Annotated in this window: 306 protein-coding genes, 5 pseudogenes and 2 riboswitches; of the genes and pseudogenes, 140 read left to right on the top strand and 171 right to left on the bottom strand. The window is 72.7% G+C overall.

Features of this window, described 5'->3' with window-relative positions; translation table 11 throughout:
• The first annotated feature begins 164 nt into the window (after positions 1–164).
• The gene (locus ACZ303_RS21775; RefSeq protein ID WP_467341396.1) at positions 165–548 is read left to right on the top strand and encodes a hypothetical protein; all 384 of its coding nucleotides are present in this window, start codon (positions 165–167) and stop codon (positions 546–548) included.
• Positions 549–573: 25 nt separating this feature from the next.
• Here the strand turns inward: ACZ303_RS21775 and ACZ303_RS21770 are convergent, their stop codons facing one another.
• The 8 genes from ACZ303_RS21770 to ACZ303_RS21735 all read right to left on the bottom strand — a co-directional run bounded on the left by ACZ303_RS21770 (position 574) and on the right by ACZ303_RS21735 (position 9,150).
• Positions 574–1,305 (bottom strand): GntR family transcriptional regulator, encoded by a 732-nt coding sequence (locus tag ACZ303_RS21770; RefSeq protein WP_467341394.1) that lies wholly within the window; start codon positions 1,303–1,305, stop codon positions 574–576.
• A gap of 57 nt (positions 1,306–1,362) precedes the next feature.
• The gene (locus tag ACZ303_RS21765) at positions 1,363–2,730 is read right to left on the bottom strand and encodes an aldehyde dehydrogenase family protein (protein ID WP_467341392.1); all 1,368 of its coding nucleotides are present in this window, start codon (positions 2,728–2,730) and stop codon (positions 1,363–1,365) included.
• On the bottom strand, positions 2,727–3,731 hold the full coding sequence (locus tag ACZ303_RS21760; protein ID WP_467341390.1) for a proline racemase family protein: 1,005 nt from the start codon (positions 3,729–3,731) through the stop codon (positions 2,727–2,729). The genes ACZ303_RS21765 and ACZ303_RS21760 overlap by 4 nt, the downstream gene beginning before the upstream one ends.
• A gap of 34 nt (positions 3,732–3,765) precedes the next feature.
• On the bottom strand, positions 3,766–4,674 hold the full coding sequence (locus tag ACZ303_RS21755; protein WP_467341387.1) for a dihydrodipicolinate synthase family protein: 909 nt from the start codon (positions 4,672–4,674) through the stop codon (positions 3,766–3,768).
• A gap of 70 nt (positions 4,675–4,744) precedes the next feature.
• Complete coding sequence (locus ACZ303_RS21750; RefSeq protein WP_467341385.1) at positions 4,745–6,244, bottom strand: FAD-dependent oxidoreductase; 1,500 nt, start codon at positions 6,242–6,244, stop codon at positions 4,745–4,747.
• Entirely contained in the window at positions 6,225–6,539 is a 315-nt protein-coding gene (locus ACZ303_RS21745; RefSeq protein ID WP_467341383.1) for a (2Fe-2S)-binding protein, read from the bottom strand. Before ACZ303_RS21745 ends, ACZ303_RS21750 begins: the two co-directional genes overlap by 20 nt.
• A 37-nt stretch (positions 6,540–6,576) precedes the next feature.
• On the bottom strand, positions 6,577–7,722 hold the full coding sequence (locus tag ACZ303_RS21740; protein WP_467341381.1) for an NAD(P)/FAD-dependent oxidoreductase: 1,146 nt from the start codon (positions 7,720–7,722) through the stop codon (positions 6,577–6,579).
• A gap of 57 nt (positions 7,723–7,779) precedes the next feature.
• Positions 7,780–9,150, bottom strand: a complete 1,371-nt coding sequence (locus ACZ303_RS21735) for an aminopeptidase P family protein (RefSeq protein ID WP_467341379.1) — start codon at positions 9,148–9,150, stop codon at positions 7,780–7,782.
• Between the two features lie 126 nt (positions 9,151–9,276).
• Here ACZ303_RS21735 and ACZ303_RS21730 point away from each other — a divergent pair, with 126 nt between their 5' ends.
• Genes ACZ303_RS21730 through ACZ303_RS21710 form a run of 5 tightly spaced genes read left to right on the top strand, consistent with a single transcriptional unit; the run spans position 9,277 to position 14,941 of the window.
• On the top strand, positions 9,277–11,016 hold the full coding sequence (locus tag ACZ303_RS21730; RefSeq protein WP_467341377.1) for an ABC transporter substrate-binding protein: 1,740 nt from the start codon (positions 9,277–9,279) through the stop codon (positions 11,014–11,016).
• A gap of 13 nt (positions 11,017–11,029) precedes the next feature.
• Positions 11,030–11,959: an ABC transporter permease gene (locus tag ACZ303_RS21725; RefSeq protein ID WP_467341375.1), complete on the top strand. Its 930-nt coding sequence runs from the start codon at positions 11,030–11,032 to the stop codon at positions 11,957–11,959.
• Positions 11,956–12,942 carry an ABC transporter permease gene (locus ACZ303_RS21720; protein WP_467341373.1) on the top strand — a complete coding sequence of 329 codons (987 nt, stop codon included), beginning with the start codon at positions 11,956–11,958 and terminating at the stop codon, positions 12,940–12,942. Before ACZ303_RS21725 ends, ACZ303_RS21720 begins: the two co-directional genes overlap by 4 nt.
• A complete protein-coding gene (locus ACZ303_RS21715; RefSeq protein WP_467341371.1) occupies positions 12,942–13,964 on the top strand; it encodes an ABC transporter ATP-binding protein in 1,023 nt (340 codons plus the stop codon). Before ACZ303_RS21720 ends, ACZ303_RS21715 begins: the two co-directional genes overlap by 1 nt.
• A complete protein-coding gene (locus ACZ303_RS21710) occupies positions 13,961–14,941 on the top strand; it encodes an ABC transporter ATP-binding protein (RefSeq protein ID WP_467341369.1) in 981 nt (326 codons plus the stop codon). Before ACZ303_RS21715 ends, ACZ303_RS21710 begins: the two co-directional genes overlap by 4 nt.
• Before the next feature lie 64 nt (positions 14,942–15,005).
• On the opposite strand, the gene ACZ303_RS21705 is transcribed toward ACZ303_RS21710, so the two are convergent.
• Entirely contained in the window at positions 15,006–16,208 is a 1,203-nt protein-coding gene (locus ACZ303_RS21705; protein ID WP_467341367.1) for a M6 family metalloprotease domain-containing protein, read from the bottom strand.
• A gap of 101 nt (positions 16,209–16,309) precedes the next feature.
• Between ACZ303_RS21705 and ACZ303_RS21700 the strand changes: the two genes are divergently transcribed.
• The 5 genes and pseudogenes from ACZ303_RS21700 (at position 16,310) to ACZ303_RS21680 (ending at position 21,732) form a co-directional block, all read left to right on the top strand.
• The gene (locus tag ACZ303_RS21700; protein ID WP_467341365.1) at positions 16,310–17,275 is read left to right on the top strand and encodes a LysR family transcriptional regulator; all 966 of its coding nucleotides are present in this window, start codon (positions 16,310–16,312) and stop codon (positions 17,273–17,275) included.
• 238 nt (positions 17,276–17,513) lie between these two features.
• The gene (locus ACZ303_RS21695; protein ID WP_467341363.1) at positions 17,514–19,880 is read left to right on the top strand and encodes a collagenase; all 2,367 of its coding nucleotides are present in this window, start codon (positions 17,514–17,516) and stop codon (positions 19,878–19,880) included.
• Positions 19,881–19,921: 41 nt separating this feature from the next.
• Positions 19,922–20,119: pseudogene (locus ACZ303_RS21690) on the top strand (ACT domain-containing protein); the annotation flags it as partial.
• Positions 20,120–20,242: 123 nt separating this feature from the next.
• On the top strand, positions 20,243–20,890 hold the full coding sequence (locus ACZ303_RS21685) for a DUF4360 domain-containing protein (RefSeq protein ID WP_467341361.1): 648 nt from the start codon (positions 20,243–20,245) through the stop codon (positions 20,888–20,890).
• 188 nt (positions 20,891–21,078) lie between these two features.
• A complete protein-coding gene (locus tag ACZ303_RS21680) occupies positions 21,079–21,732 on the top strand; it encodes a DUF4360 domain-containing protein (protein WP_467341359.1) in 654 nt (217 codons plus the stop codon).
• A gap of 79 nt (positions 21,733–21,811) precedes the next feature.
• Here the strand turns inward: ACZ303_RS21680 and ACZ303_RS21675 are convergent, their stop codons facing one another.
• Complete coding sequence (locus ACZ303_RS21675) at positions 21,812–22,234, bottom strand: hypothetical protein (protein WP_467341357.1); 423 nt, start codon at positions 22,232–22,234, stop codon at positions 21,812–21,814.
• Between the two features lie 212 nt (positions 22,235–22,446).
• Between ACZ303_RS21675 and ACZ303_RS21670 the strand changes: the two genes are divergently transcribed.
• Both ACZ303_RS21670 and ACZ303_RS21665 read left to right on the top strand, forming a co-directional pair.
• Positions 22,447–22,656 (top strand): hypothetical protein, encoded by a 210-nt coding sequence (locus ACZ303_RS21670; protein ID WP_467341355.1) that lies wholly within the window; start codon positions 22,447–22,449, stop codon positions 22,654–22,656.
• Between the two features lie 464 nt (positions 22,657–23,120).
• Positions 23,121–24,470: an FAD-dependent oxidoreductase gene (locus ACZ303_RS21665; RefSeq protein ID WP_467341353.1), complete on the top strand. Its 1,350-nt coding sequence runs from the start codon at positions 23,121–23,123 to the stop codon at positions 24,468–24,470.
• Between the two features lie 11 nt (positions 24,471–24,481).
• Here the strand turns inward: ACZ303_RS21665 and ACZ303_RS21660 are convergent, their stop codons facing one another.
• Complete coding sequence (locus ACZ303_RS21660) at positions 24,482–24,883, bottom strand: ArsR/SmtB family transcription factor (RefSeq protein ID WP_467341351.1); 402 nt, start codon at positions 24,881–24,883, stop codon at positions 24,482–24,484.
• A gap of 207 nt (positions 24,884–25,090) precedes the next feature.
• Here ACZ303_RS21660 and ACZ303_RS21655 point away from each other — a divergent pair, with 207 nt between their 5' ends.
• From ACZ303_RS21655 to ACZ303_RS21640, 4 genes are all read left to right on the top strand, one after another.
• A complete protein-coding gene (locus ACZ303_RS21655) occupies positions 25,091–26,185 on the top strand; it encodes an NADH:flavin oxidoreductase/NADH oxidase (protein WP_467341411.1) in 1,095 nt (364 codons plus the stop codon).
• 221 nt (positions 26,186–26,406) lie between these two features.
• A complete protein-coding gene (locus tag ACZ303_RS21650) occupies positions 26,407–27,084 on the top strand; it encodes a uracil-DNA glycosylase (RefSeq protein ID WP_467341349.1) in 678 nt (225 codons plus the stop codon).
• A 118-nt stretch (positions 27,085–27,202) separates the two neighbouring features.
• On the top strand, positions 27,203–28,264 hold the full coding sequence (locus tag ACZ303_RS21645) for an N-acetylglucosamine kinase (protein ID WP_467341347.1): 1,062 nt from the start codon (positions 27,203–27,205) through the stop codon (positions 28,262–28,264).
• 106 nt (positions 28,265–28,370) lie between these two features.
• On the top strand, positions 28,371–29,315 hold the full coding sequence (locus tag ACZ303_RS21640; protein ID WP_467341345.1) for a sirohydrochlorin chelatase: 945 nt from the start codon (positions 28,371–28,373) through the stop codon (positions 29,313–29,315).
• Between the two features lie 154 nt (positions 29,316–29,469).
• On the opposite strand, the gene ACZ303_RS21635 is transcribed toward ACZ303_RS21640, so the two are convergent.
• From ACZ303_RS21635 to ACZ303_RS21620, 4 genes are all read right to left on the bottom strand, one after another.
• Positions 29,470–30,552: a lactonase family protein gene (locus ACZ303_RS21635; protein ID WP_467341343.1), complete on the bottom strand. Its 1,083-nt coding sequence runs from the start codon at positions 30,550–30,552 to the stop codon at positions 29,470–29,472.
• A 124-nt stretch (positions 30,553–30,676) separates the two neighbouring features.
• Positions 30,677–32,185, bottom strand: coding sequence for an FUSC family protein (locus tag ACZ303_RS21630; RefSeq protein ID WP_467341341.1), 1,509 nt, complete (start codon positions 32,183–32,185; stop codon positions 30,677–30,679).
• Between the two features lie 206 nt (positions 32,186–32,391).
• Positions 32,392–32,931, bottom strand: coding sequence for a hypothetical protein (locus ACZ303_RS21625; protein WP_467341339.1), 540 nt, complete (start codon positions 32,929–32,931; stop codon positions 32,392–32,394).
• 10 nt (positions 32,932–32,941) lie between these two features.
• Positions 32,942–33,718 carry a DUF998 domain-containing protein gene (locus tag ACZ303_RS21620; RefSeq protein ID WP_467341336.1) on the bottom strand — a complete coding sequence of 259 codons (777 nt, stop codon included), beginning with the start codon at positions 33,716–33,718 and terminating at the stop codon, positions 32,942–32,944.
• A 207-nt stretch (positions 33,719–33,925) separates the two neighbouring features.
• Between ACZ303_RS21620 and ACZ303_RS21615 the strand changes: the two genes are divergently transcribed.
• The 3 genes from ACZ303_RS21615 (at position 33,926) to ACZ303_RS21605 (ending at position 36,202) form a co-directional block, all read left to right on the top strand.
• Positions 33,926–35,167: a sensor histidine kinase gene (locus ACZ303_RS21615; protein WP_467341334.1), complete on the top strand. Its 1,242-nt coding sequence runs from the start codon at positions 33,926–33,928 to the stop codon at positions 35,165–35,167.
• Positions 35,164–35,865, top strand: a complete 702-nt coding sequence (locus tag ACZ303_RS21610; protein ID WP_467341333.1) for a response regulator transcription factor — start codon at positions 35,164–35,166, stop codon at positions 35,863–35,865. The genes ACZ303_RS21615 and ACZ303_RS21610 overlap by 4 nt, the downstream gene beginning before the upstream one ends.
• A 121-nt stretch (positions 35,866–35,986) precedes the next feature.
• On the top strand, positions 35,987–36,202 hold the full coding sequence (locus ACZ303_RS21605; protein ID WP_467341331.1) for a hypothetical protein: 216 nt from the start codon (positions 35,987–35,989) through the stop codon (positions 36,200–36,202).
• 21 nt (positions 36,203–36,223) lie between these two features.
• Here ACZ303_RS21605 and ACZ303_RS21600 read toward each other — a convergent pair whose 3' ends face one another.
• Complete coding sequence (locus tag ACZ303_RS21600; protein WP_467341329.1) at positions 36,224–36,892, bottom strand: dienelactone hydrolase family protein; 669 nt, start codon at positions 36,890–36,892, stop codon at positions 36,224–36,226.
• 408 nt (positions 36,893–37,300) lie between these two features.
• Between ACZ303_RS21600 and ACZ303_RS21595 the strand changes: the two genes are divergently transcribed.
• The 6 genes from ACZ303_RS21595 (at position 37,301) to ACZ303_RS21570 (ending at position 42,507) form a co-directional block, all read left to right on the top strand.
• Complete coding sequence (locus ACZ303_RS21595) at positions 37,301–38,686, top strand: cytochrome P450 (RefSeq protein ID WP_467341327.1); 1,386 nt, start codon at positions 37,301–37,303, stop codon at positions 38,684–38,686.
• A 169-nt stretch (positions 38,687–38,855) separates the two neighbouring features.
• Entirely contained in the window at positions 38,856–39,248 is a 393-nt protein-coding gene (locus tag ACZ303_RS21590; RefSeq protein ID WP_467341325.1) for a peptidase inhibitor family I36 protein, read from the top strand.
• Between the two features lie 175 nt (positions 39,249–39,423).
• Complete coding sequence (locus ACZ303_RS21585; protein WP_467341323.1) at positions 39,424–39,936, top strand: VOC family protein; 513 nt, start codon at positions 39,424–39,426, stop codon at positions 39,934–39,936.
• A 320-nt stretch (positions 39,937–40,256) separates the two neighbouring features.
• The gene (locus ACZ303_RS21580) at positions 40,257–40,862 is read left to right on the top strand and encodes a polysaccharide deacetylase family protein (RefSeq protein WP_467341321.1); all 606 of its coding nucleotides are present in this window, start codon (positions 40,257–40,259) and stop codon (positions 40,860–40,862) included.
• A 105-nt stretch (positions 40,863–40,967) separates the two neighbouring features.
• Entirely contained in the window at positions 40,968–41,450 is a 483-nt protein-coding gene (locus ACZ303_RS21575) for an Lrp/AsnC family transcriptional regulator (protein ID WP_467341319.1), read from the top strand.
• A gap of 130 nt (positions 41,451–41,580) precedes the next feature.
• The gene (locus ACZ303_RS21570) at positions 41,581–42,507 is read left to right on the top strand and encodes a D-alanyl-D-alanine carboxypeptidase family protein (RefSeq protein WP_467341317.1); all 927 of its coding nucleotides are present in this window, start codon (positions 41,581–41,583) and stop codon (positions 42,505–42,507) included.
• Positions 42,508–42,619: 112 nt separating this feature from the next.
• Here the strand turns inward: ACZ303_RS21570 and ACZ303_RS21565 are convergent, their stop codons facing one another.
• A complete protein-coding gene (locus ACZ303_RS21565; RefSeq protein ID WP_467341315.1) occupies positions 42,620–43,042 on the bottom strand; it encodes a YjbQ family protein in 423 nt (140 codons plus the stop codon).
• Between the two features lie 199 nt (positions 43,043–43,241).
• On the opposite strand from ACZ303_RS21565, the pseudogene ACZ303_RS21560 reads away from it, so the two are divergent.
• From ACZ303_RS21560 to ACZ303_RS21545, 4 genes and pseudogenes are all read left to right on the top strand, one after another.
• A pseudogene (locus ACZ303_RS21560) lies at positions 43,242–43,995 on the top strand ((Fe-S)-binding protein).
• Positions 43,992–44,634, top strand: a pseudogene (locus tag ACZ303_RS21555) (LUD domain-containing protein); the annotation flags it as partial. The pseudogenes ACZ303_RS21560 and ACZ303_RS21555, both read left to right, overlap by 4 nt.
• Positions 44,635–44,666: 32 nt before the next feature.
• Complete coding sequence (locus ACZ303_RS21550; protein ID WP_467341313.1) at positions 44,667–45,065, top strand: recombinase family protein; 399 nt, start codon at positions 44,667–44,669, stop codon at positions 45,063–45,065.
• On the top strand, positions 44,962–45,198 hold the full coding sequence (locus ACZ303_RS21545; RefSeq protein WP_467341413.1) for a hypothetical protein: 237 nt from the start codon (positions 44,962–44,964) through the stop codon (positions 45,196–45,198). The genes ACZ303_RS21550 and ACZ303_RS21545 overlap by 104 nt, the downstream gene beginning before the upstream one ends.
• 210 nt (positions 45,199–45,408) lie before the next feature.
• On the opposite strand, the gene ACZ303_RS21540 is transcribed toward ACZ303_RS21545, so the two are convergent.
• The 3 genes from ACZ303_RS21540 to ACZ303_RS21530 all read right to left on the bottom strand — a co-directional run bounded on the left by ACZ303_RS21540 (position 45,409) and on the right by ACZ303_RS21530 (position 48,314).
• Complete coding sequence (locus ACZ303_RS21540) at positions 45,409–46,158, bottom strand: transposase (protein WP_467341311.1); 750 nt, start codon at positions 46,156–46,158, stop codon at positions 45,409–45,411.
• 144 nt (positions 46,159–46,302) lie between these two features.
• Positions 46,303–47,517, bottom strand: coding sequence for a glycosyltransferase (locus ACZ303_RS21535; RefSeq protein WP_467341309.1), 1,215 nt, complete (start codon positions 47,515–47,517; stop codon positions 46,303–46,305).
• Positions 47,514–48,314: a MerR family transcriptional regulator gene (locus ACZ303_RS21530; protein ID WP_467341306.1), complete on the bottom strand. Its 801-nt coding sequence runs from the start codon at positions 48,312–48,314 to the stop codon at positions 47,514–47,516. Before ACZ303_RS21530 ends, ACZ303_RS21535 begins: the two co-directional genes overlap by 4 nt.
• Positions 48,315–48,566: 252 nt before the next feature.
• On the opposite strand from ACZ303_RS21530, the gene ACZ303_RS21525 reads away from it, so the two are divergent.
• Complete coding sequence (locus tag ACZ303_RS21525) at positions 48,567–48,770, top strand: hypothetical protein (protein WP_467341304.1); 204 nt, start codon at positions 48,567–48,569, stop codon at positions 48,768–48,770.
• 245 nt (positions 48,771–49,015) lie between these two features.
• On the opposite strand, the gene ACZ303_RS21520 is transcribed toward ACZ303_RS21525, so the two are convergent.
• On the bottom strand, positions 49,016–49,657 hold the full coding sequence (locus tag ACZ303_RS21520) for a transposase domain-containing protein (protein WP_467341302.1): 642 nt from the start codon (positions 49,655–49,657) through the stop codon (positions 49,016–49,018).
• Between the two features lie 89 nt (positions 49,658–49,746).
• Here ACZ303_RS21520 and ACZ303_RS21515 point away from each other — a divergent pair, with 89 nt between their 5' ends.
• The 3 genes from ACZ303_RS21515 to ACZ303_RS21505 all read left to right on the top strand — a co-directional run bounded on the left by ACZ303_RS21515 (position 49,747) and on the right by ACZ303_RS21505 (position 54,976).
• The gene (locus tag ACZ303_RS21515; protein ID WP_467341300.1) at positions 49,747–50,403 is read left to right on the top strand and encodes a LutC/YkgG family protein; all 657 of its coding nucleotides are present in this window, start codon (positions 49,747–49,749) and stop codon (positions 50,401–50,403) included.
• 93 nt (positions 50,404–50,496) lie between these two features.
• Complete coding sequence (gene lacZ / locus ACZ303_RS21510) at positions 50,497–53,622, top strand: beta-galactosidase, LacZ type (protein ID WP_467341298.1); 3,126 nt, start codon at positions 50,497–50,499, stop codon at positions 53,620–53,622.
• Positions 53,623–53,758: 136 nt separating this feature from the next.
• Entirely contained in the window at positions 53,759–54,976 is a 1,218-nt protein-coding gene (locus ACZ303_RS21505; RefSeq protein WP_467341296.1) for a CaiB/BaiF CoA transferase family protein, read from the top strand.
• On the opposite strand, the gene ACZ303_RS21500 is transcribed toward ACZ303_RS21505, so the two are convergent.
• Both ACZ303_RS21500 and ACZ303_RS21495 read right to left on the bottom strand, forming a co-directional pair.
• Entirely contained in the window at positions 54,909–56,051 is a 1,143-nt protein-coding gene (locus tag ACZ303_RS21500) for a N(5)-(carboxyethyl)ornithine synthase (protein WP_467341294.1), read from the bottom strand. The two genes, ACZ303_RS21505 and ACZ303_RS21500, sit on opposite strands and share 68 nt — an antisense overlap.
• A 123-nt stretch (positions 56,052–56,174) precedes the next feature.
• Positions 56,175–57,500 carry an MFS transporter gene (locus ACZ303_RS21495; RefSeq protein WP_467341292.1) on the bottom strand — a complete coding sequence of 442 codons (1,326 nt, stop codon included), beginning with the start codon at positions 57,498–57,500 and terminating at the stop codon, positions 56,175–56,177.
• A gap of 352 nt (positions 57,501–57,852) precedes the next feature.
• Between ACZ303_RS21495 and ACZ303_RS21490 the strand changes: the two genes are divergently transcribed.
• Positions 57,853–58,908, top strand: a complete 1,056-nt coding sequence (locus ACZ303_RS21490) for an SGNH/GDSL hydrolase family protein (RefSeq protein ID WP_467341289.1) — start codon at positions 57,853–57,855, stop codon at positions 58,906–58,908.
• Between the two features lie 10 nt (positions 58,909–58,918).
• On the opposite strand, the gene ACZ303_RS21485 is transcribed toward ACZ303_RS21490, so the two are convergent.
• A complete protein-coding gene (locus tag ACZ303_RS21485) occupies positions 58,919–60,736 on the bottom strand; it encodes an ABC transporter ATP-binding protein (protein ID WP_467341287.1) in 1,818 nt (605 codons plus the stop codon).
• A gap of 124 nt (positions 60,737–60,860) precedes the next feature.
• On the opposite strand from ACZ303_RS21485, the gene ACZ303_RS21480 reads away from it, so the two are divergent.
• The gene (locus tag ACZ303_RS21480; RefSeq protein ID WP_467341286.1) at positions 60,861–61,301 is read left to right on the top strand and encodes a MarR family winged helix-turn-helix transcriptional regulator; all 441 of its coding nucleotides are present in this window, start codon (positions 60,861–60,863) and stop codon (positions 61,299–61,301) included.
• A gap of 48 nt (positions 61,302–61,349) precedes the next feature.
• On the opposite strand, the gene ACZ303_RS21475 is transcribed toward ACZ303_RS21480, so the two are convergent.
• On the bottom strand, positions 61,350–62,966 hold the full coding sequence (locus tag ACZ303_RS21475; RefSeq protein ID WP_467341284.1) for a peptide-N4-asparagine amidase: 1,617 nt from the start codon (positions 62,964–62,966) through the stop codon (positions 61,350–61,352).
• A gap of 147 nt (positions 62,967–63,113) precedes the next feature.
• Between ACZ303_RS21475 and ACZ303_RS21470 the strand changes: the two genes are divergently transcribed.
• Together ACZ303_RS21470 and ACZ303_RS21465 are read left to right on the top strand one after the other, a co-directional pair.
• Positions 63,114–64,967, top strand: a complete 1,854-nt coding sequence (locus ACZ303_RS21470) for an ABC transporter transmembrane domain-containing protein (protein ID WP_467341282.1) — start codon at positions 63,114–63,116, stop codon at positions 64,965–64,967.
• On the top strand, positions 64,964–66,745 hold the full coding sequence (locus tag ACZ303_RS21465; RefSeq protein ID WP_467341280.1) for an ABC transporter ATP-binding protein: 1,782 nt from the start codon (positions 64,964–64,966) through the stop codon (positions 66,743–66,745). Before ACZ303_RS21470 ends, ACZ303_RS21465 begins: the two co-directional genes overlap by 4 nt.
• A gap of 18 nt (positions 66,746–66,763) precedes the next feature.
• Here the strand turns inward: ACZ303_RS21465 and ACZ303_RS21460 are convergent, their stop codons facing one another.
• Entirely contained in the window at positions 66,764–67,555 is a 792-nt protein-coding gene (locus ACZ303_RS21460) for a metal-dependent hydrolase (RefSeq protein WP_467341278.1), read from the bottom strand.
• Between the two features lie 144 nt (positions 67,556–67,699).
• Between ACZ303_RS21460 and ACZ303_RS21455 the strand changes: the two genes are divergently transcribed.
• Positions 67,700–70,213 carry a DEAD/DEAH box helicase gene (locus ACZ303_RS21455; RefSeq protein ID WP_467341276.1) on the top strand — a complete coding sequence of 838 codons (2,514 nt, stop codon included), beginning with the start codon at positions 67,700–67,702 and terminating at the stop codon, positions 70,211–70,213.
• 49 nt (positions 70,214–70,262) lie between these two features.
• A complete protein-coding gene (locus ACZ303_RS21450; RefSeq protein ID WP_467341274.1) occupies positions 70,263–71,126 on the top strand; it encodes an acyl-CoA thioesterase in 864 nt (287 codons plus the stop codon).
• 30 nt (positions 71,127–71,156) lie between these two features.
• Here the strand turns inward: ACZ303_RS21450 and ACZ303_RS21445 are convergent, their stop codons facing one another.
• The 3 genes from ACZ303_RS21445 to ACZ303_RS21435 form a co-directional block, all read right to left on the bottom strand.
• Positions 71,157–72,032 (bottom strand): DUF6397 family protein, encoded by an 876-nt coding sequence (locus ACZ303_RS21445; RefSeq protein WP_467341272.1) that lies wholly within the window; start codon positions 72,030–72,032, stop codon positions 71,157–71,159.
• An 89-nt stretch (positions 72,033–72,121) separates the two neighbouring features.
• Positions 72,122–72,544: a roadblock/LC7 domain-containing protein gene (locus ACZ303_RS21440; protein ID WP_467341270.1), complete on the bottom strand. Its 423-nt coding sequence runs from the start codon at positions 72,542–72,544 to the stop codon at positions 72,122–72,124.
• 51 nt (positions 72,545–72,595) lie between these two features.
• Positions 72,596–73,396, bottom strand: coding sequence for an alpha/beta fold hydrolase (locus ACZ303_RS21435; protein ID WP_467341268.1), 801 nt, complete (start codon positions 73,394–73,396; stop codon positions 72,596–72,598).
• A gap of 133 nt (positions 73,397–73,529) precedes the next feature.
• On the opposite strand from ACZ303_RS21435, the gene ACZ303_RS21430 reads away from it, so the two are divergent.
• Positions 73,530–74,057: a PadR family transcriptional regulator gene (locus tag ACZ303_RS21430; protein ID WP_467341266.1), complete on the top strand. Its 528-nt coding sequence runs from the start codon at positions 73,530–73,532 to the stop codon at positions 74,055–74,057.
• Here the strand turns inward: ACZ303_RS21430 and ACZ303_RS21425 are convergent.
• Entirely contained in the window at positions 74,040–74,954 is a 915-nt protein-coding gene (locus ACZ303_RS21425) for an oxygenase MpaB family protein (RefSeq protein ID WP_467341264.1), read from the bottom strand. The two genes, ACZ303_RS21430 and ACZ303_RS21425, sit on opposite strands and share 18 nt — an antisense overlap.
• 98 nt (positions 74,955–75,052) lie before the next feature.
• On the opposite strand from ACZ303_RS21425, the gene ACZ303_RS21420 reads away from it, so the two are divergent.
• The 4 genes from ACZ303_RS21420 to ACZ303_RS21405 all read left to right on the top strand — a co-directional run bounded on the left by ACZ303_RS21420 (position 75,053) and on the right by ACZ303_RS21405 (position 78,893).
• Positions 75,053–75,337 (top strand): hypothetical protein, encoded by a 285-nt coding sequence (locus ACZ303_RS21420; protein WP_467341262.1) that lies wholly within the window; start codon positions 75,053–75,055, stop codon positions 75,335–75,337.
• Between the two features lie 396 nt (positions 75,338–75,733).
• Positions 75,734–76,567 carry an alkaline phosphatase family protein gene (locus tag ACZ303_RS21415; RefSeq protein ID WP_467341409.1) on the top strand — a complete coding sequence of 278 codons (834 nt, stop codon included), beginning with the start codon at positions 75,734–75,736 and terminating at the stop codon, positions 76,565–76,567.
• Positions 76,568–76,569: 2 nt separating this feature from the next.
• Entirely contained in the window at positions 76,570–77,850 is a 1,281-nt protein-coding gene (locus ACZ303_RS21410; RefSeq protein WP_467341260.1) for an MFS transporter, read from the top strand.
• Between the two features lie 14 nt (positions 77,851–77,864).
• Positions 77,865–78,893: a TolB-like translocation protein gene (locus ACZ303_RS21405; protein ID WP_467341258.1), complete on the top strand. Its 1,029-nt coding sequence runs from the start codon at positions 77,865–77,867 to the stop codon at positions 78,891–78,893.
• Here ACZ303_RS21405 and ACZ303_RS21400 read toward each other — a convergent pair.
• Complete coding sequence (locus ACZ303_RS21400; RefSeq protein ID WP_467341256.1) at positions 78,890–79,072, bottom strand: hypothetical protein; 183 nt, start codon at positions 79,070–79,072, stop codon at positions 78,890–78,892. The two genes, ACZ303_RS21405 and ACZ303_RS21400, sit on opposite strands and share 4 nt — an antisense overlap.
• Positions 79,073–79,138: 66 nt before the next feature.
• Positions 79,139–80,170: a fatty acid desaturase family protein gene (locus ACZ303_RS21395; RefSeq protein WP_467341254.1), complete on the bottom strand. Its 1,032-nt coding sequence runs from the start codon at positions 80,168–80,170 to the stop codon at positions 79,139–79,141.
• A gap of 233 nt (positions 80,171–80,403) precedes the next feature.
• On the opposite strand from ACZ303_RS21395, the gene ACZ303_RS21390 reads away from it, so the two are divergent.
• The 3 genes from ACZ303_RS21390 (at position 80,404) to ACZ303_RS21380 (ending at position 85,593) form a co-directional block, all read left to right on the top strand.
• The gene (locus tag ACZ303_RS21390; protein WP_467341252.1) at positions 80,404–83,301 is read left to right on the top strand and encodes a DEAD/DEAH box helicase; all 2,898 of its coding nucleotides are present in this window, start codon (positions 80,404–80,406) and stop codon (positions 83,299–83,301) included.
• Positions 83,298–84,578 (top strand): SWF or SNF family helicase, encoded by a 1,281-nt coding sequence (locus tag ACZ303_RS21385; RefSeq protein WP_467341250.1) that lies wholly within the window; start codon positions 83,298–83,300, stop codon positions 84,576–84,578. Before ACZ303_RS21390 ends, ACZ303_RS21385 begins: the two co-directional genes overlap by 4 nt.
• Before the next feature lie 145 nt (positions 84,579–84,723).
• Positions 84,724–85,593 (top strand): YceI family protein, encoded by an 870-nt coding sequence (locus tag ACZ303_RS21380; protein WP_467341248.1) that lies wholly within the window; start codon positions 84,724–84,726, stop codon positions 85,591–85,593.
• Between the two features lie 7 nt (positions 85,594–85,600).
• On the opposite strand, the gene ACZ303_RS21375 is transcribed toward ACZ303_RS21380, so the two are convergent.
• Positions 85,601–85,900 carry a hypothetical protein gene (locus ACZ303_RS21375; RefSeq protein WP_467341246.1) on the bottom strand — a complete coding sequence of 100 codons (300 nt, stop codon included), beginning with the start codon at positions 85,898–85,900 and terminating at the stop codon, positions 85,601–85,603.
• Between the two features lie 394 nt (positions 85,901–86,294).
• Positions 86,295–87,188, bottom strand: a complete 894-nt coding sequence (locus tag ACZ303_RS21370) for a phosphatidylinositol-specific phospholipase C/glycerophosphodiester phosphodiesterase family protein (RefSeq protein WP_467341244.1) — start codon at positions 87,186–87,188, stop codon at positions 86,295–86,297.
• A 213-nt stretch (positions 87,189–87,401) separates the two neighbouring features.
• On the opposite strand from ACZ303_RS21370, the gene ACZ303_RS21365 reads away from it, so the two are divergent.
• The 3 genes from ACZ303_RS21365 (at position 87,402) to ACZ303_RS21355 (ending at position 91,680) form a co-directional block, all read left to right on the top strand.
• Positions 87,402–88,634 (top strand): phosphodiester glycosidase family protein, encoded by a 1,233-nt coding sequence (locus ACZ303_RS21365; RefSeq protein WP_467341242.1) that lies wholly within the window; start codon positions 87,402–87,404, stop codon positions 88,632–88,634.
• Between the two features lie 146 nt (positions 88,635–88,780).
• Positions 88,781–90,202, top strand: a complete 1,422-nt coding sequence (locus ACZ303_RS21360; RefSeq protein ID WP_467341240.1) for a family 2B encapsulin nanocompartment shell protein — start codon at positions 88,781–88,783, stop codon at positions 90,200–90,202.
• A gap of 68 nt (positions 90,203–90,270) precedes the next feature.
• A complete protein-coding gene (locus tag ACZ303_RS21355) occupies positions 90,271–91,680 on the top strand; it encodes a family 2B encapsulin nanocompartment shell protein (RefSeq protein ID WP_467341238.1) in 1,410 nt (469 codons plus the stop codon).
• Between the two features lie 78 nt (positions 91,681–91,758).
• Here ACZ303_RS21355 and ACZ303_RS21350 read toward each other — a convergent pair whose 3' ends face one another.
• Entirely contained in the window at positions 91,759–91,953 is a 195-nt protein-coding gene (locus tag ACZ303_RS21350) for a hypothetical protein (RefSeq protein WP_467341236.1), read from the bottom strand.
• A gap of 193 nt (positions 91,954–92,146) precedes the next feature.
• Between ACZ303_RS21350 and ACZ303_RS21345 the strand changes: the two genes are divergently transcribed.
• From ACZ303_RS21345 to ACZ303_RS21330, 4 genes are all read left to right on the top strand, one after another.
• Positions 92,147–92,605 (top strand): SRPBCC family protein, encoded by a 459-nt coding sequence (locus tag ACZ303_RS21345; protein ID WP_467341234.1) that lies wholly within the window; start codon positions 92,147–92,149, stop codon positions 92,603–92,605.
• A gap of 117 nt (positions 92,606–92,722) precedes the next feature.
• Positions 92,723–94,783 (top strand): APC family permease, encoded by a 2,061-nt coding sequence (locus ACZ303_RS21340; RefSeq protein WP_467341407.1) that lies wholly within the window; start codon positions 92,723–92,725, stop codon positions 94,781–94,783.
• Between the two features lie 56 nt (positions 94,784–94,839).
• Positions 94,840–98,214, top strand: coding sequence for a bifunctional lysylphosphatidylglycerol synthetase/lysine--tRNA ligase LysX (gene lysX, locus ACZ303_RS21335; protein WP_467341232.1), 3,375 nt, complete (start codon positions 94,840–94,842; stop codon positions 98,212–98,214).
• Between the two features lie 180 nt (positions 98,215–98,394).
• Complete coding sequence (locus ACZ303_RS21330; protein WP_467341230.1) at positions 98,395–99,294, top strand: DMT family transporter; 900 nt, start codon at positions 98,395–98,397, stop codon at positions 99,292–99,294.
• A 31-nt stretch (positions 99,295–99,325) separates the two neighbouring features.
• Here the strand turns inward: ACZ303_RS21330 and ACZ303_RS21325 are convergent, their stop codons facing one another.
• Genes ACZ303_RS21325 through ACZ303_RS21305 form a run of 5 tightly spaced genes read right to left on the bottom strand, consistent with a single transcriptional unit; the run spans position 99,326 to position 104,407 of the window.
• A complete protein-coding gene (locus ACZ303_RS21325; RefSeq protein ID WP_467341228.1) occupies positions 99,326–99,982 on the bottom strand; it encodes an ABC transporter ATP-binding protein in 657 nt (218 codons plus the stop codon).
• Positions 99,975–100,985 (bottom strand): ABC transporter ATP-binding protein, encoded by a 1,011-nt coding sequence (locus tag ACZ303_RS21320; RefSeq protein WP_467341226.1) that lies wholly within the window; start codon positions 100,983–100,985, stop codon positions 99,975–99,977. The genes ACZ303_RS21325 and ACZ303_RS21320 overlap by 8 nt, the downstream gene beginning before the upstream one ends.
• Positions 100,982–101,818, bottom strand: a complete 837-nt coding sequence (locus tag ACZ303_RS21315; protein WP_467341223.1) for an ABC transporter permease — start codon at positions 101,816–101,818, stop codon at positions 100,982–100,984. The genes ACZ303_RS21320 and ACZ303_RS21315 overlap by 4 nt, the downstream gene beginning before the upstream one ends.
• Positions 101,811–102,776: an ABC transporter permease gene (locus ACZ303_RS21310; RefSeq protein ID WP_467341221.1), complete on the bottom strand. Its 966-nt coding sequence runs from the start codon at positions 102,774–102,776 to the stop codon at positions 101,811–101,813. Before ACZ303_RS21310 ends, ACZ303_RS21315 begins: the two co-directional genes overlap by 8 nt.
• A gap of 23 nt (positions 102,777–102,799) precedes the next feature.
• Entirely contained in the window at positions 102,800–104,407 is a 1,608-nt protein-coding gene (locus ACZ303_RS21305; RefSeq protein WP_467341405.1) for an ABC transporter substrate-binding protein, read from the bottom strand.
• Between the two features lie 465 nt (positions 104,408–104,872).
• On the opposite strand from ACZ303_RS21305, the gene ACZ303_RS21300 reads away from it, so the two are divergent.
• Positions 104,873–105,832: an HNH endonuclease gene (locus tag ACZ303_RS21300; protein ID WP_467341219.1), complete on the top strand. Its 960-nt coding sequence runs from the start codon at positions 104,873–104,875 to the stop codon at positions 105,830–105,832.
• A gap of 125 nt (positions 105,833–105,957) precedes the next feature.
• On the opposite strand, the gene ACZ303_RS21295 is transcribed toward ACZ303_RS21300, so the two are convergent.
• The 4 genes from ACZ303_RS21295 to ACZ303_RS21280 all read right to left on the bottom strand — a co-directional run bounded on the left by ACZ303_RS21295 (position 105,958) and on the right by ACZ303_RS21280 (position 110,681).
• Complete coding sequence (locus tag ACZ303_RS21295; protein WP_467341217.1) at positions 105,958–107,088, bottom strand: acyl-CoA dehydrogenase family protein; 1,131 nt, start codon at positions 107,086–107,088, stop codon at positions 105,958–105,960.
• Positions 107,085–108,299: an acyl-CoA dehydrogenase family protein gene (locus tag ACZ303_RS21290; protein ID WP_467341215.1), complete on the bottom strand. Its 1,215-nt coding sequence runs from the start codon at positions 108,297–108,299 to the stop codon at positions 107,085–107,087. The genes ACZ303_RS21295 and ACZ303_RS21290 overlap by 4 nt, the downstream gene beginning before the upstream one ends.
• A complete protein-coding gene (locus ACZ303_RS21285) occupies positions 108,296–109,294 on the bottom strand; it encodes an NADPH:quinone oxidoreductase family protein (RefSeq protein ID WP_467341213.1) in 999 nt (332 codons plus the stop codon). The genes ACZ303_RS21290 and ACZ303_RS21285 overlap by 4 nt, the downstream gene beginning before the upstream one ends.
• Before the next feature lie 325 nt (positions 109,295–109,619).
• Positions 109,620–110,681, bottom strand: coding sequence for a LacI family DNA-binding transcriptional regulator (locus tag ACZ303_RS21280; protein WP_467341211.1), 1,062 nt, complete (start codon positions 110,679–110,681; stop codon positions 109,620–109,622).
• Between the two features lie 169 nt (positions 110,682–110,850).
• On the opposite strand from ACZ303_RS21280, the gene ACZ303_RS21275 reads away from it, so the two are divergent.
• The 11 genes from ACZ303_RS21275 (at position 110,851) to ACZ303_RS21225 (ending at position 126,686) form a co-directional block, all read left to right on the top strand.
• Entirely contained in the window at positions 110,851–112,146 is a 1,296-nt protein-coding gene (locus ACZ303_RS21275) for an ABC transporter substrate-binding protein (protein WP_467341209.1), read from the top strand.
• Between the two features lie 5 nt (positions 112,147–112,151).
• The gene (locus ACZ303_RS21270; protein ID WP_467341207.1) at positions 112,152–113,072 is read left to right on the top strand and encodes a carbohydrate ABC transporter permease; all 921 of its coding nucleotides are present in this window, start codon (positions 112,152–112,154) and stop codon (positions 113,070–113,072) included.
• 41 nt (positions 113,073–113,113) lie between these two features.
• Positions 113,114–113,899 (top strand): carbohydrate ABC transporter permease, encoded by a 786-nt coding sequence (locus ACZ303_RS21265; RefSeq protein ID WP_467341403.1) that lies wholly within the window; start codon positions 113,114–113,116, stop codon positions 113,897–113,899.
• Positions 113,900–113,940: 41 nt separating this feature from the next.
• Positions 113,941–115,176 carry a glycoside hydrolase 5 family protein gene (locus tag ACZ303_RS21260; protein WP_467341205.1) on the top strand — a complete coding sequence of 412 codons (1,236 nt, stop codon included), beginning with the start codon at positions 113,941–113,943 and terminating at the stop codon, positions 115,174–115,176.
• 151 nt (positions 115,177–115,327) lie between these two features.
• Complete coding sequence (locus tag ACZ303_RS21255; RefSeq protein ID WP_467341203.1) at positions 115,328–117,367, top strand: endo-beta-N-acetylglucosaminidase; 2,040 nt, start codon at positions 115,328–115,330, stop codon at positions 117,365–117,367.
• Between the two features lie 47 nt (positions 117,368–117,414).
• Positions 117,415–120,429, top strand: a complete 3,015-nt coding sequence (locus ACZ303_RS21250) for an alpha-mannosidase (RefSeq protein ID WP_467341201.1) — start codon at positions 117,415–117,417, stop codon at positions 120,427–120,429.
• A 76-nt stretch (positions 120,430–120,505) separates the two neighbouring features.
• Positions 120,506–121,045 carry a DUF1697 domain-containing protein gene (locus tag ACZ303_RS21245; RefSeq protein WP_467341199.1) on the top strand — a complete coding sequence of 180 codons (540 nt, stop codon included), beginning with the start codon at positions 120,506–120,508 and terminating at the stop codon, positions 121,043–121,045.
• A gap of 42 nt (positions 121,046–121,087) precedes the next feature.
• A complete protein-coding gene (locus tag ACZ303_RS21240) occupies positions 121,088–123,802 on the top strand; it encodes an alpha/beta fold hydrolase (RefSeq protein WP_467341197.1) in 2,715 nt (904 codons plus the stop codon).
• The gene (locus ACZ303_RS21235) at positions 123,799–124,665 is read left to right on the top strand and encodes an ABC transporter permease (protein WP_467341195.1); all 867 of its coding nucleotides are present in this window, start codon (positions 123,799–123,801) and stop codon (positions 124,663–124,665) included. Before ACZ303_RS21240 ends, ACZ303_RS21235 begins: the two co-directional genes overlap by 4 nt.
• A gap of 132 nt (positions 124,666–124,797) precedes the next feature.
• On the top strand, positions 124,798–125,415 hold the full coding sequence (locus tag ACZ303_RS21230; protein ID WP_467341193.1) for a TetR family transcriptional regulator: 618 nt from the start codon (positions 124,798–124,800) through the stop codon (positions 125,413–125,415).
• A complete protein-coding gene (locus ACZ303_RS21225; RefSeq protein WP_467341191.1) occupies positions 125,412–126,686 on the top strand; it encodes an MFS transporter in 1,275 nt (424 codons plus the stop codon). The genes ACZ303_RS21230 and ACZ303_RS21225 overlap by 4 nt, the downstream gene beginning before the upstream one ends.
• Here ACZ303_RS21225 and ACZ303_RS21220 read toward each other — a convergent pair.
• The 21 genes from ACZ303_RS21220 to ACZ303_RS21120 all read right to left on the bottom strand — a co-directional run bounded on the left by ACZ303_RS21220 (position 126,620) and on the right by ACZ303_RS21120 (position 148,347).
• Complete coding sequence (locus ACZ303_RS21220; RefSeq protein WP_467341189.1) at positions 126,620–127,462, bottom strand: MOSC domain-containing protein; 843 nt, start codon at positions 127,460–127,462, stop codon at positions 126,620–126,622. The genes ACZ303_RS21225 and ACZ303_RS21220 overlap by 67 nt on opposite strands.
• Positions 127,459–128,592, bottom strand: coding sequence for an insulinase family protein (locus ACZ303_RS21215; protein ID WP_467341187.1), 1,134 nt, complete (start codon positions 128,590–128,592; stop codon positions 127,459–127,461). The genes ACZ303_RS21220 and ACZ303_RS21215 overlap by 4 nt, the downstream gene beginning before the upstream one ends.
• A complete protein-coding gene (locus ACZ303_RS21210) occupies positions 128,589–129,737 on the bottom strand; it encodes an insulinase family protein (RefSeq protein ID WP_467341185.1) in 1,149 nt (382 codons plus the stop codon). Before ACZ303_RS21210 ends, ACZ303_RS21215 begins: the two co-directional genes overlap by 4 nt.
• Positions 129,725–130,510: a DUF5944 family protein gene (locus ACZ303_RS21205; protein WP_467341183.1), complete on the bottom strand. Its 786-nt coding sequence runs from the start codon at positions 130,508–130,510 to the stop codon at positions 129,725–129,727. The genes ACZ303_RS21210 and ACZ303_RS21205 overlap by 13 nt, the downstream gene beginning before the upstream one ends.
• 22 nt (positions 130,511–130,532) lie before the next feature.
• Positions 130,533–132,650: a YcaO-like family protein gene (locus ACZ303_RS21200; RefSeq protein ID WP_467341181.1), complete on the bottom strand. Its 2,118-nt coding sequence runs from the start codon at positions 132,648–132,650 to the stop codon at positions 130,533–130,535.
• The gene (locus ACZ303_RS21195) at positions 132,647–134,332 is read right to left on the bottom strand and encodes a SagB/ThcOx family dehydrogenase (RefSeq protein WP_467341179.1); all 1,686 of its coding nucleotides are present in this window, start codon (positions 134,330–134,332) and stop codon (positions 132,647–132,649) included. Before ACZ303_RS21195 ends, ACZ303_RS21200 begins: the two co-directional genes overlap by 4 nt.
• 2 nt (positions 134,333–134,334) lie before the next feature.
• Entirely contained in the window at positions 134,335–135,243 is a 909-nt protein-coding gene (locus ACZ303_RS21190) for a hypothetical protein (protein ID WP_467341177.1), read from the bottom strand.
• Positions 135,244–135,337: 94 nt separating this feature from the next.
• Positions 135,338–136,477 carry an acyl-CoA dehydrogenase gene (locus ACZ303_RS21185; protein WP_467341175.1) on the bottom strand — a complete coding sequence of 380 codons (1,140 nt, stop codon included), beginning with the start codon at positions 136,475–136,477 and terminating at the stop codon, positions 135,338–135,340.
• Positions 136,474–136,974, bottom strand: a complete 501-nt coding sequence (locus ACZ303_RS21180; RefSeq protein WP_467341173.1) for a type II toxin-antitoxin system RatA family toxin — start codon at positions 136,972–136,974, stop codon at positions 136,474–136,476. Before ACZ303_RS21180 ends, ACZ303_RS21185 begins: the two co-directional genes overlap by 4 nt.
• 92 nt (positions 136,975–137,066) lie before the next feature.
• Positions 137,067–138,314, bottom strand: coding sequence for an aspartate aminotransferase family protein (locus ACZ303_RS21175; RefSeq protein ID WP_467341171.1), 1,248 nt, complete (start codon positions 138,312–138,314; stop codon positions 137,067–137,069).
• Positions 138,311–139,321 carry an SDR family oxidoreductase gene (locus ACZ303_RS21170; RefSeq protein WP_467341169.1) on the bottom strand — a complete coding sequence of 337 codons (1,011 nt, stop codon included), beginning with the start codon at positions 139,319–139,321 and terminating at the stop codon, positions 138,311–138,313. Before ACZ303_RS21170 ends, ACZ303_RS21175 begins: the two co-directional genes overlap by 4 nt.
• A gap of 45 nt (positions 139,322–139,366) precedes the next feature.
• Entirely contained in the window at positions 139,367–140,134 is a 768-nt protein-coding gene (locus ACZ303_RS21165; protein WP_467341167.1) for an SDR family oxidoreductase, read from the bottom strand.
• Positions 140,131–141,375 (bottom strand): beta-ketoacyl-[acyl-carrier-protein] synthase family protein, encoded by a 1,245-nt coding sequence (locus tag ACZ303_RS21160; RefSeq protein ID WP_467341165.1) that lies wholly within the window; start codon positions 141,373–141,375, stop codon positions 140,131–140,133. Before ACZ303_RS21160 ends, ACZ303_RS21165 begins: the two co-directional genes overlap by 4 nt.
• A complete protein-coding gene (locus ACZ303_RS21155) occupies positions 141,372–141,626 on the bottom strand; it encodes an acyl carrier protein (protein WP_467341164.1) in 255 nt (84 codons plus the stop codon). The genes ACZ303_RS21160 and ACZ303_RS21155 overlap by 4 nt, the downstream gene beginning before the upstream one ends.
• A gap of 43 nt (positions 141,627–141,669) precedes the next feature.
• A complete protein-coding gene (locus ACZ303_RS21150) occupies positions 141,670–142,389 on the bottom strand; it encodes an SDR family oxidoreductase (protein ID WP_467341163.1) in 720 nt (239 codons plus the stop codon).
• Entirely contained in the window at positions 142,379–143,350 is a 972-nt protein-coding gene (locus ACZ303_RS21145) for an ACP S-malonyltransferase (protein WP_467341161.1), read from the bottom strand. The genes ACZ303_RS21150 and ACZ303_RS21145 overlap by 11 nt, the downstream gene beginning before the upstream one ends.
• A complete protein-coding gene (locus tag ACZ303_RS21140) occupies positions 143,347–144,162 on the bottom strand; it encodes a MaoC family dehydratase (RefSeq protein ID WP_467341159.1) in 816 nt (271 codons plus the stop codon). Before ACZ303_RS21140 ends, ACZ303_RS21145 begins: the two co-directional genes overlap by 4 nt.
• A 102-nt stretch (positions 144,163–144,264) precedes the next feature.
• Entirely contained in the window at positions 144,265–145,146 is an 882-nt protein-coding gene (locus ACZ303_RS21135) for a class I SAM-dependent methyltransferase (RefSeq protein ID WP_467341157.1), read from the bottom strand.
• Between the two features lie 108 nt (positions 145,147–145,254).
• Positions 145,255–145,383 carry a hypothetical protein gene (locus tag ACZ303_RS21130; RefSeq protein WP_467341155.1) on the bottom strand — a complete coding sequence of 43 codons (129 nt, stop codon included), beginning with the start codon at positions 145,381–145,383 and terminating at the stop codon, positions 145,255–145,257.
• 101 nt (positions 145,384–145,484) lie between these two features.
• Positions 145,485–146,135, bottom strand: a complete 651-nt coding sequence (locus tag ACZ303_RS21125) for a helix-turn-helix transcriptional regulator (RefSeq protein WP_467341153.1) — start codon at positions 146,133–146,135, stop codon at positions 145,485–145,487.
• 73 nt (positions 146,136–146,208) lie between these two features.
• A complete protein-coding gene (locus ACZ303_RS21120; RefSeq protein ID WP_467341151.1) occupies positions 146,209–148,347 on the bottom strand; it encodes an MMPL family transporter in 2,139 nt (712 codons plus the stop codon).
• Between the two features lie 488 nt (positions 148,348–148,835).
• Here ACZ303_RS21120 and ACZ303_RS21115 point away from each other — a divergent pair, with 488 nt between their 5' ends.
• A complete protein-coding gene (locus tag ACZ303_RS21115) occupies positions 148,836–150,221 on the top strand; it encodes a flavin monoamine oxidase family protein (RefSeq protein ID WP_467341149.1) in 1,386 nt (461 codons plus the stop codon).
• A 33-nt stretch (positions 150,222–150,254) separates the two neighbouring features.
• Here the strand turns inward: ACZ303_RS21115 and ACZ303_RS21110 are convergent, their stop codons facing one another.
• Together ACZ303_RS21110 and ACZ303_RS21105 are read right to left on the bottom strand one after the other, a co-directional pair.
• Positions 150,255–151,172: an SDR family oxidoreductase gene (locus tag ACZ303_RS21110; RefSeq protein ID WP_467341147.1), complete on the bottom strand. Its 918-nt coding sequence runs from the start codon at positions 151,170–151,172 to the stop codon at positions 150,255–150,257.
• Between the two features lie 4 nt (positions 151,173–151,176).
• Complete coding sequence (locus ACZ303_RS21105) at positions 151,177–151,959, bottom strand: SDR family oxidoreductase (protein ID WP_467341146.1); 783 nt, start codon at positions 151,957–151,959, stop codon at positions 151,177–151,179.
• 79 nt (positions 151,960–152,038) lie between these two features.
• Here ACZ303_RS21105 and ACZ303_RS21100 point away from each other — a divergent pair, with 79 nt between their 5' ends.
• From ACZ303_RS21100 to ACZ303_RS21085, 4 genes are read left to right on the top strand one after another with little or no spacing between them, the layout of a single operon-like run.
• Positions 152,039–152,800, top strand: coding sequence for an enoyl-CoA hydratase family protein (locus ACZ303_RS21100; RefSeq protein WP_467341145.1), 762 nt, complete (start codon positions 152,039–152,041; stop codon positions 152,798–152,800).
• Entirely contained in the window at positions 152,797–153,738 is a 942-nt protein-coding gene (locus ACZ303_RS21095) for a CoA transferase subunit A (RefSeq protein ID WP_467341143.1), read from the top strand. Before ACZ303_RS21100 ends, ACZ303_RS21095 begins: the two co-directional genes overlap by 4 nt.
• Entirely contained in the window at positions 153,735–154,490 is a 756-nt protein-coding gene (locus ACZ303_RS21090) for a CoA-transferase subunit beta (protein WP_467341142.1), read from the top strand. The genes ACZ303_RS21095 and ACZ303_RS21090 overlap by 4 nt, the downstream gene beginning before the upstream one ends.
• Entirely contained in the window at positions 154,487–155,533 is a 1,047-nt protein-coding gene (locus ACZ303_RS21085; RefSeq protein WP_467341140.1) for an NAD(P)H-dependent flavin oxidoreductase, read from the top strand. Before ACZ303_RS21090 ends, ACZ303_RS21085 begins: the two co-directional genes overlap by 4 nt.
• Positions 155,534–155,572: 39 nt before the next feature.
• Here the strand turns inward: ACZ303_RS21085 and ACZ303_RS21080 are convergent, their stop codons facing one another.
• From ACZ303_RS21080 to ACZ303_RS21070, 3 genes are read right to left on the bottom strand one after another with little or no spacing between them, the layout of a single operon-like run.
• Entirely contained in the window at positions 155,573–156,730 is a 1,158-nt protein-coding gene (locus tag ACZ303_RS21080) for an acetyl-CoA C-acetyltransferase (protein WP_467341138.1), read from the bottom strand.
• 18 nt (positions 156,731–156,748) lie between these two features.
• Positions 156,749–157,387: a TetR/AcrR family transcriptional regulator gene (locus ACZ303_RS21075; RefSeq protein WP_467341136.1), complete on the bottom strand. Its 639-nt coding sequence runs from the start codon at positions 157,385–157,387 to the stop codon at positions 156,749–156,751.
• 14 nt (positions 157,388–157,401) lie between these two features.
• A complete protein-coding gene (locus ACZ303_RS21070; protein WP_467341134.1) occupies positions 157,402–158,220 on the bottom strand; it encodes an SDR family oxidoreductase in 819 nt (272 codons plus the stop codon).
• Between the two features lie 43 nt (positions 158,221–158,263).
• On the opposite strand from ACZ303_RS21070, the gene ACZ303_RS21065 reads away from it, so the two are divergent.
• From ACZ303_RS21065 to ACZ303_RS21040, 6 genes are all read left to right on the top strand, one after another.
• A complete protein-coding gene (locus ACZ303_RS21065; RefSeq protein WP_467341132.1) occupies positions 158,264–159,133 on the top strand; it encodes an enoyl-CoA hydratase in 870 nt (289 codons plus the stop codon).
• Complete coding sequence (locus ACZ303_RS21060; RefSeq protein WP_467341130.1) at positions 159,133–160,308, top strand: acyl-CoA dehydrogenase family protein; 1,176 nt, start codon at positions 159,133–159,135, stop codon at positions 160,306–160,308. The genes ACZ303_RS21065 and ACZ303_RS21060 overlap by 1 nt, the downstream gene beginning before the upstream one ends.
• Positions 160,305–161,372, top strand: coding sequence for an acyl-CoA dehydrogenase family protein (locus ACZ303_RS21055; RefSeq protein WP_467341128.1), 1,068 nt, complete (start codon positions 160,305–160,307; stop codon positions 161,370–161,372). Before ACZ303_RS21060 ends, ACZ303_RS21055 begins: the two co-directional genes overlap by 4 nt.
• A gap of 22 nt (positions 161,373–161,394) precedes the next feature.
• Complete coding sequence (locus tag ACZ303_RS21050) at positions 161,395–163,023, top strand: FUSC family protein (protein ID WP_467341126.1); 1,629 nt, start codon at positions 161,395–161,397, stop codon at positions 163,021–163,023.
• A gap of 50 nt (positions 163,024–163,073) precedes the next feature.
• Positions 163,074–163,580, top strand: a complete 507-nt coding sequence (locus ACZ303_RS21045) for a MarR family winged helix-turn-helix transcriptional regulator (RefSeq protein WP_467341124.1) — start codon at positions 163,074–163,076, stop codon at positions 163,578–163,580.
• A 129-nt stretch (positions 163,581–163,709) separates the two neighbouring features.
• Positions 163,710–164,462: a polysaccharide deacetylase family protein gene (locus ACZ303_RS21040; protein ID WP_467341122.1), complete on the top strand. Its 753-nt coding sequence runs from the start codon at positions 163,710–163,712 to the stop codon at positions 164,460–164,462.
• A 22-nt stretch (positions 164,463–164,484) separates the two neighbouring features.
• Here the strand turns inward: ACZ303_RS21040 and ACZ303_RS21035 are convergent, their stop codons facing one another.
• The 4 genes from ACZ303_RS21035 to ACZ303_RS21020 form a co-directional block, all read right to left on the bottom strand.
• On the bottom strand, positions 164,485–165,030 hold the full coding sequence (locus tag ACZ303_RS21035; protein ID WP_467341120.1) for a hypothetical protein: 546 nt from the start codon (positions 165,028–165,030) through the stop codon (positions 164,485–164,487).
• Complete coding sequence (locus ACZ303_RS21030; RefSeq protein WP_467341118.1) at positions 165,027–166,511, bottom strand: ATP-binding protein; 1,485 nt, start codon at positions 166,509–166,511, stop codon at positions 165,027–165,029. Before ACZ303_RS21030 ends, ACZ303_RS21035 begins: the two co-directional genes overlap by 4 nt.
• Positions 166,508–167,206 (bottom strand): response regulator, encoded by a 699-nt coding sequence (locus tag ACZ303_RS21025; protein ID WP_467341116.1) that lies wholly within the window; start codon positions 167,204–167,206, stop codon positions 166,508–166,510. The genes ACZ303_RS21030 and ACZ303_RS21025 overlap by 4 nt, the downstream gene beginning before the upstream one ends.
• A gap of 91 nt (positions 167,207–167,297) precedes the next feature.
• A complete protein-coding gene (locus ACZ303_RS21020) occupies positions 167,298–168,347 on the bottom strand; it encodes a glycosyl hydrolase family 18 protein (RefSeq protein WP_467341114.1) in 1,050 nt (349 codons plus the stop codon).
• 116 nt (positions 168,348–168,463) lie between these two features.
• Here ACZ303_RS21020 and ACZ303_RS21015 point away from each other — a divergent pair, with 116 nt between their 5' ends.
• The 4 genes from ACZ303_RS21015 (at position 168,464) to ACZ303_RS21000 (ending at position 172,546) form a co-directional block, all read left to right on the top strand.
• Positions 168,464–170,107, top strand: coding sequence for an acyl-CoA dehydrogenase family protein (locus tag ACZ303_RS21015; protein WP_467341112.1), 1,644 nt, complete (start codon positions 168,464–168,466; stop codon positions 170,105–170,107).
• Entirely contained in the window at positions 170,104–170,874 is a 771-nt protein-coding gene (locus ACZ303_RS21010) for a crotonase/enoyl-CoA hydratase family protein (RefSeq protein WP_467341110.1), read from the top strand. The genes ACZ303_RS21015 and ACZ303_RS21010 overlap by 4 nt, the downstream gene beginning before the upstream one ends.
• Before the next feature lie 152 nt (positions 170,875–171,026).
• Positions 171,027–171,752 carry a hypothetical protein gene (locus ACZ303_RS21005; RefSeq protein WP_467341108.1) on the top strand — a complete coding sequence of 242 codons (726 nt, stop codon included), beginning with the start codon at positions 171,027–171,029 and terminating at the stop codon, positions 171,750–171,752.
• 38 nt (positions 171,753–171,790) lie between these two features.
• Positions 171,791–172,546, top strand: a complete 756-nt coding sequence (locus tag ACZ303_RS21000; RefSeq protein ID WP_467341106.1) for a bestrophin-like domain — start codon at positions 171,791–171,793, stop codon at positions 172,544–172,546.
• On the opposite strand, the gene ACZ303_RS20995 is transcribed toward ACZ303_RS21000, so the two are convergent.
• Complete coding sequence (locus ACZ303_RS20995) at positions 172,524–173,825, bottom strand: cytochrome P450 (RefSeq protein ID WP_467341105.1); 1,302 nt, start codon at positions 173,823–173,825, stop codon at positions 172,524–172,526. The two genes, ACZ303_RS21000 and ACZ303_RS20995, sit on opposite strands and share 23 nt — an antisense overlap.
• A 58-nt stretch (positions 173,826–173,883) precedes the next feature.
• Between ACZ303_RS20995 and ACZ303_RS20990 the strand changes: the two genes are divergently transcribed.
• The 7 genes and pseudogenes from ACZ303_RS20990 to ACZ303_RS20960 all read left to right on the top strand — a co-directional run bounded on the left by ACZ303_RS20990 (position 173,884) and on the right by ACZ303_RS20960 (position 179,849).
• Positions 173,884–174,297, top strand: a complete 414-nt coding sequence (locus ACZ303_RS20990) for a PaaI family thioesterase (RefSeq protein ID WP_467341103.1) — start codon at positions 173,884–173,886, stop codon at positions 174,295–174,297.
• 153 nt (positions 174,298–174,450) lie between these two features.
• The gene (egtA, locus tag ACZ303_RS20985) at positions 174,451–175,731 is read left to right on the top strand and encodes an ergothioneine biosynthesis glutamate--cysteine ligase EgtA (RefSeq protein WP_467341101.1); all 1,281 of its coding nucleotides are present in this window, start codon (positions 174,451–174,453) and stop codon (positions 175,729–175,731) included.
• The gene (egtB, locus tag ACZ303_RS20980) at positions 175,728–177,053 is read left to right on the top strand and encodes an ergothioneine biosynthesis protein EgtB (RefSeq protein ID WP_467341100.1); all 1,326 of its coding nucleotides are present in this window, start codon (positions 175,728–175,730) and stop codon (positions 177,051–177,053) included. The genes egtA and egtB overlap by 4 nt, the downstream gene beginning before the upstream one ends.
• The gene (gene egtC / locus ACZ303_RS20975) at positions 177,053–177,835 is read left to right on the top strand and encodes an ergothioneine biosynthesis protein EgtC (RefSeq protein WP_467341098.1); all 783 of its coding nucleotides are present in this window, start codon (positions 177,053–177,055) and stop codon (positions 177,833–177,835) included. Before egtB ends, egtC begins: the two co-directional genes overlap by 1 nt.
• Entirely contained in the window at positions 177,832–178,806 is a 975-nt protein-coding gene (gene egtD / locus ACZ303_RS20970; protein WP_467341096.1) for an L-histidine N(alpha)-methyltransferase, read from the top strand. Before egtC ends, egtD begins: the two co-directional genes overlap by 4 nt.
• A gap of 22 nt (positions 178,807–178,828) precedes the next feature.
• Positions 178,829–178,987 (top strand): annotated as a pseudogene (locus ACZ303_RS20965) (universal stress protein); the annotation flags it as partial.
• 250 nt (positions 178,988–179,237) lie between these two features.
• Positions 179,238–179,849, top strand: coding sequence for a hypothetical protein (locus ACZ303_RS20960; RefSeq protein ID WP_467341095.1), 612 nt, complete (start codon positions 179,238–179,240; stop codon positions 179,847–179,849).
• A 577-nt stretch (positions 179,850–180,426) separates the two neighbouring features.
• Here the strand turns inward: ACZ303_RS20960 and ACZ303_RS20955 are convergent.
• The 3 genes from ACZ303_RS20955 to ACZ303_RS20945 all read right to left on the bottom strand — a co-directional run bounded on the left by ACZ303_RS20955 (position 180,427) and on the right by ACZ303_RS20945 (position 183,225).
• Positions 180,427–180,645 carry a dodecin gene (locus tag ACZ303_RS20955; protein WP_467341093.1) on the bottom strand — a complete coding sequence of 73 codons (219 nt, stop codon included), beginning with the start codon at positions 180,643–180,645 and terminating at the stop codon, positions 180,427–180,429.
• 93 nt (positions 180,646–180,738) lie between these two features.
• A complete protein-coding gene (locus ACZ303_RS20950; RefSeq protein WP_467341091.1) occupies positions 180,739–181,821 on the bottom strand; it encodes a phosphatidylinositol-specific phospholipase C domain-containing protein in 1,083 nt (360 codons plus the stop codon).
• Between the two features lie 81 nt (positions 181,822–181,902).
• Positions 181,903–183,225, bottom strand: coding sequence for an NAD(P)/FAD-dependent oxidoreductase (locus tag ACZ303_RS20945; protein WP_467341089.1), 1,323 nt, complete (start codon positions 183,223–183,225; stop codon positions 181,903–181,905).
• Between the two features lie 254 nt (positions 183,226–183,479).
• Here ACZ303_RS20945 and ACZ303_RS20940 point away from each other — a divergent pair, with 254 nt between their 5' ends.
• Entirely contained in the window at positions 183,480–184,169 is a 690-nt protein-coding gene (locus ACZ303_RS20940; protein ID WP_467341087.1) for a PAS domain-containing protein, read from the top strand.
• Here the strand turns inward: ACZ303_RS20940 and ACZ303_RS20935 are convergent.
• The gene (locus tag ACZ303_RS20935; RefSeq protein WP_467341085.1) at positions 184,106–184,807 is read right to left on the bottom strand and encodes a (2Fe-2S)-binding protein; all 702 of its coding nucleotides are present in this window, start codon (positions 184,805–184,807) and stop codon (positions 184,106–184,108) included. The genes ACZ303_RS20940 and ACZ303_RS20935 overlap by 64 nt on opposite strands.
• Positions 184,808–184,972: 165 nt before the next feature.
• On the opposite strand from ACZ303_RS20935, the gene ACZ303_RS20930 reads away from it, so the two are divergent.
• Positions 184,973–185,776: a maleylpyruvate isomerase family mycothiol-dependent enzyme gene (locus ACZ303_RS20930; RefSeq protein WP_467341083.1), complete on the top strand. Its 804-nt coding sequence runs from the start codon at positions 184,973–184,975 to the stop codon at positions 185,774–185,776.
• Positions 185,777–185,788: 12 nt separating this feature from the next.
• Here the strand turns inward: ACZ303_RS20930 and ACZ303_RS20925 are convergent, their stop codons facing one another.
• Entirely contained in the window at positions 185,789–187,033 is a 1,245-nt protein-coding gene (locus ACZ303_RS20925) for a serine hydrolase domain-containing protein (protein WP_467341081.1), read from the bottom strand.
• A 199-nt stretch (positions 187,034–187,232) separates the two neighbouring features.
• Between ACZ303_RS20925 and ACZ303_RS20920 the strand changes: the two genes are divergently transcribed.
• Complete coding sequence (locus tag ACZ303_RS20920) at positions 187,233–189,569, top strand: GH92 family glycosyl hydrolase (protein WP_467341079.1); 2,337 nt, start codon at positions 187,233–187,235, stop codon at positions 189,567–189,569.
• A gap of 91 nt (positions 189,570–189,660) precedes the next feature.
• Positions 189,661–191,082, top strand: coding sequence for an amino acid permease (locus ACZ303_RS20915; protein WP_467341077.1), 1,422 nt, complete (start codon positions 189,661–189,663; stop codon positions 191,080–191,082).
• 19 nt (positions 191,083–191,101) lie between these two features.
• Here ACZ303_RS20915 and ACZ303_RS20910 read toward each other — a convergent pair whose 3' ends face one another.
• The 4 genes from ACZ303_RS20910 to ACZ303_RS20895 form a co-directional block, all read right to left on the bottom strand.
• On the bottom strand, positions 191,102–191,965 hold the full coding sequence (locus tag ACZ303_RS20910; RefSeq protein ID WP_467341075.1) for an Fpg/Nei family DNA glycosylase: 864 nt from the start codon (positions 191,963–191,965) through the stop codon (positions 191,102–191,104).
• Positions 191,966–192,000: 35 nt separating this feature from the next.
• Positions 192,001–193,140, bottom strand: coding sequence for an FAD-dependent monooxygenase (locus ACZ303_RS20905; RefSeq protein WP_467341073.1), 1,140 nt, complete (start codon positions 193,138–193,140; stop codon positions 192,001–192,003).
• Positions 193,141–193,205: 65 nt separating this feature from the next.
• Positions 193,206–195,635: an excinuclease ABC subunit UvrA gene (locus tag ACZ303_RS20900; RefSeq protein WP_467341071.1), complete on the bottom strand. Its 2,430-nt coding sequence runs from the start codon at positions 195,633–195,635 to the stop codon at positions 193,206–193,208.
• Positions 195,636–195,801: 166 nt separating this feature from the next.
• The gene (locus ACZ303_RS20895; RefSeq protein WP_467341069.1) at positions 195,802–196,002 is read right to left on the bottom strand and encodes a hypothetical protein; all 201 of its coding nucleotides are present in this window, start codon (positions 196,000–196,002) and stop codon (positions 195,802–195,804) included.
• Between the two features lie 209 nt (positions 196,003–196,211).
• Between ACZ303_RS20895 and ACZ303_RS20890 the strand changes: the two genes are divergently transcribed.
• From ACZ303_RS20890 to ACZ303_RS20880, 3 genes and pseudogenes are all read left to right on the top strand, one after another.
• Positions 196,212–198,566: an Orn/Lys/Arg family decarboxylase gene (locus tag ACZ303_RS20890; protein ID WP_467341067.1), complete on the top strand. Its 2,355-nt coding sequence runs from the start codon at positions 196,212–196,214 to the stop codon at positions 198,564–198,566.
• Between the two features lie 810 nt (positions 198,567–199,376).
• Positions 199,377–199,604 (top strand): hypothetical protein, encoded by a 228-nt coding sequence (locus ACZ303_RS20885; protein ID WP_467341066.1) that lies wholly within the window; start codon positions 199,377–199,379, stop codon positions 199,602–199,604.
• A gap of 33 nt (positions 199,605–199,637) precedes the next feature.
• Positions 199,638–199,768 (top strand): annotated as a pseudogene (locus ACZ303_RS20880) (two-component sensor histidine kinase); the annotation flags it as partial.
• Between the two features lie 27 nt (positions 199,769–199,795).
• Here the strand turns inward: ACZ303_RS20880 and nicT are convergent.
• Positions 199,796–200,911 (bottom strand): Nickel transporter NicT, encoded by a 1,116-nt coding sequence (gene nicT / locus ACZ303_RS20875; protein WP_467341064.1) that lies wholly within the window; start codon positions 200,909–200,911, stop codon positions 199,796–199,798.
• Positions 200,912–200,944: 33 nt separating this feature from the next.
• Positions 200,945–201,161, bottom strand: a riboswitch (cobalamin riboswitch).
• 254 nt (positions 201,162–201,415) lie between these two features.
• Between nicT and ACZ303_RS20870 the strand changes: the two genes are divergently transcribed.
• A complete protein-coding gene (locus ACZ303_RS20870; RefSeq protein ID WP_467341062.1) occupies positions 201,416–202,903 on the top strand; it encodes an APC family permease in 1,488 nt (495 codons plus the stop codon).
• A 114-nt stretch (positions 202,904–203,017) separates the two neighbouring features.
• Positions 203,018–203,599, top strand: coding sequence for a YIP1 family protein (locus tag ACZ303_RS20865; RefSeq protein WP_467341060.1), 582 nt, complete (start codon positions 203,018–203,020; stop codon positions 203,597–203,599).
• Positions 203,600–203,719: 120 nt separating this feature from the next.
• On the opposite strand, the gene ACZ303_RS20860 is transcribed toward ACZ303_RS20865, so the two are convergent.
• From ACZ303_RS20860 to ACZ303_RS20840, 5 genes are all read right to left on the bottom strand, one after another.
• Positions 203,720–204,967 (bottom strand): cytochrome P450 family protein, encoded by a 1,248-nt coding sequence (locus tag ACZ303_RS20860; protein ID WP_467341058.1) that lies wholly within the window; start codon positions 204,965–204,967, stop codon positions 203,720–203,722.
• Positions 204,968–205,136: 169 nt separating this feature from the next.
• Positions 205,137–206,348: an MAB_1171c family putative transporter gene (locus tag ACZ303_RS20855; protein WP_467341056.1), complete on the bottom strand. Its 1,212-nt coding sequence runs from the start codon at positions 206,346–206,348 to the stop codon at positions 205,137–205,139.
• A complete protein-coding gene (locus tag ACZ303_RS20850; protein WP_467341054.1) occupies positions 206,341–206,976 on the bottom strand; it encodes a hypothetical protein in 636 nt (211 codons plus the stop codon). The genes ACZ303_RS20855 and ACZ303_RS20850 overlap by 8 nt, the downstream gene beginning before the upstream one ends.
• Complete coding sequence (locus ACZ303_RS20845; RefSeq protein WP_467341052.1) at positions 206,973–207,458, bottom strand: helix-turn-helix domain-containing protein; 486 nt, start codon at positions 207,456–207,458, stop codon at positions 206,973–206,975. The genes ACZ303_RS20850 and ACZ303_RS20845 overlap by 4 nt, the downstream gene beginning before the upstream one ends.
• Positions 207,459–207,601: 143 nt before the next feature.
• On the bottom strand, positions 207,602–207,841 hold the full coding sequence (locus tag ACZ303_RS20840) for a hypothetical protein (RefSeq protein WP_467341050.1): 240 nt from the start codon (positions 207,839–207,841) through the stop codon (positions 207,602–207,604).
• A 20-nt stretch (positions 207,842–207,861) separates the two neighbouring features.
• On the opposite strand from ACZ303_RS20840, the gene ACZ303_RS20835 reads away from it, so the two are divergent.
• Positions 207,862–208,788: a trypsin-like serine peptidase gene (locus ACZ303_RS20835; protein ID WP_467341048.1), complete on the top strand. Its 927-nt coding sequence runs from the start codon at positions 207,862–207,864 to the stop codon at positions 208,786–208,788.
• A gap of 52 nt (positions 208,789–208,840) precedes the next feature.
• Here ACZ303_RS20835 and ACZ303_RS20830 read toward each other — a convergent pair whose 3' ends face one another.
• From ACZ303_RS20830 to cobN, 9 genes are all read right to left on the bottom strand, one after another.
• Positions 208,841–209,587: a hypothetical protein gene (locus ACZ303_RS20830; RefSeq protein ID WP_467341046.1), complete on the bottom strand. Its 747-nt coding sequence runs from the start codon at positions 209,585–209,587 to the stop codon at positions 208,841–208,843.
• Complete coding sequence (locus tag ACZ303_RS20825; protein ID WP_467341044.1) at positions 209,587–210,840, bottom strand: VWA domain-containing protein; 1,254 nt, start codon at positions 210,838–210,840, stop codon at positions 209,587–209,589. The genes ACZ303_RS20830 and ACZ303_RS20825 overlap by 1 nt, the downstream gene beginning before the upstream one ends.
• A 46-nt stretch (positions 210,841–210,886) precedes the next feature.
• On the bottom strand, positions 210,887–211,471 hold the full coding sequence (locus ACZ303_RS20820) for a restriction endonuclease (protein WP_467341042.1): 585 nt from the start codon (positions 211,469–211,471) through the stop codon (positions 210,887–210,889).
• Positions 211,472–211,542: 71 nt separating this feature from the next.
• A complete protein-coding gene (locus tag ACZ303_RS20815; protein WP_467341040.1) occupies positions 211,543–211,740 on the bottom strand; it encodes a hypothetical protein in 198 nt (65 codons plus the stop codon).
• A 15-nt stretch (positions 211,741–211,755) separates the two neighbouring features.
• Positions 211,756–212,595, bottom strand: coding sequence for a hypothetical protein (locus ACZ303_RS20810; RefSeq protein ID WP_467341038.1), 840 nt, complete (start codon positions 212,593–212,595; stop codon positions 211,756–211,758).
• Positions 212,592–214,736 (bottom strand): hypothetical protein, encoded by a 2,145-nt coding sequence (locus ACZ303_RS20805; RefSeq protein ID WP_467341036.1) that lies wholly within the window; start codon positions 214,734–214,736, stop codon positions 212,592–212,594. The genes ACZ303_RS20810 and ACZ303_RS20805 overlap by 4 nt, the downstream gene beginning before the upstream one ends.
• A complete protein-coding gene (locus tag ACZ303_RS20800; RefSeq protein WP_467341034.1) occupies positions 214,733–215,629 on the bottom strand; it encodes a hypothetical protein in 897 nt (298 codons plus the stop codon). The genes ACZ303_RS20805 and ACZ303_RS20800 overlap by 4 nt, the downstream gene beginning before the upstream one ends.
• Positions 215,630–215,782: 153 nt before the next feature.
• A complete protein-coding gene (locus ACZ303_RS20795; RefSeq protein WP_467341032.1) occupies positions 215,783–216,463 on the bottom strand; it encodes a Crp/Fnr family transcriptional regulator in 681 nt (226 codons plus the stop codon).
• 57 nt (positions 216,464–216,520) lie between these two features.
• Positions 216,521–220,156 carry a cobaltochelatase subunit CobN gene (gene cobN, locus ACZ303_RS20790; protein WP_467341030.1) on the bottom strand — a complete coding sequence of 1,212 codons (3,636 nt, stop codon included), beginning with the start codon at positions 220,154–220,156 and terminating at the stop codon, positions 216,521–216,523.
• A gap of 112 nt (positions 220,157–220,268) precedes the next feature.
• Positions 220,269–220,342: riboswitch (cobalamin riboswitch) on the bottom strand.
• A gap of 114 nt (positions 220,343–220,456) precedes the next feature.
• On the opposite strand from cobN, the gene ACZ303_RS20785 reads away from it, so the two are divergent.
• The 3 genes from ACZ303_RS20785 (at position 220,457) to ACZ303_RS20775 (ending at position 224,103) form a co-directional block, all read left to right on the top strand.
• Positions 220,457–221,896 carry a cobalamin biosynthesis protein CobG gene (locus tag ACZ303_RS20785; RefSeq protein ID WP_467341401.1) on the top strand — a complete coding sequence of 480 codons (1,440 nt, stop codon included), beginning with the start codon at positions 220,457–220,459 and terminating at the stop codon, positions 221,894–221,896.
• An 81-nt stretch (positions 221,897–221,977) separates the two neighbouring features.
• Positions 221,978–222,604 (top strand): precorrin-8X methylmutase, encoded by a 627-nt coding sequence (locus ACZ303_RS20780; protein WP_467341028.1) that lies wholly within the window; start codon positions 221,978–221,980, stop codon positions 222,602–222,604.
• Positions 222,601–224,103, top strand: a complete 1,503-nt coding sequence (locus ACZ303_RS20775) for a precorrin-2 C(20)-methyltransferase (RefSeq protein ID WP_467341026.1) — start codon at positions 222,601–222,603, stop codon at positions 224,101–224,103. The genes ACZ303_RS20780 and ACZ303_RS20775 overlap by 4 nt, the downstream gene beginning before the upstream one ends.
• A gap of 168 nt (positions 224,104–224,271) precedes the next feature.
• On the opposite strand, the gene ACZ303_RS20770 is transcribed toward ACZ303_RS20775, so the two are convergent.
• The gene (locus ACZ303_RS20770; protein WP_467341024.1) at positions 224,272–225,078 is read right to left on the bottom strand and encodes a cobalt-precorrin-6A reductase; all 807 of its coding nucleotides are present in this window, start codon (positions 225,076–225,078) and stop codon (positions 224,272–224,274) included.
• 45 nt (positions 225,079–225,123) lie between these two features.
• On the opposite strand from ACZ303_RS20770, the gene ACZ303_RS20765 reads away from it, so the two are divergent.
• Positions 225,124–226,278 carry a cobalt-precorrin-5B (C(1))-methyltransferase gene (locus ACZ303_RS20765; protein ID WP_467341023.1) on the top strand — a complete coding sequence of 385 codons (1,155 nt, stop codon included), beginning with the start codon at positions 225,124–225,126 and terminating at the stop codon, positions 226,276–226,278.
• Between the two features lie 12 nt (positions 226,279–226,290).
• Here ACZ303_RS20765 and cobM read toward each other — a convergent pair whose 3' ends face one another.
• Positions 226,291–227,040, bottom strand: a complete 750-nt coding sequence (gene cobM, locus ACZ303_RS20760) for a precorrin-4 C(11)-methyltransferase (protein ID WP_467341020.1) — start codon at positions 227,038–227,040, stop codon at positions 226,291–226,293.
• Complete coding sequence (gene cbiE, locus ACZ303_RS20755) at positions 227,037–228,296, bottom strand: precorrin-6y C5,15-methyltransferase (decarboxylating) subunit CbiE (RefSeq protein ID WP_467341018.1); 1,260 nt, start codon at positions 228,294–228,296, stop codon at positions 227,037–227,039. Before cbiE ends, cobM begins: the two co-directional genes overlap by 4 nt.
• Positions 228,297–228,437: 141 nt before the next feature.
• Here cbiE and tsaD point away from each other — a divergent pair, with 141 nt between their 5' ends.
• Positions 228,438–229,505 (top strand): tRNA (adenosine(37)-N6)-threonylcarbamoyltransferase complex transferase subunit TsaD, encoded by a 1,068-nt coding sequence (gene tsaD / locus ACZ303_RS20750; protein ID WP_467341400.1) that lies wholly within the window; start codon positions 228,438–228,440, stop codon positions 229,503–229,505.
• 127 nt (positions 229,506–229,632) lie between these two features.
• On the opposite strand, the gene ACZ303_RS20745 is transcribed toward tsaD, so the two are convergent.
• The 9 genes from ACZ303_RS20745 to ACZ303_RS20705 form a co-directional block, all read right to left on the bottom strand.
• On the bottom strand, positions 229,633–231,156 hold the full coding sequence (locus ACZ303_RS20745; RefSeq protein ID WP_467341016.1) for an SDR family oxidoreductase: 1,524 nt from the start codon (positions 231,154–231,156) through the stop codon (positions 229,633–229,635).
• A gap of 158 nt (positions 231,157–231,314) precedes the next feature.
• Positions 231,315–232,787, bottom strand: coding sequence for an SDR family NAD(P)-dependent oxidoreductase (locus ACZ303_RS20740; RefSeq protein ID WP_467341014.1), 1,473 nt, complete (start codon positions 232,785–232,787; stop codon positions 231,315–231,317).
• A 103-nt stretch (positions 232,788–232,890) separates the two neighbouring features.
• Complete coding sequence (locus tag ACZ303_RS20735; protein ID WP_467341012.1) at positions 232,891–234,756, bottom strand: complex I subunit 5 family protein; 1,866 nt, start codon at positions 234,754–234,756, stop codon at positions 232,891–232,893.
• Positions 234,757–234,765: 9 nt separating this feature from the next.
• Positions 234,766–235,110, bottom strand: coding sequence for a sodium:proton antiporter (locus ACZ303_RS20730; protein WP_467341010.1), 345 nt, complete (start codon positions 235,108–235,110; stop codon positions 234,766–234,768).
• Positions 235,107–235,871, bottom strand: coding sequence for an MnhB domain-containing protein (locus ACZ303_RS20725; protein WP_467341008.1), 765 nt, complete (start codon positions 235,869–235,871; stop codon positions 235,107–235,109). Before ACZ303_RS20725 ends, ACZ303_RS20730 begins: the two co-directional genes overlap by 4 nt.
• Positions 235,868–236,200: a Na(+)/H(+) antiporter subunit B gene (locus ACZ303_RS20720; protein WP_467341006.1), complete on the bottom strand. Its 333-nt coding sequence runs from the start codon at positions 236,198–236,200 to the stop codon at positions 235,868–235,870. The genes ACZ303_RS20725 and ACZ303_RS20720 overlap by 4 nt, the downstream gene beginning before the upstream one ends.
• Positions 236,197–236,505, bottom strand: a complete 309-nt coding sequence (locus ACZ303_RS20715; protein ID WP_467341004.1) for a monovalent cation/H(+) antiporter subunit G — start codon at positions 236,503–236,505, stop codon at positions 236,197–236,199. The genes ACZ303_RS20720 and ACZ303_RS20715 overlap by 4 nt, the downstream gene beginning before the upstream one ends.
• A gap of 2 nt (positions 236,506–236,507) precedes the next feature.
• Complete coding sequence (locus ACZ303_RS20710) at positions 236,508–236,765, bottom strand: MrpF/PhaF family protein (RefSeq protein ID WP_467341002.1); 258 nt, start codon at positions 236,763–236,765, stop codon at positions 236,508–236,510.
• Positions 236,762–237,307, bottom strand: a complete 546-nt coding sequence (locus ACZ303_RS20705) for a hypothetical protein (protein ID WP_467341000.1) — start codon at positions 237,305–237,307, stop codon at positions 236,762–236,764. The genes ACZ303_RS20710 and ACZ303_RS20705 overlap by 4 nt, the downstream gene beginning before the upstream one ends.
• A 284-nt stretch (positions 237,308–237,591) precedes the next feature.
• Between ACZ303_RS20705 and ACZ303_RS20700 the strand changes: the two genes are divergently transcribed.
• The gene (locus tag ACZ303_RS20700; RefSeq protein ID WP_467340998.1) at positions 237,592–237,981 is read left to right on the top strand and encodes a chaplin; all 390 of its coding nucleotides are present in this window, start codon (positions 237,592–237,594) and stop codon (positions 237,979–237,981) included.
• A gap of 57 nt (positions 237,982–238,038) precedes the next feature.
• Here the strand turns inward: ACZ303_RS20700 and ACZ303_RS20695 are convergent, their stop codons facing one another.
• Both ACZ303_RS20695 and ACZ303_RS20690 read right to left on the bottom strand, forming a co-directional pair.
• Complete coding sequence (locus ACZ303_RS20695) at positions 238,039–238,239, bottom strand: hypothetical protein (protein ID WP_467340996.1); 201 nt, start codon at positions 238,237–238,239, stop codon at positions 238,039–238,041.
• Between the two features lie 70 nt (positions 238,240–238,309).
• On the bottom strand, positions 238,310–239,122 hold the full coding sequence (locus ACZ303_RS20690) for a sigma-70 family RNA polymerase sigma factor (RefSeq protein ID WP_467340994.1): 813 nt from the start codon (positions 239,120–239,122) through the stop codon (positions 238,310–238,312).
• Between the two features lie 435 nt (positions 239,123–239,557).
• Between ACZ303_RS20690 and ACZ303_RS20685 the strand changes: the two genes are divergently transcribed.
• Together ACZ303_RS20685 and rbsK are read left to right on the top strand one after the other, a co-directional pair.
• Positions 239,558–241,957, top strand: coding sequence for a phosphoketolase family protein (locus ACZ303_RS20685; protein ID WP_467340992.1), 2,400 nt, complete (start codon positions 239,558–239,560; stop codon positions 241,955–241,957).
• Positions 241,958–242,041: 84 nt separating this feature from the next.
• On the top strand, positions 242,042–242,971 hold the full coding sequence (gene rbsK / locus ACZ303_RS20680; protein WP_467340990.1) for a ribokinase: 930 nt from the start codon (positions 242,042–242,044) through the stop codon (positions 242,969–242,971).
• A 15-nt stretch (positions 242,972–242,986) separates the two neighbouring features.
• Here rbsK and ACZ303_RS20675 read toward each other — a convergent pair whose 3' ends face one another.
• Entirely contained in the window at positions 242,987–243,892 is a 906-nt protein-coding gene (locus ACZ303_RS20675; protein WP_467340988.1) for a MerR family transcriptional regulator, read from the bottom strand.
• A gap of 71 nt (positions 243,893–243,963) precedes the next feature.
• Here ACZ303_RS20675 and ACZ303_RS20670 point away from each other — a divergent pair, with 71 nt between their 5' ends.
• Positions 243,964–244,794 (top strand): alpha/beta fold hydrolase, encoded by an 831-nt coding sequence (locus ACZ303_RS20670; protein ID WP_467340986.1) that lies wholly within the window; start codon positions 243,964–243,966, stop codon positions 244,792–244,794.
• Positions 244,795–244,827: 33 nt separating this feature from the next.
• On the opposite strand, the gene ACZ303_RS20665 is transcribed toward ACZ303_RS20670, so the two are convergent.
• The 7 genes from ACZ303_RS20665 to ACZ303_RS20635 form a co-directional block, all read right to left on the bottom strand.
• The gene (locus ACZ303_RS20665) at positions 244,828–245,877 is read right to left on the bottom strand and encodes a methyltransferase (protein WP_467340984.1); all 1,050 of its coding nucleotides are present in this window, start codon (positions 245,875–245,877) and stop codon (positions 244,828–244,830) included.
• Positions 245,878–245,941: 64 nt separating this feature from the next.
• Positions 245,942–246,781, bottom strand: coding sequence for an NAD(P)H-binding protein (locus tag ACZ303_RS20660; RefSeq protein WP_467340982.1), 840 nt, complete (start codon positions 246,779–246,781; stop codon positions 245,942–245,944).
• Positions 246,782–246,837: 56 nt separating this feature from the next.
• Positions 246,838–247,869: a histidinol-phosphate transaminase gene (locus ACZ303_RS20655; RefSeq protein ID WP_467340980.1), complete on the bottom strand. Its 1,032-nt coding sequence runs from the start codon at positions 247,867–247,869 to the stop codon at positions 246,838–246,840.
• A gap of 13 nt (positions 247,870–247,882) precedes the next feature.
• Positions 247,883–249,400 carry an FAD-binding oxidoreductase gene (locus ACZ303_RS20650; RefSeq protein WP_467340978.1) on the bottom strand — a complete coding sequence of 506 codons (1,518 nt, stop codon included), beginning with the start codon at positions 249,398–249,400 and terminating at the stop codon, positions 247,883–247,885.
• A gap of 26 nt (positions 249,401–249,426) precedes the next feature.
• On the bottom strand, positions 249,427–251,193 hold the full coding sequence (locus tag ACZ303_RS20645; protein WP_467340976.1) for a thiamine pyrophosphate-binding protein: 1,767 nt from the start codon (positions 251,191–251,193) through the stop codon (positions 249,427–249,429).
• Positions 251,180–251,893, bottom strand: a complete 714-nt coding sequence (locus ACZ303_RS20640) for a hypothetical protein (RefSeq protein WP_467340974.1) — start codon at positions 251,891–251,893, stop codon at positions 251,180–251,182. Before ACZ303_RS20640 ends, ACZ303_RS20645 begins: the two co-directional genes overlap by 14 nt.
• 176 nt (positions 251,894–252,069) lie before the next feature.
• Positions 252,070–253,086 carry a 3-oxoacyl-ACP synthase III family protein gene (locus ACZ303_RS20635; protein ID WP_467340972.1) on the bottom strand — a complete coding sequence of 339 codons (1,017 nt, stop codon included), beginning with the start codon at positions 253,084–253,086 and terminating at the stop codon, positions 252,070–252,072.
• Positions 253,087–253,381: 295 nt separating this feature from the next.
• Here ACZ303_RS20635 and ACZ303_RS20630 point away from each other — a divergent pair, with 295 nt between their 5' ends.
• Together ACZ303_RS20630 and ACZ303_RS20625 are read left to right on the top strand one after the other, a co-directional pair.
• Positions 253,382–254,344 (top strand): helix-turn-helix transcriptional regulator, encoded by a 963-nt coding sequence (locus ACZ303_RS20630; protein ID WP_467340970.1) that lies wholly within the window; start codon positions 253,382–253,384, stop codon positions 254,342–254,344.
• 166 nt (positions 254,345–254,510) lie between these two features.
• The gene (locus ACZ303_RS20625; RefSeq protein ID WP_467340968.1) at positions 254,511–255,017 is read left to right on the top strand and encodes a hypothetical protein; all 507 of its coding nucleotides are present in this window, start codon (positions 254,511–254,513) and stop codon (positions 255,015–255,017) included.
• A gap of 63 nt (positions 255,018–255,080) precedes the next feature.
• Here the strand turns inward: ACZ303_RS20625 and ACZ303_RS20620 are convergent, their stop codons facing one another.
• Positions 255,081–255,932, bottom strand: a complete 852-nt coding sequence (locus ACZ303_RS20620; RefSeq protein ID WP_467340966.1) for an SAM-dependent methyltransferase — start codon at positions 255,930–255,932, stop codon at positions 255,081–255,083.
• Positions 255,933–256,129: 197 nt separating this feature from the next.
• On the opposite strand from ACZ303_RS20620, the gene ACZ303_RS20615 reads away from it, so the two are divergent.
• Positions 256,130–257,347: a cytochrome P450 family protein gene (locus ACZ303_RS20615; RefSeq protein WP_467340964.1), complete on the top strand. Its 1,218-nt coding sequence runs from the start codon at positions 256,130–256,132 to the stop codon at positions 257,345–257,347.
• On the opposite strand, the gene ACZ303_RS20610 is transcribed toward ACZ303_RS20615, so the two are convergent.
• The 4 genes from ACZ303_RS20610 to ACZ303_RS20595 all read right to left on the bottom strand — a co-directional run bounded on the left by ACZ303_RS20610 (position 257,331) and on the right by ACZ303_RS20595 (position 262,919).
• Positions 257,331–259,412: a SpoIIE family protein phosphatase gene (locus ACZ303_RS20610; protein ID WP_467340962.1), complete on the bottom strand. Its 2,082-nt coding sequence runs from the start codon at positions 259,410–259,412 to the stop codon at positions 257,331–257,333. The genes ACZ303_RS20615 and ACZ303_RS20610 overlap by 17 nt on opposite strands.
• 156 nt (positions 259,413–259,568) lie before the next feature.
• On the bottom strand, positions 259,569–260,144 hold the full coding sequence (locus ACZ303_RS20605) for an ATP-binding protein (RefSeq protein WP_467340960.1): 576 nt from the start codon (positions 260,142–260,144) through the stop codon (positions 259,569–259,571).
• Between the two features lie 336 nt (positions 260,145–260,480).
• On the bottom strand, positions 260,481–261,131 hold the full coding sequence (locus ACZ303_RS20600; RefSeq protein WP_467340958.1) for a DUF4360 domain-containing protein: 651 nt from the start codon (positions 261,129–261,131) through the stop codon (positions 260,481–260,483).
• An 858-nt stretch (positions 261,132–261,989) separates the two neighbouring features.
• A complete protein-coding gene (locus tag ACZ303_RS20595) occupies positions 261,990–262,919 on the bottom strand; it encodes an NADP-dependent oxidoreductase (RefSeq protein ID WP_467340956.1) in 930 nt (309 codons plus the stop codon).
• Between the two features lie 80 nt (positions 262,920–262,999).
• Between ACZ303_RS20595 and ACZ303_RS20590 the strand changes: the two genes are divergently transcribed.
• Entirely contained in the window at positions 263,000–263,422 is a 423-nt protein-coding gene (locus ACZ303_RS20590; RefSeq protein WP_467340954.1) for a winged helix-turn-helix transcriptional regulator, read from the top strand.
• Between the two features lie 34 nt (positions 263,423–263,456).
• On the opposite strand, the gene ACZ303_RS20585 is transcribed toward ACZ303_RS20590, so the two are convergent.
• The 5 genes from ACZ303_RS20585 to ACZ303_RS20565 form a co-directional block, all read right to left on the bottom strand.
• Complete coding sequence (locus ACZ303_RS20585) at positions 263,457–263,645, bottom strand: hypothetical protein (RefSeq protein ID WP_467340952.1); 189 nt, start codon at positions 263,643–263,645, stop codon at positions 263,457–263,459.
• Positions 263,623–265,620: an ABC transporter ATP-binding protein gene (locus ACZ303_RS20580; protein WP_467340950.1), complete on the bottom strand. Its 1,998-nt coding sequence runs from the start codon at positions 265,618–265,620 to the stop codon at positions 263,623–263,625. Before ACZ303_RS20580 ends, ACZ303_RS20585 begins: the two co-directional genes overlap by 23 nt.
• A 477-nt stretch (positions 265,621–266,097) precedes the next feature.
• Positions 266,098–267,045 carry a D-alanyl-D-alanine carboxypeptidase family protein gene (locus ACZ303_RS20575; protein WP_467340948.1) on the bottom strand — a complete coding sequence of 316 codons (948 nt, stop codon included), beginning with the start codon at positions 267,043–267,045 and terminating at the stop codon, positions 266,098–266,100.
• Between the two features lie 229 nt (positions 267,046–267,274).
• The gene (locus ACZ303_RS20570; RefSeq protein WP_467340946.1) at positions 267,275–268,039 is read right to left on the bottom strand and encodes a CbtA family protein; all 765 of its coding nucleotides are present in this window, start codon (positions 268,037–268,039) and stop codon (positions 267,275–267,277) included.
• A 20-nt stretch (positions 268,040–268,059) separates the two neighbouring features.
• On the bottom strand, positions 268,060–268,278 hold the full coding sequence (locus ACZ303_RS20565; protein ID WP_467340944.1) for a CbtB domain-containing protein: 219 nt from the start codon (positions 268,276–268,278) through the stop codon (positions 268,060–268,062).
• A gap of 344 nt (positions 268,279–268,622) precedes the next feature.
• Here ACZ303_RS20565 and ACZ303_RS20560 point away from each other — a divergent pair, with 344 nt between their 5' ends.
• From ACZ303_RS20560 to fes, 3 genes are all read left to right on the top strand, one after another.
• Entirely contained in the window at positions 268,623–269,201 is a 579-nt protein-coding gene (locus ACZ303_RS20560; RefSeq protein ID WP_467340942.1) for a histidine phosphatase family protein, read from the top strand.
• A gap of 70 nt (positions 269,202–269,271) precedes the next feature.
• Entirely contained in the window at positions 269,272–271,458 is a 2,187-nt protein-coding gene (gene fhuB, locus ACZ303_RS20555; RefSeq protein ID WP_467340940.1) for a Fe(3+)-hydroxamate ABC transporter permease FhuB, read from the top strand.
• 178 nt (positions 271,459–271,636) lie between these two features.
• Positions 271,637–272,869 (top strand): enterochelin esterase, encoded by a 1,233-nt coding sequence (gene fes / locus ACZ303_RS20550; RefSeq protein ID WP_467340938.1) that lies wholly within the window; start codon positions 271,637–271,639, stop codon positions 272,867–272,869.
• Here fes and ACZ303_RS20545 read toward each other — a convergent pair.
• From ACZ303_RS20545 to ACZ303_RS20535, 3 genes are read right to left on the bottom strand one after another with little or no spacing between them, the layout of a single operon-like run.
• Positions 272,852–274,291 carry a DHA2 family efflux MFS transporter permease subunit gene (locus tag ACZ303_RS20545; RefSeq protein ID WP_467340936.1) on the bottom strand — a complete coding sequence of 480 codons (1,440 nt, stop codon included), beginning with the start codon at positions 274,289–274,291 and terminating at the stop codon, positions 272,852–272,854. The genes fes and ACZ303_RS20545 overlap by 18 nt on opposite strands.
• On the bottom strand, positions 274,288–274,488 hold the full coding sequence (locus ACZ303_RS20540) for an MbtH family protein (protein ID WP_467340934.1): 201 nt from the start codon (positions 274,486–274,488) through the stop codon (positions 274,288–274,290). Before ACZ303_RS20540 ends, ACZ303_RS20545 begins: the two co-directional genes overlap by 4 nt.
• Positions 274,489–274,492: 4 nt before the next feature.
• Positions 274,493–281,710 carry an amino acid adenylation domain-containing protein gene (locus ACZ303_RS20535; protein ID WP_467340932.1) on the bottom strand — a complete coding sequence of 2,406 codons (7,218 nt, stop codon included), beginning with the start codon at positions 281,708–281,710 and terminating at the stop codon, positions 274,493–274,495.
• A gap of 164 nt (positions 281,711–281,874) precedes the next feature.
• Here ACZ303_RS20535 and ACZ303_RS20530 point away from each other — a divergent pair, with 164 nt between their 5' ends.
• Complete coding sequence (locus tag ACZ303_RS20530) at positions 281,875–283,005, top strand: M20 family metallopeptidase (RefSeq protein WP_467340930.1); 1,131 nt, start codon at positions 281,875–281,877, stop codon at positions 283,003–283,005.
• 89 nt (positions 283,006–283,094) lie between these two features.
• Here the strand turns inward: ACZ303_RS20530 and ACZ303_RS20525 are convergent, their stop codons facing one another.
• Entirely contained in the window at positions 283,095–284,084 is a 990-nt protein-coding gene (locus ACZ303_RS20525; RefSeq protein ID WP_467340929.1) for an ABC transporter substrate-binding protein, read from the bottom strand.
• A 168-nt stretch (positions 284,085–284,252) separates the two neighbouring features.
• Between ACZ303_RS20525 and ACZ303_RS20520 the strand changes: the two genes are divergently transcribed.
• Positions 284,253–285,056: an ABC transporter ATP-binding protein gene (locus ACZ303_RS20520; protein ID WP_467340928.1), complete on the top strand. Its 804-nt coding sequence runs from the start codon at positions 284,253–284,255 to the stop codon at positions 285,054–285,056.
• On the opposite strand, the gene ACZ303_RS20515 is transcribed toward ACZ303_RS20520, so the two are convergent.
• Both ACZ303_RS20515 and ACZ303_RS20510 read right to left on the bottom strand, forming a co-directional pair.
• Positions 285,043–285,603 carry a cupin domain-containing protein gene (locus ACZ303_RS20515; RefSeq protein ID WP_467340926.1) on the bottom strand — a complete coding sequence of 187 codons (561 nt, stop codon included), beginning with the start codon at positions 285,601–285,603 and terminating at the stop codon, positions 285,043–285,045. The two genes, ACZ303_RS20520 and ACZ303_RS20515, sit on opposite strands and share 14 nt — an antisense overlap.
• Positions 285,604–285,622: 19 nt before the next feature.
• Positions 285,623–286,840, bottom strand: a complete 1,218-nt coding sequence (locus ACZ303_RS20510) for a cytochrome P450 (RefSeq protein WP_467340924.1) — start codon at positions 286,838–286,840, stop codon at positions 285,623–285,625.
• Between the two features lie 129 nt (positions 286,841–286,969).
• Between ACZ303_RS20510 and ACZ303_RS20505 the strand changes: the two genes are divergently transcribed.
• Positions 286,970–287,536: a TetR/AcrR family transcriptional regulator gene (locus ACZ303_RS20505; RefSeq protein WP_467340922.1), complete on the top strand. Its 567-nt coding sequence runs from the start codon at positions 286,970–286,972 to the stop codon at positions 287,534–287,536.
• A gap of 24 nt (positions 287,537–287,560) precedes the next feature.
• On the top strand, positions 287,561–288,145 hold the full coding sequence (locus tag ACZ303_RS20500) for a DUF4865 family protein (RefSeq protein WP_467340920.1): 585 nt from the start codon (positions 287,561–287,563) through the stop codon (positions 288,143–288,145).
• Here the strand turns inward: ACZ303_RS20500 and ACZ303_RS20495 are convergent.
• Both ACZ303_RS20495 and ACZ303_RS20490 read right to left on the bottom strand, forming a co-directional pair.
• A complete protein-coding gene (locus tag ACZ303_RS20495) occupies positions 288,142–288,837 on the bottom strand; it encodes a hypothetical protein (RefSeq protein ID WP_467340918.1) in 696 nt (231 codons plus the stop codon). The genes ACZ303_RS20500 and ACZ303_RS20495 overlap by 4 nt on opposite strands.
• Complete coding sequence (locus tag ACZ303_RS20490; protein ID WP_467340916.1) at positions 288,789–289,334, bottom strand: RNA polymerase sigma factor; 546 nt, start codon at positions 289,332–289,334, stop codon at positions 288,789–288,791. Before ACZ303_RS20490 ends, ACZ303_RS20495 begins: the two co-directional genes overlap by 49 nt.
• A 263-nt stretch (positions 289,335–289,597) precedes the next feature.
• Between ACZ303_RS20490 and ACZ303_RS20485 the strand changes: the two genes are divergently transcribed.
• Complete coding sequence (locus ACZ303_RS20485; RefSeq protein ID WP_467340914.1) at positions 289,598–290,422, top strand: SAM-dependent methyltransferase; 825 nt, start codon at positions 289,598–289,600, stop codon at positions 290,420–290,422.
• An 18-nt stretch (positions 290,423–290,440) separates the two neighbouring features.
• Here the strand turns inward: ACZ303_RS20485 and ACZ303_RS20480 are convergent, their stop codons facing one another.
• The 15 genes from ACZ303_RS20480 to ACZ303_RS20410 form a co-directional block, all read right to left on the bottom strand.
• Positions 290,441–291,661, bottom strand: a complete 1,221-nt coding sequence (locus tag ACZ303_RS20480) for a hypothetical protein (RefSeq protein WP_467340912.1) — start codon at positions 291,659–291,661, stop codon at positions 290,441–290,443.
• Positions 291,662–291,745: 84 nt separating this feature from the next.
• Positions 291,746–292,132 (bottom strand): GntR family transcriptional regulator, encoded by a 387-nt coding sequence (locus tag ACZ303_RS20475; protein ID WP_467340910.1) that lies wholly within the window; start codon positions 292,130–292,132, stop codon positions 291,746–291,748.
• 52 nt (positions 292,133–292,184) lie between these two features.
• Positions 292,185–293,171, bottom strand: a complete 987-nt coding sequence (locus tag ACZ303_RS20470) for an ABC transporter permease subunit (protein ID WP_467340908.1) — start codon at positions 293,169–293,171, stop codon at positions 292,185–292,187.
• Positions 293,168–294,163 carry an ABC transporter ATP-binding protein gene (locus ACZ303_RS20465; RefSeq protein ID WP_467340906.1) on the bottom strand — a complete coding sequence of 332 codons (996 nt, stop codon included), beginning with the start codon at positions 294,161–294,163 and terminating at the stop codon, positions 293,168–293,170. Before ACZ303_RS20465 ends, ACZ303_RS20470 begins: the two co-directional genes overlap by 4 nt.
• A 385-nt stretch (positions 294,164–294,548) precedes the next feature.
• Positions 294,549–295,379, bottom strand: a complete 831-nt coding sequence (locus ACZ303_RS20460; protein WP_467340903.1) for a hypothetical protein — start codon at positions 295,377–295,379, stop codon at positions 294,549–294,551.
• A gap of 196 nt (positions 295,380–295,575) precedes the next feature.
• The gene (locus ACZ303_RS20455; RefSeq protein WP_467340901.1) at positions 295,576–296,949 is read right to left on the bottom strand and encodes an MFS transporter; all 1,374 of its coding nucleotides are present in this window, start codon (positions 296,947–296,949) and stop codon (positions 295,576–295,578) included.
• Positions 296,950–297,115: 166 nt separating this feature from the next.
• Complete coding sequence (locus ACZ303_RS20450; protein WP_467340899.1) at positions 297,116–298,342, bottom strand: cytochrome P450; 1,227 nt, start codon at positions 298,340–298,342, stop codon at positions 297,116–297,118.
• A gap of 54 nt (positions 298,343–298,396) precedes the next feature.
• Positions 298,397–298,579, bottom strand: coding sequence for a rubredoxin (locus ACZ303_RS20445; protein ID WP_467340897.1), 183 nt, complete (start codon positions 298,577–298,579; stop codon positions 298,397–298,399).
• Positions 298,576–299,436: an alpha/beta fold hydrolase gene (locus ACZ303_RS20440; RefSeq protein ID WP_467340895.1), complete on the bottom strand. Its 861-nt coding sequence runs from the start codon at positions 299,434–299,436 to the stop codon at positions 298,576–298,578. The genes ACZ303_RS20445 and ACZ303_RS20440 overlap by 4 nt, the downstream gene beginning before the upstream one ends.
• The gene (locus tag ACZ303_RS20435) at positions 299,433–300,548 is read right to left on the bottom strand and encodes a fatty acid desaturase (protein ID WP_467340892.1); all 1,116 of its coding nucleotides are present in this window, start codon (positions 300,546–300,548) and stop codon (positions 299,433–299,435) included. The genes ACZ303_RS20440 and ACZ303_RS20435 overlap by 4 nt, the downstream gene beginning before the upstream one ends.
• A 14-nt stretch (positions 300,549–300,562) precedes the next feature.
• Positions 300,563–300,859: an acyl carrier protein gene (locus ACZ303_RS20430; RefSeq protein WP_467340890.1), complete on the bottom strand. Its 297-nt coding sequence runs from the start codon at positions 300,857–300,859 to the stop codon at positions 300,563–300,565.
• Between the two features lie 57 nt (positions 300,860–300,916).
• A complete protein-coding gene (locus ACZ303_RS20425) occupies positions 300,917–301,876 on the bottom strand; it encodes an acyl-CoA desaturase (RefSeq protein ID WP_467340888.1) in 960 nt (319 codons plus the stop codon).
• A gap of 17 nt (positions 301,877–301,893) precedes the next feature.
• Positions 301,894–302,874 (bottom strand): acyl-CoA desaturase, encoded by a 981-nt coding sequence (locus tag ACZ303_RS20420; RefSeq protein WP_467340886.1) that lies wholly within the window; start codon positions 302,872–302,874, stop codon positions 301,894–301,896.
• A gap of 12 nt (positions 302,875–302,886) precedes the next feature.
• Positions 302,887–304,644 (bottom strand): fatty acyl-AMP ligase, encoded by a 1,758-nt coding sequence (locus tag ACZ303_RS20415; RefSeq protein ID WP_467340884.1) that lies wholly within the window; start codon positions 304,642–304,644, stop codon positions 302,887–302,889.
• Between the two features lie 127 nt (positions 304,645–304,771).
• Positions 304,772–305,569, bottom strand: coding sequence for a thioesterase family protein (locus ACZ303_RS20410; RefSeq protein WP_467340882.1), 798 nt, complete (start codon positions 305,567–305,569; stop codon positions 304,772–304,774).
• A 704-nt stretch (positions 305,570–306,273) separates the two neighbouring features.
• Between ACZ303_RS20410 and ACZ303_RS20405 the strand changes: the two genes are divergently transcribed.
• The 6 genes from ACZ303_RS20405 to ACZ303_RS20380 all read left to right on the top strand — a co-directional run bounded on the left by ACZ303_RS20405 (position 306,274) and on the right by ACZ303_RS20380 (position 312,229).
• Positions 306,274–307,272, top strand: coding sequence for a beta-ketoacyl-ACP synthase III (locus ACZ303_RS20405; protein WP_467341398.1), 999 nt, complete (start codon positions 306,274–306,276; stop codon positions 307,270–307,272).
• 193 nt (positions 307,273–307,465) lie between these two features.
• Positions 307,466–308,245: a 2OG-Fe dioxygenase family protein gene (locus ACZ303_RS20400; RefSeq protein WP_467340880.1), complete on the top strand. Its 780-nt coding sequence runs from the start codon at positions 307,466–307,468 to the stop codon at positions 308,243–308,245.
• A gap of 213 nt (positions 308,246–308,458) precedes the next feature.
• Complete coding sequence (locus tag ACZ303_RS20395) at positions 308,459–309,730, top strand: beta-ketoacyl-[acyl-carrier-protein] synthase family protein (protein ID WP_467340878.1); 1,272 nt, start codon at positions 308,459–308,461, stop codon at positions 309,728–309,730.
• Positions 309,727–310,947 carry a ketosynthase chain-length factor gene (locus ACZ303_RS20390; RefSeq protein WP_467340876.1) on the top strand — a complete coding sequence of 407 codons (1,221 nt, stop codon included), beginning with the start codon at positions 309,727–309,729 and terminating at the stop codon, positions 310,945–310,947. The genes ACZ303_RS20395 and ACZ303_RS20390 overlap by 4 nt, the downstream gene beginning before the upstream one ends.
• A gap of 41 nt (positions 310,948–310,988) precedes the next feature.
• A complete protein-coding gene (locus ACZ303_RS20385) occupies positions 310,989–311,273 on the top strand; it encodes an acyl carrier protein (protein ID WP_467340874.1) in 285 nt (94 codons plus the stop codon).
• On the top strand, positions 311,270–312,229 hold the full coding sequence (locus ACZ303_RS20380) for an aromatase/cyclase (RefSeq protein WP_467340872.1): 960 nt from the start codon (positions 311,270–311,272) through the stop codon (positions 312,227–312,229). Before ACZ303_RS20385 ends, ACZ303_RS20380 begins: the two co-directional genes overlap by 4 nt.
• Positions 312,230–312,292: 63 nt before the next feature.
• Here ACZ303_RS20380 and ACZ303_RS20375 read toward each other — a convergent pair whose 3' ends face one another.
• The 3 genes from ACZ303_RS20375 to ACZ303_RS20365 are packed head-to-tail and all read right to left on the bottom strand — an operon-like array spanning position 312,293 to position 314,805.
• The gene (locus ACZ303_RS20375) at positions 312,293–313,423 is read right to left on the bottom strand and encodes an acyl-CoA dehydrogenase family protein (RefSeq protein WP_467340870.1); all 1,131 of its coding nucleotides are present in this window, start codon (positions 313,421–313,423) and stop codon (positions 312,293–312,295) included.
• Positions 313,424–313,428: 5 nt separating this feature from the next.
• Positions 313,429–313,821 carry a DoxX family protein gene (locus ACZ303_RS20370; RefSeq protein WP_467340868.1) on the bottom strand — a complete coding sequence of 131 codons (393 nt, stop codon included), beginning with the start codon at positions 313,819–313,821 and terminating at the stop codon, positions 313,429–313,431.
• A 27-nt stretch (positions 313,822–313,848) separates the two neighbouring features.
• Complete coding sequence (locus tag ACZ303_RS20365) at positions 313,849–314,805, bottom strand: DUF6081 family protein (RefSeq protein WP_467340866.1); 957 nt, start codon at positions 314,803–314,805, stop codon at positions 313,849–313,851.
• Positions 314,806–314,983: 178 nt separating this feature from the next.
• Between ACZ303_RS20365 and ACZ303_RS20360 the strand changes: the two genes are divergently transcribed.
• From ACZ303_RS20360 to ACZ303_RS20350, 3 genes are read left to right on the top strand one after another with little or no spacing between them, the layout of a single operon-like run.
• Entirely contained in the window at positions 314,984–315,874 is an 891-nt protein-coding gene (locus ACZ303_RS20360) for an NmrA/HSCARG family protein (protein WP_467340864.1), read from the top strand.
• Positions 315,871–317,025: an acyltransferase family protein gene (locus ACZ303_RS20355; RefSeq protein WP_467340862.1), complete on the top strand. Its 1,155-nt coding sequence runs from the start codon at positions 315,871–315,873 to the stop codon at positions 317,023–317,025. Before ACZ303_RS20360 ends, ACZ303_RS20355 begins: the two co-directional genes overlap by 4 nt.
• On the top strand, positions 317,022–318,050 hold the full coding sequence (locus ACZ303_RS20350; protein WP_467340860.1) for a methyltransferase: 1,029 nt from the start codon (positions 317,022–317,024) through the stop codon (positions 318,048–318,050). Before ACZ303_RS20355 ends, ACZ303_RS20350 begins: the two co-directional genes overlap by 4 nt.
• 247 nt (positions 318,051–318,297) lie before the next feature.
• On the opposite strand, the gene ACZ303_RS20345 is transcribed toward ACZ303_RS20350, so the two are convergent.
• Positions 318,298–319,797, bottom strand: coding sequence for a DHA2 family efflux MFS transporter permease subunit (locus ACZ303_RS20345; protein WP_467340858.1), 1,500 nt, complete (start codon positions 319,795–319,797; stop codon positions 318,298–318,300).
• A 64-nt stretch (positions 319,798–319,861) separates the two neighbouring features.
• Here ACZ303_RS20345 and ACZ303_RS20340 point away from each other — a divergent pair, with 64 nt between their 5' ends.
• Positions 319,862–320,566, top strand: coding sequence for a TetR family transcriptional regulator (locus ACZ303_RS20340; RefSeq protein WP_467340856.1), 705 nt, complete (start codon positions 319,862–319,864; stop codon positions 320,564–320,566).
• A gap of 143 nt (positions 320,567–320,709) precedes the next feature.
• Here the strand turns inward: ACZ303_RS20340 and ACZ303_RS20335 are convergent, their stop codons facing one another.
• Positions 320,710–321,621 (bottom strand): TIGR03619 family F420-dependent LLM class oxidoreductase, encoded by a 912-nt coding sequence (locus ACZ303_RS20335; RefSeq protein ID WP_467340854.1) that lies wholly within the window; start codon positions 321,619–321,621, stop codon positions 320,710–320,712.
• Between the two features lie 191 nt (positions 321,622–321,812).
• Between ACZ303_RS20335 and ACZ303_RS20330 the strand changes: the two genes are divergently transcribed.
• Both ACZ303_RS20330 and ACZ303_RS20325 read left to right on the top strand, forming a co-directional pair.
• Entirely contained in the window at positions 321,813–322,664 is an 852-nt protein-coding gene (locus ACZ303_RS20330) for an SAM-dependent methyltransferase (RefSeq protein WP_467340853.1), read from the top strand.
• A 3-nt stretch (positions 322,665–322,667) separates the two neighbouring features.
• A complete protein-coding gene (locus tag ACZ303_RS20325; RefSeq protein ID WP_467340851.1) occupies positions 322,668–323,216 on the top strand; it encodes a hypothetical protein in 549 nt (182 codons plus the stop codon).
• A gap of 58 nt (positions 323,217–323,274) precedes the next feature.
• Here ACZ303_RS20325 and ACZ303_RS20320 read toward each other — a convergent pair whose 3' ends face one another.
• From ACZ303_RS20320 to fabG, 3 genes are read right to left on the bottom strand one after another with little or no spacing between them, the layout of a single operon-like run.
• Positions 323,275–324,312, bottom strand: a complete 1,038-nt coding sequence (locus ACZ303_RS20320) for an LLM class flavin-dependent oxidoreductase (protein ID WP_467340849.1) — start codon at positions 324,310–324,312, stop codon at positions 323,275–323,277.
• 41 nt (positions 324,313–324,353) lie between these two features.
• On the bottom strand, positions 324,354–325,094 hold the full coding sequence (locus ACZ303_RS20315; RefSeq protein ID WP_467340847.1) for an SDR family NAD(P)-dependent oxidoreductase: 741 nt from the start codon (positions 325,092–325,094) through the stop codon (positions 324,354–324,356).
• Positions 325,094–325,879, bottom strand: a complete 786-nt coding sequence (gene fabG / locus ACZ303_RS20310) for a 3-oxoacyl-ACP reductase FabG (protein WP_467340845.1) — start codon at positions 325,877–325,879, stop codon at positions 325,094–325,096. Before fabG ends, ACZ303_RS20315 begins: the two co-directional genes overlap by 1 nt.
• Positions 325,880–326,099: 220 nt before the next feature.
• Here fabG and ACZ303_RS20305 point away from each other — a divergent pair, with 220 nt between their 5' ends.
• On the top strand, positions 326,100–326,531 hold the full coding sequence (locus tag ACZ303_RS20305) for a nuclear transport factor 2 family protein (RefSeq protein WP_467340843.1): 432 nt from the start codon (positions 326,100–326,102) through the stop codon (positions 326,529–326,531).
• 25 nt (positions 326,532–326,556) lie between these two features.
• Here ACZ303_RS20305 and ACZ303_RS20300 read toward each other — a convergent pair whose 3' ends face one another.
• Entirely contained in the window at positions 326,557–327,372 is an 816-nt protein-coding gene (locus tag ACZ303_RS20300; protein ID WP_467340841.1) for an AfsR/SARP family transcriptional regulator, read from the bottom strand.
• A 323-nt stretch (positions 327,373–327,695) separates the two neighbouring features.
• Here ACZ303_RS20300 and ACZ303_RS20295 point away from each other — a divergent pair, with 323 nt between their 5' ends.
• On the top strand, positions 327,696–328,841 hold the full coding sequence (locus tag ACZ303_RS20295) for a sensor histidine kinase (protein ID WP_467340839.1): 1,146 nt from the start codon (positions 327,696–327,698) through the stop codon (positions 328,839–328,841).
• On the opposite strand, the gene ACZ303_RS20290 is transcribed toward ACZ303_RS20295, so the two are convergent.
• Complete coding sequence (locus ACZ303_RS20290; RefSeq protein WP_467340837.1) at positions 328,780–329,415, bottom strand: response regulator transcription factor; 636 nt, start codon at positions 329,413–329,415, stop codon at positions 328,780–328,782. The two genes, ACZ303_RS20295 and ACZ303_RS20290, sit on opposite strands and share 62 nt — an antisense overlap.
• Positions 329,416–329,637: 222 nt before the next feature.
• Between ACZ303_RS20290 and ACZ303_RS20285 the strand changes: the two genes are divergently transcribed.
• Positions 329,638–330,558: an MBL fold metallo-hydrolase gene (locus ACZ303_RS20285; protein ID WP_467340835.1), complete on the top strand. Its 921-nt coding sequence runs from the start codon at positions 329,638–329,640 to the stop codon at positions 330,556–330,558.
• Here ACZ303_RS20285 and ACZ303_RS20280 read toward each other — a convergent pair.
• From ACZ303_RS20280 to ACZ303_RS20270, 3 genes are all read right to left on the bottom strand, one after another.
• On the bottom strand, positions 330,528–331,040 hold the full coding sequence (locus tag ACZ303_RS20280; protein ID WP_467340833.1) for a flavin reductase family protein: 513 nt from the start codon (positions 331,038–331,040) through the stop codon (positions 330,528–330,530). The two genes, ACZ303_RS20285 and ACZ303_RS20280, sit on opposite strands and share 31 nt — an antisense overlap.
• 135 nt (positions 331,041–331,175) lie before the next feature.
• Positions 331,176–332,744 (bottom strand): FAD-dependent oxidoreductase, encoded by a 1,569-nt coding sequence (locus ACZ303_RS20275; RefSeq protein ID WP_467340831.1) that lies wholly within the window; start codon positions 332,742–332,744, stop codon positions 331,176–331,178.
• 130 nt (positions 332,745–332,874) lie between these two features.
• Entirely contained in the window at positions 332,875–333,039 is a 165-nt protein-coding gene (locus ACZ303_RS20270; RefSeq protein WP_467340829.1) for a hypothetical protein, read from the bottom strand.
• 234 nt (positions 333,040–333,273) lie between these two features.
• Here ACZ303_RS20270 and ACZ303_RS20265 point away from each other — a divergent pair, with 234 nt between their 5' ends.
• Positions 333,274–334,359 carry a carboxylate-amine ligase gene (locus tag ACZ303_RS20265; protein WP_467340827.1) on the top strand — a complete coding sequence of 362 codons (1,086 nt, stop codon included), beginning with the start codon at positions 333,274–333,276 and terminating at the stop codon, positions 334,357–334,359.
• Positions 334,360–334,502: 143 nt separating this feature from the next.
• The gene (locus tag ACZ303_RS20260; RefSeq protein WP_467340825.1) at positions 334,503–335,594 is read left to right on the top strand and encodes an isoaspartyl peptidase/L-asparaginase family protein; all 1,092 of its coding nucleotides are present in this window, start codon (positions 334,503–334,505) and stop codon (positions 335,592–335,594) included.
• Positions 335,595–335,618: 24 nt separating this feature from the next.
• On the opposite strand, the gene ACZ303_RS20255 is transcribed toward ACZ303_RS20260, so the two are convergent.
• From ACZ303_RS20255 to ACZ303_RS20240, 4 genes are all read right to left on the bottom strand, one after another.
• Complete coding sequence (locus tag ACZ303_RS20255) at positions 335,619–336,170, bottom strand: PadR family transcriptional regulator (RefSeq protein WP_467340823.1); 552 nt, start codon at positions 336,168–336,170, stop codon at positions 335,619–335,621.
• Between the two features lie 50 nt (positions 336,171–336,220).
• On the bottom strand, positions 336,221–338,251 hold the full coding sequence (locus tag ACZ303_RS20250) for an oxidoreductase (RefSeq protein ID WP_467340821.1): 2,031 nt from the start codon (positions 338,249–338,251) through the stop codon (positions 336,221–336,223).
• Positions 338,252–338,357: 106 nt separating this feature from the next.
• Entirely contained in the window at positions 338,358–338,921 is a 564-nt protein-coding gene (locus ACZ303_RS20245; protein WP_467340819.1) for an NUDIX domain-containing protein, read from the bottom strand.
• Positions 338,906–340,270 carry an aldehyde dehydrogenase family protein gene (locus ACZ303_RS20240; RefSeq protein ID WP_467340817.1) on the bottom strand — a complete coding sequence of 455 codons (1,365 nt, stop codon included), beginning with the start codon at positions 340,268–340,270 and terminating at the stop codon, positions 338,906–338,908. Before ACZ303_RS20240 ends, ACZ303_RS20245 begins: the two co-directional genes overlap by 16 nt.
• A 264-nt stretch (positions 340,271–340,534) precedes the next feature.
• Between ACZ303_RS20240 and ACZ303_RS20235 the strand changes: the two genes are divergently transcribed.
• The 3 genes from ACZ303_RS20235 (at position 340,535) to ACZ303_RS20225 (ending at position 343,947) form a co-directional block, all read left to right on the top strand.
• A complete protein-coding gene (locus tag ACZ303_RS20235) occupies positions 340,535–343,294 on the top strand; it encodes a SpoIIE family protein phosphatase (protein WP_467340815.1) in 2,760 nt (919 codons plus the stop codon).
• Positions 343,295–343,359: 65 nt separating this feature from the next.
• A complete protein-coding gene (locus ACZ303_RS20230; RefSeq protein WP_467340813.1) occupies positions 343,360–343,755 on the top strand; it encodes a carboxymuconolactone decarboxylase family protein in 396 nt (131 codons plus the stop codon).
• Positions 343,756–343,758: 3 nt separating this feature from the next.
• Positions 343,759–343,947 carry a hypothetical protein gene (locus ACZ303_RS20225; RefSeq protein ID WP_467340811.1) on the top strand — a complete coding sequence of 63 codons (189 nt, stop codon included), beginning with the start codon at positions 343,759–343,761 and terminating at the stop codon, positions 343,945–343,947.
• Positions 343,948–344,044 lie beyond the last annotated feature (97 nt).

Here is a 344,044-nt window from a genome sequence, read left to right as displayed (position 1 = left end):
GGCGGGGCCGGCGTGGGGCCAGGGGGCGGGGTGCCCCACGGGGGCGCCCGCCCGGGCGGGGCGTTCGGGGGCCCGCCCGGGGGCCCGTTCCCCCTCGTCGAGGGGGAACGGACCGCCGGGCGGCGTGCCGACGGGGCGTCCACCTGAGCGGGTGGCTCCCTGCCATGGACCAGGCCACTCAGGACGCCAAGGACCTCCTGGCCGCCGGTCCGTGCGCGACCGCTCCCCACAAGGGCTGGAAGTTCACGAGCCGTGGCCGGGCCTGCAATCCCGAGTCGCGGCTGATCAACGTGCGAAACGTGCGCACCGGTCAGCTCGTCGGGCAGCTCTCCTACCTGTCGGTCGGCATGGTCGCCGCCAAGAACGACTCCCTGGCCTGGGACCAGACGGTCTCGATGAGGAAGACCGGCGGCTGGGGCCGCATCGGCGGCACCAGCGTCTACGGCGTGGGCCGCTGTGCGTCGGCCGACAAGTGCACGACGCTGTTCACGAACTTCCCCATGGAGCGCATGGGTGAGGGGCGTACGAACGAGGGTCACGACGGCTGACGCCTGCCCCGGGCGATGCGGAGGTTCACCGCCGCACGGCGGCAGCGCGCCCCTTCGTCCGCTCGGCCTTCGCCTCGGCCGGCCGCGCGTCTCGCTCGCCCTGTGCCCACAGCGAGCGCACATGGCCGAGGTGGCGGGCCATGCACTTCTCGGAACCCTTGGCGTCGCCGGCCAGCATCAGGTCGAGGAGTTCCAGGTGTTCCTCGGCCGAGTGGATCAGCTCGCCGCGCTCGTCCAGGGCCGTCAGCCCGTACAGGCGCGAGCGCTTGCGCAGGTCGCTGACGGTCTCCACGAGGCGTTCGTTGCCGGTGAGGGAGAGCAGGGAGAGGTGGAATCGGCGGTCGGCCTCCAGATAGCCGATGAGGTCGTGGTCGCGTGCGGCGCGCACGATCTCCTCGGCGACCGGGCGGAGGGCCTCGAGGTCCTCGCGGGCCGCGGTGCGCGTGATCCGGCCCGTCATCGGCACCTCGATCAGCATGCGGATCTCGGTGAACTGGTCCAGATCGCGCTCGTTGACCTCGGTCACCCGGAAACCCTTGTTGCGGACCGGCTCGACCAGGCCCTCTCGGGCCAGGTCGAGCATGGCCTCGCGCACGGGGGTCGCGGAGATGCCGAAGTCCTCCGCGAGCCCCGGCGCCGAATAGACCTCGCCGGGCCGGAGTTCGCCGGAGATCAGCGCGGCCCGCAGGGCGTGGGCGACCTGGTCGCGCAGCCGCTCCGTGGCGGTGATGAGGTTGCGCTGTGTGAGGTGCCCCATGGTGTCCCTTTCGCGCCCCGATGGACTGGACCACCAGCGTACAATGTCACATTGCGTTTAGGGGGTCAGGGTATAAGTACGGCTCGACGTATAGAACTGCATTGCCGCGTGGCCCTGTTCGCGTGGGCCGTGACCGGATGCCTTGGCGCCGCCGAACGGCAGGTGGAAGTCGACGCCGGTGGACGGGGCGTTGACGCGGATCATGCCGGTGTCGAGCCGGTCGAGGCCCCGCAGCACCACCTCCAGGTCGGCGGTATGGATGGAGGTGACCAGGCCGTACGGGACGGAGTTGCTGATCCGTACGGCGTCGGCCAGGTCGTCCGCCGGCAGCAGGGCCGCGATCGGGCCGAAGACCTCCTCCCTCAGCAGCCGGTGGCCATGCGGCACCTTCTCGACCAGCGTCGGGGTGGCGTACCAGCCGGGCCCCTCGGGGGCGCTGCCGGCGGCGAGGACCGAGACGTCGCCCCGGACCGCGCCGACCCGGTCGCGCGCCCACGCGGAGATGAGCGGCCCGCACACCGTGGCCGGATCGGCCGGATCGCCGACGGGGAGCGTGCGCACCGCCTCGGCCAGGGCCTCGCGCAAGGGTTCCAGGGCCGCGCCGACGGCGATCACCCGGCTGGTGGCGGTGCACTTCTGCCCCGCGTATCCGGCGATGGCCGAGGCGATGTGGGCGGCCGCCCGTTCGATGTCGGCGTCGGGCAGGACGATCGCCGCGTTGAGCCCGCCCATCTCGGCCTGGACCGGGATGCCCCGGGCAGTGGCCGCACGGACCACCTCGGTGCCGACGACCGTCGATCCGGTGAAGGAGACGACGTCGGCGGCGGAGAGGAGGGCGCCGCCCTCGGCGGGGCCACCGGGCAGGTCCGTGAACACCCGGCTCGGCAGCGCCTCCTGAACGATCTCGGAGAGGCGCCGGGCACAGGCCGTGGCCTCGGGGGCGGGCTTGAGGACGACCGTGTTGCCGGCCGCCAGGGCGGGCGCGGCCTTCCAGCTCGGGATGGCGAAGGGGAAGTTCCACGGGGTGATCAGGCCCGCGACGCCGTGCGGACGACGACGGGTCAGCAGCAGCCCGGGGCCGGCGGCCGTCTCGTGGACGGCGCCGGTGGGTTCGTAGGGGGCCTGGGCGTAGTACCGCCAGATCGCGGCGGTGCGCGCGACCTCGGCCCGCGCCTCGGCGACCGGCTTGCCCACCTCCCGTACGGCGAGTGCGGCCAGTTCGTCGGCGGCGGCCTCGACCGCCCCGGCGACCGCCGAGAGGGCCGAGGAGCGGGCGGCCGCCCCGCCGAGCAGCCAGCCCGGCTGGGCGGCGCGGGCCCGTTCGACGGCGTCGGCGGCGGCGCGGGCGCCGGGCGCGGTGAACTCGGCCAGGACGTCGGAGGGGTCGGCCGGGTTGCGGGATACGAAGGAGGGGGCGGTGGTCACAGGAGGAAGCCTCCGGGGAAGGGGTCGTCCGGGTCGAGGAAGTACTGGGCGGTGCCGGTGATCCAGGCGCGCCCGGTGATGGTCGGCACGACCGCCGGCACCCCACCGACCACGGTCTCGCCCACCAGGCGGCCGGTGAACTCCGTGCCGATGAAGGATTCGTTGACGAAGTCGCGGTCGAGCGGAAGGGCGCCGCGGGCGTGCAGCTGCGCCATCCGGGCGGAGGTTCCGGTGCCGCAGGGGGAACGGTCGAACCATCCGGGGTGGATGGCCATGGCGTGCCGCGAGCGGTGCGCGTCCGAGCCGGGCGCGGCCAGGTAGACGTGCTTGAGGCCGTTGATCCCGGGTTGTTCGGGGTGGACGGGCCGGTCCGGTGAGGCGTTGACGGCGTTCATGACGGCGAGTCCGGCGGCGAGGAGGTCGTCCTTGCGGGCCCGGTCGAAGGGCAGGCCCAGCGCGTCCAGTTCGACGAAGGCGTAGAAGTTGCCGCCGAAGGCGATGTCGTACGTCACCGTCCCGTATCCGGGCACGTCCACCTTCCGGTCCAGACCGACGCAGAAGGCGGGCACGTTGGTGAGGGTGGCGGACCTCGCCGCGCCGTCCTCGACCCGCACGTCGACGCTGACCAGACCGGCGGGGGTGTCCAGCCGCACGGTGGTGACGGGCTCGGCGACCGGCACCATCCCGGTCTCGACGAGCACGGTGGCGACGCCGATGGTGCCGTGCCCGCACATCGGCAGCAGCCCGGACACCTCGATGTAGAGGACCCCGTAGTCGGCGTCGGGGCGGGTGGCGGGCTGGAGGATGGCGCCGCTCATCGCGGCGTGGCCGCGGGGCTCGTACATCAGGAGCGTGCGGAGGTGGTCCAGGTGCTCGATGAAGTGGGTCCGGCGCTCGGCCATGGTGGCGCCGGGTATGACCCCGACGCCGCCGGTGATGACGCGGGTGGGCATGCCCTCGGTGTGCGAGTCGACGGCATGGAAGACATGACGGGTGCGCACGGGCGTCCTTTCGGCAGGTGGCCCTCTCGGGCGGTCAGCGGTGGCCGTCGGCGACGGCCTTCTCGGTGGCGGCGCGCACCTGGGCCCCGACCTCCCCGGTGAGCGGGAAGCGCGGCGGGCGGGTGGGGCCGCCGTGGCGGCCGACGATGTCCATCGAGAGCTTGATCGACTGCACGAACTCGGTCTTGGAGTCCCAGCGCAGCAGCGGGTGCAGCGACTTGTAGAGCGGCAGGGCCGTCTCCAGGTCTCCGGCGACGGCGGCGTGGTAGAGCTCGGCGCAGGTGGCGGGGAAGGCGTTGGGGTAGCCGGCGATCCAGCCGACGGCGCCGGCCGTGGCGAGCTCCAGCAGGACGTCGTCCGCGCCGATGAGCAGGTCGAGGTCCGGGGCGAGTTCGGCGATCTCGTAGGCGCGCCGGACGTCGCCGCTGAACTCCTTGACCGCCACGATGCTGCCGTCGCCGTGCAGCCGGGCCAGGAGGGCCGGGGTCAGGTCGACCTTGGTGTCGATGGGGTTGTTGTACGCCACGACCGGCACCCCTGCCGCGGCGACGTCGGCGTAGTGGGCGCGTACGGCGTGTTCGTCGGCGCGGTAGGCGTTCGGCGGCAGCAGCAGGACGGAGCCGCAGCCGGCCTCGGCGGCCTGGTCGGCCCAGCGGCGGGCCTCGGCGCCGCCGTACGCGGAGACGCCGGGCATCACCCGCGCGCCGTCGCCCGCCGCCTCGACGGCGGTGCGGACCACGCGGGCGCGCTCCTCGTCGGTGAGGGTCTGGTACTCACCGAGGGAGCCGTTGGGGACGACGCCGTCGCATCCGTCCGCGAGGAGTCCGCGGACGTGCTCGGCGTAGGCGTCGTAGTCGATGGAGAGGTCCTCGCGCAGCGGGAGCGCGGTGGCGACCATGATGCCGCGCCAGGGGTGTTCGGTGTTCCAGGAGGTGGCGGTCATGCCGTAACCCTTCTATGCAGTGTGACATTTTATTGAAGACCAGCGATACCCACAAGCGGTGCCGCGGCGGTCAGTTGACACTCTCTTCGGTGGCTTCGAGCCCTCCGGCGCCTTCCGGCCCCTCGGTGGACTCCGCCTCGTCGAGCGTGCCCAGCGCCCCGAGGGGGACGGGCACGGCGAGCGGCCTGCGCTCGGCGGACGGCGGTACGGTCCCCTCCACCGCGCCCGGGGCGGCGAGGCAGGCCACGGCCGTCCCGCACATCCGGCCCTGGCACCAGCCCATGCCCGCCCGGGTGAGGAGCTTGACGGTGCGCGCGTCACGGGCGCCGAAGTCGGTGACCGCTTCGCGGATCCGGCCCGCCGTGACCTCTTCGCAGCGGCAGACGTCCGTGTCGTCGGCGAGCCAGTCCCTCCAGCCGGCGCCGGGGGCGTGTGCCACGGCCATGGCGGCGGCGAAGGCGCGCATCCGGTCGCGGCGGCGGCGCAGTTCCCGCACCCGTCCGCCACCGAGGAGCGCCGGCGTGGAGCGCAGCCGGGCGGCCGCGGCGATGCCCGCCAGCTCGCCCTCGACGCGGGCGAGCTGCCAGCCGCCGGTGCCGCCGGTCTCCCCCGCGGCCCACAGGCCCGGGACCGAGCTCTCCTGGAGGTCGTCCAGGGCGAGGGCGTACGTTCCGTCCGGTGTCCGCCGGGTCGCGCAGCCCAGCCCGGTGGCCAGCTCGATCTGCGGGATCAGTCCGTGCCCCACGGCCAGGGCGTCGCAGGCGATGCGGCGGCCCGTGCCCGGAACCGGTCGCCAGTGGCGGTCGATCCGGGAGACCGTGACGGCCTCCACGCGGTCGGTGCCGTGCGCCTCGGTGACCGCGCTGCGGGCTCGCAGCGCGACCCGGTGGCGCAGCAACGCCGAGCCGTGAACGGCGGCTTCGAGGAGTTTGCGCGGGTTGGTGGCGAGGGCGCGCGGATGCCGGGCGTATCCGAGATAGCCGGACGCCTCGACCACCGCGGGGACGTGCGCCCCGGCGGCGGCGAGCGAGGAGGCGACGGCGAGCAGCAGCGGTCCGCTGCCCGCGACGACGATCCGTTTGCCGGGCAGGACGAGCCCCGACTTGAGCATCGCCTGGGCGCCCCCGGCCCCCACGACACCGGGCAGGGTCCAGCCGGGGAAGGGCAGTTGCCGTTCGTAGGCGCCGGTCGCGAGGAGGATCGCGCGGGCCCGTACGCGGACCGGGCGGTCACCGTCGCCGTCGGTCCCGGTGAGGGCGTGGGCGCTCCACAGGCCGCCGTCCTCCCGGGTCACGGTCCAGACGTGGTGGCCCGTGAGGTGGTCGATGCCGCCGGCCTCCAGGCGTCGGCGCAGCTCCGCGAAGGCGGGCCAGTCGTGGTGCAGGGCCTGCGGCCGCCGGGCGCGCAGGGCCGGGGCGGGGTGCCGGAAGTACTGGCCGCCGGGCTGCCCGGAGGCGTCCAGGAGCGCGACGGACAGGCCGCGTCCGGCGGCGGCGACGGCACCCGCGAGGCCGGCGGCGCCCGCGCCGATCACCGCGAGGTCGTACGGTTCAGATGCCGAGCTCGGCATGGCCGTGTCCTTCCTGGGTGGTGATCGCGTCGCCGGGCCGGGCGGCCACCAGGCAGGCTCTGCGGTTGGGCTGCCCGTTGACGGTGGCGAGGCAGTCGTAGCACTGGCCGATGCCGCAGAACGCCCCGCGCGGGCGGCCGCCGTCGCGTGTGGTGCGCCAGGCGAGGATGCCGGCTCCCCACAGCGCGGCGGCAATGGTCTGGCCGGGCAGGGCGGTGACCGTACGGCCGTCGAAGGTGATCTCGAACGGCGGGCCGGGTTCCGCCCCGACCAGGTCGGCGGGGGTACGGGCCACTGCGGGCCTCCTCTCGGGGCAGGGGAACGGACGGAGGTCAGGCGGCGGCGAAGCGGCCGGGGCTGAACGGCCGTATGTCCAGCGGTGGTTCGCCGCCGGTCAGCAGCCGGGCGACGATCAGCCCCGTGGCCGGGGCGAGTCCGATGCCCGCGCCTTCGTGGCCGCAGGCGTGCAGCAGTCCGGGCACGTGGGGGTCGGAGCCGATCGCGGGCAGGTGGTCGGGCAGGTACGGACGGAACCCCGCGTACGTGCGGATCACCCGCACCCCGGCCAGCACCGGGAACAGCGCGGTGGCCCCGGCGGCGAGGCGGCGGAGCACCTCCACGGACAGGGTGCGGTCGAAGCCGACCCGTTCGCGGCTGGCGCCGATGAGGACCGGACCCGAGGGGGTGCCCTCGACCACGGCCGAGGTCTGCAGGGCCGCCGAGCCGCTGGCCACGTCGGCGACGTAGTCGGCCGCGTACACCTTGTGCCGCACCAGGCGGGGCAGCGGTTCGGTGACGAGCACGAAGCCCCTGCGCGGCAGGACGGGCAGGGACGCGCCCGCGAGCCGGGTCAGTTCACCGCCCCAGGTGCCGGCCGCGTTCACCACGTACGGCGCGTGCACCGTGCCGTTCGGCGTCCGTACGCCCCGCACCTCGCCGCCCGCTCGGGTGAGGACGGCGGTGACCTCCTCGCCGGTGCGCACCCGGGCGCCCGAGGCGCGCAGCAGGTGGGCGGCGGCGAGGGCGGGCTGGACCTGGGCGTCCTGCGGGTAGTGGAAGCCGCCTACGAGGGCGGGGGAAAGGTGCGGTTCGAGGTCGCGCAGCAGGGGAGCCGTGACCTCGTCGGCCCTGACGCCCGCCCGGGCCTGCGCCGCGGCGAAGTCGCGCAGCGCGTTCACCCCCGGGCCGTCGGAGGCGACGACGAGGCCGCCCTTCGCCTCGTACTCGATCCCCGCGGGGAGTCGCTCGGCCAGCTCCGACCACAAGCGCGTGGAGAGCAGGGCCAGATCGAGCTCGGGGCCGGGCTCCTTGTCGGAGACCAGCAGATTGCCCTCACCGGCCCCCGTGGTCCCGCCCGCGACGGGACCGCGGTCGAGCACGGTGACGGAGAGGCCGGAGCGGGCGGCATAGTAGGCGCATGCGGCGCCGACCACGCCCGCTCCGACGACGATGACGTCCGAGGAGTTTCTCGTGGGCACGACAGTAATATTTCACATTGCACCACTGCTGCCAAGAGTCCTCCCGGACAACTCTTCTCACTCTTCCATCAGTTCGCCCATCCACGCCTCGATCGCGTCCGGGGTACGCGGCAGCGCCCCCGACATCAGCCGCGCCCCGTCGGCGGTGATGACGAGGTCGTCCTCGATCCGCACCCCGATCCCCCGCAGCGCGGCCGGCAGCGTCTCGTCGTCGGGCTGGAGATAGAGCCCGGGTTCGACGGTGAGCACCTGCCCCTCCTCCAGAACGCCGTCGAGGTAGGCGTCCGCCCGCGCCTGAGCGCAGTCGTGGACGTCGAGGCCGAGCATGTGCCCGCTGCTGCAGAGGGTGTAGCGCCGGTGGAGGTCGCCTTCGGCGCTCGGCAGCACGCCCCACTCCGCGAGGCCCTCCGCGATCACCCGCATGCCGGCGCGGTGGAAGTCGCGGAAGCTCGCGCCCGGCTTGAGCGCGGCGATGCCCGCCTGCTGGGCGGCGAGGACGAGTTCGTAGACCTGCCGCTGTACGGGCGAGAAGCGCCCGGAGAGCGGCAGGGTGCGGGTGATGTCGGAGGTGTAGAGGGTGTCGGTCTCCACGCCGGCGTCCAGGAGAAGCAGTTCACGGGGGTCCAGCCGCCCGTCGTTGCGTATCCAGTGCAGGACGCAGGCGTGTGCGCCCGAGGCGGCGATGGTCTCGTAACCGGGGCCGTTGCCCTCCGCGCGGGCGCGCAGGCCGAAGACGCCCTCGATCCACCGCTCGCCGCGCGGGTGTGCCAGCGCGCGCGGCAGCGCCCGTACGACGTCCTCGAAGCCGGCGGCGGTGTGGTCCACGGCCAGTTGCAGCTGTGCGACCTCCCAGGCGTCCTTGACCAGGCGCAGTTCGCTCAGGGCGGTGGCGAGCTCGGGGTCGCGGGACGGTTCGCGGCCGGGCGGGAGCTGACCGTAGGCGTCCACGTGCGCGCAGCGGATGCCGGTCATGCGCTCGGCCTCGGCGAGGTCGGGGCGCCGGCCGACCCAGAACTCGCCGTAGCGCCGGTCGCGGTAGAACTCCGCGCCGTCGCGCGGGGAGCGCGGCCGCACGTACAGCACGGCCTCGTGCCGGTGCGGGCCGTCCGGCTCCAGGACCAGCACATGGCCCGCCTGCTCCTCGCCGGTGAGGCCGGTCAGCCAGGCGTAGGCGCTGTGCGGGCGGAAGCGGTGGTCGCAGTCGTTGGACCGGACCTTCAACTCCCCGGCGGGCACGACCAGCCGCTCGCCCGGAAAGAGCGCGGAGAGCCTTCCCCGGCGTGCGGCGGCGATGTCGGCGACCGGTAGCCGGATGTCGTCGGGCAGCGGGGACGCCGCCCAGCCGCCGGCCATGAAGGTCGCGAACTCCGGCGAAACAGGCAGGTCATGACTTACCGTTCGGGGCGCGGTGACCGTCGGTTCGTTCATGGGGCTCCTCCTCGGACACAGGTGGGTAACGGAGCGACTGATGCCTTGTCAGTGCAATTTCACATTACTATGTTACGGGTCACATTTCAGCTGTCCGCTGTTCGACTGTTCACGGAGTGACCACTGATGAACAAGCGCACCTGTACCGCCCTGGCCGCCCTGCTGGCGGCCCCCCTCGCACTCGGCACGGCCGGGTGTTCCGGCGGGAAGCAGGCAGGAGGCGGTGGCAAGAATCCCGCCGTCGCCGGCGAGGGCTCCGTGATCGGCGGCACTCCGCAGAAGGGCGGCACGCTCACGGTGCTGTCCAACCAGGACTTCACGCACCTCGACCCGGCCCGCAACTGGGTCATGAACGACATGGACTTCGGCACCCGGCTGCTCTACCGCACCCTGGTGACGTACAAGGCGGCCCCCGGAACGGGCGGCAACCAGTTGGTGCCCGACCTCGCCACCGACCTCGGCACCCCCTCCGACGGCGCCCGGACCTGGACGTTCCACCTCAAGGAGGGGGTGAAGTACGAGGACGGCTCACCCGTCACCGCGCAGGACGTCAAATACAACGTGGAGCGGTCCTTCTCCCCCGACCTCCCCGGCGGCGCCGACTACGCGGCCCGCTACCTCGCCGGCGCCGAGGGCTACCAGGGCCCCGCCCAGGGCAAGCACCTGGACTCCGTCAAGACCCCGGACGACCGCACCATCGTCTTCGAACTGCGCAAGCCCTTCGCGGAGTTCCCCAACGCCACGGTGATGCCGACCTTCGCCCCCGTGCCGCAGGCGCAGGACAAGGGCCCGCGGTACGACAACCGGCCCTTCTCCTCAGGGCCCTACAAGATCGACTCCTACGACCGGGGGAAGAAGCTCGTCCTCGTACGCAACGACAAGTGGGACCCGAAGACGGACGAGATCCGCAAGGCGTACCCCGACAAGCTGGTCGTCGTCATGGGGCTCAAGGCCAATCAGATCGACGACCGGCTGATATCGAGCCAGGGCGCCGACGCCTCCGCCGTCTCCTGGGGCGCCCTGCGGCCGGAGAGCGCGGCGAAGGTGCTGCCCGACGCCGGGGTGCGGAAACGACTCCTCGCCGAGTCCACCAACTGCACCGACATGGTCCAGATGCACACCGGCCGCGCCCCCTTCGACGATGTGCGGGTGCGCCGGGCCGTGCAGTACGCCCTCGACCGGGACGCCGTCCTGACCTCCTCCGGCGGCCCCGCCTTCAACGACCTGTCGACCGCCTACATGCCGGCCGCGCTCTTCGGCGGCAAGCAGCCCGACACCCTGAAGATCCCCGCCACGGGTGACACGGAGAAGGCGAAACAACTGCTGAAGGAGGCCGGAAAGCCGGACGGTCTCACCACCAAGATCACTGTCTCGTCGGGCGACAAGGGCCGGGCCGAGGCGATCCAGCAGTCCCTGGGCAGGGCCGGCATCAAGGTCACCATCGAGACGGTCGACCCCTCCGCCTTCTACGCCACCATCGGCGACACCAAGAACCGCACCGACATGGTGTACACCGGCTGGTGCCCCGACTACCCCTCCGGCTCCACCTTCCTGCCCTTCGTCTTCGACGCCCGCTTCATCAAGGAGAAGGGCAACTCCGGCAACCACTCGCTCTTCCGCGACGACGCGACCATGAAGCGGATGGACGAGATCGCGGCCATGACGGACGCCAAGGAGGCCGGTCCGGCCTGGCAGCGGCTGGACGGCGAGATCCTCGCCAAGGCCCCGACCGTGCCGGTGCTGATCCGGCGGTGGCCGCTGGTCCTCGGCACCAACATCGCCGGCGCGTACGGGCACACGTCCTTCGGCGGCCAGATCGACTACGCCACGGTCGGCCTCAAGGACCCCGCGAAGAGCCAGGGCTGAGGGCCGGCCCGCCATGACCACCACCACCGCAGCAGAGCTACCCGTGAGCAGCGGCCCCTGGCGGCTCGCCCGCGCCGAACTGCGCCGCCGCACCGCCGTGCGGGTCTCCCTCCTCGTCGTCGCGCTCTTCCTGCTCATGGCCGCGGGCGCCCCGCTGCTGAGCTCGCTCGCCGGCTGGACGCCCGAGGAGTTCGACAAGAGCGCCGTCGACCCCTACCTCGGCGGCCAGCCCCTCGGCCCGCTCGGCGGCATCTCCGCCGACCACTGGCTCGGCGTGGAACCCGTCACCGGCCGCGACCTCTTCGCCCGGGTCGTCCACGGCGCCCAGGTGTCGCTCCTGATCGCCCTGACCGCCACCGCGATCGTCGTCGTCGCCGGAACGGCGGCCGGCATCGCCGCGGGCTACTTCGGCGGCCGCACCGACACCGTCCTCTCCCGCCTGATGGACCTCACCATGTCCTTCCCCTCCCTCATCTTCATGATCGCGATGATGTCGGTGGCCAAGGACGTCAACCGGATCCTGCTGATGACCGCCGTCATCGGGCTGTTCGGCTGGCCCGGCATCGCCCGCGTCGTCCGTGGCCAGACCCTCTCGCTCAAGCACCGCGAGTACGTCGACGCCGCCCGCGTCGGCGGCTCGGGCCCCTGGCGCATCCTCACCCGCGACATCCTCCCCGGCGTGTCCGGGCCCGTCATCGCGTACACCACTCTGATCATCCCCGGCATGATCGCCACCGAGGCGGCCCTGAGCTACCTGGGCGTCGGCGTCCGGCCGCCCACCCCGTCCTGGGGGCAGATGATCGCCGAGAGCGTCGCCTTCTACGACACGGACCCCATGTACTTCGTCATCCCGAGCACCTGCCTGTTCCTGACGGTGCTCGCCTTCACCCTGCTCGGCGACGCGCTGCGCGACGTCCTCGACCCGAGGAGCGGCCGTACATGATCCTCTACATCGGCCGCCGGCTCCTCGCCGTCATCGGGGTGCTCATCGCCATCGCCGCCGTCACCTTCACCATCTTCTACGTGCTGCCCTCCGACCCCGCGGCCGCCGCCTGCGGCAAGTCGTGCAGCGCGGAACGGCTGACCGCGATCCGCGCCCACATGGGCCTCGACCAGCCGCTGTGGCGGCAGTTCGCGGACTTCGTCACCGGCATCTTCACCGGCCGCACCATGGGCAGCGGCCAGTACGCCCTGCACTGCGCGTTCCCCTGCCTCGGCTACTCGTACGAGAACTCCGAGGCCGTCTGGGACCTGCTCATGGACCGCCTGCCGGTCTCGGCGTCCCTCGCGCTGGGCGCGGCCGTGCTCTGGCTGCTGCTCGGGCTGACGGCCGGGGTCGTCGCGGCGCTGCGCAAGGACACCCTCACCGACCGCGTCCTGATGGTCGGCGCCGTCGCCGCGGCCTCCCTGCCGGTCTACTTCACCTCGATGATGCTGATCTACGGCGTCATCCGCGGGGCCGGACTGCTGCCCTACCCGCAATACGTCGCCTTCGGCCACGACCCGCTGCACTGGGCGTCGAACCTGCTCCTGCCCTGGCTGGCGCTGGCGGTGCTGTACGCCGCGATGTACGCGCGCCAGAGCCGCAGTTCGATGATCGAGACCATGGCGGAGCCGTACATCCGCACCGCCCGCGCCAAGGGCCTGCCGCGCCGCACCGTCGTCGTCAAGCACGGGCTGCGGGCCGGCATGACCCCGATCCTCACCCTCTTCGGCATGGACCTGGGCGGGCTGCTCGCGGGCGCGGTCATCACCGAGTCCATCTTCGGGCTCCCCGGGATCGGGCGGCTGTTCTACGGCGCGCTGTCCACCGGCGACCAGCCGGTCATCCTCGGCGTCACGCTGCTGGCCGCCGCCTTCATCGTCGTCGCCAACCTGGCCGTCGACCTGCTCTACGCCGTCGTCGACCCGCGAGTGAGGTACTGATGGCCGCCGAACAGCCTCCCCTGCTCCGCGTCGAGGGCCTCGGTGTCACCTTTCCCACGAAGCACGGCCCCGTACGGGCCGTGGACTCCCTGGATCTGACGGTGCGCCGCGGCCGGACCCTCGGCATCGTCGGCGAGTCCGGCTCCGGCAAGTCCGTCACCTCCCTGGCGATCATGGGCCTGCACACCGGCGCCGAGGTCACCGGCTCCATCACCCTCGACGGCCGGGAGCTGGTGGGCCTGGCCGAACGCGAGCTGGCCCGGCTGCGCGGCCGCCGGATGGCGATGATCTTCCAGGACCCGTTGTCCAGCCTCCACCCCTACTACACCGTCGGCGAGCAGATCGCCGAACACCACCGCGTCCACTTCGGCTCCCGCCGCGCGGCGGCCCGCCGGCGGGCCGTCGAGATGCTCGGCGAGGTCGGCATCCCCGAGCCCGCGCGCCGGGCGGGCGACTATCCGCACCAGTTCTCCGGCGGCATGCGCCAGCGCGTGATGATCGCCATGGCGCTGGCCTGCGAACCCGAGCTGCTCATCGCCGACGAGCCGACCACCGCGCTCGACGTCACCGTCCAGGCGCAGATCCTGGAGCTGATCGCGCGCCTGCAGGCGGACCGCGGACTCGCCGTCGTCATGATCACGCACGACCTGGGCGTCGTCGCCCGCGTCGCCCAGGACGTGCTGGTGATGTACGGCGGCCGGGTGGCCGAACAAGCTCCGGTGGACACCCTGTTCGCGGCCCCGGCCCACCCGTACACCCGGGGCCTGCTCGACTCCCTGCCCCGCCTCGACGACAGCGACGACCAGCCTCTGCGGGCCATTCCGGGCAGCCCGCCCTCGCTGCTGACCCCGGCCGCGGGCTGCGCCTTCGCGCCGCGCTGCCCGCGCGCGGCGGCCGCCACGCCGGCCGAGCGCGAGCGCTGCGCGGACAGCAGACCCGGCCTCCACCCCTCCCAAGGGCATCTGGTCGCCTGCCACCTGCCCCTGCACACCGCTGCCCACGCCCCGGGAGGCACCCGATGACCAAGACCGCCGCGCCCCTGCTGTCCGTCCGGGACCTGACCATGACCTTCCCGGGCAAGCGGGGCCGTTCGGCTCCCGTGCGGGCCGTCGACGGCGTCTCCTTCGAGGTGGCGGCGGGCGAGACCCTGGGGCTGGTCGGTGAGTCCGGGTGCGGCAAGTCCACCACCGGCCGCATGATCGTACGGCTCCTGGAGCCGACCGCCGGATCGGTCACCTACGACGGCCGCGACATCAGCCGCCTTGGGCAGCGCGCGCTCAAACCGCTGCGCCGACAGCTCCAGATGGTCTTCCAGGACCCGCACTCCTCCCTCAACCCGCGCCAGACCGTGGCGCGCGTCATCGCCGATCCGCTGCTGGTGCAGGGCAGTTCGGCGGCGGACGCGCGCAAGCGGGCGGCGGAGCTGATGGAACTGGTGGGCCTCATCCCCGAGCACCTCGACCGCTACCCGCACGAGTTCTCCGGCGGGCAGGCCCAGCGCATCGGCATCGCCCGTGCCCTCGCCACCGGCCCCCGCCTGATCGTCGCCGACGAGCCGGTCTCGGCCCTGGACGTCTCCGTGCAGGCCCAGATCGTCAACCTGATGGAACGGCTGCAACGGGAACTCGGCCTCGCCTACCTCTTCATCGCCCATGACCTGTCGGTGGTGAAGCGGGTGTGCGACCGGGTGGCCGTGATGTACCTGGGGCGCATCGTCGAAGTCGGCGACAAGGAGCGGGTCTACGCGGCCCCGGCCCATCCGTACACCCGAGCCCTGCTCTCCGCCGTCCCGCTGCCGGACCCGGCCGCCGAGCGGGCGCGGGAGCGGATCACCCTGCTCGGCGACCCACCGAGCCCGGCGGCGCCCCCGCCGGGCTGCACATTCCACCCGCGGTGCGCCAAGGCACGGGAGATCTGCCGCGGCGAGGCGCCGCTGCTGCGGATCGCGGTACCGGGCGAGGCGCGCGAGGTGGCCTGTCACTTCCCCGAGACGGCCTGAGCGCGGGTGTGCCGGTGCCCTGGGTCCAATGGGGGGATCCAGGGCACCACCGCGTTCCGTGGGGTCACCGCTTGGTGACGCGGACGGTCTCGCCGTGGCCGTCGGCGGCCAGTACGTCGACGCTGACACCGGCGGCGGGATCGGTGAACGACTGCCCCGGCCGGTAGGGGGCGTCGTCCAGCGGCCGGCAGCCGCTCGCGGGAACGGTGTCGGGGTTGGCGTCCATCACCCGGATCGGGCCCTTGCCGGTGGGCACGGAGGAGTCCACCTTGTAGACCAGGGCACCGGTCGAGCAGGCCCGCGCGTCCGCGCGCGCCGCCCGCCGCGACTCGACGACGTAGGCGGTCGTCGGGCCGGTGCGTATCACGGCCATCTTCGTGCCGCCGCCGTACTCGACGGCGGTCAGGCGGACGGTGTCACCGCCCCTGGAGGCCCGGCAGACGACCTGGCTGTCGTCCGTCCAGCCGAGCTTCCACGACTGCCAGGCGAAGTACTGCGAGCCCGCTCCGTCGATCAGTCCCATCACGTCCCAGCCGCCGGTGAAGCGGTGGCCGTCGCTTCCCGTGTCGAAGGCGTACAGGTCGGGGAGTCCGAAGGTGTGGGCGGACTCGTGGCCCACCAGCCGGTGGTCCCAGCGCCACATGTCCTGGCCGAAGGTGACCGCCCACTTGACGCGGCGGCCGTCGGCGACCACCCCCGCCGTGCCCGGTTCGTAGATGTAGGTGGGGGTGAAGGAGATGGCCGGCGCGTTGCGGGTGGCGACGACGTAGACCATGTCGTACGGGGAGAAGTCGACGTACGGGTCGGCCGCGGCCACGGCGTCCTTGAGGTATGCCTCGTGCGCCTCGTGGCTGAGTCCGCGGGCGAAGCCGTAGTCCGTGGAGCGGTGCGGCATGCGCGCCCAGCGCCGGTGCTCGGTGAGGGACAGCCGCGCCCTGCCGTAGGAGGCGTTCCGCACCCAGTCGGCGCCAGGGGTGATCCGGGCGCTGTCGGCGGCCGGGGACTCGGTTGCGGGGGCGTCGGGGAAGTCCACGAAGATCATGGCGACCCTGATGGTCCCGGTGGGGCGCTGGAAGACGGAGTGGTCGGTGTCGTGGCCCTCGTCGGTCCAGCCGGTGGTGCCGGGCAGGGCACACGCCGACGTGCTGTCCCGTGCCGCCGTACCGGTCTCCGCCCGGGCGGGAGGCGTGCACAGGATCAGTACGGCGGTGAGCACCGTCGACAGCAGGGCCGGCGCCACCGGCCCGGAGGAAAGGATTCGTCTCATGGTCGCGGGAACCCCCGTCGCTTGCGCTGTGATCTTTCGCATAAGGGTGCGCCGTTCCGCGGCCTGTCCGTAAGCTCACGCCGGTCCATAACATCCGCGCCATGGACCTCGAGTTACGGCATCTGCGGGCAGTGTGCGCGATCGAGGACGCCGGCAGCCTGACCCGTGCCGCGGCGGCGCTGCGCATGTCCCAGCCGGCCCTCAGCGCCCAACTGCGGCGCATCGAGGCCATGCTCGGCGGGGCGCTCTTCGACCGCCGCCAGGTCGGCGTGGTGGCCACGGGCCTCGGCGAACTGGTGCTCGCGCGGGCCCGCGCCATCCTGCCGGGTGTCGACGGCCTGCTGGCCGACACCGCCCGCGCGACCCGCCGCCAGGACGCGCCGGAGCGGGTCCGCGTCGGCTCGGTGGGCGCTCCGCTGCTCGGCCATCTGCTCCTGGCCATCCGCGAGACGCTGCCCGGGGCCGAGTTGACCGCGCGGTGCCGGAACTCCCCGGTGCCGCTCCTCGACGACCTCGCCGCCGGGCGCCTGGAGGCCGCGGTCCTCGGCGACAACCCCGGCCGGGAGCTGTCGTCCGGCGGCGGCGTCGAGCTGCGCCCCCTGGTGACCGAACCGGTCTTCGCCCTGCTGCCGTCCGCCCATCCACTGGCCGCGCGGGAGGAAGTGAGCCTGAACCGGCTCATCGAGGAGGACTGGGCCGTCCCCCGCCCCGACAACGACCGCACCCGGGAGTACTGGTCGGCCGTCTTCGCGCTGACGGGCGGCCAGCCGCGCACGCCGTACGAGGCGGAGGGGCGGCAGCTGGTCGAGCTCGTACGGGCGGGGCTGGCCGTGAGCCTGTGCCAGGCCACCTTCACCGAGGTCCCGGGCACCACCGTCCGCCCCCTGTCCGGCAACCCCCTGTGGTACCGCCATGTCCTGGCCTGGCACCGCGAGGGGCCGCTCGCCACGTGCGGCGACGAGATCGTCCGCAGGGTCGGGGAGGGCTATCTGTCCACCTGCGCGACCAGTGGGGCGTATGCGCGGTGGCGCGAACGGCACCCGGACTCGGCACGGTTGACCGACTGACGGAAGCACCCGAAAGTCCCCGGAAGAAGACCGTCCGCTTGAATGTTCGATGAATTCAGGGCTACTGAGGGGTTGTCAGTAACATTTCACATTACTACGTTACGCATCACATGGCGCCGCATCGGTCCCCCACGTACCGCCCCTCCCAGGGCGGTTGACGCTCCGTCGCGCCGCCGTCGGCACGCGAGCCATCGCGCCTCCGCGTGCGACTCACTCCACCTCCCACACAGGAGTCACCGTGTTCCACTCCAGAACCTTGCGCGGGTCCCTGCTCACCGCGGCGATAGCGGCGACACTCTGCGCCACCGCCGTCCAGCCCGGTTACGCGGACTCCCCCGCGCCCTCCCCAGCGCCCTCCGCCGCGGTGCCGAGCGCGGCCGCGCGTGCGGACACCCCCACGCCCAACCCCTTCGACGAGATCACCCGGCTCGCCAACGCCCCGCGGCCGGCGATCCAGCCCCCCTCCGCACCGGGTGGCCTGACCGACGGACGCGTGCCCGGCGCGCGTACGGACAAGCCGAAGGCCGACAAGGGCAAGGCGAAGGCCCTGCCTCCCCGCGCCACCCTCGGCGGCACCACCGTGCCCTGCACGCTCGACGGCATCACACGGCTCTCCCCCGAGCAGTTCGCCGACTTCCTCGCCGACCCGGCCGTCACCGCCGACGGCTGTCTGCGCACCATCCTGTGGACCTGGGACCAGCGGCTGGTCCCGGTCATGTCGAAGGCGCACGTCCAGGCCGTCTCCCGCCGGATCGAGCGCCTCGCCGCCGCGCACGACGGGAAGAACGGCAGCCACCTGCTGGAGATGTTCACCTACCTCCACGCCGTCGGCTACCACGACTTCTCGCGCGACGAGATCGACCTCACCGACGCGCCGACCGTGGAGGCCATACGCCGCGCGGTGTACTACTTCGGCACGGCCGCCCGCACCTTCGACGTCACCCGTACCAACGCGGAGTCCCTGCGCGAGGCCCTCTACGCGGCCAGCTCCCCCGGGCTGCGCCAGCACCAGCTCCCGCTGATCAAGCGCGTCCTGGCCACCATGGACGCCTCGCACCCGGACACCGCCAAGGACACCTCCTGGGCCGGTGCCGCGCTCGCCGCGCTCTCCCTCAACTACCTCGGCGTCTACAGCGGCAACCACGACACCGCCTTCCACGCCGCCGTCGCCGCCGACTCCTCCTACCGCGCCACCTTCAAGGCCTTCGCCGGCTACACCCACCTCAAGGGCACGGCCAACGCCTGGGTGGTGCGCGACGCCGTCGGCGAGTACGGCCGGATGGGCCAGATCGACGCGCTCCGGAGCGAGATCACCGCCGCCCTCGGCGGCCTGCTGTCCACCACCGCCGGCAACTTCGGCGAGGGCAGCGAGCCCTGGGCCAAGGTCGTCACCTGGCTGAACGAGTTCGACGCCTGTAAGCAGTACGGGGTGTGCAAGGCGGACATCGAGCGCCGCATCTTCCCGTACACCTACTCGTACGACAACGGCGCCATCAAGGTCCGCACCGCCCTGCCGCGCGCCACCGTCGACCGCCTCTACTACGCGAGCAAGCAGGTCAAGGCGCAGTTCCACCGGGTCCTGGGCACCGAGCAGCCGCTGGCGGGCGACACCAACACCACGCTGAACATCGTGCTGTACGCCTCGCGCTCCGACTACGAGATCTACCACCCGCTGCTGACGGGCATGGGCACCAACAACGGCGGCATCTACATCGAGAACGGCGCCACGTTCTACACGTACGAGCGGCGCGTCCCGCAGGACTCCACGCTCACGCTGGAGGAGCTGTTCCGCCACGAGTACACGCACTACCTCAACGGCCGCTGGGCGGTGCCCGGTCTCTTCGGCGAGGGTTCCTGGTACCAGGGCGACCGCACCACCGCGATGGACGAGGGCACGGCGGAGTTCTTCGACGGAGCCACCCGCGACGACGGCATCAGGGTCCGCAAGTCGCTGGTGCAGAGCGTCATCAACGACACGGCCGGCGGCAAGCCCCGGATGACCGTCGACCAGCTGCTGCACGCGGAGTACGACAGGGACGGCTTCCGCTTCTACTCCTACGCCGGAACGTTCTTCGAGTTCCTGTGGACCGAGCGCCCCTCGCTGCTGAAGGAGATGTACGGCTACACCCGGGCCGACGACCCGGCCGGCTTCGACGCCTGGCGCAACCGCCTCGGCCGGGATTCGAACCTGCAGCGCGCGTACGACACGTTCCTGGACCAGCAGATCGCCAAGGTCAAGGACCTGTACGTGCCGAACACCACGTTCACACCCATCGGGCGGCTGGACGCCGGCCACCCCGCCACGATCCGCGCGTCCATCAGCGCCATGACCGGCAACACGCCCGACTGCCGCACCAACGGCGACCGGGAGCGCCCCCGCTTCACGTGCACGGGCCGCGTCACCGCCAACCTGAGCAGCCCGGGCAACACCGACCTGGTCTTCAAGGACATGTCCGAGACGGTCGACTACTTCATTCTCGACCGGACGAAGAAGGGCACCAACAACCTCGCCGACATGAACTGCTCCTTCGGCAAGGTCGACCTCTGGCCCGACCGCCCCGCGGGCTCGGCGGACTACACCTGCGAAGGCCCCCTCCGCGGCTGAGGGGTCGGTCCTCCGCCGGTCCGCCGCACAATCTGGTGCCCGTGAGCGGCGAGAGGGACCTGCGGAAATTGTTGAGCGGCGTGCGCCCGGAGCTGAACCCCGGGCGCTACGTCTTCACCACGATCGACGGCGGCATCCCGTCCGGTGTCACGCCCGTGGTCACCGTCGCCGAACGGGAGGGGCTGACGCTGGTGGCCCGGCTGGAGGACGCCGACGCGGCGGGTCTCGCGCGACGGTACGCCTGACGCCGGGTTCGGCCGGTTGTCGTCCATGGACGGCTCAACTTGGCCTGTACATGACTCGTGTTCAGTGGTGGCATGTACCCCGCGGAGCTGGTCCGCAGAGCAGCGGGAGGGATCTCCATGTTCAGACCGGTGATGATCGGAAGCGCGGCCGTGGCGCTGATGGCCGCTTCGTTCACCCCATCGGCGGCTGCTGATGCGGACAGGGTGCCCCCGCCGGACAGGGTCGTGATCGACGTCGTGGCCGTCAACGGCTCGGGCTGTCCCGCCGGTACGGCCGCCGTGGCGGTCGCCTCGGACAACACGGCCTTCACGGTGACCTACAGCGACTACCTGGCCCAGGTGGGCGTCGGTTCCAAGCCGACCGACTTCCGCAAGAACTGCCAGCTCGGACTGAACGTCCACGTCCCCCAGGGCTACACCTACGCGATCGCCCGCGCGGACTACCGCGGCTTCGCGCACCTGGAAAGCGGGGCCACGGGCCTGGAACGGGCCAGCTACTACTTCCAGGGCTCGTCGCACACCTCCGCCGCGAACCACCGCTTCGCCGGCCCGGTCAGCGACAACTGGCAGGCATCCGACAGCACGGACGCCAGTGCCCTCGTCTACGCACCGTGCGGCGTACAGCGGATCCTCAACGTCAACACCGAGCTGCGCGTGAACGCCGGCAGCTCGGACCCGTCGAGGACCACCAGCTTCATGGCGATGGACTCGACCGACGGAAGCGTCAACACCCTCTACCACTTCGCCTGGAAAGAGTGCCCCTGAGCGTGTGGGCCACAGGGCCGGCCGACGTCCGGCGGCCCACCCCGAGGCATGACCCGGGGCGGGGAGGAGCGGACTCCGGCCAACGCCGCGCTGACGGCTCAACCTGACCTGTACACGCCCCGTCGCTGATGGTGACATAACCATCAGGTTGTCCGGGTCAGGCCCAAGGGCAGTGGAAGGGATCCCTCATGTTCGGACCGGTGTTGATCGGTAGTGCGGCCTCGGCGCTCCTCGCCCTGTCATTCTCACCGACGTCGAACGCCGTCGCCGACGGGGTGCCGCCGCCGGACAAGATCGTGATCGATGTGGTGGCTGTCAATGGCTCGGGCTGTCCCGCCGGTACGGCCAACGTGGCCGTCTCGCCGGACAACATGGCCTTCACGGTGACCTACAGCCACTACATCGCCCAGGTGGGCGTCGGTTCCAAGCCGACCGACTCCCGGAAGAACTGCCAGCTCGGGCTGAACGTCCATGTCCCGCAGGGCTTCACCTACGCGGTCGCCCAGGCCGACTACCGGGGTTTCGCCCGCCTGGAGGGTGGTGCCACGGGCCTGCAGAGAGCCAACTACTACTTCCAGGGCATGTCGCAGACGGCTTACAAGAACCACCCCTTCGCCGGCCCGGTCAACGACGACTGGCAGACGTCCGACACCACGGACATCGACGCGCTGATCTACGCGCCCTGCGGGGCCATACGACACTTCAACATCAACACCGAACTGCGCGTGGACGCCGGCACGTCCGACCCCACGAAGACGACGAGCTTCATGGCGATGGACTCGACGGACGGGAACATCAACACGCTCTACCACTTCGCGTGGAAGAAGTGCCCCACGAAGTGAGCGCCGAGCACGGCTCGGCACCCGTGAGCCCCCGCCTCCGTCGGGGCAGGGGCTCCGTATGCCGCGACGGCAGGCACGACTACAGCACCACGGTGGTCTCCTCGTTGGCGTAGTCGAGGCCGTCGTTGTCGAAGTAGAAGACGCTGACCTTCACCTTCTCGCCCTTGTCGAAGCCCCCCGGTTCGTCGTGCAGGTCCATCTTCACGGTGCGGCTGTTGTAGTCGCAGGTGAGCTTGTCGTTCTTGATCGTGGCCCCGGCTCGGTGCGTCTCGTGCTCGCCGCGCTGGACGAAGGCCCTGGCCACGAGCTGGTAGTCCATCCCGGGGTCGCAGGAGTACGTGACGTCCACCCGGACCTTCCCGCCGACGAGCGAGACCTTGTCGATGGTCAGGATGTTGGCCTTCGCCGCGGCGGACGGCGCGGCGGCCAGCGCGCCGGCGCCGGCCAGAAGGGTCGCGGCCGCGACGGCGGCGAGGCGGCGGCTGACGCGAGAGGTCTTCATGGCGGTTCCCCCCTGAGTGCGGCCGCGGGAGCGACTGCGACAGTTGTTCGCTTTTGATCATGGATCCTATACGGACTCCCCCTCTGCACCGGAAGGATTTTCGAGACACGTTTTGCCCGCAATCACACTGATGCGCCGACGCTCCGGAGCGGTGGGCCACCAGCCGGCCCACTCCGGATGCGTCCGGACGTGTCCGGGCGGACAGTGGTCGCATGACCGGCTTCCCCCGCCTCGTGGTGCACCCGCCGTCGCCGTCGGGCGGCCGACGGGTGACCGTGGGTGCGGAGACCTTGGGTGTGGCGTACGGGATCGCCGACGTCATCGAGTTCGCACGGCGGGCCGGCGCCGACCCGGACGACATCCGACTGGGTGATCCGCATCAGATCGACTGGGTCGGCGGAGGTCCCGGCGTCTGGTCATGATGCCCAGGGATCGATCAGGCACCGCATTTCGCTGATTGGGCAGTCCCCCGCGCCGCCCAATCAGCGAACACCCCGGAGTCGCGCCTGCCCGGCGGCGGGAACGACGACCGGAGGCCCCTTGAGTGTATGGGCTGGGAGCCGGTCGACGCAGGAGTTGGGGCATGTCCCCGTGCGGTGCGCCGGTCGGCGGAGAGCCGTGGGGACGTTCCCGCGGGCGCCCCTCGGTCGACGTCGAACTCGTGGCCGAGCGCGGCCGATCGAAGCAGTACTCGGACGTGACGCGAACTCGGCTCCCCCCGGCCCGGACCCCGTCCGCTCACGTCCGAGTGCCGTTTCGAGCAGGCGGACCGAACCGGCCAAGACGGCCAGAGCCCCTCCTGCGCCTCTCCCGCATCGCGCCTCCCGGTGCGATCCTGGACGCGTCTGCGGGTCGTCTCGGTGACGCCCGCGGGAAGGGGCCCACCGTGCTTCGCGTCGCAGTCGTCGGATCGGGACCGAGCGGGGTCTACACCGCCCAGGCCCTCGTGCAGCAGCGGGGCGTGCCGGGCGTGACGGTGGACGTCCTGGACCGGCTCCCGTGTCCGTACGGCCTGGTCCGCTACGGCGTCGCCCCCGACCACGAGAAGATCAAGTCCTTGCAGCACAATCTGCGGGCCACCCTGGAGCAGCCGGGCATCGCGTTCCTCGGCAACGTCCCGGTGGGCGACGGGCCGGGCGAACTGCCGCCCGGGCGGCTGCTGGAGCTCTATCACGCGGTGGTCTACTGCGTGGGGGCCGCGACCGACCGCCGGCTCGGCGTACCCGGCGAGGACCTGCCCGGGAGCTTCTCGGCCACGGAGTTCGTCTCGTGGTACAGCGCCCACCCCGACGCGGCGCCGCGCGGCTTCGTGCTCGCCGCGCGCTCCGCCGTCGTCATCGGCGTCGGCAATGTGGCGGTCGACGTGGCCCGGGTGCTGGCACGCGGCGCCGACGAGCTGCGGTCCACCGACGTGCCCGACGCCGCGTTGGCCGCGCTCGCCGACAGCCGGGTGACGGACATCCACATGGCGGGCCGACGCGGCCCGTCCCAGGCGAAGTTCACCACGAAGGAGCTGCGGGAACTGGGTTCGCTGCCGGGCGCGGAGACGCTCGTACGGGCGGACGAGGCGGCGCTGGACGGGGCCTGGGCGGATTCCTCCGGGCTGCCCTCGGTCGCCCGGCGCAACGTCGAGGTGCTGCGGGGCTGGTCCGGGCGGCCGGGGTCGGCTCGCGGGCGCCGGATCCACCTGCGGTTCTTCCTGCGACCTGTGGCGCTCCTCGGTGACGACGCGGTGCGCGCGGTGCGCTTCGAGAGGACCGTGCCGGACGGGCTCGGCGGGGTGGCCGGGACGGGCCGGTTCGAGGAGATCGAGGCGCAGTTGGTGCTGCGGTCGGTGGGCTACCGCGGCGTGCCGATCCCCGGGCTGCCGTTCGACACGGACCGGGGGACGGTGCCGCACGAGCGGGGCAGGGTGCTGCGCGACGGGGTGTCGTCGCCGGGTGAGTACGTGGCCGGGTGGATCAAGCGCGGGCCGACGGGGGTGATCGGCACCAACCGCTCGTGCGCGAAGGAGACCGTGGCGTCACTGCTCGCCGACGCCGACGCGCTCATGGCACGGCGGCCGCTGGAGGATCCCCGCGCCGCCCTGCGAGCCACGGGCCGGGAGCCGGTGGAGTGGCCGGGGTGGCTGGGGATCGTCGCGGCGGAGGCCGAACTCGGCCGGCGCCTGGGCCGGGGGCCGGTCAAGATCCCCGACTGGGACGGGCTGCTCGCCGCCGCGCGCACCGACCTCTGAGCGGACCGCCGTCAGCGGTCCCGCTCGCCGTCGAACCGCGCGGCCTGGCGGGCGGCCGCGGCGAGGACGCTGTCGAGCAGCCCGGGAAAGAGCTCGTCGAGATCGTCCCGCCGCAGGGCGTTCATCTTCGCGGTCCCCCGGTAGGTCTGCCGGACCAGACCGCTCTCCCGGAGCACCCGGAAGTGGTGCGTGGTGGTCGACTTGGTCACCGGCAGGTCGAAGACCGAGCACGCCTGCTCGCCCGCGGCGTCGGCGAGTGTGCGGACGATCCGCAGGCGCACGGGATCGGAGAGCGCGTGCAGCACCCCTTCGAGACGGATCCCGTCGCGGTCGGGGTGCTCCAGGGAGCGGCCGGTCGCCGGGGGCCGGGGCTGGCGCTGCGTCGGCACGGCGCTCCTCAGGGGTTCGGTCATCGCCATCACATCGGGGCCATTGTACGAGAGTCATCATAGTTCGGGGCCGCTGTCCGACCGGAGTGCCGTCGCCGCCGCCGGAAATCCCGACATCCGTCGCGCATCCAGGCTCGTACGACATCCATCGTAGTTTGACATTCCCCGTACTACGAAGAGTATCGTACGAGCCGTACCTCGCCATGAAGCGAAACGGAGCCTGTCGTGAGCGTGAGCGCCCTCTTCCAGCCCTACTCCCTGCGGTCACTGACCCTGCCCAACCGCGTGTGGATGGCGCCGATGTGCCAGTACTCCGCGGAGGTCTTCGGGCCGAACGCCGGTGTCGCGAACGACTGGCACTTCTCGCACTACGCGGCCCGCGCGACCGGCGGCGCGGGGCTGATCCTGGTCGAGGCGACCGCGGTGCGCCCCGAGGGCCGGATCAGCCCCGCCGATCTGGGACTCTGGAACGACACCCAGGCGGAGGCGCTGCGCCGGATCACCACGTTCCTCAAGGCGCGCGGCACTGTTCCCGGCATCCAGATCGCGCATGCCGGGCGCAAGGCGTCGACCGATCGCCCCTGGCGCGGCGGCCACCCCGTCGGCGCGGACGAGGGCTGGCAGCCGGTCGGCCCGAGCCCGGTCCCGTTCGCCGACGGCCACCCGACACCGGACGAACTGACGGTGGAACAGATCAAGGAGATCACCGGGCAGTTCGCGGCGGCGGCGCGGCGCGCCCTGGCCGCGGGCTTCGAGGTCGTCGAGATCCACGGCGCGCACGGCTACCTCATCCACGAGTTCCTCTCCCCTCACAGCAACCACCGCACCGACGAGTACGGGGGTTCCTTCGAGAACCGCTCCCGCTTCGCGCTGGAGGTCGTCGACGCGGTGCGCGCGGTGTGGCCCGAGGAGCTGCCGGTGTTCTTCCGGATCTCCGCGACCGACTGGCTGACCGAGAACGCCGACGACGAGCGTGAGGGATGGACGGCGGACGACACCGTGCGCCTCGCGCGGGAGCTGATCGCCCACGGCGTGGACCTGCTCGACGTCTCCACCGGCGGCCTGGCCCCCGGCGCGCGCATCCCGACCGGGCCGGGTTATCAGGTGCCGTTCGCCCGGCGGGTGAAGGAGGAGACCGGACTGCCCGTCGCCGCGGTGGGGATGATCACCGAAGCCCAGCAGGCCGAGAAGATCATCGCCAATGGCGAGGCGGACGCGGTCCTGCTCGGCCGGGAACTCCTGCGCGACCCGCACTGGCCCCACCGCGCCGCGGCCGCCCTGGGCGCCGAGAAGCGCCTGCCCGACCAATACGGCTGGGCCGTCTGACCTGCCCGTACGCACCTTCCGCCCCGTCACGCCGCCGTAAGCGCCGGCCGTGCGGCCCGCCGCATACGACCGGTGACGGGCCTGGCGCGGGCGGACGGCGCGCGGCGGCCGGCGGTCACTCTTCCGGGCGACCGGGCGGGCGATGACCGGGCGGCCGCCGGGCCGCGGCGGGGAAGAGGGCGTTCGTACGGACACGGACTGAGCCAGTAGAGTGACGCCCCGTGGCTGCACGACCTTTGAATGAGATCGTCGAATCGGGCTGGGCCAAGGCGTTGGAGCCGGTGGCCGGGCGGATCACCGCGATGGGCGACTTCCTGCGCGCCGAAATCGCCGCGGGCCGTACCTATCTGCCCTCGGGTGCGAATGTGCTGCGTGCGTTCCAGCAGCCGTTCGACGAAGTGAGAGTGCTGATCGTCGGTCAGGATCCGTATCCGACGCCGGGACACGCCGTGGGGCTGAGCTTCTCGGTCGCGCCCGAGGTGCGGCCACTGCCCGGCAGCCTGGAGAACATATACCGCGAGATGCACACGGACCTGGGCCTGCCCCGGCCGTCGAACGGCGACCTCACGCCGTGGACGCGGCAGGGCGTGCTGCTCCTCAACCGGGCGCTGACCACCGCTCCGCGCAAGCCCGCCGCGCATCGCGGCAAGGGCTGGGAGGAGGTCACCGAACAGGCGATCCGGGCGCTGGTCGCCCGCGGTGGGCCGATGGTGGCGATCCTGTGGGGCCGCGACGCCCGTAATCTGCGCCCGTTGCTGGGCGCGGTGCCGTCCGTGGAGTCCGCCCACCCCTCCCCCATGTCCGCCGATCGCGGATTCTTCGGCTCGCGGCCGTTCAGCCGCGCCAATGAGCTGCTGGCCCGTCAGGGGGCGGCCCCCGTGAACTGGCAGCTTCCGTGAAGCGGCGACCGCTGTGAATCGGCGGCTCCGGTGAACCGGAGGCTTCCGTGAGTCGCTTCCGCCGCTGCCCGGTCGACCCGCCCCGGGCGCGCCGACGGACGCGCACGCGGCCGGTCCGGTGAGGCACCGGCCGGCCCATGTCCTGGGCATCGACTCCGGCGGCTCGGGGGTTCGGCTCGCCTTGGCCCCCGTTGGCGGCGACGGCCCCGCTTTGACGTGGGCCTCCCTCACGCCCGCCGTCATAGGGGATACGGGCATCGATGCCCGGAGCCTCCTCGACCGCGTGCTGCCCGCCGCCCGGGAGCTGCTCGGGAAGGTGGGCGCGCGGCACTGCGAGGCGGTCTGTGTCGGCGCCTCCGGAATGGCCACGCTCGGTGCCGACCTCCACGCCGTACTGCCCGGCGCCCTGCGCGAGGCGCTCGGTACGCGCCTGCTCGCCCTCACCACCGACGCGGTGACCGCCTATGTGGGGGCCCTCGGGCAACACCCGGGGGCCGTGGTGGCCGCCGGCACGGGAATCATCGCGCTGGGCACCGACCTCACACCGGAGGGCGGCTGGCGGCGCGCGGACGGCTGGGGTCATCTGCTCGGCGACTGCGGCGGCGGCGCGTGGATCGGCCGCGCCGGACTCGAAGCGGCGATGCGCGCGTACGACGGCCGTCCGGGTGGTTCGCGTCCGCTGCTCGACCGGCTGCACGCCGTGTTCGGTCCGGCGCTCGATCTGCCCGGCCTGCTCTATCCGCGCCCGGACCGGCCCGCCGTCCTCGCCTCGTTCGCACCCGAGGTCGGCGGGTGCGCGCCGGACGACCCGGTCGCCGCCGGTATCCTGCGCGAGGCCGCCCGGCACATCGTCGACGCCGCCGCCGCGGTCTGCCCGCGCCCTCCGGCCCGGCCCGGTCCCCCTGCGGATTTCGGCCGAACAGAGCGGATCGGGCGGCGAACCGGGGGGACTCAGGAGGGTGGTGCGACGTGTGAAGTCGCGCTCACCGGCGGGTTGTTCCGCATGGGTGATCCCTTGCTCGTACCGGTACGCGAAGAATTGCAAAAGCAACTACCTCAGGCGCGTTGGGTGGAAGCGGCGGGCGAACCTCTGGACGGGGCGTTACGCGTGGCAGGAGCGCTGGTGACGGACAGTCTGGTGATTCCCACCGACCCCGCGATGTTGCGTATCATTTGCTGAACGCCCATGCCCGCATCGCATGCGCGGGCGAATAAATCCGGACAGACGACACCAGGACGCACCCGCCCGAACAGTCCGATGCGATGAACGACTAACATGCGGCGCCATGAGCTCCCCCACAGGGCCCGCGCCTGGCCTGCCTGTACGAATGCCGCGTCCCCGTCAGCCCGGACGGCACCGGCGGCCGGAGCCAGCGGCCGCGCCGGTGGGTGCGCCCCCGCTGGTTCTCGCCGTGCCCGGAACACCCGACCCCGCCACCCGCCTCCTCGCCGAGGAGATCCTCAGCATCGCCCGCTCCGAGCTCCCCGGGCTCGACGCGCGCATCGGCTACGTGGACGCCGACGGCGACAGCGTCGGCTACCCGCCGCTGGAGTCCGTCCTCGCGCACGCGTCCGCCCAGCGCGCCGCTCGCGCGGGCGAAGCCCCCGCCGGAACGGCCGAGGGCGAGGCCGCCGAGTCCTGGGACCGCTGGCCCACGGCCATCGCGGTGCCGCTGCTCGCGGGGCCCGACAACGCCCTCCTGCGCCGCATACGCCAGGCGGTGATGAACAGCGGCTCCGTGACCGAGCTCACCGACACGCTCGGCCCGCACCCGCTCCTCGCCGAGGCTCTGCACGTGCGCCTCTCGGAGGCCGGGCTCGCCCGCGCCGACCGTGCCCGACTGTTCACAGTTGCAACCGCTGCGGACGGAATCATCCTGGCGACGGTCGGTGGCGAGGAGGCCGTGCAGGCGGCCGGCATCACCGGAATGCTGCTCTCCGCCCGGCTCGCCGTGCCGGTGCTGGCGGCGGCGCTGGACGAGGAGGGCGGCATCGCCCGGGCCGCGGACCAGCTCCGCTCGTCGGGCTCGCAGAACCTGGCGCTCGCGCCGTACCTGGTCGGCCCCGAGGTCGCCGAGGGCCTGGCGGCCGAGGCCGCCCGTGAGGTGTCCTGCGCGGCTGCCGAGCCGCTGGGCGCCTATCCGGCGATCGGGAAGCTGGCCCTGGCCAAGTACGCGGGCGTGCTCGGCATAACGACTCAGCCGTCGCTCCAGGGCACACCGGCCCGCTGAACCACTCGCATCACCCGCACGACCCGCACATGTCTGTACGCGCCCGGCCGCGCGGCTGGTCGTCCGGAGAGGGGCTCCCGCAGCGCGGGGGCCCCTCCGGCCGTTTCGGACCGTCGCAGGCGGCCTCTCGGCGCCTCCGGCCGCCCAGGGCCGACTAGAGGGCCCGGACCGTCCCGGAGAGGATCACGCAGGACGCGGCGGGCAGCCGGAGCGAGCCCGTGGGCCGCGGTATGCCCGTGACCTGGTCGACCGTGAACCAGGTGACATCACCGGAACGCTCATTGGCCGCGTACAGGTGACTCCCCGAGGGGTGGGCCGTCAGATCGCGGGGCCAGTGACCGCCGCAGCCGACGGCGGCGCGGAGCTCCAGGCTGTCGCCGGATGGGTCGACGGCGAGGGTGGTGACGCTGTCGTGGCCCCGGTTGGCGACCCACAGGAACCGCCCGTCGGCGGAGACCACGACCTCCGACGGGTAGTTGGGGCTCGCCGTCCCCGCCGGCACGACCCGCGTCTCGCGGAGCGGCTCCAGAGACCCTTCCGCGGCGTTCCAGCGGCAAACGGTGACCGTGGAATCCAGCTCGTTGAGGACGTAGGCGCGCTCGCCACCGGGGTGGAAGGCGAGATGCCGGGGGCCCGTACCGGGCCGTAGCGGTGTCTCGTGGTGCGGGCGGGGCAGGCCGGTCACCGGATCGAGGGCGTATGTCCACACCGAGTCGGTGCCGAGGTCCACGGCGAGCAGCCAGCGCCCGGAGGGGTCGGGCACGACGGCATGGGCGTGCGGTCCGTCCTGCCGGTCGGTCACCGGTCCCGCTCCTCGGTGCGGGAGGACCACCGAGGGCGCGCCGAGGCCGCCGCCCGTACGGACCGGCAGGGCGCTGACGCTGCCCGAACCGTAGTTGGCGGTGAACAGGTGCGTACCGACGAAGACGAGGTGGGTGGGTCCGTCGCCGCGCACCGGCACGGGCGGGCCGAGCGGTTCGGGCCGCGCGGGATCGGCGAGCGAGAAGGCCGCCGCCGCGCCCTCGTCGGTCTCGCTCACCGCGTAGAGGACGTCGCCGCCGGGCGAGAGCGCGAGGAAGGAGGGGTTCACCACGGCGGCGGTGGAACGCACCGGCGTGAGCCCGCCGGTGTCCGGGTCGACCTCGGCGACGGTCAGCCCTTGGCCGCCCGCCTCCGTGAAGGATCCGATGTACGCGTAACGCCCGCGTCGCCCTTGCTGTGCGCTGCTGACCACCATGCCGCCCTCCCCGCCGAACGCTGTGACTCAGACGCTACACGCCGACACCGACAGTGCGGATGCCGGCGCTTTCGGCGAGGTCCCGCGTCGGGCGTACGACTTCTCCGTGCGCCCGTGCCGCAGGTCAGGCCCCGACCAGGGGCGAGGGCCGGGTGCTGTGCAGGGGAACGGCCAGCTCGGCCAGCGCCCTCTCCAGGCCGTGCAGGTGGGCGAGCGCGGCTTCGGACACCGGCGCGTGCGGGACGGCCGCGACGGCGGCCGCCGCGTCGCGCGCCTTCCCCGGCGTGGTGAGCGCCTCCACAGCGGTCTCCACGCGCCAGCAGGCGGCGGCGAGGCGGTCGTCGTGCGAGGCCACCGGGTCCGCGGCGATGGACGCCAGCCCCCGCACCTCCCGGGCGCAGTCGTCCAGGAGGGCGAGCACGCGGCGAGCCTTCTCCTTGCGGGTGCGCAGGGGGCTCAGCGGGTGGACGAGCGGGGCGAGCGAGAGCCGCACCCTGCCGAGCAGCAGTTCCAGTTCGGCGACCCGGGGGGCGGGGTCGGCGGTCTCCGAGCCGGCGAGCCGTGCGGCGGCCTCGGCGGCACAGGTGTGGACGCAGCGCAGGGCCCGCTGGATCCATCCGTCGGTGGCGGCGTGGGTGGTCACGGGCAGCACGACGAGTACGGCCAGGGCCGCACCGACCGCACCGACGCCGGTCTGCGCCAGGCGGAGGACGAGCAGGTCCGCGTCCAGGACCCCCAGCAGCCCGTAGAGGAGCCCGGCCATCACCGTCACCGCGAACATCATCCACGTGTACGAGACGGCGGCCGAGTAGAAGATCCCGAAGACGCACGCCGCGACGAGGGCCGCGGTGGGCACGGCGGCCCCGTGCAGCGGGATGGCCACGACCACGCCGGTTGCGATGCCGATCATCGTGCCGATGACCCGCCGGAACCCCCGGACCAGGGTCTCGCCGCGCGAGGCGGTGTTGACGAAGATCCACCAGGCGGTACCGACCGCCCAGTACCAGCGCTCGTCGGAGACCAGTTGGCCGACGGCGAGCGCCAGGCCGCAGGCGAAGGCCGCCTGGAACGCCTGCCGGGTGGTGACGCGCGCGAGGCCGCGGGCGGCCGTGGGTGCCGGGCCGGCGGGCGGTGGGGTGCGCCGCTCGATGCACCAGATCCCGAAGCGGACGAGGCCGGCGGCCGCGAGGGCCATGATCACGGCCGCGTACAGATGCGGCAGCTGAGCGGGCACGGCGTGCAGGAACTGCGTCGCGAAGAACATCATGAAGCCGAAGATGCCGAGCGCGTTGCCGCGCGGGCCCCAGCGGCGGGCGTACACCCCGCAGAAGACGACGGCGAGGAAGGCTCCGTCGCGTACCAGTGGCAGCCCGTGCAGCGCCGCCGCCAGCGCGAGCACGGGGAAGCCGACGGCCGGCAGCAGCGCGGTGGTGATCACCTGGCGTCGCACGGTCCCGTCGGCGACCGTGAACAGCGCGAGCAGCGCCGCGAGCCCGCCGGTGATGGAGGCGGTCAGTGGCAGGCCGGACAGCTCCACGACCGTGACCGCGAAGGCCACGCCCATGACGGCGCGGGCCGCGGTCCGCAGTCTGACCCGGCCCGGATCGGGCGCCACGAACGTCCTCTTCAGCACTGCCTACCGTCCTCCTGAATCCCGGCATGAAAAAGGCGCCGCGGGATCCGCAGCGCCATCGACGCCACCATCACACCATCTCTTCGACTGTTGGCTCAAGAGTGGCGAAAACTACTGAGCCATTGGCCCAGCGGCACGAGCGCCGACTGTGCCACAAGAGGGCCAATGGCACCTAATGATCAAGAACGGTCCATCAAGGAAGCAGGTCAGAGCCAACTCACCCGGGCGTCGGCGACCGGCTCGCTGCCGGGCGGCCTGCCGAGCTCGCCCGCGCGGATGCCGTCCAGCAGCCGCTCGATGGCGTCCACGATCTGCGGGACGGCATCACGCAGGCTTGCCGCGTCGGTCGGTCCGACCTCCTCCTGGGCCACTCCCGCCTCTTTGAGCATCCCCTCGAGATCGGAGAGCCGATCCGCCACCCAACGCACGGGGTTCGCCGACAGCTCCTCGACGAAGACGCGCCTGCCCGGCTCCCACTCCCGGAAGCGCGGGTGGTGGTGCGTCCGGTCGAAGCTCCCGTACGGACCGGCCACGGACTCCAGCAGGTCGGCACGCCAGAGCGGCCGGTCGACGGCGATGGGCCGCGCGGAGTAGATGGACCCTTTGAGGTCACCCGGTTCGAGGAGCCGCAGCTCCAGGCGGACTCCCCGTTCCGGGCCCTCCTGGCCCGGTTCGGGCCGGGGATCGACGAAATAGAGGTCGCTCACCACGACGCCGATGCGTTCGAAGCCGAATGCGTACAGCACGAGACGGTCCTCACCTTCGGTCGGCAAAGGTCGAGCTCCCGGACGACTCCCGCGCCCCGGGCACACGGCCGGTAGGAGCGGGTACGACGTTCCCTGCCCCGGATCCGGGCGCGGAACACCTGCCGTGGCGGCGGATCACGGCGCAGGCCATGACCAACGTCCACGCGTCCAGCGCGAAGGCCGCGATCCTTTCCAGGCCGCCCAGGCCGAAACCGAGGTCGTACTGACCGAAGAACATCGCCGTCGCCACCACCGCGGCGGCCGCTATGGAGAGGGTCATCGGGCGCAGTGTGCCGAACAGGGAAGCCCTTGGGACGAATCCGGCGCAGACGATTCCGAGGTTCCCCAGGCCCATGATGAGGAGCGCCCCCAGGACATGAACGTTCTCGTCGACGTCCGCGGGGACGAAGCCGACCAGGACCCACCCACCGGAGGACACGACACCCAGGATCCGGGCGCTTCCCGCGAGCCACCCACGACCCCAGCAGGCGCCGGTCAGCAGTACGCCGACGAGCAGCAGAGCACCGTGGACGACGAACGAGGTGTTCATGACGTCGTGCAGCGGTGAGCACACATACCGAGGGCGGGAGTCGTCCCACATACCGCAGCGGACGTTGCCCAGATCGCTGATGTTGTTGCGCGCCCAGCTGTAGGGCGTGCGCCAGGCGGACTCCACGATCAGCTGGACGACGAGGAATTGCACGACGGCCGCGATCCATACGACGGCACCGATCCTCGCGGCCTCGGAGGGACGGGTGTCGGGGTTCGACACGGATTTCGATCTCACGATTGCCTTCCAGAATTGCCGGGCCCCCGGGTCTTCCAGGGATTCCGGGGGCCGCGAACGAGCCGTTTTCCCTTCGAGTGACGTTCGCAGCCGGAGGGTTGCCCGCGCATCGCTGCGCCGGGGGAAATCCGTGCCCCCCTTCGCGGGAGCCCGTACTGGCTCTTTCGGGGGAGGTGCACCGTACGGCCCGCGGGTACCGTGCGGGCCGTGAGCACAAAGATTCGGCCGCCCTTCGGCAGGGCGGCCTACCGGAGTTGGGCCTACGCGTCCCTCGGCGCGGCCATCAGCCTTCCGACGCTTGCGGTGGCACTCCTCGCGTCACCTCCGAACTGGCCTGCGGCGCCACGCGTCGTGGGTTTCGGCCTCGCGCTGTGCGCGGTGCCGGCGGCCATGGGCTTCCCTCGTGCGGCGCGCCGGGGATGTGTACGGCTGGCCGATCGGCTGCTGGACGCGGACCTTCCCGCCCCGCTGGAACCGCCCGCGTCCCCTTGGGTGAACCGGCTCCGGACGTCGGCGTACCTGGCCGTCCACATGGCGGTCGGCGGGGTGACGGTCGCGGCGACCTGCCTGTCGGTCTTCGCGGCCGTCATCTTCGTGTCCGTCTGGCTGAGCGGTGGCGGCTCGGTGACGATTCCGGGCTCGGCCGTCGGAGTGGAGCCGGGCCGGCGGGGCCTGTGGGTCGTGCTCGTCGCCGCCGGAGCTCCGGCGCTGGCCGGCTACGTCGCGCTCGGTGGCGCGGCGCTCCTGCGCCCGCTCGCCCTGTTCCTCCTCGGCCATCGACCCGCCGAACGGCTGGCCGCCGCGGAGAAGCGGCTGGACCTGCTGGCCCAGCGCAACCGGCTGGCCCAGGAGTTGCACGACTCGATAGGGCACACCCTGACGGCGTCGACCATTCAGGCCGCTGTCGCCGGGGAACTGATGGTCAGCGACCCTGAGGCGGCCCGGCGCGCCCTCAGCAGCATCGAGGAGACGTCCCGCGCCGCGATGGACGACCTCGACCACGTGCTGGGCGTTCTGCGGGAAGGACGGTCGCCCACCGCACCGCGGCGCACCCTCGCCGATCTCGCCCCCTTGACGGAGCGGGTACGGCAGGCCGGCGCCGCATTGCGCGTCGAGACCTCCGGCGACCTCACCCGCGTACCGGCGACCGTGTCGTGCGAGGCGTACCGGATCGTCCAGGAGGGCTTCACCAACGCGCTGCGGCACGGCGGGACGGCGGGGATCAGTCTGCGGGTGGCCGTGCGGGACGGCCTGCTGGAGGTCGTGCTCATCAACCCGCTCGTCGCCACGGTGCCCTTCCGTCCCGGCCGGGAACGCGGCCACGGGCTGACCGGAATCACCGAGCGGGTGCGGCTGCTGCGCGGCGAGGTGTCCGCGGGGCGTACGGACGGGGACGGTGGCCCGCACTGGCGGTTGGTGGCACGGTTTCCGCTACGGTCGGCGCCATGAACGCCCGCAGCGGTCCGCCCTTGGCTCCCGACCCGCCGATATCCGTCCTCGTCGTCGACGACGAGGAGCTCACGCGTACCGGACTGCGGGCCCTGCTGTCGGCCAAGCCCGACCTCGATGTCGTCGGCGAGGCCGCCGACGGCGCGGAGGTGCTCCCCCTGGTCGAGCGGCTGCGCCCGCAGGTCGTGTTGATGGACGTGCGGATGCCGGATGTGGACGGCATCGAGGCGACGCGGCGGCTGCGATCCGCCCTGCATGACCCGCCGAAGGTCATTGTGATCACCACATTCGAGAACGACGAACACGTCTATGACGCCCTGCGCGTCGGCGCCAGTGGGTTCATCCGCAAGCGGGCGCCGTCCCAGCAGATCGCGCACGCCATCCGGCTGGTGGCCACCGGTGACTCCGTGCTGTTCCCGGACGCCGTCCGCCGACTGGCCGCCGGCCGGCCGCCCGTACGGCGGGAAGCCGCCGCGGGAAGGGCCGCCGCGCTCACGGGCCGCGAGACCGAGATCCTGCGGCTCATGGCGAAGGGGCGGTCCAACCAGGAGGTGGCCACGGAGCTGTGGGTGAGCCTGGAGACCGTCAAGACGCATGTGGGCAATGTGCTGACCAAGTTGGACGCGAACAACCGCACTCAGGCGGTCGTCCTGGCCTACGAAGCGGGGCTGCTCGGCCAGGCGGCGAGCGGCTGGTAGCGCCTCGGGGGCGTGGTCGGGGACGCTCACAGGGGCAAGTCGGGGCCAGGAATCGGCGTCAGGAATCCGCCGTCTTCCGCCGTCGGGTGACTTCCGCGTTCCGACAGGCGTTAAGTCCGGTATGAAGAGGTTGACGACGATCGTGGTGCCGTCACCCGTCCGTCCCGGTGGCGCGGCCGGGCGGCCGACGGGGGACGCTCCGATCTTCGCCGCGCTGGCCGCCGACTGGAAGGCCGCGGGGCGGCTCGTGCCCGGTCACTACGACCCCGAATGGGCCCAGCTCACGGGCCGGACGGCCCGGTCCGCCCCGCGGGGGCAGACGGGTCGGGGCAGCTGATTTCCCTGTCGGCCGCCGAGGTCACCGCCCGCCCTCCTGGCGCCCGTGACCTTCCGGCCGGAGGAACCACTCACCCGCCGCCCGGGTGACTTCCTCCAGCGCGCCGGGCTCCTCGAACAGGTGCGTGGCACCGGGCACCACATGCAGCCGGTGGGGCGCGTGCAGCAGTTCGGCCGCGTCCCGGTTCATCCGCAGCACCTCCGTGTCGTCGCCGCCCACGATCAGCAGCACCGGGGCCCGCACCCCGCTCAGCGCGTCCGCCGCCAGATCGGGCCGGCCACCGCGGGACACGACGGACCGCACGCGAGCGGGCCGCTCGGCGGCCGCCACCAGCGCGGCCGCCGCTCCCGTACTCGCACCGAACAGACCGAGCGGCACCTCCCCCGTGGCCGGGTGCTCGCCCAGCCAGTCGATGGCCGCCACCAGGCGCCGTCCCAGCAGGCCGATGTCGAAGCGGTGCTGGGCGGTCACCACATCGACCTGTTCCTCCTGGGCCGTCAGGAGATCCAGCAGCAACGTGGCCAAGCCCGCTTCCTGGAGGGCCGCCGCCACCGTCCTGTTGCGGGGACTGTGCCGCGAACTGCCACTGCCGTGGGCGAACAGCACCACCCCTCGGGGGTGCGGAGGGACCACCAGGTCACCCTCGATGGAGGAGTCACCGGCAGGAATCGCGACCACCTCTCGGATCACCGCCACCGTCTCCCTCCGGGTGTCCGTCACGCTCCGAGGCAGACCGGCGGGCCGTCGGAGATCCCTGTCCGGTCTACCGCACCGGACCACGCGCCGCCATCCGGCGGCGGCGCGGAGAGGCGGCAGGGGCTTGGCTCCCGGACGCCGGGACGGGCGTGAGGTACGTACGGCGAGCACCCGCGCATCGCCCTCGGCGAGCACGGAGGGCGCGGCCCGGGCCCGCCGAAGGTAACGAGTGGGAGAAATCGGGAGAATCCCGAGTTTGGTCGCTCGGAATGGCGGAAAACCTAGCGGCGCGTTCCCTGCGTCCTCACGCGTCCGCCGCCGTTCCGTACTTCTGTACCGCGCCACCCCCCGCGCACCACTCGCGCCGCCGCCGGCCGACCCGCCCCGTCCGAGGGATCCCCCATGCCCGTCATGTACGCCGCCGGAATCGCCCCAGGAGCCCTTCCACTCGTCGGTCACGCCTGGCCGCTGCTGCGCCGGCCCATCCCCTTCCTCGGCTCGCTCCCCGCGTACGGCGATCTCGTGGAGATCCGCCTGGGGCGCGTGCCGGCCCATGTGCCCTGTCATCCCGAGCTGTTGCGCCGGATCCTCGCCGACGACCGCACCTACGACAAGGGCGGTCCGCTCTTCACCCGACTGCGGGACCTCGTCGGGAACGGCCTGGGCAGCTGTCCGCACCGGGACCACCGACGGCAGCGCCGGCTCGTACAGCCGGCGTTCCAGCGGGCCCGCGTCGAGCGATACGCCGAGGTGATGACCGACGAGTCGGCCCGGCTCACCGCGTCCTGGCAGGAGGGCCAGGTGGTGGACGCGTTCCCCGCCATGTTCGGGCTCGCGCTGCGGACCGTCACCCGTACTCTGTTCGCTTCGTGGGTGGAGGAGGGCGACGTGGAGCGGCTCCAGCGCTCGTTCCAGACCGCACTCGGCGGCCTGTTCCGGCGGATCTTCGTCCCCGACGCCGTACAGCGCCTCCCGCTGCCCGCGAACCGCCGCTACGAGCGGGCCCTGGCCGACCTGCACGGCTCGGTCGACCACCTCGTCGCCGGTTACCTGCGCGCGTGCGGAGACCGGGAAACCGGGGCGCGGGGGAGCCAGGCCCTGGAGAGCCGGGAGGACCTGCTGTCGACGCTGATCGCCGCCCGGGACGACGAAACCGCGTTGAGCGACGCGGAACTCCACGACCAGGTCATCACCATGCTCCTCGGCGGCTCGGAGAGCGTCGCCGCGACCCTCGCCTGGGCGCTGTACGTCCTGACCCGCAACCCGCGGGTGGCACGGGAACTCCACGACGAGATCGACATCGTCCTCGCCGGCCGGCCGCCGACCTACCGTGACCTGGCCGGGCTGCCTCAGGCAGGCCGGGTGATCAGTGAGACGCTGCGCCTGTACCCTCCCGCGTGGCTGGTCACCCGGGTCACCACCCGGCCGGTGAACCTGGCCGGCCGCTATCTGCCGCCCGGCACCACCTTCGTCATCAGCCCCCCGGTCATCCATCACAACCCGGTCGTCTACCCCCGCCCCACGGATTTCCGCCCCGCCCGCTGGCCGGCGGGCCACCTGGGTGGGCCGCCCCGGGGCGACTTCACCGGCTTCGGCGGTGGTGCCCGCCGGTGCGTCGGCGACTCCTACGCGATCGCCGAGACCACGCTGGCCCTCGTGACCATCGCGCAACGATGGCGGCTGGAATGCGCACCAGGCACGGACATCCGCCCGGCACCCCTGTCGGCCGTCCACCGCCCACGCCGACTGCTCCTGCGGCTCTCGGAGCGAACACCGACGGCGGGCTGAGATTTGTCCCGACCTGCCGCAGGTGCCGTCAGCGGCTCATCTCACCCTCGTGTCCTACAGACAGTCCATCCGTTAAGCGTATTCGCAACGGGTCGTCCGACCCGGACGACCGGCCTCGCCCAGGTGGTGAGGCCCGTGTAAACACGTGGGAGAACTGATGCTTCAGCGTATGACTTCGTCTGCCATCGGCCTGGTCCTGGCGGCCGCCGGGGTGTTCGGCCTCGGCAGCCCGGCGATCGCCGGCGGGGTGGGCAACAGCGAATGCACCGCAGGCAACATCTGTTTCTGGTCGGAACCTGGCTTCCAGGGTGAGAAGACGGTGTACAAGTCGGCGCTCATCGAGTGCACGCGGATCGTCAAGCCGTCCCAGGACGCGCCGGAACGCCGGATGACGGCCAGGTCGATGAAGAACCGCACCGAGCGTACGGTCGTGCTGGGCTACAACGACCCGCTGTGCCTCGTTCCGCACAGCACCACCCTCTCCCAGACCCCGCTTCACCTCACCCCCCTGTCGGACAACGCCGACATGGGCGAAGGCGTCCAGTACATCCGGACGACCTGACCCAGGGCGGGCGGCATTTCGCCGGAGAGCTCCTGCCTGCCTTGAGGGCTTCCTTGAGGCCTTGATCGAGGCAGGGGCTGTCCGGCAATGACGGACGGGCATCTAGGACGGGCCTTGACCTAGAGGGCGGTTAGCGTGCGGTCAGGTCAACGCACTCGTCCCAGGAGGCGCTCGGATGACCGTCAAGCCTGTCCCCCAGGGCTACACCACGGTGACGCCGTGGATCATCTCTCGCGACACGGTCCGGCTCATCGACTACGTGAAGCGGGCCTTCGACGCCGAGGAGCTCGCGTGCCTCACGGCGGAGGACGGAAGCGTCGGGCACGCCGAAGTACGCATCGGCGACTCGGTGGTGATGATGTTCGACGCGAGGCCGGAGTGGCCGCCCACCCCCGGATTCCTGCGGCTGTACGTCGAGGATGCCGACGCCGTGCACCGTCAGGCCGTAGCGGCCGGCGGCACGTCCGTCAGCGAGATGACCCACCTGTTCTTCGGTGACCGTGTCGGACGGGTGCGCGATCCGCTGGGCAACCTGTGGTGGATCCAGACCCGCGTCGAGGACCTGAGCCCGCAGGAGATGGAACGACGTCTCGGTGAACCGGAGTTCATCAAGGCGATGGAGTACATCCAGGGCGCCGACTTCTTCACCGACGGAGCCCGCGACGCCGCTGCCCGCGGCGACCTGTAGCCGGTAGGCGCATCGGCCCGATCGTGTCACTTCGCGGCGGGGCGCGTTGGCCGGGTATGAACCCTTTCCAACGCCTGTCGGTCCGATGCCGGGGGACCCGATGCCGGGGGACCCGATGCCTGGGGATCCGACGCCTGGGGGCCGTCCTCACCGCCGCCGCCATCGCCCTGGGCACGGCCGCTCCCCCAGCGAGCTGCCGTGCCCCGTCGCGCGCTGCCGTCACGAGCCCCGTGGCCGATCGCCGGCCGGCTCCGCCAGCCGCGCCCCAGGCTACGGATCCGGGCCCGGTGAGGAGGCTCTTCGGTTCGGAGAACCGGCGGATGCCCACTTCGCGGCGGGTCGTCGCGCTGACGTTCAACGCCGCGTGGGACGAGGCCGGGGTGGCCACGGCCTTGCGGGTGCTGCGCCGGCACAAGGCACCGGCCACGTTCTTCCTGACCGGGCAGTTCGCCGAGAAGCACCCGGAAGTCGCTCGGGCGATGGCGGCCGAGCACGGGATCGGCAACCACTCCTACAGCCATCCGCGGTTCGGCGACCTCACCACGGGGGCGGCGGCGCGGGAGGTCCTGCGGGCGGACCGGGCCATCCGTCGGGCGACCGGGGTGGTGCCGCTGCCGTTCTTCCGTTTCCCCTACAGCGCCACCACCCCGCGGGGCATCGCGGAAGTCAACGCACTGGGCTTCGCGGACATCGAGTTCACCGCCGACACCAACGGCTATCTCGGCACCGACGGCGGCATGACGGTCCGAAAGGCCGTCGACCGGGCCATGGACGCCCTGGCTCCGGGAGAGATCGTGCAGATGCACATCGGCACCCCTGCGGGTCATGGGCCTGTCCTCGACGTCCAGTCTCTCCCCCGGATCATCGAGGCCGTCCACGCCCGCGGGTACCGGATCACCGACCTGAGTACCCTCCTCAACGGCTGAAGCGGAAGGATCGAAGTTCGCCCCATTGGCTCAATGACAACCCAGTTTTATGAGCCATTGGTACAGTTTCGCGGAGGGAACGTCGACCAAGGAGGCCGGTGGCTCATGGCCGTGGACGCGCTGGACGCGAAGATCCTCCGACTGCTGCTGGAGCAGCCGCGTACGAGCGTGCGCGAGTACGCGCGCGTGCTGGGCATCGCGCGCGGCACGCTCCAGGCGCGGCTCGACCGGCTGGAGCGCGAGGGCGTGATCACGGGGACGGGGCCGCGGCTGTCGCCCGCCGCGCTCGGCCATCCGGTGCTGTCGTTCGTTCATATCGAGGTCACCCAGGGCCACCTGGACACGGTGGCCACCGCGCTGGCCGAGGTGCCCGAGATCATCGAGGCGTTCTCCATCACCGGAGGCGGCGACATGATGGCGCGCGTCGTCGCCCGGGACGCGGGACACCTGGAGGACGTGATCCAGCTGTTGGTCCAGCTTCCGGGCGTGGTGCGCACCCGCACAGAAGTGGTCCTGCGCGAGCGGGTTCCGTACCGGATGGTGCCGTTGGTGGACTCGGTGGGGCGGGCGGCTCAGCGAAACCTGTGATCCGTGACGTTTTGTGTCCCGAGTGCAGTGGCTGACCGGCGGTAACCGATCAGCCCCCCGATTTTCCGGACGCCGGAGCGGGTGCGATTATCTGGACGCTCGACTCAACACGCAAGGAACAGAGGCATAGATGGACAGATGTGGGGGAAGGCCGGCCCGTCGGTGGAGCGCGGCCGTGATCGCGTCGACCGCGGCGGTCGCCGTCGCGCTCCCGGCGACGACCGCGGGGGCCGCAAGCAGCCTTCCGGCCGTCACCGCGAAGGGGGCGTTCCTGCTCGATGGCAAGACGAATCGCCAGCTGTGGGCCAAGGACGCCGACACCAAGCGGCAGATGGCCAGCACCACCAAGATCATGACCGCGGTCGTGGTCCTGGACAGCCGAGGCGTCGACCTGAACAAGCAGGTCACCATCAAGCAGTCCTACCGCGACTACGTGGCGCGGAACGGCGCGAGCACGGCTGACCTGCGGACGGGCGACAAGCTGACCGTACGGCAGCTGCTGTACGGCCTGATGCTGCCCTCCGGGTGCGACGCCGCGTACGCGCTCGCCGACACGTTCGGCAGCGGCAAGACCGAGGCGGCGCGCACGACGTCGTTCATCGCGAAGATGAACAAGAAGGCGTCGGAACTCGGCATGAAGAACACCAAGTACGACTCCTTCGACGGCATATCGCGGGCCGGGGCGAACTACACCACACCGCGCGACGCGGCGCAGCTCGCCCGGCACGCGATCGCGAACAGCACGTTCAGCACGGTCGTCAAGGCGACCAGCACCCGGCAGAAGGCGGCGAACGTCAACCGCACGTACTACTGGGACAACACGAACAAGCTGCTCGGCTCGTACAAGGGCGCGATCGGCATCAAGACGGGCACCGGCACCCAGGCCGGACCGTGCCTGGTGTTCGCCGCCCAGCGCGACGGCCGGACCGTGGTGGGCGTCATCCTCAACGACGCCACCAACCGCTATCCGGACGCCGCGAAGATGCTGGACTGGGCTTACCGGACGAAGACGAACGTGAAGCTGCGTCAGCTGCCGGAATCGGCGCAGCGGGACTGACGCGCCACCGCGGGGCCGGGCCGACCGGGCCGAGCATGGCAGGCGCGGCACAGCACGGCCAGTGCGAGGCCCTCAGGGAAGATCTCCGTGGGGGCCTCGTGCCTTTTCGGCTTCAGCCGAGGAACGACAGCCTGACGACTCGGTCGGGATTGTCCACATTGGTGTCCACGAGTACGACCGACTGCCAGGTCCCCAACTGCAGTTCGCCGCCCATCACGGGCAGTGTGGCGTGCGGCGGCACCAGTGCCGGGAGCACGTGGTCCCGGCCGTGGCCGGGGCTGCCGTGGCGGTGGCGCCACCGGTCGTCGGGCGGGAGCAGATCCTGGAGCGCGGCCAGGAGGTCGTCGTCGCTGCCCGAACCGGTTTCGATCACGGCCAGGCCGGCTGTCGCGTGGGGAGTGAAGACGTTGAGCAGGCCGTCCCGCCCATCGGCGTTCTCCCGGAGGAAGGCGGAGCACGCGTCCGTCAGGTCGTAAACCGTCTCGGCGGAGCCCGTCGGGATGTTGATCGTACGGGTGGTGAAGGTGTCAGCCATTGCTTCACCGTAACCGCCGGACCGGTGCTCATGGCAGCTACGCCACGACCGGGACCTCCGTCGAACCGGCCCCCGAGCGGATCGGTTCTTCACACGTGCCGGTCGCTGCGGCAGTATGAGCGGACCAGGTGATCACGGTCGTGTCGGCTCACGCGCGCCGGAGCCGTGGCACCGAGGCAGGCGGGCCGTGAGGAGAGGCATGCGCGTCGGGCTGTTCGTGACCTGCGTCAATGGCACGCTCTACCCGCGTACGGGGCAGGCCGTCGTCACCCTGCTGGAACGGCTCGGGGTGCGGGTCGGCTTCCCGATGGCGCAGAGCTGCTGCGGGCAGCCCATGTTCAACACCGGCTACCGCCACCAGACCGAGCCCCTGGTGCGCCGCTACGCCGCCGCCTTCCGCGACTACGACCACATCGTCACCCCCTCCGGCTCCTGCGCCGCCATGGTGCGCGACAACTACCCTCGCATCGCGGCCCGGGCGGCTGCGGAGGGGCGGGGACGAGGGCCTCTCCGATGCGGCCGCGAGCGCGGTGCCCAAGACGTATGAGCTCACCGAGTTTCTCGTCGACATCCTGGGCGTGACGGACGTCGGTGCCTACTTCCCGCACACGGTCACTTACCACCCCACCTGCCACGGGCTACGAGTGCTGCGCCTCGCCGACCGCCCCCGGCGGCTGTTGGAGCAGGTCGAAGGGCTCGTACTCCGGGAGCCGGCGGGCGCGGAGGAGTGCTGCGGCTTCGGCGGCACCTTCGCCCTCAAGAACCCCGCCGTCTCCGCCGCGATGGGCGCCGACAAGGCCCACGCCATCACCAGGACCGGCGCCGACACCGTCTGCGCCGTCGACAACTCCTGTCTCATGCATATCGGCGGCGTCATGGCCCACAGAGGCTCCACCGTGCGTCCCCTGCATATCGCGGAAATCCTCGCCAGCGAGAAGGGCAGCGTCCTATGAGCGCCACCTACATGGGCATGCCGGCCTTTCCTCGCTCCGCCGATGTCTCCACGAAAGACAGCCGACTGCGCGCCAACCTCCGCCACGCCACCCACACCATCCGTGCCAAGCGCGCACAAGCCGTCGCCGAACTGGACGACTGGGCACGACTGCGCGCCGCCGGAGCCGCGATCAAGGACCGTACGCTGCGCCATCTCGACCACTACCTCGTACGACTCGAGGAGGCCGTGACCCGCGCCGGAGGCACGGTCCACTGGGCGGCGGACGCGGCGGAGGCCCATCGCATCGTCACCGGATTGGTCCGGGCCACCGGCGAGAACGAAGTGGTCAAGGTCAAGTCGATGGCCACGCAGGAGATCGGGCTCAACGAGGCCCTCGCCGAGGCGGGGCTCCGCGCGTACGAGACCGACCTCGCCGATCGTGCAGCTCGGCGACGACCTCCCGTCGCACATCCTCGTATCCGCGATCCACCGCAACCGCGGCGAGATCCGCGATATCTTCCGCGAGCGCATGGCGGACTGGGGGCGCCCGGCCTCCGAGGGGCTGACCGACCGGCCCGCCGATCTGGCCGAGGCCGCGCGGCAGCACCTACGGGAGAAGTTCCTGCGCGCCAAGGTCGGTGTCTCCGGTGAGAACTTCCCTCAGGGGTAGTTCTGGCGCTAGCTTCAGCTGTGCCCATCGTGCCTGAGTTCTTGCATCTCGTGTATGCAGGCCCGTTTGACGCCTACCTCTACGGCCGCGCCAGTCGAGACCCAAAGAAGAAGGGACGAAGCGTCAAAGACCAGCTGGCTGAAGGCCGCGAGTTGTGTGAGAAGCACCAGTGGCCGATCGTGGGTGTCTTCGATAAGGACGTCGACCGGTCCGCGTCACGGCACGCCAAGAGAGTGCGAATGGACTTCGAAGCGCTGCTGGAGGGCGTCGAGGCTGGCAAGTGCCGCATCGTCGCGCCTGGGAAGCGTCGAGAGCGTGAGCCACGTCTCCGAGCCGGTGGATGCACGGGTCCCCGGACACCGCGAGGTGGAGGCCGCCGCCGGCGTCATCGTCGCCGGCCATCCCTTTCTGCTTGGTGAGTTCGCTGCCCAGAGCGATCGCAGTGTCGCGAGCACCCTTCATGACAACGTCGACCATCCCCATGGACGCCTTGATCATCCCCGAGGCGGTCAACCGCATCGTGTCGCTCACGCCATCCCTCCCGATTACTGACGTCGCGAGACCGCTCTATCGCACGTAGCACGACCGTGGACCAGAGGCCCGACACCTCCACCCCGCGGGGCTCCTCCAGTACGCCGAGGAGCGCCTGCCGTGACTACTTCATCGACCACCACCACGAGGGCTACGGCACACCCGCCACCTGACCGCCGTCGCCTTCGGCTCGCGGCCCCAATCGCCCCAGGGCCCCCTCACTGAGGTTCTTCAGCAGTGCCGCTCCAGGGTGAGTACGGCTTTGGCAATTGATGTCATGCGGTTCGGGCTGCAGCGGGCGTGGCGGAAGATCCGCCAGGGCTTGAGGCGGGCAACGCCGCGCTCGACCGGGGCGCGGGTCCGGGCCAACGCCCGGTTCGCGGTCTGCTGGGTGGGGGTGAGGTCGCAGTGCGGTCGGCGCTTGACGCCGGTGGTGACCCAGGGACCTCCTCCCTGGTAAGCGAGGTCGGCCAGGATGGGGATGCCCTGGCGTTCGCAGATACGGATGATCCGGTGGGTACGGGCGTCGGTCAGGTCATGGGCGCGACCCGGCAGCGCGGGGGAAAGCCACAGCAGCCGGCCGCCAGGATCGGTGACTACCTGCACGTTCACGCCGTGGCGGCGGTGTTTGGCCGAGTAGTCCGCCCGCCCGTCACCGACGCGGTCGCACTCGGCGAAGGCGCCGTCCAGCAGGACGAAGTCCGGGTCGGCTTCACGCAGTGTCTTGAGCAGGCCCGGAGCGCGCTCGGCGAGCAGGCCGGTGACCGCGGTGGTGTAGACGTGGGCGGTGGACTCGCTGATCCCGAAACCTGCGGCGATCTGCGCCAACGTGCTGTGCTCACGTAAGTACACGAGCACCACCATCGCGCGTTGAGACGGGCGCAGCTTGCAGCGCCGGTCCCCCTCGCGGGTGACGATGAGCATCGTGACCCACTCCACGAGCGCATGCGGCACGTCGAGTGCGGCAGGGTAGGTGACCAACGAGGTCTCCAGGACTGCTTGGTTGAGACGTCAGACATCTCCATCAACAATCCGGGTGCCTGGCCTGATACGCGCCCTCAGCCGTCATCCGATCGGTGCCCAGACTGAAGAAGCGCAGTAACGAGGACGAGGAACGGATTGGCGTCATCCGTCGGTCAGCTGCTGGATGGCCTTGAGCGCCTGACCCGCTCCGTTCTCGGTCATCAGATGTTGCGCCGCTTTTGCGGCGGCTCGACTGTGTGCCTGCTGCTTCACTACTTGGTGAAGTGAGTCGGCAAGTCGTTCGGCGGTGAGGGATCGGAAGGGGATCGGGTCGGTGGCGGCGCCGATGGCGGCAAGTCGCCCCGCCCAGAACGGCTGGTCCGCGGTCACCGGTACGGTGACCGCGGGCACTCCAGCACGCAACGCGGCGGCCAAGGTGCCGGCCCCGCCATGGTGGACCACCGCAGCCAGCCGTGGAAACAGCAAGGCGTGCGGTACGTCCCCGATCGTGAGCACGTCGTTCCCGTCGGCGGCAAGCCCGGCACTGCCGGCTTGGAGGATGCCGCGCAGCCCGGCGCGGCGCAGGGCTTGCACAGCGATCTCGCTCAGCCGCTCCCCGTCACCGGCCGCCATGCTTCCGAAGCCGATGAGGACGGGTCGGGGTCCGGCACGCAGGAAGTCCTCCAGATCAGTAGGCAGCCGTTCGGCCGCCTCATGGTGGGGCCACCAGTTGCCCACGACCTCCAGGCCAGAGCGCCAGTCGGAGGGACGAGGCACCAGGGCCGTGCTGAAGCCGTGCAAGATGGGCCAGTTCGCCTGTTCCTGTCGTCGACGCATCTCGGAAGGTGAGGCCGGGGGCAGCTGGAGGCGGCGGCGCAGCTTTGCGACGGCCTGTTCGTAGACGCGGTCGGCCATGCGCAGTGCGAAGCGTCCGGTGGCTCGGTTGGCGAGACGGCCCAGTGAGCGGGAGCCTGTGACGACGGGCGGGACGTCGCCGGTCGGTGCGGTGGGTTGGAGGTACACGCCGAGGCTCGGTGTGCCCGTGGCCTCGGTGAGGTGCCAGCCGAGCGGAGCCGTGGTGGTCGACAGCAGGAGCAGGTCCGTGCCATCGTCCATCACGTCGGCGAAGCCCTGACCCAGTTCGGTAATGAACGCGGCAGCAGTGCGCATAAGTTCACGTTTGCCTGTGACGCTGCCATGCACCCGTGTGTCGGCGGGGAGGCTGCGAAAATCCAGCCCTGCGTCGCGTACGAGGGGTGCGAAGGTGTCTGTGGTGGCGAGGGTAACGTCGTATCCGGCCCGGCACAGTTCGGCGCCCAGACCCGTGTAGGGCGCGACGTCGCCGCGCGATCCGGCTGCGGCGATCAGGATCCTCATTGTTCCTCCTCGGAATCGGTACGGCCACCTGCGTGGCGGGCCGCGTTGGCGTGAACCGACTTGCGCGTATAGGCGGCCAGGCCCGGGCGTTGCTGCGATGGCGGTATGACCAGAGCGAATGCGCGCGGGTCGGCGACGAAGTCGTCCGCGATGCGCCGGTGCATGTCGGGCGGGCAGGAGGTGAACCATCGTGAGATGTGCAAGCGGTGCTCCTCGGCGAGGTCCATGGCCCGCTCGCCGTTGCTCGGCTCCCCCTCGTCGAAGGCCGCGAGCAGCTCCGCGCGCCAGGCGGCGGCCTCGCCCATGAGCTGACGCCAATCCTCTTTGGTGTGAGCAGCCGCGCGCGCCATCGCCTCGCGCTGTCCATCCGAGTGCGCCCACTTCAGTTCTGCCTCGGTGGCATAGCTCAGGTCGAAGGTGATCTCACCGAAGACCTCGAAGCGTTCCTGAGGAGTCAGGGACAGCCCGGTCTTCTGGACCTCCATCGCCCGTTCCGCCACCTCGGCCAGCCGCTGCAGCCTGGCGATCTCCTCACTCAGCTGCCGCTGCCGGGCACGGAGCCGCTCCAAGGGGCTCACCTGCGGATCCTTGAAGATCGCAGCGATCTCGTTGAGAGGGAAGCCGAGCTCACGGTAAAAGAGGATCTGCTGGAGACGGACCAGGTCAGCCTCACTGTAGAGCCGGTATCCGGCGTGGCTGCGGTCACTGGGCGAGAGCAGCCCCGCCTTGTCGTAGTGATGCAGTGTCCGCACCGTCACCCCGGCGAAGGCCGAGACCTGCCCCACGGAGTAGCTCATCTACCTGCCCTTTCGTCGGTACACAGCCTCAAGCCTGACGTAAGGGGAGGGTCAACTCCCGCTCGCTGGGCCTCGGAGCGCGGCCTTGCCCACCTCAAGTCCTGGAGGATCTTCCGTCCCGCCCACTGCAACCACATGACGTCAATTGCCGAAGCCGGGTCCGCACAGGCAGTGCTGGGCGATGTAGAGGCCGTGGCGCTCGGGGAGGCTGCCGTGGTAGATGGCGGGCGCCCAACCGCGAGGAGCAACGCCATGCCCACGCTGATCAGTTGCAACACCGGCGAGATCCCCATCGGCGGGGCCGTCCTCGTCGACCACAACCTCCCCGTCACCGTGCTCGCCATCGACCCGCCGCACGAGGAGGACGACTTGGGGCGCGTGACCGTGCACTACTCCTGGGGCCACACCGAGGACATCGGCCCCGGGCGACTCGGCGCGTACATCGACGAGGACTGACCTCGGCGGATGCGGTCCGGACCCGAATCCGGACCGCATCCGGACACCCCGAACCCGCCCATTCTCAGCGGCCAGCCGCGTTCGGCGCACGGTGTCGGCCGCGCAGGCGGCGCCCAGCCGTCCGGGGCCCGGGCATCCGGCCTCAGCCACCGCTCACGCTCATGGCCAGGCTCCTCACCCGCCGCAAGGCCCAGACCGCTACCCGCCGCGACGTCAACCCGTACTACCTGGCACAGGCCGCCTGATCACTCCGTCTCCGGGCCGTCGCCCCCCCAGGAACCCGGCCTGCGCCCGCTGCGCGACCCCATACACACCGACGACAGCGGGGTGGACGGTAGCCCTTCTCGGTATGGCGGATGGTGAAAGAGCTGCTCAGGGTGTGTTTCCAGCACCGCATGCGTGCCGCACTCGGCCAGCGCGGCCATCCTCACCTGCGGAAACGCTGCCTTGTCCAGGCCACAGGTATTGCCGGGCCGGCCAAAGGCTGCCTCGTTCACGGCCGTGTCCGCCACGTCCCAGCAGGTGCTGTCCACCGCGACCAGCCGCAGGCCCCGCCAGAACGTTCCCGGCGTCCTCTCGTCACCCAAAGGCCCCGCACTGGTAGCGAACAGCACCCGCAACGGTTCCGGCCCCAGCCGGTCCCGGGCCCTGAACAGTGAAGACTTCGCCGGAATCCGCCACGGCCTCAGCATCCCAGCACCGCGCAAGCCCCCGGTCAGGTGCCGCAGCACCTCCAGATACGGCGCCGGCGAGAACAACGCCAGACCAAGAACGAAGTAGACCACCAGCCGCGCGGGCAGCAGCCGTCTGCGCTGCTCGGTCCGGCCACACGCAGCGACGACCCGGTCTACCAGACCTGGCGGATACACCCAGGTCAGCAGCCCCAAGCCCGATAACTCCGACACCCTCTCGGCCACCGGCACCACCCCCGAGCATCAGTCCGGCAGCATACGCCCGAACCAACGAACCGGTAAGGTTGCGCCCTGCGCCACGGCCAGCGGCTCTTCTCCCGGACGCGTGCGCTCCACCCCCGGCGGCTGCCGGGGCCCGGCCGCGCCTGGACGGATACCCGCGCCCTGCCGACGGAGACCGGTCGCCCGCCGAGTCCGTCGACCTCCTCGCCCATAACCTCGCGGACTATCGGGCGCTCGTCCACCGCGTGGACGCGGTCGGCCTGCCGGCGCTGCTCACCGGGCTGCTGGCCGAGCGGCGTGCCCGCCGGGTCGTCATGCCGGAAGGGCTGCCCCGCGCATGGCTCGCGAGCGCTCCGGTGGAGCTCCTCCGGGACGCCCCCGCACTGACGCCGCACGAGCTGGACGCTGTGGACAGCGTCGTGACCGGCTGTGCGCTGGCGATCGCCGAGACCGGCACGGTGATCCTCGACGCGGGTCCGGCCCAGGGTCGCCGGGCCCTCTCGCTCGTGCCGGACCATCACCTGTGCGTCGTGCGGATCGACGACCAGGTCGTGGACTCGGTGCCGCAGGCCCTTGAGCGCCTGACCGCCACGCGGCCCCTGACCTGGATCTCGGGTCCGTCGGCGACCAGCGACATCGAGCTGGACCGGGTCGAGGGCGTCCACGGGCCGCGCACCTTGGAGGTCGTCCTCGTGGCGGGAGATCCACGGGCCGTGTGAGCCGCGCCGGGCATGGGGCTTGTGGCGAGGATGAGTTCTGTTCGATCCTGATGGTTCCTGTCCTTCGGCGTATCGCTCGTTCGGAGCTGACGTATGCGCGCACGACGACCGGACCACCGCTCTTCCCTTGTCACCAGCGCGTCTCCGGAGCTCTTCCAGGAGAACCGGGAACCCGCCCGGTCCCTGCTCGTCCCCTACGCCGATGTCCGGGCCGCACTCACCGGCCGCCCCGCCGACTCGCCGTATCACCGTTCGCTGAACGGCGACTGGCGCTTCGCCTGGTCGAGGAACCCCGAAGAGCGGCCCATGGACTTCCACGCCGTCGGCTTCGACGACAGCGGCTGGGGCCTCATCACCGTGCCGGGCAACTGGGAGACCCAGGGCTACCGCGAACCGGTCTACCTCAATATCGCGTACCCCTGGACCGGCTACGAACAGCCCGCTCCCCCGCACGCCCCCACCGGCTTCAACCCCGTCGGCTCCTATCGCCGTACCTTCACCCTTCCCCGGGCCTGGGCCAGCCGCCGGACGCTGCTGTCCTTCCAGGGCGTCAAGTCGGCTTTCTTCGTGTGGGTGAACGGCGAGCGGGTGGGCTACAGCGAGGACAGCTACGCCCCTGCGGAGTTCGACATCAGCCCGTACGTGCACACCGGGCCGGGTGAGGAGGACAACAGTCTTGCCGTCGAGGTCTACCGCTGGTGCAAGGGAAGCTGGCTGGAGGACCAGGACCTGATCGACCTGTCCGGGATCTTCCGTGACGTGCACCTCCGCTCCGTCCCGCCGGTGCGTGTGCACGACCTGTTCGTACGCACCGTGCCGGACGACGTGCTCCGCGATGCCGAGCTCATGGTGACGGTGGACCTGCGGTCCGACCCGGTGCCGCGGTCCGTCGGTCATCAGGTCCGCGCGACCCTCCATGACACCTGGGGTGCCGTCGTCGTCCGCCTGAACGGCAGCGCCCGCTTCGAGGCCGGGGAGGCAACCGTCGAGCTCTCGGCCCATGTCACGGCACCCGCCCTGTGGTCGGCCGAGGACCCGCGGCTCTACACCCTGGTCGTCGAGCTGGTGGACTCCGACGGTGACACGGTCGATGTCCGGCGCAGCCGGGTCGGCTTCCGCTCGGTCTTCTGCGGGCCGGGGAAACTGACCCTCAATGGCCGGCCACTCGTCCTGCGCGGCGTCAACCGGCACGAGTTCGACCCCGACCACGGGCAGGCGGTCCCCGAGGAGCGGATGGTCGAGGACATCCGCATCATGAAACAGCACAACATCAACGCCGTCCGCACCTCGCACTACCCCAACCATCCGCGCTGGCTCGAACTGTGCGACGAATTCGGCCTGTACGTGATCGATGAGTCCAATCTCGAGACGCACGCCGTCCGCGACGCCCTGCCGGCGAGCCGCCCCGAGTGGACGACCGCCTGTCTGGACCGGGTCCGCAGCCTCGTCGAGCGGGACAAGAACCACCCCAGCGTGGTGATCTGGTCGCTGGGCAACGAGGCGGGCCGTGGATCGACGTTCGAGGTCCTGGCCGACTGGGTGCACGACCGCGACCCCTCCCGCCCCGTGCATTACGAGGGCATGAACGAGGTCGCCGACATCGAGTCGCGCATGTACGCCACGCCCGAGGCCGTCGAGGCGTACGCCCGGTCCGGCAGCCCCAAGCCGTACGTCCTGTGCGAGTACGCCCACTCCATGGGCAACAGCACCGGGAACCTTCAGGAGTACTGGGACATCATCGACGCCCATGATCATCTGTGCGGCGGGTTCATCTGGGACTTCGCCGACCAGGCACTTCGCCTCACGGTGCCGGGCGACGGCCGTCGCACGTTCCTCTCCTACGGGGGCGACTGGGTGCCCGGTGACCGCGCCGACGGCAACTTCTGCTGCAACGGTCTCGTCGACGCCGACCGCAACCCTCACCCCGCCCTGCACGAGGTCAAGAAGGTCTACCAGGCTGTGCGGGTCTCGGCCATGGACCTGGCGCGTGGCTCCGTGAAGGTCACCAACCGGCAGTCGTTCATCGGGCTTCAGGGATACGAGCTGCGCTGGGAGGTCACCCGCGACGGCGAACGTATCCAGCACGGTGTCCAACCCGCGCCGCGGGCCGAACCAGGTGGGACCGCGACGGTGAGCCTTCCGCTGGAGCGGCCGGAGAAGCCGGAGCCGGGCGCGGAGTACTGGCTGAACGTCTCCTTCGCTCTGCGCGAGACGACGCGTTGGGCGGAGGCCGGACATGTCGTCGCCGCCGAGCAGCTCGCCCTGCCCTGGCGTGCGGTCGCGCCGTCGGCGCCGGCAAAGGCCGCCTCGCCCTCCCTCGAGGTGAGCCGGACCCGGCACGGTGTCACCGTCACCGGGCCTGACCTCCACCTCGACCTGGACCGGTCCACGGGCACCCTCACCGCATACCGCCACCGTGGCAGGACGCTGCTGGCGGGCGGGCCGGTGCCCAACTTCTGGCGTGCCCCCACCGACAACGACATCGGCCGTGCGGCCCAGGTCACCCTGCGGACCTGGCGCGACGCGGGGGCTCGGCGCACCGTCACCGGGGTGGAGGTCACCCGGGTCACGCCCTCCGAGGTCGTCCTCACCGTCACCGCCACCCTGCCCACAGCGCCCACCGTTTCCCACTGGACGACCGTCTTCACCGTGCGCGGCGATGCCGAGGTCCATGTGCGGCACGTGCTCACACCCGGCGCCGGGCTGCCGGACCTTCCGTTGGTGGGCGCCTTGCTGACCGTACCGTCCGAGCTGGGGGCGCTCACCTGGTACGGGCGAGGGCCGCACGAGAACTACCGGGACCGCCGCACGGGAGCCTTTGTCGGGCGCTACCGCAGCTCCGTGGACACGGCGGGCATGCCGTACGAGCGCCCCCAGCAGACCGGCAACGTCACGGACGTCCGCTACGTCTCCCTCACCGGTCCGGACGGCACCGGGCTGACCGTACTGGCCGGACCTGACGAACCGGGTGAACCGGGCGGATCCGGCGAGGAACGAGCCCGGTTGGAGATCAGTGCGCTGCGCTGGAGCCCCTTCGATCTCGACGGCCTCAGGCATCCGTACGAGCTCACGCCGCGCGACGAGATCGTGCTGAGCGTGGATCACCGGCAGATGGGCGTGGGCGGCAACGACTCGTGGGGCGCGCCACCGTTGGAGCAGTATCTGCTGCACGCCGACCACGCCTACAGCTACTGCTACCGGCTGCGGCCCGCCCGTTAGCTTGAGGCCGCGCGGTTCTCGTACGAGGTTCCGCCCCCTGATGTCCATGTCCGCGAGACTAGGCGGGATGCGGTCCGGGCGTTCCGGACTGTCCACAGGGCCAGTCATATGATCCCACCACAGGGAAGGAGCCCCGTTGAACCCGCCACTGCACGGCGTCACGGTCGTCGCTCTCGAACAGGCCGTCGCCGCGCCCTTCGCCACTCGCCAGCTCGCGGATCTCGGCGCACGCGTCATCAAGATCGAACGACCGGGGCGGGGGGATTTCGCCCGCGACTACGACCGCCGGGTGAAGGGGCTTTCCGCTTACTTCGTCTGGGTCAACCGAGGCAAGGAGAGCGTGACTCTGGACCTCAAGGACGACAGCGACCGCTCCTTGCTCGACCGGCTCCTCACCCACGCCGATGTGTTCATCCAGAATCTCGGCCCCGGAGCCGCCGAGCGCCTCGGTCTCGGCAGCGACGTGCTGCGCGGCCGCCACCCCCGCCTGATCACCTGCGACGTCTCCGGCTATGGCGCGGCAGGCCCGTACCGCGACAAGAAGGCCTACGACCTGCTCGTGCAGTGCGAGGCAGGACTCCTCTCGATCACCGGAGCTCCGGATTCCCCCGCCCGGCCCGGCATTTCGGTGGCGGACATCGCCGGCGGCATGTACGCCTATACCGGCATATTGACCGCACTCTACGAACGTGAGCGCACCGGCGAGGGATCGGCTCTGTCCGTCTCCCTCCTCGACGCGCTCGCCGAGTGGATGGGACAGCCGTACTACGCGCAGGCCTATGGCGGCGAGCCCCTCACCCGCAGCGGCGCCCGACACCCGACCATCTCACCGTACGGGCACTACGGTTGCGGTGACGGTGCCAAGGTGTTCCTGAGCGTCCAGAACGACCGCGAGTGGGTGGCCCTGTGCGAACAGGTCCTGCGGGAGCCGTCGTTGGTCCGCGACCCCCGTTTCGCGGACAATCCCCTGCGCCGCGAGCATGACGACGAACTGACGGCCGTCATGGAGAAGCACTTCGCCCACCATACGGCGGACGGCGTGGTCGCCCTGCTGGACCGGGCGGGTATCGCCAACGCCCGGCTGCGGACGGTCACCGAGTTCGCCGCTCATCCTCAGTTCGCGGCACGTGACAGGTGGCGCGACTTCGGCTCACCGGCCGGCCGTCTGCAAGGGCTGCTTCCGCCGGTCGAGGTGGCCGGCCGCGAAGCGGCGATGGGAGCGGTGCCGGCGCTCGGCGAGCACACGGCCGCGATCCGCGCGGAGTTCCAGGAACCGACCGAGGACATTATCCGTGGATGTGCGGATATTCCGGTGAGCGATTCTGGAAGGAGAGAACGTTGGGATTCTGAATGATGCCGTCGCGGATTTCGACCGCGCGCCGAATGGTCTCGTTCTCCTCCCAGCCGCTCGGCCCGGTGAGCACGGTCCGCACGTAGGGAATGAGCGCCTCGCTGATCTCCCAGGTGGCGGAGTTCCAGAGGTAGGACGGACTGTGGTCCACGCCGTAGTAACGGACATTGTCGCCGACGACGAAGGTCGGATCCGTGAACGAGGTGGGCCGCGCCCAGCTGAAGCCCATTCCCTCGTCGCAGGAGACGTCGACGATGAGGGTTCCAGGGGCGAGCCTGTCGAGATCGTCTTCCACGAGGAAGGTCAGCGGCGCCTCGGTGTTCTGCAGTACGCAGTTGACGATGACATCGTGCCCGGCCAGAAATTCCGCCAGTGGTATCCGGCCGTCCTCGGTGAGGGCATGACTGCGGCGGGGATCGGCATCATCGTGGTCGAACTGCACAATCCGAGCCGAATGGATCGGCGAGCTGACCGCGGTGACGCCTCGCTGGGTGAGGACGTCGACGTCATGCACTCCGTGTGCGTTCAACGCCGTGACCGCTCCCCGGGCGGTCGCCCCGAAGCCCAGCACGGCCGCTCGCAGCCGTCGGCCGTAGTCCCCCGTCGAACCGCTGAGCTGCAGGGCATGCAGCACCGAGGAGTAGCCCGCGAGCTCGTTGTTCTTGTGGAAGACGTGCAGATTGAACCAGCCGTCGGCCGTCCAGTGGTTCATCGCTTCGAAAGCGATCAATGTCAGTCGCCGGTCGATGGCCGTCTGGGTGAGCTTCGCATCCTGGACGCAGTGCGGCCAACCCCAGAGGATTTGGCCGTCGCGCAGCTCTGCGAGATCTTCCGGCAGTGGCTTCGCCAGCAGGATGACATCACACTCCGCGATGAGCTCCTCGCGGGAACGGAATCCGGCGACGAAGGACGCCAACCGCTCGTCGGGAATGCCGAAGCGCTCTCCGTAGCCGTGTTCCAGATAGATGTTCCGCTGGAGATCGGCGTCGATCCGCTCGAAGTGTGCTGGGTGGATCGGCAGTCGACGTTCGTTCTCTTTGCGTGACTGCGACAGGACTCCGAGGTTGAGCTGATGCACAAACGCCCCTTTGATTGATACCTGTTTAGCACACAGGGGGAAATCAGGGGGCTTCCCCGGATCCGGTTCAGTCGGACGTGGTGACGCCGGCGAACCGCGTGGCCCGTCGTCGGCTCCTTGACCTCAACGGTCGAGTGGGCGTTTCGCGGTCTCCGGAAGGATCAGATAGACGCAGGCGGAGACCAGGCAGAGGCCGGCCACGTACCAGGGGAAGGCGCCCGGGTGACCGGACTGCTTGAACCATGTGCCCAGGTAGGGAGCCGTGCCGCCGAAGAGCGCGACCGTGAGGGAGTAGGGGAAGCCGATGCCGGCGGCGCGTACGCGGGCCGGGAAGAGCTCGGCGTTCACGGCTGCGGCGATCGAGGTGTAGCCGGTGAGCAGCACCATCCCGGCGCACTGCACGAGCAGCAGTGCGGCGAAGTCCTTGGTGATCGCGTGCAGCAGGGGCACCGCGAGGACCGCGAAGCCGGTGGCGAAGCCGATCAGCAAAGGCCTGCGTCCGACGCGGTCCGACAGCAGGCCGCCGAGGGGCTGGAGCGCTGCGAAGAAGGCCAGCGAGATGGTGCTGGCGACCAGCGCGTCATCCTTGTCGAAACCGGCGTTCACCTGGGCGTACGTCGGCAGATAAGTGGTCCAGGTGTAGTAGGCGAGGGTGCCGCCCGCGGTGATGCCGCAGATCAGCAGGGACTGCCGCGGGTGACGGCGCAGGGCTTCGAAGAGCGCGGGACGCTCCGCCACCCCGCGCGTCACCTCGCGGGTCTCCTGTGCGCCCTGGCGGATCCAGAACCCTACGAGGCTGATGAGTGCGCCGATCAGGAACGGCACACGCCAGCCCCAGTCGCCCATCTCTCCGTCGGACAGGAGGTGGGCGAGGAGAGCGGCGATTCCGGAGGCGAGAAGCTGGCCGATCGTGGTGGACACGTACTGGAAGCTGGAGAACAGACCTCGCCGCCCGGGGGCCGCCGACTCCACGAGGAACGTCGTCGAGGCCGCGAACTCTCCGCCGACCGAGAGGCCTTGGACCAGCCGGGCGATGACGAGGACCACAGGAGCGAGGACGCCCACGGAGGCGTAGGTGGGGGTGAGGGCGACCAGCAGGCTGCCGCCCCCCATGAGCAGGATGGTGACGGTCAGAGCGGCTCGGCGGCCACGCCGGTCGGCGATCGCGCCCATCAGCAGACCGCCGATCGGCCGCATGAAGAAGCCGACGGCGAAGACGGCGAAGGTGGACAGGAGCGGCACCAGGGAGTTGCCGGAGCCCTTGGGAAACACCTGGTCGGCGAAGTAGACCGCGAGGAATGAGTAGGCGTACCAGTCGTACCACTCGGCGGCATTGCCGATGGAGGCCGCCGCGAGTTGCCGCAGGGGGGCTCGGGACGGAGTGGGTGGGGTCTGCACGGCCTTGCCGGCTTCGGTGTCGTCGACGGACAGGGATTCGGATCGCGTCATGATCCATGAGATCCCCTCACCATCTCTATCGCACACCTGTCCTAGGTCGGTTCTCGCAGGGTGACCCTGCCAGTGGTACGCACGGGGTTCGTACGCAGCGCGGAGGGCTGGGTGACCTGTAAGCCGCGCGGCAGGCTCTCCTTCAACAGCTCGCGACATACGAAGGAAGGACTGCACGATGTCAGTTCAGGAACAGGGCCCGACGGCGACAGCACTCGCGGAGGTCTCCCATGGGACGGAGGCGGCGACTTCCTGGGCGGCGGGCTGGTCGGCTCCGGTGCAGCGTCCGAGCGCCGGATTCGAGGAGAACTGGTCCGAGACGGGCTTCAGCCGCCAATCGGTACGCCAGGTCGTGCGGGTCACCGGCGGGGGCAACGGCGCCCGCATCAGGCTCTCGAATCGTTTCGGCACTCAGCCGCTGACGGTGACGGATGCGACGCTGGCGCTGGCCGGGCAGTCGCCCGCCCTCCGGCCGGGCACGCTTCGGAAGTTGACCTTCGGTGGTCTCCCGTCGGTGACCATTCCGGCGGGTGGCGAGGCCGTCAGTGATGCGACGCGGCTCCGGATCGAGCGGTTCGATCCGGTGACGGTGACTCTCTACTTCGACGGACCGACCGGTCCTTCGACTTTCCACGCCCAGGCTTACACGGACAGCTACCGTGCGACAGGCAACCGTACGGCCGATATGGATGCCGAGGGCTTCGTCGAGCACACCCACTCCTGGTACTACCTCTCCGACGTCGAACTGTCGGAAGAAGATCAGTCGCAGGACGTGGGCACGGTGGTCGCCTTTGGCGACTCCATCACGGATGGCTACGGTTCGACGGTGGGCGCCGACCGCCGCTACCCGGACGCCCTCGCCGACCGTCTGGCCTCCGCCGGCAAGCGATGGGCCGTCCTCAATGCGGGCATCGGCGGGAACCTCATGCTGCATGATTCGGTCTGGTACGGCGAGCGGGCTGTGAGCCGCTTCGAGCGTGATGTGCTCGCCAAGCCCGGCGTCCGCTCGGTCATCGTCCTGGCCGGCCTCAATGACATCGGTTTCAGCGAGGTCGACTTGGAGACGTACAAGCCCAATCCCGAGGTGTCGGCGGCACAGTTGATCGACGGCTACCGGGGGCTGATCGAGGCGGCACACAAGCGGGGCATCAAGATCATCGGTGCCACCGTTCTTCCGTTCAAGGGCTCGGAGTACCACACCCCGCGTGCCGAGGCGAAGCGCGTCGCGCTCAACCAGTGGATCCGTACCTCCGGTGAGTTCGACGCTGTCGCCGACTTCGCCAAGGCCCTCGCCTCGGCCGGCGACCCCGAGACCCTCTCACCCGCCTACGACAGCGGTGATCTCAAGCACCCCAATGACACCGGCTATCGGATCATGGCCGAATCCATCGATCTCGGCTCCCTCTGACCGCTGGGGCTCATCGGACACTCACCGTGAGGCGGGCGTCGCGTCGCACCAGTGCGGCGTAGTGGCCGTCTTCGGTGAGGAGTTCCTGGTGGGTGCCGCGCTCCGCGATGCGCCCCCTGTCGAGGACGACGATCTGGTCGGCGTCGCGGACCGTGGAGAGTCGGTGCGCGATGGTGATCGTCGTCCGACCCGCCGAAAGCGCGTCCATGGCTTCCTGCACGGCGTGCTCCGTACGGGTGTCCAGGGCGCTGGTCGCCTCGTCGAGGATGAGCACGGGTGGGTCGCGCAGGATCGTACGAGCGATGGCGAGGCGCTGCTTCTCCCCGCCGGAGAAGCGATAGCCGCGCTCGCCGACGAGGGTGTCATAGCCGTCGGGCAGGGCGGCGATGTGGTCGTGGATCTGGGCGGCCCGCGCCGCCTCGACGATCTCCTCATCGGTCGCTTCAGGCTTGGCGAAGCGGAGGTTGTCCGCCACCGAGGCATGGAAGAGGTAGGTCTCCTGCGAGACCACGCCGACCGCGCGGGCGAGCGTGTCGAAGTCGAGGTCCCGGACGTCGACCCCGTCGAGGAGGACCCGCCCGCCGGTGACGTCGTAGAGGCGGGGTACGAGATAGCTGAGGGTGCTCTTGCCGGATCCGGTCGGCCCGACGACGGCCAGGCTGCCGCCGGCCGGGACGGTCAGGTCGATGCCGGTGAGTGTCGTCCTCGCGGGGCCGTTCGGGCTCGACGGGTCGTAGGAGAAGGTGACGTTCTCGAAGGACACGTCGCCGCGCACCTTGTCCAGTCGCACCGGCTTGTCCGGCTCGGCGATGTCCACCGGCAGATCGAGGTATTCGAAGATGCGCTGGAAGAGGGCGAGGGAGGTCTGCATCTGCACGCCGGTGGAGAGCAGGCTCACCGTCGGGCGGAACAGGCCCTGTTGCAGGGAGACGAAGGCGACGAGCGTACCGATGGAGATGGCCGGTCCCCCGGATCGCAAGGTGATTCCGGCTGCCCAGTAGATGACGGCAGGCATGGCGGCCATGACGACGCCTATGGTCGACATCCGCCACCGGCCAGCCATGCTGGAGCGCACTTCGAGCCCGACGAGCCGCTCGGACTCCTTCGCGAATGCCTGGGTCAGGGAGTCGGAGCGTCCCATGGTGCGGCCGAGCAGGATGCCGCTCACCGACAGCGACTCGGTGACCATCGCGGCCATGGCGGCCATCTGCTTCTGCCGCTGGGACGTGATCTTCTTGCGCTCACGGCCGACCCGGCGGCTGATCCCCACGAACACCGGCAGCAGGAGCAGCGAGATGACGGTCAGCCGCCAGTCCAGGGCGAGCATGGCGACGATCGAGGCGATGACGCCGGTGAGGTTGGAGACCAGCGAGGTCGCGGTGGAGGTCACGGTGGCCTGCATGCCGCCGATGTCATTGGCGATGCGGGACTGCACCTCGCCGGTGCGGGTCCGGGTGAAGAAGGCGAGCGGCATGCGCTGGAGCCGGTCGTAGACCGCGGCGCGCAGATCGTGCATCACTCGCTGGCCGACCGTGGTGGAGAGGAGGGTCTGCAGGACGCCGAAGACGCTGTTGACCACCGCGGCGACGATCATGCCCAGGGCCAGCAGGCTCAGCAGCCCGGTGCGGCCCTGCGGAATGGCGACGTCGAGGACCTCGCGCAGCATGAACGGTGAGGCCACCGAGACCAGCGAGGAGGCGGCGACGAGCAGCCCGACGAGGGCGAGCCTGCCGCGATAGGGGTGGAAGAGCCGGAGGATGCGGCGCACTTGGGCGGGCTGCTCCGGGTCTGCGGGCGGCGGTGTCCAGTCCGGTTCGTCGTGACGCATGGGCTCCTAGTTCTCTGATCGCGAAGCGTGGACAGAAGAGAGAGACGAGAGGAACGATGACGAACCGAGCATAGCTCACTGTTACCTATACTCACAATGCACTTCCTCCTGGTAATCTCTGATCATGACCGCCCCCGACACGTCCGGACACCTGGCCGAACAGCTGCTGCGCCTCACCCGCAGGCTCCACCGCGCCCAGAAGCTCTATCTGGACCCGGTCGGCATCACGCCCGCCCAGTCCCGGCTCCTGCGCACCGTCGCGCAGTACGAGGAACCGCCCCGGATGGCGGACCTCGCCCAGCGCCTCGAAGTGGTGCCCCGGGCGGTCACCACGCTCGTCGACGCCCTGGAGACGAACGGCTCGGTGCGCCGGGTGCCCGACCCCACCAACCGCCGGGTCATCCGCATTCAGCTCACCGACCAGGGCCGCTCGACCCTGAGAGCGCTGCGGGACGCCCGGCGGGCCGCCGTCGAGGACATCCTCGCTCCGCTCACCGCGGAGCAGCGCGACGTTCTCGGCGGCCTGCTGGAGGAGCTGATACGGGGCCCGGAGCAGCGCTGCTGACGGACCCGCGGACCGCGTGAGGGCCCGCGGGTCCGTCCCAGGCGGCGCTCAGCAGCGCCGCCGGTCCTCCGTCAGCTCTCCCTGAGCGGTGGCCAGGGTTCGGTCGTAGCAGGTGCCGGGTCCGTCGAGGCGGTAGCGCTCGCGGGAGACACCCGTCGCGTGCCGTTGCTCGCGCGGCACGTTCTGGTTGTAGGAGGCGTCCCCGGTGTAGGTGTCGTCCAGCCGCGACCAGTCGATCCGCTTGCCCGCGCGCAAGGTCACACTGTCCGCCCGGTCACCCATCGTCATCACGGTGCGCAGGCGGTCGCCCTTACCGACCGATGTCTCCCCGTCCATGGTGTACGTCCGGTGCGCACGGGTGATGGTGGCGGGTCCACGGCCGTCGACGCTGATCGTCTCGTCGTCGTTCCAGCGCGCCTGGAGCGCGTCCGTGGTCTCGCCCTCGGTCCAGCGGTGGGTGGAGGTGTTGGCCACGTTCCTGGTGACGGTCGTGGTCACCCGGCCGTGCGAGGTGTCGAGGTACCCCGCGACCGTCAGGGAGTGGCCGCCCTTCGCGCGCAGTCGGTGCTCGGTTCCGGGCTCGTACGCGGTGGTGCCGGTGGGGTCGCCCGCCTTGTGCGTGGTGAGTGCGCCGGCGACCTGGGACGCCTTGGCGTCCTGCCAGACCAGGATGTTGGTGGGCGTGCTCCAGCCGCTCTGCCCCTCGGGCACTCCGGCGACGGATACCGCGATCCGGTGCGGCTTGCCGTCGTTCAGCTGTCCGGCGAAGGGGGTCAGGTCGTATTCCAGGGGCCGCACGTCGAAGGCGCGCGGGCCGGGGATGACGTACCACAGGAAGGGGTTGGACCAGCCGCCGGTCCATACCGTCGGGAACGGCGCGGCGATTCCCGCGAGCTTGCCGTCCACGGTGACCCGCACCTCGCGGTAGGGGCCGTCCTTGGCCTTGCAGGAGTACGGTGCGGCGTCCGGCACGCTGAGGTACCAGAACTCCTCGCAGCCGCCGCCCGATCCGGTGGCGTAGACCTCGGCCACGATCCGCTCGCTGTTGCGCGGCGTGGTCAACTGCCCCTCGTACGCCGTGCCCACGTCGTGCGCCCCGTCCAGGGTCAGGACCTTATCGGGGGTCTGCGCCGCCTTCACCGGACCCTCGGCCGCATAGAAGGTCAGGGTTGCCTTGACCTTGATGACGCCGGTGTAGGTGCTGTTGACGACGTTGCCTATGAGCATCTCGACGGGCTGTTGCTGCCTCAGGGTGGCGGCGTAGCGAGTGACGTCCTTCTCCACGTTCCAGGTGATGCCCTCGGGTGAGGGCTCGGGGGTGGAGGTGCGCAGGACCTCGACACCGCCGATCCGCAGATAGCCGAGGCGGTCGTACTGTCGCCCTGCGACGGCTCCTTCGAGGCGCAGGACGACCTTGTTCCAGCGGTCGCCACAGCGTTTGGGCGGGTCGTAGACGCCTCGGTAGGGCGTGTAGTCGCGGAATTCGGTATCGGCGAGGGTCGCTTCGCAGGAGGTGGTGGCGGGGGTGGGGATCGGCGGGGCGGCGGTGACCGGGTCGTGCCAGTCGGTGCCGAACTCGGTCGGCGGCGCGGCGGCCGTGGCGGGGCTCATGCCCAGCAGCAGGCCGACGGCCGCCGCGCACAGCGCGAGAAGCAGTCGTCTCATGGCGCAGGAGTGAAGCGCTTCGCACCGCGGTGCGCCAGAGCCCCTTTGGCCTGATCCGTCGTGTGCCGCGAAAACCAGTTGAATCAGGCACTCTTGGGGCGCGAACCTTGCACAGCCTCCGCATTTTCACCCCGACCCTGGGATGTCATGCAAATTCGCGATCTTCCGTATATCGATCCTGGTCGGCCCGACGTCCGGTCGGGACCGCGATTCCTGGTCTGGCTCGGGCGACAGCAGCTGGCCGGCCAGGTCAAGGCCATGCTGTGGGGTGTGGTGCACATGGCGGCTGTGGCCGCCCTGCCGGTGACCCTGGGCCTCGCCGTACAGGCCGTCGTCGATCGTTCCGGCGCCCGACTGGCGCTGGCGGGCGGGCTGATAGTGCTGTTCGGCGTCCTCATCGCGGTGGGCGACACAATGCTGCACCGCACGGCCGTCACCAACTGGATCACTGCGGCGGCCCGGGTGCAGCAGCTACTGGCCCGCAGAACGGCCGAGTTGGGTGCCACGCTGACCCGACGGGTCGCGGCGGGTGAGGTCGTCGCGGTGTCCACGGGCGACGTCGAGAAAATCGGCTGGTTCGTCGAGGCTCTGTCCCGGTTCGCCTCCGCCGCGCTGACGACGGTGGTGGTGTGTGTGGCTCTGGTGCTCTACCAGCCCGCGCTCGGCGTGGTGATCGCGATCGGGGTGCCGCTGCTGGTGCTGGCGGTGCTGCCCATGCTGCCGCACGCGACCAGGCGCGCCGACGAGCAGCGCGAGAAGGCCGGACGGGCCACCGAATTGGCCTCCGACACGGTGGCCGGGCTGCGCGTCCTGCGCGGCATCGGTGGTGAGGACCTGTTTCTGACCCGCTATCGCCGCGCCTCACAGGAGGTCCGCAGGGCGGCCGTACGCAGCGCCCGGATGTGGGCACTGATCGCGGCGGTGCAGGTGGTGCTTCCGGGACTGCTACTGATCGCGGTGGTCTGGTACGGCGTGCGCCTGGTGAAGGACGGCCGGATCGGGGTGGGTGAGCTGGTCACTGTGTACGGCATGGTCACCTTCCTGCTCTTCCCACTGCGGCAGTTCGAGGAGATCGCCATGGCGTACTCCTTCTCCCGGCCGTCGGCGGCGCGCGCCGCCCGGGTGCTGGCGCTGCGGCGCACGGTGCCCACGGCCGACGACGGGGACGGCGGCGAGCGGCCTTCCGGTGATCTGTACGACCCAGCGAGCGGCCTGCTCGCCCCCGCCGGCCGACTGACCGCGGTCGTCTGCGGCGACCCGGACGCCGCCGGGCGGCTCGCCGAGCGGCTGGGCGGGCATGCCGCGGACGGACCGGCCGGGGTGCCGTCGGCCCTGTTGGGCGGCGCGGCCCTGGACGAGGTGCCGCTGAGCACGGCCCGTACCGCGGTGCTCGTACAGGACAAGGACCCGGTGCTGCTGTCGGGGACGCTCGCCGAGCTGCTGGACGTGCCGTCCTCCGGCGCCGTGGGTGCCGACGCCGCGCTGGCGGCGGCGCAGTGCGGTGACGTGCTGACCGCGCTCGCGCAGGCATCGGCTGACGACTCGGGTGATCCGATGCGGACGCGGATCACCGAGCGCGGCCGGTCGCTGTCGGGAGGACAGCGGCAGCGGCTGGCACTGGCCCGGTCTCTGGTGACCGATCCGGAGGTCCTGGTGCTCGACGAGCCGACCTCGGCGGTCGACTCGCACACGGAGGCGCGGATCGCGGACGGGCTGCGGTGCCTGCGGGAGGGGCGTACGACGGTGGTGTTCTCCTCCAGCCCCCTGTTGCTGGACCGGGCCGACCGGGTGGTGTTCGTTCCGGAGGGCGAGGTGGCGGCCGTGGGCACCCATCGTGAACTGCTGCGGGACGCACCGGACTACCGCGCTGTCGTCACACGGCAGACCGATGAGGAAGCGGCCCGCGAGGCTGCCGGAGCGGCGGGCCAGGAGTCTGGCTCTCCGCTCGACCGTGAGCTCACCCGGATCGAGAAGACCGAACAGATCGAGGAGTCGGCATGATCGGCGTGGCGCCACCGGCCTACGACCCGGCGGCACCGGAGTCGGCGACCACGTTGCCCGTCGCCACGACCGCGACCGTACGGAGCTATGTACGCGGGCTGCTCCTCCGGCACCGGAAGGCGTTCGTCCTGCTGGTGACGGTGAACGCGGTCGCGGTGACGGCCTCGATGGTCGGCCCGTATCTGCTGGGCGGGCTGGTCGAGGACCTGTCGTCCGACTCGCGCGACATCCACCTGGGCCTGGCCGTTTCCCTGTTCGCGGTCGCTCTGGCCGTGCAGACCGTCTTCGTGCGGATGGTGCGGCTTCGCGGTGCGGTGCTCGGTGAGGAGATGCTGGCCGATCTGCGCGAGGACTTCCTCGTACGGTCGGTGGCGCTGCCACCGGGTGTCCTGGAGCGGGCGGGCACCGGTGATCTGCTGTCCCGGATCACCACCGACATCGACCGGCTGGCGAACGCCATGCGCGAGGCCGTCCCGCAGCTGGCGATCGGTTTCGTGTGGGCGGGGCTGCTGCTGGGCGCGCTGACGCTGACCGCGCCGCCGCTGGCCCTGTGCGTGCTGGTGGCGCTTCCGGTGCTCGTCGTCGGCTGCCGCTGGTACTTCCGGCGGGCACCCGGCGCGTACCGGTCCGAGGCCGCGGGGTACGCGGCGGTGGCCGCTTCGCTCACCGAGACCGTGGACGCCGGGCGGACCATCGAGGCCCACCGGCTGGGTGGGCGCCGGGTGGTCCTTTCCGACCGCCGGATCGCCGAGTGGACACAGTGGGAGCGCTACACCCTGTGGCTGCGCTCGGTCCTCTTTCCCGTGGTCAATGTGACGCACACGCTCGTCTTCGGCTCGGTGCTGATCATCGGTGGTGTCTTCGCTCTCCAGGGGTGGGTCTCGGTCGGGCAGCTGACGACGGGGGCGCTGTTCGCGCAGATGCTCGTGGATCCGATCGGGCTCATCCTGCGCTGGTACGACGAGCTCCAGGTGGCCCAGGTGTCGCTGGCCCGGCTCGTGGGGGTGCGCGAGATCGAGTCCGACGGGGCGGGGGAGGGTGTGGCCCCGAAGGGTCGCGACATACGCGCCGACGAGGTGCGGTTCGGCTACCGGGAGGGCAGTGACGTACTGCACGGTGTGTCCCTGGACGTCGCGCCGGGCAGCCGGGTGGCACTGGTCGGCCCGTCGGGCGCCGGCAAGTCGACGCTGGGCCGCCTGCTGGCCGGGATCTACGCGCCCCGTTCGGGTGCGGTGACACTCGGCGGCGCGGAACTGGCGCGGATGCCGGCCGAGCGTGTGCGCCGGCATGTGGCGCTGGTCAACCAGGAGCACCACGTCTTCGTGGGTTCGCTCCGCGACAATCTGCTGCTCGCCCGCACGACCGCCGATGACAGTGAGCTGTGGGCGGCGCTCGGCGCGGTCGACGCCGACGGCTGGGCGCGTGCCTTGGAGAGCGGACTGGACACGGAGGTGGGCTCGGGTGGGGTCGCCCTGACCCCCGCCCAGGCTCAGCAGGTCGCGCTGGCCCGGCTCGTCCTCGCCGATCCGCACACCCTCGTGCTGGACGAGGCGACGTCCTTGCTGGACCCGCGCGCGGCCAGGCATCTGGAGCGCTCGCTGGCGAGGGTGCTGGAGGGCCGTACGGTCGTGGCGATCGCGCACCGGCTGCACACCGCTCATGACGCGGACGTGATCGCGGTGGCGGAGGACGGCCGGATCACCGAGCTGGGCAGCCATGACGAGCTGGTCGCGGCGGATGGCACGTACGCGTCGCTGTGGCGCTCCTGGCACCAGTAGCGGGTCGGAGCCCGGAGGTCAGACGAACTCCAGGGCTCCGATTCCGGCCGCGCCGCCGAGCAGGAGGAAGGCCGGCATGAGCACCTTCAGCTCCACCCAGCTGCCCGCCCGGAAGCGCATGGCCTTGGGGGGGCCGATCGGATACCAGCGCTTCCGGCCTATGGGTATGGGCCACAGGATCGGGCAGCCGGAGACGGTGAGCGCGTCGCCGATGTCGTGCACGAGCGCGCCGAGGACGATGGGCAGACCGAGCCACATGTACTCCTGGCCCGGCTCGGTGAACAGCCAGCCGGCGCCGTTGCCCGGTTCGTTCAGGACGCCGGCCAGTATCCAGGCGCTGGTGGCGCCGAGGAGCCAGACGAGGACGTCGCTGGAGGTCCGGGCCATCCGCCACAGGAGCCCCTCGACGGCGAGCACCAGGTGGACGAAGAGGATGCCGAGCACGGCCCAGCGGCCGCCGGTCATCGCCAGTACCGAGGCGCCGACGCCTATCAGCACCGCCCACAGCCAGGTGTGGGTCAGGGTGCGGTGTCCGCCGTTGCGGCGCGGGTCGCCGCGACCTCGGGTGGCCTTGTACACGGTGTGCGACAGCTTGTCGATGATCTCGCACAGACCGCGCGAGATCGGGCCGAACGCTCGCGATATCGTCGCCGACTTGTGGTCGAGGTCGGGGGCGAGCGCGGCTCCCGCGCAGATCAGGGCGCCGACGACGAGCACCGGCCACGGCATCGGGTGGCCGGCCGCCGCGACCGCCGACCCCACTCCCAGCCAGGCGGCTGCCCCCGAGAGCGAGTGCGCCGGTCCCATCATGAGCTCTTCACCCCTTTTATTGGCCTTTCATCGACCGACGTCCCGTTTTTCTGACGCCAGGTCGGCGACTCAGCGTAGCTTCCGATGATCACCGATCGACCGCCCGGTTCTCTGATACGGCCATGAGCCAGGCAGTATGGAGGCGTGACCCTTATCGATCAGATGCCGAGCCATGCCGACCCCGATGCCCTTTTCGAAGCTTTCTCGACCTGGGCCGAGGAGCGGGGGATCTCGCTGTACCCCGCGCAGGAGGAGGCGCTGATCGAGGTGGTGTCCGGAGCCAACGTGATCCTGTCGACGCCGACCGGGTCGGGAAAGAGCCTCGTGGCCGCCGGCGCGCACTTCGCCGCGCTCGCCAATGACCAGGTGACCTTCTACACCGCGCCCATCAAAGCGCTGGTCTCGGAGAAGTTCTTCGACCTGTGCAAGATCTTCGGCACGGAGAACGTCGGCATGCTCACGGGCGACGCCTCGGTCAACGCCGACGCGCCCATCATCTGCTGCACGGCCGAGGTGCTCGCCTCCATCGCGCTGCGGGACGGCAAGGACGCCGACGTCGGCCAGGTCGTGATGGACGAGTTCCATTTCTACGCCGAGCCGGACCGGGGCTGGGCGTGGCAGATCCCGCTGATCGAACTGCCCCAGGCCCAGTTCATCCTGATGTCCGCGACGCTCGGTGACATGTCGCGCTTCGAGGAGGACCTGACCCGGCGCACCGGGCGGCCCACCGCCGTGGTGCGCTCCGCGACCCGCCCCGTGCCGCTGTCCTACGAGTACCGCTCGACGCCCCTGACGGAGACGCTGACCGAGCTGCTGCAGACCCACCAGGCGCCGGTGTACATCGTGCACTTCACGCAGGCGGCCGCCGTGGAGCGGGCGCAGGCGCTGATGAGCATCAATATGTGCTCGCGCGAGGAAAAAGACGAGATCGCCAAACTGATCGGCCATTTCCGGTTCACCACGAAGTTCGGCCGGAATCTCTCGCGCTACGTCCGCCACGGCATCGGTGTGCACCATGCCGGGATGCTGCCCAAGTACCGTCGTCTGGTGGAGCGGCTCGCGCAGGCGGGCCTGCTGAAGGTCATCTGCGGTACGGACACCCTCGGCGTCGGCGTCAATGTGCCGATCCGTACGGTGCTGTTCACCGCGCTCACCAAATACGACGGCCAGCGGGTGCGGACCCTGCGGGCCCGGGAGTTCCACCAGATCGCGGGCCGGGCCGGCCGGGCCGGTTTCGACACGGCCGGTTTTGTCGTGGCCCAGGCGCCCGAGCACGTCGTCGAGAACGAGAAGGCGCTGGCCAAGGCGGGCGACGACCCGAAGAAGCGGCGCAAGGTCGTCCGCAAGAAGGCCCCGGAGGGGTTCGTCAACTGGGGCGAGAACACCTTCGAGAAGCTCATCGCCTCCGAGCCGGAGCAGCTCACCTCCCGCTTCCGGGTCACGCACGCGATGCTGCTGGCGGTCATCGCCCGGCCCGGCAACGCCTTCGAGGGGATGCGTCGCCTGCTGGAGGACAACCACGAGCCGCGGAAGAACCAGCTGCGGCACATCCGCCGCGCCATCGCCATCTACCGCTCGCTGCTGGACGGCGGCGTCGTCGAGCAGCTCGACGAGCCGGACGCCGAGGGCCGGATCGTCCGCCTGACCGTTGACCTTCAGTCGGACTTCGCCCTCAACCAGCCGCTGTCGACCTTCGCGCTCGCCTCCTTCGAGCTGCTCGACCCGGAGTCGCCGTCCTACGCCCTGGACATGGTCTCGGTCGTCGAGTCCACGCTGGACGACCCGCGGCAGATCCTGGCCGCCCAGCAGAACAAGGCGCGGGGCGAGGCGGTCGCCGCGATGAAGGCGGACGGCGTCGAGTACGAGGACCGCATGGAGCGGCTCATGGACGTCACCTACCCCAAGCCCTTGGAGGAGGTGCTGTCCCACGCCTACGACGTCTATCGCAAGAGCCACCCGTGGGTCGGCGACCATCCGCTGTCGCCGAAGTCGGTCATCCGCGACATGTACGAGCGCGCCATGACCTTCACGGAGTTCACCTCCTACTACGACCTGGCGCGCACCGAGGGCATCGTGCTGCGCTACCTCGCCGGCGCGTACAAGGCGCTGGACCACACCGTGCCGGACGACCTGAAGTCCGAGGACTTCGAGGATCTGATCGCCTGGCTGGGCGAGATGGTGCGGCAGGTCGACTCCAGCCTGCTGGACGAGTGGGAGCAGCTGGCCAATCCCGAGGAGGAGACGGCGGAGGAGGCTCAGGAGCGGGCCGACCAGGTCAAGCCCGTCACCGCCAACGCCCGCGCCTTCCGGGTCCTGGTGCGCAACGCGATGTTCCGCCGCGTCGAGCTGGCCGCCCTCGACAAGGTCGGCGAGCTGGGCGAGATGGACGCCGACGCCGGCTGGGACGAGGACCGCTGGGGCGAGGCGATGGACGCCTACTGGGACGAGTACGAGGAGCTGGGCACCGGCCCGGACGCGCGCGGCCCGAAGCTGCTGCGGATCGAGGAGAAGCCGGAGGACGGCCTGTGGCGGGTCCGGCAGACCTTCGCCGACCCGAACGGCGACCACGACTGGGGCATCTCCGCCGAGGTGGACCTCGCGGCCTCCGACGAGGAAGGCCGCGCGGTGGTGCGCGTCATGGACGTCGGTCAGCTGTAGCCTCCGAGGCGCCGCCCCCGCGGCGCGCCTCAGCAGCGAAGGAGTGCCGATGACCAGTCCGACCGACCGGCTGGTGGGTCTGCTCGACCTGGAGCGGATCGACCTGAACATCTTCCGGGGCCGCAGCCCGGACGAGTCGCTCCAGCGCGTGTTCGGCGGGCAGGTGGCCGGGCAGGCGCTCGTCGCGGCCGGGCGGACCACCGATGGTGACCGCCCGGTCCATTCGCTGCACGCGTACTTCCTCCGCCCCGGCCGACCGGGCGTGCCGATCGTGTACCAGGTGGAGCGGGTGCGCGACGGACGGTCCTTCACCACGCGGCGCGTGGTGGCCGTCCAGCAAGGACGCACGATCTTCAACCTCACCGCCTCCTTCCATCAGAGCGAACCGGGATTCGAGCACCAGGTGGCCATGCCCGAGGTGCCCGCTCCCGAGGACCTGCCGCGGCTCGCGGACGAGATCCGCGACCATCTCGGCGAGCTGCCGAGCGCGCTCCGGCACATGGAACGCCGGCTCGCGTTCGACATCCGGTACGTGGAGCGGCTGCGGTGGACCGCGCGGGAGCTGGCCGACGCGGAGCCGCGCAGCGCGGTGTGGATGCGCGCGCTGGGGCCGCTCGGCGACGACCCGCTGGTGCACACCTGCGCGCTCACCTACGCCAGCGACATGACGCTCCTCGACGCGGTGCGCATCCCCGTCGAGCCGCTGTGGGGGCCGCGCGGTTTCGACATGGCCTCCTTGGACCACGCCATGTGGTTCCACCGGCCCTTCCAGGCCGACGAGTGGTTCCTCTACCAGCAGGAGTCCCCCATCGCCACGGGTGCCCGGGGGTTGGCCCGCGGCCAGATCTTCAACCGTGAGGGCAGCCTTCTGGTGTCGGTGATGCAGGAAGGGCTCTTCCGTAAGGTGCCCTGAGCGGGTGCCATCGCGTCCGCCGCCCGCTCCTCACTTCCCGCGCCGCAGCCGCCCCCACAACGCCCGCAGCCCCACCGGTGCCGACTGGGGCCCGGATGCCGCCGGTACGTTCGTGGGCCGCTTCCGCGGGCGTGGCGCGGGCCGGGTCTCGCGGGCTCGTACCAGCGCGGCGGTCAGCCGCTGCCGGTGGCTCGCGATCTCGTCCGGGCCCGTCGCCAGTGTCACCCGGTCGACCACCTCGCGGACGGCGGGGGCGTCCGAGCGCACGGGAGCGAGATCCGGTCGCAGCACCCTCAGGTACTCCCGTTCGTACGGATCCGGGACGGCGTCGGCCAACTGCTCGGGCCCGAGCACGGAGGCGGTGATCGCCGCCTGCTCCCACGGGTCCCCGGTCGAGGACATCAGCTGGTCGAGCCGACGGGCGCGCCAGCCGCGGGCACGCCGGTCCTCGTGTGTCTCCAGGGCGTCGCGCAGGGTGGGCGGTGTGCGGCCGGTGAGCAGGCCGGGGTTGGCGTCGGCGAACTCCACGAGGTCGGCCGCCAGATAGTGCCAGACCACCGCGCGATAGCGGTTCACGTAGAACCTCGCGGGGGCGAAGCAGCCGGCCTTGGCGAGGCGTCCGAACCGGGCGGTACTGATGCCCATCAGCTCGGCGCCCTCGGTCGTGCCCACCACCCAGACCCGGGTGCGGAGGACGTCCGGGAACCCGGCACCGGCGGTGTGTCTGTCGATCTCCTCGCGCATGACGCGCCGTCGGCCGCCCGGTCCGGCGGGCACCGTCCGTACCAGCCCCATCTGCACGGCCAGCTCGAACTCGCGCGGCTTGAGCTCCAGCTCCCGCGCCGCCCTCGCGAACGGCACCGCGGCCACCGTCGTGCCCCGCTCCTGGCATTGCCGTACCACCATGACACCCTCCCCCGCTACGCTTCGATCACTGACAGTGACGACGATAGCGAGAAGGCGCGGCGGCGCGTTCACCCTGTGGATAACTTCGGTCAGCCCTGGGTGCCGGCGCCCCGGCCCGCGCCGCCCTGCTGCCGTGCCCCGATGCTCAAATGCTCCCCGACGCGGTTGACCAACAGCGTCATCTCATAGGCGATGTGGCCGATATCGGCCTCCGCTCCCCCGAGCACGCACAAGCAGCTCCCGTCCCCCGCCGACGTCACGAACAGCACGCCTTCGTCGAATTCGACCATCGTCTGCCGGACCTCACCCGCCCGGAACTGACGTCCGGTGCCCTTCGCGAGGCTGTGCAGTCCGGACGCGACCGCGGCCAGATGCTCGGCGTCCTCCCTTTCGAGGCTCGCGCTCGCGCCGGTCACCAGCCCATCGGTGGACAGCACCAGCGCGTGGCGTATGTTCTCGACGCGCTCGGTCAGGTCGTCCAGCATCCAGTCGAGTTCCTTGCTGACTGCCATGTCCCGCCTCCCCGTTCCGCCATTCCCCGTGACTTGCCGTGCAAGCCTTGCTCACCGGCGCGCCGTCGGCAACCCGCCCACCCCCTCGGCCGACGTCCGCGCGCCAGCCACGGCGGCGACGTAGGCGGCGGGGTTGTCGAACATGATGTTGTGGCCGGCCCCCGGCACGGTCTCCACCGCCACACCCGCCGCGACCAGTTCCGTACGCCCTCGGAGTTCGCCGCTGCGCTCCCCCACCAGATACGTACGCGGCACGTCGAGGTCCATGAGCATGGCGCGCATCGTCGGCACGGTTCCCCGGATCAGCCCGACGGCCGTGCGGTGCAGGGCCGTCGGGTCCGCCAGCCGCATCGTCGCGCGCCACAAGGGACCGACCCGCTCCAGTGTCTCGGTGAAGCCGTCGCCCCTCACGAAGTCCTCTTCCGCGTGGGACGCGATGCCGCTGCTCCCCGCGGTCCGGGGCGGATGAGGGTCGAGATTGGCCTCCGCGAGGACGAGGCGTGCGACCAGGTCGGGTCGCCGCGTGGCGAGCACGATGGCGACCGCTCCGCCCATGCTGTGTCCGACCAGCTCGGCCCCCTCGACCCCGGCCGCGTCCAGGACCGCCGCCAACGCGTCGGCGTGCTCCTCCAAGGTGTAGCCGAAGTCGCGTGGGCGGTCGCTGATGCCGTGCCCGGGAAGGTCGACGAAGAGCGAACGCCGACCGGCGAGGGCCGGGTCCGCCGCGATGTGCGCGTGGTAGACGGTCGAGGCCGAGCCGAGCCCGTGGACATAGACGCGCGCGGGCCCCTCCCCTGCCGCCTCGGTCCATCGCACCCATGCCCCCGCCGGTCCGAACTCCACCTGTCGCACAGCCCTGCTCCCCTCCGCCGACTCCGTCGAGCCAGCACGATACATCGCTACCGATGTATGGATGATCAGATGTACGATCGAGCCGAGGCACCCCGGCTGTTGGCCCGCCGGACCGCCCGGGTTCAATACAGGCATGCTCGAACTCGCCCTTCTCGGCTTCCTGTACGAGAGCCCGCTGCACGGCTATGAGCTGCGCAAGCGCATCGCCGCGCTCACCGGGCACGTCAAGCCCGTGGCGGAGAGCTCGCTCTATCCGGCCGTCAAGCGGCTGGAGAAGGCGGGCCTGCTCGCGCGCGAGACCAGACCGGGAGCGGGTGCCGCGCCCCGGCACGTACTGACGCTCACGCCGCTCGGCCGCGCCGAACTGCGCCACCGGCTCGCGGAACCCGCCGAGAACGACATCACGGACGAGAACCGCTGGTTCACCGTCCTCGCCTTCCTCCGTCACCTCGCGGTGCCCGAGGCCCAAGCCGCCGTGCTGGAACGGCGGCTGGCCTTTCTCGAACAGCCCGCGAGCTTCTTCTACGACGGTGACCGCCCGCTGCGCGCCGAGGAGATCGAGGACCCCTTCCGGCGCGGCGTCCTCACCATCGCCCGTGCCACCAGCCGGGCGGAGCTGGCCTGGCTGCGGGAGACGATCGGCTCACTCCGCGAGGTCTGAGCCGGTGCTCCCGTGCGGCACCGGGCAGCCGCCCGCCCGCTCGCCGGGGCGGCCACCGGGGAACGTGCCGAGCTCGGCGATGACGTAGCCGTTCGGATAACCCTTGATCTCGGGGTTCTGACGTGCGTAGTGCGGGGTGCGGCGAGGCGGGAGCAGGCGTACGGCCTTGGCCCGCGCACGCAGGGCTCCGCGCACCAGCGCACGCGTGGCGGGGTGCGGCGGTTCGTAGCGGAAGGCGTGCAGCAGCGAATCGTCCAGCAGGGCCATGCTCGCGCCCCGTACGAGCGGCGCGAGGGGGCTGGGGTACCAGGACGCCATCACATCGAGGGTGGCGTCCGATACGCGCCGGCCGCCCTCGTCCCAGCCGAAGTGTGCGGCCTCGTAGTCGTCGAGGCAACGCTCGAAGTCGGCATACGTCCGCGGGATGTCCTGGATGCCCATGTGGCGGCCGAGGGTGCGGTAATACGCGGCCATCGCGCGCCGCTCGTGCTCGGACAACCGGCGCCAGCCGTAATCGTCGAGCCAGCGGCCGGGGATGACGACGAAGGTGGACAGGACGTAGCGCATGTCGTCGTTGCTGATGTCATAGCTACGGTGCATCTGGTTGATTCGGCGGATGGCGGTCCGGCCGTTCTCACTGTCGAATCCGTGCTCGACCACCGTGTCGAGCAGCAACGCGGTGTCGTCATAACGCTTCTGGGGACGGCCGGTGAACTCTCCGGTACGCCCGAGGAGACGTCCGATGCTGGGCACGGCGTAGGTCCTGTAAAGGGCGAGCTCGAGCGCACGTGTCACATCCCAAGGGAATTCCAGGGTCGCCGTGATCCGGTAGATCCGCAGGAAGTCCTTCTCGGGATCCAGTCGCTGGATCTCCTTGAGCCGGTCATAGCGCTTCACTCGGCGGTCGCCCCTTCGTTCGTCGGAGGTTCAACTCTACGGGCGACGGGCACACTTGAACGCCGCAGGGCAATCCGCTCACGGGGCAGGTGATCCACGTGTTCGACAGGCTCCGCAAACGCTTCGACGAGGTCCGGAACCCCACCGCTCCGCCGCCCTCGGGGCGGCAGGGGAACCTCTTCGAAGCCGCGGCCACCTATGTGGCCGCGTGCGCCGAGAACGACTACGACCGGAGTGCGGAGGCGGCCCGTTGGGTCTCGCCGGAGGCGCTGTGCTTCGGCGTGAACGAGCTCGCCTGCCGGGCGGTCATCGCGCTGGCCCGCGAGCACGACGAGGCACCGCAGCACGTGGCCCGGTCCCTGCTCGGCCTGCCCAGGGTCTGAACCGCGGGGCCCAGCCGTCACACGCGGTCGAGGGGACGTGCGGCTCGGCTCGCGGTTCCACGCGCATGGGGCCCCGAGCCGGACCTCGCCACCCGCGGACAACGCGCCCTCGCGGACGACCGCGCCGTTCTCGTCGCGCCCGACGACACGCTGAGCACAACCGCGCCGTCGCGTCCCGCTCGGCCACTGTTTCCGAACCCGTCACCAGCAAGACGTGTACATGCCATTCAGCCAGTCCTACGCTTCCAACACACCCCCGCAGGCACTCATCCCCTCCCCCACGCCCCGCCGACTCCGCTCGCGCGCACTCCCCACCCCCGTACGGAGGATCCCGTGGCCGCCGCAGCCAGCCCACCCCGCAGACCCCGCCGTCTCCGCCGCCGTCATCTCACCGCCCTGACCACGGCCTTCGGACTCGCCGCAGCGTCCCTGGGCCTGTGGGCATCGGACTCCTCGGCCGCGGCGGCCGTGCCCACGCCGGACCATGTCGTGGTCGTCGTCTTCGAGAACCACGCCTACAGCCAGGTCATGGGCAGCTCCAGCGCGCCGTACATCAACTCCCTGGCCGCGGGCGGAGCCGGCCTCACGGCCTCGTACGCCGAGACCCACCCCAGCCAGCCGAACTACTACGCGCTGTTCTCCGGGGACACCCAAGGCGTCACCGACGACAGCTGCGTCACTCCCGGCTTCAGCCACGCGCCCAATCTCGCCTCGGAGCTGATGGCCGCGGGCAAGAGCTGGGCCAGCTACAACGAGTCCCTGCCCGCCGAGGGCTCCACCACCTGCAAGAGCGGCAAATACGCGCGGAAGCACAACCCGTGGTTCGGATTCGACAACGTGCCCACCAGCACGGCGCACACGATGGCCGCGTTCCCCAGCGACTACACCAAGCTGCCGACGGTCTCCTTCGTGGTGCCGAACCTGTGCAGCGACATGCACGACTGTTCCGTCGGCACCGGCGACACCTGGCTGAAGAACAACCTCAAGGGCTATGCCGACTGGGCCAAGTCCCACAACAGCCTGCTCCTCATCACCTTCGACGAGGACAACCGGCTGAGCGGCAACCGGATTCCGACCGTCCTCCACGGCCAGCCCGTCAAGGCCGGAGCCACGTCCTCCACCAGCTACAACCACTACGACGTGCTGCGCACCATCGAGGACATGTACGGCACCGCGCACGCCGGAAACGCCGCGAACGCCAAGGACATCACCGGCATCTGGAACAGCTGACCGTGTATCTCGCGGACGCCCGCACCACCCCGGACCACTCGGACACCGCCGGCCGGCGCCCCCTCCCCGGTCGGCGGGCCGCCGTCGTCCCCGGAGCCGTGTTCGCCCTGGGCGGCGTCAGCCTGATCACCGACGTCTCCTCGGAGATGGTCACCGCCGTCCTGCCGCTCTACCTCGTCGCCGAACTGGGCCTGTCCCCGCTCGGCTTCGGACTCCTGGACGGGGTCTACAACGGCGTCAGCGCGCTCGTACGCCTCATCGGCGGCAGGCTCTCCGACCGCGGGGGCGGCCACAAGTCCGTGGCCGTGGCCGGCTACGGCCTGTCCGCCCTCTGCAAGCCGCTGCTGCTCGTCGCGCACAGCCTGCCGCTGATCGGCGCGGTGCTCGCCGCCGACCGCACGGGCAAGGGCCTGCGTACGGCACCGCGCGACGCCATGATCTCGCTGGCCTGCGAACCGGCCGTCCGGGGGAAGGCGTTCGGCGTGCACCGGGCGATGGACACCGCGGGCGCGCTGCTCGGCCCGCTCCTGGCCTTCGTGATCCTGCGTGCCGCCGCGGGAGGCTACGACGCCGTCTTCGTCGCCAGCGGCTGTGTGGCCGCGCTGGGCGTTCTCGTCCTGGTGTTGTTCGTCCCGGGGCGCTCCTCCGGGCCCGCGCGCCCCGCGCGGCCGCAAGGGCGAGCGCCGCTGCGTTCCGTTCTGCGCCGGCCCGCCGTCCGTCGCCTGACCGGCTGCGCGGTGCTGTTGGGGCTGACCACGGTCAGCGACTCGTTCCTCTACCTCACCCTCCAACGGCGTCTGGACCTTTCGGAGGCGTGGTTCCCGTTGCTCCCTCTGGGGACGGCCACGGCGTTCCTCGTGCTGGCCGTGCCTCTCGGAGTGGTCGCGGACCGTGTGGGCCGGCGCCGGCTCTTCCTGTGCGGGCATCTCGCCCTCCTCGCGGCCTACGGTCTCCTCGTCGCGCCGCTCGGCGACTCCCCGGCCCTGTGCTGTCTCGTGCTCGCACTGCACGGGAGTTTCTACGCGGCCACCGACGGGGTACTGGCCGCCGCGACGGCCGACGCCGTGCCGGACCCGGTGCGCGGCACCGGGCTGGCGGTGGTGCAGACCGGTCAGGCCGCCGCCCGCTTCGTCTGCTCGATCGCGTTCGGGGCCGCGTGGACCGCCTGGGGCGACCGTACGGCGCTGGGCGCGGCCGCTGCCGGTCTCGCCGTCTCCGCGGCCCTCAGCGCCCTGCTGCTGCGCCCCTCGCCCGCCGACGTCCCACTGGAGCCCGAGCGTTGACCCGTGAGATGCGCATGAACCGTAAGAGCCGCCTGCTGATCCTCCTGACAGCGGTTCTCGTCCTGGGTGGTGTCGCCGTGGCGGCCACCCTGCACGCCGCCGGGCGGGCCGCGGAGAAGGACCGTGCCCCGGCCGGTGGCCCGGTCGTGCGGTCCGGCGAGGTCGTTCTGGACGCCCCGGGGGTCGGTGTCTTCCGGAACATGGCGTGGGGCCCGCACCGCGACGAGATCGTGTCGGTGAAGGCCGCGGATCCCACGGGCCCGCGTACCGCGTCGGGGGTCCGCTGTCTGCGCTTCCACACGGCCGCCGGCACCGGTGTCTGTCTGCGGTCGGTGCGCGGCAGGCTCCGTGACGGCTACCGTGCCGTGGTGCTCGACAGCCGCCTGCGCGAGCTGCGCGGCTACGACCTGGCGGGTGTGCCCACCCGCGCCCGCGTATCGCCCAGCGGCCGCAGCGTCGCCTGGACCGTCTTCGTCAGCGGTGACTCGTACGCGGGGACGGCCTTCTCGACGCGTACGTCGGTGCTGGACCTCCGCACCGGAAAGCTGGACCGGAATCTGGAGGACTACCGGTTCTTCCTGGACGGCCGCCCCCACCAGGCGGCGGACCTCAACGTCTGGGGTGTCACCTTCGCCGACGACACCCACTTCTACGCCACGGTGGCCACCGGAGGGCGGACCCACCTCGTACGCGGTGACCGTACCGAGCGGACACTGCGCAGTCTGCACACCAATGTCGAATGTCCGTCGCTCTCCCCCGACGGGACGCGTATCGCCTATAAGAAGCGCGTCGAGGGCGCGTCGTCCGAAGCGCCCTGGCGGTTGTACGTACTGGACCTGCGCACCCTGCGCGAGAGCGCGACCGCCGAGCGGCGCAGCGTCGACGATCAGGCCGTCTGGCAGGACGGGCGCACCCTGGTCTACTCGCTGCCCGGCGACTTCGGCTCCGACCTGTGGACGGTGCCCGCGGACGGCTCCGGCAGCCCTCGGGTGGCGCTGCCGGCCGCCTTGGCCCCCGCCTTCACCGGTCGGTCACCGGGTTAGCGCCGGAGCTCTTTCCTGGACACTCGGCGCAGCCTCTTGCGCTGCGAGGAGTCCAGCAGCAGATACGCGCCGGCCGGCACGCCGACCATCACCAGCAGGGCCGCCCAGAAGGGCAGCAGCCACAGCAGGATCACTCCCACCGCCACGCCGCCGACGGCGACCTTGGCCCTGTTGCTCATCTTGTGCCTCCTTCGCGACTGCTGCCGCTCTGTCCTTGAGAACGTCCGGCGTCCTCGTCGGGTTCCTCACTCGGCCCGCAGCGGGGCGCCGACCTCGTGCATGTGGCCCAGTGCCTGCCGGTAGGAGTCGATGAGGCCGGTCTCCGCGTACGGCAGCCCGGCCGCGCGGCAGTGCTCGCGGACGAGGGGCCGGGCGAGCCGCAGGTGGGGGCGGGGCATGCTGGGGAAGAGGTGGTGTTCGATCTGGTAGTTCAGTCCGCCCAGGAACCAGTCGGTCAGCGGTCCACCGCGCACGTTGCGCGAGGTGAGGACCTGGCGGCGCAGGTGCCCCCAGCGTTCGCCGTCCGGGTCGGGCATCTCCATCCCCTTGTGGTTGGGGGCGAAGACCATGCCGAGGTGGAGTCCGAAGAGGGCGTGGTGGACGAGAGCGAAGACGACGGCCTTGCCCAGGGACATCGAGGACAGCAGGAGGGTCGCGTAGCCCACCGCGTGGAGGGTCAGAAGCGTCGCCTCGACCCACCGTTCTCCCGCTTCCTGCCTTTTGAGGTCGCGCACGCTCGAAACCTTCAGAGCGATGCCTTCCAGCAGCAGCATCGGGAAGAAGAGCCGGGCCTGGTTGCGGGTGAGCCAGCGGGCGAACCCCTGCCTCTGTGCCGCCTGCCGCTGGGTCCATACGAGCGCGCCGACGCCGACGTCCGGGTCCTTGTCGACGTGGTTGGGGTTGGCGTGGTGCCGGTTGTGCTTGTCGTTCCACCAGGCGTAGCTCATGCCCACCAGCAGGTCGGCGTGGAGGAGGCCCACCACGCGGTTGGCCCGCCGGGTCGCGGCCACCTGGGCGTGCCCGCTGTCGTGACCGGCGAAGGCGGCCCGCGCCGAGAACACCGAGAAGGGCACGGCCAGCAGCAGTGCCCACCAGGAGTCGCCGGTGAGCATGATGCCGGTGGCCGTGGCGGCCAGCGCGAGCACGTGGGCGGCGACGGTGAGCGCGTACCAACCCCGGCGGCGTTCGAGGAGCCCTCGCTCCCGGACCTGGCGCAGGAGCGGGGCGAAGTCGCTGCCCGCGGAGCGTTCCGCGAGCAGGGTGGTGGCCTGGGGCATGAGGACTCCGGACGGTGGGACAGCGGGCTGACCTCACTGAACGTACGGATCCGTGGCATGGGTGGGCCATGGCGTCACCACCCGGATCCGCCGGGGGCCAGCCCCTGACGCCGTAGGGGGGTTGAGTGCACCCCCTGGCACAACGTGGCGTGGTTCACACTGCTCGGACCCACTTCCGGTGAGCCGCTGCTGTACCCTCGGGCGCTCCGACCCCCACTAGTCAAATTTGAGGAATGCGCAGCGCTGTGACACCGCCCTCTGCCGCAACACCCTCCGAGATCGCCCAGCTCGCCCGTTGTTCCGCGGTCTTCCTGCCCGGTGACCCCGCACGCACCGGACGGATGGCCTTCTGGCGACCGGACCGACCGGATGTCGACCCGCCCGCCGCTCCGGGCGCCGTCGAGGACCTGACCGTCGCCGTCACCGACGGCTCCGACGTCACCACCACGGCGGTACGGGCCGCGCTCCTGCCCGTACGCGAAGCCGTACCCGTCCTCACCCGCGCGCGGGCCGCCCGCGCCGACGAGTCGGCGGCCTTCTGGGGCGCCGCGGCGGTACTGGCCCTCCAGCTGGCCGCACGGGGCCGGCTGCTGCCCGGCCTGTCGGCGACCGATCACGACGCGTGGCGGGTCGGCCCGCTGACCCCCGACGACCTGAGCCGGGTACGTGAACTGGCCGCCGCCATGCCACCGGCCGCGCACGCCGTGCCGCTGCCGGGCACCGGCCCTCTGCTGCTGCCCGATCCGGAACGGCTCGTGCGCGCCTTCCTGGACGCCGTCGCCGACGGCCTGCCCCGCTCCCCCGCCGCGGCCCTCGCCGCCGGTGGACCGGCCTTCGCCGCCCGCGAGCCCCGGCGGCTGCCGGAACAGCGCGCCTGGGCCGACGGCGTCGCCGCCGGACACGACGCGGGCGTACGGCTCTCCCTCCGGGTGGAGGTGTCGGGTCTCTCGGAAGCGGAGGGCGGTGCGGCGGGCTCTCCGCGTTTCCGGGCCGTGCTCCAGCTCCACAGTCTCAGCGATCCGGCGCTCGTCGCCGACGCCGCCGAGGTGTGGTCCGGCACGTCGTCCGCGGCCGCCGCGCTCGGCCGCGGCGCCAGGATGAACGCCCTGCTCGCGCTGCGGCGCGCCGCCCACGCGTGGCCCGCCCTGACCCCGCTGCTCTCGGCCGCGGCCCCCGACGCCGTCGACCTCGCCGACGAGGAGGTGGGTGAGCTGCTCGGCGCCGCCGCCGCGGCGCTGGACGCCACCGGGGTCCAGGTGCACTGGCCGAAGGACCTGGCGCGCAAGCTCACCACACGCGCCGTGGTGGGCCCGCCGGACGGCGACCGGGGGCACCGCGACCGTCCGGTAGCGCCGTCGTCGCTGTCGGCCGACGCGCTGCTCACGTTCGGGTGGCGCTTCGCCATCGGGGACCAGGAATTGACGAAGGAGGAGTTGGACCGGCTCGCGGAGGCGAGCCGCCCGGCCGTGCGTCTGCGCGACCAATGGGTGCTCGTCGACCCGGAATCCGTGCGCCGCGCCCGCGACCGGCAGGAGCGCCGGGTCACGCCCGTCGAGGCGCTCGGCGCCGCCCTGACGGGCCGTACGCACACGACGGATCCCGAAGGCGGCGAGGAGAGCGTCGAGGTGGAGGCCACGGGCTGGCTGGCGGCGCTGCGCGACCGCGTCGCCGACCCCGACACCGTCCAGGAGCCGCTCACCCAGCCGACCGCCCTCGCGGCGACCCTGCGCGACTACCAGCTGCGCGGCCTGGAATGGCTGCACCGGATGACCTCGCTCGGCCTGGGCGGCTGTCTCGCGGACGACATGGGCCTGGGCAAGACCATCACGCTCATCGCCCTCCACCTGCACCGCGGGGCACTGCCCGACGCGGCCGGCCCCACCCTGGTCGTCTGCCCGACCTCCCTGATGGGCAACTGGCAGCGCGAGATCGAGAAGTTCGCCCCGGGCACGCCGGTGCGCCGCTTCCACGGCTCCGCGCGGAGCCTGGCGGACCTGGCGGAAGGGGAGTTCGTCCTCACCACCTACGGCACGATGCGACTGGACGCGCGACGGCTGGCCGCCACCGACTGGGGCATGGTCGTCGCCGACGAGGCCCAGCACGTCAAGAACCCGTACTCCGAGACCGCGAAACAACTGCGGGCCATCGGCGCGAAGGCACGGGTGGCGCTCACCGGCACGCCGGTGGAGAACAACCTCTCCGAGCTGTGGGCGATCCTCGACTGGACGACACCCGGCCTCCTCGGCCCGCTGAGCGAATTCCGCAGACGGTACGCACAAGCCGTCGAGGGCGGCGCCGACCCGGCCGCCGCGGCCCAGCTGGCGTCCCTCGTGCGCCCGTTCCTGCTGCGGCGCCGCAAGTCCGATCCCGGCATCGCCCCCGAGCTGCCGCCGAAGACCGAGACGGACCGCGCGGTCGCCCTGACAGCGGAACAGGCGGCTCTCTACGAGGCCATGGTGCGGGAGCTCCTCGCCGAGGTGGAGGGAGCGGACGGCATCGAGCGGCGCGGTCTGATCATGAAGCTGCTCACCGGCCTGAAGCAGATCTGCAACCATCCGGCGCAGTTCCTCAAGGAACCCGGCACCCCGCGGATCGCGGGCCGTTCGGGCAAGCTGGAGCTGCTCGACGAACTGCTGGACACGATCCTCGCCGAGGGCGCGAGCGTGCTGGTCTTCACGCAGTACGTGCAGATGGCCCGCCTGCTGGAACAGCACCTGGCGGGGCGCGGTGTGCCGACGCAGTTCCTGCACGGCGGCACGCCCGTGCAGCGCCGCGAGGAGATGGTCCGGCGCTTCCAGGACGGTGAGGTCCCCGTCTTCCTCTTGTCGTTGAAGGCGGCCGGTACGGGCCTGAACCTCACCCGCGCCGGCCATGTCGTGCACTTCGACCGCTGGTGGAACCCCGCCGTCGAGGCACAGGCGACCGACCGCGCCTACCGCATCGGGCAGACCCAGCCCGTCCAGGTGCACCGACTGATCACCGAGGGGACGATCGAGGACCGCATCGCGGAAATGCTCACCCGGAAGCAGGCCCTGGCGGACGCCGTCCTGGGTTCGGCGGAGGCCGCCGTGACCGAACTGACCGACGCCGAGCTGGCAGAGCTCGTCGCACTGAGGGGGACCGCACGATGACGGGACACGAGGCGGCCGATCGGGCCGAGCGCACTTTCGAGGCACTGCCGCCCGAGCGCGGACAAGCCTTCGCCCACAGCTGGTGGGGGCGTGCGTGGCTCAAAGCGCTGGAGGACACCGCGCTGGACGGCAGGCAGGTGAAGGCGGGGCGCAGGTACGCGCGCGCGGGCGCGGTGGGGGCCGTGACCGTACGGCCGGGCCGGATCACGGCGCTCGTACGCGACCGCGACGGCACCCCGTACCGCTCCGACGTGGTGGTCCAGGAGCTCTCCGAAGCGCACTGGGACCGGCTGCTGGATCTGGTGGCGGACCGTGCCGGGCACTTCGCCGCGCTGCTCGACCACGACATACCCCCGAACCTGGCCGAGGACGCGCTCGCGGCCGGCGTGGAGTTGCTGCCCGGCATCGGCGATCTGGAGCCCGAGTGCGGCTGCGAGGCATGGGACCACTGCCCGCACACGGCGGCGCTGTGCCACCAGATGGCCAGGCTGCTCGACGAGGATCCTTTCGTGCTGCTGCTGATGCGCGGGCGCGGAAAGCGTGAGCTGTTGGACGAATTGCAGGCGCGCAGCACCTCACGCGCGCCCGAGTCCGGTGCCGACGTGCCGTCAGGGGTGCCGGCCGGGGAGGTGTTCGCGACGCGCGCGCACGCGCGCGTGCTGCCCGATCCGCCACCGGTGGTCGATGTGACGGGCCGCCCACCGGCGCTCGTCGGTGACGCCGCGCCCCCACCCGGACTCGATGTCGAAGCGCTGGAGTTCCTCGCGGCGGCCGCCGCCGCCCACGCCCGGCAGTTGCTCGCCGAAGCCCTGGCGCCGGGGCACGAGGAGGCTCCGCCGCCCGCGGAGCTGACCGTGGCGCAGGACGCGGTGCGCCTCGCCGCCGCCCTCCCGCCGGGCCGTGTCGCCGCCCGGCTCGCGGCCGGCTCGGGCCGTGAACGCGGCGAGCTCGACCGGGCCGTGCGGGCCTGGGGGTACGGCGGCCCCGTGGCGCTTGCCGTGCTGGAGGAGGAGTGGGTTCCGGAGCCGGCGGCCCTGGCGCGTGCCCGGGCCCGGTTGGCCGCCGCCTGGGAGGAGGACCGGGCACCGGGGCTGCGGGCGACCCGCAACCGGTGGACGGCGGTCGGGACCGGTGCGCAGCTGCGTTACGGCCGGGACGGCCGCTGGTGGCCCTACCGCAAGCAGGGAAGCCATTGGCTGCCGGCCGGCCCCTGTGACCACGATCCGGCGGCGGTGCTCGCCGGCCTCCTCGCGGAGGAGCCGCGGCAACGGGAGTGAGCCCTCCCATGGGCCGCCGCGAATCGAAGGTCCTGGCGCCCAAATACGCCGCTTTCATAGGCCGTGGGAGTCGTTTTGCCTATCAGCGCCAGAATGTGATGATCTCTTACGGCATCACCTTCTGATCACGGAAAGGCCCTTTGGGATGACTTTCGCCCTGCTGCGCCGTCACAAGCGTTCTGCCCACCGGGAGACCGCACCGATCCCGTACGGCGCGGGGGCCCTCGACTGCGTGGTGCTCGATCCCGTGCGGTTGCCTCTGCACAGAGCGGAGGTGTCCGTACGGGACACCAACGGCCAGGAAGTTGTCCATGGTCAGACCGACCCCCACGGCCGCTTCGCGGCGACCGTGGCGCCCGGCGAGTACAGCGTCGCCGTGACGGCCGAGGGCTTCACGCCCCTGCGCCGCTCCTTCGAGTCGGCGGACGGGGTGCGCACCGCCCTGGACCCGATGGCCATGGAACCGGCCCCGGCTCCCGCCCTGCCCACGCCGGGCCCCTGGCGGATCGACCCGGACCACACGGCCGTGCGTTTCATCGCCCGGCACATCGGGCTCGCCGAGGTCCACGGCCGGTTCAACCGGTTCGAGGGCACCTTGTGGATCGGCGACCGCATGGAGGAGTCCCGCCTCGACGTGGTCATCGACACGGCCAGCATCGACACCGGCGTCGCACAGCGCGACGAGCACCTGCGCTCGGCGGAGTTCCTGAACGTCGCCAGGTTCCCCTACATGCAGTTCACCAGCGAGCGCTTCACGCACCGCGGCGGCTCGCGATGGACCGTTCAGGGTGTGCTCGAACTGCACGGCGTCAGCCGGAACATCTCCCTGGACACCCGCTATCTGGGCGTCGGCACCGGCGTCATGGGCGAGACCCGCACCGCCTGCTCGGCCTCCACCGAGCTGCACCGCGAGGACTTCACCCTGAACTGGCGTTCCATGCTCCAGCGCGGGATCGCCATGATCGGTGCGACGATCAGGATCGAGCTGGACATCCAGGCCGTGCCGGCCCAATGACCGGGCCTCAGTGACCCGGAGCCTCTGCCCGCTCGACGGACAGGACCGGCTTGTTCTCGGCGGGAGCCGGGAACAAGCCGGTCGGGAAGCCGCTGGGAAAGCTGGTGGGCCACCCCGAGGGCAGGCTCGTGGGGAGCCCGCTGGGCAGACTCGTCGGAAGGTTCGACGGCAGCCCGCTGGGCAGGCTGAAGGACGGCGACGGCTCACCGGAGGCGTCTCTCCGGCCGGGGCCGTCCGGCTTGCCTTCGTCCCCGGCACCGATGATCAGCACCGCCCCGAGCGCCAGCGCCGCGACCGCCACGAGCACGGTGATCAGGATCGCGATCCGCCGGCCGCCGCCACCGTCTCCCCGCGGCGGCGATCCCGGATCCCAGGACGGGCCACCGGGGCCGAAACCGCCCGGAGGCGGAGGGGGCGGCGGAGGCGGTGGGCCCGCGGGCGGGCCGTAGGGCGGTCCAGGTGGGGTGGCCATACGAACCAGCGTCCCCGCCTGCGCACCTCCGCCACCGCGCGATGACGGTATCGCTACATCTTCCCCCTCGGACCATGACATTCCACCGACCCACGGGGTCATGGAACCGCCGAACCACCGAGGTCACCGGGGCGGGCTAAATCGCCGCGGATCTCCGCGTGGCACCCCCATCCCTCCGATCCCATACTCATATGGTTTGCCGGTGTCTGCCCTAACGTGCGCGGGAGGTTCAGTCCCCGGCCGCGCGGAGGAACGCCTCGAGGCCCGCCAGGTCGTCGGTGTTGAGGTGGTCCACCCCCGCGGCCAGGAGCTCCCTCCAGAGCGCCTCACGAGCCGGGCCCGGCCGGTCGGGTGTGCCCCAGAACCGCACCCGCCGGTGCTCGGCGTGCGCCGTGGACACGATCCTCACCAGCGCGGCGCGCTCCCGCGCGGGCATCGGCCCCACCCCCTGCCAGGTGAAGTTCAGATTCCAGTTGTCGCTGACGAGCGGGGCGAACGACGCCGGGGTGGCGGTGCCGAGGTCACCGAGACGGCCGTCGTAGAACGCGCGCCGCACCCGCTCCGCCTCCATCGGGACCCGCGCGCCCCTGTCACCGGAGATGACCGCGGTGACGGCGCCGCGGTGGACCCGGCCGTCGGCGCAGTGGCTGAGCATCGAGCGATAGCGCCGCAGGTGACGCGAGAGCTCGCGATAGGTGGGATCGCCCGCGGACTTGATGTCGACGAGCAGTTGCAAGGAGAGGTCGTGGCCCTGGTAGACCCGGCCGCGACCGGCTCTCACCCGGCTCAGCAGCGGGTCGAGGTAGAGGGATTCGAGGGTGCGGGAGGGGTCGAGATCGGACGCGTCGTGGCCGACGAGGAGTTGGCCACCCACCAGCCAGATGTCGGCCTCGACGCTCGCGAAACCGTGGGAGAGCGCGTCGGCGAGCGGATGCGGGTGCTCGTAGTCGTTGTGTGCGTGGGCCCGGCGCAACGGCGGCTTGCCCACGGAATCGGGCGCGCCGGCCGCGGCCCGCCGTCGGTTCCGCACGTCCGCCGGGGCGGCGAAGGCGGGGGCCGTGAGCGCCCCGGCGCATGCGGCTCCGAAGGCGACGACGGCTGCGCGGCGCGTACGAGGGGTCATGGCGTCTCTCCCGGGTTCGGGGTGGCAGGGGACGGCGGCACGGGCCGCGGCGACGGGCTGGTGTCAGTGAGTATCCGGGCTCGGCGGGCTGGTGGGCAGGGATGTGCCAAGAGTTGCCTACGTCGACCTCGGTACGCCTCCTGTCGTTCTTTCGGGGCATGGTGAACTCTCTTGTGCCATGCAAGAGTTGACGGGACCTCTGGGGAGACTGTGATGAGACGCAGGAGCCGCTTGCGTGCGGTGCTCACGGTTCTGGTGGCATGGACCTCGCTGGTCGGCGGGGGTACCGCGTGGGCGGGTACGGGACCGCCGTCGGCACTGCGGCTCGGCACCCCCGCCTCGTTGGCGCCCGGGGTGACCTATCAGGAATTCTCGTTGGCGGCTTCGCACGGACCCGCGTACGGGCATCTGCTCACCGCCGACCTGAGCTCCCCCGACGTGTCCCTGGACCTGTTGTACCCAGGTGCGGTGGCCGCCCGGTCGACCGTGTCGCGGATGGTCACCCAGCGCGGCGCGGTGGGCGGCGTCAACGGCGACTTCTTCAACATCACGGAGACCCAGCACCCGGGCGTGGAGGCCACGGGTGCCCCGGTGGGGCCGTCCATCGCGAACGGCCGACGGCTCGGCGCGGCGGTGCCCCCCGGCCAGCGTTTCGGGCCGGCGATGCCCTCCGGCGCCACGACCCGGGACGTCATCGGCGTCGGCACGGACCGTACGGCCCGGCTCGACCGGCTCACCCTGGCGGGCACGGTCACGGCCAAGGGCAGGAAGCTGCCGCTGCGCGGGCTGAACCAGTACGCCCTGCCGGTCGGCGGCATCGGGGCGTACACCCCGGCGTGGGGCACCGCCTCGCGGCTGCGCGCGACGTGCGGCACGGACGCCAACCGGGGCGCGCCGTGCACCCACGACACCTACGAACTGACCGTCCGGCGGCAGCGGGTGACGGCCGTGTCGCGGACGCCGGGGCGCGGCGCGATCGCGTCCGACGCGGTGGTGCTGGTGGGGCGTGAGGCGGGGGCGCGTGAGCTGCGCAAGCTGCGCGTGGGTGACACGGTCCGCGTCGAGGAGCGACTGAGACCCACCGAGCCGGGGGCGCTGCGCTTCGCCATCGGCGGCTTTCCGGTGCTGCGCGGCGGCCGGCCGTCGGCGGGGCTGGACGGCGCGACCTCGGCCGTACGGACCTCGGCGGGCTCGGGCGACGGGGGGCGGCTCTTCTACCTCCTGGCCCTGGACGGCGGGAAGGCCTACCGCACCGGCCTCACGGTCGCCGAACTGGCCGATCTCATGCAGGAACTCGGCGCCGACGACGCGCTGAACCTCGACGGCGGCGGGTCGAGCACGCTGGTCACCCGCGCCGAAGGCGAGCAGGTCACGGTGCGCAATCATCCGTCGGGGGGAACCGAACGCGCGGTCGCGAACGGTATCGGGATTTTTATCCGACCTTAACCTCATCTCCCAATCCACCCATTTGAGTGAATGCGTCTGCCAATTACCCCTGATAGCTTCGAAGTTGCGCAAGCGGAAAGCAACCGTCGGGGTCCGCAGGGGGACTGCTCCGCAATGGCTACGCAATGGATGGGTGGAATTCACATATGACGACGTCCGTGGAGACCGGCACCGACGCCGACAATAGTAATAACGGGCCGGGCTCATTGAGCCTGGGCACCGCGGCCGCGCGAAATCTGGCGACCACGACGAAGACCGTCCCGCAGATGCAGGGCATCACCTCGCGGTGGCTGCTGCGCATGCTGTCCTGGGTCCACGTCCCCGGTGGGACGTACCGGGTGAACCGACGTCTGACCCACACGCTCGGTGACGGCCGCGTGGAGTTCGTGTCCACCGGGGCGGACGTGCGGGTCATCCCCGCGGAGCTGGGCGAGCTGCCGCTGCTGCGCGGCTTCTCGGACCCCGCGGTCCTCGAAGAGCTCGCGGGACGCTTCACCCAGCGCGAGTTCCGGCCCGGTGATGTGCTGGTGGAGGCCGGCCAGCCGGCCGATCAGGTCGTCCTCATCGCCCACGGCAAGGTCCGCAAGGAGCGCGAGGGCGAGTACGGCGATCCGGCCGTGCTCGCCGTCCTGGCGGACGGCGGGTATTTCGGCGACCGCGCCCTGGCGGCGCCCCAGCCCGGCGAGTGGGACTTCACCGTGAAGGCCGTCACCGCCTGTACGGTGCTCACGCTGCCCCGCCAGGACTTCGACGAACTGCTGGACCGCTCGGAGGGGTTGCGCTCCCATGTCGCGGGCTTCCGCGCCGCCGCCGGGCGCCCGCAGAACGAGCACGGGGAGGCGGCCATCGATGTCGCCTCCGGCCACAGCGGCGAGCCGTCCCTGCCCGGCGTCTACGCCGACTACGAGCTCGCGCCCCGCGAGTACGGACTGAGTGTCGCGCAGACCGTGCTGCGGGTGCACAGCCGCGTCGCGGATCTCTACAACGAGCCGATGAACCAGGTCGAGCAGCAGCTGCGGCTGACCATCGAGGCGCTGCGCGAGCGCCAGGAGTACGAGCTCGTCAACAACCGCGAATTCGGTCTGCTGCACAACGCCGACCTCAAGCAGCGCATCCACACCCGCACCGGCCCGCCCACCCCCGACGACCTCGACGAGCTGCTGGCCACCGTGTGGAAGGACCCCGGCTTCCTGCTGGCGCATCCGCGCACCATCGCGGCGATCGGCCGCGAGTTCAACAGCAGGGGGGTGTATCCGGAGCCCGTGCCGGTGAGCGGTCACATGGTGCCCGCCTGGCGCGGCGTCCCGATCTTCCCGTGCGGCAAGATCCCGGTCACCGAGCATGGCACCAGTTCCATTCTCCTGATGCGCACCGGAGAGGAATCCCAAGGGGTCGTCGGGCTCCACCGGACGGGAATTCCCGACGAGTACCGGCCGAGCCTCTCCGTCCGCTTCATGGGCATCAGTGAACAGGCCATCATCTCCTACCTGGTGAGCGCCTACTACTCCGCGGCCGTCCTCGTCCCCGACGCCCTCGGGATTCTCGAGAACGTCGAAGTCGGACACTGACCGGCGATTCCCGCCGACGCACGGCACGTTCCGCGCCAGAAGACGCAACAGATGGGTGATGACCAGTAATGACCACGTCAGTGGAGTCCGGATCCAGCACGCAGACGGACGAGCCCCAACTGAGCCTGGGCACAGCGGCGGCACGGCAGCTCGCCACCACGACGAAGTCCGTCCCGCAGATGCAGGGGATCTCCTCCCGTTGGCTGCTGAGGGTGCTGCCATGGGTGCAGGTGTCCGCGGGCACGTACCGGGTGAACAGGCGGTTGACCTACACGGTCGGCGACGGCCGGGTCGAGTTCATCTCGACCGGCACCGAGGTGCGGGTGATCCCGCCGGAGCTCGGTGAACTGCCGCTGCTGCGGGGGTTCGAGGACAACGCCGCGCTGGAGGCGCTGGCGGACGGGTTCGTCCAGCGCGAGTACGCGGCGGGTGACACCCTGGTCGAGGTGGGCGCACCCGCCGACCACGTCTTCCTGATCGCCCACGGCAAGCTCAACAAGACGGGCCCCGGCAAGTACGGCGACGAGACCGTGCTCGGCGTGCTGGCCGACGGCGACTACTTCGGCGAGCGGGTCCCGCTGGAGCGGGACGCCACCTGGCCGTTCACCGTACGGGCCGTGACGCGCTGCACGGTGCTGGCTCTGCCCCGGCAGACCTTCCAGGAGCTCGCCGACCGCTCGGAGGCGCTGCGCACGCACGTCGCGGGCTTCGCCTCCCGGCCCCAGCGTCCGCAGAACAGGCGCGGCGAGGCCGACATCGCGGTCACCTCGGGTCACACCGGCGAGCCGGTCATCCCGGGCACCTTCGCCGACTACGAGCTCTCCCCCCGCGAGTACGAACTCAGCGTGGCCCAGACCGTGCTGCGCGTGCACACCCGTGTCGCCGATCTCTACAACGAGCCGATGAGTCAGCTGGAGCAGCAGCTGCGGCTGACGGTCGAGGCGCTGCGCGAGCGCCAGGAACACGAGATCGTCAACAACCGTGAGTTCGGTCTGCTGCACAACGCCGACCTCGGGCAGCGCATCCACACCCGCACCGGCCCGCCCACCCCCGACGACCTCGACGAGCTGCTGTCGCGGCGCCGCAAGACCCAGTATCTGCTCGCGCATCCGCGCACCATCGCGGCGTTCGGCAGGGAATGCACCAGCCGCGGTCTCTATCCGCAGTCCATCGACGTCCTGGGCTCCGCGGTGCGCTCATGGCGTGGAGTTCCGCTGCTGCCCTGCAACAAGATCCCGGTGAGCGAGGCCGGGACGAGCGCGATTCTCGCGATGCGGACCGGCGAGGAGAACCAAGGTGTGGTGGGCCTGCACCAGACCGGCATTCCGGACGAGTACCAGCCGAGCCTCAATGTGCGCTTCATGGGCATCAATGAGCAGGCGGTCTCGTCCTATCTGGTGAGCGCCTACTATTCCGCGGCCATCCTGGTCCCGGACGCACTCGGCATCCTGGAGGACGTCGAGATCGGCCGCTCATGAGGGGGCGGCCTTCATAACGGGAAGAAGTGCGGCCCGGGTGCCCGGGGCCTGGCCGGCAGGCCGACGTGGGTTACGGCGTCAGGGCCGCACACCGCTGACAAGGCGCGTGGTCGCGCTGATGCCGTCGGAGATGTTGGGCGCCACGCTCGTGCTGGCGAGGAGGAAGCCGAGCAGGACACACACCAGGGCGGGAAAGACCCGGAGTGCGCCACTGCGCAGGAACACCACCACCAGAATCAGGAGCAGCAGGACCACGGAGATTGAAATAGCCACGGCGAACCTCCTCGACGGAGTGGTTGAGCGTCAGTCTGACCCACCGTGCGTCGCGATTCGCGAAAGCAGGCGTGCTCCATTCGGGTACGCCTTCACCGAGTCGGACTCTTTTGGCCTGCCATCAGGTGGTCGTGAGTCGTGGCGGGGCGCATGGTCGTCGAGTACTCAGCGCGCCGAGACGACGGAGGATGCCATGAGTGAGAAGCCGGCGTGTGCGTACGTCACCTATATCGGAAGCACCCCGGAGAAGGTCTGGGAGGCGCTGACCGACGCCGATATGACGGCCGAGTACTGGGGGCACAGCAATGTCTCGGACTGGCAGGTCGGCTCGCGGTGGGAGCACCAGCGCACGGACAGCAAGCACACCGCCGATGTCGCCGGTACGGTCCTGGAGAGCGTGCCGCCCACGCGTTTGGTGAACACCTGGGCCACGCCGGGGGAGGAAGGGGCGGAGGACGTCTCCCGTGTCACCTTCGACATCCGGCCGCACGGCCGGATCGTCCGGCTCACCGTCACCCATGAGGACCTGACCGACGAGGCCGAGCGGCACGCGGCGGCCGCGGGGTGGGCGGCGGTGCTGTCCAACCTCAAGTCGTTCCTGGAGACCGGCAGCCCGCTCCCCGAGGAGCCCTGGCTCGTACCGCTGTCCTGAGCCGGACACCGGCGGAAGCACTCGCGGGGGCAGAGCGGTGCGTAGCCGCCGCCCGGCGGCCCTGCCTGGGCGATACAGCCGGAATGCCGCTTTAGAGTCACCTGTGTGTCGAGACTCATGGACGCCGTCAAGCGGCTGCTGGTCGGCCGGGCGCTGCCCAGCGAAGGACTGCAGGAGACGCTGCTGCCGAAGCGGCTGGCCCTGCCGATCTTCGCCTCCGACCCTCTGTCGTCGGTCGCCTATGCCACGCAGGAGATCCTGCTGGTCCTGACGCTGGGCGGGCTGACGTATCTGCATCTGGCCACCTGGGTGGCGCTGGCCGTGGTGGCGCTGATGGCCGTCGTGGTGCTGTCCTACCGGCAGGTCGTGCACGCCTACCCCTCCGGCGGAGGGTCGTACGAGGTGGTGTCGACCAACCTCGGGGCCTCGGCGGGGCTGGTGGTGGCCGCGTCGCTGCTGGTGGACTATGTGATGACGGTGGCGGTGTCGGTCGCCTCCGGTGTGGACAACATCATCTCCGCCGTGCCGTCCCTGAACCCGCACCGGACCATCCTGGCGGTGGTCTTCGTCGCTCTGCTGGCGGCGGTGAACCTGCGCGGCCTGCGCGAGTCCGGCCGGGCCTTCGCGGCGCCCACGTACCTCTTCATCACCGGTGTCGTCGTGCTGTGCGCGACCGGCCTGTTCCGCTGGATCGTCGGGGACGCGCCGGTGGCGGAGTCCGCCCACTACGGGATCACGCCCGACCCGGGCGACGCGCATCTGGCGGGGGCGGCCCTGCTACTGCTCGTCCTGCGGGCGTTCTCCAGCGGATGTACCGCGCTGACCGGTGTCGAGGCCATCTCCAACGGTGTGCCGGCCTTCCGCCGGCCCAAGTCGCGCAACGCCGCCACGACCATGGCCGCGATGGGCCTGATCGCGGTGGTGATGTTCTCGGGAATCACGGCGCTGGCGCTGATCGCCGATGTGCGGATCGCCGACGATACCTGTCGGCTGACCGGCTTCGGCGGCGACTGCGACACCACACCGCAGCGCACCGTCATCGCCCAGCTCGCCGCCGCGGTCTTCGGCGGCCCCGGCAGCTTCGGCTTCTTCTACATCCAGGCGGCCACCGCGCTGGTGCTGATCCTGGCGGCGAACACCGCGTTCAACGGCTTCCCTCTGCTGGCCTCCATCCTGGCCCAGCACCGCTACCTGCCCCACCAGCTCCACACCCGCGGTGACCGGCTCGCCTTCTCCAACGGCATCCTCGCCCTCGCCACGGTCGCCGGCGTGCTGCTGTGGGTGTACAACGCCTCGGTCACCAGCCTCATCCACCTCTACATCCTCGGCGTCTTCACCTCCTTCACCCTCTCCCAGACCAGCATGGTCCGGCACTGGAACCGGGTGCTGCGGGAGGAGCCCGGCCCGCAGGAGCGCCGGCGCGTCCACACCGCGCGGGTGATCAACGCGGTGGGGGCCGTGGTCACCGGGCTGGTGCTGGTCATCGTGCTGCTCACGAAGTTCACCCAGGGCGCCTATCTCGCGGTGATCGCCGGGGTGCTGCTGTGGCTGATGATGCGAGGCATCCGGCGGCACTACGACCACACCTCCGCCGAGCTCGCCGTCACCGATCCGGCGGAAGCGAGTGTCCTGCCCGCCAGGGTGCACGCCATCGTGCTCGTATCCAAGATCCACAAGCCGACGCTGCGCGCGCTCGCCTACGCCCGCGCCGGCCATCCCGACAGCCTGGAGGCGCTGACCGTCGCGGTCGACCCCGAGGAGTCCCAGGCGCTGCGGGAGAAGTGGGACGCGTACGGCATCGAGGTTCCCCTGAAGACGCTGGAGTCCCCCTACCGCGAGGTGACCAGGCCGGTGCTGTCGTATGTACGCTCCGTCAACCGTGACAGTCCGCGGGACGTCGTCAGCGTCTTCATCCCGGAGTACGTGGTGGGGCACTGGTGGGAGAACCTGCTGCACAACCAGTCCGCGCTGTGGTTGAAGGGGCGGCTGCTGTTCGCTCCCGGGGTGATGGTCACCAGCGTGCCCTGGCAGCTCGATTCGTCCAAGCGCAGGCCGCGACGGCCGGTGGGCCGGGCCCCCGGGGCCGTCCGCCGCGGCGAACCCGCGATGGTCCCGCGCGCCGCCTCGCACGCCCCGGGCCACGGCGCGCCGCCCGGCCGGCCGCCGGGGAGGAGCTGAAACCCCGCCGCTCCGCTCGGCGGGCACGCCGGGCGCGGCGTGCCTAGGCTGGCGGAATGAGCCGCACCGCCCCGGACCCGCAGGACACCACGGGCCGGCCCGCCGTCGCGCGGCGGCCGGAAGAGGGCCCGGACGGCAGGGGCGGCCCGGGCACGGCCTGGGTCCGGCTGCTGCACCGGGTGCCGAACGGGTTCGCGATCTTCTTCGCCCTGCTGGGTGTCTTCTGCGCGGTCACCTCGCTGATCATGCCGCTGCGGCGCGCGGTGGCTCCGCTGACCGACGCGCTGGACACGCTGACCGTCCCGACGGCACCGAACCTGGCCTACGCCGTCTTCCTGCTGCTCCTCGCCGCGGCGATGGCGGCCCGCAAGCGGGTCACGCTCTGGTTCGTCCTGGCCTACCTCGCGCTCCTGCTGGTCGCGGACGCGCTGCTGCTCGCCGTGGGCTACTGGGACGCGATCCCCTCGCTGGTGCTGTGCGCGGCCGCGATGACGCTGCTGTTCCTGGCCCGGCGGGAGTTCTACGCGGCGTCGCGGCGCGGCGCGTTCCTGTGGGCCCTGGGCGTGCTGGCGGCCGGGCTCGCCGTGGCGATCCTGCTGGGCTGGGGCCTGGTGTCGCTGTTCCCCGGCAGCCTGGAGCCCGGTGGCGGCAACCGGCTGCTGTTCGTCGCCAACAAGGTGTGCGGTGGTCTCGTCAGCGGACGGCACTTCACCGGGCACCCGCCGGCCTGGCTGTACTTCCTGCTCGGCCTGTTCGGCGCGCTGGCGCTGCTCAACGCCGCCATGACGCTCTTCCGCTCGCAGCGCCTGGAAGCGGCCCTGCACGACGACGAGGAGCCGCGCATCCGCGCCCTCCTCGGCCGTTACGGCGGCCTGGACTCGCTCGGCTACTTCGCGACCCGCCGCGACAAGGCCGTCGTCTTCTCCCCCAGCGGCAAGGCGGCCGTCACCTACCGCGTCGAGGCCGGTGTCTGCCTGGCCTCCGGCGACCCGCTCGGCGATCCCGAGGCGTGGACCCCCGCGATCGACGCCTGGCTGGAGCTCGCGGGCCGCTACGGCTGGCAGCCCGCCGTCATGGGCGCCAGCGAGGCGGGCGCCAAGGCGTACGCGCGCTCGGGCCTCGGCGCGCTGCAACTGGGCGACGAGGCGATCCTCCAGGTCGCCGCCTTCGATCTGGACGGCCGCGAGATGCGGGTGACCCGGCAGGCCGTCAACCGGGTGGAGCGGACGGGCGCGACCACCCGGATCCGGCGCCACTCGGCGCTCTCCGACGAGGAGATGCACGAGGTCATCCACCGGGCGGACGCCTGGCGGGACACCGAGACCGAGCGCGGTTTCTCGATGGCGCTGGGGCGGCTGGGCGATCCGGCCGACGGCGACTGTCTGCTGGTCGAGGCGTTCGACAGCGAGGACCGGATGATCGCGCTGTTGTCGTTCGTGCCCTGGGGGCGCGACGGGGTCTCCCTCGATGTGATGCGCCGCGACCGCGCCGCGCCCAACGGTGTCATGGAGTTCATGGTCGCCCAGCTGTGCGCGCAGGCGGGCCGGTTCGGCGTCAAGCGGATCTCGTTGAACTTCGCCGTCTTCCGCTCCGCGTTCGAGGAGGGCGCGAGGATCGGCGCGGGACCGGTGCTGCGGCTGTGGCGCAAGCTGCTGCTGTTCCTCTCCAAGTGGTGGCAGCTGGAGGCGCTCTACCGCTCGAACGTGAAGTACAACCCCGAGTGGCATCCGCGGTTCCTGTGCTACGCCGACGCCGGGGCCCTGGCCCGGATCGGGCTGGCCGCCGGCATCGCGGAGGGCTTCGTCGCCGTGCCGAGCCTGAGCCAGCTGTGGAGCCGTGGGCGGCGGCCCCGGGGCATCGTGAGCCCCGCGTCGACGGCGGGGCTGCCGCCGCTGTCGGAGCTGGGCTTCGGCGGCACGGCCGAGGAGGCCGGGCGGGACGAGCTCGCGGGCCTGCCCGAGCAGGTGCGGGTGCGGCGGCGGAAGCTGGAGCGGCTCCGGGAGGCGGGCGTCGACCCGTACCCGGTCGACGCCCGCCGCACGCACACCCTGGCCTCCGTACGGGCCGCGCACCCGGGCCTCGCGCCGTCGGCCCGTACCGGCGAGCGGGTGACCGTGGCCGGGCGGGTCCTGCTGGTCCGCCACCACGGCGGGGTCGCGTTCGCCGTGCTCCGCGACTGGTCCGGCGATCTCCAACTGACCTTCACCCGGCAGGACTCGGGGCCGGAGTGCCTGCGGCGCCTCGCCCGCCACATCGACCTCGGCGACCACATCGAGGCCGAGGGCGAGGTGGGCACCACCGACCACGGCGAGCCGACCGTCTTCGTCACCCGCAGCCGCATGATCGCCAAGTGCCTGCGCCCGCTGCCCGACAAGCGCCGGGGACTGAGCGACCCGGAGGCGCGGGTGCGGATGCGCTACGTGGACCTGGCGGTCTCGCCGGAGGCCCGGCAGACCGTACGGGCCCGCAGCGCGGCCGTGCAGGCGCTGCGCCAGGGGCTGCTCGACCGCGGATATCTGGAGGTCGAGACGCCGATGCTCCAGCAGATCCACGGCGGCGCGAACGCCCGCCCGTTCACCACCCACATCAACGCCTACGACCTCGACCTGTATTTGCGGATCGCGCCCGAGCTGTATCTGAAAAGGCTGTGCGTGGGCGGTATGGAGAAGGTCTTCGAAATGGGCCGCACCTTTCGCAACGAGGGCGTCTCGTACAAACACAATCCCGAATTCACGATGCTCGAGGCCTATCAGGCGTTCGCGGACTACGACGTGATGCTCGACCTGACCCGCGAGCTGATCCAGGGCGCGGCCGTCGCCGCCCACGGCTCGCCGGTCGCGCTGCGGGCGGACGGGCAGGGCAAGCTCGTCGAGCACGACATCTCCGGGCCGTGGCCGGTCAAGACCGTCTACGGCGCCGTATCGGAGGTGCTCGGCGAGGTGGTCGACGCGGATACGCCGGTGACGGTGCTGCGCCGGCACTGCGACGCGGCGGGCGTGCCGCACCGGCCGGAGCAGGGGCGCGGGGACATCGTGCTGGAGATGTACGAGCGGCTGGTCGAGGAGCGGACGGGGCTGCCCGTCTTCTACAAGGACTTCCCCACCGACGTCTCGCCGCTCACCCGCCCGCACCGGACCGATCCGCGCCTGGCCGAGCGCTGGGACCTGGTCGCCTTCGGTACGGAGCTGGGGACGGCGTACTCCGAGCTGATCGACCCCGTCGAGCAGCGCCGGCGGCTGACCGCGCAGTCGCTGCTGGCGGCGGGCGGCGACCCGGAGGCGATGGAGCTGGACGAGGACTTCCTGCGGGCCCTGGAGTACGCGATGCCGCCGACGGGCGGGCTGGGGATCGGGGTGGACCGGCTGGTGATGTTCCTGACGGGGCTGTCGATCCGGGAGACGCTGCCGTTTCCGCTGGTGCGGCGGCGCTGACCAACCACCCGCAGAAACAACCCGGCACCACCATCTCCCCAAAGCATTCCTTTGAGAAGTGGATAGAATTCTTTATTTGCCTTATAGGTCGGTGATTGTTAATTTGGCCGCTCAGCCCCTGACCGAGCTGGTGGTGTTCTTATGACGGCGGCACAGCGTGCGGCGACCCCGTGGCTTCCGATGGCCGCGACAGCGGTGCTGTGGGGGTCGGCGTTCACCGCGATCCAGATCGCGCTGCCGGACTATTCGCCGGCCGCCATCGCCCTGCTGCGCATCGCGATCACCGTTCTCCTGCTCCTGCCGTGCCTGGCGCTGGGGCGCATCGGCCGGCTCCGGCGGGGCGACGCCCTGCGGATGGCGGCCTTCGGGCTCACCGGCATGACGGCCTATCAGGTGCTGCTGTGCGCGGGTGAGGAGAGTGTCGACGCGGGTACCGCGGCCATGCTCATCGCCGCGTCGCCCGTCTTCACCACCGTCCTGGGCATGGCGTTCCTCGGCGACCGGCCCGGTCGGCGGGGGTTGGCGGGGCTGGGGCTCGCCCTCGGCGGCGCGCTGCTGGTCGCGGTCACCACGGGCAGCGGGAGCGGCTCGCCGACGGGCGCACTGATGGTGCTGGCCGCGGCGGCGACGCAGGCCACGTCCTTCGCGCTCCAGAAGCCGTTGCTGACCAGGTATTCAGGCGCCGAGTGCGTCTTCTACGGCAGCCTCTTCGGGCTCGTTCCGCTGCTGGCCACGGCGCCCGACGCGGTGGCGCAGGTGGCGGCCGCCGACGGGCACCGCACGGCGGCGGTGCTCTGGCTGGGGCTGGGCTGTACGGCGATGGCGTTCTGGACGTGGTCGCGGGCGCTGCGGGCTTCGACCGCGTCCACGGCTTCGCTGGTGCTGTACGCGGTGCCGGTCGCGGCGCTTGTTCTGGACGCGGTGCTGTTGGGGAATGTTCCCGCGGTGACCGCGGTGCTGGGTGGGGTGCTGGTGCTGGGTGGTGTCGCTGTGGCGTCGGTTCGCCGGGCGGGGCGGTCCACGGTGGTGGCTTCGGGGCGGAAGGCAGAGCGGGTGCGGGTCGAGGCCGGGCGCCGGTAGGGGTTTCCCTCCCCCGCTCCTTCCCGTCCGCTCAGGCTGCCAGGTCTTCCCACCGCACCGTGCGGTCGCACCAGCGGTCCAGCAGGACGCGGTCGTGGCCCACGGCCAGGAGCGCCGCGCCGGTCTCCGCCCGGTATTCCTCGACGACGGCCACCAGCGCGGCCGTCGTCGACGCGTCCAGCATCGCCGTCATCTCGTCGCAGATCAGCCGGTTCGGGCGCAGTACGAGGGCCCTCGCCAGGCAGGCGCGCTGCAACTGGCCGTCGCTGACCTCGTGCGGCCGCCGCCGCAGCAACTGCTCCGACAGGCCGACACGAGCGGCCAGCTCCCCCACCGCGGCCGCCGCCTCGTCGCGCCGGCCGGTGGCTCGCAGGGGTTCCGCGATCAGGTCGGCGAGGCGCATGCGCGGGTCCGCGGACAGGCGGGGCTGCTGGAACACCACACCGCAGGCGGTGCGTTGCGCGCGCGGGGCGCGGTGGCGCCAGCCGTGGGCCGGCTCGCCGTCGAGCACGACACGGCCCGCGTAGGGCCGGTGCAGCAGCGCGGCCACCCGGGCGAGCGTGGACTTGCCGCAGCCGCTCGGACCGAGCAGCCCCACGGCCTCACCGGCGGCGACGGTCAGCGACACGTCCCGTACGACGGGTGCGCGCCGGTCGTAGCCGGCGGTGATTCCGGTCAGTTCAAGCACGCGGTGCCTCCTCCGGGTGGTGGCAGGCGACGCCGTCGGCCGGCGCCGGGACCGTGGCACAGGCGCCGCTCGCGCGGGGGCAGCGGGCGGCGAAGGCGCAGCCGTCGGGCAGGTCGCCGAGTTCGGGCGGCATGCCGGGGATGGGCGTGAAGGCACGTTCGGGCAGGGCGTCGAGCAGGCCTCGGGCGTAGGGGTGGCGGGGGCCGGGGGTGCCGAAGAAGGTGTGGGCGTCGGTGAGTTCGACGATGCGGCCCGCGTACATCACGGCGACGCGGTCGGCGACGCGCTCGGCCGCCGCGAGGTCATGGGTGATCATCAGCAGGGCGTGGCCGGCGTCCGCGTGGCGGCGCAGTTCGTCGACCGTGCGCTCGACGAGGTCGCGGTCGAGGCCGGTGGTCGGTTCGTCGGCGAGCAGCAGCGGGGCGCCGCCGACGAGCGCGAGGGCGGTGGCCGCGCGCTGGGCGAGGCCGCCGGAGAGCTGGTGGGGGTGGCGGTCGAGGTGGTCGAGAGGGAACGCGGCCCGCTCGGCGGCGGCCTCGACGGCGTCGCACAGCTCGCTCTTGCGGGCGCCGGTCAGCTCCCGCACCGTCTCCGCCAGCTGCGAGCGCACGGTGCGTACGGGCGTGAGGTGCGCGGCCGGGCTCTGCGGTACGAGGCCGACGCGGCGGCCCCGTACGGTGCGGGAGAGCGTGCGCTCGTCGGCGGCGAGGAGGTCGAGGCCGTCGACGTACGCGTGGCCGTACGTCCGCGCGTTGCCGGGCAGCAGGCCCAGGAGGGCCGAGGCCAGCACGGACTTGCCGCAGCCGCTCTCGCCGACGAGGGCGAGGCACTCCCCTTGCCGGAGCCGGAAGGTCACGTCGGTGACGGCGGCGACGTCCCGTCCGCCGCGCATGCGGAAGCGTACGGACAGACCCCGTACGTCGAGGGCCGGTGCGCCCGTGGGGTCCCCGTTCTCCGGCTCCCGGTGCTCGAACGCCGGGCGGGCCGGCTCGTGCGTCGTCACAGCGTCAGCTCCGATCGGCGCCGGGGGTTGAGCCGTTCCCGCCAGGCACCGGCCAGTCCGGCGATGGCGAGGGTGGGCACGATGATGAACAGACCCGGGAAGAGGGTGGGCCACCAGTCGCCGGCGAGGAGGGAGCCGCGGGCGGCCTGGACCATGTTGCCCAGGCTCGCCTGGTGGGTGGGCAGGCCCAGGCCCAGGAAGGACAGCGCGGACTCGTGCCAGATCGCGTGCGGGATCATCAGTACCGCCGCGAGCCCCGCCTGGGGCAGGACGCCGGGCAGGAGGTGGCGCACGGTGACGCGCCATCGGGAGGAGCCGCCGGCGATGGCCGCGTCGATGTACGGGCGGGAGCGCAGCGACAGGATCTCGGCGCGGACGATGCGCGCGGTCGACAGCCAGTGGGTGAGCGCGACCGAGGCGATCACCGGCCAGACGCCGGGCCGGAACATCGCCACGATGAAGATGCCCAGCAGCAGGTGCGGCACGGAGGAGAAGAGGTCGACGGTCCGCATCAGGATCCGGTCCGCCCAGCCGCCGAGCGCTCCGGCCAGTGCGCCGACCGCCGTGCCGACGACCGTCGCGGTGAGCGCCGCGACGACGCCGACGAGCAGCGAGATCCGCAGCCCGTGCACGCAGCGCAGCAGCAGGTCGCGGCCCACCTCGTCGGTGCCGAAGGGGTGGGCGGGGCTCGGTGCCCGGAGCTTCGCGGCGAGGTCGACGGCCTGTTCGTCCAGCGGGACGAGGACGGGGACCAGCAGCGCGCCGAGGACGATGGCCGCGACGAGGACCGTGGACGCGTGGGCGCGGATGCCGCGCCGGATCGGCTCAGCCATCGAAGCCCACCCGGGGGTCGGCCAGTCCGTACAACAGGTCGGAGAGCAGGTTGCCGATCAGGACCGCGGCGGTGGCCAGCACGGTCAGGGCCGCCAGGAGCGGAAAGTCGACCTTCGTGGCGGCCTCGACGGTGGCGGAGGCGATGCCGGGCCAGCTGAAGACGGTCTCCACGAGCAGCGCGCCCGTGATCAGTTCGGGTACCCGGGAGCCGATGAGCGTGAGGACGGGCAGCAGCCCGGAGCGCAGGGCGTGGCCGAGGAGGACGGTGCGTTCGCGCAGGCCGCGGGCGCGGGCGCCGCGCACGGGGTCCTCCTCCAGCGCGTCGCCGACGCCTTGGCGTACGTACAGGACGAACCACGGCAGCTGGGAGACGGCGAGTACCAGGGCGGGCAGGACGATGTGCGAGGCGATCTGCCCGGCCGTGGCGACGTCGCTGCCGGTGTCGGTGAGTCCGCCGGCCGGCAGCGCATCGAGCTTGAGGGCGAAGAACCAGATCGCGAGCAGTCCGAGCCAGAAGGGCGGGGCGGCTTCGAGCGCGTACGCCAGGGAGGTGACGGCCCGGTCGAAGAGGCCGCCCCGGCGGCGTGCGGCGAGCACGCCCAGCGCCGTGCCGACGGTCACGGCCAGCGTGAAGGCGACGGCGCACAGCAGGGCGGACCAGCCGACGCGGTCGCCGATGACGTCGGCGACGGGCTGGCGCAGGGAGGTGGAGTCGCCGAGGTCGCCGGTGAGGGCGGCGGTGAGCCAGTCCCACCAGCGGGCGACGAACGGCCGGTCGGCGCCGAGGTTGTCCCGCAGCTGGTCGAGGACGCCCCGGCCGGCGCCGAGCCCGGCGGAGCCGGCGTACGCCCGCGCGGGGTCGAAGGGCGAGGCGGCGGCGACGGCGAAGACGCCGAAGGTGACGACGGCGAGGACGGGGACGGCGGCGAGCAGCCGCCGTCCCGTCATGCGTGCCATCGGCCCCCAGGGAAGCCGGGCGGTCACTTCTTCGGCTGCTTCGGCTGCTTCGGCTGCCAGGTCTCGACGTTCCACCACGGGCCGGCGCCGAGGCCGTGGTCGTGGGGTTCGACCTGGGTGGTGATGCCCTGCCAGTCGTCGTTCATGACATAGAGGTGGTCGACGTGGGTGAGGAAGGTGTAGCCGGGGTTGTCGGCGAGGGCGCGCTGGACCTTGTCGTACGCGGCCTTGCGGGCGCCCTTGTCGCCGCTGCGGCGGCCTTCCTCCAGGGCCTTGTCGGCGTCCGGGTCGGCGTAGGCGGCCATGTTGTTGAAGCCGTCGAGGGCGAGGGAGGAGTGCAGGAGGTTGTAGAGGTCGAAGTCGGGGTCGGCGGGGTTTCCGCCGCCGGCGAGGACCGCGTCGTCCTTCATGCGCGGTTCGATGACCTCCCAGGTGCCGCTCTGCACCTTGACCTCGACACCGGCCTTCTTGGCGTCGGAGGCGAAGGCGAGGGCGTGCTCCTCGCGCAGCTTGTCACCGGCGGGGAACCAGAGGGTGAAGGCGGCGCGCTGTCCGTCCTTCTCCCGGACGCCGTCCCCGCCGGGCTTCCAGCCCGCCTCGTCGAGGAGCTTCTTGGCCCGGCCGAGGTCGTGGGGGCGCTCGGTGCCCTTGGCGAACCACTCGCTGTCGGTGGGGACGGGACCGTAACCGGCCTTGCCCGCGCCGTCGAGGAGCTTGTCGACCATCGCCTCGCGGTCGACGGCGAGGTCGAGGGCGCGGCGCACGGCGATGTCGCCGGTGACCTTGCCCGCGGTCGGCAGCGTCACGCCGCGGAAGTCGGTGGTGCGGGCGGTGACGGTCAGTTTGGACGTGTCGCCCTTGAAGCCCTTGGCGAGGTTGGGCGGCAGGATGGCACCGTCGAGGTCGCCGGAGCGCAGCCGGGTGGCGCGGACGTCGTCGTCCTTGATGATCGCCATCGTGAGCTTCTTGATCTTCGGCTCTCCGGCCCAGTAGTCGGGGTTGGCCTTGAAGTTCAGCTTCTCGCCCTTGCTCCAGCCGGTCAGGACGTACGGGCCGGTGCCGATCGGGGCGGTGTTGAAGGAGCCGGTGTTGACGTCCTGGCCCTTGGCCACGTGCTCGGGGGCGATGGGCAGGACGGTGCGCTCGGCGAAGGGGGCGTAGGGGTACTTCAGCTTGAAGGCGACCGTGTCGTCGCCGTCGGCGGTGACCCGGTCGATGGCGTCGAGTTCGCCCTTCGCGGCGTTGTTGGTCTTCTCGTCGAGGATGGTGCGGTACGTGAAGACGACGTCCTTGGCGCCGAAGGGCTTGCCGTCGCTGAACTTCACCCCGTGGCGGAGCTTGTACGTGTACGTCCGGCCGTCGTCGCCGACCGTCGGGAGGGCGGCGGCCAGGGCGGGCTGGAGCTTCATCGCGGCGTCGCGGCGGAGCAGCCCGTCGAAGATCTTGGAGTTGCCGTCCTTGCCGTAGCCGAGGAGGGGGCTGAGGGTCTCGGGCTCATTGGCGAGACCGACGACGAGGGAGTCCTTCGCGCCGCCGCCCCCGCCCCCGGGCGTCGAACAGGCCACCGCGCCCGCCGCCAGTACGCCTGCCATGGCCGTGGCGGCCACTCCCCGTATGGACCGGGCCGTCATGCCCACACCCCTGCTCACTTGCCCACTTCTTCACGATCAAATGCTTTTGCAAATCACTCGCAATTAAACCTGACGCAACGGTGCGAGCGCGGTCCGGGGCTGTGAGTGCGCAGGTCAGGCGGTGAGAGCGGGCACGGGAGCAGGGCTCCGGTAGCCACCGCACCGGGGCGGGCCAGCCCTACCGGGAGGTGAGGCGTCCCTGGCCCCGAAGATCTCGTCCGGGAGACGCCCGGGCCGCCACACGTGGGGCGCACAGCATCAGCGAATCGACCACCTCACTGCGTGCGATCCCCGACGTTCTTGAAGGCCTTCACTGGGGCAGTGGGTCAGGAGATGGAGCGGCCGCATGGGTGGGCGAAGCAGCCGGCGGGGATTGTCAGTGGCGCCCGGTACGTTGATCACAAGCGTTGTGCGGCGTGGCCTCTCACCACGCCTGCGTGCTGATCTAGCTATGGGAGGAGCTTCATGGCGGCATGGTTGGTGTTGGCGAAGGCAGAGCGCAAGCGGGTGAGCGAGGGTTATGACGACCATCCCTCGACCCACTACAGCTGGGACAGCACGGTCGCGAACTCCGGCAACCTCCACCTTGGTGACGAGATCGTCCTGTGGGATGGCAACGAACTGCTGGGCCTGTCCGTAATCGAGGACATCGAGGTCGGCGAGGCCGAGAAGGAGACCCCGTACTGTCTGAAATGCGGTAAGGCTGACGTAGCCGAGCGCAAGAAGAAGATGCCGCGGTACGTGTGTTGGAACCAGGATTGCAAGCACGAGGATGCCCAGGCCGGGTGGAAGCGGAAGAATGTCACCACCTATCGCAGCCGCCATGAGGCCGGCTGGCTCTCCGCACGCGGCGCGTTGACCGCCGTCGAACTACGGGCACTGTGTGTTCATCCCGGCTCACAGCTGAGCCTGCGGGAATTGCGTTGGGATGACTTCCAGCACGCGCTCACCCACGGCGACGTCCCGCTTCCCTTGCGCATCATCGAAACCACCCGCGAGGTCATCACCGGCGGCCACGGACAGGCCACCATCCGCGTCCGCAAAGGACAGTCCGCTTTCCGCAAACACCTGTTGAGCGTCTTCGAAGAGACCTGCGCGTTCACCGGAGCGGCTCCCGCGCAGGCCCTGGAAGCGGCCCATCTTTACAGCTACGCCGCCAACGGCAAACACCACAAAGGCGGCGGACTGTTGCTGCGGCGCGACCTGCACCGCCTCTTCGACCTTGGCCTGATCGCCATAGACCCGCGAACCAAGACCTTGGACTTGTCGAACGAGCTCAAGCCCTATCCGGACTACGCCAAGCTACACGGCGCACCGCTGGCCGTCACGATCGCAGCCGACCACGAGAAGTGGCTGAGCAAGCACTGGGAGATGCACCGATCCATCGCACAGCCCGCCCTGCCCACGCAGAAAGCCGGCGAATAAGGGCTCGCTGTGACGAAGAAGGGCCACTTAACAAGCGGCCACCCCAGAGCCAATAATGCCGCCACATTCGCTGCGGTGCTCACCCGGCCGATCGCCTAGCGTCGCCTAGGCCGCGAAGTAGGTGATCAGCGTTCCGGGGCGGGCAGGTCTGTCAGGTGGGACAGGGTTTCGCGGTGGTGGCCGGGGGTGCCCAGGGTGAGTTCGTCGGCCTTGGCGCGTTTGAGGTAGAGGTGGGCGGGGTGTTCCCAGGTCATGCCGATGCCTCCGTGGAGTTGTACGCACTCCTCGGCCGCGCGGACCGCGACCTCGCCGCAGTACGCCTGGGCGACGGCGACCGCGAGCTGTGTGTCGGGGGCGCCGGTGGCGAGTGCGTCGGCGGCGTTGCGGGCGGCTGCCCTGGCCTGGGCGATGTCGAGCCATAGGGCGGCCAGGCGGTGTTTGAGGGCCTGGAAGGAGCCGACGGGGCGGGCGAACTGTTTGCGATCGCTGGTATAGCGAACGGTTTCCGTCAGGCACCAGTCCGCGATGCCGAGCTGTTCCGAGGCGAGGAGTCCGGCGCCGGTGAGCAGGGCGGTGTCGACGGCGGTACGGGCCCGGGCGGGTTCGGCGAGGAGGGTGGCCGGGGCGTCGGTGAGGGTGAGCCGGGCGATCGGCCGGGTGAGGTCGAGCGGGGTGAGAGGGGTGACCTCGACACCCTCCGCGTCGGCGGTCACCGCGTACAGGCCGCGGTCGGTGGGGACGAGCAGCAGGTCGGCGCCGGCCGCGCCGGCGACGGCGGTGACCTCTCCGGTCAGCAGGGCCCGCCCGGCACCGGTGGCGTCGGCTCGTACGGTCTCCGGCGGGCGGGTGCCGGGGGCGGTGGGCAGGGGGACGGCGAGCGCGCCGATCCGGCGGCCCTCGGCGAGGGCGGTGAGGGGTGCGGCGATCTCCGGGTCGGCGGTGTCACAGGCCAGCAGGGTGGTGACGGCCAGGACGGCGCTGGTGAGGTAGGGCACGGGGGCGACGGAGCGGCCCAGTTCCTCCAGGACGACGGCGGCCTCGCGGGCGGTCGCGCCCTGACCGCCGAGCTTGTCGGGTACGAGCAGCCCGGCCGCCCCGATGCCGACGGCCAGGGACTGCCAGAGCCCGGGGTCGTGCGGGCGGCCGTTCTCGGCCCCGGCGAGTACGGACGTGGGGGCGCCGCGGTCGGCGAGCAGCGAACGGACGGCCGCGCGCAGGTCGTCCTCGGCCTCGGAGTACAGCAGGTCCGGTGTCATCGGGGCAGGTCCTTCCAGGGCAGGTCCTTGTCGGTGCGGGGCTCGGGCGGCAGGCCCAGGACGCGCTCGGCGATGATGTTGAGCAGGACCTCGGAGGTGCCGCCCTCGATGGAGTTGCCCTTGGCGCGCAGATAGCGGTAGCCGGCGTCGCGGCCGGTGAAGTCGACCAGTTCGGGCCTGGTCATGGTCCAGTCGCCGTACGTCAGGCCCTCTTCGGCCAGCAACTCCACCTCCAGACCGCTGATCTCCTGGTTGAGGCGGGCGAAGGACAGCTTCATGCCCGAGCCCTCCGGTCCGGGCCGGCCGCGCTTCAGCTGCTGGCGGAGGCGTTCGCCGGTGAGGCGGGCGACCTCCGCGTCCACCCACAGCCTCAGCAGCCGCTGGTGGAGGTCGTGGGTGCGCAGCTCGGGGCGGCGGCGCCAGGTGTCGGCGACGATGCCGATCATGCCGCCCTCGCGGGGCAGTTGGGTGGCGCCGATGGCGACGCGCTCGTTCATCAGCGTGGTCTGCGCGACCCGCCAGCCGTCGCCGACGTCGCCCAGGCGGTGTGTGTCGGGTACGCGTACGCCGGTCAGGAAGACCTCGTTGAACTCCGCCTCGCCGGTGATCTGGCGCAGCGGCCGCACCTCCACGCCCGGCGCGGTCATGTCACAGACGAAGTAGGTCAGGCCGCGGTGCTTGGGCACGGCGGGGTCGGTACGGGCCAGCAGGATCGCCCAGCGGGCGAGGTGGGCGCTGGAGGTCCACACCTTCTGGCCGTCCACGGTCCAGTCGTCGCCGTCGCGTACGGCGCGGGTGGCGAGCGCGGCCAGGTCGGAGCCGGCGCCCGGTTCGCTGAAGAGCTGGCACCACACCTCCTCGCCGGTCCACAGGGGGCGCAGGAAGCGTCGCCGCTGCTCCTCCGTGCCGTACTGGAGGATCGTGGGGGCGGCCATGCCGAGGCCGATGCCGATGCGGCGGGGGTCGTTGTCGGGGGCGCCGGCCGCGTCCAGGGCGGCGTTCACCACCGGCTGGAGGGAGGGGGGCGCGCCAAGTCCGCCGAGTCCTTCGGGGAAGTGGATCCAGGCGAGTCCGGCGTCGAAGCGGGCGCGCAGGAAGTCGAGGCGGTCGGTGGTGGCGGGGTCATGGGCGGCGAGGAGTGCGGCGACGCGGTCGCGCAGTCCGTCGGCGTCGGGGGTTCCGGTGGCTCCGGTGGCGTCGGTGGCGTTCATCGGGTGGGCTCCTCGCCGGGGATGACGACGACGCGGCCGGTGGTCCGGCCGTCGGCTACGCGCTGTACGGCGTCGGCGGCGGCCGCCAGCGGTACGCGCTCGCTGACGAGCGGCCGGATCGCGCCGCGCGCGGCGAGCTTCGTCAGCTCGTCGTGGCAGGCGCGGACGGCGGCCGGGTCCTTGGTGTTGTACAGGCCCCAGTGCAGGCCCAGGATCGTGTAGTTCTTCACCAGGGCGTGGTTGAGGGCGGCGCTGGGGATCGTACCGCTCGCGAAGCCGACGACCACGATGCGGCCTTCGAAGGCGACGCACTTGGTGGACTGGGTGTAGGCGTCGCCGCCGACCGGGTCGTAGACCACGTCCGCGCCGCGGCCGCCGGTGGCTTCCTTGACGGCCGCGACGATGTCGTCGGTGTGGCGGTCGAGGACCAGGTCACAGCCGAGTTCCCGGGCGACGCGGGTCTTTTCGGGGCCGCCCGCCACGCCGATGACGGTGGCCCCTGCGGCCTTGCCGAGCTGGACGGCCGCGCTGCCGACGCCGCCGGCGGCGGCGTGGACGAGCAGGGTCTCGCCGGGCTGGAGGCGGGCCCTGCGGTGCAGGCCGAACCAGCCTGTCTGGTACCCGATGTGCAGGGCGGCCGCCTGTGCGTCGTCCAGTGGCTCGGGGGCGGGCAGGACGGTGCGGGCGTCGACGACCGTGCGCTCGGCGAATCCGCCGGTGGGTAGGGGTGGTTGGGCCAGGACGCGGGCGCCTTCGGTGCCGGGGGCGCCCTCTCCGAGGGCGATGACCTCGCCGCAGATCTCCACGCCGGGGGTGAAGGGGAGGGGCGGGCGGGTCTGGTACTGGCCTCGGCAGAGGAGGGCGTCGGGGAAGTTGACGTTCGCGGCCAGGACGCGGAGGAGGAGTTGGCCGGGGGCGGGGATGGGGTCCGGGGTGTCCTGTAGGCGCATCACGGTGCGGGGTTCGCCGGTTTCGTGCACTCGCCATGCCTTCATGGGGGGCTCCGTGGGGTTCGGTTGCGGTTGCCGTTGCCGTTGGCGTTGCCGATCGCATACTAAGCGGTCGGTAAGGTCGGCGACAGGGGGCTTTCGGGGGTTGTTCGGGGGGTGTCCTCAATCGCCGGACGGGCTTGGGAGGGCGGCTTGGGTTCAGGGTTGTTGTACGGGCTTGGCGTACGGGCTTGGGTGTCACGCCACCGCGCGCCTCGGCGGGCCTCCTCAATCGCCGGAGGGGCTGGGGGTGGGGGTGGCACCCGGCCCGGCCTTTAGGGAGTGGGCGGCCCTGAACGACGAGGCTGCCCTGCGACCTCGGTACCCCTCCTCAAACGCCCCGTCGAGGAGACGTCCACACCCCGCCCGTCGACTCGCGGGAAGCAAGGCGCGGGGTCGTCGTCCGGACGCGTATGGGGGCGTTGCCGTCCAGGAGGGACAGGAGGTGTTCCGTTGCGTTTCTGCCGAAGGTCGCCGTGTCGCGGGTCAGGGCCGTCAGGGGCGGGTGGGTGCTGCGGCAGAGGACCGAGTCGTCCCAGGCGACGATGGACAGGTCGTCCGGTACGCGCACGCCGCGCTCCGCCGCGACGGCCAGGCCCGCCACCGCCATCACGTCGTTGTCGTAGACGATCGCCGTCGGCGGGCGTGGCGCCGCCAGCACCCGGCGGGTCGCCTCGGCGCCCTGGGCGTCGGAGTAGTCGGTGGTCACGGAGGTGGTGTCCGGCAGGCCGCGCCGGGTGGCCTCGGCGCGCAGGCAGGCCATGCGGCGGCGGGTGTGGGCGAGTTCGGGCAGGCCCGCGATGTGGGTGATGCGGCGGTGCCCGAGCTCGTACAGGTGGCCGACGACGGAGGTCATCGCGTCCGTGTCGTCCGCCCAGAGGTTGGATATCGCGTGGTGGGGGGCGCCGTCGTCGTCGAGGGCGCCGATGACCACGGCGGGCAGGCCCAGTTCGTCCAGCAGGGCAGGGCGGGGGTCGGCGGCGCGGGGGTCGACGACGAGGAGGCCGTCGACGCGGTGCTCGGCCCACCAGCGGCGGTAGACGGCGCACTCGGCGTCGAGGTCCTCCACCACTTGGAAGAGCAGTCCGAGGCGGCGGACCGCGAGCGCTTCCTGGACGCCGGAGACCAGTTGGAGGAAGAACGACTCGACACCCAGCGTGCGGGCGGGACGGGCGAGGACCAGTCCGACCGTCGCCGAGCCCTCGCCGGACAGGGCGCGGGCGGCGGCGCTGGGCTGCCAGCCGAGCTGTTCGGCGACGCGGCGGACCCGCGCGCGGGTCGCCTCGGAGACCCCGGGACGGCCGTTGAGGGCGAAGGACACCGCGCTCTCCGAGACGCCCGCACGGCGCGCGATGTCCTTCATCGTCGGGCGGCGGGCCGGTGTGCGGCGCATGGCTCCCCTTCGGCCGAGTCGTGCCGGTTCGCGGCAACTGGCAGCAGACTAAAGCGCATTAGCGCGCGGCGGAAGTATTGACTTGACCCGGCGACGGGTGCAGTTTTTGTTGCGCTCCTCCTCGTACGAGTCCTGTCTCCCCCGTCCGTCCGAAGGAGTTCCGCCGGCCATGCCCGCATCCCGTAGAGCCGCCACCGTCCCGCTCCTCGCTTCCGTGCTGTTGCTCGCCGCTTGCGGTTCCGGCGGGGGCGAGGGAGGAGGGGGGAACACCGGGGACGGCAAGGCCGAGGGCAGCATCACCTTCCAGACCTGGAATCTGCGCGGCAGGTTCAAGGACTACTTCGACGGCCTGGTCGGCGAATTCGAGAAGCGGAACCCGGACGTCAAGGTCAAATGGCTCGACCAGCCCGCCGAGAACTACGCGGACAAGCTCAGCGCGGACGCCGGCGCCGGCACCCTGCCCGATGTCGTCAATGTCTCGCCGGATCTGTCGTATCCGCTGGCCAAGGCCGGGGTGCTGATGAACCTCGACAAGGAGAAGGCCGCCGCCGGGTTCAAGGGCGAGTACACGGCGGAGGCCTGGCAGGGCAACACGCTGCCCGGACTGGACGGTTCGTACGCCTTCCCCTGGTATCTCAACACCGGCCCGCTCTTCTACAACAAGGCCCTCTTCCGGCAGGCCGGGCTGGACCCGGAGAAGCCGCCGAAGAGTTACGACGAGCTGTTCGCCGCCGCGGCCACGATGGCGAAGAAGTCCGGCGGGAAGACCGCGACCCTGGCGGGCACCCCGTCCATCGAGGACTTCGGCCGTTACGGCGTGAAGCTGATGAACGCGGACGCCACCCGCTTCACCTACAACGAGCCCAAGGGCGTCGAGCTGCTGACCAAGTACAAGGAGCTCTACGAACACGGCGGCCTCGATCCGCAGGCGCTCACCAACACGCCCGAGAAATCCGGCCAGAAATTCCTGGAGCAGAAGGTCGCCATCAATCCGGGCAACGCCCACGACCTGGAGACGTTCAAGAAGAACGCGCCCGGCCTCTATCGGAATCTCGGAATCACCGACGCGCCGAACAACACCGGCAAGCCGAATATGTATGTGATGGGTCTGGCCGTCAACGAACAGAGCCGGCACAAGGCGGCCGCCATCGCCTTCGCGCACTTCGTCACGGACCGCGGGAACCAGGAGGCGTTCGCCCACAAGGTCACCGTCTTCCCCAGCACCAAGGGCTCGCTGGACGACCCGTACTGGACGAAGGACGACGGCACCGACGAGGGCCGGGTGCGGGTGGCCTCGGCGAGGGCACTCAAGGGCGCGGTCAACTACACGCCCGTGGTGATGAGCGACGAGATGAAGGTCGTGCTCAAGAACGAGGTCGCCAAGGCGCTCCAGGGCAAGAAGTCGCCCCGGCAGGCGCTCGACGACGCCGCCGCTCGGAGCGACAAGCTCCTGGAGCGGAGCTGACCGGCGTGCGGCGGCCGGCGGAGCGGGGTGCCAGGAGGACAACAGCGGTACGGGTCCGTACGCACCGGGCGGCCACCCCCTGGCTGTTCCTGCTGCCCGGTCTCGGGATCGTCGCCGCCTTCAACCTCTATCCCTTCCTCACCACCGTCCACAAGGCGTTCACCGACGCGCGGACGCTCACCCCCGGCGGCTGGGTGGGGCTGCGGAACTTTCGGGACATGCTGGAGGACGAGCAGTTCTGGGTGGCGCTGCGCAACAGCGGCCTGTACGTGGTGCTGGTCGTGCCCTTCACCGTGCTGCTGCCCCTGCTGCTGGCGCTGCTGGTCGAGAAGCGGCTCCCCGGCGTCACCTTCTTCCGCTCCGCTTTCTACACGCCGGTCGTGGCGTCCGTGGTCGTGGTGTCGCTGATCTGGGGGTGGATGCTCGACGACCGCGGCCTGGTCAACGGCGCCCTGCGGTTCCTCGGGGCCGGGCCGGTCGCCTTCCTCGGCGACCAGTGGCTGCTGCTGTTCAGCGCGATGGCGCTGACGGTGTGGAAGGGCCTGGGCTACTACATGATCATTTACTTGGCGGCGCTCGCGAACGTCCCACGCGAGCTGCACGAGGCTGCCGCCGTCGACGGCGCCGGTACCCTGCGCCGCTTCACGAGCGTCACGGTGCCCGCCGTGCGTTCCACGATGGTGCTGGTCGGCGCCCTGTCGTCGGTGGCGGCGTTCAAGGTCTTCTCCGAGGTGTATCTGCTGGCCGGGCCCACGGGCGGGCCGGCGGGGCAGGACACCACCCTCGTCATGCTCGTCCAGCGCACCGGCACCGGGCTCAACGGCCGCGTCGGCTACGCCAGCGCCCTCTCCCTGGTCGTCTTCGCTGTCACCCTGCTGCTGATGCTCCTGGTGCTGCGCGCCGACCGCAAGGAGGCCCACACGTGAGCCGCACCTCCGGCCGGGAGACGGTGCTGCGGTATCTGCTGATGCTCGGCGTGCTGGCCGTCACCGTCGGCCCGTTCCTCTGGCAGCTGTCGACCTCGCTCAAGAGCACCACCGAGGACATCTACACCTACCCGCCCGGCTTCCTCCCCGAGCACCCCACCCTCGCGAACTACTCCGGCGTCGCCGACATCGTCCCCGTCTGGGACTACGCCCTGAACTCGCTCAAGGTCGCCGCCGCCAACGTGGTCACCAATCTCGTCGGCGCCTCCATGGCCGGCTACGCGCTCGCCCGGCTGCGCTTCCGGGGCCGGAAGGTCGCGGGACTGGCGTTCGTGATGGCGCTGCTGGTGCCCCTGGAGTCGATCCTCGTCGCGCAGTTCACCATGATGCGCGACCTCCAGCTCAACAACACCCTCACCGCCGTCGTCCTGCCCGGCGCGGTCGGCGCGCTCAATGTGCTGCTGATGCGCAATGCCTTCGCCAACCTCCCGTACGAGGTGGAGGAGGCGGCCGTCATCGACGGGGCGAACGCGTGGCAGCGGTTCGTCCGGATCGCCCTGCCGTCGGTGCGCGGCACACTCGCCGTCGTCGCGATCTTCGCGTTCATGGGCGCGTGGGACGACTTCCTGTGGCCGCTGATCGTCCTCTCCGACACGGACAACTTCACCCTGACCGTCGGCCTGAACTTCCTGCACGGCACGTTCCAGCAGAACCCCCGCCTGGTCGCCGCCGGCACGGTCATCGCGGTCGCTCCGCTCATCGTGATGTTCGCCTGCCTCCAGCGGTACTTCTTCCGCGGTGTCGGCGAAGGCGCCGTCAAGGGCTGACCACGGACCACGGGGGCCACACTCCGAAGGGACGGACCCGCATGCGCTTCGGCGTCAACTACACGCCCACCCGGGGCTGGTTCCACCACTGGCTCGACTTCGACCTGGACGACATCCGCGCCGACCTCGACTCCCTCGCCGGCCTCGGCCTCGACCACATCCGGGTCTTCCCGCTCTGGCCGGTCTTCCAGCCCAACCGCGCCCTGATCAGGCCGCGCGCCCTCGAACAGCTCGGCCTGCTCGTGGACGCGGCCGGCGAACGCGGCCTCGACGTCGGCGTCGACGGGCTCCAGGGCCACCTGTCCAGTTTCGACTTCATCCCCTCGTGGACCACCACATGGCACCGCCGGAACCTCTTCACCGACCCGGACGTCGTCGAGGCGCAGGCCGCCTACCTCTCCGCGCTCGCGCGCACGCTCGCCGACCGGCCCAACTTCCTCGGCATCACGGTCGGCAACGAGGTCAACCAGTTCTCCGGCGCTCCGCACCCCGACCCCGACCGCATCCGGCCCGACCAGGCCGAGCGGTGGCTGCGCCGGATGCTCGACGCGTGCGAGGAGGGCGCACCGGGGCGTACACATCTGCTCGCCTCCTACGACGCCGCCTGGTACGACGGCACGCACCCTTTCACGCCCGCGCACTCCGCCCGGCTCGGGGCCATGACGGCCGTGCACTCCTGGGTCTTCAACGGCACGGCACAGCGCCATGGGTTCGCCGGCGCGGCCACGTCGCGGCATGCGGAGTACCTCGTCGAGCTGTCCAAGGCGTGGGCCGGGGAACCGGACCGGCCGGTGTGGCTGCAGGAGATCGGGGCGCCCGCGCCGCACGTCCCGGCCGAGAGGGCCGCCGAGTTCACTCGGGCGACGTTGACGCACGTCGGGGATTGCGCGGGGGTGTGGGGCGTCACGTGGTGGTGCTCGCACGATGTGGACCGGGCGCTGGCGGACTTTCCCGAGCTGGAGTACGGGTTGGGTCTGCTGACGAATGATCGGCGGGTCAAGCCGGTGGGGGTGGCGTTCGCCCGGTTTGTACGGGAGTGGGGGCGTGGGCGGGTGCCGGAGGGGCGGCGTACGGCGTTGCTGCTGGATGTGGGGGAGGTGGAAGGGGCACCGGGGCGGTCTGTGTGTGGGCCGGGGGGTGCGTATTTCGAGGCGTGGATGCGGGTTGCCTCCGGCGGGGGCCGGCCGGCGGTGGTGCTTTCTCCTTGGGCTGGGGATGGCGGGTATTTGGCGGCTCGGGGGATTTCTGAGGTGCTGGCGGTGGGTGACGTGCGGTAGGGGGCGGTGGTTTTTTCCCAGGCCCGCCCCTTCCCGTAACCGGGGCTCCGTCCCGGGCCCCGTTGTCCTCAAACTCCCCCAGCTACCGCTGGGAGGTGCCCCCAGACGGGCTGGATTGGTTGCCCGGAAGCGTCTTGCTGAAGGAGTCCTCGTGAATGAGAGATCCGCGTGTTTTCCCCGGCCCTCCCGTCGGCGCGTCCTCGCCGCCGGGGTCGGGGGTGTCGGTGCCGTCGTCCTGGCCGCCGGGCCCGCCTCCCCCGCCTCCGGTCTTCAGCCCTACGCCTCCTACTGGTTCCCCGACTCGCTTCCCTCCGGCTCGCCCGCGCCCGGGGTGACGTGGCGGAGTCTTCGTTCGTGGGCGGCCGAGAGTGATGGTGATCTGGCGTTCAACAAGGCGAGCGTGCCGCTCGCCTCGCGCTTCACTCCCCCGCCGGTCAACTCCCGTGCGCGCGCCGGGCAGGCTCGGATCTCCGCTCTCGTCTCTTTCGCCCATACGTCGGGCAATCCCTCCCAGGGATCCGCCACCGCCGACTTCTACGCGCTGACGCACTGGGCCTACCTCGACGAGCTGGTCTTCTGGGGCGGTTCGGCGGACGAGGGGCTGATCCTGGCGCCGAACGGGCCCGTCGTCGATGCCGCGCACCGCAACGGTGTGCCGGTGCTGGGGACGGTGTTCCTGCCGCCGGTGGCGTACGGGGGGCAGTTGCGCTGGACGCGGGAGCTGGTACGGCGGGGGGCGGACGGTGGGTTTCCGGTGGCGGACCAGCTGGTCCGGGTGGCGCGGGCGTACGGGTTCGACGGGTGGTTCGTCAATGCCGAGACCGGCGGCGGTGACGCCGGTCTGGGGGCGGACATGCGCGACTTCATCGCCTACTTGCGGGCGCGTGGTGAGGGGTTGCGAGTCACGTGGTACGACGCGATGGCCATCTCCGGTGAGGTGTCCTGGCAGAACCGGCTCGACGACGACAACTCCCCCTTCTTCCGGGCCGCCGACTCGATGTTCCTGAACTTCGCCTGGGACCGCCCCGGGCTGCTCTCCTCGGGGGAGCTCGCCGAGCGCCTGGGGCGCGGCCGGTACGAACTGTGGGCCGGGGTGGATGTCGAGGCGAACGGCTGGGACACCCGGGTCGACTGGGACGCGATCGTCCCGGCGGACGGGCCTCACCTCACCTCGTACGGCTTCTACCGCCCCGAGTGGACCTGGAAGAGCCTCCCGCCGTCCGATCGCTCCCCCGCCGCCTTCCACGCGCGGGACGACCGCTTCTGGTCCGGGCACCGCCTGGACCCGGCCGCACCGGACACCGGCCCGTGGCGGCCGCCTGCCGCGTCGGTCGCGGACCGTTCCACCCTCACCGCGCTGCCGTTCGCCACGACCTTCAACACCGGCCACGGGACGGCCTGGTACGAGCGGGGGCGGGTCGCCTCCGACGCCGCCTGGAACCACCTGGGGCTCCAGGACCGGCTGCCCGGCCGCCGCTGGGTGATCCACGCCTCCGGTGCCCGGCCCGCCGTGGGCTTCGACTTCGCCGACGCCTGGCGCGGCGGCAGCAGCCTCCTCGTCGACGGCCGGCTCACCGCGCCGGCGACCGTGGAGCTGTACGCGACGCGGTTGCCGCTGTCCGCCGCGACGGTGGTGGAGCTGGCGCACCGCTCCGATCCGGGCTCCGCCGCCGTGGGGGTGGAACTGGCCGTGGCACTGGAGGGCGAGCGGGACGTCGTGTACGTGCCCGTCGGCGCCCTTCCGGCCGGCGGCCACCGGTGGACGACGGCGACCCTCCGCACCGGTGCGCTGCCGGCCGGCCGGACGGTCCGCGCGCTCGGTGTGCGGCTGACCGCGCCGGACGGCGGCGCGGTCCGGTGGCGGCTGGGCGGGCTCGCCGTGCGCGACGCCGCGCCGGCCCCGCCCGGACGGCCGGGCGGTCTGCTGGTCAAGGCGTCCCGGCCGAACCCGGACGGGACGGCCGCTCTGCGGCTCGCCTGGCCCGCGTCGGCCGGGCCCGTACGCCATTACGAGCTGTGTCAGGTGCTGCCCGGCGGGGACCGCCGCTTCCTGGGGGGCACCTGTGGGCATGCCTACTACGTCGCGGCCCTGCGCCGCGCGGCCGGTGAGGCGGCCACCCGCGTCGAGGTGCGCGCCGTGGACGAGCTGTACGCCTCCTCGGCGCCCGCGTCCGTCACCGTCCGTTGGTAGCCCTTCCGCCGCTAGCCCTGGCCCTTCTGCGATAGGACACCTGGTTCATGCACAACGACCGTGCCATCACCGAAGCCCGTCTGAAGCGTGTGCTGGAGGAGCGGATCCGGCCCGCCGTGTATCCGCGGTCGGTTCCGCTGGCCGTCTCCGTGTGGAACGCCCCGGGTGAGCCCGTGTCCGTCGCCGAGGGCCTGGCGGCGGAGCGCGCGCCCATCGAGGTGGGGGCGGAGTGGGGGCCGCCGTGGGGCACGAGCTGGTTCACCGTGACCGGGCGGGTGCCGCGGGAGTGGGCGGGCCGCACGGTGGAGGCGCTGCTCGACCTCGGGTTCGACGAGAACATGCCGGGTTTCCAGTGCGAGGGGCTGGTCTACCGCCCGGACGGCTCACCCGTGAAGGGCCTCAACCCGCGCAATCAATGGGTGCGGATCGGCGAGAGGGTGGCGGGCGGCGAGGAGGTGCTGCTGCACATCGAGGCGTCGTCGAACCCGGTGATCCTGGACTACCACCCGTTCCTGCCGACCGAGCTGGGCGACCGGGAGACGGCGGACCCGGCGCCGCGCTACCGGCTGGCCCGGATGGACCTGGCCGTCCTGGACCGGACGGTGTGGGAGCTGGTCCAGGACCTGGAGGTGCTGGGTGAGCTGATGGCCGAGCTGTCGGAGGACTCGCCGCGCCGCTGGGAGATCCTGCGGGCCGTGGAGCGGTCCCTGGACGCCGTCGACCTCCAGGACGTCGGGGGCACCGCGGCGCGGGCCCGTGCGGAGCTCGCCGGGGTGCTGGCCGCGCCCGCGCACGCCTCGGCGCACCGGATCAGCGCGGTGGGGCACGCGCACATCGACTCGGCGTGGCTGTGGCCGCTGCGGGAGACGGTGCGCAAAGTGGCGCGTACGACGTCGAACATGACGGCGTTGCTGGAGGACGAGCCGGGCTTCGTCTACGCCATGTCGCAGGCGCAGCAGTTCGCCTGGATCAAGGAGCACCGGCCGGAGGTGTACGCACGGGTGAAGAAGGCGGTCGCCGACGGCCGGTTCGTGCCCGTCGGCGGCATGTGGGTGGAGTCCGACACGAACATGCCGGGGTCGGAGGCGCTGGCACGGCAGTTCGTGCACGGGAAGAGGTTCTTCCTGGAGGAGTTCGGGATCGAGACGGAGGAGGTGTGGTTGCCGGACAGCTTCGGCTACTCGGCGGCGCTGCCGCAGCTGGTGAGGCTGTCGGGGTCGAAGTGGTTCCTGACGCAGAAGATCTCGTGGAGCCGGACGAACAAGTTCCCGCACCACACGTTCTGGTGGGAGGGCCTGGACGGCACCAGGGTCTTCACACACTTCCCGCCCATCGACACCTACAACTCCCGATTGTCGGGCCGGGAGGTCGCGCACGCGGTCCGCAACTTCCAGGAGAAGGGCGGGGCGACGCGCTCGCTGGCGCCGACCGGGTGGGGCGACGGCGGGGGCGGCACGACGCGCGAGATGCTGGCGCGGGCGCGGCGGCTGGCCGATCTGGAGGGCTCGGCACGGATCGCGTTCGAGAAGCCGTCGGCGTTCTTCGAGAAGGCTCACGCGGAGTACGGGCACGCCCCGGTGTGGGTGGGCGAGCTGTATCTGGAGCTGCACCGCGCGACGCTCACCAGCCAGGCCCGCACCAAGCAGGGCAACCGCCGCTCGGAGCACCTGCTGCGGGAGGCGGAGCTGTGGTCGGCGACCGCGGCCGTCCGGGCGGGGCTGTCCTATCCGTACGAGGCGCTGGACCGGCTGTGGAAGACGGTGCTGCTGCACCAGTTCCACGACATCCTGCCGGGCACCTCGATCGCCTGGGTGCACCGGGAGGCGGCGGCGACGTACGCGGCGGTGGCGGCGGAGCTGGAGGAGATCATCGGCGGGGCGCTGGCGGCGCTGGCCGGTGACGGCTCGGCCGGCTCCACGGTGGTCTTCAACGCGGCACCGCACGGGCGGGGCCGGGCCGCTGCGCACGGCGCCGTCCTGGTGAGGCCGACTGCCGCGACGCCGCCCACGGCCGGGCCGCGGGAGGGCGGCGGCTTCGTCCTGGGCAACGAGTGGCTGCGCGTCGAGGTCGACGGGCGCGGGCTGGTGGTCTCGGTGTACGACCGGGAGGCCGAACGGGAGACGGTCGCGCCGGGCGCGGCGGCCAACCTGCTGCAGTTGCACCAGGACTTCCCGAACATGTGGGACGCGTGGGACGTCGACCACTTCTACCGGAATTCCGTGACCGACCTGACGGACGTCGAGTCGCTGGAGCTGACGGACGACGGCGCGGTACGGGTCGTCCGGGCCTTCGGGGCCTCGCGGGTGGAACAGCGGATCGCCCTGCCCACCGGGCGGCGGCTGGACATCGAGACGGAGGTCGACTGGCGCGAGACGGAGAAGTTCCTGAAGGTCGCCTTCCCGCTCGACGTGCACGCCGACCGTACGGCGGCCGAGACGCAGTTCGGCCATCTCTACCGTGCCACGCACACCAACACGACCTGGGAGGCCGCCAAGTTCGAGGCGTGCGCGCACCGGTTCGTCCACCTGGAGGAGCCGGGCTGGGGGGTGGCGGTGGTCAACGACTCGACGTACGGCTACGACGTGACGCGCACCGTGCGCGAGGCGGACACCGGCACCACGACGACGGTCCGGCTCTCCCTGCTGCGGGCCCCGCGCTTCCCGGACCCGCGCACCGACCAGGGCAGGCACCGCTTCCGGTACGCGCTGGTACCGGGCGCGTCCGTGGGGGACGCGGTGCGGGAGGGGTACCGGATCAATCTGCCCGAGCGGCGGGTGCCGGGGTCCACGGGCGTCGAGCCGCTGGTGACCGTGGACCACGACTCCGTCGTGGTGTCGGCCGTCAAGCTCGCGGACGACGGCAGCGGGGATGTGGTGGTCCGGCTGTACGAGGCGGAGGGCGGGCGGGCGCGTACGCGCTTGAGGGCGGGGTTCGCCGTGGGTTCGGTGTCCGTGTGCGATCTGCTGGAGCGGCCGACGGGGGTGGCGACCGTCGAGGACGGGTGCGTCGCGCTCGCGTTGCGGCCGTTCGAGATCGTCACGCTGCGGCTGGCGGGCTCCTGAGGTGATGAGCTCCCCGGCCCGGGCCCCGGTCGATCGTCCTTCGCACCGGTGACGCCGGGCGTATTACGGTGAGGGCGTGACGACATACGTGGCGCTGTTGCGCGGCATCAACGTGGGCGGCAAGCAGCGCGTCCCCATGCAGACCCTGCGCGAGCTGCTCGCGGCCCTGGGGTGCGGGGCGGTCCGTACGCATCTCAACAGCGGCAACGCCGTGTTCACGCACCCGGACACCGACGAGGAGACGCTGGCCGGTGCTCTGGAGCAGGCCATCTCGCGGGAGCTGGGCCTGTCCGTGAGTTGCCTGGTGCGCAGCGCGGGTGACATGCGCCGGGTCGTCGACGGCAATCCGTTCGCCGGGCGGGAGGTCGACCCCGCGCGTTTCCTGGTGACGTTCCTGGCCGGGCCCGCGGACCCGGCGACCGTCGCCGATCTCGATCCGGCGGTGTACGCGCCCGAGGAGTTCGTCCTCGGTGAGCGCGAGCTCTATCTGCACTGCGCTAACGGCATCCGCGACTCCAAGCTGGCGAAGGTGCTGACGGAGCGGCGGCTGGGCACGGTGGGCACGGCGCGCAACTGGAACACGGTCACCCGGCTCACCGACATGGCCGAGGGCTGACCGCCCGGACAGCTGTGCGGGGCCTCCGCTTAGCATGCGGGCATGAGACTCCGTTTCCCCCGGCGGCGCGGGCCGCTGGCCGCCGCCGTGGCCGTCGGTGCCGTGCTCGCCGGGGCGGGCACCTGGACCGTGGCGTCGGCCACCGGTCCGGGTGATGCCGCCGTGCGCCGCGAGGACCGGACCCTGACGATGCCCGAGGCTCCGGCCGGCGGGGACACGGTGCGGATCGACACCTCGTTCTTCACCTCCGGCGGCACGGGCCGCAGGCCGGCGGTCCTGCTGGCGCACGGCTTCGGGGGCAGCAAGGAAGATATGCGCCGGCAGGCGGAGGGGCTGGCGCGCGACGGCTACGCGGTGTTGACGTGGTCCGCGCGCGGCTTCGGGCACTCCTCGGGCCGGATCGGTCTGAACGACCCCGACCGCGAGGTCGCCGATGTGAGCCGGCTGATCGACTGGCTGGCGGCGCGGCCGGAGGTGCGGCTCGACACGGCGGGCGATCCCAAGGTGGGCATCACCGGCGCCTCGTACGGCGGGGCGGTGTCGCTGCTCGCGGCCGGTCACGACAAGCGCGTCGACGCCATCGCCCCGCAGATCACGTACTGGAACCTCGCCGATTCGCTGTTCCCGGACGGTGTGTTCAAGAAGCTCTGGTCCGGGATCTTCTTCACCACCGGTTCGAGCGGCGGCGGGCTCGCCGGGGCCGGCGGGAAGAACGCCGCGGCCGCCGGGCCGCCCGCGCCGGGCGGCTGCGGCCGGTTCGAGAAGACGCTGTGCGCCATGTACGAGCGGGTGGCCGTCGCCGGGAAGCCGGACGACCCGGCGCGTGAGCTGCTGGAGCGCCGCAGCCCCTCGGCGGTCGCCGACCGGATCGAGGTGCCCACGCTCCTGGTCCAGGGGCAGAGCGACTCGCTGTTCCCGCTCGGCCAGTCCGACGCCGCCGCCCGGGCCATCGGCCGCAACGGCGCGCCCGTGGCCGTCGACTGGGTGGCGGGCGGTCACGACAGCGGTGGCATCGGTGAGGGGGACCGCGTCGAGCGGCGTACGCGCGCGTGGTTCGACCGCTACCTCAAGGACGACGAGAGCGTGGGCACGGGCCCGGTGTTCCGGGTGAGCCGGACCGGGGGCATCGACACCACCGACGGCAAGGCGCGGCTGCGCGGGGCGAGCGGTGACCGCTACCCGGGGCTGCGTGACGACACCCGGACGGTCGCCCTGGCCGGCCGCCCGCAGTCCTTCGGCAATCCGGCGGGCGCGGCTCCCCCGGCGATCTCGGCGGTGCCCGGGATGGGCGGCCTCGCGCAGCTGTCGGGGCTGGGCGTGGGCGTCTCGCTGGACTTCCCCGGCCAGTACGCGCGTTTCGACTCGGAGCGGCTCACCGAGGGCGTCCGGGTCACCGGCTCGCCCACCGTGAAGGTGAAGGTCGCCTCGGACAGCGGGGAGGCGGTCCTCTTCGCCAAGGTCTACGACGTCGGGCCGAACGGGCAGCAGGTGCTGCCCGGACAGCTGGTCGCCCCGGTCCGCGTCGCGGACGCCCGGGACGGCAGGACGGTCGAGGTGCGGCTGCCCGCCGTCGACCACACCTTCGAGTCGGGGCACCGGATGCGGCTCGTGCTGGCCGCCACCGACCTCGGCTACGCCTCGCCGGTCCAGCCCGCCACGTACACCGTCGCCCTGGCCGGCGACGGTCTGAGCGTGCCGACCGCGCCCGGGGTCCGTACCGCGTCGGCGGCGCTGCCCTGGTGGACGTGGGGGCTGCCGCTCGGCGGCGTGGTCGTCGCGGCGGCCGTGCTGCTGACCGGGCGCCGGCGTTCGGCCGTGCCCGCGCCCGATCCGGAGCTCGCCGATGTGCCGCTGGAGATCACGGACTTGAGCAAGCGGTACGCCAAGTCCGCCGACCGGTACGCCGTACGGGAGCTGTCGTTCCGTGTCGAGCGGGGCCAGGTGCTGGGGCTGCTCGGCCCGAACGGCGCGGGCAAGACGACCACGCTGCGCATGCTCATGGGCCTCATCCGCCCCGACGGCGGCGAGGTGCGGGTCTTCGGGCACGCGATCCGGCCCGGGGCGCCGGTACTCTCGCGCGTCGGCGCGTTCGTGGAGGGGGCGGGCTTCCTGCCGCATCTGTCCGGGCGGGCCAACCTCGACCTGTACTGGGCGGCGACCGGCCGGCCGGCCGGGGACGCGCACATCGAGGAGGCCCTGGAGATCGCCGGGCTCGACTCCGCGCTGGACCGGGCCGTACGCACGTACTCCCAGGGCATGCGGCAGCGGCTCGCGATCGCGCAGGCGATGCTGGGCCTGCCCGATCTGCTGATCCTGGACGAGCCGACCAACGGTCTGGATCCGCCGCAGATCCGGGAGATGCGCGAGGTGATGATCCGCTACGCGGCGGCCGGCCGGACCGTCATCGTCTCCAGCCACCTCCTGTCGGAGGTCGAACAGTCCTGTACGCACCTGGTGGTGATGGACCGCGGCCGGCTGGTGACCGCCGGGCCGGTCGCGGACATCGTCGGCTCGGGCGACACGCTGCTGGTGGGTGTGGCGGGCGAGCTGACGGAACCGGCCGTGGAGAAGGTCGCGGCGCTGCCCGGCATCGCCTCCGCCGTCGTCGGCGACGACGGGCTGCTGGTCCGGCTCGACGGCATGAGCGCGCCGGAGCTGCTGGTGGAGCTGGTCAGGCTGGAGGTCCCGGTGGCGCGCATGGGTCCGCACCGCCGCCTGGAGGACGCGTTCCTGACCCTGATCGGAGGCTCTGGATGAGCTCGGCCACGGAGATCGCGCCGCAGTCCGCGCCCGGCTACCGCGCGCGGCGCACCCTGCCGCTGCGGGTGGAGGCCATGCGGCAACTGCGGCGGCGCCGGACGCTGGTGGTCGGGGCGGTGCTCGCGGTGCTGCCGTTCGTGCTGATCGCGGCCTTCGCGATCGGCGGGCAGCCCAGCGGGCGGGACAACCGCATCACGCTGATGGACACCGCCACCGCCTCCGGGGCGAACTTCGCGGCGACGTGCCTGTTCGTCTCGGCGGGCTTCCTGCTGGTGGTGCCGGTGGCGCTGTTCTGCGGTGACACGGTGGCGTCCGAGGCGAGCTGGTCGTCACTGCGCTACCTGCTGGCGGCACCGGTGCCGCGGGCCCGGCTGCTGCTGAGCAAGCTGACGGTGGCGCTGGTGTTCAGCGCGGCCGCGATGGTGCTGCTGCCGCTGGTCGCACTGGCGGCGGGCACGGCCGCGTACGGGTGGGGACCGCTGCAGATCCCCACCGGCGGGGCGCTGCCGGCGGGCACGGCGGCGGGCCGGCTCGCGATCGCCGTCGCGTATGTGTTCCTGGGGCAGTTGGTGACGGCGGGGCTGGCGTTCTGGCTCTCGACGGTCACGGACGCGCCGCTGGGCGCGGTGGGGGGTGCGGTGGGGTTGACCATCGTGGGGAATGTGCTGGACGCGGTGACGGCGTTGGGGGGCTGGCGGGAGGTGCTGCCCGCGCATTGGCAGTACGCGTGGGCGGATGTGCTTCAGCCGCGGGTGGAGTGGGGCGGGATGGTCAAGGGGGTGGCGGTGTCGGTGGGTTTCGCGGTGGTGCTTTTCGCTTTCGCGTTCCGGCACTTCCGGGGCAAGGATGTGGTGTCGTAACCGGGGCTCCTCATGCGGTGCCGGCGCGTGGCCGGTGGACACGCACTGGTCGAGCTGCCGAAGCGCACCCCCGCACGGAACTTCGCACACCGCGGTTGCTATTCATACGTGCATGCATGTATAAAAAGCCCCGTGCGCAGAACCGCTGAAGAAGCCGCCCAGACCCGCGCGGCCCTGCTGACCGCCGCCCTCTTCCTCTTCGCCGAGCGCGGCGTCGCCTCGACGAAACTCGTCGACATCGCCCGGCGGGCGGGACTGACACGCGGGGCGGTCTACCACCACTTCGCCGACAAGGCCGACCTCCACGCGGCGGTCATCGCCGAGTCCTGGGAATCCGTCACCGCACCGGTGTGGGCCGCCCTGGACTCCGACGGCACGCTGGAAGAACGGTTGCGCGGCTTTCTCCTCACCTGGCTGCGGCAGTTGCGCGAGGACGAGCGGTTCCGGGCACTGCTGACCATGACGCTGGCGTCCCCCTCCCCCACGAGCCCTTCCGGCGCTCCCTCCGAAGGGTCCGCCGACGCCGAGGGCTGGCAGGCCAAGGCGTTCGGCCTGGCCGACTGGCAGGGGCGGCTCCAGCGGGCCCTGGACCGCGACCGGCCCCGCCGCGCGGCCGGCACCGACGGCGCCGCGGCCCACCTCCTGGCCTGGCTGTGCGGCACCGCACTGCTGGCCGCCACCGATCCGGACCTCCTCCCGCCGGCCGGCGTCGCCGGTGTCACCCCCGTACTCCGAGGTGTTCTGCCGTGAAATTATCCAACTCCCCCGATTCCCCAGGCGCTTCCTCCTCCTCTCCGTCGGCCTCTCCGACGACCCGCCCCGGCGCCGCCGTCGCCGTGACCGCGACCGCGCTGGGCGTCGACATGTTCCTCTACGGCAGCATCGTCCCCCTGCTGCCCCGGCTCCCCGCCGTCGACGGCTCCGCCATGACGGCGGGCGTGCTCTTCGCCGTGTACGCGGTGGCGCTGCTGGGCGCGACCCCGTTCATCGGCGCGTGGGTGGACCGGCGCGGCCCCCGTGCCCCGATGCTGGCGGGTCTGGTCGGACTCGCCGCCGCCACCGCCCTGTTCGCCGGTGCCATCAACACCGGCGGGGCGGCGGGCCTGAGCGCGCTGCTGATCGCCCGCGCCGCCCAGGGCGTCGCCGCGGCGGCGTCGTGGACGTCCGGGCTCGCGCTCATCGCCGCCACGCACGCCCCGGACCGCCGCGGGCGCTCGATGGGGCTGGCCCTGTCCGCCGTCGGCGTCGGCGTCCTCCTCGGCCCGGCGCTCAGCGGCCCGCTCGTCGACGCCTTCGGGCCGCGCGCCCCCTTCCTCCTCGTCGCGGTCCTCGCCGCGGGGGACGCCCTCGCCCGGATCCTCCTCGTGAAGCCGGTGGTCACCAGCGACGTGCGGCTGCCCTACCGGACGGTGCTCCGCGGCCCCGGTGCCGGAATGCTGATCGCACTGACCGCCATGGGCGCCGCCGCGATCGCGCTCCCCGAGCCCATCCTCCCGCTGCACCTGGACGAACTGGGCCTGGGGCGCACGGGGATCGGCCTGGCCTTCGCCGCCGCGGCCCTGGGCGGCAGCACCGCCGCACCTCTCGCGGGCGCCCTCGCCGACCGGGTCGGCGCGCCCCGGATGGCCGCCTCCGGCGCGCTGGTCACCGCGGTGGGATTCCTCCTCACGGGCCGGGACTCCACGGCCTTGTCCGTCGTCGGGCTGGTGGTGGTCGGCTTCGGCGCCCAGGTCGTCCTCGCCCCCACCCTGGTCCTGGTCGCCACCTTCGCCGAGCACACCCGCCCGGCCGCCTACGGGGCGGCGTACGCGCTGTACAACGTCGCCTACACCGGCGGACTCGCGCTGGCGCCCCTCGCCGCGGGAGCGATGACCAGTGCCATGAGCGTGGCCGCCGCCACCCTTCTCGCCGGCGGCGTGGCGGCCGTCCTCGCCCTGGTGCTGGCCACCCGCCGTCAGCCGGCCAAGGTCTCCACCCGGTCACCGCAGCCCACCCGGCCCGGCTGCTCCACCGACGCGTAGAAGCCGACGGCGTGCCCGAAGTCGCGGTGGACGGTGCGCAGCAGCCCGCGGTCGGCGGGCAGCCCCTGCTGGGGCAGCGAGATCATCACGCAGCGTGGGCAGGCCGCCTCCACCCGCAGGACGGCTCCGCCGACACGCAGCGCACGACCGAGCCAGTCGGGGTCGGCGGGGCCCTCCACCACGAGGTTGGGCCGGAACCTCCTGGTGTCGGCCGTGGTCCCCGCGGCCCCCGCCAGGGCGGCCAGGGCTCCGGTGGTGACCAGGTGGACGGGAAAGGCGTCGAAGTACGTGCCGGGAATGGTCTGGAACTCCGCGACCTCCGGTGGCAGCGCGGAGAGGTCGGGCACCTCGCCCAGGTCCGTCACACCGAAGAGGTCCTTGAGATACTGCTCGACGTCCTCGGGATAGGCGCGCAGGTAGTGCGTCCGCTCGCCGGCCGGCAACCGGGGCCACAGGCTGACCTTCCGCCCGAGGTGCCCGCTCAACGCGACGGCCGCCATGGCGTCGCCCGCGACGGCCTCGGCCCCTCCGGGCAGCGGCACCCCGACGGGCGGCGACGGCAGGCCGGCCTCCGGTTCCCGCGTGTAGCGCGGGTGGAGGTCCAGCAGCGCCGGCAGTTTGCGGGCGTCGGCGATGCACTGGCGCTCCTCGTCGCGCACCGCCCACCAGCGGTCGCCCAGCAGGCCGTCGGCCGTCACCGCGCAGCCGTCCAGCGCCTCGCCGGCCATGCTCTTGACGGGGTAGCGCCACATCTCGCGCACCGTCGGTTCCTTCACGTCCGTACCTCCCTCGGGGCGCCGGCGTACCACCGGGCCACGCTGTGGACCTCTTCGGGGGGGACACGGCCGACGGCGTCGGCGTAGTCGTCCGCCGTGGCGGGCGGGGCGCCCGCGATCTCGTGGCCGGCCAGCCGTTCGGTGACGCCGCGGGCGGTCTCCAGTGCCTGGTGGCCACGGATGACCAGCTGTTCCGCGGCGGAGTCGAGGAGCCGGCCGGGGACGTCGCCCGCCGCCAGCGTCTCCAGTACGGCGCGGGTGCGGCCGGCGACCTCCTCCAGCGCGCCCAGGTCGCAGCTCACGGCGCACATGCCGTAACCGCCCTCGGCGAACTCCCTGCTGAAGGCGGCGAGGGAGTACGTCAGGGCCCGCTCGCCGCGCAGGCTGCGGTCGAGAAGGCCGTCCCGGCCGCCGAGCACCGCCCACGTCACATGTACGGCGTACTTCCGGGCGGACGCCAGGCGCACGCCCGGTGTGCCCAGGAGGTGGTAGGCGCGGCCGGCGCCGGCCGGCAGGGACAGCGTCACCGGATGCTGGGCGGGCAGCGGCACGGCGGGCGGGCACGACCGGGGAGCCAGCGCGGCCAGGGCCGTGCGCAGCTCCTCCAGCACGGCCGGATCCGGGTGGGAGAGGGCCACCACCGGGGCCGCCGCGAGGAGTTCGCCGCCCGCCGACCGGCTGTCGGCGGGCGTGTGGGCCGCGCGTTCGTCGTGGCCGATGCCGTAGCGGTGCACCGGGCCGAACAGGGCTCGCCGCAGGCCGTCCGACCACCGTTCCCCGGCGGCCGGCCGGGGTGGTTCCTCCGGGCCGGCGGGCTCGCCGGGCAGCGCCGCGAACCAGTGGACGAGCCGTCCCAACGGACGGGGGTCGTCGCGCGGCACCTCGACGGTGACGCCGGCGAAGTCGGCTGTGGCGACGGGTTCGGCCCGTACGGCGGCCCCGTCCCGGCGGGCCATGAGGGCCAGCGCGCGGGCCCATCGGGCCGCGGCCGCCGGAGCGGCGAGCGCGGCGGCCCGGCCACCCGCGGCCAGGGGCACGGCGAGGGTGGCGGCGGCGACGGCGGTCCGCCCGGTGGGGTCCGCGGCCAGCAGCACCGCCCCGTTGGGCAGGGGTACCCGCACCGGGGTCATGCGCGCACCGCCACGGGCCGCGCGCCGGCGAGGTGGTGTGCCCAGTGGGCCACGGTGCGGGCCACCTCCCGCGGGCCGGTGGCCTCGACCTCTCCGGGCCAGCGCGCGGCGTGGCCGGCGCCCAGCCGCAGGGCCCGGTCCGCGAGGGATTCGACGGTGTCGGCGGTCCGCAGCTCCGGGATCAGCGCGTCGGTGCGCAGGAGGTGGGGGCCGTCCGGACCGAGCAACCGGGCGCGGACGTCGGACAGGGCGCGGCCGACGGCCTCGGCCGCGCCCCGCCGGTCACCGGCGGAGACCATGACCCAGGTGCAGGTGTGGCCGTGCAGCGCGAGGTGCTGGACGTCGATGCCGCTCACCGCGCGGACGGCGCGGCGGGCCAGCGCGAGGGAAGCGGCGGTCCCGGACCGTACGGTGCTCGCGAAGGCGATGCCGACGGCGCCCCGGACCTCGCCGGGACTGTCGACAGCGGCCGTACGGGCGGGTGGGGTCGGTGGGGCCGGGGGCCCCGGGCCGGGGTCCGGGGGCCGGGGGAACCGGGCGGCGGCCCGTTCGAGGGCGTCGGCGTCCCGCTCGGGGTGAGGTGTCGCCAGGAACAGGGTCGCGTCGCGGGGCCGGTACCAGGCGGCGTGGAGGCGGTGTACGAGGTCCGGGGCGCACCGGGCGAGGACGTGCTGGTCGCCCAGAGTGGTGTGGGCGTGCGGAGTGCCCTGCCACAGGGCGCCCAGCAGCGCTTCCTGAAGGCGCCAGCCCGGGTCCGCGGCGCGCTGGGCGCGCTCGGCGCCGATGGCGTCCATCTCTCCCGCCAGCTCCGCCGGACCCACCCGTAGCGGAGCGAAGGCCCGGGCCAGGACGGACGCGGCGGGTACGACGTCGTGGTGGCGGACGAGGGCCCGGTAGACGGTGTGTTCGCGTGAGGTGGCCGCGGTGACCAGGGCGCCCGCGCCGATCCGGCCCCGGCCCATGGGGCAGCGGACGACAAGGTGTTCCAGCGCGTGGGCCAGGCCGTGTTCCTCCGGCGACTCGTGGGCGCTGCCGACGGGTATGTGGAGCCGCAGGGCCGCCAGGGCGGAGCCCGGCCGGGCGAGGGCCACCAGGCGCAGCCCGCCGGGGAGGGTGCGGCGCAGCGGCTCGTTCAGGGCAGGCACGGCGGCTCCGGAACGGGCACGAGGGTCACCAGGGTCTGGGCGAGGAGCCGTTCCTTGTCGTCGACGGCGATGACGACCCAGTCGCCGGGGGTCAGCAGCGGGTTGTCGTCCAGCGGCATGTCGTGGGTGATGTCCGGCTCGTCGGGGGTGCACACCAGCTCGGTCTTGTGGACGGTGCCGACGGCTTCCCAGGCGACGGAGAGGTGCTGGGGGGCGTCGAGGCCGGTGAGGGAGAGGGAGAAGCGGGCCACCCGGCGGCCGTCGGCGTCATGGGTCTGCCGGAAGTCCGCGTCGCCGAGGGTGCGCGGGCAGACGTACTGGGCGGTGAAGGGGTAGGGGACGTGGCGGCCGGTCCGGTCGAATACGACGGCGTGGCTGGCGAGCAGGCGGTTCTCGCCGTCGTAGACGGAGGCGTGGCAGTAATCGCGGTCCTGGCCCTCGCCGAGGAGGACGAGGATCTCGGAGGTGCCGGTGGGCTCCTCGGGGGTGAGGGTCCGGCGGCGCTCGCGGGACTCGTCCCGGTCGACGAAGAAGAACTTGTGGACCACGGTGGCGGGACCGGTGAGGTGGGCGGCGGTGCTGGAGAAGGTGAGCTTCACTCCGCCGTCGACGGCCTGTGTCTCGATCGCGCAGTTCACCGGGTGCTCGGTGGGCGGCAACTGGCGGCTCGTCACATGCCGGGCGAAGGCCTCGGCGATGTCGGAGGTACGGGCGAAGTCGTCGTTGCGGACCACGCTCATGGCGGGGAGGGCGAGGAATGAGGGTGCCGGCACGGAGCACGTCCTTCACTGGGTGTCAGGGCAGGGGGTGCGGACAGGGGTTGTCCGGGGCCGAGGGAAAGCCGAGGGCGGCCGGGAGGGTGTGCAGGCGGCGGGAGCCCAGCAGGCGGCAGCTGTGATCACCGTTCAGGTGCTGGAGGCCGGGCACGAGGACGCGTACCACGTGCGTGCCGGTCCGCCGGACGTCCGGGGTCGTCAGGTCGGCGACGAGGACCCGGTGGCCGTTGTCGCGCAGCTCGGCCGCGATGCGGTCCAGCGGGTCGTCGTCCTCGGGCGGGGCGGGGCGTTCGGGGCGGGTGCCGCCGGCGTATCCGGCGGGGCCGACGAGATAGCCGGCCCGCTCGCGCAGGGCCGGGTACTTCGAGTAGAGGATGGCGTGTTTGTTGAAGTCGTCCACGTCGGAGAAGTCCTCGGCGACCTCCCAGCCCTCGTGCAGGCGCAGCAGCCGGCGCACATAGGTCAGGCCCTGGGCGGCCTCCAGGAACGCCTTCTCGGCGGCCGCCACCGGGGACCAGCGGCACGCGCTGCCGAAGGACATGATCTGTTCGGTGCCGCTGTGGTGCTCCATCACGGCGACCACGGTGGGCGGCGTCAGGTCGAGCGACAGGTCGTGGAAGCGGACACGCCAGTTCTTGGCCCGCTCGACGAGGTAGGAGACGCGGGAGGACGCCTCGACCGTCCCGGCGGGCAGGGGGCGGGGCGGCAGCCGGTGCAGCCAGGAGATGGCCAGGGCATCGCGCTCGATGATCTCGTACAGGCCGCTGAGCACCGCCTGGCGGAAGGTGGGCCCGGCGGCGAGGCCGGTGGAGATCGAGGGGCCGATGGCCGCCTCGCCCCGGGCCCGCCGGTAGTGCATGTACACCTGGGAGGCGGGGGCCAGGACGCGCCGGCCGGTCAGCCAGTCCGTGGTGGGTGTCCAGCGGACGGGGGTGGCGGCCTCGAACGGCGCGAAGGGGAAGCCGGGCCGGGCGTACTGCTCGGCGGAGAAGCGGCCGAACTCCCCCGGGTGGACGGCGGTTTCCTCCAGCGCGTCCCAGGGTGCCAGGCGCAGGTCCGCTCCCCGGTAGATGCCGGCGGCGTAGCGTTCGAGGGACTCGCCGATGGTCGCGGCGACGGCGTCGGACTTGGTGAAGCCGGCCCCGCCGTTGCGCGTGACCTGCATCGGTGGCCTGATCAGGGACAGGTCGGCGGAGGTACTGCCGCTGAGGTAGACGGCGGGCCCGCTCTCGGCACGGCGGACGTTGGTGGCGTGGACGATGCCGACGCGGTCGTCCTCCGCGGCCGCCAGCCCGGCGGGGGCGGCGGGCTCCGCTCCGGGGCCCGGGGCGTGGCCGGCGCAGACCGCGCAGGTGGGGACGGCGAACAGGTGGCGGCCGCGCTCATCGGCGCCGGCGTTCTCGGTCCACAGCAGCTCGTCGGGGTCGTCGGCTTCCGGGTGGGTCAGCCAGGCGGCCGCGCGGCGGCCGGCGGCGGCGGCGAGCCGTGCGGCGTCCCAGGGCGCCACCTCGTGCTGGAGGGGGCGCCCACCGGTGCGGGTGAGCAGGTCCATGTAGGCCGTCCAGGTCGCCCCGTGCACCGAATTGGAGCAGACCCGCACCCGGAGGCAGGCGTAGCAGGCACCGGCCCGACGGGGGGACCACAGGGGGCCGACGAACGTGACGTCCTCGCGGGCGGCACCGTAGACGAGGTGGGCCTGTCCCCGCTCGACGCAGGCGCGGCTCATGGCGGCGGTCCGCGGGTCGAAGAGGGAGGCGGCGGCGAGGACGACGAGGGCGGCGGGTTCCTCCCGCGGCGTGCCGGGACCGGTGCCGTCCGCGAACGTCTCACCGAGGTGGCGGGCGGTGAGGAGCGGCGTGGAATCGGCGATGGCGAGGAGGTGCCGGGTGAGGTGCGTGGGGCCGTACACCGCCAGCCGGTGCACGGTGTCGTCCGCCGGGACCGGCGGCCGCGGCGGTCCGCTCGGGTCGCCGAGGGCCGGCAGCCGGCGCAACTCGGGGGCGGAGTCGGGGAGTCCGGCCAGGCGGGTCAGACCCTTGCCGCGCACGCGGCGGACGCCGTCGGTGGTCTCCACGAAGCCGTTCTCGTCGTCGAGCGCGTGGAAGCGGGTGGGGGCGGCGGTGTCGGTGCCTGTCATCCGGTCTTCGTCTCCTTGCCGCGGGTGCCGAGCAGCGTCAGGTACAGCACGGCGTCGTCGATGCCGTCCACGCCGACGAACGCGTTGAAGTAGTCGTCGATGAAGGCGATCATCGGGTGGGCCACGAGGCCGAGCGCGGTCGCCGTGGTCACGACGTTCTGCGCGAGGTGGCCGCAGTCGAGCAGGACGGTGCGGTACCCGCGTTCGCGGTACTTCCACTGGTTGCGGCGGAAGGAGCCGACGTAGATCACCAGGGCGGCGGCGTCGGTGACGCGGCCCTGGTAGCCGGTGTACACGGCGACGTCGGCGAGGGTGCGGGAGGCGTCGGCCAGTTGGAGGACCTGCTTGCCGGGGTGGTGGTAGTACAGGCCGCGCTCGACGCCGGTGACGTTGTCGGCCAGGACGAACATGTCGCAGGAGTAGAGCCCGCCGGCGGACGGTGTGGCCCGCAGGGGCAGCCGGAGGCCGTCGCCGGCCGCGCCGCTGCCGGTGATGCCGGAGGTGAGTCCGAGCAGGTGGGCGAGCACGTCCCGGTCGAGGGGGGCGCCGCTCATGGGCGCCCAGGAACGGCGGCGGCGCACGCAGGCGTCCAGGGGCAGCAGTGGGGGCTCGCCCGTCGGCCGGAGCGGGTATTCGCGGCGGGTGTGGCGGAAGTCGCGGTAGGCCCGGCCCAGCAGGCGGCGGGCCGGCGGGCCCATCCGGCCGAGGTCGACCACCGGCAGGGTGCCGTAGGCCGTGCGCATCTTGGAGTTCTCGTGGAAGGCGCGGCTGACGCCGACCTGCTCGCGGCCGTAGGCCAGGGACAGTTGCACGGGTGCGCGCAGGCCGGCCGGCGGGAGGCCGTCGGGCCCGTCGCCGGGGTCCGGGGCGGCGGGCGTGAGCCGGCAGCCCGCCACGAAGCCGGGGGCGTCCGGTGTGTCCGGGCTGAGCAGGGTCGTACTGGCGCGGAACCCGGCCTCGCGCAGCCGGTCGCGGAGTGCGGCGGGCTCGTCCATAGGTGGCCCGTCCGGGAGGTCGGTGTACGCGGTGCCGCCGGACTCCTCGATGGCGCCGGTCATCTCCTGCGGACCGTCCGTGGGGGCCGCCTCCCGGGGGCCCTCACCGGCACCGGAGTCGAGGGAGTCGATCACGAAGGCCCGCAGGACCGCGTGCGCGGCCCGCTCGGCGGCGCGGCGTTCCCAGAGGTCGCAGACGGTCGCGGACCAGGGGTGGCCCCCGCGGTCCAGGCGGAGGACGGCGGTGACCGCGGGGACACCGGCGACCTCGCCCGTCCGGTAGCAGTCGAGCCGGCCGGCGACCTCGCGCAGGACGTCGAAGGGGAGGCCGGTCAGGCGCGGGGCGCGGGCCGGGACCCGGTGGCGGCGGGCGAGTTCGGCGTACACGGCGCGGCACACGGCCTGCTCGTGGGTGGCGGCGGCGCCGATGGCGGGGGCGGCACGGCCGGGGGCGGCGCGCCCCGCGCGGTGGGCCGCGGCCTGTTCGGCCAGCCGCCACAGCACGGCGGGGCGGTCGGCGGCCACGGCGACGTCCAGGACGGGGATGGGGGTGGCGCGCAGGTCCAGGTCCTCCCGGGCGTGTGCGGAGGGCACCAGCGCCGCCGCGTGGGCCCGGACGAAGAGCGGCAGGGGCAGCGACCTGACCGCGTACCCCTGTTCGGTCACGCAGCGCAGTGGATCCGCCATGGTCAGACCTCCACCCATGCCTGGGCGGTGGGTGCGTGTGCGGAGCAGACGGCGCAGTAGGGGTCGCGCCAGAGCTGGGTGGAGGTCTGCTCACAGCGGGTGGTGTCGATGGTGGTGACCCGGCCCCAGGGGTGTTCCCCGCCGATCGGGAGGAAGGCCCGCAGGACCTGATGGCCGATCAGGCCGGTGATCCAGTGCAGGGCGGCGGGCTGGGTCGTGGACCAGCTCGCCGGGCAGCTGCGTTCGCCCTCGGCGGCGCCGTCGGGCCCGCAGCAGTGCAGGCAGGCCGTCTCGCCCGGGAGGGTCCAGGGACCGAGCCGCACCTCGTGCGGACCGGTGCGGACGGGCAGCAGGGGCCGGCCGAGGGCGCACAGGCGCCGGTTGGCCTCGTCGAGGGTTTCCTGGCGGGTGGCGGAGACCACGGTGAGGGCGGGGGTGTCCCCGGGCCGTGCGACGACCAGGCCCTGCTGTTCGAGGGCGGAGGCGAGGGCTCCGGTCAGCGGGGTGTCGCCGGTGAGCTCGATGCTCTTCGCCTTCACCGCGGCGTAGGCGGAGTCCGGCGTGGGGATGCGGCGGGCGAGGAAGGAGTACAGCGCGCGGTCGGCCGGTGTGCGGATCTCGCTGTTCTTCTCGGGGCGGAACAGGACTCCGATCTCCGTCAGCTGGGCGGCGAAGGGCAGCAGACGGGTGAGCTCCTGTTCCGAGAGCTGCTCCCGCAGCGGGAGGCTGCGGGTGAGCCGGGGCACCAGGTGCGTGACCACGTCACGCAGTGCCGCCCCGTGCTCGCCGGGTAACTTCAGTACGTAGCGGCGCGGCCCGGCCAGGACCTCGAACCGGTCGTCCCCCAGGGCGGTCAGGGCCACGTCGGTGGCCCCGACGGTGATGGTCTGTGCGACGTCTGTGGTGTTCACGTCGTCAAGGTACGGCGCGTGCATGGGCCTCTCCGATACCGTTTTCCCGTAGTACGGAACTACGGTTTTCAGGGACGTGGGCTGCTTCCGCTCCCTAGTCCACCGTCGCGGCGTGGCCGCGCAGATGGGCGGCCAGGGTCTCGGTGGCGGCGGTGCGGGCGGGCGGGTGGAAGGCCAGGCAGCGGGTGCACCCCTGCAGGTAGGCGGCCTCGGGGTCGGCGAGGAAGGCGCCACCGCCCAGGGCCTCGGCGGCGGTGGCCGCGACCTCGACGACCGTCTCCTGGGTGTGGAAGCGCGCCAGCAGGGCCGGGCCGAGGAGGTCGCCCGGGGAGTCCGCGGCCCCGGGGGCGTCGGCGCGGGCGGCGACGCCTTCCAGCGCGTAGGTGGCGCTCTCCAGCGCCACCGCCATGTCGGCGAGCGGCCCGGGGGCGGCGCGGCGAGCAGCCAGGACGCGTTCGACGAGTGCGGCCGCCATGCCCGCGTAGGAGGCGGCGATGAGGAGTTCGAAGCGGACGAGCGACTGGCGCAGGGCGTCGGTGGTGGCGCCGGCGGGGCCGATGTCGGAGACCAGCCGCTGGGGGACGAAGACGTCGTCCAGGACGAGCTCGTCGCTCTCGGCCCCGGCGAGGAGGTGGCTGGGCCAGAAGGGGCGGTGGCTCAGGCCCGGGGAGCCGGCCGGGATCACGGCGATGGCGGACCGGTCGCCGTCGGGGTGCTCGACGCGCAGGGTGGCGAAGAGCAGGTCCATGGAGCGGCTGAGACTGCAGGGCTTCTTGCTGCCGGAGACGAGGACACCGCCGTCCGTGGCGCGGGCGGTCATGTCCGGGCGCAGGATGCCCGATCCCGGCCTGCCCTCGGCGGCGCCGGAGGCGACCAGGAGGGCGTTGCGGGCGACCGCCTCGGCGAGCAGCCACTCCATGCCGGCCTCCTGGCGGTCCCAGACGGTGAGGCTGGCGACGGAGAAGTGGTGCATCGTGGTGGCCACGGCCAGGGAGGGGGCCCGGCTGGCGATGGCACGCTGGATGCGGACGCCTTCCGCGAGTCCGACACCGAGGCCGTGGTACTCGGCGGGGATGAAGAGAGCGGGTGCGCCGGACTGCCGGAACCAGTCGACGGCCGGGGAGCCGGGCCGTTCGAGGGTGTCCAGCGAGGTCCCGGCGAGCCGTGCGTCGAGGCCCGGCAGCCGGTCCTCCAGAAGCCGGCGGTCCTCGGCGAGGAATCCCGCGTCGGTCATCGCCGCGCCCTGTCGGCGACGGCGCCGCTCTGCTCGTCGGACTCCTCGTCGATGTCGATGTCACCGACGAGGGCCCGGAGGATGACGGCGATGTAGTCGCTCAGCGTCCGGGCGGCGATGGGCTCGATGACGTCGGCGAGGGTCGGGATGCCCATGTCGAAGTCGCAGGCGAATTCGACACGGCAGTCGGTTCCCGCGCCGTGGGGTACGTCGTGGAGCTGCCAGTGGCCGGTGAGGTGGTCGAGGTCGCCCTCCTTGAGGGTGAAGTCCACGCGGTGCCGCGCGGCGTCGAAGCGGTCCTCCTCGGTCCACTTGAGGATTCCCCGGCGGAACCTGACCTCCCACGAGCATCCGGTCCGGCCGTCGCCGAGGTCCTCGACGCGCACGTCGAGGACCGCGTCGGTCAGTTCGGGGTAACGGCCGAAGTCGCAGATGACGGGGTAGAGCTCGGCGGCGTTCCGGCCCCTGGCCGTTCCTGCCGTTCGCACATGGCGCATGGGTGTCTCCTGAGGCGGGTCGATAGGGGGTGTCCGGTGGGTCTGCGTGGGTGAAGGAGCGTCGCGACGCCGCGCAGGCCCACCGGACACCCCTAGGGGGCCGGGTGGCGGTGTCCGAGGGCGGTGGCGGCCGCGGCGACGGCGTCGCCGAGCCGGTCGAGTTCGCTGTCGCCGTAGAACACCGAGGGGGTGAAGCGGACGGTGCCGAGCGCGTTGGCGGTCGGGCAGACCACCACATCGTTCTCGAGGAGTTCGAGGACGAATTCACCGGCGTGGGAGTCGGCGGCGAACTCGACGCCGAAGAGGACGCCACGGCCGCGGATCTCCCTGACCAGGTGCCGGCATGCGGAGAGGCGGGTCTCCAGGATGTGGCGGAGGGAGGCTTCGAGCTTCCGGGCCCGGCCGGGTGCGTCCTCGCGCAGGACGGCCTCGACCGTGTGGCGGACCGCGACGGCGGCGAGCGGGCTGCCGCCGTAGGTGGAGGTGTGCAGGAGGGGGTCGTGGTTGAGGGGGGCGAAGACCTCCGGGGTGGCGATGACGGCGCCCACCGGGACGACCCCTCCCCCCAGCGCCTTGCCGCTGAGGAGGATGTCGGGGACCACGCCTTCGGCCTCGACGGCCCACATCTCCCCGGTCCGGCCGAGGCCGGTCTGGATCTCGTCGACGATGAGCAGGGCGCCGGCGCGGCGGCACGCCTGTGCGACGTCACGGAGATAGCCGGCGGGCGGGATGCGGACGCCCCCCTCGCCCTGGACGGGTTCGACGATGACGGCGGAGCGGTCGGTGAGCCGGGCGGCGAGGGCGGCGGCGTCACCGTAGGGCACGAAGTCCACCGGGCCGGGCAGGGGTTCGCAGGGGCGGCGGAAGGCGTCGCGGCCGGTGACGCTCAGGGCGCCCAGGGTCTTGCCGTGAAAGCCGCCGTGGGTGGAGACGACGTGGCTCCTGCCGTTCATCCGGGCGAGTTTGAGCGCGGTCTCGCAGGCTTCGGCCCCGGAGTTGGTGAGGTGGACGTATTCGAGACCGGGCGGACAGGCGGCGGCCAGCGTCCGCGCGGCGCGGGCCAGTTCCTCGTGGTAGACGAAGGGGCCGGTGAGGGACAGGTCGGCCAGCTGGGCGCGGACGGCGTCGACGACGGGCGGGTAGCCGTGGCCGAGCAGGAAGACACTGAAGCCGCCGCAGTCGAGGAGGGTCCGCCCGTCGGAGGTGTACAGGCGGGTGCCCTCGGCGCGGGTGACGACCGGCGCGGCCATCAGCTCGGCCAGCCGGGCGAGGCCGGAGTTGACGTGGCGGCGGTAGAGCGCGAGGACGTCGGCGCGGGGCAGGCGCTGCTCTTCCGTCATACGAGTGCCTCCCGGGGGCTGAGGCGGACGCGCTCTCCCCAGTAGGCGAGGGAGGCGTCCAGAGCGGCGGAGAGGTCGGGGGGCCCGCCCGGGAGGGGCGGGCCGGCGTCGGTGGTGGGCAGTCGGCGGTCGGTGGTCAGCGGGCCGAGGATGTCGGTGAACAGCTCCAGCCGTTTGCGGACATCGGCGGTGAGCCGGTCGCCGAAGGCGGGCAGGACCAGCCGGTGGATCATCTCGGAGTCGACCATGCGGGGGACGGTCACCTTCCAGCCCCGGCCGCGGGCGTAGGCGGCGCACCGCTCGGTGAACTGCTCGATGCTCAGCGCCCGTTCGCCGGCGGTGATCCAGTGCTCGCCGCGGGCGCCGGCCCCGATCAGCGCGGCGGCCCGGGCGGCGGCATGGTCGCGGGGCAGGAAGTCGATGAAGGAGCCGGGGGCCACGGGGATGAGATGGGCCTCCCCGGTGACCAGGTGTTTCATCGCGGCGTAGATGCCTTGGAAGCGCGGGGTGGAGCCGGTCGCGCTGTGGCCGATCACCAGCGACATGCGCAGGATCGACCACGGGACGGTGGCGGCGCGTACGAGCTGTTCGGCGGCCTGTTTGGACTCGCGGTAGGGACGTGAGCGCCCGGTGGTCGCGCTGCCGGGGCGCCTCTGTACGTAGATGGTGCTGATGAGGTGGAAGGGGACGCCGGCTTCCTCGGCCAGGCGCAGGGCGTGGGCGGTTCCCTCGGCGTTCACCCGGTGGATGTCGGCCGCGGACCGGGTGAAGGAGGTGATGGCCGCGCTGTGGACGACCCCGCCGATCCGGCCGACGAGGCGCCGGTGGACGGCGGGCGCCAGGCCGAGGGCGGGGGCGGTGACGTCGCCGGCGAGCAGTTCCACGTCGCCGGGCGGGCGGTGGCCCCCGTGGCGGACGAGGCCGATGACCGCGTGGCGCGGGAATGCCTCGATCAGGCTCTGCCCGACGACTCCGGCGGCTCCGGTGACGAGATAGGGGTGGGGCATGGCTGGTGTCCTTTGCGCGTCGGGTGCGTCGGGCCCATAGGGGTCTCACATCAGCAGGGAGTAGCCACCGTCGAGTACGACCGTCTGACCGGTGATCATCCGCGCCTGGTCGGAGAGGAGGAAGGAGGCGAGGGCGCCGACGTCGTCGGGGTGGGTCAGGCGGCCGGCCGGGGTGCGGGCCAGGGCCGTCTCGAAGAGTTCGGAGTGCCAGGGGAAGTCACGGGCGGCGTCGGTGTCGACCAGGCCCGGGGTGACCGCGTTGACGCGGCAGCCCGGGGCGAGTTCGACGGCGAGGTAGCGCACCAGGGACTCCTGGGCGGCCTTCGCCGCGGCCAGCAGGCCGTAGGCGTGGGGCAGGACGCGGCTGGCGCCCAGGCTGGAGACGGCGAGGACGGCCCGTAGCCCGGGCGCCGACTGCACCAGGCGCAGGAAGGTACGGGCGTGGGTCTCGATCGCCCAGTCCCAGTGGCTGCGGCGGGTGTCGACGAGGGAGCGCTCCACCCCGGTGCCGGCGTTGGAGACCAGCAGGGTGGGGGCGCCGAGTTCCTCGGTGACCCAGTCGACGACCTTGACGGGGACGTCGCTGTCGCTGTCGCCGAAGAAGGCGCGGCGGGCGCAGGCCCGTGCCCCGAGCTTCCTTAGCTCCTCGACGGTGTGCTCCGCCGATTGCCGGTCGCGGAGGTAGGTGACGGCCACATCGGCTCCGTCGGCGGCCAGCCGGCGGGCGATTCCGCCGCCGATGCCCTTGGTGCCGCCGGTGACGAGGGCCACCTGTCCCGCGAACGGCCCGGGCCGGGGGTCCGTGGCGCTCATGTCCGGGGAGTGGCCAGGGCGAGGGAGCAATTGACACCTCCGAGCGCGAACGAATTGCTGAGGGCGAGTGCGGCGTCCGCGCTCCTGGCCCGGTCGGGGATCACATCGAGGTCGCAGTCCGGGTCTGGGCGGGTGCGGTTGGCGGTGGGCGGCAGGGTGCGGCGGTCGAGGGCGAGGGCGGTCGCGGCCGCCTCGGTCGCCGCGGTGGCTCCCATGAGGTGGCCGTGCAGGGATTTGGTGGAGGAGACCGGGGGCATCCGGGCGCCCATGAGCTCACGGATGGCCCGCACCTCGCAGGCGTCGCCGGCCGGGGTGCCGGCCGCGTGCGCGTTGATGTACCCGACGTCTGCGGGCGGCCGGCCGGCCATGTCGAGGGCCCGGGCCATGGCGGTCAGGGCGCCCCGGGCGTCGGGGCGGGGCCGGGAGAGGTTGTGGGCGTCGGCCGTGTGACCGTAGCCGACGAGCTCGGCGTAGACATGGGCGCCGCGGGCTCGGGCGTGCTCCAGCTCCTCCAGGGCCAGGACCGTGGCGCCCTCGCTCATGACGATGCCGTCGCGGGTGGCGTCGAAGGGCCGGCAGGCGCGGGCGGGGTCGCCGTCGTGGGTGGACAGGACGCGGGCGCGGGCGAAGGTGCTCAGCGCGATGGGATTCAGGGGCGCGTCGCAGCCACCGGCGAGGACGATGTCGGCACTGTCGTGGCGGATGAGGTCCATGGCGCGCGAGAGGGCGTGGCCGGAGGCGGCGCAGCCGGTGGTGGGACACTCCAGGGCGCCCATGAAGCCGTAGCGCATCGAGACGAGGCCGGCCGCCACCGTGGGCATCATGGCCATGCTGGTGGTGGGCGAGACGGCGCGCCAGCCGCGTTCGGCGAGCACGGCCGCTTCGGCGGCGATGCGTTCCATCCCCGCGTAGGCCGTGGCGATGACGACCGCGGAGCGGAAGGGGTCGGCCTCGGTGCCGGTCAGTCCGGCGTCCTCCATGGCCAGGGCGGCGGCGATGACGCCCAGTTGGGCGAAGCGCTCGGCACGGCGCTGGACGTGGCCGTCGAGGTGTTCCTCGGGAAGGTCTCGGACTTCGCCGGCGGCGGTGACGGGAAAGCCCGGGAGGGAGAAGCGGGTGAGGGGGCCGATGCCGGGGCGCCCCTCCCACAACGACTCCTCGAACGCCTTCACGCCGGTGCCGATGGGCGTGACGGGGCCGATGCCGGTGACGGCGACGCGGCGGAGGGCGGGGCGGGTCATGAGCGTTCCAGCAAGCCGGTGAAGCGGTCGATGACCCCCTGGACGACGAACATCTCCTGGAGGTCCGTGTCGGACACGGTCAGATCGTGGCGCTCCTCCAGGATGGCGACGGCGCTCATGAGGTCCACCGAGTCGAGTCCGAGGTCGTCGAAGAGGTGCGCCTGGGGGGTGATCAGTTCGGCGGGTACGGCGAAGCGGTCGGTGAGCAGGCTGCGCAGCTCGTGCTCCACGGTGTCCCTGGTGCTCTTCACGGGTGTTCTCCTCAAAGGGTCGGTGCGGGTTCGGCGGCCGTGGTCACAGGCCGCCGTCGACGTTGATGAGCTGTCCGGTCACGGACGGGGTGGCCACGCAGTAGCGGACGGCCGAGGCCACGTCCTCGGGGCGCACGAGGGCTCCCGTCGCGGTGAGTTCGCGGTACCGCGCGCGGGCGGGTCCGGTCACCTCCGCGGTGAGGCTGGAGTCGACGAGGCCGGGCGCCACCACGTTGGCGGTGATGCCGTGCCGGCCGCTCTCCCGGGCGACGGAACGGGTCAGGCCCAGCAGACCGGCCTTCGCGGCCGCGTAGTTGGCCTGGCCGGGCAGGCCGAGGGCGGCGCCGGCCGAGCCGATGCTGACGATCCGCCCGTACCGCTCGCTGATCATGGCGGGCAGGGCCTGGCGTACGCAGCGGAAGGCGCCGGTGAGGTGGGTGAGGAGGACGTCGTCCCAGTCCTCGTCGCGCATGCGCAGGGCGGGCCGGTCGCGCAGGGTGCCCGCGGCGTTGACGAGGACCGTCACGGGTCCGAGGGAGTCGGCCGCGCGGCGGAAGGCGGCGCGTATCGAGGCGGGGTCGCGCACGTCGAGGGGCAGTGCCACGGCGGCGGGCAGGGAATCCGCCAGCGTCCGGCCTGCGCTCTCCCCGCCGCGGTAGCAGACCGCGACACGGAGGCCGTCGGCGGCGAGGGCCCGGGCGGTGGCGCCGCCGATGGCGCCGCTGGCACCGGTGACGAGGGCGACGCGGGGGTCAGGAGCCATGGGGCGCCCCCGCGTCGGTGGGGCGGTCCGCGGACCGGCCGGGTGCGAAGGGCCGGGGCGTGCGGGCCTCGGCGTCCTGGGAGACCAGGCGCAGGTCGGGCCGGAGGTCCGGGAGCGTCTCGCGGACGAGTCCGAGGAGGCGGGCGGGCGATCCGGGGCCGAGCTCGGTGAAGGCCCGGTGACCGTCGGCGGCCGCCGAACGGACCGCGGCCTGGAAGTCCACGGTCCGGGTCATGCCCGTCACCAGGAGGTCCTTGATCCGCGCCGGGTCGGTGGTGGCGGTGGCCGTGACGCAGGAGTACAGGGGGGCGGCGGGCGGGCGGAGTTCGACGTCTCGGAGGGCATCGCGCAGTTCGGCCGCGGCGGGCAGCATCATCGCGGTGTGGGCGGCGTAGGGAACGCGCAGGGTGCGCGTGCGGTAGGCGCCGCGGGCGCGGCAGGCGCGGTCGGCTTCTTCGAGGGCCGTGTGCTGCCCGGCGAGTACGGTCTGGCCGGGGCTGTTGATGTTGGAGACGGACAGGACGCCGCCGCGGCGGGCGATGTCGGCGCAGACGGCGCGGACCTCGGCGCCCGACAGGCCGAGGACGGCGAGCATGCCGGTGCCGGTGTCCGCGCAGCGGGCCATGGCCCGCGCGCGGCGGGCGGTGAGGAGCAGCCCCTTCTCGAACGGCAGGGCGCCGACGGCGGTGAGGGCGGCGAACTCGCCGAAGCTGTGGCCGATGACCGCCTCGGGCGGTGGCCCGTGGCGCAGCAGCGACCTGGCGGCGGCGACGCCGACGAGGAAGAGGGCGGGCTGGACGGTCACCGGGTCCCCGTCGGGCGGCGCGTCCCCGAGGCAGATGTCGCTCAGGTCGGTGCCGAGCAGGTCGCGCGCGGCGCGCAGGAGGGCGGGGGCCTCGTCGAACCCGGCCGCCATGCGGGGCCGTTGGGCTCCCTGGCCGGGGAAGACCCAGACGGTCATGATTCCTCCTGTGATCCGGGCGCACCCCAGGCCGCTTTGAGGACGCACCGCCCTTCGACGTGGACGTCGAAGCGGCCCGCCGCACGGTGGTCGGCGCGTACGGCGATGTCGAGCCGGTCCCCGGGGTGGACGGGCCGGCAGAAGCGGGCACGCAGGTGGGGCAGGCACATGTCCTCGCCGTCGAAGAGGCGGGCGGCCAGGGAGTGTGTGGTGAGGTGGAGGGTCGCCATGCCGTGCACGACGGCCCGGGGCAGGCCGGCCCGGCGGGCCGCGCCGTCGCCGAGGTGGATCGGGTTGTGGTCGCCGCTGGCACGGGCGTAGCGGTGGGCCAGGTCGGCGGGGACGTGTTCGTGCCAGGTCGAGGCGGTGGTGCGGCCGGGCGGCAAGGGGGCGGCGGCCAGCCGGGGCGCGCCCCGGGCGGGGCCGGTGGCCAGCGTCGTGCGGAGGTCGGCGACGCGCTCGCCGGCGGTGTCGTGGACGAGGGTCCGGACGGTGACGGCGTGCTGGAATCCGTAGGTGCCCTCGGCCTCCACGGTCGCCGTCACCGAGGTCCGCTCGTCGGGGAGCAGCCTGCGGTACAGGTGCAGGTGCTGCTCGGTGTGGCGCAGTCGCGGCGGATCGGGCGCGGGGTGCGGGGCGCCGGGGCCGGTGAGGGCCGCGGTGACGGCCCGGGGCAGCACGCGCACCACGTAGAAGGCGGGGACGGGGGTCGCCGGGAGGTTCAGGCAGGAGGCGAAGTGACGGATGTCGTGCGCGCCCGCCCTGAAGGGGAACGGTGCGGTGGTGCGCGTGCTCGGCGTCCGCGGCTTCACGCTTCGCCCCTCTCGACCATGGGTCAGTGAGCCTAGGGAACGCGCACCGAATTCAACCATCCCGGAATTCCGTAGGAAGTTTTCGGGGAATTCCCCAGGGTGTCAGCGAGCTGTCCGCGCGGTGACGAGGGCGGGCTTGACAGCGCCGTCGAGATATTCCTGGCGGGCGGCGGCGAGGGTGGCGAGGAGGGTCTCCGATTCGGCGTCGCCGAATATCTCCGCGACATCTCCGCAGAACAGTCTCATCACCTTCAGACGGTCGCGCAGCAGGGCGCCGGCCCAGTCGGTGAGGTCGCGTATCTCCGTGTCGTGGAACCCGGCCGCCGCGAGTTGACGGAGGCGTTCGGGCTCCTCGGTGAGGAAGAAGATGTCCGGTGGGTGGTGGCGGCGGAATTCCGGGGACGGGGTGCGGCCGGGGCGGAGCAGGCTCGCCTCCTCCGTCATGACGAGCAGGCCGCCGGGGCGCAGCACACGGGCGGTCTCGGCGAAGACGTCCGGAACGTCGGCGAAGTGGGGCAGGGAGCCGGTGCACACGACGGCGTCCAGGCTTCCGGTGCGCAGCGGCAGGGCCCGGACGTCGGCCTGGACCGGCAGGACGGGTGACCCGGAGGCGGCCGCGATGCGGGCGCACAGGCGGACGTGGTCGGCGACGATGTCGATGCCGACGGGGGTGTCGACGACGCGGCCGCGGGCGCGCAGACCGTCGGTGAGGTGGCGGAGCACGCCACCGAAACCGCAGCCCAGTTCGGCGAGCGCGATGCGGCTGCCGGGCGGGAACGCGCGGGTGAGCGCGTCGATGACGAGGTCGCAGCCGGGGGCACCGAAGTGGCCGAGCTGGTCGAAGCCCAGCGCGCGGGCGCGGGCGGCGTCGCCGGCCACGTTGAGGACGCCGGCGAAGGAGCGGTCCCAGTCGTGCAGGGCGTGGAAGATCTCGCGGTGGTAGTCGCCCTGGGCCCGGCGCTGATCAGCGGTGTTCTTCCGCATGGCGGCTCCCGGTGGGTTATGCGGGCAAGGGGGTGGGAACAAGGCGGCGTGCGCCCGTTCCCCGTCGTGCGACGGGGAACGGGCGCACGCCTCGGTGGTGCGTCGCGATTACTCGAACTCGACGTCGGAGATGTCGAGGGAGCTGCTGGACGTAGTGGTCGTGCAGCCTTCTTCCACGCTGATGCTCTCAAGGCTGGATACCTGCTCGTCGACAATCTCGAACTTGATGTCTGCCATGTAAATACGCCTCCTGTGAGTGTTTCTTGAGGGTGCGTCACCACATTAGGAGAGCGCCGCACGGAAGGCATCACGGATTGCCGTGGGAAAGGGTCAGGGGATTATGCGAGGCCGAATACGGTGGCGCGCTCGACCACTTCGAGCCGGTTACGGGCGCTGAACTTGGCCAGCAGATGCCGCATATGGTATTCGACGGTGTTCTCGGTGACGAAGAGCGCGTCGGCGATCTCGCGGTTGCGCAGGCCGCGGGTGAGGAGCTCCAGGACGTCGCGTTCCCGGCGGGTGAGGTGGGGCGCGGGGCCCGTGGCCCGCTCGCGGAGCGCGTCGCTGAAGACGCGGTCCATCACGTTGACCTCAAGGGAGCGGGCGGCGCTCAGGGCGGCGGACGCCCGCTTGAGGCTAATCGTTTCTTCTAAGTAGACCTGACAGCCCCGGCGCATCCACCGGTCGCACCGGCGCCAGTCGCGCCGCTTGCCGAGCACCGCCAGCCGCACGCCCTCGCGCACCGCCCGCACACCGGCGATCGTGCTCTGGATGTCGCCGTCGTCCAGCTCCCGTCCGGCCAGGATCCACTCCGCGCGACGGGTGTGGACGGCGGACATCAGCTCGTCGCGCTCGGTACAGCGGTAGACCCCCACCCCGTCCGCTCGCTGGAACCGCCCCACGGGCATGGCCGACCAGGACCCGACGAGGATGACGTGGCAGTCCACCGCGTGGTACGCGGACGACGGATTCGTCAGGGCGCTCGGCATGGTTCGTATCACAACAATCCCCCCGAAGAGAAACAGAGTGCGCATGGTTCGGTGCCTCGCGGTGCTGTGTGATTCAGCCCTCCCCCTTGATCCCGACGCGTGCGTGCAGGCGGCGGAGCCAGGGCGGTGCCCACCAGTTCGCCCGGCCCATGACCACCATGAACGCGGGCACGAGTACGCCGCGGATCAGTACGGCGTCCACCAGGACGGCGAGGAACATGCCGAGGCCCAGCAGTTTGAGCACCGAGATACCGGAACTGGCGAGTGCGAGCAGCACTCCTCCGATCAGGAGGGCCGCCGCCGTGATGATCGAACCCGTTCTGCCGACACCCTCGATCACGGCACGGGTGTTGTCCCCGTGCAGGGAGTAGTACTCACGGATCCGTGACATCAGGAAGATCTCGTAGTCCATCGACAGGCCGAACGCGGCACAGAACATCAGCACCGGGACCGTCACGTCGAGGTACCCCGTCGAGACGAAGTCGCCGACCAGCCACTTGAGATGGCCGTCCTGGAAGATGTAGACCATCGCGCCGAAGGACGCCGACAGGCTGAGCGTGTTGAAGAGGAGGGCCTTCAGCGGCACGAGCAGGCTGCCGGTGAAGAGCAGCAGGAGCGTGAACATCAGCAGGACGATCAGGCCGATGGCGTACGGCAGCCGCTCGCCTATCACCGCCTTGGTGTCGGCGAAGAGGGCGGACTCGCCCGCGACCAACCGCTCTCCCGGGCCGGGGGCCGACCGGATGTGCCGGACCACCCCCTCGCTGCGGGGCGAGAACGCGCTGTCCTCGGGTACGACCATGAGCCGGGTGACGCCGTCGCGCGCGTACGCCTCAAGGGGCAGCGGGGCCTCGCCCGTTCTCCTGCCGTTCTCGTAGCGGCCGGGGACGCCCGTGACGTACGCGACGCCGTCGACGCGCGACACCTGCCGGAGGTAGGTGTCGTCGGTGGCCGGCGGCCCCTCCCGGATGATCACCTGGATGGGGTTGAGCGCACCCTTGTCGAAGTCGCGTTCGATCAGGCGGGCGGTGCGGTTCGCCTGGGCGCCGACAGGCAGCACCCGCTCGTCGGTCAGCCCGAAGGAGGCCTGGGTGAAGGGCAGCCCGAGGAACACCAGCAGCACGGCGACGGGCGCGGCGACGGCCAGCGGACGGCGGGCGACGCGCGCCGCCACGCGCGACCACCACGACCGGTCGGGCCCCTCGGACGGCCGGTGGCCGAGCCGGCGCAGCAGTGGGGTGATGTTCCCCGCGTCCAGCCACCGGCCCGCGGCCAGCAGAGCGGCCGGCAGTACGGTGACGGCCGCGACGCCGACGCCGAGCACGGCGGGGATGGCCGCGTAGGCCAGGGAGCGCAGGAAGTACAGGGGGAACAGGAGCAGAGCGCTCAGGCACAGGGCCACCGTCAGCGCGGAGAAGAACACCGTCCGCCCGGCGGTGCGCACCGCGGTGATCGCCGCGTCGTGGTCGTTCTTCCCCTTGGCCGTCTCCTCACGGAAGCGCATCAGGAGGAAGAGGCTGTAGTCGATGGCCAGGCCGAGCCCCAGAGCGGTCGTCAGGTTGAGCGCGAAGACCGACACATCGGTGAACTCGGTGACCAGCCGCAGGATGGCGAGGGTCAGGACGACCCCGATCACGCCGATCGCGAAGGGCAGCAGCGCGGACAGAGGCGTGCGGAAGACCATGAGGAGGACGAACAGGACCAGGGGAGCGGCGAACAGCTCCGCCGTCATCAGGTCCTTGTCACTCTGCTCCTGCACCTCGGCGTTGGTCTCCGCCTCACCGGTGGCCGAGACCTCGAAGGGAGGGTGACGGCCGGTCAGGCCCGGCACGATCCGCTTGGCCGTCCGCTGCGCCTGGTCGTCGTCCCCGGCCAGCCGCACCGCCACGAGGGCGGAGCGGCCGTCGCCGGAGCGCATCAGCGGATCGCCGGTGGTCCACGGGGACTGGGCCGAGACCACGCCCGGCTGCCGCTGGAGATTCCGGAGGTAGGCGGTGCCGGCGCGGGTCACCCGCTCGCTGTCCACCTTCTCGTCGGCGCGCAGCAGGAGCACCACATGGGGGCGGTCCACGGAGAACTTGGTGCTCAGCTCCCGCTGAGCCACGCGCTGTTCGGCGGTCGTGGCCGCGTACCCGCCGTTGGAGAGCCGTTCGACGGCTCCCGAGCCGTACCACCCGGCGAGCACCACGAAGAGCAGTGTCGAGACGAGCACGGCCCGGCGGCGTCGCAGAGTGAACTCCGCGATTCCTTCGAGAACGGTTCGGTCCCGCCGGGCGGCGGAACAGCCGTCTGACGCCCCCAAGGGCCCCCCTCCCCAGCCATGGACTGGCGGTCGATCCGGCGCCCGGCCGCACGGAACTGCCCGGAGCGGCCGGCACTTCGGGGACCAATTATACATACACGCATGTATGATCTTGGGTTCCGTCATGCGTTGCCACGGAGAACCGGAGTGCTCATCGTGCCGTCCGCCCGGGCGTTATGGAACGCGGGAACCGGCCTGTTGACCGGACCTGTTGACCGCCGGCGCCCCGCCGCCCATCATGAGCGGCGTCACCGCACACAGCGGGTCAGCGCCGGCATGGTGGATGGATGCGCTGGCCGAGTCCTTCCGACTCCTCCTGCGCGCGGCGCCGCCCGGCTCCCCTCGTCGGGCGGCGCGGCGCCGGGCAGGGGCCGGATCCGTCTCGCCCAGGAGCCCCCATGCCTCACCGTCCCGCACCCCGTCCCCTCTCCGGCAGTGCCGACGTCGTCGTCGTGGGCGCCGGGATCGCCGGTCTCGCCTGTGCTCGCGCGCTGGAACGGCGCGGCATGCGCACCGTCGTCCTGGAAGCCCGCGACCGTGTCGGGGGCCGCGTGCTCAGCGTCCGCGTCGGCGGCCATCTCGTCGAACTCGGTGGCCAGTTCCTCGGCCCCGGACAGCACCGCGCCTACGCCCTCGCGGCCGAACTCGGCGCGCACACGCTCCCCACCCACACCACGGGCCATCACCTCGTCGAGGACACCCGGCGCCGGCCGCGGCGCTACAGAGGGTCCGTTCCCGCCTGCCCCCCGCACGCCCTGGCGGACATCGCCGCGGCCCTGCGCAAGTTCGAACGGCTGGCCCGCACCGTCGACCCCGAAGCACCCTGGCACACACCGGGCGCGTCGGAGCTCGACGCCGTCACCCTGGCGAGCTGGATCCGCGGCAACGTCCGCACCGCCCGCGGACGGCGTCTGTTCACGCTCGCCTGCGAGGCCGTCTGGTCCGGCCATCCGGCCGAACTCTCCCTCTTGCACGCCTTGTTCTACGCCCGGGCCGCCGGTGACTTCGACTCGCTCCTGAGCACCGAGGGCGGTGCCCAGCAGGACCACATCATCGAGGGCGCCCACGCGCTGGCCGCCCGCATGGCCGCACAGCTCACCGGCCGCGTGCACCTGGGGTCCGCCGTCCACACCATCACCCGGCACGCCGGATCGGTCGGCGTCCGGACGGCGGACGGCGCCCTCTGGCGCGCCGGGCACGCCGTGGTCGCCGTCCCGCCCACGCTCGCCGGCCGGATCCGCTACGACCCCCCGCTGCCCGCGGAACGGGACGCGCTCACCCAGCGCCTGCCGATGGGCAGCGTCATCAAGTGCGTGGCCGTCCACCCCGAACCCTTCTGGCGGGACCAGGGCTTCAGCGGCCAGGTCACGAGTCTGCGCGGACCGATGACGGTCGTCTTCGACAGCAGCCCCGCGGACGGCTCCTGCGGTGTGCTGGCCGGCTTCGTCGAGGGACCCGCCGCCCGGGCCCACGCCCGTCTCTCCGCCACCGCCCGCCGCGCCGCGGTCACCACCCAGGCCGCCCGTCTCTTCGGCGCCCGCGCCGCCGCGCCGCGGCACTACGCGGAGAAGGACTGGACGGCCGAGGAGTGGACCCGCGGCGGATACGCCGCGCTCTTCCCTCCCGGCGCCTGGACCGGTCCGGGACCCGCCCTGCGGCGGCCGGTGGGCCGTATCCACTGGGCGGGTACGGAGACGGCCACCCGCTGGTGCGGTTACATCGAGGGCGCCCTGCACTCCGCGGACCGGGTCACCCGCGAGATCATCGGAGGGGCGGCCGGGTGAGCGGGTGGTGACGGGCGCGCGGACGCCGGAGGGTCACGTGGCCCGCGGAGCGCCGTACACCGGTCCCGCCTCCCGTGCGCGCCTCAGCAGTCCGCGCACCTCCTTCCCCACCTCCCGCGGCGCCCAGCGCTCCGCCTTGTCCGTCGTGGGTCCGCGTCGCCAGCCCTCCATGACCGTGATGCGGCCTCCCTCCGCCTCGAAGACGCGGCCCGTGACACCGGCCGAGTCCGCCGACGCGAGCCATACGACCAGCGGGGAGACGTTCCCGGGCGCCATCGCGTCGAAGCCGCTCTCCGGTGCCGTCATCGTGGCGGCGAAGGTCTGCTCGGTCATGCGGGTGCGGGCGGCCGGGGCGACGGCGTTGGCCTGGACGCCGTAGCGGGCGAGTTCGGCGGCGGCGACGAGGGTGAGGGCGACGATCCCGGCCTTGGCGGCGGCGTAGTTCGCCTGGCCGACGCTGCCCAGCAGGCCCGCGCCGGAGGTGGTGTTGACGATCCGGGCCTCGGGCGTACGGCCGGCCTTCGCCTCGGCGCGCCAGTGCGCGGCGGCGTGCCGCAGGGGCAGGAAGTGGCCCTTGAGGTGGACGCGGACGACGGCGTCCCAGTCGTCCTCGCCGAGGTTGACGAGCATGCGGTCGCGCAGGAAGCCGGCGTTGTTGACGAGGGCGTCCAGGCGGCCGTACGCGTCCAGGGCGGTGGTGACGAGGGAGGCCGCGCCCTCGGTGGTGGCGATGTCGCCGTGGTGGGCGACGGCCTCGCCGCCCAGCGCGGTGATCTCGTCGGCCACCCGCCGGGCCGGGCCCGCCGAGCCTCCCCCGCCGTCGGGGCCGACGCCGAGGTCGTTGACGACCAGCCGCGTCCCCTCGGCCGCGAGGGCGAGCGCGTGCGCGCGGCCGAGGCCGCGGCCGGCGCCCGTGACGACGGCGACCCGTCCGGTGCGGTTTCCGGTCATGCGCTCACTCCTCATGATGGGCGGAGGCCGCGTCGAGGAAGGCCGGGCGCTCCCCGCCGCCGTGGACGAGCAGGCCGGCACCGGTGATGTAGGCGGCTTCCTCGGAGGCGAGGAAGACCGCGGCGGCGCCGATCTCGTCGGGCTCGGCGAGGCGGCCGGCGGGCACGGTCCGGGCGACGGCGGCGACGCCGTCCGCGTCGCCGTAGTGGAGGTGGGCCGACTCGGTGCGCACCATGCCGAGGACGAGGGTGTTGACGCGTATCGCGGGGGCCCATTCGACGGCCATGGTGCGGGCGAGGTGCTCCAGTCCGGCCTTGGCCGCGCCGTAGGCGGCGGTGCCGGGCGAGGGGCGGGTGCCGCTGACGCTGCCGATCATCAGGATGCTGCCTCCGGAGGACTGTTCGCGCATGTGGTGGTACGCGGCGAGGGAGGTGGTCAGCGGCGCGGTGAGGTTGAGGTCCAGGATGCGCGCGTGGCTCGCCGCGTCCGCCGTGCCCAGTGGCCGGAAGGGCGTGCCCCCGGCGTTGTTGACCAGCACGTCCAGGTGCCCGTACGCCGCCACGACCTCGGCGAGCACGGTCCGTACGGCCGCCGCGTCCCGCACGTCGACCGGCAGGAAGCGGGCCGTTCGTCCTCCCGCCGTGACCGGCGATCCGGGTGGCCGGCGGGCGCAGACGACGACGTGGGCGCCGGTGCGCAGGAACGCCCGGGCGATGCCCGCGCCGACGCCGCGCGTCCCGCCGGTGATGACGGCGACCCGGTCGCACGAGCCCTCGGGACTGCCCACTGGCCACCTCCCGTGGTGGTCGATCCGCTGCTACCTTCACACCTAACAAACGTTTGGTGGAAAGGTAGCTGATCCACTGATGGGTGTCTCCACCTCCCGGCCCGAATCGGGCGTCGCCGTCGTCACCGTGGACTTCCCGCCCGTCAACGCCCTTCCCGTCGACGGGTGGTACGAGCTCGCCGGGGCCGTCCGCGCGGCGGGCGCCGATCCCGCCGTCCGCTGCGTGGTCCTGGCCGCCGCCGGGCGCGGCTTCAACGCGGGGGTCGACATCAAGGAGATCCGGCGCACGCCCGGCCACCGGGCCCTGATCGGCGCCAACGGCGGCTGCGCGGCGGCCTTCTCCGCCGTCTACGACTGCCAGGTGCCGGTCGTCGCCGCCGTGCACGGCTTCTGCCTGGGCGGCGGCGTGGGACTCGCCGGCAACGCCGACGCCGTCGTCGCCGCCGAGGACGCCGTCTTCGGCCTGCCGGAGCTGGACCGGGGCGCGCTCGGCGCCGCCACGCACCTGTCCCGGCTCGTGCCGCAGCACCTGATGCGCACCCTCTACTACACCTCGCGGACGATCGGCGCGCGGGAGCTGCACGGGCACGGTTCGGTCTGGCGGGTCGTACCAGCGGCGGAACTCCCCGCCGCGGCCCTGGCGTTGGCGCGTGAGATCGCCGCCAAGGACGGCTCGCTGCTGCGCCTGGCCAAGGCCGCGCTCAACGGCATCGACCCCGTCGACGTCCACCGCAGCTACCGCTACGAGCAGGGTTTCACCTTCGAGGCGAACCTCAGCGGAGTCGCCGACCACCTCCGTGCGGCGTTCACCGCCGGGGAGGACAGGAAGGAGCCGTCATGAGCCCCGACAAGACGATGACCGCGGACGAGGCCGTGGCCCGCCTGGAGAGCGGCATGACCATCGGCATCGGCGGCTGGGGCTCCCGGCGCAAGCCGATGGCGCTCGTACGGGCCCTGCTGCGCTCGGACATCCGCGATCTGACGGTGGTGTCCTACGGCGGCCCGGACGTCGGCCTGCTGGCGGCGGCCGGGCGGATACGCAAGCTCGTCGCGGCCTTCACCACGCTCGACTCCATCCCCCTCGAACCGCACTTCCGGGCCGCCCGGCAGGAAGGGCGCCTGGAGCTGATGGAGCTGGACGAGGCGATGTTCATGTGGGGCCTGACGGCCGCCGCGCACCGCATGCCGTTCCTGCCGGTCCGCGCGGGCCTGGGCTCCGATGTGATGACGGCCGGCAGCGGGCTGCGCACGGTCACCTCGCCCTACGAGGACGGCGAGGAGTTCGTCGCCGTGCCCGCGCTCACGCTGGACGCGGCGCTGGTCCACCTCAACCGGGCGGACGCCCGGGGCAACGCCCAGTACCTGGGCCCGGACCCGTACTTCGACGACCTCTTCTGCGAGGCGGCGCGGGAGGCGTACGTCTCCTGCGAACGGGTGGTGGACACCGCCGAGTTCGCCGCTGGCGGTGGCCCGCAGACGCTGCTGGTGCAGCGGCACTGCGTCAGCGGTGTCGTGGAGGCGCCGGGCGGGGCGCACTTCACGTCCTGCCTGCCGGACTACGGGCGGGACGAGGCGTTCCAGGCCGCGTACGCGAAGGCGGCGGCCGATCCCGTGGCGTGGCGGGAGTTCACGGGACGGTTCCTGTCGGGGGACGAGGACGCGTACCGGGCCGCTGTCGCGGACTTCGGGGAGGGCGCGGCCTCCGGGCGACGGAAGCCGGTGATGCCCGCGCCTCGGGGCCGCGCGGCCGGAGAAGCGCGCGGGAAGGACACCGCGTGAGCGCCGCCGACCGGGCCGAGGTGTGCGTGGTGGCGTGTGCGGAGGCGTGGCGGGGCGACGGGGAGATCCTGGCGAGTCCGATGGGGTTGGTGCCGACGGCCGGTGCGCGGCTGGCGAAGCTGACGTTCTCGCCGGATCTGCTGCTCACGGACGGGGAGGCGTTGATCGTCGCCGATGTGCCGGCCCTGGGCGCGCGGGCCGGGGTGGCCGAGGGCTGGCTGCCGTTCCGCCGCCATCTGGCGCTGGCCGCCGGCGGCAAACGGCACGTGATGATGGGCGCGAGCCAGCTCGACCGGCACGGCAACCAGAACATCTCCCGCATCGGGGACCGGGAACAGCCCACCCGCCAGCTGCTCGGCGTGCGCGGCGCGCCCGTCAACACCCTCAATCACCCGACCAGTTACTGGATCCCCCGGCACTCCCCGCGCGTGCTGGTCGAGCGGGTCGACATGGTCTGCGGCGTCGGCTACGACCGCGCGGCGGCCGCCGGGCCGTCCGCGACGCGCTTCCACCGCATCGTGTGCGTCGTCACCGACCTGGCCGTCCTGGACTTCGAGACGCCCGACCGCACGATGCGGGTCCGCTCCCTGCACCCCGGTGTCACCGCCGAGGAGGTACGGGCGGCGACGGGCTTCCCGCTCGACGTGCCCGGTGACGTGCCGCGCACCCGCACCCCGACGGCCGAGGAGCTGCGGCTGATCCGGGACGTGATCGACCCGGGCGGGTTGCGCGGGCGGGAGGTACGGGCGTGAGGACGCCGCTGACCGAGCTGACCGGCGTCCGGCATCCCATCGTGCAGACCGGCATGGGCTGGGTGGCGGGGCCGCGCCTGGTCTCGGCGGTGGCGAACGCGGGCGCGCTGGGCATCCTGGGCTCGGCGACGATGACGCCCGAGCAACTCCGGTCGGCCGTGCGGGAGGTGCGGTCGCGCACGGACCGGCCGTTCGGGGTCAACCTGCGTGCGGACGCCGGGGACGCGGGCGCGCGCGTGGGCGTCATCGTCGAGGAGGGCGTCCGCGTCGCCTCGTTCGCGCTGGCGCCCTCGCGGGACCTGATCGCCCGGCTGAAGGACGCCGGTGTCGTCGTCATGCCGTCCGTCGGCGCGCGGCGCCACGCGGAGAAGGTCGCGGCGTGGGGCGCGGACGCGGTGGTGGTGCAGGGCGGCGAGGGCGGCGGGCACACGGGCGAGGTGGCGACGTCGGTGCTGGTGCCGCAGGTGGTGGACGCGGTGGACATCCCGGTCGTCGCGGCGGGCGGCTTCCACGACGGCCGCGGGCTGGTGGCCGCGCTGGCGTTCGGGGCCGCCGGGGTGGCGATGGGCACCCGGTTCCTGCTGACCGCCGACAGCACGGTGCCGGCGGCGGTGAAGGCCGTGTACCTCGCCGCGACGGTCAAGGACGTCACCGTCACCACGAAGGTCGACGGCCTGCCGCACCGGATGCTGCGGACCCCGTTCGTCGCGGGGCTGGAACGCTCGGGCCGCGCCACCACGCTCGTACGGGCCCTGCGGCACGCGGCGGCCTTTCGCGCGCTGTCGGGCCTGAGCCGGTCGGCCATGCTGCGGGACGGTCTGGCGATGCGGCACGGCCGCCGGATGACGTGGAGCCAGGTGCTGCTGGCCGCGAACACCCCGATGCTGCTGAAGGCGGCGATGGTGGACGGCCGCACGGACGGGGGCGTGCTGGCCGCGGGCCAGGTGGCCGGGCTCATCGACGACCTGCCGACGTGCGCGGAGCTGGTGGAGCGGGTCATGGACCAGGCGCGCGCGACGCTGGCCGGGCTGCCGGCGGTGTGAGGGGGCCGGAGCGCACGAGGGCGCCGCGCGCGATCGCGGTCAGAGCCGTTCGATGATGGTGACGTTGGCCTGCCCGCCGCCCTCGCACATGGTCTGGAGGCCGTAGCGGCCGCCGGTGCGTTCGAGTTCGTGGAGCAGGGTGGTGAGCAGCTTCGCGCCGGTCGCGCCGAGGGGGTGGCCCAGGGCGAGGGCGCCGCCGTTGACGTTGGTCCGCTCCGGGTCGGCGCCGGTCTCCTTCAGCCACGCCAGGACGACGGGGGCGAACGCCTCGTTGATCTCGACCAGGTCGATGTCGTCGATGGTCAGGCCGGTCCTCTCCAGGGCCCGGGCCGTGGCGGGGAGGGGGGCGGTGAGCATGCGGATGGGGTCGTCGCCGCGGACGGAGAGGTGGTGGACGCGGGCGCGCGGGGTCAGTCCGTGGTCGCGCAGGGCGCGCTCGCTCGCCAGGAGCAGGGCCGCCGCGCCGTCGGAGATCTGCGAGGAGAGCGCCGCGGTGATCCGTCCGCCGTGCAGGAGGGGCGTGAGCGCGGCCATCTTCTCCGCTGTGGTGTCCCGGCGGGGGCCCTCGTCGGCGGTCACCTCGCCGTAGGGGGCGAGTTCGCGGTCGAAGCGGCCCTCGTCGAGGGCGCGGACGGCCCGTCGGTGCGAGCGGAGCGCGAACTCCTCCATTTCGATGCGGGAGATGCCCCATTGCTCGGCGATCAGCTCGGCGCCGTGGAACTGGCTGACGGGCCGGTCGCCGTAGCGGGCCCGCCAGCCCGCCGAGCCGGCGTAGGGGCCTTCGGTGAGGCCGAGCGGCTCGGTGGCCTGCCGGGTGGCGTAGGCGATGGGAATCTGCGACATGTTCTGCGTGCCGCCGGCGACGACGAGGTCCTGGGTGCCGGAGAGGATGCCCTGGGCGGCGAAGTGGACGGCCTGCTGTCCGGAGCCGCACTGCCGGTCGACGGTGACGCCGGGCACCTCCTCGGGCAGGCCGGCGGCCAGCCAGCTGGTGCGGGCGATGTCGCCGGCCTGCGGCCCGACCGTGTCGAGGCAGCCGAAGACCACGTCCTCGACGGCGGCCGGGTCGACGCCCGTACGCTCCATCAGGGCGCGCAGCACATGGGCGCCGAGGTCGGCGGGGTGGGCGGTGGCCAGTCCGCCGCCGCGCCGGCCGACGGGGGTGCGGACCGCTTCGACGATGTAGGCCTCGGCCATGGCTGCTGCTCCTCCGGGTCAGGTCCGGACGGCGATGCCGTCCAGGACCATCGACAGGTACTGGCGGGCGATCTCCTCGGGGCCGTGCTGTCCGTCCGGCCGGTACCAGGACGCGGCGACCCACACGGTGTCGCGGAGGAAGCGGTAGGTGAGCCGGACGTCGAGGTCGGCGCGGAAGGCCCCTTCGGCCACGCCGCGTTCGAGGGTGCCGAGCCACACCGTCTCGAACTTCCGCTGGGACGCGGCGAGATAGGCGAAGCGCGGCCGGTCGGTGAGGCGCCGGGACTCCTTCTGGTAGATGGCGACGGCGGGGCGGTGCCGGTCGATCTCGCGGAAGGACTCGGTGACGAGGGCCTCGATGGTCTCCCGGGCGCCGAGGCCCTCGGCGAGCACGGCGTCGTAGCCGGCCCAGAGCTCGTCGAGGAAGGTGGAGAGGATCTCGTCGAGCATCGACTCCTTGGAGTCGAAGTGGTAGTAGAGGCTGCCCGCGAGGAGCCCTGCCTCGTCGGCGATCCTCCGGACGGTGGTGGCGCTGTAGCCGTGCTCGGCGAACACCTCGGCGGCGGTCGCGAGGATCTCGCGGCGCCGGTCGGGTGCGGGCTGCTCGCCGGACTTCCTGCTGCTGGGCTGAGGGCGCGTCTTGCTGTTCGTCGGCACGCTCCCATTGTCGGTCACGCCCGCTGGCTGCTGACGGAGACCGTCTCCCCGGTCATGTACGAGGAGTAGCCGCTGGCGAGGAAGACGATGACGTTGGCGATCTCCCACGGTTCGGCGGGGCGGCCGAACGCCTCCCGGCCGGTGAGCTCGGCGAGCAGCTCGGGCGTGGTGACCTTCGCCAGGTGCGGGTGGACGGCCAGGCTCGGCGCGACGGCGTTGACCCGCACCCCGTAGGCGGCGGCCTCCACCGCCGCGCAGCGGGTGAGGGCCATGACTCCCGCCTTGGCGGCGGCGTAGTGGGCCTGGCCGCGCTGGGCGCGCCAGCCGAGGACGGAGGCGTTGTTGACGACGACCCCGCCCCGGCCGCCGGCCCGCAGGCGGCGCAGCGCGGCGCGGGTGCAGCGGAAGGTGCCGGTGAGGGTGGTGTCGAGGACGGTGTCCCACTGCTCGTCGGTCATGTCGACCAGTTCGGCGGTGCCGCCGAGTCCGGCGTTGTTGACGACGACGTCCAGCGCGCCGTGCCGTTCCTCGGCGAGCGCGAAGAGGGCGGCCACCTGTGCCTCGTCGGTGACGTCGCAGGTCAGTCCGGCGACCTGCCGGCCGCCGAACTCGTCGCTGAGCGCGGCGACGCACACCCGCAGGCGGCGGGCGTGGCTGTCGCCGAGGACGACGCGGGCGCCCTCTTCGAGGAACCGCCGCGCGGTGGCCCCGCCGATGCCGGTGCCCGCCGCGGCGGTGATCACGGCGGTGCGGCCGGTCAGCAGGTGATGAGCGGGGGGACAGGGCGGCGGGACCGGCCGGACAGCGGTGCGGGACTCCTCGACGCTGCTCATGGCCGTACGTTAACCTACCAAACACTTGTTAGGGAAGGATGTCATGTCCTCAGCGTCCCCTGCACCGCCCGCACCTCCGGCCCCGACGGTGCGTTACGAGCGCCACGGCCCGGTGGCCACGGTCACCATGAACCGGCCGGAGTACCGCAACGCCCAGAATTCCGCGATGACTTACGCCCTGGACGACGCCTTCTCGCGGGCGGCCGCCGACGACGAGGTGGCGGTCGTGGTCCTCGCCGGGGCGGGCGATCACTTCTCCGCCGGCCACGACATCGGCACCCCGCAGCGCGACGCCCACCTCCCCCACGCCCGCCGGGCGGGACTGTGGTGGGACCACTGCGGCAAGGAGGGCGCCGAGAGCCGCTTCGCGCGCGAGTCCGAGGTGTATCTGGGCATGTGCCGCCGCTGGCGGGAGCTGCCGAAACCGGTCATCGCGTCCGTCCAAGGAGCCTGCGTGGCGGGCGGGTTGATGCTGGCGTGGGTGTGCGATCTGATCGTGGCGAGCGAGGACGCGTTCTTCGCCGACCCGGTCGTACGGATGGGCATCCCCGGCGTCGAGTACTTCGCCCACCCGTGGGTGATGCCGCCGCGCGTCGCCAAGGAGTTCCTCTACACCGGCGACCGCATGAGCGCCCGGCGCGCCCACGAGCTGGGCATGGTCAACCGTGTGGTGCCGCGCGCCGAACTCGCCCTCCGCACGGGCGAACTGGCCGCCCGCGTCGCCGAGATGCCCCGCATGGGGCTGGCCCTGACCAAGCGCGCCGTCAACCAGGCCGAGGACCTCCAGGGCCTGCACAGCGGCCTGGACGCCGCCTTCGCGCTCCACCACCTCGCGCACGCGCACAACGCGGAGACCTCGGCGGATCCGCTCGGCGGCCTGGACGTCAAGGCCATGAAGGAGCGCGGCGCCTGATGGACCTGGACTTCACCGCCGAGGAGGACGCCTTCCGCGCCGAGGCCCGCGCGTGGCTCACCGCGCACGTGCCGCGCGTCCCCCCGCGCTCGCTGGAGACCCGCGAGGGCTTCGCCGAGCACCGGGCGTGGGAGCGGACGCTGTTCGCGCACCGCTGGTCCGCGGTCTCCTGGCCCGTCGCGTACGGGGGCCGGGGCCGCTCGCTCCTGGAGTGGCTGATCTTCGAGGAGGAGTACTACGCCGCCGGCGCGCCCGCCCGCGTCACCCAGAACGGCATCGGCCTGCTCGCCCCCACGCTGTTCGCGCACGGCACCGAGGAGCAGCGCGCCCGCCTGCTGCCGGCGATGGCGAGCGGCGGGACGGTCTGGGCACAGGCGTGGTCGGAGCCCGAGGCGGGTTCGGACCTCGCGTCGCTGCGGTCGCTCGCCGTGCCCACCGAGGGGGGCTGGCTGCTGCGCGGGCACAAGACGTGGTCCTCGCGGGCCGCGTTCGCCGACCGGGCCTTCGGACTGTTCCGCAGCCATGCCGACCCGGGCCGCCCGCCGCACCACGGCCTCACGTACGCGATGTTCCCGCTGGACGCGAAGGGGGTGACCGTGCGGCCCATCGGCCGCCTCGACGGCAGGCCGGCCTTCGCGGAGATCTTCCTCGACGACGTCTTCGTCCCGGACGCGGACGTGATCGGCGAGCCCGGCGGGGGGTGGCGCGTCGCGATGAGCACCGCGGGCGAGGAGCGCGGGCTGACCCTGCGCGGCCCCGGCCGCTTCCTGGCGGCCGCCGGTCGGCTCGTCGCCCTGTGGCGGGCGACGGCGGACCCGGCCGACACGGCGCTGCGCGACCGGGTCGCCGACGTCGCGGCACGGGCCCGCGCGTATCAGCTGCACGCCTACGCCACCGCGGCGCGCGTGGCGGCCGGGGACCCGCTCGGCGCGGAGGCCAGCCTGAACAAGGTCTTCTGGTCCGAGCTGGACCTGGCGCTGCACGAGACGGCTCTGGACCTGCTGGGCCCGTACGGCGAACTGGCCGGCGCGGCGGACGACGCCCCGGCCGCGGGCGGCTGGGCCGACGGCTATGTCTTCGCCCTGGCCGGTCCCCTCTACGCGGGCACCAACGAGATCCAGCGCGATGTCATCGCCGAGCGCCTGCTCGGCCTGCCGAAGGGGCGGCGCGCGTGAGGTTCCTGCCGACCGCCGAGCAGCTCGCGTTCGGCCGTGTCCTCGACCGCATGCTGACCGCGGCCGACACGCCGTCCGCCGTACGGGCCTGGGCGCGCGGCGACCACGGTCCGGGGCTCGCCCTGTGGCGGCGGCTGGCGGAGGCGGGGGTCTTCGGGCTGGCGGTGCCGGAGGCGTACGGCGGGGCGGGGTCGCTGCCGGTGGAACTCGCCGTCGCCTGCGTCGAGGCGGGCCGCCACGCCGTGCCGGGCCCGCTGGCGGAGACGGCCGCCGTGGGCGCGCTGCTCTCCCGGCTGGCCGCGCACGGCGAGAGCGGACCGGCGGAGGAGTGGCTGCCGCGCGTGTGCGCCGGGGACGCGCGGGTCACGCTCGCCCTGCCGGGCGGTGGGCCGTACGCGCTGGACGCGGAGGTGTGCGAGGCGGTGTTCGTGGTGACGGGAGACGAGGAGGGCGCGGGGGGCCGGGGCGACGCCGGGACCGGAACGCGCGTACCGCCCCCGCACCGGCTGTTCCTCGCCACCGCCCACGGTCCCGTGCAGCCCTCGTTCGACCCGGCGCGGCGGCTCGCCCGGCCCCTCGGCGGCGAGGCGCTGCCGGTGGCCGGCCCCGCCGTCCGGGCCGCCGCCTCCCGCGCCGCGGACTGGGCGGCGTTCGCCGTCGCCGGGCAGGCGCTCGGGGTGGGGCTCGCGCTGCTGGAGCGGACGGTCGCGTACGTACGGCAGCGCACCCAGTTCGGCACGGCGATCGGTACGTTCCAGGCGGTCAAGCACCGGCTCGCGGACACGCTGACGGGCCTGGAGTTCGCCCGCCCGCTGCTCCACGGCGCCGCGGTCGCCCTCGCCGCGGACGCGCCGAGCGCCTCCGCGGAGGTCGCCGTGGCGAAGGCGGCGGCCTGCGACGCGGCGTACGCGGCGGCGCGTACGGCGCTGCAGCTGCACGGCGCGATCGGCTACACCGCGGAGTACGACCTGTCGCTGTGGATCGGCAAGGCGAGGGCGCTGCGAGCCGCGTGGGGCGGCCCGGCCGGCTGCCGGGCCCGCGCGCTGGAGTTATTTCGCGAGTAAAACACTTGCTAACGTATTTGCCATGCTCACCTCGCACCGCATCCGTCCGCTGCCCCTGCGCGGGCTGCTCCGGCTGAACCGGCCCGCCGACATCTGGCACAAGCCCGCCTTCAGCGCGGCAGCGGCGATGGCGGTGCCGGACGCCGCGCTGCTCGCCGCCGGACGTCTCGACCTCGCCCTCTACACCTCGGCGGGTGCCCTGTGCGCGCTCTACGGCCACGCCCTTCCGTACCCTGCGCGGCGCCGGGCGCTCGCCGGTGTGGTGCTCGGCATGGCCGCGAGCGTCGGCGTGGCGCTGACGGCCGCGTCCCTGACCGGTTCGGCCGCGGTGCTGGTGCTGGTCGCCGCGCTGCTGGCGGCGGCCCAGAAGACACTGTGCGACGCCTCCCGCATCGGTCCGCCGGGCGGCATCGTGCTCACCTTCGTCTCCTCCACCGCCTGCTTCGTCCCGCAGCGGATCGGCGACGTCCCCCTCCACCTGGGGCTCGTCCTGGCGTGCGGCACGGTGGCCTGGCTGATCTGCATGGCTCCCGGGCTCATGCGGCCGCACGGGCCGGAGCGGGTCCTCACCGCACGGGCCCTGGAGGCGGCCGCCCGGCTGCTGCGCGCGGACGCCGCCGAGGTGCCGCGCGCCCGGCACGCGACGGCCGTCGCGGCCCGCGCGGCCCGGCAGGCGCTCGACCGCGCGGACTCCGCTCCGCACGCGGAGCTGGAGCACCTGCTGGTGCGGGCCGAGTCGGCCCTGGCGGCGGACGGGACCGGCGGGCGCGACGCGGCGCTGTACGAGGCGTGGGCGCGCGACCTGCGCAAGGGGCGGCCGCTGCCGGAGAGCGGGGGCCCGGCGACAGCACGCCCCGGCGTATCGGGCCGGGCCCGTCGCCGTTTCTCCCGGCCCGCGCCCGGTTCGCCGCTGCTGCCGGTCGGGGTGCGGGTCGCGGCCGGGTGCGCGCTGGCGGGGTGGGCGGCGATGGCCTTGGGGGTGGGGCACCCGTACTGGGCCGTGGTGACGGCCGCTTCCGTCTTCCAGGCCAACACCGTGCTGTCCTGGCAGCGCGCGGTCCAGCGCACCCTCGGCAACCTCCTCGGTCTGCTGCTGTTCGCCGCGCTGCTGCCGGCGGTCCGGACCGGGCATGTCGCGATGGTGCTGCTCGCCATCGCGTTCCAGATCGGCGCCGAGGCGCTCATCGCCCGTAATTACTGGCTGGCGAGCGTGTGCGTCACCCCCATGGCGCTGCTGCTGACCGAGTTCGGCGGCAGCCACCCGGCCCGGGTGCTCATCGGCGACCGCTGGACCGACACGCTCGTCGGCGCGGCGGTGGGGCTGCTCGCGTGCCTGCTGGTGACCAACCGGCGCGCGGCGGACCGTATCGAGACCGCGCTGGGCCGGGTGTCCGAGGCGACGGCCGCGGCCATCGCCGCGCCGGCCCCGCACACCGCCCACGACGCGCGCGCGGCCCGCGACCGGCTCGCGGGCGCCCTGGTCGAGCTGCGCGAGGCCGCGGACGTCGCGGCCGGCGAGTGGTGGCAGCGCGCCCTGCCGGATGAGCGGGTCGCGGAGGCCGAGCTCGAGGGTCACCGGACGCTGGCCGCGCTCGTGGGCACGGTCGCCACGGGGGCGCGCGGCGAAACCGGCCTCCTGTCCGGAAGGTGACCGGCAGGCGGCAGAATCTATCCGGAACCCCCACGGGAAAGGAAGCCACCGTGACCGAGGACGTCGTCGCGCGCGTGCTGCGCCAGTGGCAGCAGGTCCACCCCGGACTCGACACCGCGCCGATGGCCGTGATCGGCCGGCTCAACCGCTGTGCGGCGCTGCTCCAGCAGGCGACGGACGCCCCGCTGGTGCGGGAGGGCCTGACCCGGGCGGAGTTCGACATCCTCGGCACCCTGCGGCGTACGGGCCGCGAGCTGACACCGGGGCAGATCGCCCGGGAGACCTTCGCCTCGGGCGCCGCGGTCACCAAGCGGCTGCGCGTCCTCGAAGCGCGCGGCCTGGTCGCCCGCCGCCCCGACGAACGCGACCGGCGCGTGGCCCACCTCTCCCTCACCGGGGCGGGCGACGAACTCATCGACCGGCTGGTCCCCCATCAGCTCGACTACGAGAGCGCGCTCCTGGAGGGACTGGACGCGGACCGCCGGGCGCAGCTCGCGGACACCCTCGCCGAGCTGCTCGTCCTCCTGGAGGGACGCCTCGGCGGCCTCCAGCCCTGAAGGCGCCGGGGCCATGCGTGACCCCCCTGTGCCCGATCGATGATGAATCCGTAACAGACGCACCCTTTCCCCTCCCTCGTTCCCTCTTCTCCTGTGATAGCCACACCGACAGGGAGGGAACGAGAAGCCATGGCGCTGCCGAGGAAGCACAGGAACCGGATCGCGGCGACGGCGGCGGTCCTCGCCATAGCCGCCGGCACGCTCGCCGTCGCCGGCCACGACCGGAGGTCCGGCGGGAACGACCCGCGGGTGGCGGACCGGCCCACCACGGCCGCGGGCGTCAGCCAGGAGATCGGGCGCGTCTCGGAGGACCCCGGGAAGACCGTCAACCTCACCATCGACGACGGCCCGGACCCCGCCTGGACGCCTAAGGTCCTCGCGCTGCTGGAGCGTTACGGCGCCAAGGCGACGTTCTGCATGATCGGCCCGAACGCGCGGAACCACCCGGACCTGGTGAAGAAGGTGGTCGCCGCCGGGCACCGGCTGTGCGACCACTCCATGACGCACGACACGACGATGGACAAGAAGCCGGTCGCGTACCAGTCGAAGGAGATCCTGGACGCGAAGAAGCTGATCGAGGAGGCGGCGGGCGGCGCGCCCGTCCAGTACTACCGGGCGCCGGGCGGGGCGTTCACCCCCGACAGCCGGCGGATCGCCGCGGAGAACGGGATGCGCCCGCTCGGCTGGAACGTCGACACCAAGGACTTCGAGCACCCCGGCGTCGACAAGATCCTCGACACCGTCAAGCGCCAGCTGGACAAGGGGCCGACCGTCCTGATGCACGACGGCGGCGGCTCGCGCGCGCAGACCGTCGAGGCGCTCGGCCGGCTGCTGCCGTGGCTGAAGCAGGAGGGCTACGCCTTCAGCTTCCCCAAGATCTGATCCCCCCGGGGCCGGGCGGCCGTCACCGGCCGCCGCCCAGCGGGGTGGGGAGCTTCTCCGCCGGGAAGGCGTTGTTGCTGTCGCAGACCAGGTCCGAGATGACGACACCGCCGCCGCTGAGCTCGACCTTCACATCGTGGACGGGGCGCCCCTTGGGCGCCTCGTTGTCCGCCGCCGTGCACACGAACTGGCTCCGGGCGACGGGCGTCAGCCGCAGGACGTTGAACGGCATCTGGACACTGACCCGCAGCGTGCCGGTGGTGACGTGGACCTTGTCCGTACTCATCTTCGGCACCTCGGAGTACAGGCCCCGGATCCGCTCCGCTTCCCCGGGCCCGTCGAGCAGCAGCGCGATCGCGTCCTCGGCGCCGAGCTTGGCCTTGGCGCTGCGGGGGATCGGCTTCACGCCGGTCGGCGACATGAAGTAGAGCCTGACGTCGTCGATGGCGCCCTGCCGCTTGGCACCGTTGGCCGGCTGCCCCACGTCGATGACGCCGGTGGTGGTGACGCCGCAGCCCGCGAGCGTGGTGAGCAGCGCGGCGGCCAGGGCGGTGCGTCGTGCCTTCACGCGCTCTCGCCCCCGCCCTGCCGCAGCGGCAGGTCCACGGTGAACACCGCGCCTCCTCCGGGTCGGTTGGCGGCCCGTACGGTCCCGTCGTGCAGGCGTACGTTCTCCAGGGTGATGGCGAGGCCCAGACCGCTGCCCTCGGAGCGGGCCCGGGCGGAGTCCGCCTTGAAGAACCGGTCGAAGACGTGCGGCAGCACCTCGGGGTCGATGCCCTCGCCCCGGTCCGCGATCTCGATCAGCAGTCGCCGCCCGTCGTCGTCCCGCGCGGCCCGGACCGTGACGTCCACCGGTTCGCCGCCGTGCTTGAGGGCGTTGCCGACGAGGTTGGCGACCACGACGTCGATGCGGCGCGGGTCCAGCCGGGCGCGTACGCCGTCGGGCAGGTCGGCGGTCACCTTGTCCTGCCAGCCGCGCGCCTGGAGGGTCTTGCGCACGGTCTCGGAGACGTCGACCTCGTCCAGGTGGAGGGCGGCGGCGCCCGCGTCGAAGCGGGAGACCTCCATCAGGTCCTCGACCATGCGGGCGAGCTTCCCGGTCTCCTCGCTGATGAGGCGGACCGCGTGGGCGGTGTCGGGGTCGAGGGTGCCGGCGTCCTCGTCGAGGACGTCGACGACGGCGGTCATCGCGGCGAGCGGGGTGCGCAGCTCGTGCGAGACGTCGGCGGCGAAGCGCCGGGAGTTGGCCTCCATGCGGCGCAGTTCGGCGACGTTCTCCTCCAGCGCCTCGGCCATGTCGTTGAAGGTGCGGGAGAGGTCGGCGAGCTCGTCGCGGCCGGTGACCTTCAGCCGGGTGTCGAGCTCACCGGCGGCGATCTTCCGGGAGGCGCGCCGCAGCTCGCGCACGGGGCGCAGCACGCCGCGCGCGGCGATCAGGGCGGGCACGGCGGCCAGGGCCACGGCGGGGACGGCGCCGCGCTGCGCGGCCTCGACCAGGGACCGGACGTTGGCCTCGTCCTCGCGGAGCGGCAGCTGCGCGTAGACCTCCAGACCGGAGGGCTGCCCGGTGTCGGCGTAGGTGACGGGCAGCCCGATGGCGAGCCAGGGGTTGCCGTCGATGTCCATGCGCTGGAACGCCGCGATGCCCGCGCGGACCTTCTTCTGCAGCCCCTTCGGGATGGCCATCCGCGCGTCGGCGGCGGGGACCATCGGCCCGTCCGCGTAGCGGACGTGGATGATCCAGTGCTGGGCCTCCCCGGCCCGGGTGAGCCCGTGCGTGAGCTCCGTCAGCTTCTGCTGGGTGGGCGGCAGGGTGTAGTCGGGGACCTGCGAGTTGACCTGCGAGCGCAGGGCCTGCACCGCCGTGTCCTGGGTGCGCTTGAGGATCGCGGTGCGGGCCTCGCGGAAGGTCAGCGCCGCCGTGATGAGCGCGCTGAGCGCGGCGACGAGCAGGAACGCGACGACGAGCCGGGCGCGCAGGCCGCCCGCGAGCGCCCTCGGGGAGGGGCGCCGCAGGGTGAGGCGGGGCGGCGCGGGACGCTTCACAGGGGCCCGAACCGGTAGCCGAAGCCGCGCACGGTCTGGATGTACTTCGGGGAGCGCGTGGCGTCCTCGACCTTGGTCCGCAGCCGCATCACACAGGCGTCGACCAGGCGGGCGTCACCGTGGTAGCTGTGCTCCCACACGTGCTCCAGGAGCTGCTGGCGGCTGAAGACCTGGCCGGGCGTCGAGGACAGGTAGAGCAGCAGCTTCATCTCGGAGGGGGCCAGGGCCAGGTCCTGGCCGTGCTTGGCCACGAGCAGTCCGGCCCGGTCGATGGTGAGGTCGCCGTGGGTCTCCACGGGCTGGGTGACGGCCGGGTCCGGGCCGCCGCCCGTGGCGACCGCGCGGCGCAGCACGGCGCGGATGCGGGCCTCCAGGACCTCGCCGCGGGCGGGCTTGACGATGTAGTCGTCGGCGCCGGCCTCCAGGCCGAGGACGACGTCGATGTCGTCGCCGCGCGCGGTGAGCATGATGATCGGGATCTGCTGGGTGGCGCGGATGCGGCGGCAGACCTCGAAGCCGCTCTTGTCGGGCAGCATCAGGTCGAGCAGGACCAGGTCGGGCCGGAAGACGTCCAGGGCCGCGAGACCGGCCTCGCCGGTCGCCGCGCCCTCGACGTCGTGGCCGCGGCGGCGCAGGGTGAGGGTGACTCCTTCCCGCACGGCCCGGTCGTCCTCGATCAACAGCACCCGTGACATGCGGACAGTATCGTTCCCATCAGCACACTTGTGCGCCTCAGGGGCCTCGGGCGGGCGAACTGTCACCGACTGCTCATATTCCTCCGCGCTCTCACCGGGCCGGTGCGGCGCCGCCCGCGAGGACGGGCCACAGCTCGGGCTCCTCGAAGTCCAGCGCCCACAGCGCGGTCCCCTCCACGCCGTACTTCCGCAGGACGGGCAGGTGTGCCGCGATGCCCCGGGCGTCCTGGTACCAGACCTCGCGCCGCCGGCCGTCCTCGGTGTAGGAGAAGTGCGGGGTCCCCGAGCCCGGGTCCAGGGCGTAGGGCGCGCCGACGCGGCGGCGCAGCGCCTCGGCCTCCCGGGCGGTGCGGTGGGTGGCGCGGGCGGGGTCGCCCACCCGGTGGTCCCAGCCGTAGGCCGGGATTCCCATCTCGATCTTGTGTGCCGGTACCCGCGCGGTGGCGTAGGCGAGGATCTCGTCGTACCAGCCGGGGGTGGACAGCGGGCCGGGTTCCTCCAGGGCGTCGTGGAGGTTGTAGCCCATGATCCGCAGCCGGTCGAGGGTGCGGCCCAGGTGCGCGTAGTCGTAGACCGGCCCCTCGTCGTGGTCGCGGGCGGCGGTGCGGGGGAAGACGGCGGCCGCGCACTCCTTCCGCAGGGCGTGCAGGCGGTCGCACACCTCGGTGGTCAGGGCGTTGAAGCCGGTGCGGAGGCGCTCGACGAGCTCCGGGGCCGCGCCGGACTCGTTCATCCGCTCGTAGTCGAGGTCGAGCCCGTCGTACGGGCCGCCGGCCACGAGCCGCACCAGGGTATCGACGTGGGTGGCGCGGCTCTTCGCGTCGCCCATGAGCCGGGCCATCCCGGCGGCGTCGAGGCTCTCGGTGACGGTCGGCACGACCTTCACACCCGCCGCGCGCAGCCCGTCGATCACCGTCCGGTCGCCGGCGCCCTCGTGCGCGGTGACGCTGTCGGCGGCGGTGGCCTCGTACCAGAACGGGCTGACGGTGTGCAGCTGGTCGGCGTGGGCGAGCGCGTCGCGGTAGGCGCCGGGTTCCCAGTAGGGCAGCCAGGCGGAGACGGTCCGCGGGGGCGGTGCGGCGGCCGGGGCCGGTGTCGCGGTGAGGACGAGCAGCAGGGTGAGGGCGGCGGCGCGGAGCATGGGGCCAGCGTCGTACGCGGCGGCGGGCGCTGCGACCGCGGTGGCCCGCCCGGGGGTCGCGCGGATACCCGACCGGACTCTGGATCTCCGGGCTACCGGGCGGTTACATAGGTGGCATGACCACCCACGAAGTGTTCAACCAGGTACCGCTCCTGGCCGATTTCACCACCGCCGACGACCCCGCGCTGCTGGAGGCCCTGCGCCGGGACGGCGGCGCCTGGGGTGAGGCGCAGGTCCGCGCCCTGGGGATGCGGGCCGGGTCGGAGGAGGTGCAGGACTGGGCGCGGATGGCCGAGGCGCACCCGCCGGTGCTGCGCACCCACGACCGCTACGGCCATCGCGTCGACGAGGTGGAGTTCCACCCGGCGTGGCACCAGCTGATGGCCGCCGCGGTCGGCAGCGGCCAGCACGCCGCGCCCTGGGTCGAGGCCCGTCCCGGCGCCCACCTGGTGCGGGCGGCGAAGTTCTACGTCTGGGCGCAGGCCGAGCCGGGCCACGGCTGCCCCGTCTCCATGACGTACGCCGCCGTCCCGGCGCTGCGCGCCCAGCCCGAGCTGGCCGCCGTCTACGAGCCGCTGCTGGCGTCGCGCACGTACGACTACGGGCTGCGGCCCCCGCTGGACAAGCGGGGGCTGATCGCCGGGATGTCGATGACGGAGAAGCAGGGCGGCTCGGACGTCCGCGCCAATACGACGGCGGCCGCGCCGGCGGGCGACGGCTCGTATGTGATCACCGGGCACAAGTGGTTCACGTCGGCGCCGATGAGCGACGTCTTCCTGGTGCTCGCGCAGGCGGAGGAGGGCCTGACCTGCTTCCTCATGCCGCGCGTCCTTCCCGACGGCACCCGCAACGCCATGCGGCTGCAGCGCCTGAAGGACAAGCTCGGCAACCGCTCCAACGCCTCGGCGGAGATCGAGTACGAGGGGGCCGCGGCCTGGCCGGTCGGTGAGCTCGGGCGCGGGGTGCGCACGATCGTCGAGATGGTCAACATGACCCGCCTCGACTGCGTCATCGGCTCGGCGGCCGGGATGCGGGCGGGGCTGCGGCAGGCGCTGCACCACGCCACGTACCGGCGGGCGTTCGGCGCCGAGCTGATCGACCAGCCGCTGATGCGCAACGTCCTGGCGGACCTCGCCGTGGAGTCCGAGGCCGCGACCGTGCTGGCGATGCGGCTGGCGGCGGCGCTGGACCGGTCCGAGGCGGGGGACGCGGCGGAGGGGGCGCTGCGGCGGCTCGCGCTGGCCGCCGGCAAGTACTGGGTGTGCAAGCGCGGCAGCACGCACGCCGCCGAGGCGCTGGAGTGCCTGGGCGGCAACGGCTACGTCGAGGAGTCGGGCATGCCCCGGCTCTACCGGGAGGCGCCGCTGCTGTCGATCTGGGAGGGCTCCGGCAATGTCGCGGCGCTGGACGTGCTGCGCGCCATGACCCGGGAACCGGCCGCCCTGGACGCCTACTTCGCCGAGGTCGACGCGGCGGCGGGCGCGGACCCCCGGCTCGACGCGGCCGCCGCCGGCCTGCGCGACCTCCTCGGCACGCTCTCCGACCCGGGGCGGGCGCAGCTCCTCGCCCGCCGCGTCGCCGAGCGGCTCACGCTCGTCCTCCAGGGCAGTCTGCTCGTCCGCTACGGCGACCCGGCCGTCGCGGACGCCTTCTGCGCCTCGCGGCTGGACGCGGACTGGGGCAACGCCTTCGGCACCCTGCCGACGGGCGCCGATCTCGGGGCGATCCTGGAGCGGGCGCTGGCCAAGGACGCGCGGTGACGGCGGCGGTCCGCACGGAGCGCTCCGGTCCGGTCACCACCGTCGTCCTCTCCCGGCCGGCCGCCCGCAACGCCGTGGACGGGCCGACGGCCGCCGCGCTGGCCGACGCCTTCCGGGAGTTCGAGGCCGACGAGGCGGCGCGGGTGGCGGTGCTGTGGGGCGAGGGCGGCACGTTCTGCGCGGGCGCCGACCTGAAGGCGTTCGGCACCGCCGACGGCAACCGGGTCGCGCCCGACGGCGACGGCCCGATGGGCCCCACCCGGCTGCGCCTGTCGAAGCCGGTCGTCGCGGCGGTCAGCGGCCACGCGGTTGCGGGCGGACTGGAGTTGGCGCTCTGGTGCGATCTGCGGGTGGTGGAGGAGGACGCGGTCCTCGGGGTCTTCTGCCGCCGCTGGGGCGTGCCGCTGATCGACGGCGGTACGGTCCGGCTGCCCCGGCTGATCGGGGCGAGCCGCGCCATGGACCTGATCCTGACCGGCCGCCCGGTGGCGGCACAGGAGGCGTACGCGATCGGGCTCGCCAACCGCCTGGTGCCGCGCGGCCGGGCGCGCCGGGCGGCGGAGGAGCTGGCGGCGGAGATCGCCCGCTTCCCCCAGGACTGCCTGCGCGGCGACCGCGCCTCCCTCCTGGACCAGGAGGGGGCGCCGGAGGAACGGGCCATGGCCGGTGAACTCGCCTACGGTCTGGCCTCCTTGCCCGGGGCGGCCGCCGGTGCGGCCCGCTTCACGGCGGGGGCGGGGCGGCACGGGGACTTCTCGGAGCTGTGAGCGGCCGATCGGCCGCCGCCCTCCCGACTCCCGCCCGCTATAGCCCAGTTGCCCGATAGATTCCGCACAGAACCGGCACACTTTTCATCCGTTCGCAGGGATTACGGCCCAGGCGCGACTTCTCCGCGTGCGAGGCCACCAAGATCTGCGTCGTGAGTGCATGGGTGCGCGCCGGGCGGGCGGGGATGGTGGCCTTCGTGGCCGTGCTGGCGACAGCGGGGGCCGCACCGGCTCCGGGTGACGACGGCCCGGGAGAGGTCCGCCTCACCGGCGCCCCGACCGCCGAGGGCCCCGGTGGTCTGATCGCCACGGTCGGCAGGGTCGCGCTCGGGACGCCGCCGAACCGTTCCGCCAAGGACGGGCCCTCGGTCGTCTTCGGCCCCCGCGGCGGCATGACGGTCGACGCCGGCGACGGCGCGGCCGTGGTGATCGGCGGCGGCCCGGGGTGCCGGACGGTCAGCGCCCGCGCCGGCAGCGGTGCGGCCGTCGTCATCGGCTGCCCCGGGGCACCGCGCCCACCGGCCGCACGCCCCGCACCGCCCGCACCGCCCGCACCGCCCGCACCGGCGCGGCCCGCACCGCCCCGGCCGCCCGAGCCCGCACCGCCCCCGCCGCCCGAGCCCGTCCGGTCGCCGGCGCCCGAGCCCGTACGCCCGCGCGCCCTCGCAGCTCCCGCGCCTCCGGCTCCGCGGCCCAGGGCCACCCCCGCGGCGGCGCCGGTCCGGCACGTCGCGCCGCGCGCCTACCACCAGTCGATGCCCCGGCCGCCCCAGGGCGGCGCGTCGCTGGTCACCCTCACCCTCGTGATCACCGCCCCGGCCGTGCTCTCCGCCGCCCTGCTGCGCCCGCGCGGTGGCGGCGGCGGACGACGCGGCTGATCCCCTCGCCCGCCCATCCTCATACCCGGAGGCCCCCCTTGTCCGAGTGGCTGGTCCTGACCATCGCGATGGCCGCCGCCTGCGTGGTCGTCCTGTCCATCACCGTGCTGCGGGAGCGCAGGCGCGGCGCGGACGTCGACCCGAGCGAGACACCCGATGTGATCGAGTACATGACGATGATGGTGGGGGTCGTCTACGCCATCGTGCTGGGCCTGGCCATCGCCGGCGTCTGGGAGGCGCGCAGCAGCGCCCAGTCCGAGGTCGTCGCGGAGGCCCAGGCGCTGCACGAGGTCAGCGAGCGGGTCCAGGTGTACGCGCCGGAGGCCCGCGGCCGCATCCGCGAGGACGTCGAGGCGTATGTGAGCCACGTGGTGCACAAGGAGTGGCCGGTGATGCTGGAGACCGGCAAGCTGACCGACGAAGGCGCGCGGCTGCTGGGCAAGGTGCGCGAGGACGTCACCTCCTACGAGCCGCGCGACGACCACGAGGGACAGTCGTACCAGCCGCTGATGGACCAGGTCGGCGCCATCGACGCCGCGCGCTCCGCCCGCGCGCAGAACGCGGAGGAGACCATGCCGGGCGTGGTGTGGTTCGGGCTGATCGCGGGGGCGCTGGTGGCGGTGGGGCTGATCTTCACCCTCCAGATCCGGCGGTCGCCGCGGGAGCTGCTGCTGGCGGGGATCTACAGCGCCCTGATCGCCTTCCTCCTCTTCCTCATCTGGGACTTCAACTCGCCCTTCGGCCACACCGTCGCCGACGCGACGGGCCCGTTCACCGATCTGTTCTCCATCTGACGGGCAGGTGCTTGAGCCCGTTCTGGAAGTTGGAGGCCAGCCGCACCGGTTCGCCCGCCCGCTCCAGGCCGGGCAGCCGCTCGACGGTGGCGCGCAGCATGGCCCGCGTCTGCACGCGCGCGAGGTGGGCGCCGAGGCAGAAGTGCGGGCCGAAGCCGAAGCTGACGTGGTCGTTGGGGGTGCGGGTGACGTCGAAGCGGTCGGGGTCGGGGAAGACGCGTTCGTCGCGGTTGGCGGAGGCGTGGTAGACGACGACCTTCTCGCCGCGCCGGATCCGCACCCCGGCGAGCTCGGTGTCGCGGGTGGCGGTGCGCCGGAAGTCCATGACGGGCGGCCAGTAGCGCAGCATCTCCTCCACGGCGGTGCCGGTCGTCTCCGGCCGGGTCCGGAAGAGTTCGTACTGCTCGGGGTGGTCGAGGAGGGTCAGCAGGCCGCCGGGGACGCCGTTGCGCAGCGTTTCGTTCCCGGCCACCGCGAAGAGGAAGAACATCGTCTCGAACTCCTCGCGGCTCAGGCCGCCTTCGCGCATGTGGGCCATCACGCTGCCGGGGCGCGGCTCGTCGGCCAGGGCGTGGGCGTAGGCGAACATGTCGGCCAGGGCCGCGCGCGAACGCGGGCTGATCATGGTGCCGTCGGGGCGGGCGAGCGTGGCCGGCCGGTGGGCGAGGGCGGCGCGGCCGATGGGGCTGAGCGCGGCCGCGTCGGCGGTGACGGAGCGCGCGAGGTCGGGGTCCTGGTAGCCGATGACCCGGTCGGACCAGTCGCGGAGCAGCCGCCGGTCGCGCTCCGGTACACCCATGACGTGGGCGAGGGTCCACACCGGCAGGTCCGCGGCGAGCTCCGCGAAGTCCGCCGCCCCCCGGTCGGCGACGGCGTCGAGGAGGGCGTGGGCGCGGGCCTCGACGACGGCCTCCAGTTCCCGCACGGCGCGCGGGGTGAAGGCCGACGCGACGATGCGGCGCAGCCGGGCGTGGGCGGGCGGGTCCTGGTTGAGCATCATGGTCCGGACGAACGCGAGGTCCTCGGCGCTGTCGGGGTCGGCGATCTGGGTGGCGCCCAGGTGCGAGGAGAAGAGCTCGGGGCTGCGCAGCACGTGTTTGACGTCGGCGTGCCGGAAGACGGCCCAGAATCCGGGGCCCGCGGGCCAGGGCCCGACGGCCGGTTCCCCGATCCGGCACACGGGGCTGCTGTTCCGTAACGCGCGGAAGCGGTCGTAGGGGACGCCGCGGGCGTAGGTCTCGGGGAGATAGACGTCGGCGGTCGCCTCGGACGGGGTCATCCTTCGGACCGTACGCCCTCCTCTGGCGTGGGCGTCAAGCCCTCGCCACAATGGCGGAGTGACCCTGAGTCCGGAAGAAGCGCAGAAGGTCCTCGCGGAGAACTTCGCGGCGTGGGTGCTGGAGCTCGGCCTGACCGTGGAGGAGACGGGCGAGCTGCACGCCGTCCTGCGATTACCGTGGTCGGCGCGGCTCGCGCGCGAAGGCGGGGCGATTTCCGGCCAGGCGCTGATGGCCGCGGCCGACACCGCCACCGTCCTCGCCGTGTCGTCCGCCCGGGGCGGTTACGGACCCATGACCACCGTCCAGCAGTCGACGACCTTCCAACGGGCCGTGAGCGGTACGGACGTGCTGGTCACGGCGCGGGTCACCAAGCTCGGGCGGCGCTTCGCGTTCACCGACGTCACGCTGACGGCACAGGGCTCGGACGGCCCGGCGGCGCACGCGAGCACCGTGTACGCGTTCCCCGGCTGACCCGGCCGACCCGGTCCGGCCGTGCGCGTCACGGCGGGCCCGGTGGCCGGATGGCACTCCACGCGCTCTTGAGGCGGCCGCTTCCCATGGTCTTGGCTGGGGTGGCGCGCCGGCTCCGCGGCGGCACGGACAACGGACAGGAGGTACCGGACAATGACCGACATCGCGTCCGACAGGGCGGGTCCATCCGACATCGTCGGCGAGGCGGAGGTGGACGCGCTCGTCCGCGGGATCTGTTTCAAGACCGGGCCACCGCGCCTGCTCGGCGTCGAACTGGAATGGCTCGTCCATGACCTGCGCGACCCCACCCGGCCCGTACCGCCGCCCGTGCTGGCGGCCGCCGCCGACCGCCTGCGCGCCCTGCCGCTGCGGTCCCTGATCACCGTCGAACCCGGTGGCCAACTGGAGTTCAGCTCCCGGCCCGCGGACTCCCTCACCGCCTGTGTGAAGGAGGTCTCCGCCGATCTGGCCGCCGCCCGTCCCGCGCTGCGCGACCTGGGGCTCGTCCTCGCCGGCTACGGCCAGGACCCCTGGCATCCCCCGCGCCGCGTCCTCGACACCCCCCGCTACCGGGCCATGGAGGCCTTCTACGACCGGCGCAACGACGCCGGCCGGACGATCATGTGCCGTACGGCGTCCGTCCAGGTCTGCGTCGACGCCGGGTTCGAGGAGCCGGGCCCGCTCGGCTTCGGCCGGCGCTGGCGGCTGGGGCACCTGCTGGGCGCGGTCCTCGTCGCCGCGTTCGCCAACTCCCCGCTGCACCGGGGCCGCCCCACGGGCTGGCGCTCCACCCGGCAGGCCGCCTACACGCGCGTCGACCCCGGACGCGCCCTGGCCCCGCCCGAGGGCCCCGATCCGCGGGCGGCGTGGGCGGCGTACGTCCTGGACGCGCCGGTGATGTGCCTGCGGTCCGACGACGGGCCCTGGGACGCGCCCGCGGGCCTGAACCTGCGCCGCTGGACGCGCGCCCCGCTGCTCCGGCCGCCCACGGCCGACGACGTCGCCTATCACCTGACCACGCTGTTCCCGCCGATACGGCCGCGTGGCCACCTGGAGCTGCGCATGATCGACGCGCAGCCCGGGGAGGACGGCTGGCTGGTGCCGCTCGCCGTGGCGGCCGCCCTGTTCGACGATCCCGTGGCGGCCGAGACGGCCTACCGCGCGGTGAAGGCCCTCGCGGACACGGCGGGACCCGAGCCGGCGCCGGCCAATCCGCTGTGGCGCAAGGCCGCCCGCCACGGCCTGTCCGACCCCGAGCTGCACACCGCCGCGGTCGGCTGCTTCGCCGCGGCCCGCGAGGCGCTGCCCCGGCTCGGCGCGCCGCCGCGCGTCCTCGACGCCGTCGACGCCTTCACCGAGCGGTACGTCGAGCGCCGCCGGTGCCCCGCCGACGATCTTCTCGACCATGTCCTCGGCAAGGAGAGCCGCACATGACCACCTCGGAGCTGGATCCCGAAACGCTCCGGCGGCGCGCGGGGGAGGCCCTGCGCGCCGCCCGGGAACGCACCCGCGCCCTCACCGACTGCGTGGACGAACGGGAGCTGACCGCCCAGCACTCCCCCCTGATGTCCCCGCTGGTGTGGGACCTGGCGCACATCGGCAATCAGGAGGAGCAGTGGCTGCTGCGCGCCGTGGGCGGCCACGAGGCGCTGCGGCCCGAGATCGACTCGGTGTACGACGCGTTCGAGCACCCGCGCGCCGAGCGCCCCGCGCTGCCGCTGCTGCCGCCCGCGGAGGCGCACGGCTATGTCGCGGACGTGCGTGACCGGGTGCTGGACGTCCTGGAGACGGCGCCGCTGCGCGGCGCCCCGCTGGTGGAGGCGGGCTTCGCCTTCGGCATGATCGCCCAGCACGAGCAGCAGCACGACGAGACGATGCTGATCACCCATCAGCTGCGCCGGGGGCCCGCCGCGCTCGCCGCCCCCGAACCACCGCCGGCCGGTCCCGACACGGCCCGGCTGCCGGCGGAAGTCCTCGTCGAGGGCGGCCCGTTCACGATGGGCACCTCCACCGAGCCCTGGTCCCTCGACAACGAGCGGCCGGCGCACCCGCGCTTCGTGCCGTCCTTCCTCATCGACACGCTGCCGGTCGACAACGGCGCGTACCTGCGGTTCATCGAGGACGGCGGCTACGACGACGCCCGCTGGTGGCACCCCGAGGGCTGGGAGCAGGTGCGCCGCCACGAGCTGCGCGCGCCGCTGTTCTGGCGGCGCGAGGGCGGCGGCTGGGTGCGGCGGCGGTTCGGGGTCGTGGAGCCCGTACCGCCGGACGAACCGGTGCTGCATGTGAGCTGGTACGAGGCCGCGGCGTACGCGGCGTGGGCGGGGCGGCGGCTGCCGAGCGAGGCGGAGTGGGAGAAGGCCGCCCGCCACGACCCGGCCTCGGGCCGCTCCCGGCGCTATCCGTGGGGTGACGCCGACCCCACGCCCGAGCACGCCAACCTCGGCCAGCGGCACCTGCGGCCGGCCCCGGTGGGTGCCTATCCGGCCGGTGACTCGCCGCTGGGCGTGCGGCAGCTGATCGGTGACGTGTGGGAATGGACGTCGAGCGACTTCCTGCCCTATCCGGGCTTCAGGGCGTTCCCCTACCGGGAGTACTCACAGGTGTTCTTCGGTGAGGCCCACAAGGTGCTGCGCGGTGGGTCGTTCGCCGTGGACCCGGTCGCCTGCCGCGGGACGTTCCGCAACTGGGACCTGCCGGTGCGCCGGCAGATCTTCGCCGGCTTCCGCACGGCGCGCGACGCGGAGCCCTCCTGATGTGCCGCCATCTTGCAGTCCTGGGCCCGGACTCCGCCATCGGCGCGACGGTCATGGAGCCGCCGTACGCGCTCTTCCGCCAGTCGTGGGCGCCGCGCCGGCAGCGGTTCGGCACGGTCAACGCGGACGGCTTCGGGGTCGGCTGGTACGCGCCGGGCGACCCGGTGCCGGCCCGCTACCGGCGGGCCGGGCCGATCTGGGCCGACCAGTCCTTCACCGACCTCGCCCGCGTGGTGCGCACCGGGGCGCTGCTGGCGGCCGTGCGGGACGCCACCGAGGCGAGCGCGGACGGCGAGGCCGCCGCGGCGCCGTTCACCGCCGGCCCGTGGCTGTTCAGCCACAACGGCGCGCTGCCGGGCTGGCCGGACTCCATGGCCGCGCTCGCCGGGCGGGTGCCGCCCGGCGATCTGCTGCGGCTGGCGGCGCGCTGCGACTCGGCGTTCGTGTGGACGCTGGTCGAGCAGCGGCTGCGCGGCGGCGAGAGCGCCGAGCGGGCGCTCGCCGACACCGTCGCCGACGTGGCCGCGGCCGCGCCCGGCGCCCGGCTCAACCTGCTGCTCACCGACGGCGCGACCATCACCGCCACCGCCTGGGGCGACACGCTGTGGTACCTGACCGGCCCGGACGGCCGGACGGCCGTGGCCTCCGAGCCCTACGACGACGACCCGCGCTGGACCGAGGCGCCCGACCGCACGCTGCTGACCGCCACCCGCACCGCGCTCGCCCTGACACCGCTGTCCGCGCACGCCCCGCACGTGCCGATCGAGGAGCCCGTTCTGTGAGCCCGTTCGCCCTGACCCGCACGCTCCCCCTCGACGCGACCGCCGCCGCCCTGCGCGCGGACGTCGCCACGGGGCTGACCCGCTCGCCCAAGGAACTGCCGCCCAAGTGGTTCTACGACGCCCGCGGCAGCGAACTGTTCGACGAGATCACCCTGCTGCCCGAGTACTACCCGACGCGCGCCGAACGGGAGATCCTCATCGCCCGCGCGGACGAGATCGCCGCGGCCACCCGAGCCCGTACGCTCGTGGAGCTGGGCTCGGGCTCCTCCGACAAGACCCGCCACCTCATCGGCGCGCTCGGCTCGCTCGACCACTACGTGCCCGTCGACGTCAGCGAGAGCGCCCTGACCGGCGCGGCCCGCACGCTGCTCGCCGACCATCCGGCGCTCACCGTGCACGCCCTCGTCGCCGACTTCCAGTACGGCCTCGCCCTGCCGGACACCCCCGGCCCGCGGCTGCTCGCCTTCCTCGGTGGCACGATCGGCAATCTGCGGCCCGCCGAGCGGGCGGTCTTCCTCGCCGCCGTCCGCGCCGAGCTCTCCCCCGGCGACGCGCTGCTGCTGGGCACCGACCTGGTCAAGGACGAGCGGACGCTGGTGGCCGCCTACGACGACGCGGCCGGGGTGACCGCCGCGTTCGACAAGAACGTCCTCACCGTCATCAACCGCGAGCTCGGCGCCGACTTCGATCCCGACGACTTCGACCACGTCGCCCTGTGGGACGCGAAGGAGGAGTGGATCGAGATGCGGCTGCGGGCCCGGCGCGCCCTCGTCGTCAAGGTCCCCGCGCTCGACCTCGCCGCCCACTTCGCGGCGGGCGAGGAGCTGCGCACGGAGGTCTCGGCGAAGTTCCGCCGCGAGGGGGTGCGGGCGGAGCTGGCGGCGGCCGGGTTCGCCCTGAGCCACTGGTGGACGGACCAGGAGGGCCGCTTCGCACTGTCCCTGTCCGTGCCGGTCGATCTGCCGGTGTGAGCAAGGACGTCGAGCGGACGGACGGCGACAGCCTGCCGACGGGCTGGTCCGGGCGGCCGACGACTTGACGGCGGACGCGGTGATCGTCGGCGCGTCCGAGCAGGCGGGGCACCGCATCGTCGGCTCGGTCGCGGTCCGCCTGGTGAAGGCGGGCCGGTGGCCGGTGACGGTGGTGCCGTAGCGGGCACTCGCCGGACACGACTAGGCTGCCTCCTTCCCACTGCACGCTGGGGGCGGGAGCGGAGACCGGGTGGAAGGCGGAGCATCGTCGATGGCGGATCCAGAAATGGGAATTTGCAGCCACAGTTTGACGATTTGGTCCATTTAAAGACATTTGATCATCCGTCAGCGCGCGCAGTGCGTCGTATTTCCCTAGGTTGAAGGCTGTCAGGCGGGGAATCTCTCCCCCTGCAAACCGAAGGAAGTACCTCATGCGCACCATGCGCAACACGGCCACTGTCCGGACCTTCCTGATCGCCGCGATCGCCGTAGCCGGCTTCACCGTCGCGCCCGCTCTCGCCTCCGCCCAGTCCGGTACGGGAAGCGCCCGGACTCACAACGCCGCCGGAGCCCCCGGAAGTAACGGCGCCAACGGGGTCGGGACCCTCGGCGGTATCGGCGGCCTCGGTGGCACCGGTGGCGCCGCGGGTGCCAACGGCAACGGAGGCACCGGAGGCGCCGGTGGCAACGCCACCGGCATCGCGAGCGTCGGCGGGGCCGGGGGCGCGGGCGGCGCGGGGGGCGCCAACGGCAACGGCGGTAACGGCGGCTACGGCGGAGAGGCCAAGCTCGGCGGCACCGGTGGCAAGGGTGGCGTCGGCGGTGTCGGCGATGCCGGTGCCGGTATCGCCGGTGGTAAGGGCGGCAACGGCGGCGCCTCCATCGTCGGTGGCGGCCACACGGGCGGCACGGGTGGGGCCGGCGGTGCGGCCAGCCCTGTGTGCCCGGGCAAGCCCGGCGGTAACGGCACCGCCGCCACGCTACTCGCGGACGGCACCACCGGTGCCACCGGCGCTGCCGGCAAGACCACTCTCCCCTGCTGAACAACTCCCGTGAACGGGTCACCGCGGCACGACAGAAGCCCGGATCCGGAGCACCACACACCGTGACTACTGAACACTGACGCGCAGCCAGTGAAGTACGGGACCCGGACGAGTGCCCAGCTGAGATGCCTCAGCCGGGCACTTTCCGTTGTACGCGGTCTGCCCGCACGCCGGCCCCGTGCGGCCACCGGAGCGCCGGCGGAGGCCCGCAATGCCTGGGACCGGTGTGGCTTGGGAAGGCAGACGGTTCTCGGCCTCCTGGTCAAGCCGCGAGCCGCTCGATGTCACCCTCGTCTCACCTGATCACGGCGGGGATGTCTGGGCGGTTGGTGGACGACGAGTCGGCGGCGAAGATCGTCATCGTCGACAACCGTTCCAGCGATCTTGCCGGTTACGACAGTGTGCTTCTGGCCGACATCCTCGATGAGCTGCCCGACCTCGACTGCACGGGCTACGACCAGGACGCGCGCAGCTCAGCCAGCGCGTGGTCCCCACCCTCGTGCGGGGCGTCGCAGTGCGGCCACGGGTCGTCGGCGGGCCACAGCGGTGGCCCGCCGATCGAACTGTCGTGGACCCTTCAGTCGCCGTCGTCCAGGCGGAAGCCGACCTTCAGCCCCACCTGGTAGTGGCCGATCGCGCCGTTCTCCACGAAGTGGCCCCGGATCTGCGTGACCTCGAACCAGTCGAGGTTCCGGAGGGTCTGCGCGGCGCGGGTGAGGCCGTTGCGGATGGCGGCGTCCACGCCGTCCGGCGCGGAACCGACGATCTCGGTCACGCGATAGGTGTGGTTCGTCATCGTGCGTCTCCAGGCGGTGGCCGGTCCGGACTCCACCACCGTGGCGCACCCGGCGGCGCGCCGCGAGGCGAGCGCCGCCGTTGGCGTCAGGGGCTAGCCCCGGGGCCGTACCAGCGAGAGGACCTGCGGCAGCGGGTACCAGTCGGCGGTGGCGAAGCTGGCGTGGGCCCTGGCGAGGAGGGCGACGCGGTCGCGGGCCTGGGGTTCGGTGGGGCGGGTGATGTCGATGGCGGGCGGCACCTTGTGCGCGTCCGTCATGACGACGAGGTAGTGACGGCTGTCGTACCAGGCGGTGTCGATGCCACCGTTGACGTACGTGCTCGCGTCGCCGTCGAAGAGGACGAACCACGGGCGGAGGGCCGCGTCGGTGTAGCGCGTGCGCGGGTCCCCGGTGGCCGCGCCGTGCACGGCCGGGAAGGCGGCCGCCTGCCGCAGGCGGCCGGCGGCGGCGAGGTCGCGCAGGTGGCCCGCGTACTCCCGGTCGGTCCAGAGCCGGTCGGCGGGGTTGTTCTCCTCCAGCGTGCCGGGGATCAGCTCCACGACGAACTTGCCCGCGAGCGCGGACCGGGCGGGCCAGCCGTTCGCCCGTACGGCCGCGTCGAGGGTGGCGCCCTTGGCGTCGCCGGTGAGGTCGGCGGGGCGGTAGAGGGCGTCGCCGAGCTTCTCGGTCAGCAGCGCGTCCAGTTCGGCCGGGCCGCGCCCGCTGTCGGCGTTGAAGCCGTCCTTCATCTCCACCTTGAGCAGCACCGGCCGGTGACCGGGGTGGGCGTCGTGCCAGGCCCGGATGTCGGCGAGGCAGCCGGCGAGCGGCTGGTTGCGGGCCTTGGTCCGCAGCTCGGCGGGGGTCGTGGCGCCCTCGCAGTTGTTGTCGTTGCGCAGCGGGCTCCCGTGGGAGACCCGGAAGGAGCGGCCGCCGAAGCCGTTGGTCCATACGTCGAGTTCGAGGAGCGAGGCGCCGGAGTCGAGGGCGTCGGCGAAGTAGGGGTACTTGGCCTTGTCGTAGGCGTTGTGGACGCCCACGGAGGTGGTGGCGGAGTACGCGGACCCGTCGGCCCTGTCGGCCCCGCCGGTTTCCGCGCCGGCCGGTGCCGCCGACACGGCCAGGGCGGCGGCCCCGGCCGTGAGCCCGATCACCGCTCTGTTCACTGCTCCGCGTACGACCAGGCGTGCGCCCACGTCCCCCACCGCTTTCGTTCATCTCGCCGATATGAGCGAGAGGCAGGGTACGTGAGCAACACCTATTGTTCGAACGTGGGTTCAGTCCCGGTCGTACGGGGTCCGGGCGATCTCCGGGATCTCGGTGTCCAGGGGGACGGACCCGGAGCGTACGAGCCCGAGCTGGACGCCCTGGCGCGGCAGCACCGCGTCCAGCAGCCAGTCGGCCGCGACCCGGATCCGATTGCCGGGCATGGCCGCCAGATGGTAGCCGCGGGTGACGGCGTTGGCGAGCGGGCCGGAGAGCGGGATGTGCAGCGGGTTGGCCGCCGCCTGCACGCCGCCCAGGTCGACGGTGAACCCGAGGTCGCGGTGCTTGTACGGGCGGCGCGCCCCGCGCCCGTAGGAGGCGGCGACGTTGCGGGCGACGGCCTTGCCCTGGCGCTGGGCGTGCTGGGCGGTCATGGGGGTGAGCTCACCGGGACGGGTGAGGTCGGGGACGGCCGCGGCGTCGCCGCACGCGAAGACCTCCGGGTGGCCGGGGACCGTCAGGTATTCGTCGACGCACAGCCGGCCCCGCTCGGTGGGCAGGCCCATGCCCTCGACCAGCGGGTCGGGGCGTACCCCGACGCACCAGATGAGCGAGCGCGTGGCGAGGAACTCGCCGTTGTCGAGCCGGACGCCCTCATGTGTCGCCTCCTTGACGGACGTTCCGGTGAGGACCTCCACACCGCGGGCGCGCAGCACCTTGTCGGCGGTGTGCGAGAGCCGCTCGTCCAGGCCGGGCAGCAGGCGGGGCGCGACGTCGATGAGCAGCCAGCGGGCGCGTACGCCCATGGCCCGCAGGGCGCTGTTGCGGCGTACGAGGGCGTCGGTGACCAGGACGCCGTGGGCGGCGACCTCGGTGCCGGTGTAGCCCGCTCCGACGACGACGAACGTCAGCCGGGCGGCGCGTTCCTCCGGGTCGGTCGCGACGCCGGCCAGCTCGGTCTGGCGGATGACGTGGTCGCGGAGGTAGAGCGCCTCGGGCATGCCCCGGAAGCCGTGCGCGTGCTCGGCGACGCCGGGGATGGGCAGCAGCTTGTTGACGCTGCCGACGGTCAGGACGAGCCGGTCGTAATCCAGCTCGCCGCGCCCGCCCTCGGGGTCGACGTACTCGATCCGGCGGCCGTCCAGGTCGACGGTGTCGACGTGGCCGAGGACGAGCCGGACCCCCGGCAGGGTCCCGGTCAGGGAGACCGAGACCCGCCGGGGTTCGAGGACACCGGCGGCGACCTCGGGCAGCAGGGGCAGGTACAGGAAGTAGTCGTTGGGGTTGATCAGCACGATCTCGGCAGCGCCGCGCGCCGTGCGCGACAGCTCCCGGGCGGCGTGGTAGCCGGCGAATCCGGCTCCGACGATCACGATGCGGGCTCGGCTGCTCACTGACGGCTCCTGGGTCGGGTGCGTCCGGTGGCGGGGCGAGTGCCACTGCCGGGTGACGGGGCGAGTACGGCTGTCGTTCCGGGTAACCGGCGCGCGCCGCGCTCAAACGCGCCGTCAACAAGCCCTGCCGCTCGTATACATAACTGCATGATTGTGCAGTGGTTCGGGGCGTGACGCTCCCGCGCGCGGCGTGCCGGGCAAGCACTGGACGGGCCCTTGGACGGGCGCGGAACGAGCGAGGGGCCGGTACGAGCGTGGGCGGCGACGAATTCATCAGCTGGCGCAACCATTTCCTGCTGCTGCTCGACCGGATCCCGACCCCGATCGCCATCTGCCGGGCGGACGGCGAGGTCACGCTCGCCAACCCGGCGATGGCCGCCGAATGGGGCACGGCACCCGTCCGGCTGCGCGGCCGCAACCTCCAGGACCTGTTCCGGCCGCGCGCCCCCGGTCGGCTGGACCGGCACATCGAGGCGCTGCGGCTGGGCCGCCGGCCGCGCCATCCCATCGAGGTGCGCTGGCTGGTGGGCATGGACGGCGTCGAGCGGGAGGGCGAGCTGCTCGTGGACCCGGTCGGCGAGGCGTTCCCGGCGAGCCCGATGCTGCTGGCGGTGTTGCGCGTACGGGCCGAGCAGGTGCCGCGTCAGGTCGAGCCGATGGCGGAGGTCAGCGGGGTGGAGGGGCACATCCTCGCGCTGGCCGCCGCCGGGGCCACGACGGCGGCCATCGGCAAGGCCGTGGGGCTGACCGTGGACGGCGTCAACTACCACTTGACCCGGCTCACCCGGCGGTGGCGGGTGCCCAACCGTACGGCGCTGGTGGCGAAGGCGTACGTCCTGGGCGTGCTCTCCGTCCGCGAGTGGCCGCCGGCCCCGGCGTCTCAGCGGCGGGGGGCGTGCCGCAGTACGCAGTCGCCGCACATCCCACCGGGCAGGACGCGGTAGTACAGGCAGCAGGTCGTGCGGACGAAGGACGGGCGGCCCCGGCTGCCCAGGGTGCCGGTGTCGCGCAGGAGGGGGTCCTCCAGGAGTGCCCGGGTCAGGGCGAGCGCGCGGGCCGCGGTCCCCGGCCGGTCGTGCTCGCGGCACCAGGTGTGCAGCACCCCCAGGGCGCCCGCCAGGGACGAGCCGGCGTTGCCCCACAGCAGCCGGCCGGAGACGGGGACGACGGCGCGCGTGTGGAGGTGCAGGGTGCTCAGCGGCCCGTGCAGGACGTGGGTGCCGATCAGCGCCGCGAGTCCCGTGAGGTCCGGGGCGGGCGGCAGGGCGGTCGGGTGCGGCAGCCACAGATCGTCCGGGGCCGTACGGGCGGGGTGCCATCGGAGCCGGCCGTCGGCGAGGTCGGGGACCCGCCCGGTCCGCGCGGCCGAGCCGAGGGCGATGGACAGCAGCCGTCCCGCGATGCCCTGGAAGGCGATGGAGGCGGCGACGCGCCGGTCCGCCGTCCCCAGCCGCTCCGCCACGATTCCGACGCGGGCCCGTACGGCTTCCTCGTCCAGGGGGAGGTAGCCCTCGTAGGCGAGCGCGCGGTCGTCTTCGGTCCGCAGGGTGAAGAACGGGCCGACTGCTGGATCGTGGGTCATCGCACCTGGCCGGGAGAGGGGACGCGGCGGAATCGCAGTGTCCCAGACGGCTCGCGGGGGTGCGTGGCCCAGGTGCCGGTTCTCGGAGGTGGTGGCTGTGGCAGGCTGCGGGGAGGCGCCCGGCCGGTCAGGTCGCCGGGCCGGAGGAGCGGGAAGCGCAGCGAAGTGAATACGTCGGATCATTCAGGCCGTCCGGGTTGGACATCCGCCCCCGCCGTCCACCGCGACGCCGTCGCGGCGGAGACCGCGAGGTTCGTGGCGGCCGTCAAGGGCGCCGACCCGGCCACGCCGGTGCCCACCTGTCCGGGTTGGACGCTCGTCGACCTCGTCAGGCACGCGGGCAGCGTGCAGCGCTGGTTCTCCGTCCTGCTGCGTCAGCTCGTCCAGGAACCACCGCGGAGCCGCGACGTGGAGCTGCGGCTGCCGGCGAGCGAGGACGGCTACGCCGACTGGCTGACGGCGAGCGCGGCCGAGGCGGAGAGCGCGTTCGCCACCTTCGACCCGGACGCCCCGATGTGGGCGTGGGGCGCCGATCAGCACGCCAGGTTCTGGGTGCGGCGCATGCTGTTCGAGACCCTGGTGCACCGCGTCGACGCGGAACTCGCGCTCGGTCTGCGGCCCGTGATCGACCGCGACCTGGCGGCCGACGGAGTGGACGAGTTCCTGGTCAACCTGCCCTTCGCCGCGTTCTTCGCCCCCGGGGTGGCCGACCTGCGGGGCGAGGGCGAGACCCTCGCCTTCCGGTGCACCGATACGAGCGGGCACTGGCTGGTCCGGCTCCGGCCCGACGGCTTCGGGCTCGTCCCGGACCCCGAGGGCGCCGAGGCGCCCGCCGACGCCACCGTCCGGGCGTCCGCCGCGGATCTGCTGCTGCTGATGTACGGCCGCGCCGACCGCCGCTCGAACGCCTTCGAGGTGCTCGGGAACGAGGACCTCCTGACGCTCTGGTCCGCCAACTCCGCGTTCTGAGTCGCCGGTGGTTCAGGGGGCCGCCGGCCGGCAGAGGAGATCCTCGATGAGGTGGCGCAGGGCGCGTTGCGCCGTGATCAGTGGATCGGGGTCGGCGCTGGTGCCGGTGGCGGTGACGACGACGGACCGGCGTCCCCCGTCGGTGACGCCGGTCCTGACGGAGCTGCCCTCCACGTCACCGCCGTGTCCCCACTGCGTGATGCCGCAGGGCAGCGGCTGGCTCATCAGCCCCAGCCCGTAGCGCAGCCCCGGCAGCAGCAGTTGGAAGCCCCTGCTGGTGGCCGGCACGGTCCGGCGCATCTCGGCGAGCTGGGCGGCGGGCAGCAGGCGGCCGGTGAGCAGCGCGGTGAGGAAGCGGTCCAGGTCGTCCGCGGTGGTGACGATGGTGCCCGCCGCGCCGGCCAGGGACAGGTTCCGCACGGTGGTGTCGACCCATGCCGGGGAGTCGGAGAACCGGTGGTAGGTGTGGGCGTGGGGTGCGGGCAGGTACGGGGTGTCGCCGGGCTCGTACGTATGGGTGAGGCGCAGCGGGCGGACGACGCGGTCCCGCACCGCCGCGGGCCAGGGCCGGCCGGTCGCCTTCTCGATGATCAGGCCGAGGAGGAGGTAGTTGGTGTTGGAGTACGACCAGCGCGGCTCCGTCTCCAGCGGCCCGGCGGGCGGGAAGCCCGGCGGGTGCAGCAGGGCCGCGGCGATCTCGTCCCGGGGGCTGACGTGGGCGAGCCGGTGGCGCTCGAAGTGGGCCACCGTGTCGGGGATGTCGTCGGCGAAGTCGTGGAGGCCGCTGGTGTGCTGGAGCAGGTTCCGCACGGTGATGCGGCGGCCGTCGTTGCCGTGGCCCCGGACCAGGCCGGGCAGCCACTCCTCCACCGTATCCGCCGGTGAGAGCCGTCCCTCGGCGGCCAGCTGAAGGATCACCGTGGCCACGAACACCTTGGTGACACTGGCCGCCCGGAAGAACGCCGTGCCGGGAACGGGCCGGCCGCCGCCCAGCTCCGCCTCACCGGCGCTCGCCCGCAGGACGTGCCCGCCGGTGCGGACCCGGACGGCGAGCCCGACGAACCCGCCCTCGCGGCGGGCCTTCTCCACCGCCGTGCCGAGCTCCTCCCGCGCGGACGCGGGCGGCGGCCCGGCGGTCGCGGTCGGCGACGCCGGGGCGGCGAGCAGGGCGCCCAGCAGGGCGGCGGCCAGCGCCGCGGAGACCGCGAGGCGGAGCCGGGGGCTGACTGCCGGTCGGGTACCGGTGGAGACCGTCACGCTGCCACTGTCGCGGATCACCTCGGCGGCTGCCAGTGACGCCCCCGCGGGGCCGCCTCGCTCTCGCTCGGATGAGCCGCTGAGGCGCGGGGCGCCACACCAGGCGCGTGGAGCATCATGACAGCGTGTCAACCTCTCTGTACTCTCGGCTGACAACGATGTCGGAGCCAGACGGAGCGTCACCCGAGGGGCGTGGGACATGAGATGGACCGGACACCTGGGACCGCGCTGCGGTGCGGCCGCGCTCGCCCTCGCGGCGGTGCTGGGCTCCACCGGGCTCCTGCCCCCGCGGCAGGCCGCCGCGGCCGAGGACCTGACCGGGCTGGTCAATCCCTTCATCGGCACGCAGAACGAGGGCAACACCTTCCCCGGCGCCGCCGTCCCGTTCGGCATGGTGCAGCTCTCCCCCGACACCGGGCACAGCACCGGCTACGACTACAAGCACAACCGCATCCGCGGCTTCAGCGCGGTGCACCTCTCCGGAGTCGGCTGCCGCATCGGCGGTGACCTGCCCGTCCTGCCCACCACGGGCGAGGTGACGCGGACCGACAACGCCCGCTACGCGGCGACGTTCGACCACCGCGACGAGACGGCCCGGCCCGGCTACTACCGCGTCGGCCTCTCCGGCGGGGTCACCGCCGAGCTGACGGCGACCGCGCGCACCGGCCACCAGCGCTACACCTTCCCCGCGACCGACAAGGCCAACGTCCTGCTCAACACCGGGCAGTCGCTGCACCGCACGGTCTCCACCACCGTCGAGGTGCTCGACTCGCGCACGGTCCGCTCGGCCATCACCGGCCGCGGCTTCTGCCAGGACACCCGCCCGTACACCCTCTACACCCTCACCCGCTTCGACCGCCCCTTCAGGGCGTACGGCACGTGGAAGGACGACAAGGTCACCGCGGGCTCCAAGTCCTCCACCGGCACCGGCCGCAACGGCGCCTGGGTGCGCTTCGACACCACCGACGACCGGACCGTCGAGGCGACCACCGCGATCAGCTACGTCGACGCCGACGGCGCGGCGGCCAACCTCGGCGCGGAGGACGGCGCCTTCGACCGCACGCAGCGGGCGGCACGGGCCGCGTGGGAGCGGCGCCTGGACGGCGTACGGACCCGGGGCGGCGGCGCCACGCTGCGCCGGACGTTCTACTCCTCGCTGTACCGCTCGTTCCTGGCCCCCAACATCGGCGGCGACGTCGACGGGCGCTACCGGGGCTGGGACCAGAAGCCGCACCGCGCCGAGGGGTTCACGTACTACCAGAACTGGTCGCTGTGGGACACCTACCGCACCCAGGCGCAGCTGCTGGCGCTGCTCGCGCCGCGCGAGTCGCGGGACATGGCGCTGTCGGTGCTGCGCGTGGACGCCGAGGGCGGCTGGCTGCCCAAGTGGGGCTACGGCACGGTGGAGACGAACATCATGACCGGTGACCCGGTGACGCCGTTCCTCACCAACGCCTACCAGCACGGGCTGCTGACCGGCCATGAGGAGGAGGCGTACCGGGCGCTGCGGAAGAACGCGGACGGGGTGCCGCCCGCGGGGTCGCCGGCGGTCGGCCGGGACGGCAACACGCAGTACATCGAGCACGGTTACGTCCCCTACCTCCCCGACCGGCCCCGGTCGAAGCCGGGCGACTCCGACTTCCAGCAGGGCGCCTCGGCGACGCTGGAGTACGCGCTCGCCGACGCGGTGCTCGCCCGGATGGCCAAGGACCTGGGCCACGACCGGGACGCGGAGCGCTACGCGGCCCGCTCCCGGAACTACCGCAAGATCTACGACCCGGGCACCGGCTTCTTCCGGGCGCGCGGCGCGGACGGCGCGTTCGCCGGGCCGGCCGACCCGGCGAAGAGCGTCGGTTTCCACGAGGGCACCGCCTGGCAGTACCAGTGGCTGGTGCCGCAGGACCTGCCCGGGATGGTCGAGCTGATCGGCGGCCGGCAGGCGGCCGACGCCCGGCTCGACTCCTTCTTCGCCTACGACCGGCTGCTGAAGGATCCGGCGCGGACCGCCCGCGAGGTGTGGGTCCACGGTCCGTACGACTACTACAACGCGGACAAGTACAACCCGCAGAACGAGCCCGACCTCATCGCGCCGTACACCTATCTCTCCACCGGCCGGCCGTGGAAGACCACGGACGTGGTGCACGCCGCGCTCACCCTCTTCACGGACGCGCCGACCGGGATGACCGGCAACGACGACCTGGGCACGATGTCGGCGTGGATGGTGCTGTCCGCCATCGGTGTCTATCCGGTGCAGCCGGGCGGGGACGCGTGGGGGCTGAGCACTCCGGTGTTCGAGCGGGTGGACCTGCGGCTGGACCGGCGCTGGTATCCGAACGGAGGCTTCACGGTGACCGCGCCGGGGACCTCGGACACCGACCGCTACATCCGGTCGGCCCGGCTGGACGGGAAGCCCTACGGGCGAACGTATCTGACGACCCGGCAGCTGATGCGGAACGGCCGCCTGGACTTCACCGTCGGTCACTCCCCGTCCGACTGGGGCACGGGGCGCTCGGCCGGGGCGCCCGCCATCGGCTGAACCACGCGGCGGGTGCGGGGCGGCGCCTTCCGTCGTCGCCCCCGCTCCGCGAGGATGACCCGCCGTCAGCGTCGACGAGAGGACACATCACATGGCCGGGCTCCGGGCGGGTGAGGGCGTACTGCGCCGCAAACCCATCGAGACGATCGAGGAGGGCGGCGCCGACGAGCGTCTGACCCGGACGCTGGGGCTGTGGCAGCTCACGGCGATCGGGGTGGGCGGCATCATCGGCGCGGGCATCTTCAGCCTCGCGGGCACGATCGCCAATGGCGTGGCGGGGCCGGCCGTACTGATCTCCTTCCTGATCGCGGGCATCGCGAGCGCGGCGGCGGCCTTCTCCTACGCGGAGTTCGCCGGGCTCATCCCGCGCGCCGGGTCGGCCTACACCTACGGCTATGTGGTCCTGGGCGAGCTGGGCGGCTGGTTCATCGGCTGGGACCTGCTGCTGGAGTACACGGCGATCGTGGCGGTGGTGGCGATCGGCATCTCCGGCTACATCAACTTCCTGCTCGGGGAGGCCGACGCCGAGCTGCCGCAATGGATGCTGGGCGCCCCGGGCACGGGCGACGGTCACCGGGTCGATCTCTTCGCCGCGGTGCTGTGCCTGCTGATCGCCTACACGCTCACCCTGGGCATCAAGAACGCGGCCCGCTTCGAGACGATCGTGGTCGTCCTGAAGGTGATCGTCGTGGCGGTCGTCGTCGTGGTGGGGTTCTTCCATGTGAAGTCCGCCAACTACGAGCCGTTCTTCCCGTTCGGGGTGAGCGGGGCGTTCACGGGCGCGGCCACGGTGTTCTTCGCGGTCTTCGGCTACGACGCCATGTCGACGGCGGCCGAGGAGTCCAAGGACGCGCAGCGCCACATGCCCAAGGCCATCCTGTACTCGCTCGCGATCTCGATGGTGCTGTACGTGCTGGCGTGCCTGGTGCTGACCGGCATGCAGAACTACACGGAGATCGACAAGGAGAGCGGCTTCTCCACCGCCTTCAAGTCGGTGGGGCTGGGCGCCCTGGCGGACGTCATCGCGGTCGGGGCGATCATCGGCATCCTCACGGTGATGTTCACCTTCATGCTCGGTGTGACGCGCGTGTGGTTCTCGATGAGCCGTGACGGACTGCTGCCGCACTGGTTCGCCAAGACCCACCCGACGCGGCACGTGCCGACGCGCGTGACGTGGATCGTGGGTGTCGCGTCGGCGGCGATCGCGGGCTTCATCCCGATCGGTGAGGCGGCGGAGCTGACCAACATCGGCATCCTGCTGGCGTTCGCGGTGGTGTGCGCGTCGGTGATCGTGCTGCGCTACAAGCGGCCGGAGCTGCCGCGCGCGTTCCGCTGCCCGGCGGTGCCTCTGGTGCCCGCGATCGGGGTCGCGGCGTCGATCTGGCTGATCACCTATCTGGCGTGGCAGACGTGGGTGCGGTTCGCGGTGTGGTTCGCGGTGGGCCTGGTCGTCTATTTCGCCTACTCCTACCGGCACTCGGCGCTGGCACGGGCCGGAACGCCCAAGGAGTAGGTCCCAGGAGCGGGACGGCTCACTTCAGCAGGCGGGACAGCCTCCGGTCGGCCAGGGGCTTCCCGCCTGTCTGGCAGGTGGGGCAGTACTGGAGCGAGGAGTCGCTGAAGGAGACCTCGCGGATGGTGTCGCCGCAGACCGGGCAGGGCTGACCGGTGCGGCCGTGCACCCGCAGCCCGCTCTTCTTCTCCGCCTTCAGCTCCTTCGCGGCGTGCCCGCGCGCCCGCTCGACGGCTTCCCGCAGCGTCGTGCCGAGCGCCTCGTACAGGGCGGCGGTCTCCGGCGGGGTCAGGCTCGCGGCGAGCTTGAAGGGGGACATGCGCGCGGCGTGCAGGATCTCGTCGGAGTAGGCGTTGCCGATGCCGGCGATCACGCTCTGGTCGCGCAGGACGCCCTTGAGCTGGCGGCGCTCGTCGCGCAGCAGCGCGGCGAAGGCGTCGAGGGTGAAGTCCGGGGCGAGGGGGTCGGGGCCCAGGCGCGCGATGCCGGGTACGTCCGCCACCTGGCGCACGCAGTGCACGGCGAGCCGCTTCTGGGTGCCCGCCTCGGTGAGGTCGAAGCCCGCGCCGTCGGTCAGCCGCAGCCGCAGCGCCAGGGGGCCCTTGCCGGGGCGCGGCGGGGCGTCGGGGAGGCGGTCGTGCCAGCGCAGCCAGCCGGCGCGGGCGAGGTGGCAGGCCAGGTGCGGGCCGCCGTCGGTGGCGAGGTCCAGGAACTTGCCGTACCGGCGCACGCCGGTGACCGCGCGGCCCTCCAGCTCGCCGAGCGGCGGGTCGTAGGTCTTGAGGACGCTCACGGCCACGGGGAGCACCGTCTGGACCGTGCGGCCGACGACGTGCTCGGCCAGGAACCCGGCGAGGGCCTCGACCTCCGGCAGCTCCGGCATGCCTCCAGTCTGCCGCAGCGGTCGGGGGCGGCAAGTCAGCGGGCGGGGGCGTCCCAGTCGACGCGGTAGCCGGTGAGCCACTCGCCGCCGTCCGCGCCGCGCGCCCCGGGGGTCGGCCGGGGGCGGTCCGCGAGGCCGGCGCTCATGGCCACGACGCGCTCGACGCGCTCGCGCCGCAGCCGCTCGTACGCCTCGAACGCCCGCCGCGCGTCGGGCAGGTCCCGCAGGCAGCGGGCCAGGACGACGCCGTCCTCGATGGCGATGGACGCGCCCTGGGCGGCGTTGGGCGCGGTGGCGTGGACCGCGTCGCCGACCAGGACGGTGCGGTCGTCGTGCCAGACGGGGGTGGTGGGCATGTCGTAGGTGTTCATGCCGACGACGGCGCCGGTCGAGGAGACGATGGCGGCGGCGGGAGAGCGGTCGGCCGCGAGGGCCTCGGCGGCGATCCGCCGCCACCGGGCGGGTGCGGCGGGCCCGGACGGGGGCGGCTCGGTGCGGCGGATGTTGGCGAACCAGTGGGTGGTGCCGTCGGGTCCGGTGGTGCAGCCGAAGAACGCCCGCCGGCCGAAGATCATGCGGTAGGTGCGGGGCGGGGCGCGGTGGCCGGTGTCGCGGGTGCTGCCGCAGACGGTGGCGTAGCCGGTGTAGCGGGGCGGTGGCGCGTGCGGGTCGAGGAGGGCGCGGGTGGTGGAGTGGATGCCGTCGGCGCCGATGAGCAGGTCGCCCTCGGCGCGGGTGCCGTCCGCGAAGGACGCCACGACCGTGCCGGCGCGGCCGGTGGTGGCGTCGACGAGGCGCTTGCCGTACTCGACGGATATGCCGCGGCGGACGGCCTCGTCGTGCAGGGCGCGGTAGAGGGCGGAGCGCTGGAGGGTGCGGGGGCTGAGCTCCGGGTCCCGGGAGCCGGCGATGGGGTACGTGCCGAGCGGCTCGCCCGTGTCGCCGAGGAACTCCACGGCGTCGGCGGGGAAGGACCTCTCCCGCACGGGCCGCTCGGCGTCGACGGCGCGCAGCGCGGAGAGCCCGTTGGCGAAGAGGACGAGGAACGCTCCGAGGTGGTCGGCGCCGCCGCGGGGGTACGCCTCGTGGACGACCGCGTCGATGCCGGCGCGGCGCAGGGCCATGGCGGTCACGGGGCCGGCGATTCCGCCGCCGATGATCAGGGCGCGGGTCATGTCCCTCCGTCGTCGTCGAGTGCCGGACAGACTGGGTCCAGTCTGTCCGGCACTCGAGGACAAGCCTAGGGGCGCAGCGCCGCCGCGAGGTAGGGCGCCGTCACGCTTCCGGCCGCCGCCGCCACCTCCCGTGGCGATCCCGCGGCCACGACCCTGCCGCCCTCCGCGCCGCCGCCCGGGCCGAGGTCGATGACATGGTCGGAGCCGGCCGCCACGGCCATGTCGTGCTCCACGACCACGACCGTGTTGCCCGCGTCGACCAGTCCGTGCAGCTGACGCAGCAGCAGTTCCGTGTCCGCCGGGTGCAGTCCGGTCGTGGGCTCGTCCAGTACGTACAGCGTGTGGCCGCGGTGCGCGCGCTGGAGCTCCGTGGCGAGCTTGATGCGCTGGGCCTCGCCGCCGGACAGCTCCGTGGCGGGCTGGCCCAGGCGCAGGTAGCCGAGGCCGACGTCCTGGAGCGTGCGCAGGCTCCGCCGCGCGGCGGGCACGTCGGCGAGGAAGTCGGCGGCGGCGTCGACGGTCAGGTCGAGGACATCGGCGACGTTCGCTCCCCGGTAGGTGATCCGCAGCGTCTCGGGGTTGTAGCGGGCGCCCCGGCAGGCGGTGCACGGTGCGTAGCTGCCGGGCAGGAAGAGGAGTTCGACGGCGACGAACCCCTCGCCCTGGCACTCCTCGCAGCGCCCGCCGGCGACGTTGAAGGAGAACCGGCCCGCGGTGTGGCCGAGCGCGCGGGCGCCGTCGGTCGCGGCGAAGACCTTGCGCACCGCGTCGAACAGGCCCGTGTAGGTGGCGAGGTTGGAGCGCGGGGTGCGCCCGATGGGCTTCTGGTCGACGCGTACGAGCCGGTGGACGGCGTCGAGGCCCTCGGTCGGCTTGCGCGCGCCGCCGTCCGTGGTGCCGGCCAGGTGGTCGGCGACGGTGTCGGCGAGGACCTGGCCCACCAGCGTCGACTTTCCCGAACCGGACACGCCGGTGACGGTCGTGAAGAGGCCGAGCGGGACGTCCACGTCGAGGTCGCGGAGGTTGTGGCGGGTGACGCCGCGCAGGCGCAGCGCGCCGGAGGGTTCGCGGGGCGTACGGGAGGGCGCGGCGGCGTCGGGGGAACCGCCGGGGAACAGGAAGCGGCGGGTCGCCGCCTCCTCGACGTGGGCCAGGCCCGCGACGGGCCCGCTGTAGAGGACCCGGCCGCCGTGCTCCCCCGCGCGCGGGCCCACCTCCACGATCCAGTCGGCGCGGCGTACGACGTCCAGGTGGTGCTCGACGACGAACAGGGAGTTCCCAGCAGCCTTGAGCCGGTCCAGGACGGTGAGCAGCGCGGCGCTGTCGGCGGGGTGCAGGCCCGCCGAGGGCTCGTCGAGGACGTACACGACGCCGAAGAGGCCCGAGCGCAGCTGGGTGGCGAGGCGCAGCCGCTGGAGCTCGCCGGCGGACAGGGTCGGGGTGGGCCGGTCCGTGCTGAGGTAGCCCAGGCCCAGTTCGGTGAGCACCTCGATCCGGGCGAGGAGGTCGGTGGCGAGGGTGGCGGCCGCGCCGTCGCCCTGGCACGCCGGGCGCAGGGCGCGGGCGAGGCCGGAGAGCGGCAGGGCGGCGAGGGCGGCGATGTCCTGCCCGCCGAAGGTGACGGCCAGCGCCTCGGGCCGCAGCCGCCGGCCCCCGCACACCGGGCACGCCCCGCTGACCAGGTGCCGCTCGGCGCGGGCCCGCAGCGGGGCGCTCTTGGAGTCCGCGACGGTGTGCAGCACATAGCGCTTGGCGCTCATGTAGGTGCCCTTGTACGGGCGTTGGATGCGCTCGGCGTCGCGGACGGGGTGCACGGTGACGACCGGCTGTTCGTCGGTGAACAGGATCCAGTCGCGGTCGGCGCGCGGCAGCTCGCGCCAGGGGCGGTCGATGTCGTGGCCGAGCGCGGCGAGGATGTCGCGGAGGTTCTTGCCCTGCCAGGCGCCCGGCCAGGCGGCGACGGCTCCGTCGCGGATGGACAGCGACGGGTCGGGGACCAGGGACTCCTCGGTCACCCGGTGCACCTTGCCGAGGCCGTGGCACTCCGGGCAGGCCCCGGCGGCCGTGTTGGGCGAGAAGGCGTCGGAGTCCAGCCGCGCGGCTCCCTCCGGATAGCTGCCGGCGCGGGAGAACAGCATGCGCAGGGAGTTGGAGAGGGTGGTGACGGTCCCGACGGAGGAGCGCGAGGTGGGCGCGGACCGCCGCTGTTCGAGCGCGACGGCGGGCGGCAGCCCGGTGATCTCCTCGACCTTCGGCGCGCCGACCTGGTGGATCAGCCGCCGCGCGTACGGGGCGACGGACTCGAAGTAGCGCCGCTGCGCCTCGGCGTAGACGGTCCCGAACGCGAGCGAGGACTTCCCGGAGCCGGAGACGCCGGTGAAGACGACGAGCGCGTCGCGGGGGATGTCGACGTCGACGGCCTGGAGGTTGTGTTCCCGGGCACCGCGGACCCGGACGTAGGGGTCATGGGCGGACCCGCCGGCGGGGGTGGTCATGGGGCTCGTCTCCGCGGGTCGGCGCTGTGCGTACGGTTCGGCCCGATTTTACCGCTCTCCGTCGGCGCGACCCTCCCGCCGTCCAGGGCGACCACCCGCCCGGCGAGGGCGGCTGTGTCCGGGTCGTGGGTGATGAGGATCAGCGCGGGGCCGTCCGGGGCGTGTCTCAGGGTGTCCAGCAGGCGGAGGACCCGCGTCGGGCTTCACGTACGGTCTCTCCTCGGGCGGTGGCGGGGGCGGGTATGGAGGCGGGCGCGCGGACGGTCGGGGACGCGGGCGCCGTCGTCGGGCGTACGCCGAGGCCGGCGCGGTCGCCGGTGCGTACGGTGCCGTCGGTGCCGCCGATGCCCTGCCAGGGGGCGGTCAAGGCGTATGGTCGACGGCGTCGTGCCGGGGGCGGATGTGCGGTGCGCGGGGGCGGGGCTGCCGGAGGTGTGACGGGGGACCCTCCGTTCCAGAGGTCCCTCCGTCGGGTGGTTTGGCCGCACACGGGCCATCCGGCCGAACTCCCCTGCGGAGACTGGCGGGAGACGATCCGCTGGTCCCAACTCCGGGATCACGAACGGGGGGAACGAGATGGCCGCCGGCACAGTCCTGTTCGCGCTGCGCGAGGACCCGCTCGGAGAGAGCTCCCACGGCGAACAACTGCGCCGGATCCGCAAGGCCGTGGAGGCGCACGGCCCGGAGGTGCGCTGGGCACGCACGGAGGCCGACGCGCGGGCGGTGCTGCGGACGGAGGCCGGACTGGCGGCCGCGGTCGTGGCGTGGGACCTCTCCCCGGGCAAAGGCGACGGCGACGTGCCCGGGGGAGCGGCGGTGCTGCGGGAGATCGGCCGGCGCTTCAAGAACCTGCCGGTGCTGCTCGTCATGTCGGACGGCGCCGACGAGGACCTCGACCGCCTGCCGCTGTGGGTGTCGGAGAGCGTGGTCGGCTATGTCTGGCCGCTGGAGGACACCCCGGCGTTCATCGCCGGCAGGATCGTCAGCGCGGCGCGCGCCTACAGCGAGGCCGTGCTGCCGCCGTTCTTCAAGGCGCTGCGGCGGTTCGACGACGCGCACGAGTACTCCTGGCACACCCCGGCCCACGCCGGCGGCGTCGCCTTCCTGAAGTCCCCCGTCGGGCGCGCCTTCTTCGACTACTACGGGGAGCGGCTGTTCCGCAGCGATCTGTCGATCTCGGTCGGGGAGCTGGGGTCCCTCTTCGAGCACACGGGCCCGATCGGGGACGCCGAGCGCAACGCCGCCCGGATCTTCGGCGCCGACCGCACCTACTTCGTCCTCCACGGCGACTCCACGGCGGACCGCATGGTCGGCCACTTCTGCGTCTCCCACGACGAGATCGCGCTGGTCGACCGCAATTGCCACAAGTCCGTGCTGCACGGCCTGATCCTGTCCGGCGCCCGCCCGGTCTATCTCGTCCCCACCCGCAACGGCTACGGACTGGCCGGGCCGCTGCCCCCGGCCGAGATCGGGGCGGCGGCGGTCGCGGACCGCATCGCCCGCAATCCGCTGGCCCAGGGCGCGGTGTCGCCCGGGGCGGAGTACGCCGTGCTCACCAACTCCACGTACGACGGGCTCTGTTACGACGCCGTACGGGTCGCCCGCGAGCTGGCGCCCAGCACCCCTCGGCTCCACTTCGACGAGGCGTGGTTCGCGTACGCGCGCTTCCACCCCCTCTACGCCGGGCGGTACGGCATGTCCGTGGGCGCCGACACCTTCGACGCGCCGGAACGCCCCACGGTCTTCTCCACCCAGTCCACGCACAAGCTGCTGGCCGCGCTGTCGCAGAGCGCCATGGTGCACGTCAAGCCCTCGCCCCGGGCTCCGGTGGAGCACGAGCGCTTCAACGAGGCGTTCATGATGCACGGCACGACGTCGCCGCTCTACCCCGCCATCGCCTCCCTCGACGTGGCCGCCGGGATGATGGACGGCCCGCAAGGGCACTGGCTGATCGACGAGGCGGTCACCGAGGCCGTCCGGTTCCGCCAGGCCGTGGTCCGCACCGGGCAGCGCATCGCGGCCGCCGGGGACCGGCCCGGCTGGTTCTTCGGCGTCTGGCAGCCCGACACCGTGACCGATCCGGCCACCGGCGAACAGCACGCCTTCGCCGACGCCCCCGCCGAGCTGCTGCGGACCCAGCCGTCCTGCTGGCAGCTGGAGCCGGGGGCCGACTGGCACGGCTTCCCCGGCCTCGGCGAGGGCTACTGCCTGCTGGACCCGGTCAAGGTCACGCTCACCTGCCCCGGCATCACCGCCGCCGGCGAGACGACGGACCAGGGAATCCCCGCCCGGATCCTGACGGCCTATCTGGCCACCCGGAACATCGTGGTGGAGAAGACCGACAGCTACACCACACTCATCCTCTTCTCCATGGGCATCACGAAGGGCAAGTGGGGAACGCTGCTGGACGCCCTGATGGACTTCAAGGCGCTCCACGACACCGACGCGCCGCTCGACCAGGTGCTGCCCGACCTCCTCGCGCAGTACCCGCGGCGCTACGACGGGATGTCGTTGAGCGAGCTGTGCCGGTCCATGCACGACCACCTGCGCGCCGCCGATCTGGTCACCCTGCTGGACACGGCGTTCCAGAAGCTGCCGGAGCCGGTCGCGCCACCCCAGTGGTGCTACCAGCAACTCATCCGCTCGGGGACGGAGCGGGTCCGGATCGCCGACGCCGCCGGGCGCGTGGCGGCGGCCATGGTCACGGTCACACCGCCCGGGATCCCCGTGCTGATGCCCGGCGAGTCCGTGGGCGGTCCCGACGGGCCGTTGCTGCGCTATCTCGGCGCCCTGGAGTCCTTCGACCGGGAGTTCCCCGGCTTCCGCAGCGAGACCCACGGCGTCACGGTGGATCCCGACACCGGCGACTATTTGATCGAATGCGTACGTCAGGACCGGCCGTATCCGGCCACGTCCGGGTCTCGGCTCTGACGCGCGGCTGTTCCGGTGAGGGGATGGCTGAGAGCGGGAGGCGGGGTGGCGTCGGCCGCGGCCGTCGTGCTCGCGCTGGCGGGCACGGCGACCGCGGACGAGTTGGGCGCGCACGCGGTGATCGGCGGTGCGCCGGTGACGGCCGTCGTCGACGGCCTGCCGAGGCTGCTGCCCGACCACCCTCCTTCGCACGTCACCGTGAGCGCGCTGGGCGGCGCGGTGAACGCGGAGGTGGTCGACAACGGCAGGGGGTGCCTGAACATCAACGCGCAGGCGCCCGCGACCGACGCGGAAGTGTGGCTGAACTGCCGCAGGCAACGACCGGGGCCCCCGGCGCCGCCCGCACCACCGGCTCCGGCGCCGCCCGCACCCGCACCACCCGCGCCCGCACCTCCGGCGCCTCCCGCTCCGGCGCCTCCCGCCCCCGCTCCCGCGCCGCCCGGTCCGGGGGCACCCGCGCCCGGCGCACCGCCCGCGCCCGGGCCCGGGGCTCCACCGGCGCCGGCCCCCGCGCCGCCCGCTCCCGGGGCTCCTCCGGCCCCGGCCCCTCCCCCGGCCGCGCCACCGCCGGCCCCCGCGCCCGCGGTGCCCGCGCCCGTACCTCCCGCACCGGCTCCGGCCGTACCCCCGGCCCCGGCACCACCGGCGCCCGCACCCCCGGCACCTCCCGCGCCCGCGGCCCCTGGGGCGCCCGCTCCCCCGGCGCCCGTACCACCGCTCGTCCCTGCCGGGCCCGCCCCCGGGCAGCCCGGGCCCGCGCCCGCCCCGGCTCGGCCAGGGCCCGTCCCCATCGGAAGCGAGCCGTCCGACGTGCCGCCCTCCACCCCCGCCCGGCCGCCTTCGACACCGGTACCGACCCCGCCGCCCACGCGTCCGCCGTTCTCTCCCCGCCACTCGTACCGCAGTGCCCTCGCGACCGAGGGCAAGAAACAGGACCACGGCACCTCGCTGGTCACGTCCACCCTGCTGGTCACCGCCCCGGCCGTACTGGCCGCCGCGCTGCTGCGCCCGCGCTCCCTGGGCCGCCGGTCCCGCTGATCCCGGCCGGGCACCGCCCGGCCACCGCCCGGACCGCCGGCGGGCGCCGGGCTCGGCCTGGCGATCGTCCGCGGCATCGTCGGGGCCCACGCGGGCCGGGCGGCGGTCCGCAACGTACCGGCGGCTGCCGCTTCGAGGTCGTACTCCCGGCGGCCCGGCCGTAGGAGGTCCGTGCGGACGCGTCGGCCCCGTCAGCCCTCCGACGCGGCCGGTGCCGTGCGGGCGGCCCATCGTTGCTCGACCTTGGCGAAGCGCCAGTACGCGAGGGCCGCCGCCCAGACGGCCACGAACAGGCCGACGATGATGAAGCCCACGTTGTCGAGGTTGATACCGGCGATCCAGGCGGTGACCGCGTCGTCGAGGCCGAGCTTCTCGTGCAACACGCTCACCAGCTCGATGGTGCCGATGAGGAAGGCGACGCCGATCGAGAGCCCGGTGATGGTGAGGTTGTAGAAGACCTTGCGGACGGGGTTGGAGAACGCCCACTGGTAGGCGAAGTTCATGAAGGTGCCGTCGAGCGTGTCGAAGAGGCTCATGCCCGCGGCGAACAGCAGCGGCAGGCACAGGATCGCGTACCAGGGCAGGCCGGCGGCGGCGCCGCTGCCCGCCATCACCATCAAGGTGACTTCGGTGGCGGTGTCGAAGCCGAGACCGAAGAGGAAGCCCAGCGGGTACATCTGGCCGGGGCGGGTGATGGAGCGGGTGAAGCGGCCCAGGACGCGGTTCATGAAGCCGCGCGAGTCCAGGTGCCGCTCCAGCTCCGCCTCGTCGTAGCGCCCTTCGCGCATCGCGCGGAAGATGCGCAGGATGCCGGCGAGGGCGACGAGGTTGAGGGCGGCGATGAGGTAGAGGAAGCCGCCGGAGACCGTCGTGCCGATGATGCCGAGGGTCTGGTGGGTGGTGGACTCCTCGTCCATCAGCTTCCCCGCGACCTGGGTGCCGCCCGCGACCAGGGCCGCCATGGCGACCACGACGCTGGAGTGCCCCAGCGCGAACCAGAAGCCGACCGAGACCGGCCGCTTGCCGTCGGCCATCAGCTTGCGGGTGGTGTTGTCGATGGCGGCGATGTGGTCGGCGTCGAAGGCGTGCCGCATGCCGAGGGTGTAGGCGGTGATGCCGAGCCCGACGCCGTAGACCTTGGAGCCCACGGTGTAGTGGTCGGGCACGACGAGCAGGTAGAGGACGCCGAACGCGACGACGTGCAGGGCGGCGATGACGGCCAGCAGGCCGGCGGTCCGTACGGTGTCCTGGCGGCGCCAGCGGAAGGCCGGCGGCGCGCCGGTGGGGGTGTCGGTGGGCAGGGACATCTGAGGGTGAACGCTCCAAGCACCTCGTGGATCAATGCGTCGTCTGCCGTGGCCGGTCTCCTGGCTTACGGGTGGTCACGCGCCCGCCCCTGCCTTCCCGGCCGCCGTCGGCGGCCAGTGGCTCCGCGCGCCGTGGCGGCACGCGGAACGGGACGGGAACTCCCCGATCACAGTGGCGAGGGCCGCTCCGGAATCGGGCCACGAGGGCCTGTCACCGGTCTTCCCGAACACCACGGCCGGGCCACCATAGCGCTCTGACCGGCACTTGTGACACATAGGTGGTAGTTGCCACACATAAGCAACAGCGGCCCGTCGGGTGCCGCGCCGGGCGCGTTCCGCCGTTCCCCGCCCCTGGGCGATCGGCGGAATCTACACTGCGCCGTCCGGGCGGTGGCGTCACGCCCGCGCGGTTCACCGCTGTCCAGGTGATGGACGTGTCCGGCACGCCGGTGTACGAGTGCACTGGACGGACGACCCATCCGGCACGAGAAAGGGCTGACCGCCATGGCAGACACGGGACAACGGCCGGAGCGCGTCGGGTTCGTACGCCGCATCGGGCTGTTCCAGGCCACCGCTCTGAATATGAGTCAGATGTGCGGCATCGGACCCTTCGTCACGATCCCGTTGATGGTGGCGGCGTTCGGCGGCCCGCAGGCGGTCATCGGATTCGTCGCGGGCGCGGTCCTGGCCCTCGCGGACGGGCTGATCTGGGCCGAGCTGGGGGCGTCACTGCCGGGGGCGGGCGGCAGTTACGTCTATCTGCGGCAGGCGTTCCAGTACCGCACCGGCAAGCTGATGCCGTTCCTGTTCGTGTGGACGGCGATGCTCTTCATCCCGCTCGGGATGTCCACCGGGATCATCGGCTTCGTGCAGTACCTGGGCTATCTGTGGCCGGGCATGGGGCAGAACCAGGGGGACCTCGTCGGGCTGGCCGTCATCGCGCTGATCGTCGCGGTGTTGTGGCGGCGGGTCGAGAACATCGCGAGGATCTCGGTCGTGCTGTGGTGCGTGATGATCGCCTCCGTGGTGCTCGTCATCGTCGCCGCCTTCACCCACTTCAGCCCGGACCGGGCGTTCACCTATCCGGCGCACGCCTTCGAGCTGACGACCAATCACTTCTGGATCGGCTTCGCGGCCGGCCTGACCATCGGCATCTACGACTACCTCGGCTACAACACCGCGGCCTATCTGGGCGCCGAGATCAAGAACCCGGGGCGGACCCTGCCGCGCGCCATCGTCTACTCCATCCTCGGCATCATGGCGATCTACCTGCTCCTCCAGATCGGCACCCTCGGCGTCATCGACTGGAAGCAGATGCTCGACCCCGACTCGGCGGCCTCCTCCTCGGTCGCCTCCGCGGTCCTGGAGAAGGCATGGGGCAAGGGCGCCGCCCGGACCGTCACGGTGCTGATCCTGATCACCGCCGTCGCCTCCGTGCTCGCCGGGCTCCTGGGCGGCTCCCGGGTGCCCTACGACGCGGCGCGGGACAAGGTCTTCTTCCGCGCCTTCGGCAAGCTCCATCCGCGCCACCGCTTCCCGGTGCTGGGGCTGGCGTCGATGGGCGCCATCACCGCCGTCGGGTTCCTGATCGGCCGTCATACGGACCTGGCGACGCTCATCCAGCTGCTGACCACCGTGATGGTGATCGTGCAGGCCCTGGCGCAGGTCCTGGCCGTGACGGTGCTGCGCCGTCGCCAGCCGGGGCTGCCGCGCCCGTACCGCATGTGGCTCTATCCGCTGCCCAGCCTGGTCGCGCTGGTGGGCTGGCTGGTCATCTACGGCTACGCGGACAAGAACTCGCCCGGCCGGCACCCCATCGAATGGTCCCTCGCCTGGGTGGCGGCGGGCTGTGTGGCGTTCGTGCTCTGGGCGCGCTTCGAGAAGGTATGGCCGTTCGGGCCGCGGGAGATCACCGAGGAGTACCTGCACGCGCCGGACCAGGACATCGATCCGGACGCCGACCCCGACAGCAGGACCCCCGCGCCCGTCTGACCGCTGGTCAGGCGCCTGTCCCTGCACCAGCGGAATCCTGAATTCCGGACCGGGCACCGGTAATCGGGGAAGGCGGTGATAGAACTTGCATCCATGCCTGTGAGCCCCTCCCCCATGTCCTCCCCTTCGCGTGCGCCGGCCTCGAAACCGCGCAGACTGCTGTGGCACCGCCTGATATTCGGGCTCTGGTACCGACCCGTCGAAGTGCTCGACGAGGCCCGGGACCGGAGCGTCTGGGGCGCGGCCGCGTTCCTGTGCATGCTGTGCGGGGCGCTGGGGACGATGGGCAAGGACTCGTTCTGGGGCCAGTGGCGGGTGAGCCCCGCCCTGGCGCTGGAGGCCATGGCCATAGCCGACGGCGTCCTGCTCCTCGGCAGCCTGCTGCTGGGCGTCGTCACGCACGCCATCGCGCGCCGGCTCGGCGGCAACGGCAAGTTCGGCCCGACCGTCACGCTGTTCGTGGTGCTGTTCTGGGCGACGGACCTGCCCCGGCTGGCGCTCGACGCGTGCCTGGCGGGCGATTCCTATCCCGTACGGGCGGCGGCCTGGATCACCTCGGCGTTCGGCTACGCCTTCGCCACCCTGCTGATCCGCGGCCAGCACCATCTGCCGACGCACAAGGCGGTGGCGGCGGTGAGCATCCAGATGCTGGCGGCGGTGGCGCTGCTGAAGTTCCCGACCGGAGCCGGCACCTGACGGGCCCCTGACGCCGAAGGCCCGCCCGGTGCGACGGGGGATGCACACCGGGCGGGCTCGAAGACAGTTCTACCTCATCAACGATGGGTTATGCATCAAAAATCTGTTCGGCTTTGCCGATTACCATCGAACAGGAAGCGAAATCAGGCCACGCGCACGCACCGAAGGACGCCACTTCAGCTCCTCGCGCGGCACGTCGAGCGTGAGCCCCGGGAGCCGCTCCAGCAGCACTGCCAGCGCTGTTTCCGTCTCCATCCTGGCCAGCGGCGCGCCGAGGCAATAGTGGATGCCATGGCCGAGCCCGAGATGTCCGGTTTGATCGCGGCTCGGATCCAGCCGTTCCGGATCAGGGAAGTGACGAGGATCACGGTTGGCGGAGGCCAGTGAGAGGAGCACCGTCTCCCCGGCCGGCACGGTCACCCCGCCGATCTCGATGTCCTCCAGCGGGAACCGGCGGATCGCCAGCGAGGCGGGTCCGTCCCACCGGTTGAACTCGTCGAACGCCGCGCCCAGTCCGGTCGGATCCGCGCGCAGCTCGCGCAGCAGGTCGGGGTGGTCCAGCAGGGCGAGTACGGCGTTGGCGATCAGGTGGACGGTGTTCTCGTAGCCGGCGAAGAGGATGAGGAAGGCCAGCGAGGTCAGCTCCTCCTCGGAGAGCCGGTCGTCGCCGCCCTCGTCGTCACGGACCGCGATCAGATCCGAGAGCAGGTCGTCGCCGGGCTCGGCGCGCTTGCTCGCGATGAGGCCGGTGAAGAAGCGCATCATGTGCCCCACGGCCTCCTTCATCAGGTGCGGCCGCTCGGGGTCGGGCGTGATCAGCGCGTCGGTCCAGGTCCGGAAGTCCAGCCGGTCAGCCTTCGGCACGCCCAGCAGGTCGCAGATGACCGTGATCGGCAGCGGGCCCGCGTAGCTGGCCAGCAGGTCCGTGCGCCCGTCCGCCTCGACGGCGTCGAGGAGTTCACCGGCGAGCGCGCGCACCGGCTCGCGGAGCTTGTCGACGCGGCCGGGCGTGAACGCCTTGACCACCAGGCGGCGCACCCGCGTGTGGTCCGGCGGATCCATGTTCAGCAGGTTGGAGTCGAGGGCCGGCGGCAGCGAGAAGCCGCTGTAGTTGTCACGCTTGGCGTTGGCCTTGTCCAGCGACAGCCGGGGGTCGTTGAGGGCCTGGCGCACGTCGTCGTAGCGGGTCACCAGCCAGGCGGGCCGGCCGTCCGGGCCGGGGAACCGGTGGACCGGGCCGGCCTCGCGCAGCCGGGCGTAGGTGCCGTACGGGTCGGTGAGCAGGGCTGCGGTGTCGATGGGCGCGGAGGCGCCGGGCAGGGCGGTTTCCTGCGTGGACGTCGTGGACGTCTGCATGGGCTTCTGCATGGAACCCGACTCTAGACGGGGCCGCTCGGTTCGCTCCGAGGGCCGGGTGACCGGGTGGTGACGCGCACGGGCGGCGCCAGGTCCGTAGGGATACGGACCCGGCGCCGGCCTGTGGCGCAGGCGGCCTTGACCCCCGTCCATGGCCGCCTCGTCTGTGGGCCGCGCGCCGTCAGGGACGGCGTGCCGCGCTGATCTCCCGTAGTTCGGTGAGCACCGCGTCGACCAGCGGGTCGTGGTAGACGTCGGCGACGCGCGCCAGGTGCTCGTGTTCCTCCGCCGGATCGGCGCTGACGGTCATCACGACACTGTCGGCGTGCGGCGCCGGCACATGCCCGGTGATTTGGTTCTGCAGGCCGCGGCGGAGGGCCGCGGCCTCGACGACCGCGGCGACCCGGCGCTCGTCCAGGGCGGCCGTGGTGGCCTTCTGCCGGGCGAGGTCCAAGGTCATGGCCTCGACGTGGCGCCGCAGGCCGCGCTGGATGTCGCGGATCTCCGCCATCTGCCGGTTGGCGCGCCACTCCAGGTCCGCCAGGGGCCAGCGGGCCGACCAGCGGCGCTCCTCGATGGTGACCTCGGGGGCGTGCGCGGTGACGGCCCGCCACAGCGGCTGGAGCCGGCGCAGCCGGCGCCAGGCGGACACCCGGGGCCCGGCGGCGGGCAGCGAGAAGCCGAGCAGGACCAGCAGCGCGGCGACCGAGGCGCTCATCGGCGCGACCCCGTTGGACAGCCAGTACGCCTCGTGGCCGACCCAGCTCAGGACGAAGCCGACCAGCTTGCACAGGCAGTACAGCAGGCCCAGCCAGCAGCCGGCGGCGAGTGTCCGCAGGCCCTTGGAGAGCCAGCAGGGGCCCAGTTGGGTGGCGTAGCGCGGGCAGAGCGCGCCGAGCCCGGCGAGGCTGGTGCCGAAGATGGCCAGATACAGCACCAGGAAGGCGACCACTCCGGGCGCGTCCGCGTAGGCGGTGGAGAAGTCGCGGGGGTGCTCCACGTCGTCCGGCCGGCCGACGGCGAAGCAGACGATGGCGGCGGTCCAGGCGACGGCCACGACGGTCATGGCGATCCGCGCCCGGGCGGCGGAGCGCAGGCGGGCCGCCTCGTCGCCGCGGCTGGTCCAGCGCAGCAGCAGCACGGTGGCGCCGGACGCGAACAGCACGACGGCCGAGTACAGGAAGACCATCGCCAGGTTCGGCACGCCGGTCAGGCGGTCGAAGGCGCGGTAGACGCTGGGCGCGGAGAAGAGGAAGACGACGGGGACGCCCGAGGTCATCAACGCCGTCAGGCCGAGGTCGACATTGTCGCGGTCGCGCAGCCAGGCGCGGGCCTTGTAGCCGACGATGGCCCAGGTGACGGCGGAGAAGACGAGGTAGATGGCGTCAAACATCGGCGCCGCCGTCCCGCAACTGCTGGCGCACGTGCTGGAGCGCGGGGCCGAGCGAGGCGGCGAGCTCGGCGGCCGGGCCCTCCAGGGAGGTCTCCTGGTCCGGCGGCGGGGGCACGACCTTCTCCATGAGGAGGGTGCCGAGGATCTCGGTCTCGCGCTCGGTGAGGTTGTCGTAGCAGTGGTGGCGGGCGAGGCCCATGGTCAGACCCATGCGGCGCATGGCGGTGGCCACGTCGACCGACGGCGTCCACACCTTCAGGGCGTCCTCGGTGACGGCCGGGTCCTGGTCGTGGCCGAGCAGCAGATGACCGATCTCGTGCAGCACGATGTGCACTTGGTGCCAGGGCGAGGTCTTCTGCTCGTAGATGACCCAGAAGGCGTCGTCCGTGGTGGCGGTCATGCCCGAGACGACACCGTTCAGGCTCATCGGGACCAGGCGGATGGGCCGGCCCACACGGCGGGCGACGACGTCGCACAGGCCCTGCAGATCGGTCGACGCGGGCAGCGCGAGCTCATGGATGAGCTGCTTGCAGCGGCGTCGTATCCGCCCCACGCGCATGACTGCACCGTCCTCGTCCTCGGTACGCCGCCAGTAGGTGAAGAGCTGGTCATCCGCCGTGACGGTCACGTGCGCTCCTCACCACCCGCGTCAGGCGGGTCGGCCGGAAGATTCATCTGCTGCCGGAACTGGGCAATGATCGTGTTGAGGCTGTCCTGGACCTCGGGCGGCAGCCCCACCGACCGCAGGGCGATGGCCCGTACGCGCTGATCCCTCATGGCGACGAGGAAGCGGACCTCCTCCTCCACGCGCTCGGCCTGCGAGGCGGAGAGGTCGCCCATCAGATAGCCGACCGGCACGGCGAAGAACTTCGCCAGTGCGCGGAGCACGTCCGGGCTGGGGTTGGCACGCCTGCCGTTGCGGAGCATCGACAGATACTGCTCGGTCAGCTTGACGCCGCCGTACTCCTCGGTGCCGCTGCTGATCTCCTCGGCCACGTGTCCGTTGGTGTACGGCGCCCCGGGCGGATGCATGTTCGCGAACAGGTAATTGAGCCGCTCCGCGAGCGGGCTGCCCGCTTCACCTGCCGACCTGTCGCCCCCGACTGCCATCTGCTCCGTCCTTACGGGCCGTTTTCGCCACCTTCTTCACGTCACCTCACGGCCAGTTAAGCCCGCGGTGGCCGCGCAGAGCATCCTGTCACGGGAAGTGGGCCCAGCACTAGTCCACTCCAGGTTACGGCTGGACCAAGGACTTAACCACGAGTTGATAGCGACCACGGGACGTCGCCCGGCAAGGCAGCGCCGAGGCCGTCGGCGAGCATTCCGCCGGGCGCGCCCGGCCCTTGCCCTCCGGCCGCTCCGAAGCGCTCCCCGCCGACCACCGCGGTCTCGAATTCCGGCTCGTACTGGCGCACCGACGGCTCGTCACGGCCGCCCGGCAGCAGGACGATGGCACGCTCGCCCCGTACGTGTCCTCGCTCGTCCCCGCGCATCAGAGAGAGGGAACCGTCCCATGAGAAGACCCTCGGCCCTCCGCGGCCTCGTCACCGTGCTCGCCGGCCTGCTGGCCGTCGCCGTTCCCGGGCCGGCCGCGCTCGGGGTGGACACCGGCGGGCGCCGCACGGCGGCGGTCTCGGCCGACGCCTACTGGACGCCCGAGCGGATGGCGGCCGCGCGGCCGCCCCTGGCGGCGAAGGGGCAGTCGCGCCCCGCCGCCCGGGAGCCCGTACCGCCCAGCCACCCCTTCGACGGGCTTCCGCAGGTGGGGACGTTCTTCTGGACCGACGGCTCGAACACCGGCCGGTTCTGCGGCGGTACGGTCGTCAAGAGCCCGCACCGCGACCTCGCCGTCAGCGCGGCGCACTGCCTGCGCTCGCCGGACCCCAAGCGGCGGCTGTCGTTCGTACCGCAGTACCACGACGGGCTCAAACCGCACGGCGTCTTCCCCGTCGAGGACATCCACATCGATCAGCGGTACTACGACCTGGGCACGGACGGCGGCGCCCGCTGGGACTTCACCGTCGTCCGGCTGGGCCCCCGCGCCGACGGCACCGAGGCCGAGAGCGCGGTCGGCGGCTTCGACCTGGCGGTCCGCATGGGGTACACGCACCGCGACGTACGGCTCATCGGCTATCCGGGCAGCAGCGACGCGAAGTACCCCAAGCCGCTGGACTGCCGCTCCGCCACGCACCGCTACACCAGCACCGACCCGAGGGCGCCGGGTGACTTCCTGGAGATCGCCTGCGCGGGCTATGTGGGCGGCACGTCGGGCGGGCCGTTCCTGGTGCGCGGTCTGACCGGGCCGGCGCTGATCGGTGTCATCGGCGGCTACCACACGGGCGGCGACACACCCGACATCTCGTACAGCTCGTACTTCAACGAGGATCTGCTGGCGCTGTATCTGCACGCCGTCGAGGGCGACCCGCCGGCGAGGCCGTGAAGCACGACGGCGCCCGCGGCCACATGGCCGCGGGCGCCGTCGGGAACGAGCGCTAGGAGCGCCGGGGGTGGCGGGTCAGGGTGTAACCGCCGATGGCCGCGAGGGCGCCGAGCACGGCGCCGCCCACGGTCCAGCCCCAACGGCCGCTCCACCAGCTGCCGTTCCAGCCGCTGTCCGGCTCGGTGACGGCCGCCGCGTGCAGCGGGGCACCCAGCTCGCCGCCCTCGGCGCGCGCACCGCCCGCGTCCTTCGCGGTCGCCTCGACCTCGGCCTTGACCGGCAGACCGAGGTCCTGGTCGGGGACGTCGGTGACGGTCAGGCGGAGGTAGTACGCGCCGGGCAGCGGGTCGTTGGACCAGCGCTCGGACCAGGGCCGTACGGTGCGCAGCCCGCACACCACCGTCACCTCGGTGTCCTGCTGCGCCGCGCGCGCGGCCGGCTTGCCGGAGGCGCACGCCTGGCGGCGGCGCAGTCCGTCGAAGACATCGAGCCGCCAGGTGGCGGCGCCGTGCCGGGTGGCGGCCTCGGGCAGCCGGACGGTGGCCGTGGCGGTCACGTTCTGCCCGGCCCCGGCGGGGACCTGCCAGTAGAGGTAGTCACCGGTGGAGGCGCTCGCCGTCGCCTTCTGGCCCTGCTTCACGGCGGTGGCGGTACGGAAGGTCGTACCGGCCTCCGTCGGCGCCTCCTCGGCGCCCTGGGACGGGCTCGGGCTCGGATCGTCGGCGGCGGCGATCCCGGCCGAGGTGAACAGCGCGGCGCCGGCCAGCAGCGCCGAGACCATCACACGTGTTCCACGCATCAGTTCTGCCTCCATACCGCGACGCGCCAGCGGGACAGCCAGCCCCACACCAGTCCGGCGAGCAGCCCGGTCACGACCAGGACGGCCAGCAGCACCCAGCCCCGGCCCAGGCCGAAGGCGGCCAGGTCGGAGGGGTCGTCCGGGGACTCCACGAGGTCGACGGCCAGCTCGACGGGCAGGCCCGGGTCGCGCTTGACGGACGCGGGCGCGGAGAAGGAGTGGGAGACCTCCAGGCAGACCGTCCGCGGTTCCTTGTCGTCCTTCTTCTCACCGATGGGGTAGCGCAGCCCGGACGACATCACGTCCGTACGCCCGCTGCCGGCGTCGCTGCCCCGTACGAGCTCCTGTCCGCCCTCGCTCACGGCGCGCAGCAGCACCCCGTAGTCCCGGTCGACGGCGCGGTCCGCGCCGACGCTGACCGAGGTGCGCAGCTCCTGACCCGACTTCACCTTCACCTGGTACCAGCGGTGCTCGGAGAACGTCGCCCGGTCGGTCCAGATCCCGGCGCCCAGCTCGGGCGCCTTGGAGCACTCGGCCGCGCCCTGGGTGGCCTTCGGCGTCTCGACGGGTTTCTCGGCGCGGCGTACGAGCTGCTTGATGCGGCCCGACAGCTCGTCCTTGTGCTGCACGGAGGTGTACGTGCCACCGGTGGCCTCGGCGATGCAGCTCAGCTGCTCGCGCGTCTTGTCGTCGTGCGCCAGACCGAGGGTGTCGATGGTCAAGTGCGTGCCCTTGGCGGCGAGTTCACGCGCCACATCGCACGGGTCGGGCTGTCCGCAGGAGTCCTCGCCGTCGGTGATGAGCACGATCCGGCGCGTACCGCCGTCGGTCCCCAGGTCCTGGTCGGCGCCGCGCAGCGCGTAGCCGACGGGCGTCCAGCCGGTCGGCCGCAGCACGGCGACGGCGGCCTTGGCCTCGGTGCGGTCGACGGGCCCGACGGGGTAGAGCTGCTTGCTGTCCCGGCAGCCGGTCTCCTTGTCGTCACCGGCGTAGTCGGCCCCGAGCGTCCGGATCCCGAGCCGCACCCCGCTGGGCACCGCGTCGATCACTTCGTTGAACGCCTGCTGAGCGGCCGACATACGGGACTGGCCGTCCACATCCCGAGCCCGCATCGAGCCGCTGACATCCAGCACCAGCTCGACCTTCGGGGAGTCCTTGGGTGGCCCGTCGGCGGCTTGCGCCGGGGCGATTCCTGCGGCCAGCGCGGCGAGCAGCGCACATGCGCCCGCCGCCAGCCGTTTTGTGATGATCATCCGAGGATCCTAATGACGGACCGAGTCCCGGCCCAAAAGCGGTACGTCAGGGTCCGATACGTCCCAGCCCCAGCACCTGGTGCAAGGTCCTCCCCTCTTCCGCCCAGGCACGCAGGCGGTCCCGGTCGACCCAGTGCACGCCGTTGCGGTCGCCCCAGAGGCGGGCGTCGCGCGTGAAGCCACCGTTGGTCACGACGACGGCGACATCGGCGCCGTGCACGGGCGTGGCGGTGCCGTTGACCTCGTACATCACGTGCGATCCGACCCTGCCTCCGAACATGGTGTGCTTGCACTGGGCGACGATCACCCTGCCGTCCGGGTCCCGTCCGATGACGTCGGCCGCCTGGTCGCCCCGGCGGCCGACGTGCCGTGCCCTGATGCCGTCGCGGATCATCAGATCCCGTATGGCCAGTTCGAACCGGTCCGGCGACAGGGCGTCCACCTCGTGCAGCGGCAAGCGCAGCTGCTCCAGCAGTCGTGCCCGCTCCCTGCGCTCGGCGCGACGCCGGGCCGCGCGGACCAGGCCCACGGCCGACCCGCAGCCGGCCGCGGCCAGGAGGGCCGGCCACAGGTACGGCCCGAGTCCGGCGAGCAGGCGCAGCAGGCTCCGGAGGATGAGCACGACGGCCACGAGCGCGATCAGGGCTGCCGTGGCCTCGCCCGAGGTGCGTGGCCGAAGTCGCCTCCGGGGTGCGTGGCGGGTCACCGGGGTGCCGTCGAGGAGGCGGGGGACTTCGGGGCGGGCTCGTCGGAGGTGTCGTCGTTCAGGCAGCTGTTCAGCATCGCCCAGAGGAGCACCGCGACGACGGCCAGGGCGATCCACGGGCTGTTGCCGTCGCTCCGCCCGCGAGCGGGCTTCCGTACCCAGTGGCCGCGACGGTAGTACCACTCCTCGCGCATGATGTCCTCTCCGGTTCACAACTCGGCGTCGGGTTGCACGGTGGCGTGGATGAATTCGGCGTTGGCCTTCGCCAGCTGCTCCTTCATCTCGTGGGGAAGGCTGTCGAAGAGGGTGCGGGTGACGTCCCTCTCGCCCGCTCCCGCCATGACCTCGCGCGGATGGTCCGTCACCCACTCCAGGACCTGGCGCACCTCGTCCGGGTGGTGGAGCAGCCACAACGCGGCGAGTGCGTCCGGGCCCGTGCGCACGGCCTGGAGGTAGAACTCGTACTCCTCGCGGCGTTGCGGCGACCACAATCGGGGCGGGGAACCGATGGCCGGGCCGAAGGTCTCGACCTCGGGCGGGGCGGTCTCGAGACGGCAGGACAGGCCGAGGTGCGGCAGGTGCTGCGGCTGGGAAAGGTGCGGGATGAATTCCTGCGCGGTGAGTTCCCGCCCGACGGCGCGACAGCGGGCCGTAGCCGCGTCGAGCAGCCCGTCCAGGTGTGCGCTGACCGATGCCCAGGGGTCGGCCAGCCGGTGCCGGTTGAGGACGACGAGCCCCGGGTCGTCGGCCCACCAGGTGACCTCGAGAGCGGTGGGGCGGGCGCCGAGGGGCAAGTACCACACTCCGCTGCGGCGGGCCGTGTCGACGAGATGGGCCTCGGCGTAGCCGCCCAGGGCGGCTCGCGTCAGCGACGCGCGCGTCCCGGGCTCGCACAGGGCCCTGTGTTCGCGGTCGATCAGTACCAGGGCGGTGTCGGGCCGGGGAGACGTACGGAATCGCAGGAGTTGCCGGAAGGGGCCGCCCTGGCAGGTGGCCCACAGACCGTTGCCCGGGAGCGGTGGCGTCGCGTAGTAGGTGGTCGTGGTCATGCTCGGCCTTTCTGCGGGATGTCCTTGCGCCACTCGGCCAGGGCACGCGCCGCGCGTCCGGCGCCGGGTGCGGATGCGGTGCGTTCCAGGTCGGTGAACAGGCGGAAGACGCCGCCGTGCAAGTGTGGTGCCAGTCGGTCGACGAGGTGTTCGAGGGCCTGCGCCCGGCGGGGGTCTCCGGCCGAGCGGCGCTGCCACTCCAGGAGGGCGGCGCGGGTCGCGTCGTAGGTCGTCTGCTCCATGAGGGCATGGCGGATCAGCACCAGGCCGGGGGGCTCCGCCGGGGAGCTTCCTGATGCGGTGGGCCTCGCGAGCAGGTGGCCGCTCCACCACTCCCCCGCTTCCCTGGCGGTGGCCGCGCCCCTCAGCAGCTGGGCGACCGCGGCACACGCCGTGCGCCTCGCCGCCCCGCCCTCGGACGTCCACTGGACGAGGGCGTCGATGACGCGGGGCCGGACGGCGCTTTCCGTGAAGAGGGAGAGCAAGGCCCTGCGGACGGCGGACTCGACCGCGGTGGAGCCGTCGTCCCGCGACACCACGGTGGTGTGCAGCAGGTTCAGCGCCGCCTCGGGGCGGGCCAGGCCGAACTCGGTGGCGCAGGTCAGCGCCGCGATGCAACGGTAGGAGACCGTGGCCGCCCGGGCCCAGCCACGAAGCCGGTTCTTGACGGCGGTGGCGAGTACGGGATCGGCGGAGGCGGCGCCGAAGGCGCGTGCCGCCATCCGCCAGTCGACCGGCCGGTCCGACGCGGCCAGCTCCTCGATGGGGGCGAGCGCGCGGTGACCGGAGCTCCACTGGGCGAACTGGCCGAGGATGAATCCGGCGCGATCACCGAGCCGGTGGGCGGACGGTGTCTGCTGGAGCCACTCCACGATCAACTCGCCGGCGTCGCGGTACTCATGCCAGACGTGGTCGAGAACCGCCCGCCCCTGGAGGTGTCGGGTGAAGGCGACGGGTTCGCAGAAGTAGCTGTGGTTCGCGTCGGAGCGCACCACCCGTTTCGCGCGGTATGCCTCGATGGCGGTCAGCCGCTCCTGCCGTGACCGCCCGAAGGCGAAGACGGCGCCATCGGCTGCCACGCCCTCATCCGTGAGGGGCGGTGGCGGGGTCGCGTCGAGGCGCCCGGCGGCCACCTTCAGAAGACGTCGGGCCTCGTTCTCGACCAGAGCGTGGTCGAAGTGTTCGAAGACACAGGCGGCCAGGAGAAGAGCCAGGTCATCGGCGTTGTCCTGGACGGATCGCAGCAGTTGGGGTGCGCGTTCGGCCGCCCGGAGGCTCAGGTGCTCGCCGATCTCCCCCGCCTCCGCCTCGCCGTCCGCCACCCTGACGATCTCGGTTGCGATCTCGACGACTTGTGCCGGGTTCAGGTGGCCCCGCAGGTTCTCGTCGAGGAAACCCGCCGGCAGCGCGTCGAGGATCGACCGGCGACGCTCGGCACCGGCGAAGACGGTCGCGAGTTTGGCGTCCAGGACCGCACGCGGGGCCGGCGGGCCGGCGGACACGGGTTCGGTGTGCAGGACGTCCCGCAAATGGGCGAGGACCTGCGGCGTACTGTCGGTGACGATGACCATGCAGGCGTCGGCCCGGTCGAGCTGCTGCCGCAGGTTGCCCAGACCGATGCTCCCCAGAGCCAGGACCCTCGACTCCAGGAGACCGTCGATCAGATAGCCACGGGTCGCGGTGCCGCCGGCCGTCCAGGTGGCCGGTTCGGTGTCGGAGTCGACGGCACGCAGCGCGAAGCTTCCCGTGTGCCGCCGCAGGAGGTTGAGCGCCGCGGTCCGGCGGCCGCTGCCCGGCTTTCCGGCGAGGAAGACCAAGCGGCTGCGGAGCAGGCCGAGGGCCTGGGAGAACCATGCCGGTTCGGCGAATCCGCTCATGGCCGCGGTGATCTGCTCGGCGGAGATGTCCCCTTCCCGCCGCTCGACGCCGTCGGCTCCCGCCGCTCCGGCCAGGGCGTCGGCGGTGGTGGTGCCGAGGTGCTGGCCGCCGCGGACGATGCCGGCCAGGCTCACGAAGCCCTGGTTGTCCCAGATGTTTACGGTGTGGAAGTGCTGGGTGAACTCCGCACCCGCCTCGTCTGCCGCGAAGGACGTCGCGGCCCCTGGCTCCTCCGGCATCGCCGGGTCGCGTGGCAGGCTCATCGCGTGGCCCCGCCGCCGTCGGGCTCGTAGCCGCTGCCATAGGTGTTGTTCTGGTGCTGGCCGCCGTGCACCTCTCCGTGCGAGATGAAGCCCCGGTTGTGGTTGTTCGTGATGGCGGTGCCCTGCGGCGGGGCCGCCGGGGGCCTCGTGGCCGCGTCGGGGGCCGGGGCTTGGGCGGCGGCCACGTCGCGGTCGGGTGCGGGCGACGGCTGGTCGCCGAGGATCCGGCGGTCGTAGAGGTTTCCCGAGGGGGCGGGGACGTACAGCCACGCGAGTTGCTGGAAGGGCTTGCCCTCGACGCTCGCCGCCACCTCGATGAAGTGGTCGGGATGGCGGCGGGTGTAGCCCGAGAGCACCGCGTCCTCGAAGACCCGTTGGGAGAGGATCGCGGCGACCTGGGTGATGCTCTCGCTGGACGCGGCGAGGATGGCCCGCACGGGACGGGAGTCCAGCAGCCGGTGGGTGTCGTTCCGGGGGGTGCCGTTGCCGTCGCCGGGCGAGCCGCCGTCGGGCAGGGGGCCCACGTGGAGGCTGGCCCGCAGGCGGAGCCGGCGGGTGCCGGTGGCGTGGATGTTGTAGTCGGTCAGTACTTCCTGGAGCTCGCCCAGGAAGGGGTGGATGACCCGGGGAAGGGCCACCGGGTCGAAGCCGAAGACGAAACCGTCGCCCGTGTTGTTGGCGAACCTCTGCTCCTCCCAGAGCTGCCGCAGACCGGCACGGTCGAGCGCGAGTTCGAGCAACTGCGGGATGATCGACGTGAGTTCCACGTGATCGACGGCCGGCCTGCCGGTGAAGTCCTTCGCGTCCACGGCGAGGATGCCCCGGTAGGGCGGCAGATCACGGCTCACGCTCCAGGGCGCGGGTCCGGCGGACGGCATGTCGGCTGAAGGCATGCGGAACTCCCCTGCGAAGAAGACGGCTTGACACCGGCACGCTCGCCGTGCCGGGCCTGATGTCGTCGATCCTCGCGAGGGCGCCCGGTCGCTTGTGCACCCGCGGTGCACATCACCCGTGACGGGCGTCACACAGGCGGCATGATTCTGCCGTCAGCCGGCGTCTGCGATCGAGCGGAGGGCCGCGATGTCGCGGATGACGATGCTCTTGCGCTCGGCCGTCACGGTCCGTTCGCCGAGCGACTGGAGCGTGGTGCTCACGGTGTTGCGGGAGACGCCCAGGTACTGGGCGAGGTCCAGCCTCGTGACGGCCACTTCCACCGCGGCCGGCGGGCCCGCGGGGCAGGCGGCCGATGCCAGGGCGAGGAGCGCCACGGCCAGCCGGGTCCGGGCGTCGCCGTCGCCGACCCTCGTGGCCTCTCTCCAGCGCATCGCGGTGTGCCGGTGCAGCGTCTCGGTCAGCTCGTGCAGGTCGCGGAATTCCAGGAACTCCCGCTTGGACACCACCGAGACCCTGCACTCGGAGATCGCTTCGACCGACGCCAGCCGGGTCTCGTCCTCCTCGATGACCGCCGCCTCGCCGACCACGTCTCCGCCGCCGCGGAAGGCCAGCACCCGTACCCGGCCGTCCCGTTCGACGCGGGAGACCTTGACGACTCCCCCGCAGAGCACGAGGACGTGCGTACCGCGGTCTCCCTGCCGCAGCAGCACGTCCCCCGACCGGTGTTCGCGTGGACGGCCCTTGGCCACCAGGGCGTTCCACAGCGACTCGCCGATCATCTGTTCAAGCGTCACACCGAGGGTGCGCCCCGGCCCGTGTAATCCCCCGTTCATGGGACTGCACTCTAGGCCGGGACGCGTTCGCCCGGGGCGCGAACCGCAGCTCGCCCGTCAGGCGTCGTCCCCGCCCTCCAGGTCGCCCTCCGTCTCCAGGAAGGCCTGGCGCAGGGCGTCGAGGGTCTCGGCGTCCGGCTTGGCCCACATGCCGCGGCTCTCGGCCTCCAGGAGGCGTTCGGCGATGCCGTGCAGGGCCCAGGGGTTGGCGTCCTGGAGGAAGGCGCGGTTCTCCGGGTCCAGGACGTAGGTCTGGGCGAGCTTGTCGTACATCCAGTCGGGGACGACGCCGGTGGTGGCGTCGTAGCCGAAGAGGTAGTCCACGGTGGCCGCGAGTTCGAAGGCGCCCTTGTAGCCGTGGCGGCGCATCGCCTCGATCCAGCGGGGGTTGACCACGCGGGCGCGGAAGACGCGCGAGGTCTCCTCGACCAGGGTTCGGGTGCGGACCGTCTCCGGGCGGGTGGAGTCGCCGATGTACGCCTCCGGTGCCTTGCCCTTGAGGGCCTTGACCGTCGCGACCATGCCGCCGTGGTACTGGAAGTAGTCGTCGGAGTCGGCGATGTCGTGCTCGCGGGTGTCGGTGTTCTTCGCCGCGACCGCGATGCGCTTGTAGGCGGTCTCCATCTCCTCGCGGGCCGGGCGGCCTTCGAGCTCGCGGCCGTAGGCGTAGCCGCCCCAGACGGTGTAGACCTCGGCGAGGTCGGCGTCGGTGCGCCAGTCGCGGCTGTCGATGAGCTGGAGGATGCCCGCGCCGTACGTGCCCGGGCGGGAGCCGAAGATGCGGGTGGTGGCGCGGCGTTCGTCGCCGTGGGCGGCGAGGTCGGCCTGGGCGTGGGCGCGTACGTAGTTCTGGTCGGCCGGCTCGTCCAGGGACGCGGCGAGCCGTACCGCGTCGTCCAGGAGGCCGATGACGTGCGGGAACGCGTCGCGGAAGAAGCCGCTGATGCGCAGGGTGACGTCGATGCGGGGGCGGCCCAGTTCCTCCGGGGAGATGGGCTCCAGGCCGTTGACCCGGCGCGAGGCGTCGTCCCACAGCGGACGGACGCCCAGCAGGGCCAGCGCCTCCGCCACGTCGTCGCCCGCGGTGCGCATCGCGCTCGTGCCCCACAGCGACAGGCCCACCGACTTCGGCCAGTCGCCGTGGTCGGTGCGGTAGCGCTCCAGGAGGGAGTCGGCCAGGGCCTGGCCGGTCTCCCAGGCGAGACGGCTGGGGACGGCCTTGGGGTCGACGGAGTAGAAGTTGCGGCCGGTCGGCAGGACGTTGACCAGGCCGCGGAGCGGCGAGCCGGAGGGGCCCGCCGGGACGAAGCCGCCCGCCAGGGCGTGGACGGCGTGGTCGATCTCGTCGGTGGTGCGGGCCAGGCGCGGGACCACCTCCGTGGCGGCGAAGGTCAGGATCGCGGCGACGAGGTCGGGGTCCGCGGCATCGGTGCCCAGCACCGTGGGCACAACAGCGGCGACCGCTGCCGGGTCCCAGTCCGCGTCCTCCATCGCCTGGACGAGGGCCCGGGCCTTCTCCTCCGCCTCGTCCGCCGTCGTGCGCGTCGCCGCCGACTCGTCCAGGCCGAGCGCCTCGCGCAGGCCCGGCAGGGCGGCCGTGCCGCCCCAGATCTGGCGGGCGCGCAGGATCGACAGGACGAGGTTGACCCGCGCCTCGCCGGTGGGCGCGCCGCCCAGGACGTGCAGGCCGTCGCGGATCTGGGCGTCCTTGACCTCGCACAGCCAGCCGTCGACGTGCAGCAGGAAGTCGTCGAAGCCGTCGTCGTCGGGGCGGTCCTCCAGGCCGAGGTCGTGGTCGAGCTTGGCGGCCTGGATCAGGGTCCAGATCTGGGCGCGGATGGCGGGCAGCTTGGCCGGGTCCATCGCGGAGATGGCGGCGTACTCGTCGAGGAGCTGTTCGAGGCGCGTGATGTCGCCGTAGGACTCGGCGCGGGCCATCGGCGGTACGAGGTGGTCGACGAGGGTGGCGTGGGCGCGGCGCTTGGCCTGGGTGCCCTCGCCGGGGTCGTTGACGAGGAAGGGGTAGACCAGCGGCAGGTCGCCGAGGGCGGCGTCGGGGCCGCAGGCGGCGGACAGGCCGGCGTTCTTGCCGGGCAGCCACTCCAGGTTGCCGTGCTTGCCGAGGTGGACCATCGCGTCGGCGCCGAAGCCGCCGTCCTCGCGGGAGGCCGCGATCCAGCGGTAGGCGGCGAGGTAGTGGTGCGAGGGCGGCAGGTCGGGGTCGTGGTAGATGGCGATGGGGTTCTCGCCGAAGCCGCGCGGCGGCTGGATGAGGATGAGGAGGTTGCCGCGGCGCAGCGCGGCGAGGACGATGTCGCCCTCCGGATTGCGGCTGCGGTCGAGGAACATCTCGCCCGGCGGCGGGCCCCAGTGCTCCTCGACGGACTCGCGCAGCTCCTGCGGCAGCTGTCCGTACCAGCGCTTGTAGTCGGCGGCGGGGATGCGGACGGGGTTGCGGGCGAGCTGCTCCTCGGTGAGCCACTCCTGGTCGTGGCCGCCTGCCTCGATGAGGGCGTAGATCAGTTCGTCACCGTCGCCGGACTCCAGGCCGGGGACCGCCTCGTCGGCCTCGTTCCCGAAGGAGTAGCCCTCCTCGCGCAGGCGGCGCAGCAGAGCGACCGCGCTGGCGGGGGTGTCGAGGCCGACGGCGTTGCCGATGCGGGAGTGCTTGGTGGGGTAGGCGGAGAGGACGAGCGCGAGGCGCTTGTCGGCGGCCGGGATGTGGCGCAGCCGGGCGTGGCGTACGGCGATGCCGGCGACGCGGGCGGCGCGCTCGGGGTCGGCGACGTACGCCGGGAGGCCGTCCTCGTCGACCTCCTTGAAGGAGAACGGGACGGTGATGATGCGGCCGTCGAACTCGGGGACGGCGACCTGGGTCGCGGCGTCGAGCGGCGAGAGCCCCTCGTCGTTCTCCTCCCAGGCGCTGCGCGGGCCGGTCAGGCACAGGGCCTGGAGGATCGGTACGTCGAGCGCGGCGAGGGCGCCGGCGTCCCAGGACTCGTCGTCACCGCCGGCGGAGGCGGCCGCGGGCTTGGTGCCGCCCGCGGCGAGCACGGTGGTGACGACGGCGTCGGCGGTGCCGAGCGCCTCGACGAGCTCGGGCTCGGGGGCGCGCAGGGAGGCGACGTACAGCGGGAGGGCGCGGGCGCCGGCGTTCTCGATGGCGCCGCAGAGGGTGTCCACGAAGGCGGTGTTGCCGCTCATGTGGTGGGCGCGGTAGTAGAGCACCGCGATGAGCGGGCCGGTCGCGTCCGGCTTGGCGGTGCGCTCCAGCGGACCCCAGGTGGGGGCGGCGGCGGGGGCCTCGAAGCCGTGGCCGGTGAGCAGCACGGTGTCGGAGAGGAAGCGGGCGAGCTGTTCGAGGTTGGCGGGGCCGCCGTGGGCGAGATAGGCGTGGGCCTCGGCGGCGATGCCGATGGGGACGGTGGACGCCTCCATCAGCTGGGCGTCGGGGGCCTGTTCGCCGGTGAGGACGACGACGGGCCGGTCCCCGGCGAGGAGCTGGTCCAGCCCCTCCTGCCAGGCGCGGATGCCGCCGAGGAGGCGTACGACGACGAGGTCGGTGCCGTCGAGGAGGGCAGGGAGCTCGTCGAGTTCGAGCCGGGCGGGGTTGGCGAGCCGGTACGGGACCGGGCCTCCGGCCGCGCGGGCACTGAGCAGGTCGGTGTCGGAGGTCGACAGGAGAAGGATCACGCGGCGCTCCCCAGGGCTTCGAGGGTCGCTCGGGGCGCGCGGGACCGGGACATGCGCATGCGGCGGCAGGCCTTCCTCGGGGTCCGCGCCCCGGGCGGTTGGAGGACGGCGGGAGTTCCTGACTCGCGCGGCATCGCTGCCGTGCTCACAGTGGCGGGACCGTGCCGGAGTTCCACCGGCTTCCTCCCCTGGCGCCGTCGCTGGCGTTTTGGCGGACCGGAAAGCAGAACGGTCCGCCGCTGAGCATAGTAAGCGCTGGCAGATGCCGTACGGGACGGTGCACCGGGTGTGATCGTCGGTATGCTCGCCGCCATGTCCGTCACCCCCTCATCCCCCACGGACCGGGATGACTCCGACACGGCCGGGGCGCCCGCGGAGCGGCCCGTCCGCGAGCGCGGCGACGCCTGTCCGGGTGCGCTGCGGCTGCACGCCGCGGACGACGGCGCGCTGGCGCGCGTCCGGCTGCCCGGCGGACTTCTGACGACTCGTCAGGCACAGGTGCTCGCGGACCTGGCCGGGGAGCTGGGCGACGGCCGTCTCGACATCACCTCGCGCGGCAATGTGCAGCTGCGCGGCCTCGCCGCCGACTGCGGCGGCGAGCTGGGCGGGCGGCTGCGCGCGGCGGGACTGCTGCCGACGGACCGGAACGAACGGATCCGCAATGTGGCGGCGTCACCGCTGTGCGGGCTGGACGGACGGGAGCCCGCACGGGGGCACCACCCCGGCGGACGGGTGGACGTGCAGGCGTGGGCGCGGGAGTTGGACGCGCTGTTGTGCGCCGACGGCGCGCGGGCCGGAGCGCGCGGCGAACGACGGGCAGCGGAATCGGATTCCACCGATCTGTCCGGTCTGTCGGGCCGGTTCCTCTTCGGCCTGGACGACGGGCGCGGCGACATCGTGGCGCTCGCCCCCGATGTGACATTGATCGCAAGCGACTCCGGCCGGGCCGTCCTGTGCTTCGGCACCGCCGGACCGGGCCTGCTGATCGCCGCCGAGGACGGGCCGCGGGCGGCCGCGCTGGCCGCCGCGGAGTTCCTGACGGCCGCGGGCGGCAGCGGCGAACGCGCCTGGCGGGTCCGCGAACTGCCGCCGGAGCACCGGCCCCGGACCGACCGGCTCGCCGACCGGCTGGCGGCGGCGGGCATCGGCTCCGACCCGCTCCCCCACCCGGCGCTGCCGCTCGGCCCGCCGGCGGAGCCCGGCACGGTCACCGGCCCGGACGGCCGGCACGCCCTGTCCGTGGCCGCCCCCCTCGGCCGGCTCACCGTCGCCCAGTGGCGGCTCCTCGCCCGTACCGCCGACCGGGACGGCGACGGCGAGCTGCGTGTGACACCCTGGCGCGGCGTCGTCGTCCCCGGCCTGTCGGCCGGAACGGCTCCGGCGCGGCTGGCCGCCCTCGCGGACGCCGGTCTCGTCACCTCCGCCGACAGCGCCTGGCACCGCGCGGGCGCCTGCGCCGGCCGGCCCGGCTGCGCGAAGTCCCTCGCGGACGTACGGGCGGTGGCACGGGCCTGCCTCACGGACCGGCGGTCCGCGGGGCTGCCGGTGTACTGGTCGGGCTGCGAGCGGCGGTGCGGCCACCCGGCCGACGGCACCTGGGTCGACGTCCTGGCGACCGGCGAGGGCTACGAGGTCGCCGTGCGGCGGGACATACCGGGCGCGGCACCGGAGACGGCGGTACGGACCGTGACCGCGGACCGGCTGCCCGACGCGGTGGCGGCGGCACGCGGAACGACATAGCGGAACAGACAGCGGCACGGGCGGCGGCACCGGCCCGCGGCGCGGAACGACCCACAGAGCGACAGCAGCAAGCGAGGCAGAGTGTTCGACTACGAAAAGGACGGCGCGTCCATCTACCGCCAGTCCTTTGCCACCATCCGCGCCGAGGCCGACCTCGGCGCCCTGCCGCCGGACGTCAGCCAGGTCGCGGTGCGCATGATCCACGCCTGCGGGATGACCGATCTCGTACGGGACCTCGCCCACAGCCCCCAGGTCGTGGCGCGGGCCCGCGCGGCGCTGCGCGCCGGGGCGCCGATCCTGTGCGACGCGAACATGGTCGCCAGCGGCGTCACCCGCAAGCGGCTGCCCGCCGACAACGAGGTGCTGTGCACCCTCGCCGACCCGGCCGTGCCGGAGCTGGCGCGGCGGATGGGCACGACGCGCAGCGCGGCGGCGCTGGAGCTGTGGCGCGAGAAGCTGGACGGCGCGGTGGTGGCGGTGGGCAACGCGCCGACGGCCCTGTTCCGCCTGCTGGAGATGGTGGCCGAGGGCGCGCCGCGCCCGGCGGCGGTCATCGGCATACCGGTCGGCTTCATCGGCGCCGCCGAGTCGAAGGACGCGCTGGCCGACAGCCCGTTGGGGCTGGACTACCTGGTGGTGCGGGGCCGGCGCGGCGGCAGCGCCATGGCTGCGGCCGCGATCAACGCGATAGCGAGCGAGGAAGAGTGAGCGAGCACAAGCCCGGGCGGCTGTACGGAGTGGGCCTCGGCCCCGGCGATCCGTCCCTGATGACCGTACGGGCCGTGGAGGTCATCGCCGAGGCGGACGTCGTGGCGTACCACAGCGCCCGGCACGGCCGTTCCATCGCGCGTTCCATCGCCGAACGCCATCTGCGCCCCGACCACATCGAGGAGCGGCTGGTCTACCCCGTCACGGTGGAGACCACCGATCACCCCGGCGGGTACCGGGGCGCGATGGAGGAGTTCTACGAGGAGGCCGCGGCCCGGCTGGCCGCGCATCTGGACGCCGGGCGCACGGTGGCCGTGCTCGCCGAGGGCGACCCGCTCTTCTACAGCTCGTACATGCACATGCACAAGCGGCTCGCCGACCGCTATCCCACCGAGGTGATCCCCGGTGTGACGTCGGTCAGCGCCGCGGCGGCCGCGCTGGGCACCCCGCTGGTGGAGGGCGAGGAGGTGCTGACGATCCTGCCGGGCACGCTGCCGGAGGAGGAGCTGACGGCGCGTCTCGCCTCGACCGACTCGGCCGTGGTGATGAAGCTCGGCCGGACCTTCCCGTCCGTGCGGGGCGCGCTGGAGAGCTCGGGACGGCTCGCGGAGGCGCGGTACGTCGAACGCGCCACGATGAGCGGTGAGCGTACGGGCGCGCTGGCGGACGTGGACCCGGAGTCGGTGCCGTACTTCTCGGTGGCGGTGCTGCCGAGCCGCGTCGACGCCGCGCCCCCGGCCGGGCGCGGCGAGGTCGTGGTCGTGGGGCTCGGCCCGGCGGGTCCGCTGTGGCTGACGCCGGAGGCGCGGGGCGAGCTCGCGGCGGCGGAGGACCTGGTCGGCTACAGCACGTACATCGACCGGGTGCCGGTGCGGCCCGGTCAGCGCCGCCACCCTTCCGACAACAAGGTGGAGTCCGAGCGCGCCGAGTTCGCGCTCGACCTCGCCCGGCAGGGGCGGCGGGTCGCGGTGGTCTCCTCCGGTGACCCGGGCGTCTTCGCGATGGCGACGGCCGTGCTGGAGGTCGCCTCGGAGGACCCGTACCGCGAGGTGCCGGTCCGGGTGCTGCCCGGCATGACCGCGGCCCACGCGGCGGCCGCGCGGGCTGGCGCGCCGCTCGGCCACGACTACGCCGTCATCTCCCTGTCCGACCGGCTCAAGCCGTGGGAGGTCATCGCGGAACGGCTGCGCGCCGCGGCGGCGGCGGACCTGGTCCTCGCCCTGTACAACCCCGGCTCCCGCAGCCGCGTCTGGCAGGTCGGCAAGGCCCGCGAACTCCTGCTGGAGCACCGCACGCCGGACACCCCGGTCGTCCTCGGCCGCGACGTGGGCGGCCCCGAGGAGAGCGTACGCATCGTCCGGCTCGGCGACCTGGACCCGGCGCAGGTGGACATGCGCACGATCCTGCTGGTGGGCTCGACGCAGACGCGCCGCGCACGCCGGGGCGAGAACGGCGCCGAGGAGATCGTGTGGACACCGAGGCGGTATCCGGAGGGCTGACGGAGACGGTCGCGAGCGGGCTGCTCGCGGGGGTCACGGCCCGGAGCCCGCAGGGATTTACGGCGGGCTCCGGGATGCGAGCACCGGCGCGAGGACGGCGGAGCGGCATCAGGCGCCTGATCAAGCCCGTCCGGCGTTTGAGGACGAGCCCCCGGGCGGTCCGGACCGTCAGCGCAGCGCCCCGCTCAGCCACTCCGCCGCCCCCGCCGGATCGGCCGCGACCGGCACCCCGGCCGGCACCTCCGGCCGCCGGACCACCACCACCGGCACCCCCAGCTCCCGCGCGGCGACCAGCTTCGCGGAGGTCGCCGCCGCTCCGCTGTCCTTCGTCACCAGGACGTCGATGCCGTGGCGGCGCAGCAGCTCCCGCTCGCCCTCGACCGTGAACGGGCCGCGGTCCAGCAGGACCTCCGTGCGGGGCGGCATCGGTGGTTCGGGGGCGTCCACGGAGCGTACGAGGAACCACAGGGCGCTCAGGTGTGCGAAGGTGGCCAGGCCCATCCTGCCCGTGGTCAGGAACACCCGCTCGCCCAGCGCCGGCAGCGCGTCCGCCGCCTCGGCGAGCGAGCCGACCGGGTGCCAGTCGTCGCCCGGACCGGCGACCCAGCCGGGGCGGCGGACGGCGAGCAGGGGAACATGGACGTCGGCGGCCGCCTGTGCCGCGTTGAAACTGATCGTGCCGGCGAAAGGATGGGTGGCGTCGATGAGTGCGTCCACCTGGTGCTCGCGCAGCCAACGCGCCATGCCGCCGGGCCCACCGAACCCTCCGATGCGGACCTGCCCGGCGGGCAGCCGCGGCCGGGCGACCCGCCCGGCCAGTGAGGTCGTCACGCGCAGCGTGGGGTCGGCGGCCAGGACGTCCGCGAGCCGTCGCGCCTCGGTCGTACCGCCGAGGATCAGGATGTGGCGCTCGGCGCTCACGATGGGCCTCTCTCTTGCGATCCCGGCCGCTTGGGCACCGCCGGTCCCGCACATTGTGATCGCTCACCGCCGCGGCGGGAAATCCTTTGGGAGCGCCCCGTGACCGACTCCCCCGGCAAGGCCACCGGCGGGCGCACCGCGCAGCTCGCCCACACCGGGCTCCGCCACGGCTGGACCACGGGTGCCTGTGCCACCGCCGCCACCACGGCCGCGTACACCGCCGTGCTCACGGGCGAGTTCCCCGACCCGGTGACGATCACCCTGCCCAAGGGGCAGACGCCCGCGTTCGCGCTGGCCGCCGAGGACATGCGCGGCGGCGGGCGGAGCGCCATGGCCGCGATAGTCAAGGACGCCGGCGACGACCCGGACGTGACGCACGGCGCGCTGATCCGCTCGACGGTACGGGTGCTGCCGCCCGGTTCGGGGGTGGTCTTCCGGGCGGGGCCGGGGGTGGGCACGGTCACCCGGCCCGGTCTGCCGCTGCCGGTCGGCGAGCCCGCGATCAATCCGGTGCCCCGGCAGATGATGCGCGACCACGTCGCCGAGGTCGCCGCCCGGCACGGCGGCACGGGCGACGTCGAGATCGAGATCTCGGTCGATCACGGCGAGGAGATCGCCCGGTCCACGTGGAACGGCCGCCTGGGCATCCTGGGCGGCATCTCCATCCTGGGCACCACGGGCATCGTCGTCCCCTACTCCTGTTCCGCGTGGATCGACAGCATCCGGCGCGGCGTGGACGTGGCCCGGGCTGCGGGCCGTACGCATGTGGCCGGCTGTACGGGCTCGACGTCGGAGAAGGTCGCGGTGGCCGTGCACGGGCTGCCCGAGGACGCGCTGCTGGACATGGGCGACTTCGCGGGGGCGGTGCTGAAGTACGTACGCCGCCACCCGGTGGACCGGCTCACCGTCGCGGGCGGGTTCGCGAAGCTGTCGAAGCTCGCGGCGGGCCACCTCGACCTGCACTCGGCGCGCTCGCAGGTCGACAAGGGCTTCCTGGCGGAACTGGCCCGCAGGGGAGGCGCCGACGAGGCTTTGGCCTCGGCCGTGGCGGCGGCGAACACGGGCCTGGACGCCCTCCAGCGCTGCGCGGCCCGTGGCGTCCCCCTCGGCGACCTGGTGGCGGCCACCGCCCGCGACGAGGCCCTGGCGGTGCTGCGCGGCGCGCCCGTCACGGTCGACGTCATCTGCATCGACCGTGCGGGCACGATCGTGGGGCGCGCGGAACCGAAGGGGCCCGCGGGGCCTGGGCGTTGAGCCCGCGCCCCCTCAGTTCGCGCAGCGGTCCCGTTCGGTGGAGTACAGATGGCTGTCGGGGAACTGCTCCGCCGCCAGCGTGCGGCCGACGATGATGACCGCCGTGCGCACCACCCCCGCCGACTTCACCTGATCGGCGATGTCGGCGAGCGTGCCGCGCAGGACCAGTTCGTCGGGGCGGCTGGCCATGGCGACGACGGCGGCCGGGCAGTCCGGGCCGTAGTGCGGAAGGAGCTCGGCGACGACGCGGTCGGCGTAGCGGGCCGCGAGGTGCAGGACGATCAGGGCGCCGCTCGCGCCGAGGGTGGCGAGGTCCTCGCCGGCCGGCATCGGGGTGGCCTGCTGGGCGATGCGGGTGAGGATGACGGTCTGCCCGACGGTGGGCACGGTCAGCTCGCGGCCGAGCGCCGCGGCGGCGGCGGCGAACGCGGGCACGCCGGGCACGATCTCGTACGGGATGCCGGCCGCGTCGAGGCGCCGCATCTGCTCGGCGACGGCGCTGAAGACCGCCGGGTCGCCGGAGTGCAGCCGGGCCACGTCCTGGCCGGCGGCGTGGGCCCGTACGAACTCCTCGGTGATCTGGTCGAGGTTCAGCCGGGCCGTGTCCACGAGACGGGCGTCCGGCGGGCACTCGGCGAGGAGTTCACGGGGGACGAGGCTGCCCGCGTAGAGGCAGACGCCGCAGCGGGCCAGCGTCCGCGCGCCGCGCACCGTGATCAGGTCGGCGGCGCCGGGGCCGGCGCCGATGAAGTACACGGTCATGACTGGGGTCCTCCTTGTGCGGATTCGGTCATGGCTCGCTCCGTTTTGACCACCGACCACTGCGTCACCGGCATGGCCTGCCGCCAGCCGGTGAAGCCGCCGACGGGGACGGCGCGCGCGACGGCCAGGCGCGTCAGCTCGCCGCCGTGGCGCCGGTACCGCTCGGTGAGCAGCGCCTCGGATTCGAGGGTCACGGTGTTGGCGACGAGCCGGCCACCGGCGGGCAGCGCGTCCCAGCAGGCGTCGAGCAGGCCGGGGGCCGTCAGCCCGCCGCCGATGAACACCGCGTCGGGCGCGGGCAGTCCGGCGAGCGCGGCGGGCGCGGCACCGGTGACGACGCGCAGGGCGGGCACCCCGAGCGCGTCGGCGTTACGGGCGATCCGCTCGGCGCGCACGGGGTCGCGTTCGACGGCGACGGCACGGCATGAGCGGTGGGCCCGCATCCATTCGACGCCGATGGAGCCGGAGCCGCCACCGACGTCCCACAGCAGTTCGCCGGGGGCGGGGGCGAGCGCGGCGAGCGTCACGGCCCGGACGTGACGCTTAGTCAACTGCCCGTCGTGCTCGAAGAGTTCGTCCGGCAGGCCGGGCGTGAGGGGCAGCCGGGGCGCGCCGGGCAGCCGGCGGCATTCGACCGCGATGACGTTCAGCGCGTCGCCGGGCGGGTGCGTCCAGTCGTCGGCGGCGCCCTCGGCGCGCCGCTCGTCCTCGCCGCCGAGCTGTTCCAGCACGGTCATCCGGCTGGGGCCGAAGCCGTGCGCGGACAGCCGCGCGGCGACCTCGGCGGGGGTGGCGGCGCCGGCGCTGAGCAGCAGCAGCCGGCGGCCGTCGTGCAGCGCGGCGTGCAGCGCGGCGAGGGGGCGGCCGACGAGGCTGATGACCTCGGTCTCCTCCAGCGGCCAGCCGAGCCGGGCGCAGGCGTACGACGCGGAGGAGGGGTGCGGCAGCACCCGCAGCCGGCTCGCGTCGCCGAGGGCGGCCACGAGCGTGCGGCCGATGCCGAAGAACATGGGGTCGCCGCTGGCCAGGACGCACACCCGGCGCCCGGCGTGGGCGGCGAGCAGCCCCGGTACGGCGGGGCGCAGCGGCGAAGGCCAGGCGACGCGCTCCGCCGTGCAGTCCGGCGGCACCAGGGCGAGCTGGCGCGGGCCGCCGATGATCACGTCGGCCTGGCGCAGCGCCTGTCGCGAACCGGGGGCGAGGCCGGGCCAGCCGTCGGCGCCGATGCCTACGACCGTCACGGGGGCGGAGCTCACTGGGCGTACCTCGGGCGGCGGAGGGGACAGGGGCACGGGAACTCTACTGACCTGCGGGGATGACGCCACGACCGGGACCTCGCCGAAGGCTTGCTGCATACAATGTGCATTTACTCAACAAAGGCAGGAGGCGTCGACGTGGTGCGTTCACCGGTGGTGCTGGGTATCGAGTCGTCCTGCGACGAGACCGGCGCCGGGCTGGTCCGGGACGGCAGGCTGCTGGGTCACGCGGTGGCCTCCAGCATGGACGAGCACGCGCGCTTCGGCGGCGTCGTTCCGGAGATCGCGGCCCGCGCGCATGTGCACGCGGCGGCGCCCGTCGTCCACGCCGCGCTGGCCGACGCCGGCCTGACCATGGCCGACATCGGCGCGGTCGCGGTGACGACCGGCCCCGGCCTGTCCGGCGCGCTCCAGGTCGGCGTCGCGGCCGCGAAGGGCTTCGCGTACTCCCTGGGCGTCCCGCTGTACGGGGTGCACCACCTCGCCGGGCACGTGGCAGCCGACACCCTGGAGCACGGCCCGCTGCCCGACCCGTGCATGGTGCTGATCGTCTCCGGCGGCCACACCTCGCTGCTGCTCGTGCGCGACCTGGCGCGCGACCCGATCGTCCACCTCGGCGACACGCTCGACGACGCGGCCGGCGAGTGCTTCGACAAGGTCGCCCGCGTCTTCGGCCTGCCCTACCCCGGCGGCCCGGCCGTCGACCGGGCGGCGCGCGAGGGCGACCCGGCCGCCGTGCCGTTCCCGCGTCCGCTCACGGGCCCGCGCGACGACCCGTACGCCTTCTCCTTCTCCGGCCTGAAGACGGCGGCCGCGCGCTGGGCCGAGGGCCACCGGGCGGCGGGCCGGCCGCTGCCCGTCGCGGACGGCGCGGCCTCCTTGCAGGAGGCCGTGGCCGACGTGCTCACCCGCAAGGCCGTCGCCGCGTGCGTCGCGCACGGGGTGGGCACGCTCGTCGTGGTCGGCGGCGTGGCCGCCAACTCCCGGGTCCGGGCCCTGGCCCAGGAGCGGTGCGCTGCGGCGGGGATCGAACTGCGGGTGCCGCCGCTGCGGCTGTGCACGGACAACGGCGCGATGATCGCCGCCGTCGGCGACCTGCTCGTACGGGCGGGCGCGGAGCCGGCGCCGCTGGACGTGTCCATCGACCCCTCCGCGCCGCTGGAGTACGCGGCACTGCACCCCGTCGCCCGCGGCGCGCGGGTGGCTTAGCGGCGCCGCCCGGCGGCGACCGTCCCCCGCGCGGCAGCCCCGAAGGCGGCCGCCGCGGCGGGACGATGGCCGCTGCGGCGGCGCGTCACCACGACACCGGCGCCCGGCGGCGCAGGACCGGCTTCGCTCACCCCTTCGCCCGTCGCGCGATGTTGCGGGCCATGCCCCCGAACACCACCGCGTGGAAGGGGGCCACGCTCCACCAGTAGGCGTGCCCGGCCAGTCCGTGCGGGCGGAACAGCGCCCGCTGGCGGTAGATCGCGCGGGCCGGGCCGTCGGGGGTGACGGACAGCTCCAGCCACGCCAGGCCGGGCAGCCGCATCTCCGCGCGCAGCCGCAGCGTGCGGCCGGGCTCCAGCTCCTCCACCCGCCAGAAGTCGAGGGAGTCCCCGACCCGGAGCGTGTGCGGGTCGCGGCGGCCCCGGCGCAGGCCGACGCCGCCGAGGAGGCGGTCCAAGAGGCCGCGCAGGGACCAGGCGAGCGGGAAGGAGTACCAGCCGTTCTCGCCGCCGATGCCCTCCACCACGCGCCAGAGATCGGCGGGCGGGGCCTCGACGGTCACCTCGCGCCGGTCCTGGTAGAGGCTGCCGCCGGACCAGTCGGGGTCGGACGGCAGCGGGTCGCTGGGGGCGCCGGGCAGGGACGCGGAGGACCAGCGGGTGGCGACGTCGGCGTCCCGTACCCGCTGGAGGGCCAGGCGTACGGCCTCGTCGAAGCCGATCAGGCCCTCCGGCGGGTCGGGGGCGTACCGCGCGATGTCGTGCTCGCGGCACACCACCTCGTACCGCAGGGATTCGACGAGCGGCCGGGCGATGCCGCCGGGTACGGGCGTGACCAGGCCGACCCAGAGGCTGGACAGCCGGGGCGAGAGCACCGGCACGGGCAGGATGAGGCGGCGCGGGAGGCGGGCGACGGCCGCGTAGCGGTCCATCATCCGACGGTAGGTGAGCACGTCGGGCCCGCCGATGTCGAAGCTGCGGGAGACCTCGGCCGGCAGTCGGGCGGCGGCCAGCAGATAGCGCAGGACGTCGCGGACGGCGATCGGCTGGACGCGGGTGCGCACCCAGGTGGGCGTGACCATCGCGGGCAGCCGTTCGGTGAGGTAGCGCAGCATCTCGAAGGAGGCCGAGCCGGAGCCGATGACGACGGCGGCGCGGAGCTGGGCGGTGGGCACGCCGCTGGCGAGCAGGATGCGTCCGACCTCGGCGCGGGAGCGCAGGTGCGGGGAGAGGTGGCTCTCGGGCACCTGGCGGGGCGCCGGGCCGCCGAGGTAGACGATGCGGCGGACGCCCGCGGCCTTCGCGGCGCGCCCGACGGCGAGCGCGGCCCGCCGGTCGGTGCTCTCGAAGTCCCGGCCGGTGCCGAGGGCGTGCACGAGGTAGTAGAGGACGTCGACGTCCTCCATCGCGCCGGGGAGCGTCTCGGGGCGGGTCACATCGCCCTTGGCGACCTCGACTCGGCCCGCCCACGGCTGGTCCCGCAGCCGCCCCGGGTCGCGGACCAGGCAGCGCACCCGGTATCCGGCGTCGAGGAGCTGGGGGACGAGCCGCCCGCCGATGTAGCCCGTGGCTCCGGCGACGAGCACGCGAGGCGCCGGCCGCCCGGCGGTGCCACCCTCTGTCGGGCCGTGGCCGTTCACTGTGGCGTCCATGGGTTCCACGCTCCCCCGCCGGGGACGCTTCGCGCCAGACGGGGCTGGTCCTTCCGGGTGCGGCCGGCCCGTGGACGGGCGGCGGGGCGCGGCCCCGGCACGGCGAAACCGCCCGTCCGGGCGGTCCCGGGCGGGCGGTTTCGAAGGAGACGCGCGGTCTACCAGTTGGAGGGCGCGTAGTCCTTGAGGAAGCAGCCGTAGAGGTCCTCGCCCTGCTCGCCGCGGACGATCGGGTCGTAGACCCGGGCCGCGCCGTCGACCAGGTCGAGGGGGGCGTGGAAGCCCTCCTCGGCGAGGCGCACCTTGTCGGGGTGCGGGCGCTCGTCGGTGATCCAGCCGGTGTCGACGGCGGTCATCAGGATGCCGTCGGACTCGAACATCTCGTGGGCGCTGGTGCGGGTGAGCATGTTCAGCGCGGCCTTGGCCATGTTGGTGTGCGGGTGGCCCGCGCCCTTGTAGCCGCGGCTGAAGACGCCCTCCATGGCGGAGACGTTCACCACGTACTTGCGGCGGGCCGCGGCGGCGGACATGGCCGGGCGCAGGCGGCTGACCAGCACGAACGGCGCCGTGACATTGCACAGCTGCACTTCGAGCAGCTCGACCGGGTCGACCTCGCCGACCTTCTGGATCCAGGTGTTCGTCGGGTCCAGGTCGGGCACGAGCCCGCCGGCGTCGATCGCCGTGCCGGCCTCGACGCGGGCGAGGGAGGCGGAGCCGCTGGTCAGCGCGAGCTCGGTGAGCGCCTGCGGGGTGAGCTCGTCGTGGCCGCTGCCCGCGGGGGCGGGCAGGGCGGGCTGGGCGCCGCTGCCGAAGGCGCCGAAGACGACGGAGGCGGGCAGCTCGCCGGCGGGCAGCGGGGCGGCCTCCGCGGCGATCAGCTCGCGGTACGCGGCCGGGGAGCGGCGCACGGTCTGGGCGGCGTTGTTGATCAGGATGTCGAGCGGGCCCTCGGCGGCGACGGAGTCGGCCAGGGCGATGACCTGGGCGGGGTCGCGCAGGTCGATGCCGACGATCTTCAGGCGGTGCAGCCAGTCGGCGCTGTCCGGCATGGCCTTGAACCGGCGGATGGCGTCATTGGGGAACCGGGTGGTGACGGTCGTGTGAGCACCGTCCCGCAGCAGCCGCAGGGCTATGTACATGCCGATCTTCGCCCGGCCGCCGGTGAGCAGCGCGCGCTTGCCGGTCAGGTCCGTGCGGGCGTCGCGGCGGGCGCGGTTCTCCGCGGCGCACGGCTGGCACAGCTGGTGGTAGAAGGCGTCGACCTCGGTGTAGCGGGTCTTGCAGATGTAGCAGGAGCGGGGGCGCTCCAGGATGCCGACGATCTGGGCGGCGGAGGTGGCGGCGAGCGGAACGCCGCGCGTCTCGTCGTCGATGCGGTCGGCGGCACCGGTGGCGGTTGCCTCCGTGACGGCCTTGTCGTTGGCGGTCTTGGCGGCGCGGCGCTCCTGGCGGCGGCGCTGCTTGACCGTCCGGTAGATGCCGGAGGTGGCACGCCGGATCTCGATCGCCTGCGGGTGGTCGACCGGCAGCTCGTCGAGCTCGTCCAGCACGCTCAGGCAGATCGCCATGCGCTCCGGATCGATACCCGCGCGGAGGGCTGCACCGTCGCGGCTTTCTTCAGTGACCGTCATCGGCGGTGTCGTTTCCCAGTTCTTCTGATCGAGTGGAGCTCTGATCTGTTTTGAGCCTCGAAGAACTGTACGGAGCGGACGGCTGCCACGCCAAACTTCCGCCCTAAGGTGTGAGCAACGTCGTCTGGAGGCCGACCGCGAGGACCAGGGCGGCCATGCCGACCACGAGCCAGGTGACGTAGTCGCCCAGGTGTCCGGAGTGCAGGCGCCGCAGGGGTACGACCAGGGTGCGGGCGGCGGCCACGGCTGTGCGGCGCGGTGGGCGGGCGGGCAGGCGGGGGCCCCAGACCGCGGCGGCGGCGAGGGCGGTGGCCGCGGCGGCGGACAGCAGGCCCAGGAGGGCGCCGGAGGTCGTCCAGGCGGTGTCGGGCACGGGCGGGGCGAGCGGCCGTACGCCGTCGCCGCGGACGGCGGCGAGGTAGCCGGCGTGGTCGGCGAAGGTCACGGAGGCGGCCGCGAGGGCGCGGCCGACGGCGGGCACCGTCCCGACGGCCAGGCACGCGGCGAGCAGCAGCGCGGGGACGGCGGTCATGGTGCGGGGCACGGGGCGGCGCGGGTCCCGGATCTCGGGCTCCTCGGCGTCGCCGTCGGTCTCCAGGGCCGGGGCGTCACGGCGGGGCGCGGGGCCCGCGCCGGCGAAGACCCGCAGGGCGACGCGCAGGACCGCGCCGCCGGTGACGGCGGACACGACGAGGTAGGCGAGCGGCAGCCACCCGGCGTAGGCGGTGGCGGCGTGTTCGGCGACGGCCTTGCCGAGGCCGGTGCCGAAGGGCGGCAGGCCGGCCAGCGCCAGGCCGCCGGCGCCGAAGAGCACGCCGACCAGCCAGAGCCGGCGGGCGCGCCCGTGCAGGCCGTGCTCGTCCAGCGAGCCGTAGCGGTCCAGCACCACGCCGACCAGGGCGAACAGCGCGGCCTTCGCGCCCGCGTGCCCGGCGACGTAGAGCGCGGTGCCGGCGGTGGCGCCGGGTCCGAGCAGGGCGAGGCCGAGGAGGAAGAGGCCGGTGTGACCGACGGTGGAGAAGGCGAGCATCCGTTTGAGGTGGCGCTGCTGCCAGCACATCACCGTGCCGACGGCGGCGGTGAGCAGTCCGGCGGCGACGAGGGTGTGCCGGAAGACGTCCGGTGGGATGCCGCCGGATCCCGCGAAGACCGTCCCGTAGGCGCGGGCGACGCCGTAGACGCCGAGCTCGACCATCGCGCCGGACAGCAGCATGCACACCGGCGTGGGCGCCACCGCGTGGGCGTCGGGCAGCCAGAAGTGGAAGGGGACGGTAGCGGCCTTGGTGAGCGGACCGACGAGGACGAGGACGAACGCGGCGACGGTCAGCGCGTCGGTGCGGTGACCGGTGAGGGCGGTGCCGGTCTGCGCGAAGCCGAGCTCGCCGGTACGGGCGTAGAGCATGCCGATGCCGAGGAGGGAGGCGTAGGCGGCGAGGGAGTTGACGACGCCGAACGTGAAGGCGCCCTGGAGCGGGCGCGGGTCCTCGATCCGGTAGCCGGTGAGGGCGTAGGCGGCGACGCCCATCAGCTCGAAGAAGACGAAGGCGTTGAAGAGGTCGCCGGTGAGGGCGTAGCCGCACATCCCCGCTTCGAAGATCAGCAGGAGGGCGGGAAAGGTCCCGGCCCGCTCGTCCGACGGCTCGTCGAAGTAGCGCCAGGAGTAGGTGAGGACGGCCGGGAGGAGGAGGGCGACCAGCAGGGCGAGGCCGATGCCGAGCCGGTCGCCGACCAGGGCGATCCCGACCCCCTCGCCGCCGTGCGGCCGCCAGCCGCCGAGCCAGGACACCGCGTGTCCGTCGCCGGGTGTGCGCACCCACAGCAGGCAGAGGTCGGCGAGGGTGAGCGCGGCGAAGAGGAGGGCGAGGGCGTCGATGGCCGTACGCGGCAGCAGCCGCCCGGCGGCGGCGAGGACCGCGGCGCCCAGCAGGGGCACGGCGACGGCCAGCGGAAGCAGGGCGGCGGGCTGCACGGCCGCGCGTCAGCCCTTGAGTCCGGTGAGGGCCTGCGGGTCGAGGGTGCCGTGGCGCTTGCGGATCTGGACGACCAGGCTCAGGAGCAGGGCGGTGGCCGTGGCGCCGACGACGACGTCGGTCAGGGCGAGCGCCTGGACGACGGGGTCGACGACGGGCGAGCCGACGGGCAGGTCGGAGAAGACGGGCGCGGTGGCGCCCCGCCGGTAGCCGACGGCGAGCAGCAGGACGTAGGTGGCGGACTGGGTGACGGCGAGGCAGCCGACCGCGTGGACGAGGTTGCGGCTGGTGGCCAGGGCGTACGCGCCGACCAGGAAGATCCAGCCGGCGGCGAGGAAGGGCAGGACGGTCATGATGGCTCCGTATCGGACTGCCGGTCGGACTGCGCCGGGGGCTCGATCTCGACGGCCTGGTCCAGGAACTGGGCGAGCAGCACCACGGCCCCGGAGCCGACCTCCAGACCGGCGGCGGCGTTGAGCAGAGGGACGAGCCCGCCCGAGGAGAGCTGCCCGAAGGTGCCGAGCGGCAGCACGTTCTGCAGGTAGGCGCCCGAGGCGAGGAGCCCCGCGCAGCCGAGCGCCGCGAACGCCCCGGCCGAGACGGCCTCGGCGACGTCCAGCACGGCCAGCGGCCGCACCCGGCGCAGCACCCGGTAGTCGGCGGCCAGATAGGCCAGGTGCAGACCGGTGGCGAGGACGACGCCGCCCTGGAATCCGCCGCCGGGGCTGAGCTGGCCGTGGGCGACGAGGTAGACGCCGACGAGGAGGGTGACGGGCATCAGGAGGGTGCCGAGGAGTCGGACGGACGGCATGACGTGGGTGGGCGAGGGCGGGCCGCGGCGCTCGTCGCGGGCGCGGCGCAGGAGGATCAGCGCGCCGAGGACGGCGCCGAACAGTATCGACTCCTCGCCGAGGGTGTCGAAGGCGCGTTGGTCGAAGTTGACGGATGTGACGGCGTTGGCGGTGCGGTGGGCGAGGGACGCCTGGACGGCCCGGTCGCCGTAGGGGTGCGAGGCGGTGCCGAAGGGCGGCAGGTCGAAGCAGGCGAGGGCGAAGGCCGCGGCGAGGACGGCGCCGGCCGCGAGGAAGAGCAGCCGGCGGACGCGGAGGCTCACCGCCCCCGCCTCCGCGCGCGTCCGGCCTTTCCGCCCGGAGGCTCGTGGGGTCCGTCCCGCGATCCGTCGTGGGGTGATCGGCCGGTGCGGCGGACCTTGCTGACGGTCAGCAGGATGAGGAGCGGGGTGACGGCGCTGCCCACGGCGAGCTGGGACAGGGCGACGTCCGGCGCCTGGACGAGTGCGAAGAGCAGGGACAGGCACAGCCCGAGCACCGCGAGCACGGTGGCCTGGCGCACCGGATCGCGGGTCAGGGCGGCCGCGGTCGCCGCCGCGGTCACCAGCACGAGGGCGACCACCAGCAGGAAGTCCGCGGCGGCGCCGCTCATGGCGGTGCCTGTCGTCCGGCGCCGTGGTGGGCGCGGCGGATGGTGCGGCCGATGGCCATCGAGGTGACGGGGCCGGTGGCGGCGGAGAGGGCGGCGATGGTCAGCACCTTGGCCGCGGTCCGCCCGGGCCCGGCGTCGACGGCGAGCGCGAGGGCCACCAGCGGCAGCCCGAGGGAGGTGGCGGCGGCGAGCGTGTGCAGGGGCGCGTACGGGCCGGGGAGGACGGTCACGGCGAGCGCGGCCAGCAGGAGGACGGCCACGCCGGCGACCAGCAGGGCGAGGGTCGCGAGATGCCGGATGTCCATGGTCAGCGCTCCTCTCCGGTGAGGAAGCGGACGAAGACGAGGGTGCCCGCGGGGGCGAGGACGGCGAGGACCAGGGCGAGGTCCTGGTAGGAGACGCGGTTCAGGGCCCGCGCCAGGAGCAGGAAGAGCGTGATGGTCATGGTCGCGGCGAGGGTGAGGCCGACGAGCCGCTGCGCGGGATCGCCGTGACACGCCCGCCATACGCACGGCCCCAGCCCGGCCGCGACGAGCGGACAGGCGGCGATCAGCCAGGCGTTCACCGAGGGGTCCTCTCGGCGACAGCGCGTTCGACCGGTGAGACACGCCGCGTCAGCGCGTGGACGGTCAGCCGGACGCGGCGCCCCCGCGACTCATCACCGTCCAGCGACTCACCACCGTCCATCCGCTCGCCGCCGTCCAGCGGCTCCGTCTCGACGACGCACGCGCCCGGTGTGCCGGACAGCAGCGCCGCGGCCCACGCCCCGCCGGTGCCCGGTCGCGGGGTGACGGTCCGCAGGGTCCCGGCGGCGGGCCGGCCCGCCAGTGCCGCGGCGGTCAGGCGGGCGAGCTGTCCGGTCTCCTTCAGCAGGGTGAGGGGCCACGCGGCACACGCGGCACACGCGTGGGCGGCGCCGCCCACGCGTTGCCCGGCGGCCCGGCGCACCGCCGACGCGCCCGCCGCGCCGATCGTGGCCGCACAGCCGCCGACGGCCCATTCCAGGGCGGTGATCGGGCCGATGAGGACGAGATCGAGCAGCAGGAGCAGCGTCCACCACACGGCGAACACGCCGACGCCCGCGTACGTCCCGATCCTGTGGCGCATCGCCCCGGACCTCCTCCGACTCGCCCTATCCGGCATACAGCGCATAACGGGTATACCGGCCGAGCGCATCCCGGCCTACGCCCCGCGCCGCGGCGGCCGACCCCTTGGCGGCCTCGGGTTTCCCGCGGAAGGGCGGTCAAACGCCCACCCTCAACCCTCCGGGCATTCCATACGACTTATTGGGCTTACCGGGTTAATTATGGCCTTTCATGCCCGAATTGGATGAGTCTCTCCTAAATCTCCGGCAAGAATTGCCGCTCACCACCCATTAGAAAGGTTTAGCCATGTCGCGTATCGCCAAGGCCGCCGCACTCACCATCGCCACTGGTGTAGCCGTCTCCGGTGCCGCGGGAGTCGCCGTAGCCAACGCCGGAGCGCAGGGCGCGGCCGTGGGCAACCCCGGCGTCGTCTCGGGCAACGTCATCCAGGTCCCGATCCAGATCCCGATCAACCTGTGCGGGAACACGATCGACCTCATCGGCCTGCTCAACCCGACCTTCGGCAACACCTGCATCAACGCCGACGTCGAGGAGCACCAGCACCTCCACCAGCACCGCCACCACAAGGGTCGTCACCACGACGGCGGCCACCACGAGGGCGGCCACCACGAGGGCGGTCACCACGACGACCACCACGATGACCACCACGGCGACGACGACCACGACAAGTGGTAAGCCCCGCGTCCGGAGCGGCCTAGCCGCATCCGCGCGGTAGCGCGGGGAGGGTCACAGTCAGCCGCCGGAATCCTCGCCTGCGCGGTCGTGGCGCCCACCATGCTCATGGTGGGCGCCACCGCCATGTCCGGGCGCCTCGTGGCCGTCGACGTCCTCGGGCTTCGCGCCGTCCCCGTGGGGCCGTTGGGCGCCGGGGAGATCGGGCACCTCGACGGTCGGCGGAAGGTCGGGGGTGAGGTGGGTGTGACTCGACGTCATGATGATGCGCCTGCCCTGTCGTGACGGAGGAACGCGGGGGTAGAGGGGGAGACGGGCGAAGCCGGCCGGTTCAGCCGGCGGCCCGGGCCCGGCCCGGGGGTGCGGCGGTGCCGAGCATCTCCCGGCGCAGCCGGGCGCACGTACGGCTGAGGATGCGGGAGATCTGCATCTGGGACACGCCCAGCCGGGCGCCGATCTGCTTCTGGGTGAGATTGCCGAAGAACCGCCAGTACAGGACGTACTTCTCGCGCTCCGGCAGCGCGCTCAGCAGGGGTCGCAGGGACTGCCGATCTATCACGAGGTCCAGTGCGACGTCCGCACACCCGAGCGTGTCGGAGAGCGGGAGGTCGTCGGCGCCGAGCACCGGATGGTCCAGCGACAGCGTGTGGTGGACGCCCTCGGCGGCGAGTCCGCGCCGCACCTCGTCCTCCGACAGCCCGCATTCCGCGGCGAGTTCGGCGGGGCTCACGCGGGTACGGGCGCCGCGCTGCCCCAGCGCCACCTGGGCGGAGCGGACGGCTGTACGCAACTCCTGGTCCCTGCGCGGGATGTGGACGGACCAGGCGTGGTCACGGATGTGGCGCTTGAGCTCGCCGTTGATGGTCGGCACGGCGAAGGTCTCGAAGGCGTAGCCGAGTCGCGGGTCGTAGCGGTCCACGGCGTTGACGAGGCCGAGCGCGGCCACCTGCCGCAGGTCCGCGGGGCTCTCGCCGCTGCTGCGGAAGCGCAGGCTGATGCGCTCGGCCATGGGCAGCCAGGCGGCGATGACTTCCTGCCGCAGCCGGTCGCGCTCGCAGCCCGGGGGGAGGGCCACCAGGCGTTCGAAGGCCTCCGCGGTATCGGGCGCGTCGCGGTTGCGACGCCGGGGCGTTGTCTCGGCCATGGTCACAGCTGTCCCTTCGCTCCTGCGCAAAAGGAGTGCCCGCCGGCTGAAGCACATTCCAGGTTTTGCGGCTGCCCGCGCGAGGCGCTGGGTCACAGGGTCGGCGCCAGTACGCCTCCGGGCCGGGGCGGCCGGTGTCGGCCAGGTCCCCTCAGCATCACCCCCGTCCGGGCATCCCGCGACTCGGGGCGTACGAGCTCTCGCACAGGGTTACGGGCGTCCGTGACCGGCGGCGCGGCCACCCCCTTGGCGGGTCGCCCGGAATCCGCCGTTTCCCCCGTCCGGCAGGGGGTACTCCGTCGAGGTCACGGACGTCGGCCCGGAAGCGCCTCGGCCGTCCCGGTTCACCCGGTCGGCCGAACGCCGGGGGCGTCGGCGGCCACGAGGCGCGACCGCCGCCGACCGTCACCGGTGCCGTCACCACGAGGAGGCCCCATGTCCACGCGCCCCCAGCGCTCCGACCACCCCGCCGAGCCGGCGGAGCTCACCGAGGCCGAGGTCGCGGCCCTGGACGCGCACTGGCGCGCCGCCAACTATCTGGCGGTCGGCCAGATCTATCTGCTGAGCAATCCGCTGCTGGCGGTGCCGCTGGAGCCCGAGCACATCAAGCCCCGGCTGCTGGGGCACTGGGGCACCTCCCCCGGGCTCAACCTCGTCCACACCCACCTCAACCGCGTCGTCAAGGCGCGCGACCTGGACGCGATCTGCGTGTGGGGGCCGGGGCACGGCGGGCCCGCCGTGCTCGCCAACTCCTGGCTGGAGGGCAGCTACTCGGAGGTCTACCCTGACGTCAGCCGCGACGCGGAGGGGATGGAGCGGCTGTTCCGTCAGTTCTCGTTCCCCGGGGGCGTGCCCAGCCACGTGGCCCCGGAGACGCCCGGCTCGATCCACGAGGGCGGCGAGCTCGGCTACTCCCTGGCCCACGCCTACGGCGCCGCCTTCGACAACCCCGGCCTGCTCGTCGCCTGCGTCATCGGTGACGGCGAGGCCGAGACGGGCCCGCTCGCCGGGTCCTGGCACGCGAACAAGTTCCTCGACCCCGTCCACGACGGCGCGGTGCTGCCGATCCTCCACCTCAACGGCTACAAGATCGCCAACCCGGCGGTCCTCGCCCGTCTCCCCGAGGAGGAGCTCGACCGGCTGCTGCGCGGTTACGGCCACGAGCCCCTGTACGTGAGCGGGGACGACCCGCGGCAGGTGCACCGCGCCCTGGCCGCCGCCATGGACCGGGCCCTGGACCACATCGCCACCGCTCAGCGGGTCGCCCGCGAGGAGGGCGTGCCCGACCGGCCGCACTGGCCGCTGATCGTGCTGCGCACCCCCAAGGGCTGGACCGGCCCGGGCGAGGTCGACGGCCTCCCCGTCGCCGGCACCTGGCGCTCCCACCAGGTGCCGCTGTCCGGGGTCCGCGAGAACCCCGAGCACCTGCGCCAGTTGGAGGGCTGGCTGCGCTCGTACCGCCCGGAGGAGCTCTTCGACCGCGACGGCAGGCCGCTCCCCCAGGTCCTGGAGTGCGTGCCGGAAGGCGGCCGGCGCCTGGGCGCCAATCCGCACGCCAACGGCGGCCTGCTCACCCGAGCCCTGCCCCTCCCGCCGCTGGAGCACTACGCCGCGCCGGTGGACAAGCCCGGCGCGTCCACGCACTCGCCCACCCATGTCCTCGGCGGCCTGCTGGCCCAGATCATGGCCGACACCTCCGGCAGCCGGGACTTCCGCGTCGTCGGCCCGGACGAGACCGCCTCCAACCGGCTGGACGCCCTCTACGCCGCGACCTCCAAGGCGTGGCAGGCGGCGACCCTGCCCACCGACGAACACCTCGCGCACGACGGACGGGTGATGGAGGTGCTCTCCGAACACCTCTGCCAGGGCTGGCTGGAGGGCTACACCCTGACCGGCCGGCACGGGCTGTTCTCCTGCTACGAGGCGTTCGTGCACATCGTCGACTCGATGGTCAACCAGCACATCAAGTGGCTCAAGACCTCCCGCTCACTGTCCTGGCGCCGCCCCGTCCCCTCCCTGAACTACCTGCTGACCTCGCACGTCTGGCGCCAGGACCACAACGGCTTCTCCCACCAGGACCCCGGGTTCGTGGACCACGTGCTCAACAAGTCCCCCGACGTCGTCCGCGTCTATCTCCCCCCGGACGCCAACACCCTGCTCTCCGCCGCCGACCACGCGCTGCGCAGCCGCGACTACGTCAATGTCATCGTCGCCGGGAAGCAGCCCTCCTTCGACTGGCTGAGCCTGGACGACGCCCGCGCGCACTGCGCGCGCGGCGCGGGGGCGTGGGCCTGGGCGGGCACCGAGACCGGCGAGCGGCCCCCGGACGTGGTGCTGGGCTGCGCGGGCGACGTGCCCACGCAGGAGGTGCTGGCCGCCGCCCAGCTGCTGCGCCGCCATCTGCCGGAGCTGGCCGTACGGGTCGTCAACGTCGTCGACATGACGCGCCTGATGCCGCGGGACGAACACCCCCACGGCATGCCGGACGCGGAGTACGACGCGCTGTTCACCACCGACAAGCCGGTCGTCTTCGCCTACCACGGCTACCCCTGGCTGATCCACCGCCTCGCCTACCGCCGCACCGGCCACGCCAATCTGCACGTACGCGGCTACAAGGAGATGGGCACGACCACGACGCCGTTCGACATGGTCGTGCGCAACGACCTCGACCGCTACCGCCTCGTCATGGACGTCGTCGACCGCGTCCCCGGCCTCGGCGTGCGCGCCGTGGCCGTACGCCAGGCCATGGCGGACGCCCGCACCCGTCACCACGCCTGGATCCGCGAACACGGCACGGACATGCCGGAGGTGGCGGACTGGACGTGGGAGGGCTGAGAGCCTGCGACTGTCCGTGACGTGTGCATGACGGGTGCCACCCGGCCGGCGCGGCGGGGTTCGCGGGCTGAGAGAGTGGGAGCCGTGACGAGGACGGAGAAGACCGAGACCTACGACGTGCTGGTGATCGGGTCGGCCAACGCGGATCTGGCGGTGCGCGTGGACCGGCGGCCGGGCGCGGGCGAGACCGTGCCGGGCTCGGACCTGGTCGAGTCGGCCGGCGGCAAGGGCGCCAATCAGGCCGCCGCGGCCGCGCGGCTGGGGGCCCGTGCGGCGCTGCTGGCGCGGGTCGGTGACGACGCGTTCGGCGAGCTGCTGCTGGACGGCCAGCGCGAGGCCGGTGCCGAGGTGCGGCACGTACGGGTCGAGAAGGGCGCCCGGACGGGCACGGCGATGATCGTCGTGGGGCCGGACGGCGACAACACCATCGTGGTCTCCCCCGGTGCCAACGCCCGTCTCTCCCCCGCCGACGTCGAGGCGGCGCGGGACGTCGTCGCGGCCTCGGCGGTGGTCTCGCTCCAGCTGGAGATCCCCCTGGAGACCGTACGGGCGGCGGTCGAGGTCGCGCGGGAGTCCGGTGCGCGCGTGGTGCTCAACCCCTCGCCGGCGCCGGACCGGCTCGCGCCCGAGCTCCTTACGGCGGCCGACCCCTTGGTCGTCAACGAGCACGAGGCGCGGCAGCTGTCGGGGATCGCGGACGGCGGTCCCGAGGAATGGGCCCGCGCGTTGCGGGAGCTCGGTGCCCGCTCGGTCGTGGTCACGCTGGGCGGCGACGGCGCCCTGGCCCTGGACGGCGCGGAGGCGGTCCCGGTGCCCGGCGTCGAGGTCCAGGTGGTGGACACGACGGGTGCCGGTGACGCCTTCACCGGCGCGCTCGCCACCCGTCTGGCGGCCGGTGCCCCGCTGGCGGAGGCGGCCCGCTTCGCCGTACGGGTCGGCGCCGCGTCCGTCACCAGGCCGGGCGCGCAGCCCTCGTATCCGACCGCGGCGGAACTGCCGGGCGCGGAGGACTGAGCCCCGTACGGACGCTCAACCGGCCACGTGGCTCTCCAGCGCGGCGCGGAGCCAGGCGTCGGCGGCGCCGGCGTTCGGCTCCGGGCCGGAGAGTTCGGCGGTGAGCCGCCAGTAGTGGTCGATCCGGGGCTCGGCGGCGAGCAGGCCGCTGAGCCGGCGGCGGAAGGCGGGGGTGTCGCGCAGGCCGCGGGCGTGGGCGTGGGCGGAGACGAAGCAGTCGAGCGCCTCGCCCGCCCGCGGAGACCGTCGCGCCCGCAGGTCGGCCGAGGTCAGCGCGTACGCCTCGCCGAGGCCGTCGTAGAGCACGGCGGGGCGGTAGCCCTTGCGGGGCGCGTGCGCCTCGGGCTGCCCTCGGTCGGTGCCGGTGCAGGGGCCGGACACGAAGGCGTGCAGCCGGGCGAAGGCCAGGACCTGGGCCGGGGTCGGGTCGGCGGGGAGTTGCGGAACCGTGTGTTCGAGAAAGGCGGAGACCACGCGGGCCGGGAGCCGTACGGGCAGCCAGCGCCGCCAGAAGCGGGTCAGCGCGGCGGTGCTGGGCGGGGTGGACACGGCGCCGATCAGGCGCAGCCGGTCGGCGCGCTCCTCCGCGGTGCACTCCTGGAGCAGCTGGAGGGCGGCCTCCCGCCAGCGCAGGGCGGTCAGCCGGGAGCCGAGCTCGCGCAGTTGGCCCTCGATGACGTCCTCCAGCGCGTCCTGCTGGTCGAGGATCCGGCCCACTTGGGGGACCGGCAGGTCCAGGGTGCGCAGCGAGCGGATGAGGTGGAGCCGGTCGAGCGCCTCGGGGCCGTAGCGGCGGTGGCCGCCGGCGCTGCGGGTGGCTTCGGGCAGCAGGCCGCGGTCGGAGTAGAAGCGGACGGTCTTGACGGTGACGCCCGCGTGCTCGGCGAGCTCTCCGATGCTCCACATGTCCTTGGTGTCCACGGCTTGAACCTCCCCCAGCAGGAGTTCTTACCGTACCGGTGAACGCGGGCGCCCCACGGGGGTGGTCGCCCGTGCGGAACCGTACATACGAGGAGGCGTTCATGACGGCGTTCGTGCTGGTGTCGGGTGGTCACACCGCGGGCTGGCTGTGGCGGGAGGTGGCCGACCGGCTGCGGGAATCGGGGGCCGAGGCGTATCCGGCGACGCTCACCGGCCTGGGGGACCGCCGCCATCTGGCGGGCCCGGAGACGGACCTGGAGACGCACATCGAGGACCTGGTGCAGCTGATCGACCATGTGGACGCGCCGGAGGTGGTCCTCGTCGGCTTCTGCTACGGCATCTACCCGGCCCTCGGCGCCGCCGGCCGGCGCCTGGACCGGATCGCCCGGATCGTGTATCTGGACTCGCCCATGCCGCAGGACGGCTCCTCCTTGCTCGACCAGGTGCGCGATCTCATGCCGGACTCGCCGACCCGCGACCGGATGCTGGGGCAGCCCGCGCGGGCGGAGGACGGATGGCGGGTTCCCCCGCCGTCGCTGGAGGAGTGGCGGACCTGGGGGAACGTCGCGGGCGTGTCCGAGGAGGCGTTGGAGCGGTTGGCCCGCCTTGCCGCGCCGCACCCGCTGGGCACGTACCTCCAGCCGCTCCGGCTGCCGTCGGCGGTCGCCGAGCTGCCGACGAGCGGCATCTTCTGCACCACCGACGGGACGATGGACATCGCCACGCTGGAGGGTCTGGTGGCATCGGGGGAGCCGATGTTCCAGTGGCTCGCCGCCGACCGGGTGGGCTTCTTCGAGATCGCCACCGGGCACTGGCCGATGCTCTCCACCCCCGGCGAACTGGCCGATGTGCTGCTGCGGGCCGCCGCGGGAGAAGGGCACCGGCTGGCCGCCGGCCGTTAGCCGAGGCGGGACGGCGGCCGGCCGGGTGCGCGGTCAGGGCTTGCGGGCGATGAGGGCGCCGTTGGCCAGTGGCGCGTCGATGACGAAGGCGACGCGGCGGATGTCCGTGAAGCCCGCGTCGGTCAGCATCGCCGCGTACTCCGCCCGGCTGCGGTTCGCACCCTCGGCCGTCTCGACGAGCATGTTCAGGCCGGCGACGGCCCCCGCCACCGGGCCGTTGCCGTCGTCGTCGATGAACGCCTCGCCGATGATGACCTCGCCGCCGCCGCCGAGCGCGGTGTGGCACTTCGCCAGCAGCCGGGCGCCCTGTTCCTTGTTCCAGTCGTGGAGGATGTTGGTCAGCAGGATGGCGTCGTAGCCGGTCGGCAGGTCGTCCGCGAAGAAGTCGCCGCCCACGGCGTCGACCCGGTCGCCCTGCGCCGTCTCGGCGAGGCGCTTCTCGGCCATCCGCGTGACGAACGGCAGGTCGTAGACGGTGGCCTTGAGGTGCGGGTGGTGGGCGCAGAGCTCGCCGCAGAAGGAGCCCAGCCCACCGCCGACGTCGAGCAGCTTGCGGTAGGCGCGGAAGTCGACCGACAGGGCCATGGCGCGGGCGGTGAACACCGCCCCGGCGTGCGCCGCCTTGGGGAAGAGCTGGGCCATGTGCTCGTCCTGCGGGTCGAACAGCGTCTCGTCCGTCTCCGGGTTCCAGGTGGTGGGCCGGTTGGAGCGGATCGCGACGTCCAGCTTGCCCCACGCGTCGTACTCGCGCCGGTCGGTGAAGGTCACCAGGTCACCGAAGAAGTAGCGCTTCCCGCGGACCAGGAACTCCTCGGACATCTCGGAGTTGGCGTACCGTCCGTCGCGCCTGGCGAGCAGCCCCAGGGAGGCGCACGCCGTCAGCAGCAGGTGTGCGGGCCGCTCGGCGATTCCCTCGGCGCGGGCCAGGTCTTCGGCCGTGATGCCGTCGGTGCCGCTCACCTTGGTGAACAGGTCGAATTCGAGGGCGACGGCGAGCACCTTGGCGACCCGGAAGCCGTCCGCCATCGCCATCAGCGGTGCGGGGGTCAGCGGTTGGACCCCGGTGTACGACGTGTTGTTCATACGACCTCCCCCGGGTGGGCCGGCACCGTGACCGGTGCCGGCCCACCCGCATGTGTGGACGTGATCAGTCGGACGTGCCGGCCCACGCGCCCGACTCGGCGGCGGCGCGCAGATACGAGTCGAAGTCGCGGGGTTCGCGGCCCAGCGCCTCGCGTACGCCATTGCTGAGGTGCGCGTCCCATCCGTTGCGGATGGCCTGGAAGAGGCCCAGGAGGATGGCGGCGTGCTCGTCCGGGACACCGGCCGCGGCCGAGCCCTTGAGGAAGGCGTCGCTGTCGAGGTCGACGAAGCGGATCTCGCGGCCGATCCTGGTGCCGATGCGGGCCGCCGCCTCGGCGAACGACAGCGCCTCCGGGCCGGAGAGTTCGTAGATCTTGCCGTGGTGGCCGTCCTGGGTGAGCGCGGCGACCGCCACGTCGGCGATGTCGTCGACGTCCACGAACGGCTCCTTGCCGTCGCCGGCGGGCACCGCGAGGACGCCGTCCATGATCTGCGGGTGGAAGAACGCCTCGCTGAAGTTCTGCGCGAACCAGGCCGGCCGCACGATGGTCCACTCCGCACCCGACTCCCGTACCGTGCGCTCGGAGGTCAGGAGCTTCTCGTCGCCCGCCGCGTCGATGCCGCGCGCGGACAACAGGACCAGCCGCCGGACGCCTGCCGAGACGGCGCGCTTGACGAACTGCGGGATCACCTGCTGCGCCTGGCTGGGCAGGGTCGGCGGTACGACGTACACGGCGTGGGCACCGGTCAGCGCCGCCGCCCAGGTCGACTCGTCCTGCCAGTCGAAGCGCGTCTCCCCGCTCCGGCTCGCCGCCCGTACGTCCCGTCCGGCCTCGCGCAGCCTCGCCGTCACACGGCGGCCCGTCTTACCGGTGGCGCCCAGTACCAAGATTGTGTCGCTCATTGTTTCCTTTCACGGTGTGTTCGTTTTTTCCTGCGCTCTTCGTATCCCTGCTCGGGTCAACGGGCCAGTGTCGGCGCCCCTTTCGTGATGGTGGAGGCCGCGGATCCGGCCGCGCGCAGGACGAGGTCGTCCGCCTCCCGCGAGCCGACGGTGAGCCGGATGCCCTCGTCCGGGTAGCAGCGCACGAGCGCTCCGACCCGGCCGAGCTCCGCGGCCAGGTGCTCGCTGCGGGCCCCGGCGTCCAGCCACAGGAAGTTGCCGTGGCTGGGGAAGCTGCTCCAGCCGAGGCGGCCGAGCTCCGCGCGCAGCCGGTCGCGTTCGCGCACGATCGCGTCGACGCGGTCGATGAGCTGCCCCCTGGCCCGCAGCGACGCGGCCACCGCGACCTGCGCGAGGTGGCTGATGCCGAACGGCAGCGCCCGGTCCCTGAGACGGCCGGCCGTCGCCGGTGCCGCGACGCCGTAGCCGACCCGGAGGGCGGCCAGCCCGTACGCCTTGGAGAAGGTGCGCAGGACCACGACGCCGGGGTGGGCCCCGACGTAGTCCAGACCGTCGGCGATCCCCGGGTCGCGGGCGAATTCGTGGTACGCCTCGTCCAGGACGACCGTGATCCGGTCCGGCAGGGCGGCGAGGAAGCGTTCCAGCGCGGCCCGGCGGATGATCGTGCCCGTCGGGTTGTGCGGGTTGCACAGCACGACGACCCTGGTCCGGGGGGTGACGGCGGCGAGCATCCCGTCGAGGTCCTGCTCACCGGAGTCCGTCAGCGGCACCTCGACGGGTTCCGCCCCGGCCATCCGGGTGATGAGGGGGTAGGCGTCGAAGGACCGCCAGCCGTACACCACTTCGTCGCCCGGCCGGGTGCACATGTCCAGGACGTGCAGGGCGATGCCGACCGAGCCGTTGCCCACCGCCACGTGCTCACGGGTGACGCCCAGCCATTCGGCGACCATCCCGACGAGCGTGTCCGGGGTGAACTCCGGGTAGCGGTTCACCGATTCCAGCTGTGCCGCGAGGGCGTCGCGCACCTCGGGCAGCGGCGGATACGGGTTCTCGTTCAGGTGCAGCCTTAGTTCGAGTTCGGGCGACATCGCGTCGCTCCTCTCACTTCGCCGGCAGCGACTGGGCGTGCTGGAAGACGTCGTGCGGGTCGAAGGCGCGCTTGGCCTCGATGAGGGCCTCGTAGTTCTCCCCGTAGTAGAGGCGGTGCGCGGACACTCCGGACCGGTTGTACTCGGGGTCGTCGAGGTCGACGTCGGGGTAGTTGACGTAGCAGCCGTCGGTCTCGTCGTCGGTGACGGGCGCGCCGCCGGTGTCCGCGTACACCTCGCCGTAGAAGTCGCGGATCCACTTGAGGTGGACGGGTTCGTCGGCGTCCTCGTACCAGGCGGTGACGTAGTGCATCTCCATCACCGAGTCGCGGTGGGGGAACGCCGTAGCCTCCCGGGGCCTGGTGTTGGTCTTCCCGCCGAAGGCGATCATGAGCAACCGGGCGGCCGGGTTGGGGTACTCGACCTCCGTGAGGTAGCGGTACATCGCCCGGATCTGCCGGTCCGGGAGAGTGCGGCGCTGGTACGCCGACTTGGCCTTGAACCGGAACGTGGGGGTGTTCGGGCCGGCGAGGCCCGGCCACTGGGTCGCGTGCAGCCACGGCAGGCGCCGCTTCTCGATCTGCGGGGTCACGCCCGTCCCCTCGCAGATCTCCGCGAAGTACGCGTCCAGCAGCTGTTCGGCGTCCGGGCCGGTGGCGTCGAACTGCGCCACCATGCTGAACGATCCGGCGGCGCGCGGTGTCGGCTGGAACTGGCTGTAGAGGCTGTCGTAGGCCGAGCCGTCCTTGTGCCGTTCGCACCAGGAGCTGAAGTTCTTCGCGAGCCGGGTGAAGGACGCCTCCGTCAGGGTCGCCCACGACCAGGTGACGGTGGAGACGAACACCTCGCTCGGCGGCTTGGGCAGCAGCTTCCTGGGGTCGTGGCCCTTGGCGCCGGGGGTGCGGAACCAGTAGCGGGTGACGACACCGAAGTTGCCGCCGCCACCACCGGTGTGCGCCCACCACAGCGCGCCCTTGGGGCGGTCGTGCTCCCAGTCCTCGCGCGTGGCGACGACGGTGCCCACGCGGCCCGAGGCGTTGACGGTGACCACCTCGACGGCGTGGAGGTAGTCGGTGGTCAGCCCGTGCAGCCGGGACAGCGGCCCGTGGCCGCCGCCGGCGATGTGTCCGCCGATGCCGACCGAAGGGCAGGCGCCGCCGGGCAGGACGACGCCCCAGGTCTCGTACAGCGCCTCGTAGACCTCTCCGAGCGTCGCGCCGGGCTCGATCGCGAACGCCCCGCGCTCCTGGTCGAAGGAGACGCTGTTCATGTTCGAGAGGTCGATGACGACCTTCGCGTCGGTGCCGAAGCCCTCGTAGCAGTGTCCGCCGCTGCGGACGGCGATCTTCTTGCCGGCCCTGAACGCCTCGCGGACCGCGTCCTCCACCTGTCGTCGTGAGTCGACGAGGCGGATGGAATCGGGCCGGAAGACCCAGCGCAGGTTGTAGCCACGGGTGAGGTCGGCGTAGCGCGGGTCGCCGGGCGTGACCGTGACCGCTCCGGCCGTCGCGGCACGGGTGTCTTGCTCCATCAGTTTCCCCCTGATCGTTCTGGTGCTCAGCCGGTGAGTACCCGGCTGTCGGCCCGGCGTCCGACGACGTACGTCGGCTCGTCCTCCGGCAGGAAGGCCGCGAAGGGCGGCACTTCCTCGGCCTGGAGCCGTAGTTCGAGGACACCCGGGAGGTGTGTGTGGCCGGCGTGGTAGTCGGCCAGGCGGTCGCGCAGTTCGTCGAGCGTGCCGGCGGTGCCCACCCACAGCCGGTCGGGCGCGCCCAGTCCGTACGCCACGGTGGCGACGTCGAGCGGCGGATAGCTCACGCATTCCAGCCGCGAGTCGAAGAAGGTCTGCTGGCGGGTGACGCACATGCCGTGCATGTTGTTGTTGAAGACCACATAAAGGATCGGCAGCCGCTCGGCCACGGCGGTGTGGACCTCGAAGCCGTTCATCAGGAACGCCCCGTCCCCGCACAGGACGACGGTGCGGGTGTCCGCAGCCGAGCCCAGCTGGGCGCCGACCGCGGCGGCGATGGCGTAGCCCATGCCGCCCATGCCGAGGGCGATCGTCGACGAGGCGCCCTCGGGCACCTGCGCCAGGTGGATGGCGGCCGAGGCGCAGTTGCCGGCGTCCAGCAGGATGTTGCCGCCGCGTGGAAGGTAGTCCTCGATGGCCCGGATCGCCTCGCTCTGCCGCAGGGTGTCGCGGGCGGTGCGCGGGTCGCAGGGCTTGTCCGTGGCGGGTGCGAGGCGTGGGCGGTAGCGGCGCAGCTCGTACCCGTCGGGCGGTGGCGCGGTGAACGGTTCGGCGTCGAGGAGGCCCAGCAGCGCGCGGAAGGCGGCGCCCGCGTCCTCCGCGACCACGATGCCGGGCGCGGTGGCCCGTTCGGCCTCGCCAGGGTCGATGTTGACGACGGCGAGGCGTGCGGGGTCGAGCCGGCCGAGCGGTGCCCGGGTCATGACGCCGAGCCCGGTGCCGACCGCGACGACGAGGTCGGCGTCCTTGAGGTAGGCGTGCGCCGAGGGGTGGCCCGCGGCGCCCGCGACGCCCAGGAACAGCGGGTCGTCGTTGGGGAACTCGCCGCGCGCCGCCATGGTGGCGGCCACCGGGACACCCGCCCGGCGGGCGAAGGCGGTCACCGTGTCGGCGGCGCCGCTGCGCCGGACGCCGTGTCCGATCAGCAGCGCGGGGCGGCGGGCCGCGCGCAGCGCGTCGAAGAGCGGGCGGACGGTGTACGGGGCCACCTCCCCGGGCGTGAGCAGGGCGGACAGGTCGGCCGGCCAGTCGGCGGGCCGGGGGCCCACGGGCAGTTCGAAGACGTCGCGGGGCAGCAGCAGCGCCACCGGGCCGGGCCGGCCGGTGAGCGCGGTGACCGCGGCGGCGCGCAGTTCCGGCCAGAAGGCGGCCGGATCGTCGATCTTGGCGACGCGCTTGGTGGCCGCCCGCAGCAGGCCCGCGGCGTGGACGGTACGGCCGATGCCGGAGGAGTCCTGGAAGGCCCCGCGTCCCTCGAACGGGCGTGGTGGCTGTCCGATGAGGGCCAGGACCGGCACCGACTCCGCGTAGGACTCGGCGAGTCCGGCCATCAGGTTGACCATGCCGCCGCCGGAGGTCGCGCAGCAGACGCCGAGCGTGCGGTGGACGCGGGCCCGGCCGTCGGCCATGAACGCGGCGCCGTCCTCGCGCCGGGCCATGACCGACCGCAGCCGGTCGCCGCCGAGGCGGTGGATCGCGTCGTGGAGGTGCTCGATGTTGGCCCCGCTGACGCCGAAGACGTGGCGGACGTCCCAGTCGCGGAGCGTGGTGACCAGCGCGTCATCCAGCCGCATCGGTCGGTCCTGACGCGGTACGGGGAGTGGCCGGGCCGACGGCGGCGCCGCCGGAGAACCGGTGCTCGAGGATGCGTTTGAGGTTGGCCATCTCCACCTTGTGGATGGCGTCGAACTGGGGCCAGATGTCGCCGACCCAGTAGCGGTCGGTGCGCGCCCGGCCGGCGGCGATGTACTCCGGTACGTCCGTCACGGCGCGGTCGTAGTAGGGGTGCCGGCAGTTCGTCCAGGTGATCACCGTGCCCGGGCGGCGCAGGGTGCGCCAGGCGTCGGCGATCGTGAAGTAGTAGCGCATCCACAGCTCGTGGCCCTGGTCCCAGGCGCAGGGCCAGACGACGAGGCCGTGCTCGGGGCCCTTGCTCACATCCGCCCGGACGAAGATCTCGGTGTTCGGCTGGATGGCCTCGCGGCCGACGTAGAGGCCGCCGCCGAGGTGCCGGAGGTTCCGGATGCTGTACGTCCATTCCTCCAGGGAACGGACGTCGGCGAGGTAGTCGAAGACGACGTCGTACGGGACGTCGATGTGCTCGCCGAGCGTGCAGTAGGGGCCGAATATCTCCTCGTGCGAGTAGGTCTCCTTGGTCATGTCGACCATCAATTTGTGGATGTCCGCCGCGTTGGTGTTCTCACAGCGGATGAGATCCAGCCGGGCGAGGTCGGAACCGCTCGGCTCGGCGGCGGCATTCGGTACAGGCGTCATGGGGCCCCCTTGAATGCGGGAAGGTCGAGAAAACGGAATGGGCGGAACAGGCGGAGCAGGCGGAACGGACCGGGCGGAATGCGGAATCGTGAATTCTTAACCATCGGGGAACGGCGCGGGCACCAGGAAGGCGCCGGCGAGGTCCACGAGAATTCGGCGGATCCGCGCCCCCCGGCTCACACGCGAGCGGCGGGCCAGCGCAGGGTCATCGCGCTGACCATGTCCCCACCATTGGAGAAGGTGCCGAGCGCCAGTACCTCACCCGGCTTGACCAGGGAGTTGTCCAGCGCGTCGGCCAACGTCACCGGGATCGAGCCGGCGAACAGATTCCCGTACTTGGCGAGCGTGTCGTGCGTACGCGACGGATCGATGCCGCAGCGCCGGCGCCACTCGGCCAGATACTCCTCGTTCGGCTGGTGGGTGATGAGGAGCGAGACGTCCCGGCTCTCCAGCCCGGCCCGGTCGAGGCTGATCGCGACGGCCTCGGGCACCAGGCTCATCGCGTTCTGGCGCAGCGCCTCGATGCGCTCGCGCGTGAAGTTGACGGTGATGGGGCCGCAGCCCCGCTCCCAGTAGTCCTTGAACCGCCCGTCCACCAGGTCCGGTTCGAAGCGGAGCAGTCCGTAGTGTTCACCGTGCGAGCGCTCGTACGTGGACAGGATCGTCCGCTCCCCGGGCGCCAGCAGCGTCGCGGTGGCGCCGTCGCCCAGGACGCGCGACCGCGCGGACTTCTGGAATTCCGGGAGCCGCGAGACGAAGTTGGTGACGGTGAGCACCACGACGTTGCGGTGCTGTCCGGATTCGATGAAGGCACTGGCCGTCCGGAGCGCGGACAGCCAGGAGCAACAGCTCGTGTCGACCTGGAGGATCGCCGCGCGGCGCGCGCCGACGCTGTGCTGCACCGCCGGCCCGATGCCCGGCCAGAAGGTGTCGTTGAAGACGCAGTTGTAGATGATGAGGTCGATGTCCGCGGCGGGCAGGCCCGTGCGGGTCAGCAGCTTCTCGACGGCCTGGGCACCCAGCTCCGCCGAGGTGTGGTCGGGCGAGGCGAACCGTCGCTCCGCGACCCCGCGAAAAAATGGATCATCCCCGAGTTCGTCGCCGGCGTCCCCCGAGCCATTGGCGACGACGCGTTCGGGAAGGAAGTTGACCACATCAATGATCTGGGCATATGTCGCCCGCTTTTCGTGCACCCCGTTGTCCCCCCTTGTGGCACTTCTGCCGTCACGGGCACGGGTGCGTGGCGGGCACCGGCCGTGACGCTTCGAGTATGCGCGGAGCGGCGGGCGCCCGGCCACGAGATGGCGCTGTCCTATAGTGACCTGGCAAAAACCGGAAAGCGGTGTCCTATAGTGACCTGGCAAGAAGTGGAAATCGGGGGGCGGTCAAGGACGTTGAGAATACCGGGGGTCAAAGTTGACAGAGCTGGATTCGACCTGCGTTTCCGTCTACACGCTGGCTCTTCGGCACGGTTCTTTCCACGAAGTCATGATCATGGATGCGCTGGGCATCTCCCCAGGTGAACTGGCGCGGGCCCGCGACGCGCTCCTCGGCCTGGGACTGCTCGCCCCGGGCGGCACCGGGCGCCCGCTCGTCGCCGTCCACCCCGAGGTGGCGGAGGCGATCGTGTGCGGCCCGCTCGAACGGGACATCCATGAGCACGAGCAGCGCATCGCGCGGATGCGCGGCCAGTTGCACGCCCTGCTGCCGGTCTATCTGGACACCATCGGACCGCCGGAGCCGGCCGAGGACGGCGGCACCCGCACCATCCACGATCCGGAAGAGGTCCGGCGCCAGCTCGCCGCGGCCGCCCGCCGCTGCCGGCACGAGGTGGTGGCGATCCAGCCGAACAACGGCCGCGACGCGGACGCCGTCGCGCACACCCGCGCGTGGAGCCTGGCCCTGCTGCGCCGGGGCGTCCGGATGCGCATCCTCTACCAGCACGCCGAGCGTTCCAGCCTGGCCACCCGCGCCTATGTGTGCCAGGCGGCCGAGGCCGGGGCCGAGGTGCGCACCAGCGCCGAGGTCTGCGAGTACCTCGTGGTGTTCGACCGGTCCCTGGTGTTCGTGCCGCAGGCGGCGGCGGACGGGGAGGGCGCCGGCGCGGCGCTGGTGACCAATACGACGGTCGCCGAGTTCATGTACCGCCGGTTCGAGGACGTCTGGATGCTCGGCCAGCCGTTCGACCCACAGGCGGCGCCGTACGAGAAGGTCGCCGACGAGCTGAACCGGACCGTACTGCACCTGATGGCCGCCGGGTTGAAGGACGAGGTGATCGCGCGCCGGCTCGCCATCTCGACCCGGACGTGCCGCCGGTACATGAAGGCCGCGATGGCCGAGCTGGGCGCGGTCAGCCGCTTCCAGGCCGGTGCCCGCGCGGCCCAGCTGGGTCTGCTGCGCACCCCCGTGCCACAGCGCCTGCGGCTGGGGGGCGGCTCCGGACCGGCCTGATCGACTCGGGGCTCGTTCGAACAATGGCGCTATCTCACGGGTGACTTGGTGTCGGCGGACCATCACTCCGCGATACCGTCGGCGTCGAGTGAACGCAGCGCCGGGCGAGGCGGGTGGGGGGACCGTGACTCGGTGGCGCTGCCCCGGACTTGACCTGGAGGCCCCGATGTTCCGTGCCCGTCCCCGCCGTGCCATGACCGTCGCCGCCGCCACCGTGGCCGTCGCCGGTGCCGCGACCTTCACCGTGCTGTCGCTGCAACCCGCCGCCGCGGACGGGGAGCGCGAGCTCCGGCTGACGGCGGTGCAGAAGACCGGCACCCAGCCGGAGCATCCGAAGACCGGCGACAGCTGGGTGACCTACTTCGACCTGCACACCACCGCGGTCGACAGGGACGGCAAGGAGAGCGCCGGCAAGCGCGTCGGGGACGCGAGCGACCGCTGTGACGTCGTCCTGGCCCGCTACGAGGGCCTGGTGACGCAGTGTCAGCGGGTCCTGCGGACCGATCGGGGCGCTCTGGTCCTGACGTCCATGACCGACCGCTTCGGCCGCGGTCCGTGGACGACGACCGCGGCCGTCACCGGCGGCACCGGCACGTACGCGGGCGCGACCGGCGAGGCCCGCGTCACGATGGACGGCGAGCGGGCCTCGTACCGCGTGCAACTGCGCGGCTGACGGCCGGGGCCGGCCCGGCGGGCCGATCGGGGGGGGACCGGCGGCCCGCGCCGCGTCGTGCGGTCAGCGGGGGCGGCGGGCGTGGACGATGCCCCAGCGCAGCTGCTCACGTCGGCAGGCGTCCACCCACAGGGGGAGGTTGCCGAGCAGGTGGTCGAGGTAGGCGGGGCTGATGATCTCGCGGAGCTCCGCCTCGCGCTTGCCCGTCTCGTCGGTGAGCCGCCGGTAGTGGTGGGCCAGCTGGTTGCTGTGGTCGTCGAATTCGACGTCGGTGAGACCGAGTTCGGCGAGCCGGTGGCCGTAGAAGGTCGGGGTCGCCAGCGCGTCCACGCCGAGGCGGGAGACGGCCGGGCGCAGCACCTCGGGCGGGGTGGCCTCGGCGGCCATGAGGTCGGTGAAGGCCAGCGCTCCCCCGGGTTTGAGGACGCGCGCCGCCTCCGCGAGCACCCGCGCCCGGTCGCCGCTGTGGCAGAAGGCCTCCAGCGAGCACACGGCGTCGAAGTGGCCGTCCTCGCAGGGGATGTCGTGGAAGGAGCCGGTGACGACCTCGATGAGGCCGTCCAGGCCGCGCTCGGCGTTGGTCCGGCGGTGCCGCTCGTTCTGGGCGGCGCTGAGGTTGAGGGCGACGACGCGGCAGCCGAAGCGCCCGGCCAGGAGGCGGGCGGTCCCGCCGTAGCCGGCGCCGAGGTCCAGCACCCGGCCGCCGGGGCCGAGACGGTCGGCGAGCCGGTCCGCCACCCGTTCGACGGTGCGGCGGGAGGCGTCCGCGATCGGCTCGTCGGCGTGGGCGTAGATGCCGGTGTGGATGTCCTCACCACCCCACACGGTGTCGTAGAAGGCGTCGACGTCGTCGGAGTCGTAGTAGCGGCGCGTCGCGTCCTCGCCGGTGCCCGGTGCGCTGGTGTCGTGGCTCATCGGTGCCGTCCTTCCTCGTTCCCGCTGGTGCTGTCGCGGCGGACGGGATCAGCCTCGCCGCCCGACGGCGAAGATCACAGGGACGAACCGGCCAAGAGCCGCCGGGCCGGGCGCGGAACGCCGGGGGGCGGCGGGGGCCGTGGCACGCTTCGGGGAGACGAGACGCCCCTTCCCGGCACGACAGATCGGTTCCCGCCTTGACCAGCCCCCTCCCCCGACTCCCCCTGCTCCCCCGGCCGTTCGGCGAAACCTCCTTCGCCGACCCCTTCCCGGTGTACGCGCGGCTGCGCGCGGCGGGGCCCGTGCACCGGATCGCCCTGCCCGACGGCTCCCCCGTCTGGCTCGTGACCCGGGAGGCGGAGGTGCGTGCCTGGCTCACCGACGACCGGCTGACGGTCGACAAGACGCACTCGGGCACCGGCTACAAGGGCTTCTCCCTGCCGCCGGCCCTGGACGCCAACCTCCTCAACGTCGGCCCCGCCGACCATCTGCGGCTGCGCAGGCTGGTGTCCAAGGGCTTCACCCCGCGCCGCGTGGAGGATCTGCGCGAGCGGATACGGGCGGCGGCCGAGCACCTGGCCGACGAGCTGGCCGGGACCCTGGCCGCCCGGGGACGCGCCGATCTCCTGGCCGAGTTCGCCAACCCGCTGCCGCTGGTCGTCATCGGGGACCTGCTCGGCGTCCCGGAGGCCGATCGCAAGCCCTTCTCCGCCGACGTCTCCACCATGTTCGCGCCCGAGCGCCCCGGCCAGGTCGCCGAGGCCGTGGAGCGCGTGCACCGCTTCCTGCTCGGCCTCGTCGCCGCGCGCAGGGCCGCACCCGGTGACGACCTGCTGTCCGCCCTGATCGCCGCCCGCGACGACGGCGACCGGCTCGGCGAGGACGAGCTCGTCTCGCTGGCCTTCCTGATCCTGATGGCCGGCAGCGAGAACGCCCAGCACCTGATCAGCGGCGGTCTGCTGACCCTGCTCGGCCACCCGGCCCAGCTGGCCGAGGTGCGCGCCGACCCGGCGCTGATGCCCGGCGCCGTCGAGGAGCTGCTGCGCTACGCCCACCCCAACCAGATGGCGATCCGCCGCTTCCCGACCGAGCCCGTCGACATCGGTGGCGTACGGATCCCGGCGGGCGACACCGTGCTGCTGTGCCTGGCCTCGGCCCACCGCGACCCCGCCCGCTATCCGGATCCGGACCGCTTCGACATCCACCGCGAGGACAAGGCCCACCTCGCCCTCGGCCAGGGCGTCCACTACTGCCTCGGCGCTCCCCTGGCCCGCATGGAGATACGGATCGCGCTGGAGACGCTGGTGCGCCGCTTCCCCGGCCTGGGACTCGCGGTTCCGGCCGGCGAGCTCCGGTGGCGGGCGTCGTTCCGCTCGCACGCGCTGAAGGAGCTGCCGGTCACGGACCGCCGGTGACGCGGGCGATGAGCAGCGCCACGTCGTCCTGGTCGTTGCCGGCGCGCAGGGACGTCAGCAGCAGGTCGCAGGTCGCCTCCAGGTCGCCGGGGGCGGCCTCCAGGACGGTGAGCAGGTCGTCGAGGCGGCTGTAGATGTCCTGGTCCCGGGTCTCGACCAGGCCGTCGGTGTAGAGCACGAGCTCGTCGCCGGGCGCCAGGTCCACGGAGACGCTCTCGAAGGGCACGCCGCCGACACCCAGCGGCGCCCCGGCGGGCAGCTCCAGCAGCGTCGGGCGGCGGCCGGGGCGTACGAGGGCGGGCGGGAGGTGGCCGGCGTTGGCCGCGCAGCACCGGGCGCGCCCGGGGTCGTACACGGCGTAGACGCAGGTGGCGATCATCTGGTCCAGACCACTGGCGGTGTGGTCGAGGTGGTGCAGCACCTCGGCCGGGTCCAGGCCCAGTTGGGAGAGCGTCCGGGCGGCGGTGCGGAGCTGGCCCATGGCCGCGGCGGCGTTGATGCCGCTGCCCATGACGTCCCCGACCACCAGGGCGCTCTGCTGCCCGTCCTGCGGGATGACGTCGAACCAGTCGCCGCCGACCCGGCTGGCGGTTCCGGCGGGCTGGTAGCGGTAGGCGATCTCCAGGCCCGGCAACCGCGGCGGCCGCTGCGGGAGCAGGCTGCGCTGGAGGGTGAGGGCGGTGGAGCGTTCGCGCTGGTACCAGCGGGCGTTGTCGATGCAGACGGCGGCGCGGGCGGCCAGCTCCCCGGCGAGGGCGACGTCGTCCTCGCCGAAGGGCTGGGGGTTGACGGTGCGCTTGAGGTCCAGGGCGCCGAGCACCTCGCCCCGGGCGATCAGCGGCACCGCCAGGTAGGAGTGCAGGCCGGCGCGGTCCAGGAGCGCGGCCGCGGTGGCGTCGCGGGCGATGCGGGGCAGGTCCGCCTTGCGTACGTACGGGACGTGGACGGGGTGGCCGGTGCTCACGCACTGGGTGACCAGCCGGTCGGCGGCGTACTGCGCGATCTGCCCGGGCGGGTCGGCGGCGCGGACGGCGTCGGCGGCGTCGGGGGCCTCGGTGGAGGCCACGGCCAGCGCCCGGAAGACGGCGGCATGCCCGTCCGGCGGGGCGTGCTCGCCGCCGAGGACGGTGTCCAGGACGTCGACGGCGGCGACGTCGGCCAGCCCGGGCACCACGACGTCGGCGAGTTCGCGTGCGGTCTGGTCGAGGTCGAGGGTGGTGCCGATGAGTACGGAGGCGTCGGCGATCAGTGCCGTGCGGCGCCGGGCCTCGGTGTCCACGCGGTAGCGGTCGGTGACGTCGACCACGGAGGTGGCCAGGCCCAGGGGGCGGCCGACGGGGTCGTCGAGCCGGTAGTAGGAGATCAGCTGCGCGGTGCCCTCGGTGGCGCCGCCGCCCTTGGCGCCCACGGCGAACCGGTCCAGCAGCGGGGTGCCCGTCGCCAGCACCTCGCGCATCGCCGACTCGATCACCTCGACGTCGGCGTGCGGCAGGGCCTCGCCGACCCGGCGGCCGAGGTGAGCGTCGGCGGGCAGGCCGTGGATGCGCTCCAGGGCGGGATTGACCATCACGAACCGCAGGTCGTTGTCCAGGACGGCCAGGCCGATCGGGGACTGGGCGACCAGCCGGAGGGAGAGGGCCAGATCGCGCTCGACGTGGCGCAGGATCTCCTGGTCGGTGGCCATCCCCAGGGCGTAGAAGCGGCCGCTCTGGTCCTCCAGCCGCATATTGCGGAATTCGACCAGGCGGGCGGTGCCGTCCTTGTGGCGGGCGGGGAAGACGCCGGCCCAGGACTCGCCACCGCCCATCACCTTGGCGAACAGCTCCAGGACCGCGTCGAGGTATTCGTCGAGGACCAGCAGCGGTGCGGCGTACTGACCGAGGGCCTCCCGCGCGGTCCAGCCGAACAGCTCCTCGGCCTGGGGGCTCCATAGGACGATCCGGCCGCGTTCGTCGAGGACCACGGCGGCCACGCTGAGGACGTCGAGCAGCCCGCCGGGCTCGAAGGGAGCCCCCGCGGGCCGGACGGGTTCCGACCGGAAGGCATCGGCGTCGGTCGTACCCATCGGGGTCCTCCTTCCGCCCGCCAGGTGTGCGCCGCAGCGTCTTCCATCGTCTCTCCGAAGGGGCCCACCGCGCAGCCTGCGGCACAAGGCGCGTCCATCGGCAACCGGAGGAAAGGGGAGGAACAGCCGGAAAAGACCGGGAAAGAGAGGAGGGGGTTACGGAAGAGGGAGGGTGAACCAGACGGTCTTGCCGTTGCCGGAGGCGTGGTGGCCCCATCGCGCGGCGATCTGCTCGACGAGCCACATCCCGCGGCCGCCCTCGCTGTCCGGGCCCGCCTGCCGGCAGCGCGGCAGGTGCCCGCCCGCGTCGGTGACCTGGGCGACGAGATGCCCCTGCGCACGGGTCAGGACCAGCTGGATGCCGGCGGCGTCGGGGACGTGCACGATGGCGTTGGTGACGATCTCCGACAGCAGGAGCGCGGTGTCGTCGGCGAGCTCCTGCAGTCCCCATTCGGCCAGCAGCAGCTCGGAGAAGCGGCGGGCGGCGGAGACGGAGCACGTCGTCGCGGGCAGCGAGACGGCGCGGGAGGGGTGGCCGGGCGGGGGCAGGTGGTGCAGCCGCCACCGGGTGGGCGGGCTGTGCATGCACAAGGGAATGCCCGGGGCGCCCGGGCCCCAGTGGCCCGCCGCTCCCCGCGAGGGGGCGAGCCGGTCGGTGACCGGGTCGGGGACGCCGGTGAAGGCGTCGGCCGTATGCGCGGGACTCACGATGTCGCGGCTGGTAGCAGGCATGGGCTCAAGTGCGATCGAGGTAGCGCGAAGGGCGTTGCGGGAGAACTCGTCTCCGCCGCCGTACGACCCTGAGGAGCCTCGAAAGAGAGGGCTGTGGACCGTCTTGTCTTCGCGTGGTTCCCCCAACATTCGCTCGCTTTTCGCCAGAGGTCTATACCCTCTTCGTCACCGGGAATCAGCGGAGCGCTATCGCCGCAGGTGGGGGCGGTATTTCCGGTTTTAAAGTCCCCGTCAAGTCTCCACCAAGTCCGCGTCCGCCTCCGGAGACGGAGGGCCGGGAAGCCGGCGGGCCGACCGTGCCCGGCGGGCCCGCCGGCCGTCCTCCCGGTCGGCCCGCTACTTCCGCGGGCACTCCTTCCAGGCCAGGTGGTAGATGGTGTTGAGGTTGGCGTCCGTCGAGTCCATGGTCATGAAGCTCGTGGTCTTCGTCGGGTCCGAGGTGCCGGCGTTGACGCGGAGCTCCGTGTTGATGTTGAAGTTCCGCTTCTCGCCGCACGGCGACCAGACCAGCGCCGCCACGTCGACTCTGTCGGTCGCCTGCCAGTTGTCACCGTAGGCGCCCTTGAAGTTGTGCACGCTCGGCACGGTCTGCGACGAGCCCTGGAAGTAGTACGACGCCTTCTGCTGTCCGTTGGCGCCCTTCTCCAGGCTCGCGTAGCCGCGGTAGTCGGCGCTGGCGATGGCGTAGGTGAAGCCCTGCGGTACGTGCACGATCAGGTTGAGCTGGCAGTTCTTCCGCGCGTCGGTCGGCTTGGAGCCCAGGCCGACCTGGGCGAGGTACTCGCTGTAGGTGACCGTGAAGGCGGTGTTGTCGGGCGCGACGGCCACCGCGGCGGTGCCGGGACGACATCCCGAACCGTTCACCGTGGCGAGCTCGATCACGATCTTGTCCGGTGGCGGGTTGACGATGACCGAGGCGTCGAACGTGGAGAACGGGGTGGTGAACAGGGTCGCTATCGCGGCACCTGCGACGAGAACGCCGGGCATGGCTCTCCAATCGATGATCCTGGGGACGAGCGGCTGAGCGGGGGCCGGGCGCCGGAGCGGAAGCGGCCCGAATCGTGCGGAGGACACGAGCAATTCAGGGCATGCCCATGACAAGGCTGGGCCCTCCTGCCGCCCGAGGGACGGGAGCGTTCGAATGGTAGGAGGCCCCCACCCGCTCCGCCATACCGCGCACAGGTCATCCATGCCCTTGGCTCGTAATGGCACCTACCACCTCTCACCACCGGCCACTCGGGGCGCGCTTGGACCCGGCGGTCCCTACGTTTGGGCCTCCGGCCGGGGTGGGTCGGGCCGGGGCCGGGCCCGAAGCCGGGCCGGGGCCGGGCCCGAGGCCGGGCCAGGCCGTGAGGACGGGCCGAGGGAGCCGGGCCCGGGCTGGCACTGGCACGGCATCCGCGCCGTGCGGGCGCAGGCGTCGACCAACCGCCCCGCACGGCGGCCGAGGCCGCCAGCGCGCCTGTTCCGGGCACCGGGCCGCGCCGGATCCCTATCATCGGGCGCACCGGATCCCGCGCGCCAGGCACGCCGGATTCCCGGCACCGGGGCACACCGGATACCGGGCCGGGGTCCGGGGCGAAGCCGAGGGCCGGGGGCGATGAGCTCCGGTCGGCACGAGCACGACATCCGCGCCATGCCGGTGCAGGGTCAATCAACTGCCCCGCACGGCAGGCAAGGCCACCGCCCGGCACCGGGCGCATCGGGTTCCGGGCACCGGGCCGCAGGGGACCCCGGCACCAGGCCGCCGGATCCCCCGCACCGAGCGCGCCGGGCACCGGCACCGGCACCGGGCGCGTCAAGCCCCGAGCCCCCATGCACGCCGGGCACCGGCATCCGCACCTGTCAGGGCACGAGCACGATCTTGCCGCGTACGCGGCCCGTCTCGCTCAGTCCGTGGGCCTTGGCCGCGGCGGTCAGTGGCAGCGTCTCCTGGACGACCGGGCGCAGCGAACCCCGCTCCACCAAACCGGCCAGGCCCGCCAGGTCGGCCGGTGTCGGCTCCAGGTAGAACTCGACGAAGCGGAGCCCGTTCGCCTCCGCCCGTTCCCGCACGGCCGTGCGGTCGATCCCGACGCCCACGACGTCGATGAGTATGCCGCCGGGGGTGAGCGTGTCCAGCGACCTCGGCCCGTAGTCGTTGCTGATGGTGTCCACCACGACGTCCACGTCCCGCGTGAGCGCGAAATCCGCCGTGGTGTAGTCGATGAGCTCGTCGGCGCCCAGTTCGCGCAGGAACGCGTGCTTGGCCGCCCGCGCCGTGCCGATGACGTGCGCGCCGCGCGCCTTGGCGACCTGTACGGCCAGGTGTCCGACGCCGCCCGCCGCGCCGTGCACCAGGACGCGCTGCCCGGGCCGTACCCGCGCGATGCCGACCAGGGCCTGATAGGCGGTCAGCCCCGCGATGGGCAGGGCCGCCGCGTGCACATGGTCGATGTTCCCCGGCTTCGCGGCGAGGGAGGTCTCGGGTACGAGCACGTAGTCGGCGTTGCTGCCGTGCGGCGGGGTCACCCACCCGAAGACCTCGTCGCCGGTCCGGAATCCGCCCACCCCTGTCCCGACCTCGGCCACGACCCCGCTGAACTCGTGCCCCAGGACGAACGGCGGGTCACCGAACCACCGCACATGACCCGAGCGGACCTTCCAGTCCGCCGGATTGACACCGGTGGCGTGCACGCGGACCAGGACCTCGCCGGAGGAAGGGCGGGGCCGGTCGGCTTCCGCGACCTCCAACACCTCGGGGCCGCCCAGGGATTGCTGTGTGATCGTTCGCATGCGTTCATCCTCGATCACGCGGTATCCGCTGTAAAGTAGGCACCTTATTGAAAGGTAGGTACCTGATGGATACTGCCCGAATGAACGCCACCCCCGACGAGGCCGGCGAGGCCGACGGCGCCTGGACCGTCCCGTCGGTGGACTGCCCCTCCCGGACGGTGGTCGAGGTGCTGGCCAACAAGTGGGCGCTCTACGTCCTCGGTTCGCTCCGGCAGCACCCCGAGCCCATGCGGTTCAACCAGCTCGGCCGCGCCCTCCCCGGCATCACACAGAAGATGCTGACCCAGACCCTGCGCACGCTGGAGCGCGACGGCCTGGTCGTCCGCACGGTCTATCCCACGGTGCCCCCGCGCGTGGAGTACGACCTGACGCCCCTCGGGCAGGAGGCCGGGCTGCTGACCGTGGCCATCGGCGAGTGGGCGCTCGCACACGTCGGCCACATCCTGACCGCTCGTCAGGACTTCGACGCACGGGCGAGCGCCGCGCCGCGGCCGGTCGGCTGAGCCCGCCCGGCCCGTTTCCCGCCCGGCACCCGCGTCATTTGGCCGAGAGCCCGGGGAAGACGTGACCCAAGTGCACACAGAGCATGGAGATGAGCACCGCCGCCGTGATCACCCCCAGGCAGCCGAAGACGTCGCGCAAGGTGCTCGCCAGCGGCCCCATCGGCTCCCGGGGCCGCTCCGGCGGGGCGGCGGGACGGTCGTCAGGTCTGGGCGGGCTGTGCATGCGGGGAGCCATTGCGCCGAGCGGTGCCGGAGGCGGCGGACACGGGGGAACCGATGCCGTACTGGGCCGCCTGCAGTTCGTACATCGAGCGGTACAGCCCGCCCTCGACGGCCATCAGCTCCTCGTGGGTGCCCTTGCCCACGAGACGGCCGCGGTCCAGGACGTAGATCAGGTCGGCGGTCGCGGTCGCGGCGAGGCGGTGGGTGATCAGCAGCACCGTCGTGCCGTCGTCGGTCAGCGTCCGCAGCGACTGGAACGCGTCGACCTCCGCCTTCGGGTCCAGCGCCGAGGTCGGCTCGTCGACGATGAGCAGGGGCGCGCGGCGGTAGCGGGCGCGGGCGCTGCCCAGCCGCTGCCACTGCCCGCCGGAGATCTGGGTGCCGCGCTCGAAGCCCTTGATCACCAGGCTGTCCCACTCGTGCGGCAGGGACTTGACGACCTCGGCCGCGTCGGCCTCGGCGGCCGCGCGGTCGATGCGTCCCTGGTCCAGCGGCTGACGGGGGCGGCCGATGTGGACATTGGCGCGAGCCGTCATGGGCCAGCGGGGGAAGTCCTGGGAGAGCACGGCGACGCGGTCGAAGAGCTGGTCCCGGTCGGCCTCGCGGATGTCGACGCCGTTCCAGGACAGCCGCCCCGAGGTGGGCAGATAGAGCCCGGCCACGAGCTTGGACAGCGTCGTCTTGCCGGAACCGTTCTCGCCGACGAGGGCGACGACCTTCCCCCGCGGGATGGCCAGGCTGACGTCGTGGAGCGCCGGGGCGGCGGTGTCGGGATAGACGAAGGACACCTTCTCCAGCCGGATCTCCTCCACCCCGCCCGTCAGCGGGGTGCCGCCGGTGGGGATGGCCTGCCGCTCGGCGGCCGCGCAGGCGTCCTCCAGATCACCGAGGTACATGGCCTCTTCGTAGAGGCGGTTGATCTGCATGACCAGGGAGGTGAGGACGGAGCTGGAGGAGCGTACGGCGATCACGGCGGTGCCGGCGACGGCCAGCGGCATGCCGCCGGCGGCGAGCAGCGCCCACAGCACCCCGTACGCGGCGAGCGCCGCGACCCCCGACAGCGCGGAGGCGGCGCTCTGGGTGGCGGCCTGGGCGCGGGCCAGCCGCTGTTGTTCCTTCTCCATGGTGGCGGACATGTCGTCGTAGGCGTCGACCAGCATCCCGCCCGCGCCGTGGACGCGGATCTCGGCGGCGGAGTCCTGGGCGGTGAGCGTGGAGGTGATGACGGAGATGGCGCGCCGGTGCTCGATCCACGCGTGCCGCGAGGCGTACTGCCGGCGGGCGGAGACCACCGCGCCCCAGCCCTTGGGCGCGGCGATCAGCACCAGCATGCACACCAGCGCCGGGTGGAGCAGCGCCAGCACGCCGGCGGACGCGACCAGCCCGATCAGGGCGTTGAGGACCATCACCGAGGAGCTCAGCATCATCCGCACCGAGTCGGTGCCGAAGCGCCCGGCGTCGAGCATGCGGTGGAATTCCTTGTTCTCCAGCGCCGCGAGCTCCACGCGGACCGCGGTCCGGTAGAAGCGGGCGGTGCACACACGCTCGACCTTGGGCTCCAGCTGTCCGGCGGCCGCCACGGAGACGGCCGACAGCAGAGCGGAGCAGGCGGCGACCACGGTGACCGCCAGCAGCGCGGGCAGGGCCGTGCGCAGCCGCTCGGGGGTGGGACCGGCCGAGAAGAGGGCGACGAGCACCCGGCTGGTGGCGATCAGCCCGAAGGCGCGGGCCAGGCCCTGTCCCAGCTCGGCGCCGAGCAGGGTGAGCAGCGCGGCGGGGTCCTCGCGCCAGGCGGCGCGCGCCACGGTGCCGACCATGGCCGGGAACTGCCGTGCCATCGACCAGAACGTCAGCCGCAGCAGGGGCTGCTCACGGGTGGCGAAGGGACCGTCGTACCGCAAGGCACCGCCGAACAGCAGGAGTTCGCTGTCGGAAACGGGGAAGTCGTGAACGGTCCGCTGCCCGAAGAGCGTCATCGTGCCTCCGGCCCGTCGTTCGCCGCGGCCGCCGGGAGCCTCGGTGGCCTCGACGGCCTCGGTGCCAGGACCCTCGGGCGGTGGGCTCGGAGCTCTTTTCGGGCGGACATGACGCCTCCAGGGGTCGTTGGACGAGGTGGTGGCTGCGCTCCCGTTCTCGGGCAGGGGTGTGGCCCATGGGCACGTGGAAGCCGCGGTCGCGGTGACGTACCGAAGGAGGGGGGACGGACTCGGCGTGGTGAACGGCCTCCGGGGGACGGTGGTTCAGTCCGACACCGTCGGTCGAGGCGGCGGGCCCGGCGCCCGTTTCCGGACAGGAAGACTCTATCCGCCGGTACGCCAGGGGGAGTTCACCATCCTCCACATCCCTGCTGACGGTTCACTCGTTCAGGTATAAATCAAGCCCGGACCCTGGCGGGGGTCCGGGCCGATGGAACTGGCACTGACGAAACCGTTCCGCCGGGCGGTTACGGAGCGTCAGTCCTCGCGTGTCGTCACGGGGAGCTGACGCAGCTTCAGCGGGGTGTGCTTCTTGTACGCGAAGTCCAGCATCCTGGCGGCGTCGGGGTAGCGGCCGTCGCGGTCGTCGAGGACGACGCCGATCACGGTCCGGCCCGAGCGCTTGGCGGCGAAGACCAGGCAGGGGCCGGCGGCCGTGGTGGTGCCGGTCTTGATGCCGATCACACCGCTGTAGGAGCCGAGCAGCTGGTTGGTGTTGTACCAGGTGTAGAGGCGGTTGACGTTGGTCGCCTTCTGCTGGGTGCTCATGGCGCCCATGACCTGCGCGAGGGTGCGGTTGCCCAGCGCGTGGCGGGAGAGCTTCGCCAGGTCCCGCGGGGTGCTGACGTTGCCGCCCCGGGAGGAGATGCCGTCGAAGGAGTCGTAGTGGGTGTCGCGCAGGCCCAGTCGCGCGGCCTTCTCGTTCATCCGGGCGATGAAGGATGCGGTCCGCTCGTCCTCGCTCGCGCCGCTGCCGAAGGAGTCGGCGAGCGCGTAGGCGGCGTCGCAGCCCGACGGCAGCATCAGCGCGTACAACAGCTGCCGGACCGTCAGTTTGTCGCCGGTGCGCAGGTCGGCGGTGCTGGCGCCGGTTCGTACGACGTAGTCGCGGTAGGACTGCTCGATCTCGACCGGTCTGTCGAGGTCCACCCCGGGGGTGTCGAGCACCACGACCGCGGTCATGATCTTGGTGATGCTGGCCATCTGCCGCCGGGTGTCCGCGTCCTTGCCCCACAGGGCGCGGTTGGCGCCGCTGTCGAGCAGGAAGGCGCCCTTCGCGGAGATTCCCGACGGACCGTGCGTGGCCTCGGCCACGGGGGCCGGGAGTACGACGGCCAGGGCCGCGGCCGACGCGGCCAGCGACGCCGCCCAGCGGCTCCTCCGGTCGGCCGGTGTTCCCCCACAGCGCTCCAATGCGTGCTCCATTTCCTCGTGTTCCGGGTCGGGGCGAGCGCATCGTCGCACCCGTCCGGACCGGTCAGGAAATCGGAAAACCCTAATGGGTGAGGGGGTAGGGGGACCGCTGACGGCGAGGTACCGAGGCTGTCGGTGTGCGGGTGGGTACGGCGGCCGCCGCGCGTCTCGTCACCGGGGGCACATGCCGGAGCCCGCCCGGAGTCGACCGGACGGGCTCTGGCTCGGAGCGGGCGCGGATTCAGTGGGTCGAAGCGGCCGTTCGCGCGGCCACCTCGGGCTTCCGGTCGGACGCCGCCCTGGGGAGGAGGAGACGTTCGGCCAGGTGGCCGAAGACGAGACCGAACCCCGTCCACAGGAGGATCTGCATGGCGAGGGCCGAGAGCCGGAACCGCCAGAGCAGCGTGGCGGAGAAGTCCTCGGGGACCTCGTTGATCGCGGGCAGGAACGCATAGGCGAGACCGACCGCGACCACGAAGGCCGCGCCCGCCGCGACGGTGGCGTTCCAATTGCCCAGTCCGGGCGCCAGCCGCCTGCCCAGGACGACCGCACCGACCGCCAGCAGCACGCTGAGCGCGATCATCAGGAAGTACAGCGTGGTGCGTTTGCCGATGGTGTCGGGGTCACCGACGGACGGCGGGTTGGCCGGGTATTTCAGGAACGGCACCACATAGACGGTCAGGAGCGCGCCGAGCGACACCAGGGCGGCCGTCGCCCGGGGGCCGAACCGGCCGACGCGCCCGAGCGCGACGGAGAAGGCCAGCGCGGCGATGCCGCCGAGCGCGACACCGTAGACGAGGATGCCGGTGGCCAGACCGGCGGTGGACTGGAGGGTGCGGCTGACGGCTTCCTCGCCGTGCTCGTGGCTGTGCGCCTCTTCGAAGGCGATGGCGGAGTCCACTTGGGGCTCGCCGAGGAGATAGGCGACGATGAGGGCCAGGACGCCGGCGGCGAGGCCGGCGAGCATGCCGCGTACGAGCAGGGCTCTTACGGAGACGGAGTTCACGAGTCGGTGCTCCCGCGTCGTCAGTGGCAGGGGAAACCGAGCAGGTGGCGGCCGTCGTGCAGCCACTCGTGGACGTTCTCGCCGGAGATGACGGAGGTGGCGCCCTGCTCGGCGCCGACGAAATACAGCAGGACGAGCATCAGGATGCCGACGAAGAGCGCCCACGGGGCGATCGCCTTCAGCGAGATGGGGGCGACCGCCGGTATGGCGGGGCTGGCGGGTGCGGCTGACTGTGCCATGGCAGAACCTCCTGGGGAACACGCGTCCCGATCATTGGGCCTAGGACGACAGTGCCGGGTCTGACTTCCCTGCCGCGGGCCCATGAGCGGGGGCCGTGCGGCGGAGTACACAGTGGCGCGACCGTTCCGGATTCTCACCGGCTTCCGTCACACCGTCGTCTATTGCCACGCGACCGTACCGCGCGCCGAACGACCGCGCCACGGCGTGCGGGCGCACACCCCGGCGCACACCCCCCGCAGTGCCCGTGATCTGCTGTGACGCCCACCGCGCGGGCCCGGACGAGTCGGTGGAAGACGGGCACGAGGGAACAAGAGACGCCGGAGAAGAGGACGCGAGGAACAACATGACCACACGTGTGATGCTGATCTCACCCGCCGTCGGCGCCGCCCTGCGCGAGGCGCGCTTCGACGACGACGCCCCTCTCGACGAGGCCGCCGGGCGCCGGGCCGCCGCCGTCGCCGGTGCGCTGCCGTCGGCCGGCGCCCACCTCACGGCCCCGTCCGCCCGCTGCCGCGACACCTGCGCCGCGCTCGGGCTGGGGGCCGTGCCGGTGACCGCGCTGCGCGACCTCGACGTGGGCCGGTGGCGCGGCCGTTCGCTGACGGAGGTGGGGGCGGCCGAGCCGGAGGCGGTGGCGGCGTGGCTGGCGGATCCCGGCGCGGCGCCGCACGGCGGCGAGTCGGTGCTCGCGCTGACCGGCCGGATCGGCGCCTGGCTGGAGGAGCGGGCGGCCGAGGGCGGCCGGGTGCTGGCGGTGGTGGAGCCCGCGGTGGTCCGCGCGGCCGTCGTCCACGCGCTGGGACTGCCTCCGCACACCTTCTGGCGGCTCGACGTCCCGCCGCTGTCGGTGACGGAGCTGTCGGGGCGCGTCGGCCGGTGGAATCTGCGCTGCGGGGCGCCGTTGGGCACGGCGGGGTCCTGACCTGGGCGCGAGGCCCGCGAACCCGCCCTCCGCCTACGGGAGACCAAACCGCTTAGGCTAGCCTTACCTTATGACTCTGTCGCAAGTGGGCCCTCCGGAGGTGCGGCCCGTAGGCCAACAGGCCCCGGCGGGCCGCCGGCACGGCACCCGGACCATCGTGGTCGCCTCGGCCGCCCTGGTGCTGGCCGTGCTCGTCCTGTCCGCCCTCTCGCTCTCCGTGGGCGCGGGCGAGGTCGGACCCGGTGACGTCCTGGACTACGTCCTGGGCCGGAACGGCGCACGCGACAACTCCCGTCTGTCCCTGGTCGTCGGAGATCTGCGGATCCCCCGCACGCTCACCGCGCTCGCCGTCGGAGCGGCGCTCGGCACGGCCGGCTGCCTGCTCCAGGCCGTCACCCGCAACCCCCTCGCCGAGACGGGCCTGCTCGGCGTCAACGCCGGGGCCTCGCTGGGCGTCGTCGTCGCCATCGCCTTCCTCGGCGTGCAGAGCGGCTACGGATATCTGCTGTGGGCCTTCGGCGGCGCCGTCGTCGCCAGCGCGCTCGTGCTGTTCATAGCGGGCCGCCGGGGCGGGGGTTCACCGATGCGGCTGGTCCTCGCCGGGTCCGCGCTGGGCGCGACCTTCGGCGGCGTCACCAGCGTGGTCATCGTGAACTCCGCCGAGACCTACGACCGCTTCCGCTTCTGGGTGCTGGGCTCGCTGGCCGGCGTCGAGGGGCTCGGCAAACTCGGCGGTCTCGTGCCCGTCCTGGCCCTCGGCTTCGTCGTGGCGCTGCTGATCGCCCGGCCGCTCTCGGCGCTCGCGCTCGGCGACGACCTCGCCCGCGGTCTGGGCCACCGGCCCGGCGCCATCCGGATCGTGGTCGCCCTCGCGGTGACCCTGCTGACCGCCGCCTCCGTGGCGCTGATCGGCCCCATCTCCTTCCTCGGGCTGCTCGCCGGCTTTCTCGCGCGGGCGATCACCGGGCCCCGGCTGACGGCGCAGATCGCGCTCTCCGGGCTCATCGGCGCGGGCGTCCTGACCGGCTCCGACATCCTCGCCCGGGTGGTCTCCCGGCCCTTCGAGGCGCCGGTGTCCGTCATCATCGCGCTGTTCGGCGCGCCCGTCCTCATCGGCATCGTCCGCTCCGAGCGGCTGGGCGCGATGGGCATGACCGACCCCGCCACCGCCGAGAGCGCCCCGCCCGGGCGGCGCCTGCTGCCCCGGCTCCCGCGCCGCGCCCAAGAGCGCGCCGACACCCTCGTCGTACGCCGCGGCGCCCTGTCACTGCTCGTGGCGCGCCGGGCGGCGCTCGCCACGCTGCTGCTGGGCGCCCTGCTGGTGGGGGCCGTCGTACTGTCCGCGTACGCCGGGCAGAGCGAGATGAGCCTCGGCCGCACCTTCGGCGCGGTCTTCGGCTCGGGCGACCGCTTCGACGTCCTGCTGGTGCAGAAGTTCCGGCTCGGCCGGATCGTGGCCGGGCTGGCCGCCGGCGCGGCCCTCGGACTCGCCGGCTGCCTGACCCAGACCCTCGCCCGCAACCGCCTCGCCACCCCCGAACTCCTCGGCGTCAACGACGGCGCCACCGCCGCCGTCCTGCTGTCCGCCACCCTCAGCGGCACGTTCGGCGCCTGGTGGGCGGGCCCGGTCGGCGCGCTCGCCGCCGTCCTCGTCGTCACCACCGTCTCCGGCGGCCTGGGCCGGCGCGGCTACCGGGTCCTGGTCGTGGGCCTGGCGATGTCCGCGCTCGCCTCCGCCGTCACCCAGGTCGTCCTCTCGCGCCGCTCGCTGAACTCCGCGAGCTCCCTGTACGTATGGACCTCCGGCAGCCTCAACGGCCGCGGTTACTCCGTCGCCACGCCGGTCCTCATCGGCCTGGCCGTGCTCGTACCGCTGGCGCTCGTCGTCGCCCGCCATCTGAACGTGCTGCGCTTCGACGACTCGACGGCCGCGTCGCTGGGCGTCGCGCCGGGGCGCGTGCGCCTGCTGTGCCTGCTCCTCGCGGTGGGCCTCGCCGGCCTGGCGGTCGGGATCTGCGGGCCCGTCGGCTTCGTCGCGCTCGCCTCGCCGGTCATCGCGGGGCGGCTGGCGGGGCCGCTGCGGGTGCCGGTGGTGGGGTCGATGCTGACGGGTGCGGTGCTGATCGTGCTCGCCGACACGGTGGGGCGCGTCGTCTTCGACGGGGTCGAGGTGCCGGTCGGCATCGTGACGACCGTTCTCGGCGGGCCGTTCCTGCTGTGGGTGCTGCTGGGGCGGTCGGCGGCGGCTCGGGTGTAGTGCCTCCGGCAGTTCTCCCCCACCCCGCCCCTTCCCGCAACCGGGGGCTCCGCCCCCGGACCCCCCGGTCCTCAAACGCCGGACGGGCTTGTTTGTTGCCCGGATCCGGCGGCCAATCCAGCCCGTCCGGCGATTGCTCCCTCCTCCCACCTCGGAAACCTGCCACCGAAAGGAAGCCATGGAGCTGCACAGCCCGACGCTTCGCATGCTCGCCCAGGCCGTCGAGGCCGAAGAGCCCGGCGCCGTCGACGAATTCTGGCGGTGCGCCCAGCGCATCGGCACACCCCTCGTCGAACCCGACCCCACCGACCCGGCATACCGCCTCGTCACCTTCCTCCGGCGCGACGACCCCGCCGCCCCCGCCACCGACGTGCTGACCCTCCTCCACACCGTCACCGACAAGGACCGCCACGCGCGCGACCTGTCCCCCCACCTCATGGAGAAGTTGCCCGGCACCGACGTGTGGGCCATCACCCACCGGCTGCGGGCCGACCACCGTGCCTCGTACCAGTTCTCCGTGCACCGCGGCCCCCGCGAGGACGCCCTGCGTACCGACCGCGCGTCGTGGCTCGGCGTGCTGGACACGGCCGTGCCCGATCCGCTGAACACCGCCCCCGTGCTGCCCTCCCGCGACGGCCGCCACCCCTCCTCCGTGCTGGAGCTGCCCGACGCCCCGGCCCAGACATGGGCCCACCGGCGCGCGGACGTGCCGCGCGGCGCCTGCGTCGACGCGGAGGTCGACGGGCGGCGCGTGGGCGCGCACCTGCCCGCCGGGCACACGGCGGACGGCGGCTCGTACGCCGTGGCCGTGCTGCTGGACGGCGAGATGTGGGGGCCGGTCCTGGACTTCGCCGCCACGCTCGACAACCTGCATGCGGAGAAGGCCATTCCGCCGACGGTCACCCTGTTCGTGGAGACCATGGGCCGCGACCGCCGGATGGCCGACCTCAGTTGCAGTGAGCGGTTCGTGGACTGGCTGGCCGATGTGCTGCTGCCGTGGGCCGCGCGGTCGTACGGCGTCGCGGACGACCCGGCGCGTACGGTCGTGGCGGGGCAGAGCGCGGGCGGGCTGACGGCGGCGTTCGCGGCGTTCCGTCGGCCGGAGCGGTTCGGGAACGCGCTGTCGCAGTCGGGCTCGTTCTGGTGGCCGGACGGGACGGAGTTCGACAGCGGCAGCGAGTGGCTGACCCGCCAGTACGCGACGCGCGAGAAGCTGCCCGTCCGCTTCCACCTGGAGGTGGGGCTGCAGGAGTGGATGCTCCTCCCCCAGAACCGCCATCTGCGCGATGTGCTCCAGGCGCGCGGTTACGAGGTGACGTACGACGAGTTCAACGGCGGCCACGACTACGCCTGCTGGCGTGGCGGGCTCGCCGTCGGACTTGTCGGACTGCTGTCAGGCGGCCGTCGCTGACTCCTGCTCCCGCGGTGCGTCCGGCTCATCGTCGAAGGGCGGCGGGCCGGGGGCGTCCTTGGGCAGCCGCAGGGCGAAGAGCGTCCCGAGGGCGATCAGACCGGCGGTGGTGAGGATCGCCGCACGGTACGGGCCGGGGGCCACGTCGTGACCGCCGTGGCCGTCCGCGCCGCCCGCCGCCGCGATGACCGCCGCAGTCGCGGCGATGCCCAGCGCGCCGCCGAGCGTCCGCACGATGGTGAACAGGCCCATCGCCTGACCCATGGCCGGGGGCGGGACGTCCGCGAACCCGGCGATCTGGACGGTGAGCACGGCGGTGCCCAGCACGAGGCCGACGCAGAACATCAGCGCCCGTACGACCCAGGTGTTCTCGGCGACGCCCGGTACGGCCAGGGCCGCGAAGACCGCGGTCGCCAGCACCAGGGCGGGCGCGGCGAGCAGGCGCGGGCCGAGCCTGGGCATGAGGCGGTCGACGGCCTGTGAGGCCAGCATCAGCCCGAGCGCCTCGGGGAAGACGCTCAGCCCGGCGTCCAGGGCGGAGGCGCCGAGCGCCGCCTGGTAGAGCAGCGGGAAGGCGAACAGGACGCCCATCAGGCCGGCCGAGGTGACCAGGGCCAGGACGGTCGCGGACGCGAAGACCTTGTCGGCGAGCAGCCGCAGTTCAAGCAGCGGGTTCCCGGTCCGCAGCTGGTGCGCGCACGCGGCGACGAGGAGTACGAGGCCGAGCGGCCCGCTGACGGCGATGGCCGGCGAGGTCCAGCCGTGCGTGGGGCCGAAGCCCAGCGCGTAGGTGAGCAGGCCGAGCGCGGGGGTCGCGAGCAGGAATCCGGTGCGGTCGAAGGCTCCTTCGACGCCCTCGACGTGCTCGCGCAGCCCGAGGACGCCCAGCAGCACGGCGGCCGCGCCGATCGGCACGTTGACGAAGAACAGCCAGTGCCAGGAGAGGTGTTCGGTGAGGAGACCGCCGAGCGGCGGGCCGAGCGCGGGCATCAGGGCCGTCGGGACGATGAGCACCTTCGACAGCTTCATGCGCTCGTGCGGCGGGAAGGCGCGGAAGAGCAGCGTCATGCCGACGGGGGTGAGGAGTCCGCCGGCGACGCCCTGGACGACGCGCGCCAGGACGAGGGCGGGCAGGTCCTGCGCGAGCCCGCACGCGGCGGAGGCCGCGGTGAAGACGGCGAGCGCGCCGAGGAAGACCCGCTTGGTGCCGAGGCGGTCGCCGAGCCAGCCCGCGACGGGCAGGGAGACGGCGAGCGCCACCAGGAAGGCGACCTCGACGGTGTTGGCGGCCGACACCGGTTCGCCGAAGTCCCGGGCGATGGTCAGCAGCGCGGGGTTGACGATGGTGGAGTCGAGCCCGTTCATGCACATCGCCGCCGTGTAGACGATCACGACGGCGATGCGCGGCGATATGCCTCTCACCGGGACACCGGGGCCAGGTCGGTCCAGTGCTCGGTGATCCAGTCCAGGGCGGGCTGCCGCTCGCACGGGCCGTGGGCGACCCTCCAGCCGTCGGGGACGGCGGCGAACCCCGGCCAGAGGCTGTGCCGGCCCTCGGCGTTGACGAGTACGAGGAATTCCCCGTCGCCGTCGAAGGGGTTGGCGGGTGCGTCGCTCATGGGTTCAGTTCTCCAGGTTCTGCAGGTGGTCGGCGATGACGCTCGCGATGTGCGCGATCGGTGCGGGCAGGGTCATGTCCTTGTGCGAGCAGTCGACGTTCGTGTTGTCGATCCGCCCGGTCACGTAGGGCGTCCAGGTCTCGGGGGTGAGGTTGTCGTCGATGGTGTCGACGACGGCCCGGAAGAAGAGGACGTCGCCGTCGAAGACGCGGTGGTCGAAGGCGCGCACGAGGTGGTTGGTGTTGAGGTAGGTGCGGTTGAGCGCCTCGATGGTGGTGTCGTCGAGGCTGGCCAGCGGGGAGCCCTCGCGGCGCAGCACCTCGGTGACGTGCGCCAGTTCCAGGGGCTTGCCCTCCAGGCTGTCCGGGCCGTAGCCGCCCATCGTGAGCAGGGCTTCGAGCGCCTCGGCCTGGTCGGGTACGGGCAGCTCGCGGAAGCCCTCGGCGGGGTAGGCGTCGAGGATCGCGAGGGTCTCGACCTCCTGGCCGAGGTCCTGCAGGCGGGTGGCCATGGCGTGGGCGATGATGCCGCCGGTGGACCAGCCGAGCAGGCGGTACGGTCCGGCCGGCTGGACCTCGCGGACCCGGTCGGCGTAGTGCGCGGCGAGCTCCTCCAGGGTCGCCGGCAGCGGGTCGGCGGCGGTGGCCGGGCCGACGCCCTGGGCCTGGAGGCCGTAGATGGGCACGTCGGCGGGCAGGTGGCGGATGAGTCCGGCGTAGCACCAGCTGAGACCGCCGGCGGGGTGGACGCAATACAGCGGTGCTTTGTCGCCCTCGGCCGCCGGGCGCAGCGGCAGCAGCACGTCCAGCGCGTCGGTGCCCTCCGCCGCGTCGAGGGCGGCGTCCAGGGCGGCCACGGTGGGTGCCTGGAAGACGGTGCCGATGCCGACCTCGGCGCCGAGCGCGGCCTTGACGCGCCCGGCGAGGCGGACGGCGAGGAGCGAGTGGCCGCCGAGGTCGAAGAAGTTGTCGTCGACGCCGACCCGGGGCAGGCCCAGGACGTCCGCGAAGATCGCGCAGAGCTGTTCCTCGCGGGGGCCGCGCGGGGCCCGGCCCTCGGTGACGGCGGCGGCGAGGTCGGGGGTGGGGAGCGCCTTGCGGTCGAGCTTGCCGTTGGCGGTCAGCGGCAGCCGGTCCAGGAGGACGACGGCCGAGGGCACCATGTGGCCGGGGAGTTCCGTGCCCGCGTGTTCGCGCAGCAGCGCCGGTGTGGTGTCGCGGGCGGGCACGGCGTAGGCGACGAGGCGCTTGTCGCCGGGGGTGTCCTCGCGGACGACGACGGCGGCGTCGGCGACGTCGGGGTGGTCGGCGAGGACGCCCTCGATCTCGCCGAGCTCGATGCGGAAGCCGCGGATCTTGACCTGGTGGTCGGCGCGGCCGAAGTAGTCGAGGTTGCCGTCGCGGCGGCGGCGGGCGAGGTCGCCCGAGCGGTACATGCGGGTGCCGCTCTCGCCGAAGAGGTGGGCGAAGGGGTCGGCGACGAACCGTTCGGCGGTCAGGGCGTGCCGGCCGAGGTAGCCGCGGGCCAGGCCCTGGCCGGCGACGTACATCTCGCCGGTGACGCCGGGCGGCACGGGCTGGAGGTGTTCGTCGAGGACGTAGATCCGCAGGTCGGGGATGTTGACGCCGATGGTGCTGGAGGCGCCGGCGGCGGCCTTCTCCCGATCGAGGGCGATGTAGGAGACGTGCACGGTGGTCTCGGTGATGCCGTACATGTTGACGAGCGTGGGGGCGTCATCGGCATGGCGCTCGTACCAGTCTGCGAGCCGGGCCGGTTCGAGCGCCTCGCCGCCGAAGACGACGTAGCGCAATGCCAGTTCGCTGCCCGGGTGCTCCTTGTCGGCGGCGCTGAGCTGGTAGAACGCGGACGGCGTCTGGTTGAGGACGGTGACGCGCTCGGCGGCGAGCAGGCGCAGGAACGCTGCCGGATCACGGCTGACGAGGTGGGGTACGACGACGAGCCGGCCGCCGTGCAGGAGGGCGCCCCACAGCTCCCAGACGGAGAAGTCGAAGGCGTAGGAGTGGAAGAGCGTCCAGACGTCGTCGGCGTCGAAGCCGAACCACTGGTCGGTGGCGGAGAAGAGCCGGGCGACGTTGTGGTGGGTGACGGGGACGCCCTTGGGGCGGCCGGTGGAGCCGGAGGTGTAGATGACGTACGCGACGTCGCCGGGGCGCAGCGGCCGGGTGCGCTCGGTCGGGGTGAGGTCGGTGGGCGCGTACGCGTCGGCCTCGGTGCCGTCGACGAGGACGGTCGGCAGGTCGTGCGCGGGGATGCGCGCGGCGGTCGCGGAGTTGGTGACGACGGCGGCGGGGGCCGCGTCCTGGAGCATGTACGCCAGGCGGTCGGCGGGGTAGTCGGGGTCCATCGGCAGATAGGCGGCGCCGGACTTGGCGACGGCCAGCAGGCCGGTGACGAGTTCGAGGGAGCGGGGCAGGGCGAGGGCCACGATGGAGCCGGGGCCGATGCCGCGCGCGGTGAGCAGGCGGGCGAGGCGGTTGGCGCGGGCGGACAGCTCGGCGTAGGTGAGGGAGGCGCCCTCGCACGTGACGGCGGTGCGCCGGGGGTGGCGGCGGGCGGCGTCCTCGTACAGCTCGACGAGGCTCTGCTTGGACGGTTCGGGCGCGGGCGTGCCGGTGTTCCACTCGACGAGGGAGCGGTGGCGTTCGGTGGCGTCGAGGAGCGGCAGGCGGCCGATGGGGGTGTCGGGGTCGGCGGCGGCCGTGGCCAGCAGCCGGGCGAGGTGGGTGGCGAGCGCCTCGGCGGTGGCGGGGTCGAAGAGGTCGGTGCGGAATTCGAGGAAGCCGGTGATGCCGCCGCCGGGCCGCTCGCCGGCGTTGAGGGTGAGGTCGAACTTGGCCGTGCCGGAGGGGACGGCTCCGGTGCGGGCGGTGAGGCCGGGGCCCATCGTGAACTCGCTGTCCGGCAGGGACTGCCAGGCGAGCATCACCTGGAAGAGGGGGTGCCGGGCCAGCGAGCGGGGCGGGTTGAGCTCCTCGACGAGCCGGTCGAAGGGCAGGTCGCCGTGTTCGTGGGCGGCCAGGGTGGCGGTGCGGACGCGGTCGAGGAGCGTGCGGAAGGTGGGGGCGCCGGAGGTGTCGGCGCGCAGGACGAGGGTGTTGACGAAGAAGCCGACGAGGTCGGCGGTCGCGTCGTCGTCGCGGCCGGCGACGGGGGTGCCGAGGGGGATGTCGGTGCCGCAGCCGTAACGGGTCAGGAGGGCGGCGAGGGCGGCCTGGACGACCATGAAGACGCTGGTGCCGGTGGTGCGGGCGAGCGCTTCGACGGTGGCGTGCGCGGCGGGGTCGAGGTGGAAGGGGACGGTGTCGCCGGCGTGGGAGGCGATGGCGGGGCGGGGCCGGTCGGTGGGGAGTTCGAGCTGGTCGGGCAGGCCGGCGAGGGCCTGCTTCCAGTGGTCGAGCTGTCGGGTGGCGAGCGGGGTGGGCGCGTCGGGGGTGCCGAGGAGGTGCTGCTGCCAGGCGGTGTGGTCGGTGTACTGCACGGGCAGCGGCGGCAGTTGGGGTGCGCGGCCTTCGGCGCGGGCGGCGTAGGCGGCGGCGAGGTCGCGGGCGAGGGGGGTGGTGGAGGCACCGTCGCCGGCGATGTGGTGCAGGAGGAGGAGCAGGGTGTGGCTTTCCGCAGCGTCGGCGCTGCGCTCACCCGGCGGAGGGCACGCGGGCCCTCCCGTGAACAGCGTGACCCGCAGCGGGGGTTCGGTGGCGAGGTCGAAGCAGTGGCGTACGGCTTCGGTGATGTCGGCCGACCGGGGGGCGAGGTGCAGCTCGGGCCGGGCCTGTTCGGGGGTCAGGATCCGCTGCCACGGCTCGTTGTCAGTGGCGGGGTATACCGTCCGGAGTGTCTCGTGACGCTCGGTGAGGTCGTGGAGGGCGAGGCGCAGCGCGTCCTGGTCGAGGGGGCCGGTGAGGGTGAGGAGGAGCGGGATGTTGTACGTGGGGCTGGGGCCTTCGAGGCGGTGCATGAACCACAGCCGCTTCTGGGCCGGGGAGAGCGGCATCCGGTCCGTGCGGGGCACGGGCGCGAGGGCGGGGCGGTCCTCGGGGGCGGCCTCTCCGGTGGTGTCCAGGAGGGCGGCGAGGGCCGCGGGGGTGGGGTGGCGGAAGACGTCGGCGAGGCCGATGGTGTCGTCGAAGGCGTCGCGAACGCGGGCGGCGATGCGGCCGGCGAGCAGGGAGTGGCCGCCCAGCTCGAAGAAGTCGGCGTCGGCGGGCGGTGGCGTCTCCAGGCCCAGGACGTCCTGGAAGAGGGCGCACAGGGCGGCTTCGCGCGGGGTGCGGGGCTCCTGGCGGGTGGTGCCGGAGGCGGGTTCGGGATCGGGCAGGGCCCGGTGGTCGAGCTTGTCGTTGGCGGTGCGGGGCAGGGCGTCGAGGAGGACGATCGCGGCGGGCACCATATGTCCGGGCAGCCGGGCGGCGAGGTGGGTGCGCAGGTCCTCGGGGTCGGTGGTGGCGTTCTCGGCGATGACGGCGTAGCCGAGGAGCCGCTTGCCGTGGGCGGTGTCGCGGGCGATCACGGCGGCCTGGGTGACGTCCGGGTGGCCGGCCAGCGCGGCCTGGATCTCGCCGAGTTCGATGCGGAAGCCGCGGATCTTCACCTGGTCGTCGGCGCGGCCGAGGAACTCCAGGGTGCCGTCGGGGCGGCGGCGCACGAGGTCTCCGGTGCGGTACATGACGGCGCCGGGCTCGCCGTGGAGCGCGCCGAAGGGGTCGGCGGTGAAGCGTTCGGCGGTGAGGTCGGGGCGGCCGAGGTAGCCGCGGGCGAGGCAGGCGCCGGCGATGTAGAGCTCGCCGGTGACGCCGGCGGGGGTGGGCCGCAGGGAGTTGTCGAGGACGTAGGCGCGGGAGGCGCGCACGGGGTGGCCGATGGCCTCCCCGTCCTGGCCGGGCACCCAGTAGTAGGCGTCGACGGTGGTCTCGGTGGGGCCGTAGAGGTTGACGGGGGTCAGGCCCTCGGTGGTGGCCAGGCGGCGCCACAGGGGTTCGGGGACGGTCTCGCCGCCGACGATGACCATGGCCGGGTGGTGGCGGCCGTCGTCGAGCAGCCCCTCGGCGAGGAGCGCCTCGGCGTAGGAGGGGGTGACGTCCAGGTAGTCGACGCGCTCGGTGTCGATGTAGGCGGCGAGGGCGGCGGGGTCGCGGTAGCCGGCGTCGTCCAGGAGGTGCAGCTCGTGGCCGTGGACCATCCAGATCAGCGGGTCCCAGGAGGCGTCGAAGGCGAAGGAGGCGCTGTGGGCGACGCGCAACCGGTCCCGTCCGGCGCGCTCCACGGCGGGCGCGATGTGGTCCGTGCCGTGTCCGGCGTGGAGGTTGGCGAGGGAGGCGTGGGTGACGACGACGCCCTTGGGGCGGCCGGTGGAGCCGGAGGTGTGGATGATGTACGCGGCCTGGCCGAGGGCGGGCGCGGCGGGCGCTGTGGCGGGCCGGGCGTCGATCCGGGCGCGGGTGGCCGGGTCGTCCAGGAGCAGCGTGGGTATGGAGTGCGGCGGCAGCCCGCGGACGGCGTCGGTGGTGCCGACGACGCAGCCGGGGCGGGTGTCGTCGAGGACATCGGCCAGGCGCTGTCGCGGGTGGCCGAGGTCCAGGGGCTGGCAGACGCCGCCCGCCTTGAGGACGGCGAGGAGGGCGACGACGGTGTCGGCGCTCCGGGGCAGGGCCAGGGCCACCGGTCTCTCGGCTCCGACGCCCGAGGCGGTGAGCTCGTGGGCGAGGCGGTTGGCGGCGGCGTCCAGTTGGGCGAAGGTGAGGGCGGTGCCGCCGCTGCGGACGGCGACGGCGTCGGGGGTGCGGGCCGCCTGCTCGGCGAAGAGCTCGGGCAGGGTGCGGTCGGGGGCCGGCTCGGTGCGGCCGGCGGTGGCCCGGTGGATCTCGTCGGCGTTGAGGAGGTCGAGGGTGCCGACGGGCCGGTGCGGGTCGTCGAGGAGGAGACCGGTGAGCGCGTCGAGGTAGCGGAGCAGGGCGTGTTCGTGACCGGCGAGCGCCGCCTCGTCGTAGCGGGCGGGGTTGGCGTCCAGGCCGATTCTCAGGGAGCCGTCGGGCGCGGGGGTGACGGCGACGGCGAGGTCGTCGACGGGGCCGGCGGCGAGGTTGTGGACGGCGCCGGGCAGCCCGCCGAAGTCGAGGTCCCCCTCGAACGCCTTGATGTTGATCATCGGGCCGAACAGGGCCGTGTCGGTGCCGGTGAGCCCGAGGTCGTGGCGGAGGTCCTCCAGTCGGTAGCGCTGGTGGCGGCGGACGGCGCGCACGGCGAGGACGACGCGGCGCAGGAGCTCGGCGCCGGTGTCCCGGGGGCGTACGGCGATGCGCAGCGGCATGACGTTGACGGTCATCGCGGGCGTGCGCAGGGCGACGGGGCCGCGGCGGTTCATCAGCGGCAGGCCGAGGACGACGTCGTGCGTGCCGGTGACGCGGTGGAGGTATCCGGCGGTGGCGGCGATGAGGAGTTCGGCCCAGGTGGCCTTGGCGGCGCGGGCGGCCTCCTCCAGGCGGGCCATGGTGCCGGCGGGCAGCCCTCCGGTGCGGCGGAGCACGGCGCCCGCGGGCGCGAGGGGGCTGCCGGAGAGGGAGACGGGCTCGGGCCGGTCGGCGAGGTGCTCGCGCCAGAAGTCGCGGTCGGCGGTGCGCTGTTCACCGGCGAGGTAGGCGGCGTCGTCGTCGACCAGCTCGCGCAGGGTGCCGAAGGGGTTGGCGGTGGGCTCCTCGCCGGCGGCGAGGGCGGTGTAGACCTCGGCGACACGGCGGCCGATGAGGGTCAGGGCATAGGCGTCGACGGCGAAGTGGTGGACGCGCTGGTACCACCAGTAGCGGTCGTCGGCGAGGCGCAGGAGCGCCTGGGTGGTCAGCGGGCCGCGGGTGAGGTCGACGGGCCGGGCGAGGTCGGCGCGCGTCCACGCCTCGGCCGCGGCGCGCGGGTCGTCGGCGGTGCGCAGGTCGACCCGGTGGAGCGTCAGGTCACGGGCGGCGACGCGCTGCCCGGGGGGCGTGTCCCCGTCGCCGGCGACCGCGAGGAGGGACAGGGTCTCCGCTTCGCCGGCCGTGCGGCGCAGGGCGCGTTCGAAGAGCTCCTCGTCCAGCGGGCCTTCGATCTCCACGCGGTCACCGGTGTTGTAGACCGGGTTGTCGGGGGCGAGTTCCTGCGCGTACAGGATTCCGGCCTGGGCGGCGAGCAGGGGCAGCCCGGCAGGAGCTATCTCGACCTGGTGGTGACGCATGGCGTGGGGACTCCCGTTGTCCGACAGCGATCTGGCCACACCGGACCCCCCGGTATGTCAGCTTAGGTAAGCCTAAGCTATTTTTTGTTCGCCTGTGAGAGTGACCCTCCACCGGCCACCGCCGGGGACGCCCCCGGGCGGGCGATACGAACAGGAGCCAGTCCATGACCGCGGCCGACGCCCTCAAGACCGCCCTGCGCGAGCGCGTACTCACCCACCGGGAAGACCTCCTGACGCTGAGTCGGCGCATCCACGCGCACCCCGAGACGGCCTTCGCCGAGCACCGCGCCGCCGGCTGGTGCGCCGACCTCCTGCGCGGCCACGGCTTCGACGTCACCGCCCCGGCGTACGGCCTCGACACCGCCTTCACCGCGACGGCCGGCTCCGGCCCGGCGACCGTGGCCATCGCCTGCGAGTACGACGCCCTGCCCGGGCTCGGGCACGCCTGCGGTCACAATCTGATCGCCGCCGCGGGCGTCGGCGCGGCGCTGGCCCTGGCCCCGTACGCCGATGAACTGGGCCTGACGGTACGGGTCGTGGGCACCCCGGCGGAGGAGCGCGGCGCGGGCAAGGCGCTGCTGCTGGAGGCGGGCGCGTTCGACGGGGTGGACGCGGCGATGATGGTGCACCCGTGCCCGTTCGAGGTGGCGGAGTTCCGCTCGTTCGCGCTGGGCACGCTCTCGGTCGCGTACACCGGCAAGTCGGCCCACCCGAGCCTCGATCCGCACGAGGGCCGCAACGCCGCCGACGCGCTGACCGTCGCCCAGGTCGCGCTCGGGCTGCTGCGCCAGCAGTTGCCGCCGCAATGGAAGGTGCACGGCGTGACCACGGCCGCGGGCACGGCGCCGAATCTGATCCCCGACCGGGCGACGGCGGAGTACGAGATCCGCGCGTCGGCCGCCGAGGACCTGCGCGAGCTGCGGGAGCGGGTCGAGGCGTGCTTCCGCGCCGGCGCGCTGGCGACGGGCTGCGAGGTGGAGCTGACCCGGCCCGAGCCGGACTATCTGGACTTCCGCACCGACGCGCGCCTGATAGCGCTGTGGCAGGACAACGCCCGGGCGCTCGGCCGCCCGGAGCCCCAGCGGCGCGAGGCGTTCGCCTGCACGGACATGGGCAACGTCTCCCACGTCGTCCCGTCCATCCACCCGGTCCTGGACATCACGGGCGGTGCGTGCGGGCCGCACGAGGCGGAGTTCGCGGAGGCGGCGGTGTCGCCCATGGGTGAACAGGCGCTGCTGGACGGGGCGATCGGCATGGCATGGACGGCGGCGGATTTCGCGGCCACCCGCGCGTAGCGCTTGTCCTCGAGTGCCGGACGGACCCACAACGAGCCCGTCCGGCACTCGAGGACAGCGGTGACCCTCCGAGAGAGGAGCGGCAAGCCTTAGCGGAGCGCCTTCGCAATGTCGTCGATGACGACCTCGCTCGCCAGCGGACCGCCCCGCGTGGACCAGACGGAGCCGTTCACCGTCACGGCGTGGTTCTTCTTGACCGCGTTGAGGTCCTTGTACGCCGGCTTCTCCTGGACCTCCTTCAGCGCCTTCTCACCGTCGGAGGTGAGGGTGGAGAGGAAGAGCCAGTCGCCGTCGATCTCGTTGATCTTCTCCAGGCTGAGCGCCGGGGTGTGGGCGTTGCCGTCCTTGTCCTGCGACTTGGGGCGCTTGAGGCCCATGTCCAGGGCGACGCCGCTGGCGAACTGCTTCTTCTCCATCCAGCTGGGGCCGTCCGGGTTCCAGCGCACGATGCTGACCTCGGCGCCCTTGTTGGCGCCCAGGCCCTCGCCGGCCTTCTTGGCCTTGGCCTCGTAGTCGGAGATGACCTTGTTGGCCTTGTCGATGGCGTTGACGGCGTTGCCGACCCCCCGGAAGGAGAGCTTCCAGTCGTCGGTCGGGGCCATGGTGACCAGCGTGGCCGGGGTGATCTCGCGCAGCTGCTTGAGCATCTGCTCGTCCTGCATGTCACCGGCCAGGATGAGGTCCGGCTTGGCGGCGACGACCTTGTCGATCACCGGCTGGAGGAGGTTGCCGACGATCTTGACGTCCTTGACCTTGTCCGCGAGGTAGGCCGGCGGCTTGGCGAGGCCCTGGCCGTTGGTGATGCCGACCGGCTTGAGGCCGAGGGCCAGCACCGCGTCGAGGTCCTCCTGGGTGAGCGTCACGATGCGCTTGGGGTTCGACGGGACCTGTATGGCCTTGCCGGTCGCGTCCTTGACCGTGCGCGTGCCGCCCTCGGCGGCGTCGGACGCCTCCGACTTCTTGTCCGCTCCGGAGTCCGAGCCACAGCCCGTCACCAGCACGGCCGCCGCGCCTACGGCGGCGAGTACCTGCACCGCGCGGCGCGGGGCGGACAGCAGGAAGCGGTGGGATGAGGTCATCGAAGGCTCCGGGCTTAAAAGTGAAGAGAAAACAGAGAACGAGCAAAGCGGCCGCACAAGGGTTCCCTCGCACGGAACGGCGATGGACATTAGGTTAGCCTTACCTTAAAGCTCTCCGGCCAGGAGGGTCCATAACAATCCGGCGATCTTCTCGAAAGGCCCCCGCCCGTGGAGCTCCGCGTCGAACAGCTCATCGCCGGTTACCCCGGCCACCGCGCCGTGGCCGGCGTCGACCTCACCGTCCCCTCCGGCCAGGTCGTCGCCATCGTCGGACCCAACGGCTGCGGCAAGTCCACGCTGCTGCGGTCCATCGCCCGCCTCCACCAGCCCGAGTCCGGCCGCGTCCTCGCGGGCGACGCCGACATCTGGCAGCTGAAGCAGCGCCGGGCCGCGCACCGCATCGCGCTCCTCCCCCAGTCCCCGCTGGCCCCCGAGGCCGTCACGGTCGCCGGGCTCGTACGCTACGGACGCCACCCGCACCAGGGCCTGTTCCGCCAGTGGTCCCGCGAGGACGAGCGGGCCGTCGGGGAGGCGCTGCGCGCCACCGGAGTCGCCGGCCTCGCCGACCGGCGTCTCGACCAGCTCTCCGGCGGCCAGCGGCAGCGCTGCTGGCTGGCGATGGTGCTGGCCCAGGAGACCCCGGTCGTCCTCCTCGACGAGCCCACCAGCGCGCTCGACATCGGTCACGCCGTCGAAGTCCTCGACCTGGTACGCGAGGTGGCCGTCGCGGGCCGTACGGTCGTGATGGTCCTGCACGACCTGGCCGGCGCCGCCCGCTACGCCGACACCGTCGTCGCCATGAAGGACGGCCGGATCGTGGCCCAGGGGGCGCCCCGCGACGTCGTCGACTCCGCCCTGGTCCGCGAGCTGTACGGCATCGAGGCCGACATCCTCCGGGCCCCGGACGACGGTTCCCCCGTGGTGGTGCCCGCCGCACGGCACGCCGCCCTCCCGGCGGTCACCGCGTCGTAGCCGGGTCAGCCGCCCGCAGGCCCGTCCGCATGGGGGTGAGCTGCTCGATGTCGTACCGCGCGCGCAGCGCCTCGATCGCCTCCTGGTCGACGGGTGGACCGGCGGCGAGGATCTCGAAGAGCTCCTCGAAATAGCGCTCGTGGTCGGGCGGCGGCGACGCCTGGAAGAACATCCGCGCGGGCTCCGACGTCGGGTTGGCGAAGGCGTGCGGACAGCCCGCCGGGACCACGATCACGGTCCCGGCGCCGGCGCGTACGTACCGCTGCCCCGAAAGGGACTCCCATTCCCGCCAGTGGTCGGGGGTACGGACGAGCGGTTCGAAGGCGAGGACGTCGAGTTCGCCTTCGAGGACGTAGAACAGTTCCTCGCTGTTCCCGTGCAGATGGGCGCCGACATCGAAGCCCGGGGGCACGACGACTTCGAAGCTGGACGCGGCCCGCGAGTGCTCCCCCGTCACCTTGAACGTCACCTGCTGCGCGGGCGTGACCAGCGTCCGCCCGTGGCCGGGGGGCACGACCAGGCCGTGCCGCATTCCGGTGAGGGTCATCCCCGTCCTTTCCGTCGGTTCACCACGTGACCGGCAGCGTCTCCGGGCCGCGGATGAGCGCGCTGCGCTGCCAGGCGATGTCCTTCTCGTCCACGGCGAGCCGCAAACCCGGGAAGCGGGCCAGCAGCGCGGTGAGGATGATCTCGGACTCCAGCCGGGCCAGCATCGAGCCCAGGCAGAAGTGGGGGCCGTGCCCGAAGGAGAGATGGGGGACGCGCTCGCGGTCGAAGTCGAGCTCGTCCGGCCGCTCGAACACCGCCGGGTCCCGATTGGCCGTCAGATACGAGGCGTAGACGACCTCTCCCGCCCTGATCAGGTTGCCCGCGACCATGACGTCCTCGGTGGCGATGCGGCCGATGCCCACGCCCCTGCGGTGCGGGATCCAGCGCAGCAGCTCCTCCACGGCCTGGGGCAGCAGCTCGGGTTCGGCGCGCAGCCTGGCCAGGTGGCGGGGGTGGGTGAGCAGGGCGTAGACCATGTTGGCGCTGTTGTTGCGCACCGCGTGGGCGGCGCTGATCTGGATGAGGATGCCGATGGCGACGGCCTCCTCGGCGGTGAGCTCCTCCCGTACGGTCGCGGCGGCCAGCTCGCCCGCGAGGTCCTCGCGCGGCGCGGCGCGGCGGCGCCGGAGCAGATCGGTGAAGTAGTCGCGCACCTCGGCCTTGGCGCGTTCGCTGCGCTCCTTGCCGTGCCCGGCCGACAGCAGCAGCCCCGTCCACTCGGCCATCCGGGGCCGGTCCTCCCCGGGCACGCCCATCAGCTCGCTGACGACGGCCAGCGGCAGCGGGCCGTGCAGATGCGCCATCAGGTCGGCGGGACGGCCCTCGCGTTCCATGGCGTCGAGCAGCTCGTCGGCGGCCCGCCGGGCGTGCGGGCGCAGCCGGTCGAGGCTGCGGGTGCTGAACGCCCCGGCGACGGCCTTGCGCAGCCGGGTGTGCTCGGGCGGGTCGGCGAAGCCGACGGCCTCGTCCAGCGGGATGACGTGCGGGGTCAGCCGGGTGACGGTCCGGCCGACGAGCGCGCGCCGGCTGAACCGTGGGTCGGAGGTGACCGCCTTGACGTCGTCGTAGCGGGTCACCAGCCAGGCGTGGCCCTCGCCGTAGGGCAGCCGGACGCGGGCGACCGGCTCGTTGTGGAGGAGTTCGGCCATGAAGGGGTCGAAGTCCAGGGCCCGCAGGTCCTCGACGTCCCAGAAGCGCACGGGGGGCCGGTCTTGCGCGGAATCGATCGTTGTCACCTCCTCAGCTTGCGGACGCGGGGCGGCCGCATCGACGGGATGTGACGGCAAATGCACTAATGAACAGGGATACATCACTCTTTCAGCGCCGACTCGCCTTTGTACCTACCAGTATGTAAAGTGCTGCGCGTGAGCACCTCGGAACGCCTGATCGAAGCGACGCGCGAGCTCCTGTGGGAGCGCGGCTATGTGGGGACGAGCCCCAAGGCCATCCAGCAGCGCTCCGGCGCCGGGCAGGGCAGCATGTACCACCACTTCACCGGCAAGCCGGACCTCGCCCTGGCGGCGATCCGGCGGACGGCGGAGGAGCTGCGGGCCGCGGCGGAGGAGCAGTTCGCGGGTCCCGGCACGGCCGTGGCGCGGATCTCCGCCTACCTCCTGCGCGAGCGGGACGTCCTCAAGGGCTGCCCGATCGGCCGCCTCACCCAGGACCCGGACATCGTCGCCGACCCCGTGCTGCGCGCCCCGGTCGAGGAGACCTTCGACTGGTTGCGCGGCCGGCTCGCGGAACTCCTCGCCCAGGGGCTCGAACGCGGCGAGCTGACCGCCGCCGTCGACCCCGCCGCCACGGCCTCGGCCGTCGTCGCGGTCCTCCAGGGCGGTTACGTCCTCGCCCGCGCGGCCGGCTCGACCGCACCGTACGACCAGGCGGTGGCGGGCGTCCTGGGGCTGCTCACCCACCTCGACTCCGCGTGATTCCGACCCAGGGGGACCCTCATCGTGTACGCCATGCAGTACGAGATCACACTGCCCGCCGACTACGACATGAAGATCATCCGCAGCCGGGTCGAGAGGTCCGGCCACCTGCTCGACGACCGGCCCGGACTCGGCCTCAAGGCGTACGTCATCCGCGAACGCGGCGTCGACGGTTCGCCCGTCAATCAGTACGCCCCCTTCTATCTGTGGGACGACACCGACGCGATGAGCCACTTCCTCGTCGGCGGCGGGGGCTTCCAGAACATCCTCCGCGACTTCGGCCGGCCCGCCGTGCGGCACTGGACGGGCGTGGCGAGCGAGGCCGGCCCGGCGCGCGGCGCGACGCCCCGCGCGGCGTCGCGGCACGTCACCGTCCTGCCGTCGCACGCCGATCCGCTGGCGGCGGTGGAGGAGGCACGGGACGCGATGCGGCTGACGGCCCGGGAGGAGGGGGTGCACACGGCGGCGCTCGCCTTCGACCCGTGCGGGTGGCAGTTGCTGCGGTTCACGCTGTGGCGGGACGCGGTGCCGGAGTCGGCGCCGGCCACGGAGCGGTACGAGCTGCTGCACCTGTCGGCGCCGGGGCTGTCCTCGCCCTCCCCCGCCTAACGCCCGGAGGTGTCCCCCGAGGGGTCCGCTGCCGACAACCGCTCCACCAGCCCGGGCTCGGGCCGCGGCACCTCTCCGAAGTCCTCGTCGTCGCCGTCGACCGTGAGGCGGTTGACGACGCTCTCCAGCGCGGCCGGCAGATGCGGCGTGAGCCCGCTGTGCCACTGGATGAGCAGTTCGTGCCGAGCGCTCTCGGACAGCAGCCCGCGCCGGCCGCGGGAGGCACGGGCCGGCCGCGGCCCCTCGGGGGCGTCCGCCGCCCGGTCCCGCCAGAACGCCGCCTCCCGCGACTCGCCGGCGCGCCGGTGCGCGAGGTGGAGGCAGTACGCGGCGGTCCCGCTCCCCGCGCCCGCCGCGAAGCGCCACCAGAAGGCGGCCGCGGTCGTGTGTCCCACGACATGGAGCAGGCAGGCGAAGACGAGCGCGCCTTCCGGGTCGATGCCGCGGTCGTCCACGAACCGATCGAGACTGGCGGCGGCCTCGACGGCGTTGATGACCAGGACGCAGGCCAGGTCGAGTTCCTGGGTGGCCTGGTCGCGGCCGGCGCTCGTCCCGCCGCCCGTGGCGGCCCGGCGGCGACGACGGCCCGCCACGGGTCGGCGGCGGTTCTCGAATTCCCCCGCGATCGTGCGGGCGTTCGCGGTCAGGACGGCTTCGATGACACCGCCATCGGTGTCGTGGCTGTGCGGCATGGCTTCCCCCTGACGGAGCGCTGGCTGACCAGCACCGAGGCGAGCTTGCGTTGCGCGTGGCCGATGTGGGAGCGGGCCGTGGCCTCCTCGATCCCGAGGAGCCCGGCGACCTGCCCCACGCTGTAACCGATCATGAAGTGCAGGACGAGGGCGTCGCGCTGCCGCTCGGGGAGGCGGGCGATGGCCGCGTACAGCCCGATGCCGCTCTCCAGCAGCTCGAACCGCCGCTGGAGCTCGCGCGGCAGCGGGCGGGTGGCCCGGGGGAACACCATCGCGTCGCGGTCGGCCGGCCGCCGGTCGAGGTGCTCCTTCAACAGCGCCCAGGCGCAGGACTCCGCCGACCGCTGACGCAGCACGTGCGGCCAGCGCATGCGCAGCCGCGCGAAGACCTCCGCCACGATCCGCTCGGCGGCCTCCCTGTCACCGGTGCGCACCTGGGCGTACGCGCACCACTTGGCCGCGTGCAGCTCATGGAAGGCGGCGAAGGTGATCGCCATGCGACGGCTGTGCGCGCGGACCGGCGGGGGCCGCTCCGAGTCTCCAGTCACAGATCCCTCGATCCGTATAACCGCCGCGCGGCGTGGTGGCGCGTGCCGGTCGGCGTCGGCATCCAATGAACCGGAGATCCGGGCCTTTGGTGCGGCAACACGTCAAAAATTTTAGCTCTCCGCGTCCAACCGGTTACTCGTTTACGGTCAGTGGAGCGGGTACGTATGGCGACGCGGTCACGAGTGACCACCGCGCCGGGGAGGCAGGGACGATGAGCGGCACCGACCGGGATCCTGTGGTGGACCTTCGGCTCGACCGGGCCCATTCGGCCCGTATGTACGATTACTTCCTCGGCGGCAGGACCCACTTCGCCGCCGATCGCGAGGCCGCCGACCAGGTCCTCAGGGTCTTCCCGGCGGCCGTGGCCGCCGCCCGGATCAACCGCGCGTTCACGCACCGGGCCGCCCGCCATCTCGCCAGCGAGGGCATGCGGCAGTTCCTCGACATCGGCACGGGCATCCCCACCTCGCCCAACCTCCACGAGGTCGTGCAGGAGGTCGGGCCCGACGCCCGGGTCGTCTACACCGACAACGACCCCATCGTCCTCGCCCACGCCGCCGCGCTGCTGCGCGGCCGCCCCGAGGGGCGCACGGCGTACGTCCAGGCCGATGTCACCGAGCCCGGCACCGTCCTGGACGCCCCGGAGCTCCGGGCGACCCTCGACCTGGAGCGGCCGGTGGCGCTGTCCCTCAACGCCGTGCTGCACTTCGTCACCGACGACGGCCGCGATCGCGCGCACGCCGTCGTCGAGCACCTCAAGGCCGCGCTGGCGAGCGGCAGCACGCTCACCATCACCCACGTCACCCGCGACTTCGCCCCGGCGGTGATGGCCGAGGCCGGCGAGATCTACGCGCGGGCCGGGACGCCCGTGCGGTTCCGCGGTGCGGACGGGTTCCGGCGCTTCTTCGACGGCTGGGAGCTCATCGAGCCCGGCGTGACGCTCTCCCACCGCTGGCGCCCCGACCGGCCCGGCGACGCCCTGCGCGCGACGGCGGCCGAGGCGGCCTGCTATGCCGCGGTGGCGCGCAAGCCCTGACGCTTCAGTCATCGCCGGTCATATGGCGTAGTGCCAGGTGGTGAGCATGTACGCGCCATACCAGCAGCCGAAGAGGGTGGCGGCGGCCAGGGTGATGACGGCCGTACGGGTCCGGGTCCGGGCCAGCGCGCGGGCGGCGGGGACGAGGAAGAGGACGGCGGGGACGAGCAGGCGCAGCTTGGAGTGGGAGTAGTTGCTCTGGCAGAGGGTGAGCACCATGACGCCGGTGCCGTAGACCAGCAGCGGCGGCCAGGTGGCGCGGTGCCAGGTGAGGGCGGTGGCGCAGACGAGGGCGAGGAGGAGGACGGCGGTGCTGACCGGCACCCAGCCCTCGCCCTGGCGGAGGGTCTCGCCCAGGAAGTCGAGGAAGGCCGCGCCGTTGTCCCAGTGCGTGCCCCAGCCGGCCTCCTGTATGCGGAACCACGCGTCCATCTCGCCCACCCGCTCCCCCACCCACCACAGGTAGAGCGGGGTGCCCGCGCAGGCCAGGGCGACGGCCGTCAGAGGGCGCCAGGTGAGGCGGCGTTCGCGCAGCAGGTGCAGGCCGACGGCGACGACGAGGGCGGCCACGACCGCCGCGGCGGCGGGCCGGGTCAGGCCGGTGAGCAGGGCCAGGGTGCCGGCGGTGAGCCAGGCGCGGCGGTGCGCGGCGAGGAGGGTTCCGGCGGCCAGGGCCAGGAAGAGCGCCTCGCTGTAGGACATCAGGAAGGACAGGGCCATGGGCTGCGCTCCTGCGAGCAGCACGATCGCCGCGAGCGCGGTGCGGCGTCCGTACAGCCTGGTCAGGAGCGAGCGCACGGTGAGGAGCGCGGCGATCAGCGCGAGGTGCGCGGCCACGATGCCCGCCGTGCCGGGGTCGAGTCCGGTGAGGGTGCGCAGGGCACGGATCAGCAGCGGGAACAGCGGGAAGAACGCCAGGTTGTTGCCGGCGAGCGCGCCGTCCTCGCCGTAGGAGAAGGCGTCCGGGTAGCCGTTGGCCGCGATGTCGACGTAGAGGTTGCCGTCCCAGGACAGCAGGCGGTCGCGGATGCCGGGGCCTTGGGGGCCGTTCATCGCGGCCAGCAGCACGAGGTGGAGCACGGTGGTGGCCGCGTAGATCGCGAGGACGGGCCACGCCCAGGCGAAGATACGTTTCGCCTGCTTCGCCGGAGGGGTGCGCCGGGGCTCGCTCCACGACGGTCTGGCGTGGGGCTCCGTCGTGGAGGAGCCGGGTATGAGAGCCGGGTTCATCGTTGTCATGCCGTTTCGTCTGATGGTTCGGAATGCGCCTGGGCGGCGTGCCGGGGCGCGCGTGCGCCCGCTCGGCCCGTCCGTCCTGTCCCCTCAGGACACGGGGTAGTGCTCCGCGCGCGCCGCGGTGATGAGCGCGGACACGTCCCCCCAGTCGAGCCCCGCCCCGCGCGCCCGGCGCATCCACTCCGAGAGCTCTCCGCGCAGCGGGGAGTCGGCGAGGGACCTCGTCTGCGCCGGGACGGCGCTGACGAAGGTTCCCACGCCGGGCCGGGGTTCGACGAGACCCAGGTGTTCGAGCTCCCGGTACGCCTTGAGCGTCGTGTTGGGGTTGAGCCTGGTGTCCCGGGCCACGCGGGCGGCGGTGGGCAGCTGATCCCCCACGGTCAGGATGCCCAGCCGCACGGCCTCCTGGACCTGCTGGACGATCTGCAGATAGGCGGCCATCCCGCTGTGCCGGTCGATCCTGAACTCGACCATGTACGGCCCCCTCATTCCATCCACGTGCGCGCCGGCCGGATGACCTCGCGGCTCACAGCGGCCGTCGCCGGACCCACCACAGGGTGAGTCCGGTGATCACGACGGTGACCGCCAGAAGGATCGCGGCGCCCGTCCACTGCATGGCGCTCATCTGGTCGTAGCCGAAGTATTCCAGGCGGTGGGCGACGATACCCTCGTTCGCCCGGCAGCCGGCGGGCGTGCGCTCGTTGAAACACTTGCCGAAGCCGTGGAGCCCGCCGGCCGCGTCGACGGTCCACTCGTCGGACCACCCGGCGCCCTCGGGCACCTTCGGCCGGCCCTCCTCGACAGAGGTGGTGATCACCCGGGGCGTGAAGGGCAGCAGCCGGACCCGGTCCCACAGTTCGGCGATCACGAACACGGAGCCGAAGGACAGCGTCATGGCCACCAGCGCCCGCCGCACGAACAGCCCGATCGCGATGCCGACGGCGAGGTGCAGCAGCGCCATGGCCACCGGCATGGGGCCGGTCTTGTCGAAGATGGCGGTGTCGCCCCAGTCGCCGAGGTACACGAGGCCGTGCGCGGGCTCCCACCACGAGGTGAAGACGGCGGAGAGCACCGCCGAACACACCACGGTCACGAGTGCCGCCATGCCGATCTTGGTGGCCAGCCAGCGGCCCCGCGTCACCGACTGGGTGGTCACCAGCTTCACGGTGCCGCGTTCCTGGTCAGCGGAGATCAGCGGAGCGCCGAGGAAGACGCCCGCCACGACGGACACCATGCCCATCACCCAGCTCGCGTCCCGCAGGGCCGGGCCGTACCGCGCCTCGAAGACCTGCCGGAGCTCCACGGCCGGGGTGGCCGCCCTGGCGTCCGCCAGGAAGTCCATCGCCGCGGAGCGCTGCCACAGCATGTTCACGCTCGCGGCCGCGGTCAGGAGCAGGCAGGTCAGGAGGACGGCGCGGTGCTGCCGCCAGACCAGCCAGACCATGCCGCGCAGGACACGCGGCGGCGGCTTGCCGGGCTCCACGTCGGTCGCCGCCTGTACGGTCGCACTCACGCCGACTCCTCCTGTGGGTCTTGGGGCTGTGCGGCTTCGGGCCGCGCCGCTTCGGGCTGTGCGGCTTCGGGGTCGTCGACGCGGGCGCCGGCCGTCAGCAGGGGCGGCGCAGCGGGCGATCGCAGATAACCGAGCAGCACCTCCTCCAGATCGGGCTCGGTGATCCTCCAGTCGCCCTCGACCGGCCCGCGCTGCCGGACGAGGGCGCTGAACTGCCGCCCCACGGCGCGCGATTCGACGACGGTGTGCCGGGCGATCTCCGGCGGCACCCCGTCCACGAGGTGCGCGCCGGTCACCAGGCGGTGGGCACCCAGCAGCTCGTCGACCTCGCCCGCGAGGCGGACCCGGCCGTCGGCGACGGCCAGCAGGTGGTCGCACATGGCGGCCACGTCGGACAGCTGGTGCGAGGACATCAGCACGGTCGTCCCCTGCTCGGCCGCCTCGGCCATCAGCAGCCCCGCGATCTCGTGCGCGGAGAGCGGGTCCAGCTCGGCCATCGGCTCGTCCAGCAGCAGCAGTTCCGGCCGCTTGCCGAAGGCCAGCGCGAGCGCCACCCGGGAGCGCTGACCGCCGGAGAGCGCCCCGACGCGGGCGTGCGGGGCCAGCTTCCCGGACCGTACGATCCGCTCGGCGATCCCCTGGTCCCAGCGCGGGTTGAGCTCCCGGCCCATGCGCAGGGTCTCCTCGACCGTGAACCTCGGGAACAGCGGTTTGTCCTGTGCCAGGAACGCGCACCGGGCCAGCACGGCGGGCTCCTCGACGGGCACGCCGAAGATCCGCAGGCTGCCCGCCGTGGGGCGGACGATCCGCGCGGCCATGCTCAGCAGCGTGCTCTTGCCCGCGCCGTTGGACCCCACGAGCCCACAGATCGCCCCGGCCGGCAGCCTGAACGAACAGTCCCGCAGGGCCCACCGCCGCCGGTACCGCTTCCCCAGCCCCCGCGCCTCCACCGCCCAACGGCTCACACCGCCGGCTGACGTCGTCCCGCCCATAACCCACCCTGCTTGCTAATCAACTAGTCAGCTAGTGGAATGAGCATTGAGGATCATGAGGTCGTCTGTCAACATCCGGGGGAAAGGGAGCGATTCACACCACACCTCCCGTCCGGCCCATCCCGGCTATCGGAGGATCCGCTCGTCGAACGGGACCGGCACCCACGTGTCCTCGGTGATGCCGATTCGGCGGGGTCTTCACCACCCGTGCCTCCCACGGGCACGCATACAGGGGGTGGGAGACATCGACGCCCTCGCTGCGGGCGGCATGCGAAGGCGTGTCCGGACCGGCGGTGTCCCGGGAGCGCTCGGCGCCTCGCTCTCGTCCTCGCTCTCGTCCTCGTTCGCACCCTCGTTCCGTCGGAACGCCGCCCTTGGTTGCGGATCAGGAGCTGCGCCAGCGGTTGCGGCCGTCCGAGCCGGGGCCGCAGGTCATGGACGTGCCCTTGGAGGTGACGCCGGACGCACCGGCCGGAGAGCAGAAGGAGCCGGGACGCACGGTGCCCACTCCTCCGCCGCCGGAAGTCGATCCGCCGCTGGAACCGCCCGTGGTGCCCGACGTCCCTTCATCCGGGTCACGGGTCGGGCGCGGCTCCGGGGCCGGCTTCTCCATGGGCTTCGGGTGCAGCTCCGTCGACGCGTCCTTGGGACACGGCGTTCCGGGTGACACCAGGTGCAGCCGGGGCGCCGCGTGGGCTCGTGCGAGCTTCTCGCCCGCCGCCGGGCCCTGGAGGCAGACGGGCCAGTCACCGTGGTCCGGCGGAAGGTCGACGTCCGTGTACGCGCTGTACGCCGTCACCTTGCCGTCGATCAGCTTGTCGACGGCTCGCACGGCGTCCACGTACGCAAGGCCCACGACGCTGGGCATCCTGGCCTCCGCCGCCGGTGTCGGCGAGGGGCTGGGAGACGCCGTGGTCGCGGAGGCGCTCGGTGTCGGCGAGACCGATGCCGTCACCGCCGGCTTGGCCCCCTTCTTCCCCTCCTGGCTCGCCTTCGACGGATCGGACGCAAGGAACGCCACGAACCACAGACCCGATAACAAGGTGGCGACGACCTTCCGGCGCCGCCGCCACGGGCTGAGCCAGGCCAGCAGGATGCCAGCCGGAGGCAGGAGGATCAGCAGCGTGACGACGAGGGCGGGGTGCTGCCACTTGGTCCGCGACGGCACCGACGGGGCAGGCGCGAAGGGTGAGGGCGAGGGTGAAGGGTGTGACATCGCGTCAGTATGGCCAGAACTGGCTGACCGCCAGGAGGGAATGAAGATTTACGTATCACCATTCCACTTCGGGCGACGCGCCACGTCGATGTCACACCCCCGGACCGCAAAGGGCCGGGCGGCCGCGCGCGGGCTCGGGGGGAGCCTTGCGCGGCCGCCCGGCGGGAGCGGCGTGGGGGTTCGGCGATGTCGTGCGTCAGGCCGCCGTCTTCTTGGGGCCTCGGGGGATGAAGACGCACGCCACCGCCGCCGCCGCGGTCGACGCGAGGGTGAACTCCCAGCCGTGGTCGAAGGACTTGAGGGGGTCGCCGCCGCCGGGCGTGCCGAGGAAGGCGACCAGCAGGGCCACGCCCAGCACCGAGCCGACCTGGCGGGCCATGGTGACCACGCCCGAACCGGTGGAGAAGCTCTGCGGCGGCAGGGCGGCCACGGCGGCGCCGACCAGCGTCGGGACGACCAGCCCGACGCCGATGCCGGTGAGGATGACGCCCGGGAGGAGACCGGTGACGTAGTCGTGCCCGGCGTCGAGGCGGTAGATCCACCAGCCGATGCCCGCGCCGAAGAGCACACAGCCGATGGCGGAGACCGCGGCCGAGCCGACCCGTCGGATGACCGGGCCGATCCCCATGGCGAAGAAGGGGACCATCAGCGGGCCGGGCGCGATCGCGAGGCCCGTCTTGAGCGGGGACCAGTGCCAGACCTGCTGGCACCAGAGCACCTGGGACAGGAGCATGGCGCCGAAGGCCACCGCGAAGAGGAGGTTGGCCAGCGTCGAGGGGCCCACGGCGGGCACCCGCAGGATCGGCAGCGGCAGGATCGGGGACGGATGGCGCGCCGAGCTCAGGACGAACAGGGCGAGCAGGACGACGCCGGCGGCCAGCGCCCCGAGGACCTTGCCGGAAGTCCAGCCCCAGTCCTCGCTCTTGACCAGGCCGAGCGCGAGGACGGCGATGCCGAGGGTGAGCAGCGCCGCGCCCAGCAGGTCCAGCTTGCCGGTGGCGGGGCGCGCGGCGGTGCGGGGCAGCACCCGGCCGCCCACGACCAGGGCGAAGACGCCGATGGGCAGGTTGATCAGGAAGACCCAGCGCCAGTCGAGCTGGGTGAGCAGACCGCCGGCGACCGGGCCGAGGGCCGCGGCCAGGCCGCTGATGGCGGTCCAGCCGCGGACCGCGGCCACCCGCTTCTCGGGCGGCGCCGCGGCGAGCAGCAGCCCCAGGGAGGCGGGGATGAGCATGGCCGCCCCGACGGCCTGGACCACGCGGGCCGCGACCAGGAACCACACCCCCGGCGCCACCGCGCAGGCGGCGGAGGCGACGGTGAAGACGGCGATGCCCGCGAGGTACGCCCGGCGCGGGCTGGTGCGGTCCGCGAGGCTGCCGGCCGGGATGAGCAGCGCGGCGAAGATGACGGCGTAGGCGTTGAGAATCCATGACAGCGAAGCCAGCGAGGACCCGGAGAACTGTTCGCCGATGTCCGGAAGGGCGACGTTGACGATGAACATGTCGAGGTTGGACATCGCCACCCCGGCTACAACGACGGCGAACACCGGTCCGAAGCGGGGCTTTGTCACACCGCCCACCTGGCCAGTGGCAGTCTGAGTCATCGCTCTCCTCGTTAGTGGGTTGGTTTTTCCAACTCACCGGAGCATACAGCGGTCCGGGAGGGTAATCCGAGCTTCGCTGTGAGGCGTCAGCCACACTTCGCGGAGAGCCGGCCGGCCGCGCCCCTACGAGGCGTCAGCCGGTCTTCACCGGAAGCCGGTCGAAGCCGCGCTGCACCAACTGGTCACGGAAGGTCGGCTCGCCGCCGAGCGCGATGTCCGGGAGACGGCGCAGGACTTGGGGCAGCGCCCGCTCCGCCATCATTCGGGCCAGCGCCGCCCCCAGGCAGAAGTGCGCACCGCCGCTGAAGGTCAGCGCGTGGTTGCCGCTGCGGTAGGGGTCGAACGTCAGCGGGTCGGCGAACCGGCGCGGGTCGCGGTTGCCGGCGGCGATGAGGAGGGTGACCTTCGTGCCCTCGGTGAGCGGTACGCCGAAGAACTCGAGGTCGGTCGCGGCCATGCGGTTGAGCGCCTGGGCGGCGGGGTCGAAGCGCAGGGTCTCCTCGATGAAGCCGGCGGCCAGTTCGGGGTCCTCGCGGAGCCGGTCGGCGTGCTCGGGGTGCTCGATGGCCAGGCGCATCGCGTTGCCGATGAGGTCCATGGGCGCCTCGGTGCCGGCGACCAGGAGCAGCATGAAGTTGGCGATCAGCTCCTCCTCGCTGAGCTCGCCGCCCTCGTCCCGGGCCCGCGTCATCTGGCTCACCAGGTCGTCGGTGGGGTGCGCGCGGCGCTTGGCGACCAGGTCCGCGAAGTAGTCCGCCATCCAGTCCATTCCGCCGTCGCCGCGGCCGAGCTGGGCCAGGTCCCTGATCGGCTCCAGGGCGGTGGTGATGTCACCGACGGGTCCGCGGAAGTCCGGCCAGTCCTCCTTGGGGATGCCGATCAGGTGGCCGACCACGGCCATGGGCACCCGGAAGGCGAACTCGGCCATGAAGTCCACCGGCTCGCCGCCCGCGCCGAGCTCTGCCAGCCGGTCGACCAGCTCGTCGATCAGACGCTCCACCACGGGCCGCATCTCGGCGATCCGCCGCGGGGTGAACGCGCCGCTGAAGAAGCGCCGGTAGCGCTCGTGGTCCGGGGAGTTGCTGAAGAGCATGTTCTGGGCGAGCCAGACCCACGAGGAGTGGTCCCGCCACCCGGGCATCATCCGGTCCTGCACGGGCCCGTCGGTCGACAGCAGGCCCGGCTCGCGCAGCGCGCGGAAGCACTCGGCGTGGCCGGTGACCACGAGCTGGTCCGGGCCGAGCCGCAGCAGCGGTCCGTACGAGCGGAGCGCCTCGTACAGGGGATACGGGTCGCGCTTGCCCTCCGGGGTCATCAGCGTCATCATCGCCGTGCCGGGGTCCATCACCGTCGTGCTCATCTGCTCTCCTCTGGAAGTTTCCGGACTGTTCTCAACGGCTGGGGCCCGCCGCCACTACAGCGGAGCCATGACGAAGTCCTCCTTGGTGGTGCCGCAGTCCGGGCACTCCCAGCTGTCCGGTATCTCCTCCCAGGGGGTGCCCGGCGCGATGCCCTCCTCGGGCAGACCCAGGGCCTCGTAGTAGACCCAGCCGCACACGAGGCACATCCATGCCCTTTTCCCGGCTTCTTCGCTCACGGGATGGTCTCTCCAGTTCTCGTTCCGTGTTCGGCGACGAACGCGGAGATGGCGCTTTTCACTTCGGGCGACATGAGGATCCCCATGTGCCCCCGGCCGGGGGCCTTCTGGAGCCGTACGTCGCGCAGGCCCGCGGCGATGGCCTCGGCCTCGCAGAACGGCACGACCGGGTCTTCCGGGTCGTGGATCGCCAGCACCGGGACGTCGAGATCGCGGCCGAGGCCCACGACGTCCCAGTGGCTGACGGGTACGCCGTTGCGGCGGTGCAGCTCGCGGTAGATGCGGTCGACGATCGGGCGCGACAGCCTCAGCTCGCCCTTCGACCAGTTCTCCAGCACGGCCGTCAGGGTGCAGGTCGGCGCCACCAGGGTGACGCAGTCGACCGGCTCGTCGGGGCGCAGCGCCACGGCGCCGACCGCGGCGATGGAGCCGAGCGAGTGGGCGACGATCACCCGGGCGCCGCCCAGGGAGTCCAGGGCGGCACGTACGGCCGCCGTGTACTGGGTCATCGTCGCCTGCTTGCCCTCGGACACCCCGTGGGCCGGCGCGTCGAACGCGGCCACGCGGTAACCGAGCTCCCGCAGCGGGGTGATGAGGGAGTACATGCTGGTGCTGTCGGCGCCCCAGCCGTGGACGAGCAGGGCCGTCGGCCCGTCGTCGCCCCACAGGTACCCGCCGTTCACATCGGGGTTGCCCTCGATGGCGAAGCGGCGGGCACCCAGCGGCAGGACGTTGTCGGGCTCGGTGCCCAGCGCGCGGGTCCGGGAGAAGACGTCGGTCGCCCAGCGGCCGCCGACGCCCGGCACCAGGGCGCCGACCGCCGCGTGGGCGAACCTCCTCAGTGCGAGTGAGGTCATGACGGGGACTTCACGGCCACCGGCTTCGACACCGGCGTGGCGTCCGCCGGGTCGATCTTCGTACGGCCGAAGTCGGTGTAGAAGCCGGACTCCGTGTCGTAGAAGTGCAGCCGCCGGACGATCTTCGCCAGCTGGCTGACCCTGACCCGCTCCTCGCGGACCATGCCGGGGTACGCGTCCTTCAGCGCCTGCTGGGCCTTGCGGAGGTTGTAGTAGGGGACGACCGGCGCCACGTGGTGGGCCGTGTGGATGGAGATGTTGTGCGTGAGGAACAGCAGCCACTTGGGGTAGACGAAGTCGGTCGTCACCAGCAGGCGGCTCGCGTTGCGCGTCCAGTGCTCGTTGGTCAGGTACGGGATGTCGCTGGAGCTGTGGTGCATCAGCGTCGTCGCGCTGAACCACGCGTGGGTGGCGAGCCACGGCGCGACGAAGTAGATCAGGAAGCCCGTGACGCCGGTGAAGTAGATCAGCGGCGCGAAGTACAGGACGCACACGGCCAGCACGAAGGCCATCGACCGGCGCACGTCGCGGCGCGCTTCCTTCTTGGGGAAGTAGCTCGGCCGGAAGCCGGACTCCCGCCAGTAGTTGATCGTGCCGCCCCAGAACGCCCAGGTGCGCGTGGCGTGGTAGATGACCTTCTCGCGGAAGGGCATCCGGTCGTACAGCGCCGCCGGGACCGGACGCCAGTCGGTGTCCAGCTCAAGGTTGTTGGTGTGGCTGTGGTGCAGGTTGTGTACGTGCCGCCAGGCGTGGAAGGGGTAGATCAGGGGCAGCAGTGACACATGGCCGATCGCGAAGTTGAACTTCCGCGACCGGGAGAAGGAGCCGTGCCCGCAGTCGTGCGCGATGCAGTGCAGTCCCCAGCCACCGAGGCCGGCGACCACCCACAGCGGGATCCACAGCGACCAGTGCGGCGCGAAGGCGATGCCGACGATCGCCCCGATGTACAGCGCCCAGCTGACGAAGAAGCCGAGCAGGCCGCGGCCCACCCGGGGCTCGAAGTAGTCCCGGGGAATGGCCGACTGGAGGCGCTCGCCCTCGATCTTCTCCGACTTGCGGAGGAATTCCTGGAAATGTTCGTCGGGAGCCGACGGGAAGTTGTACGCGGCCATCGTCGCAAACCCTTTCAGCCGGTCCGGTCGGACAGCCTGAGTTCCTGCGCCAGGTAGCGGCTCAGGTCATCGATGGTCTGGTGCTCGTACAGCAGACCCGGGGACAGTCGGCGCTCGACGACCTTCTCGAGCGAGCCGGAGACCTGGACGGCGACACGGGAGTCGAGCCCGTACGCCTCGAAAGACTTCGCGGTGTCGATGTCGCTCGGCGACACCTCGATGCGCTTGGCCAGGTGGTCGATCAGCCACTGGCGGAGGGTCTCCTCCGTCAGCGGGCCGGTCGGCTGGGCTTCCTTCTTACGTCCGAACATGTGTGGTTTACGCTCCTGCCGAGATGTCGTTCTTGGAACTCACGTGGGGAAAGAGGGCTAGGCGGCCGTCTTCATGGCCCGTTTCATGGCCCGTTTCTTGGCGATGGTCGCCTGGTCCGGCTCGCGCAGGTCCCACACGACGCCCGCCTTGCCCAGGCCGAACAGCACCCAGCCGCTCAGGTCCGGCTCCCACCAGGTCACGCCGTGGCGGTACGAACCGGGGAAGGCGTGGTGGTTGTTCTGCAGGCCCTCGCCGAAGGTGAAGGCGGCGACGGGCCAGTTGTTGGCGCTGCGGTCGTCGTTGTCGAAGGGGCGGCTGCCGATCGCGTGGCAGATCGAACCGACGCACCAGGCGGCCTGGTTGGCCACGAAGATCCGCGCGAAGCCGCCGAAGACCAGGGCGGTGAGCGCGGACATCGGGGTCTGGCCGACCGCGAAGCCGATCACGGTGGGGATCAGCAGGCCGGTGAGGACCCAGGCGGGGTAGGTGCGGCTGTACCACATCAGCCGGCGGTCGCGCAGGACGTCGGGGGCGAAGACGCTCCACTTCGAGGTCTCGTCGCTGAGCATCCAGGGCATGTGCGCGTACCACAGGCCGCGCAGCCGGGCCTTGAGGCTCCAGCCGTGCAGGTTCGGGGAGTGCGGGTCGCCCTCCTGGTCACTGAACCGGTGGTGGCGGCGGTGGGTGGTCACCCAGAACATGAGCGGACCCTGGGCCCCCATGGACCCGGTGATCATCATGACGCCCTCGAAGAAGCGCGAGGTCTTGAACGCCTTGTGCGAGAGATAACGGTGGAAGCCGATGGTGATGCCGCCCATGTGGACGAAATACATCACGACGAACAGGACCATGTCCGTGGTCGTGAACTGTCCGGTCCACAGGAAATAGACCGCGGCGAGCGTGCCGATGAGCGGCAGCGTCATCGTGGTCAGCGCGGAGAAGCGTTTGATGCGGCGACTGGCAGGGTCGAGCTTGACGATTGCCGCCGCTACGGGATCGGCTGTTGCCGAGGACACGAGAACCAACTCCTTTTCTACTCGGACCGTGCGCGTTTCGGATATTTGACGTTGTGGACCAGGCCCAGCACGTCCATGAGCCAGATGCACCCTCCCGCGATGTCGATCTGCCAGAAGGTGTGCCGGTTGTGCGCCAGGGCGGGCTTGGCGTGGTGGTTGTTGTGCCAGGAGCCGCCGACGGAGAACGGCGCGAGCGCGGCCACGTTGCGGCTGTTGTCGCGCGTCTTGTGCGGACGGTTGCCCAGCGTGTGACCGATGGAGTTGACGCTCCAGGTCACGTGGTCCAGCAGGAAGATCCGGGCGAGGCCGCCCCAGAGCAGGCCGCCGACCGCGCCGCGCACGGTGCCGCCGGTCAGCGCCCAGCCCAGCAGGGTGGGCAGCGCCAGGCCGGCCAGGACCCAGACGAAGTAGAGCTCATTGATCTTCATCACGAGCCGGTTCTTCATCAGGTCCGGTACGTACTTGCTCCAGTTCTGCCGGCGGACGGTGAACAGCCAGCCGACGTGGCCGTGCCAGAGTCCGCGCGCCTTGGGGAAGCGACGGCCGTCCTCCAGGGGCCGGGGCGAGTGCGGGTCGCCGTCGCGGTCCGTGAAGGCGTGGTGCTGGCGGTGCGTGGCCACCCAGAAGACGACCGGTCCCTGCGCGGCCATGCTGCCGGCGATCGCCCAGAAGGCCGTGATCCCCGGCTTCGCCGTGAAGGACAGGTGGGAGAAGAAGCGGTGGAAGCCGCCCTCCACGCCCAGCGAGGTCACCAGGTACATGCCCACCAGCAGGCCGATGTCGACCGCCGTGAAACCGTAGTTGAGGGCGAAGACCACCGCCCCGATGAAGCCGAGGGTGGGCACGCCGACGGTGAGGTACGCGAGCCGGCGGGCCGACGCGTCGGTGTCACCGGCCGGCCCCGGGGTCATCACGGTGGGCGGGGAGGCCGGTGGGGCACCGGTGGCCGGTGAGGTATCGGGTGAGGTCTGGGAAGAAGTCTCGGGAGAAAAGGTCATGGTGGACTCCAGTCACCGCACAGACAGCGGCTTGTCGTCGGTGGCCAGGGCCAGCTTCTTCAGCGTCCCCTGGGCGTATGCCTTCCGTGTCGCGTCGCGGCGGACCTTGCCGCTGGTCGTCATGGGAATCGCACCGACCGGCCCGAAGTGCACATCGGCCGGCCGTACGCCGTGCTCGGCGGTGACCGCGGCGATCACGGCATCGAGGACCTCGTCGCCCTCCGCCGCCAGCTGACGGGCCGTGCCGCGGTATTCGGCGACGACCACCAGCTCCTCGCCGGCTTCGCCCGGTACGGAGAAGACGGCCGAGCCGCGCAGCTTGTCGTGGGCCTCGCGGACGCTGTGCTCGATGTCCTGCGGGTAGAGATTGCGGCCGGCGATGACCACGAGGTCCTTCAGCCGTCCGGTGATGTAGAGCTCCCCGTCGAGCAGGAAGCCGAGATCACCGGTGCGGAGAAACGTTTGTTCAACTTCTGGAGCCACCGCGCCCGGCGTCGTGAGCCGCGCGGTGAAGGTCTCGGCGGTCAGCTCCGGCCGGCCGAGGTAGCCGGCGGCGACATTGGGTCCGCTCACCCAGACCTCACCGATCCGCCCCTCCTCGGCCGGGCGCCGGCTCTCCGGCACGACGATGACCACCTCGTGCCCCTGGGCCACCGCGCCGCAGCTGACGATCCGCGCCGCGGTCTCCGCGGCACCCTCGGCCGCGGGGCGGACCAGGCCGTTCTCCAGCGCCGTCCGGTCCAGCCACTGGGTGCGGACCTCGTCGCCGGTGGGCTTGCCCGACACATAGAGCGTGGCCTCGGCGAGCCCGTAGCAGGGGATGAGCGAGGTCTCGTCGTACCCCCGGGGGCCGAACCGCTCGCGGAACTTGTCGAGGGTGGCGCGCGAGACGGGCTCCGAGCCGCAGAAGACCTGCCGCAGGGTGCCGAGGTCGAGCGTCTCCAGCTCCTCGTCGGTGATGCTCGACGTACAGAGGTCGAACGCGAAGTTCGGGCCGACCGAAATCGTCACCTTGTGGTCGGTGATGGCCTTGAGCCAGCGGTACGGCTGCTGCACGAAATGCGCCGGGGAGAACAGGACCAGCGGCCAGCCGCCGTGCACCGCGAGCATGATCGTGCCCATCAGGCCCATGTCGTGGTACGGCGGCAGCCAGGTGCAGCCGACCCGGTCGGGCTCGTAGCCCATGTTCTCTTCCAGGGCCACGCAGTTGCTGACGAGGTTGGCGTGCGTGAGCACGATGCCCTTGGGGTCACCGGTCGAGCCGGAGGTGTACTGCAGCAGCGCGGGGTCGGCGACCCGCGCCGGCCGGCGGTCGGGCTCGGTCTCCTGGCGGAAGTAGGCGTCGTCGACGAACACCCATTGCGGGCGGCTCACGGTGGCGGGGAGTTCGGCCTCGAATTGGTCGATCCGCCGCTCCAGACGCCGGTCGGCGATGATCACGTCGGGTGCGCAGTCCTCGATGATCGAGGCGAAGCGGGCCACGGCGCGTTTGCCGGTGGGCGGAAAGGAGGGCACCGCGGTGGCGCCGGCCTGGAATATCCCGAAGAGCGCGGCGACGTAGTGCACACCGGGGTCGAGCGCCAGGACGACGCGACGGCCGGTGAGTTCTCGCCGCAGCAGGTCGGCGGCAATGCGCCCGGCGTGCTCGGCGAGGTCCTGGTACGTCCAGTCGACCACCTCGTCGCTGGTGCCGTCGGGCAGGAAGCGGAACGCCAACTGCGGTGGCAGCTGCGCCCGGTACTCCAGAATCTCCGGCAATGACTTGGGCAATGACGTACGTGCCCAGCCCGCTATGCGGTCCACAGCGCCCCCGTTACCTTCAGCCTCGTGACTGAGACCCGTCATTGCGCCAATGGCGGGCCCTGAATACTTTTCGTGTCGTGCACTGTGGAGCGGTTCAGTCGGTGCGTACGACGCGGAGCTGCTGGGCGGATCCCAGGTGGGCTCCGTCCGGGCCCCAGGCGTCTATCTGCTCGTCCACCCAGCCGTCGGCACTCGCCGCGCGCGTCCGCGCCCGCAGCAGAATCCACGGCGAGGACGCCCGTTCGAGATTTCCGCCGGGCCGCACCGTGAGCTCGACGGTCGGCACCAAGGCCAGCGTCGAAAGCACCGCGGCGTACGACGGCGCCAGCGCATCCATCAAATAGACGAAGCGCAGCGCGTCCGGCGGCTCCTCGTCCTCCAGCAACCTTATCCAGGCGACGAGTTCGGGTTCGTCGCCGCCCGCGTAGGGGCGACTGGAACCGACCGGCCGGATCTCAAGATAGGTGGAGATGGCGACGAACTCGGGTGGAATGACAAAGATTTCACATTCCTGTGGTGGCGGCGCCACCGGAGCGACGGGTGCGAACGGCTGCCAGTCGGCCGGCTTCAGGGATCCGAAGATCGCCTGGCCTTCGACATGAACGCCTTTAGCGGTGACCGCGCGGGCGCCGACCGTCGTAAGGCTTCGCCCGGCACGAATCAGGGATGTCTCCAGCGTGAAATCGTCGCCGATCGGGCGGTGAAAACGCGCGGTGACACTTTGCAGCGGAATGCCTGGGGCCGCGCTCTGCATCGCCGAAGTCATCAGCGCGAGGGCGAGGCCGCCGTGGAACCCTCCGAATCCGTGCAGATGCGCTCCGGCACCAATGGTCCCCTCGACCGGTCGGCCGAGAAGGTCCGCAGGTGACAGCGGTGTGGCGGTGTTCGTCATGCCTCCTCCGACCCGATGACCGGGAATGCGGAACCGGCGAGTCCAAGGGGCACCGAGCACCTCGTCATGTGGTGATGGAGCTTGGTCGTCGACAACAAGCCAGTCATTGTTCGGAGTTGGATCACACCAGGACCGTAGAAGGGCCGCACACACCCAAGCAAGCAATATTTTTTGTGACCCGCGTCACGATGATTTGAACCCTCGGAAGGGCGTGACGTTCAACACTCGACTATGGGACCTCAGTGGGTTGCGTTACCCAACGCACCCGGCGATAGTCTCCCCGCGAGTGAGTTCTCGTTCTGGCTTGGGGGGGCCTGTATGCGCGGTGCGTTGATCGTCGGAAGAGCTCGTATACGAGCCGGCGCAAGCCCGTTGTCGCGGCGCCGCCCCGGGGGCGCGCGGGTATCCGTACACATGGTGAACCCCGGCCGGAACGACCTTCCCGGACCCTTCCGTCGGCCCGAGCGGCCGGCCGCCATTGATCGCGGCCGTAACCTCCACGACCCGGAATGTTCTCGTCCAGATGGGCTCGCGTCATTTCACGCGGGGGAAGAGCGCGGTACGCGGCCGGGTCCGCGGACCGTGGACAGGACCGGTGTTTCTGTCAATGTCACGGGACCCGGCTTCTGTTAGTGGCCCGAGAAACGCCGATCCACACCGATGGCCGCGCGAGGCCCAGCATCCAGGACGGACCGAGGGTTGGTATTGCCATGCTGATACAGCGAACTGCCGCACAGGACGTAGGAATTCTGGGGATCGGTGCCTACCGGCCGCATCGCGTCGTCTCCAATGACGAGGTGGCCGCCCGCACCGGCCGGCCGGCGGATTGGATACAACGCCGCACCGGGATCGTGGAGCGCCGCTATGCCGCCGCCGACGAGGGCGTGGTGGACATGGCGGTGGAGGCCGCGCGGAAAGCGGCCGCGGACGCCGGTGTGGAACCTGACAAACTCGAAGCGGTGGTGCTGACATCCATGTCGGGGCTGCGGCAGAGTCCTGGTGACGCGACCGAGATCGCCGACCGGCTCGGCACCCGCGGCGCGGCCTTCGACCTCAACGCCGCCTGCGCGGGCTTCTGCTACGGCCTGGCGCTCGCCGCGTCGATGGTCCGCGACGGCGCCGCCCGCTATGTCGTCGTCATCGGTTCGGACAAGATGACGGACATCATCGACCCCGAGGATCCCTCCGCGGCCATTCTCTTCGCGGACGGTGCCGGGGCGATGGTGGTGGGGCCGCGCGACGAGTGCGGCATCGGCCCGGTGATCTGGGGCTCCGACGGCAGCCGCCGTGAGCTGATCGCCCACTCGGCGAGCTGGCTGGACTACCGCGACGAACCCGGGACCGACTGGCCGACGATGCGCATGGCCGGACCGGAGGTCTTCCGCTGGGCCATCGAGGAGATGCCCAAGGTCGCCCTGCGGGCGCTCGAAGCGGCCGGAATCGGACCCTCCGACCTGGCTGCCTTCGTCCCCCACCAGGCCAATCTGCGCATCATCGAGACCGTCGCCCAGCGCCTGGAGCTGCCCGAGCACGTCGTCGTGGCCCGGGATGTGATCAACACCGGCAACACCTCCGCCGCCTCGATCCCGCTCGCCGTCTCCCGGCTGCGTGAATCGGGGGCCGTGACCAGCGGCGATCTCGCGCTGTTCATCGGCTTCGGGGCCGGTCTCACCTGGGGGGCGCAGGTCGTCCGCCTTCCGTGACGCCCGAGGGGCCCGGCGCACCGGCCGGGCCCGGCCGCGCGGCCGTTCAGGGCGTTTTCGGCCAACGGGCGCGGTTGTCGTCCTACTGTCGTCAAGGGGGACTTCCCGCCCCTGGCCCGCCCCGGACCTGCCGCCGGGCGCAGGCCGGTAGCCGGGCCCGCGTCACGGCCCGTACGAAGGCGAGGACGACGACATGACATCGATCCCACTGCGCACCCGCCGGCTGCCCGACGCGTCCTCCGGCCCTCCTCGCCCGCCCGAGCCGCCGCCCTTCGCGCACTTCGGCCCCGAACCGCTGAACGCCGCGCTGGCCGGGCTGCCCGGGGCCCGTGTCGATGAGTTCACCGCTTCCTGGGACGACCTGCCGGCCGATACGCATTTGGGCACCGACCGGCCCTACCGCTTCCGCCGCTACGGGACGTTCCGGCTGCGCGGCGACCGGCTGGAGCGGCTGCCGCACGCCGCGTTCTTCCAGGAGAGGTCGGTGAACAGGGTGAGCGGCGGGGTGGACCGCCTGTTCGCCCCGCTGGAGGAGTCCGTGGCGGCGGGCGAGCCGCTGCGCGCGATCGTCCTCGCCCTGCGGGAGCGGCTGCCCGGCCCTGTCGCGGACATCGACACCTGCGGAGTCCATCAGATAAGGGTGACCGCGACCGCCGACGCCGAGGGCCATCCCGCACCCGAGGGCGTCCACCGGGACGGCCATTGTTATGTGGCCCAGGTGCTGATCCGCCGCCGGGACGTGCGGGGCGCCGAGTCCTGTCTCTACGACCTCCGGCGCCGGCCCGTGCACCGGGCGCTGCTGACCACGCCCCTGGAGACGATCATCCTCGACGACCGCCGGCTCCTGCACGGCGTCTCCCCCGTCCGGCCGGCGCCCGGCGCCGCGTCCGGCGCCCGGGACATGCTGCTGGTCGACTTCTTCGCCGGCGGCCAGGGCCCGTCGGCGGAGGGCCCGGAGCGACCGGAGCGCTGACCCGGCGGAAGAAGCCCCGGCCCGGCACCGGCAGCGGTGGCGGGCCGGTCGCATGCGCCCCCCGGCCGAAGCGCCCTGCGGCGACGACGAGCCGTTCCCGAGCGCCGCTCCAGAGGAGGTCGAGGCGGCACCCCGAGTCTGCTCGCAGCCCCGGCACCACGTCCGGCCGGGGCTCCGGGACGCCCGTGGCGGGCGCAGGCGAAGGGAACGACCGTGGGGGAACGGCGCGTAGTGATCACCGGCATCGGGGTGCGCGCCCCAGGGGGCGGCGGCACCAAGGAGTTCTGGGAGCTGCTGGCCAACGGCCGGACGGCGACCCGCAGGATCTCCTTCTTCGACGCCTCGCCCTTTCGCTCGCGGGTCGCCGGCGAGGTCGACTTCGACGCGCGGGCCGAGGGGTTCACCCCCCGGGAGATCCGCAGAATGGACCGGGCCACCCAGTTCGCCGTCGCCTGCACCCGCGACGCCATGGCCGACAGCGGCCTGTCCACGCGGGCGGTGCCGCCGCACCGGATCGCCGTGGCCCTGGGCACGGCGGTCGCCTCGGCGACCAGCCTGGAGAACGAGTACCTGGTGATGTCGGACAGCGGGAAGGACTGGCTGGTCGACCCCGGCCACCTCTCCCCTTATATGTTCGACTACCTCAGCCCCGGGGCGATGCCCGCCGAGGTCGCCTGGGCGGTGGGCGCGGAGGGTCCGGTCACCATGGTGTCCGACGGCTGCACCTCCGGGCTCGACGCCGTCGGGTACGCGGTCCAGCTGATCCGTGAGGGCACCGTCGACGCCGCCGTCGCCGGGGCCACCGACACTCCCATCACGCCGATCGTCGTGGCCTGCTTCGACGCCATCAAGGCGACCACCCCGCGGGACGACGAACCGGCCCGGGCGTCCCGGCCCTTCGACGGCACGCGCAACGGCTTCGTCATCGCCGAGGGCGCGGCGATGTTCGTGCTGGAGGAGTACGAGGCGGCGCGGGCGCGCGGGGCGCCCGTCTACGCCGAGGTCAGCGGCTACGCCACCCGCTGCAACGCGTACCACATGACCGGGCTGAAGAAGGACGGCCGCGAGATGGCGGAGGCGATCCGGGCGGCGCTCGACGAGGCCCGGCTGGACCGTACGGCCGTGGACTACGTCAACGCGCACGGCTCCGGCACCAAGCAGAACGACCGGCACGAGACGGCCGCGTTCAAGCGCAGCCTCGGTGACCACGCCCACCGGGTGCCGGTCAGCTCGATCAAGTCGATGATCGGGCACTCGCTCGGCGCCATCGGGTCCATCGAGATCGCGGCCTGCGCCCTGGCGATCAAGCACGACGTGGTGCCGCCCACGGCGAACCTGCGCACGCCCGACCCGGAGTGCGACCTGGACTACGTGCCGCTGACGGCGCGGGAGCAGCGGGTGGACACGGTGTTGTCGGTGGGCAGCGGGTTCGGTGGCTTCCAGAGCGCGATGATCCTTCAGGGGCTGGGGGGTGCGGCCCGATGAGCGGGGCGCTGATCACGGGAATGTCGGTGGCCTCGCCCATCGGCCTGGGCACGGAGGAGCACTGGAAGTCCGTCCTCGCGGGCCGGCACGGCATCGGTGAGGTGGACCGCTTCGACGTCTCCGGCTATCCCTCCCGGCTGGCCGGGCAGATCCGGGACTTCGAGGCGGCGGACCACCTCCCCGGCAGGCTGCTGCCGCAGACCGATGTGTCCACCCGCTACGCGCTGGCCATGGCGCGGTGGGCCCTGGAGGACGCCGGGGTCGAGCCGGGCACACCGGCCGACTACGACATGGGGGTGGTCGTCTCCAGCGCGCAGGGCGGCTTCGACTTCACGCACCGGGAGTTCCGCAAGCTGTGGAGCCAGGGGCCGGAGTACGTCAGCGTCTATGAGTCCTTCGCCTGGTTCTACGCCGTCGACACCGGCCAGATCTCCATCCGGCACGGGCTGCGGGGGCCGAGCGCCGCGCTGGTCGCGGAGCAGGCCGGCGGCCTGGACGCGATCGGGCACGCCCGGCGCACCGTACGGCGGGGCACCCGGCTGGTCCTCGGCGGCGGGGTGGACTCGGCGCTGGACCCGTGGGGCTGGGCCTCCCAGCTGGCGGGCGGCCGGGTGAGCACGGCCGGTGACCCGGCCCGCGCGTTCCTGCCGTTCGACCGGGACGCCGGTGGCCATGTGCCCGGTGAGGGGGGCGCGATCCTCGTGGTCGAGGACGCGGACTCGGCGCGGGAGCGCGGGGCGCCGCGGCGGTACGGCCGGATCGCCGGCTATGCCGCGACCTTCGACCCGCGGCCGGGCGGCGGCCGACCGCCCGGCCTGCGCCGGGCGATCGAACTGGCCCTCGTCGACGCGGACTTGGACGCCCATGACATCGACGTGGTGTTCGCCGACGCCGCGGGCGTTCCCGAGCTCGACCGCGCCGAGGCCGAGGCGCTGCGGGCCGTCTTCGGCCCGTACGGCGTGCCGGTCACGGCGCCCAAGGCGCTGACCGGGCGGCTGTACGGGGGCGGTGGCCCGGTGGACCTGCTCTGCGCCCTGCTCAGCCTGCGGGACGGCGTCGTCCCGCACACCGCGCACACCGCACGGGTGCCCGAGGACTACGGTCTCGACCTCGTGCGTGACGAGCCGCGCGGCGTAACCGTCCGTACCGCCCTGGTGCTCGCTCGCGGTCGCTGGGGCTTCAACTCGGCCGTCGTCGTGACGAGTCCGGACTTCTGACGGCTCGTCGGACAGCTGATCCCACCAGGAGGCAACACATCATGACCGCACCGATGGACATCGACACCCTGCGCCGGATACTCGTGGCCTGCGCGGGCGAGGACGAGGCGGCCGTTCCGGCCGGTGACATCCTCGACATCCCCTTCACGGACCTGGGTTACGACTCCCTCGCCCTGATGGAGAGCGCGGCCCGGATCAAGCAGGAGTTCGGGGTGGACATCGCCGACGACGTCCTGACCGAACTGGAGACGCCGCGTGCGCTGCTCGACCTCGTCAACGGCTCCGTGCGCGCCGGGCGGCCCACCGAGGAGGTGGGGGTCGCGTGACCGGCTCCGCCCTGCCCCGGGTCCACCGCACCGAGCACTCGCTCATCGTGGCCGCGCCCCCGGCGCAGCTCTACGCGCTGATCGCGGACGCGGCGTCCTGGCCGGCGGTCTTCGGCCCGTGCGTCCATGTCCGGCATCTGGCCCGTACGGACCGCTCGGAGCGCTTCGAGCTGTGGGCCGAGGTGAACGGCGAGGTCAAGCAGTGGACTTCGCGCCGGACCCTCGATCCCGAGCGGTTCTACATAGGCTTCCGCCAGGAGCGCTCCAGTCCGCCGGTCGCCTCGATGGGCGGCGGATGGCTGTTGCGGCGGTTGCCCGGCCGCCGTACGGAGGTGGTGCTGCGGCACCGCTTCACCACCGTCGGCGACGATCCGGTGGCCCCGGCCGGGCTGCTGGCGGCCCTCGACCGCAACAGCCGCTCGGAACTGGCCGCCCTGGCGCGGGTCGCCGAGTCTGGGCACCCGGTGCGGGACGTCGTCCTCACCTTCAGCGACACGATCGAGCCGGCGTGCCCGGCGGAGACCGCGTACACCTTCGTCGAGCGCGCCGAGCTGTGGGCGGAGCGGCTGCCGCACGTGTCGCGCAGCGAGCTGACGGAGACCGCTCCCGGCATCCAGGAGCTGGTCATGGAGACGGTCACGCCGGACGGCGCGGCGCACACGACGCGCTCGGTACGGGTGTGCCACCGGCCCGGCTGGATCGCCTACAAGCAGCGGGTGCTGCCGAAGCTGCTGCTCGGCCACAGCGGCCTGTGGACGTTCGAGGACGCTGTCGCCGGCCGCGGGGCCAGGGCCACGGCGCGGCACACCGTGGTCATCGACGCGGCCGCGGTGCCCGTGGTGCTGGGTGCGGGTGCCACGCTGGCCGACGCCCGCTCGTACGTGCGTCAAGCGCTGGGGAACAACAGCCGGACCACGCTGTCTCTGGCGGCGGGGGCCGGGACGGCGGCACGCTGACGCGGGGCGCGAGGCAGGGCCCGCCGGGGATCCCGGCGGGCCCTGTCCTTGTGGCGTGCCCGGTCACCCGCCGGCCAGGACCTGCTCGGCGTAGGCCGTCGCGGCGGCGTCCAGGCGCAGCACCAGGTGGCTGGTGGCGGAGTTGACGTCCCGCCAGGAGCGTTCGAAGGGGCCGCCGGCGGCCTGGCCGGAGGTGCCCGTCGCGCGGAACATCCGGTTGACGGCGGTCAGCAGCGTCTCCGACGCGAGCGCGCAGTCCCGGGCGCCGCGCGCCGTCAGCAGCCCGGTGCACGTGCCCTGGTCGGCGACGGCGGCGGCACGGCGCACGAGGAGCTCCGCCGCGTCCAGCTCCCCCGCCGTGCGGGCGAGGACGTCGCGGAAGCCCGCGTCGTGCGCCGCTCCGTCCCCGGCGCGGGCGGCGCCCCAGCCGGTCCACGCGGTGAGCATGCCGCGCGCGGCGCCCAGGACGGGGAGGACGAAGGACAGGCCGTTGACGGCCTTGAGCGGCACCCGGTGGCAGGCGGCCGGGGACGGCGAACCGGTGCCCTCCATCACCTGGTCGCGGTCGAAGGACAGGTGCTCGGGTACGAACGCGCCGTCCAGGACGAGGGTGTTGCTGCCGGTGCCGCGCATGCCCACCGAGAACCAGGTGTCGAGGACGGTGTAGGCGGTGCGCTCCACCGCGAAGTAGCGGGCCCGGGGCCGCCCGTCGGCCGGTGTCGTCGCGCACACCAGCGCCCATTGCGAGTAGTCCACGGCGCTGATGAACGACCAGGTGCCGGACAGCCGCCAGCCGCCGGGGACGGCCTCGGCGCGGCCGACCGGCATCAGCGCCCCCACCAGCAGGGTGTCGGGCCCCTCCGCCCAGAGTTCCGCCTGCCCCTTCTCCGGCAGGTGGGCCGCCATCCGGGCCACGGTCGCGCCGAGCGAGGCCACCCAGGCGGCGGCCGTGCAGCCCTCGCCGACCGCCGTGACGGCGTCGACGAGCTCGGTGAAGGTGCCCGCGGTCCCGCCCCACCGCTGGGGGACGAAGTGCCGGGCGAATCCGGCGTCGACGACGGCGCGGACGACGTCGGGGCGCAGCCTGCGCTCCCGGTCGGCGTCGGCGGCGTGGTGTGCCGCGAGCCGTGCGACGTCGCGGGCCCGGGCGGCGAGGGGCGCGCCGGCGCCGGTGATCTCCTCTTCGGTCCGCATGGCGTTCACTCCTCGCCGGCCGCGAGCGCGTCGGCGGCGGCGATCGCCAGCGCGCCGAGCAGGCTGAGGTTCTTGAAGAACTCGTTCCGCTGGGTGACGCGGCGGGCCGGGTCCTGTTGCCGCCAGAAGTCGTGCACGGTCACGGTCGTCGGCACCAGGCAGGCGGCCAGCAGGCAGACGCTGAGCGGTGGCCGGAAGCCCGCGCCCAGCGCCACGCCGCCGACGAGCATGCCGGCCGCCGTGGCCCGCGTGGCGGCCTCCGGCAGCGGGATCCCGTGTTTCCCCGCGAGCGCGGGCAGCGGGCCGGGGTCGCGCAGGACGCTGTAGCCGCCGGTGACGAAGCTGGCGGCCAGCAGCGGCCTGGCCAGTCCCCGTACGGTCTGGTGTGCCCTTTTCATGGCTCCCTCGTCCTCCTCTCGGGCCCGTCAGCGGGCCGGTGTCGTGGTGACGGTGACCCGGCCGAGGGTCAGCCGCACGCCCTGCCCCCACAGCCGGTGTTCGCGGAGCCCGTCTCCGTACCGGAAGCTCACGGGCTCGGTGTAGGGGTCGGCGGAGAGCCGTACGAGCCCCCGGCCGTCCGCTCCGGCGGCATCGAGCAGGCTGAACAGGCCGAGCCCGAACGCGAGTTGGCGGGGCGTGGCCCGCCGGGGGGTGCCGCCGTGGTCGATCACCAGGTGTTCGCGGGCGAGTGAGGGCAGGCCCGGTTCCTGGGCGGTCAGCACGCGTTCGCCGTCCACGGTCCAGTGGACGGCGTCCGCCGCACGGTCCAGCGTGATCTCCAGCCGGTGGACGCGGTCGGGGGTGCGGTCGGCGACCGGCACCAGATAGGTGAACGCCGCCCAGTCCGCCCCGGGCGGCCGCATCCGCTCGTACACCGCGTGGACGCGCCGGTTGCTGAGGAAGAAGTCGAAGACCAGGCCGGTCTCGCGGTCGAGGGCGAGCAGGGCTCCGGCCCCGAGCCGGGCGTCGGCCTCGGGGTCGGCGACGGCGTCGCCGAAGGGGTGGCGCCCGGCGTTGAAGACGCGGGCGGACAGCTCCGCCGCACAGGTGAGCTCCCCCGTGGCCGGCGCGTCGAAGCCCGGCAGGCCGGAGGAGGCCGTACGGGCCAGGAGGGCGCACCACTTGAGGTGGTCGTTGGGGCCGCCGGGGCCCGTGGCGTAACCGAACGCCGGGGTGCCGGTGGCCGGGTCGGTGGCCTCCGGCTGGATGACCACGCCCGCCTCGGTGGTGCGTACGGTCGCGTCCCCGTACGGCAGCGGGCCGATGGGCCGCGGCTGCCAGTCGGGGTCCGGGCCCGTGGTGCGGAAGCCGGCCGGGCCGTGCCGGTCGAAGAGCGTACGGGTGGTGGCTGCCGGGGGTGTCGTGCCCGGGCCGTGGTCCATGGTCGGCGGCTCCCTTCGCCGTGGCGGGTGCGGTGTCCGACCCTCCCCGCGGGGGCTCGAAGGCCGCTCGACGCTCGCTGGACAGGCGGTGTTCGCCTCTCGACCCCGCCTCCAGCCGGATTCCAGCCCGCGCGGCGAGCGTGGTGCGCCGGAGGAACGACTTTCAGGAGGGCATGCGATGGCAGTCGGGGACAGGGACACCGATCGCTGGGTGCTGGTACTGGGCGCGACCGGCCGGCAAGGGGGTACGGCGGCCCGGCACCTGCTCGACCGGGGCTGGGCGGTCCGCGCGCTCGTACGCGATCCGGACCATCCGCGGGCCCGGGAGCTCCAGGCCAAGGGCGTGCGGCTGGTGAAGGGGTCGCTGGACGACCCGGCCGCCGTGCGCCGGGCGGTGGCGGGGGCGTACGGGGTGTTCACCGTCTTCACGCCGACGCACGGCAACGGCCTGGACGGCGAGGAGCGGCACGCGGCGCTGGTCGCCTCGGCCGCCCGGGACGCCGGTGTGGCGCACGTCGTGCACAGCTCGGTCGGCGGCGTGGAGAACCCCGGCGGCGTGGGCTGGCGGGAGACCAAGCTGAAGGTCGAGCGGACCATGCGGGCGGCCGGGGTGCCCACGACGTTCCTGCGCGCGGTCTACTACATGGAGAACTTCCTCGACCTGCCGCCGGTCGTCGACGCCTCCGGGCAGCTGGTGCTCAGCCGGGGCCTGCTGCCGGAGACCCGGTTGCAGATGATCGCCTCACAGGACATCGGCTGGTTCGTCGCCGACGCCTTCGACGACCCCGGGCACTTCGCCGGCCGGAACGTGGAGATCGCCGGTGACGAGCTCACCGGCCCGCAGATCGCCGAGGCGTTCGCGCGCCACACCGGGCTGCCGGCCCGCTTCGAGTCGGTGCCCATCGAGGAGATCCGGCGGCAGAACGAGTGGATGGCCAAGACCTTCGTGTGGTTCAACGAGGTCGGCTACACCGCGGACATCCCCGCGCTGCGCGCGGCGCACCCGGAGCTGCTGACCTTCGACGCGTTCCTGCGCGGGTCCGGGTGGTCACCGCGAGATCCGGAATGACCGCGCCGGCCACGGTGGACCGGGACGGCCGCCGGCCGGGGCTGCCCTCGCTGACGGGCATGCGCTTCCTGGCGGCCGCCGCGGTGTTCTTCTCGCACGCCTTCTTCCAGTTCATCCCCAGCAGTTGGGGGTCGGGCGAGGGGGTGGCGTTCCTCTGGAGCAAGGCCGGGTCGACGGGGGTGTCGTTCTTCTTCATCCTCAGCGGGTTCGTGCTGACGTGGTCGGCGCGGCCCGGTCAGGGGCCCCGGGCGTTCTGGCGCCGGCGCGCCTGCAAGATCTACCCCAACCACCTGGTGACGGCGGCGGCCGCGGTCGTGCTGGCGCTGTCGCAGAGCCGTACGGTGACGGGCCATCAGCTGTTGCCCAACCTCCTGCTGGTGCACACCTGGCTGCCGCGCTTCGATGTCCTGACCGGCGTCAACTCGGTCAGCTGGTCGCTGGGGTGCGAGGCGTTCTTCTATCTGTCGTTCCCGCTGCTGCTGATGGCGCTGCGGTGGGTGCCGGGGCGGCGGCTGTGGTGGTGCGCCGGCGCGCTGGCCGCCGCGGTGTGGTGTGTGCCGCTGGTGTCCGAGGTGTTCCTGTCGGGCGGCGCGGTCCTGTCGCCGCGGATGCCGTATTCGGTGACGCAGATGTGGTTCGTCTACTTCTTCCCCCTGACGCGGTGTCTGGAGTTCGCGCTCGGCATGGCGCTGGCGCGGCTGGTCGCGGAGGGTCGGTTCCCGCGGGTGCCGCTCGTGCCGGCGGGGGCGCTCGTCGTCGGCTCGTACCTCGGGGCGCTGCACGCGCCCGGGCAGTACGGCACGGTCGCGGTGACCGTGGTGCCGCTGGCCCTGCTGATCGTCGCGGGGGCCGGGGCCGACGAGAGCGGACGGCCCTCGCCGCTGCGCGGCACCACGATGGTGTGGCTCGGCGAGGTGTCGTTCGCGCTGTACATGGTGCACGAACTGCTCATCGACCAGGTCGCCCGGGCCCTGGGCATCGGGCCTGCCGACGACCTGTCCGGCTGGCAGGCCGCGGGGCTGTCCCTGCCGGTCCTGGCCGGCGCGGTCGGCGTGGCCTGGCTGTTGTACGCGGGTGTCGAGCGGCCGGTGATGCGGCGGTGGAGCAGGGCCCGCAGGAAACTCCTTCTCGAAGTGGGTGAATTCTCATGACCTCTTCCCCGGACAGCGGGGCGTCCGCGAGCGACGATCTGTTCCAGCTGGTCTTCCGGAGCGCCCCGTGGACCTTCCAGAGCCTGTATGTGACCGCCCGGCTCGGCCTCGCCGACCTGCTGGGCGACGGGCCGCTGACCAGCGACGAGCTGGCGGCAGCCACCGACAGCGACGCGGACGCCCTCTACCGCTTCTGCCGCGCGGTGGCCGCGCTCGGGCTGTTCCGCGAACACCCCGGGCGGGTCTTCGAACTGACCCCGTCCGGTGAGGCGTTCCGCGGCGGCGGCCTGGCGCAGTTCACGATCGTCAACGGCGCGGAGAACTTCCGCTCCTGGGCCGACGTCATGTACACCGTACGGACGGGGAAGCCCGCCTTCGACCGGATCTACGGCATGCCCGCCTTCGCCTTCCTGGACCGCGACGAGGAGGCGCGGAAGGTGTTCCACACGATGGTCGGCCGGGGCACGGTCCCGCCGGCCGTCGACTCCTGCGACTTCTCCTCCGACACCACCGTGGTGGACCTGGGCGGGAGCGTGGGGACACTGCTCGCCCACGTCCTGCGGGAGCGGCCGGGGCTGCGCGGTGTGCTCCAGGACCTGCCGACGGTCGTCGGCGAGGCGCCCGCCGTGCTCGCCGGGGCGGGGGTCGCGGACCGGGTGGAGATCGTGGGCCGCAGCTTCTTCGACCGGGTGCCGGCCGGTGGGAGCACCTATGTGCTCTCGCGGGTGCTGCACGACTGGGGCGACGACGACGCGCTGCGCATCCTGCGGAACGTCCGTGACGCCATGACGGAGGACTCGCGGCTCATCGTCATCGACCAGGTGATCCCGGAGGGCGGCGGCTTCCATCCCGGCAAGTTCTCCGACCTCCAGATGCTGGTCGTCCTCGGCGGACGGGAACGGACCGTGGAGGAGTTCCGGGGCCTGCTGCTCCGGGCCGGCCTGAAGGTCAGGGACCTCCGACCACCGGCGAACACCCCGACGGACAGCCCGCGCACGGAGACGGTGATCGAGGCGGTGCTGTGAACGGGGGCGGGGCGGTGGGGGGCGCCTCGCCCGCGACGCCGGGTGGGTCCGGAGCGCGCGGGGGACGCGACACCGGACCCCGGCGAGCCGTCGCCGGCCCGGTCGGAGCGCGGACGGTGAACGTCCCGCTCCGGCCGGGCCCGGGCCCGTTGGGCGACGGCTGGGCTCAGTGAGGTCCGGGGCGGAGCCCCGTGGCCGGTGTGTGCCGGACGCCACCGGCCCGGAGACCGACGAGCCGACCGCGCGGTCACACCGCGCTGCGCGCCTCCGTCCCCGTGTCGTCCGGCACACCTGCCGCCGCCTGAGCCCGGCGTTCGAGGGCCGTCATCAGGACGGCGGGCAGCGTGGCGACGACCGCGGCCGCCAGCACCCAGATGAACGTCGTGCCGAAGCCGGACGCCTGCTCGGACGGGCGGGCGCCCGCGTCGTCCAGGTGCTGTTGGAGCACCACGACGAAGAGCGCGGTGCCCATCGAACCGCCGACCCTCTGCAACATGTTGAGCTGCGGGGTGGCGTCACCGACCTGGGCCGGTTCCAGGGCCCGGAAGGCCGCGGTCATGGCCGGCATGCCGGCCATGCCGATGCCGAAGCCGCGAGCGACCATCGCCACGCTCAGCAGCCAGTAGGAGCTCCCGGAGGTGATCAGCACGAACGGCACGGTCGCCGCGACGCAGATCGCGCCGCCGATGACGGCCGTCAGGCTGCCGATCTTCTCGAAGAGGCGTCCCGAGAGCCACATGGCGACCGCCGCGCCGATGCCCTGGGGCGCGAGCAGCAGCCCGGTGGCGACGGCGTCCTCGTGCCGGACCACCTGGTAGTACAGCGGCATCAGGATCATGCCGCCGAAGATGGCCGCGCCCATCGCGAACGTGGCGAAGGACGCCGCGCTGAACATCTTGTTCCGATACAGCCGCAGGTCCAGCAGCGGGTGTTCGACCCGCAGGGCCCGCAGCACGAACGCGGCGGTCAGGACCAGGCCGACCAGGAACGGCAGCAGGACGTCGGCGGCGAGCAGGTCGCCCTGCTGGCCGGCCTGGGCCAGTCCGTACGTGACACCGACGACGCCCACGGACACCAGGAACAGCCCGATCGCGTCCAGCGGCCCCGCGTCCTCGGTCGCGTCGCGCGGAAGCAGACGCACCGTGAGATAGAGGGCCAGCAGCCCGATCGGCACATTGATCCAGAAGATCCACTCCCAGCCGGCATGGTCGAGGAGCAGGCCGCCGATGGTCGGTCCGAAGACCGGCGTGAGCACCATCGGCACACCGATCGCGCTCATCACCCGGGCCAGGCCCTGCGGCCCGGCCGCCCGCACCAGGATCATCTGCCCGACGGGCATCATCAGCCCCCCGCCGATGCCCTGCAGGATCCGGAAGACGATCAGCATCTCGGCCGACGTGGCGAGGCCGCACAGGGCCGAGGCCAGCGTGAAGACCGCGAGCGACCAGGCGTAGAGCCGGCGGGGGCCGTAGCGCCTGGCGGCCCAGGCGGACAGGGGGATCACCGCCGCCAGGGCCAGCAGATAGCTGGTGACCACCCACTGGACGGTGTCCAGCGAGGTGTCGAAGTCGAGGGACAGGTGCCGGAGGGCGACGTTGACAACGGTCGAGTCCAGGAAGGCGAGGATCGCGCCCAACAGGACGACCAGCACCGCTTGCCGCGCTTGAGGGGAGAGGCCGGGCTTCTCCGCCGGGGCCGACGCGGCCCCGTCCGGCGTGCCCGCTCGGTCATCGTCGTATGCAGCCATGACCCCATGGTCATCCATCGAGGTGGCACTGTCAACCAACCGGATGATTGAGTAAAGTGTTCGCATGACGACGAAGAGGAGCCGCCCCGGGGCCGCCCCGGAGGCCACCGAGCCGCCCGACCGCCCCCGGCCGCGCCGCGCCCCGAAGACCGAGGAGCGCCGGCGGGACGCGGAGCGGTCCCGGAAGCTGCTGCTGGACGCGGCGCTGGAGGAGTTCTCGAGCCACGGCCTGGCCGGTGCCCGGGTGCAGGACATCGCCGAGCGCGCGGGCGTGAACAAGCAGCTGATCAGCTATTACTTCGGCGGGAAGCACGGCCTCTACCGCGAGTTGCAGCGCGAGTGGGCCGAGCGCGAGGCCCTCTTCGCCGAGGAGTACGCACCGCTGGAGGAGGTCGCCGTCCGCTATCTGGAGCGCGGCCTGGCCGACCCGCGGCCGGCCAGGCTCGCCATCTGGCGCGGCCTGTCGGGCGACACGCAGGAGATCCCCGAGGAGACCTCGGCGATCACCGCCGACCTGGCCCGGCTGCACCGCGCCCGCGAGCGGGGCGAGATCTCCGCCGACCTGGACCCGGGCTTCCTCCGGCTGGCGGTGATGGGCATGGTGATGGCGCCGATCGTGATGCCGCAGATCGCCAAGGAGGCATCGGGCCTCGACCCGCACTCGCCCGAGTTCCAGGAGCAGTACGGCGAGCAGATCCGCCGGTTCCTGCGCCACCTGTCCGTGCCCACGGAGACCGAAGGGTACGAGCCGGCCGGGCGTGAGCCGTAGCCGCGGGAGCGGGCCCGGGCCGCGAGCGAGGCGCAGGCGCCCGGACGCCGGGCCGCCGAACGGGCACCGCGAGCCCGAGCGCGAAGCGCCGAGCCGGACGCCTGCCCGAAGCCGGTGCCACCGCCGGGCGCCCGGCGCGGCACCTACCAGAGACCGTCGGTCAGCTCCCGGAAGCGAGTGAGACGTGAGATCTCGGCGTCCGCACCGCCCGCCCCCCGCCGATTGGAGAGGGTGATATGCGTGGCACCGGCCCGACGCCAGGTCTCCAGGCGCTCGATCCAGGCGTCCTCGGGCAGCAGCTGGAGCGCCATGCGCGCCTCGATGCCGAAGTCCTCGGGGTCCCGGCCGTGTTCGGCCACCCGGGCGCGCAGCCGGCGGATCACGTCCAGCCCGGCGTCCACGTCCCGCATCAGCGGGCCGAACATCTTGTAGCCGTCGGCGATGCGGGCCATCCGGTCCAGGACCGCCGGGCCCGGCACCCCGCCGCCCTCGAAGTCGCCGCCGCCCATCCACACCGGCACCGGCCGTTCCGGGCGCGGGTTGACCGCCACGTCCACGAGCTCGATCAGCTTGCCACGGTAGGTGACGTACGGCTCGGTCCACAGCAGCCGCATCACCTCCACCTGCTCCTCGATGAGCCGGCCGCGGGTCGCGGGGTCCACGCCGAGGGCGCGGACCTCCTCGCGGTTCCAGCCGACGCTGACGGACAGCCGCAGCCGCCCCTCCGAGAAGAGGTCGATCTCGGCGGCCTGCTTGGCCGCGATGCCGGCCGGGCGCAGCGGCAGCAGCACGGAGGCGGCGATCTCGATCCGCGAGGTCAGCGCGGCCACGAAGGCGGCCTGGGTGAACGCCTCGTGCCACGGCTCGCACGGGGAGATGTCCGAGGGCCAGTTCGGCGCCCGGGCCGGCAGGACGTGCTCGCCGAACCCCAGGTGGTCGTAGCCGAGTTCCTCGAACGCCTGGACGTAGTCCCGCAGTTCGTGACGGCTGTCGAAGTAGGGGAGGTCACCCCCGATCCTCAGCCGGCGGGGCGGACGTTGCTGGGAGCTGGTCACGCGAGGAACCTCCGTGAGCGCGTAGAGCTTCTTCCTTGGCCCCGTCCACGATGGCACCGATCGGTGGAGCGCGGCTACTGCCGTCCTCGAACGGCGCGTCGAACTCCCGTGGTTCCAGCGGGCTTCGAGCCCTCCTCCAGCCGCCGGGGCCACCCTCACGCACACCATCCGCACATCGAAGGGAGCATCGGATGAACGACAGCGGGACAGGGGCGGCCGGGCCCGGCGGTGGCCCGGAGCTGCCCAAGGGCGTCAGCCTGACCGCGGTGGGCATCGCCGCGGGACGGGCCGCGGAGAGCGAGCGCGAGCAGAGGCTGTTCCACGACCCCTACGCCCGCGCCTTCGTGGAGGCCGTCGGCGCGAGCGCCGTGGACGGCATGCGGGACTTCGCCGGGTACGTGGCGGTGCGCACCCGCTTCTTCGACGACTATCTGGCCGGCGCGGCGGACCGCGGCTGCCGGCAGGTGGTGATCCTGGCCGCGGGCCTGGACACCCGGGCGTTCCGGCTGCCCTGGCCCGACGGCACGCGCCTGTTCGAGGCGGACCTGCCGGAGCTGCTCGACTTCAAGGAGGGGGTGCTGGGCCGGCAGCGGGCGGTGCCCGCCTGCACGCGGACGGTCCTGGGCGCCGATCTGCGCGGCGACTGGCCCGGTGCACTGCTCGGCGCCCGCTTCGACCCCGGGGCGCCGACCGCGTGGCTGGTCGAGGGGCTGCTGCCCTATCTGTCCGCCGCCGAGAACGACGCGCTCCTGGACGAGGTGGGCAAGCTGTCGGCCCCCGGCAGCGAGCTCGCCATGGACCACATCGACTCGGGGACGAAGGGCGGCAGCCTGGCGGAGGTGTCGGACACCCTCGACGGCCTGGGCGCGGCCTGGCGGTCCACGCTCGACGACCCGGCGGCCTGGCTCACCGCGCACGGCTGGCACGTCATGGACGCCCCGACGGTGGCCGGGCTCGCGGCCCGGTACGGGCGCGGCGGCGACCTCGCCGCGCGCGTCGGCGCCCGGCCGAGCGGGCTGGCCGCCGCGGTCCGGGAGGGCTGAGCCGTGCCGACCGACGCCCTGACGGCGGACCGTGCGCCGGCGCTCGTCTGCCGGGTCCACACCGAGCCGGACGGCGACGACCACACCATCCCGTACGTGCTGCGGTTCGCCGTGACCGCACCTCGAACGGTGGCCGTCGGCGAGGAGTTCACCGTGCTCGTCGTGCCCGCGCCCCTCACGTTCGGCCCGAAGCTCAGCAGCGGCATCCGCGACCTCACCCTGCGGTTCCACGCGCCGACGGCCGCGCGGGACGTCCGGTACGCGCTGGAGGGCGGCGACGGGGCCCCGTACGCCGAACCGCTCCCCGGCGGCGGGGTGACCCTGCGCTCCCCGGGACCCTTCGGCCCCGGCGTGCCGTTCGCCCTCCCGGCGGTCCGCTGGACGCTACGGGCCGACGGGAGCGGTGCGGTGGAGACGGGCCTGGCCGGGTCCGGGTTCACCGACCCGGCGTGGAGCTATCACTGGTCCCGGACCCGGGACGCCCGCCACGGCACGGTGGTCGGCTACCCGGACCCGACCGGCACGCTCAGCCGGACGGTGCCGGTGCGGTGACGCTCGTACGCGCAGGGCGTCGTACGGCCCGGCCCGGAGACCGCGCCCGCCGGGCCCCTCACCGCCCGGCGTCCGCCAGCGCGAGCGCCTCCGCCGCGGCGCGGAGGATCCGGGTCCGGCCGTCCAGGGTGGTGGCCGCCGCGGAGACCATCACCCCGAGCGTGGTGACGCCGGCGTCGGCGTACGCGCGCATGCGGTCGGCGAGCCGGGGCACGGGCCCGACGAGGGCCGTGCGGTCGATGAAGGCCGCGGGCAGCGCGGCCCCCGCCCCCTTGCGGTCGCCGGCCGCGAGCCGCTCCCGCAGCAGGGCGGCCTCGCGCCCGTAGCCCATCCGCCGGGCCATGGCGCAGTAGAAGTTCCGCTCGGGGTCGCCGATGCCGAGCAGATGGACGTATTGCTCACGCAGGGCGTCCACGGCGCTGTCCACGTCGTCGGCGACCGCCGTGGGCAGGCTGGGCAGGACGTCGAACCCCGTCATGCCGAGCCCCGCCCGCAGTCGGCCCGCCCGGATCCCGGCGACGGCCTCGGCGACGGCCTCGGGCGAGGTGAAGACGCCGATCCAGCCGTCGGCGATCTCCCCGGCCAGCCGGAGGGCGCGCGGCCCGACCGCCGCCAGGTAGACGGGGATCGCGGGCCGCGGCCGTTCGGTGTGCAGGTGCAGGGGCGCGTCGCCGCGGGTGCCGGGCGCGGGCAGGCGGAAGTGCTCGCCCGCGTAGGTGACGGACTCCCCCGCCAGCGCCCGCCGGACGATGTCCACGTACTCCCGGGTGCGGGCCAGCGGCCGGTCGAAGGGCACGCCGTACCAGCCGTGCGACACATCGGGGTTGGACACGCCGAGCCCCAGCCGGAACCGGCCGCCGCTCAGCGCGTCCAGCGTCGCCGCGGTGAGGGCGGCGGTGCCCGGCGGGCGGGCGGGGATCTGCATGACGCCCGAGGCGAGCCCGATGCGCCGGGTCGCCCCGGCGGCCAGGCCGAGCACGCTGACGGCGTCGGAGCGGTAGCCCTCGGGGGCCAGCACCACGTCGTAGCCGAGCTCCTCGGCGGCGCGGGCCAGTTCGCCCGCCCCCTGATAGGTGAGATTCGCGCCGAGCCGCATGCCGTCCCCTCCGCTTGGGTCCCCGAACGCCGGGCGAGGTGTCAGATGAGGTGCGCGCCGCCGTCCACGAGCAGCACCTGTCCGGTGGTGTACGAGGCGCCGGCGAGGCCCAGGACGGCCTCGGCGACGTCCTCGGGCAGGCCCACCCTGCGCAGCGGCGTGCTCTCGCGCACCTTCTCGGCGATCGGGGCGAAGAAGTCGCTGTCGCGGGTCCAGGGCGTCTCGATCAGGCCGGGCGCCACCGCGTTGACCCGTACCCGCGGGCCGACGGCGTTCGCGAGCAGCACGGTCATGTGCTCGATGGCCGCCTTGCTCACCGCGTAGGGGATGGAGCTGCCCGCGGGCCGGCTGCCGGCGACGGAGGAGATGTTGACCACCGCCCCCGCCCCGGTCGCCGTCAGGTGGGGCATCGCGGCCACGGTCGTCTGCCAGGTGCCGAAGACGTTGAGCGCGAAGATCTCCTGCCAGACGGCGGGGGTCGCGCCCTCCAGGTCGGCGTGCGGGACGACGCGGGTGACGCCCGCGTTGTTGACCAGCAGGTCGAGCCGGCCGTAGTGCTCCACCGCGGCGGCCACCAGCCGGCGGGCCTCGGCCTCGACGGAGACGTCGGCCCGTACGTACACGGCTTCCGGCAGGGACCGGGCGAGCTTCTCGCCGGCCTCCACGGAGCGGGCGGAGTTGACCACGACGCGGAACCCCTCGGCGGCCAGCCGGGTGGCGATGGCCGCCCCGATGCCGGACGAGGAGCCGGTCACCAGGGCGACGCGCGCGGGCGCGGACATCAGTAGTTCCCCAGTCCGCCGCAGACGTTCAGCGCCTGGGCCGTCACGGCGGCCGCGTCGTCGCCGATCAGGTACTCGACCATCGCGGCCACCTCGCGGGGCTCGACATAGCGGCCCATCGGCACCCGGGTGGTGATGCGGTCGTGCGCCTCCCGCTCGCTGACGTCCCAGATGGCCGCGTAGTGCTCGCGGACCCGCTGGGCCATCGGCGTCTCGACGAAGCCGGGGCACACGGCGTTGACGGTGATGCCGGTCCGGGCGAGTTCCAGCCCGAGGGCCTTGGTGAAGCCGACGACGCCGTGCTTGGAGGCGGAGTACGGGGCGGCGTGCACCACGCCCTGCTTGCCGCCGGTGGAGGCGATGTTGATGACGCGGCCGCTGCCCTTGGCGAGCATCCCGCCGGTGGTCAGGACCTCCTTGGTCATCAGGAAGACGCTGTTGAGGTTGGTGTTGATGACGTCGAACCACAGCTCGTCCGGGATCTCCGCGGTCGCGCCGCCGCCGCTGCGGCCGGCGTTGTTGACCAGGATGTCCACCGGTCCGTAGCGGTCCACGGCCGTCCGTACGTACTCCCTGATCTGCTCCGGCCGGGAGACGTCGCACACCGCGCCGTCCGCCTCGTGGCCCGCGGCGCGCAGCCCGGTGACGGTCGCCTCCAGCTCGTCCTTGCCGCGGGCGCAGAGGTGGACGCGCGTGCCGCGCGCCGCCAGCCGGTGCGCGATCTCCTTGCCGATCCCGCTCGTGGCGCCGGTCACCAGGGCCACGGGCCTGACTGTCTCGCTCATGCGTCTCCGATCCCGCTGTCGTCGGAAGGTGGCGGCACGAGCGTGCGATACCCCCCTAGAGGAGAGGTGGACGGCGGCTGGAGCGGCGGCCCGTCGCGCTTCGAGCCCGCTTCGAGGCGGGGCGGCGAAGGTGGGCCCTCCCGGGCCGCCCGGCGCCTGCCCGCCCGCGGCTGTGCCTTCCCGCCCGCACCCGCCACCCGCACTCTCCCGAAGGAGCGCCATGAACGACACCGCCGTGGAGACCGGCCTCTATGCCCGGGTCCAGCACTTCTACGCCCATCAGATGCAGGCCCTGGACGGCGGCCGGTTCGAGGAGTACGCCCTGACCTTCACCGAGACCGGCACGTTCCAGCATTCGCCGTCCGTCGAACCGGCCCGCGGCCGGGCGGCGATCGTCGCCGAACTGGTGAAGTTCCACGAGCGGTTCGCCGACGACCCGGTACAGCGCCGGCACTGGTTCAACCACATCGCGCTGACCCCGCGGCCCGACGGCAGCGTCCACTCCACGGTGTACGCGCTCGTGGTCACGGTCCGGCCGGGCCGCCGGGAACCGGAGATCGCGCCGAGCTGCGTGGTGCACGACGTCCTGGAGACGGACGGGGACGGGATCCGCACCCGGTCCCGGAGCATCACCCACGACCAGCTCGGCTGAGGCGGCCGACCGCCGAGGCCGCTCGCTACGCCGACCGGGCCTGTACGAACGCTTCGCCACCGTCCAGTTCGGGGGCGCCGGACAGCACCGCCTGGTGCAACCGCTGGAGCCGCGGCGACGGTTCGACGCCCAGCTCGCGGCGCAGTCGCTCGCGCAGCTGCCGGAACTCCTGGAGCGCCCGCCAGGGGCTGCCCGAGCGGCACAGCGCCGTCATCAGCTGCGCGCAGAGGTTCTCGTGCAGGGGGTGCCGGGCCACCAGGGTGCGCAACTCGCCCAGCAGGGCCGCGTGGTAGCCCAGGCGGAGGTCGGCCTCGATGCGCTCCTCCAGCGCCTGCATGCGGGTCTCCTCCATGTAGAGGGTCTCCAGCCCCAGGACGCGTCCGACCGGCACGTCGACCAGTGCCGGGCCGCGCCACAGGGCGAGCGCCCGGGTCAGGTGCGCCGAGGCCGAGCGGGCGTCGCCGGCGGTCAGCGCGTCGTGCCCCTGGGCGGCGAGGCGGCGGAACTGGGACCAGTCGCAGCTCTCGGGCGTGACGGCGACGCGGTAGCCGCCGAAGGCGGTGGCCAGGACGTCCTTCGGGGTGCGGCCCGGGGGCTCCGGGGCGTCGCGCAGTGCGGCGGCTATGCGGCGGCGCAGCTGAAGGATGTAGGTCTGCAAGGTGGTGGCGGCGCTGCGGGGGATGCTGTCGCCCCACAGCTCCTCCATCAGCGTCGGCACCGGCACGACGCGGCCGGCCCACAGGGAGAGCAGGGCGAGGATCTGGCGCGGCTTTCCCGCGCTGGGCACGATGGAGACCCCGTTCTCGTAGACCGTGAGTTCTCCCAGCACCTCGATGTCCATGAGCGTCCTCCACGCGGTTCAAGGGTGTCGGCCTTCGTCTTGAGACTCGCATCGAGGAGCGGCCGCCGCCCAGTGAGGCCGTCACCAGAGCGAGGATGAGATCGGCACGCCCCGCGTGAGGAATTCACAGCTCCATTTTTGGCCGCCTGTCATGGGAACGTCACGGGGTCATGTGAGGTTGACTACAGGAATGCTCTTCGCGAGCCGTTCCCTGCTTGACTACACAGTCAGCCCCTTGGAATTTCCTCGATCGGGCAGGTCGCATGGTGGTCTTATCCAAGAGTGAGCCGCCCCCCTGGCTCGCCACAGGCATCGTTCTCTCCGTGCAGTCCGCGGTGGCCGTGCTGGGCTTCCTCAACCTCCTGGCCTCACGCCGCCCTTCGGCCGGTCACATCTGCCTCTTCCTGGCCGCCTTCTTCGCGGTGTTCCTGCTCCAGGCCGTCCACTGCGCCCCGCGGGCCGGCCGGTTCCGCGCCCGCCACGGTCGCCGGACGCTGGCCCTCCAGGCCGTGCTGACCTATGCTCCGCTGCTCGCCCTGGGGCTCACCTGGGCCGGCATGCCGGGCTTCCTGGCCGGGTCCGCGCTGCTCATCCTCGAACCCCCGCTGTCCCTCGCCGCCTTCGTCGCCGCCGCCGTCCTCACCGGGACCTGCACACTGCTGGCCGGCCAGCAGCCGCTGGGCGTCGCCATAGGGGTCCTGTCGTGCGGGGTGAACGGCCTGATGGTGTACGGGGTCACGCGCATCGCCTCCTGGAGCGCGGAGGTGCGGCGGGCCCGTGACGAGGTCGCCCGGCTGGCCGTGGAGGGCGAACGGCTGCGGGTCGCCCGCGATCTGCACGACCTGCTGGGCTACAGCCTGTCCGCCATCACCCTCAAGGGGGAGCTGGTGGCCCGGCTGGTCGACAAGGACACCGAGCGGGCGCACGCGGAGCTGCGGGAGGTACTGGACATCTCCCGGCAGGCCCTCGCCGACGTGCGCTGCGTCGCCCATGGTTACCGTCAGCTGTCCCTGACCGCCGAACTCGACTCGGCCGCCCGGGTGTTGAGCACGGCGGGCATCACGGTGGAGGTGCATGACGAGCGGCTGCCGCTGCGCGAGGAGACGGGCACGGTCCTGGCGACCGTCGTCCGTGAGGGGGTGACCAACATCCTGCGCCACAGCGCCGCGCAGAACTGCCGGATCACGGTCTCCCGTACCGCCGGCACCCTCGCGCTCGACATGGCGGGTGACGGGATCCCCGTGGACACCGAGGAGAGAATGGCGCGCCGTTCGGGTGGCGGGCTGGACAATCTCGCCCGGCGGCTGGAAGGGATCGGCGGGACGTTCCGCGCGTGCGCCGACGAGGACGGGTGGTTCCGGATCTTCGCCGAATGCCCGGTCGATCCGGCCGGGCCGCCGCGGGACGTCAGCGGATCCAGCCCTTCTCCTTGGCTATCCGGACGGCGTCCAGCCGATTCCGTGCGGTGAGTTTGGTGACGGCGGAGGTCAGGTAATTCCGCACCGTTCCCGTGGAGAGGTGCACCTCCCGGGCCGTCTCCCGGGCGGAGTTGCCGTCTGCGGCCCGCTGGAGGACGTCGGTCTCGCGCCGGGTGAGCGGGGTGTCCGTGGGGCGGTCGGCGATCGGGCAGTCCTCGGCCTCCCAGGCGGTGGGCGGGATCCGGGAATCGATCACGCGCCGCCCCGAGTGCACCATGCGGATGGCGGTGGCGAGCTCGGTGGGCGGGGCGTTCTTGGGCAGGAACCCCCAGACGTGGGCGTCGATCGCCCGGCGGACCGTGCCCCGCTGCTCCAGCGCGGTCAGGATGATCACCCGGCAGTCGGGGACCTGTTCCCACAGCCGCATGGCGGCGTCCAGGCCGTTGACGCCGGGCAGGTCGATATCGAGGATCGCCACATCGGGCTGGAGCTTGATCACGGACGGCAGGATGCCCCGGCCGTCCGCCACTTCCGCGACGATGCGGAAGTCGGGCTCCAGTTCGAGGAGCGCCACGAGCGCCCCCCGGACCATGTGCATGTCCTCGGCCAACAAGATACGGATCACCGGTCGTCCCCCCGTCAGACTTCCGCCGGTGCCCCGTCTCCCCCAACAGGCGTGGCCGGCAGGTGACTTCACCTCAAGCCTACGTCGCCACCGCGAGGAGACCCGTAACTGTTTTCGCGTGTCCTCCCTCTGTCCGCTTCCGCGTCGGCGGTCCGCTCGAGCCGTCCTCGATCCGCCGGTACGAGCATGGCGGCCCGGTGTTCCGATCGGTCAGGAGGCACGGTGTCCCAGGTGCGGTGGAAAAGGTCGGCGGGCAGGCTCGTCGAAGTGGCGGACGGCGTCTTCGCCTATGTGCAGCCCGACGGCGGGTGGTGCTTGAACAACGCGGCGCTGGTGGTGTCCCGCGGGCACTCGGCCCTGGTGGACACGGCGGCGACCGAGGCGCGCGCCCGCGCGCTGCGGACGGCGGCGCTCGGCGTCTGCCCGGCGCCACCGCGGGTCCTGGTCAACACCCACTTCCACGGGGACCACACCTTCGGCAACTTCGTCTTCCCCGAGGCCGTGGTCGTCGGCCATGAGCGGGTCCGCGGCGAGATGGCCGCGGCGGGCCTCCATCTGACGGGGCTGTGGCCCGAGGTGGAGTGGGGTGAGCTCGCCCTCGCCCTGCCCGAGGTCACCTACCGCGACCGGCTGACCCTCCATGTGGGGGACGTGGTGGCCGAGTTGATCCACCTCGGGCCCGCCCACACCACCAACGACACCGTCGTATGGCTGCCCGAGCCGCGGGTGCTCATCACCGGGGACCTGGTGATGAGCGGCGTCACGCCCTTCTGCCCGATGGGGTCGGTCACCGGGACGCTCGACGCGGTGGCGCGGCTGCGCGCCTTCGGCGCGCGCACCGTCGTCACCGGCCACGGGCCCGTGGCCGGCCCCGAGGTCTTCGACGTCACCGAAGGCTATCTACGGTGGGTCCAGGAGCTGGCCCGCGAGGGGCTCGCCGCGGGGCTCACCCCGCTGGAGGCCGCGCGGGCGGCGGGCCCCGGCCCGTACGCGCACCTGATCGACTCCGAACGGCTGGTGCCCAATCTGCACCGGGCCTACGTGGAGGAGCGCGGTGCCGCGCCCGGCGCCCCGCTCGACATCGGCGAACTGTTCCGGGAGATGGTGGAGTTTCACGGCGGGCTGCCGACCTGCCGGGCCTGAGCGTCCCACACGGTGAACGTCCCCCGGTGGTAGAGGACCGGCGGCCGCGGATAGGACTCGGCGTGCTCCACCCGCCCGATGAAGATCCAGTGGTCGCCGGCCTCCACCGTCCGCACCACGACGCACTCGGCGTGCGCGAGGGCGACGCCCACCAGCACGGGGGCGCCCCGGGCGTGGGCGGAGGGCACCCACTCGATGTCGGCGAACTTGTGCTCGGAGCGGTCGGCGAAGACCCGCGCCGTGTCCTGGCCGCCGTCGGCGAGGACGTTGACCACGAAGGCCCCCGCGTCCCGCAGGGCCGCCAGGGTCCGCGCGTGCCGGTGCACGCACACCAGGAGCAGCGGCGGTTCCACGGAGACCGCCGAGACCGCGTTGCAGGTCAGGCCCCGTGGTCTGCCGTTCGCGTCCGTCGCGGTGACGACGGTGACCGCCGTCGGGAAGGATCCGAACAATGCGCGAAACCGCGCCGCGTCCACTGCCATGCCGCTCCCGCCTCCGGCCGGTCTTCTCCGAGTGATCCTGCCGCCACGTTCGCCGAGTCGCCTGGAGAGCCGGTGGACCGGCGCTGGAGGGTGCGGCGGGACCGCCGGGGCGCAGGCCGCGCGGGACACGGGCCGTCAGGGGCCCTGCGGCGCGTCGGAGCCGGGGATCTCGCGGGGTTCGAGGGGGCGTACGGCGGGGCCCTGCAGGACCGAGCCGTCGGTGGCGAACCGGGAGCCGTGGCAGGGGCACTCCCACGCCTTCTCGGCGTCGTTGAAGTGCACGAGGCAGCCCAGGTGGGTGCACCGGGCGGAGACGGCCCGCGCCTGGCCCGAGGGGTCGCGGTAGACGGCGCAGCGGTGGCCGCCGAGGCGTACGACGGCGCCGCTGCCCGGCTCGATGTCGGTGACCGCGTCGACGTGGGCGGTCCGCAGCCGGTCGCCGACGAAGTGCTTGCCGACGGTCATCTGGTCCTTGAGCAGGGCCGGGGTCTCCTTCAGGGGCGGCAGCCTGCGCGGGTCGAACAGCCGCGCCCAGTCGGGGACCGTGCCGTTCGTGATCACGGCGGCGAGCAGCCGGCCCGCCATGACGCCGTTGGTCATGCCCCAGCCGCCGAAGCCGGTGGCCACATGGACGTGCCGGGTGCCGGGGTGGGCGTGGCCGACGTAGGGCAGGTGGTCGTCGGGGTCGTTGTCCTGGGCGGCCCATTGGTAGCGGGTCGTGGCGTCGGCGAAGCCGGGCAGGCGGTCCTCGGCCCAGCGCCGGAGCCGGGCGAAGCGTTCGGTCACGTCGCCGGCGCCGGGTTCGAAGGACTCGCCGGTGACGATCACCAGCCGCTGTCCGTCGCCGCAGGGGGCGGTGCGGATCGAGCGGGTGTTGTCCTCGGGGGTGAGGTACATGCCCCGCGGGGCCCGCCCGTCCGGGACGGCCGCGGCGACCACGAGCTCCCGGCGGGGCCGCAGCCGGGCGAAGAGCAGCGCCCGGTCGAAAACCGGGTAGTGGGTGGCGACGACGACGTCGCGCGCGTTGACGACGGCGCCGCTCTCGGTGGTCAGGCGGCAGCGGGCGCCGTCGTGGAGGCCGGTGACGCGGGTGCGCTCGTGGATCCGGCCGCCGGCGGCCGTGAACCGGTCGGCGAGGCCCAGCAGGAACCTGCGGGGGTGGAACTGGAGTTGGTCCGGTACGCACACCGTGGCCGCGACCGGGAACGGCAGGTCGGTGCCGGTGACGAGCGAGGCGTCGAGTCCGGCCTCGCGGGCGGCGCGGGCCTCCTCGTGGACGGCGTCGGCGTGCTCCGCCGACTCCGCGTAGGTGTAGGCGGCGGCCATCTCCAGTTCGGCGTCGATGTCCAGGTCGGCGCAGAGCTCGGTGACGTGCTGGACGGCGTCCTGTTGGGAGCGGGCGTAGAGGGCGGCGGCCTCGGCGCCGTGGGTGGCGCGCAGCCGGGCATAGGTCAGTCCTTGCAGGGCCGAGACCTTGGCCGTGGTGTTGCCGGTGACGCCGGCGGCGATGCGGTCGGCCTCCAGGACCACGACGTCCTGGCCCGCCCGCGCCAGCTCCCACGCGGTGCACAGCCCGGCGATGCCGCCGCCGACGACGGCGACGTCCGCCTCCACCTCGGTCTCCGGGCCGAGGGGCGGGTAGGCCGTGGCGGGCGTGGTGTCCATCCAGTAGGACTCGTACGTCGTGCGAGGGGGCGTCGGCATGCCCCTCCATGTTCCCGGTGGCCCCCGCCGTTAACGTGCGCCGCCTCGAACGGCGCAATCGCGTACGGCGGGGCCCGCCGGGTCCCTCACGGCGAACGCGGCCCTCGGCGGCCCGGGGGCCGCGCGGGGGTCAGACGGGGCGCTCGCTCGTCTCGTGCTGCTGCTGCGGTTCCACGGTGTGGAAGCACTGCCCGCAGACGTAGCCTCCCACCGGCCCCTCCTGCACCGACCACCCGCAGTGGGCGCAGTGCATCAGGGCCGCGTTGGCATGAGGGAAATCGTCCGACTCGGTCACCCGGTACCTCCACAATTCGCGCACGCCCAGTCCCCTTTGGGTCCTTGACGCATCTCCGCACCGCACTGCGAGCAGTTCATCACACACCGCCCTCTGACAGAGAACCTCCGAAAAGTACATACCACGTGGCGCGCCTCCGTTGAATGCCCGCCGGGCCGCGAACAGAAGCACGTACGGGAGCACGTCGGCCGTGCCTCCTTGGTTCCGGGGCCCGTCCCGGGGCACCCTCCAGACATGATGACCCTGGGCGTCGAGGAGGAGTACCTGCTGCTCGACCCGCACAGCGGGCTGCCCGTCCCACTGGCGGAGAAGGTGCGGGCCGCGGCGGGCCTGCACCCCCTGCCGGAGGAGGGCGAGGTGCACTCCGAGCTGTTGCAGTCCCAGATCGAGATCGCCACCGCGGTCTGCGGGGGCCTGGAGGAGCTGGAGGCGCATCTGCTGCGGCTGCGCCGGGCGGTCGGTGAGGCGGCGGCCGAGGTGGGCTGCCGGGTCGCGGCGTCGGGCACCGCGCCCTTCGCCGGTCCCGTGCCGCCGGCGGTGACCCGGGACCGGCGCTATCTGGGGATCCACGCCGACGCCCCACAGCTGGTCGACGAGCAATTGATCAACGGCATGCATGTGCACGTCGGCATCGCGGACCGCGCCACCGGCGTGGCCGTGCTCAACCGGATCCGGCCCTGGCTGCCCGCCCTCGTGGCGATGGCGGCGAACTCCCCGATGTGGGCCGGCCACGACACCGGCTTCGCCAGCTGGCGCACGGTGGTCTTCGGCCGCTGGCCGATCAGCGGCCCGCCACCGGCCTTCGAGGACGCCGAGGACTACGAGCGCCGCGTACGGGCCCTGATGGCCACCGGCATCCCGCGCGACCGGGGCCAGCTGTACTGGCAGGCCCGGCTGTCGGAGCGCTACCCCACCCTGGAGGTCCGCGCCCTGGACGTGCAGCTGCGCGTCGAGGACGCGGTGTTGTTCGCCGGTGTCGTGCGCGCCCTGGTGGACACGGCCGTGGAGGAGAGCGGGCGCGGCGCGCCGTTCCCGGTGCCGCCGCCGGAGCTGCTCGACACGGCCAACTGGCACGCGGCGCGGCACGGCCTGGGCGGCGACCTCCTCGACGTACGGGGGAAGCGCCGCCCGGCCGGCGAGGTCGTCGGCCGGCTCCTCGACCACCTCGCCCCCGCTCTGGAGCGGTCGGAGGACGGTCACCGGATCGCGGACCTGGCCGGTCGGCTCGGCGAGCGGGGCACGGCGGCCGACCACCAGCGGCGCGCCCTCGCCGAGGGGGGCTGGCGCGCGGTGCTGGAGCTGATCACGACCCTGACGTGAGGGACGCGGAGGCCCCGGCACCGGGTCACCGGCCGATCGTGCGCCGTTCCCGGCCTTTTACCGCGGCCGCCGTTCCGCCGGCGGCCGCCCCTCGGCAAGGTGCGTCCCGTATCCGGTTCCGTCCCGTGTTCCGAGGAGGACCCATGCGCGCGCGTTCGAGATGGTGGATCGTTCCGGCACTGTCCGTGCTGGTGGCCGTGGTCACGGTGCTGCCCTCGCTCGGGCGGTCGGGTGACGGACCGGCCGAGCCGGTCTCGGCCAAGGCCGGCGCGGGCGCCCGTGAGCCCGTCGCCCGCGAAGTGGTGCTGGCCGTGCACGGCGGCGCGGGTGGTGCGCTGCGCCGGGAGGACACCGACGCCCGGACGGAGCGGGCCTACCGCGAAGGGATGGGCGACGCCCTGCGCGCCGGCCGGAAGGTGCTGGACCGGGGCGGCACGAGCGTGGACGCCGTCGAGGCGGCCGTACGCTCCCTGGAGGACGACCCGCTGTTCAACGCGGGCAAGGGCGCGGTGTTCGACGAGGACGCCGGGCACGAGCTGGACGCGTCGGTCATGCGCGGCTCGGACCAGGCGGCGGGCGCGGTCGCCGGGGTGCGGCGGGTGCGCAATCCCGTCTCGGCCGCCCGCCTCGTCATGGAGAGGACGCCGCACGTGATGCTGGCGGGAGAGGGCGCCGACGTCTTCGCCGCCCGCAACGGCCTGCCGACCGTGACCCAGGACTACTTCTGGACGCAGCGGCGCTGGGACGAGCTGATGAAGGCCAAACAGGCCGCGGCGAAGGGGGCGAAGGCCGGCGAGGACCTCACCGGGACCGCCGGCGCGGTGGCCCTGGACCGCCGGCGCGACCTGGCAGCCGCGACGTCGACGGGCGGGCTGACGAACAAGCTGGTGGGCCGGGTCGGCGACTCGCCCCTCGTGGGCGCCGGCACGTACGCGAAGAACGGCAATGTCGCGGCGAGCGCCACCGGGCACGGCGAGACGTTCATCCGGGGCACCGCCGCCGCGACCGTGTCCCATCTGGTCGAGTTCGGTGGCAGGGACGTGGCCTCGGCGGCCTACGAGGTCGTGGTCGAGCGGCTGCCCCGGCTGGGCGGCAAGGGCGGGATCATCGCCCTGGACCAGGAGGGGGCGCTGGCCGCGCCGTTCAGCAGTGAGGGCATGGTGCACGGCTTCCTGACGGCGGACGGCAGGATCGTCACCCGGGTGTTCCCCGACGAGTCGCCCGGCCGGGGGTGACGCGGGCCGGCGGAGGGGGCCGGGTCACCGCGCGGCGGTCTCTCCCATGGCCTCGACCTCCGTCAGCGCCTGGGTGAGCCATTGGATCCAGAACGTCTCCAGGCCGATGCCGCCGCGCAGCACGAGGTGGCGCAGCCTGTCCTCGTCGGTGTCCCGCTCCGGCGGGAAGTCGCGGGCCTCGATGGCCTCGTAGTCGGCCAGCTGTCGCTGATGCAGCGTCAAGTGGCGGCGCAGCTCGGCTTCGAGGCCCCGGGTGCCGACGACCGCCGCCGCGCGCATTCGCAGCAGGAGCGGGTCCCGGATCGTCCTGGGGTCCTCGGTCGCGGCCACCCACCCGGCCAGTTCCTCGCGGCCCGCGGGCAGGACCTCGTACTCCTTCTTCCGCCCGCGGGCCGGCGCCGCCGAGGGCAGGGCGCGGATCAGCCCGGATTCCTCCAGCCTGCCCAGCTCGCGGTAGATCTGCTGATGCGTGGCGGACCAGAAGTACCCGATCGACCTGTCGAAGCGGCGGGTCAGCTCCAGGCCCGAGGAGGGCCGTTCGAGCAGGGCCGTGAGGATGGCGTGCGGGAGGGACATGACCGCATCCTAAGGACGCGCCCCGCCCCGCCCGCCGCCGTCCCGCCTCCTCAGACGGTCGCCGCGAGTTCGGTGCCCTGCCGGACGGCCCGCTTGGCGTCGAGCTCGGCGGCGACGTCGGCGCCACCGATGAGGTGCACGGTGTGCCCGGCGGCGGACAGCTCCTCGTAGAGGTCGCGGCGCGGCTCCTGGCCGGTGCACAGCACCACCGTGTCGACGGGGAGCACCGTGGACGTGCCGTCGACCGTCACGTGCAGGCCGGCGTCGTCGATCCGGTCATACCGCGCGCCGGCGATCATGGTGACGCCCCGGTGCTTGAGTTCCGTGCGGTGGATCCAGCCGGTGGTCCTGCCCAGCCCGGCGCCGACCTTGGTGGTCTTGCGCTGGAGGAGGTGCACGGTGCGCGGCGGCTTCGGCCGCCGGGCCTCCCCCAGGCCGCCGGGCGCGGCGTAGCCGGTGTCGACGCCCCACTGGCGGAAGTACGTCTCCGCATCGAGGCTCGCGCCGTCGCCGCTGTCGGTGAGGTACTCGGCGACGTCGAAGCCGATGCCGCCGGCGCCGACGACGGCGACCCGCTCGCCGACCTCGGCCCCGTCGCGCAGGACGTCGAGGTAGGTCAGCACGCTGGGGTGGTCGACGCCGGGGATGGCCGGGGTGCGCGGGGTGACGCCGGTGGCGACGACGATCTCGTCGTGGTCACCGGCGGCGAGGTCGGCCGCCGTGACGGGGGTGTTCAGGCGCACGTCCACGCCGTGCAGGTCGAGCTGGGCGCGGAAGTAGCGCAGCGTCTCGCCGAACTCCTCCTTGCCGGGGATCCGCTTGGCGATGTTGAGCTGTCCGCCGATCTCGGCCGCCGCGTCGTACAGCGTCACGGTGTGGCCGCGCTCGGCCGCCGACACCGTGAAGGCGAGCCCGGCCGGGCCGGCGCCGACGACGGCTATGCGCTTGCGGCGCCGGGTCGGCGACAGGACGAGCTCGGTCTCGTGGCAGGCGCGGGGGTTGACCAGGCAGGAGGTGATCTTTCCGCTGAAGGTGTGGTCCAGGCACGCCTGGTTGCAGCCGATGCAGGTGTTGATGGTGTCGGCGCGGCCCTGGCGGGCCTTGGCGACGAGGTCGGGGTCGGCGAGGAAGGGCCGGGCCATGGACACCAGGTCGGCGCGGCCGTCGGCGAGCAGCTCCTCGGCCAGCTCGGGGGTGTTGACGCGGTTGCCGGTGACCAGGGGGACGGAGACCGAGCCCATGACCTTCTTCGTCACCCAGGTGTACGCGCCGCGCGGCACGGAGGTCGCGATGGTGGGGATGCGGGCCTCGTGCCAGCCGATGCCGGTGTTGATGATCGTGGCGCCGGCCGCCTCGATCTCCTCGGCCAGCGTGATCACCTCGGCCAGGGAGGAGCCGCCGGGTACGAGGTCGAGCATCGACAGGCGGTAGATCAGGATGAAGTCCGGGCCCAGGCGCTCGCGCGTGCGGCGGACGATCTCCACGGGGAAGCGGATCCGGTTCTCGTACGACCCGCCCCAGCGGTCGGTGCGGTGGTTGGTCGCGGCGGCGATGAACTCGTTGATCAGATAGCCCTCGGACCCCATGATCTCGACCCCGTCGTAGCCGGCGAGCCGGGCCAGTTCGGCGGTCCGTACGTAGTCCTCGATCGTCGCCTCGACCTCGTCGTCGGTGAGGGCGTGCGGGGTGTACGGGCTGATGGGCGCCTGGAGGGCGCTGGGGGCGACCAGGTCGGGGTGGTGGGCGTACCGGCCGAAGTGCAGGATCTGCATCGCGATCCGGCCGCCCTCGCGGTGCACGGCGTCGGTCACGGCCCGGTGCTGCTCGGCCTCGGCCGGGGTGGTCAGCTTGGCGCCGCCCGGGTAGGGGCGCCCCCGGTCGTTGGGGGCGATGCCACCGGTGACGATGAGCCCCGCGCCGCCGCGCGCCCGGGCGGCGTAGAAGGCGGCCATCCGCTCGAAGCCGCGCTCGGCCTCCTCCAGCCCGATGTGCATCGACCCCATGATCACGCGGTTGGGCAGGGTCGTGAACCCCAGGTCGAGGGGGCTCAGCAGGTGCGGATAGGGGCTCTGCGGCGTCATCGGGGGTCTCCTCGGGCGGTGGCGGGCTCACGCCAGTTCTAGAGCACCCGAGGAGGTTGTGCAACTAGTTGCATAAGAAGTGACGGCGGTATCACAGCGCCCGGCGTCACGACATCAGGAGGCCCTCCGCCAGCAGCAGCCCGATCACGGTCCCGGCCTCCGCGATCGCCCCGGACCGCACGGCGCGCACCGCCTCCGCCAGGGGCGTCCACCGCACCGTCATGCCGGCCTCGGTCGGGTCGCGGCGCACGGCGCCGGGGCGCAGGTCCGTGGCGAGGAACAGGTGCGTGACGGCCGAGGTCCTCGACGGAAGCGGGTGGAAGACGGTCAGCGGCCGCAGCGCGCCCGGCCGCCGGCCGGTCTCCTCCTCGCATTCCCGTGCCGCCGCGTCCTCGGGCTTCTCCCCCTCCGCGACGCCGCCGCCGGGCACGTGCGGCAGCCGCTTTCCCGGTGGGTAGAAGGCGTCCTCGACCAGGGCCACCCGGCCCTCGCCGTCGACCGCGACGACGCGGGCACCGTCGGCGATGGTGAGGTGCTCGTACGTCCCCTCCTCGCCGTGCGGCTGGACGACGCGGTCGCGGTGCAGGGTGAGGTGCGGCCCCCGGTGGACGACCTCGGTGGCCAGCCGGGTCCACCCGTGGCCCGCCCCGGCCGTCATGACGCCCCGCACGGGCCGGCCATGACCTCGCGCAGGGCGGCCGGTGGTGGCAGGCCGGGGCGCGGAATGGTGTTGAGGTGCAGGTGGCGGGCGGGGAGGGAGGGGAACTGCGGGTGCAGCCGCTCGGCCGGGGTGCGGGTGAAGACGGTGATGTGGCGGCCGGCGCGCCCGCTCAGGCCCAGGACCTCGGACCAGGAGGTGTAGGGGGCGACGACGGCCAGCGGGCCGACGGGCAGGTCCTCGACGCGTACGTGGTCCAGGGAGGGCACGGCGAGGACGAAGGGCCCGGCGTGCGTGAGGTCGGTCGCGGCCGGGTGCAGCAGTCCGGCGCCCGAGGCGATCGCGGTGTCGAGCCATTCCCGCAGCGTCCGCCGCCCGGCCTCGTCCAGCGCGGCGGCGTCGGCCCGGGTGGCACGGGCCGCGGCCGCGCGGAAGTGCCGCAGGAACTCCTCGTGCACCGATGCGTGCACGGCCAGCAGCGGCGTGGCCGTGCACAGCCGTCCCGCCCGGGAGAAGCAGGCCTCGGCGGCGGCCCGGGCGGCGGCGCGCGGCCGCGCATCGTGCCGTACGACGAACAGGCCGGGGGCGAGGGGGACGGGGCACGCGGGCGAGCAGCACTGCGGGGCCCGGGCGTCGGTGTGCGCCGCCAGGGCCGCGTCGAGGGCGGCGGTGTGCGGCCCCTCCGCCACGACCAGCTGCCACACGCCCGTCGGCAGGCCGGCCGCCTGCGCCAGCAGGAGCGTGTGGGCGCACACCAGGGCCGCGCGGGGCTCGACGCGGGTGATCACCGCGCTGCCGGCGAGCAGGGCGGGCAGCGCGCCTTCCAGGAGCGAGGCCAGCGGGCGGGCGGGGTCGGCCCAGGAGACCACCACGGCGGGCGGCTCCGTACCCGCCGGGCGGCTCCCCCGCCGCGGCCGCCCCCACAGGCCCGCGCCGGCGATGTGCACCCGGGCCGCCGCCGCGTGCCGGCGCAGCAGGGCCTCCGCCGCCCGGTCCTCGGCCGCGACGTCCGCGGGCGTCAGCCCGCAGGTCCGCGCGAGGGTGGGACCCAGGGCGCCGCTGTGGGCGCGGAGCAGGCTCCGCAGCCGGGTCGCGCGGCGGATCCGCTCCCGGGCGTCGAGATTCCGCCAGCCCGGGCGTACGGCTCTCGCCCATTCGGCGGCCCGCCGCACGTCCCCGGCGAGGGACACCGGTACGGTGGCGACCCGGCCGCCGGAGTGCGTGTCGAGGACGACGGCGCGCGGCACGCCCTCGGAGGCGATCAGGCCGAACGTCACCGCCGCCCTGGCCAGTACGTGTCCGAGCGCGGGTCCGGCACTGCCTGCCAGCGGATCCGTCGCACCGGGTGAACCCGAGTCCATATGTCTCCCTGAGCAGCGGGAACGGTGTGCCGTTACGTGGAGATATACGCGATTTACCGATTGATCCCCCTCAGCGGCGAAACATCACCCCGTGGGCGCGGCTCTTTGACGCACACGCACCACTGCGGCCACCACCGTGCGCCTCCGCCGCGACCCGACACGCGACCGGGTGGGAACATGTGCCCGAGTCGCCCCGGGCGCCGACCCGTGCCAGGAGCGTCTCCATCGTTCGCGTGACAGAAGGGGGCGGGGTAGAACATGGGTATGGCCCGAAACCGGGGCCGGTTCTGGGGGCTCTCGGGCCGCTCGTCCGCCGGTCGGCGCCCAGACACCCGGCGAGAGCGGCGACAGCGCCACGGCTCGCGGGTGCCGTCGGCGCGGCGCCTGCGGGCGGTGGCGAGCGCGCGCAGCGTCGCCGGTCAGATGTTCGTGCTTCAGGTGCTGATCGTGGTGCTCCTCGTGGTGGCCGCGGTGGTCACGCTGCTGCTGCAGTCGCGCAGTGACCGCTTCCAGGCGGCGCGGGACCGCTCGCTGGCGGCGGCCGAGGCGTTCGCCCACTCCCCCGGGCTGCCGGCCGTGCTGCGCGGCCCCGACCCGTCCGCGGTGCTCCAGCCACTGACCGAGGACGCCCGCGAGCGGGGCGGGGTCGACTTCATCGTCGTGACCAACCGGGACGGCGTCCGCTACACCCACCCCCGCCCGGAGCTCATCGGCAAGCAGTTCATCGGCACCATCGGGCCCTCCCAGGCCGGCCACGTCACCATCGAGAGCGTCGCGGGCCCGCTGGGCGAGGAGGTGCAGGCCATCGTCCCGGTGATGGACGACCACCGCGCGGTCATCGGGCTGGTGTCGTCCGGCGTCAAGGTCGCCGCGGTGAGCAGCGCCTTCGACCGGCAGCTGCCCGTCGTCCTCGGCACCGGCGCCGCCGCGCTCGCCCTGGCGACGGCCGGAACGGCGCTGGTCAGCAGGCGGCTGCGGCGGCAGACCCACGGTCTGGGCCCGTCCGAGATGACCCGGATGTACGAACACCACGACGCGGTGCTGCACGCCGTGCGCGAAGGCGTGGTCATCGTCGGCGGCGACGGCCGGGTCCTGCTCGCCAACGACGAGGCGCGCCGCCTCCTGCACCTGCCCCCGGACGTGGAGGGCAGCCACGTCAGCGCCCTGGGCCTGGACCCCCGGATGGCGGAACTGCTGGCCTCCCGGCGCGTCGCCACCGACGAGGTGATCCCCGTCGGGGACCTGCTGCTGGCGGTGAACAACCGGCCGACCGACCGCCGGGGCGGCCCGCCCGGCAGCGTGGCCACGCTGCGGGACTCCACCGAGCTGCGCGCCCTCGCGGGCAGGGCCGAGGCCGCGCGCGGCCGGCTGCGGCTGCTGTACGAGGCGAGCGTGGCCATCGGCACGACCCTCGACGTCAAGCGCACCGCCGAGGAGCTCGCCCAGGTGGCCGCGCCCCGGTTCGCCGACTACGCCACCGTCGACCTCGCCGAGCCCGTCCTGCGCGGCGAGGAGCCCCGGCCCGGGGTCGGCTCCGTGGCTCCGGAGCTGCGCCGCGTGGCGCTCAGCGGCGTCCGGGACGACCACCCCCTCTACCCGGCGGGCGACCTGGTCAGATTCGCCACGCCCACCCCGCAGGCCACCGGCTTCATGAGCGGACAGCCCGTGGTCGTACCCGATCTGGGGACCGACGCCGGCTGGCGCACCCAGGACATCGAGCGCACCCAGGCGGTCCTGGACTACGGCTTCCACTCGCTCATCACCGTCCCGCTCAGGGCGCGGGGCGTCCTGATGGGGATCGTGAACTTCTGGCGCACCCAGGACAGCGAGCCCTTCGAGGAGGACGACCTGTCCCTGGCCGAGGAGCTGGCGGCCCGCGCGGCGGTGTGCATCGACAACGCGCGGCGGTACACCCGCGAGCACTCCATGGCCGTGACGCTGCAGCACAGCCTGCTGCCGCGCGGAGTGCCGGAGCAGAACGCCCTGGACATCGCCTACCGCTATCTGCCCGCGCAGGCCGGGGTCGGCGGCGACTGGTTCGACGTCATCCCGCTGCCGGGGGGCCGGGTCGCCGTGGTCGTCGGCGACGTGGTCGGGCACGGCCTGCACGCCGCCGCGACGATGGGCCGGCTGCGCACGGCCGTGCAGAACTTCTCCACCCTCGACCTGCCGCCGGACGAGCTGCTGGGACACCTCGACGAGCTCGTCGGGCGCATCGACCAGGAAGGGGCGGAGGAGGACGGGGACGACGCCACGATCGCGGGCGCCACCTGCCTGTACGCGATCTACGACCCGGTCGCCGGTACGTGCCAGCTGGCCAGGGCCGGGCACCCGCCGCCCGCCCTGGTCCACCCCGACGGCACCGTGGAGTTCCCCGACCTGCCCGCCGGCCCGCCGCTGGGCCTGGGCGGTCTGCCCTTCGAGACCGAGGAACTGCGCCTGCCGGAGGGCAGCAGCCTCGTCCTGTACACCGACGGCCTGGTCGAGGACCGCAAGCGGGACATCGACACCGGGCTGGAGCTCCTCCGCCGCACGCTGGCCCACCCCGACCGGTCGCCGCAGGAGGCCTGCGAGGCGGTCATCGACGCGCTGCTGCCCAGCCCGCAGAACGACGACATCGCCCTCATCGTCGCCCGCACCCGCATCCTGGAGCCCGACCGGATCGCCGAATGGGAGCTGCCCTCCGATCCCGCGATCGTGGCCCGCGCCCGCGCCGACGTCACCCGGCAGCTGACGGCGTGGGGTCTGGAGGAGACGGTGTTCACCACCGAGCTGATCCTCAGCGAGCTGATCACCAACGCCATCCGCCACGCCTCCGGCCCGATCCGGGTGCGCCTGCTGCTCGACCGCTGCCTGATCTGCGAGGTCTCCGACACCAGCAGCACCTCTCCGCACCTGCGCTACGCGGCCGAGGAGGACGAGGGCGGCCGCGGCCTGTTCCTCGTCGCCCAGCTCGCCGAGCGCTGGGGCACCCGCTACATCCCGCAGGGCAAGGTCATCTGGGCCGAGCAGCCGCTGGCGTAAGGGTGCCGGGCCGTGACAGTTCGGGCTCATGGTGCTTGAGTTGAAGGAGAGAGAAGGGAGCGATCATGGCTGCCACGGTGAACCGTGCCGAGATCGAGGCCGACATCAAGGAAACACTGGGCCTCGTCCCGCATTTCTTCTCGACCGTTCCGACCGAACTGCTCGCACCGGAATGGGAGATATTCAAGAGGATCGAGCTCGGTGAGACGCTGATCCCCAACAAGTACAAGGAATTGATAGGCGTCGGCCTGCATTCCGAGACCAAATGCCGCTACTGCACGCTCTTCCACACCGAGGCCGCGAAGCTCTTCGGCGCCACGGACGAGGAGATCCAGGAGGCGGTCCATTACGCGAAGGCGAGCCTGGGCTGGAGCGCGTACATCAACGGCATGCAGGAGGACTACGACCAGTTCGCCGCCGAACTGGAGCAGGTCGTCGACTACGTACGCTCCCGGGCCTGACCGATGCGGCTGGAGAGAGTCCGTCCGACGGTGCTGAGGGGCACGTTCCACGCGTACGAACTGGCCACCCTCGTCGCGGCCGCCCGCTACGTCGCGGAGTCCGCGCCCTCGGAGGTCCCCGCCGAGTCCTTGGCCCAGCTGCGCGAGCTGCTGGACGACTACGACCAGCAGCTGAGCGAGCTGTCCGACTGATACGCCGAAGGGCGGCGGCACCGTGTGGTGCCGCCGCCCTTCGGCGTGGTGTGCTGCCTGGGGTCGGCTCAGTACGCGGAGTTGACGTTGTCCATGG

Source organism: Streptomyces sp. NPDC023527 (genome assembly GCF_055560115.1).
Note: the sequence above shows the minus strand (reverse complement) of the source record. Positions and strands in the feature narration are given on the sequence as shown.

Bases quoted from the DNA above. Each gene is read 5' to 3' on its own strand.
- ACZ303_RS21775 (WP_467341396.1), top strand. From the start codon at position 165: ATGGACCAGGCCACTCAGGACGCCAAGGACCTCCTGGCCGCCGGTCCG.
- ACZ303_RS21770 (WP_467341394.1), bottom strand. From the start codon at position 1,305: ATGGGGCACCTCACACAGCGCAACCTCATCACCGCCACGGAGCGGCTG.
- ACZ303_RS21755 (WP_467341387.1), bottom strand. From the start codon at position 4,674: ATGACCGCCACCTCCTGGAACACCGAACACCCCTGGCGCGGCATCATG.
- ACZ303_RS21750 (WP_467341385.1), bottom strand. From the start codon at position 6,244: ATGCCGAGCTCGGCATCTGAACCGTACGACCTCGCGGTGATCGGCGCG.
- ACZ303_RS21735 (WP_467341379.1), bottom strand. From the start codon at position 9,150: ATGAACGAACCGACGGTCACCGCGCCCCGAACGGTAAGTCATGACCTG.
- ACZ303_RS21730 (WP_467341377.1), top strand. From the start codon at position 9,277: ATGAACAAGCGCACCTGTACCGCCCTGGCCGCCCTGCTGGCGGCCCCC.
- ACZ303_RS21725 (WP_467341375.1), top strand. From the start codon at position 11,030: ATGACCACCACCACCGCAGCAGAGCTACCCGTGAGCAGCGGCCCCTGG.
- ACZ303_RS21720 (WP_467341373.1), top strand. From the start codon at position 11,956: ATGATCCTCTACATCGGCCGCCGGCTCCTCGCCGTCATCGGGGTGCTC.
- ACZ303_RS21715 (WP_467341371.1), top strand. From the start codon at position 12,942: ATGGCCGCCGAACAGCCTCCCCTGCTCCGCGTCGAGGGCCTCGGTGTC.
- ACZ303_RS21710 (WP_467341369.1), top strand. From the start codon at position 13,961: ATGACCAAGACCGCCGCGCCCCTGCTGTCCGTCCGGGACCTGACCATG.
- ACZ303_RS21705 (WP_467341367.1), bottom strand. From the start codon at position 16,208: ATGAGACGAATCCTTTCCTCCGGGCCGGTGGCGCCGGCCCTGCTGTCG.
- ACZ303_RS21700 (WP_467341365.1), top strand. From the start codon at position 16,310: ATGGACCTCGAGTTACGGCATCTGCGGGCAGTGTGCGCGATCGAGGAC.
- ACZ303_RS21685 (WP_467341361.1), top strand. From the start codon at position 20,243: ATGTTCAGACCGGTGATGATCGGAAGCGCGGCCGTGGCGCTGATGGCC.
- ACZ303_RS21680 (WP_467341359.1), top strand. From the start codon at position 21,079: ATGTTCGGACCGGTGTTGATCGGTAGTGCGGCCTCGGCGCTCCTCGCC.
- ACZ303_RS21675 (WP_467341357.1), bottom strand. From the start codon at position 22,234: ATGAAGACCTCTCGCGTCAGCCGCCGCCTCGCCGCCGTCGCGGCCGCG.
- ACZ303_RS21670 (WP_467341355.1), top strand. From the start codon at position 22,447: ATGACCGGCTTCCCCCGCCTCGTGGTGCACCCGCCGTCGCCGTCGGGC.
- ACZ303_RS21660 (WP_467341351.1), bottom strand. From the start codon at position 24,883: ATGACCGAACCCCTGAGGAGCGCCGTGCCGACGCAGCGCCAGCCCCGG.
- ACZ303_RS21640 (WP_467341345.1), top strand. From the start codon at position 28,371: ATGAGCTCCCCCACAGGGCCCGCGCCTGGCCTGCCTGTACGAATGCCG.
- ACZ303_RS21635 (WP_467341343.1), bottom strand. From the start codon at position 30,552: ATGGTGGTCAGCAGCGCACAGCAAGGGCGACGCGGGCGTTACGCGTAC.
- ACZ303_RS21610 (WP_467341333.1), top strand. From the start codon at position 35,164: ATGAACGCCCGCAGCGGTCCGCCCTTGGCTCCCGACCCGCCGATATCC.
- ACZ303_RS21605 (WP_467341331.1), top strand. From the start codon at position 35,987: ATGAAGAGGTTGACGACGATCGTGGTGCCGTCACCCGTCCGTCCCGGT.
- ACZ303_RS21595 (WP_467341327.1), top strand. From the start codon at position 37,301: ATGCCCGTCATGTACGCCGCCGGAATCGCCCCAGGAGCCCTTCCACTC.
- ACZ303_RS21590 (WP_467341325.1), top strand. From the start codon at position 38,856: ATGACTTCGTCTGCCATCGGCCTGGTCCTGGCGGCCGCCGGGGTGTTC.
- ACZ303_RS21585 (WP_467341323.1), top strand. From the start codon at position 39,424: ATGACCGTCAAGCCTGTCCCCCAGGGCTACACCACGGTGACGCCGTGG.
- ACZ303_RS21580 (WP_467341321.1), top strand. From the start codon at position 40,257: ATGCCCACTTCGCGGCGGGTCGTCGCGCTGACGTTCAACGCCGCGTGG.
- ACZ303_RS21575 (WP_467341319.1), top strand. From the start codon at position 40,968: ATGGCCGTGGACGCGCTGGACGCGAAGATCCTCCGACTGCTGCTGGAG.
- ACZ303_RS21570 (WP_467341317.1), top strand. From the start codon at position 41,581: ATGGACAGATGTGGGGGAAGGCCGGCCCGTCGGTGGAGCGCGGCCGTG.
- ACZ303_RS21565 (WP_467341315.1), bottom strand. From the start codon at position 43,042: ATGGCTGACACCTTCACCACCCGTACGATCAACATCCCGACGGGCTCC.
- ACZ303_RS21535 (WP_467341309.1), bottom strand. From the start codon at position 47,517: ATGAGGATCCTGATCGCCGCAGCCGGATCGCGCGGCGACGTCGCGCCC.
- ACZ303_RS21530 (WP_467341306.1), bottom strand. From the start codon at position 48,314: ATGAGCTACTCCGTGGGGCAGGTCTCGGCCTTCGCCGGGGTGACGGTG.
- ACZ303_RS21525 (WP_467341304.1), top strand. From the start codon at position 48,567: ATGCCCACGCTGATCAGTTGCAACACCGGCGAGATCCCCATCGGCGGG.
- lacZ (WP_467341298.1), top strand. From the start codon at position 50,497: ATGCGCGCACGACGACCGGACCACCGCTCTTCCCTTGTCACCAGCGCG.
- ACZ303_RS21495 (WP_467341292.1), bottom strand. From the start codon at position 57,500: ATGACGCGATCCGAATCCCTGTCCGTCGACGACACCGAAGCCGGCAAG.
- ACZ303_RS21485 (WP_467341287.1), bottom strand. From the start codon at position 60,736: ATGCGTCACGACGAACCGGACTGGACACCGCCGCCCGCAGACCCGGAG.
- ACZ303_RS21480 (WP_467341286.1), top strand. From the start codon at position 60,861: ATGACCGCCCCCGACACGTCCGGACACCTGGCCGAACAGCTGCTGCGC.
- ACZ303_RS21475 (WP_467341284.1), bottom strand. From the start codon at position 62,966: ATGAGACGACTGCTTCTCGCGCTGTGCGCGGCGGCCGTCGGCCTGCTG.
- ACZ303_RS21470 (WP_467341282.1), top strand. From the start codon at position 63,114: ATGCAAATTCGCGATCTTCCGTATATCGATCCTGGTCGGCCCGACGTC.
- ACZ303_RS21465 (WP_467341280.1), top strand. From the start codon at position 64,964: ATGATCGGCGTGGCGCCACCGGCCTACGACCCGGCGGCACCGGAGTCG.
- ACZ303_RS21460 (WP_467341278.1), bottom strand. From the start codon at position 67,555: ATGATGGGACCGGCGCACTCGCTCTCGGGGGCAGCCGCCTGGCTGGGA.
- ACZ303_RS21450 (WP_467341274.1), top strand. From the start codon at position 70,263: ATGACCAGTCCGACCGACCGGCTGGTGGGTCTGCTCGACCTGGAGCGG.
- ACZ303_RS21445 (WP_467341272.1), bottom strand. From the start codon at position 72,032: ATGGTGGTACGGCAATGCCAGGAGCGGGGCACGACGGTGGCCGCGGTG.
- ACZ303_RS21440 (WP_467341270.1), bottom strand. From the start codon at position 72,544: ATGGCAGTCAGCAAGGAACTCGACTGGATGCTGGACGACCTGACCGAG.
- ACZ303_RS21430 (WP_467341266.1), top strand. From the start codon at position 73,530: ATGCTCGAACTCGCCCTTCTCGGCTTCCTGTACGAGAGCCCGCTGCAC.
- ACZ303_RS21405 (WP_467341258.1), top strand. From the start codon at position 77,865: ATGAACCGTAAGAGCCGCCTGCTGATCCTCCTGACAGCGGTTCTCGTC.
- ACZ303_RS21400 (WP_467341256.1), bottom strand. From the start codon at position 79,072: ATGAGCAACAGGGCCAAGGTCGCCGTCGGCGGCGTGGCGGTGGGAGTG.
- ACZ303_RS21395 (WP_467341254.1), bottom strand. From the start codon at position 80,170: ATGCCCCAGGCCACCACCCTGCTCGCGGAACGCTCCGCGGGCAGCGAC.
- ACZ303_RS21390 (WP_467341252.1), top strand. From the start codon at position 80,404: ATGCGCAGCGCTGTGACACCGCCCTCTGCCGCAACACCCTCCGAGATC.
- ACZ303_RS21385 (WP_467341250.1), top strand. From the start codon at position 83,298: ATGACGGGACACGAGGCGGCCGATCGGGCCGAGCGCACTTTCGAGGCA.
- ACZ303_RS21380 (WP_467341248.1), top strand. From the start codon at position 84,724: ATGACTTTCGCCCTGCTGCGCCGTCACAAGCGTTCTGCCCACCGGGAG.
- ACZ303_RS21370 (WP_467341244.1), bottom strand. From the start codon at position 87,188: ATGACCCCTCGTACGCGCCGCGCAGCCGTCGTCGCCTTCGGAGCCGCA.
- ACZ303_RS21365 (WP_467341242.1), top strand. From the start codon at position 87,402: ATGAGACGCAGGAGCCGCTTGCGTGCGGTGCTCACGGTTCTGGTGGCA.
- ACZ303_RS21360 (WP_467341240.1), top strand. From the start codon at position 88,781: ATGACGACGTCCGTGGAGACCGGCACCGACGCCGACAATAGTAATAAC.
- ACZ303_RS21355 (WP_467341238.1), top strand. From the start codon at position 90,271: ATGACCACGTCAGTGGAGTCCGGATCCAGCACGCAGACGGACGAGCCC.
- ACZ303_RS21345 (WP_467341234.1), top strand. From the start codon at position 92,147: ATGAGTGAGAAGCCGGCGTGTGCGTACGTCACCTATATCGGAAGCACC.
- ACZ303_RS21340 (WP_467341407.1), top strand. From the start codon at position 92,723: ATGGACGCCGTCAAGCGGCTGCTGGTCGGCCGGGCGCTGCCCAGCGAA.
- lysX (WP_467341232.1), top strand. From the start codon at position 94,840: ATGAGCCGCACCGCCCCGGACCCGCAGGACACCACGGGCCGGCCCGCC.
- ACZ303_RS21330 (WP_467341230.1), top strand. From the start codon at position 98,395: ATGGCCGCGACAGCGGTGCTGTGGGGGTCGGCGTTCACCGCGATCCAG.
- ACZ303_RS21315 (WP_467341223.1), bottom strand. From the start codon at position 101,818: ATGGCTGAGCCGATCCGGCGCGGCATCCGCGCCCACGCGTCCACGGTC.
- ACZ303_RS21310 (WP_467341221.1), bottom strand. From the start codon at position 102,776: ATGGCACGCATGACGGGACGGCGGCTGCTCGCCGCCGTCCCCGTCCTC.
- ACZ303_RS21305 (WP_467341405.1), bottom strand. From the start codon at position 104,407: ATGACGGCCCGGTCCATACGGGGAGTGGCCGCCACGGCCATGGCAGGC.
- ACZ303_RS21300 (WP_467341219.1), top strand. From the start codon at position 104,873: ATGGCGGCATGGTTGGTGTTGGCGAAGGCAGAGCGCAAGCGGGTGAGC.
- ACZ303_RS21295 (WP_467341217.1), bottom strand. From the start codon at position 107,088: ATGACACCGGACCTGCTGTACTCCGAGGCCGAGGACGACCTGCGCGCG.
- ACZ303_RS21290 (WP_467341215.1), bottom strand. From the start codon at position 108,299: ATGAACGCCACCGACGCCACCGGAGCCACCGGAACCCCCGACGCCGAC.
- ACZ303_RS21285 (WP_467341213.1), bottom strand. From the start codon at position 109,294: ATGAAGGCATGGCGAGTGCACGAAACCGGCGAACCCCGCACCGTGATG.
- ACZ303_RS21280 (WP_467341211.1), bottom strand. From the start codon at position 110,681: ATGCGCCGCACACCGGCCCGCCGCCCGACGATGAAGGACATCGCGCGC.
- ACZ303_RS21275 (WP_467341209.1), top strand. From the start codon at position 110,851: ATGCCCGCATCCCGTAGAGCCGCCACCGTCCCGCTCCTCGCTTCCGTG.
- ACZ303_RS21265 (WP_467341403.1), top strand. From the start codon at position 113,114: ATGCTCGGCGTGCTGGCCGTCACCGTCGGCCCGTTCCTCTGGCAGCTG.
- ACZ303_RS21260 (WP_467341205.1), top strand. From the start codon at position 113,941: ATGCGCTTCGGCGTCAACTACACGCCCACCCGGGGCTGGTTCCACCAC.
- ACZ303_RS21250 (WP_467341201.1), top strand. From the start codon at position 117,415: ATGCACAACGACCGTGCCATCACCGAAGCCCGTCTGAAGCGTGTGCTG.
- ACZ303_RS21240 (WP_467341197.1), top strand. From the start codon at position 121,088: ATGAGACTCCGTTTCCCCCGGCGGCGCGGGCCGCTGGCCGCCGCCGTG.
- ACZ303_RS21235 (WP_467341195.1), top strand. From the start codon at position 123,799: ATGAGCTCGGCCACGGAGATCGCGCCGCAGTCCGCGCCCGGCTACCGC.
- ACZ303_RS21215 (WP_467341187.1), bottom strand. From the start codon at position 128,592: ATGACCCCGGTGCGGGTACCCCTGCCCAACGGGGCGGTGCTGCTGGCC.
- ACZ303_RS21200 (WP_467341181.1), bottom strand. From the start codon at position 132,650: ATGACAGGCACCGACACCGCCGCCCCCACCCGCTTCCACGCGCTCGAC.
- ACZ303_RS21195 (WP_467341179.1), bottom strand. From the start codon at position 134,332: ATGGCGGATCCACTGCGCTGCGTGACCGAACAGGGGTACGCGGTCAGG.
- ACZ303_RS21185 (WP_467341175.1), bottom strand. From the start codon at position 136,477: ATGACCGACGCGGGATTCCTCGCCGAGGACCGCCGGCTTCTGGAGGAC.
- ACZ303_RS21180 (WP_467341173.1), bottom strand. From the start codon at position 136,974: ATGCGCCATGTGCGAACGGCAGGAACGGCCAGGGGCCGGAACGCCGCC.
- ACZ303_RS21175 (WP_467341171.1), bottom strand. From the start codon at position 138,314: ATGACGGAAGAGCAGCGCCTGCCCCGCGCCGACGTCCTCGCGCTCTAC.
- ACZ303_RS21170 (WP_467341169.1), bottom strand. From the start codon at position 139,321: ATGCCCCACCCCTATCTCGTCACCGGAGCCGCCGGAGTCGTCGGGCAG.
- ACZ303_RS21165 (WP_467341167.1), bottom strand. From the start codon at position 140,134: ATGAGCGCCACGGACCCCCGGCCCGGGCCGTTCGCGGGACAGGTGGCC.
- ACZ303_RS21160 (WP_467341165.1), bottom strand. From the start codon at position 141,375: ATGACCCGCCCCGCCCTCCGCCGCGTCGCCGTCACCGGCATCGGCCCC.
- ACZ303_RS21150 (WP_467341163.1), bottom strand. From the start codon at position 142,389: ATGGCTCCTGACCCCCGCGTCGCCCTCGTCACCGGTGCCAGCGGCGCC.
- ACZ303_RS21145 (WP_467341161.1), bottom strand. From the start codon at position 143,350: ATGACCGTCTGGGTCTTCCCCGGCCAGGGAGCCCAACGGCCCCGCATG.
- ACZ303_RS21135 (WP_467341157.1), bottom strand. From the start codon at position 145,146: ATGCGGAAGAACACCGCTGATCAGCGCCGGGCCCAGGGCGACTACCAC.
- ACZ303_RS21130 (WP_467341155.1), bottom strand. From the start codon at position 145,383: ATGGCAGACATCAAGTTCGAGATTGTCGACGAGCAGGTATCCAGCCTT.
- ACZ303_RS21125 (WP_467341153.1), bottom strand. From the start codon at position 146,135: ATGCCGAGCGCCCTGACGAATCCGTCGTCCGCGTACCACGCGGTGGAC.
- ACZ303_RS21115 (WP_467341149.1), top strand. From the start codon at position 148,836: ATGCCTCACCGTCCCGCACCCCGTCCCCTCTCCGGCAGTGCCGACGTC.
- ACZ303_RS21110 (WP_467341147.1), bottom strand. From the start codon at position 151,172: ATGACCGGAAACCGCACCGGACGGGTCGCCGTCGTCACGGGCGCCGGC.
- ACZ303_RS21100 (WP_467341145.1), top strand. From the start codon at position 152,039: ATGGGTGTCTCCACCTCCCGGCCCGAATCGGGCGTCGCCGTCGTCACC.
- ACZ303_RS21095 (WP_467341143.1), top strand. From the start codon at position 152,797: ATGAGCCCCGACAAGACGATGACCGCGGACGAGGCCGTGGCCCGCCTG.
- ACZ303_RS21080 (WP_467341138.1), bottom strand. From the start codon at position 156,730: ATGGCCGAGGCCTACATCGTCGAAGCGGTCCGCACCCCCGTCGGCCGG.
- ACZ303_RS21070 (WP_467341134.1), bottom strand. From the start codon at position 158,220: ATGAGCAGCGTCGAGGAGTCCCGCACCGCTGTCCGGCCGGTCCCGCCG.
- ACZ303_RS21065 (WP_467341132.1), top strand. From the start codon at position 158,264: ATGTCCTCAGCGTCCCCTGCACCGCCCGCACCTCCGGCCCCGACGGTG.
- ACZ303_RS21060 (WP_467341130.1), top strand. From the start codon at position 159,133: ATGGACCTGGACTTCACCGCCGAGGAGGACGCCTTCCGCGCCGAGGCC.
- ACZ303_RS21050 (WP_467341126.1), top strand. From the start codon at position 161,395: ATGCTCACCTCGCACCGCATCCGTCCGCTGCCCCTGCGCGGGCTGCTC.
- ACZ303_RS21040 (WP_467341122.1), top strand. From the start codon at position 163,710: ATGGCGCTGCCGAGGAAGCACAGGAACCGGATCGCGGCGACGGCGGCG.
- ACZ303_RS21025 (WP_467341116.1), bottom strand. From the start codon at position 167,206: ATGTCACGGGTGCTGTTGATCGAGGACGACCGGGCCGTGCGGGAAGGA.
- ACZ303_RS21020 (WP_467341114.1), bottom strand. From the start codon at position 168,347: ATGCTCCGCGCCGCCGCCCTCACCCTGCTGCTCGTCCTCACCGCGACA.
- ACZ303_RS21015 (WP_467341112.1), top strand. From the start codon at position 168,464: ATGACCACCCACGAAGTGTTCAACCAGGTACCGCTCCTGGCCGATTTC.
- ACZ303_RS20995 (WP_467341105.1), bottom strand. From the start codon at position 173,825: ATGACCCCGTCCGAGGCGACCGCCGACGTCTATCTCCCCGAGACCTAC.
- egtA (WP_467341101.1), top strand. From the start codon at position 174,451: ATGACCGACATCGCGTCCGACAGGGCGGGTCCATCCGACATCGTCGGC.
- egtB (WP_467341100.1), top strand. From the start codon at position 175,728: ATGACCACCTCGGAGCTGGATCCCGAAACGCTCCGGCGGCGCGCGGGG.
- egtC (WP_467341098.1), top strand. From the start codon at position 177,053: ATGTGCCGCCATCTTGCAGTCCTGGGCCCGGACTCCGCCATCGGCGCG.
- ACZ303_RS20960 (WP_467341095.1), top strand. From the start codon at position 179,238: ATGCGCACCATGCGCAACACGGCCACTGTCCGGACCTTCCTGATCGCC.
- ACZ303_RS20955 (WP_467341093.1), bottom strand. From the start codon at position 180,645: ATGACGAACCACACCTATCGCGTGACCGAGATCGTCGGTTCCGCGCCG.
- ACZ303_RS20935 (WP_467341085.1), bottom strand. From the start codon at position 184,807: ATGACCCACGATCCAGCAGTCGGCCCGTTCTTCACCCTGCGGACCGAA.
- ACZ303_RS20920 (WP_467341079.1), top strand. From the start codon at position 187,233: ATGAGATGGACCGGACACCTGGGACCGCGCTGCGGTGCGGCCGCGCTC.
- ACZ303_RS20915 (WP_467341077.1), top strand. From the start codon at position 189,661: ATGGCCGGGCTCCGGGCGGGTGAGGGCGTACTGCGCCGCAAACCCATC.
- ACZ303_RS20910 (WP_467341075.1), bottom strand. From the start codon at position 191,965: ATGCCGGAGCTGCCGGAGGTCGAGGCCCTCGCCGGGTTCCTGGCCGAG.
- ACZ303_RS20905 (WP_467341073.1), bottom strand. From the start codon at position 193,140: ATGACCCGCGCCCTGATCATCGGCGGCGGAATCGCCGGCCCCGTGACC.
- ACZ303_RS20900 (WP_467341071.1), bottom strand. From the start codon at position 195,635: ATGACCACCCCCGCCGGCGGGTCCGCCCATGACCCCTACGTCCGGGTC.
- ACZ303_RS20890 (WP_467341067.1), top strand. From the start codon at position 196,212: ATGGCCGCCGGCACAGTCCTGTTCGCGCTGCGCGAGGACCCGCTCGGA.
- nicT (WP_467341064.1), bottom strand. From the start codon at position 200,911: ATGTCCCTGCCCACCGACACCCCCACCGGCGCGCCGCCGGCCTTCCGC.
- ACZ303_RS20870 (WP_467341062.1), top strand. From the start codon at position 201,416: ATGGCAGACACGGGACAACGGCCGGAGCGCGTCGGGTTCGTACGCCGC.
- ACZ303_RS20865 (WP_467341060.1), top strand. From the start codon at position 203,018: ATGTCCTCCCCTTCGCGTGCGCCGGCCTCGAAACCGCGCAGACTGCTG.
- ACZ303_RS20860 (WP_467341058.1), bottom strand. From the start codon at position 204,967: ATGCAGAAGCCCATGCAGACGTCCACGACGTCCACGCAGGAAACCGCC.
- ACZ303_RS20855 (WP_467341056.1), bottom strand. From the start codon at position 206,348: ATGTTTGACGCCATCTACCTCGTCTTCTCCGCCGTCACCTGGGCCATC.
- ACZ303_RS20845 (WP_467341052.1), bottom strand. From the start codon at position 207,458: ATGGCAGTCGGGGGCGACAGGTCGGCAGGTGAAGCGGGCAGCCCGCTC.
- ACZ303_RS20840 (WP_467341050.1), bottom strand. From the start codon at position 207,841: ATGCGCGGGGACGAGCGAGGACACGTACGGGGCGAGCGTGCCATCGTC.
- ACZ303_RS20835 (WP_467341048.1), top strand. From the start codon at position 207,862: ATGAGAAGACCCTCGGCCCTCCGCGGCCTCGTCACCGTGCTCGCCGGC.
- ACZ303_RS20830 (WP_467341046.1), bottom strand. From the start codon at position 209,587: ATGCGTGGAACACGTGTGATGGTCTCGGCGCTGCTGGCCGGCGCCGCG.
- ACZ303_RS20825 (WP_467341044.1), bottom strand. From the start codon at position 210,840: ATGATCATCACAAAACGGCTGGCGGCGGGCGCATGTGCGCTGCTCGCC.
- ACZ303_RS20815 (WP_467341040.1), bottom strand. From the start codon at position 211,740: ATGCGCGAGGAGTGGTACTACCGTCGCGGCCACTGGGTACGGAAGCCC.
- ACZ303_RS20810 (WP_467341038.1), bottom strand. From the start codon at position 212,595: ATGACCACGACCACCTACTACGCGACGCCACCGCTCCCGGGCAACGGT.
- ACZ303_RS20805 (WP_467341036.1), bottom strand. From the start codon at position 214,736: ATGAGCCTGCCACGCGACCCGGCGATGCCGGAGGAGCCAGGGGCCGCG.
- ACZ303_RS20800 (WP_467341034.1), bottom strand. From the start codon at position 215,629: ATGCCTTCAGCCGACATGCCGTCCGCCGGACCCGCGCCCTGGAGCGTG.
- ACZ303_RS20795 (WP_467341032.1), bottom strand. From the start codon at position 216,463: ATGAACGGGGGATTACACGGGCCGGGGCGCACCCTCGGTGTGACGCTT.
- ACZ303_RS20785 (WP_467341401.1), top strand. From the start codon at position 220,457: ATGCTCGCCGCCATGTCCGTCACCCCCTCATCCCCCACGGACCGGGAT.
- ACZ303_RS20770 (WP_467341024.1), bottom strand. From the start codon at position 225,078: ATGTGCGGGACCGGCGGTGCCCAAGCGGCCGGGATCGCAAGAGAGAGG.
- cobM (WP_467341020.1), bottom strand. From the start codon at position 227,040: ATGACCGTGTACTTCATCGGCGCCGGCCCCGGCGCCGCCGACCTGATC.
- ACZ303_RS20745 (WP_467341016.1), bottom strand. From the start codon at position 231,156: ATGGACGCCACAGTGAACGGCCACGGCCCGACAGAGGGTGGCACCGCC.
- ACZ303_RS20740 (WP_467341014.1), bottom strand. From the start codon at position 232,787: ATGACGGTCACTGAAGAAAGCCGCGACGGTGCAGCCCTCCGCGCGGGT.
- ACZ303_RS20730 (WP_467341010.1), bottom strand. From the start codon at position 235,110: ATGACCGTCCTGCCCTTCCTCGCCGCCGGCTGGATCTTCCTGGTCGGC.
- ACZ303_RS20720 (WP_467341006.1), bottom strand. From the start codon at position 236,200: ATGAGCGGCGCCGCCGCGGACTTCCTGCTGGTGGTCGCCCTCGTGCTG.
- ACZ303_RS20715 (WP_467341004.1), bottom strand. From the start codon at position 236,505: ATGGACATCCGGCATCTCGCGACCCTCGCCCTGCTGGTCGCCGGCGTG.
- ACZ303_RS20705 (WP_467341000.1), bottom strand. From the start codon at position 237,307: ATGCGCCACAGGATCGGGACGTACGCGGGCGTCGGCGTGTTCGCCGTG.
- ACZ303_RS20700 (WP_467340998.1), top strand. From the start codon at position 237,592: ATGTCGCGTATCGCCAAGGCCGCCGCACTCACCATCGCCACTGGTGTA.
- ACZ303_RS20695 (WP_467340996.1), bottom strand. From the start codon at position 238,239: ATGACGTCGAGTCACACCCACCTCACCCCCGACCTTCCGCCGACCGTC.
- ACZ303_RS20690 (WP_467340994.1), bottom strand. From the start codon at position 239,122: ATGGCCGAGACAACGCCCCGGCGTCGCAACCGCGACGCGCCCGATACC.
- ACZ303_RS20685 (WP_467340992.1), top strand. From the start codon at position 239,558: ATGTCCACGCGCCCCCAGCGCTCCGACCACCCCGCCGAGCCGGCGGAG.
- ACZ303_RS20665 (WP_467340984.1), bottom strand. From the start codon at position 245,877: ATGAACAACACGTCGTACACCGGGGTCCAACCGCTGACCCCCGCACCG.
- ACZ303_RS20660 (WP_467340982.1), bottom strand. From the start codon at position 246,781: ATGAGCGACACAATCTTGGTACTGGGCGCCACCGGTAAGACGGGCCGC.
- ACZ303_RS20655 (WP_467340980.1), bottom strand. From the start codon at position 247,869: ATGTCGCCCGAACTCGAACTAAGGCTGCACCTGAACGAGAACCCGTAT.
- ACZ303_RS20650 (WP_467340978.1), bottom strand. From the start codon at position 249,400: ATGGAGCAAGACACCCGTGCCGCGACGGCCGGAGCGGTCACGGTCACG.
- ACZ303_RS20645 (WP_467340976.1), bottom strand. From the start codon at position 251,193: ATGCGGCTGGATGACGCGCTGGTCACCACGCTCCGCGACTGGGACGTC.
- ACZ303_RS20640 (WP_467340974.1), bottom strand. From the start codon at position 251,893: ATGACGCCTGTACCGAATGCCGCCGCCGAGCCGAGCGGTTCCGACCTC.
- ACZ303_RS20630 (WP_467340970.1), top strand. From the start codon at position 253,382: ATGATCATGGATGCGCTGGGCATCTCCCCAGGTGAACTGGCGCGGGCC.
- ACZ303_RS20625 (WP_467340968.1), top strand. From the start codon at position 254,511: ATGTTCCGTGCCCGTCCCCGCCGTGCCATGACCGTCGCCGCCGCCACC.
- ACZ303_RS20620 (WP_467340966.1), bottom strand. From the start codon at position 255,932: ATGAGCCACGACACCAGCGCACCGGGCACCGGCGAGGACGCGACGCGC.
- ACZ303_RS20610 (WP_467340962.1), bottom strand. From the start codon at position 259,412: ATGGGTACGACCGACGCCGATGCCTTCCGGTCGGAACCCGTCCGGCCC.
- ACZ303_RS20605 (WP_467340960.1), bottom strand. From the start codon at position 260,144: ATGCCTGCTACCAGCCGCGACATCGTGAGTCCCGCGCATACGGCCGAC.
- ACZ303_RS20600 (WP_467340958.1), bottom strand. From the start codon at position 261,131: ATGCCCGGCGTTCTCGTCGCAGGTGCCGCGATAGCGACCCTGTTCACC.
- ACZ303_RS20595 (WP_467340956.1), bottom strand. From the start codon at position 262,919: ATGCGAACGATCACACAGCAATCCCTGGGCGGCCCCGAGGTGTTGGAG.
- ACZ303_RS20590 (WP_467340954.1), top strand. From the start codon at position 263,000: ATGAACGCCACCCCCGACGAGGCCGGCGAGGCCGACGGCGCCTGGACC.
- ACZ303_RS20585 (WP_467340952.1), bottom strand. From the start codon at position 263,645: ATGCACAGCCCGCCCAGACCTGACGACCGTCCCGCCGCCCCGCCGGAG.
- ACZ303_RS20580 (WP_467340950.1), bottom strand. From the start codon at position 265,620: ATGACGCTCTTCGGGCAGCGGACCGTTCACGACTTCCCCGTTTCCGAC.
- ACZ303_RS20575 (WP_467340948.1), bottom strand. From the start codon at position 267,045: ATGGAGCACGCATTGGAGCGCTGTGGGGGAACACCGGCCGACCGGAGG.
- ACZ303_RS20565 (WP_467340944.1), bottom strand. From the start codon at position 268,278: ATGGCACAGTCAGCCGCACCCGCCAGCCCCGCCATACCGGCGGTCGCC.
- ACZ303_RS20560 (WP_467340942.1), top strand. From the start codon at position 268,623: ATGACCACACGTGTGATGCTGATCTCACCCGCCGTCGGCGCCGCCCTG.
- fhuB (WP_467340940.1), top strand. From the start codon at position 269,272: ATGACTCTGTCGCAAGTGGGCCCTCCGGAGGTGCGGCCCGTAGGCCAA.
- fes (WP_467340938.1), top strand. From the start codon at position 271,637: ATGGAGCTGCACAGCCCGACGCTTCGCATGCTCGCCCAGGCCGTCGAG.
- ACZ303_RS20540 (WP_467340934.1), bottom strand. From the start codon at position 274,488: ATGAGCGACGCACCCGCCAACCCCTTCGACGGCGACGGGGAATTCCTC.
- ACZ303_RS20535 (WP_467340932.1), bottom strand. From the start codon at position 281,710: ATGCGTCACCACCAGGTCGAGATAGCTCCTGCCGGGCTGCCCCTGCTC.
- ACZ303_RS20530 (WP_467340930.1), top strand. From the start codon at position 281,875: ATGACCGCGGCCGACGCCCTCAAGACCGCCCTGCGCGAGCGCGTACTC.
- ACZ303_RS20525 (WP_467340929.1), bottom strand. From the start codon at position 284,084: ATGACCTCATCCCACCGCTTCCTGCTGTCCGCCCCGCGCCGCGCGGTG.
- ACZ303_RS20515 (WP_467340926.1), bottom strand. From the start codon at position 285,603: ATGACCCTCACCGGAATGCGGCACGGCCTGGTCGTGCCCCCCGGCCAC.
- ACZ303_RS20495 (WP_467340918.1), bottom strand. From the start codon at position 288,837: ATGCCGCACAGCCACGACACCGATGGCGGTGTCATCGAAGCCGTCCTG.
- ACZ303_RS20490 (WP_467340916.1), bottom strand. From the start codon at position 289,334: ATGGCGATCACCTTCGCCGCCTTCCATGAGCTGCACGCGGCCAAGTGG.
- ACZ303_RS20485 (WP_467340914.1), top strand. From the start codon at position 289,598: ATGAGCGGCACCGACCGGGATCCTGTGGTGGACCTTCGGCTCGACCGG.
- ACZ303_RS20480 (WP_467340912.1), bottom strand. From the start codon at position 291,661: ATGACAACGATGAACCCGGCTCTCATACCCGGCTCCTCCACGACGGAG.
- ACZ303_RS20475 (WP_467340910.1), bottom strand. From the start codon at position 292,132: ATGGTCGAGTTCAGGATCGACCGGCACAGCGGGATGGCCGCCTATCTG.
- ACZ303_RS20465 (WP_467340906.1), bottom strand. From the start codon at position 294,163: ATGGGCGGGACGACGTCAGCCGGCGGTGTGAGCCGTTGGGCGGTGGAG.
- ACZ303_RS20460 (WP_467340903.1), bottom strand. From the start codon at position 295,379: ATGTCACACCCTTCACCCTCGCCCTCACCCTTCGCGCCTGCCCCGTCG.
- ACZ303_RS20450 (WP_467340899.1), bottom strand. From the start codon at position 298,342: ATGAGCACGACGGTGATGGACCCCGGCACGGCGATGATGACGCTGATG.
- ACZ303_RS20440 (WP_467340895.1), bottom strand. From the start codon at position 299,436: ATGACCTCACTCGCACTGAGGAGGTTCGCCCACGCGGCGGTCGGCGCC.
- ACZ303_RS20435 (WP_467340892.1), bottom strand. From the start codon at position 300,548: ATGGCCGCGTACAACTTCCCGTCGGCTCCCGACGAACATTTCCAGGAA.
- ACZ303_RS20430 (WP_467340890.1), bottom strand. From the start codon at position 300,859: ATGTTCGGACGTAAGAAGGAAGCCCAGCCGACCGGCCCGCTGACGGAG.
- ACZ303_RS20420 (WP_467340886.1), bottom strand. From the start codon at position 302,874: ATGACCTTTTCTCCCGAGACTTCTTCCCAGACCTCACCCGATACCTCA.
- ACZ303_RS20410 (WP_467340882.1), bottom strand. From the start codon at position 305,569: ATGACGAACACCGCCACACCGCTGTCACCTGCGGACCTTCTCGGCCGA.
- ACZ303_RS20400 (WP_467340880.1), top strand. From the start codon at position 307,466: ATGACATCGATCCCACTGCGCACCCGCCGGCTGCCCGACGCGTCCTCC.
- ACZ303_RS20390 (WP_467340876.1), top strand. From the start codon at position 309,727: ATGAGCGGGGCGCTGATCACGGGAATGTCGGTGGCCTCGCCCATCGGC.
- ACZ303_RS20385 (WP_467340874.1), top strand. From the start codon at position 310,989: ATGACCGCACCGATGGACATCGACACCCTGCGCCGGATACTCGTGGCC.
- ACZ303_RS20375 (WP_467340870.1), bottom strand. From the start codon at position 313,423: ATGCGGACCGAAGAGGAGATCACCGGCGCCGGCGCGCCCCTCGCCGCC.
- ACZ303_RS20370 (WP_467340868.1), bottom strand. From the start codon at position 313,821: ATGAAAAGGGCACACCAGACCGTACGGGGACTGGCCAGGCCGCTGCTG.
- ACZ303_RS20365 (WP_467340866.1), bottom strand. From the start codon at position 314,805: ATGGACCACGGCCCGGGCACGACACCCCCGGCAGCCACCACCCGTACG.
- ACZ303_RS20360 (WP_467340864.1), top strand. From the start codon at position 314,984: ATGGCAGTCGGGGACAGGGACACCGATCGCTGGGTGCTGGTACTGGGC.
- ACZ303_RS20355 (WP_467340862.1), top strand. From the start codon at position 315,871: ATGACCGCGCCGGCCACGGTGGACCGGGACGGCCGCCGGCCGGGGCTG.
- ACZ303_RS20350 (WP_467340860.1), top strand. From the start codon at position 317,022: ATGACCTCTTCCCCGGACAGCGGGGCGTCCGCGAGCGACGATCTGTTC.
- ACZ303_RS20345 (WP_467340858.1), bottom strand. From the start codon at position 319,797: ATGGCTGCATACGACGATGACCGAGCGGGCACGCCGGACGGGGCCGCG.
- ACZ303_RS20340 (WP_467340856.1), top strand. From the start codon at position 319,862: ATGACGACGAAGAGGAGCCGCCCCGGGGCCGCCCCGGAGGCCACCGAG.
- ACZ303_RS20330 (WP_467340853.1), top strand. From the start codon at position 321,813: ATGAACGACAGCGGGACAGGGGCGGCCGGGCCCGGCGGTGGCCCGGAG.
- ACZ303_RS20320 (WP_467340849.1), bottom strand. From the start codon at position 324,312: ATGCGGCTCGGCGCGAATCTCACCTATCAGGGGGCGGGCGAACTGGCC.
- ACZ303_RS20315 (WP_467340847.1), bottom strand. From the start codon at position 325,094: ATGTCCGCGCCCGCGCGCGTCGCCCTGGTGACCGGCTCCTCGTCCGGC.
- fabG (WP_467340845.1), bottom strand. From the start codon at position 325,879: ATGAGCGAGACAGTCAGGCCCGTGGCCCTGGTGACCGGCGCCACGAGC.
- ACZ303_RS20305 (WP_467340843.1), top strand. From the start codon at position 326,100: ATGAACGACACCGCCGTGGAGACCGGCCTCTATGCCCGGGTCCAGCAC.
- ACZ303_RS20300 (WP_467340841.1), bottom strand. From the start codon at position 327,372: ATGGACATCGAGGTGCTGGGAGAACTCACGGTCTACGAGAACGGGGTC.
- ACZ303_RS20280 (WP_467340833.1), bottom strand. From the start codon at position 331,040: ATGGCAGTGGACGCGGCGCGGTTTCGCGCATTGTTCGGATCCTTCCCG.
- ACZ303_RS20275 (WP_467340831.1), bottom strand. From the start codon at position 332,744: ATGCCGACGCCCCCTCGCACGACGTACGAGTCCTACTGGATGGACACC.
- ACZ303_RS20265 (WP_467340827.1), top strand. From the start codon at position 333,274: ATGATGACCCTGGGCGTCGAGGAGGAGTACCTGCTGCTCGACCCGCAC.
- ACZ303_RS20260 (WP_467340825.1), top strand. From the start codon at position 334,503: ATGCGCGCGCGTTCGAGATGGTGGATCGTTCCGGCACTGTCCGTGCTG.
- ACZ303_RS20255 (WP_467340823.1), bottom strand. From the start codon at position 336,170: ATGTCCCTCCCGCACGCCATCCTCACGGCCCTGCTCGAACGGCCCTCC.
- ACZ303_RS20250 (WP_467340821.1), bottom strand. From the start codon at position 338,251: ATGACGCCGCAGAGCCCCTATCCGCACCTGCTGAGCCCCCTCGACCTG.
- ACZ303_RS20240 (WP_467340817.1), bottom strand. From the start codon at position 340,270: ATGGACTCGGGTTCACCCGGTGCGACGGATCCGCTGGCAGGCAGTGCC.
- ACZ303_RS20235 (WP_467340815.1), top strand. From the start codon at position 340,535: ATGGCCCGAAACCGGGGCCGGTTCTGGGGGCTCTCGGGCCGCTCGTCC.
- ACZ303_RS20230 (WP_467340813.1), top strand. From the start codon at position 343,360: ATGGCTGCCACGGTGAACCGTGCCGAGATCGAGGCCGACATCAAGGAA.
- ACZ303_RS20225 (WP_467340811.1), top strand. From the start codon at position 343,759: ATGCGGCTGGAGAGAGTCCGTCCGACGGTGCTGAGGGGCACGTTCCAC.